At 64.4% G+C, this 445,581-nt stretch carries 435 protein-coding genes, 13 pseudogenes and 1 riboswitch (1 of these 449 only partly in view); of the genes and pseudogenes, 193 read left to right on the top strand and 255 right to left on the bottom strand.

Going from position 1 to position 445,581, the window contains the following annotated elements:
- The 3 genes from XH87_RS23175 to XH87_RS23165 all read right to left on the bottom strand — a co-directional run.
- On the bottom strand, nt 1–85 hold the 5' end (the start) of the coding sequence (locus XH87_RS23175; RefSeq protein ID WP_271589023.1) for an ABC transporter ATP-binding protein. 1,715 nt of this gene lie to the left of the window's left edge; only the first 85 of its 1,800 coding nucleotides appear in the window; its start codon is at nt 83–85; its stop codon lies beyond the left edge, outside the window.
- Between the two features lie 391 nt (nt 86–476).
- Nucleotides 477–2,063, bottom strand: coding sequence for a DHA2 family efflux MFS transporter permease subunit (locus XH87_RS23170; RefSeq protein ID WP_158671989.1), 1,587 nt, complete (start codon nt 2,061–2,063; stop codon nt 477–479).
- Between the two features lie 106 nt (nt 2,064–2,169).
- Nucleotides 2,170–3,480 carry an HlyD family secretion protein gene (locus tag XH87_RS23165; protein ID WP_035712420.1) on the bottom strand — a complete coding sequence of 437 codons (1,311 nt, stop codon included), beginning with the start codon at nt 3,478–3,480 and terminating at the stop codon, nt 2,170–2,172.
- A 195-nt stretch (nt 3,481–3,675) separates the two neighbouring features.
- Between XH87_RS23165 and XH87_RS23160 the strand changes: the two genes are divergently transcribed.
- Together XH87_RS23160 and XH87_RS23155 are read left to right on the top strand one after the other, a co-directional pair.
- Nucleotides 3,676–4,311, top strand: coding sequence for a TetR/AcrR family transcriptional regulator (locus XH87_RS23160; RefSeq protein WP_271589022.1), 636 nt, complete (start codon nt 3,676–3,678; stop codon nt 4,309–4,311).
- 43 nt (nt 4,312–4,354) lie between these two features.
- Nucleotides 4,355–4,693: a DUF6665 family protein gene (locus tag XH87_RS23155; RefSeq protein WP_035712426.1), complete on the top strand. Its 339-nt coding sequence runs from the start codon at nt 4,355–4,357 to the stop codon at nt 4,691–4,693.
- Between the two features lie 74 nt (nt 4,694–4,767).
- Here XH87_RS23155 and XH87_RS23150 read toward each other — a convergent pair whose 3' ends face one another.
- Complete coding sequence (locus tag XH87_RS23150; protein ID WP_271589021.1) at nt 4,768–5,973, bottom strand: extensin family protein; 1,206 nt, start codon at nt 5,971–5,973, stop codon at nt 4,768–4,770.
- Nucleotides 5,974–6,589: 616 nt separating this feature from the next.
- Between XH87_RS23150 and XH87_RS23145 the strand changes: the two genes are divergently transcribed.
- The gene (locus XH87_RS23145; protein ID WP_271589020.1) at nt 6,590–7,357 is read left to right on the top strand and encodes a DUF2147 domain-containing protein; all 768 of its coding nucleotides are present in this window, start codon (nt 6,590–6,592) and stop codon (nt 7,355–7,357) included.
- Nucleotides 7,358–7,639: 282 nt separating this feature from the next.
- On the top strand, nt 7,640–9,004 hold the full coding sequence (locus tag XH87_RS23140) for a FecR family protein (protein WP_271589162.1): 1,365 nt from the start codon (nt 7,640–7,642) through the stop codon (nt 9,002–9,004).
- Between the two features lie 80 nt (nt 9,005–9,084).
- Here XH87_RS23140 and XH87_RS23135 read toward each other — a convergent pair whose 3' ends face one another.
- Nucleotides 9,085–9,672, bottom strand: a complete 588-nt coding sequence (locus XH87_RS23135; RefSeq protein ID WP_271589019.1) for an NUDIX hydrolase — start codon at nt 9,670–9,672, stop codon at nt 9,085–9,087.
- A gap of 63 nt (nt 9,673–9,735) precedes the next feature.
- Entirely contained in the window at nt 9,736–10,599 is an 864-nt protein-coding gene (gene asd / locus XH87_RS23130) for an archaetidylserine decarboxylase (protein WP_271589018.1), read from the bottom strand.
- Between the two features lie 35 nt (nt 10,600–10,634).
- On the opposite strand from asd, the gene XH87_RS23125 reads away from it, so the two are divergent.
- Nucleotides 10,635–12,299: an aminotransferase class III-fold pyridoxal phosphate-dependent enzyme gene (locus XH87_RS23125; RefSeq protein WP_271589017.1), complete on the top strand. Its 1,665-nt coding sequence runs from the start codon at nt 10,635–10,637 to the stop codon at nt 12,297–12,299.
- 221 nt (nt 12,300–12,520) lie between these two features.
- On the opposite strand, the gene XH87_RS23120 is transcribed toward XH87_RS23125, so the two are convergent.
- The 3 genes from XH87_RS23120 to XH87_RS23110 all read right to left on the bottom strand — a co-directional run bounded on the left by XH87_RS23120 (nt 12,521) and on the right by XH87_RS23110 (nt 15,082).
- Nucleotides 12,521–13,180, bottom strand: coding sequence for a hypothetical protein (locus tag XH87_RS23120; RefSeq protein ID WP_158669478.1), 660 nt, complete (start codon nt 13,178–13,180; stop codon nt 12,521–12,523).
- 126 nt (nt 13,181–13,306) lie between these two features.
- On the bottom strand, nt 13,307–13,996 hold the full coding sequence (locus XH87_RS23115) for a class I SAM-dependent methyltransferase (RefSeq protein WP_271589016.1): 690 nt from the start codon (nt 13,994–13,996) through the stop codon (nt 13,307–13,309).
- Nucleotides 13,997–14,029: 33 nt separating this feature from the next.
- Nucleotides 14,030–15,082, bottom strand: coding sequence for a glycosyltransferase family 4 protein (locus XH87_RS23110; protein WP_271589015.1), 1,053 nt, complete (start codon nt 15,080–15,082; stop codon nt 14,030–14,032).
- Nucleotides 15,083–15,355: 273 nt separating this feature from the next.
- Here XH87_RS23110 and XH87_RS23105 point away from each other — a divergent pair, with 273 nt between their 5' ends.
- A complete protein-coding gene (locus XH87_RS23105) occupies nt 15,356–16,072 on the top strand; it encodes a L,D-transpeptidase (protein ID WP_271589014.1) in 717 nt (238 codons plus the stop codon).
- A gap of 112 nt (nt 16,073–16,184) precedes the next feature.
- Nucleotides 16,185–16,607 carry a c-type cytochrome gene (locus tag XH87_RS23100; RefSeq protein ID WP_271589013.1) on the top strand — a complete coding sequence of 141 codons (423 nt, stop codon included), beginning with the start codon at nt 16,185–16,187 and terminating at the stop codon, nt 16,605–16,607.
- A gap of 212 nt (nt 16,608–16,819) precedes the next feature.
- Here the strand turns inward: XH87_RS23100 and XH87_RS23095 are convergent, their stop codons facing one another.
- Together XH87_RS23095 and XH87_RS23090 are read right to left on the bottom strand one after the other, a co-directional pair.
- Nucleotides 16,820–17,089 (bottom strand): hypothetical protein, encoded by a 270-nt coding sequence (locus XH87_RS23095; RefSeq protein WP_271589012.1) that lies wholly within the window; start codon nt 17,087–17,089, stop codon nt 16,820–16,822.
- The gene (locus tag XH87_RS23090; RefSeq protein WP_442868294.1) at nt 17,082–17,873 is read right to left on the bottom strand and encodes a DUF899 domain-containing protein; all 792 of its coding nucleotides are present in this window, start codon (nt 17,871–17,873) and stop codon (nt 17,082–17,084) included. The genes XH87_RS23095 and XH87_RS23090 overlap by 8 nt, the downstream gene beginning before the upstream one ends.
- Before the next feature lie 153 nt (nt 17,874–18,026).
- Here XH87_RS23090 and XH87_RS23085 point away from each other — a divergent pair, with 153 nt between their 5' ends.
- The 4 genes and pseudogenes from XH87_RS23085 to XH87_RS23070 form a co-directional block, all read left to right on the top strand.
- Nucleotides 18,027–19,247 carry a helix-turn-helix domain-containing protein gene (locus XH87_RS23085; RefSeq protein ID WP_271589010.1) on the top strand — a complete coding sequence of 407 codons (1,221 nt, stop codon included), beginning with the start codon at nt 18,027–18,029 and terminating at the stop codon, nt 19,245–19,247.
- 84 nt (nt 19,248–19,331) lie between these two features.
- Nucleotides 19,332–19,970 (top strand): Vgb family protein, encoded by a 639-nt coding sequence (locus XH87_RS23080; RefSeq protein ID WP_271589009.1) that lies wholly within the window; start codon nt 19,332–19,334, stop codon nt 19,968–19,970.
- A gap of 140 nt (nt 19,971–20,110) precedes the next feature.
- Nucleotides 20,111–21,679 carry a DUF4403 family protein gene (locus XH87_RS23075; RefSeq protein ID WP_271589008.1) on the top strand — a complete coding sequence of 523 codons (1,569 nt, stop codon included), beginning with the start codon at nt 20,111–20,113 and terminating at the stop codon, nt 21,677–21,679.
- A 78-nt stretch (nt 21,680–21,757) separates the two neighbouring features.
- A pseudogene (locus tag XH87_RS23070) lies at nt 21,758–21,943 on the top strand (ABC transporter permease); the annotation flags it as partial.
- Nucleotides 21,944–22,009: 66 nt separating this feature from the next.
- Here the strand turns inward: XH87_RS23070 and XH87_RS23065 are convergent.
- Nucleotides 22,010–22,534: a PRC-barrel domain-containing protein gene (locus XH87_RS23065; protein ID WP_035712553.1), complete on the bottom strand. Its 525-nt coding sequence runs from the start codon at nt 22,532–22,534 to the stop codon at nt 22,010–22,012.
- Nucleotides 22,535–22,903: 369 nt separating this feature from the next.
- Between XH87_RS23065 and XH87_RS23060 the strand changes: the two are divergent.
- Nucleotides 22,904–23,143: pseudogene (locus XH87_RS23060) on the top strand (ATP-binding protein); the annotation flags it as partial.
- A gap of 59 nt (nt 23,144–23,202) precedes the next feature.
- On the opposite strand, the gene XH87_RS23055 reads toward XH87_RS23060, so the two are convergent.
- Entirely contained in the window at nt 23,203–23,418 is a 216-nt protein-coding gene (locus XH87_RS23055) for a hypothetical protein (RefSeq protein WP_158668115.1), read from the bottom strand.
- A 229-nt stretch (nt 23,419–23,647) separates the two neighbouring features.
- Between XH87_RS23055 and XH87_RS23050 the strand changes: the two genes are divergently transcribed.
- The 6 genes from XH87_RS23050 to thiC all read left to right on the top strand — a co-directional run bounded on the left by XH87_RS23050 (nt 23,648) and on the right by thiC (nt 29,404).
- Nucleotides 23,648–24,190, top strand: a complete 543-nt coding sequence (locus XH87_RS23050) for a lytic transglycosylase domain-containing protein (protein WP_158668114.1) — start codon at nt 23,648–23,650, stop codon at nt 24,188–24,190.
- 192 nt (nt 24,191–24,382) lie between these two features.
- Nucleotides 24,383–24,511: riboswitch (TPP riboswitch) on the top strand.
- Nucleotides 24,499–25,524, top strand: coding sequence for an FAD-dependent oxidoreductase (locus tag XH87_RS23045; RefSeq protein ID WP_271589007.1), 1,026 nt, complete (start codon nt 24,499–24,501; stop codon nt 25,522–25,524). Its footprint overlaps the riboswitch before it by 13 nt.
- Complete coding sequence (gene thiS / locus XH87_RS23040; protein ID WP_271589006.1) at nt 25,515–25,712, top strand: sulfur carrier protein ThiS; 198 nt, start codon at nt 25,515–25,517, stop codon at nt 25,710–25,712. The genes XH87_RS23045 and thiS overlap by 10 nt, the downstream gene beginning before the upstream one ends.
- 153 nt (nt 25,713–25,865) lie before the next feature.
- Complete coding sequence (locus XH87_RS23035; RefSeq protein ID WP_271589005.1) at nt 25,866–26,648, top strand: thiazole synthase; 783 nt, start codon at nt 25,866–25,868, stop codon at nt 26,646–26,648.
- Nucleotides 26,635–27,243 carry a thiamine phosphate synthase gene (locus tag XH87_RS23030; RefSeq protein ID WP_271589004.1) on the top strand — a complete coding sequence of 203 codons (609 nt, stop codon included), beginning with the start codon at nt 26,635–26,637 and terminating at the stop codon, nt 27,241–27,243. Before XH87_RS23035 ends, XH87_RS23030 begins: the two co-directional genes overlap by 14 nt.
- 262 nt (nt 27,244–27,505) lie before the next feature.
- Nucleotides 27,506–29,404, top strand: a complete 1,899-nt coding sequence (gene thiC, locus XH87_RS23025) for a phosphomethylpyrimidine synthase ThiC (RefSeq protein WP_271589003.1) — start codon at nt 27,506–27,508, stop codon at nt 29,402–29,404.
- A 90-nt stretch (nt 29,405–29,494) separates the two neighbouring features.
- Here thiC and XH87_RS23020 read toward each other — a convergent pair whose 3' ends face one another.
- Nucleotides 29,495–29,980: a DUF4262 domain-containing protein gene (locus XH87_RS23020; RefSeq protein ID WP_271589002.1), complete on the bottom strand. Its 486-nt coding sequence runs from the start codon at nt 29,978–29,980 to the stop codon at nt 29,495–29,497.
- Nucleotides 29,981–30,333: 353 nt separating this feature from the next.
- On the opposite strand from XH87_RS23020, the gene XH87_RS23015 reads away from it, so the two are divergent.
- From XH87_RS23015 to XH87_RS23000, 4 genes are all read left to right on the top strand, one after another.
- A complete protein-coding gene (locus XH87_RS23015) occupies nt 30,334–30,615 on the top strand; it encodes a hypothetical protein (RefSeq protein WP_271589001.1) in 282 nt (93 codons plus the stop codon).
- 145 nt (nt 30,616–30,760) lie between these two features.
- On the top strand, nt 30,761–31,270 hold the full coding sequence (locus tag XH87_RS23010; protein ID WP_442868293.1) for a mismatch-specific DNA-glycosylase: 510 nt from the start codon (nt 30,761–30,763) through the stop codon (nt 31,268–31,270).
- Between the two features lie 236 nt (nt 31,271–31,506).
- Nucleotides 31,507–32,163, top strand: a complete 657-nt coding sequence (locus tag XH87_RS23005) for a glutathione S-transferase family protein (RefSeq protein WP_271588999.1) — start codon at nt 31,507–31,509, stop codon at nt 32,161–32,163.
- Nucleotides 32,164–32,291: 128 nt separating this feature from the next.
- On the top strand, nt 32,292–32,987 hold the full coding sequence (locus XH87_RS23000; protein WP_271588998.1) for a glutathione S-transferase family protein: 696 nt from the start codon (nt 32,292–32,294) through the stop codon (nt 32,985–32,987).
- Between the two features lie 153 nt (nt 32,988–33,140).
- Here the strand turns inward: XH87_RS23000 and XH87_RS22995 are convergent, their stop codons facing one another.
- Nucleotides 33,141–33,575, bottom strand: coding sequence for a hypothetical protein (locus XH87_RS22995; protein ID WP_271588997.1), 435 nt, complete (start codon nt 33,573–33,575; stop codon nt 33,141–33,143).
- 504 nt (nt 33,576–34,079) lie between these two features.
- Between XH87_RS22995 and XH87_RS22990 the strand changes: the two genes are divergently transcribed.
- The 3 genes from XH87_RS22990 (at nt 34,080) to XH87_RS22980 (ending at nt 35,337) form a co-directional block, all read left to right on the top strand.
- Entirely contained in the window at nt 34,080–34,463 is a 384-nt protein-coding gene (locus tag XH87_RS22990) for a RidA family protein (RefSeq protein ID WP_271588996.1), read from the top strand.
- Between the two features lie 162 nt (nt 34,464–34,625).
- On the top strand, nt 34,626–34,886 hold the full coding sequence (locus XH87_RS22985; RefSeq protein WP_035712518.1) for a hypothetical protein: 261 nt from the start codon (nt 34,626–34,628) through the stop codon (nt 34,884–34,886).
- A gap of 199 nt (nt 34,887–35,085) precedes the next feature.
- Nucleotides 35,086–35,337, top strand: a complete 252-nt coding sequence (locus XH87_RS22980; protein WP_271588995.1) for a hypothetical protein — start codon at nt 35,086–35,088, stop codon at nt 35,335–35,337.
- A gap of 95 nt (nt 35,338–35,432) precedes the next feature.
- Here XH87_RS22980 and XH87_RS22975 read toward each other — a convergent pair whose 3' ends face one another.
- Together XH87_RS22975 and XH87_RS22970 are read right to left on the bottom strand one after the other, a co-directional pair.
- Nucleotides 35,433–35,987, bottom strand: a complete 555-nt coding sequence (locus XH87_RS22975) for an REP-associated tyrosine transposase (protein WP_271589161.1) — start codon at nt 35,985–35,987, stop codon at nt 35,433–35,435.
- Between the two features lie 60 nt (nt 35,988–36,047).
- Nucleotides 36,048–36,533, bottom strand: a complete 486-nt coding sequence (locus XH87_RS22970) for a J domain-containing protein (protein WP_271588994.1) — start codon at nt 36,531–36,533, stop codon at nt 36,048–36,050.
- Nucleotides 36,534–36,644: 111 nt separating this feature from the next.
- Between XH87_RS22970 and XH87_RS22965 the strand changes: the two genes are divergently transcribed.
- Together XH87_RS22965 and XH87_RS22960 are read left to right on the top strand one after the other, a co-directional pair.
- Nucleotides 36,645–37,412 carry an SDR family NAD(P)-dependent oxidoreductase gene (locus tag XH87_RS22965; RefSeq protein WP_035712525.1) on the top strand — a complete coding sequence of 256 codons (768 nt, stop codon included), beginning with the start codon at nt 36,645–36,647 and terminating at the stop codon, nt 37,410–37,412.
- 353 nt (nt 37,413–37,765) lie between these two features.
- Complete coding sequence (locus tag XH87_RS22960; RefSeq protein ID WP_035712527.1) at nt 37,766–38,014, top strand: helix-turn-helix domain-containing protein; 249 nt, start codon at nt 37,766–37,768, stop codon at nt 38,012–38,014.
- On the opposite strand, the gene XH87_RS22955 is transcribed toward XH87_RS22960, so the two are convergent.
- Entirely contained in the window at nt 38,011–38,292 is a 282-nt protein-coding gene (locus XH87_RS22955) for a hypothetical protein (protein WP_035712529.1), read from the bottom strand. The genes XH87_RS22960 and XH87_RS22955 overlap by 4 nt on opposite strands.
- A 158-nt stretch (nt 38,293–38,450) precedes the next feature.
- On the opposite strand from XH87_RS22955, the gene XH87_RS22950 reads away from it, so the two are divergent.
- Nucleotides 38,451–38,966, top strand: coding sequence for a collagen-like protein (locus XH87_RS22950; RefSeq protein WP_271588993.1), 516 nt, complete (start codon nt 38,451–38,453; stop codon nt 38,964–38,966).
- A 52-nt stretch (nt 38,967–39,018) separates the two neighbouring features.
- Here the strand turns inward: XH87_RS22950 and XH87_RS22945 are convergent, their stop codons facing one another.
- Nucleotides 39,019–39,234, bottom strand: coding sequence for a hypothetical protein (locus XH87_RS22945; RefSeq protein ID WP_271588992.1), 216 nt, complete (start codon nt 39,232–39,234; stop codon nt 39,019–39,021).
- 94 nt (nt 39,235–39,328) lie between these two features.
- The gene (locus XH87_RS22940) at nt 39,329–39,598 is read right to left on the bottom strand and encodes a DUF2277 domain-containing protein (RefSeq protein WP_158672026.1); all 270 of its coding nucleotides are present in this window, start codon (nt 39,596–39,598) and stop codon (nt 39,329–39,331) included.
- Nucleotides 39,599–39,727: 129 nt separating this feature from the next.
- Between XH87_RS22940 and XH87_RS22935 the strand changes: the two genes are divergently transcribed.
- From XH87_RS22935 to XH87_RS22925, 3 genes are all read left to right on the top strand, one after another.
- Complete coding sequence (locus tag XH87_RS22935; RefSeq protein ID WP_271588991.1) at nt 39,728–40,804, top strand: alpha/beta fold hydrolase; 1,077 nt, start codon at nt 39,728–39,730, stop codon at nt 40,802–40,804.
- 133 nt (nt 40,805–40,937) lie between these two features.
- Nucleotides 40,938–41,279 carry a hypothetical protein gene (locus XH87_RS22930; protein ID WP_035712560.1) on the top strand — a complete coding sequence of 114 codons (342 nt, stop codon included), beginning with the start codon at nt 40,938–40,940 and terminating at the stop codon, nt 41,277–41,279.
- 171 nt (nt 41,280–41,450) lie between these two features.
- Nucleotides 41,451–42,053 carry an MSMEG_1061 family FMN-dependent PPOX-type flavoprotein gene (locus tag XH87_RS22925; RefSeq protein ID WP_035712535.1) on the top strand — a complete coding sequence of 201 codons (603 nt, stop codon included), beginning with the start codon at nt 41,451–41,453 and terminating at the stop codon, nt 42,051–42,053.
- A 196-nt stretch (nt 42,054–42,249) separates the two neighbouring features.
- Here XH87_RS22925 and bfr read toward each other — a convergent pair whose 3' ends face one another.
- The 3 genes from bfr to XH87_RS22910 all read right to left on the bottom strand — a co-directional run bounded on the left by bfr (nt 42,250) and on the right by XH87_RS22910 (nt 43,619).
- Nucleotides 42,250–42,738 carry a bacterioferritin gene (gene bfr / locus XH87_RS22920; protein ID WP_024339472.1) on the bottom strand — a complete coding sequence of 163 codons (489 nt, stop codon included), beginning with the start codon at nt 42,736–42,738 and terminating at the stop codon, nt 42,250–42,252.
- A gap of 141 nt (nt 42,739–42,879) precedes the next feature.
- Nucleotides 42,880–43,152: a (2Fe-2S)-binding protein gene (locus XH87_RS22915; protein WP_035712538.1), complete on the bottom strand. Its 273-nt coding sequence runs from the start codon at nt 43,150–43,152 to the stop codon at nt 42,880–42,882.
- Nucleotides 43,153–43,313: 161 nt separating this feature from the next.
- Nucleotides 43,314–43,619 (bottom strand): hypothetical protein, encoded by a 306-nt coding sequence (locus tag XH87_RS22910; protein ID WP_271588990.1) that lies wholly within the window; start codon nt 43,617–43,619, stop codon nt 43,314–43,316.
- A gap of 135 nt (nt 43,620–43,754) precedes the next feature.
- On the opposite strand from XH87_RS22910, the gene XH87_RS22905 reads away from it, so the two are divergent.
- Together XH87_RS22905 and XH87_RS22900 are read left to right on the top strand one after the other, a co-directional pair.
- Nucleotides 43,755–44,081, top strand: coding sequence for a hypothetical protein (locus tag XH87_RS22905; protein WP_035712564.1), 327 nt, complete (start codon nt 43,755–43,757; stop codon nt 44,079–44,081).
- 210 nt (nt 44,082–44,291) lie between these two features.
- Entirely contained in the window at nt 44,292–44,576 is a 285-nt protein-coding gene (locus tag XH87_RS22900; RefSeq protein WP_035712542.1) for a hypothetical protein, read from the top strand.
- An 80-nt stretch (nt 44,577–44,656) separates the two neighbouring features.
- Here XH87_RS22900 and XH87_RS22895 read toward each other — a convergent pair whose 3' ends face one another.
- Both XH87_RS22895 and ettA read right to left on the bottom strand, forming a co-directional pair.
- Nucleotides 44,657–45,883 (bottom strand): lytic murein transglycosylase, encoded by a 1,227-nt coding sequence (locus XH87_RS22895; RefSeq protein ID WP_271588989.1) that lies wholly within the window; start codon nt 45,881–45,883, stop codon nt 44,657–44,659.
- Between the two features lie 7 nt (nt 45,884–45,890).
- Nucleotides 45,891–47,540 (bottom strand): energy-dependent translational throttle protein EttA, encoded by a 1,650-nt coding sequence (ettA, locus tag XH87_RS22890; RefSeq protein ID WP_271588988.1) that lies wholly within the window; start codon nt 47,538–47,540, stop codon nt 45,891–45,893.
- Nucleotides 47,541–47,771: 231 nt separating this feature from the next.
- On the opposite strand from ettA, the gene XH87_RS22885 reads away from it, so the two are divergent.
- Together XH87_RS22885 and XH87_RS22880 are read left to right on the top strand one after the other, a co-directional pair.
- On the top strand, nt 47,772–47,987 hold the full coding sequence (locus XH87_RS22885) for a hypothetical protein (protein ID WP_271588987.1): 216 nt from the start codon (nt 47,772–47,774) through the stop codon (nt 47,985–47,987).
- A 142-nt stretch (nt 47,988–48,129) separates the two neighbouring features.
- Nucleotides 48,130–49,092 carry a D-2-hydroxyacid dehydrogenase family protein gene (locus XH87_RS22880; protein WP_271588986.1) on the top strand — a complete coding sequence of 321 codons (963 nt, stop codon included), beginning with the start codon at nt 48,130–48,132 and terminating at the stop codon, nt 49,090–49,092.
- 73 nt (nt 49,093–49,165) lie between these two features.
- On the opposite strand, the gene XH87_RS22875 is transcribed toward XH87_RS22880, so the two are convergent.
- Complete coding sequence (locus XH87_RS22875) at nt 49,166–50,362, bottom strand: L,D-transpeptidase (protein ID WP_271588985.1); 1,197 nt, start codon at nt 50,360–50,362, stop codon at nt 49,166–49,168.
- A gap of 367 nt (nt 50,363–50,729) precedes the next feature.
- Here XH87_RS22875 and XH87_RS22870 point away from each other — a divergent pair, with 367 nt between their 5' ends.
- Nucleotides 50,730–51,515 carry a hypothetical protein gene (locus XH87_RS22870; protein WP_271589160.1) on the top strand — a complete coding sequence of 262 codons (786 nt, stop codon included), beginning with the start codon at nt 50,730–50,732 and terminating at the stop codon, nt 51,513–51,515.
- Between the two features lie 156 nt (nt 51,516–51,671).
- Here XH87_RS22870 and sseA read toward each other — a convergent pair whose 3' ends face one another.
- From sseA to XH87_RS22855, 3 genes are all read right to left on the bottom strand, one after another.
- A complete protein-coding gene (gene sseA, locus XH87_RS22865) occupies nt 51,672–52,529 on the bottom strand; it encodes a 3-mercaptopyruvate sulfurtransferase (protein ID WP_271588984.1) in 858 nt (285 codons plus the stop codon).
- Nucleotides 52,530–52,626: 97 nt separating this feature from the next.
- Nucleotides 52,627–53,040: a rhodanese-like domain-containing protein gene (locus XH87_RS22860; protein ID WP_035712595.1), complete on the bottom strand. Its 414-nt coding sequence runs from the start codon at nt 53,038–53,040 to the stop codon at nt 52,627–52,629.
- Nucleotides 53,041–53,170: 130 nt separating this feature from the next.
- Entirely contained in the window at nt 53,171–54,346 is a 1,176-nt protein-coding gene (locus tag XH87_RS22855) for a vWA domain-containing protein (protein WP_271588983.1), read from the bottom strand.
- Between the two features lie 123 nt (nt 54,347–54,469).
- Here XH87_RS22855 and XH87_RS22850 point away from each other — a divergent pair, with 123 nt between their 5' ends.
- Together XH87_RS22850 and XH87_RS22845 are read left to right on the top strand one after the other, a co-directional pair.
- Entirely contained in the window at nt 54,470–54,715 is a 246-nt protein-coding gene (locus XH87_RS22850; RefSeq protein ID WP_271588982.1) for a GlsB/YeaQ/YmgE family stress response membrane protein, read from the top strand.
- Nucleotides 54,716–54,810: 95 nt separating this feature from the next.
- Entirely contained in the window at nt 54,811–55,653 is an 843-nt protein-coding gene (locus XH87_RS22845; protein WP_018641030.1) for an AAA family ATPase, read from the top strand.
- A 996-nt stretch (nt 55,654–56,649) separates the two neighbouring features.
- Here XH87_RS22845 and XH87_RS22840 read toward each other — a convergent pair.
- The 5 genes from XH87_RS22840 to XH87_RS22820 all read right to left on the bottom strand — a co-directional run bounded on the left by XH87_RS22840 (nt 56,650) and on the right by XH87_RS22820 (nt 61,533).
- Nucleotides 56,650–57,192, bottom strand: a complete 543-nt coding sequence (locus XH87_RS22840) for an REP-associated tyrosine transposase (protein WP_271588981.1) — start codon at nt 57,190–57,192, stop codon at nt 56,650–56,652.
- 68 nt (nt 57,193–57,260) lie between these two features.
- Nucleotides 57,261–58,907 carry a GMC family oxidoreductase gene (locus XH87_RS22835; RefSeq protein WP_271588980.1) on the bottom strand — a complete coding sequence of 549 codons (1,647 nt, stop codon included), beginning with the start codon at nt 58,905–58,907 and terminating at the stop codon, nt 57,261–57,263.
- A gap of 16 nt (nt 58,908–58,923) precedes the next feature.
- Nucleotides 58,924–59,517 carry a GNAT family N-acetyltransferase gene (locus XH87_RS22830; protein WP_271588979.1) on the bottom strand — a complete coding sequence of 198 codons (594 nt, stop codon included), beginning with the start codon at nt 59,515–59,517 and terminating at the stop codon, nt 58,924–58,926.
- A gap of 117 nt (nt 59,518–59,634) precedes the next feature.
- Nucleotides 59,635–60,561, bottom strand: a complete 927-nt coding sequence (locus XH87_RS22825; RefSeq protein ID WP_271588978.1) for an SMP-30/gluconolactonase/LRE family protein — start codon at nt 60,559–60,561, stop codon at nt 59,635–59,637.
- Between the two features lie 138 nt (nt 60,562–60,699).
- Nucleotides 60,700–61,533, bottom strand: a complete 834-nt coding sequence (locus XH87_RS22820; RefSeq protein ID WP_271588977.1) for an AraC family transcriptional regulator — start codon at nt 61,531–61,533, stop codon at nt 60,700–60,702.
- 172 nt (nt 61,534–61,705) lie between these two features.
- Here XH87_RS22820 and XH87_RS22815 point away from each other — a divergent pair, with 172 nt between their 5' ends.
- Complete coding sequence (locus XH87_RS22815; protein WP_271588976.1) at nt 61,706–62,809, top strand: mandelate racemase/muconate lactonizing enzyme family protein; 1,104 nt, start codon at nt 61,706–61,708, stop codon at nt 62,807–62,809.
- A gap of 9 nt (nt 62,810–62,818) precedes the next feature.
- On the opposite strand, the gene XH87_RS22810 is transcribed toward XH87_RS22815, so the two are convergent.
- Complete coding sequence (locus tag XH87_RS22810; RefSeq protein ID WP_035716585.1) at nt 62,819–63,175, bottom strand: hypothetical protein; 357 nt, start codon at nt 63,173–63,175, stop codon at nt 62,819–62,821.
- Nucleotides 63,176–63,359: 184 nt separating this feature from the next.
- Between XH87_RS22810 and XH87_RS22805 the strand changes: the two genes are divergently transcribed.
- Nucleotides 63,360–63,584 carry a hypothetical protein gene (locus XH87_RS22805; RefSeq protein ID WP_271588975.1) on the top strand — a complete coding sequence of 75 codons (225 nt, stop codon included), beginning with the start codon at nt 63,360–63,362 and terminating at the stop codon, nt 63,582–63,584.
- 269 nt (nt 63,585–63,853) lie between these two features.
- Here XH87_RS22805 and XH87_RS22800 read toward each other — a convergent pair whose 3' ends face one another.
- The gene (locus XH87_RS22800) at nt 63,854–64,510 is read right to left on the bottom strand and encodes a glutathione S-transferase family protein (protein WP_035716581.1); all 657 of its coding nucleotides are present in this window, start codon (nt 64,508–64,510) and stop codon (nt 63,854–63,856) included.
- 151 nt (nt 64,511–64,661) lie between these two features.
- On the opposite strand from XH87_RS22800, the gene XH87_RS22795 reads away from it, so the two are divergent.
- Complete coding sequence (locus XH87_RS22795) at nt 64,662–65,885, top strand: polyhydroxyalkanoate depolymerase (RefSeq protein ID WP_271588974.1); 1,224 nt, start codon at nt 64,662–64,664, stop codon at nt 65,883–65,885.
- Nucleotides 65,886–65,928: 43 nt separating this feature from the next.
- Here XH87_RS22795 and XH87_RS22790 read toward each other — a convergent pair whose 3' ends face one another.
- The 4 genes from XH87_RS22790 to XH87_RS22775 form a co-directional block, all read right to left on the bottom strand.
- Complete coding sequence (locus XH87_RS22790; RefSeq protein ID WP_271588973.1) at nt 65,929–68,331, bottom strand: CHAT domain-containing protein; 2,403 nt, start codon at nt 68,329–68,331, stop codon at nt 65,929–65,931.
- 10 nt (nt 68,332–68,341) lie between these two features.
- The gene (locus XH87_RS22785) at nt 68,342–68,686 is read right to left on the bottom strand and encodes a tetratricopeptide repeat protein (protein WP_271588972.1); all 345 of its coding nucleotides are present in this window, start codon (nt 68,684–68,686) and stop codon (nt 68,342–68,344) included.
- A 128-nt stretch (nt 68,687–68,814) separates the two neighbouring features.
- The gene (locus XH87_RS22780) at nt 68,815–69,132 is read right to left on the bottom strand and encodes a hypothetical protein (RefSeq protein ID WP_157461200.1); all 318 of its coding nucleotides are present in this window, start codon (nt 69,130–69,132) and stop codon (nt 68,815–68,817) included.
- A complete protein-coding gene (locus tag XH87_RS22775) occupies nt 69,129–70,397 on the bottom strand; it encodes a CHASE2 domain-containing protein (RefSeq protein ID WP_271588971.1) in 1,269 nt (422 codons plus the stop codon). The genes XH87_RS22780 and XH87_RS22775 overlap by 4 nt, the downstream gene beginning before the upstream one ends.
- 93 nt (nt 70,398–70,490) lie before the next feature.
- On the opposite strand from XH87_RS22775, the pseudogene XH87_RS22770 reads away from it, so the two are divergent.
- Nucleotides 70,491–70,676: pseudogene (locus tag XH87_RS22770) on the top strand (polyhydroxyalkanoate depolymerase); the annotation flags it as partial.
- Nucleotides 70,677–70,827: 151 nt separating this feature from the next.
- On the opposite strand, the gene XH87_RS22765 reads toward XH87_RS22770, so the two are convergent.
- Together XH87_RS22765 and XH87_RS22760 are read right to left on the bottom strand one after the other, a co-directional pair.
- Nucleotides 70,828–74,157: an adenylate/guanylate cyclase domain-containing protein gene (locus XH87_RS22765; RefSeq protein ID WP_271588970.1), complete on the bottom strand. Its 3,330-nt coding sequence runs from the start codon at nt 74,155–74,157 to the stop codon at nt 70,828–70,830.
- Nucleotides 74,158–74,464: 307 nt separating this feature from the next.
- Nucleotides 74,465–74,980 carry a hypothetical protein gene (locus tag XH87_RS22760; protein WP_271588969.1) on the bottom strand — a complete coding sequence of 172 codons (516 nt, stop codon included), beginning with the start codon at nt 74,978–74,980 and terminating at the stop codon, nt 74,465–74,467.
- 347 nt (nt 74,981–75,327) lie between these two features.
- On the opposite strand from XH87_RS22760, the gene XH87_RS22755 reads away from it, so the two are divergent.
- Nucleotides 75,328–75,465 carry a hypothetical protein gene (locus tag XH87_RS22755; protein ID WP_271589168.1) on the top strand — a complete coding sequence of 46 codons (138 nt, stop codon included), beginning with the start codon at nt 75,328–75,330 and terminating at the stop codon, nt 75,463–75,465.
- 118 nt (nt 75,466–75,583) lie between these two features.
- Here XH87_RS22755 and XH87_RS22750 read toward each other — a convergent pair whose 3' ends face one another.
- The gene (locus XH87_RS22750) at nt 75,584–76,609 is read right to left on the bottom strand and encodes an AraC family transcriptional regulator (protein ID WP_271589159.1); all 1,026 of its coding nucleotides are present in this window, start codon (nt 76,607–76,609) and stop codon (nt 75,584–75,586) included.
- Nucleotides 76,610–76,797: 188 nt separating this feature from the next.
- Here XH87_RS22750 and XH87_RS22745 point away from each other — a divergent pair, with 188 nt between their 5' ends.
- The 4 genes from XH87_RS22745 (at nt 76,798) to XH87_RS22730 (ending at nt 81,067) form a co-directional block, all read left to right on the top strand.
- On the top strand, nt 76,798–77,247 hold the full coding sequence (locus XH87_RS22745) for a cupin domain-containing protein (RefSeq protein WP_035716309.1): 450 nt from the start codon (nt 76,798–76,800) through the stop codon (nt 77,245–77,247).
- A 104-nt stretch (nt 77,248–77,351) separates the two neighbouring features.
- Nucleotides 77,352–78,842, top strand: a complete 1,491-nt coding sequence (locus tag XH87_RS22740; protein ID WP_271588968.1) for a flavin-containing monooxygenase — start codon at nt 77,352–77,354, stop codon at nt 78,840–78,842.
- Nucleotides 78,843–78,937: 95 nt separating this feature from the next.
- Entirely contained in the window at nt 78,938–80,005 is a 1,068-nt protein-coding gene (locus tag XH87_RS22735) for a hypothetical protein (RefSeq protein ID WP_271588967.1), read from the top strand.
- A gap of 66 nt (nt 80,006–80,071) precedes the next feature.
- Nucleotides 80,072–81,067, top strand: coding sequence for an NAD-dependent epimerase/dehydratase family protein (locus tag XH87_RS22730; protein ID WP_271588966.1), 996 nt, complete (start codon nt 80,072–80,074; stop codon nt 81,065–81,067).
- A 21-nt stretch (nt 81,068–81,088) separates the two neighbouring features.
- On the opposite strand, the pseudogene XH87_RS36640 reads toward XH87_RS22730, so the two are convergent.
- A pseudogene (locus XH87_RS36640) lies at nt 81,089–81,169 on the bottom strand (amino acid ABC transporter substrate-binding protein); the annotation flags it as partial.
- Nucleotides 81,170–81,281: 112 nt separating this feature from the next.
- Here XH87_RS36640 and XH87_RS22725 point away from each other — a divergent pair.
- Nucleotides 81,282–82,475 (top strand): efflux RND transporter periplasmic adaptor subunit, encoded by a 1,194-nt coding sequence (locus tag XH87_RS22725; protein ID WP_271588965.1) that lies wholly within the window; start codon nt 81,282–81,284, stop codon nt 82,473–82,475.
- Between the two features lie 26 nt (nt 82,476–82,501).
- Nucleotides 82,502–85,660: an efflux RND transporter permease subunit gene (locus XH87_RS22720; RefSeq protein ID WP_271588964.1), complete on the top strand. Its 3,159-nt coding sequence runs from the start codon at nt 82,502–82,504 to the stop codon at nt 85,658–85,660.
- A 105-nt stretch (nt 85,661–85,765) separates the two neighbouring features.
- Here XH87_RS22720 and XH87_RS22715 read toward each other — a convergent pair whose 3' ends face one another.
- Both XH87_RS22715 and XH87_RS22710 read right to left on the bottom strand, forming a co-directional pair.
- Nucleotides 85,766–88,033: a cation:proton antiporter domain-containing protein gene (locus tag XH87_RS22715; protein WP_271588963.1), complete on the bottom strand. Its 2,268-nt coding sequence runs from the start codon at nt 88,031–88,033 to the stop codon at nt 85,766–85,768.
- A gap of 525 nt (nt 88,034–88,558) precedes the next feature.
- Entirely contained in the window at nt 88,559–89,731 is a 1,173-nt protein-coding gene (locus tag XH87_RS22710; RefSeq protein ID WP_035716283.1) for an MFS transporter, read from the bottom strand.
- A gap of 50 nt (nt 89,732–89,781) precedes the next feature.
- Between XH87_RS22710 and XH87_RS22705 the strand changes: the two genes are divergently transcribed.
- Together XH87_RS22705 and XH87_RS22700 are read left to right on the top strand one after the other, a co-directional pair.
- On the top strand, nt 89,782–90,603 hold the full coding sequence (locus tag XH87_RS22705) for an AraC family transcriptional regulator (RefSeq protein ID WP_271588962.1): 822 nt from the start codon (nt 89,782–89,784) through the stop codon (nt 90,601–90,603).
- 161 nt (nt 90,604–90,764) lie between these two features.
- A complete protein-coding gene (locus XH87_RS22700; RefSeq protein ID WP_271588961.1) occupies nt 90,765–92,117 on the top strand; it encodes a malonyl-CoA decarboxylase in 1,353 nt (450 codons plus the stop codon).
- A 172-nt stretch (nt 92,118–92,289) separates the two neighbouring features.
- Here the strand turns inward: XH87_RS22700 and tarD are convergent, their stop codons facing one another.
- From tarD to XH87_RS22675, 5 genes are all read right to left on the bottom strand, one after another.
- Entirely contained in the window at nt 92,290–93,459 is a 1,170-nt protein-coding gene (gene tarD / locus XH87_RS22695) for a D(-)-tartrate dehydratase (RefSeq protein WP_271588960.1), read from the bottom strand.
- A 155-nt stretch (nt 93,460–93,614) separates the two neighbouring features.
- Nucleotides 93,615–93,857 (bottom strand): DUF3297 family protein, encoded by a 243-nt coding sequence (locus tag XH87_RS22690; RefSeq protein ID WP_271588959.1) that lies wholly within the window; start codon nt 93,855–93,857, stop codon nt 93,615–93,617.
- An 11-nt stretch (nt 93,858–93,868) separates the two neighbouring features.
- Nucleotides 93,869–94,345, bottom strand: coding sequence for a glutathione peroxidase (locus XH87_RS22685; RefSeq protein WP_271588958.1), 477 nt, complete (start codon nt 94,343–94,345; stop codon nt 93,869–93,871).
- The gene (locus XH87_RS22680; RefSeq protein WP_271588957.1) at nt 94,342–95,748 is read right to left on the bottom strand and encodes an amidase family protein; all 1,407 of its coding nucleotides are present in this window, start codon (nt 95,746–95,748) and stop codon (nt 94,342–94,344) included. The genes XH87_RS22685 and XH87_RS22680 overlap by 4 nt, the downstream gene beginning before the upstream one ends.
- A 179-nt stretch (nt 95,749–95,927) precedes the next feature.
- Nucleotides 95,928–96,185, bottom strand: coding sequence for a DUF6894 family protein (locus XH87_RS22675; protein ID WP_035714263.1), 258 nt, complete (start codon nt 96,183–96,185; stop codon nt 95,928–95,930).
- Between the two features lie 262 nt (nt 96,186–96,447).
- Between XH87_RS22675 and pqqA the strand changes: the two genes are divergently transcribed.
- From pqqA to XH87_RS22625, 10 genes are all read left to right on the top strand, one after another.
- Complete coding sequence (gene pqqA / locus XH87_RS22670; protein ID WP_007595659.1) at nt 96,448–96,528, top strand: pyrroloquinoline quinone precursor peptide PqqA; 81 nt, start codon at nt 96,448–96,450, stop codon at nt 96,526–96,528.
- Between the two features lie 133 nt (nt 96,529–96,661).
- Complete coding sequence (gene pqqB / locus XH87_RS22665) at nt 96,662–97,591, top strand: pyrroloquinoline quinone biosynthesis protein PqqB (RefSeq protein ID WP_271588956.1); 930 nt, start codon at nt 96,662–96,664, stop codon at nt 97,589–97,591.
- A gap of 20 nt (nt 97,592–97,611) precedes the next feature.
- Nucleotides 97,612–98,367 (top strand): pyrroloquinoline-quinone synthase PqqC, encoded by a 756-nt coding sequence (gene pqqC, locus XH87_RS22660; protein ID WP_442868299.1) that lies wholly within the window; start codon nt 97,612–97,614, stop codon nt 98,365–98,367.
- Nucleotides 98,368–98,379: 12 nt separating this feature from the next.
- A complete protein-coding gene (gene pqqD, locus XH87_RS22655) occupies nt 98,380–98,691 on the top strand; it encodes a pyrroloquinoline quinone biosynthesis peptide chaperone PqqD (protein WP_135162725.1) in 312 nt (103 codons plus the stop codon).
- On the top strand, nt 98,688–99,869 hold the full coding sequence (gene pqqE / locus XH87_RS22650; protein WP_271588954.1) for a pyrroloquinoline quinone biosynthesis protein PqqE: 1,182 nt from the start codon (nt 98,688–98,690) through the stop codon (nt 99,867–99,869). Before pqqD ends, pqqE begins: the two co-directional genes overlap by 4 nt.
- Nucleotides 99,859–100,845 carry a prolyl aminopeptidase gene (gene pip, locus XH87_RS22645; RefSeq protein ID WP_271588953.1) on the top strand — a complete coding sequence of 329 codons (987 nt, stop codon included), beginning with the start codon at nt 99,859–99,861 and terminating at the stop codon, nt 100,843–100,845. Before pqqE ends, pip begins: the two co-directional genes overlap by 11 nt.
- A gap of 25 nt (nt 100,846–100,870) precedes the next feature.
- Nucleotides 100,871–101,548 (top strand): DUF4286 family protein, encoded by a 678-nt coding sequence (locus XH87_RS22640; RefSeq protein WP_271588952.1) that lies wholly within the window; start codon nt 100,871–100,873, stop codon nt 101,546–101,548.
- Nucleotides 101,549–101,785: 237 nt separating this feature from the next.
- Nucleotides 101,786–103,585, top strand: a complete 1,800-nt coding sequence (locus tag XH87_RS22635) for an FAD-dependent oxidoreductase (protein WP_271588951.1) — start codon at nt 101,786–101,788, stop codon at nt 103,583–103,585.
- The gene (locus XH87_RS22630; RefSeq protein WP_271588950.1) at nt 103,555–105,402 is read left to right on the top strand and encodes a 2-oxoacid:acceptor oxidoreductase subunit alpha; all 1,848 of its coding nucleotides are present in this window, start codon (nt 103,555–103,557) and stop codon (nt 105,400–105,402) included. The genes XH87_RS22635 and XH87_RS22630 overlap by 31 nt, the downstream gene beginning before the upstream one ends.
- A gap of 166 nt (nt 105,403–105,568) precedes the next feature.
- Nucleotides 105,569–106,624 (top strand): 2-oxoacid:ferredoxin oxidoreductase subunit beta, encoded by a 1,056-nt coding sequence (locus XH87_RS22625; RefSeq protein ID WP_271588949.1) that lies wholly within the window; start codon nt 105,569–105,571, stop codon nt 106,622–106,624.
- On the opposite strand, the gene XH87_RS22620 is transcribed toward XH87_RS22625, so the two are convergent.
- Both XH87_RS22620 and XH87_RS22615 read right to left on the bottom strand, forming a co-directional pair.
- Entirely contained in the window at nt 106,625–107,074 is a 450-nt protein-coding gene (locus tag XH87_RS22620; RefSeq protein ID WP_271588948.1) for a DUF4399 domain-containing protein, read from the bottom strand. It abuts the gene before it with no gap.
- Between the two features lie 116 nt (nt 107,075–107,190).
- On the bottom strand, nt 107,191–108,720 hold the full coding sequence (locus tag XH87_RS22615) for an SUMF1/EgtB/PvdO family nonheme iron enzyme (protein ID WP_271588947.1): 1,530 nt from the start codon (nt 108,718–108,720) through the stop codon (nt 107,191–107,193).
- A gap of 314 nt (nt 108,721–109,034) precedes the next feature.
- On the opposite strand from XH87_RS22615, the gene XH87_RS22610 reads away from it, so the two are divergent.
- From XH87_RS22610 to XH87_RS22585, 6 genes are all read left to right on the top strand, one after another.
- On the top strand, nt 109,035–109,658 hold the full coding sequence (locus XH87_RS22610) for a hypothetical protein (RefSeq protein ID WP_271588946.1): 624 nt from the start codon (nt 109,035–109,037) through the stop codon (nt 109,656–109,658).
- A gap of 39 nt (nt 109,659–109,697) precedes the next feature.
- A complete protein-coding gene (locus tag XH87_RS22605; RefSeq protein ID WP_271588945.1) occupies nt 109,698–110,147 on the top strand; it encodes a DsrE family protein in 450 nt (149 codons plus the stop codon).
- 291 nt (nt 110,148–110,438) lie between these two features.
- Nucleotides 110,439–110,762, top strand: a complete 324-nt coding sequence (locus XH87_RS22600) for an ArsR/SmtB family transcription factor (RefSeq protein ID WP_271588944.1) — start codon at nt 110,439–110,441, stop codon at nt 110,760–110,762.
- Nucleotides 110,759–111,190 carry an SRPBCC family protein gene (locus tag XH87_RS22595; protein ID WP_158672060.1) on the top strand — a complete coding sequence of 144 codons (432 nt, stop codon included), beginning with the start codon at nt 110,759–110,761 and terminating at the stop codon, nt 111,188–111,190. The genes XH87_RS22600 and XH87_RS22595 overlap by 4 nt, the downstream gene beginning before the upstream one ends.
- Nucleotides 111,191–111,231: 41 nt before the next feature.
- On the top strand, nt 111,232–111,444 hold the full coding sequence (locus XH87_RS22590; RefSeq protein WP_158672061.1) for a hypothetical protein: 213 nt from the start codon (nt 111,232–111,234) through the stop codon (nt 111,442–111,444).
- Entirely contained in the window at nt 111,441–111,881 is a 441-nt protein-coding gene (locus XH87_RS22585) for a DUF1801 domain-containing protein (protein WP_035714211.1), read from the top strand. The genes XH87_RS22590 and XH87_RS22585 overlap by 4 nt, the downstream gene beginning before the upstream one ends.
- Nucleotides 111,882–112,073: 192 nt before the next feature.
- Here the strand turns inward: XH87_RS22585 and XH87_RS22580 are convergent, their stop codons facing one another.
- The 4 genes from XH87_RS22580 to XH87_RS22565 form a co-directional block, all read right to left on the bottom strand.
- Nucleotides 112,074–113,612 (bottom strand): SpoVR family protein, encoded by a 1,539-nt coding sequence (locus tag XH87_RS22580; RefSeq protein ID WP_271588943.1) that lies wholly within the window; start codon nt 113,610–113,612, stop codon nt 112,074–112,076.
- Complete coding sequence (locus tag XH87_RS22575) at nt 113,609–114,886, bottom strand: YeaH/YhbH family protein (RefSeq protein WP_193374175.1); 1,278 nt, start codon at nt 114,884–114,886, stop codon at nt 113,609–113,611. The genes XH87_RS22580 and XH87_RS22575 overlap by 4 nt, the downstream gene beginning before the upstream one ends.
- A gap of 30 nt (nt 114,887–114,916) precedes the next feature.
- A complete protein-coding gene (locus tag XH87_RS22570; protein ID WP_271588942.1) occupies nt 114,917–116,860 on the bottom strand; it encodes a PrkA family serine protein kinase in 1,944 nt (647 codons plus the stop codon).
- Between the two features lie 257 nt (nt 116,861–117,117).
- Nucleotides 117,118–117,474 carry a hypothetical protein gene (locus XH87_RS22565; RefSeq protein WP_333909190.1) on the bottom strand — a complete coding sequence of 119 codons (357 nt, stop codon included), beginning with the start codon at nt 117,472–117,474 and terminating at the stop codon, nt 117,118–117,120.
- 340 nt (nt 117,475–117,814) lie between these two features.
- Between XH87_RS22565 and XH87_RS22560 the strand changes: the two genes are divergently transcribed.
- The 6 genes from XH87_RS22560 to XH87_RS22535 are packed head-to-tail and all read left to right on the top strand — an operon-like array spanning nt 117,815 to nt 125,301.
- Entirely contained in the window at nt 117,815–120,664 is a 2,850-nt protein-coding gene (locus XH87_RS22560; RefSeq protein WP_271588941.1) for a bifunctional transaldolase/phosoglucose isomerase, read from the top strand.
- Between the two features lie 11 nt (nt 120,665–120,675).
- Nucleotides 120,676–121,674, top strand: a complete 999-nt coding sequence (gene gnd / locus XH87_RS22555; RefSeq protein ID WP_271588940.1) for a phosphogluconate dehydrogenase (NAD(+)-dependent, decarboxylating) — start codon at nt 120,676–120,678, stop codon at nt 121,672–121,674.
- A gap of 37 nt (nt 121,675–121,711) precedes the next feature.
- Complete coding sequence (zwf, locus tag XH87_RS22550) at nt 121,712–123,223, top strand: glucose-6-phosphate dehydrogenase (RefSeq protein ID WP_271588939.1); 1,512 nt, start codon at nt 121,712–121,714, stop codon at nt 123,221–123,223.
- A complete protein-coding gene (gene pgl / locus XH87_RS22545) occupies nt 123,220–123,969 on the top strand; it encodes a 6-phosphogluconolactonase (protein WP_271588938.1) in 750 nt (249 codons plus the stop codon). The genes zwf and pgl overlap by 4 nt, the downstream gene beginning before the upstream one ends.
- Before the next feature lie 22 nt (nt 123,970–123,991).
- Entirely contained in the window at nt 123,992–124,492 is a 501-nt protein-coding gene (locus tag XH87_RS22540) for a gluconokinase (protein WP_442868298.1), read from the top strand.
- The gene (locus XH87_RS22535) at nt 124,489–125,301 is read left to right on the top strand and encodes an HAD family hydrolase (RefSeq protein ID WP_158672070.1); all 813 of its coding nucleotides are present in this window, start codon (nt 124,489–124,491) and stop codon (nt 125,299–125,301) included. The genes XH87_RS22540 and XH87_RS22535 overlap by 4 nt, the downstream gene beginning before the upstream one ends.
- A gap of 147 nt (nt 125,302–125,448) precedes the next feature.
- Here the strand turns inward: XH87_RS22535 and XH87_RS22530 are convergent, their stop codons facing one another.
- Both XH87_RS22530 and malQ read right to left on the bottom strand, forming a co-directional pair.
- A complete protein-coding gene (locus XH87_RS22530; RefSeq protein WP_271588936.1) occupies nt 125,449–127,248 on the bottom strand; it encodes a glycoside hydrolase family 15 protein in 1,800 nt (599 codons plus the stop codon).
- Between the two features lie 31 nt (nt 127,249–127,279).
- Nucleotides 127,280–129,241 (bottom strand): 4-alpha-glucanotransferase, encoded by a 1,962-nt coding sequence (malQ, locus tag XH87_RS22525; RefSeq protein WP_271588935.1) that lies wholly within the window; start codon nt 129,239–129,241, stop codon nt 127,280–127,282.
- 204 nt (nt 129,242–129,445) lie between these two features.
- Here malQ and XH87_RS22520 point away from each other — a divergent pair, with 204 nt between their 5' ends.
- From XH87_RS22520 to treY, 6 genes are read left to right on the top strand one after another with little or no spacing between them, the layout of a single operon-like run.
- On the top strand, nt 129,446–131,392 hold the full coding sequence (locus tag XH87_RS22520; protein WP_271588934.1) for a maltotransferase domain-containing protein: 1,947 nt from the start codon (nt 129,446–129,448) through the stop codon (nt 131,390–131,392).
- Nucleotides 131,393–131,403: 11 nt separating this feature from the next.
- Nucleotides 131,404–134,697, top strand: a complete 3,294-nt coding sequence (treS, locus tag XH87_RS22515) for a maltose alpha-D-glucosyltransferase (protein WP_271588933.1) — start codon at nt 131,404–131,406, stop codon at nt 134,695–134,697.
- Complete coding sequence (gene glgB, locus XH87_RS22510; RefSeq protein ID WP_271588932.1) at nt 134,690–136,837, top strand: 1,4-alpha-glucan branching protein GlgB; 2,148 nt, start codon at nt 134,690–134,692, stop codon at nt 136,835–136,837. The genes treS and glgB overlap by 8 nt, the downstream gene beginning before the upstream one ends.
- 3 nt (nt 136,838–136,840) lie before the next feature.
- Nucleotides 136,841–138,919, top strand: coding sequence for a glycogen debranching protein GlgX (glgX, locus tag XH87_RS22505; RefSeq protein ID WP_271588931.1), 2,079 nt, complete (start codon nt 136,841–136,843; stop codon nt 138,917–138,919).
- On the top strand, nt 138,916–140,664 hold the full coding sequence (gene treZ / locus XH87_RS22500; protein ID WP_271588930.1) for a malto-oligosyltrehalose trehalohydrolase: 1,749 nt from the start codon (nt 138,916–138,918) through the stop codon (nt 140,662–140,664). The genes glgX and treZ overlap by 4 nt, the downstream gene beginning before the upstream one ends.
- A 1-nt stretch (nt 140,665) precedes the next feature.
- Nucleotides 140,666–143,452: a malto-oligosyltrehalose synthase gene (gene treY, locus XH87_RS22495; RefSeq protein WP_271588929.1), complete on the top strand. Its 2,787-nt coding sequence runs from the start codon at nt 140,666–140,668 to the stop codon at nt 143,450–143,452.
- A 2-nt stretch (nt 143,453–143,454) separates the two neighbouring features.
- On the opposite strand, the gene XH87_RS22490 is transcribed toward treY, so the two are convergent.
- Nucleotides 143,455–143,772, bottom strand: coding sequence for a polyhydroxyalkanoic acid system family protein (locus tag XH87_RS22490; protein ID WP_035714157.1), 318 nt, complete (start codon nt 143,770–143,772; stop codon nt 143,455–143,457).
- Nucleotides 143,773–143,952: 180 nt separating this feature from the next.
- Here XH87_RS22490 and XH87_RS22485 point away from each other — a divergent pair, with 180 nt between their 5' ends.
- The gene (locus tag XH87_RS22485) at nt 143,953–144,117 is read left to right on the top strand and encodes a DUF3309 family protein (RefSeq protein WP_008560028.1); all 165 of its coding nucleotides are present in this window, start codon (nt 143,953–143,955) and stop codon (nt 144,115–144,117) included.
- A 66-nt stretch (nt 144,118–144,183) separates the two neighbouring features.
- On the opposite strand, the gene ligD (XH87_RS22480) is transcribed toward XH87_RS22485, so the two are convergent.
- Nucleotides 144,184–146,859 carry a DNA ligase D gene (gene ligD, locus XH87_RS22480; protein WP_271589158.1) on the bottom strand — a complete coding sequence of 892 codons (2,676 nt, stop codon included), beginning with the start codon at nt 146,857–146,859 and terminating at the stop codon, nt 144,184–144,186.
- 117 nt (nt 146,860–146,976) lie between these two features.
- Here ligD (XH87_RS22480) and ku point away from each other — a divergent pair, with 117 nt between their 5' ends.
- Complete coding sequence (gene ku / locus XH87_RS22475; RefSeq protein WP_271588928.1) at nt 146,977–147,861, top strand: non-homologous end joining protein Ku; 885 nt, start codon at nt 146,977–146,979, stop codon at nt 147,859–147,861.
- A 171-nt stretch (nt 147,862–148,032) separates the two neighbouring features.
- Here ku and XH87_RS22470 read toward each other — a convergent pair whose 3' ends face one another.
- From XH87_RS22470 to XH87_RS22445, 6 genes are all read right to left on the bottom strand, one after another.
- Nucleotides 148,033–148,722, bottom strand: a complete 690-nt coding sequence (locus XH87_RS22470) for a response regulator (RefSeq protein WP_158671491.1) — start codon at nt 148,720–148,722, stop codon at nt 148,033–148,035.
- Entirely contained in the window at nt 148,719–151,442 is a 2,724-nt protein-coding gene (locus XH87_RS22465; RefSeq protein ID WP_271588927.1) for a sensor histidine kinase, read from the bottom strand. Before XH87_RS22465 ends, XH87_RS22470 begins: the two co-directional genes overlap by 4 nt.
- A gap of 152 nt (nt 151,443–151,594) precedes the next feature.
- On the bottom strand, nt 151,595–152,200 hold the full coding sequence (locus XH87_RS22460) for a K(+)-transporting ATPase subunit C (protein WP_271588926.1): 606 nt from the start codon (nt 152,198–152,200) through the stop codon (nt 151,595–151,597).
- Nucleotides 152,201–152,307: 107 nt separating this feature from the next.
- On the bottom strand, nt 152,308–154,425 hold the full coding sequence (gene kdpB, locus XH87_RS22455) for a potassium-transporting ATPase subunit KdpB (protein ID WP_271588925.1): 2,118 nt from the start codon (nt 154,423–154,425) through the stop codon (nt 152,308–152,310).
- A 24-nt stretch (nt 154,426–154,449) separates the two neighbouring features.
- On the bottom strand, nt 154,450–156,153 hold the full coding sequence (gene kdpA, locus XH87_RS22450; protein WP_158669191.1) for a potassium-transporting ATPase subunit KdpA: 1,704 nt from the start codon (nt 156,151–156,153) through the stop codon (nt 154,450–154,452).
- 113 nt (nt 156,154–156,266) lie between these two features.
- On the bottom strand, nt 156,267–156,356 hold the full coding sequence (locus tag XH87_RS22445; RefSeq protein WP_035698142.1) for a K(+)-transporting ATPase subunit F: 90 nt from the start codon (nt 156,354–156,356) through the stop codon (nt 156,267–156,269).
- 607 nt (nt 156,357–156,963) lie between these two features.
- Between XH87_RS22445 and XH87_RS22440 the strand changes: the two genes are divergently transcribed.
- The 8 genes and pseudogenes from XH87_RS22440 to XH87_RS22405 all read left to right on the top strand — a co-directional run bounded on the left by XH87_RS22440 (nt 156,964) and on the right by XH87_RS22405 (nt 160,427).
- Nucleotides 156,964–157,431, top strand: coding sequence for a hypothetical protein (locus XH87_RS22440; protein ID WP_271588924.1), 468 nt, complete (start codon nt 156,964–156,966; stop codon nt 157,429–157,431).
- 42 nt (nt 157,432–157,473) lie between these two features.
- The gene (locus XH87_RS22435; RefSeq protein ID WP_442868292.1) at nt 157,474–157,722 is read left to right on the top strand and encodes a hypothetical protein; all 249 of its coding nucleotides are present in this window, start codon (nt 157,474–157,476) and stop codon (nt 157,720–157,722) included.
- A gap of 133 nt (nt 157,723–157,855) precedes the next feature.
- Nucleotides 157,856–158,110, top strand: coding sequence for a hypothetical protein (locus tag XH87_RS22430; RefSeq protein ID WP_199763009.1), 255 nt, complete (start codon nt 157,856–157,858; stop codon nt 158,108–158,110).
- A gap of 23 nt (nt 158,111–158,133) precedes the next feature.
- A pseudogene (gene dapA / locus XH87_RS22425) lies at nt 158,134–159,051 on the top strand (4-hydroxy-tetrahydrodipicolinate synthase).
- Between the two features lie 25 nt (nt 159,052–159,076).
- Nucleotides 159,077–159,475: a hypothetical protein gene (locus XH87_RS22420; RefSeq protein WP_271588922.1), complete on the top strand. Its 399-nt coding sequence runs from the start codon at nt 159,077–159,079 to the stop codon at nt 159,473–159,475.
- A gap of 112 nt (nt 159,476–159,587) precedes the next feature.
- Entirely contained in the window at nt 159,588–159,776 is a 189-nt protein-coding gene (locus XH87_RS22415) for a hypothetical protein (RefSeq protein ID WP_271588921.1), read from the top strand.
- A 205-nt stretch (nt 159,777–159,981) separates the two neighbouring features.
- Nucleotides 159,982–160,200, top strand: a complete 219-nt coding sequence (locus XH87_RS22410; RefSeq protein WP_271588920.1) for a hypothetical protein — start codon at nt 159,982–159,984, stop codon at nt 160,198–160,200.
- Between the two features lie 98 nt (nt 160,201–160,298).
- Entirely contained in the window at nt 160,299–160,427 is a 129-nt protein-coding gene (locus tag XH87_RS22405; protein WP_271588919.1) for a hypothetical protein, read from the top strand.
- On the opposite strand, the gene XH87_RS22400 is transcribed toward XH87_RS22405, so the two are convergent.
- Nucleotides 160,424–161,005 (bottom strand): TetR/AcrR family transcriptional regulator, encoded by a 582-nt coding sequence (locus XH87_RS22400; protein WP_271588918.1) that lies wholly within the window; start codon nt 161,003–161,005, stop codon nt 160,424–160,426. The two genes, XH87_RS22405 and XH87_RS22400, sit on opposite strands and share 4 nt — an antisense overlap.
- An 85-nt stretch (nt 161,006–161,090) precedes the next feature.
- Here XH87_RS22400 and XH87_RS22395 point away from each other — a divergent pair, with 85 nt between their 5' ends.
- The 3 genes from XH87_RS22395 to XH87_RS22385 are packed head-to-tail and all read left to right on the top strand — an operon-like array spanning nt 161,091 to nt 164,142.
- Nucleotides 161,091–162,044, top strand: coding sequence for a crotonase/enoyl-CoA hydratase family protein (locus XH87_RS22395; RefSeq protein ID WP_271588917.1), 954 nt, complete (start codon nt 161,091–161,093; stop codon nt 162,042–162,044).
- Entirely contained in the window at nt 161,959–162,534 is a 576-nt protein-coding gene (gene upp, locus XH87_RS22390) for a uracil phosphoribosyltransferase (RefSeq protein WP_271588916.1), read from the top strand. Before XH87_RS22395 ends, upp begins: the two co-directional genes overlap by 86 nt.
- Nucleotides 162,535–162,567: 33 nt before the next feature.
- On the top strand, nt 162,568–164,142 hold the full coding sequence (locus XH87_RS22385; RefSeq protein ID WP_271588915.1) for an AMP-binding protein: 1,575 nt from the start codon (nt 162,568–162,570) through the stop codon (nt 164,140–164,142).
- A 33-nt stretch (nt 164,143–164,175) separates the two neighbouring features.
- Here the strand turns inward: XH87_RS22385 and XH87_RS22380 are convergent, their stop codons facing one another.
- Complete coding sequence (locus XH87_RS22380) at nt 164,176–165,342, bottom strand: acyl-CoA dehydrogenase family protein (RefSeq protein WP_271588914.1); 1,167 nt, start codon at nt 165,340–165,342, stop codon at nt 164,176–164,178.
- Nucleotides 165,343–165,521: 179 nt separating this feature from the next.
- On the opposite strand from XH87_RS22380, the gene XH87_RS22375 reads away from it, so the two are divergent.
- Both XH87_RS22375 and XH87_RS22370 read left to right on the top strand, forming a co-directional pair.
- Entirely contained in the window at nt 165,522–166,025 is a 504-nt protein-coding gene (locus XH87_RS22375) for a MaoC family dehydratase (RefSeq protein ID WP_333909189.1), read from the top strand.
- Nucleotides 166,025–166,876, top strand: a complete 852-nt coding sequence (locus XH87_RS22370) for an HpcH/HpaI aldolase/citrate lyase family protein (protein ID WP_271588912.1) — start codon at nt 166,025–166,027, stop codon at nt 166,874–166,876. Before XH87_RS22375 ends, XH87_RS22370 begins: the two co-directional genes overlap by 1 nt.
- Nucleotides 166,877–166,940: 64 nt before the next feature.
- Here the strand turns inward: XH87_RS22370 and XH87_RS22365 are convergent, their stop codons facing one another.
- A complete protein-coding gene (locus XH87_RS22365; RefSeq protein WP_271588911.1) occupies nt 166,941–167,324 on the bottom strand; it encodes a hypothetical protein in 384 nt (127 codons plus the stop codon).
- A 506-nt stretch (nt 167,325–167,830) separates the two neighbouring features.
- On the opposite strand from XH87_RS22365, the gene XH87_RS22360 reads away from it, so the two are divergent.
- Nucleotides 167,831–168,052 (top strand): hypothetical protein, encoded by a 222-nt coding sequence (locus XH87_RS22360; RefSeq protein ID WP_440588156.1) that lies wholly within the window; start codon nt 167,831–167,833, stop codon nt 168,050–168,052.
- A complete protein-coding gene (locus XH87_RS22355) occupies nt 168,049–168,225 on the top strand; it encodes a hypothetical protein (RefSeq protein ID WP_193374174.1) in 177 nt (58 codons plus the stop codon). Before XH87_RS22360 ends, XH87_RS22355 begins: the two co-directional genes overlap by 4 nt.
- Before the next feature lie 62 nt (nt 168,226–168,287).
- Here XH87_RS22355 and XH87_RS22350 read toward each other — a convergent pair whose 3' ends face one another.
- The 4 genes from XH87_RS22350 to XH87_RS22335 form a co-directional block, all read right to left on the bottom strand.
- Nucleotides 168,288–169,394, bottom strand: a complete 1,107-nt coding sequence (locus tag XH87_RS22350; protein WP_271588910.1) for a trypsin-like peptidase domain-containing protein — start codon at nt 169,392–169,394, stop codon at nt 168,288–168,290.
- A 163-nt stretch (nt 169,395–169,557) separates the two neighbouring features.
- Entirely contained in the window at nt 169,558–169,893 is a 336-nt protein-coding gene (locus XH87_RS22345) for a hypothetical protein (protein WP_271525133.1), read from the bottom strand.
- A gap of 86 nt (nt 169,894–169,979) precedes the next feature.
- Nucleotides 169,980–170,471, bottom strand: coding sequence for an Hsp20/alpha crystallin family protein (locus XH87_RS22340; protein WP_271588909.1), 492 nt, complete (start codon nt 170,469–170,471; stop codon nt 169,980–169,982).
- Nucleotides 170,472–170,547: 76 nt separating this feature from the next.
- Entirely contained in the window at nt 170,548–171,009 is a 462-nt protein-coding gene (locus XH87_RS22335; RefSeq protein WP_035714041.1) for an Hsp20 family protein, read from the bottom strand.
- A gap of 361 nt (nt 171,010–171,370) precedes the next feature.
- Here XH87_RS22335 and XH87_RS22330 point away from each other — a divergent pair, with 361 nt between their 5' ends.
- The 4 genes from XH87_RS22330 (at nt 171,371) to XH87_RS22315 (ending at nt 176,840) form a co-directional block, all read left to right on the top strand.
- Nucleotides 171,371–172,951: a hypothetical protein gene (locus tag XH87_RS22330; RefSeq protein ID WP_271588908.1), complete on the top strand. Its 1,581-nt coding sequence runs from the start codon at nt 171,371–171,373 to the stop codon at nt 172,949–172,951.
- Nucleotides 172,952–173,084: 133 nt separating this feature from the next.
- Complete coding sequence (locus XH87_RS22325; RefSeq protein ID WP_271588907.1) at nt 173,085–174,284, top strand: ABC transporter substrate-binding protein; 1,200 nt, start codon at nt 173,085–173,087, stop codon at nt 174,282–174,284.
- Nucleotides 174,285–174,292: 8 nt separating this feature from the next.
- On the top strand, nt 174,293–176,026 hold the full coding sequence (locus XH87_RS22320; RefSeq protein ID WP_271588906.1) for an FAD-dependent oxidoreductase: 1,734 nt from the start codon (nt 174,293–174,295) through the stop codon (nt 176,024–176,026).
- A gap of 19 nt (nt 176,027–176,045) precedes the next feature.
- Nucleotides 176,046–176,840 carry an IclR family transcriptional regulator gene (locus XH87_RS22315; protein WP_271588905.1) on the top strand — a complete coding sequence of 265 codons (795 nt, stop codon included), beginning with the start codon at nt 176,046–176,048 and terminating at the stop codon, nt 176,838–176,840.
- 152 nt (nt 176,841–176,992) lie between these two features.
- On the opposite strand, the gene XH87_RS22310 is transcribed toward XH87_RS22315, so the two are convergent.
- From XH87_RS22310 to XH87_RS22260, 11 genes are all read right to left on the bottom strand, one after another.
- Nucleotides 176,993–177,772 (bottom strand): SDR family NAD(P)-dependent oxidoreductase, encoded by a 780-nt coding sequence (locus tag XH87_RS22310; protein ID WP_271588904.1) that lies wholly within the window; start codon nt 177,770–177,772, stop codon nt 176,993–176,995.
- Between the two features lie 39 nt (nt 177,773–177,811).
- Complete coding sequence (locus XH87_RS22305) at nt 177,812–178,555, bottom strand: aspartate/glutamate racemase family protein (protein WP_271588903.1); 744 nt, start codon at nt 178,553–178,555, stop codon at nt 177,812–177,814.
- A 9-nt stretch (nt 178,556–178,564) separates the two neighbouring features.
- Nucleotides 178,565–179,830: an NAD(P)/FAD-dependent oxidoreductase gene (locus tag XH87_RS22300; RefSeq protein WP_271588902.1), complete on the bottom strand. Its 1,266-nt coding sequence runs from the start codon at nt 179,828–179,830 to the stop codon at nt 178,565–178,567.
- A 3-nt stretch (nt 179,831–179,833) separates the two neighbouring features.
- Nucleotides 179,834–181,495 carry a thiamine pyrophosphate-binding protein gene (locus XH87_RS22295; RefSeq protein ID WP_271588901.1) on the bottom strand — a complete coding sequence of 554 codons (1,662 nt, stop codon included), beginning with the start codon at nt 181,493–181,495 and terminating at the stop codon, nt 179,834–179,836.
- A gap of 259 nt (nt 181,496–181,754) precedes the next feature.
- Nucleotides 181,755–182,501: a metallophosphoesterase family protein gene (locus XH87_RS22290; RefSeq protein ID WP_271588900.1), complete on the bottom strand. Its 747-nt coding sequence runs from the start codon at nt 182,499–182,501 to the stop codon at nt 181,755–181,757.
- Between the two features lie 233 nt (nt 182,502–182,734).
- Complete coding sequence (locus XH87_RS22285) at nt 182,735–183,520, bottom strand: ABC transporter permease (RefSeq protein WP_271588899.1); 786 nt, start codon at nt 183,518–183,520, stop codon at nt 182,735–182,737.
- Nucleotides 183,517–184,329, bottom strand: coding sequence for an ABC transporter permease (locus XH87_RS22280; protein ID WP_271589157.1), 813 nt, complete (start codon nt 184,327–184,329; stop codon nt 183,517–183,519). The genes XH87_RS22285 and XH87_RS22280 overlap by 4 nt, the downstream gene beginning before the upstream one ends.
- 72 nt (nt 184,330–184,401) lie before the next feature.
- Complete coding sequence (locus XH87_RS22275) at nt 184,402–185,460, bottom strand: ABC transporter substrate-binding protein (RefSeq protein WP_271588898.1); 1,059 nt, start codon at nt 185,458–185,460, stop codon at nt 184,402–184,404.
- 28 nt (nt 185,461–185,488) lie between these two features.
- Entirely contained in the window at nt 185,489–186,796 is a 1,308-nt protein-coding gene (locus XH87_RS22270) for an NAD(P)/FAD-dependent oxidoreductase (protein WP_271588897.1), read from the bottom strand.
- 16 nt (nt 186,797–186,812) lie between these two features.
- Nucleotides 186,813–187,529 carry an HAD family hydrolase gene (locus tag XH87_RS22265; RefSeq protein WP_271588896.1) on the bottom strand — a complete coding sequence of 239 codons (717 nt, stop codon included), beginning with the start codon at nt 187,527–187,529 and terminating at the stop codon, nt 186,813–186,815.
- 34 nt (nt 187,530–187,563) lie between these two features.
- Nucleotides 187,564–188,643: an ABC transporter ATP-binding protein gene (locus tag XH87_RS22260; protein WP_271588895.1), complete on the bottom strand. Its 1,080-nt coding sequence runs from the start codon at nt 188,641–188,643 to the stop codon at nt 187,564–187,566.
- 210 nt (nt 188,644–188,853) lie between these two features.
- Here XH87_RS22260 and XH87_RS22255 point away from each other — a divergent pair, with 210 nt between their 5' ends.
- A complete protein-coding gene (locus XH87_RS22255) occupies nt 188,854–189,792 on the top strand; it encodes a LysR family transcriptional regulator (protein ID WP_271588894.1) in 939 nt (312 codons plus the stop codon).
- Between the two features lie 337 nt (nt 189,793–190,129).
- A complete protein-coding gene (locus XH87_RS22250; RefSeq protein WP_239626775.1) occupies nt 190,130–190,537 on the top strand; it encodes a nuclear transport factor 2 family protein in 408 nt (135 codons plus the stop codon).
- A 24-nt stretch (nt 190,538–190,561) separates the two neighbouring features.
- On the opposite strand, the gene XH87_RS22245 is transcribed toward XH87_RS22250, so the two are convergent.
- On the bottom strand, nt 190,562–191,317 hold the full coding sequence (locus XH87_RS22245; RefSeq protein ID WP_271589156.1) for an HAD family hydrolase: 756 nt from the start codon (nt 191,315–191,317) through the stop codon (nt 190,562–190,564).
- 170 nt (nt 191,318–191,487) lie between these two features.
- Here XH87_RS22245 and XH87_RS22240 point away from each other — a divergent pair, with 170 nt between their 5' ends.
- Nucleotides 191,488–192,336, top strand: a complete 849-nt coding sequence (locus XH87_RS22240) for an SDR family oxidoreductase (protein ID WP_271588893.1) — start codon at nt 191,488–191,490, stop codon at nt 192,334–192,336.
- Between the two features lie 172 nt (nt 192,337–192,508).
- Here XH87_RS22240 and XH87_RS22235 read toward each other — a convergent pair whose 3' ends face one another.
- A complete protein-coding gene (locus tag XH87_RS22235; RefSeq protein WP_271588892.1) occupies nt 192,509–193,396 on the bottom strand; it encodes a dienelactone hydrolase family protein in 888 nt (295 codons plus the stop codon).
- 751 nt (nt 193,397–194,147) lie between these two features.
- Between XH87_RS22235 and XH87_RS22230 the strand changes: the two genes are divergently transcribed.
- Nucleotides 194,148–194,726 (top strand): MarR family winged helix-turn-helix transcriptional regulator, encoded by a 579-nt coding sequence (locus XH87_RS22230; protein WP_158671154.1) that lies wholly within the window; start codon nt 194,148–194,150, stop codon nt 194,724–194,726.
- 12 nt (nt 194,727–194,738) lie between these two features.
- Here XH87_RS22230 and XH87_RS22225 read toward each other — a convergent pair whose 3' ends face one another.
- Nucleotides 194,739–195,710, bottom strand: coding sequence for a hypothetical protein (locus tag XH87_RS22225; RefSeq protein WP_271588891.1), 972 nt, complete (start codon nt 195,708–195,710; stop codon nt 194,739–194,741).
- A gap of 819 nt (nt 195,711–196,529) precedes the next feature.
- Here XH87_RS22225 and XH87_RS22220 point away from each other — a divergent pair.
- On the top strand, nt 196,530–197,300 hold the full coding sequence (locus XH87_RS22220) for a response regulator transcription factor (protein WP_271588890.1): 771 nt from the start codon (nt 196,530–196,532) through the stop codon (nt 197,298–197,300).
- Nucleotides 197,301–197,484: 184 nt separating this feature from the next.
- On the opposite strand, the gene XH87_RS22215 is transcribed toward XH87_RS22220, so the two are convergent.
- The 37 genes from XH87_RS22215 to motA all read right to left on the bottom strand — a co-directional run bounded on the left by XH87_RS22215 (nt 197,485) and on the right by motA (nt 228,195).
- The gene (locus XH87_RS22215; RefSeq protein WP_035713960.1) at nt 197,485–197,943 is read right to left on the bottom strand and encodes a hypothetical protein; all 459 of its coding nucleotides are present in this window, start codon (nt 197,941–197,943) and stop codon (nt 197,485–197,487) included.
- Nucleotides 197,940–198,452 carry a flagellar biosynthesis protein FlgN gene (locus tag XH87_RS22210; protein WP_271588889.1) on the bottom strand — a complete coding sequence of 171 codons (513 nt, stop codon included), beginning with the start codon at nt 198,450–198,452 and terminating at the stop codon, nt 197,940–197,942. The genes XH87_RS22215 and XH87_RS22210 overlap by 4 nt, the downstream gene beginning before the upstream one ends.
- A gap of 42 nt (nt 198,453–198,494) precedes the next feature.
- On the bottom strand, nt 198,495–198,971 hold the full coding sequence (locus XH87_RS22205; protein ID WP_271588888.1) for a rod-binding protein: 477 nt from the start codon (nt 198,969–198,971) through the stop codon (nt 198,495–198,497).
- Complete coding sequence (locus XH87_RS22200; protein WP_271588887.1) at nt 198,968–199,387, bottom strand: hypothetical protein; 420 nt, start codon at nt 199,385–199,387, stop codon at nt 198,968–198,970. The genes XH87_RS22205 and XH87_RS22200 overlap by 4 nt, the downstream gene beginning before the upstream one ends.
- Before the next feature lie 6 nt (nt 199,388–199,393).
- Nucleotides 199,394–200,146, bottom strand: a complete 753-nt coding sequence (gene fliR, locus XH87_RS22195) for a flagellar biosynthesis protein FliR (protein WP_158671147.1) — start codon at nt 200,144–200,146, stop codon at nt 199,394–199,396.
- Nucleotides 200,143–202,224, bottom strand: coding sequence for a flagellar biosynthesis protein FlhA (gene flhA / locus XH87_RS22190; protein WP_271588886.1), 2,082 nt, complete (start codon nt 202,222–202,224; stop codon nt 200,143–200,145). The genes fliR and flhA (XH87_RS22190) overlap by 4 nt, the downstream gene beginning before the upstream one ends.
- 77 nt (nt 202,225–202,301) lie before the next feature.
- Nucleotides 202,302–202,568, bottom strand: coding sequence for a flagellar biosynthesis protein FliQ (fliQ, locus tag XH87_RS22185; RefSeq protein ID WP_027572776.1), 267 nt, complete (start codon nt 202,566–202,568; stop codon nt 202,302–202,304).
- Complete coding sequence (gene flgD, locus XH87_RS22180) at nt 202,565–202,984, bottom strand: flagellar hook assembly protein FlgD (RefSeq protein WP_035713945.1); 420 nt, start codon at nt 202,982–202,984, stop codon at nt 202,565–202,567. The genes fliQ and flgD overlap by 4 nt, the downstream gene beginning before the upstream one ends.
- Nucleotides 202,985–202,999: 15 nt before the next feature.
- A complete protein-coding gene (gene flbT / locus XH87_RS22175; protein WP_035713942.1) occupies nt 203,000–203,410 on the bottom strand; it encodes a flagellar biosynthesis repressor FlbT in 411 nt (136 codons plus the stop codon).
- A complete protein-coding gene (flaF, locus tag XH87_RS22170; RefSeq protein WP_035714020.1) occupies nt 203,410–203,754 on the bottom strand; it encodes a flagellar biosynthesis regulator FlaF in 345 nt (114 codons plus the stop codon). Before flaF ends, flbT begins: the two co-directional genes overlap by 1 nt.
- A gap of 69 nt (nt 203,755–203,823) precedes the next feature.
- On the bottom strand, nt 203,824–204,870 hold the full coding sequence (locus tag XH87_RS22165) for a flagellar hook-associated family protein (protein ID WP_271588885.1): 1,047 nt from the start codon (nt 204,868–204,870) through the stop codon (nt 203,824–203,826).
- A 3-nt stretch (nt 204,871–204,873) separates the two neighbouring features.
- The gene (gene flgK / locus XH87_RS22160; protein WP_271588884.1) at nt 204,874–206,349 is read right to left on the bottom strand and encodes a flagellar hook-associated protein FlgK; all 1,476 of its coding nucleotides are present in this window, start codon (nt 206,347–206,349) and stop codon (nt 204,874–204,876) included.
- 34 nt (nt 206,350–206,383) lie between these two features.
- On the bottom strand, nt 206,384–207,616 hold the full coding sequence (locus XH87_RS22155; RefSeq protein WP_035713932.1) for a flagellar hook protein FlgE: 1,233 nt from the start codon (nt 207,614–207,616) through the stop codon (nt 206,384–206,386).
- 90 nt (nt 207,617–207,706) lie between these two features.
- Complete coding sequence (locus XH87_RS22150) at nt 207,707–208,288, bottom strand: transglycosylase SLT domain-containing protein (protein ID WP_271588883.1); 582 nt, start codon at nt 208,286–208,288, stop codon at nt 207,707–207,709.
- Nucleotides 208,239–209,576 carry a flagellar hook-length control protein FliK gene (gene fliK / locus XH87_RS22145; RefSeq protein ID WP_271588882.1) on the bottom strand — a complete coding sequence of 446 codons (1,338 nt, stop codon included), beginning with the start codon at nt 209,574–209,576 and terminating at the stop codon, nt 208,239–208,241. Before fliK ends, XH87_RS22150 begins: the two co-directional genes overlap by 50 nt.
- A complete protein-coding gene (locus XH87_RS22140; RefSeq protein WP_271588881.1) occupies nt 209,573–210,751 on the bottom strand; it encodes a chemotaxis protein in 1,179 nt (392 codons plus the stop codon). The genes fliK and XH87_RS22140 overlap by 4 nt, the downstream gene beginning before the upstream one ends.
- Entirely contained in the window at nt 210,748–212,064 is a 1,317-nt protein-coding gene (locus XH87_RS22135; protein ID WP_271588880.1) for a MotB family protein, read from the bottom strand. The genes XH87_RS22140 and XH87_RS22135 overlap by 4 nt, the downstream gene beginning before the upstream one ends.
- A 5-nt stretch (nt 212,065–212,069) precedes the next feature.
- A complete protein-coding gene (locus XH87_RS22130) occupies nt 212,070–212,768 on the bottom strand; it encodes a hypothetical protein (RefSeq protein ID WP_158670890.1) in 699 nt (232 codons plus the stop codon).
- Nucleotides 212,765–214,390 carry a flagellar basal-body MS-ring/collar protein FliF gene (gene fliF / locus XH87_RS22125; RefSeq protein WP_271588879.1) on the bottom strand — a complete coding sequence of 542 codons (1,626 nt, stop codon included), beginning with the start codon at nt 214,388–214,390 and terminating at the stop codon, nt 212,765–212,767. The genes XH87_RS22130 and fliF overlap by 4 nt, the downstream gene beginning before the upstream one ends.
- A gap of 304 nt (nt 214,391–214,694) precedes the next feature.
- Complete coding sequence (locus XH87_RS22120; protein ID WP_158670888.1) at nt 214,695–215,609, bottom strand: flagellin N-terminal helical domain-containing protein; 915 nt, start codon at nt 215,607–215,609, stop codon at nt 214,695–214,697.
- Between the two features lie 270 nt (nt 215,610–215,879).
- The gene (locus XH87_RS22115; protein ID WP_271525138.1) at nt 215,880–216,788 is read right to left on the bottom strand and encodes a flagellin N-terminal helical domain-containing protein; all 909 of its coding nucleotides are present in this window, start codon (nt 216,786–216,788) and stop codon (nt 215,880–215,882) included.
- Nucleotides 216,789–217,052: 264 nt separating this feature from the next.
- On the bottom strand, nt 217,053–217,793 hold the full coding sequence (fliP, locus tag XH87_RS22110) for a flagellar type III secretion system pore protein FliP (RefSeq protein ID WP_035715624.1): 741 nt from the start codon (nt 217,791–217,793) through the stop codon (nt 217,053–217,055).
- Nucleotides 217,790–218,233, bottom strand: coding sequence for a flagellar basal body-associated FliL family protein (locus XH87_RS22105; protein WP_271588878.1), 444 nt, complete (start codon nt 218,231–218,233; stop codon nt 217,790–217,792). Before XH87_RS22105 ends, fliP begins: the two co-directional genes overlap by 4 nt.
- 42 nt (nt 218,234–218,275) lie before the next feature.
- The gene (gene flgH / locus XH87_RS22100) at nt 218,276–218,983 is read right to left on the bottom strand and encodes a flagellar basal body L-ring protein FlgH (RefSeq protein WP_035715626.1); all 708 of its coding nucleotides are present in this window, start codon (nt 218,981–218,983) and stop codon (nt 218,276–218,278) included.
- Nucleotides 218,984–219,754 (bottom strand): MotE family protein, encoded by a 771-nt coding sequence (locus tag XH87_RS22095; RefSeq protein ID WP_271588877.1) that lies wholly within the window; start codon nt 219,752–219,754, stop codon nt 218,984–218,986. It lies immediately after the preceding gene.
- Between the two features lie 67 nt (nt 219,755–219,821).
- Entirely contained in the window at nt 219,822–220,952 is a 1,131-nt protein-coding gene (flgI, locus tag XH87_RS22090; RefSeq protein WP_035715632.1) for a flagellar basal body P-ring protein FlgI, read from the bottom strand.
- Entirely contained in the window at nt 220,949–221,425 is a 477-nt protein-coding gene (gene flgA / locus XH87_RS22085) for a flagellar basal body P-ring formation chaperone FlgA (protein ID WP_271588876.1), read from the bottom strand. The genes flgI and flgA overlap by 4 nt, the downstream gene beginning before the upstream one ends.
- A gap of 13 nt (nt 221,426–221,438) precedes the next feature.
- Nucleotides 221,439–222,227, bottom strand: coding sequence for a flagellar basal-body rod protein FlgG (gene flgG, locus XH87_RS22080; protein ID WP_271588875.1), 789 nt, complete (start codon nt 222,225–222,227; stop codon nt 221,439–221,441).
- 18 nt (nt 222,228–222,245) lie between these two features.
- Nucleotides 222,246–222,575 carry a flagellar hook-basal body complex protein FliE gene (locus XH87_RS22075; RefSeq protein ID WP_035715635.1) on the bottom strand — a complete coding sequence of 110 codons (330 nt, stop codon included), beginning with the start codon at nt 222,573–222,575 and terminating at the stop codon, nt 222,246–222,248.
- Nucleotides 222,576–222,577: 2 nt separating this feature from the next.
- Nucleotides 222,578–222,994 carry a flagellar basal body rod protein FlgC gene (gene flgC / locus XH87_RS22070; RefSeq protein WP_158671298.1) on the bottom strand — a complete coding sequence of 139 codons (417 nt, stop codon included), beginning with the start codon at nt 222,992–222,994 and terminating at the stop codon, nt 222,578–222,580.
- A gap of 12 nt (nt 222,995–223,006) precedes the next feature.
- Entirely contained in the window at nt 223,007–223,408 is a 402-nt protein-coding gene (gene flgB, locus XH87_RS22065) for a flagellar basal body rod protein FlgB (RefSeq protein WP_035715639.1), read from the bottom strand.
- A 64-nt stretch (nt 223,409–223,472) separates the two neighbouring features.
- On the bottom strand, nt 223,473–224,558 hold the full coding sequence (gene flhB, locus XH87_RS22060; RefSeq protein WP_271588874.1) for a flagellar biosynthesis protein FlhB: 1,086 nt from the start codon (nt 224,556–224,558) through the stop codon (nt 223,473–223,475).
- A gap of 13 nt (nt 224,559–224,571) precedes the next feature.
- A complete protein-coding gene (locus XH87_RS22055; RefSeq protein WP_035715644.1) occupies nt 224,572–225,612 on the bottom strand; it encodes a flagellar motor switch protein FliG in 1,041 nt (346 codons plus the stop codon).
- A 2-nt stretch (nt 225,613–225,614) separates the two neighbouring features.
- The gene (gene fliN, locus XH87_RS22050; protein WP_027572802.1) at nt 225,615–225,989 is read right to left on the bottom strand and encodes a flagellar motor switch protein FliN; all 375 of its coding nucleotides are present in this window, start codon (nt 225,987–225,989) and stop codon (nt 225,615–225,617) included.
- Between the two features lie 76 nt (nt 225,990–226,065).
- On the bottom strand, nt 226,066–226,380 hold the full coding sequence (locus XH87_RS22045; RefSeq protein WP_271588873.1) for a hypothetical protein: 315 nt from the start codon (nt 226,378–226,380) through the stop codon (nt 226,066–226,068).
- Entirely contained in the window at nt 226,361–227,302 is a 942-nt protein-coding gene (locus XH87_RS22040) for a flagellar motor switch protein FliM (protein ID WP_158671295.1), read from the bottom strand. The genes XH87_RS22045 and XH87_RS22040 overlap by 20 nt, the downstream gene beginning before the upstream one ends.
- Nucleotides 227,299–228,195 carry a flagellar motor stator protein MotA gene (motA, locus tag XH87_RS22035; protein WP_035715652.1) on the bottom strand — a complete coding sequence of 299 codons (897 nt, stop codon included), beginning with the start codon at nt 228,193–228,195 and terminating at the stop codon, nt 227,299–227,301. Before motA ends, XH87_RS22040 begins: the two co-directional genes overlap by 4 nt.
- 142 nt (nt 228,196–228,337) lie before the next feature.
- Here motA and XH87_RS22030 point away from each other — a divergent pair, with 142 nt between their 5' ends.
- The 5 genes from XH87_RS22030 to XH87_RS22010 all read left to right on the top strand — a co-directional run bounded on the left by XH87_RS22030 (nt 228,338) and on the right by XH87_RS22010 (nt 234,264).
- The gene (locus tag XH87_RS22030; RefSeq protein ID WP_271588872.1) at nt 228,338–229,126 is read left to right on the top strand and encodes a DUF1217 domain-containing protein; all 789 of its coding nucleotides are present in this window, start codon (nt 228,338–228,340) and stop codon (nt 229,124–229,126) included.
- 3 nt (nt 229,127–229,129) lie between these two features.
- Nucleotides 229,130–229,858, top strand: coding sequence for a flagellar basal-body rod protein FlgF (gene flgF, locus XH87_RS22025; RefSeq protein WP_035715658.1), 729 nt, complete (start codon nt 229,130–229,132; stop codon nt 229,856–229,858).
- A gap of 42 nt (nt 229,859–229,900) precedes the next feature.
- Nucleotides 229,901–231,226: a flagellar protein export ATPase FliI gene (fliI, locus tag XH87_RS22020; protein ID WP_271588871.1), complete on the top strand. Its 1,326-nt coding sequence runs from the start codon at nt 229,901–229,903 to the stop codon at nt 231,224–231,226.
- Nucleotides 231,227–232,050: 824 nt separating this feature from the next.
- Nucleotides 232,051–232,686: a MarR family winged helix-turn-helix transcriptional regulator gene (locus tag XH87_RS22015; RefSeq protein ID WP_158671292.1), complete on the top strand. Its 636-nt coding sequence runs from the start codon at nt 232,051–232,053 to the stop codon at nt 232,684–232,686.
- Nucleotides 232,687–233,199: 513 nt separating this feature from the next.
- Nucleotides 233,200–234,264, top strand: coding sequence for a ketopantoate reductase family protein (locus XH87_RS22010; protein ID WP_271588870.1), 1,065 nt, complete (start codon nt 233,200–233,202; stop codon nt 234,262–234,264).
- 26 nt (nt 234,265–234,290) lie between these two features.
- On the opposite strand, the gene XH87_RS22005 is transcribed toward XH87_RS22010, so the two are convergent.
- Nucleotides 234,291–234,500 (bottom strand): hypothetical protein, encoded by a 210-nt coding sequence (locus tag XH87_RS22005; RefSeq protein WP_271588869.1) that lies wholly within the window; start codon nt 234,498–234,500, stop codon nt 234,291–234,293.
- A gap of 427 nt (nt 234,501–234,927) precedes the next feature.
- On the opposite strand from XH87_RS22005, the gene XH87_RS22000 reads away from it, so the two are divergent.
- Together XH87_RS22000 and XH87_RS21995 are read left to right on the top strand one after the other, a co-directional pair.
- Nucleotides 234,928–235,746: a YkgJ family cysteine cluster protein gene (locus XH87_RS22000; protein WP_271588868.1), complete on the top strand. Its 819-nt coding sequence runs from the start codon at nt 234,928–234,930 to the stop codon at nt 235,744–235,746.
- 104 nt (nt 235,747–235,850) lie between these two features.
- Nucleotides 235,851–237,365, top strand: coding sequence for an ATP-binding protein (locus XH87_RS21995; RefSeq protein WP_271588867.1), 1,515 nt, complete (start codon nt 235,851–235,853; stop codon nt 237,363–237,365).
- 4 nt (nt 237,366–237,369) lie between these two features.
- Here the strand turns inward: XH87_RS21995 and XH87_RS21990 are convergent, their stop codons facing one another.
- The 7 genes from XH87_RS21990 to XH87_RS21960 form a co-directional block, all read right to left on the bottom strand.
- Nucleotides 237,370–238,110 carry an ABC transporter ATP-binding protein gene (locus tag XH87_RS21990; RefSeq protein ID WP_271588866.1) on the bottom strand — a complete coding sequence of 247 codons (741 nt, stop codon included), beginning with the start codon at nt 238,108–238,110 and terminating at the stop codon, nt 237,370–237,372.
- Nucleotides 238,107–238,955: an ABC transporter ATP-binding protein gene (locus tag XH87_RS21985; RefSeq protein WP_271588865.1), complete on the bottom strand. Its 849-nt coding sequence runs from the start codon at nt 238,953–238,955 to the stop codon at nt 238,107–238,109. Before XH87_RS21985 ends, XH87_RS21990 begins: the two co-directional genes overlap by 4 nt.
- Nucleotides 238,955–240,778 carry an ABC transporter permease gene (locus XH87_RS21980; RefSeq protein ID WP_271588864.1) on the bottom strand — a complete coding sequence of 608 codons (1,824 nt, stop codon included), beginning with the start codon at nt 240,776–240,778 and terminating at the stop codon, nt 238,955–238,957. The genes XH87_RS21985 and XH87_RS21980 overlap by 1 nt, the downstream gene beginning before the upstream one ends.
- 56 nt (nt 240,779–240,834) lie before the next feature.
- Entirely contained in the window at nt 240,835–241,992 is a 1,158-nt protein-coding gene (locus tag XH87_RS21975; protein ID WP_271588863.1) for an ABC transporter substrate-binding protein, read from the bottom strand.
- A 59-nt stretch (nt 241,993–242,051) separates the two neighbouring features.
- Entirely contained in the window at nt 242,052–242,627 is a 576-nt protein-coding gene (locus XH87_RS21970; RefSeq protein ID WP_271588862.1) for an alkylhydroperoxidase domain protein, read from the bottom strand.
- Nucleotides 242,624–243,238, bottom strand: coding sequence for a CMD domain protein (locus XH87_RS21965; protein WP_271588861.1), 615 nt, complete (start codon nt 243,236–243,238; stop codon nt 242,624–242,626). The genes XH87_RS21970 and XH87_RS21965 overlap by 4 nt, the downstream gene beginning before the upstream one ends.
- A 138-nt stretch (nt 243,239–243,376) precedes the next feature.
- Entirely contained in the window at nt 243,377–244,411 is a 1,035-nt protein-coding gene (locus XH87_RS21960; protein WP_271588860.1) for a putative FMN-dependent luciferase-like monooxygenase, read from the bottom strand.
- A gap of 535 nt (nt 244,412–244,946) precedes the next feature.
- Between XH87_RS21960 and XH87_RS21955 the strand changes: the two genes are divergently transcribed.
- The 3 genes and pseudogenes from XH87_RS21955 to XH87_RS21945 all read left to right on the top strand — a co-directional run.
- The gene (locus tag XH87_RS21955; protein WP_271588859.1) at nt 244,947–246,734 is read left to right on the top strand and encodes a peptide ABC transporter substrate-binding protein; all 1,788 of its coding nucleotides are present in this window, start codon (nt 244,947–244,949) and stop codon (nt 246,732–246,734) included.
- A 1,030-nt stretch (nt 246,735–247,764) separates the two neighbouring features.
- A pseudogene (locus tag XH87_RS21950) lies at nt 247,765–248,490 on the top strand (IS5 family transposase); the annotation flags it as partial.
- Between the two features lie 53 nt (nt 248,491–248,543).
- Nucleotides 248,544–249,027, top strand: a pseudogene (locus XH87_RS21945) (integrase core domain-containing protein); the annotation flags it as partial.
- A gap of 703 nt (nt 249,028–249,730) precedes the next feature.
- Here XH87_RS21945 and XH87_RS21940 read toward each other — a convergent pair.
- From XH87_RS21940 to XH87_RS21915, 6 genes are read right to left on the bottom strand one after another with little or no spacing between them, the layout of a single operon-like run.
- Complete coding sequence (locus tag XH87_RS21940; protein WP_271588858.1) at nt 249,731–251,230, bottom strand: CoA-acylating methylmalonate-semialdehyde dehydrogenase; 1,500 nt, start codon at nt 251,228–251,230, stop codon at nt 249,731–249,733.
- A 42-nt stretch (nt 251,231–251,272) separates the two neighbouring features.
- Nucleotides 251,273–252,787: an ABC transporter ATP-binding protein gene (locus XH87_RS21935; RefSeq protein WP_271588857.1), complete on the bottom strand. Its 1,515-nt coding sequence runs from the start codon at nt 252,785–252,787 to the stop codon at nt 251,273–251,275.
- A gap of 40 nt (nt 252,788–252,827) precedes the next feature.
- Entirely contained in the window at nt 252,828–253,754 is a 927-nt protein-coding gene (locus tag XH87_RS21930) for an ABC transporter permease (protein ID WP_271588856.1), read from the bottom strand.
- Nucleotides 253,755–253,758: 4 nt separating this feature from the next.
- Nucleotides 253,759–254,835, bottom strand: a complete 1,077-nt coding sequence (locus XH87_RS21925) for an ABC transporter permease (RefSeq protein ID WP_271588855.1) — start codon at nt 254,833–254,835, stop codon at nt 253,759–253,761.
- 9 nt (nt 254,836–254,844) lie between these two features.
- Nucleotides 254,845–255,957: a BMP family ABC transporter substrate-binding protein gene (locus tag XH87_RS21920; RefSeq protein WP_271588854.1), complete on the bottom strand. Its 1,113-nt coding sequence runs from the start codon at nt 255,955–255,957 to the stop codon at nt 254,845–254,847.
- 32 nt (nt 255,958–255,989) lie between these two features.
- Nucleotides 255,990–256,955, bottom strand: coding sequence for a dihydrodipicolinate synthase family protein (locus XH87_RS21915; protein WP_271588853.1), 966 nt, complete (start codon nt 256,953–256,955; stop codon nt 255,990–255,992).
- A 174-nt stretch (nt 256,956–257,129) separates the two neighbouring features.
- On the opposite strand from XH87_RS21915, the gene XH87_RS21910 reads away from it, so the two are divergent.
- The 6 genes from XH87_RS21910 to XH87_RS21885 all read left to right on the top strand — a co-directional run bounded on the left by XH87_RS21910 (nt 257,130) and on the right by XH87_RS21885 (nt 263,698).
- Complete coding sequence (locus tag XH87_RS21910) at nt 257,130–257,942, top strand: FadR/GntR family transcriptional regulator (protein ID WP_271588852.1); 813 nt, start codon at nt 257,130–257,132, stop codon at nt 257,940–257,942.
- Between the two features lie 466 nt (nt 257,943–258,408).
- Nucleotides 258,409–259,845 carry an ABC transporter substrate-binding protein gene (locus tag XH87_RS21905; RefSeq protein ID WP_271588851.1) on the top strand — a complete coding sequence of 479 codons (1,437 nt, stop codon included), beginning with the start codon at nt 258,409–258,411 and terminating at the stop codon, nt 259,843–259,845.
- Between the two features lie 60 nt (nt 259,846–259,905).
- Nucleotides 259,906–260,829 carry a carbohydrate ABC transporter permease gene (locus tag XH87_RS21900; protein ID WP_271588850.1) on the top strand — a complete coding sequence of 308 codons (924 nt, stop codon included), beginning with the start codon at nt 259,906–259,908 and terminating at the stop codon, nt 260,827–260,829.
- Nucleotides 260,826–261,665: a carbohydrate ABC transporter permease gene (locus tag XH87_RS21895; protein ID WP_271588849.1), complete on the top strand. Its 840-nt coding sequence runs from the start codon at nt 260,826–260,828 to the stop codon at nt 261,663–261,665. The genes XH87_RS21900 and XH87_RS21895 overlap by 4 nt, the downstream gene beginning before the upstream one ends.
- 10 nt (nt 261,666–261,675) lie before the next feature.
- Nucleotides 261,676–262,776, top strand: coding sequence for an ABC transporter ATP-binding protein (locus XH87_RS21890; protein WP_271588848.1), 1,101 nt, complete (start codon nt 261,676–261,678; stop codon nt 262,774–262,776).
- 31 nt (nt 262,777–262,807) lie between these two features.
- Nucleotides 262,808–263,698: an SMP-30/gluconolactonase/LRE family protein gene (locus tag XH87_RS21885; protein WP_271588847.1), complete on the top strand. Its 891-nt coding sequence runs from the start codon at nt 262,808–262,810 to the stop codon at nt 263,696–263,698.
- A gap of 44 nt (nt 263,699–263,742) precedes the next feature.
- On the opposite strand, the gene XH87_RS21880 is transcribed toward XH87_RS21885, so the two are convergent.
- The 5 genes from XH87_RS21880 to XH87_RS21860 all read right to left on the bottom strand — a co-directional run bounded on the left by XH87_RS21880 (nt 263,743) and on the right by XH87_RS21860 (nt 269,457).
- Entirely contained in the window at nt 263,743–265,635 is a 1,893-nt protein-coding gene (locus tag XH87_RS21880; RefSeq protein ID WP_271588846.1) for a TRAP transporter large permease, read from the bottom strand.
- Nucleotides 265,632–266,657, bottom strand: a complete 1,026-nt coding sequence (locus XH87_RS21875) for a TRAP transporter substrate-binding protein (RefSeq protein WP_271588845.1) — start codon at nt 266,655–266,657, stop codon at nt 265,632–265,634. Before XH87_RS21875 ends, XH87_RS21880 begins: the two co-directional genes overlap by 4 nt.
- Before the next feature lie 179 nt (nt 266,658–266,836).
- A complete protein-coding gene (locus tag XH87_RS21870) occupies nt 266,837–267,847 on the bottom strand; it encodes a transketolase family protein (RefSeq protein ID WP_271588844.1) in 1,011 nt (336 codons plus the stop codon).
- On the bottom strand, nt 267,844–268,683 hold the full coding sequence (locus XH87_RS21865) for a transketolase (RefSeq protein WP_271588843.1): 840 nt from the start codon (nt 268,681–268,683) through the stop codon (nt 267,844–267,846). Before XH87_RS21865 ends, XH87_RS21870 begins: the two co-directional genes overlap by 4 nt.
- Before the next feature lie 24 nt (nt 268,684–268,707).
- Entirely contained in the window at nt 268,708–269,457 is a 750-nt protein-coding gene (locus XH87_RS21860; protein ID WP_271588842.1) for an SDR family NAD(P)-dependent oxidoreductase, read from the bottom strand.
- 110 nt (nt 269,458–269,567) lie between these two features.
- Here XH87_RS21860 and XH87_RS21855 point away from each other — a divergent pair, with 110 nt between their 5' ends.
- Nucleotides 269,568–270,464, top strand: coding sequence for a LysR substrate-binding domain-containing protein (locus XH87_RS21855; RefSeq protein WP_271588841.1), 897 nt, complete (start codon nt 269,568–269,570; stop codon nt 270,462–270,464).
- A 1,227-nt stretch (nt 270,465–271,691) separates the two neighbouring features.
- Here XH87_RS21855 and XH87_RS21850 read toward each other — a convergent pair.
- Nucleotides 271,692–272,906 (bottom strand): MFS transporter, encoded by a 1,215-nt coding sequence (locus XH87_RS21850; RefSeq protein ID WP_271588840.1) that lies wholly within the window; start codon nt 272,904–272,906, stop codon nt 271,692–271,694.
- Nucleotides 272,907–273,100: 194 nt separating this feature from the next.
- Between XH87_RS21850 and XH87_RS21845 the strand changes: the two genes are divergently transcribed.
- The 4 genes from XH87_RS21845 to XH87_RS36840 all read left to right on the top strand — a co-directional run bounded on the left by XH87_RS21845 (nt 273,101) and on the right by XH87_RS36840 (nt 275,069).
- Entirely contained in the window at nt 273,101–273,343 is a 243-nt protein-coding gene (locus XH87_RS21845) for a hypothetical protein (RefSeq protein WP_271588839.1), read from the top strand.
- 97 nt (nt 273,344–273,440) lie between these two features.
- A complete protein-coding gene (locus XH87_RS21840; protein ID WP_271588838.1) occupies nt 273,441–273,764 on the top strand; it encodes a hypothetical protein in 324 nt (107 codons plus the stop codon).
- A gap of 205 nt (nt 273,765–273,969) precedes the next feature.
- Complete coding sequence (locus tag XH87_RS21835; protein WP_271588837.1) at nt 273,970–274,371, top strand: hypothetical protein; 402 nt, start codon at nt 273,970–273,972, stop codon at nt 274,369–274,371.
- A 440-nt stretch (nt 274,372–274,811) separates the two neighbouring features.
- A complete protein-coding gene (locus XH87_RS36840) occupies nt 274,812–275,069 on the top strand; it encodes a protein kinase domain-containing protein (RefSeq protein WP_442868297.1) in 258 nt (85 codons plus the stop codon).
- 278 nt (nt 275,070–275,347) lie between these two features.
- Here XH87_RS36840 and XH87_RS21830 read toward each other — a convergent pair.
- From XH87_RS21830 to XH87_RS21795, 9 genes and pseudogenes are all read right to left on the bottom strand, one after another.
- Nucleotides 275,348–275,809 (bottom strand): annotated as a pseudogene (locus XH87_RS21830) (type 2 isopentenyl-diphosphate Delta-isomerase); the annotation flags it as partial.
- 81 nt (nt 275,810–275,890) lie between these two features.
- Nucleotides 275,891–276,793 carry a terpene synthase family protein gene (locus XH87_RS21825; protein WP_271588836.1) on the bottom strand — a complete coding sequence of 301 codons (903 nt, stop codon included), beginning with the start codon at nt 276,791–276,793 and terminating at the stop codon, nt 275,891–275,893.
- Nucleotides 276,790–278,340, bottom strand: a complete 1,551-nt coding sequence (locus tag XH87_RS21820) for a hypothetical protein (protein ID WP_271588835.1) — start codon at nt 278,338–278,340, stop codon at nt 276,790–276,792. Before XH87_RS21820 ends, XH87_RS21825 begins: the two co-directional genes overlap by 4 nt.
- A 288-nt stretch (nt 278,341–278,628) precedes the next feature.
- Entirely contained in the window at nt 278,629–279,627 is a 999-nt protein-coding gene (locus tag XH87_RS21815) for a polyprenyl synthetase family protein (RefSeq protein WP_271589155.1), read from the bottom strand.
- Nucleotides 279,628–279,762: 135 nt separating this feature from the next.
- Nucleotides 279,763–281,106 carry a cytochrome P450 gene (locus XH87_RS21810; RefSeq protein ID WP_271588834.1) on the bottom strand — a complete coding sequence of 448 codons (1,344 nt, stop codon included), beginning with the start codon at nt 281,104–281,106 and terminating at the stop codon, nt 279,763–279,765.
- Nucleotides 281,106–281,951 carry an SDR family oxidoreductase gene (locus XH87_RS21805; protein ID WP_333909192.1) on the bottom strand — a complete coding sequence of 282 codons (846 nt, stop codon included), beginning with the start codon at nt 281,949–281,951 and terminating at the stop codon, nt 281,106–281,108. The genes XH87_RS21810 and XH87_RS21805 overlap by 1 nt, the downstream gene beginning before the upstream one ends.
- 6 nt (nt 281,952–281,957) lie before the next feature.
- Nucleotides 281,958–282,245 (bottom strand): annotated as a pseudogene (locus XH87_RS36635) (ferredoxin); the annotation flags it as partial.
- Nucleotide 282,246: 1 nt separating this feature from the next.
- Nucleotides 282,247–283,536: a cytochrome P450 gene (locus tag XH87_RS21800; protein ID WP_271588832.1), complete on the bottom strand. Its 1,290-nt coding sequence runs from the start codon at nt 283,534–283,536 to the stop codon at nt 282,247–282,249.
- 89 nt (nt 283,537–283,625) lie between these two features.
- On the bottom strand, nt 283,626–284,828 hold the full coding sequence (locus tag XH87_RS21795; RefSeq protein ID WP_271588831.1) for a cytochrome P450: 1,203 nt from the start codon (nt 284,826–284,828) through the stop codon (nt 283,626–283,628).
- A gap of 278 nt (nt 284,829–285,106) precedes the next feature.
- Here XH87_RS21795 and XH87_RS21790 point away from each other — a divergent pair, with 278 nt between their 5' ends.
- Nucleotides 285,107–285,433 carry a recombinase family protein gene (locus tag XH87_RS21790; RefSeq protein WP_271588830.1) on the top strand — a complete coding sequence of 109 codons (327 nt, stop codon included), beginning with the start codon at nt 285,107–285,109 and terminating at the stop codon, nt 285,431–285,433.
- A 125-nt stretch (nt 285,434–285,558) separates the two neighbouring features.
- Here XH87_RS21790 and XH87_RS21785 read toward each other — a convergent pair whose 3' ends face one another.
- Nucleotides 285,559–285,735 carry a DUF433 domain-containing protein gene (locus tag XH87_RS21785; protein WP_271588829.1) on the bottom strand — a complete coding sequence of 59 codons (177 nt, stop codon included), beginning with the start codon at nt 285,733–285,735 and terminating at the stop codon, nt 285,559–285,561.
- Between the two features lie 441 nt (nt 285,736–286,176).
- Between XH87_RS21785 and XH87_RS21780 the strand changes: the two are divergent.
- Nucleotides 286,177–286,799: pseudogene (locus tag XH87_RS21780) on the top strand (FMN-binding negative transcriptional regulator); the annotation flags it as partial.
- Nucleotides 286,800–287,400: 601 nt separating this feature from the next.
- The gene (locus XH87_RS21775) at nt 287,401–288,309 is read left to right on the top strand and encodes a TauD/TfdA dioxygenase family protein (RefSeq protein ID WP_271588828.1); all 909 of its coding nucleotides are present in this window, start codon (nt 287,401–287,403) and stop codon (nt 288,307–288,309) included.
- Between the two features lie 184 nt (nt 288,310–288,493).
- On the opposite strand, the gene XH87_RS21770 is transcribed toward XH87_RS21775, so the two are convergent.
- From XH87_RS21770 to XH87_RS21685, 18 genes are all read right to left on the bottom strand, one after another.
- On the bottom strand, nt 288,494–288,736 hold the full coding sequence (locus XH87_RS21770; protein ID WP_128931751.1) for a DUF2274 domain-containing protein: 243 nt from the start codon (nt 288,734–288,736) through the stop codon (nt 288,494–288,496).
- Between the two features lie 4 nt (nt 288,737–288,740).
- Nucleotides 288,741–289,952 carry a TrbI/VirB10 family protein gene (locus XH87_RS21765; protein WP_271588827.1) on the bottom strand — a complete coding sequence of 404 codons (1,212 nt, stop codon included), beginning with the start codon at nt 289,950–289,952 and terminating at the stop codon, nt 288,741–288,743.
- Nucleotides 289,949–290,983 (bottom strand): P-type conjugative transfer protein TrbG, encoded by a 1,035-nt coding sequence (gene trbG / locus XH87_RS21760; RefSeq protein ID WP_271588826.1) that lies wholly within the window; start codon nt 290,981–290,983, stop codon nt 289,949–289,951. The genes XH87_RS21765 and trbG overlap by 4 nt, the downstream gene beginning before the upstream one ends.
- Nucleotides 290,980–291,663, bottom strand: a complete 684-nt coding sequence (gene trbF / locus XH87_RS21755) for a conjugal transfer protein TrbF (RefSeq protein WP_271588825.1) — start codon at nt 291,661–291,663, stop codon at nt 290,980–290,982. Before trbF ends, trbG begins: the two co-directional genes overlap by 4 nt.
- Before the next feature lie 100 nt (nt 291,664–291,763).
- Nucleotides 291,764–292,993 carry a P-type conjugative transfer protein TrbL gene (trbL, locus tag XH87_RS21750; RefSeq protein WP_271588824.1) on the bottom strand — a complete coding sequence of 410 codons (1,230 nt, stop codon included), beginning with the start codon at nt 292,991–292,993 and terminating at the stop codon, nt 291,764–291,766.
- Entirely contained in the window at nt 292,990–293,358 is a 369-nt protein-coding gene (gene trbK-alt, locus XH87_RS21745; RefSeq protein ID WP_271588823.1) for a putative entry exclusion protein TrbK-alt, read from the bottom strand. The genes trbL and trbK-alt overlap by 4 nt, the downstream gene beginning before the upstream one ends.
- Nucleotides 293,358–294,089 (bottom strand): P-type conjugative transfer protein TrbJ, encoded by a 732-nt coding sequence (gene trbJ, locus XH87_RS21740; RefSeq protein WP_271588822.1) that lies wholly within the window; start codon nt 294,087–294,089, stop codon nt 293,358–293,360. Before trbJ ends, trbK-alt begins: the two co-directional genes overlap by 1 nt.
- Nucleotides 294,086–296,527, bottom strand: coding sequence for a conjugal transfer protein TrbE (trbE, locus tag XH87_RS21735; protein WP_271588821.1), 2,442 nt, complete (start codon nt 296,525–296,527; stop codon nt 294,086–294,088). Before trbE ends, trbJ begins: the two co-directional genes overlap by 4 nt.
- 10 nt (nt 296,528–296,537) lie before the next feature.
- Complete coding sequence (locus XH87_RS21730; RefSeq protein ID WP_271588820.1) at nt 296,538–296,801, bottom strand: VirB3 family type IV secretion system protein; 264 nt, start codon at nt 296,799–296,801, stop codon at nt 296,538–296,540.
- A complete protein-coding gene (locus tag XH87_RS21725) occupies nt 296,801–297,127 on the bottom strand; it encodes a TrbC/VirB2 family protein (RefSeq protein ID WP_271588819.1) in 327 nt (108 codons plus the stop codon). The genes XH87_RS21730 and XH87_RS21725 overlap by 1 nt, the downstream gene beginning before the upstream one ends.
- A gap of 1 nt (nt 297,128) precedes the next feature.
- Nucleotides 297,129–298,043, bottom strand: a complete 915-nt coding sequence (trbB, locus tag XH87_RS21720; RefSeq protein WP_271588818.1) for a P-type conjugative transfer ATPase TrbB — start codon at nt 298,041–298,043, stop codon at nt 297,129–297,131.
- A 226-nt stretch (nt 298,044–298,269) separates the two neighbouring features.
- Complete coding sequence (locus XH87_RS21715) at nt 298,270–299,604, bottom strand: MFS transporter (RefSeq protein WP_271588817.1); 1,335 nt, start codon at nt 299,602–299,604, stop codon at nt 298,270–298,272.
- Between the two features lie 135 nt (nt 299,605–299,739).
- Nucleotides 299,740–300,165 (bottom strand): CopG family transcriptional regulator, encoded by a 426-nt coding sequence (locus tag XH87_RS21710; protein ID WP_271588816.1) that lies wholly within the window; start codon nt 300,163–300,165, stop codon nt 299,740–299,742.
- Between the two features lie 6 nt (nt 300,166–300,171).
- A complete protein-coding gene (locus tag XH87_RS21705; protein WP_271588815.1) occupies nt 300,172–302,157 on the bottom strand; it encodes a conjugal transfer protein TraG in 1,986 nt (661 codons plus the stop codon).
- A gap of 36 nt (nt 302,158–302,193) precedes the next feature.
- On the bottom strand, nt 302,194–303,957 hold the full coding sequence (locus XH87_RS21700; RefSeq protein ID WP_271588814.1) for a relaxase/mobilization nuclease domain-containing protein: 1,764 nt from the start codon (nt 303,955–303,957) through the stop codon (nt 302,194–302,196).
- A gap of 250 nt (nt 303,958–304,207) precedes the next feature.
- Nucleotides 304,208–305,101 (bottom strand): lytic transglycosylase domain-containing protein, encoded by an 894-nt coding sequence (locus tag XH87_RS21695; protein WP_271588813.1) that lies wholly within the window; start codon nt 305,099–305,101, stop codon nt 304,208–304,210.
- 2 nt (nt 305,102–305,103) lie between these two features.
- Nucleotides 305,104–305,616 (bottom strand): S26 family signal peptidase, encoded by a 513-nt coding sequence (locus tag XH87_RS21690; RefSeq protein WP_271588812.1) that lies wholly within the window; start codon nt 305,614–305,616, stop codon nt 305,104–305,106.
- The gene (locus tag XH87_RS21685; RefSeq protein WP_271588811.1) at nt 305,613–306,077 is read right to left on the bottom strand and encodes a DUF2840 domain-containing protein; all 465 of its coding nucleotides are present in this window, start codon (nt 306,075–306,077) and stop codon (nt 305,613–305,615) included. Before XH87_RS21685 ends, XH87_RS21690 begins: the two co-directional genes overlap by 4 nt.
- Nucleotides 306,078–306,355: 278 nt before the next feature.
- Here XH87_RS21685 and XH87_RS21680 point away from each other — a divergent pair, with 278 nt between their 5' ends.
- A complete protein-coding gene (locus XH87_RS21680) occupies nt 306,356–307,405 on the top strand; it encodes an IS110 family transposase (protein WP_271588810.1) in 1,050 nt (349 codons plus the stop codon).
- A gap of 569 nt (nt 307,406–307,974) precedes the next feature.
- On the opposite strand, the gene XH87_RS21675 is transcribed toward XH87_RS21680, so the two are convergent.
- The 5 genes from XH87_RS21675 to XH87_RS21655 all read right to left on the bottom strand — a co-directional run bounded on the left by XH87_RS21675 (nt 307,975) and on the right by XH87_RS21655 (nt 310,449).
- Nucleotides 307,975–308,856 carry a replication initiator protein A gene (locus tag XH87_RS21675; protein ID WP_271588809.1) on the bottom strand — a complete coding sequence of 294 codons (882 nt, stop codon included), beginning with the start codon at nt 308,854–308,856 and terminating at the stop codon, nt 307,975–307,977.
- Between the two features lie 22 nt (nt 308,857–308,878).
- Nucleotides 308,879–309,160: a helix-turn-helix transcriptional regulator gene (locus XH87_RS21670; RefSeq protein WP_036006809.1), complete on the bottom strand. Its 282-nt coding sequence runs from the start codon at nt 309,158–309,160 to the stop codon at nt 308,879–308,881.
- Between the two features lie 133 nt (nt 309,161–309,293).
- The gene (locus XH87_RS21665; protein ID WP_271588808.1) at nt 309,294–309,566 is read right to left on the bottom strand and encodes a DUF2285 domain-containing protein; all 273 of its coding nucleotides are present in this window, start codon (nt 309,564–309,566) and stop codon (nt 309,294–309,296) included.
- A gap of 232 nt (nt 309,567–309,798) precedes the next feature.
- Nucleotides 309,799–310,029 carry a transcriptional regulator domain-containing protein gene (locus XH87_RS21660; RefSeq protein WP_271588807.1) on the bottom strand — a complete coding sequence of 77 codons (231 nt, stop codon included), beginning with the start codon at nt 310,027–310,029 and terminating at the stop codon, nt 309,799–309,801.
- Nucleotides 310,030–310,185: 156 nt separating this feature from the next.
- Nucleotides 310,186–310,449, bottom strand: a complete 264-nt coding sequence (locus tag XH87_RS21655; RefSeq protein ID WP_271588806.1) for a DUF2285 domain-containing protein — start codon at nt 310,447–310,449, stop codon at nt 310,186–310,188.
- On the opposite strand from XH87_RS21655, the gene XH87_RS21650 reads away from it, so the two are divergent.
- Nucleotides 310,444–310,578 (top strand): helix-turn-helix domain-containing protein, encoded by a 135-nt coding sequence (locus XH87_RS21650; protein ID WP_442868296.1) that lies wholly within the window; start codon nt 310,444–310,446, stop codon nt 310,576–310,578. The two genes, XH87_RS21655 and XH87_RS21650, sit on opposite strands and share 6 nt — an antisense overlap.
- 66 nt (nt 310,579–310,644) lie before the next feature.
- Here the strand turns inward: XH87_RS21650 and XH87_RS21645 are convergent, their stop codons facing one another.
- The 6 genes from XH87_RS21645 to XH87_RS21620 form a co-directional block, all read right to left on the bottom strand.
- Nucleotides 310,645–310,965: a DUF736 domain-containing protein gene (locus XH87_RS21645; protein ID WP_018454792.1), complete on the bottom strand. Its 321-nt coding sequence runs from the start codon at nt 310,963–310,965 to the stop codon at nt 310,645–310,647.
- Between the two features lie 582 nt (nt 310,966–311,547).
- Complete coding sequence (locus XH87_RS21640) at nt 311,548–311,997, bottom strand: hypothetical protein (protein WP_271588805.1); 450 nt, start codon at nt 311,995–311,997, stop codon at nt 311,548–311,550.
- Nucleotides 311,998–312,136: 139 nt separating this feature from the next.
- Nucleotides 312,137–313,060: a DUF2493 domain-containing protein gene (locus tag XH87_RS21635; RefSeq protein ID WP_271588804.1), complete on the bottom strand. Its 924-nt coding sequence runs from the start codon at nt 313,058–313,060 to the stop codon at nt 312,137–312,139.
- A gap of 328 nt (nt 313,061–313,388) precedes the next feature.
- Nucleotides 313,389–314,450, bottom strand: a complete 1,062-nt coding sequence (locus XH87_RS21630) for a DUF7146 domain-containing protein (protein WP_271588803.1) — start codon at nt 314,448–314,450, stop codon at nt 313,389–313,391.
- Nucleotides 314,450–318,766 carry a strawberry notch-like NTP hydrolase domain-containing protein gene (locus XH87_RS21625; RefSeq protein WP_271589154.1) on the bottom strand — a complete coding sequence of 1,439 codons (4,317 nt, stop codon included), beginning with the start codon at nt 318,764–318,766 and terminating at the stop codon, nt 314,450–314,452. Before XH87_RS21625 ends, XH87_RS21630 begins: the two co-directional genes overlap by 1 nt.
- Nucleotides 318,767–318,960: 194 nt before the next feature.
- Nucleotides 318,961–319,908 carry an ArdC family protein gene (locus XH87_RS21620; protein ID WP_271588802.1) on the bottom strand — a complete coding sequence of 316 codons (948 nt, stop codon included), beginning with the start codon at nt 319,906–319,908 and terminating at the stop codon, nt 318,961–318,963.
- A gap of 1,231 nt (nt 319,909–321,139) precedes the next feature.
- Here XH87_RS21620 and XH87_RS21615 point away from each other — a divergent pair.
- Nucleotides 321,140–321,418, top strand: coding sequence for a hypothetical protein (locus XH87_RS21615; protein ID WP_271588801.1), 279 nt, complete (start codon nt 321,140–321,142; stop codon nt 321,416–321,418).
- A gap of 25 nt (nt 321,419–321,443) precedes the next feature.
- On the opposite strand, the gene XH87_RS21610 is transcribed toward XH87_RS21615, so the two are convergent.
- Nucleotides 321,444–321,632, bottom strand: a complete 189-nt coding sequence (locus XH87_RS21610; RefSeq protein WP_271588800.1) for a DUF3606 domain-containing protein — start codon at nt 321,630–321,632, stop codon at nt 321,444–321,446.
- Between the two features lie 105 nt (nt 321,633–321,737).
- Between XH87_RS21610 and ligD (XH87_RS21605) the strand changes: the two genes are divergently transcribed.
- Both ligD (XH87_RS21605) and XH87_RS21600 read left to right on the top strand, forming a co-directional pair.
- Nucleotides 321,738–322,658, top strand: a complete 921-nt coding sequence (gene ligD / locus XH87_RS21605; protein WP_271589153.1) for a non-homologous end-joining DNA ligase — start codon at nt 321,738–321,740, stop codon at nt 322,656–322,658.
- On the top strand, nt 322,658–322,825 hold the full coding sequence (locus XH87_RS21600) for a hypothetical protein (protein ID WP_271588799.1): 168 nt from the start codon (nt 322,658–322,660) through the stop codon (nt 322,823–322,825). Before ligD (XH87_RS21605) ends, XH87_RS21600 begins: the two co-directional genes overlap by 1 nt.
- A gap of 58 nt (nt 322,826–322,883) precedes the next feature.
- Here the strand turns inward: XH87_RS21600 and XH87_RS21595 are convergent.
- Nucleotides 322,884–323,500: pseudogene (locus tag XH87_RS21595) on the bottom strand (cell envelope biogenesis protein TolA).
- A 149-nt stretch (nt 323,501–323,649) separates the two neighbouring features.
- Nucleotides 323,650–323,892, bottom strand: a pseudogene (locus XH87_RS21590) (Ku protein); the annotation flags it as partial.
- 649 nt (nt 323,893–324,541) lie between these two features.
- On the opposite strand from XH87_RS21590, the gene XH87_RS21585 reads away from it, so the two are divergent.
- Together XH87_RS21585 and XH87_RS21580 are read left to right on the top strand one after the other, a co-directional pair.
- The gene (locus XH87_RS21585) at nt 324,542–325,000 is read left to right on the top strand and encodes an SMEK domain-containing protein (protein ID WP_271588798.1); all 459 of its coding nucleotides are present in this window, start codon (nt 324,542–324,544) and stop codon (nt 324,998–325,000) included.
- Between the two features lie 45 nt (nt 325,001–325,045).
- Nucleotides 325,046–325,450, top strand: coding sequence for a hypothetical protein (locus XH87_RS21580; protein ID WP_271588797.1), 405 nt, complete (start codon nt 325,046–325,048; stop codon nt 325,448–325,450).
- A 444-nt stretch (nt 325,451–325,894) separates the two neighbouring features.
- Here XH87_RS21580 and XH87_RS21575 read toward each other — a convergent pair whose 3' ends face one another.
- Complete coding sequence (locus XH87_RS21575) at nt 325,895–326,578, bottom strand: hypothetical protein (RefSeq protein ID WP_271588796.1); 684 nt, start codon at nt 326,576–326,578, stop codon at nt 325,895–325,897.
- A gap of 509 nt (nt 326,579–327,087) precedes the next feature.
- Between XH87_RS21575 and XH87_RS21570 the strand changes: the two genes are divergently transcribed.
- A complete protein-coding gene (locus XH87_RS21570) occupies nt 327,088–327,372 on the top strand; it encodes a LapA family protein (protein ID WP_271588795.1) in 285 nt (94 codons plus the stop codon).
- Between the two features lie 262 nt (nt 327,373–327,634).
- Here the strand turns inward: XH87_RS21570 and XH87_RS21565 are convergent, their stop codons facing one another.
- The 3 genes from XH87_RS21565 to XH87_RS21555 are packed head-to-tail and all read right to left on the bottom strand — an operon-like array spanning nt 327,635 to nt 329,027.
- Nucleotides 327,635–328,351 carry a hypothetical protein gene (locus tag XH87_RS21565; protein ID WP_271588794.1) on the bottom strand — a complete coding sequence of 239 codons (717 nt, stop codon included), beginning with the start codon at nt 328,349–328,351 and terminating at the stop codon, nt 327,635–327,637.
- Between the two features lie 14 nt (nt 328,352–328,365).
- Entirely contained in the window at nt 328,366–328,671 is a 306-nt protein-coding gene (locus XH87_RS21560; RefSeq protein ID WP_271588793.1) for a hypothetical protein, read from the bottom strand.
- The gene (locus XH87_RS21555) at nt 328,671–329,027 is read right to left on the bottom strand and encodes a hypothetical protein (protein WP_271588792.1); all 357 of its coding nucleotides are present in this window, start codon (nt 329,025–329,027) and stop codon (nt 328,671–328,673) included. The genes XH87_RS21560 and XH87_RS21555 overlap by 1 nt, the downstream gene beginning before the upstream one ends.
- A 374-nt stretch (nt 329,028–329,401) precedes the next feature.
- Here XH87_RS21555 and dctP point away from each other — a divergent pair, with 374 nt between their 5' ends.
- The 7 genes from dctP to XH87_RS21520 all read left to right on the top strand — a co-directional run bounded on the left by dctP (nt 329,402) and on the right by XH87_RS21520 (nt 338,445).
- A complete protein-coding gene (gene dctP, locus XH87_RS21550; RefSeq protein WP_158669873.1) occupies nt 329,402–330,397 on the top strand; it encodes a TRAP transporter substrate-binding protein DctP in 996 nt (331 codons plus the stop codon).
- An 83-nt stretch (nt 330,398–330,480) separates the two neighbouring features.
- On the top strand, nt 330,481–331,047 hold the full coding sequence (locus XH87_RS21545; RefSeq protein WP_035705691.1) for a TRAP transporter small permease subunit: 567 nt from the start codon (nt 330,481–330,483) through the stop codon (nt 331,045–331,047).
- Nucleotides 331,044–332,369 (top strand): TRAP transporter large permease, encoded by a 1,326-nt coding sequence (locus XH87_RS21540; protein WP_158669875.1) that lies wholly within the window; start codon nt 331,044–331,046, stop codon nt 332,367–332,369. Before XH87_RS21545 ends, XH87_RS21540 begins: the two co-directional genes overlap by 4 nt.
- A 609-nt stretch (nt 332,370–332,978) precedes the next feature.
- Nucleotides 332,979–334,388: a hypothetical protein gene (locus XH87_RS21535; protein ID WP_271588791.1), complete on the top strand. Its 1,410-nt coding sequence runs from the start codon at nt 332,979–332,981 to the stop codon at nt 334,386–334,388.
- A 20-nt stretch (nt 334,389–334,408) separates the two neighbouring features.
- A complete protein-coding gene (locus tag XH87_RS21530; protein ID WP_271588790.1) occupies nt 334,409–335,098 on the top strand; it encodes a hypothetical protein in 690 nt (229 codons plus the stop codon).
- Between the two features lie 141 nt (nt 335,099–335,239).
- A complete protein-coding gene (locus XH87_RS21525; protein ID WP_271589152.1) occupies nt 335,240–336,976 on the top strand; it encodes a type I secretion system permease/ATPase in 1,737 nt (578 codons plus the stop codon).
- Nucleotides 336,977–337,026: 50 nt separating this feature from the next.
- Nucleotides 337,027–338,445, top strand: a complete 1,419-nt coding sequence (locus tag XH87_RS21520; protein WP_271588789.1) for an HlyD family type I secretion periplasmic adaptor subunit — start codon at nt 337,027–337,029, stop codon at nt 338,443–338,445.
- Here the strand turns inward: XH87_RS21520 and XH87_RS21515 are convergent.
- From XH87_RS21515 to XH87_RS21490, 6 genes are all read right to left on the bottom strand, one after another.
- On the bottom strand, nt 338,442–339,269 hold the full coding sequence (locus tag XH87_RS21515) for a response regulator transcription factor (RefSeq protein WP_271588788.1): 828 nt from the start codon (nt 339,267–339,269) through the stop codon (nt 338,442–338,444). The two genes, XH87_RS21520 and XH87_RS21515, sit on opposite strands and share 4 nt — an antisense overlap.
- Before the next feature lie 167 nt (nt 339,270–339,436).
- The gene (locus XH87_RS21510) at nt 339,437–340,021 is read right to left on the bottom strand and encodes a hypothetical protein (protein ID WP_271588787.1); all 585 of its coding nucleotides are present in this window, start codon (nt 340,019–340,021) and stop codon (nt 339,437–339,439) included.
- Between the two features lie 318 nt (nt 340,022–340,339).
- Nucleotides 340,340–341,692, bottom strand: a complete 1,353-nt coding sequence (locus XH87_RS21505; protein WP_271588786.1) for a ferredoxin reductase family protein — start codon at nt 341,690–341,692, stop codon at nt 340,340–340,342.
- 458 nt (nt 341,693–342,150) lie between these two features.
- Nucleotides 342,151–342,309: a hypothetical protein gene (locus tag XH87_RS36835; protein WP_442868291.1), complete on the bottom strand. Its 159-nt coding sequence runs from the start codon at nt 342,307–342,309 to the stop codon at nt 342,151–342,153.
- Nucleotides 342,310–342,842: 533 nt separating this feature from the next.
- Nucleotides 342,843–345,140 carry a heavy metal translocating P-type ATPase gene (locus XH87_RS21495; RefSeq protein WP_271588785.1) on the bottom strand — a complete coding sequence of 766 codons (2,298 nt, stop codon included), beginning with the start codon at nt 345,138–345,140 and terminating at the stop codon, nt 342,843–342,845.
- Nucleotides 345,141–345,305: 165 nt separating this feature from the next.
- Nucleotides 345,306–346,142: a universal stress protein gene (locus XH87_RS21490; protein WP_271588784.1), complete on the bottom strand. Its 837-nt coding sequence runs from the start codon at nt 346,140–346,142 to the stop codon at nt 345,306–345,308.
- Nucleotides 346,143–346,654: 512 nt separating this feature from the next.
- Between XH87_RS21490 and XH87_RS21485 the strand changes: the two genes are divergently transcribed.
- Together XH87_RS21485 and XH87_RS21480 are read left to right on the top strand one after the other, a co-directional pair.
- Complete coding sequence (locus tag XH87_RS21485) at nt 346,655–349,309, top strand: cation-translocating P-type ATPase (protein ID WP_271588783.1); 2,655 nt, start codon at nt 346,655–346,657, stop codon at nt 349,307–349,309.
- Nucleotides 349,310–350,317, top strand: coding sequence for a sodium:calcium antiporter (locus tag XH87_RS21480; RefSeq protein ID WP_271588782.1), 1,008 nt, complete (start codon nt 349,310–349,312; stop codon nt 350,315–350,317).
- Between the two features lie 8 nt (nt 350,318–350,325).
- On the opposite strand, the gene XH87_RS21475 is transcribed toward XH87_RS21480, so the two are convergent.
- Entirely contained in the window at nt 350,326–351,153 is an 828-nt protein-coding gene (locus XH87_RS21475; RefSeq protein WP_035705578.1) for a universal stress protein, read from the bottom strand.
- A gap of 218 nt (nt 351,154–351,371) precedes the next feature.
- On the opposite strand from XH87_RS21475, the gene XH87_RS21470 reads away from it, so the two are divergent.
- Entirely contained in the window at nt 351,372–352,388 is a 1,017-nt protein-coding gene (locus XH87_RS21470) for a metallophosphoesterase (RefSeq protein ID WP_271588781.1), read from the top strand.
- On the opposite strand, the gene XH87_RS21465 is transcribed toward XH87_RS21470, so the two are convergent.
- Nucleotides 352,353–352,841, bottom strand: coding sequence for a CDP-archaeol synthase (locus XH87_RS21465; protein ID WP_271588780.1), 489 nt, complete (start codon nt 352,839–352,841; stop codon nt 352,353–352,355). The two genes, XH87_RS21470 and XH87_RS21465, sit on opposite strands and share 36 nt — an antisense overlap.
- A gap of 221 nt (nt 352,842–353,062) precedes the next feature.
- Nucleotides 353,063–353,947 carry an MBL fold metallo-hydrolase gene (locus XH87_RS21460; protein WP_271588779.1) on the bottom strand — a complete coding sequence of 295 codons (885 nt, stop codon included), beginning with the start codon at nt 353,945–353,947 and terminating at the stop codon, nt 353,063–353,065.
- A gap of 92 nt (nt 353,948–354,039) precedes the next feature.
- Here XH87_RS21460 and XH87_RS21455 point away from each other — a divergent pair, with 92 nt between their 5' ends.
- The 4 genes from XH87_RS21455 to XH87_RS21440 all read left to right on the top strand — a co-directional run bounded on the left by XH87_RS21455 (nt 354,040) and on the right by XH87_RS21440 (nt 356,014).
- Nucleotides 354,040–354,363, top strand: coding sequence for an ArsR/SmtB family transcription factor (locus tag XH87_RS21455; protein ID WP_158668890.1), 324 nt, complete (start codon nt 354,040–354,042; stop codon nt 354,361–354,363).
- A 13-nt stretch (nt 354,364–354,376) separates the two neighbouring features.
- Entirely contained in the window at nt 354,377–354,688 is a 312-nt protein-coding gene (locus XH87_RS21450; RefSeq protein WP_271588778.1) for a rhodanese-like domain-containing protein, read from the top strand.
- 103 nt (nt 354,689–354,791) lie between these two features.
- On the top strand, nt 354,792–355,574 hold the full coding sequence (locus tag XH87_RS21445) for a sulfite exporter TauE/SafE family protein (RefSeq protein WP_271588777.1): 783 nt from the start codon (nt 354,792–354,794) through the stop codon (nt 355,572–355,574).
- 122 nt (nt 355,575–355,696) lie between these two features.
- A complete protein-coding gene (locus XH87_RS21440) occupies nt 355,697–356,014 on the top strand; it encodes an ArsR/SmtB family transcription factor (protein WP_035705566.1) in 318 nt (105 codons plus the stop codon).
- A 149-nt stretch (nt 356,015–356,163) separates the two neighbouring features.
- On the opposite strand, the gene XH87_RS21435 is transcribed toward XH87_RS21440, so the two are convergent.
- The 14 genes from XH87_RS21435 to XH87_RS21370 form a co-directional block, all read right to left on the bottom strand.
- Nucleotides 356,164–356,715, bottom strand: coding sequence for a YeeE/YedE thiosulfate transporter family protein (locus XH87_RS21435; protein ID WP_271588776.1), 552 nt, complete (start codon nt 356,713–356,715; stop codon nt 356,164–356,166).
- 11 nt (nt 356,716–356,726) lie between these two features.
- A complete protein-coding gene (locus tag XH87_RS21430; RefSeq protein WP_442868290.1) occupies nt 356,727–357,278 on the bottom strand; it encodes a YeeE/YedE thiosulfate transporter family protein in 552 nt (183 codons plus the stop codon).
- Between the two features lie 111 nt (nt 357,279–357,389).
- The gene (locus XH87_RS21425; RefSeq protein WP_271588775.1) at nt 357,390–358,481 is read right to left on the bottom strand and encodes a YeeE/YedE family protein; all 1,092 of its coding nucleotides are present in this window, start codon (nt 358,479–358,481) and stop codon (nt 357,390–357,392) included.
- A gap of 107 nt (nt 358,482–358,588) precedes the next feature.
- On the bottom strand, nt 358,589–359,032 hold the full coding sequence (locus XH87_RS21420; protein WP_035705557.1) for a DsrE family protein: 444 nt from the start codon (nt 359,030–359,032) through the stop codon (nt 358,589–358,591).
- Between the two features lie 8 nt (nt 359,033–359,040).
- Nucleotides 359,041–359,946, bottom strand: a complete 906-nt coding sequence (locus tag XH87_RS21415) for an alpha/beta hydrolase (protein ID WP_271588774.1) — start codon at nt 359,944–359,946, stop codon at nt 359,041–359,043.
- Between the two features lie 13 nt (nt 359,947–359,959).
- Nucleotides 359,960–360,364 carry a DsrE family protein gene (locus XH87_RS21410; protein ID WP_271589150.1) on the bottom strand — a complete coding sequence of 135 codons (405 nt, stop codon included), beginning with the start codon at nt 360,362–360,364 and terminating at the stop codon, nt 359,960–359,962.
- Nucleotides 360,365–360,420: 56 nt separating this feature from the next.
- Nucleotides 360,421–361,113 carry a c-type cytochrome gene (locus XH87_RS21405; RefSeq protein WP_271588773.1) on the bottom strand — a complete coding sequence of 231 codons (693 nt, stop codon included), beginning with the start codon at nt 361,111–361,113 and terminating at the stop codon, nt 360,421–360,423.
- Nucleotides 361,097–362,368 carry a sulfite dehydrogenase gene (soxC, locus tag XH87_RS21400; RefSeq protein ID WP_271588772.1) on the bottom strand — a complete coding sequence of 424 codons (1,272 nt, stop codon included), beginning with the start codon at nt 362,366–362,368 and terminating at the stop codon, nt 361,097–361,099. Before soxC ends, XH87_RS21405 begins: the two co-directional genes overlap by 17 nt.
- A 6-nt stretch (nt 362,369–362,374) precedes the next feature.
- Nucleotides 362,375–364,066: a thiosulfohydrolase SoxB gene (soxB, locus tag XH87_RS21395; protein WP_271588771.1), complete on the bottom strand. Its 1,692-nt coding sequence runs from the start codon at nt 364,064–364,066 to the stop codon at nt 362,375–362,377.
- A gap of 27 nt (nt 364,067–364,093) precedes the next feature.
- Nucleotides 364,094–364,894: a sulfur oxidation c-type cytochrome SoxA gene (soxA, locus tag XH87_RS21390; RefSeq protein WP_442868289.1), complete on the bottom strand. Its 801-nt coding sequence runs from the start codon at nt 364,892–364,894 to the stop codon at nt 364,094–364,096.
- 49 nt (nt 364,895–364,943) lie between these two features.
- Nucleotides 364,944–365,270, bottom strand: a complete 327-nt coding sequence (soxZ, locus tag XH87_RS21385) for a thiosulfate oxidation carrier complex protein SoxZ (RefSeq protein WP_035705542.1) — start codon at nt 365,268–365,270, stop codon at nt 364,944–364,946.
- Between the two features lie 19 nt (nt 365,271–365,289).
- Entirely contained in the window at nt 365,290–365,742 is a 453-nt protein-coding gene (soxY, locus tag XH87_RS21380; protein ID WP_158670205.1) for a thiosulfate oxidation carrier protein SoxY, read from the bottom strand.
- Nucleotides 365,743–365,760: 18 nt separating this feature from the next.
- Complete coding sequence (soxX, locus tag XH87_RS21375; RefSeq protein WP_271588769.1) at nt 365,761–366,228, bottom strand: sulfur oxidation c-type cytochrome SoxX; 468 nt, start codon at nt 366,226–366,228, stop codon at nt 365,761–365,763.
- 130 nt (nt 366,229–366,358) lie between these two features.
- A complete protein-coding gene (locus XH87_RS21370) occupies nt 366,359–366,925 on the bottom strand; it encodes a SoxW family protein (RefSeq protein ID WP_271588768.1) in 567 nt (188 codons plus the stop codon).
- A gap of 191 nt (nt 366,926–367,116) precedes the next feature.
- Here XH87_RS21370 and XH87_RS21365 point away from each other — a divergent pair, with 191 nt between their 5' ends.
- The gene (locus XH87_RS21365; protein WP_271588767.1) at nt 367,117–367,743 is read left to right on the top strand and encodes a hypothetical protein; all 627 of its coding nucleotides are present in this window, start codon (nt 367,117–367,119) and stop codon (nt 367,741–367,743) included.
- Between the two features lie 2 nt (nt 367,744–367,745).
- Here XH87_RS21365 and XH87_RS21360 read toward each other — a convergent pair whose 3' ends face one another.
- Nucleotides 367,746–368,477 carry a cytochrome c biogenesis CcdA family protein gene (locus XH87_RS21360; RefSeq protein WP_271588766.1) on the bottom strand — a complete coding sequence of 244 codons (732 nt, stop codon included), beginning with the start codon at nt 368,475–368,477 and terminating at the stop codon, nt 367,746–367,748.
- Between the two features lie 84 nt (nt 368,478–368,561).
- On the opposite strand from XH87_RS21360, the gene XH87_RS21355 reads away from it, so the two are divergent.
- The 3 genes from XH87_RS21355 to XH87_RS21345 all read left to right on the top strand — a co-directional run bounded on the left by XH87_RS21355 (nt 368,562) and on the right by XH87_RS21345 (nt 370,476).
- Nucleotides 368,562–368,933 carry a thioredoxin gene (locus XH87_RS21355; RefSeq protein ID WP_158670209.1) on the top strand — a complete coding sequence of 124 codons (372 nt, stop codon included), beginning with the start codon at nt 368,562–368,564 and terminating at the stop codon, nt 368,931–368,933.
- A 37-nt stretch (nt 368,934–368,970) separates the two neighbouring features.
- On the top strand, nt 368,971–369,321 hold the full coding sequence (locus tag XH87_RS21350; protein ID WP_028137430.1) for an ArsR/SmtB family transcription factor: 351 nt from the start codon (nt 368,971–368,973) through the stop codon (nt 369,319–369,321).
- Between the two features lie 75 nt (nt 369,322–369,396).
- The gene (locus tag XH87_RS21345; protein ID WP_271588765.1) at nt 369,397–370,476 is read left to right on the top strand and encodes a YeeE/YedE family protein; all 1,080 of its coding nucleotides are present in this window, start codon (nt 369,397–369,399) and stop codon (nt 370,474–370,476) included.
- Between the two features lie 173 nt (nt 370,477–370,649).
- Here XH87_RS21345 and XH87_RS21340 read toward each other — a convergent pair whose 3' ends face one another.
- From XH87_RS21340 to XH87_RS21330, 3 genes are all read right to left on the bottom strand, one after another.
- Nucleotides 370,650–371,444: an adenylate/guanylate cyclase domain-containing protein gene (locus XH87_RS21340; protein WP_271588764.1), complete on the bottom strand. Its 795-nt coding sequence runs from the start codon at nt 371,442–371,444 to the stop codon at nt 370,650–370,652.
- Between the two features lie 116 nt (nt 371,445–371,560).
- Complete coding sequence (locus XH87_RS21335) at nt 371,561–371,773, bottom strand: hypothetical protein (RefSeq protein WP_158670212.1); 213 nt, start codon at nt 371,771–371,773, stop codon at nt 371,561–371,563.
- Between the two features lies 1 nt (nt 371,774).
- Entirely contained in the window at nt 371,775–371,999 is a 225-nt protein-coding gene (locus XH87_RS21330) for a hypothetical protein (RefSeq protein WP_050990995.1), read from the bottom strand.
- 521 nt (nt 372,000–372,520) lie between these two features.
- Between XH87_RS21330 and XH87_RS21325 the strand changes: the two genes are divergently transcribed.
- Entirely contained in the window at nt 372,521–372,889 is a 369-nt protein-coding gene (locus XH87_RS21325) for a rhodanese-like domain-containing protein (protein WP_158670213.1), read from the top strand.
- A gap of 153 nt (nt 372,890–373,042) precedes the next feature.
- Here the strand turns inward: XH87_RS21325 and XH87_RS21320 are convergent, their stop codons facing one another.
- The 3 genes from XH87_RS21320 to XH87_RS21310 all read right to left on the bottom strand — a co-directional run bounded on the left by XH87_RS21320 (nt 373,043) and on the right by XH87_RS21310 (nt 377,105).
- Complete coding sequence (locus XH87_RS21320; RefSeq protein ID WP_271588763.1) at nt 373,043–374,236, bottom strand: adenylate/guanylate cyclase domain-containing protein; 1,194 nt, start codon at nt 374,234–374,236, stop codon at nt 373,043–373,045.
- Between the two features lie 103 nt (nt 374,237–374,339).
- Nucleotides 374,340–374,924 carry a HutD/Ves family protein gene (locus XH87_RS21315; protein ID WP_271588762.1) on the bottom strand — a complete coding sequence of 195 codons (585 nt, stop codon included), beginning with the start codon at nt 374,922–374,924 and terminating at the stop codon, nt 374,340–374,342.
- An 84-nt stretch (nt 374,925–375,008) separates the two neighbouring features.
- The gene (locus XH87_RS21310; RefSeq protein ID WP_271589149.1) at nt 375,009–377,105 is read right to left on the bottom strand and encodes an adenylate/guanylate cyclase domain-containing protein; all 2,097 of its coding nucleotides are present in this window, start codon (nt 377,103–377,105) and stop codon (nt 375,009–375,011) included.
- 310 nt (nt 377,106–377,415) lie between these two features.
- Here XH87_RS21310 and XH87_RS21305 point away from each other — a divergent pair, with 310 nt between their 5' ends.
- The 4 genes from XH87_RS21305 to XH87_RS21290 are packed head-to-tail and all read left to right on the top strand — an operon-like array spanning nt 377,416 to nt 379,960.
- Nucleotides 377,416–377,721 carry a BufA1 family periplasmic bufferin-type metallophore gene (locus XH87_RS21305; protein WP_271588761.1) on the top strand — a complete coding sequence of 102 codons (306 nt, stop codon included), beginning with the start codon at nt 377,416–377,418 and terminating at the stop codon, nt 377,719–377,721.
- A 43-nt stretch (nt 377,722–377,764) separates the two neighbouring features.
- Nucleotides 377,765–378,682 (top strand): MNIO family bufferin maturase, encoded by a 918-nt coding sequence (gene bufB / locus XH87_RS21300; RefSeq protein ID WP_271588760.1) that lies wholly within the window; start codon nt 377,765–377,767, stop codon nt 378,680–378,682.
- A complete protein-coding gene (locus XH87_RS21295) occupies nt 378,672–379,454 on the top strand; it encodes an HvfC/BufC N-terminal domain-containing protein (protein ID WP_271588759.1) in 783 nt (260 codons plus the stop codon). The genes bufB and XH87_RS21295 overlap by 11 nt, the downstream gene beginning before the upstream one ends.
- Entirely contained in the window at nt 379,451–379,960 is a 510-nt protein-coding gene (locus XH87_RS21290) for a DoxX family protein (RefSeq protein WP_271588758.1), read from the top strand. The genes XH87_RS21295 and XH87_RS21290 overlap by 4 nt, the downstream gene beginning before the upstream one ends.
- A 10-nt stretch (nt 379,961–379,970) precedes the next feature.
- Here the strand turns inward: XH87_RS21290 and XH87_RS21285 are convergent, their stop codons facing one another.
- Genes XH87_RS21285 through XH87_RS21275 form a run of 3 tightly spaced genes read right to left on the bottom strand, consistent with a single transcriptional unit; the run spans nt 379,971 to nt 382,054 of the window.
- On the bottom strand, nt 379,971–380,816 hold the full coding sequence (locus tag XH87_RS21285) for an SDR family NAD(P)-dependent oxidoreductase (protein WP_271588757.1): 846 nt from the start codon (nt 380,814–380,816) through the stop codon (nt 379,971–379,973).
- Nucleotide 380,817: 1 nt separating this feature from the next.
- Entirely contained in the window at nt 380,818–381,378 is a 561-nt protein-coding gene (locus XH87_RS21280; RefSeq protein WP_271588756.1) for a carboxymuconolactone decarboxylase family protein, read from the bottom strand.
- A complete protein-coding gene (locus XH87_RS21275; RefSeq protein ID WP_271588755.1) occupies nt 381,356–382,054 on the bottom strand; it encodes a TetR/AcrR family transcriptional regulator in 699 nt (232 codons plus the stop codon). The genes XH87_RS21280 and XH87_RS21275 overlap by 23 nt, the downstream gene beginning before the upstream one ends.
- 169 nt (nt 382,055–382,223) lie before the next feature.
- On the opposite strand from XH87_RS21275, the gene XH87_RS21270 reads away from it, so the two are divergent.
- The 5 genes from XH87_RS21270 to XH87_RS21250 all read left to right on the top strand — a co-directional run bounded on the left by XH87_RS21270 (nt 382,224) and on the right by XH87_RS21250 (nt 386,786).
- On the top strand, nt 382,224–383,435 hold the full coding sequence (locus tag XH87_RS21270) for an ABC transporter substrate-binding protein (RefSeq protein ID WP_271588754.1): 1,212 nt from the start codon (nt 382,224–382,226) through the stop codon (nt 383,433–383,435).
- 3 nt (nt 383,436–383,438) lie between these two features.
- On the top strand, nt 383,439–384,347 hold the full coding sequence (locus XH87_RS21265) for an MBL fold metallo-hydrolase (RefSeq protein ID WP_271588753.1): 909 nt from the start codon (nt 383,439–383,441) through the stop codon (nt 384,345–384,347).
- Nucleotides 384,344–385,312, top strand: coding sequence for a Bug family tripartite tricarboxylate transporter substrate binding protein (locus XH87_RS21260; protein ID WP_271588752.1), 969 nt, complete (start codon nt 384,344–384,346; stop codon nt 385,310–385,312). Before XH87_RS21265 ends, XH87_RS21260 begins: the two co-directional genes overlap by 4 nt.
- 25 nt (nt 385,313–385,337) lie before the next feature.
- A complete protein-coding gene (locus XH87_RS21255; RefSeq protein ID WP_271588751.1) occupies nt 385,338–385,877 on the top strand; it encodes a VOC family protein in 540 nt (179 codons plus the stop codon).
- Nucleotides 385,878–385,973: 96 nt separating this feature from the next.
- Nucleotides 385,974–386,786, top strand: a complete 813-nt coding sequence (locus XH87_RS21250; protein ID WP_271588750.1) for a class I SAM-dependent methyltransferase — start codon at nt 385,974–385,976, stop codon at nt 386,784–386,786.
- A 34-nt stretch (nt 386,787–386,820) separates the two neighbouring features.
- Here XH87_RS21250 and XH87_RS21245 read toward each other — a convergent pair whose 3' ends face one another.
- Both XH87_RS21245 and XH87_RS21240 read right to left on the bottom strand, forming a co-directional pair.
- On the bottom strand, nt 386,821–388,377 hold the full coding sequence (locus XH87_RS21245) for a L,D-transpeptidase (protein WP_271588749.1): 1,557 nt from the start codon (nt 388,375–388,377) through the stop codon (nt 386,821–386,823).
- A 268-nt stretch (nt 388,378–388,645) separates the two neighbouring features.
- Nucleotides 388,646–390,082 carry a lipopolysaccharide biosynthesis protein gene (locus tag XH87_RS21240; RefSeq protein WP_271588748.1) on the bottom strand — a complete coding sequence of 479 codons (1,437 nt, stop codon included), beginning with the start codon at nt 390,080–390,082 and terminating at the stop codon, nt 388,646–388,648.
- A 365-nt stretch (nt 390,083–390,447) separates the two neighbouring features.
- Here XH87_RS21240 and XH87_RS21235 point away from each other — a divergent pair, with 365 nt between their 5' ends.
- Entirely contained in the window at nt 390,448–391,515 is a 1,068-nt protein-coding gene (locus XH87_RS21235) for an endo-1,4-beta-xylanase (protein WP_271588747.1), read from the top strand.
- A 7-nt stretch (nt 391,516–391,522) separates the two neighbouring features.
- Here XH87_RS21235 and XH87_RS21230 read toward each other — a convergent pair whose 3' ends face one another.
- Nucleotides 391,523–392,473 carry a DUF6492 family protein gene (locus XH87_RS21230; protein ID WP_158668979.1) on the bottom strand — a complete coding sequence of 317 codons (951 nt, stop codon included), beginning with the start codon at nt 392,471–392,473 and terminating at the stop codon, nt 391,523–391,525.
- A gap of 808 nt (nt 392,474–393,281) precedes the next feature.
- Between XH87_RS21230 and XH87_RS21225 the strand changes: the two genes are divergently transcribed.
- Nucleotides 393,282–394,013, top strand: coding sequence for a 4'-phosphopantetheinyl transferase family protein (locus tag XH87_RS21225; RefSeq protein WP_035705465.1), 732 nt, complete (start codon nt 393,282–393,284; stop codon nt 394,011–394,013).
- 108 nt (nt 394,014–394,121) lie between these two features.
- Here XH87_RS21225 and XH87_RS21220 read toward each other — a convergent pair whose 3' ends face one another.
- The 3 genes from XH87_RS21220 to XH87_RS21210 all read right to left on the bottom strand — a co-directional run bounded on the left by XH87_RS21220 (nt 394,122) and on the right by XH87_RS21210 (nt 398,244).
- Nucleotides 394,122–395,147 (bottom strand): histone deacetylase family protein, encoded by a 1,026-nt coding sequence (locus XH87_RS21220; protein ID WP_271588746.1) that lies wholly within the window; start codon nt 395,145–395,147, stop codon nt 394,122–394,124.
- A 126-nt stretch (nt 395,148–395,273) separates the two neighbouring features.
- Nucleotides 395,274–396,215, bottom strand: a complete 942-nt coding sequence (locus XH87_RS21215) for an SMP-30/gluconolactonase/LRE family protein (protein ID WP_271588745.1) — start codon at nt 396,213–396,215, stop codon at nt 395,274–395,276.
- Nucleotides 396,172–398,244 carry a PQQ-dependent sugar dehydrogenase gene (locus tag XH87_RS21210; protein ID WP_271588744.1) on the bottom strand — a complete coding sequence of 691 codons (2,073 nt, stop codon included), beginning with the start codon at nt 398,242–398,244 and terminating at the stop codon, nt 396,172–396,174. The genes XH87_RS21215 and XH87_RS21210 overlap by 44 nt, the downstream gene beginning before the upstream one ends.
- A gap of 204 nt (nt 398,245–398,448) precedes the next feature.
- Between XH87_RS21210 and XH87_RS21205 the strand changes: the two genes are divergently transcribed.
- On the top strand, nt 398,449–398,682 hold the full coding sequence (locus XH87_RS21205) for a DUF6894 family protein (protein ID WP_035705455.1): 234 nt from the start codon (nt 398,449–398,451) through the stop codon (nt 398,680–398,682).
- A 9-nt stretch (nt 398,683–398,691) separates the two neighbouring features.
- Nucleotides 398,692–398,868 carry a hypothetical protein gene (locus tag XH87_RS21200; RefSeq protein ID WP_193374123.1) on the top strand — a complete coding sequence of 59 codons (177 nt, stop codon included), beginning with the start codon at nt 398,692–398,694 and terminating at the stop codon, nt 398,866–398,868.
- 144 nt (nt 398,869–399,012) lie between these two features.
- On the opposite strand, the gene XH87_RS21195 is transcribed toward XH87_RS21200, so the two are convergent.
- Complete coding sequence (locus XH87_RS21195; RefSeq protein WP_271588743.1) at nt 399,013–399,786, bottom strand: enoyl-CoA hydratase-related protein; 774 nt, start codon at nt 399,784–399,786, stop codon at nt 399,013–399,015.
- 104 nt (nt 399,787–399,890) lie between these two features.
- Between XH87_RS21195 and XH87_RS21190 the strand changes: the two genes are divergently transcribed.
- Nucleotides 399,891–401,480, top strand: a complete 1,590-nt coding sequence (locus tag XH87_RS21190) for a gamma-glutamyltransferase (protein ID WP_271588742.1) — start codon at nt 399,891–399,893, stop codon at nt 401,478–401,480.
- Between the two features lie 182 nt (nt 401,481–401,662).
- Nucleotides 401,663–401,881, top strand: coding sequence for a hypothetical protein (locus XH87_RS21185; RefSeq protein WP_271588741.1), 219 nt, complete (start codon nt 401,663–401,665; stop codon nt 401,879–401,881).
- Between the two features lie 55 nt (nt 401,882–401,936).
- Here the strand turns inward: XH87_RS21185 and XH87_RS21180 are convergent, their stop codons facing one another.
- From XH87_RS21180 to XH87_RS21165, 4 genes are read right to left on the bottom strand one after another with little or no spacing between them, the layout of a single operon-like run.
- A complete protein-coding gene (locus tag XH87_RS21180) occupies nt 401,937–403,220 on the bottom strand; it encodes an NAD(P)/FAD-dependent oxidoreductase (protein WP_271588740.1) in 1,284 nt (427 codons plus the stop codon).
- 12 nt (nt 403,221–403,232) lie between these two features.
- Nucleotides 403,233–403,964 carry an amino acid ABC transporter ATP-binding protein gene (locus tag XH87_RS21175; RefSeq protein ID WP_035705425.1) on the bottom strand — a complete coding sequence of 244 codons (732 nt, stop codon included), beginning with the start codon at nt 403,962–403,964 and terminating at the stop codon, nt 403,233–403,235.
- Nucleotides 403,961–404,614, bottom strand: a complete 654-nt coding sequence (locus XH87_RS21170; RefSeq protein WP_271588739.1) for an amino acid ABC transporter permease — start codon at nt 404,612–404,614, stop codon at nt 403,961–403,963. Before XH87_RS21170 ends, XH87_RS21175 begins: the two co-directional genes overlap by 4 nt.
- Before the next feature lie 24 nt (nt 404,615–404,638).
- Nucleotides 404,639–405,397, bottom strand: a complete 759-nt coding sequence (locus XH87_RS21165; RefSeq protein ID WP_271588738.1) for an ABC transporter substrate-binding protein — start codon at nt 405,395–405,397, stop codon at nt 404,639–404,641.
- Between the two features lie 160 nt (nt 405,398–405,557).
- Here XH87_RS21165 and XH87_RS21160 point away from each other — a divergent pair, with 160 nt between their 5' ends.
- Nucleotides 405,558–406,220 carry a helix-turn-helix domain-containing protein gene (locus XH87_RS21160; protein WP_271588737.1) on the top strand — a complete coding sequence of 221 codons (663 nt, stop codon included), beginning with the start codon at nt 405,558–405,560 and terminating at the stop codon, nt 406,218–406,220.
- A 94-nt stretch (nt 406,221–406,314) separates the two neighbouring features.
- Here XH87_RS21160 and XH87_RS21155 read toward each other — a convergent pair whose 3' ends face one another.
- Complete coding sequence (locus XH87_RS21155) at nt 406,315–407,580, bottom strand: D-amino acid dehydrogenase (protein ID WP_271588736.1); 1,266 nt, start codon at nt 407,578–407,580, stop codon at nt 406,315–406,317.
- 70 nt (nt 407,581–407,650) lie between these two features.
- Nucleotides 407,651–408,979, bottom strand: a complete 1,329-nt coding sequence (locus XH87_RS21150) for an aspartate aminotransferase family protein (RefSeq protein WP_035705411.1) — start codon at nt 408,977–408,979, stop codon at nt 407,651–407,653.
- 149 nt (nt 408,980–409,128) lie between these two features.
- Here XH87_RS21150 and XH87_RS21145 point away from each other — a divergent pair, with 149 nt between their 5' ends.
- On the top strand, nt 409,129–409,677 hold the full coding sequence (locus tag XH87_RS21145; RefSeq protein WP_008561958.1) for a cupin domain-containing protein: 549 nt from the start codon (nt 409,129–409,131) through the stop codon (nt 409,675–409,677).
- A gap of 190 nt (nt 409,678–409,867) precedes the next feature.
- Nucleotides 409,868–410,020 carry a hypothetical protein gene (locus tag XH87_RS21140; RefSeq protein WP_193374122.1) on the top strand — a complete coding sequence of 51 codons (153 nt, stop codon included), beginning with the start codon at nt 409,868–409,870 and terminating at the stop codon, nt 410,018–410,020.
- A gap of 39 nt (nt 410,021–410,059) precedes the next feature.
- Here XH87_RS21140 and XH87_RS21135 read toward each other — a convergent pair whose 3' ends face one another.
- From XH87_RS21135 to XH87_RS21125, 3 genes are read right to left on the bottom strand one after another with little or no spacing between them, the layout of a single operon-like run.
- The gene (locus XH87_RS21135) at nt 410,060–412,321 is read right to left on the bottom strand and encodes a xanthine dehydrogenase family protein molybdopterin-binding subunit (RefSeq protein ID WP_271588735.1); all 2,262 of its coding nucleotides are present in this window, start codon (nt 412,319–412,321) and stop codon (nt 410,060–410,062) included.
- Entirely contained in the window at nt 412,314–413,369 is a 1,056-nt protein-coding gene (locus tag XH87_RS21130) for an FAD binding domain-containing protein (RefSeq protein WP_271588734.1), read from the bottom strand. Before XH87_RS21130 ends, XH87_RS21135 begins: the two co-directional genes overlap by 8 nt.
- Entirely contained in the window at nt 413,366–413,863 is a 498-nt protein-coding gene (locus XH87_RS21125; protein ID WP_271588733.1) for a (2Fe-2S)-binding protein, read from the bottom strand. The genes XH87_RS21130 and XH87_RS21125 overlap by 4 nt, the downstream gene beginning before the upstream one ends.
- 251 nt (nt 413,864–414,114) lie before the next feature.
- On the opposite strand from XH87_RS21125, the gene XH87_RS21120 reads away from it, so the two are divergent.
- The 5 genes from XH87_RS21120 to cydX all read left to right on the top strand — a co-directional run bounded on the left by XH87_RS21120 (nt 414,115) and on the right by cydX (nt 418,002).
- On the top strand, nt 414,115–414,774 hold the full coding sequence (locus XH87_RS21120; RefSeq protein WP_271589148.1) for a TetR/AcrR family transcriptional regulator: 660 nt from the start codon (nt 414,115–414,117) through the stop codon (nt 414,772–414,774).
- A gap of 236 nt (nt 414,775–415,010) precedes the next feature.
- Nucleotides 415,011–415,154, top strand: coding sequence for a hypothetical protein (locus XH87_RS21115; RefSeq protein WP_271588732.1), 144 nt, complete (start codon nt 415,011–415,013; stop codon nt 415,152–415,154).
- Nucleotides 415,151–416,707 (top strand): cytochrome ubiquinol oxidase subunit I, encoded by a 1,557-nt coding sequence (locus XH87_RS21110; protein WP_271588731.1) that lies wholly within the window; start codon nt 415,151–415,153, stop codon nt 416,705–416,707. Before XH87_RS21115 ends, XH87_RS21110 begins: the two co-directional genes overlap by 4 nt.
- A 13-nt stretch (nt 416,708–416,720) precedes the next feature.
- Nucleotides 416,721–417,863 carry a cytochrome d ubiquinol oxidase subunit II gene (gene cydB / locus XH87_RS21105; protein WP_271588730.1) on the top strand — a complete coding sequence of 381 codons (1,143 nt, stop codon included), beginning with the start codon at nt 416,721–416,723 and terminating at the stop codon, nt 417,861–417,863.
- A gap of 13 nt (nt 417,864–417,876) precedes the next feature.
- The gene (gene cydX / locus XH87_RS21100; protein ID WP_158671780.1) at nt 417,877–418,002 is read left to right on the top strand and encodes a cytochrome bd-I oxidase subunit CydX; all 126 of its coding nucleotides are present in this window, start codon (nt 417,877–417,879) and stop codon (nt 418,000–418,002) included.
- A gap of 45 nt (nt 418,003–418,047) precedes the next feature.
- Here the strand turns inward: cydX and XH87_RS21095 are convergent, their stop codons facing one another.
- Complete coding sequence (locus tag XH87_RS21095; RefSeq protein WP_271588729.1) at nt 418,048–419,313, bottom strand: MFS transporter; 1,266 nt, start codon at nt 419,311–419,313, stop codon at nt 418,048–418,050.
- 151 nt (nt 419,314–419,464) lie between these two features.
- On the opposite strand from XH87_RS21095, the gene XH87_RS21090 reads away from it, so the two are divergent.
- The 9 genes from XH87_RS21090 (at nt 419,465) to XH87_RS21050 (ending at nt 428,251) form a co-directional block, all read left to right on the top strand.
- Entirely contained in the window at nt 419,465–419,920 is a 456-nt protein-coding gene (locus XH87_RS21090; RefSeq protein ID WP_271588728.1) for a hypothetical protein, read from the top strand.
- 73 nt (nt 419,921–419,993) lie between these two features.
- A complete protein-coding gene (locus tag XH87_RS21085) occupies nt 419,994–420,278 on the top strand; it encodes a hypothetical protein (RefSeq protein ID WP_271588727.1) in 285 nt (94 codons plus the stop codon).
- Between the two features lie 9 nt (nt 420,279–420,287).
- Nucleotides 420,288–421,715 carry a TolC family protein gene (locus XH87_RS21080; RefSeq protein WP_271588726.1) on the top strand — a complete coding sequence of 476 codons (1,428 nt, stop codon included), beginning with the start codon at nt 420,288–420,290 and terminating at the stop codon, nt 421,713–421,715.
- A 13-nt stretch (nt 421,716–421,728) separates the two neighbouring features.
- The gene (locus tag XH87_RS21075) at nt 421,729–423,066 is read left to right on the top strand and encodes a copper oxidase (protein ID WP_271588725.1); all 1,338 of its coding nucleotides are present in this window, start codon (nt 421,729–421,731) and stop codon (nt 423,064–423,066) included.
- 32 nt (nt 423,067–423,098) lie between these two features.
- Nucleotides 423,099–423,572 carry a cupredoxin domain-containing protein gene (locus XH87_RS21070; RefSeq protein WP_271589147.1) on the top strand — a complete coding sequence of 158 codons (474 nt, stop codon included), beginning with the start codon at nt 423,099–423,101 and terminating at the stop codon, nt 423,570–423,572.
- Nucleotides 423,569–423,886: a copper-binding protein gene (locus XH87_RS21065; RefSeq protein WP_158668158.1), complete on the top strand. Its 318-nt coding sequence runs from the start codon at nt 423,569–423,571 to the stop codon at nt 423,884–423,886. Before XH87_RS21070 ends, XH87_RS21065 begins: the two co-directional genes overlap by 4 nt.
- Nucleotides 423,887–424,216: 330 nt before the next feature.
- On the top strand, nt 424,217–426,358 hold the full coding sequence (gene flhA / locus XH87_RS21060; RefSeq protein ID WP_035705368.1) for a flagellar biosynthesis protein FlhA: 2,142 nt from the start codon (nt 424,217–424,219) through the stop codon (nt 426,356–426,358).
- 295 nt (nt 426,359–426,653) lie between these two features.
- On the top strand, nt 426,654–426,854 hold the full coding sequence (locus XH87_RS21055; protein WP_035705366.1) for a hypothetical protein: 201 nt from the start codon (nt 426,654–426,656) through the stop codon (nt 426,852–426,854).
- Between the two features lie 1,265 nt (nt 426,855–428,119).
- Nucleotides 428,120–428,251 carry a hypothetical protein gene (locus XH87_RS21050; protein WP_271588724.1) on the top strand — a complete coding sequence of 44 codons (132 nt, stop codon included), beginning with the start codon at nt 428,120–428,122 and terminating at the stop codon, nt 428,249–428,251.
- Nucleotides 428,252–428,579: 328 nt separating this feature from the next.
- On the opposite strand, the gene XH87_RS21045 is transcribed toward XH87_RS21050, so the two are convergent.
- The 3 genes from XH87_RS21045 to XH87_RS21035 all read right to left on the bottom strand — a co-directional run bounded on the left by XH87_RS21045 (nt 428,580) and on the right by XH87_RS21035 (nt 430,939).
- Nucleotides 428,580–429,110 carry a VOC family protein gene (locus tag XH87_RS21045; protein ID WP_271588723.1) on the bottom strand — a complete coding sequence of 177 codons (531 nt, stop codon included), beginning with the start codon at nt 429,108–429,110 and terminating at the stop codon, nt 428,580–428,582.
- A 105-nt stretch (nt 429,111–429,215) separates the two neighbouring features.
- Nucleotides 429,216–430,064 carry an alpha/beta fold hydrolase gene (locus tag XH87_RS21040; RefSeq protein WP_271588722.1) on the bottom strand — a complete coding sequence of 283 codons (849 nt, stop codon included), beginning with the start codon at nt 430,062–430,064 and terminating at the stop codon, nt 429,216–429,218.
- A 41-nt stretch (nt 430,065–430,105) separates the two neighbouring features.
- Nucleotides 430,106–430,939 carry an oxidoreductase gene (locus XH87_RS21035; protein WP_333909191.1) on the bottom strand — a complete coding sequence of 278 codons (834 nt, stop codon included), beginning with the start codon at nt 430,937–430,939 and terminating at the stop codon, nt 430,106–430,108.
- Between the two features lie 165 nt (nt 430,940–431,104).
- On the opposite strand from XH87_RS21035, the gene XH87_RS21030 reads away from it, so the two are divergent.
- On the top strand, nt 431,105–431,959 hold the full coding sequence (locus XH87_RS21030; protein ID WP_271588720.1) for a LysR family transcriptional regulator: 855 nt from the start codon (nt 431,105–431,107) through the stop codon (nt 431,957–431,959).
- A gap of 548 nt (nt 431,960–432,507) precedes the next feature.
- Here XH87_RS21030 and XH87_RS21025 read toward each other — a convergent pair.
- From XH87_RS21025 to fliI (XH87_RS21000), 6 genes are all read right to left on the bottom strand, one after another.
- The gene (locus XH87_RS21025) at nt 432,508–433,731 is read right to left on the bottom strand and encodes an NAD(P)/FAD-dependent oxidoreductase (protein ID WP_271589146.1); all 1,224 of its coding nucleotides are present in this window, start codon (nt 433,729–433,731) and stop codon (nt 432,508–432,510) included.
- A 130-nt stretch (nt 433,732–433,861) separates the two neighbouring features.
- Nucleotides 433,862–434,821: a helix-turn-helix transcriptional regulator gene (locus XH87_RS21020; protein WP_271588719.1), complete on the bottom strand. Its 960-nt coding sequence runs from the start codon at nt 434,819–434,821 to the stop codon at nt 433,862–433,864.
- 228 nt (nt 434,822–435,049) lie between these two features.
- Nucleotides 435,050–436,093: an anti-sigma factor domain-containing protein gene (locus XH87_RS21015; RefSeq protein WP_271588718.1), complete on the bottom strand. Its 1,044-nt coding sequence runs from the start codon at nt 436,091–436,093 to the stop codon at nt 435,050–435,052.
- Between the two features lie 77 nt (nt 436,094–436,170).
- Nucleotides 436,171–436,716 carry a sigma-70 family RNA polymerase sigma factor gene (locus XH87_RS21010; RefSeq protein ID WP_271588717.1) on the bottom strand — a complete coding sequence of 182 codons (546 nt, stop codon included), beginning with the start codon at nt 436,714–436,716 and terminating at the stop codon, nt 436,171–436,173.
- Between the two features lie 269 nt (nt 436,717–436,985).
- Nucleotides 436,986–437,405, bottom strand: coding sequence for a flagellar export protein FliJ (gene fliJ / locus XH87_RS21005; RefSeq protein WP_011084990.1), 420 nt, complete (start codon nt 437,403–437,405; stop codon nt 436,986–436,988).
- 121 nt (nt 437,406–437,526) lie between these two features.
- Nucleotides 437,527–438,852 carry a flagellar protein export ATPase FliI gene (fliI, locus tag XH87_RS21000; RefSeq protein WP_271588716.1) on the bottom strand — a complete coding sequence of 442 codons (1,326 nt, stop codon included), beginning with the start codon at nt 438,850–438,852 and terminating at the stop codon, nt 437,527–437,529.
- 432 nt (nt 438,853–439,284) lie between these two features.
- Between fliI (XH87_RS21000) and ctrA the strand changes: the two genes are divergently transcribed.
- From ctrA to XH87_RS20980, 4 genes are all read left to right on the top strand, one after another.
- Entirely contained in the window at nt 439,285–439,986 is a 702-nt protein-coding gene (ctrA, locus tag XH87_RS20995) for a response regulator transcription factor CtrA (RefSeq protein ID WP_016848562.1), read from the top strand.
- 163 nt (nt 439,987–440,149) lie between these two features.
- Entirely contained in the window at nt 440,150–440,554 is a 405-nt protein-coding gene (locus XH87_RS20990; protein ID WP_271588715.1) for a DUF350 domain-containing protein, read from the top strand.
- A 1-nt stretch (nt 440,555) separates the two neighbouring features.
- Complete coding sequence (locus XH87_RS20985; protein WP_271588714.1) at nt 440,556–440,942, top strand: hypothetical protein; 387 nt, start codon at nt 440,556–440,558, stop codon at nt 440,940–440,942.
- 3 nt (nt 440,943–440,945) lie between these two features.
- Nucleotides 440,946–442,106 carry a glutathionylspermidine synthase family protein gene (locus XH87_RS20980; RefSeq protein WP_271588713.1) on the top strand — a complete coding sequence of 387 codons (1,161 nt, stop codon included), beginning with the start codon at nt 440,946–440,948 and terminating at the stop codon, nt 442,104–442,106.
- Between the two features lie 57 nt (nt 442,107–442,163).
- On the opposite strand, the gene XH87_RS20975 is transcribed toward XH87_RS20980, so the two are convergent.
- From XH87_RS20975 to XH87_RS20955, 5 genes and pseudogenes are all read right to left on the bottom strand, one after another.
- Nucleotides 442,164–442,634, bottom strand: a complete 471-nt coding sequence (locus tag XH87_RS20975; RefSeq protein WP_035705345.1) for a hypothetical protein — start codon at nt 442,632–442,634, stop codon at nt 442,164–442,166.
- A gap of 266 nt (nt 442,635–442,900) precedes the next feature.
- Entirely contained in the window at nt 442,901–443,773 is an 873-nt protein-coding gene (locus tag XH87_RS20970; RefSeq protein ID WP_271588712.1) for a CheR family methyltransferase, read from the bottom strand.
- Nucleotides 443,770–444,966 carry a protein-glutamate methylesterase/protein-glutamine glutaminase gene (locus XH87_RS20965; RefSeq protein WP_035705341.1) on the bottom strand — a complete coding sequence of 399 codons (1,197 nt, stop codon included), beginning with the start codon at nt 444,964–444,966 and terminating at the stop codon, nt 443,770–443,772. Before XH87_RS20965 ends, XH87_RS20970 begins: the two co-directional genes overlap by 4 nt.
- A 74-nt stretch (nt 444,967–445,040) precedes the next feature.
- Complete coding sequence (locus XH87_RS20960; RefSeq protein ID WP_007600538.1) at nt 445,041–445,406, bottom strand: response regulator; 366 nt, start codon at nt 445,404–445,406, stop codon at nt 445,041–445,043.
- 71 nt (nt 445,407–445,477) lie between these two features.
- A pseudogene (locus tag XH87_RS20955) lies at nt 445,478–445,581 on the bottom strand (chemotaxis protein CheW); the annotation flags it as partial.

Below are 445,581 nucleotides of genomic sequence, written 5' to 3'. Positions count from 1 at the left end.
CGCGCCCCGGCTGCTTCAGCCAGTGCTTGAACACGAAGGGCAACACCACGCGGATCGCGGCGGGCTTCTTTGACAGAGCGGTCATGGCATCCTCCGGCCGCTCGCGCAGGCCGGCTCCATTGATGGACGCAAGTCGGCCGGAGGCGGCAACGGCGTCACGCAAGACTGATTTTGACTTGGGAAGTGAGGCGATCGGGACGCTCGGTCGAAACCTTGGCCCAATCGAAGCTGGCGGAGGAGGCCTCTAACAGGCCGCGTACATACCGAGCCGGGACATCATCGAGCGCGGGCGTACGATCTGCGAATGCGACGAAATCATGCAAATCCCTCCCGGTTCGATTGAATGAGGTGCGCTTTATAGATGTGCCGCCGGCGATTTGCAACGGGGCTCGCGCGAGATCACGCACGAGTGTTGCAAATTGGTGCGCGACGTCTTGGTGCGCGTCGCCGCCGCTCCACTCTTCGCTGTCATGCCCTCAATGCGCGTCGCCGGCAGCGCCGAACGGCGAGGCCGGCTTGTTCAGCAGCGCGACCAGCAGACTGAGGCCGAGATAGAACAGCGTCAGCATCAGGAAAGCGTCGCCGAAACTCATCACCACGGCCTGCCGGTGCACGATCTGGCTGAGCTGCTTCATCGCCATCAGCGTGGAATCGCCGAGCCCCTGGAACTTCTGCACGAGCATGTTGAGGGTTTCGGTCGCGGTCGCGTTGCCCCAGGTCACGCGTTCCTGGAGGCGGGTGATGTGCAGGTCGGTGCGGTCGTTGAGCACGGTGTTGATGACGGCAAGGCCCACCGCGCCGCCGAGATTGCGCATCAGGTTGAACAGGCCGCTCGCGTTCTTCACCAGGTCAGGCGCCAGCGTGCCGAGTGCGACGTTGTTGGTCGGCACCATCGCGAACATCATGCCGATGCCGCGCAGGATCTGCGGCACCAGCAGCTCGTAGAAATCGTAATCGCGGGTGATCCAGGTCATCTGGTAGGAGCCGATCGCGAACACGATGAGGCCGAACGCGATCATGTAGCGCATGTCGAGCTTGGCCATGAGCCGGCCGACCAGCGGGGCGACCAGGAACATGGTGATGCCGGAGACGAACATGGTCTCACCGATCATCAGCGCGCTGTAGCCCCGCACCTCGGCGAGATAGCGCGGATAGATGTAGGTCAGGCCATAGAGGCCGATGCCGATGCAGAATTGCAGCGTGCATCCGACGGCGAAGTTGCGATCGGAGAAGGTGCGCAGATTGACGATCGGCTCGGCCGCCGTGAACACGCGCCAGAAGAACGCGATCGCCGAGATCGCGCAGATCCCGGCGCAGATCGCGACCGAGGTATCCTGCATCCATTCATATTGCGGGCCTTCCTCCAGCACATATTCCAGCGTGCCGAGGAAGCCGGCCATGAACAAGAGGCCCCACCAGTCGAAGCGGTCGAGCAATTCGAAATGCGGCTCGTCGAAATCGACCAGCGCCAGCACGCCCAGGGTGATGCCGATGCCGGGCACGACGTTGATGAAGAACAGCCAGTTCCACGACATCAGGTCAGTGATGTAGCCCCCGACCGTCGGCCCGATGGTCGGGGCCAGCGTCGCGACGAGACCGATGATCGGACCGACGATGTGGAATTTCGTCCGCGGAAAGACGGTGTAGGCCGAGGCAAACACCGTCGGAATCATGCCGGCGCCGAGAAAGCCCTGAAGCGCGCGCCACAGGATCATCTCCTCGATCGTCGTGGCGAAGCCGCAGAGCAGGCTCGAGGCGGTGAAGCCGGCCGCCGAGATCGCGAACAGCAGCCGCGTGCCGAAGGCGCGCGACAGGAAGCCCGACAGCGGGATCGCGATCACCTCGGCGATCAGATAGGCGGTCTGGACCCAGGAGACTTCGCTGGAGCTCGCCGACAGCCCGGCCTGGATTTCGCTCAAGGAGGCCGAGACGATCTGGATGTCCAGGATCGACATGAACATCCCGAACACCATGATGATGAACGCGAACAGCCGCTTCGGCGCGATGCGCTCCTCAGCGGCGGCCGCCATCATGTCAGGTGAAGCGGTGGTGGCGTTGGCCATGGTGTCAGCTCGGGCTGGAGCGGCGGGCTCTTACCTCTCCCGCGAGCGGGAGAGGGAGCGCAGCTGCAGTCGGAACTGGGGTGTCGCGACTCATGAGCGATCGATCCTACTGCGGATGCACCGTGGGATCGTCGAGATCGACCTCGCTGTCGGCGTCGGCGGCGCCCTTGTTGGTGTCGACGGTCGCATAGACCGACATGCCGGCGCGTAGCAGGTTCTGCTTCGCCACCGACTTCGGCACGCGGATGCGGACCGGCACGCGCTGCACGATCTTGGTGAAATTGCCGGTCGCGTTGTCCGGCGGCAGCAGCGTGAACACCGAGCCCGCGCCCGCCGCGATGCTGTCGACGAGGCCGGAGAACTTGCGCATGCCGTAGGCGTCGACCTTGATCGTCACCGGCTGGCCGGGACGGATGCGCTTGAGCTGCGTTTCCTTGAAATTCGCGTCGATATAGACGTCGTCGAGCGGCACGATGTTGCCGAGGCGCTGGCCGACCGCGACGAAATCGCCGGCATTGACCAGGCGGTTGGAGAACATGCCGTTGACCGGCGCGCGCACCGCGGTGAAGCCGAGGTCGCGCTCGGCCTTGGCGAGCGAGGTCTTGAGCTCGGCGAGCTGGGCCTGTGCTTCGGCCTGCTGCGCTTTGGCGACATCGACATTGCTGACGGCGACGTCGTAGGCGGCCTGCGCGCCCTTGACCGCGGCGGCGCCCTGGTCGCGTCCGGCTTCCGAGCTCTCGAAGGTGGCGCGCGAGGCGAAGCCCTTGCTGCTCAGCGCCTGCTGGCGCTCGTAGTCCAGATCGGCGCGCTTGAGGCCTGCCTCGGCGGAGACGAGTTGCGCCTTGGCCTGCGCGACCTGGCTGTCGAGCGCGGCGACCTGGCGGCCGATGCGATCGATGGTGGCCTGCTGGGTCGCGATCCTGGTCGCAGCAGCTTCGACCGCGATCTTGTAGTCGCCGTCGTCGATGCGGAAAACGATGTCGCCGGCACGGACCGGCGTGTTGTCGCCGACGAGAATCGAGGAGATGTGGCCGGCAACGCGCGCGCCGAGCATGGTGTTGTTGGCACGGACATAGGCATCGTCCGTGGAAATGTAGAAGCGGCCGACCAGCGTGTAATAGCCGGCATAGCCCGCAACAGCGAGCGCGAGGAGGACGCCGACGCCCATCAGGACGAATTTGCGCTTGCCGGATTTGGGCGCACCGGCGGCGGGCGCGCCTGGCGCGGGTGCGGTGGGCCTGTCGGTCACGGGCTTCTCTGGCGCCTCCGGCGTCGGACGCTTGGTTTCCTCGGCCACATGAGCGCGCAACTGCTCGGCATGGGGTAGGGATGTCTCGGACGCAGCATCGACGCCCGACTGCTCCTCCACCGCTTCGTGGCGAAGGACGCGAGCTGTCTGGTCTCTCGATATGGCCATAAAGGCCTCCCCAAAATAAAGTGCGACCAACGGCGGCCGCTGCGCAGCCGGTTCCTCTCGCTGATCCCAAATATCATTGACCGAACGGTTCGGTCAATATAAACGATCTTCCCGGCAGAACCCTACAGTCTCGAATCCTTCATTCGGTTTGCATGGCCCTGATCGGATCCAAAAACCTTCCGAGACCCTAAACCAATGGTTGTAGTTGCCAACGAACATCCGCAGGTCGTCCGGGAGGAGGACAGCTCCAAGCGCCGCCAGATCCTGGACGGTGCCCGAAAGGTGTTCATGGACCTCGGTTTCGACGGCGCCAGCATGGGCGAGATCGCGCGCGCCGCCCAGGTGTCCAAGGGCACGCTCTACGTCTACTTCGCCGACAAATGCGCGCTGTTCGAAGCCATCCTCGAACAGGAGGCGCTCCAGTACGGTCAGGTCGTGTTCAATTTCGATCCTGCGCGGGATGCCGAAACCACGCTGAAGGAGTTCGGCCGGGCCTACATCCAACTGCTCTGCCGGCCCGGCGGCGGATCGGCGATCCGCACCGTGATGGCGATCGCCGAGCGCATGCCCGATGTCGGTCGCCGCTATTATGCGCGCGTGCTGGACAAGAGCATCAACCGTCTCTCCGACTATCTCAAAGCCCACGTCGCCTCCGGCGATCTGGATATCGACGATTGCGCCCTTGCCGCATCCCAGTTCATGGAGCTGTGCAAAGCCTCGCTGTTCCTGCCCTTCGTGTTCCAGGCCGCGCCTGCGCCGTCGGAACAGCGCATGACCAAGGTGGTCGACAGCGCAACGCGGATGTTCCTCGCAGCCTACAAGACGAAGTAGCAGCGCGTTGCGCATAGGGGACGGGCGGCCCTATATTGCGGCCATGCCTCGTGATCTTCGCCCGCCGGTCGATATCCTCCACTACGAGATCGTCCAGGAACAGGCCTCGGCGCTTGGACGGATGGGCCGCGCACTCGAACAGAGCCTCACGCGGTTGCGCGAATTCGACGCCGCCCACGCTCCCTCGGACGTGCCGAGCTCGATGCGACCGGCCAGGCGCAAGCTGGTGATGGAAGCCGGCCACGCGCTCTGGATGTTCGTGGTCCAGCGTGAGGCGTCCGGCTTGCGCGACAGCCGCCACATCATGCGCACCTACAACGTCCCCGGCGAGGTGCAGCAATGCATGGGGCTGGCCCCTGCGCCGTCGAAGCCGGCCTCGTAGATCGTAGCCCGCATGAGCGCAGCGACATGCGGGAAGACTGCCGCGGCTGCGATCATCCGAGCTACAAAGGAAGGCTACTCGTCGGCGTACTCGTCTTCTTCGTGCTTGCGCGCCATGCTCCTGCGCGCGCCCAGCGAGCCGGTGACGGAGGGATCGCGCGCACTCGCATAAGGGCCGCGCGACTGCGCGCGCGCGGCGACCTCCTCGCCGGAGACGGCGGCCGGCTGGCAGATCAGTCGGCGGCTGGCGCGCCGCATCAGGTCGACGTGAATGTGATCGTAGTGAAAGACATTCGAGCCCGGCGCGAGCACGGTGGTGAAATGCGCGCACGCTCCCGATTGCACGTCGCGAAGAAATCCCTGCTCCTCGGGCATGCCGCGCCAGCCGCCCTTCACGGTGACGCGGCGGCCGTCGGCCAGCACGAAGGCGGAGATGTCGAGCGCGTTGCCGAAGGCGTGCTCGGAGATGTGAGCGCGCGAGTTGCCATTCATGCCGCGGCAGGAATAGGCGGAGATCTGCCTGATCTCGGCGACGCGGACGCCGAACCAGCGCATCGCCGAAGGCTGCACGGTGTCGGCGAGCCAGCGGTCGAGCTCGGACACGATTGGGCAGGCGAGAGTTGCCGTCGGCTTGATCGCGACGGGACCGACGGTCGTGACGGGATTGCCCTGCGCAGGGCCAAGACGCGGCAGCGCCTGCTGCGCGGGCGCCTGCGAGTAAGGCGCTGGCCGTGCCGGATAGCTCGGTGCATTCATGTAGCGCGCCGCACCCGCGGCATCGGTGCCGTCGGGCGGCAGGTCGATCTCGTCCTCCTGCGCCGCCACGCCGGGCGCGTTCAGCGATATCGGTCCGGTCGAGGGGCCATAGCCGCCGGGCTGGCGCACCGCGCTCTGGGGATAGTTCGAGCCTTGCGGATAAGTCGTTGCCGGATCATTCTGGCTCTGCGGATAATTCGATCGCGGGTGCGTCACCGGCCAACGCGGCTGGCCGCCGATGCTGGCCGGCGGGCGCAGCGCCTCGTCGGCAAAGCCATAGCTGCTCGAGGGTTCTCCGATGGCGGCGACCTTGAGCGGAAATTCGGCACCGCACATGCCCGGCCCGGAGATCGGATCGATGCGGACGAGATCCGGCCCCTCCTTCACCGCGCCCGATTTCAGGCATGCGGCTTCCGCCTCGGCCCGCCACGGTTCGCGTTCGGCCTGGAAGAAGCCGCGACCGCAACCCGCTAGCGAAACAAGGACGATGGAGCCGACGAGATACAAACGAACTCCGCGCGTCATGCACGCACGTTCGGTGAATTTACTTAAAGACTCTTCAACACGTTGATTTCAGCCTTCTTTAACCATGCCAGCCGGCGCACGCCCGGATGCACGGAGCCCGATCGACAGCAAGCCTGACTTTTTCGGAAGCAGACTCTCTGTTAACCATGATGCTCGCGCGCAAAGCGGCGCGCCTGGAGAGAGCGACCTCATGACGTTCGCCGGCAGATTGAGCGTTGTCGCCGCCTACCTCGCCATGGCCTTCGTCGGCGCCATCGTGCTCGGCGTGATCTAGAGGCCTCGGTCCACCACATCGAACGCTGCCACGCTGCCGTTCCCCCTTCTCGCCCCGAGGGGAAGGTGGCACAGGCGGGCTTTGGCCGCCGTTCCTGGGAACGCCGACTGCCAGCGTGCGATCAATATGCGAAGGAGCAAGCCGCGGCATCGGCGTCCGGCCCAGTGTCGCGACGACCTCATGCAGAAGAACGGGACCTGAATGTGCGCTGCCTCACCCGGACTGGCTCGCCCGTCGTGATGCTCATCACAGAACGCCTGCCCACGCCGGCGTAGGGTCGAACCACGTTTCATTGATCAGCGACATCAATCCAAACGGGACCACGCAACTTCGGAGGTTGTCATGAGCAAGCTCTCCATCGCCGCCACCGCGCTCTTCCTCGCTTCGACTGCCGCCGCACATGCCGGCAATTCGATCTCGTTCCAGATCGAGGGTCAGCACATCCGCATCGAGACGCCGCGCAACTGCGCCTCGCTCAATTGCGTGACCATCGTCGCGCCGGGCCTGTCGGACAAGCCGATCAAGCTGAACGACATCAACCTCAAGGGCCTTGGTGGTTCCAAGGACGATGACGCCGACACCACGCCGGCTCCCGCGACCACGACGGCGCAGCCGGCTCCGGTGCAGCAGCAGCCCGTGCCGCAGGCGCCGGTGCAGGCGGCAGCGCCCGCCGCCCCGGCCGCGACTGTTGCCGCCGCTCCGTCCGTCGGCGTCGACAGTACGCAGCCTGCTCCCGCCGCTGCTGCTCCCGTTGCCGCGCCTGCTCCCGTCGTTGCCACTCCCGCGCCGGCCCCGGCTCCTGTTGCCGCCGCGCCCGTGGCGGCGCCGAACTCGCCGATCGGCCTGTGGGCGACCGAAGGCAACAAGGGCAATGTCCGCGTCGAGCAGTGCGGCGCCAATCTCTGCGGTTACGCCGAGAAGACCAATGCGCGCATTCTGATCAACATGAGGCCCGACGGCTCGAAGTGGAGCGGCCGCATCCACGATCCCGACTCCGGCCGCAACTACGACTCGACCATCGCGATGAAGGGTCCGAATGCGATGCGCGTGCAGGGCTGCGCCTTCGGCGGCATGTTCTGCGGCGGCCAGACCTGGAAGCGCGTGAGCTGATATTACCGCCGTCATCCCGGGGCGATGCGAAGCATCGAACTATGGTGCGCAATTGCGCACCTGAGGATCTCGCACCGCAGACACCCACTCCAATTTCGAGATTCCGGGTTCGCGACTTCGTCGCGCCCCGAAATGACGAGCAAGGAGACGCCACATTCTGGGCGAACGTGCCTTTCAAGCGCCCTTTCCCCTGCGAAACATGTTCATCCGCCATTCAGCCAAACCCGGCTGATATCGGCCGATCTCGCCTCGCGTTCTCACCGGAACTTCCCCGTGACTTCATTGGTGGCTTGGCGCCGCTTCGCGTTCGCGCTTGCCCTGCTGGCCTTGCCGCTGGCAGGCAGCAGCGTGGCGCGTGCGTCCGATACCGTGGAGCTTGCACAGGCACAGCCGATACCCGCCCCGTCCCCGACGCCGGCGGCCTCACCGACACCGTCCGCAGACGCACAGCCCGCCGCCGTCGAGCCGATCGGCAACGTCGCGACGGTGACGGGGATCGCGACCGTGATCCGCGACAGGAATTCCTATCCGCTGCGCGTGCGCGACGACATCTATCTCAACGACATCGTGCAGACCTCGTCGAACTCCTCGCTCGGCATCACCTTCAACGATGCGTCCACGTTCAATCTCTCGGCCAGCGCCAGGATCACCATCGACAATTACGTCTACGAGGACGGCGGCAGGCAGAACGCCGCGATCTTCGACGTCGGCAAAGGCACGGTTGCCTTCGTGGCGGCAGCGGTGGCGAAGACCGGCGACATGAAGATCACGACGCCGACCGCGACGCTCGGCATCCGCGGCACCACCGGGGTGGTCGAGGTGCCCGAAGGCGCGGCTGCGAACAGGGCGAGCAACGTCAACATCAAGCTTTACCCCGACGCCGATGGCCGGGTCGGCCATATCGACGTCGACGACCGCAGCAGCGGCGCGCGGCTCGGCGCGCTGACGCAGGCTTCGAGCGGCTTTGCCATCCGGCCTGACGCAAGCGGCGCCGGCGGCGTCATGCGCTTTGCCGCGGTACCGATCGCCATTCCGGCGCAGCAGATCGCGCGCGACCGCGGCTTCGTCAGCCAGGTGCATCTGGCGCAAGCCACGGGCCGGCGGATCGTCACCGAGCAGCGCGACTTCCGTCGCGCCAACCCGACCGCGAACCCACGCATTCCTCGGCCGGCCCAGCAGCCGCAATTGCGGCCGGCCGCGCCGGGTCAGCAACCGCAGCGACCGAACGGTCAACCCGGTCAGAACGACCGTCCGGGTCAGCAGCAGCCGGGCACGCCGGGCCGGCAAGGCGCGCAGCAGCCGCCGCAGCGGCAGGGACAAGGTCAGCAAGGCGGCGCGGTGCAGCCGGGCACACCGCGTGCGGGCCAAGGACTGCAACAAGGGCGACAGCGAGGCCGGCAACAGGATCAGCCGCAGCGCGGTGGGCAGCTTCACCCCGGAGGAATCGTGCCGCCGCAACCGGGCGGAACGCAGCAAGCGGGCCCGCAGCCGCAACTGCCGCGCGCCGGCATGCAGCCGGGCCAGCCGCCCGCGGTTCAACCGCTCGGCATGCAGCGCCCCGGCGGATTCCAGCAGCGCCTCCCCGCCGCACAACGCCCTGCAGCGCCGCGCAAACCGCCGCCCGCTCCGAAGAAGGAGCGCCGGTGACGCCTTGGTGGGAGCGAGACCCGCCCAACCGCATGAACTCGCGGATGTATCCTCGAGTACAGGCGGGATGCGACCAGACCTCACGCCTCGCCGCGCAACCAGGCCTTCACTTTCTGCAACAGGCCGTGCCGCAGCTCGTCGACGGAAGCTGCTTCCGCGGGTGTCAGCGTCCGCAACGCTGCATCGATATCATCGTTCGCTAATGCCGACGCCCGCTCGGGAATGTGCGTCGGCGACGGCACGGATGCAGCCGCCAGCCCCGCCGCCGCAAGCGCGATCGGGCCAACCTGGTTGAGGAACGCGCGCTCGTATTCACGCGACAGCCGCCCGATCGCATCGTCCAGCGTCAGCCAGTCGACCGCCTTGATGTCGTTCATCAGTTTGCGGACCGGCCCGCCGTCGGCCTCCATCCGCCAGAAATGCACGACCTTGGAGCGTCCGCCGGACTGATAAACGAGCGTGCCCAGAAATTCGTGCACGGCAACGTCGTGGCCGGTCTCCTCCAGCACCTCGCGGTGCGCGGCTTCCTTCGGCGTCTCGCCGTCGTCGAGCTTGCCCTTGGGCAGAACCCATTCGTTGCGCTTGCGCTGGCGCACGACCGCAATCAGCGGCGCAGAGCCACGCCGCAGCACAATACCACCCGCCGCCATCACCGGCGCCCGCGCCATTATTCACATCCAGATCGTTATCCCCGGAAGACGATATAGGCAGCGGGCACGGCGGATTGAAGGCTAGTTTTTCCTGAGCAGCGCCTGGCCTGCGCGAACGCGCGTGCGCTCGGCGATGCCATCGCAGAAGGTGAAATCGCCGGGCGCGAGGATGATGATGGTCGAGCCGTGCTCGAACCAGCCGAGTTCCTCACCCTTGGCCACGCTGACGTCGCAGGGGAAATTGACCGGGCCGCGTGTCTGCGCGTTCAGCACCATGTCGAGAAAGTGCAGGCGGATGCTCGCGACCAGGATGGCCGCCACCGGCACCAGCGTCACGGCCTCGCCGGTCGACAGGTGCGTGCGGATCACCGCGCGCTCGTTCTTGCAGAACAGCCGTTCGACGCGCTTGAGCGCAATCGGGTTGACGTTCCAGACATCGCCGTGGATCAGCGTGACGCGTTCGATATGGGCATCATAGGGCGCGTGGAAGCGATGATACATGCTCGAGGTCAGCCGCAGCGTGACGAAGGAGCCGTTGCGGTGCTGTTCGACCAGCGCGGAGTCGCCGACGAGATCGAGCAGCGAATAGGGCGCGCCCTTCACCTGGAACAACTCGGTGTCGGCGATCTTCCCGTGGGCGCCGACGATGCCGTCCGACGGGCTGGCGACGACAGCCGGGTCCGGATCGAACGGCCGCAGGCCCGGCTTCAGCTCCCGGGTGAAGCAGTCGTGCAGGCTCTTGAATTGGGTCTTCCGCGCCTCCGACAGGTCGAGGTCGGAGAACAGCTTCCACAGCGCGATCGAGAAGTCCCGCACGAGCGGATTCTCGATCTTGGAGAACCAGCCCATGAAGCGGGTCAGGGCGGCGCGGGGGATGCGGTTGGTCAACAGGAAGTTGAGGTCTTCCTGCTGGGTGAAAGAAGCGATGAGGGCTTTGACTGTCATGAATCTGTCAGCTCGCAGGGTTAGCGCTTGTTGTCATGGAAACGACACTCCCGATTCTCTCGATGTCCGTGGCCGCCGCAGCGTCCGCTGCCGCCGTCCTTCCGAAGCTCAAGGCGCGGATCGAACTCTCCCGCGCCAAGCACCGCTCGCTCGCCGGGCACTCCAAGATGTCGCGCCGGGTGGCAAAGCTGCTCCCGTTCTACGAGTTCGGAGAGAACGACTACTTCGCCTGCGACGGCGCGCCCGCGAACATCGCCGCGCGACGCAAGGACGGCTTCTTCCGCCTCGCCCGCCTCTACGCCGAGCGCTACCCCAGGGGACGCGCGATGACCAAGGAGGCGGCGGAGAAGATCTCCGACCTGAACTTCACCGAGAGCTATCGCGTGCCGTTCCAGTTCTCGCGGCTCGTCCGCGAGCATCTGGGCACCTCGACCTTCATGGAATCGTCGAGCGGCGTCACCGTCACCGATGTCGACGGCAACAGCTTCTACGATCTCACCGGCTCCTACGGCGTCAACATCTTCGGCAACGACTTCTACAAGGAGTGCATCGAGGGCGCCGAGAAGCGGGCGCATGCGCTCGGACCGGTGCTCGGCCCCTACCACCCCGTCATCCTCGATAACGTGACGCGGCTCTGCCGGATCTCGGGCCTCGACGAGGTCTCCTTCCACATGTCCGGCACCGAGGCCGTGATGCAGGCGGTGCGGCTGGCGCGCTACCACACCGGGCGTACGCATCTCGTTCGTTTCGCCGGCGCCTATCACGGCTGGTGGGGCGACGTGCAGCCCGGCGTCGGCAACCCGCTTCCCGCGCACGAGACCTACACCCTCGCCGAGATCTCGGAGAAGACGCTGCACGTGCTGAAGACGCGCAAGGACATCGCCTGCGTGCTGGTCAATCCGCTCCAGGGCCTGCATCCCAACGCCAACGCGCCCGGCGATTCCTCGCTCGTCGATTCGTCCCGCGGCGGCAATTTTGACCGCGCGACGTATACGGAGTGGCTGAAGAAGCTGCGCGAGGTCTGCACCGAACGCGGCATCGTCCTGATCTTCGACGAGGTCTTCGTCGGTTTCCGCCTCGCCGCCGGCGGTGCCCAGGAATATTTCGGCGTGCGCGCCGACATGGTGACCTATGGCAAGAGCCTCGCCGGCGGCCTGCCGGTGGGCGTGGTCTGCGGCAAGCACGAATTGATGCGCCGCTTCCGCGACGATCGCCCCGCCGACATCTGCTTCGCCCGCGGCACCTTCAACTCGCATCCCTACGTCGTGACGGCGATGGACGAGTTCTTGAGCCGGCTCGCCAGCCCCAACTTCCACGCAATCTATGACGGGCTGGAGGCGACCTGGAACGGCCGCGTTCAAAGGCTCAACCAGATGATGGAGGGCGCCGACCTGCCGGTGCGGTTCGCCAACTTCTCGTCGATCTGGACGGTGAAATACACCACACCGTCCCGCTACAACTGGATGCTGCAATATTACCTGCGCGCCGAGGGCCTGGCACTGAGCTGGGTCGGCACCGGCCGGCTGATCTTCAGCCTCAATTACACCGATGCCGATTTCACCGAAGTCGCCGAACGCTTCGTCCGCGCGGCCGAGAAGATGAAGGCCGACGGCTTCTGGTGGCACGACGGCGTGCTCACCAACAAGCAGATTAAGCGGCAGATCCTGAAGGAGATGCTGGCCAAGCGTCTCGGGCGCTGAGGCCGGTTCTCTCCACATAACCACTGTCATTCCGGGGCGGCTCGAAGAGCCGAACCCCGGTGCGCAATTGCGCACCTGAGAATCTCGAGATTCCGGGTTCGATGCTTCGCATCGCCCCGGAATGACGGCGCATATCAAAGCCCCCAACACGTGGATGCCCGGCGCGAAGCCGGGCATGACGTAACCATCAGACATCGGAGTGTGGTGTCTACGCAGCGTGCTCAGGCGTGCTGCTCTTCGAGCGTGGGCTCGCCGATCAGGCCCAGCGTGTGCTCGGGGTTGAGGTGCAGGCCGGGGTCCATCAACTCGCCGCGCATGAGGGCGAGCGGAGCGCTGCGATAGAGCATCAAATCGTGGAACGGATCGGTCAGGATCTTGGTCATCCAGACGAGGCCGGTCTCGACGTCGCGGATGAAGAACAGGTGCACGGTGCGGAACAGCAGTCCGCCGCCGCCGACCACGAGCCATATCTTGGCGACCTGGCGCATGAAATCGGCCGCGCTCGCCCAGGGCGTGAACAGGCCGAACAGCGTGGGATCGGCGACCAGCACCAGCGGCGAGAGCGCCCAGATCGCCATCAGCACCACCTTGCGCTGCAGGTTGTAGCCGACCTTGATCTCTTCCTTGTGCTCGTGGGTCGCCTGGTTGATGTGGTCGTAAGTGTGCGGCTCGAAGAAGAAGTGGCCGGCCTGTCGCGAGGTCATCGAGACCAGCCAGCCGACCAGCGCGGAGATCACGGGATCGATGAACAGCCAGACATAGGCGAAGAGGAAGCTCAACGCGCTGACGAAGTGCAGGCTCTGATTGATGCGGCTGTGGTGATAGTAGCGATGGTCGTCCCAGCGCTGGATCCGCAGCTGCTCGAGGTAGTTCTTGATCATGCTCTCCCCCAGAATGCTTTCGGGTTCAGGATTTACAGGGATTCGATGTAGTCCGTGTGACATCATCATTTTGTCATGTGACGATGTGCAGAGGCGCGATGACGCCCGCGAATGCGCTAGCAGCCCTTAAGCCGCCTTGGCGACGTCGACCTTGCGGAAGCGCACCAGCGAGAAGTGTCCCAGCGGCGGAATCAGGCGGCGCTCGGCGAGCTCGATGCCGTTGGCGCCGGCGAGCCACCTGGCGTAACGCGACCAGGCGAACTCGGCGGTGCGGAAGCCGAGCGGACGCACCACCGGCTGCAGCTTCCGCTCGATGAAGCGACGCATGCCGGTGTCGGCGCTGACGCGGGTGAGGATGATCAGCTCGCCGCCCGGACGCAGCACGCGGGCGAATTCGTCGAGCGCCTTCTCCGGGTTCGGCACGGCGGTGACGACATATTGCGCCATCACGACGTCGAAGGAATTGTCGGGGAATTCGAGCTTCTCGGCGTCCATCACCGCGAGGCCCTCGACGTTCTTCAGCTTCTGCTCCTTCACCCGGCGGCGCGCCTTGTCCAGCATCGCTTCCGAGATGTCGGTGCCGAAGATGCGCAGGTTCGGCGCATAGAGCGGCAGCGAGATGCCGGTGCCGACGCCGACCTCGAGCACACGGCCGCCGATCTTGTTGGTGGCCGCGATCGCGGCCTGCCGCCCCTTGGCGAACACGCCGCCGAACACGAGGTCGTAGACGGGCGCCCAGCGGTCATAGGCCTGCTCGACCGTGCCACGGGTGAGGTCGAGCTGCTGGGTGCCGTCAAGGTTCATGATCTTAGCCATCGATGTGGTTCTCGCTGTGGTTCGAATTGACGATCAGCTGCGCACCGGCCGCCGCGCCATGCGAGGCGAGGCGCGCAAGGCGCGGCTGGGCTGAAGTGAGGTGAGATTGCCGACGAACTGGCGCGCGCTGTTCTCCCAGGAGCGCTGCAGCGCGAAATTGCGGCAGGTCTCGCGCGACATCGTGAGCGCGCGCAGGCACGCGGTGCGCAGATCGTGGTCGATCGCGCCGATCGGGTGATCGGCAATGACGTCCTTCGGTCCCGTCACCGGAAACGCCGCAACCGGCGTGCCGCAGGCGAGCGCCTCGAGCTGCACCACGCCAAAGGTATCGGTCAGGCTCGGAAACACGAAGACGTCGGCAGCGGCGAGATGCGCGGTGAGATCCGCGCCCTTCTTCTCGCCGAGGAAGACCGCGTCCGGATATTTCTTTTCGAGCGCCGCCTTCTGCGGCCCGTCGCCGACGACGACCTTGGTGCCGGGCAGATCGAGCGAGAGGAATGCTTCGAGATTCTTCTCCACCGCCACGCGGCCCATGGTCATGAAGATCGGCCGCGGCAGGTCGAGCCTGGCCGGAGAATCGGGATGGAACAGCTCGGTGTCGACGCCGCGGGTCCAGAAGCCGAGCCGCTTGAAGCCGCGCTCGGACAGCTCCTGCCGCAGCGACGGCGTCGCCACCATCGTCATGGCGGCGGCATCGTGGAAGTGGCGCAGCACCGCATAGCCGACGGCGGCCGGGATGCCGGTCCGCACCGCGACATATTCCGGAAAGCGCGTCGTGTAGGAGGTGGTGAAGGCGAGCTCGTTGCGGCGGCAATAGGCCCGCGCCGCCCAGCCGATCGGGCCCTCGGTCGCGATGTGCAGCGCGTCCGGCGCCGCCCTCTCGATCCGCCGCGCGATCTCCTTGGCGCTCGGCAACGCAATGCGCAAGCCCGGATAGGTCGGCAGCGGCCAGGACGGAAAGCCGTCCGGCGTGAGGAACTCGATCTCGACGTCGAGGGCCTTGGCCGCGTTCGCCAGCGAGGTCAGCGTCCGCACCACGCCGTTGACCTGCGGATGCCAGGCGTCAGTCGCGATTAATACCCGCATGGGGAAATTCCGAGAGTTTGATGATTCTCAGGCAACGACCATCAACGAAGGATATTTCAGGCGTGTGACGTCACAGAAGTGTCGGCGTGCTGTTTTGTTCGTTAACGGGCTCGCGGAGCCACGAAACTGTCATGAAACAATCCTTGCCGCGACGAAGCCGTTTCCGGTTTTCCGCGCAAATGTCCCGAAACGTTTTGCCGTTAAGACTTTGGGCAACGGAGCACCGAAACGGTGCCGCGGTGAACCAAAACACCGAGCAAACAGGGGCGACCAATGTTCAATCTGGACACGTTCAAGACGTTTTCGCGCGCCGTTGTGCTCAGCGCAGCCGCGATCTCCGCAATCGCATTCACAGGCGCAGCCAACGCCGCGCCCGTGCAGCTTTTCCCTCTCTTCCAGCCGCTGCCGCCAATGGCCGCGCCGCAGCCGATCCAGCCCTATCAGCCTTATCAGGCAACGCCTTACCAGGCCGCGCCGTCGGAAGATCAGGATGCGGTCGAGATGCCGGCCCGCTTCCGCCGCCAGACCGTTTCCTATGCAACGCGCGAGGCGCCGGGCACGATCATCATCGATACGCCCAACACCTATCTCTATTACGTGCTCGGTAACGGCCAGGCGCTGCGCTACGGCATTGGCGTCGGCCGCGACGGCTTCACCTGGTCCGGCATTCAGTCGGTAAGCCGGAAGGCCGAATGGCCGGACTGGACCCCGCCGCCCGAGATGATCGCCCGCCAGCCCTATCTGCCGCGCCACATGGCCGGCGGCCCCGGCAACCCGCTCGGCGCCCGCGCCATGTATCTCGGCGGCACCATCTACCGCATCCACGGCACAAACGCCCCCGAGACCATCGGCAAGCGCGTCTCGTCCGGCTGCATCCGCATGACAAACGACGACGTCACCGACCTCTATTCGCGTGTCAACGTCGGCACCAAGGTGGTCGTGCTGCCGATGACCGAGCGCAGGGCCCAGCTCGGCGCTGCGACGCGCTGAAGCGACAGGACATCGTGACGCAAACGGCCCCGGAACCCACCGGGGCTGTTTTCGTTTGCCCTCGACATCCCGACCCGCGCTCGCTGCGGTGCGGGCACGGACGGAGGCGCCGATGCAATCACGCCTGCAACTATCGTCGGGCACACGGCTGCGCGTGATCGCCGCCGCCGGAGCGTTGACACTGCTCCTCGCCGCGCCCTCCTCGCTGGCGCAGCAGCCGGCGAGCGACGACACCGACCAGCAGTCCTTCAACAATTCCTGCCGCACCTGCCACTCGGTGAAGGAAGGCGACAACCGCCTCGGTCCCAACCTCAACAAGATCGTCGGCCGCAAGGCCGGCGCACTGCCGGACTACAACTACTCGCCGTCGATGAAGGACGCCGGCTTCGTCTGGGACCAGGACAAGCTCACCCGCTTCATGGTCAAGCCGGACGAGGTGGTGTCAGGCAACAAGATGCAGCCCTATGGCGGCGTCTCCGCGGAGGAAGCGGGCAAGGTGTTTGCGTATCTGCTGGCGGCATCAAGCTCGCCATAACGGCGCTGGCGCCGTGTGTTCTGGCTGCGTTGGAAATCGCGGCCCATCCTTCGAGACGCCCGCTTCGCGGGCTCCTCAGGATGAGGGCAGAGTCCGCGGCTAGTCAGTCCGAAGCGCTTGCACCAAGCCGCCGATGCCAGTTAGCCTCATCCTGAGGAGCGCGCCCTTGCGCGCGTCTCGAAGGACGAGGCGGGCGCGACGGCGGAAGCCGCTCAGCCGCCCCGCTGCTCCGCGATCAGCTTCAGCCACGCCGCCGAGTGAAACGCGCTCATCAGGAGATACATCGGCACCATTCCGCCGAGCAGAGAGCCGTTCCCGGCGGCGCACAGCATGTCCGCCGGGCCGCCGCCGATCATGGCCGTCAGCACGGCCATGATCGCGAAGGTGGGCGTGGCCGCCAAAGCCAGCCATCGGGCGAGACGGCGCGCCGCCGTCGCGCTATCGCGGCCAGCAGCAGCGGTCGCGCTGAGGGGGCTAGTCACGTCCTTCCGCGGCCTCCTCGCGAAAGGCCTTCTCGCCGGCGTCCGAGATCTCGACCCATTTCTTCTCGGGTGCCGCGCCTTCCGTGTAGCTGTCGTGCCAGTTCCACCATTTGTAGGTCGGCGTCTGCGGATAGCCCTTCGGCGAATCCTCCCACACCTCCTGACGGCCGAGCGGCGTGATGTCGAGATAGTTCCAGGTGCCGCCCATCTGCTCGTCGCCCCGGCTCTTGACGAAATAGGTGCGGAAGATGCGCGCCTCGTCGCGGTAGAACACGTTCGTTCCGTGCCATTCGCCGACGCCGAAATCGGCATCGAAGCTGTCGGTGATGGTGACCCACGGCATGGTCCAGCCCATCCGCTGCTTCAGCCGCGCGATATCCGCCTGCGGCGCGCGCGAGGCGAACACGAGCGTGGTGTCGCGGGCGTTCAGATGCGCGACATGGGCGACCTGATCGGCCACCATGGAGCAGCCGCGGCAGGCGTGATCGGGCCAGCCGAACACGCCGGGCTCGAAGAAGGCGCGGTAGACGATCAGTTGCCGCCGACCCTGGAACAGGTCGAGGAGACTGAGCTTGCCGCCGGGCCCCTCGAACGCATAGGTATTGGTCACTTCCATCCACGGCATGCGCCGGCGCTCGGCGGCCAGGACGTCGCGGGCACGGGTATGCGCCTTTTCCTTCACGAGCAGTTGCTGGCGGGCTGCCTCCCAGTCCTGCGGCGACACCACCGGCGGTGTTTGCATGACAGCCTGTCCGCTATTCCGTTCGTTTTGGGCCAATGTCATCATGACTCTCCAGATCTCTCGCTTGGGCCGCCATTTCGCGTCTCGCTGTGCTCGATGCGGAGCCGCTCGCCCCTCACCGCACATTGTCGGCCGTCAACGATTTCTGGCACCTCGCGGTTGCGCGGTGGGAGTAACAAGTGTGGCGGGATTTGAATGGAGTCGCTGATCACGGCCGCCGCACGTGCGCTCGAGGCCGGCGATCCGCTCGGCGCCTTGAATCGCGTCGCGTTGCGCAACGATGCGCCGTCGCTGGCGCTGCGCGGCATCGCGATGGCGCAGCTCGGCGATCTCGCCAAGGCCAAGACGCTGCTGCGAAGCGCCGCGCGCGCCTTCGGTCCGAGAGAGGCGGTGGCGCGCGCAAGGTGCCTGGTGGCCGAAGCCGAGATCGCGCTGGTCTCGCGCGATTTGAACTGGCCGGAGAGGACGCTCGCGGCGGCACGCGCGACGCTCGAAAGCCACGGCGATCTCGCCAATGCCGCCCATGCAGGCCATATCGAGGCGCGCCGTTTCCTTCTGGTCGGGCGCCTTGATGAGGCCGAGCGCACGCTCGCCGAGGTCCGTCCCACGCCGATCCCGCCGGCATCCCAGGTCGTCCGCGAGCTCGTGGTCGCAGGCATCGCCGTCAGGCGGCTCAGAACGAAAGAGGCGCGCACCGCACTCAGCCGCGCGGCTCACGCAGCGCGGCTGGCGAAAATCCCCGCGCTCATGGCGGAGGTCGACAGCGCGAACCTCGTACTCGACACGCCGGCAGCGCGCCTGATCGCGCGCGGCAGCGAACACCCGTTGTTGCTCGGCGAGGTCGAAAGACTGGCGACCTCGACGGCGCTCGTCGTGGACACTTTCCACCATGTCCTGCGCAGGCAGGGCGTCGTCGTGCCGCTGGGAACGCGCCCCGTGCTGTTCGCACTCGCTCGTCTGCTGGCGCAGGCATGGCCCGCGGACGTCTTGCGAGAGACGTTGATATCAGGCGCGTTTCGAGCAAAGCACGCCGACGAGTCGCACCGTGCGCGATTGCGCGTCGAGATCGGACGGCTCCGCACCAAGCTCAAGCCTCTGGCCGAAATCAGCGCGACGAAGCAGGGCTTTGTGCTGGCGCCGCGGAAGACACGCGACGTCCTCGTGCTGGCGCGGCCCAACGAGGAGAAGCACGCCGCCGTCCTGGCCCTTCTCGCCGACGGCGAGCCGTGGTCGAGCTCGGCGCTCGCACTTGCGCTTGGGATCAGTCCGCGCACCGTGCAACGAGCCCTCGAGGAGCTGGCGCGGTCGCATAAGGTGCAGTCATTCGGACACGGGCGGGCACGCCGCTGGATGACGCCACCTGTTCCGGGTTTCCCGACAGGCTTGTTACTCCCCACGCAGCTCCTGAGGACCTAAAGCATGATCCGGAAAAGTGCGCAGCGGTTTTCCGAAAAGATCATGCTTAAACAACAACCTAAAGCGCAGCACAGGATCGAGCACATGAAACGTTCAGCCGCCGAGATCGTCACGGAGTATGGGCCCTTTCCAGGCGTCGAGGCCGTGCACGGCGTCACCTATGACGGCAAGCATGTCTGGTTCGCATCCGGCGACAAGTTGAACGCGGTCGATCCGGCCAGCGGAAAGATCGCACGCTCCATCGACGTCGCCGCGCATGCGGGAACGGCGTTCGACGGTCGGCACCTGTTCCAGATCGCCGAGGATCGCATCCAGAAGATCGATGCGGCCTCGGGCAAGGTGCTCAGCACCATTCCGGCGCCCGGCGGCGGCGGCGATTCCGGCCTTGCCTGGGCCGAAGGGTCGCTCTGGGTCGGACAATATCGCGAGCGCAAGATCCATCAGGTCGATCCCGAAACGGGAAAGATCCTCCGCACCATCGAGAGCAAGCGCTTCGTGACCGGAGTGACCTGGGTCGACGGCGAGCTCTGGCACGGCACCTGGGAAGGCGAGGAGAGCGACGTGCGACGAATCGACCCCGATACGGGCAAGGTGATCGAGCAACTCGACCTGCCCGCCGGGACGATCGTGTCAGGGTTGGAGTCCGACGGCGGCGACCGCTTCTTCTGCGGCGGCGGCGGTAGCGGCAATGTGAGGGCGGTCCGCCGTCCTCGGCGCAGCTAGCCCCGTCGTGTTGGCCGAATGCGCGGCAACGACGCGTTAGCAGCCGTTAACCTGTTCGCCGCAATTCCACCCCACCGGTGCGCTCTAGCGGCCTGCTCGCCCGCCTTGTAGAATCCCGATGGGGCGACCCTGGGGGATTGATGCGACCGACATTGAATCTGAAGGCTATCCTGATCGGCGCGGCGGTGCTCGCGGGGTCGTTCTTCATCAGCCTGAAGGCGATGGACTTCCTGTCGCCGCGCGCAACGAATTCGGCGCCGCCGGTCGCGCAGCTGCCGCCGCTGCCGCCCGTCTCGAAGAGCTCGATCGTGGTCGCGCCGGTGGCCATCGCGATTTCCGCGATCCGCGAGCAGGCCGAGAAGGCCGCGCCGCGCAATTTCGCCGGGAAGGCCGACAACCCGATCTCGCAGATCCTGGAGAACGCCGATATCGGCTGGTCCGCCGTGCGCGGGCCGATGGCAGCTGCCGGCGACAAGGACGTGCTGACGATCTCGACGCCGCTCAGCGGCAAGCTGAACGTGACCGGCTCGCTGTCGTCGAAAGCCACAGGCGCACTCGGTGACGCGCTCGGCAGCGTGCTCGGCGGCGACGCGGCAAAACGGATCGGCGCGGTCAACATCAAGAACCTGAACGCCAGCGCCGAGATCAAGGGCAACGTGGTCGTCACCTCGCGCCCGAAGCTCGCAGCCGCCTGGCATCTGGAGCCCAATCTCGGCGCCCAGGTCAATCTCGGCGACACCAATCTCTCGGTCGCCGGCGCCAAGGTCAACGTGCCGGCGCAGGTGAAGCCGCTGATCGACAAGACTGTCGGCGAGCAGATCAACGCCGTCTCCGAGCGGATCCGCAACGATCCTTCGCTGCGGGAGAACGCCAGGGCGCAATGGACCAAGGCGTGCCGCTCGATTCCGCTGCAGGGCTCGGGCGCCTCGGCCGCCCTGCCGCCGCTCTGGCTCGAGATGAAGCCGGTGCGCGCGATCGCGGCGCAGCCGCGTGTCGACGCGCAGGCCGTGACGCTGCTGCTCGGCCTCGAAGCCGAGACACGCGTCACCTCGGCGCCGACCAAGCCGGACTGTCCGTTCCCCGACAGGATCTCGATCGTGCCGCCGACCGGCACCGGCGTGAATATCGGCGTGCCGATCGACGTGCCCTTCACCGAGATCAACAAGCTGATCGCGGCGCAGATGGTCGGCCGCACCTATCCCGAAGACGGCTCCGGACCGGTCGACGTCACGGTCAAGAGCGCCAACGTCATCCCGTCGGGCGACCGGTTGCTGATCTCGCTGCTGGTGCGCGCCAAGGAGAAGAAGAGCTGGTTCGGCCTCGGCGCCGAGGCGACCGTGCACATCTGGGGACGGCCGGTGCTCGATCAGGCGCAACAGACGCTGCGGCTCACCGACATCCAGCTCGCGGTGGAATCCGAGGCGGCGTTCGGCCTGCTGGGCGCCGCCGCGCGCGCCGTCGTGCCGCAGATGCAGCAGGCGCTGCTGCAGAGGGCGACGCTCGATCTGAAGCCGATCGCGGCCAACGCCCGTGAGAAGATCGCGGCCGCGATCGCCGACTACCAGAAGAGCGAGGACGGCCTCAAGGTCGAGGCCAAGATCGACAGTCTGACCCTCGCCGACATCGCCTTCGATTCCAAGACGCTGCGCGTGGTCGCGGAAGCCGGCGGCTCGCTGAATGTGTTCGTGACGAAGCTGTCGGGAATGTAGCGCCCCTACATACCGCAGGCTATCGCATTTGAGAGCTTTTCCCTGCGGCCATCCTTCGAGGCGCCCGCTTCAGGCGGGCTCGTGCTGTTCATGGCAGGCCCCGAGCAGCGCACCCTGCCGCGCGAGATGTTCAGCGGCATCCGCGAGAACATCAGCCCGCCCATCACGGCCGCGGCGGTGATCCTGACGACGGTGTCGGTCATCCTTCTGGCCACCATGGAAGCCCTGCGCCGGCGCAACGAACGGCTCAAGGGCGGTGCATAGAGACGACGCGACAACGCGCCCGGTGAAAACCGGGCGCGCCTCGTTTAGGTGGTCACGCGAGCGGCATTACTCCGAGTACTTGAACTCCGGCATGTTCTTCAGCTCGTCCTTGGTCGCGTTGAACACGGCGTGGTCCGGGTACCATTTCGACGCCTTGGAAGACGTGGTCGTGGTCGTGCTGGTCGTGGCAGCGCCCGTCGTCGTGCTGGTCGATGCCGGCCGGTTCGCCGTATTGGCCGCGGTGTTGGTCGACGCCACGGGCTCGTTGACGAACTTCAGCTTCTCGAATGGGATGGCCACCATGTGCTCGCCCATGCCGAGGAAGCCGCCCACGCCGATCACGGCGAGCTTGACGGTTCCGCTCTTGTCCATCAGCAGATCGCTGATCGCGCCGATCTTCTCGTTGGCATTGTTATAGACATTCACGCCGTCCATTTTCGACGTGCGCCACTCGCCTGTGGCCGATGTCGCGACCGTCGGACTGGTCGCGGCGGTCGAGGCCTTGTCGGTGGTCGCAGGCGATTGCGCGAACGCAACGGTTGCGAGCAGTGCAGTGCCGGCAAGGCCGGCGGCGATCGATTTCATCAGCATGTTGTCCTCTCCTTCACGAAAAACTCGTGCAGAGAAAACGGCGCTGATCACATGCAGTTCCTGGCGCGCCGCAATTTCGTCGCGCGATGCGCGCGTGCGAGAACTTCGCAAGGACTGTTCCTGCGTCACTCCGGAACATTTTGCGACGCACGGTTCCCCGCCGACGATCATGCGCCCTGGGTGAAGCACGATCGCGGCGAAGACCGCGCCGACCCGCATCGCGTTGGGTCAGCTCTTGTAGTCGATCAGAAGCGCGGAAAAATCGGAGCTGCCGGATGAGCTGCCGCTCGCGCGGTAGGACGGCGCCGACGATTGCGATTGCTGCAGCGCCTGGAGGAACTGCTGGAGGATCTCGGCGATGGTCTGGTCGTCGAGGATGACGGCCCCGGCATTTCGGATGCGCGCAAGCAGGAGATGCTGGAGCCGTTCGTGCGCGGCGACGACGCGCGCACCATGGACGAATCCACCGGCTTCGGGCTTGGTCTCTCGATCGCACGCGCGATCGCACTCGCCCATGGCGGCGAGCTGTCGCTGCACGACCGCGAGCCGCATGGCTTGATCGTGCGGATGCAGTTGCCGATCGGCCAGGCGCCGCGGCTCGCGGCTTAGGGCACTTGCTTCATCTCTCCCTATGGGGGAGGTGAAGAGATCGCGATCATCTCGAAGCCTCAGGCCGCGAGCGGCGGGTGCTCGATGGCCTCATGCGGGAAGATCGCCACCGCCTCGAAGCGATAATTGCAGGCGTGGCAGGTCCAGAGGTAGGAGACGCGTCCCTCGCCCGGCTCGATCCAATCGGGCTGCGCGATCGGCGTGCCGCACTGGGCGCAAGGGTTATGTCTCGGGATGTCGCCGGTGTGTGCAGTGACCAGGTTGGCTTTTGTCATGGCACCTCTCCCGATTTGCAGCGCTTGCGCACTCGCTTTCGCGGCTCCGCACGAATAGACAGGCGTGCTGTCGCGAGCGGGGGTCGTCCGCCCCGAAAGTTCGATTACGCCAGCTTTGAGTCGTAATGGCGGCACTGCGCCGCAAAAACGTCAGCGGCGTCGTTTGGTCACATCATCGCCGCGTTCACGTTGCCTAACAGCCGGGCGCAGGCCACTTAAGGGATATCTGATGAAAATTTTACGCGTTGTCGCGCTGCTCGCGGCCGGATTGACCTTGCCGCAGGCCGCATTCGCCGGCGAAGCCGAATACGCCGAGATGGTCGCAGCCCATGCCCGCGCCAACGGCGTGCCGGAGGCGCTGGTACATCGCGTCATCATGCGCGAAAGCCGCTATCAGCCACACCTCGTCGGCCGCGGCGGCACCATCGGGCTGATGCAGATCAAGCTCGCGACCGCCCGCGGGGTCGGCTACACCGGCGATGCCGCCGGCCTGCGCGATCCCAACACCAACCTTACTTATGCGGTCAAATACCTCGCCGGCGCCTATCGCGCCGCCAATGGCGATCATGCCCGAGCTGTGCGTTATTTCGCAGGCGGCTATTACTACGCTGCAAAGCGGCAGCGTCAGGAGCAGCAGCTGGGGATGGTGCAGCAGGCCGGCAACGAGACGTGGCTGGAGCCGAACGGCAATCCGCAGCCGATGTTCGGCGCGACGCCGCACAGGAAGCTGGCCCAGCGCGTCCGCAATGCGCGGGCGCAGGCGCTGAAGTAGTTTTCGTGTCCCGGGCAAGCTGCGGCGCAAAAGCGCCGTGGCGCTGAACCGGGACCCAGCGCTCCACGTGAAATGGGCCCCGGCTCTGCGACGCATCACGCCGCCAAGAGGCAGCGCGCTGCATCGCGTCCGGGGCACGGTCGGGTTCCCGGCAACACGCGTTGACCACCCCGCCCCGCTGGCATACATTAGACCCGTTCCGAGGGGTGCTCCGAGGAGGAGCTGAGATACCGCTAAATGGGCAATGACGCCCAGGACCGCGGTGACCCTTTGAACCTGATCCGGGTCATGCCGGCGAAGGGACAGGGATGTTGCAAACCACCAAGCGGCCGGATTCCCCGGTATCCATCATCGGCGCAGGCATTGCGGGAGCCTGGCAGGCCTTGCTGTTCGCGCAGGCCGGTCACGCCGTCACCTTGCACGAGCGCGGTGACGAGGCGATGACGGATGCCACCAGCCATTGGGCCGGCGGCATGCTCGCGCCCTATTGCGAGGCTGAGGTCGCAGAACCCATCATCAGCCGCCTGGGGCTGCGCTCGCTCGACATCTGGCGGCGCGAGCTGCCCGATACGCCCTTCAATGGCTCGCTCGTCGTCGCCCATCCGCGCGAGCGCAACGATTTCGAGCGCTTCGCGCGCATGACCGAAGATCACCGCCGGCTCGATGCCTCAGGCCTCGCCGAGCTCGAGCCGTCGCTCGAGGGCCGCTTCCGCGACGCGCTGTTCTTCCCGGCCGAGGGCCATGTCGAGCCGCGCCGCGTGCTGCCGAAGCTGCACGAGCGCATCCGTGCCGCCGGCGGCACCATCAAGTTTTGCAGCGACGTCACCGCTGGGGACCTCGCAAACCTCGATCCCAAAGGCATCGTGATCGACTGCCGCGGGCTTGGCGCCCGCGACGAGCAGGGCGAGCTTCGCGGCGTCAAGGGCGAGATGATCCTGATCGAGAGCCACGAGGTGCAGCTTGCGCGCCCGGTGCGGCTGATCCATCCGCGCTGGCCGCTCTATGTGATCCCGCGCGAGGCGGGCCTGTTCATGCTGGGCGCGACCTCGATCGAGGCGGAAGACACCGGCGTCAGCGTGCGCTCGGCGCTGGAGCTGCTGGGCGCGGCCTATACGGTGCATCCGGCGTTCGGCGAGGCGCGCATCGTCGAATTCGGCTCGGGCTTGCGGCCCGCCTATCCCGACAATCTGCCGCGCATCGGCATTCGCGATGGCAAGATCAGCGTCAACGGGCTCTATCGCCATGGCTTCCTGATCGCACCGGCGCTCGCCGAGCTGACGCTGGCCTATGTCCAGCGCGGCCAGATCGACAACGAGGTGATGCAATGCGCGTGATCGTCAACGGCGAGCAGCGCGAGGTGAATTCGGCCAGCGTTGGCGCGCTGCTCTCGGAGCTCGACTACGAGGGCACCCATTTCGCCATCGCGCTGAACTACGACGTCGTGCCGAAGAGCCGCTGGGCCGAGACCACGCTGAAGGCCGGCGACGAGATCGAGATCATCACGCCGCGGCAGGGAGGGTGATGGGGATGAAGGCATGCTCTCTGCACGCCGGCGACTGCATTGGCCCGTCATTCCGGGGCACGCGAAGCGTGAACCCGGAATCTCGCGCCACAACTTCGAGATTCCGGATCGGTCCGCGTTTCGCGGCCCGTCCGGAATGACGGGGAATTCAACATGGTGACCTTCTACGGCAAGACCTTCGCCTCCCGCCTGCTGATCGGCAGCGCGCTCTATCCCTCGCCCGCGATCATGCAGGCGGCGATCCGCGCCTCCGGCGCGAGCATCGTCACGGTGTCGCTGCGGCGCGAATCCGCGGGCGGCAAGACCGGCGACGCGTTCTGGAAGCTGATCCGCGAGCTCGACGTCGCCGTGCTGCCGAACACCGCCGGCTGCCGCAGCGTGCGCGAGGCGGTCACCACCGCCAAGCTCGCGCGCGAGCTGTTCGGCACCAGCTGGATCAAGCTCGAAGTCATAGCCGACAACGACACGCTGCAGCCCGACGTCGTCGGCCTCGTCGAAGCAGCAAGCATCCTGATCAAGGACGGATTTGAAGTGTTCCCCTATTGCACCGAGGATCTCTCGGTTGCGAACCGTCTCGTCGATACCGGCTGCAAGGTGGTGATGCCGTGGGCCGCCCCCATCGGCAGCGCGAAGGGCATCACCAACCGCGACGCCTTGAGGCTGCTGCGCGAGCGGCTGCCCGACATCACGCTGGTGGTCGATGCCGGCCTGGGGGCGCCCAGCCATGCGGCGCAGGCGCTGGAGCTCGGCTATGACGCCGTGCTGCTCAACACCGCGATCGCCAAGGCCGCCGATCCCGTCGCGATGGCCAACGCCTTCCGCCTCGGCTGTGATGCCGGCCGCACCGCTTACGAGGCCGGGCTGATGAACGCCCGCGACTTCGCCTCCCCCTCCACCCCTGTCGTTGGGACCCCGTTCTGGCATGCCGTATCCTGATCGATTTTATCCCGTCGTCGACAGCCTGGCCTGGGTCGAGCGCCTGACAAAGCTCGGCGTCGGCACCATCCAGCTGCGTACGAAGGAGCTCGACGACTCGCAGGCGCTGCAGATCGTCAGCGATGCGCTGGCGATCACCAAGGACACGCAGGCCAAGCTGGTCGTGAACGACTATTGGCGCGCGGCGATCGTGGCCGGCGCAGAATATCTGCATCTCGGCCAGGAGGATCTGGCCGAGGCCGACCTCAAGGCGATCCGCGAGGCCGGCCTCAAGCTCGGCATCTCAACCCATGACGATTCCGAGCTTGCCACCGCGCTGGCAGCCGAGCCCGACTACGTCGCGCTCGGCCCGATCTTCTTCACCACGCTGAAGTCGATGCGCTTCGAGCCGCAGGGCATTCCAAAAATCACGGAATGGAAGAAGCGCATCGGCACCATCCCGCTGGTCGCCATCGGCGGCATCAAGTTCGAGCACGCCGCGGAGATCTTTGCCGCCGGCGCCGATTCGATCGCGGTGGTCAGTGACGTCACCCAGAACGCCGATCCCGACGCGCGGGTGCGGCAATGGCTCGGCCTGTCCGCGGAGGCTGCGTGATGCACTCGGCGCTCTCACCCCACACTCGACTGTCATCGCCCGGCTTGACCGGGCGATCCAGTACGCCGCGGCCTATCCGCGTCTCACCACCGCCTCTGGAATACTGGATCCCCGCTTTCGCGGGGATGACGAGCACATTTCCACCAGCGTCATTCCGGGGCGCGCGCAAGCGCGAACCCGGAATCTCGCTCAATAACCTCGAGGTTCCGGATCGGACCACAATGCGGTCCGTCCGGAACGACGCCCCATAAAGGAGGATCCCATGAACATCCGCTCCAACCCGCAACAGACCGTTCCCGCCGTCACCACCGGCCCCCTTCCCTCCTCGCGCAAGATCTTCGCCTCGCCCGACGCCGCGCCCGACCTGCGCGTGCCCCTGCGCGAGATCATCCTGTCCGAAGGCGCCGGCGAGCCCAACCTGCCGGTCTACGACACCTCGGGCCCCTATACCGATCCAAGCGTCACCATCGACGTCAACGCCGGCCTCCCCCGCAACCGCAAGCAATGGGTGCTGGAGCGCGGCGGCGTCGAGGAATATGAGGGCCGGCAGATCAAGCCGGAGGACAACGGCAGCGTCTCCACCGACAAGGCCGCGCGCGCCTTCTCGGCCTATCACAAGCCTTTGCGCGGCCTCGACGGCCACAAGATCACGCAGCTCGAATTCGCCCGCGCCGGCATCGTCACCAAGGAGATGATCTATGTCGCCGCGCGCGAGAATCTTGGCCGGAAGGCACAGCTCGAGCGCGCCGAAGCCGCCCTTGCCGACGGCGAGAGCTTCGGCGCCTCCGTGCCCGCCTTCATCACGCCGGAGTTCGTGCGCGACGAGATCGCCCGCGGCCGAGCCATCATCCCCTCCAACATCAACCACAGCGAGCTCGAGCCGATGATCATCGGCCGCAACTTCCTGACCAAGATCAACGCCAATATCGGCAACTCCGCGGTGACCTCGTCGGTCGAGGAGGAGGTCGAGAAGATGGTGTGGGCGATCCGCTGGGGCGCCGACACCGTGATGGACCTCTCGACGGGCCGCAACATCCACACCACGCGCGAATGGATCTTGCGCAATTCGCCGGTGCCGATCGGCACCGTTCCGATTTATCAGGCGCTGGAGAAGTGCAACGGCGATCCGGTGCAGCTGACCTGGGAGCTCTACAAGGACACCTTGATCGAGCAGTGCGAGCAGGGCGTCGACTATTTCACCATCCACGCCGGCGTGCGCCTGCAATACATCCACCTCACCGCCAACCGCGTCACCGGCATCGTCTCCAGAGGCGGCTCGATCATGGCGAAGTGGTGCCTGGCGCATCACAAGGAGAGCTTCCTCTATACGCATTTCGACGAGATCTGCGACCTCATGCGCAAATATGACGTCTCGTTCTCGCTCGGCGACGGCCTGCGCCCCGGCTCGATCGCCGACGCCAACGACCGCGCCCAGTTCGCCGAACTCGAAACGCTCGGCGAGCTGACCAAGATCGCGTGGGACAAGGGCTGCCAGGTCATGATCGAAGGCCCCGGCCACGTGCCGATGCACAAGATCAAGATCAACATGGACAAGCAGCTCAAGGAGTGCGGCGAGGCGCCGTTCTACACGCTCGGGCCGCTGACCACCGACATCGCGCCGGGCTACGACCACATCACCTCGGGCATCGGCGCGGCCATGATCGGCTGGTTCGGCTGCGCCATGCTCTGCTACGTCACGCCGAAGGAGCATCTCGGCCTGCCCGACCGCAACGACGTCAAGACCGGCGTCATCACCTACAAGATCGCCGCCCACGCCGCCGACCTCGCCAAGGGCCACCCCGCCGCGCAACTGCGGGACGACGCCCTCTCCCGCGCGCGGTTCGACTTCCGCTGGACCGACCAGTTCAACCTCGGCCTCGATCCGGAGACCGCGAAGAACTTCCACGACGAGACCCTGCCGAAGGAAGCCCACAAGGTCGCGCACTTCTGCTCGATGTGCGGCCCGAAATTCTGCTCGATGAAGATCACGCAGGACGTGCGGGATTACGCGGCGACGCTGAACGATCCGAACAGCGTGGGGATGTCGATGAGCGGCACGGCCGAGGACGGCATGGCCAAGATGAGCGCGAAGTTCAAGGAGATGGGCTCAAGCGTCTATCTGGATGCGGAGAAGGTGAAGGAGAGTAATCGGGTGCTGTGAGCGCCCTTCGGGTTGCCAAGCTGACCCGAGCAACTATCCAGGAATGAAAGCCGGGCAACTTGCCCGGCTTTTTTTTGCAAGAGCGTCGCTTCAAGAAATCGCTTCCTTCAACAACGGCTGATCCTCTTTGACGGCGAGCGAGCATTCCGCTTCCCAAGGGAAGCGCCGATTGACGTCCTGCCAGATGACCTGCAGGCAAGGGAACGCAAGCCGCGATCTCCAGTAGAACCAGATCGCCGTGCCGAGATACTCGGGGTAGGCCCCGAACGGCACCTGCCAGAAGCCGAGCTTGTAGCCGTTCTCCAACAAATCATCGGAGATATCACCATCGACGAATTTTTGACCGGATGCCACGCGGTCGCGGATAAGGTTGATGACGGCTTGCGCGTTTTCGGAGTTCTGGCCGAAGATGACGAGTTCGGGGTGGCCATAGTTCAGAAACAGGCCGATTGAAAATGCAAACGTCGGATTGGCGCCGGGGATGCCGACGATATGGCAACCGTGGTCCCGGACATTACGCAAAATGAGCTTGTCGGCTTCGTGCTTGGGCTCGGGCCACTCGAACTGATCTTGCATTTTCACCCCAGATGAAACAAGCGTAGCCCGGATGAGCGTAGCGACATCCGGGGTCTTTGTCGCCCCGCATTCGCGATCCATGAGGCTGGGATCACGCGCGGCGCTGTCAGTTCGTAGGGTGGGTTAGCCTTGCGGCTGCGCGAAGCGCAGTCCGCGGGGCGTAACCCACCGCTTCTGTCGCCGCGAATGCTGAAGAGGTGGGCTACGCCTTGCGTCATCGATTGTCGAACGAGTGAGTTCTTGAGCGGCTAACCCACCCTACGAGACCTCCTGCTCTCGCTCGACATCGGCTTCACCGATCTCTCCAAGACGGGCGCCTCGACAAAAGCCTCCTCCGCACCTATCCTGATGGCATGAATATCATTCGTCGCACGCTGGATATCGACACCGACGCGCGATTGCGCGAGATGGCCGACGAGCGCGGGCAGGATGTCGCCGCCGTGCCCGCGGAGGCCGTGGCACTGCTCGATTCCGTGGTCGATATCGCAGGCCCCGACATTGCCGAGGATCGCCGGCGGCTGGATGATTTTCGAAGGAGCGACGCCGCCGTGCCGCTCAATGAGGCAAAGGACTGGGCCGCGAGCTGGGGGTCGGCGCAGGAGCTGCCGCGGCCGGTGGCGCGCAGGATCGGATGATGCCGGTTTCGTCCGACGCCGTCGAGGACGTCGAGCGATTGCGCCTTTTCCTCGATCAATCTAGGCAACGTAGCCCGGATGAGCGCAGCGACATCCGAGACCTTTGTCGCTTCGCTCATGCGGGCTACGGCTGCGAGTGACTAACGTGCAGCCCCACCGCCTCCCCGACCAGCTCCGTCCCAATCTCCGCCTCGTCTTCGTCGGCACCGCCGCCTCGACGCGCTCGGCGGAGCTTGGGCACTACTACGCCCATCCCGGCAACCGCTTCTGGCGCGCGATCCATGAGGCCGGGATCACGCCGCGGCGGTATCAGCCGGGCGAGTTCGCGGCGCTGATCGACCTCGGGATCGGCTTCACCGATCTCTCCAAGACGGGCGCCGGGATGGATCACCAGATCGCGGCGGAGACGATCGATGTGCCGGGGTTCAGGGCGAAGATCGAAAAGTACCGGCCGCGGACGATTGCGTTCACGAGCAAGAAAGCGGCGAGCCTGTTTTGCGGCAGGCCGTCAGCTGCGATTGCGCTCGGGCGGCAGCTGCGCGATGCAAGCTGGCCGGAGACGTTCGTACTGCCCTCGCCCTCGGGTGCTGCATCGGGGCATTGGACGATCGAGCCGTGGCGCGAGCTGGCGGCGTGGATTGGTCGCGCCCGCTGAACGGCTGCTGCCGGATTGCATCTGCTCTCGTGTCCCGGGCAAGCGTAGCGCAGACCCGGGACCCAGAAGCTCCGGCACGCGTTCGTCATGGGCCCCGGCTCTGCAGCGCATCACGCCGCAAGTGGCGGCGCGCTGCACTGCGTCCGGGGCACGCCATCACCGATATTTCGCACACAGCCTGTCGGAAAACCGCATCCGTCGTTCGTCCTCTGCAAACGATCACCCCGGAGCCCCCCATGCCCACCATCACCGCCTTCGAAAACTCGCCCGACCGCGGCAAGGGCCACGCGCGCGACATGCGGGTGCGCTGGGCGCTGGAGGAGGTCGGCCAGCCTTACGACGTTCGCCTCGTCTCGTTCGCCGTAATGAAAGAGCCCGCGCATAGTGCGCTGCATCCGTTCGGGCAGATTCCGACCTACGAGGATGGCGACCTCGCCCTGTTCGAATCCGGCGCGATCGTGCTCCACATCGCCGAGCGCCATGATGGCTTGCTGCCGAAGGACACCAACGCGCGCGCCCGCGCGATCGCATGGATGTTCGCCGCGCTCAGCACGGTGGAGCCGCCGATCGTCGAGCTCACCATGTCGATGCTGTTCGAGCGCGACAGGAGCTGGTACGCCGAGCGCCTGCCCAGCTTGCAGGAGCGCGTCCGCATCAGGCTCGGCGAATTGTCCCGCCGCCTCGGCAAAGCCGACTGGCTCGACGGCGCCTTCAGCGCCGGCGATCTCATGATGGTGACGGTGCTGCGGCGGCTGAACACGTCAGGCCTGCTCGACGAATACCCTGACATCGCCACCTATGTCGCCCGCGGCGAAGCGCGGCCGGCGTTCGGGCGCGCGTTCGCGGCACAATTGGCGGTGTTCACCGCTGCGTCGCGTTCGCAGCCCGGATGAGCGCAAGCGATATCCGGGGCTAGCAGCCGACCCGCATCTCGCTTCCGCTCATGCGGCCACGGGGCCGCCATTGCTTCCACCGGCGCACCCCTGCATGCTGTCCCCGCCACACAGAGGAGCCGCCGCCGATGCTGACCCTCTATTCCTACCCGGAACTGTTCGGCGTCGCCGACAACAACGGCTACGGCCTCAAGGTCTACGCCTTCTTCAAGCTCGCCGGCGTGCCGTTCGTGCATGAGCACGTCTTCGACGCTTCCGCCGCGCCGCGCGGGCAGCTGCCTTACGTCGTCGACGACGGCGAGACCATCGGCGACAGCGAGACCATCATCGCGCATGCGATCGCGAAATATGGACTCACCATCGATGCCTCGCTCTCACCGGAACAGCGGCGCACCAATCATCTCGTCACGCGCATGCTCGATGATCTCTACTGGGTGATGTCCTATTCGCGCTGGAAGGACGAGCGCTATTATCCGGCGTTCCGCGACGGCTTCATCGCGCAGCATCCGCAGATCGATGCGGAAGGGTTCGAGAAGGCGAAGGCGTTCAACGCGCAGCGCTATCATTACCAGGGCATCGGCCGCTACACGCCCGAGCAGGCCTACGCGCGGGGGCTTGCCGATCTGGAGGTGCTGGCCGGGATCGTGCCGGCTGCCGGCTACGTGCATGGCGCGGCGCCGACCAGCATCGATGCCGGCATCTACGGCTTCGTCGCCAACATCCACTACTTTCCGATCCCGACGCCGCTGAAGGCCTTCGTCGACGCGCACGCGAATCTCGTCGCGCATTCCGTGCGGATGCATGCGATGGTGACGGAGACGTAGTCGTAGGGTGGGTTCGCGCAGCGGCGGCGCGAAGCGCAGTCCGCTGCGCGTAACCCACCACTTCTGTCACCGCGGAAATCAAGGAGGTGGGTTACGCCCCGCAGATGCGCTGCGCACATCCGCGAGGCTAACGCACCCTATGGCACCGTGCCCCTATCGCATCGTGATCGCGAGACCGCTGAGATCCGCGTTCGCCATCAAGCCGACCTGGTGTCCGGTCAGCTCCAGCACCGCGCCCTTCTGGTTGGTCAGCACGATGGCGCGGGCGCCGCGGCCGACCGCAAGGCCGGCACCGGCGGCGCCGTAGACGCCGGCAACGTCCGAGGGGCGGTTGATGTTGGAGACGCGGCCGCGCAGCACGGTCTTCGAGCCGCCGAACACGAGGCCGTAGTCGAGCCCGCCGGTCGAGAGCGCATAGGAGCGGCCGCGGAAGTTGAGCACGCCGCTCCCGCCCGAGCCGCCGATGATCCAGCCCGCCTTGTAGATCGTCAGCGTCACGAAGCCGCTGTCGGCCCGCGCCGCGGTCGAGAGGCCGGCCAAGGCGGCGATGGCGATCAGCGCGGCGCGGAAGGTGGATGCGAGCTTCATGGTTGTCTCCGGGGGCTATTTTTCTGGTGGGATCGAATCAGACGAAGCGAATCTACCCGATGGATCGGGGCCGCAACATGATGAGGCAGGCTGCGCACTCGGAAAGCCCTCATTCCGGCGTCATTGCGAGCCACCGGGTCCGCGCGAAGCGCGGCCCGATGACAGGCTCCGCGAAGCAATCCAGAATCTCTCCGCGGAGCCAGCCTGGATTGCTTCGTCGCAAGAGCTCCTCGCAATGACGGGCAGATGGCCCGTTCTCTCACAGCGTTCGGGCTGCGCGTGGCGAGAGGCGAAGCACTGCGCACTGACTGTGGCCATCATGCCATTCTGCCCCTGTTTTGCCCGACGGAGTAAGTGGATATTTCGTCTTTCCAGAATTCTGAAAAGCCCAACGATTTCCGCCTCATGCCTACTGTGCATGGGGTTGTTTTCGCATTTTTTGGTTTGATTGCCCCTCGCCTGCCGCTACGCTTCTGGCGTCAACGACCGTCCCGAGGTGATCCCATGCCGATCCAGCATTTCGCGCCACCGCCGCACGTCAAGGCGCCGCCGCTGTCGTTTGCCACCCGCGTTGGCGATCTCCTGTTTGTCTCCGGCATTCCCGGCTTCGATGCCAATGGTGCGCTGCCCGACGGGTTCGAGGCCCAGTTCGCCAATGTCGTCGTCAACATCAGGCGCGTGCTGGGCGAGGCCGGCGCCGGCATGCGCGACCTCGTCAAGGTCAACGTGCTCCTGACCCGCGCCTCGGACGTTGCCGCCATGAACGCGCTCTATGCCGGCGCCTTCGGCCCGCCGCCCTATCCTGCGCGCACGACTTGCGTGGTGCATGCGCTGCCCGATCCGAAGATGCTGATCGAGATCGAGGCGGTGGCGTCGCTGGCGAGGTGAGCGGCTCCGCGTGTGGCTCGTCGGGCACGCGGCCGAACCAAATGCTCAGGGAACAGCTGACATGTCCGTGAATGGCCGCTCCCCGGCTTGCAAAGGACCTGCTTTTACCGCACGAATTTTCGGATCCTGCTTCCCCCAACATCCCCCACAAGGAGATATTTTATGCGTCGCGTTCTCGCGCTCTGTGCCGTTGCCGGCATCGCTTCGTCCGTGTTCGCCGTGCCGGCCTCGGCGGCGGTCGGCTATTACGTGATCCGCTGGGACAACACCGGCATCTGCCAGGTCTGGAACGAGGACCTCAAGTACAAGCCGTTCCAAATCGGCGCGTCGACCTACAAGGTCGTCAGCAAGCCGCTCCCGACCTTCCAGGAGGCGTCCGACCTCCAGATCAAGATGCGCGCCGAGCGCCGCTGCACACTCTGAACTCGACGCGACGGATCGCGTTCGAAGGGCGGGTCGCGCGAGCGATCCGCCTTTTCCATTTCCCGCGCGCCCGCTTTGAACCTGACCGGCCGGCGGAACTACTCACATCTTGTCCGGGGCGCCGCCCACGAGCGTCCCGCACCACCCCTCCCCGCATTGTCGGGAGGCGCATCCCATCTTTCATTTTGAGGAACTGATCATGCGTCGTATTTCCATGCTCTGCGCTGCCGCGAGCCTTGCCGTCACCGCGTTCGTCGCAGCCAACCCTGCCGAGGCCAGCTATCACCTGATCCGCTGGCAGGACACCGGCTTCTGCCAGATCTGGGACGAGAGCATCCCGACCACGCCGTGGCCCTCCGACTATGCCCGCGTCAGCGCGACCGTGCCGACCTTCGTCGACGCCCTCGTGCTGAAGGACGCCGCGCTGAAGAACGGTCATTGCACCTGGTAAGATTTCGGTCGGCGGACGAAGAGCCGGGCAAGGCCGCCAGAGTCCTTGCCCGGCTCCCGTAGCCCGGATGAGCGAAGCGATATCCGGGAGCCGGCCTATCCTCGCAGTCGGCCCTCCTCAGCACGCTCACCGAATGCATCCCCGCTTCCTCCGACCTCACCGGCCCAATCCTCCGGCAGCAATCCCGCCCGCACGTAGCGGTGGAAGGACGAATGCGGCCAATCACCAACACGGCGAACGTAACCGTGCTTGACAGGGTTGAAGTGAACGTAGTCGACATGACGTGCGAAGTCGTCTTCGTCGCGGATCGTGTGCTCCCAGTATCGCCGCTGCCATAGCGCCAATTCTCCGTTGGAGTGGCGGGCTATGTCGACACCTGCATGAAGCAGAGCAGTGCTGAAGTGCCCCTTGATCCGGCGCCAGCGTCCTGCAAAGTCAGCGTCGTCCGGCGGAAGTTTCATGACCGCATGCAGATGATCCGGAAGGATCACGATAGTGTCGATCTCGAACGGACGCTCCTTGCGAGCAGTTCGGAAGGCGCTGCGCAGAGAGCCGATGTTGTCAGTGAGGACGCTTGACCGACGGTCGAAAAGCGTCACCGTAAAGAAATAAGTGCCGCCGGAAAGAAAATTTCTGCGGTACAGAACCATGGCGAGACCTGACCCGGATATCGCTTCGCTCATCCAGGCTACAGTCTAGCACACTGATGCTCACGCGTCCTTGTGGGCGCCGGGATGGATCAGCAGATCGCGCGCGGCGGCGAGGTCGATGAAGCCTTGCGCGCTGCCGCCTCGGTCGGGATGCATGCCCTTGGCGGCGCGGCGATAGGCCTGGTTGATGTCCTCGCAGGTGAGTTGCACCGCGAGCGGCAGGCCGAGCACCTTGCGGGCGCGCTCCTCGCTCGACAGCTGTTTCGGCATGGCGTTGCGGCGGCCGAAGCGCGGCGCGGACAGATCGTGGACGACCTCGAGCACCACACCGAGACGACGCTGGGCCGCCAGCGCCACGCCGTGATCGTCATTGTCCGCGGCCTGGCGCAGCACCGGAAGCGCCTGCTCGGCGGCCTGGCGCAGCGTGACGTCGCTGCTCATCCGCACGATCTCGGCCACGAGGCGGCCCGCCTCGGCCCAATCGGGCGCGTGCGCCGACCGCAGGCGTTCGAGAGCGAGTTTCCAGGAGTCGAGCCGTTCCATCATGCGCGCAACGTTTAGCAATCAAGATCAGTATGCCAAGGCCGCCGTTTCCGGCCCCTTAATTTCGAGTTAGCTTTTCGTGAAACTTCGAAAGGAAATCGGGAGGAATATGTCATGGCATTGCTCGCAAACCACATCGCCGTCGTCACGGGTGCCGGCTCCGGCATCGGCCGGGCGATCGCCGCCGGCTATGCGCGGGAGGGCGCGCGGGTCGTGCTGCTCGACGTCAATGCCGAGACGGTGGCGGAGGCGGCGCAGGAGATCCGGCAGGCGGGCGGCAAGGCCGAGAGCTTTCCGCTCGACGTTGTCAGGCGCGAGGACTGCTTTGCCCTGGCGAAGCAGGTTGCGGACAGGGTCGGGCAGGTCTCGATCCTCGTCAACAATGCCGGCATCACCCGCCGCAACGCCTTCACCGCCGAGACCGAGACGGTGGCGAAGGACTGGAACGACATCATCTCGCTCAACCTCAACGGCGTCTTCAACGTGACGCAGGCGTTCCTCGCGCCCTTGCGCGCGAGCAAGGGCCGCATCGTCAATATCGGCTCGATCCAGTCCTTCGTGCATCTGCGCACGCCGAGCTCGGCGGCCTACACCACCTCGAAACACGGCGTGCTCGGCTTCACCAAGGCGCTCGCGGTCGAGCTCGGCAAGGAAGGCGTGCGCGTCAACGCGATCGGGCCGGGCTTCATCGAGACCAACATCAACGCCAATGTGCGCGCGACCAATCCGGCGCTGGTGCAGGCCTTCGTCGATCACACCCCGCTGGCGCGCACCGGCAAGCCCGAGGACATCGTAGGCCCCGCGGTCTTCCTGGCATCGGACCTGTCGGCCTATGTCACCGGAACCATCGTGATGGTGGACGGCGGGTACCGGACGGTGTGAGGGAGAACGCTTTCACCACATGCACGGTGTCATCACCCGCCTTGTGCGCAATTGCGCACTGGAGCGGGTGATCCCGTATTCCAGAGACGCCAAACATCCCACGAGGGGCCGCGGCGTACTTCGTCCGCTTCCGCGGACGATGACACCGTACTTGCCGCGCGAGATAGGCCCGCATCACGATGCATCCTGCGCCAATCGCGGCGGGTTCGCGGCATTCCTGGGGTCAATTGGTGCGTTCGCTCCCGATTAACCCTTCGTTAACCAAACAGGACCACCGTGGAATTACGGCTTGGGGTTGTTGGTTCTCGATCGCTTCCATTGACGGAAGCGGGCGTTGATCGGGAGGTGTGTTGATGACCACAGTTCATGTCGCTGCGTCCGGGCCGGGCGCGCAATTCCTTGCTCCCAACCAGATCGTTCCGCTTCTGATCGGCGCCACGGTCGACGAGGTCGAGCGTGAGCTCGTGCTCCAGACGCTCGCACGCTGCGACGGCAATCGCACGCGCGCAGCGCGCGTGCTCGGCCTGTCGGTGCGCACGCTGCGCAACAAGATCAGGCTTTATGCCGCCTCCGGCATCGACGTGCCTGCCTATCAGGACTAGCGGGGACATCGGTCCGCCCGCGACGACGCGTTGCGCGACAGGCGGCGCAGCTCGTGCCGCAGATACGCGCCGGCGATGACCGCAAACGCGATCGTCGCGACCGAGGCGGCGATCAGTTCGATCGCGCGGAGGAAGAAGGCGGTCATGACGGCCCATAACGGTTGCGGCTCTTCGGCGAATGCGACCGGCGCGATGTCCGGCACCAGCAGGTGAGCGAGGCCGAGCGAGGCCACGAGAATGGCAGCGAACAGGCAAAAGACTTTCCACGCTGCGCGCATCGGTCGCTCCTCGCAAGCGGTGTGGCCGTGCGCGATCGATGACACGGCGGTTCGTGCAGCCGATTGATGTTGATCAAGCCCGGCGCAATGCGCGGGCAGAATTGCTGCTGTCGTCAAACGACGCTAAGTAGCTTGCTTCCGGTCAAGGGAGCAGTGGCGTGGCAGACGATCAGGGACGGCGGCAGGGACCTCAAGGTCCGCGCGGGCGGCAAGGCGAGCCGGGACGGCCGGGGCCGCAGGGTCATCCGGGCCGGCGCGGCCCCGACGGGGCGCGCGGCAAGCCGGGGCCGCAGGGCAAGCCGGGGCCGATCGGAAAGGCAGGCCTGCCTGGCAAGCAGGGTGCGCAAGGCAAGCAGGGCGAAGCCGGCCCACGCGGCGCAACCGGCGCCCCGGGAGCTGTTGGACCGCAAGGCCCGGCGGGACCACAAGGCCCGCGGGGCGAGCCGGGCCCAGCCGGCCAATTGCCGTCGATCGAGCAGGTGCTGCCGTGGCTCGACCAGCTCTTCGACGCCTGGGACGAACGCCGCCGCCAGCGCGAGCGCGAGGCCGCCGAGCGCGAGGCGCTCGAGGCCGCCGTCCAGGAGCCGGACGAGCCAATCGTCGATGACGAGAGCGATGGCGACGACGACCACAAGAAGAAAAAGAAAAAGAAGAAGCACGGCGACAAGGCCTAACTGGAGCGCGATGACGATTGCTCCTCATCGCATCGCGCTTTGGCAGACGAGTCTATTTCGGCAGATCCTCGCGTCGCGGCAACATGCCCATGCGCTCGAACTGCCAGCGCATGGCGCGATACCAGAGATAGCCGACCGCCGCGCCGCACAGGGCGAGGATGACCATGTTCGCGTGCGAGAACGAGCCGCTCCACCACATCATCCACGCCGTCCATAACAGCGTGAAGATGATGGCACCTGCTTTCAGAGGAAGAAGGGGGCGGCTCATGGTCGTGCTCCGGGCGATCAAAACCCCGGCCGACACCATCGCAAGCTGAGGCAGCAGATACCGTGAGCCAGATCACGGAGCGCGTTGTCCGAGCTCACGAACCGAAGCGCAGCCGCGAGCGCTCTTTCGCCTTTTCCGCCTCGACCTCACGGTCGCGCGCCGGCGCATGGGTATGCAGTGACGTCAGGAGTTTTCGTGCGGCCTCCGCGACCTCGGCCACCGCGCGCTCGAACGCCGCCTCGTTGGCCTGCGACGGCTTGTTGAAACCGGACAGTTTTCGCACGAACTGCAGCGCGCTGGCGTGGATCTCGTCCTCCGTCGCCGGCGGCTCGAAGTTGAACAGCGTCTTGATGTTGCGGCACATGCAAGGGGTCTCCGGGTGTTTTCCTCGAGGACGATCGGCGGCGACGAAATCCTACATCCTGCCCCGCACTTCTGTTAAGTTCTGCCGCAACGCGGCCGCCGACCATGAGCCGCAACGGGGGAAATGACCATGAGAGCTTCTTGCGCGGCGCTGTCGGCCATCCTGCTGTCCCTGTCGACGCTGGCCATCTCCACGCCGGTATTGTCCGCCGATTACCCGGCCCCGAAACAGGGCGACTGGATCGCCAGGGATTTCAAGTTCCACACCGGAGAGACCATGCCGGAGCTGAAGCTGCACTACACCACCGTTGGCGAGCCGACCGGCCAACCGGTGCTGGTGCTGCACGGCACCGGCGGCTCGGGCGCAAGCATGCTGTCGCCGGCCTTCGCGGGCGAACTGTTCGGCGCGGGCCAGCCGCTCGACGCGTCCAAGTATTACATCATCATCCCCGATGCGATCGGCCACGGCAAATCCTCCAAACCGTCCGACGGCATGAAGACCAGCTTCCCGAAATACAACTACGACGACATGGTCGAGGCGCAGCATCGCCTCGTGAAGGAAGGCCTCGGCGTCAAGCATCTGCGGCTCGTGATCGGCAATTCGATGGGCGGCATGCAAACCTGGCTGTGGGGCGAGAAATATCCGAACGAGATGGACGCGCTGGTGCCGATGGCCTCGCAGCCGACCGAGATGGCCTCGCGCAACTGGATGATGCGGCGCATCATGCTCGACACCATCCGCAGCGATCCCGACTATCATGGCGGCAACTACACCAGCCAGCCGCGCATGATGAAATACGCCATCACCGCCTATGGTATCGCCAGCATCGGCGGCACGCTCGCCTATCAGCAGCAGGCGCCGACGGCGGCCAAGGCCGACAAGGTCGTCGACGAGCGGCTGGCGACGCCGATCACCGCCGATGCCAACGACTTCGTCTATCAGTGGGAGTCCTCGCACGACTACAATGCCGGCGAAAAGCTGGAGCAGATCGAGGCATCGCTGCTGTTGATCAATTCCGCCGACGACGAGCGCAATCCGCCCGAGACCGGCATCACGGACGCGGCGATGAAGCGGGTCAGGAACGGCAAGCTGTATCTCATCCCGGCGAGCACCGAGACCCGCGGCCACGGCACCACCAGCAATGCAAGGTTCTACAGCGAGCAGGTCAGGCAGTTGCTGCAGACCGCGCCTCAGCGGTCGATGTAAGCGCACGACCACTCATATCGCAACGCATCATATGCGGCGCCGTCCGGGCCGCATATTATTTGAGCATGCAATGCGCTGACGGCTCGGGCTTAATCGGGTCAACGATACGAATCGAAACGCGATGGAGGATCGCATGCACAGGCTCGCACTGTGCGTTTGGCTGGCGCTGACGAGTACCGCATTCGCATTCGACAACGGGCAATATGATCACGTCCCGCCCGACATCCGCGCCTGGTTCAAGAGCGTGATCGCGCCGAACGGCGTGCCCTGCTGCGACATCTCCGACGGCCATCGCACCGACTACGACGTGCGCCGCGGCGCCTATTGGGTGCCGATCGAGGGACAATGGATGGAGGTGCCCGAACGCGCGATCATCCGCGACCGCGGCAATCCGGTCGGGCAGGCCGTGGTGTGGTACGTCCACCACCGCGGCGCCATCATCATCAGCTGCTTCGTGCCGGCGGATGCGGTCTAAAGCGCGATGCGATTAGGATGAATCGTCATCGCGCTTTAGGTTGTTGTTGAGCATGATCTTTTCGGAAAACCGCTACGCACTTTTCCGGATCATGCTTCAGCATCATGGATTTCGTTGGCGGGCACGGCCTGATCGGGTAATTTGGCGCCGAGCTGATGCGGAGGCACGCCGTTGACCGATCTTTGCGCCGAAGACCTCGCCACCATTTATGCCAAGCCGAGCCCGCGCGTGATCGCGAAGGCCCGGCCCGCGATCGATGCGCATGCGAAGAAATTCATCGAGATGTCGCCATTCTGCGTGCTTGCGACGTCGGGCGCGGACGGCAGCGTCGATGCTTCGCCGCGTGGCGGCGGCATCGGCTTCGTCCACGTCGCCGGTCCCAACCAGCTATTGATGCCTGACCGCTCCGGCAACAACCGGATCGACAGTTTTCGTAACGTCGTCGAAGGCTCGGGCTTCGTGCACCTGTTGTTCTTCGTCCCCGGCATCGACGAGACGCTACGCGTCGGCGGCCGCGGCACGCTGTCGGCCGATCCGGATCTGCTCGCCGCGATGGTGGAATTCGGCAAACCGCCGCGCGCGGTGCTGAACGTCGCCGTCAGCGAGGTCTATTTCCATTGCGGCAAGGCCCTGATGCGCTCGAAGCTCTGGTCGTCGGAAAAGGTGCAGCGCTCGGTGATGCCAAGCATCGTCACGGTCATTCACGACCAGACCGGCCTCGGCGAACCGGCGAGCCAGGAGACCGTGGAAGAGCTCTACAAGACGCAGTTGTAGCTGTGGCTGCGGCAGTTGCTGGCGCGGCAATCACGCTGTCGTCCCGGACAAGCGAAGCGCAGATCCGGGACCCATCCCCACAGAATCGAGTTTGACGAAGACTCGGAGTTGGCAGGCCCGCGCCACACTCCTCCCTGGGGTTATGGGTCCCTGCGTTCGCAGGGACGACATGGGAGCATGCGGCGAAAGCCGAAGCTCAATGCCCTTCGCCCTCGAGCCCGCCGACGTGCTTCTGGGTGTAGAGTTCGAGGCCGATGCGGCCGATCAGGTCGAGCTGGGTTTCGAGGAAGTCGATGTGGTGCTCCTCGTCGCTCATCAGCTTCTCGAACAGGTCACGCGTGACGTAGTCCTTGGCGCCGTGGCAGTAGGTCGCTGCTTCCTGATAGAGCGCCCGCGCGCTCATCTCGGCGGCGAGATCGCATTCGATGATCTCCTTGACGTTCTGGCCGATGCGCAGGGGATCGAGCACCTGCATGTTCGGGAAGCCGTCGAGGAACAGGATGCGCGCGGTGAGCTTGTCAGCATGCTCCATCTCCTCGATCGACTCCTTGCGCCAGACCTTGGCCATGTCCAGCAGGCCCCAATTGTCGAGGAAACGGTAGTGCAGCCAATACTGATTGATCGCAGTCAGTTCGTGACGCAGCGCCTTGTTGAGATAGTCGATGACTTTTGCGTCGCCCTGCATGGTTCACTCCAGCTCTTGCAGTCCAAATCGGCCCTAAACCCAATTTAGAACGCTTCTAAATGAGTTTACGCACGGGAGCAACCGGCTACGGGGACGCAGCCCGGGAAAAGCGAAGCCGACAGTGCAACAGTGCAGAAGTCTTCAGCAGGCAGCGAGGGCAAACTGGACGGGTTCGGCCATCTCGTCATTGGCGGCGACGGCGTGGCCATGGGGACAGCCGGCGCAGCAGGACTGGGCGCAGGGGCCAAGCGCTTCGTCGATGATGGTCTTGATCGTCCGGGCACAGCGGCCGCATTCGGCACTACAGCCGAGACATCCATAGACCTGCTTGGCATGGCGCACGGCATCGTCGGACTCGGCGACGGCGGCGCGGATGTCGTCATCGCTCAGCACGTTACAGGAACAAACGATCATGGAAGCGGCAGGCCCTTCGGTGATGCGCCATCATCGATATTTAACGAGCCGGCCGGATGCAAAGGGAAAAACCGGTATTTGAAGCTATTCCAAACTGGCCCGGGAGACAGGCTAGAACGGCTCTAAAACGACGCGTTGCGCTGGATCAAGATTGCGGGGCTCTAGTCGCCACCACCGCCTCCACCACCATCGCCGCCACCTCCGCAATCGCCACCGCCGCTTCCGCAATCGCTGCTGGAACAGCTGCCGCCGTCAGTCGAGTTCCCCGAACTGCCACTGGAAAACCAGCTTCCCAGCAAGAAGCCGTCGCTCGTCCCGGAATAGCTTTCGCCGCCGCTGCTCCCTCCGTCGTTGCCGGCCACTGCGCGGGAGCACCGTCCGCGATTCCGGAGGTGTGTGATCCAGCCGTAGCCGATCGCGAAGATGATCCCGGCGCCAATCAATGCATTGACCATCGCGTTGCCCATCGTCGCCTCCTGGCGGAGCTGCGGCCCATATCGATTGGTCATCCCGGGCGAAGGTGCCGTTCATTGATCATTCAAGCGAAGTATGGAACTCTCCCGCCAAACAATTCCCGCGTGATTGTGCGAAAGGTCAAGCCGATGAAGAAGTCGCTCCTGGCGGTTGCTGCCGTCGCCACCCTGGCTCTGACGGCCGGAACACCCGCCCATGCCCAGCGCGGCGTCGCCGCTGGCGTGGCCGCCGGGATCATCGGCGGCGCGATTGTCGGTGGCGCGCTCGCTTCTCCGTATTACTACGGACCTGGACCTGGCTATGGCTACTATGAGCCCGGCTACTACCCGCCGCGCTACTACGCACCGGGCCCCGGCTATGTTGCCGACGACTATTACGGCGGCTGCGTCTGGCAGAAGCAGCGCTTCTGGGACGGCTATGCCTGGCGCGTCCGCCGCGTTCGAGTCTGTGGCTGAGGCGCTCGAAGCCGGTTCAACACGATGGGCCGTTCATATCGAAGCCTGAAAAAGACCGCTTTTTCTCGTCACAGCTCCGTGTGCGTTTACCGTGGATTGACCAATTGCGCGCTTCCTAGCTGCACGGCCAATTCCAGCAGAGTGTGCGTGAACCTTTGAAACCTGGGCACCTCTAACAAGGGGAGCCCATCTCCCAGGAGAGCCCTGAGCATGAAGAAGACTTTAGTTGCCGCCCTTACGGTTGCGACGGTCGCCGGTTCGCTGATGACCGCGACTCCGTCCGCGAAGGCGCATGACGGCATCGGCGCCGGCATCGCGGCCGGCCTGATCGGCGGCGCGATCGTCGGCGGCGCGATCGCCTCGAGCCGCCCGGCCTATGGCGGCCCCGTCTACGTGGCCGAGCCCGGCCCGCCGCCCCCGCCCTGCTACTGGCAGCGCCAGCGTTATTGGGACGGCTATGGCTGGGTCGTTCGCCCGGTTCGCGTCTGCTACTGATCTGATCGCACGGCGCTCGCAAGCGCCGCGATCGAAGCCCGGCCGAGACCATCGGCCGGGCTTTTTCTTTTGGTCCTGCGCTATCGCCCCGCCTGGATCGAGCGCAGCACCTCTTCGCTCGGCCAGCAATCGACCTTGAGGCCCGCCGACTTCTGATAGGCGCCGAGCGCGGCACGGGTCTGCATGCCGGCCTTGCCGTCGATCTTGTCCTTGTAGAGCCCGGCGCGCGTGAGCCCGCGCTGCATCGTCTCGACATCCTGGGTGCGCAATTGCTTGGAGGCCGACCAGGGCGTTGCGAACGGCAGCGGGTTCGTCATGCGGTCGCTGAGATGGCCGACGAACAGCACGTAGAGGTCGGAGAAATTGTATTCCTTGATGACGAAGTAATTCTTCGTGGTCAGGAACGACGGGCCGTAGATGCCCTCCGGCTGGAGCAGCGAGGCCGGCTGCGCCTGCTCGGCCGCGCTGAGTTTCTGGCCACGCACCGGCACAAAGCCTTCGCGCAGCCATTGACCGATCGGCTTCGTCACCTCCGGTATGCCCGTGGTGCAATCGACCTTCGCCGGCGCCTGCACCTCATAGGCCCAGCGCACGCCGCTCTGCCAGCCCTTGTTGACGAGCTGCTGCGCGGCCGAGGCCAGCGCATCCGGCACGGAGTGCCAGATATCGATGCGGCCATCGCCGTCGAAGTCGACGCCATGCTTGTAATATTCCGACGGCAGGAACTGCGTCAGCCCGGTGGCGCCGGCCCAGGACGAGCGCATGTCCTTCCGCGTCACCGCGCCTTCGCCGAGAATCCTGAGCGAGAGAATGAACTCGTTGCGATACTGGTCCTTGCGGCGTCCCACATAGGCCTGTGTCGCCAGCACGCGGACGAGATCGTAGGGCAGCGTGTAGCGGCCGTAATCGGTCTCGCGGCCCCAGATCGCGAGCATCACGGTCGCAGGCACGCCGGATCTCCTTTCGATCTCGCTCAGCGCCGGACGATATTTTTGCAGCAGCCGCTGCCCCTCGCCGGCAAGCCGCGCGATCGAAGCTTCCTTGACGTAGTCAGCCGGCACCTGCACGAACTCGGCCTGCGACGGCGCGCCGGTCGCCGGCCGTCCCGGCAGGATCAGGTCGGGCAGCTTGTATTCAGGCTGGAGCCCGCGCGTCTCTCGCTCGAAAGTCGCGCGCGACACGCCTGCGGCCTGCGCCTCCGGCCAGAGCGAGGCGATGAACTGCGTGAAAGCGGCGTCCGCGGCGCGGGCGGGCGCCCAGCCGCAGGTGACCACGACCAGCGCAGCGATGAGCGCCCGCCGTATCATGCCGCCGTCACCGCGTCAGCTTCTTGTACTTCACCCGGTGCGGAATGATGCTGTCCTGGCCGAGGCGGCGCATCTTGTCCTTCTCGTAGTCCTGGAAGTTGCCCTCGAACCATTCGACGTGGCTGTCGCCTTCGAAGGCGAGGATGTGGGTCGCGATGCGGTCGAGGAACCAGCGATCGTGGCTGATGATGACGGCGCAGCCGGCGAAGTCCTCCAGCGCCTCTTCGAGCGCGCGCAGCGTATCGACGTCGAGATCGTTGGTCGGTTCGTCGAGCAGCAGCACGTTGGCGCCGGACTTCAGCATCTTGGCGAGATGAACGCGGTTGCGCTCACCGCCGGAAAGCGCGCCGACCTTCTTCTGCTGATCCGCGCCCTTGAAGTTGAACGCCGAGCAATAGCCGCGCGAGTTCACTTCCTTCTTGCCGAGCAGGATCAGCTCGTTGCCGCCGGAGATTTCCTCCCACACGGTCTTCTTGCCGTCGAGCGCATCGCGCGACTGGTCGACATAGCCGAGATGCACGGTCTCGCCGACCGTGATCGTGCCCGCGTCCGGCTTCTCCTGGCCGGTGATCATCCTGAACAGCGTGGTCTTGCCGGCGCCGTTGGGACCGATCACGCCGACGATGCCGCCGGGCGGCAGCTTGAAGGTGAGGTTGTCGATCAGGAGACGGTCGCCGAAGCCTTTGCTGAGACCGTCGAAATCCACGACGTTGGCGCCAAGGCGCTCCGCGACCGGAATGATGATCTGCGCGGTCTGGGTCTGCTTCTCGCTCGCCTTCTTGAGCAGTTCCTCATAGCGCTGGTAGCGCGCCTTGGACTTGGCCTGGCGTGCCTTGGGCGAGGACGCGACCCATTCCTGCTCGCGCGCCAGCGTCTTCTGGTGCGCGGCGTCCTCGCGTCCTTCCTGCTCCAGGCGCTTCTGCTTCTGCACCAGCCAGGACGAATAATTGCCCTCGTAGGGGATGCCGCGGCCGCGATCGAGCTCGAGAATCCAGCCGGTGACGTTGTCGAGGAAGTAGCGGTCGTGGGTGACGATCAGGATCGCGCCGGGATAGTTGCGCAGGTGCCCTTCCAGCCACGACACGGATTCGGCGTCGAGATGGTTGGTCGGCTCGTCCAGCAGCAGGAGTTCGGGCTGGTCGAGCAGCAGCTTGCATAGCGCGACGCGGCGGCGCTCGCCGCCAGAGAGCTTAGTGACATCGGCATCGTCGGGCGGGCAGCGCAAGGCGTCCATGGCCTGGTCGACCTTGCTGTCGAGATCCCACAAGCCCTGGGCCTCGATCTCGTCCTGCAGCTTGGTCATTTCGTCGGCGGTCTCGTCCGAATAGTTGACCGCGAGTTCGTTGTAGCGGTCGAGGATCGCCTTCTGCTTGGCGACGCCCTGCATGACGTTCTCGCGCACCGAGAGCGCAGGATCGAGCTGCGGCTCCTGCTCGAGATAGCCGACACGGGCACCCTCGGCGACCCAGGCCTCGCCGGTGTATTCCTTGTCCAGGCCGGCCATGATCTTGAGCAGCGTCGACTTGCCCGAGCCGTTGACGCCGAGCACGCCGATCTTGGCGTCGGGATAGAAGCTCAAGTGGATGTTATCGAGCACCTTCCGGGTCGGGTAGCTCTTGGTCAGGCCCTGCATGAAATAGATGAACTGGCGCGCCATCGGTCCCGTGACACCTTCGATTTGAGGAAATTTGCTTGCCGCCGATGTAACGACCCCCTCCCAAAAGGGCAATGTTTTCCGTCCGTTCACCACGAATGAATACGGGATGGACACCATCCGGGCGCCAATCCGGACAATTGAAACCATCTTTTAATAAATCAGGCCAAAGCTCGGTTTCGCGCGGAAACAGCGCCACCCGCCAGAATGAACGGGAGCACAGCGAGGCCGACCATGGCTCTGATCGAGACCAACACTCTTCCTGTTCCGGCAGAAGCCGGCCGCGTCTCCGGGGTCGTCTCGGAGGTCAAGGGGGTCTGGAAGCGCTTCTTCGCCACCGTCTTCAATCCCTACCGGCCCGAACTGCACTACATGCGCGGCCCCGGCCCGGCCTGGCGCGCCAAGCATGGCATGGATGCGCCGTTCCGCCTGAAGCCCCGCGATCTCTGAGCGCCTCCGCTCTATCGGACTTTTGAAGACGCCAGCTGCTTGCGCGCAGGCGTGATTGCGCGCAACCATGGCCAGGCTTCGACGATGGCGCACGCTTGCGCCGTCACCTCTCGCCATCAACTCTGGCCCTGGATGAACGCTGATGAGCCGGCTGCGCTGTGCAATTCTCGACGACTATTTCAACCTCGCGCTCGAAATCGCCGACTGGCAGAAACTGTCCGACCGGGTCGACGTCACCGTGTTCAGCCATCCCTTCGCCTCGGAGCAGGCCGCGGCGAGCGCACTGGCGGACTTCGACATCGTCTGCGCGATGCGCGAGCGCACCGCTTTCCCCAGGAGCCTGTTCGAAAAGCTGCCGAAGCTGAAGCTGCTTTTGACGTCGGGCATGCGCAATGCGGCGATCGACATGGAGGCCGCCAAGGCGCGCGGCGTCGCCATCGGCGGGACGCAATATTCCCGCGATCCCACCGCGCCGCTGACCATGGGCCTGATCCTTGAACTGACCCGCGGCATCGGCCGCGAGAATGCGCGCATGCATGCGGGCGAGCCCTGGCAGACCTTTGCCGGCGTCGAGATCGAAGGCATGACGCTCGGCATCGTCGGGCTCGGCAAGCTCGGCAGCAAGATGGCGGGCATTGCGAAGGCGTTCGGCATGAACGTGATCGCCTGGAGCCCGAACCTCACGCCGGAGAAGTGCAAGGAGGCCGGCGCCAGCTACGCCACCAAGGAGGAGCTGTTCGCCAAGGCCGATATCGTCACCATCCACGTGGTGCTGAGCGATCGCTCGCGCGGACTGGTTGGCCGCGCCGATCTCGCGCGGATGAAGCCGACCGCCTTTCTCGTCAACACCGCGCGCGGGCCGATCGTGGACGAGCAGGCGCTGCTCGAGGCGTTGCAGCAGCGGAAGATCGCGGGGGCCGGGCTTGACGTGTTCTCGGTCGAGCCGCTGCCGGTCGACCACCCCTTCCGCAAGCTCGACAACCTCGTGCTGACGCCACATCTCGGCTACGCCACCACGGACGGATTGCGCATCCACTACGGCCAGATGGTCGAGGCGATCGACGCCTTCACCAGGGACGGCGAGTTGCCGCGGAAGCTGGCCTGAAACGACACTGGCTTGAAACGACAATGGGCGTGCCAAAGCACGCCCATTGCAATTCACACTCTTCTCGCAGCGCCTAGCGCACGGTCACCGGCGCGGGCAGCGGCGGCACGACCGTCGGCTGCGTGCCGGGAACGGGGCCAGCCTGAGCGGAGATCGGGGCCGGCCCCGCCGCGCTCTGCGCCGGAGCCGCAGAGGCCGTCGCCGTTCCCGGCGGCGGGCCGCCGGGCAGCACCACCACGCGGGTCCCCACCTTGACGCGATCGAACAGGTCGGAGACGTCCTCGTTCAGCATGCCGATGCAACCGGAGGAGACGAACTTGCCGATCGTCGAGGGCTGGTTGGTGCCGTGGATGCGGTAGACGGTCGAGCCGAGATACATCGCGCGGGCGCCGAGCGGATTGCCGGGGCCGCCGGCCATGAAGCGCGGCAGATAGGGCTGACGCTCGATCATCTCGGTCGGCGGATGCCAATCCGGCCACTCGGCCTTGCGGGTGATCTTCTGCACGCCGGTCCAGGTGAAGCCATCGCGGCCGACGCGGACGCCGTAGCGGATCGCGCGGCCATTGCCGAGCACGTAATAGAGGTAGGTGTTGGGCGTATCGACCACGAGGGTGCCGGGCGGCTCCTTGGTCTGGAACGCGACTTCCTGGCGGCGCAGGTTCGGCGGCAGCTGCGCCGGCGCAGCGTCGGGCTGCTCCTCGGGCGGCAGCGAGGCGATCGTCATCGGCCGACCATCGGCGCCGACGGGCGGCTGGGCCGCCTCGACCGTCCCGGTCGCGGCGGGACCACCGACGGCCTCGGGCGGACGCAGGCCGTCATTGGCGGGAGTCTGCTGCCCCGGACGATTGGCATAGATCACCGGCGGCGGCCCGGCGGGTCGGCCGTAGCGGGGATCGTCGGGCGACATCACGGGACCTTGCGGCGCAGCGGCCGAATAGGCCGGAGCGCCAGCCGGACGGCCATAACGCGGATCATCCGGGGACATCACCGGCCCCTGCAGCGGAGCTGCCGAATAGACCGGAGGCGCGCCGGCCGGGCGGCCATAGCGCGGATCGTCGGCCGGGCCGGGCGGCGGCAGCGAAGCCTGCGGCATCGCGTCGTCGTCGTCGTCCACCGCGTCGAAATTCGGCGTGCGGTCACCGGGCCGATATTCGGCCGGGGCGCCATAGCCCGGCGCCTGCTGAACCGGATAGCTCTGAGCCTGAGCGAGCGAGGTTCCCGCCGCAGCGACTGTTGCGGCAGCGCATATCGTCAGAAAATGTTTGATCATCATCGCTCTTGTATAGTCCCCAAGCCCGATCGGACCGTTAACGGCCAGATGACCGAAGATAGCGGCACATTCAAGACATATCAGGCTTATTTGCGCCGGACTTGCCGATTTGTGATCCGCAAGACGACCGTTGCCCCGCTGCATCAGGGGGCTGAAATCGTATTGCACCATCAATCGCCGCAGTATCCGGCGGCGATTTTAACGGAACGATGCGGGAGCGTTGCGATATGGTCGAATCAGCCTGATTCGCCGCCATTTTGAGCTCCGGTCCCGCGTGGCGAATGCGGCAAGCAGTACCGTCACCGCGTTCAGATGGCTCTTGGGCCCCGGCCACCTCGCCGCCGGGGCGGAAATTCGCAATCGCTCGATGCTTCCCGGCTTTCGCTTCCTGCTTGCCGCGATCTTGCTGTCAACCTCCATCCTGGTGTTCGGGCTAGGCGCCGCCGCGCTGCTGCGGGCGACGCACCAGCAATATGTCAGCAACCCCGCCTGGCGGAACGGCCCGCAGGAACAGGTGTTTGCGCAGGCTCCCGAGCCGGCCCAGCCGGTGCTCGCGGTGTTGCACACCGAGCCGGAGGTAACCATCGAGCCGGAGCCGTCGCTGCGCGACCAGGTGCCGACCATCGGGCTGCCCATGAGCGAGCCCGAACAGATCGCCGCGCTGACGATCGAGGCCGACGCGCAGCCTCTGATCGCAGAGCCGCCGGCTGACGTCTCGGCCGTCGAATCAGCCAAGCCCGAAGCCACCGTGGAGGAGGCCGCAGCGCCAGCTCCCACCGACACGCTCACCCCGGCCGACACCACGGCCGCGATCCCCGAGGCCAAGCCTGCTACGGCCGCCAGCGAGCCGGCGCCTGTCGATCCCAGTGCCGCCCTCGCCTCCTCGGCACTTGATGTCGCCTCCGCGAAGCTGGCCACGCTGAACGAGCCGGCGACGACCGCCGTGACGAGTGCGCCGCCGAAGGCCACGGCCGAGAATAACAAGACGGCCAGCAGCGCATCGGACAACAAGGCGACGAAGCGCAAGGCAAAGGCGAAGAAGCGGCCCCGCGTGGTGCGGCGGCCGCCGCCTCAGCAGTTGCGGCAACAGCTGGATCCGTTTGGACAGCCGCAGCCGGCTTTCGCGACAACGACGACGGCGCGCACGCGCTGACGCGCCCTCCTTCAACCAAGCGATCAATTCGTAGAGATCGTCATGCCCGGGCTTGTCCCGGGCATCCGCGTTCTTTGCGCAGCGTCTCAAGACGTGGATGGCCGGGTCAAGCCCGGCCATGACGCTGTGGAAGCGGCAACCCCACTAACGTTTACCTTACGCCGGCCCGGTCGCGATCGCCGGGCCGCTCTCCTGGCCCCATTCCGACCACGAGCCGTCATAGAGCGCGGTGTCGGTGATCCCGAGCCGATAGAGCGCGAGCGTCAGCACGCCGGCCGATACGCCCGAGCCGCAGCTCGTCACGATCGGTGCGTCGAGCTTGACGCCGGCGCCCGTGAAGGCGGCGCGCAGCTCCTCGAGCGGCTTCATGGTGCCGGTCGCGGCGTCGAACAGCAGATTGTAGGGCACGTTGCGGGCGCCGGGGATGTGGCCGGAGCGGATGCCCGGCCGCGGCTCCGGCGCGCGGCCCTCGAAACGGTCGGCGGCGCGCGCGTCGATCACCTGCTCCTTGCGGCTTTCGACATTGGCGATCAGCTGCTGCATGCTGCGCACGCGCTTGGCGTCATAGCTGGCCTTGAATGTCGCTGGCTTCGGCTTGACCTCGCCGCTCTCGATGGGGCGCCCCTCGGCACGCCACTTCTTCAGGCCGCCATTGAGGATGCGCACATTGGCGTGGCCGTAGGACAGGAACATCCACCACGCGCGGGGCGCAGCGACCCAGCCGCCGGCATCATAAATGACGACCGTGTCGGCATTGGAGATGCCGAGATTGCCGACGTCGCGGCCGAACTGCTCGGCGCTCGGAAACATGTGCGGCAGCGGATTGGAATGATCCGACACCACATCGACGTCGAAGAACACCGCGCCCGGCAGATGCGCGGCGAGATAGTCGTCCTTCGGCAGCGGCAGCACGCCCGGCAACTTAAAGCTGGCGTCGAGGATCTTGACGTTGGCGTCGCCCATGTGGGCGGCGAGCCATTCGGTGGAGACGAGGGGGTCGGTGGCGGTGGACATGTTTTCTGTACTCTCCGATCGTCATGGCCGGGCTTGACCCGGCCATCCATCCTTCTTGAAATGATGGACACGCGGGTCAAGCCCGCGTGTGACAAGTTTAGCCCTTCTTCTTCGGCTCCCATTTCTCCGTCGGGCCGCCGGCGTCGCGCCAGGCGGCGTAGCCGCCGGCGATGTGGGCGACAGGCTTCAGGCCCATGTCCTGCGCGGTCTTGGCGGCGAGCGCGGAGCGCAGGCCGCCGGCGCAGTGGAAGACGAACTTCTTGTCCTCCTGGAAGATCGGTTTTGCGTACGGGCTCTGCGGATCGATCCAGAATTCCAGCATGCCGCGGGTGCAGGCGAAGGCGCCGGGAATGCGGCCGTCGCGCTCGATCTCGCGGGGGTCGCGGATGTCGACGATGACGACATCGCCGTTCTTGGAGATCTCGATGGCCTCCTTGGCGGAGAGCGTCTCGATTTCGGCATTGGCCTCGTCGATCAGCGCCTTGATGCCGCGGGTGATGGTCTGGGGCATGGGTCTTCCCTTCTCTTTCGTCATTCCGGGGCGATGCGCAGCATCGAGCCCGGAATCCATTCATCTACACGTACTGCGGCCCGATGGATTCCGGGCTCGCGCTGCGCGCGCCCCGGAATGACGACGGGAGCTAGTGCGTCAATTCCTTCATCGCGCCTTCCAGGCCCTCGATCGTGATCGGGTACATGCGGCCCGCAAAGATGCGTTTGATGATGGTGGTCGATTCCGAATAGTCCCAGTGCTTCTGCTGCACCGGATTCAGCCATACCGTGTGCGGATAGGTCTGGATGATGCGGTCGAGCCAGACCGAGCCGGGCTCCTCGTTGACATGCTCGACCGAGCCGCCGGGCACCATGATCTCGTAAGGCGACATCGAGGCGTCGCCGACGAACACGACCTTGTAGTCGTGCGGATATTTGTGCAGCACGTCCCGGGTCGGCGTGCGGTCGGTGAAGCGGCGCTTGTTCTGCTTCCAAACGCCCTCATAGAGGCAGTTGTGGAAGTAGAAATACTCCATGTGCTTGAACTCGCTCTTCGCCGCCGAGAACAGCTCCTCGACCTGCTCGATATGCGCGTCCATCGAGCCGCCGATGTCGAAGAACACCAAAAGCTTCACCGCGTTGCGCCGCTCCGGGCGCATGTGGACGTCGAGATAGCCGTGATTGGCGGTCTCGCGGATGGTGGTGTCGAGATCGAGCTCGTCCGGCGCGCCGGTGCGCGCGAATTTGCGCAGGCGACGCAACGCCACCTTGATGTTGCGGATGCCGAGCTCGACATTGCCGTCGAGATCCTTGAACTCGCGCTTGTCCCACACCTTCACGGCGCGGTTGTTGCGGTTCTTCTCCTGGCCGATGCGGACGCCCTCGGGATTGTAGCCGTAGGCGCCGAACGGCGAGGTGCCGGCGGTGCCGATCCATTTCGAGCCGCCCTGGTGCCGGCCCTTCTGCTCCTCGAGGCGCTTCTTCAGGGTCTCCATGAGCTTGTCCCAGCCCATGGCCTCGATCTGCTTTTTTTCTTCTTCGGTGAGGTACTTCTCGGCGAGCTTCTTCAGCCACTCCTCGGGGATCTCCGCCTTCTCCATGGCGTCGAGCAGGCTCTCCAGCCCCTTGAACACCGTGCCGAAGACCCGGTCGAACTTGTCGAGGTTGCGCTCGTCCTTCACCAGCGAGGCGCGCGACAGATAGTAGAAATTCTCGACCGTGTAGTCCGCGAGGTCGGCGTCGAGCGCCTCCATCAGCGTGAGGTATTCGCGCAGCGTCACGGGGACCTGCGCGTCGCGCAGAGAGGTGAAGAATTGCAGGAACATGGGTGACAGATTGCCCGTCGGGTGGCCGGCGTCAAGGGGCGGCGGCGCCTGCTCTTCTCTGGACCGGCAGGCATTTTGCTTTAGAATTGGCGGCCTCACGGGGTTGGCTTGGGGACGTTTGCAATGGGAATTCTCGCAGCGCTCATCATCGGCGCGATCGCAGGCTGGCTCGCGGGCAAGATTGTCCACGGGGCGGGATTTGGGCTGGTCGGCAACATCGTCGTCGGCATCATCGGCGCACTGGTTGCGAGCTGGATCCTGCCCCAGCTGCACATCGGGCTCGCCACCGGCACGTTGGGTGCCATCGTGGACGCCACCATCGGCGCGGTGATTGTGCTGGTCATCCTTTCGCTGATAAAACGGGTCTGAAAGCCTGACCGAACCAGGAACGGCCGCCGCGAGCGGCCGTTCGCTTGTCGTGACCAAGGCAACAGCCTCGCGACGACGACCAACAAGGACGTGCGATGAAGTTTACCGGCACCAAGGACTATGTTGCGACCGACGATCTCAAGGTCGCCGTCAATGCCTCGATCGTGCTGGAGCGCCCGCTCCTGGTGAAGGGCGAGCCGGGCACCGGCAAGACGGTGCTGGCGGAGGAAGTGGCGAAGGCGCTGAACGCGCCGCTGCTGACCTGGCACATCAAGTCCACCACCAAGGCGCAGCAGGGCCTCTACGAATACGACGCGGTGTCGCGCCTGCGCGACAGCCAGCTCGGCGATGCCCGCGTGTCCGACATCAAGAACTACATCAAGCGCGGCAAGCTGTGGGAAGCCTTCACCGCCGAGCAGCGCCCGGTGCTCCTGATCGACGAGATCGACAAGGCCGACATCGAATTCCCGAACGACCTCCTGCTCGAGCTCGACCGCATGGAATTCCATGTCTACGAGACCGGCGAGACGATCAAGGCCAAGCAGCGGCCAATCATGATGATCACCTCCAACAACGAGAAGGAGCTCCCGGACGCTTTTCTCCGTCGCTGCTTCTTCCACTACATCAAGTTCCCCGACGCCGACACGATGGGCCGCATCGTCGACGTCCACTTCCCCGGCATCAAGAAGCGCCTGGTGGAAGAGGCGCTGCGCATCTTCTTCGAGGTGCGCGAGGTGCCCGGCCTGAAGAAGAAGCCCTCCACCTCGGAGCTTCTGGACTGGCTCAAGCTGCTGCTCAACGAGGACATGAGCGTCGAGCAGTTGCGCGAACGCGACCCGCGCAAGCTGATCCCGCCGCTGCACGGCGCGCTGCTCAAGAACGAGCAGGACGTGCATTTGTTCGAGCGGCTGGCGTTCCTGAGCCGAAGGGAAGTGTAGGCCTCTCGTGTCCCGGACGCGCTGCAGCGTGCAACGCTGCTGCGCAGAGCCAGGACTCAGAACGCCGCACGGATTGCTGTGAGACATGGGCCCCGGCTCTGCAGCGCACCGCAAGGGCGCTGCGCTGCGTCCGGGGTACGAGCGCGCGCTCTCTGCTCCACGTCATTGCGAGGAGCGTAGCGACGAAGCAATCCAGAATCCCTCCGCGGACAGACTCTGGATTGCTTCGCTGCGCTCGCAATGACGGAGTATGAGGCATCTTCCGCGCCCTTTCCATTCGGTCTTTGAATCGCAGACACACCTTCGCAGCCTCGCGGCGCATTTCGCCCGAGCTTTGCTCCATCGCTCATTCCCTCTCCAATCAGAGGGCGCAGGGAAGGCCGGGCGCCGACCGGCACCCGCGGTCTGCCGCGCGAATGCACACGCGAAAAAGACCGCACAGCAGCATACAGGTGTGGCCGAACGCTCGGCCTTCCCTGCGCGATGGTCGGACGGCTTATGCCGTGCTCTCCCGGGAGCCGAACTTTCCCTCTGGCCTCCCTCACCGTTCGAATTGACGATGCCGTCCGCCCGGTTGGGCTCGCGCGCATCTTCGAACGGCTTGACCGTAGCAACGACGGCCAGGACCACACGGTTTTGCCGTACGCACTCAGCGCCGTCCGTCTGCACGCGGCCGCGGACTCACAGGGACTACCCGCCCTGCCCGCACCTTTCGCACACGACACTGCCGCGTCCACCGCAACCCGGCCCGCGTTTCGAACGACTCGCGAACCGCCCCTCTTCGTCGGGCCGGGCTGTGTCGATGTATGCCGCAATTCCGAATTTCGGTAAAGTGGAATATTTTTGCGCGGAGGGGTTGACGGGGTTCGGGGTGTTTTGCCCGACGGGCATTCCGGTGGTCTCGTAGGATGGGTAGAGCGCAGCGAAACCCATCACCGTGCAGCACTCGCCGAAGCACGATGGGTTTCGCTGCGCTCTACCCACACTACGGCGCCTTCAACTGCGCTCTCCGAACTTTGCACCGTCGCCGCATTGCGACAGATCGCCAGCCCAATCGGGCGGGTAGATGCGGAGCGCCACGTGGCGATGGAACGACGATGGTGCCCAATCGCAGACTCGATCGACCAGTCCGTGCTTGACGGGATTGATGTGCACGTAATCGATATGCCGCGCGTAATCTTCCTCGTCACGAATGGTGTGCTCCCAGTAACGACGCTGCCAGATGCCGCGCTCTGCTCTTTCGGCTCGGCTGGCTGAGACTGGTTCGTCAGGCGCTAGGTTGCGGGAGAAGGCTGACTTGATCTGCCGCCAGCGCATTGCAAAATCGGCATCTCCATCCGGCATCGTCCAGACAGTGTGAAGGTGCTCAGGCAACACCACGATCGCATCGACCATGAAGGGGTGACGCTGGCGGATTTCGCGAAAGGCCGCACGCAACAGATCGATGTTCGCCGTCAAGAGCGATTGTCGGCGGTCTGCGAGATTGACCGTGAAAAAGAAGCTTCCGCCGCGGACGAAGTTGCGCCGATAGGAGGTCATGCCTCATTGTAGCACAACTTAGTCGCGCGATGATGGGTTTCGCTCCGCTCTACCCATCCTACGAAAAATCACGCCACCGCCGCATCCGGAATGCGCGCGGCTTCCATCGGCTGCTTGCCGCGGATCAAATCCGAGGCGCGGTCGGCGATCATCATGGTGGACGCGTTGAGGTTCGCCGAGATCATGCGCGGCATCACGGAAGCGTCGATGACGCGGAGGCCTTCGAGGCCGTGGACGCGGAGCTGGTCGTCGACGACGGCCCAATTCGAATCCGCCGGGCCCATGCGGCAGGTGCAGCCCGGGTGGAAGGTGGTGGTGCCGCGCTCGGTGGCCGCGTGCAAAAATTCGTCGTCGGTGTTGACGTTGGGGCCGGGGAAATCCTCGTACGCGTAGTAGGGCGACAGCGGCGCGGACTTCAAAAGGCGCCGCGCGAGCTTCATGCCGCCGACGATGACGCGGCGGTCGAGCTCGGCGTCGAGATAATTGGTCTGGATGATCGGCGGCGCGAACGGATCGCTGGAGCGGATGCGGACATGGCCGCGGCTCTCGGGACGCTGCTGCCAGGAGGCCACGGTCATGCCGGGCTCGTCCTCGAGCTGGCCCTGCACGCCTTCCTTGTAGGACGCCGGCGTGAAGGTGAGCTGGAGATCGGAGGAGTCGGCGCTCTCGCCGGAATGCCAGAAGCAATAGACCATGGTCGGCGACAGCGAGAGCAGACCCTTGCGCTGGGTCGCCCATTTCAGCGCCTCGATCCACAGCGAGAAACCGCGGCGGAGCTCGTTGATGGTCTTGATGTCTTTTACGCGCGCCACCGTGCGTGGGGCGTAATGGTCCTGCAGGCCTTCGCCGACCGGGAGCGCATGGCGCACGGCGATGCCGTGCTGCTGCAACAGCTCGGGCGAGCCGATGCCGGAGAGCTGCAGGAGCTGCGGCGAATTATAGGTGCCGCCGGACAGGATCACTTCCTTGTTGGCGCGCACCTCGACCGGCGTGCCGCCACGGCCGCCTTTGGTGTAGCGCACGCCGACGGCGCGCTTGCCCTCGAAGATGATTTCGGTCGCGTGCGCATGCGTATGCACATGCACGTTCGGCCGCTTCATCGCGGGCTTGAGGAACGCGGTCGCGCCGGAGACGCGCAGGCCGTTGTTGATGGTGCGCTGGCAGTAGGAGACGCCTTCCTGCTTGGCACCGTTGTAATCGGGGTTGCGTGGAATGCCGAGCGAGACCGCGCCTTCCATGAAGGCTTCGCAGAGCGGATCGCGCCAGTCCATGGTGGTGACGGTGAGATTGCCGTCGCGGCCGCGAAACGTGTTGTCGCCCTCGCCGACCCGCTTCTCCAGCCGCTTGAAATAGGGCAGCACGTCGGCATAGCCCCAGCCGCGATTGCCCATCTGCGACCAGGTGTCGAAATCCATGCGCTGGCCGCGATTGTAGATGTGGCCGTTGATCGAGGACGAGCCGCCGAGCGTCTTGCCGCGCGGCGCGTAGATGCTGCGCCCGCCGGTCCACGGCCCGGGCTCCTGTTGGTAGGCCCAGTTGATGCTCTTCATGTGGAAGGTCTTGATGAAGCCCGCCGGCAGATGGATGTAGGGATGCCAGTCGGACGGGCCGGCCTCGAGCACGCAGACGCTGGTGTTCGGATCTTCGCTGAGCCTGGAGGTGAGGATGCAACCGGCAGAGCCCGCGCCGATGATCACGTAGTCAAATCTGTCCATGGTACCTCGGCCGCCCCTAGCGCGGCTTGTCGTTGAGTTGAAATTCCAGATGCGCCTGCACCGTCGGCCATTCGGCGGCGGTGATGCTGTAAACAACCGTGTCGCGTAGCGTGCCGTTCGGCGCGATCTGGTGGCTGCGCAGGATGCCGTCCTGCTTGGCGCCGAGGCGCTCGATGGCGCGGCGGCTCTGATGATTGAAGAAATGCGTGCGGAACTCGACCGCGATGCAGTTCAGCGTCTCGAAGGCATGGCGCAGCAGCAACAGCTTGCACTGCGTGTTGAGCGGCCCGCGCTGCGCGCTCTTGCCGTACCAGGTCGAGCCGATCTCGACGCGGCGGTTGGCGGCGTCGATGTTCATGTAGGTGGTCATGCCGACGATCCTGCCGGCGGCATCGAACACGGTGAACGGCAGCATCGAGCCCGCGGCCTGAAGGCCGAGGCGGCGGTCGATCTCCCGGCCCATGTTCTCCGGCAGCGGGATCGCGGTGTACCAGAGCTTCGACAGCTCGCCGTCCTTGACGGCCTCGACCAGCCCCTCGCGATGCTGATGCGACAGCGGCTCCAGACGGGCGTGCTGTCCGCGCAGGGTGACGGGATCGGGCCAGGGCATTTGAGATACTCTCCGTTGTCATTGCGGGGAGCGAAGCGACGAAGCAATCCAGACTGTCACCGCGGACGCATTCCTGGATTGCTTCGCTTCGCTCGCAATGACGGTAACTAGCACCGTTTATTTGTTTAGGAAATTGAGCGGCAAACCGCCGCGCGGCCAGTCCATGGCGATCAGCTCGCCCTTGCCCGACAGCGTGATATAGGCAGTCTTCAGCTCGGGGCCGCCGAAGGCGATGTTGGTGGTGACGCGGTCGCCGGTCGGGACCTGCTCGACCAGGGTCCCGTCGGGCGCGATCACCGAGATGCAGCCGGAGACGAGGGTGGCGACGCAGACGTTGCCGCCAGCTTCCACCGCGAGCGAATCGAACATCTGGTAGCCGCCGAGGCCGCAGATCGGCTTGCCCCGCTCGCCGCGATAGATCACGTCGCGCGGCTTGAGCGTGCCGGGCGCCGAGAGCTCGTAGGCCCAGAGCCGGCCGGTCGGCGTCTCCGCGATGTAGACGGTATTCTCATCCGGCGACAGGCCGATGCCGTTCGCCGGCAGGATACCGTGCACGATCTCGACGAGCTCTGTCATGCCGGGCTTGAGATAATACATGCCGCCGACGTCCATCTCGCGGGCGCGGCGCTTGCCGAGGTCGGAGAACCACAGGCCGCCCTGCTTGTCGAACACGAGGTCGTTCGGCCCGCGCAGATCGTGCGCGCCGCATTTGGTGACGACGGTCTCGACCTTGCCCGTTTGCAGATCGACGCGCTGGATCGAGCCGCCGAGATAATCGTCCGGCTGCGGGCCGGGCATGATCATGTTGCGGGTCGGGATCCAGGAGAAGCCGCCATTGTTGCAGATGTACATCTTGCCGTCGGGGCCGAGCGCCGCGCCGTTCGGGCCGCCCGGCACCTTGGCGACGATCTCCTTGCGGCCGTCAGGGTAGACGCGGGTCAGGCGCTGGCCGCGGATCTCCACCAGCACCACCGAGCCGTCCGGCATCACGACCGGCCCTTCGGGAAATTCGAGGTCGGTGGCGAGAACGCGGATGTTGGACATGTGGGACCCTCCCGGCTGCTTGTTATGACTTGCACGGGATGTCCGGCACGGGCCCCGCTCGCAAGATTTGCCAGCGGTTATGACAAAGTCACCAAGGCTTGCCAAGCAAGCGAGCGGGTATGCCAGCCTTGCGCGGTCCTACTCCTTCACCGGCAGCCAGATCTCGAAACCGCCATTGCCGGTTGCAGGATCGAAACTCTCATCGTAGCGCTCGAAGTTCGGCGCGTCCGCGGCCTTGAGGCCTGAGGCCGGCAGCCATTGATTCCAGATCGTGTTGACGGTGCGTCGGATCGAGGCGACGTGCTCGGTATGCGTGAACACCGCATAGCGCTGCTCGGAAATGCGGATACGAGCGAAGCGGCGCGGCAGGTCGGAGAAATCTGCGACCTCGACGCCGGCGATGTAATCGAAATTGCCGGCATCATCGCCGTTGCAGCAGACGCCGTAGGCGACGTTCCCGACGCGCGCGGGGATGTCGGCGACCTCCTGATGGAAGCGTTGCCAAAGACCGGGGATCATGGCGCCATTGTCACAGGAGACGCGCTCGGCGGGACCGGCGACGAGCAAGGCCTTGGCGGTCTCGAAACGCGGCGGGGCGAGTGTATCGAGCATGGTCGAATCCATGAGGATCGGCTCCTGTAGCCTGAGCTGGTTGACGCACGTTGCCGCCCTCACCGCTTCGGGCGTGGTGCCGAAATGGTCGCGGAACGCGCGGGTGAAAGCCTCGTGCGAGCCGTAATCCGCCTCCAGCGCCAGCGACAGGATGTCGGGTGCGCCCTTTGCCAGACTGCGCGCCGCCTCCGTCAGCCGCCGCGCGCGCACGTAGCGCATCACCGGAAGACCGACTGCTGCGGCAAACGCACGCACAATGTGGAACCGCGACACGCCCGAGATCGCCGCTATCTCTTCGAGCGTGATCGGCTCGGCCAGATGGCTCTCGATATACCAGAGCGCGCGCTGGGCTGGATTCATGGCGGTTCAGGCCCTCGTTCGAAGCGCGGCGATGATGCGCCGGTCTTTGCTGCTCTGCTTGATCGGCATTGCTGTCCTTCGCATGAGGATAGTCCGGCAATGGCCACTGGCAACGCCCTCGTGTTCACGGCTACACTTGTTGAAACCGCTCACGAGAAAGAGGAACCGGGTCATGGAAATCACCGATGTGTGGGCGCACCATATCCGCATCCCCTATGACGCCGGTGTCGCAAGCTTCCGCCAGGGTGCTTCCGCGATTTCCGCGCTCGACATGGTCCTCGTCGAGGTCACGACCGATGCCGGGCTGACCGGCTGGGGCGATGCCTTCGCCTATGTCTGTCCGCGCACCACGCGCAGCGCCGTCGAGGAGATGATCGCGCCGCAGGCCCGCGGGCTGAAGGTGCCCGATGCCGCCGGCATTCCCGCGGTGATGGAGCAGATCCAGCGCAATCTGCATCTGTTCGGCCGCTACGGCATCACGATGTTCGCCATCTCCGGGCTCGACATCGCATTGTGGGACCTGGCTGCGAAGGTCGAGGGCGTGCCGGTGCATCGCCTGCTGGGCGAGATCAGGCGCACGGCCATCCCAGCCTACGCGAGCCTGTTGCGGATCGGCTCGCCCGACGACATCGCCGCCGAATGCAGGAAGGCGCTCGCGCTCGGCTATGGCGCGATCAAGCTGCACGAGACCACGGCCCCGGCGGTGTTCGCCGCGCGCGAGGCGATCGGGCCAACCATTCCGCTGATGGTCGACATGAACTGCCCGCTGACCGGCGCACAGGCGATCGCGTTCGCGAAGGCCTGCGCCGACGCGCAGCCGATGTTTCTGGAGGAGCCGGTCTGGCCACCGGAAGACTTCGCCACGCTTGCCGAGGTGCGCCGCAAAGGCGGGCTCGGCGTTGCCGCCGGCGAGAATGCCTGCACCGAATATCAATTCCGCCAGATGATGGAGGCGGGCGCGGTCAGCCACGCCCAGCCCTCGGTCATCAAGGTCGGCGGCATCACCGAGTTCCTGAAGGTCGCGGGCCTGGCCGATCGCCTCGGCGTCAAGATCGTCCCGCATTCCCCCTATTTCGGTCCCGGCCTGCTCGCGACGCTGCATTTGCTCGCGACGCGCGACGACGGTCTGGTCGAGATGTTCTATCTCAAGCGCGAAGCGTGCCTCTGGGGCGGCCGAGCGGACAGCGATGCGACCGGCCATGTCGCGGTGCCCTCGGGCCCCGGGCTCGGCCATGAGCCCGATCGTGCCGTGATGGAGCGCTATCGCGTCGCGTGATCGGCGCGCTTATTTCGCGGCGTCCTTCGGCGGCGGCGCGTCCTGCTTCTTCTTCAGATCCTCGGCCGTCTTCACCTGCGCGGCCTGAAGATCGCCGAGCGTCTTCTGCAAGCCGGCGATGCTCGTCTTCAGCGCATCGATCTGGCGATTGGCGGCATCCAGCTTCTGCTGATGATCGAGGGTGAGCCTGGTGATCGTCTTCTGGAGGAAATCGACATTGCTCTGGAGGCAGGAGGTACGCCGCTCCATGGTCTTCTCGACGGTGCAGATCTCGATGCCGGGCACGTCCTGCGCGCGGAGCGGCAGCGGCGCCAGCGCTGCGAGCAGCAACATCGCGAAACAAATGCCGGCGTTTCGAAGCAGCATGCAGGTTCCTCGTCCAATCGATCACGGCAATGTGCGCTGTTTGCGCGCCGCACCGTAACGCTACCACACTGGCACCGCATTCTCGCGTTGAGCTTGCTTCCGTTCCCATGGACGGGGAGCAATGAACCGCACGCGGCAGAAGTGGGCACTCTGTCCGCGGCTTTGTTTAGGGGAGATTTCTGGAATGGCAACGCGCGATAGACGTTTGGCGGAATTCGATGGCGCCGGAGAACCACCGCCGGGCCTGCCACTCGAAGTGCTATGCGAGGATCACAGCGGAACATATCAGCTGCCGTTCGCCTGCCGCTATGTCGAGGGACGCTGGCAGAACCATGAGGCCGGCATTGCCGTCGAAGCAACCGTCATCGGCTGGCGCCTGCCGCGAGTGAAGCAGCACGGCGCCGCCTGAAGGGGTCTCTGTTTCAAAATGCGACGGGGCCGCGCTCCGCTTTAACCTTCGGAACGCGGCCTGAACGAATCACGTCCGAATCAGCCGAAAGACCATGTACGCACCTGTTCACGGCTAGATGTCGGTGCGGCTCCATAGGCGCGCACAACATCTGTGCAGCGCGCCGGATGGTCCGGGCCTGTCACCGGCGCCAAAGGTTAATGCCGGCAAAGGCATGGCCGTGCGGCGGGGCCCCGCCGCCCAAACAGGCAGGGCAGCGCAACAGCTGCCTAATATTCGACCTCGAGCTCCTCGATCTCGGCCGGCTCCTCCCTCGCCGCCGCGATCCATTCCTGCATCTCCGGCATGGCCATGATGGTATCGGCATAGGCCTTCAGGCGCGGCTCGAGCTTGACGTCGTAGGTCACGAACCGCGTCACCACCGGGGCGTACATCGCATCCGCCATGGTGCGCCGCGCGCCGAACAGGAAGGGGCCACCTGATTTCTCGAGGCAATCGCGCCAGATGAACCAGACGCGGTCGATGTCGGCCTGCGCCCGCGACCAGATCTTGAAGCCGGGAAAGTGTCCCTTCAGGTTGACCGGCAGCGAGGCGCGCAGCGTGGTGAAGCCGGAATGGATCTCGCCTGAGATCGAGCGGCAATGGGCGCGCTGGACGCGGTCGGCCGGCAACAGGCCGGCGTCCGGCATCACCTCGTTGAGATATTCGGCAATCGCCAGCGTATCCCAGACCACGGCGCCCTCGTGCCGCAGGCACGGCACCAGGATCGACGACGACAGCAGCAGGATTTCGGCGCGTGCCGACGGATCGTCCGGCGCGGTGACGATCTCCTCGAAATCGAGCCCCGAGAACTTCGTCAGCAGCCAGCCACGCAGCGACCAGGACGAGTAGTTCTTGCTGCTGATCGTCAGTGTCGCCTTCGCCATATGGCCCGTTCCCTGGTCCGACATCAGCCCGGCCTGCCCGTGGCCCGTTCACGGCATGAGCAGCAGCAAACGACGTGCCAATTTTGCGGCGGCCCGACTGCCGTCTGGCGTCCTTATTGCATAGCAACACCGGACGGATGGGCATTTCAGTATGATGTCGATGTATTATCAGGCCTTTCAAAACCACATGGACCTGACGGCGCCATGGCGCGCGGGGGCTTCGTCCGCGCTCAAATTCCTCCACCTGGTACCTCAGGGCACGTCCGATCAGGTCGTGGGCCGGCTGTCGGCCGCGCTGGAGCTGATCTCGCGCTCGACCCTCACCTATGACCGGCCGGCCTACGGCATCGACAGCGTGACGGTGGGCAACCGCGAAATCGGCGTCACCGAGGAGATCGCCTACGCGACGCCGTTCGGCTCGCTGCTGCATTTCAAGAAAGAGGGCGTGGGCGAGCAGCCGCGCATGCTGCTGGTGGCGCCGATGTCCGGGCATTTCGCAACGCTGCTGCGCGGCACCGTGAAGACGCTGCTGCAGGACCACGACGTCTACATCACCGACTGGCACAATCCGCGCGACATTCCGCGCAGCGAGGGTCGCTTCGGGCTCGACGACTACACCGAGCACCTCATCGACTTCCTCGGACAATTGGGTCCACGCCCGCACATGGTGGCGATCTGTCAGCCGTCCGTCTCCGCGCTCGCGGCCGCCGCGATCATGTGCGAGGACAACCACCCCTCGCGGCCGGCGACGCTGACGCTGATGGCCGGGCCGATCGACACGCGGATCCAGCCGACCAGGGTCAACGACTTCGCCAAGAGCAGGCCGATCGAGTGGTTCGAGCGCAACCTGATCAACTACGTGCCGGTGCAATGCCGCGGAGCGCTCCGCAAGGTCTATCCCGGCTTCGTGCAGCTCACGGCCTTCGTCTCGATGAATCTGGAGCGCCACATCAAGCAGCATCTCGACCTCGCCAACCACATCGCCAAGGGCGAGAAGGAGAAGGCCGCGACGATCAAGACGTTCTACGACGAATATTTCGCCGTGATGGATCTTCCTGCGGAATTCTACATCGAGACCGTGCGCGACGTGTTCCAGGAGCACCTCCTGCCGCAGGGCAGGCTGATGCATCGCGGCCGCCCGGTGAACACCAAGGCCGTCGGCCGCATGGGCCTGATGACGGTCGAGGGCGAGAAGGACGACATCTGCTCGATCGGCCAGACCCTCGCCGCCCAGGACCTCTGCACCGGCGTGCGCGCCTATCGGCGCGTCCACCACATGCAGGCCGGCGTCGGCCATTACGGCGTGTTCTCGGGCAAGCGCTGGAACAACGAGATCTATCCGCTGCTGCGCGATTTCGTGCACGTGAATTCGTGAGGCGCGCGGCTCAATCCGGGCAACGAGACGGTCATCAAACCGATCATCCGGCAGGATCACCGGCAAAGACGAATGGACTCCACATCTGAGGGTGGACGAACCTCGCATCGTCTCCCCTGATCATGTCCTCCATCGCGCTCCGGAGCGCTTCAGCCCGCGAACCAATATTGCCGTCCGCAAGCTTCCTGAACGTTGCAGTCGTCAGCGCCACGGCAGCTTCCGAATCGACAGCCCAGTGGGAGATCAGAAGCGCCCTCGACTGCGCGTAGAAAAACGCCTGGGCTATGCCCGATAACGGCTCATCGGCTTCCGCGGCTCCCGCCGCAGTGTTGCAGGCGGATAGGACGACCCAATCCGCGTCAATCCTCAAGGCCGCGATCTCCGATGAGGAGAGAAACCCGTCGTCTTCCGCCGAAGCGACATCCGGCGGCGTAAGCACCAATCCCGGCTCTGACACCCCCCGCAACCGGGACGCCGTTACGCCGTGGGTCGCGAAGTACAATATGCGATACTTCGCCAACTCACCGGACTGGCTAAGGTTCTTGATCCTCGTCTCGGTTGCGCTTCCGGCCAGAAACATATCGATCCGCGCCTCGTCTCCGTTCCTCCGCGAGGCACGCACGGAGTTCGCAACCGCGCAAAGCTCGTCCACGGTCTCCGGCAGCGGCTGATATCTTCGGATCTGCGCAAGGTCAGCCAATCCGTCTCTATTTCTGCTCAGTTCTGCCAGGTCGCGCGCGCCTGTCGGCGCTCCGCCTCCGATTGCCGCGCATGACGTCCTGCGCCTGGCAAGGTCCGCCGCGGCATCGACATCAGCGGCGGAAGCAGTGGCCGTCGGGTGTCCCGCCAGCACGGGATTGCCGAAGCCGATCATTGCTTGCGATGCGCGCGATTTCAATGCGTTGGAACGCAACGCGAGGAGAGACGATACCGTCGGCAGCACCGAGATCGCCTTCGTCAGCACAAGCCAATCCAGCTTTCGAAGATCCGCCCGCTTTGCTGGTTCGCGGGTGACGAGAAGATGCAGCGGCAGCCTGGTCAGCGCCCCGCTGGTGACGACCAGCAAATTCCTGCTGCCGTCCACCAATTTGCTTCCCGAGAAGAGGCGCCTGTACAGATCGTACGCACGCCCCGCATCGAACGGGAGAGGAGATCCTGCGACCGCTGTCGCTCCGAGCACGTGCTCGCATCGGGACCGAACGGCATCCGCCCAGCTCGCCCGATCGACCCCACATCGCAGGGCCGTAACGAACCCGTCGATTGCCTCACCATCCAGGTCAATCCTTCTCCATTCGACATTGTCCGGACTGACGGCCCACAGGAACGTTTCTCCGGGCAATTTGCCAAACGCCGGGACCGTAACGATCAGAACGAGCACCTCGCCGCGCCGCAAGCTCGCACTGACTTCGTTGAGGCTCTTGGCTCCCGGCATTGCCGCGCTCACATACGAAGGCAAGTTGTCGCCCAACTCGGAATCAATGGAAGCCAATTTGGCGTCGACGTTTCGCATCTCCGCAACGATCTGCGCATATTCGCTGCTAGCCCGCCGACCTGCGTCCCTGAGCTGCGCTCTCTTCTCACTCAACGAGCGCCACAGACTCGCGAGATCCTGCCGCTCTCGAATCTTGCTCGAGTTCGCGGACACCGGAGATCCGTATCGCGCGGCCATTTGACTGACCGCCTCCCCCGCACGCGACATCGTCACCCACTGTCCAAGCTCGAAGGCGCGGGAACTCATCTCCTCGCGTAAGGACGGGTCCTGCTGGGCGGCACGGTAGGCGGCCCTCAGGAAACCGTAGAACGCCGCTTCGTTGACAACGGTCGATCTCGACTCGGCGGCACCGAGAGCCTGCATCGAGAGCAAAGTCGAACCTCGGACCGCGGATACGATCTCAGCGGTCTCCTGCGACCAGTATTCCGCGGAAGCTTTCCAAAGCTGGCGATGAAACGCAACGGCGGCGAGGCCGCCATAGGCCCGCTGTCGATAGCTTGAATCTGATGTCTGCAAGCTCATTGCATCGGCGAAAGCTTTCTCGGACTCATCGAGATGCCCGGCCTGAAGTGCGATGTCGCCGAGCTCGAGAAGTGCAGGCAGGCGCCCCTGCGGACTCAGGCGAATAGAAGCAGCGTACTGTGCCTCAGCTTCGGGGAACCGACCTTGCCGTCTATAGACCCGCCCCAAAGCCTCACGAAAAAATGCCATCTCGGGGTGATTGGGTCCGAGTCCTTTCGCTACGGCATCGACTGCCCGCAGCATGAGTTGCTCGGCCTCAGTCAGGCGGCCGGCCAAGAGTGCAAACTCCGCTTGGCTGCGCAGCGAGTTCGCTTCGCTGACGATCGACTGGCGCTTCTGCCAGTCCTCCTGCGCCACTCCGCCATTCGTTACGATGGCGAGCAGGACAGCGAGGACGATCGTCTTCAGGTAAGCAGGCAGACGACGATACATGGACGCTATCCTAGCGAGGCGGGTTTGCGCGTTTCATCATTTCATTGGCTTCAGCCCACCGCTCGTCCATCGCGTAGAGCGCAACCAGATCGTTTGCCGCGTCGATGGTATGCTGATCGGTCCGTCCGAATGATCGCTCGGCGATATCGAGAGCGCGCTTGAGCACGGGCTCCGCATCGTCGAATGCCTTCCGCAACATGTAAGCCGTCCCCAATGTGTGCAAGTGCGGAAGGAGATCCGGATGACTTGGTCCAACGGCGGCTTCAGCCTGGGCCAATTGCGCTTTCGCGACCGGGATCGCATCGGCAGTACGGCCGGATAGCATCAGTTCGGTCGCCTTATCGGCCTTCCCCATTTGCGTCCATTCCGGCGCCGTTTGAGCCCACCCCGGGGAGAGGTTCAAGGCAAGCGAAGGAAACACGGCAAGACAACATGACCTCGGCGAAATTCTCATCTCAAACACCCGCTTCCGATATTGAAAATTCAGTCATCCGAATCCCGCGTACCGCCGGGGATACCCGGCCGCGGTGAAGAAGAATTGTTGGTGCATTGGCGAATTACGCCGCTGTAAGCACCAGAACAACGTCGCTGGACTGCATTGCCGCCGTTGGGGACAACGAAGCTGATTGTCTCTCCTGCACCCAGGCTGATCGCATGCCCCTCCTCGATCTGCTGACCTGGCGTGAGCGAAGCCGCGCTCGAGGTCAGGATCGTGTACGTTTCCGCGGCAGCATTGCTCATCATGGCAAGGAGCCAGCCGAAGGCCGCGGCCGCCAATCTCGAAAGGGCCAATCGTCTCATCTGCCCACCACTCCCCACCGTCGAACCCGCGCCGCGGCTTCCGTATATTTCCCCACCAGGAACTCAAGAAAAGGCACGACGAAAATTCCGACCAGGCCAACGAACACCAGCGGGCCGACGGGAATGTCGAGGCGAAACAGCAAGAGAAGGACGAACCCCAGCAGCGCTACTCCATATACGCCCCATTCCTTGTGCGTGTGAACGTGATGCGACGAAGAGGCGAACAGGCAGATCAACCCCATGGCAAAAAGCAAGAGCAGCCTCGCCCACGCCGGCATCTCCCTGATGTCTCTATCGCCGTCGATGATTTGCGCAATCGACTGCGCATGGATCATGACGCCAGGGGATAACCGGCCGTCGCGCACGAACAGCGGTGTCTTGTGTTGGTCCCGGTCGACCATGTCGGCGCCGACCAGGACGATACGTCCCTTCAAGAGATCGAGCTCAGCGGGGGAAAGAAGCTTGCCGCCGCTGTCGAGCTCCTCGGACTTGTGCCGACGAACGCTGATCTGGGCGAAGAGCGGCGTCGTTTGATCCTTCGGAGGGAGTAACCATGCGATAACCCCGCTGGCCGGCTGGTGGGTATATCCAGCCGATTTCGCAAGCACTTGCGAAAAGCTTTCGCGCTGGGGGCGCCCCTTGTTGGAGGCGCCAACATAGCGCACCGTCGCGTCGTCCTTGTTGAAGGCACCAGTCTTATGTTCGAGCCACAGGTGCCCGACCGGTACGCCCGAAGCCCGAACAAACTCCTCTTGAGCGTCCAACTGCTCGCGAAAGAGCGAAACGTCACTCGACGCAGCGCTTGCATACCTGTCATCCAATCCGCCGAGCACAACCGGGTGCCGGGCACTGGAGATCGCGCCAATGAGATCCCGATCACCATCGGATCGGCGCTCAATGATGATGTCGAGCCCGATCGCTCTTGGTGCCGCGGAGTCTATCTCATTGACCAGCGCAGCTAGGATTTTTCGAGGAATGGGAGAGACATACGGATAGTCCCGCAGCGCGTCCTCTCCAATTGTCACAATCGCGATATCGGAACGCTGGTCCGGCGCCTGCGTCGCCAGCCAAATCGTTCGCCGGTCCATGCCAATGAGGTCTTCAAGCCGGTCGAGCTCAAGCACCCCCACATTGCCGAGATACTCCCCAACGACTGCAAGACAGGCACAGAATATGACAGCGGCAAGCACTCGAACAGGCTTGCCGTAAACCCATTTCGACAAAGTACAGCCCCCGCTGTAGATCTCCCCGGCTATCTGGGCCAAGATCGAACCAGTTTTCAAGGCTGGATTGGCGCGACAATTGAGATTTCTTCAATTGACAACCTGAGGAAGTCGCGCACCCGGTCGAGAGCAATCGAGAAGGACGACATCTGCTCGATCGGCCAGACCCTCGCCGCCCAGGACCTCTGCACCGGCGTGCGCGCCTGTCGGCGCGTCCACCACATGCAGGCCGGCGTCGGCCATTACGGCGTGTTCTCGGGCAAGCGCTGGAACAACGAGATCTATCCGCTGCTGCGCGATTTCGTGCACGTGAATTCGTGAGTACGCGGCCCCTGGACCGCAGACGGGCAGCGCAGGAAAACGGCACGCCGCTAAAGCGGGATGCGATTAGGATGAATCGTCATCGCGCTTTAGGTTGTCGTTTGAGCATGATCCTTTCGGAAAACCGCAGCGCACTTTTCCGGATCATGATCTAACGCTCTTGCCTGAGCAGCTGCTTCGCGTCCTCGACTTCCGAAAGATTTCGCTCCGCATCGAATTCAACGAGGACGGGAGCGAGCAGCTCGGATGCCGTGCCCGCTCGGCCAGCCGTCCTGTACAGGCGCGCAAGTGCAAGGGCACTGCGCAGCTCGAAAGTCCTCGTCCGTTGGCGTCGGGCGATTTCCAACGCTCGCCTGAGGGCGTCTTCGACACTGGATTCGTTCGAAGGATCATGGCGCGACAGGAGCTCGCCCCGGACGCGGTGCAGCTCGGCATCGAGCCAATGCTGGCCGGATTGCCCCGTCGAGGCGATCAATTCGCTCAAGATTTCCAACCCGGTTTCGACCTGGCCCACCTCTGCATTCGCCACGGCGACATGCATTCCCCAAAACGGTTCGCAGAGGCAGCAATCGTTCTCGTGCAGCAAGGCCCAGCCGTGACGCATGTCCGCCAGTCCGGCCGTTCGGTCTCCGGCACGCCACTTGGCGAGGCCATTCAGGTAGGTGCCGGCGGCGACGTACAGCGGCATCGTATGATCGCGCGCGAGACCGAGCGCCAGGATCGTCTCCGTCTGCTGCAACATGCCTCCGCATAGTCCGTCGAACACGGCGCGATGAACGAGCGCGTTGGCCTGGGAAAGGGCCCGTTTTTCTCCTGGAGCGCTTACCGCTTCGGCGGCGAGCCTGCGCGCACGAGCGACCGCGCCAAGTGGCCAGAGCACCAGGGCAAGAAATCTCATGATCACGAACGGAAGATCCAGCGCCGAAGCCCTGAACATCGCGGGATCCGGTTCGGCATCATAGACCGCCAGCGCCCGCTCGAGATGGGTTCTCGCGTTCGAGTAGTCGCCACCGAACCAGCAGGTGACGCCGCCCGTCCAATGGGCGACGACAGCGGCCACCGGCGAGTCCGGCCGGCGGTCAGCGGCGCTCCTGATGGCATCCGCAAGCTCCCGCATCGGAGCGAACTCGCCGTGGGTCAGGCAGGCATTGAAGAGTCCCGAGTGGACCGGCGCAAGTTCGACGGGATCATCGATATCGGCCGCGAACTGCCGGGCGCGCGTCCAAGCGGCTACGGTCTCGGGAGCACTGTGTCCGAGACTGCCTCGCAAGGCACGACCATAAGCGATTTGGAGATGCAGCCTGCTCATCCTACGGTGAGGCTCATCAGACAGCTCATCGGCGGCGGCAATCGCGTTGCCGAGATGTGCGATCGCCTCGGAATAGGCCGAGCGCTTCAGCGCCTGCTGGCCCGCCTTGCGCCACCATTCGAGGGCGATCTCGTTCAGTCCCGCCTCGGTGAAGTGGTGCGCCAGAACTTCCGGCTCGGTCTCGGCGACGAACGCAAACTTCTCGCGCAGGACATCGCCGATGCGCTTGTGGAGCAGCTGCCGTTTGCTCCTGAGCAGGCCCTCGTAGGCCGCTTCCTGAACGAGAGCGTGCCTGAAGCTGTAATTTGCTTCGGGCGGAGTTCCGCGACGCACCAGCAGCTCGGCCCCTTCGAGCTGTCCCAGCGCGGTGCTCAGCGTCGCATCATCGCGTCCCGCCACATATCTCAGCAGCGCGTATGAAAATTCGCGGCCGATGGCGGCGCCTATTTGCGCCACCTCCTTGACCGGAGCCAGCCGGTCGAGCCGCGCCATCAGCGAATCCTGCAGCGTCGCGGGAATGGCGAGCGGCGGGAACGGACTATCGAGGCGATAGCGTCCGGATTCCTCCACGAGCATTCCGGACTCCAGCACCATCTTGGTCAGTTCCTCGACGAATAGCGGGACACCATCCGTCCTGTCGATGATCTGCTTCATCATCTCGCATGGGAGCTGGCGACCAACCGCCACCTGCTCCACCAGCGCGCGCGTATCCTGCCGGTCCAGTCGGTCGAGCCGCAACAGACTGACGTTGGCAAGGCCCGACCAGGAAGGCTCGAACTCTGGCCGGGACGTCATGAGCACGAGTATCGGCAATCCCCTGATCCGGTCGACCCCGAGATCGAACAGCTCAAGTGTGGTGGCATCGGCCCAATGCATGTCCTCGCAGATGATCAGCAGGGGCTGCTCCCGCGCCAACCCCTCGAGCTGATCGAGAAGCGCAGTAAATGTCTGTCGCCGTTGCTGCGCCGGGCTCAAACCGAGCGGCGGATAGCGGTCGCCGGTTGGAATGGAAAGGAGAGCCGCAATGAGCGGCGTCACCCGGGCGACCTGCTGTGTTCCAAGCGCCAGCATTGCCTCGAGCTTTTCGAGCTTCTGCTCCGACGTGTCGTGGGAACGGATGCCGGCGGCGCGCTCGAGCTGCGCAACAAAGGGATGGAGCGCACTGTTGGTGTGGTAGGGCGAACATTGATATCGCACCCGCCGGTGCGCCTCCAACGCGGGGCTTTCGGACAGCGTTGCGACCATGCGCGACTTGCCGATGCCCGCTTCGCCAGCAATCAACACCATCTGGCCATGCCCCTGCCATGCCAGCCGCTGGCGCGAGAGCACGAACCCGATCTCTTCCTTACGACCGACAAAACCGATCGAGCGCGCCGCGTGGACCGCTTCGAAGCGGCTCTCTGATGCGGTCGCCCCCTCGACGGCCCAGACCGCGATGGATTCGGCTATTCCCTTGACGTCGCGGCGGCCGAGATTGCGAAAAGTGAAGAGATCTCCCAACAGCCGGCGCGTGGACGAAGCAACGACGACCGCCCCCGGCTCCGCCAGGCTCTGGAGCCGGGCAGCGAGATTCGGTGTGTCGCCGATCGTTGCGTGCTCCTCTGACGCATCTCCGCTGACGAGGTCGCCGACCACCACAAGCCCGGTTGCGATTGCGATCCGCAGCTCAACCCGCTCGTCAGCGCCTGTCTTGAGTTGCCCGACCGCAGAGATGATGTCGAGGCCCGCTCGCACTGCCCGCTCTGCATCATCCTCGTGGGCGCGAGGATAACCGAAATAGACGAGTATTCCGTCACCGACGAACCTGGCTATCCTGCCATCATAAGCCGCGATGACGCTCGCGCAGGCGGTGCGATAGGCGCGGATCACTTCCCACATATCTTCGGGATCGAGCCGCGCCGAGAGCGCAGTCGAGCCGACCAGATCGCAGAACATCACGGTGAGGTGTCGCCGCTCGGCGTCCTGAGGAGGAACGGGCGATGCGATCAACGCGGCTGGATCGAGATCCGCAATCGCACGCAGCATCTTGCGGCGATGGCCGAGCAGGACTCCGAGCTTGTCGAAGTCCTCGTCCATCAGTTCGGGAAGGACCCCCATGTCGATCCCATTTTGGGCAAAACGCTCCGCGTATTGCCCAAGCCCCAGCTTCTCGAGCCACTCCGAAATCTGCATGGCTCCCACCGATCGTGAGGTTGGCGGTTAGCAGAATTTTGGACCACGGCGTGCGGGGACAGTATCCCAACGCCATCATGATGGCACGTCTTGTTTGTTGCGCGACAAATTAGGTTGCTCGGTACCGGCACGCGTCCAAGCAGAAACGTCGATGCGAACGCTACCAAAAATCGTCCGCACGCAGCATTGAAGGATGGAGGTTGCCACGCATTGCCGACTACTCGTTCAGAGCTGCAGCCGACCCGGCACCAGGCTTGTGCCCACGGCGCGACGCCGGGCAGGCGTTCTTCCGTGAGCACAGTCGTCTTCACTTCTCGTCCATCGGCACTTCGTAGCTGCGCGCTATCGTTCCCGCCGCAACTTGAAGCGAAGATCCAACCATCCAACAGCCGGCAACAAAGACTAGCAGGCCATTGGGAAGGCTTTGATCAAGGACAAGGATGCTGACGGACAGCGCTGCTGCAATCGCCGCGGTGAATGTTCCGGCCGCACTCATGACCTCAACCGCCTCGGATCCATCGTATTCCTCCGAGATGCTCGAAATCGACGTCCGAGCGAACGTACGCGACAAATCAATTCCAACATAGAAGCTAACTGCTCCGTAGAGCATCGTTAGCAGCACGATCCAGCCGCCGCCGAAAAATTCGCCCTTCTGACGCAGGAGGGTCGCACCCACATAGAGACCGCAAGTGGCCCCAACGGCTGCGAGGCCAATTCTCTCGAGAAGATGGACCGACTTGATCAGACTCGAACGAGCAATCCGAAAACTGCCGGCGTATCTTGTCAGGGACAATGCACTGTAAACTTCATTGCTTAGCTTCATGGGGGCTCCTTGGTAAGTAGCAGCCTACCGGCCGACCCCGAATAGGAGCTGCGTCAACCCGTTTCGCGATGCTCTTGATTCCAATTTCTGAAAGATCTGTGCTGAGTGATGGGACTGGCGTCCTCGTGAGCAGGACCAGAACCAATCCAAAGCTGCGAGCACGCGGCGTCGCAGGCACTGCATCTCACCCGTGTCTGTCAGTTAGCTCCGGGTGCGGCAATTTCTTGCTGGAGTCATAGCTCGAAAAGAAAGTGGTGGAATATGAGACGGTTCACATGCCGCAGTTCCCCGTCGCTCGATCCGGTCACGATTTCAGGAGGACAGCCTGCAGCCGGCCGAGCTCGCGCATGCTGCGCCGCTGCCTCGACACCCCAGTGGATTCCGCCGGCGATGCGATCCCGACGCCCTACTCGGTGCAGGCCGACGTCGAGGGATTCCTGCGCAGGCATGCGGCGGAAGACAATACGACGCGGTCGCGGAAGTAGATCCGGCCGGCCGAGTGCGGAATGCGTGTTGGTTGGATCGGCGCGAGCCGAACACTTACCTCTCCCCATCGGGGAGAGGTAAACCGCGGACAGCTGCCCGAGTTCACTTCACCACTCGCTAGCTCATCCTTCGCCGCAGCGTGGCCGAAGGCGTCTCACCGAATTTCTCGCGGTAAGCGCCGGCCATGCGGCCGAGATGGGTGAAGCCGAGATCGAAGGCGAGGTCGGTGATGGAGACACCGGCGGAAGCCTGTGCGAGGCGGGCGTGGAGGCCAGCGAGCCGCATGTCGAGCAGCATCTGGGAAATGGACACGCCGAAGTGACGGCGGAAGCCCAGCTGGAGCGCGCGGATGCCGATGCCTGAGACACAGGCGAGTTGCGCAAGATCGAGCGGCTCGCCGGCATTGTCCGCCAGATGGTCGCGCGCGGCGCGGAGGGCACGCGGCAGGCGCTCGGCCTGCCCCGAGAACGTCCTGATCGCATCCGACAGGCCGTGCCGCTGCCCGTTGAGGAGATGATCGAGCAGCAGTTCGCGCCAATCGGCCATCGCCACCGGCGAAAGCCTGCCTGATGGCCCGAGACGTTCGGCAAGCGTCATCAGCCCGGCTAGGCTGGTCTGCAAGGCCCGCCCGGACGGCGCGTCCAGCTCGATCGCGGGATCGAACTCGACCACCCCGGTCGCCCTGCCCGACAACGCCGCAGCGCGCTGCTCGACCATGCGGCGGTCGAGCAGCAGGATCGCCTGCGCGCAGCCAGCCCAGATCATCCGGGTGGGGATGGTCGGCGACAGCAGCGACGCCGTCCGGTCCGGCGCGACATCGAGCTCGCTGACGCCGGCGCGAATGCGGGCGGTGCCCGCGAGCGGGACCTGCACCAGGAAGAAGCGCTCGAGGCAGCCGGGATCGATACTGACCGATCCGCCATAGGCCACGTAATTGATGGAGAAGCCGTCGAAATCAGCGCAATTGTGCCGGGCGGAGAACCCGTCCGCCCGTGCCTGCGTCGGCCTCAGATCGTGCGGACAGAAGATGCGCCCGATCTGCTCGGCGGCTTCGTCGACATCATCCGTGGTGACGCGGGCGAAGGCCGCGAGCCGCTCGGCTGCGGGCGCCCTTGCGCTCATTTCCAGCACGGCTGCGGACATCATCGACCACGCTTCGCGTCACGGAATTGCTTTAAGCCTATAATAGTTTCCGCGAGGCGAAAAGGGCCGCCCCCGTGAAATCACCGCGCTGCATGGCAACAGCCGTATTCGGATTCGTTTAGCGGATAGACAGACGGCCCCTGGCTGGTCGAAGCTCCGTACCCGCCGGTATCCATGAGGAGGTGAGCATGACCGCACTCGAAAAGGGCATTACCGCGAACGGCACAGGCTACGGCGGCAAGAGCTGGAACATCCTCGGCCAAGTCTATTTCCCGAAGGCCGTCACCGACTCCACCTTCGCCTTCGAGACCAACAGCGATCCCGGCCAGTTCGTGCCGGTGCACATCCATCCGACCCAGGACGAGTTCATCCTGGTGCAGGAAGGCACGCTCGACCTCAAGCTCGACGGTCAGTGGGTCAGGGCTCATGCCGGCGATCTCGTCCGCATGCCCCGCGGCATCCCGCACGGCTATTTCAACAAGTCCGACAAGCCGTGCCGCGCGCTGTTCTGGGTCTCGCCGATGCAGAAGCTGGAGGCGCTGTTCAACCAGCTCCACAACCTGACCGACCCTGCCGAGGTCGTCCGCATCTCCGCGCTGCACGAGGTCGACTTCCTGCCGCCCGAAGCCAACGACTAGGCAGCCGGCTTCCCGGCCACGTTCATCTGCTTGCAGCCCGGCCGGCCGCGCCTCGCGGCCGAACGTGGCCGCTTGCGCAAAACACACTGATTGCGAGCAATCCCATGGTCAGCCCCAAGCATGTCTGCGTGATCGGCGCCGGCGTCTCCGGCCTTGCCGCCGCAAAGGCGTTCTCCACCCGCGGCCACCGCGTCACCATCGTCGAGCGCAGCGCCGATCTCGGCGGCGTCTGGGAGCCGGCGCGCTCCTATCCCGAGGTGCAGACCCAGAGCCCGAAGGAGCTCTACCGCTACACCGATCGCGCCATGCCGGACGCCTATCCGGAATGGCCGACCGGACCGCAGGTCCATGCCTATCTCGCCGACTACGCCGGGAGTTTTGGCCTCGACCGCATGCTGCGCCTGAACACGGAGGTCGCGGGCATGGCGCGCCGCGCCGACGGCAAGCCGGGCTGGACACTCGCGCTGAAGGACAGGGACGGCAGGAGCACGAGCGAGAGTTTCGATTTCGTCGCCGTCTGCACCGGACAGTTCAACGAGCCGCGAGAGCTGCATTGCCTCGGCGAGGACGCATTCCTGGCACAGGGCGGCCAGATCCTGCATTCGTCGAAATACGGCGATCCGACGCTGGCGAAGGGACGCCGCATCGTCGTGCTCGGCGGTTCGAAGTCGGCGACCGACATCGCGGTCAACGCGGTGAAATCGGGCGCCCGCGAGGTCACCATCGTGATGCGCGAGCCGGTCTGGCGCATTCCCTATTTCATCGGCGGCCTCGTGAACTTCAAGCGCATCCTCTACATCCGCGCGCAGGAGGAGATGTTTCCGGGCTGGGGCATCAGCGCGATGGGACGGCTCGCGCATCGCATCGCCGCGCCGCTGGTGTGGGCGAACTGGCGCGGGCTGGAGAGCCTGCTGAAGGCGCAGCTCAAGCTCGGCCGCTGCAACATGGTGCCGAAGGAGCGGATCGAGGACGGCGTCAACTGCTCGGTACCGATCGCAACGCCGGACTTCTATCCGATGGTCGCCGACGGCCGCATCAAGGCGGTGTTCGGCACGTTCGACCACTATGAAGGCGACAGCATCGTGATGAGCGGCGGCGAGCGCGTCAGTGCCGATGTCGCGGTGCTCGCGATCGGCTACAAGCTCGGCGTGCCCTTCCTGCCCGAAGCCTATCGGCAGAAGCTGGTCGATGCCGACGGGCAGTACCGGCTCTATCGCCTGATCGCCAATCCCGATCTGCCCGAGCTCGGCTTCGTCGGCTTCAACTCGTCGTTCTGCACCGTGCTCTGCGCCGACCTCGCCGCCAACTGGCTGGTGCGCTATGCCGACGGTCAGCTCACCAACCAGCCGACGGCGCAGGCGATGCGCGACAACATCGAGATGATGCTGCACTTCAAGCGGGTCGAGCGGCCCGCTGCGGGCGTCTATGGCGGCCTGTGCGTCGCGCCCTATCATTACCGCCATTTCGACGAGCTGATGGCCGACATCGGCGCGAAGCAGCAGAAACGCGGCGGGCTCGCAGGGCGCTTCCAGCCGCCGGATGCGGATGACTATGCGAAGTTCCTGGCGACGGCGCCGGACTACCAGGCGGCATAAGGACAAGAATTGCGGCTGAGCGGGATTTGCATCTCGCCAGCCCTCGCCTCCGACGCTTACGATCTCCCTGGCCACCGAATCGATGGGAAACGGCCATGGGACCCAGACGTCTTGCCATCTTTGCGGCTGTTGCCTTCTTCGTCGCAGCGTCCGCCGCCGGCCAACAGCGCGCGCTCACGCCCCGGCAGTCGGAGGCGGTCGCCGCCTATGACAAGGCCCTTGGCGAGTTCAAGTCAATCCTGGCCGAACGGCGACGCCAGATCGACGCCAAGGAGCCGCTGCCGAATCTGCCGGGGCAGGCGCTCTATCTCGCGCGCGTCGCCGTGATCAGTGCTTACAAGGATCTCACCGACGCCATGCCGTCGCGAATCGGCCGGCCCAACAAGTTCGAGATTCCGCCGGCCTATTTCGATGCCGACATCGAACCTCTGATCGACGAATATTCAAAGCTGTTCGACGTCATGGAGGCGCCGCCGGCGACTGCGCAGAACTCGGCAACGCCGTTCAAGGACGTCGTGGATCTCGCTACGGTGATCGCGCGCGCCAAGGGACTTGCACCTCACCACGCGGACGCTGCGGGGCGCATCAGCCTCGGGCTGTTCTTTGCCGAGACCAACGGCAAGCAGAACGTCCGCAACGGACGCTCGAACACCTACATGGGCAGCTTCCAGACCGGCCCCTCCGAGGACCGCAACGGCCACAGGAAGTGGCAGGCCATCAAGGACGAGATCGCGGCGATCGATCCGCACCTGAGCGCGCGCGACGACAAGGAGGAGGCGCGGGCCCGTGGCACCGACTACCGCTTCAACCACTGGACCAACGTGCGCGACGGCCTGATGAACGCGCACGCCGACCTGTTCCGTGAGATCCCTGGAATCGTGAAGACGCTGCCCGACCCGATCGACCAGATGAAGCTGTTCGAGCTGATCCAGATCGTGCCGACCCCGACGCGGTCCGCGCTCAAGTCGGGCGACCTCCTGAACTACAGGGTGTCCAGCCCCACGATCATGAAGCACCTGCGCAACAACAGCATTTTTGCATTCGGCCGGGCCGACCGGGCGCGCAGCTCGGCAAGCTATCGCGAGATCCTCGCTGCGATGTGGCTGTTCAACCGGAAGTTCGAGAAGGCGATGACGAAATACGCGGAGATCAAGGCGCGCTGATGGATCGGTTGCAACCGCTACCGGACGTTGTAGTCTCGCGATCTCATCGGCGAAACGGATCACCTCATGCGCATCCTCATTCTCGGCGGGACCCAGTTTCTCGGCCGGGCGATTGCAAGCCACGCCTGTGCCGCCGGCCACGAGGTGACCTGCGCGGCCCGCGGCCTTGCGGGGCCGATTGCGGCGGGCGCCCGCTTCGTGCGGATCGACCGCGACATGGCCGCCGGTCTTGCGCCGCTTGCGAGCGAGACATTCGACGCCGTGGTCGATGTCGCGCGTCATCCCGGCCAGGTTCGGCGCGCGGTCGCCGCGCTGAAGCGGCCGGGGGTGCATTGGACCTTCGTGTCGACGATCAGTGTGTATGCGGACAACCGCATCCCGGGGCAACGCGCCGACACCGCGTCGCTGCGCGAGCCTGTTGACGCGGAGATCGAGCAAAGCACCGATGCCATCTACGGCGCCGCCAAGGTCGCCTGCGAGCAAACGGTCGGCAACGACGCCTTCATCTGCCGCGCCGGCCTGATCGCCGGGCCGGAGGACCCGACCGGACGGTTCGCCTACTGGCCGGCGCGGCTGGCGCGCGGCGGCGAGGTGCTGGCGCCGGGATCGCCGGAGGATCCCGTCCAGTTCATCGACGTGCGCGACCTCGCGCAATGGATCGTGCATGCGGCGGAGATTCGCCTCACAGGCATCTATGACGGGATCGGGCCAATTCGCACGCGCGGCGAATTCCTGGCCGAGTGCGCAGCCGCGCTCAATGCGTCCTGCACCTTCACCTGGGTCGATCACGTCTTTCTCGAGGCGCACGACGTGCGGCGCTGGGCGGGTCCGCGGTCGCTGCCGATGTGGCTGCCATTGCCCGACTTCGCCGGCTTCCTGACACGCGACACCTCGCCGGCGCGCGGGGCCGGACTGACCTCGCGACCGGTCGCGGTCACCGCACGCGACACGCTTCATTGGCTCGACGCCAGCAACGGCCCGGTCATCGGGCTGACCGCCGATGAAGAGCGGGACGTGCTTGCGGCCTGGCATGCGCGAGGGACAGCTGCGACCGGAGTCTGACCCGATCGTGCTGACGGACCATTCCGTCCGGATCGGTGCGTCCTTCAGGCCATTGTTGTCGTCGGCCTTGCGCAACGTGCCGTTGGTCGTGGCCTCGTTCAAGGCCACATGGCCGATTACAGCGCAAGCCCGGTGACTGCCATGGCTATGGTGTTCCACGGCCAGTCATTTGTTGCTAGCCTGCCACCGACAGACACTCATCGGGGACCACCGAATGACCTCAGCGAATCCCGCATCTCCCGCACGGCGCAATGGAGCGTGGAGACATATCGGGCGGGGACTGGCCGCAGCAGTGGCCGTGGCCGTGCTCGCCGGCTGCGAGGACAAGAACACGTTCGTGGCGCCGCCGCCGCCCAAGGTGGACGTCGCGACGCCGGTGCAGCGTCCGGTGACGCGCTACATCGAGGCCACCGGCAACACCGCGCCGATCAAGAGCGTCGATCTCGTCGCGCGCGTGCAGGGCTTTCTGCAGACGATCGACTATCAGGACGGCGCCTTCGTCAAGCAGGGCACCCAGCTGTTCACGATCGAGCCGGAGACCTACAAGCTCAAGCTCGAGCAGGCGCAGGCAGCCGAGGCCGGCGCGCAGGCCTCGCTCCGGCAGGCGGAGACCGACTACAAGCGGCAGGCCGAGCTGGTGCAGCGCCAGGCCGTCTCGCAGGCCACGCTCGACACCTCGACCTCGAACCGCGACAACGCGCAGGCCAACCTCCAGCAGGCCCAGGCCAACACCAGGCTCGCCGAGGTCAATTACGGCTACACCAAGGTCACGGCGCCGTTCGACGGCATCGTCAGCGCGCATCTGGTCTCGATCGGCGAGCTCGTCGGCGTCTCCTCGCCGACCCAGCTCGCCACCATCGTCGCGATGGACCCGATCTACGTGAACTTCACCGTCAACGAGCAGGACGTGCTGCGTATCCGCGCAGAGGCGGTGCGCCGCGGACTGACGCCCGCCGACCTCAAGCAATTCCCGATCGAGATCGGGCTCCAGACCGAGACCGGCTATCCGCATGAAGGCAAGCTCGACTACGTCTCGCCGACCCTCAACCAGTCGACGGGCACGCTGGCGGTCCGCGGCCTCGTTCCCAACGACAAACGGGTGCTGCTGCCCGGCTATTTCGTCCGCGTCCGCGTGCCTTTCGACCAGGAGAAGAACGCCCTGCTCGTTCCCGACACTGCGCTCGGCAGCGACCAGGGCGGCCGCTATCTGCTGGTGGTCAACGGCGACAACGTGGTCGAGCAGCGCAAGGTGCAGATCGGCCCCGTCGACAACGGCCTGCGCGTGATCGAGAGCGGCTTGAAGCCGGACGACAGAGTCGTGACCGCAGGGCTGCTGCGGGTGATTCCCGGCCAGAAGATCGACCCGCAGGTGACGAAGATCGACCAGTCCCAGGCGTCTGCCAAGTAATACCTGCCGAGTAGGAGCCGCCGGCCATGATCTCAAAATTCTTCATCGAGCGGCCGGTCCTCTCGAACGTCATCGCGCTGCTGATGATCCTGATCGGCGGCGTCGCGCTGTTCAACCTCGCGATCGCGCAATACCCCGACGTGGTGCCGCCGACGGTGCAGGTCACCACGCGCTATCCCGGCGCCAGCGCCAAGACCGTGATCGACACGGTCGCCTTGCCGATAGAACAACAAGTCAACGGCGTCGAGGACATGCTCTACATGCAGTCCTACAGCGGCTCCGACGGCACCTACACGCTGACCGTGACCTTCAAGATCGGCACCGATCTCAACTTCGCGCAGGTGCTGGTGCAGAACCGCGTCTCCAGCGCGCTGTCGCAATTGCCGCAGGCGGTGCAGAACCAGGGTGTCACCGTGCAGAAGCGCTCGACCTCGATCCTGCTGTTCGTGACGCTGACCTCGCCGGACGCAAAGTACGACAGCCTGTATCTGAGCAACTACGCCACCATCAACATTCGCGACGAGCTCTCGCGCCTGCCCGGCGTCGGCAACGTCACGGTGTTCGGCGCCGGCCAGTATTCGATGCGAATCTGGCTCGATCCCAACAAGCTGCAAGCCCGTGGCCTGGTGCCGCAGGACGTGATCCAGGCGATCCAGCAGCAGAGCCAGCAGGTCTCGGCCGGCCAGGTCGGCGCGCCGCCGACGCCGCCGGGACAGGCTTTCCAGTACACGCTCAACGTCAACGGACGGCTCGACGACGCCGGCCAGTTCGAGAACATCATCGTCAAGTCGGGCAGCAACGGCGACGTCACGCGGGTGCGCGACGTCGGCTGGGTCGAGCTCGGCGCGCAGACCTACAGCCAGATCTTCTCGCTCAACAAGCAGCCGGCCGTCGGCATCGGCGTCTTCCAGTCGCCCGGCGCCAACGCGCTCGAGGTCGAGCGGGCCGTCGAGAAGAAGATGGCCGAGCTCGCCAAGCGGTTTCCGGAAGGCATCAAGTACGACACGCCGTTCGACACCACCAAGTTCGTCGAGGCCTCCGTGCACGAGGTCTACATGACGCTGATCGAGGCCGGCCTGCTGGTGCTGGTCGTGATCCTCGTGTTCCTGCAGGACTGGCGCGCGATGCTGGTGCCGGCGACGACGGTGCCGGTGACCATCATCGGCGCCTTCGCCGCCATGGCCGCGCTCGGCTTCACCATCAACATGTCGACGCTGTTCGCGATCGTGCTCGCGATCGGCATCGTCGTCGACGACGCCATCGTCGTGGTCGAAGGCGCCGCCCACAACATCGAGCAGGGCATGAACGGCCACGACGCTGCGATCAAGGCGATGGACCAGCTGTTCGCACCGATCGTCGGCATCACGCTGGTGCTGATCTCGGTGTTCCTGCCGGCCTCGTTCCTCGCAGGACTCACCGGACGAATCTATTCGCAATTCGCGCTGGTGATCGCCGCGACCGCGCTGCTGTCCGCCATCAACGCCGCGACCTTGAAGCCGACGCAATGCGCGCTCTGGCTGCGGCCGACGGTGCCGCCGGAGCAGCGCAATTTCTTCTATCGAGGTTTCAATGCGGTCTACAATCGCGTCGAGCGCGGCTACACGAGGCTGATCACGTTCCTCGTGAAGCACGCCACCATCTCGGTCGCGTTCGCGCTGCTGGTCATCGGAGCCAGCGGCTACGGTCTGTCGCGGGTGCCGACCGGCTTCCTGCCGATCGAGGACCAGGGCTATCTGATCGCCGCCGTGCAGCTGCCCGACGGCGCCGCACTGGAGCGGACGCAAGCCGTGCTCGACAGGGCGAGCGAGCTGATCAAGGACACCCCGGGCGTCCAGCAGGTCATCACCATCGCCGGCATCTCCGCACTCGACAACAGCGCCAGCCTTGCCAATGCCGGCGTCGCCTACATCATCCTGAAGGATTGGGAGGCCCGCAAGGGGCCCGGCGAGGATCTGCGCTCGCTGGTCTACGGACTGAACGACAAGCTCGCGACCATCATGGAGGCGCGCACCATCGTGCTGCCGCCGCCGCCGATCCAGGGTATCGGCAACGCGGCCGGCTTCTCGATGCAGGTCGAGCTGCGCGACGGCAACAGCGATTTCGCCAAGCTGCAAGCCATCACCGGCGCGATGGTCTCCAACGGCCAGAGCCAGAGCGCGCTGCAGCGCGTGCAGTCCTCGTTCCGCTCCTCGGTGCCGCAGTTCAACGTCGAGATCGACCGCGTCAAGACCCAGACCCTGCACGTCACCACCGACCAGGTGTTCTCGGCGCTGTCGACCTATCTCGGCTCGTCCTTCGTCAACCAGTTCAACAAGTTCGGCCGCGTGTTCCAGGTCTACACCCAGGCCGATGCGGCATTCCGCGTCACCGAGCGCGACATCGCCAACATGCAGGTGCGCAACTCGAACGGCGACATGATCCCGATCGGCACCGTCGCCAAGATCACGCCGGCCACCGGCCCGTCGCTGATCAGCCTCTACAACCTCTATCCGTCCTCGACCGTGATCGGCCTGCCGGCCCAGGGCTACTCCTCCGGCCAATCCCTGAAGCTGATGGAGGAGATCGCGGACAAGACGCTGCCGCCCGGCACCGGTTATGAATGGACTGCGATGTCGTATCAGGAGAAGGCGGTCTCGAACCAGATCTACTGGGTGTTCGGCCTCGCCATGCTGCTGGTCTATCTCGTGCTCGCCGGACAGTATGAGAGCTGGTACGCGCCGATCTCGGTGATCCTCGCGGTGCCGCTGTCGCTGCTCGGGCCGATGCTGATCCTCTCCGGGCTCAAGATCGACAACAACCTCTATTGCCAGATCGGCCTGATCCTGCTGATTGCACTCTCGGCCAAGAACGCCATCCTGATCGTCGAGGTCGGGCTCGAGCTGCACGGCCGCGACGGCAAGCCGATCCTGGAGTCCGCCATCGAAGCCGCGCGCGCCCGCTTCCGCCCGATCCTGATGACCTCGTTCGCCTTCATCCTCGGCGTGGTGCCCCTGGTGCTCGCCACCGGCGCCGGCGCCAGCGCCCGCAAGTCGATCGGCATCACCGTGTTCTCGGGCATGCTGGCCTCGACCTGTCTCGCGGTGCTGTTCGTGCCCGCCTTCTTCGTGGTGGTGCAGCGCTTCGAGAACTGGCGCGCGTCGAAGAAGGCGCCGAAGGTGGAGAAGGTGGCGGAGGTGAAGACCTAGGCGCCGAACATCCACATCGTCATTGCGAGCGCAGCGAAGCAATCCAGAATCTTTCCGCAGTGAGAGTCTGGATTGCTTCGTTACGCTCGCAATGACGGCGAGGGCTCAAGCCTTCTCCGCCGGAGCCTGCCGCACCTCGCCGCTCGACACCAGGAGCACCGAGACCTTCGACTGCCTGAGCACAGCGTCGGCGACGCCGCCGAAGGAGAGATGATCGGCCTGGATGCGGTCGACCCCCATCACGACGAGATCGACGTCGGTGGTGTCGATCTCGCGCAGGATCGCCGCGTCCGGCGCCCGGTTCACCCGCAGCGTGGTGGTGATGTCGACGTCGTAGCGGGCGGCGAGATCGCTGGCGTCCTTGAGGATGGCCGTCTCCTGGCTCAGTCCGCGGGAGGCGCCGCGCTGTGCCCCCTTGTCGCGCGTCGTCGCGACATAGATCACCCGGAGCGAGCCCGATCCCGCCTGCGCCAACGCGACCGCAATCTCGGCGCCGCGCTTGGAGACGCCGCTGCCCGAAACCGGAACGAGGATGTTGAGGGTGTCGGGCATCGGCTGCTTCAGATGCCTGCCCTTGGCCGCGACGATCGCGAGCGGTCCTTCGAACTGCGCGGCGATGTCGTCGATCCTCCGGTCGAAGCGGTCCTTGGTCGCGGTCACCCTGTCGATGCCGACGACCAGGAGGTCGAATCCCTTGCGCGCTTCGTCAGCGATCGTCGCGCCGAGCTCCGTCTGCCTCGTACGGGTGACGACATCGAATTTGCCGGTGTCTCCAGCGCTGTTGATCGACACCGTCTCGGCGGCCTTCTTCACCACGGCTTCGTGGCTATCTTTCTCGTCGCGCCCTTTCTCCTGCTCCTTGGTGCGCTGGCCGATATGCAGCACTGTGATCGGCAGGCCGCGCATGCCGGCGATCAGGCCCGCGATGCGGGCGGCGAAGGTGGCGTTGACGCTCTCGTCCACGGCGAGCAGAGGGCGCTCGAGATTGGCAACGAAGCCGCGTTTCTCGAATTCCTCCCGCTCCAGGCGTTCCTTCTCCTCCTTGTTCATCGGCAACCGGGCCAGCGCCGCACGCAGCATCGGCGGCATCGCCATCGTGGTCACGATCGCCATGGTCACGATCATCGTGAACAGGTTCTGGCTGAGCACGCCGATGGAGAGGCCGATGGTCGCGATGATCACCTCGGTCGAGCCACGGGCATTCATCCCGCTCGCGAGCGCCAGCGACTCCCGGGTGCTGAGGCCGCCAACGGTGCCACCGACGAAGGCTCCGCCGAACTTGCCGACGCTGGCGATCACGACCAGGAGGCCTGTGAGCATCAGCAGATCGGGATCACGCAGCACCGAGAGATCGGCGCTGAGGCCGGCGAGGCCGAAGAACACCGGCATGAAGAAGCTCGAGATCAGTCCGCGCAGGCGCTCGTCGATCTGCCGCGTCAGGATCGGAGACTCGCCGACCAGGACGCCGGCGACGAAGGCGCCCAGCACGGTGTGGACGCCGACCAGATGCGTGATCATCGCCATGACGCTCATCAACAGCAGGATAACCGTGATGACAGCCGCCGCACTGACGAGATTGTCGTTGGCCCAGCGGATCAGCTGAAACACGAGGCGGCGCCCGATGGTGAAGCTGACGGCGAGGAAGGCGAGCGTTCCCAGCACGGCTTGCGCCACCGAGGCAATATCGAGCGTGCCGTGCGAGGCCAGGCTGAAGATGACGGCGATGATGATCCAGCCGATGGTGTCGTCGATGACGGCGGTCGCGACGATGACCTGCCCGACGTTGCGGCGCATGAAGTTCATCTCGCGCACCACCACGGCGACGATCTTCACCGAGGAGATCGACAGCGCCGTGCCCATGAACAGCGAGGCCACGAGGCGCTGTTGCGGATTAGGGAGCAGCGCGTCGGGCAGGAACTCACCCAGCGCAAAGCCGCAGGCGAAGGGCACGACGATGCCGGCGATCGAGATCGCGATCGCGGCCTTGCCGACCTTCCGAACCAGCTTGAGGTCGGTTTCCATGCCGGTGAGCAACAGCAGCAGCAGGATGCCGACTTGCGCGATGCCGTCGATCATCGCCCTCTGCTCGGGCGCGTTCGGGAAGATCGCGTGCTGCGCCTCGGGCCAGATCCAGCCGAACAGCGACGGCCCCAGGATGATGCCGGCGAGCAGTTCGCCGATCACCGAGGGCTGGCCGATCCGCTGCATGATCTCGCCGAGCCCGCGGCCGACCGCGATCAGCAAGGCGATCTGTACGATCAGGAGGAATTCCGACGGTCCGGCCGATTTGCCGGCTTCGGCACCGGCCGCAAGGGTGGTGAGGACAAGCGCCGCGGAAACGAGGACGACCGGTCGGAGCAGGCGCCATGGCATGCAGGTGTCTTTCCCCCTTCATCTGCGCCGGTGTCGGGGCGCCACAGGGACAGAACCCGCGGAAGGCGGCTCGGGTTCCGCCGTGCGCGGCGCGGTCAAAAACGAAAAATGCGAAAACAACCCCATGCACAGTAGGGATGAGGTTGAAAAACCTTGCTAAAATTTCGGCCCTCCCGAAGCGACTTGCGCCGTCGGGCAAAACACTGGCAGAATGGCATGACGGGTGGCATGCGTGACCTGGCGACGTTCACCGTCATTGCTGCGAGCAAGCCAGAGCCCCTTCCCGGCTGCTTCATCGCAACGCCTCGTCGCAAATAGCGAGTGGAAAGAATCCCGGCCTCAAGCCACGCTCGTGCCCCGGGCGCAGCGCAGCGCCATCCCGGCGATGCGAAGCATCGTCCGGTTGGCGGTGCGCTGCAGAGCCGGGGCCCATGCAACATGGGAAATTCGCGGCCTCTGGGTTCCGGCTCTGCGCAGCAACGCTCACGCGTTGCAGCTTGTCCGGGACACGAGAGCAGTGCTCCCTCACGCCGCCACGGGCGTCCGGATCTCGCGCGGCAGGATCAGCGCGGCCGCGATCGCGAGCAGGCAGAGCGCGGCGAAGGCGTGCAGCATGGTGACGAAGCCGCCCTGCTCGTAGAGCCAGGCGACCAGGCCGACGGACGCGCCCGCCGCGGTGAAGCCGACGAAATAGCGCACGGCATAGGCGCGCGAGCGCCACTCCTCGGTGGTGTACTTGCCGACCATGGCGTCGTTCACCGTGACCTGCCCGAATGCGCCCATGACGATGCCGATCGAGACCACGATCAGCGGCAAATTGGACAGGCTCGCGGCCAGATACAGGAACGGCGCCAGCATGAAGGACAGCGGCAGAGCCACCGTCTTCAGCGAGTAACGGTCGAGCAGCCGGCCGATCGTGTACTGGGTCATCGCGCCGAACACGTAGACACAGGCGGCGATGACCCCGAGCAACGCCGGGCTCCTGGTGAGATCGGCCAGCCGCTCCGCAAACAGCTTCGGCAGCGCCACGGTGACGGCGTTGAAGGTCGTCGAGATCGCGATCACCACGATCAGCAGCGCCAGGATCACGCGCCACATGTCCTGCCTTGCCACCCGCGCCTGCGCCGCGGCCTGCTTCGAGCCCTTGCGGTCCTCGTGCACGACGCTCATCGCAAAGCCGATACCGATCAGGACCGTGACCACGCCGGGAACGATGAATGCAAAGCGCCAGCCGAGATACTGGCCGATCACGCCGGTGACCAGCGCGGAGGAGGCAACGCCGAGATTGCCCCAGACGCCGTTGATGCCCATCTCGCGGCCGAGCCTGTCGGCATAGGACACGATCATGGCGGTGCCGACGGGGTGATAGATCGAGGCGAAGATGCCGATCGCGAGCAGCGCCGCGCCGAGCTCGACCTGTGTCTGCACGAAGCCGACCGCGATCATCGAGGCGCCGATGCCGACGAAGAAGATCAGCATCATATGGCGGCGGCTCCAGCGGTCCCCGAGCCAGCCGGTGAGCAGCGAGCCGGCGCCGAAGGCGACGAAGCCCGGCGTCGCGTAAGGCAGGAGTTCCGAATAGGCCATGCCGAGCGCCGGGCCCATGATGATCACGGCGGCGGCGAAGATCAGCATCGAATAGTGGTCGATGAAATGGCCCGCGTTGACGAAACTGATGACCCGACCGGGGCTGTTCATACGAATCCTCTCCTGCTCCGAAATGAGTTATATGTCGTGCCCATGACGGGATGCCGCCAATGACTGTCTTGGAAACGCCAATCTTGGAAACGCCAATCCTGCGGGAGGTCCGGAGCAATCACCGCTCGCCCGCGGGCGTGCACCTGGTCGCCCGCGATTATCCGAAGGGGATGCGGATCGAGCCGCACCTGCACCGCGAGGCGCAGCTGATCTATGCCGCGAAGGGCACGATGCAGGTGACGACGCCCGGGGGACGCTGGCTGGTGCCGCCGGACCGTGCGGTCTGGGTGCCGGCCCGGCTCGAGCATGCCATCGACCTGCTCGCCGACATCGAGATGCGCACGCTGTATTTCGAGCTGCCCTGGCTCAAGCGCGAGCGGCGTTACAGCGGTCTGACCAGCGAGTTCGTGGTGCGGGTCTCGCCGCTGCTGCACCAGGCGATCCTGGCGCTGTTCGACACTGGCAATACCGAGGAACGTACCGCGCTCCTGGTACGCCTCGTGATGCTGGAATTGCACCAGGCCGAGGATTCCGCGACCTTCGTGCCATTGCCGCGCGAGCCGCGCTGCCGCCGCGCCGCCATGATCGTGCTCGACGATCCCACCGGCCTGCACGAGATCGAGGCGCTGGCGCGCGAGGTCGGAACTTCCGCGCGCACGCTGTCGCGGTTGTTCTCGAGCGAGACGCAGCTGAGCTTCAAGAGCTGGTGCCAGCGTGCCCGCATCGCCTCCGCGATCCAGCGCCTGTCGACGGATGCGAGCGTGTCGGTGAAGCAGCTCGCCACCCAGCTCGGCTACGCCAGCGTGCCGGCATTCTCGGCCGCGTTCCGCCAGGTGACGGGACGGACGCCGACGGAGTTTGCGGGGAAGTAGGCTGCCGGCATTGACAAGAGGTCGTCATGCCCGGGCATGACGGCATTCTCCAAACGCACGGCCCAACTAAAGATGCCATATCCCCCTGCTTGATTGTGATCGGCTTCCACCCAAATCCCGTGTAAGCTCCCGCTTCGCACAAACCTGACACGAAAGCCCAGATGGCCAACGCCTTCTTCTCCGACCTGCTCGCCACCATCTCCGAGCGCGGCCGCACGCTGCTTCGCCGTGGAGACTCCGCCGACACCAGGCGGGGTGCCGATGGGCTGATCGAGCTCTGCGATGCGCTGCTGTCGGGCCGGGGCGAAGCCTCCGGCACGGCGATGGCGCGTGAGGTGCTCGACATCTACCGGGGGCTGGATGCGGCAGGACGCCGCGCCTTCTTCGAGGGACTGGTGCGCGATTTCGGCCCCGATCGGGAGCGCCTGTCCAGGGCGATCGAGGAATGGCGCGCCCAGCCGAGCGACGAGGACGCGAGCTCCCTGCACTTCGCCTCCGAGCCGCGGCGGCAGGAGCTGATCCGCCGCCTCAACCGTGCGCCGGGCGGCACCGGCGATCTCGTCAGCATGCGCGCGGACTTGCTCGGCATGATGAACGGGCACACCGATCTCGCCGCGCTCGACCGCGACGTCTCGCACCTTCTCTCTTCGTGGTTCAACAGGGGGTTTCTCGTGCTGCGCAGGATCGACTGGTCGACCCCGGCCAACATCCTCGAAAAGATCATCCGTTACGAAGCCGTGCATGAGATCAGCGACTGGGACGATCTGCGCCGCCGCATCGATCCGGTCGACCGCCGCTGCTACGCCTTCTTCCATCCCGCCATGGTCGACGAGCCGCTGATCTTCGTCGAGGTGGCGCTGACCGAAACCATCCCCGGCGCGATTGCGCCGCTTCTCGCGGTCGACCGCCGGCACCTTCCCATCGAGAAGGCGCGTACCGCCGTGTTCTATTCGATCTCCAATACCCAGCGCGGCCTGGGCGGCATCTCCTTCGGCAGCTTCCTGATCAAGCAGGTGGTGGAAGAGCTGCGCCGCGAGTTGCCGAAGCTCGACACCTTCGTGACGCTGTCGCCGGTGCCGGGCTTCATGCCATGGGTGAAGCAGGACAAGGATTTGCCGCTGTCGGACGAGGACCGGGAGGTGCTGAAGCGCCTCGACGATCCCAAATGGTTCGAGAGCCCCGAGACGGCCGCGCTGCTGCGCGGTGTGCTGGAGCCGCTCGCAGCGCATTACTTCCTCAAGGCACGCACGCCGAAGGGCCGGCTGATCGATTCCGTCGCCCGCTTCCATCTCGGCAACGGCGCAAGGCTCGAGCGCATCAACTGGCTCGGAGACCTCTCGCCGAAAGGCATGCGCGAGTCGTCGGGCATCATGGTCAACTACCTCTACCGCCTCGATGACATCGAGAAGAACCACGAGGTCTACGCCAATGACGGCGAGGTGGTGGCGTCGAGCGCGGTGAAGAAACTGCTGAAGAGCGAAGGACGGCGGCTGCTGGATATGCGGTTGTCGTAGGGGGGCAAGATTTGGCTCCAAAGACGGTGTCATCGCCCGACTTGATCGGGCGATCCAGTATTCCAGAGGCTGGCGTTGAAGAGCTCGCTCTCGCTACATCGGCCGCGGCGTACTGGATGCCCCGGTCAAGCCGGGGCATGACAGCGGAGTGTGTGGCGTACCCTTCGCGCCCCTACTCCGCCAGCGCCTTCATCTCCTTGTAGAGATCCGACTTGCCTTCGAAGCCGATGCCTGGCAGCTCCGGCATGGTGATGTGGCCGTTCTCGACGCTGATACCGTCTGGGAAGCCACCATAGGGCTGGAACAGGTCGGGGTAGCTCTCGTTGCCGCCGAGACCGAGACCGGCCGCGATGTTGAGCGACATCTGGTGGCCGCCATGGGGGATGCAGCGGCTCGGCGACCAGCCGTGGGTCTTCAGCACCTCCAGCGTGCGCTGGTACTCGCACAGGCCGTAGGACAGTGCGCAGTCGAATTGCAGCCAGTCGCGGTCGGGGCGCATGCCGCCGTAGCGGATCAAATTGCGGGCGTCCTGATGGCTGAAGAGGTTCTCGCCTGTCGCCATGGGACCGGGATAGAATTCGGCGAGCGCGGCCTGCAGCGCGTAGTCGAGGGGATCGCCGGCCTCCTCGTACCAGAACAAGGGATAGTCGCGCAGCATCTTTGCGTAGGCGATGCCGGTTTCCAGGTTGAAGCGGCCGTTGGCATCGACCGCGAGCTGCGCGTCCTTGCCGATCTCCTTCAGCACAGCCTCGATACGTTTACGATCCTCCTCGATTCCCGCGCCGCCGATCTTCATCTTCACGACGTTGTAGCCGCGGTCGAGATAGCCGCGCATCTCGCCACGCAGCATCGAGAGGTCCTTGCCGGGATGGTAGTAGCCGCCGGCGGCGTAGACGAAGACGCGCGGATTGGCGGTCACGCCGTGACGTTCGGCGAGCAGGCGAAACAGCGGCTTGCCCGCGATCTTCGCCATCGCATCCCACACCGCCATGTCGATGGTGCCGACCGCGACCGAGCGCTCGCCATGGCCGCCCGGCTTCTCGTTGGTCATCATCGCCCCCCAGACCTTGTCGGGGTCGAGATTGTCGCCGGGGCTATCCAGCAGCGACTTCGGATCGGCTTCGAGGATGCGCGCGGCGAACCGCTCGCGGATCAGGCCGCCCTGCCCGTAGCGACCGTTCGAGTTGAAACCGTAACCGACGACGCGTTTTCCCTCGCGCACCACATCGGTGACGACGGCGACCAGGCTCGTCGTCATCCTGGTGAAGTCGATATAGGCGTTGCGGATCGGCGATGAGATCGGCTTTGTGACCTCGCGGACGTCGACGATGCGGACGGACATTTGTTCTCTCTTCCTGGCTAGCTCGCTCCACTCGTCATGGCCGGGCTTTGACCCGGCCATCCACGTCTTTGCCACGGAGCAAGCTCGAAGACGTGGATGCCCGGGTCAAGCCCGGGCATGACGACGGAGGGTGTGGTACGTCCGACGCGCGATAGCTACCTCTTGTCCCTGAAGTACGGCTCCACCGGCCCGTGCACCTTGATGGTCAGCGGATTGCCGTGGCGGTCCTTAGCGTTGCCGGCGGTGACGCGGACCCAGCCTTCGCTGATGCAGTACTCCTCGACATTGGTCTTCTCGATGCCCTTGAAGCGGATGCCGACGTCGCGCGCCAGGATGTCCGCGTTGTAGTAGGGGCTGTTCGGATCGACCGACAGGCGGTCCGGAAATTCTTCGCTCATGATCGTCTCGCTCACAACAGGGTCTCGATTTGCTGCCGCAATCCTTCGGGCCGCGCGGTCGGCGCGTAGCGCGCGACCACCTTGCCGGCACGGTCCACCAGGAATTTGGTGAAATTCCATTTGATGGAGGCGCCCAAGAGGCCGGATTGCTGACGTTTCAGGTACTCGTACAGAGGATGCGCGTTGGCGCCGTTGACGTCGATCTTCTCGAACAGCGGAAAGGTGACGTCGTAGTTGGTGGAGCAGAACGCCTGGATCTCGCTCGCCTGCCCCGGCTCCTGCGCGCCGAACTGGTTGCAGGGAAAGCCGAGCACCGAGAAGCCGCGCGGCGAGAGATCGCGGTAGAGATCCTCGAGGCCGCGATATTGCGGCGTGAAGCCGCACTTGCTCGCGGTGTTGACGATCAGGAGCACCTGTCCCTCGAAACGCCGCATCGGCACCTCCTCGCCGGCAAGCGAGTTGGCCTTGAAGTCGTAGATGACGGTCATCGCTCGCTCACGGGGTCGATCGGCGACGGCGGCACGCCGCCCGCCTCGATCGCCTCGCCTGCGAGCAGGCACAGATCCTCGCGATAGCGGCCCGAGACGATGTGCACGCCGACCGGTGCCTTGCCGACGAGGCCGGTGGAGACCACGAGGCCCGGCAAGCCCATGAAGGGAATGGCGATCTGCGGCAGCTGCGCTTCCCAGACGCGCTTGAAGGATTCGTCGTCCTTGCGGTCGAGATGATCCGGGAACGGCAGCTCGCCGGAGACCGGCGTCAGCAGCACCGCATATTTTTCGAAGAACAGCATCCAATCGCGGGTCAGCGTGGCTCTTCGGGTCAGCGCCTTCGCATAATTCGCCTGGTCCATCGGCGTGACCCTGGCGCGGTTGCCGCGCAGGCACGCCAGCGCGCCGGGGTCGCCCTCGCGTTCGGCCATCTCGAGCTGCGCCTCATAGCCGTCGCCGAGCCAGAGCTTGATCTGCCACTCCACCGCCTCGCGCATCGGCGGCGTGTCCTCGATGATGTCGACGGTCCAGCCGGCGCGCTCCAGCCGCTTGCCGGCATCGCTCACCGCCGCCTTCACCTCCGGCGTGGTGGCAAGGCCGCCCGGATTGAGGCAGAGCGCGGCGCGCTTGTCCCGCGCGGGGCCTTCGAGCGGCACCGGCACGAACCAGGGATCGCGGATGTCGCGGGCCGACATCGCTTCGAGCGAGATCCTGATGTCGTTGACGGTGCGCGCCAGCGGGCCGGAGACCGCCATGATCTGCGGCCCGATCGGGCGCTCCGGCAGCGCCGGGTTGAAGGCGGGGATACGGCCGAGCGTCGGGCGCAAGCCGTGCACGCCGCAGGCATAGGCGGGATAGCGGATCGAGCCGGCGATGTCGGTGCCATGGGCGATATGGCCGATGCCGGCGGCGACCGCCGAGCCGGCGCCGCCGGACGAGCCGCCCGGCGTCAGCGTGGCATCACGCGGGTTCTTGGTGTCGCCATGAACGAGATTGGTGGTGAACCAGCGGTAGGAGAAGGCCGGGCAGTTGGTGCGGCCGAGCAGGACGGCGCCGGCTTTGCGGAAATTGGCGACCACCGGATTGTCCTCGCGCGCGATCAGGTCGCGCTGGAGTTTCAGGCCGTTGGTGGTGGCAAAGCCTTCCTGGTCGACATTGGCCTTGATGGTGACCGGCACGCCGGCGAGCACACCGGGGTCCTCTCCCCGCGCGATCGCGGCATCGACGGCATCAGCCTGCTTGAGCACGTCCTCGGGCCGATGGTCGATCACCGCGTTGAGCGCGGGATTGACGGCGTCCAGGCGGGCGAGGCCGGCCTGCGCGGCTTCCCTGGCGGACACCTTTTTGGATTTGACGAGGGTGGCGAGGTCGGCAGCCGACAGGCGCCAGAGATCTTGCATGGCTTGCTCCGTGTGACCGGCGTCTTTTAGCGCCGGGAACGCGGCAAGGCCATGCGGATTTCGCGGGGGTGGAGGACCGTACGTCAACACTGCGCAGGTCTCTCCGCGCGCACGCTGCAACCTCCCCCGCTTGCAGGGAGGGAGCGCACCGCCGCCGCGGTTGCGTTTCAGCTCGACAACTAATGCCGCGTCGCGGACGGGTCCGGCAGGTCCAGCAGGGCCTCGGTGAAGGGAAACTCCAGCACGATCTCACCATCGGCGTCGGTCACCTCGATGACTGCCTCCAGCAGGGCCCGCTGGGTGCCTTCCGACTTCACGACTTCAAGAATCATCTGGCGCGCGACCTCCCAGGCGCGATCGGGGTTGCGCAGGTCCTCGCCGTCAGGATCCACGATCAATTCGTCGCCGATGCGGGTGTTGAAGAAATATCTGGGCATGCTTGATCCAATGGGGTCGCCTGTAGCCGAATAGAAGCCATTCCATACTCACAACTCGTTTATCCCGACAGGAATCACGACCTATTGGCTATTTTGCGTATGGCTTCGCTCATCTTTACGGCCGCAATGCGCTCTCTTTGCAATGCAGCAATTCTGCCGGTCTACTACCTAGGTCGGGAAAATTTCACTGGCGAACTTCTCCGCCAGCATTAGTCTATTGGGCGGGCGGATACGTCCCGATTTCGCAAAATGGAGAGCCGAAATGGCCTGGAAAGCCCCGAAGATCGTCGAAGTGCCCTGCGGCATGGAAATCAACATGTATGTGAGCGCCACCCGCAAGTAAGCGGCTGGCGAGATCGCGTTCTGCGCAGGTGGATCTTTCGGCCCGCCGTCGTTCGGTCACGATGCGTTTCCGGAAGACAGGATTTGTGTCGGCCTGAGATCCACCTCGCGAATTTGCCTCCAGGAGACGGATCATGCTTCGCGTCGTCGTCCTGGGCGCCGGGGCCGGCGGCGGAGTTCCACAGTGGAATTGCGGCTGCGAGGGCTGCCGGGCGGCTCGTCACGGCGGCCGTGAGCTTCAGCGGACCCAAGCCTCGGTCGCCTTCAGCGGCGACGGCGAGCACTGGTTCCTGATCAATGCCTCCCCGGACCTGCGCCAGCAATTGAATGCCACGCCACTGCTGCACCCCAAGGCGGGCGCGCTGCGTCACACGCCGATTGCGGGCGTGATCTTGACCAACAGCGAAGTCGATGCGGTGGCGGGCCTGCTGTCGATGCGCGAGGGCTCGCCCTTTACGGTGTATGCGCACGAGAAGGTGCTGGCGATCCTCGGCGCCAACAGCATCTTCAACGTGCTGAACGAGAAGAACGTGCGGCGCCAGCCGATCGCTCTCCGCGAGCCGTTCGAGCCCCGGCTGCCGGATGGTGCGCGCTCCGGCCTGGAGGTGCTGCCCTTCGCGGTGCCGGGCAAATCGGCATGGTATCTGGAAGGCAAGGTGCATCCGGGCGGTGAGAGCGGCGACGGCGACACGCTGGGCCTGAAGATCACCGACAAGGCCACGGGCAAGTTCTTCTACTTCATCGCGGCCTGCGCCGAGGTGACCGACGCGCTCAAGGTCGAGATCGACGGCGCCGCGCTGGTGTTCTTCGACGGCACCGTCTGGCGCGACGACGAGATGATCAAAGCCGGCCTCGGCCACAAGACCGGCAAGAGCATGGGACATGTCGCCATGTCCGGCGACGACGGCGCCATCGCGCGGCTGGCCGACCTCAATATCGACAGGAAGCTGTTTCTGCATATCAATAACTCGAATCCGGTGCTGCTGCCCGGCTCGCCCGAGCGCAAAGCCGCGGAGCAGGCGGGCTGGCAGATACCCGCGGATGGAACGGAGATCGTGCTGTGAATGCCGCATCACTGACTGGAATGACCGCGCTCTCGATCGGCAGGGATATCAGGCTCAACTCCGCCGAGGAGCTGGAGGCAACGCTGCGCCATATCGGGGCGACGCGCTATCACAGCCTGCATCCGTTCCATAAGCTGCTGCACGGCGGCAAGCTGAACAAGGGCCAGGTGCAGGCCTGGGCGCTCAACCGCTACTATTACCAGAGCACGATCCCGATCAAGGACGCGGTGGTGATCTCGCGCTTCCGCGACCGCGCCACCCGCCTGGAATGGCGCCATCGTATCGAGGACCATGACGGCGATGTCGGCAGCGAAGGCGGCATCGAACGCTGGCTGAAGCTGACCGAAGGCCTCGGGCTCGACACCGCTTACGTGGAATCCACCGAAGGCATCCTGCCCGCGACGCGCTTCGCGGTGGAAGCCTATGTGCATTATTGCCGCGAGAAGAGCCCGCTGGAGGCGATCGCCTCCTCGCTCACCGAGCTGTTCGCGCCAAGCATCCACGAAGAGCGCATCGCCGGCATGCTGCAGCATTACGATTTCGTCAATCCGGACATCATGAGCTACTTCAAGCGGCGCCTGACCCAGGCGCCGCGCGATGCCAATTTCGCGCTCGACTATGTCAAGATGCATGCGAGGACTCCGGAGGAGCGCGCCTCCGTCTGCAACGCGCTGATCTTCAAGACCAACGTGCTGTGGGTGCAGCTGGACGCGCTCCAGCACGCCTATGTCGATGGCCACATTCCGCCGGGCGCGTTCGTGCCCAAAGCGGGTTGAAGAGGAACAGCAATGGCCGGGCCGCGTCATATCAGCGTCAGCGAGGCAAGCCGCCCCGTGCTGCCGCGGCATGCCAAGCTGAAATACGACGAGACGCGAAAAGTCTGGGTGATCCTGGCGCCGGAGCGCGTGCTGGCCCCGGACGAGATCGCGGTCGAGGTCTTGCAGCTCTGCGATGGCAAGCGCAGCGTCGGCGACGTCTCCGATCAGCTGGCTGCGAAATACGCAGCTCCCCGCGAGGCGATCCTGGCCGACGTCATCGTGATGCTGCAGGATCTCGCCGACAAGGGCTTCCTCACCGAGATCAGGGAGAAGACGTCATGAGCGACGTGACCATCCCACCCAGCGACAGCCTTGCGGTGCTGGAGAAGCAGCGCTCGACGGCGGAGACCTTCGGCATTCCGCTCGCCGTGCTGCTCGAGATCACCCATCGCTGCCCGCTGCAATGCCCCTATTGCTCCAACCCGGTCGAGCTCGACCGCTCGGGCAAGGAGCTGACCACCGACGAATGGAAGAAGGTCCTGAGCGAGCTCGCCGAGATCGGCGTCCTCCAGGTGCATTTCTCCGGCGGCGAGCCGACGGCGCGCAAGGACCTCGTCGAGCTGGTCAAGCACGCGAGCGATGCCGGCCTCTATACCAATCTGATCACCTCGGCGGTGCTGCTGACGCGCGAGAAGCTCAGCGATCTCGCCGATGCCGGGCTCTGCCACGTGCAGATCAGCTTCCAGGGCATCGAGGAAGGCCCCGCCGATCGCGTCGCCGGCTACAGAGGCGGCCACCGCAAGAAGCTCGAAGTCGCGAAATGGACGCGCGAGATCGACCTGCCGCTCACCGTGAACGCGGTGATGCACCGGCAGAACCTGCACCAGCTCCCTGATATCATCCAGATGGCGCTCGACCTCGACGCCGACCGGCTGGAGGTCGCCAATGTGCAATATTACGGCTGGGCGCTGAAGAACCGCGCCGCGCTGATGCCGACCGTGGCGCAGCTGGACGAGTGCACCCGCCTCGTCGAGGAGGCGCGCGAGCGGCTGAAGGGCCGGCTGACGATCGACTATGTCGTGCCGGATTACTACGCACTGCGGCCGAAGAAGTGCATGGGCGGCTGGGGCCGGCAGTTCTTCAACATCTCGCCCGCCGGCAAGGTGCTGCCCTGCCACGCCGCCGAGAGCATCACCGGGCTCGACTTCGAATCCGTGCGCTCCAACCATTCGATCGCCTGGATCTGGCAGAACTCCGAGGCCTTCAACCGCTATCGCGGCACCGGCTGGATGAAGGAGCCGTGCAAGAGTTGCGAATTCCGCGAGATCGATTTCGGCGGCTGCCGCTGCCAGGCGTTCGCGCTGACGGGCGACGCCGCCAATACCGATCCGGCCTGCGCGCTGTCGCCGCTGCACGAGACCATCTTCAAGCAGGCGGAAGCCGAGGCCGAGGGCGAGACCAACCGCTTCCTCTATCGCAACTTCGCCGGCGGCACTCTGGAATCCGGGAATGACGCCTGACGCCGACGCGGCCAGCGCGGTCAAACGCGCCGACCCCTTTGCGCCGCTGACCTCCGAGATGCTCGATGTCGGCGACGGCCACGAGCTCCATGTCGAGAGCGTCGGCCGCGCGGATGGAATCCCTGCGGTCTATCTGCATGGCGGGCCCGGCAGCGGCTGCCAGCCTGATCATCGGCGCCTGTTCGACCCTGATCGCTTCTGCGCCATATTGTTCGACCAGCGCGGCTGCGGCCGCAGCAGGCCGAAGGGATCGCGCGAGCACAACACCACGGCGCATCTGATCGCGGACATGGAGAAGATCCGCGAAAAATTCGGCTTCGACCGCTGGATGGTGGTCGGCGGGTCCTGGGGCGCGACGCTGGCGCTGGCGTATGCGCAGGCGCATCCCGATCGCGTCTCGGGCATTGCGTTGCGCGCGACGTTTCTCGGCACGCGGGCCGAGGTCGAGACGGCCTTCACCTCGCGCCTGTCGCAATTCTATCCCGCGCTCTACGAAGACTTTCTGAGCGTGCTGACGCCCGAGGAGCGTGCGCAGCCGGTGGACGCGTATTGGCGCCGCATCCTCGGCGCCGATCCGGCGGTACACGGTCCGGCGGCGCGCGCGTGGCACGACACGGAGCGCATCCTGTCGGAGCACAAACCGGCGCGGACGCGGCTGGATCTGGCATCGCTGAACGTGTGGCGCACGCTACCGGCGACGCCGTTCATGGAGGCGCATTATTTCGTCAACGACAGCTTCATGAGCGAAGATCAGCTGTTGCGAAACGCCGGCCGGCTCAGAGGCATTCCCGGCATCATCGTGCAGGGCCGCTATGACCTGTTATGTCCGCCCGGAACTTCCCAGGCGCTCGCGAATGTCTGGCCGGGTTCCGAGCTTCGCGTCGTGGAAGAAGCCGGACATTCGCTCTATGATGGCGGTGTGAGGGACGCCGTCATGAAGTCGATTGCGGACCTCGGGTCGAAGGCCGCGCGCTAATGCGCGAGAGAAGGACAACAAGAAAATGCCGCTCGCCGGGAAAGGCATGCTGCTGACGTCGATGAACATCGACGCGGCCGATGAGGCTGATTTCAACCGCTGGTACGATCGCGAGCATCTGGAAGAACGCGTCGCGATCGACGGTTTCCTCGAAGCGCGGCGCTATGTCGCGCATGCCGCCAATCCCAGATATCTTAGCCTGTATTCGACCGCGACGCTCGACGTGCTCGATAGCCCCGCCTACAAGACGCGGCTCGCGAGCCCGACCGATTGGTCGCGGCAGACCATGGCACGCTTCAAGGACATGCTGCGCGTCGTCGCGCGCATCACCATCAGCAAGGGCACCGGGCGCGGGGCTGCGCTCGGCCTGGTGCGGCTGCGGCCGGCACCCGAAACCGCCGGAGCGTGGCGTGATGCACTGCAAGACAGGCTGACGCCGGACAAGCGTGACGGTATCATCGCGATGCATCTGCTCGAAAGCGAGCCCGAATTGTCGGGCCCAACGGCGGAAATACCGGCGGCGCGCAACGAGGGCGCGCGCGACTGGTTCGTGCTGATCGACGGCACGCATGTCGGCGCGGTCTCCGCCGTCATCGCAGAGCGCTTCACCGGCCCTGCCGCAATGCCCCTGCCGCTTCCCGTCTCCGTCGGCACCTACTGCCTGATGTGGGACCTCGCGAAGAGCGATATCGCGCGCGGCTAACGTTCATGCGCATCGCAGCATATTGCACCGCACGCACATTGCGCCGGGCCGTCAATGCTGTGCGCGCTTGGCTCCCATGAAAGCCGTGCCGCGCGCAAATTTGCCGTTGTACTTCGGAACGGTTCTAATAAGCTAACCCAATGACGTCATTCAGAAACCGGATCGAGACGCATTAAGCGTCCGCCAAGCTCGAGAAAAAGGCCGCGGGGTCTTTGAGCCTGCGCGGACAGGGTAGGAATGAAACCGACCGATATCGCGGCCCCCGACTACTTTCACAAAGTGGTCGATTGCCAGTGGGCCTGTCCTGCGCACACACCGGTTCCCGAATACATCCGATTGATTGCCCAAGGCCGCTACAGCGACGCCTACATGATCAATTGGAAATCGAACGTGTTTCCCGGAATCCTGGGACGCACCTGCGACCGTCCCTGCGAGCCCGCGTGCCGCCGCGGACGCGTCGAGGAAAATCCGGTGGCGATCTGCCGCCTCAAGCGCGTCGCCGCGGACTTCAAGGACGACATCAGGCAGCGCCTGCCACGGCCCGCGCCGAAGAACGGCAAGCGTGTCGCGCTGGTCGGCGGCGGTCCCGCCTCGCTGACGGTGGCGCGCGATCTCGCGCCGCTCGGCTATCACTGCACCGTGTTCGATGCCGATCCGGAAGCCGGGGGCATGATGCGCACGCAGATCCCGAAATTCCGCCTGCCCAATTCCGTGATCGACGAGGAGACCGGCTACATCCTGGGCCTCGGCGTCGACTTCAAGGGCGGGCAGCGCATCGACAGCATGAAGGCGCTGCTGGCGGAGAAATATGATGCGATCTTCGTCGGCTCCGGCGCGCCGCGCGGCCGCGAACTCGACATTCCCGGCCGGAAGGAAGCGGCGGCCAATATCCATATCGGCATCGAGTGGCTGGCCAACGTGTCGTTCGGCCACACCGACAGAATAGGCAAGCGCGTGATCGTGCTCGGCGGCGGCAACACCGCGATGGATTGCTGCCGAACCGCGCGCCGCCTCGGCGGCGAGAAAGTCACGGTGATCGTGCGCTCCGGCTTCGAGGAGATGAAAGCCTCGCCCTGGGAGAAGGAGGACGCGATCCACGAGGATATTCCGATCCTCAACTACATGGTCCCGGTGGCATTCAAGCATGTTGCCGGCAAGCTCATCGGCGTCACCTTCCAGCACGTCAAGGCCGAATACGACGCCAGAGGGCGCCGCAACCTCGTGCCCTCGGGCGACCCCGATCAGACCATTCCCTGCGACGACGTGCTAGTCGCGGTCGGCCAGGAGAACGCCTTCCCCTGGATCGAGCAGGATTGCGGCATCGAGTTCGACAAATGGCACATGCCGAAGGTCGATCCCGAGACATTTGCCTCGACCAATCCGAAGGTCTTCTTCGGCGGCGACGCCGCGTTCGGCCCGAAGAACATCATCTGGGCGGTCGCGCACGGCCACGACGCCGCGCTGTCGATCCACAAGATGCTCTCGGGCGAGGCAATCGACGAACGACCGCTGCCGGACGTGCAGGTCTCATCGCAGAAGATGGGCATCCACGAATGGAGCTATGACAACGACATTTCCAACGACAAGCGCTTCAAGGTGCCGCATCGCGACAAGGTGATCGCGCTGAAGGACATCCGCGCCGAGGTCGAACTGGGCTACGACGTCAAGCTCGCGCTGGGCGAAGCAGAGCGCTGCCTGAACTGCGACGTCCAGACGGTGTTCTCGACCTCGCTGTGCATCGAGTGCGATGCCTGCGCCGACATCTGCCCGATGGACTGCATCACCTTCACCAACAATGGTGAGGAAGACGATCTGCGCCATCGCCTGAAGGCGCCCTCACCGCATCCGGACCAGGATCTCTACGTCTCCAGCGAGCTCAAGACCGGGCGCGTCATGGTCAAGGACGAGGACGTCTGCCTGCATTGCGGGCTGTGCGCCGAGCGCTGTCCCACCGGCGCCTGGGACATGCAGAAATATTTCATCGAGATGACCTACGCAGGTTCGACATGTCCGACAAAAAGCCGATCAGCAGCGTAAACGACTTCGTCGTCCGCTTCGCCAACGTCAACGGCTCGGGCTCGGCCAGCGCCAACGAGATGTTCGCCCGCGCGATCCTGCGCCACGGCGTTCCGGTCTCTCCACGCAACATCTTCCCCTCCAACATCCAGGGCCTGCCGACCTGGTACGAGGTGCGGGTGACGGAGGCCGGCCATCTCGGCGCCCGCGGCGGCGTCGACATGATGGTGGCGATGAACCCGCAGACCTGGGACAAGGACGTCGCCGGCATCGAGCCGGGCGGCTATCTGTTCTACGATTCCACCAAGCCGATGCCGTCGACCAAATTCCGCGACGACATCACCGTGATCGGCGTACCGCTCACCGCCATCACCAACTCGACCTATACCGATCCGCGCCAGCGCCAGCTGTTCAAGAACATCATCTACCTGGGCAGCCTCAGTGCGCTGCTCGACATGGACCCGAAGCTGATCGAGCAGCTGATCGGCGAGCAGTACAAGGGCAAGGAGAAGCTGCTCTCCTCCAACGTCCACGCGCTGCATCTCGGCCGCGACTGGGCGCTGCAGAATTTGAAATGCCCGATCGGGCTCAGGGTAAAGAAGTCCGACAAGGTCGGCGACCGTATCTTCATCGAAGGCAACAGCGCCGCCGCGCTCGGCGCGGTCTATGGCGGCGCCACCGTGTGCGCCTGGTATCCGATCACGCCGTCCTCGTCGGTGGCCGAGGCTTTCACCGCCCATTGCAAGAAGTACCGGCACGATCCGGAGACCGGCAAGGCGAAATACGCCATCGTGCAGGGCGAGGACGAGCTCGCCTCGATCGGTATCGTGATCGGTGCGTCCTGGAACGGCGCCCGCGCCTTCACCGCCACCTCGGGCCCCGGCATCTCCCTGATGACCGAATTCATCGGCCTCTCCTACTTCGCCGAGATTCCGGCGGTGATCATGAACATCCAGCGCGCCGGCCCCTCCACGGGCATGCCGACCCGCACCCAGCAATGCGACATCATCGCCTGCGCCTATGCCTCGCACGGCGACACCAAGCATGTGCTGCTGTTCCCGGAAGATCCGGCCGAAGCGTTCGAGTTCGCGGCTGCCGCGTTCGATCTCGCCGAGCGGCTCCAGACCACGATCTTCCTGATGCTCGACCTCGACATCGGCATGAACCACCGGCTCTGCCGTCCGCTGAAGTGGGATGACGCCCGACAGTACGACCGCGGCAAGGTGATGACCGCGGAGATGCTGGAAGAGGGCCGCGACTTCGGCCGCTATCTCGACGTCGACGGCGACGGCATTCCCTACCGCACCTATCCCGGCACGCATCCGACCAGGGGCTCCTATTTCACCCGCGGCACATCGCGCGACCGCTATGCGCGCTACTCCGAGGAAGGCTCGGTCTATGCCGACAACATGCAGCGCCTGGTGCGCAAGTTCGAGACGGCGCAGGATCTGGTGCCGCGGCCGCTGCAGGCCAACGCGGAACGGCCGACCAAATATGGCGTGATCTATTTCGGCTCGACCTCGCCGGCGATGGACGAGGCCATTGGGCTCTTGGAGGCGCGCGGGCATCAGCTCGACCGCCTGCGCATCCGCGCCTTCCCGTTCCATTCGAGCGTGGCGAGCTTCCTCGCCGAGCACGATTTCGTCTACGTGGTCGAGCAGAACCGCGACAGCCAGCTCCGTCAGCTCATCGTCAACGAGAACGGCATCGATCCCGTCCGCCTCGTGCCGATCGTGCATTACGACGGCACGCCGATCACCGCCCGTTTCATCGCCAAAGCCATTGGCGACCACCAGGACCACCTCAAGGTGACCCCGCTCCGCAAGGCCGTGTCATGATTTGCGCCTCACTCTCTCCGTCGTCATGCCCGGGCAAAGCCGTCCGAAGGACGGCGTCGCTTCCGCTCGCCTATGCGCGGGCATCCACGCCTTTCTTCTTCCTGGCCAAGACGTGGATGGCCGGGTCAAGCCCGGCCATGACGGGCTTGGGATCGCGGGTGATCTGATGACCTACATCGCAAAGCCGAAATTCCATCATCCGGGCCTGAAGAAGAACGAGCTCGGCTACACGCATCGCGACTACGAGGGCAAGATCTCGACGCTGTGCGCCGGCTGCGGCCACGACTCGATCACGGCCTCGATCATCGAGGCCTGCTACGAGCTCTCGATCGAGCCGCATCGGGTGGCAAAGATCTCCGGCATCGGCTGCTCGTCGAAGACGCCGGACTATTTCCTCGGCAATTCGCACGGTTTCAACTCGGTGCACGGCCGCATGCCGAGCGTGCTGACCGGCGCCAACCTCGCCAACCGCGATTTGATCTATCTCGGCGTCTCCGGCGACGGCGATTCAGCCTCGATCGGCTTCGGCCAGTTCGCGCATTCGATCCGGCGCGGCGTCAACATGACCTATATCGTCGAGAACAACGGCGTCTACGGCCTGACCAAGGGCCAGTTCTCGGCGACCGCCGACCGCGGCTCGAAGAGCAAGAAGGGCGTCACCAACACCGACAACGCCATCGACCTCGTCGCGATCGCGCTGCAACTCGGCGCCACCTTCGTCGCGCGCTCGTTCTCCGGCGACAAGAGCCAGCTGGTGCCGCTGATCGCGGCCGCGATCGGCCACAAGGGCGCGTCCTTCATCGACGTCATCAGCCCCTGCATCGCCTTCAACAACCACGCCGGCTCGACCAAGAGCTTCGATTATGTCCGCGAGCACAACGACGCCGTGAACCGGCTCGACGTGCTGGTCGGACGCGATCCGATCGCGGTCGATTACGCACCGGGCACGGTGCAGCTGGTCGAGCAGCACGACGGCAGCAAGATCGCGCTGCGCAAGATCGACGCTGATTACGACCCGCATGACCGGTTAGGGGCCCAGACCTTCCTCGCGAAGCACGCCGCCAAGGGCCAGATCGTCACCGGCCTGCTCTATGTCGACCCCGACGCCGAAGACCTGCACGCGCATCTCGACACGGTCGAGACCCCGCTCAACACGCTGGAGGCGGACACGCTGTGCCCGGGCTCGGCGGTGCTGGACAGGATCAACGCCAGCCTGCGGTGATCATCTGTGCCGTACTGAACCGGGCTGCCTGACTCGTATGGTGATCTTCTCGGACACGACGGGTGGATCGAACGGATAGTGCTTCGCATCGCCCAGCACCAATTGCAGCGTGTGCCTGCCGGGCGGAAGCTCGAGAAATGTTTCGGTTTGTCCTGCTCCGAAATGCAGATGCGACTTGTCCTGCGGGATCGGTTCCTTGGCATCGATGGGGTCGTTTACGTCGACCAGCAAGTGATGATGACCGGCGTTCTGGTAGTCGTCGCCGGCATGCGTCACGCCCATGTTGCGCAGACCGAACCGGACCCAGAACCCGCCTCGGACCTTCTGCCCCTCTTGCGGAGTGATGAAGTACAGCTTTGCGTCTTTGGGGGCGGTCTTGCCCTGAGAGTAAGCAGCGGCCGGCAGCAATACGAGCGCCGCCGCCAGCGCGACGCAGCCAATGATCTTCATCAGACCTACTCCAGCTCGAGAGCATGATCCGGAAAAGTGTGAAGCCGTTTCCGAAAAGATCAAGCTCAAACAAAGACCTAAAGCGCGCCGACGATTCACCCAGATATCATCGCGCTTCAAGGACTGAGCGCGACCCGGAATCCATGCGTCGGGTAGCGGACATTGGTATCATAGCCGTCGCGGTTGGACGGCCGCACGTATCTCGAATCGTTCTTCCATGAGCCCGAGCGCAGGACGTGCGACGAGCAGTCGACGCCGGTCCATGCCGAACCGTCGAGCGGCGCCCCCTGATAGTTCTTGTGCCAGCAGTCCTCGACCCACTGGTCGACGCCGCCGCCCATATCGTGGAGTCCGAATGGATTGGGCTTGAAGCTGCCGACCTTCGCCGGCTGCTCGGCCGCGAGGTCGCCGCAATCCTTGCATCCGGCCATGCCCGGCTGGAGCTTGTCGCCCCACCAATACTTGGTTTGCGTTCCGCCGCGGGCCGCGTATTCCCATTCGGCCTCGCTCGGGAGCCGGTACTGCTTTTTCGTCGCCTGCGACAGGAAGGCGGCATATTGCTGCGCGTCAGTCCAGCTCACGTTGCTGACCGGCGCATCGTCCCTGCCGGTCGCAGTGAAACCACACGCGTTCGCAGCCGCGCATTCGTTCCACTCCCGCACCGTCACCGGATATTTTCCGATCGAGAACGGCTTGATCGTGACCTGGTGGACGGGACGCTCGGTCGGATCATCATTGCTTCCCATCGCGAAACTGCCGCCGCGAATCGCGATCATTTCGGGCTCGCTCACCGGCGTCGCGGACGGGCTCGGCGCCGGTGCGGGCGACGAAGGCGCCGAAGCGATCGAGGGAGATGGTTGCGGCGCCTGCGTCACCACCTCGCGCGGCGGGGCTTGCGGGACCGGGGATGGGGCCGGAGAAGCGGCGGGCGTTGCGACCTGCTCGCCCACCCTGCTCTGAGGCTGTGCCAGCAGATACCAGAGCGCGCCGGCGGCAATGACGAGCAGCGTGATGGCCAGGAGAAAGATCAGCGCGTTCTCGCGCCGGCTTCTCGTCTTGCCGACGGAATCCGCATCCGGCAGCACGCGATAGACACGCACGGGATCGGTGATGTTCTTGACCTTGCGATCGCCGAGCGACTCGTAACCGCACACGATCTTGTGCTTGATCTGTTCGTAGATCGCGCCGGAGATGTAGACCTGCCCCGGTTCCGCGATGCCCTCGATACGCGTGGCGATGTTGACGCCGTCACCATAGATGTCGTCCGGCTCCACGATGACGTCACCGAGATTGACGCCAATCCGATATTCGAGCCGGGAATGCCTCGGGACCGAGGCGTTGCGTCCGACCAGATTTTGCTGGATGACGATGCTGCATCGAACGGCCTCCACGGGACTGTCGAAGATGGCGATGAAGCCGTCGCCCGTCGTCTTCACCAGGCTTCCATGGTGTTCGATGATGCTGGGCTGGATGAGGTCTCGCTCGATCCGCTTGACGCGAACATGCGTGCCTTCCTCGTCGGCCTGCATCAACCGACTGTAGGAGGCGATGTCACCGACGATGATCGCGGCGAGACGGCGGGGCATCCCGCCGTGCGGCGGCGGCTCATCCTGATTTCCGGATCTGAAGTTGCGAATTTCGCCCATGCGGGGGGACTCCACGAACCTACGAGGCAATCCCAGCTTACGACTGCAAAAGGCGGTCGTCTGTGAAGGCTACCACATTGACGAACCCAGACAATGTCGCAGCGATCGCCGGCGTCGGGTTCCGAAGCATCAAGGCGCCACACCCATTGAACCTTCCTGGTGGCGGCAGTGACTAAGGCCCCGGCGAGGCGCCGCTGGCCGTGTCCCCTGCAAGGGCGTCACACGGCAACGTTGAACGCGGTGCACCTCGCCCGCGTCTAACGGACAGCAGTTCTGTTGTGCTGCGGCAAAGTCGTCACGCACCCGAGGCCGTCATGAAGCTCTCCGTCATTGCTGCCCTCACTTTCGCCGCGCTGACCGGCCTCGCCCATGCCGACGAGGCCGACAAGGTGCGGGAGACCACAAAGGCCGAAGCCGACGCCTTCAATGCGCGGCTCTATGCGGGGATGCCGGGCGACAAATCCTATGCCTGCTTCGTCCGTCGCTACGATGCCGGGCATCTGGCACGGCATCCCAAGCAGAAGGTGGCTTCCATGAAGCTCCTGGTCTCGGCGGAGACCGACAGGGAGGACAAGCAGCTCCACAACTCCTTCCGGCTCGGCTTCCGGTATCGCCACCGCCACGGCGATTTCGACACCAGCGGCTCGTGCGGGAGCCACGCGGTGCTTCTCAGTCAGGGGGACGAGGTCCGCATGGGCTGCGGCGTCGACTGCGAGGGTGGCGGCATCGAGGTCGGGCTGTCCAGGGACAACAAGTCGGCCATCATCCGGCTCGAGCAGGTCAGGGTCTGGCAGAACAACAAGCCGGACGACGAGGCCGAGCAATCGCTGGTCGCCGGCGCCGACGACAGGATTTTCCGCCTCGACCGCGCCGACAACAGCGAGTGCGCCTCGCTCGTGACCGACCGCAGGGAACTCGCCGCACTGCGCCACAAGTGATATCTGTCGCGCGAGCTCAGTCAGTCGAAGGAGATCGCCATGAATCGCCGAAACATCTTGTGGAGCGCCGCGTCGGCCCTGGGCGCGGCGCTCGGCGCGTCCGGCGCGAAAGCTGCGACCGAAGCCGGCGCGGGCCACAAGCTCAAGGTCGTCTATCACCTCAGCGATGCCGAGAAGGTCAGTTTCGTGCTCGGCAACATCCAGAACCACATCGACGGCGTCGGCGGCCCCGAGCACGTGACCATCGCGCTGGTGATCCACGGGCCGGCACTGAAGGCGTTTCACGCGGCGCACGCCAACCCCGACATCAGCAAGCGCGTCAGCGATTTCTCCAAGGACGGCGTCGAGCTCGCCGCCTGCGGCAACACGATGAAAGCGCAGAACGTGACGCTGAGGGAGCTGCTGCCGGGCTTCGTCAGCGCGGAAAAGGGCGGCGTGGTGCGGCTGGCCGAGCTGCAGTCGCAGGGCTATCTGTATTTGCGGCCGTAAGGCACTGCACTTGCCACGAGAGAGATGCGCTCCCTCCGCCGCCTGCGGGGAAGGTTGGGGAGAGGGTGTCTCGGCAATGGGACAGTCCCCTGGAGGAAAGAGCCCTCACCCGGCGCACGGGACGATGCTTCGCATCGCCCCGGGCGCGCCGACCTCTTCCGCAAGCCGGAGAGGCAAGAGGAGCCCGCGGATGCCTTTCGCTTCAAAGCTACCAGCGCCGCCAATCTCACTTGACTTACCCATAACTCCACGGTTATGAATCAACTTATAACCTCCGAGTTATGATTGCGTATGTCTGCCGCTCACGATCTCCTGTTCAGGACCCTCGCCGATCCGACCCGGCGGGCGATCTTCGAGCGGCTGTGCCGCGAGGGCGAGCAGACGGTCGGGGCACTGACGGCCCGATCGGGCGTTTCCCAGCCGGCGGTGTCGAAACATCTCGGCGCACTGAGGCAGGCCGGCCTCGTGCGCGACCGGCACGAGGGACGCCAGACCCACTACAGCGCGCGGCCCGATGCGCTCAATCCGCTGATCGACTGGACCAGCCAGATGACCACCTTCTGGCAGAGGCGGCTCGACGCGCTCGACGATCTCCTGAAGAGGATGGACCAATGACCGAAACCGCGACCGAGAAGCGTTCCGTCGTCATCGAGCGCGAATTTGCCTTTCCGCCGGAGCGGATCTGGCGCGCGCTGACGCAGCCGCATCTGATCGAGGAATGGCTGATGAAGAACGACTTCAAGCCCGTGGTCGGTCATCGCTTCAACCTGCGCGGCGAATGGGGCGGCGTGCTGGATTGCGAGGTGCTCACCATCGAGCCGCAGAAGGCGCTCGCCTACACCTGGAATTTCTCGCATGAGGACGCCGCGTTCGATCTGAAAAGCGTCGTGACGTTCACGCTGACGCCGACGAACGCGGGCACGCATCTGCGCGTCGAGCAGGCTGGCTTCAGCCCGACGCAGAAGCAGGCCTATGGCGGCGCACATGCCGGCTGGAAGCAGTTCCTGGCCAAGCTGGACGAGCTGCTGGCGCGAGCCGCATGAGCACGTCCGTTTCGATCATTGCAGAGGAGGTCCCGTTGAAGATGCGGATTCGACAAATCCATCGTTGGCTGTCCATCGCCTTCACCTTCGCGGTCATCGCGAACATCGTCGCCATGACGATGCAGCTCGATGCCGCCTGGATCGGCTTCCTGGCGCTCGTCCCGCTGATCCCGCTGCTTGCGACCGGGCTCTACCTGTTCGCGCTGCCCTATCTCGGCCGGCATAGCGGCGCTCACAGCGAGGCCAGGTCGTGAAGAAAGCGGTGGCGGCGAAGAAAAATGGCGCGAGGGAGGCGGATGGCGCTTCGCCCTCCGAGCTGATCGACGGCCGGATCAAGGAGCTCGGCGACTGGCGCGGCCAGATGCTGAGCCGGATCCGTGGCCTGATTGGGGAAGCCGATCCCGATGTCGTCGAGGAATGGAAATGGCGAGGCGTTCCCGTGTGGGAGCACGACGGCATCATCTGCACCGGCGAGACCTACAAGGAGGTGGTGAAGCTGACCTTCGCCAGGGGCGCCGCACTGGACGACCCCGCGGGCCTGTTCAATTCCAGTCTCGACGGCAACGTGCGCCGCGCGATCGATATTCGCGAGGGCGAAAAGATCAACGAAAAGGCGTTGAAGGCGCTGATCCGCGCGGCGGTGGGGCTGAATGCGGCCAAGAAGAAGCCGGCGAAGAAGCGGCCGGCGTAGAGCGCCTCACGTCGGGGTATATTCCTGGGGGCCGGAGCAAGCGCCTCGTCCTTCGAGACGACCGCTTCGAGCGGTCTCCTCAGGATGAGGCTAAGCAGCATCTCCGACCGTCGAAATTGCCGCCGTACACTCCGTCCTGATCCTGAGGGCGCGAGCTACCCGCCACGCCAATGCAAGACCTGCCGACCGCCTTCACGCCACCGCGGCCGGGATCGGGCGCGGGCTCACGACATATTCGCGCAGGACCTTGTCGTTGCCATCGACCTCGATCAGCGCGACGTCGTAGGTCCAGAGATCGGCGAGATGCTGCAGCACGCGCTTGGCATCGGTCTCGTTGAGCTGCGAGCCCTTGATGACGTGGTGATGCAGGATCAGCCGGCGGTCGCCGGCGAGATCAACGTCGACCACCTCGATGTTGGCGTCGATGAAGCCGACGTCGTGCTGCCGCGCCAGCTCGCGGCGGACGCGGCGAAAGCCGCGTTCGTCGTGGATGGCATCGACGCGGATGCCGGCGCGCTCCTCGGGATCGTCGTGCAGGTGGAACATGCGGAAGTGCCGCATCAATTTGGGGCTGAGGAACTGGCCGATGAAGCTCTCGTCGCGGTAATTGGCCCAGACGTCGCGCAGCACGCCCATGACGTCGCCCTTGCCGGCGATGTCGGGGAACCATTCGCGGTCCTCGTCCTCCGGCCTGATGACGATGCGCTCGATGTCCTGCATCACGGCGAAACCGAGCGCGTAAGGATTGAATCCGGAGAAGCGCGGGTCGTCGAATTCGGGCTGGAACACCACATTGGTGTGCGATCCCAGGAATTCGAGGAAGTTGCCGTCGGTGATGCGACCCTGCTGATGCAGCCGGGTCATGATGCGGTAGTGAACGTAGGTCGCCGTCCCCTCGTTCATCACCTTGGTCTGGCTCTGCGGATAGAAATATTGCGCGATGTGGCGGACGATGCGGAGCAACTCGCGCTGCCAGGGCGCCAGCCGCGGCGCGCTCTTCTCCAGGAAATAGAGCAAATTCTCCTGCGGCAGGCCGAGCAGCTTGCGGCGGCGCTCGAGGCTGAGCGCGGACCGGCTCTTGGCGACGCCCTTGGGCACGGTGCGCCAGAGATCGTTGAAGACCTCCTCCTCGTGCTGGCGGCGGCGCCCTGCCCGCTTCTCCTCGGCGCGCAGATCGAGCTTCTTCTTGCCGGGATAGCGGTCGATGCCGTGCGACATCAGCGCGTGCGCGGCATCGAGCGTGCGCTCGACCTCGATGCGGCCGTAGCGATCCTCGCATTGCATGACGTAGTTCTTGGCGAAGTCGAGATAATCCAGGATGCCGTCGGCATCGGTCCACTGCTTGAACAGATAATTGTTCTTGAAGAAATGGTTGTGGCCGAAGGCGGCGTGCGCGATCACCAGCGTCTGCATCGTCGCCGTGTTCTCCTCCATCAGATAGGAGATGCAGGGCGATGAGTTGATCACGATCTCGTAGGCGAGCCCCATCAGGCCCTTGCGATAGGACGCTTCATGGAACGCAAAGTGCTTGCCGAACGACCAGTGCTTGTAGAACAAGGGCATGCCCACCGACGAATAGGCGTCCAGCATCTGCTCGGCAGTGATGACCTCGATCTGGTTGGGATAGACGTCGAGCCCGAGATCCTTCAGCGCCACCTCCTCGCAGGCATCGGTGATGCGCTGCAAGGTCTGGAAATCCCAATCGGCGCCTTCGAACAATCGTTCCGTCATGGAGCGGCCTTCTCCTGGGCAGTTTCGCGGCGCTGGAACAAGTCGTGGAACACCGGAAAGATCTCGCTCCGCTCCGAGACCTTGCGCATCGAGAGCGGCGCGCCGCTGTTGCGCAGACGCTCGTAGAGGGTCCAGAGCGAGGAGTCGGAGAGATCGAACGCGCTGCCGCCGGACTCGCCGACCTCGAGATAGGCAAAGAACTGGCAGACCGGCAGGATCTTGTCGGTCAGCAGCATGCCGGTGAGCTCGCCGTCGGAATAGGAATTGTCGCCGTCGGAGGCTTGCGCAGCGTAGATGTTCCAGTCCGACGGATTGAAGCGCTCGCGCACGATCTCGTGCATCGCCTGGAGCGCGCTGGAAACCAGCGTGCCACCCGAGGCCGGACCGTAGAAGAAGGTCTGCTCGTCCACCTCCTCGGCGCGGTCGGTGTGGCGGATGAAGACGATCTCGACATGCTTGTAGCGGCGCTTCAGGAACACGTAGAGCAGCATGTAGAAGCGCTTGGCCAGATCTTTCATATGTTCGGACATCGAGCCGGAGACGTCCATCAGGCAGAACATCACGGCCTGCGCGACAGGCTTCGGCACCGTCTCGAAACGACGATAGCGGATGTCGAGCGGATCGATGAAGGGAATGCGCTTGGACTTCGCCTTCAGCTTTTCGAGCTTGGCGACCAGCTCGGTGCGTTCGTCCTCGTCCGTGCATGCGGCGATCGCCGCTTCCAGCTCTTCGATCTCGTCCTTGCGCGGACGCTTGAGCGCGATGCGGCGCGCGAGCGCGAGCTTCACCGTCCGGCTCACCGAGATATTGGCGGGCGAACCCGATGTGGTGTAGCCGGCGCGCTGGATGCCCTCGCTCTCGGTCTGCGCGATCTTGCGCTTGGCGAGATCCGGAAGCTCGAGGTCGTCGAGGAAGAGATCGACGAACTCGTCACGGCTGAGCACGAAGCGGAAGGCGTCCTCGCTGTCGCCTTCGCCGGGACCGGAATTCTTGGCGCTGCCCTGGCCGGAGCGCTGGAGATAGTCGCCTTCGACGAACTTCTTGTTGCCGGGCAGGACCATGTCCCGCGTTCCGCCCTCACGGCGGAAGCGCGGCTCGTGCATGCCGTCGAGCGGGATCGTGACCTCACCACCCTCCAGGACGTCCTTGATGTCGCGTTCCTGCGAGGTCTTCTTGACGGCGCCCTGCACCAGGGACTTGGCCCGACGCAAGAACCGCTGGCGGTTCTCAAGACTCTTGCCGCCTGGATTCAGGCGCCTGTCAATAATGTGAATGGGCACTTGTCAGTTTGCCTCCCATGCACCTCAACCGGCCTGCTTCACGCGCATGTACCATTCGACCAGCCGGCGAACCTGACGCTCGGTGTAGCCGCGCTCCACCATGCGTGCGACGAACTCGCCGTGCTTCTTCTCCGTCTCGCCGTCCTTCTTCGACCCGAAGGAGATGACCGGAAGCAGGTCCTCGACTTGCGAGAATATCCTCTTTTCGATCACGTCGCGAATCTTCTCGTAGGAGGTCCAGGTCGGATTTTTGCCGCCGTTCTGGGCCCGCGACCGTAACGAGAATTTGACGACCTCGTTGCGGAAGTCCTTGGGGTTGGCGATGCCAGCCGGCTTCTCGATTTTCGTCAGTTCCTGGTTCAAAAGCTCGCGATCGAGCAGCTGGCCGGTGTCGGGATCCTTGAAGTCCTGGTCCTCGATCCAGGCGTCGGCGTAGTCGACGTAGCGGTCGAACAGGTTCTGGCCATAATCCGAGTAGGATTCGAGATAGGCCTTCTGGATCTCGTTGCCGATGAACTCGGCGTAGCGCGGCGCCAGCTCCGCCTTGATGAATTCGAGATAGCGTTTCTCGGTCTCCTCCGGCAGCTGCTCGCGGCGGATCGCCTGCTCCAGCGCGTACATCAGGTGCACGGCGTCGGCGGCGACCTCCTGCGGGTCGTGGTTGAAGGTCGCAGCCAGAACCTTGAAGGCGAAGCGGGTGGAGGCACCGTCCATGCCCTCGTCGACGCCAGCGGCATCGCGATATTCCTGCACGCTGCGCGCCTTCGGATCGGACTCTTTCAGGCTCTCGCCGTCATAGACCCGCATCTTGGCGAACAGGGTGGAGTTCTCGTGCTTGCGCAGGCGCGACATCACCGAGAACCGCGCCAGCGTCTCCAGCGTCGAAGGCGCACAAGGCGCCGACGCGAGCTCGGAGCCCTGGATCAGCTTCTCGTAGATCTTCTGCTCTTCGGTGACCCTGAGGCAGTACGGCACCTTGATGACGCAGATGCGGTCGATGAACGCCTCGTTGTTCTTGTTGGCCTTGAAGCTCGCCCACTCGGCTTCGTTGGAGTGCGCGAGGATGATGCCGGTGAACGGGATCGCTCCGATGTTCTCGGTGCCGATGTAGTTGCCTTCCTGCGTCGCGGTCAGCAGCGGATGCAGCATCTTGATCGGCGCCTTGAACATCTCGACGAACTCGAGCACGCCCTGGTTGGCGCGATTGAGGCCGCCGGAATAGCTGTAGGCGTCGGGATCGTTCTGCGCGTAGGTCTCGAGCTTGCGGATGTCGACCTTGCCGACCAGCGAGGAGATGTCCTGGTTGTTCTCGTCACCGGGCTCGGTCTTGGCGATCGCGATCTGGCGCAGCCGCGACGGCTGGATTTTTGCGACTCGGAACTGGGAAATGTCGCCTCCGAAGGCCTCGAGCCGCTTGTAGCACCACGGGCTCATCAGGCCGGTGAGACGACGGCGCGGAATGCCGTACTTCTCCTCCAGCATCGGGCCGAGCTGATCGGGATCGAACAGGCTGAGCGGGCTTTCGAACACGGGCGAGAGTTCGTCGCCGGCCTTCAGCACGTAGATCGGATGCACTTCCATCAGCGACTTCAGCCGCTCGGCGAGCGAGGATTTGCCGCCGCCGACCGGGCCGAGCAGATAGAGGATCTGCTTGCGCTCCTCCAGGCCCTGCGCTGCGTGGCGGAAGAAACCAACGATGCGCTCGATGGTTTCTTCCATGCCGTAGAAGCCGGCGAAAGCCGGATAAGTGCGAATCGTGCGGTTCAAAAAAATACGGCCAAGGCGTGGGTCCTTGGCCGTGTCAATCGTCTGGGGCTCGCCGATCGCCGCTAGCAGTCGTTCGGCCGCGTTCGCGTATTTCATGGGATCGCTTCGACACGATTCCAGATATTCCGCCATCGACATGTCGTGCTGACTTCTCGCCTCGAACGACCGAGCGAAAGCGTTGAACAGAGAATCGTTGTACATGATCCCTCTCCGCGTGAGTTCCGCTACAAGCTGAAACGAAAGCAGTTACCGGACCGTTCCTCAGGCCGTTTCGAATCAGCGTGAGCACATGACGATCATTGGACACCCTGGTGCCAACTCGACGCAACGCACAACGTAGGCACTCGTTGAGTTACGAACAGGCACATGCCTGTAATTTGTGCGAATCTTTGTCTATATTGGCTCATTTCCAGAAAATGTCACTTGGTCGCAACATCCGGGCATTCCCGGGGATGCGTTCATCCGGCAATGCAGCATAGCGATCCGGGAGCGGCGATCTTATGACACTTGCACGGCGAAGCCTTGGGGTGCACGGCGAAAGCCTTGAGGGTGTACGGCGAAAGCCTTGGGGGGCCGCGTTCATCTTCCTGCTGCAATGCAGTGCGCGGGCCGCTGGCGGCGGGACAGTCGCGGCCAGCGAGTAGCAATGTATCAAAATCGGTCGCCAAGCCCTCCAACCGGATGACGATGCGATCATTCTGCGCGCAACCGGCCAGGGCACGGATGGCGTACGGCTGCCGCCGCAACGCCGGTGTCGGCGTCAGCACGATCGCGACGTTCTCGTCGTCGCCACCAGCGGCGGTTGCGGCGCGCATCGACTGATTTCGAGATCGCCCGTTGCGTCGACGCTTAGCGCAGACGCAACCGATTGCAGGCTGTCGGCGACGACCAGCGCCAATCGTCACAACGGGCGTGGATCATAGCGGGCGTGGATCACAGCGGGCGTGGATGTGTTTCCCCCGGCATCGCCGCTCGCGGCCATACAACATAACAACCGGCCGCCTGGATCGCCATGATCGCGACGGAGTTACACTGGAAGGTGTGACGCCTGTACCCTTGGATTGGTTCCCTCCCGGGAGCATGTAAGCTAGAGGATAGCGCGTCAGGACCGGCGCGGAAACCCCTCGTCCGCAGGCTTGGAGATAAATAGGCATCATGAATCCCGTCAAAGAACTGGAAAAGCACGGACAAGCCGTCTGGCTGGACTTCCTGGCCCGTGGCTTCATCGCCAATGGCGACCTGAAGCGGCTGATCGACACCGACGGCGTCAAGGGCGTCACCTCCAATCCCTCGATCTTCGAGAAGGCGATCGGCAGCTCCGACGAATACGATGCTCCGATCGGCAAGGCGCTGAAACGCGGGGACCGGACCGTGGCCGACCTGTTCGAGGCGGTCGCAGTCGAGGACATCCAGAACGCCGCCGACGTGCTGCGCCCGGTCTATGACCGCCTCAACGGCGGCGACGGCTATGTCAGTCTGGAGGTCTCGCCTTACCTCGCGATGGACACCGTCGGCACGGTCGCTGAAGCACGGCGGCTCTGGAAGGACGTTGGCCGCAAGAACCTGATGGTGAAGGTGCCGGCAACGCCGGAAGGCCTGCCGGCGATCGAGCAGCTGATCGGCGAAGGCATCAGCATCAACATCACGCTGCTGTTCTCCAAGGCGGTCTACCTCGATGTGGCCGAAGCCTACATCGCCGGTCTCGAAAAATACGTCGCGGGCGGCGGTGACCCCTCGCATGTCGCAAGCGTGGCGAGCTTCTTCGTCAGCCGTATCGACTCGGTCGTCGACAAGCAGCTCGACGAGAAGATCGCGCGCGCCAACGATCCATCCGAGAAGGAGCGGCTTGCCGCGCTGAAGGGCAAGGTCGCGATCGCCAACGCCAAGCTCGCCTATCAGGACTACAAGCGCCTGTTCTCGGGTCCCCGTTGGGACAAGCTCGCCGCCAAGGGCGCCAAGCCGCAGCGCATGCTGTGGGCGTCCACCGGCACCAAGAACAAGGACTACAGCGACGTCCTCTATGTCGAGGAGCTGATCGGCCCCGACACCGTCAACACGGTGCCGCCGGCGACGCTGGATGCGTTCCGCGACCACGGCAAGCCGCGCGACAGCCTGGAAGAGAATGTCGACGATGCTCGCCGCGTGCTGGAAGAGCTGGAGCGCTCGGGCATCTCGCTCGAGGCGATCACCGAGGAGTTGGTCAGGGACGGCGTCAGGCTGTTCGCCGACGCTGCCGACAAGCTCTACGGCGCCGTCGCCCACAAGCGCGCGGTCGTGCTCGGGCCCGCACTCGACCGCCAGCTTCTCTCGCTCGGCGACGGGCTCGGCAAGGCCGTGGCTGAGAGCACCGAGCAATGGCGCGCGTCGGCCAAGATCCGCAGGCTCTGGCAGCGTGACAAGTCGGTCTGGACCGGTGCGGACGAGGACAAATGGCTCGGCTGGCTCGACAGCGCGGCCAAGGCCGACATTGCCGATTACGAGGACTATGCGGGCCGCGTGAAAGGTCAGAAGTTCTCCGATGCCGTCGTCCTCGGCATGGGCGGATCGAGCCTCGGGCCCGAGGTGCTGGCCGAAACCTTTGGCAAGAAGCCCGGCTTCCCGAAGCTGCATGTGCTGGATTCCACCGATCCGGCGCAGGTGCGGGCGATGGAGGCGAAGATCGACATCGCCAACACCGTATTCATCGTCTCCAGCAAATCCGGCGGCACCACCGAGCCGAACGCGATGAAGGACTATTTTCATGAGCGGGTTGCCAAGGCGGTCGGGACGAAGGTGAAGACCGGCCACCGCTTCATCGCGGTGACCGATCCCGGCTCCTCGCTGGAGAAGGCGGCGAAGAAGCTGGACTATGCCCGCATCTTCCACGGCGAACCCTCGATCGGCGGGCGCTATTCGGTGCTGTCGCCCTTCGGCCTGGTGCCGGCGGCAACCGCGGGCATCGACGTCAAGACCTTCATCAAGCATGCGCTTGCGATGGCCCGCTCGTGCGGGCCGGACGTGCCGCCAGCTCAGAACCCGGGCGTGCAGCTCGGCCTCGCCATGGGATTGGCCGCGCTCGAAGGCCGCGACAAGGTGACGATCCTGTCGTCGAAGAAGATCGCCGATTTCGGCGCCTGGGCTGAGCAGCTCATCGCGGAATCGACCGGCAAGGAGGGCAAAGGCCTGGTCCCGATCGAGAGCGAGCCGCTGGGCGACCCCAGCGTCTATGGCAACGACCGGTTCTTCATCGACATCCGCGTCGAAGGCGAAGCGGATGCCGCCCATGACTCCAAGCTCGCCGCGATCGAAGCGGCCGGCCATCCCGTGGCGCGCATCGTCATGAAGTCGATCGACCATCTCGGCCAGGAGTTTTTCCGCTTCGAGATGGCAACCGCCGTGGCGGGCGCGATCCTCGGCATCAACCCGTTCGACCAGCCGGACGTGGAAGCGGCCAAGATCAAGACCCGCGAGCTCACCGCCTCGTTCGAGAAGACCGGCGCGTTGCCGGAAGAGCAGCCGGTGGTCAGCACCGACGAGGCAGACCTCTACACCGACGAGGCCAACGCCACCGCGCTGCGCGCGGCCGGCGCCAACGGCGATCTCACTTCCTGGCTGAAGGCGCATCTCTCCCGCTCGAACCATGGCGACTATGTCGCCCTGCTCGGCTACATCGCGCGCGACAGGGCGACGATCGACGCGCTCCAGGCCATGCGGCTCGAAGTCCGCGAGAAGCGACATGTTGCGACCTGTGCCGAGTTCGGACCGCGCTTCCTGCACTCCACCGGGCAAGCCTACAAGGGCGGCCCCGACAGCGGCGTGTTCCTCCAGATCACGGCGGACGATGCCAAGGATCTGCCTGTGCCGGGCCAGAAAGCCAGCTTTGGCGTGATCAAGGCGGCACAGGCGCGCGGCGATTTCGACGTGCTCACCGAGCGGGGCCGGCGTGCGCTGCGCGTGCACTTGAAGGGCGGGCTCAAGAAAGGTCTCGCCGCGCTCAACGCGGCGCTCAACGACGCACTGAACTAGGGATCTCTCACATGCAACTCGGCATGATCGGCCTCGGCCGGATGGGCGGTAACATCGTTCGCCGCCTGATGCGACATGGACATTCGACCGTGGTCTACGACAAGGACGCCAAGGCCGTCGCCGGCCTCGCCGCCGACGGCGCAGCGGGCTCGTCGACGCTGGAAGAGTTCGTCGCGAAACTGGAGCGGCCGCGCGCGGCCTGGGTGATGCTGCCGGCGGGGCGCATCACCGAGACCACGATCGACACGATCGCTGGCGTCATGCAGGAAGGCGACGTCATCATCGACGGCGGCAACACCTTCTGGCAGGACGACGTCCGCCGCGGCAAGGCGCTGAAGGAGCGCGGCATCCACTACGTCGACGTCGGCACCTCCGGCGGCGTCTGGGGCCTCGACCGCGGCTATTGCATGATGATCGGCGGCGAGAAGCAGGTGGTCGACCGGCTCGATCCGATCTTCGCCGCGCTCGCGCCCGGGGCCGGCGACATCCCGCGCACGGAGGGACGCGAGGGCCGCGACCCCCGCATCGAGCAGGGCTACATCCATGCCGGCCCCGTGGGCGCCGGTCACTTCGTCAAGATGATCCACAACGGCATCGAATACGGCCTGATGCAGGCCTATGCCGAAGGTTTCGACATTCTCAAGAACGCCAACATCGAGGCGCTGCCGGCAGATCACCGCTACGATTTCGATCTCGCCGACATCGCCGAAGTGTGGCGGCGCGGCAGCGTGATTCCGTCCTGGCTGCTCGACCTCACCTCGACAGCGCTCGCCGACAGCCCGCTTCTGTCAGAATATTCCGGCTTCGTCGAGGATTCCGGCGAAGGCCGCTGGACCGTGAATGCCGCGATCGACGAGGCGGTGCCGGCCGAAGTCCTGACCGCGGCGCTCTACACACGTTTCCGTTCCCGCAAGGAACACACCTTCGCCGAAAAAATACTCTCTGCGATGCGTGCAGGATTCGGCGGCCACAGGGAGCCGAAGCGGCCGGGCGCGGCGAAGCCCAAATGAGATCAAGCAGGACGTAACCAGCGAAGGTCGACAATTCGTGACAAAAGATCCGCAGCCAAAGCGCAAGCCGGAAAATTGCGCCTTCGTCATCTTTGGCGTGACTGGCGACCTCACCCATCGGCTGGTGATGCCCTCGCTGTACAATCTGGCTGCCGAGCATCTGTTGCCGGAAAAATTCTGCGTCGTCGGCGTCGCCCGCAGGGGCCAATCGGATGACGAGCTGCGCGACAGCCTGCTGAAGGGGCTGCGTCAGTTCGCGACGCGGCCCGTGGACGACGACGTCGCCACGAAGCTGCTGGAATGCGTGACCTTCGTCGAGGCCGACGCAAAGGATCCGCCCTCCTTCGACCGCCTGCGCGCGCATCTGGATTCGCTGGAATGCGCGCAGGAGACCGGCGGCAACCGGCTGTTCTATCTCGCGACCCCGCCCGCCGCCTTCGCGCCGACCGCACGCGAGCTCGGCCGCACCGGGTTGATGAAGGAGAACGGCGCCTGGCGGCGGCTGGTGATCGAAAAGCCGTTCGGCACGGATCTCGCCTCGGCCCGCGCGCTCAACGCCGAGCTCCTGAAGATCATGGAGGAGCACCAGATCTACCGGATCGATCACTATCTCGGCAAGGAAACGGTGCAGAACATCCTGGTGCTGCGCTTTGCCAACGGCATGTTCGAGCCGATCTGGAATCGCAACCACATCGATCACATCCAGATCACGGTCGAGGAGAAGCTCGGCGTCGGCCATCGCGGCGGCTTCTATGACGCAACCGGCGCATTGCGCGACATGGTGCCGAACCATCTGTTCCAGCTGATGTCGCTGGTGGCGATGGAGCCGCCGACCCGTTTCGACGCCCATTCGGTCCGTTCCGAGAAGGCCGAAGTGCTCACCGCGATCCAGCGGCCGAGCCGGGAAGAAGCGCTGAAGAGCTCGGTGCGCGCGCAATATCTCGCAGGACGCATCGGCGACGAGGAGATCCCGGACTATCGCAAGATTGCGGACGTCAAGCCCGGCAGCACCACCGAGACCTATGTCGCGCTCAAGCTGATGATCGACAATTGGCGCTGGGCCGGAGTGCCGTTCTATCTGCGCACCGGCAAGGCACTGGCGCACAAGCGCACGGAAGTGGCGATCAAGTTCAAGCAGGCGCCGCTGTCGATGTTCTCAGGCACGGCGATCGACCGACTCTCGCAGAACTTTCTGACCATCGGGATTGCGCCGACCGAGACCATCGAGCTTCAGTTCAACGCCAAGATCCCGGGCCCGAGCGTCACCATCGACGGCGTCGAGATGAAGTTCCGCTACGGCGACTATTTCCGCGCCGATCCGTCGACCGGCTATGAGACGCTGATTTACGACTGCATGATCGGCGACAATATCCTGTTCCAGCGGGCCGACGGCGTCGAGGCCGGATGGCAGGCGGTGCAACCGTTCCTCGACGCCTGGAAGAGCGCGGGCACCAACGGCATCGAAACCTATGAAGCCGGAAGCGACGGCCCCAACTGCGCCGACGAGCTGCTGCGGCGCGACGGGCGAAGCTGGCGGAAATACTCGTGATTGCGGCCGGCCAGCCGAAGCTGATCGTCGAAGCCGACTCCGAAGCTCTTGCCCGTGCCGCGGCCGAACGGCTGATGGCGCGGATCGCGGCCAATCCCGGACGAATCGCGCTCTGCCTCACCGGCGGCTCGAGCCCGAAGAAGCTCTACCAATTGCTCGGCAGCGAGGTCTGGCGCGGCAGGATTCCGTGGGACCGCGTGCACTGGTTTATCGGCGACGAGCGCTTCGTGCCCGAGAGCGATCCCCTCAACAACATGGCCGTCGCACGCGCGATCTTTCTCGATCGCAATGCGCCCGCCGGCCATATCCACCCGATTCCGACCACGGCCGAGAATCCCGATGCCGGCGCTGACGCCTATGCGCGCGAGTTGCAGGCCTTCTATGGCGCAGACCAGCTCGATCCGGAACGCCCGCTGTTCGATCTCGTCCTGATGGGCGCCGGACCGGACGGCCACACCGCCTCGCTGTTTCCCGGTTATCCCGAGATCGAGGAGACCCGACGCTGGGTCGTCGGGGTCGCCAAAGCCAATGTCGCGCCGTTCGTGCCGCGGGTCTCGCTCACCCTTCCCGTTCTGGCGTCTTGCCGCGAGATGCTGTTCGAGATTGCCGGGCACGACAAGCAAGCGATCTTGACGCGCCTGCTCAATGGCGAGAATCTGCCGGCCTTACGCGCGCGCTCGAGTGGTGAGACCGTCTGGCTGGTCGACCAGGCCGCGCTTCCGGAGGAAATTCGTGGGCCGCGCTGAAGCACCTTGTGCATTGATCGTGATGGGCGTGTCGGGTTCGGGCAAGAGCACGGTTGCGAAGGCACTCGGCGAGCGGCTCGGCTGGCGTTTCGAGGACGGCGACAGCTTTCATCCCGCCAGCAATGTCGAGAAGATGCGGGCCGGCCATCCGCTCACCGACGAAGACCGCTGGCCCTGGCTCAATGCCATTGCCGACGAGATTGCGCTTGTATGCGGACGCGGCGAGCACGTCATCATCGCCTGCTCGGCGCTGAAGCACGCCTATCGCGACGTGCTGCTGCGTGGCCGCGACGACGTCCGCTTCGTCTTCCTGAAGGGCACGAAAGAGCTGATCGCCGAGCGACTGGCGCATCGCAAGGGACATTTCATGCCGCCCGAGCTGTTGACGAGCCAGTTCAACACGCTGGAACCGCCGGAGGCGGGCGAGCACGTCGTCACCGTCTCCATCGACGAATCCGTCGAAGCGATCGTGGACGGCGTGGTGCGGCAACTGAAACTGGGCGCGGTAAAGGTCCTGCCATGACGCAAATCTCACTCGTGGTCTCCGACGTCGACGGCACGCTGCTGACCAGGGACAAGACGCTGACCGAACGCGCGAGAGGTGCGGTGCTGCGGCTGCATCGCGCCGGCATCGGCTTCACCATCACCTCCAGCCGCCCCGCGATCGGGATGCGGTTCCTGATCGAGCCATTGGCGCTGTGGCTGCCGGTCGGCCCCTTCAACGGCTCCTCGATCGTCGATCCCGAGATGAGGCCGGTCGAGCAGCACCTGATTCCGGCGACCGCGGTCGCGCGGTCCCTGCAGATCCTTCGTGAGTTCGGGGCCGACATCTGGCTGTTCACCACCGACAAATGGCTGATCGACAATCCCGGCGGCAGCTACGTCGCCCACGAGCAGCACACGATCCGCGCCGACCCCACCATCGTGTCCGATTTCTCGCCTTATCTTGCCAGCGCCTGCAAGATCGTCGGCGCCAGCGCCGATGCCGCGGGGCTCGCGGCTTGCGAGAAAGCGATGCAGGAAGCGCTCGGCAGCGAAGCCACAGCGGTCCGCTCGCAGACCTACTATCTCGACATCACCCCGCCCGGCTTCGACAAGGGCACCTTCGTCGAGGCCATGGCCAAGCGCCTCGGCATTGCGACCGGCGCGGTCGCCACCATCGGCGACATGCAGAACGACCTCGCGATGTTCCGCGTCAGCGGCACCTCGATCGCCATGGGCAACGCCGCCGACAACGTCAAGGACCAGGCCACCCACGTCACCGCGAGCAACGAGCAGGACGGTTTTGCGGAGGCGATGGAGATGATCCTGAAGTGGAATGGAGTGGGCTGAGCGACGCAGCTAGCTCTCTTCACCTCTACCGCTTGCGAGAGAGGTCGGCGCGAAGCGCCGGGTGGACGCTTTCTCCTGGGGCGCACCTCCGCCGTTGCGACGATCAAGCGGTCGTTTCATCGCACTTTGCACTGTTACGCGCTCGCCTCACTTCGACCGCTGCACCGCCGCCTTCTCGCTCTCCTGCCTTGCCGCCGACAGATTTTGCGCCGTGTTGATCAGCGCGATGTGGGTCAGCGCCTGCGGGAAATTGCCGGTCTGGCGCCGTGCGACTGAATCATATTCCTCGGCCAGCAGGCCGACGTCGTTGGCAATCCCGGCCACGCGATCGAGCAAGGCTTGCGCCTTGTCCAGAGCGCCTGACAGCACATAGGCATCGGCCAGCCACAGGCTGCAGGCCAGGAACGCGCCTTCGAGCGGCGGCTGGTCAGGGGGCAGTTCGCGCGGGTCGTGCCGCAGCACGAAGCCGTCACGCATCAGGCGTTTTTCGACGGCGGCGATGGTGCCGCGGATGCGCGGATCGTCCGCCGGCAGGAAGCCGACGGCCGGCAGCAGCAGTACGGATGCATCGAGCAGTTTCGAGCCGTAGGACTCGACGAAGGCGCCTTCCTCCGCGTCCAAGCCCTTGTTGCAGACGTCGCGATGAATGGCCTCGCGCAGGGTGCGCCAGTGCAGCAGCGGCGCCTTGAAGCCAAACGTCTCGGCGCTCTTGATGCCGCGGTCGAAGGCGACCCAGGTCATCACCTTGGAGAAGACGTAATGCTTCGGCTGTCCGCGCCGCTCCCAGATGCCGTGATCGGGCCGGTCCCAGACTTCAGCCAGATGACTGAGCACGGCGCATTCCAGCGCCCAGGTCTCCTCGTCGAGCTGGAGCTTGGCCATGCGCGACTGGTGGAAGGCATCGATCAACTCGCCATAGACATCGAGCTGGAGCTGCGCATGCGCCGCGTTGCCGACGCGCACGGGCTGCGCGCCCTCATAGCCGGCGAGCCAGCCCGCCTCCCATTCCAAGAGCCGCCGCTGGCCCCAGATGCCGTACATGATCTGCATGTTCGCGGGCGCCCCCGCCGCCGCACGCAACAGCCAATTGTGCCAGGCCAGCGCTTCCTCGGTGTAGCCCGAGTTCATCAGCGCCAGCAGCGTGAAGGTGGCATCGCGCAACCAGCAGAAGCGGTAGTCCCAATTCCTGCTGCCGCCGAGCTTCTCCGGCAAGGAGGTGGTGGGTGCCGCAACGATGCCGCCGGTCGGTGCAAAGGTCAGCGCCTTCAGCGTGATCAGCGAGCGCATGACGAGATCTTGATAGTCACCGTCGCGGGACCAATGGGTGCACCAATCCTGCCAGAACTTTTCGGTCTCCTGAAGCGCGATGTCGGGATCGATCGGCGCGGGCGGGTCGAGATGCGACGGACTGTAAGTCAGCACGAACGGCACGGTTTCGCCGGCCTTCACCTCGAAATCGGACAGCGTGGTCAAATCCTCGCCGCGGGTCTCGACCGGGCTGCGCAGCACGGTCATGTCCTGGCCGGCGACTGCCATCAGGGAATGATCAATCCGCCGCACCCAGGGAATGTTGGCGCCGAAGCCGAAGCGGATGATGAGTTCCATCCGCATCTTCACCGCGCCGCGGATGCCGCGGACCAGCCGCACGATGTCCGATTCCTTGCCGCGCGGCGGCATGAAATCGATCAGCGCAATGGTGCCGCTTTCGGTCTCGAAGCGCGTCTCGAGGATCAGGGTTTCGCCGAGATAGCGGCGCGAGGTGCGGATCACGTCTTCGGCCGGCGCGATCAGCCAGCGGCCGTTCTTGCGGTTGCCAAGGATCGCAGCAAAACAGGCATCCGAGTCGAAGGCCGGCCAGCACAGCCAGTCGATCGAGCCGTTGCGCCCGACCAGCGCTGCGGTCTCACAGTCACCGATCAGCGCATAATCTTCGATCTTCTGTGACAATACGGTGCGAGCCTTATGAAATCCCGGCCGATTAACTCCCGCCGATCAACGAACGTTCCCGCGTCGCCGCTCGCAGCGCCGTGAGGTCGACCTTGGACGCGATCTGGTCGAGTGCGACAGGAAGGCGCTGGCGCCAGTTCGGATGTTCGTCGATCGTGCCGGGAATGTTGGGCTGGTCGATCACACCCAGCAGATCTTCCAGCGAGACCGCGAGCAGCCGGGAGGGCGTACGCGACAGGAAGGTGAGCACCGAATAGAGGTCGTTCGCCCGAATGCCGTTCTGGCGCAGGATCTCGTCCAGCCGGCCGAGCGCATCCCAGCGCGCCTGGTCGTTCTCGCCGGGATCGAGCCCGAGCGAGCGCTTCATCTTGAGGTCGCTGAAGGAGCGCCAGCCGGCATAGGTCGACAGATCGTGGGTGTTCAGCGTGACCAGCGCGTTGGGCCGGTAGTGGTCGACATTGCGGAAATGGCCGGCATCGTCGCGCTCGAACATCATGACGAGATAGGACCAGATGCCGAAATCCTGCATCATCTCGCGAAAACCTTCAGGCACGGTACCGAGGTCCTCGCCGATCACGATGCATTGATGGGCCGCGCTCTCGCGCGCCACGGCCGCCAGCAGTGCCTCGAACGGCATCTGGACGTAGGCGCCGTTGTCCGGCTTGAAGCCGCGCGGCACCAGATAGAGCCGCTTCAGCCCGAGCACGTGATCGAGCCTGATGGCGCCGGCATGACGCATCGACGCAGCGAGCATGTCGGCGAACGGCACGAACGACTGCGCTTCGAGGCCACCGGCGTTGAAGCCGGCGAGACCCCAGTCCTGGCCGATGGTGTTGAGCACGTCGGGGGGCGCGCCGACGGCGAGATGGCGGGAAATCGCCGTCTGCTCGTTCCAGGCATCGAAGCCGTTGGACTGCACGCCGACGGCGACATCGAGATAAAGTCCGACCCGCATGCCGAGCCGGCTGGCGAGCTCCCTGGCGGCATGCAGCTGGCTGTCGGCGGTCCATTGCACGAATTCGACGAACTCGACCTCGCGCCTGTCCGGCCCATTGCGCAGCTCGGCGCATTTCGCCTCGTCCGGCTGCTGCCATTTCGACGGCCATTCCCACCAGGGTGCGGTGAAGCGATGGCGCAGCACCTCGAAGCAGGCAAAGCGCGACAGCAACGGCGCGCGGGCGGCACGGAAGGCGTCAAACTCCTTGCGGCGCGCCTCGCTCGCGCTCGTCACGAAGCTGCCAAAGGCGGCGCGAAGACCCAGCCATTTCAACGCGGCCATGTCGGCATAAGGGACGCGATCACCTTCGCGCAGACGGGCGGCCGTCGCGGCCGCGTCGGGCACGAGGTCCGCCGAGAATTCGGGAATCGCCTCGACGTCGATATAGAGCGGGTTGAGGAAGAGCCGGCTGTTCGGCGAATAGGGGCTGCAATCGGCCGGGTGGTCGTCGAACAGGACATGCAGCGGGTTGAGCCCGACGCCGTCGGCCCCGAGCTGCTTGGCAAGCCTGACCAGACCGGCGAGGTCGGTGAAGTCGCCGATGCCCCAATTGCGGTCCGAACGGACACTGTAGAGCTGGACGGCAAGCAGCCAGCCGCGGTCGAAATCGCCGCCGAAGGCGCGTTCGGGCGCTACGATCATCGGCACCTCTTCCGTCACGCCTTCGGCGTCGGTCAGCGTCAGGCGGTGATACCCGAGCGCCAGGCCGGCGGGCCAGGCGATCACGGGCTCGCGCGTCTCGCCTTGGGCGATCACATTGCCGTTGCCGAGGATTTTCCACTGCAATGGGGGCGTGCCGATAGCCGCCAATTCCGTGCGCGGATGTCCCAGCGCACGCACCACGACCGGTCCGCTGACGAAACGGTAGACCCGCAGCTGCGGCAGGGCGTCGAGGATGGATTTGAGCGCCTCCGGCGCGGTGACCCGCAGCTTGCCGAGGGCATCAACGAATTCGGACTGAACGCCCTTGATCCGGGCTTGAGCTAAAAGATCCATTCGGCACGCAGCTTGCAGGCCATCGTTTGGCCAAGGGCATCGATTTTAACGAGGTCGCGGAAGAGGTTAGTCAGGGGTAACTCGCAAACTGCGCTTGCCGTTCCCCGGGGAACCAATGACACACAAGCGGCTTTCTATAATGGTATCAAGTGTAGGTTCCCGACAAGGGAAACGGGCCCCTGCTTTCTTGTCAATGGCATCACCGTGAACAAGACAATTCAAACTGTCGAGAGCGCCGCAGCCGGCAGCGCTTTCCTCATCGAAGACGTCTATCCCTTGATCGACGGCGGCCGCTTCCCCGTGAAACGGATCGCGGGCGAACCGGTCGAGGTCTGGGCCGACATCTATCGCGACGGCGACGCCGTGATCGCCGCGGCCCTGATCTGGCGCCGCGAGCAGGACCGCGAATGGCGGAGCGAGGCGATGACCCATCACGGCAATGACCGCTGGTCCGGCGCGTTCACGCCCGTCGAGCCCGGCCAATATGTCTATGCGATCGAAGCCTGGACCGACGAATTCGCCACCTGGTCTCGCGCGGTCGCGCGCAAGCGGCGCAGCGGTGCCGATGTCAGCCTCGATGCGATCGAGGGCGCCGGACTCCTGACCAAGGCGCATGGCGCGCGGCAGGACGCAGCGGCGGTCATCATCAGGCAGTGCGAGGACTATCTGAGGAACGGCGACGTCACTTCGCTGCTTGCAACCGAGCTCGGCAAAGCCATGGCCGAGAGCCAGTCGCGGCCCGACCTGACCCGCTCGGCACCCTTCCCGCTGACCGCAGACCGCGACAAGGCGCGTTTCGGCGCCTGGTATCAGACGATGCCGCGCAGCCAGAGCGCATTGCCGGGCCGGCATGGCACGCTGCGCGACTGCATCGCGCGCGTGTCTGACATCGCCGCCATGGGCTTCGACGTGCTCTACCTCACGCCGATCCACCCGATCGGCCATACCCGTCGCAAGGGCCGCAACAACGCGCCGGTGGCGAGTGAAGGCGATCCCGGCTCGCCCTATGCGATCGGCTCGGCCGAGGGCGGCCACGATGCGCTGCATCCCGAGCTCGGCACGATCGAGGATTTCCGCGCGCTGGTCGCGACCTGCCTGGAATACGGTCTCGAGCTCGCGCTCGACTTCGCCGTGCAGTGCTCGCCGGACCATCCCTGGCTGACGCAGCATCCGGAATGGTTCAAATGGCGGCCGGACCGCTCGGTACGAACGCCGGACGGCCCCTATTCCGACATCGTCATTCCCGATTTCGCCTCCGTCGACAGGGTCGGCCTGTGGAACGCCTTTCGCGATGCCATGCTGTTCTGGATCGACCATGGCGTCACCATCTTCGCCATCGACAATCACGACACCGCGCCGCTCGCGTTCTGGGAGTGGCTGATCCGCGACATCCGCCACCGTCACCCCGAGGTGATCCTGTTCTCCAAGACCTATACACGGCCAAAGCTGATGAAGGGTCTCGCCAAGCTCGGCTTTGCGCAGTCCTTTACCTATTTCCCCTGGCGCACCTCGCGGTGGGAGCTGGAGCAATATCTCTGCGAGCTGACGCGCTATCCCGAGCGCGATTTCTATCGTCCGCACATGTTCGTCAACACGCCCGATCTGTTGCCCTATCACCTCCAGAGTGGAGAAGCCTGGGCATTCAAGTCGCGCATCGCTCTGGCGGCCACGCTCTCGGGCAATTACGGCATCCATGGCGGCTTCGAGCTGCTGGAGCATGAAGCGATTCCCGGCCGCGAGGAATATCTCGACTCCGAGAAGTACCGGATCAGACAGAGCGACTGGGACAAGCCCGACAACATCAAGCCCTACATCGCCGCGCTCAATCGCGTCCGCAACGGAAATGCGGCGCTCCAGCAGACGGCGAATTTGCGCTTCCTCGGCATCGAGGACGGCGAGACGATTGCCTTCGCGAAGCAGGCGGCCGATCCGGCCAACACTGTCGTCATCGTGATCGCGCTGTCGCGCCATGTGCGCGAATGCTGGCTGCCGCTCGGCGACGTCACCATTGACGCCGGCGGACAGCGACACCATGTGACGGCACTCGAAAACCTTCTCACCGGCGAACAGTCCCGCATCGAATGGGGCGGGATCAGGTTGCGTATCGATCCCGACCGCGATCCGGCACTTCTGTTCCGCTGCCTGGCGTAAGGGTTCACGCCATGAATGTTCTGTCTTCCGTCGACACCAAGAAGGTTGAGGCCGCCGAGATCGTGGATGAGCTCTGGTACAAGGACGCCATCGTCTACCAGCTCCACGTCAAGGCCTTCGCCGACAGCAACAATGACGGAATCGGCGACTTCGCCGGGCTGACCGAGAAGCTGCCCTATCTCCAGGAGCTCGGTGTCACCGCGCTGTGGCTGCTGCCGTTCTACCCCTCGCCCGGCCGCGACGACGGCTACGACATCGCCGACTACGGCTCGGTCAATCCCGATTTCGGGACGATGAAGGATTTCAAGCGCTTCATCCAGGAGGCGCAGAAGCGGGGCTTGCGCGTCATCACCGAGCTCGTCGTCAACCACACCTCGGACCAGCACAAATGGTTCAAGCGCGCGCGCCGCAGCCATCCGGGCTCCAGCGCCCGCAACTGGTATGTCTGGAGCGACACCGACCAGAAGTACCAGGGCACGCGCATCATCTTCACCGACACGGAGAAATCGAACTGGACCTGGGATCCCGAGGCCGGCGCGTTCTACTGGCATCGCTTCTTCTCGCACCAGCCGGATCTCAATTTCGACAATCCGCGCGTGGTGAGCGCACTCATCCAGGTGATGAAGCGCTGGCTCGATGCCGGCGTCGACGGCTTCCGGCTCGATGCCATTCCCTATCTCTGCGAGCGCGAGGGCACGTCGAACGAGAACCTGCCCGAGACGCATGCGGTCATCAAGCGGCTGCGCCAGGAGCTCGACGCCTACGCCAAGGGCAAGCTGCTGCTGGCCGAGGCCAATCAATGGCCGGAAGACGTGCAGGAATATTTCGGCCGCGGCGACGAGTGCCACATGGCCTACCACTTCCCGCTGATGCCGCGCATCTACATGGCGATCGCGCAGGAGGACCGTTTCCCGATCACCGACATCCTGCGACAGACGCCGGATATTCCGGCAAGCTGCCAATGGGCTCTGTTTCTGCGCAACCATGACGAGCTGACGCTGGAGATGGTCACCGACGTCGAGCGCGACTATCTCTGGACCACCTACGCCAACGATCCCCGCGCGCGCATCAATGTCGGCATCCGCCGGCGCCTTGCGCCGCTGATGGACAACGACCGCCGCAAGATCGAGCTGATGAACTCGCTGCTGCTGTCGTTCCCCGGCACGCCGATCATCTATTACGGCGACGAGATCGGGATGGGCGACAACATCTATCTCGGCGACCGCAACGGCGTGCGCACGCCGATGCAGTGGAGCCCGGACCGCAACGGCGGCTTCTCACGCTGCGACCCGGCCCGCCTCTACGCACCGCTGATCATGGACCCGGTCTACGGCTATGAATCCGTGAACGTCGAGGCGCAGTCGCGCAGCCTGTCCTCGCTGCTCAGCGCCACCAAGCGGCTGATCTCGGTACGCAAATCGACGCTCGCCTTCGGCCGCGGCACCATGACCTTCATCCGCCCCGCCAACCGCGCCGTGCTGGCCTATGTCCGGCAATACCGCGACGAGGTGATCCTCTGCGTCGCCAATCTCTCGCGCGCCGCGCAGGCGACCGAGCTCGACCTGTCGCCTTGGAAGGATCGCATCCCGCAGGAGATGCTCGGCCGCACGCGCTTCCCCGCGATCGGCGAACTGCCCTACATGATCACGCTGGGACCCTACGGCTTCTACTGGTTCCAGCTGCTGGAACGCGACAAGTCCGAGCCGGTGACGCCGCGCGCGGTGCCGGAGTTCGAGACGCTGGTCGTGCCGGTGAATTCGAACTGGGTCTCTCTCGCTCGCGAGCGCGGCATATTCGAGCGCGACGTGTTGCCGGGCTTCTTGTCGCGGACGCGGTGGTATCCCGAGCACAATCCCAAGCAGATCAGGACCGCGCTGACCTCGGCAGTGCCGTTCTGCGACATCGGCGACAACAGGCCCTGGATCGCGTTCTTCGAAACCAGGCAGGGGGACGCGACCGCGCGCTACGTGCTGCCGCTACAGATCGAGTGGGTGCGCTTCGACCGCGAGCGCTTCAACCCCAAGGCGCTGGCCGCCGTGCGCCAGGGCGCGCGCGAGGGAACGCTGCTCGACGTCGCGACCGACCAGATCTTCATCGGCCTGTTCCTGCGCAATCTGTCGCATCATCTCGTCGTGGAAGAGAACAATCTGCGACTGGAGTTCAAGCCCACCAGCCGCTTTGCCGATTGCGCCATCAAGGAGCCCGAACGCATCCGCGCGATCGAGCAGTCGAACAGCACCGCGCTGGTCGACAACCAGTACGTCGCCAAGATCTATCGCCAGCTCGAGAGCGGCATCAGCCCCGAGATAGAGATCGGCCACTATCTCACCGAAGTGGCGCGCTTCGCCAATACGCCCGCGCTGCTTGGCAGCGTCGAGCTGGTCGAGGGTGACCAGCGCAGCGCCCTCGGCGTCCTGCATGCCTATGTCGAGAACCAGGGCGACGGCTGGACCGTGACCACAGGGTATCTCGATCGCTATATCGACGAGCAGCGCGTGTTGCCGGCCGGCGAAACACTCCGCGAGACCCAGGTGCAGGCGCCCTATCTGCACTTCATCGCGCAGATCGGCCGGAGGCTCGCCGAGCTGCACGTCGCTCTCGCCGCGGCAACGCCCGACGATCTCGCCCCGGTGCCGATCGATTCCACCCAGATCAAGGCCTGGATCTCCGACCTCGATGCTCGTGCCGAGCGGGTTCTCGAGCGGCTCGCCGACAGCCGCGATGGGCTGCGGGAGGCGGACCGGCCCATGATCGACCGGCTCACGGCGGTGCGCGCGAGCCTGTCCGACGGCCTGAATGCGCTCTTGCCATCCGACATCGGCGGGTTGAACATCCGTCATCACGGCGACTTCCGGCTCGGGCAAACTCTGATCGTGAAGGACGATATCTTCATCATCGACTTCGATGGCGATCCACGCCGGCCGCTGGCCAACAAGCGGCGCAAGGCGCCGGCTGCCCGCGACGTCGCCGGCCTGATCCACTCGATTCATCTTTCGGTCAACGCGGCGCTTGACCGGGCGCTCTCGGGGGGGACCGACGAGCAAGGCCGGTTCACCGCCGCACTCGACGACTGGCGCGAGCGCGCCGCCGCGACCTTCCTGTCCGCCTACCGCGAAGCCATGACCGATCGGAGGCTGTGGCCGGAAGATCGGCAATCCGCGCAGGGCCTGTTAAGATTTTTCCTGCTTGATCAAGCGTTCGACGAAATAGAGTACGAGCTGTCCCACCGGCCTGAGGGGCTCCATGCGCCGCTGACCGGACTGCTTCGCATTCTGTCCAGTGCCGAGAGCGAAGCCCATGCCTAAACTGCCTGCCGAGGCCTATGCGATCATCGAGGGCCGCCACTCCGATCCCTTCCACTATCTCGGGCTGCATCCCGAGGGCGGCAGAAGCGTGGTGCGCGCGTTTCTCCCGGAAGCCGTCAAGGTCGAGGCGATCGGCGAACATGGCGAGGTCGCCCCGCTCGACCGCGTCCACGATTCCGGCCTGTTCATCGGCGCCCTGCCCAACGGCTCGAAGCACTACCAGCTGCGCGCGAAATTCGGCGGCAACGTCGTCGAGTTCGAGGACGCCTACCGCTTTCCACCGATCCTGACCGATTTCGACCTTTACCTGCTCGGCGAAGGCACCCATCAGCGCCTCTACGACAGGCTCGGCGCGCATCCGATGCGGCTCGAGGACGTCGACGGCATCGGCTTCGTGGTGCTGGCGCCCAATGCGCGGCGCGTGTCCGTGGTCGGCGACTTCAACTTCTGGGACGGGCGGCGCCATCCGATGCGGGTGCGCGGCAGCGGCTATTGGGAATTGTTCATCCCGCATGCGAAGACCGGCGATCACTACAAGTTCGAGATCATAGGCCCGCATGGCCATTTGCTGCCGCTGAAATCCGATCCGCTGGCCTTTGCGAGCGAGGTGCGGCCGAAGACGGCGTCCATCGTGTTCGACGAAGCGCATCTGCCGCGGCCGCATCCGGCGCCCGACGGCATCAATTCGCTGTCGGCGCCGATCTCGATCTACGAGGTCCATCTCGGCTCGTGGCGGCGCAAGAACGGCAATGAATGGTTGACCTATCGCGAGCTGGCCGAGCAGCTGCCGGCCTACGCCCGCGACATGGGCTTCACCCATCTCGAATTCCTCCCCGTGAGCGAGCATCCCTTCGACGGCTCGTGGGGCTATCAGCCGACCGGTCTCTATGCGCCAACCAGCCGCTTCGGCACGCCCGACGACTTTGCGACACTGGTCGATGCCTGCCATCGCGAAGGCATCGGCGTGCTGCTCGACTGGGTGCCCGGTCATTTCCCGGACGATCCGCACGGGCTCGGCCATTTCGACGGCACCTCGCTCTACGAGCACGCCAACCCGCTGCAGGGGCGCCATCTCGACTGGGGCACGCTGATCTACAATTACGGCCGCACCGAAGTGACGAACTTCCTGGTGTCGAACGCGCTGTTCTGGCTGGAGCGTTATGCGATCGACGGCCTGCGCGTCGATGCGGTCGCGTCCATGCTCTATCTCGACTACAGCCGGCCGCCCGGAGCGTGGATTCCGAACCAGTATGGCGGCCGGGAGAACATCGAGGCGATCGACTTCCTGCGCCGCTTCAACACGGAAGTGTTCGCCCGCTTTCCGCAGGCGACCACGGCCGCCGAGGAGTCCACCGCTTGGCCGCAGGTCTCGCGCCCGGTCGAATTCGGCGGGCTCGGCTTCGGCTACAAGTGGAACATGGGCTGGATGCACGACACGCTGAACTACATCAGCAAGGATCCGGTCCACCGCAAGCACCATCACGGCGAGATCCTGTTCGGCCTGCACTACGCGTTCTCGGAAAACTTCATCCTGCCGCTGTCGCATGACGAGGTCGTGCACGGCAAGCGCTCCATCCTCGGCCGCATGCCCGGCGACGAATGGCAGCGCTTCGCCAATTTGCGCGCCTATTACAGCTTCATGTTCGGCCATCCCGGCAAGAAGCTGCTGTTCATGGGCGCGGAGATCGCGCAGAGCCGGGAATGGAATCACGACCAGTCGCTCGACTGGCATCTGCTCGAATACAAGTACCATGCCGGCATCCAGGCGCTGATCCGTGACCTCAACCGGCTCTATCGCGCGGTGCCGGCGCTGCACCAGATGGATTGCGACCAGGCCGGCTTCGAATGGCTGATCACGGATGATGCCAACCGCAACGTGTTCGCCTGGCTTCGAAAGGGATTTGACGAGCAAGCGCGGTGCCTTGTCATCATCAACTTCTCGCCCAACGTCTATCGCAACTATCGCGTTCGCGTGCCCTTTGCCGGCAAGTGGAAGGAAGTGTTCAATTCGGACTCCGCCCATTACGGCGGCAGCAATGTCGGGAACATCGGCGAAGTTCATGCCGTTGAAGGCAAGGCCCCCGAGCTGCGCCTCACCATTCCGCCGCTCGCCGCGATCTTCCTCGTTCCGGAAAGCTGACTGATGCGCCTGACTGCCGGATCGCCCACACGCCTCGGCGCAAGCTGGGACGGACGCGGCACCAATTTCGCGCTGTTCTCCGCCAACGCGCAGAAGGTCGAGCTCTGCCTGTTCGACGCGCAGGGCCGCCGCGAGCTCGAGCGCATCGAATTGCCCGAGCGGACCGAGGACGTCTGGCACGTCTATCTCAACGACGTCTCGCCCGGCCAGCTCTATGGCTACCGCGTGCACGGCCCCTACGAGCCCGAGCACGGTCACCGCTTCAACGCCAACAAGCTGCTGCTCGACCCCTATGCCAAGCGGCTTGCCGGACGATTGGTCTGGAGCGATGCGCATTTTGCCTATCGCACCGGAAGCCCGCGCGAGGACCTGTCCTTCGACCGGCGCGACAATGCGCGCGGCATGCCGAAGGCCGTCGTGGTCGACGAGACCTTCAACTGGGGACGCCGCGAGATCCGTCCCAACATCCCCTGGGAAGACACCATCATCTACGAGGCTCACGTCAGGGGCCTGACCCAGAAGCGCGACGACGTGCCGCCGAATTTGCGCGGGACCTATGGCGGCCTGTCCTCGCCGGCGATGATCGAACACCTCAAGAAGCTCGGCGTCACGACGATCGAGCTGTTGCCGGTGCACAGCTTCGTCGACGACCGCATTCTCGTGGAAAAGAAGCTCGCCAATTACTGGGGCTACAACACGCTGTCCTTCTTCGCGCCCGAGCCGCGCTACGCCCAGGACAACGCGCTCGACTCCTTCCGCACCACGGTGGCGCGGCTGCACGATGCCGGCATCGAGGTGATGCTGGATGTCGTCTACAATCACACCGCCGAGGGCAACCATCTCGGCCCGACGCTGTGCTATCGCGGCATCGACAACGCCTCCTATTACTGGCTGAATCGCGAGAACCCGCGCTATTACGACGACTTCACCGGCTGCGGCTCGTCGGTCAACCTCACCCATCCGCGCGTCCTGCAGATGGTGATGGATAGCTTGCGCTACTGGGTCGAGGTCTGCCATGTCGACGGCTTCCGCTTCGACCTCGCCACCACGCTGGCGCGCGGCCCGAACGGCTTCGATCGCGGCAGCTCGTTCCTGACCGCGATCCGGCAGGACCCGGTGCTGGCGACCGTCAAGCTCGTCGCCGAACCGTGGGACCTCGGGCTCGGCGGCTACCAGGTCGGCGCTTTCCCCTCGCAATGGTCGGAATGGAACGACCGCTATCGCAGTGCGATGCGCCGCTACTGGAGCGGCGAAGGCAGCCTGATCGGAGACATCTCCAGCCGCATGACCGCCTCCTCCGACCTCTTCAACCACGACGGACGGCGGCCGCGCGCCAGCATCAACCACATCACCGTCCACGACGGCTTCACGCTCGCGGACCTCTTCAGCTACAACGAGAAGCACAACGAGGCCAACGGCGAGGACAATCGCGACGGCTCCAACGACAACCACAGCAACAATTGCGGTGTCGAAGGTCCGACCGACGATCCCCAGATCCTCGCCCTGCGCCGCCAGCTGCGCAAGAACGTGCTGGCCTGCCTGATGCTGGCGCAGGGCGTTCCGCTGATCCTCGCCGGCGACGAGGTCGGCAACTCGCAGTCCGGCAACAACAATGCCTATTGCCAGGACAACGAGGTCGGCTGGGTCGGCTGGGACAATCTCGGCAAGGAGGGCGACGACATGGTCGATTTCGTCACCCATCTCGCCGACATCCGCCGCCGGTTCTCGCAGCTCCGCAGCCATCGCTGGCTTGACGGCCGGCCCAAGGACGGCAACGCCTACGGCGCGTTGTGGCTGACGCCTGAAGGCGACGAGATGACGGAGAGCGACTGGAAATTCCCGGAAGGCAGGTTCCTCTCCTATGTGATGGGACCGACGGAACCGCGTGGGGCCGCGATCTTTATCGTACTGAACGCCGCTCCCGAAGAGATCGCATTCAAATTGCCCCAAATGACCGAATACAAGAGCTGGCAGCAGATCCTGAACACGACCGATGCCAAGCTGAATACGATCGACTTCCCGCCCGGGAGCGACAGCAAGGCGCCGCCGCGCTCCGTGCTCGCCTTCGCGGGGACACCATGAGGCCATCCTTCGGGGCGAAGCCGACGAAGGACGGCGTGTCGTTCCGACTATGGGCGCCCGCCGCTCGCCGCGTCGACCTCCTGCTCGACCGCAGGCACGCGATGCAGCGCCGGCAGGATGGCTGGTTCGTCGCCGAGATTGCCGGCCTCACCGCCGGCAGTCCCTACAAGTTCAGGATCGACGACGAGATCGATGTGCCGGATCCTGCCTCGGCCTTCCAGCCCGAGGACGTATCCGGCCCGAGCGAGGTGATCGATCACGACGCCTTCCGATGGCGCGCGCGCGAATGGCGCGGCCGTCCCTGGGAGGAGACGGTGCTGATCGAGACCCATGTCGGCACCTTCACGCCGGAGGGCACCTACCGCGCCATGATCGACAAGCTCGATCATCTCGCAGCGACCGGCATCACGGCGCTGGAATTGATGCCGCTCGCCGATTTCGCAGGACGCCGCGGCTGGGGCTATGACGGCGTGCTGTGGTATGCGCCCGACAGCGCCTATGGCCGCCCCGAAGACCTGAAGACGCTGATCGACGAGGCGCATCTGCGCGGGCTGATGGTGTTTCTCGACGTGGTCTACAATCATTTCGGCCCGGAAGGAAACTACCTCGGCCGCTATGCGCCGACCTTCTTCACCGATGCGCACACGCCGTGGGGCAGCGCGATCGATTATCGCGTGCCGCAGGCACGAGCCTTTGCCGTCGAGAACGCGTTGTCCTGGCTCGGCGACTATCGCTTCGACGGCCTGAGGCTGGATGCCGCCAACCACATCATGGCGATCCCGGGCGAGCAGTCGATGCTGCAGGACCTCAGCGTCGCCGCCGGCGAGCTCGCCAAGGCCACGGGCCGCCACATCCATCTCGTGCTGGAGAATGGCGACAATCGCGCCAGCCTGCTCGACGCTGCGCAAGAGCCGCCGAACGGCAAATATCGCGGACAGTGGAACGATGATTATCATCACGTCTGGCATGTGATGCTGACCGGCGAGCTGGCCGGCTATTACGCCGACTACCAGACGCCGCGCATCGACCTCGCTCGCGCGCTCGCCTCCGGCTTCGTCTACCAGGGCGAGATCTCGGAATTCTGGGGCAAGAAGCCGCGCGGCGAGCCGAGCGGCAAGCTGCCGCCGGCGACGTTCGTCAACTTCCTGCAGAACCACGACCAGATCGGCAACCGTCCCCTCGGCGAGCGGCTGGAGAGCCTGGCATCGCCGGAACAGATCGAGGCTGCCCTCGCAGTGACCCTGCTCGCGCCGATGGTGCCGATGCTGTTTCAGGGCGAGGAATGGGGCTCGACGGTCCCCTTTCCGTTCTTCTGCGATTTCCAGGGCGAACTCGCCGACGCCGTGCGCAAGGGCCGCAAGCAGGAATATGCCTGGGCTTACGAAAAGTACGGTGACGAGGTGCCCGACCCGCTCGATCCGGCAACGCTGGAAGCAGCCGTGCTCGACTGGACCGGCCGCACGCCGCAACAGGACGCGCGGCTTGCGCTGGTGAAAAGCCTGCTCGCGGTCCGTCGCAAGGAGATCATGCCGAGGCTGAAGGGCGCGAGCTTCGGCGATGCCGAGGCAGCCGACAACGGCCTGCTCACCGCGCATTGGCAGATGGGCGACGGCACGGTTCTGCGCTTGACCGCAAATCTCTCGGACCGCGAGATCATGTCCGATGTCGGCGCGGGCACGCCGATCTGGGGCGGCGCCGACGAGCGGCTTCTTCCCTGGTCGGTGGTCTGGCGTCTCGGAGGTTGACATGCCTCCCGCCATTCCGCTCGCGACCTACCGGCTTCAGCTCACTGCGGATTTCGACTTCGACAAGGCCGCCGCGGTCGTGCCTTATCTCAAGGCATTGGGGATCACGCATCTCTACGCCTCGCCGGTGATGAAGGCGCGCAAGGGCTCGACCCATGGCTACGACACGGTCGATCACAGCCAGTTCAATCCCGAGCTCGGTGGCGAAGCCGGCTTCGCGCGGCTGAACGAAGCGCTGACCAGGCACGATCTCGGGCTCATCATCGATTTCGTGCCCAACCATGTCGGCGTGCATTTCGCCGACAATCCCTGGTGGCTCGACGTGCTGGAATGGGGCCAGGCCTCGCCGCACGCCGCCTCCTTCGACATCGACTGGGATCAACTGGCCTACCGCGCCCGCGGCGGCGTGCTGCTGCCGATCCTCGGCACATCCTACGGCGAGGCGCTGGAGCGCGGCGAGATCGAGCTGCGCTACGATCCCGACGAGGGAAGCCTCTCCGCCTGGTATTTCGAGCATCGCCTGCCGATCGCACCGGAGCGCTATGGCGAAATTCTGCGCGTGATCGTCAAGGAGGCGGACGCGGCGGAAGCCGGGCCCGGCGAGCGCCTGCTCGCGCTTGCCGCGCGCTACGCGGGGCTGCGCCGTCCCAATCGCAAGGAAGCTCCCGGCTTCAAGTCCGAGCTCAAGGAGATCGCGGGCGCCGCCGACATCATCGATCGCGGTCTCGCCGCCTATCGTGCCGGCAGGGACCGCCCGGCGCAGACGCTGACGCTGCACCATCTCCTGGAACGCCAGCACTACAAGCTCGGGCACTGGCGGCTTGCCTCCAGCGACATCAACTATCGCCGCTTCTTCGACGTCAACGGGCTCGCGGGGCTGCGCGTCGAGGACGCGAGCACATTTGCCGCCACCCACCGGCTGGTGAAGCAACTCATCGCCGACGGCAAGCTGCAGGGAATCCGGCTCGACCACATCGACGGCCTGCGCGACCCCGCACAATATTGCCAGCGGCTGCGCCGGCTGGTCCGCGACGCCCAAGGCAACGCAAAGCCGTTCTATACGGTGATCGAGAAGATCCTGTGCGAGCACGAGCGCCTGCCGCGTTTCGCCGGTGTTCAGGGCACCACGGGCTATGAATGGATGAACGTCATCACCCACGTGCTGGTCGATCCCAACGGCCTGCAAGCGCTGGACGAGACCTGGCGGCAGATCAGCAACCAGCCGCCGCGGCTGGCGCCTTACGTCAAGAACGCGAAGCGACGGGTGCTGGAGACCTTGCTCACCAGCGAATTCACCGTGCTGACGCGCCTGCTCGCGCGCATCGCCAACGGGCATTATTCGACGAGAGACTTCTCAGCCGACAGTTTGCGACAGGCGCTCGAGCTCTATGTGCTGCATTTCCCGGTCTATCGCACCTATCTGACGCACAGCGGCCCGACGGCGCCCGACCGCAAGCTGATCGAGGACACCATCGAGCGCGCCCGCGGGGAGTGGTTCGCCGCCGACGAAGGCATCTTCGACTTCCTGCGCGATGCTCTCACGATGGACCTGCTCAAACCCGGCCGTCCCCCGCACAGCGCCCCGCGCGTGCGCCGCTTCGCGCTGAAAGTGCAGCAATTCACCGGGCCGATGATGGCGAAGTCGCTGGAGGACACCGCGTTCTATCAATTCCACAGGTTGCTTGCGCTGAACGAGGTCGGCGGCGATCCCGCGAGCCCCGGCCTCGCCATTCCCGCCTTCCACCAGGCCATGCAGGCCCGCGCCAGGGAATGGCCGCACGGCATGACCGCAACGGCCACCCACGACACCAAGCGCGGTGAGGATGCCCGCACGCGCATCGCCGCGCTCAGCGAAATTCCCGGCGAATGGACCAGCGCGGTGGCGCGCTGGAAAGTGTTGAACGCGCCGCATCTTGCGCTTCACGGCAATCTGCGGGCGCCGTCGGCGACGTTCGAATACATGCTCTACCAAACCCTGCTCGGCGCCTGGCCGATCGAGGAGCCGGCCGATGCCGCTTTCGTCGAGCGCATCCAGGCCTATGCCCTCAAGGCCGCGCGCGAGGGCAAGGAGGAGACGAGCTGGCTCAACCCGCATGAAACCTATGAGAGCGGTATACGAGACTTCATCGAGAAGATCCTCGACCCCGCCCGGTCCGCAGAGTTCGTGGACGCATTGCAAACCCTGGCTCGCCGCGTCGCGCTGCTCGGCACGTTGAACTCGCTGAGCCAGCTCACGCTCAAGGCGACTCTGCCGGGCGTGCCGGACTTCTATCAAGGCACCGAATTCTGGGACCTGTCGCTGGTCGATCCCGACAACCGCCGCCCGGTCGACTTTGCCGCGCGCGACGCGGCGCTGACGTCATTGGAAACGCCGGACTGGAGCGGCCTGATCAAGACCTGGCCGGACGGCCGGCTCAAGCTGGCGTGGACACGGCATCTCCTCAAGCTGCGCAGCGAGCTTGCCGACATCTTCGCGCAGGGCGACTACCAGCCGCTGGAGGTACGGGGCGCACATGCCGACCACGTCATCGCCTTCGCGCGTCGCCATGGCCGCGCAGCCGCGATTGTCGTGGTCGGGCGTCAGTTCGCGCCGTTCACCCAGGCGGGCCGGGAATGGCCCGCACTGGAGGATTTTGACGCGACGATCGACATCAAGGGCTACACCGTGCCCGGCCTTGCGGGTAACCACTTGCCGCTCGCACAGGCCTTCCGCGAATTTCCCGCCTCAGCCATCGCGGTCCGAACGGCTAACGCCATCAGGTCCTCGCGGCGGCGCGTCCGCGCCTGAACTCACTTTCCGCCGTCCTTGGTCAGCAGCAACTGGCCGCGCTTCCTGATCGTCGCCTGCGCCATCTCGGCAAAGCGCTGCAACAGCCAGGGCAGCACCACCTCGACCTTCACATGGTCGTCGGCGACGTCGACCTGACCGGTCGCGACCTGGCCGAGCGCGCGGATGCGGAAATTCATGCTGTCGCCGCTCCAGCGTTCCTCCTCGACCTGCATCACGGGAATGCTGGCTGCGGCGCGGCCAAGCCCGGACTTGAGCCGGCGTACCGCCTCCTCGCGGCCGAGACGATGCGGAATTGAGACGACAAGCGGTGCCGACATGGCTCTGCCCCTTTGCAACTGACTACACATAACCATGCCGGGCCAACCGGCAAAGGTTCCATGCAAGTTGATCCGCCCGCCTTGTTTCAAAGCCGGAACTTTAAAACCTACGGCAAGTTGCCCCCGCACGACGGGACAAGTGCAAACGACCCTTTTGACAAAGGGCTGGAGGAGATTCGCATGTCAATCGGAACGATCATTCTGATCATCCTGATCATCGCCCTGCTCGGCGGCTTCAGCGGCATCGGCGGCGGTCCGTTCTATGGCACCGGCTATTATGGCGGCGGCGGCCTCGGGCTCGTCATCGTCATCCTGCTGATCCTGCTCCTGATGGGGCGGATCTAGAACGAGCTTCGTAGGGTGGGTTACGCTCGGCGACCGCGCTTCGCGCCCTCGCCGAACAAACCCACCCTACTTGGTTTTCCCCGCAAGCTTCTTCACCGCCGCCTTGATCGAAGCCGCGGCATCGTCATAACCCTCCCATGCTTTCGATCGCGGCAACAGGCCCGGCACGGAGCGCAGCGTGTAGCGCTTCGGATCGAGATCGCTCTTCACCTGCGCCCAGGTCAACGGCATCGACACGGTGGCCCCGGCGCGCGCGCGCGGCGACAATGGGGCCACCGCAGTCGACATGCGGTCGTTGCGCAAATAATCCAGGAAGATCTTTCCCTTGCGCAGCTTCTTCGACATGTTGAGCAGATAGCGCTCGGGATCGTCATCGGCCATCCATTGGCAGACGCCTTGTGCAAACGCCTTGGCCTCCTTCCAGCTCACCTTGTCGCGCGCACCGTGCAGCAGCGGCACGACCACGTGCAGGCCCTTGCCGCCTGTGGTCTTGCAAAAGCTGTCCATGCCGATGTCGGAAAGGCGCTGCCGCATCTCCTTGGCCGCCTCGACGACGTCGGCGAAGTCAACGTCGGGCGCCGGATCGAGATCGAACACCAGCCGACCCGGTGTGTCATAGGCGTAAGGCGCGCAATTCCAGGGATGCAGCTCGACGCCGCCGATCTGTGCCACCGCGGCGAGTCCCTCGATCCGATCGATCTGGAGATAGGGCTTGCGGTCGCCGGAGACCCGCGCCAGCTCCAGAAGGTTCGACGTTCCCTGCATCGCATGGCGCTGGAAGAAGCACTCGCCCTTGATGCCGTCAGGGGCGCGGATCAGCGAGCACGGCCTCCCCTTGAGGTGCACGATCATCCATTCGCCGACGGCTTCGAGGTAGCGCGCAAGGTCCAGCTTGGTGACGGGAGCGCCCGCGCCATCGTCAGGCCAGAGCGGCTTATCGGGCTTCGAGATGACGACCCCCATCACCTCGGCATTTTGCGCCGCCTTATTCGATGACCGGCCCGCCTTCGTGCGCGCCGGCTTCCTGGCTTTGGGCTCTGCCAGCCCGGTATCGACGGGCTTCTCCGCCTCGACCTCCTCGGCCGGCTTGTCCTGCCGGAATCCCTTGAACGCCGCCTGGCGGATGTTGCCGTCGGCGGTGAAGCCGGCGAATTCGATCTCCGCGACTAACTCCGGCTTCAGCCAGTGCACGTCCCGCGTCTTCCTCGGCGCATTCTTGCCGCCGAACGGGCTCTGCTTGGCCTCCATGGCCTTCAAAGAGGGCATGATGCGCTTGACCTTGTCAGCGCCAAAGCCGGTGCCGACCATGCCGACGAAGGCGAGATGATCGCCGCGCTGCACGCCGGCCATCAGCGAGCGGAATTTGCCGTTGGTGGTCTTGTAGCCGCCGATCACCACCTCGTGGCCGGCGCGGCATTTCGACTTGACCCAGCTCTCGGTGCGGCCGGACCGATACGGCGCGTTCAGCTTCTTCGACACCACGCCTTCGAGCTCGAGCTTGCAGGCCGATTGCAGCACGGCATCGCCGCCGGTCTCGAAGTGCTCGACGTAGCGGATCCGGGTCGATTTCCGCTTGCGCTTGTCCAGCAGCTTCCTGAGTTGCGCCTTGCGCTCGCCGAGCGGCAGACGGCGGTAGTCCTGATGCTCCGCGAAGAGGAGATCAAAGGCAAAGAAGATCAGCTCGTCGGTCCTGCCATCGGACAACGCAGCTTGCAACGAGGAGAAGTTCGGCGCGCCGTTGTGGTCGAGCGCGACGATCTCGCCGTCGATCATCACGTCCGGCAGCGCGGCCGCTTCCTCGGCAATGGAGCCGAACTTGCCGGTCCAGTCGAGACCCTTGCGCGTCTTCAGCGTCGCCTCGCCGTCCTCGACCCGGAGCTGCACCCGGTAGCCGTCGAACTTGATCTCGTGGCACCAGCCCTCGCCCGCCGGCGGCCGCTCGACCAGCGTACAGAGCTGCGGCGCGACGAAATCCGGCATCTCCGCGACGTTCCTGGCGTTCGTCGCAGTCGTCGCCCTCTTCCTTGCCGCTTTTCCGGATTTCAAGGCCGTTCGCGGCGCAGGCTTCACCGTCCGCCCCTTCGTCTCCTCGGCACGATTGGACTGCCAGACTGCATCGGCCTTGCCTTTGGCACCCTTCGCCAGCATGAACGGCTTCGGCGCGCGGCCCTTGCCTTCGGCGATCTGCTCCATCGCGCGGCCGGAGGCGACCGACTTGTCCTGCTCGAGAATGTCGTTGTCCTTGCCCTCGCGGACAAATTCGTCACGGTGCTTGATCAGCAGCCAGTTGGTTCGCTTTTCGCCGCCGCGGTTGCGCATGCGCACCAGGACCCAGCTTCCATGCAGCTTCTCGCCATGCAGGATGAACTTCAAATCCCCCTTCTTGAAGCCGGCTTCCGGATCATCCGACTCCCAGGTGCCGCGGTCCCACAGCATCACCGTGCCGCCGCCATATTGCCCTTCCGGAATCGTGCCTTCGAAATCGCCGTAGTCGAGCGGATGGTCTTCCACCTCGACAGCCAGCCGCTTGTCATGCGGATCGAGCGAGGGCCCTTTCGTCACCGCCCAGGACTTGAAGACGCCGTCGAATTCGAGTCGCAGATCGTAGTGCAGGCGACTGGCGTCGTGCTTCTGGATGACGAAGCGCCGCTGCTTCGACGGCGCCACGGCGCTCTTGCCCGATGGTTCGGGCGTCTTTTCGAAATCCCGCTTCTGTCGGTAAGTGGAGAGTTTTTGCAGCACGACCGGTCCCGCTTCTCTTTCGGCATTCAAGCCTATCACGGCGAAAGTCCCGCCCGGAACCAAAACCCTATGGGACGGTTGGGGTTCCAAAACGCCTTGAAAACGCTGGAGAACGGAATGGCCCCGCGCGCCTATTGGAAGGGAACGTTGAAGCTGTCGCTGGTCAGCTGCCCGGTCGTGCTTTATCCGGCGACCACTGCGGCCGAGAAGACGCGGTTTCACCTGATCAACCGTGAGACCGGGAACCGGCTCAAGCAGCAGATGATCGATGCCGAGACCGGCGATGTCGTCGAGAGCGACCAGAAGGGCCGCGGGTACGAGTTGCGCAAGGGCAAATATGTCGAGATCGAACCGGAGGAGCTCGAAGCGGTCCAGATCGAAAGCAACCACACCATCGACATCGAGAGTTTTGTGCCGCGCGATGAGATCGACCAGCGCTATCTCAACCATCCCTATTACATCGCGCCCGACGGCAAGGCCGCGGTCGACGCCTTCGCGGTGATCCGCGACGCCATGAAGGACGAGGAGCGCGTGGCACTCGCCAAGATCGTGCTGACCAACCGCGAGCACGTCATGGCGATCGAGCCGCTCGGCAAGGGCCTGCTCGGCACCACGCTGCGCTTCCCTTACGAACTGCGCGACGAGGACCAGTTCTTCGACGACATCAAGAGCCCGAAGATCACCGGGGACATGGTCGCGCTTGCCGGTCACATCCTGCAGACCAAGGCGGCGCATTTCGACCCTCGCAAATTCAAGGACGAATACGAGGACGCGCTGAAGGCGCTGGTGAAGCGCAAGGCCAGCGGCAAGACAATCGAGCTGCCGGAGCCGGAGGAGCGCCCAAGCAATGTCGTCAGCCTGATGGACGCGCTGAAGCAGAGCCTGAAGGGACGCGCCGGCAAGAAGACGGCGGCGAAGTCGCATGCGCGGCGTGCGACAGGACGGCACCGAACCGCGAAGAAGGCGCACCGGTCCACGGCGAGGCACCGGAAGGCCGGGTGATCTTGCTTGGTCATTGCGGAGGCAGGCTTGCGCCACAACCTCCGTCGTCATGCCCGGGCTTGACCCGGGCATCCACGCGCGTCCTCGCATGCCGATAGACGTGGATGGCCGGGTCAAGCCCGGCCATGACGAGTTTGCCTCAAGCCAGCACTCGATGCCGCCGAGCCAGGCCTAATCCCCCGCCTTCAGCCGGTACCCGATCCCCGTTTCCGTCAGCACATATTGCGGCCGTTCCGGATCGGCTTCGATCTTCTGCCGGAGCTGGCGGACATAGACGCGCAAGTATTGCGCATCCGTCAGTTCGTCCCAGAGCTCCCTGAGCAGGAAGCGATGGGTGAGCACCTTGCCGGCATGCTGCACCAGCACGCGCAACAGGTCATATTCCTTCGGTGAGAGCTTCACGTCACGATCCCCGACCTTGACGATGCGGCGGACGAGATCGACGGAGAGATCGCCGGTGCGGAACACGGGGCGCTCGCCCTTGACCTGAAGCTGGTGGCGCAGCGCGGCGCGCAGGCGCGCCAGGAGCTCCTCCATGCCGAACGGCTTGGTCAGATAGTCGTCGGCACCGAGATCGAGCGCCTGCACCTTGCCGGCTTCGTCGCCGCGGCTCGACAGCACCACGATCGGCACGCCTTCGTTGCGGGTGCGGATGGTGCGGAGCAGCTCATGCCCCTGAACGTCGGGCAGGCCGAGATCGAGGATGATCAGCGCCGGATCTTCGTCAAGCTTCTCCAGCGCAGTCTTGCCGTTCGACGCCTCCAGGATTTCGTAGCCCTGCGTCGTCAACCCCATCCGCAGCAATTTGCGGATCGGCGGCTCGTCGTCGATGATCAGGACCTTGATCGGGGCAGCGCTCATGCGGCGGTATCCAATGCGCGGCTCTCCGCTGGAACGGGAAGACGGATGGTGAGGACAGCGCCGCTCCGGTCGCCGCGGTTGGCGGCCGAGATCGTGCCGCGCATCGCCTCGACGAAGCCGCGCGAGATGGCGAGGCCGAGCCCGGTGCCGGGACGGACGTGATCGCCTTTCTGCACGCGATAGAATTTGTCGAACACGCTCTCGAGCTCGTCGGTCGGAATGCCGGCTCCCTCGTCCGCAATCTCGAGCACGACATGACCGCCGTCGCGCCGGCCGCGGATCGCGATCGTGGTCTCGGGTGGCGCGTATTTGGCAGCATTGTCGAGCAGGTTGAACAGCACCTGCTCGAACAGCACGGCATCGAGCTGGAGCATCGGCAGATCGGCGGCCAGCGCCAGCTCGATCTTGTGGCGGCTAAGGATCTTGCTGGCGCGCCGCAGCGCGCTGCCGACGATCTCGCCGAGATCGTGCAGCGCCGTGTTGGGCACGATGGCGCCGGATTCGAGCTTGGTCATGTCGAGCAGATTGGCAATGAAGCGGTTGAGCCGCTCGGATTCGTCGATCACGGTGGCGATGAGGTCGCGCTTCTCGGTGTCGGAGAGGGCGCCGGCGAGATCGCGCATGGTGGAGGCCGCCCCCAACACGGAGGCGAGCGGCGTCTTCAGATCATGCGAGATCGAGGTCAACAGCGCCGAACGCAGCCGCTCGGATTCGACGGTGCGCTTGACGCGGTCCATGTCCTCGACCAGCAGCACGCGCTCGATCGCGAGCGCGCCCTGGTCGACCAGCGCATCGAGCAGCCGGCGCTGGTCCGGCGTCAGCAGCGGGCCGGTGCGGTCGTTGTCGATGCCGATCACACCGATCGGTCCCCGGCCGGTGCGCATCGGCAGGAACAGCCGTCTGGCTCCCGGCAACGTGTCCGAGCCGCGGCCGGCGGGGCGATCGTTGCTCCAGGCCCAGTTGGCCGCCGCGAGGTCGGCCTGGTCGAGCTCGTCCTCCGGCGGATAACCGGACTTGACCGTGAGCAGCCCCTCCTCGGGCAGCAACAGCACGACCCGAACCTTCAGCATCAACGCGATCTGATAGGCGGTCGCCCATAGCACGTCGTCGAGCGTGGCGGTGCCGGCGAGCTTGCGGCTGAAGGCATGGAGCTGCTCGGTCATCCTGATCCGGCCGATCGCGGCATCAGCCTGCGTGCGAACACGCGCGGCGACGTTGGAGACGATCATCGCCACAGCCATGAACAGCACGAAGGCAGCCACGTTGGTCGGATCGGTGATCGTGAAGGTGTAGATCGGCGGAATGAAGAAGAAATTGTAGCAGAGCGACGCCGCGACCGTCGCCAGCAACGACGGCCACAGGCCGTAACGGACGGCGACCGCGACAACCGCCGTCAGCAATACGAGGTCGACGTTCTCGAGCCCGAAACGGGGCTGGATCAGCTCGGCGGCGCCGAGACCGATCAGCACGATGCCGAGTGCCTTCAGATAGGGCAGCGGATTGAATGGCTCCGAGCGCGCGGCAGTCTGCACCGCCGTCTTTGGCGCGGCTTCGCCGGGCAGCTCGTCACCGGCGATGACGTGGACCGTGATGTTGCCGGCACGGCGCACCAGATCATGCACGACCGAGCCGCGCGTCATCTCAAACCAGCGCGAGCGCGTCGACTTGCCGATCACGATCTGGGTGACGTTGTTGCCTTGCGCGAAATTGACGACGTCGTCGGCGATGCGGCGGCCGACGGCGGGAATGGTCAGCGCTTCGCCACCGAGCGATTCCGCAAGCCGCAGCGTGTCGGCCAGCCGATCGCGCTCCTCGTCGGACAATTGCAGGGATCGCCGCGTCTCGATCGAAAGCGCGGTGAACGGCGCATGCAGCCGGTCCGCCAGCCGCTTGGTGTAGCGCACGAGGCCAGCCGCCCGCGGATCCTCGCTGACGCAGACGAGGATGCGCTCGCCCGCGGCCCAGGGCCCGGGAATCGCATTTGCCTGCATGTGAGTGAGCAGCTGCTCGTCGACCCGCTCGGCGGTGCGCCGCAGCGCGAGTTCACGGAGCGCGGTGAGATTGCCCGGCGAGAAATAATGCTCCAGCGCCCGCTCGGCCTGCCTGGGCACATAGACCTTGCCCTCCTTCAGCCGCTGGATCAGATCGTCGGGCGTGAGGTCGATCAGCTCGATCGCGTCGGCGCGGTCGAACACCGAATCCGGCACGGTCTCGCGGACCCTGACATGGGTGATCTGGGCAACGACGTCGTTCAGGCTCTCGATGTGCTGGATGTTGACGGCGGTGTAGACGTCGATGCCGTGGGACAGCAGCTCCTCGACGTCGAGATAGCGCTTGGGATGGCGGCTGCCGACCGCATTGGTGTGGGCGAGCTCGTCGACCAGCGCAATCTGCGGCCGTCGCGCGATCACCGCATCGAGATCCATCTCCTCGACAATCTGGCCGCGGTACTCCAGCCTCTTGCGCGGGACCACTTCGAGGTCGCGCACCAGCGCCTCGGTCTCGGCGCGGCCATGGGTTTCGACGAAGCCGACCACGACGTCGATGCCGGCCTTGCGCCTGGCATGGGCGCTTTGCAGCATCTCGTAGGTCTTGCCGACGCCGGGAGCTGCGCCGACGAAGATCTTCAGCCTGCCGCCCGCGCTCTCCTCCCGGCGCGCCGCTTCCAGCAGTGCCTCCGGGGATGGACGTTGTTCGGGATCGCGGCGCTCTCGGACCATCAGGACGGCTTGTCTATGCGTTACATTCTCCGCCTGTCCTTCGCCTCTCCCCGCTTGCGGGGAGAGGCCTGATCGCATCGCAAGATGCGATCAGGGTGAGGAGGAGGCTTCACCATCGAATATAATCATCCGAGCGCCGCGAGCCTAGACTGCTACCTCGCGGCCATGCGATCGAGCGCGAGATTCAGCGCCAGAACGTTAACCCTGGGTTCGCCGAGCAGACCGAGGAGACGGCCTCGGGTGTTGGCGGCCACGAGCTGCCCGACCTGATCTTCAGGCAGATTCCGCGCCTTTGCCACGCGCGGCACCTGGAATTGCGCGGCTTCCGGCGAGATGTCCGGGTCGAGACCGCTGGCCGACGTCGTCACCAGGTCGACCGGCACGGCCGCATTCGGATTCTCGGCCCTGAGCTTGTCTACATCCTCCTTCAACCGGTCGGCCAGCGCCTTGCTGGTCGGGCCGAGGTTGGAGCCACCCGAATTGGCGGCGTTGTAGGGGACCGACACCGTCTTGGTCGAATCGTTCGGATCCGGCGCAAGCGTCGCCGAGGGACGGCCATGGAAGTATTTGTCATCCTTGAACTCCTGCCCGATCAGGGCGGAGCCGATCACCTTGCCGTCCTTTTCGATCAGGCTGCCCTGCGCCTGCACGGGAAACAACGTGCCGGCAATGGCGGTCATCGCGAGCGGATAGGCAAGGCCGGTGATGGCAGTGAGCGCCAGCAAGAGGACGATGGCGGGGCGGATTTCTCTGAGCATTTGAAGTCTCCTTTCTTTCGTCATTCCGAGCGAAGCGAAGCAATCCAGGGTCTTTCCGCGGAGGCAGTCTGGATTGCTTCGTCGCTCCGCTCCTCGCAATGACGGGGTTAGGCCAGGTGCAAGGCGGTCACCACGAGGTCGATCGCCTTGATGCCGATGAAGGGAATGACGATGCCGCCAAGGCCGTAGATCAAGAGGTTGCGCCGAAGCAGCGCGCCGGCACCGACCGCGCGATAGGCGACGCCCTTCAGCGCCAGCGGGATCAGCGCAATGATGATCAGCGCGTTGAAGATGATCGCCGACAGGATGGCGCTCTGCGGGCTCGACAGGTTCATGACGTTGAGCACGTTGAGCTGAGGGTAGAACGCCAGGAACATCGCCGGGATGATCGCAAAATACTTGGCGACGTCGTTGGCGATCGAGAACGTCGTCAGCGCACCGCGCGTCATCAGGAGCTGCTTGCCGATCTCGACCACCTCGATCAGCTTGGTCGGGTTGGAATCGAGGTCGACCATGTTGCCGGCCTCGCGCGCGGCCTGCGTGCCGGTGTTCATGGCGACACCGACGTCGGCCTGGGCGAGCGCCGGCGCATCGTTGGTGCCGTCGCCGCACATCGCCACCAGCTTGCCCTTGGCCTGCTCGTCGCGGATCAGCTTGAGCTTGTCTTCGGGCGTTGCCTGCGCCAGGAAATCGTCGACGCCGGCTTCCGCGGCGATGGCGGCAGCCGTCATCGGATTGTCGCCGGTGATCATGATGGTGCGGATGCCCATGCGGCGCAGCTCGGCGAAGCGCTCGCGGATACCGCCCTTGACGATGTCCTTGAGCTGGACGATCCCGAGCAGCTTGCCATCCTTGGCGACAGCCAGCGGCGTGCCGCCGGACTTCGACACGTCATCGGCAATGGCCTGGATCTCGCGGCCGAGCTCGGAAAGCGCGGCAGGCTGCATCGAGCGCGCCGTGTTGCCGGAAGCGACCGCGGTCGGAGCGCCGCCGCCGACATAGTTCAGCATGGCATCGACCGCACCCTTGCGCACCGACGAGCCGCCGGCATCGACGCCGCTCATGCGGGTCTGCGCCGTGAACGGGATGAAGGTGGCCCCGAGCTCCGCCATGTCGCGGCCGCGGATGCCGTATTTCTCCTTCGCCAGCACGACGATGGAGCGGCCTTCCGGGGTCTCGTCGGCGAGCGAGGCGAGTTGGGCGGCATCGGCCAGCTCCTGCTCGGTCACTCCACGGACGGGGCGGAACGCGGTCGCCTGCCGGTTGCCGAGCGTGATGGTGCCGGTCTTGTCGAGCAGCAGCGTGTCGACGTCTCCGGCGGCTTCGACCGCTCGGCCCGACATCGCCAGCACGTTGAAGCGGACCAGGCGGTCCATGCCGGCGATGCCGATCGCCGACAGCAGCGCCCCGATCGTGGTCGGGATAAGTGTCACGAACAGCGCGACCAGCACGATCACCGAGATCGAGCCGCCGGCGTAGGCGGCGTAGCTCGGGATCGTCACGGTGGCGAACACGAAGATGATGGTGAGGCCGGCGAGCAGAATGTTGAGCGCGATCTCGTTCGGCGTCTTCTGCCGCTCGGCGCCCTCGACCAGCTTGATCATGCGGTCGATGAAGGTCGAGCCCTGGGCTGCCGTAATGCGGACGCGGATCCAGTCCGACAGCACCTGCGTGCCGCCGGTCACGGCCGAACGGTCGCCGCCGGATTCGCGGATCACGGGCGCCGACTCGCCGGTGATGGCGGCCTCGTTGACGGAGGCCACCCCCTCGATCACCTCGCCGTCGGACGGAATGGTATCGCCCGCCTCCACCAGCACGAGGTCGCCGACCTTCAGGCTCGTGCCCGGCACGAGCTTGTAGTTCGGACCCGAGCCGGCCAGGAGCTTGGCCTGGCTCTCGGTGCGGGTCTTGCGCAGCGTCTCGGCCTGCGCCTTGCCTCGGCCCTCGGCAACTGCTTCAGCGAGGTTGGCGAACAGCACGGTGAACCACAGCCAGAGGATGATCTGGAACGTGAATCCGAGATTTTCCCCGCCGGTCAGGAGATCGCGCAGGAAGATCACCGTGGTGAGCGCAGCGACGATCTCGACCACGAACATGACCGGGTTCTTGATCATGGCGCGCGGATCGAGCTTGGCGAAAGCCGCGCCGATCGCCGGCACCACGATCCTGGGATCCAGCATCGCCGAGACCGGCATGCGCTTGTTGGGTTTAGAAACTGGTTCCATGGAGGTCACTCCGAAAGAGCTGGATCAGAAGACGTTGCCGGCGTTCATCGCGAGCTGCTCGACGATCGGGCCGAGGGCGAGCGCCGGGAAAAAGGTCAGGCCGCCCATGATCAGGATCACGCCGACGACCAGGCCGACGAACAGGCCGCCGGTGGTCGGGAAGGTGCCCATCGACGGAGGGATCGACTTCTTCTGCGCGAGCGACCCTGCGATCGCCATCGCCGGCACGATCATCAGGAAGCGGCCGACGAACATCGCGGACGCGCCCGTCAGGTTGTAGAACAGCGTGTTGCCGGTGAGCCCCGCGAAGGCCGAGCCGTTGTTGCCGGTCTGCGAGGAGTAGGCATAGAGCACCTCCGAGAAGCCGTGCGGGCCGGCATTGGCCATCGAGGCGACGCCCGTGGGCAGCACGACGCCGACCGCGGTCCAGCCCAGGATCATCAGCGGCAGGATCAGGATCGCGAGCATCGCCATCTTGACCTCGCGCGCCTCGATCTTCTTGCCGACATATTCCGGCGTGCGGCCGACCATCAGGCCTGCGACGAAGATCGCGAGGATCACGAACAGCAGCATGCCGTACATGCCGGCGCCGACGCCGCCGACGATGATCTCACCGAGCTGCATGTTGATCAGCGGGATCATACCGCCGAGCGCAGTGAAGCTGTCATGCATGGCGTTGACGGCACCGCAGGACGCAGCGGTGGTGATCACCGCGAACAACGAGGACGCGACGATGCCGAAGCGCACTTCCTTGCCTTCCATGTTGCCGCCGGAAAGACCGAGCGCCTGCAACGTGGCCGTGCCATGCGCTTCCGCCCAGTACGCAACCGCGACGCCGGCAACGAACAGCACGCCCATCACGGCGAGGATCGCCCAGCCCTGGCGCTGGTTGCCGACCATGCGTCCAAACACATTGGTGAGCGCGGCGCCGAGCGCGAAGATCGACAGCATCTGCACGAAATTCGACAGCGCGGTCGGGTTCTCGAAGGGATGGGAGGCATTGGCGTTGAAGAAGCCGCCGCCGTTGGTCCCTAACATCTTGATCGCGACCTGCGAGGCGACCGGGCCGACCGCGATGGTCTGCCTGGCGCCTTCGAGCGTGGTGGCCTCGACATAGGCTCCGAGCGTCTGCGGCATGCCCTGCCAGACCAGGAACAGCGCGTAGACGATGCAGATCGGCAGCAGGATATAAAGGGTGCACCGGGTCACATCGACCCAGAAATTGCCGACGGTGCGCATCGAGGCGCGGGCAAAGCCGCGGATCAAGGCCACCGCGAGCACGATGCCGGTCGCAGCCGACAGGAAATTCTGGTGCGTGAGGCCGACCATCTGGGTCAGATAGGACAGCGTGCTCTCGCCGCCGTAGTTCTGCCAGTTGGTGTTGGTGATGAAGGAGATCGCGGTGTTGAACGACAGATCTTCGGCGACGGCGGACTGCCCGGCCGGATTGAAGGGCAGCATGGCCTGGAGCCGCATCAGGCCGTAGATGATGAGGAAGCCGCCGACATGGAACAGCAGCATGGCGACGGTATAGGTCATCCAATGCTGCTCGCGCTTCTCGTCGACACCGGAGATCCAATATATGCCGGCCTCGATCGGGCGCAGGACGGGCGACAGGAACGTGCGCTCGCCATTGAACACGCGCGTCATGTACCAGCCGAGCGGCTTGGTCAGCGCGGCGACGATCAAACAATAGAGAATGATCTGGAACCAACCGATTACGGTCATGGCATCAACCCTTCAGGCTTTGCGTCCAGCGCAGCATCGGCAGGACCAGCGCAAGCAGGCCCGCGACGAGCACGGCGTCCGCCAGCAGCAATTCGACGAGCAGCAGCACGGCGTCAGAACCGCTCGGGCCGCAGCAGTGCGTAGGTGAGATAGATCAGGAGGCCGAACGAGACGGCGCCGGCGAGTGCATAATCGAAAATCATGGTCGCTCCGTCACAGCCGTTCGCAGGCGTAGGTGTAACCGATCGCGAGCGCGAAGAAGGCCGCGGCTAGCCCCAGCATCAGAATGTCCATCATGACGATACTCCTCGGTACGAGACGGTATGCGGCATGACCCGTCCCTCGATCCCGGCGGCCGGCCCGCCACGAACGAATGCAATGCGCGCCGCTTCCGACCGGGAACTTGATGGCGATCAGGTGCCACCGCGCGCATAGGTTTTCGAGGTGAAGCCTACGGCGACGTTATAGGAATCTCATAAGGGCCGGCACGTCGCGGTGGGAGGCCACGTGACAATGACGATCCATTCCGGGCGGTCATCCGAGCAGGCAGCGCAGTGGCACCGCCCACCCGCTTTCGCCGGCGATTGTTACGGCGGACCGCGGCCGCGGTCTTTCAAAAAGCCCTGCTTCCATAAGCGTCCGCCCGCGGCGAAGGCGATGGTTGAGGGGCTATCGCGCCTGGCCGGTAGGCTCCGTCCACTTACGAAATCCCTATATCTCTCGCCCGATCCCTATCTCGTTTTCAAATGCCCTCCAGGACATCTTTGTGAGGCCGGCCGACTGACCGACGCCAACCCCAGGAGGCCTGACATGATCGCCGCTCTCCGCCACTACGATCCCCCCTCACTCAGCGAGCGGCTGCGCGAGACACATGCGATGACGCGGCCGTTGATGATCGAGATCATCGAAACGGCCTGCCGGCGCGTCCCCTCGCTCGGCCAGAACGGCTGCACCGCACGCCTCTCGCGCCTGATCGACGCCGAGGCATGGGCCGACGCGGCGCTGGTGCTGATCGAGCTGGAGCTGCCAATGTGGCAGGTCCGGCGCATCGCCTATGACGAGGGCGAGTGGCACTGCGCGCTGTCACGCGCGCGCGAATTGCCGGATTGGCTCGACACCGCGGTCGAGGCTTGCCATGGCGACCTTGCGATCGCGCTGCTGTCGGCTTTCGTTGAAGTCCAGGCACTCGCCGTGGAAGCGTCGCGGCCGAGCGTTCCCTCGGTTCGTCGGAGGCGGGACCCGCTTTACGAGCCGGTCGCCTGCGACAATTTCGGTTAGGGCAGTCAAGCCTTGCCGCAATCTCAGGACATACCGCGCACGTTGAGCCCGACGCGCGTTTTGTCGCGCTTTGCCGTCCGCATCGCGCTGCTATCGGCCTTCGCCGCCTTCGGCTGCATCGGCTTCGGCCGAAGCCTCGCCGCCCTGCTCTGGATGTCGGTCATCCTGTGTGCGCTCGTCGGCCTCCTCAAGCGCGAGCCGCTGTTGGGGCCTGCGCTCAATCATTGGGACGAGGCTGTCGCCTTCGGCGCGCTGTTCGCTCTGGTCCACATCGCCAACGCCGTGGCCTGAGCGGTCGGCTTTATGACCTTCCTATGCGATCGCCGCCCACCCGCCCTCGAAATCATATTCGCGAGGCAGGATATTGAGCACGCAGGCGGGGACAATGAGTCCCAAGCCGGCGTCGTTCAGAAGGACCAAATCCGTGAAACTCGTCGAACCTCCCTCGTGCAGCTCGCCCTCGACCATCGTCTTCATCGGCCGCAACCGCCGGGGACAATGGGTCGCTCAGGAGCAGAACGGCCTCTATGGCGGCCTCTTCGTCAGCCACGCCCAGGCGATCAAATATGCGCTGTTCGAGAACGGGCAGCATCCGGAAACCATCGTCGAGCTGCCGTGCGGGATCGAGCTCGACATGGGCAAGAGCCCCAATACCACCGTCGCGCAGCGCGCCGCCTGAGCCGGCGTCAACAGGGGAAAACCATGCTCATCCCTCCCGCTGCCTCGTTCACCGGATTCATTCCGGACCTGCCGACACCGATCGACGCGGCAGATGCCATCGATCTCAAGGCATTCGCTGCACTGTGCGAGCGACAGGTTGCGGCCGGCGTTCCCGCCATCGTGGTCTGCGAGACGGCCGGCGAGGCCCCGACGCTCTCACCAGCCGAGCAGGAGCTCGTCATTCGCACCGCGGTCGACGTCGCCCGCGGCCGCGTGCGGGTCATTGCTGGTGCGGTATCCAATGCAACCAGCCACGCCATCGAGCTTGCGCGGCGCGCGTAAGCGGCCGGCGCCGATGCCGTCATGTCGGTCGTGCCCGCCTACAACAAGCCGATGCAGGAGGGCATGCTCGCGCATTTCCGTGCCATCGCCGCTGCAATCGGACTTCCCGTGATCCTGCACGACAATCCCGCCCGCACGCTGCGCCCGCTCGCCGACGAGACGCTTCTGCGTCTGGCCGAGTCCCGCCAGTTCGTCGGCCTGCGCGATGGAGGTGGCGACGTCACCCGTCCGGTGCGGCTGTCCCACAGCTTGCCGGCAAGTTTTCGCTTTCTCTCCGGCGGCGACGTCACCGCGTTCGCCTTCATCGCGGATGGCGGCGACGGCGCGATCTCGGAGGTCGCCAACATTGCCCCGGATCTCTGCCGCACGATCTTCTCGCATCTCAGGCAGGGCCGGCTGCAATCCGCCCGTTATCTGCACAAGCGCCTGATTCCGCTCATCGCCTGCCTGTCAAGGGAAGATCCGGCCGCGCTCAAATACGCACTCAACGTCCTTGGCCTGATGTCGGCCGCCACCAGGCTACCGATTGTGCCGCTGGACGCAGCCGCGCAGAGAGGCGTGGTGCGCGCATTCGCTGCGATCGCCGACGAAGAATTGATCGACGGCGTCGGAGCCTGACGCGGCGAGGCCATCCGGAATTTGCATGCTCGACCTGGTCGATGGATCTCGCAGGCTGCTCCACGCCTGGAAACTGACGCTGCTGCGCTTTGCCGTGACACGGGATGAGTCCGACAGGCTCAACGTTGCAGCACTCGCGGCGGAGCTCGATCGCCTCGGAGGACGGCGCACCGCCCACGAGGCGTTCCACTTCTTCCGGCGAACCAGTTCCCGGCTCTGCGCGGCGATCAACGGGCAGTCACAGAACGCGGCGGACACCCTGGACCGATTCTGCAAGCAGATCGAGGAACCGCGACTGCGCCTCGCCTTCGCCGCAGCGGCCGGGATCACGCATTCGGATCCCGCGCCGTCTCAGGCCCCCCGACCGAAGCGGAACCCCGATCTCTTCAGAGGGCTGCCGGCGCGAGGATCGGCGTCTCTATGACATTCCTATGCGGATGCGCCGGCGCTCATCTCGCAATCCTACGCAAGGATGGACATCATGAGCGGCAGATTGGAGCGGTCGCCTCGCTGCGCCAAGGACAAGGACTTCCACGATGTCGATCATGACACATGGTTTCGACCGGCGCTTCGGGGCCGAACGCGCGGCGCGCATCTCCGAAGCGCGCAAGGCCCAGCTCAAGCGTATGGCGCTCCAGGTGCTCGGCCTGCTCTCGATGGGCAGCGTGCTCACCGCGCTGATCGCGCTGAGAATCGCAATCCATCTCTGGCATCTCCCCGCTTGACCGGCACGGCAGACGTCATGACCTTGCAGATGTGTGAGGAGGCCGCCATGGCCGCGATCGCCCTTCAAGCCGTGCACCGCCTGCCGGAGTCGCGAACGACGGCGCCTGAAATCGGCGCGACGACGGCACTGAAGCCACTCGACCCTGATGTCGTCAGTGCCGCCATTCCCGTTTTTTCATCTGACGTAACCGGGCCGGGCTCTGGGTGGCCCGAGAGGCCAGGGGGCGCGTCGGCGGCCTCTTCCTGTTCAGGAGCTCCGCGATCGATTTCGCCAACCGGCAGAGCGCACCGGCACGATGCGCGCTGGTGTTTCCGGCCGAGACCTTCGAGCTCGACGTCGCGAACCGGGGCAATCCGCTGGGCGCGCTGGCGGCACGATGGCTGAGCGGGGTGAAGCGGCGCCTGGCGCGCCTTGCGAGGTAACGACATGGTCGAGCACAAGATCGTCATCCTGGTCGCATTGATGGGCGCATTGCTATTTGGCATGCGCGCCGCTGCGAACGCGACCTCGGACGGCTAGCATGCAGCCCTTCAGGGGAACTCTGGAGCAGGCGGTCACCGTGACCATTCTGACGATGACGCTGAGCCTGATCTGGGGCGGCATCCTGACGCTGGTGATCACGCTGGTGGCGCGCGGGCTTGGAGTCTAGCTCCTCCGCTCCGCCTCGATCAGCCGTGCCAGCTCCGCCGCGGTGACCTCGATCGGCCGGCGGCTGCGCTCGACGCGGGCCTGGATCAGCGCGCCCTGCAGCGCCGACGTGCAGAGCACGGCCAGCGCCTCCGCGCGCGGCCTGGCAAACCCGTCGGCGACCAGCTTGTCACGAAGGATCGATATCCGCGCCGCATAGGCCTTGCGACCGGCCTCCGACACCGCCCGCTCGCGTGGCGCAAGCTCGAGCAGCACGGTCGTGATCGGGCAGCCGTTGCGGAAGCCGGAGCCCTGCATCCAACCGGCCAGCAGCCTCGCGTGCGCGCGCAAGAGCTCGCCGGTCGAGCCGCACTCCGCCGCGAGCTTGGCGACCGTCGCCGCGACGCGGCGTCCCGCCTCCTCGACCGCGGCCACCGCGATCGAGGATTTTCCGTCCGGAAAGTAATGATAGAGCGAGCCCTTCGGCGCGCCGCTGACGTCGACGATGTCGTTGAGGCCGGTGCGGGCAAATCCCTGGCGGCGGAACAGGGTCACCGCAGCATTGATGATGGGCTGACGGTGCTTTGGCACGGCCGGCATGGCACTCCCCTCCGGTCAATAACTATATTGATTGGTCTACATCAGCCTCCGACAGTCAAGCCATGACGATGACAGGGAGAGGCAGATGCTAGAGAGAGTGACCTACGAATTCAGAGACGGCGTGGCGTGGATCGAGCTCGACGACGGCAAGGTCAATGCGATGTCGACCGCGATGCTGGGCGAAATCGCAGCCGCCTTCGACCGCGCCGAGACGGAGGCGGAGATCGTGGTGCTGCGCTCGGCGCGGCCGGGCGTCTTTTCGGCCGGCTTCGACCTGAAAGTGTTCGCCTCGGGCGATGCCGCCAAGAGCCTCGATATGGTCCGGGCCGGCGCGGAGCTGGCGCTGCGGCTGATGTCGTTCCCGCATCCGACCATCGGCGTGATGGAGGGCCATGCTTATCCGATGGGGACGTTCCTGCTGCTCGCCTGCGACGTGAGGCTCGGCGCACGCGGACCGCACCGCATGGGGCTGAACGAGGTCGCGATCGGCATCGCGCCACCCAGCTTTGCCATCGAGCTCGCCCGCAGCCGCCTGCATCCGGCCTGGCTCAGCCGTACCGCCACGCTGGGTGAGATGTACGGGCCGGAGGAGGCGTTGACCGCGGGCCTTCTCGATCGCGTGGTTGCGCCGGAGACGGTCGACACCACGCTCGAGGAGATCATCGCCGGCTTGCGCACCATCCACAAGCCTTCGCATGCAACTGCGAAGAAGCGCCTGCGCCAACCGGCCATAGACGCCATGCGCATGGCGATCGACCGCGAGCTGACCATAGCTGCCTATGAGGCGAGCAACCGCGCCCGCAGCGCGGTCGCGATGCCCCGTAGGCAGCGTCGCCCACGGAAAGGTCTCGACCGATCTGGCGCAGTTTCATGGAACCGTGTAGAGCGGTTTCATGAGCACCAGCAGCGTCAACGTCGTCACCCATCCTCTGGTCCAGCACAAGCTCTCCCTGATGCGGGAGAAGGACCGATCGACCAAGAGCTTTCGCGAGATCCTGAACGAGATCGGGATGCTGCTCTGCTACGAGGTGACGCGTGACCTGCCGCTGGAGCTGGTCGAGATCGAGACGCCGATCGCGCCGATGCGGGCGCCCAAGATCGCCGGCAAGAAGCTCACGCTGGCGCCGATCCTGCGCGCCGGTGTCGGCTTCCTCGACGGCATGCTCGCCTTGATGCCTTCGGCGCGCATTGCCCATATCGGGCTCTACCGCGACCCCGAAACGTTGCAGGCCGTGGAATATTACTTCAAGGCACCGCAGGACCTGTCCGACCGCACCGTGATCCTGATGGACCCGATGCTGGCAACCGGCAACTCGGCCTGTGCCGGCGCGTCCCTGCTCAAGGCGCGCGGCGCCCGCGACATCCGTTTCGTCTGCCTTCTGGCCGCGCCCGAGGGCATCGCCCAGTTCCAGAGCGAGCATCCCGACGTGCCGATCTGGACCGCCGCGATCGACGAGCGCCTCAACGACCACGGCTACATCGTGCCGGGCCTGGGCGATGCCGGCGACCGGATGTTCGGCACCAAGTAGACAGCCTGGCGCGATCGGGATACTCCGATTGCCATGAGCGCCAACGATTTTTCGCTGCAATCGCTGATCCGTATCGAGACAGCCGCCGAACCCGCCTTCGTGTTCGACGGCACGCCGGTCTCGCGCACGGGGTTCTCGGAAAGAATCGAGCAGACCGCGGCCTGGCTCGCGGCGCAAGGCATCGGCAAGGGGGACGTGGTCGCGGTCTGGCTGGTCAACCGGATCGAATGGATCGCGTTGCTGTTCGCCGCCGCCCGCCTTGGTGCGGTCGTCGCTGCCGTCAACACGCGCTACCGCAGCGCGGAAGTCGCGCACCTGCTCAAGGTGTCCGGTGCCAGGCTGATGGTGGTCGAGGCCGCATTCCGCGCGATCGATTTTGCCGCCATCCTCGCCGATGTCGCCAGCGACGAGGTGCCCACGCTGCAAAAGCTTGCCGTGGTCGGCGCGGATGCGATCCCCGCGCACTGGCCCTGTGTGCGGTTCGACGCCTTCGACCGGTCCTATCCCCCCGCCCCCGCGGTTCAGGATGATGTCGACCTGCCGGTCCTGCTCTACACGACTTCGGGCACCACCAAGGGGCCGAAGCTCGTCGCGCATTCGCAGCGGACGCTGGCGACGCACGCCGCCTCCGTCGCCCACGCGCTCCAACTCGATCACCAGCGTCATTCGCTGCTGGCCATGCTGCCGTTCTGCGGCACCTTCGGCATGACGAGCCTGCTCGGCTTCATCGCAGCCGGCGCGACCATCCATATACTCGGCGCCTTCGAAGCGGCGCCGGCCCTGAAGATCCTCGGCGAGCACGGGATCACGCATTCCTTCGGCTCGGACGAGATGTTCCGGCGCATTCTCGCCCTCACCGATGCGCCACGCCCATTCCCGCATCTCGAGGTCTGCGGCTTCGCCGCGTTTCAGCCCGGCTGGCGCGAGCTGGCCGCGGAGGCCGAGACGCGCGGCGTGAAGCTGTTCGGCCTGTACGGCTCGAGCGAGGTGCAGGCGCTGTTCTCGATCGCCCGCCGCGGCGATGCCTTCGCCGATCGCATCGAGGGCGGCGGCTGGCCGATGTCGCCGGACGCGAAACTCCGCGTCCGCGATGTCGAGACCGGCGAGCTTGCGGCCAGCGGCGTGTCCGGCGAGATCGAGATCAGCGCGCCGTCACGTTTCCTCGGCTATTTCAACAACCTCGATGCGACGCGCGAAGCGATCACCGCCGACGGATTCTTTCGCACCGGCGACATCGGCCGGCTGCGCGGCAACGGCTCCTTCGTCTACGAGACCCGCGCTGGCGATGCGATGCGGCTCGGCGGTTTCTTGGTCGCGCCGGGCGAGATCGAGGACGAGCTCAAATCGTGCACCGGCGTTGCCGACGCCCAGGTGGTTGCAGTCGACCTGAAGGGCCAGGCGCGCTGCGTCGCCTTCGTGATCCCGGCAGGGGAGCCGCCGCGGCAGGAAGCGCTCACGACGAGCCTGCGCGAGCGGCTCGCCGGCTACAAGGTGCCGGCGCGGATCTATGTCGTGGACGCCTTCCCCGTCACCGACAGCGCCAACGGCGTGAAGATCCAGCGCGCCAGGCTTCGCGCCATGGCGATGGAGCGGATCGCCGCCGAATAGGCGGCCCATCTGGTTTGCGCCACAACACCCCGTTCAGTACGACTTGGCGAGGCCGAGCACCTTTTCCGCGATGAAGCTGAGCGCGAGCTGCGGGCTGACCGGCGCGATGCGCGGAATCAGCACTTCGCGCAAGTATCGCTCGACATGGAACTCCTTGGCATAGCCGAAGCCGCCATGGGTCATCACCGCCTGCTCGCAGGCCGAGAAGCCCGCTTCGCCTGCGAGATATTTCGCGGCATTGGCCGCGGCGCCGCAGGGCATGCCCTTGTCATATTGCCACGCCGCGGACATCACCATCAGCCAGGCCGCTTCGAGCTCGACCCAGTTCACCGCGAGCGGATGCTGGATACCCTGGTTCTTGCCGATCGGGCGATTGAACACGACGCGAGTCTTGGCGTATTCGGTGGCGCGAGACAGCGCGAGCTTGCCGAGACCGACGGCTTCCGCAGCGATCAGGATACGCTCCGGATTCATCCCTTCGAGAATGTACTGGAAGCCCTTGCCTTCCTCGCCGATCCGATCCTCCATCGGAATCTCGAAATCCTCGAAGAACAGCTCGTTGGAATCGACGATCTTGCGGCCCATCTTCTCGATCTCATGGACCTTGATCCTGTTGCGGTCGAAATCGGTGTAGAACAGGCTGAGGCCGTGGGTGGGCGAGCGCACCTCTTCCAGCGGCGTGGTGCGCGCCAGCAGCAGGATCTTGTGTGCGACCTGCGCGGTCGAGATCCACACCTTCTGGCCGTTGACGATGTAGCGGTCGTTCTTGGCGACCGCACGGGTCTTGAGCTGCGTGGTGTTGAGACCGGTGTTGGGCTCGGTCACCGCAAAGCACGCCTTCTCGCGGCCCTCGACCATCGGCGGCAGCATGCGCTTGCGCTGCTCCTCGGTGCCGAACACGACGACGGGATTGAGCCCGAACACGTTGATGTGGACCGCGGAGGCGCCGGACATGCCGGCCCCCGACTCCGCGATGGTGCGCATCATGATCGCAGCCTCGGTGATGCCGAGCCCGGAGCCGCCATATTCTTCCGGCACGCAGATGCCGAGCCAGCCGGCGTCCGCCAGCGCCTTGTGGAAGTCGTGCGGGAAGCCGCCGTCGTGGTCCTTCTTCAGCCAGTAGGCATCGGGAAAGCGCTCGCAGATCTTGGCGATGGCGTCGCGAATGGCTTCCTGCTGATCGGTGAGCGCGAAATCCATGGTCTTGATCTCCTTCTTGGGAGCCGCGACCGCGCCATCTCCCTTCTTTCGCGTTCCCCACGCAAGGGCCGTGGCCGCTTGCTGCGCCCCGACATGCCTTCGCCTGCGTTCTTTAGCTCGAAAAACCGCATACAGATACGTGAATTTCGCTATCAACTGCGTCTATCATGCATAGGGTCATGCGGCGCGAAGCTATGCGCGCGCCGTTATTTCGCAGGGAGGAAACCGCGATGGCCGGACTTTACTTCGAGGACTTTTCCGTGGGCCGGGAGTTCATGCATCCTTTGACCCGGACCGTCACGGAAATGGACAACACCATGTTCAGCCTGCTGACGCTCAACCCGCAGCCGCTGCACATCGACGCGCATTTCGCCGAGAAGACCGAGTTCGGCCAGCGCATTTTCAACAGCCTTTACACCCTCGGCATCATGATCGGCATGACGGTCTATGATACGACCCTGGGGACCACCGTCGCCAATCTCGGCATGACCGACGTCACGTTTCCGAAGCCGGTCTTCCACGGCGACACCTTGCGGGCCACGACAAAGGTGCTCTCGATGCGCGAATCCAAATCGCGGCCCAGGGCCGGCATCGTCGAGTTCGAGCACCACGCGTACAACCAGAACGACGAGATCGTCGGCAAATGCCGCCGCATGGCGATGATGCACAAGAGGCCGGTCTGATGCGTTCGATGCTGTTCGTGCCGGGCGATTCCCCGCGCAAATTCGAAAAGGCGAGCGAAGGCAGGGCCGACGCGCTGATCATCGATCTCGAGGACTCCGTCGTCACCGAGAAGAAAGCGGAGGCGCGCGGGCTGACGGTTGCCATGCTGAAGGGTCGCAGCAAGCCGCATCAACTCTACGTCCGCGTCAATGCGCTCGACACCGGCATGACGCTCGCCGATCTCGCCGCAGTGATGCCGGGCAGACCTGACGGCATCGTGTTGCCGAAATCGCAGGGCGGCGACGACGTGCGGCAGGTCGCGGCCTGGCTCGAAGCCTTGGAAGCAGTAGCCGGCATCGCGATCGGCACGACTCGCATCGTCTGCGTCGCGACGGAGACCGCCGGCTCGATCTTCGGCCTCGGCAGCTACAAGGGCTGCTCCGCCCGCCTCGCCGGCCTGATGTGGGGCGCGGAGGATCTTTCGGCCTCGCTCGGCGCGACCGAGAAAGCCTCCGGCGGCGTGTTCCACAGCCCCTATCGTCTTGCGCGCGATCTCTGCCTGATGGCCGCGGCTGCGGCCGACGTCGCGCCGATCGACACGGTCTACACCGACATCGACAACCTCGCTGGCCTCGAGCAGGAGACGCGCGCGGCGCGGCGTGACGGTTTTTCGGCCAAGGCGCTGATCCATCCCAAGCACGTCGACATCGTCAACGCAACCTTCGCGCCGACGGACGCCGAGCGCACATGGGCGGAGAAGGTGATCGCGGCGTTCGCCAGCAATCCCGATTCCGGCACGCTGCGGCTCGACGGCCAGATGATCGACAAGCCGCACCTTCGCGCCGCGAGGAAGATCCTGGGCCAATCCTAGACCAGCACGCAGGCCTCGCCAGCTCGATCGGCTGCGCCCGAAGCTTCGACTTGAGGTTCCGGCCTCAGTCGAATCCCTGAACGGGCGGCGCCGAGGCTGGCGCCGGCACGGCAGGCGCGGCTTGAACCGGTGGGGTCGGATTGCCGGCAGCTCTCATCTGGCCGTTGGCTGCCATCACCTCGCGCGTGCGCGATGGGACGCTGGCCGCAGCCGAACGGCGTGGCGGCTGCCGGTGCCTGGCCGACTGCGAACCTCGCACACCCCAGGAACGGGCGATCGAAGGTCCGGCCGTGTAGCCGATCAGGGCTCCGGCGACCGCGCCGATCGGGCCCAGCACGACCGCGCCCGACACCGCGCCGAGCGCCGCATCGCCTGCGCGCTCCTGCGCAAAAGCGCTCGCCGGCACCCACGCCAGTATTGCAACAGCGGTGATCAGAGCTTTGGTCATCGGAGCGCCTCCCTCACGGGAAATCACTCCTGCTCAAATATGGCCGTACGACGTTCGCTTGCTGGCCAACAAGAGGTAATCGCTGGCGGAACCCGGCTATAGAACTCCATGTGGGCCATCCTTCGAGACACCCGCTTTAGGCGGGCCCCTCAGGATGAGGTCGAAATGCGTGGCAGCAGCTTCAACGGAGACAGTGCTGCTTAGCCTCATCCTGAGTCCCCAGCGCCGAAAGCGGACGCTGCACATGGAACCATGAACACCTGCCAGACGTCGTCTGACAGGTGGTTCATGGAGAGGAGACCGCTGGAAGCGGTCGTCTCGAAGGACGACGCGCGCGCTCAAGGTCAGCCCCAAGAGTCAGATACGATTGCTCTGCCGCGAGTGGGGAGAGGCGAATGCGGCTTCGACCATCTTGACAGCGGTCACCCGCTGAATATTTTTTCCGCCGAGAAGAGACTTTCTCACCCTCGACATCAAAGGAATTCACGCGACCGTCTGGAGAGACGATGATGCTCGATGAGAATCTGGCCCGCATTCGTGCGCACCGCAACAACATCCACCGCTACCGGCGCCTGCTGAAGACCAGGCTGTCGGAGCTGGAGCGCCATTTTGTCGAGAGGCGCCTCGCGGAAGAGCAATCGGCGCTCGATGGCCTGACCGCGGCGACCTTCCCTGTCAGCTTCCGCGCTTCCGGAGCGCCGGCCAATGCGGCGGGGATGGCGCAATGAACAGTCAGCGAGACCTGCTCATTCGAGGCAGCGAGAAGGTCATCGGCCATTACGAGCTGCTTCTTGCAAGCGCCAGGACCGAGCATGAGCGCGAGCTCTATCGCCGACGCATCGAACGCGAGCGGCGGCTGATCCGGGACCTGCAAGGCGGATGGGATCACCGCGCGGCCTGAGCTCGGAGATCGTCGCAGGGGCCGAACCGCCTTTCCTTCCGCGGATGGCACCCGCATTTGGTTCAGCGAACGAGGCGATTGGGGCCTGCGAGCGCGCTGCTGGACTCAGTCGCCGGCGCCACTCTCACCGTGGCGGTGAGCGGCGCACCCTTGCGCAGCAGAGTGAGCTTCACGTCCTCGCCGACGCGCGCAAGGCCGATCGTGTTGCGGAGCTGCGCGGCCGTGCGTATCGGGCGGTCGTCGGCTCCGGTGACGATATCACCCTTGCGCAAGCCGGCCTTCTCTGCGGGTGAATCCGCGGCGATCTCGGCGATGACGGCGCCTTGATTCAATCCCTTGTTGATTGACGGATGCAGGTCCTTCAGCGAAACGCCGATACGGCCGCGCTCGACGCGACCCTTGGCGATGATCTGCTCCATCACCTTGCGCGCCATGTTGACCGGAATGGCAAAGCCGATGCCGACATTGCCGCCCGCGGGTGAGATGATCGCCGAGTTGATGCCGACGAGTTCGCCGCGCAGGCTGACCAGCGCTCCGCCGGAATTGCCGGGATTGATCGCCGCATCGGTCTGGATGAAATCCTCATAGCCCTGCTTGCCGAGGCCGGTGCGGCCCAGCGCGCTGACGAGCCCTGATGTCACGGTCTGGCCGAGGCCGAAGGGATTGCCGATCGCAAGGACGAAGTCACCGACCTCGAGCCCGTCGCTGTCCCCGAAGGGAAGCGCTTTCAACTCGGCAGGGTTCTGGACCTGGAGCACCGCGACGTCCGTGGGCGGATCACGGCCGATGACCCTGGCGGAAAACTGCCGGCCGTCCTTGGTCGTGATCTGAACGGCGGAGGTGCCTTCGACCACGTGATTGTTGGTCAGCACATAGCCGCGCTGGGCATCGACGATGACCCCGGAGCCGGTCGCATTGACCTCCTTCTCGATCAGCCTGGGAACGTCGAAGAATTCGCGGAAGAGCGGGTCGCGATAGAGCGGATTGTCCTCGCGCACGCGGCCGTGCACGGAAATGTTGACCACGGCAGGCGTCACCTGGCGCACCAGCGGCGCCAGGGTCGGCACCGAGCCGCCGGTCTTCAGATCCGGAATCTGGCCGGCGGCAGGCTGCGACGCCGTGAGCGTCAGCACCAGCAAGGCCAGGAACAGCAGACGCACAGCATTCATCATCGTCACTTGCCGCTTGTGTTGTGTGAGTATTCGGGACTTTCGTGGCGTCAGCCTTCGTCGCGTGAGGCGACGATCCAGCCCTGCAGGGCCAGAAACGGAACAGCCCAGGCGGCCGCGGACTGGCCGAGCAGCACGAGTCCGAGAACGGCGGGCGTGACCATCATGCGGCCCGCCCTTCTGCGGCGGCCCATGGCCGCCGCAGCCGCATCGGCACGCCGCCGCCCCGCGGCGGATCGTCATTGTCGTTGTCGCCGTCTAGCTTGCGCAAGGCGGCCAGAATATCGGCGAGCCGGACCGTGTGGCTCATGCCGGGAATCTCGCGCAGGGCGGGACAGGATTCGACGGCGTACATGTCGGATGCCCAGGACGACAGGATGATGCGCTTCTCGGGCGAGGAAAGCTCCGGCGCATTCAGAACGTCGGCGGGCGAGCCGTAATGGGCCGCAGGGTGAAACAGCGGATTGAGAGTGCCGGGATTGGTATTCACGTTGGTCATCGGTTTGTCTCCCTCATGCTCCTTTCCGGGGGACGGTTTTGTTGATGATGAGACGGCGGCGCCAATCGCCGCCGGCCCGCTTGACACTAGTGCGTGTTGATCGCGATGCGCTTGACGCCTTCGCGCGCCTTCTCCGATTTCGGCAGCGACACGGTCAGGACGCCGTTCTTGAACGACGCTTCGGCCTTGTCCTCCTCGACGCCCTCCAGCGGGATCTGCCGCTCGAAGGCGCCGTAATAGCGCTCGGTGAAGTACCTGCCTTCGCCGTTGCGCTCCGCCTTCTTCTCGCCGCGGACGGTCAGGACGCCATTGGCGACCTCGACCTGCACGTCCTTCTCGGTGAGGCCGGGAAGCTCGACTGAGACCGTCAGCGTCTTGTCGGTCTCGCTGAGCTCGACCTTCGGCCAGCCGAACCGGCCTTCCATCAGCGGCGACAGGCTGGTGCCGCCGAAGCCACGGAAGACGTCGTCGAACAGACGATTCATTTCGCGGTGAAGCGTCAGGAACGGATCGAAATTGTCGCGCGCGGGCGCAAGCTCCTGGTTTCTCGACCAGGGAATGAGATCACGAAAAGCCATGGTTCTCTCCTTCATGCATCGGGAGCGCGGCCCGCGCATCCGCGCGCCGCGTTCCGCCGTTCGACCGATCGAGCGCTCAGGCTGCTTTCTTCTGCTCGATCTGTGATGTCGCAGGGGCGCCGCCCGCGATCGGAATCCGGCGCGGCTTCATCGCTTCCGGAACCTCGCGAACGAGATCGATGATCAGGAGCCCGTCCTGGAACGAGGCCTGCTTCACCTGGACGTAATCGGCGAGATTGAACACACGCCGGAACGGACGCGCGGCGATGCCCTGGTACAAATATTCGCGCGCAGCGGTCTCTGGCTTCTTGCCCTCGATGGTGAGCGCGTTTTGCTCGGCCGTCACGGTGATATCGCTGGCGCCGAAACCCGCCACCGCGAGGCTGATCCGGTAATGGTCTTCACCGGAGCGTTCGATGTTGTAGGGGGGATAATTGTCCTCGGTCGCCTGGCGCAGCGTGCTGTCGACGAGGTCGGCCAGGTGATCGAAGCCGATGGTGGAGCGCCACAGGGGCGCGAAGTCGAAACTGGTCCTCATAACCAAGTCCTCCAAAGAGCAAGATGGATACGAAGGAGCGCAAGGCGGGGATTCAGACGGGTCCGAAAAGACCCAGCCCGGCGCCCGTGCCGGACCCGGTTCTGGCATCCGGCACACCGCTCTCGCGGCAAAAAACGACTTAGAAAGCCGGAAATCGGTTTCAAGAGGGCTGCCGCGATTTTTTTGTGCCCGCCCTGCTCGATTGTCGGCTGACCGGCTCCCTCTCACCGCCGCGGAGGCCGGCTCACCGCCGCGGCGACAGGTGGTCCCAAAGCTGCTCCGGGCGTCGATTGCGAGGTAAGATAGAAGTGGATCCTGGACAAAGGCCGGGTGGCCTGTGATGCATCTGGACCGGCAGCGCATGACCGACCACCGGGCGGCACACGACAGGCTGGGACCCCAATCGCGCCGGATCGGTCAGACTGCAGGCGCGATGACGATTGCGCTGCTCACGACCTTGACGTTGAGCCCGGCGCACGCCGACGACATCGCCATCTCGCCTGCCGGATTGAAGGCGATCGGAGCGATCGATGCGCGCTTTCAGTCCTACAACATCGAGATGGTGGAGGTGACCGGCGGACGATTCTGGAAGCCTTATCCGCGAACGGCACATGCCTTCGACGAACGCGATCGTTACAGCGCGAGACCGCCGATCGATCTTGCCAATGCGCGCCTGCGCCTGCTCGCCGCGGCGTTGTCGCCGGCCTATCTGCGCGTGAGCGGCACCTGGGCCAATGCAACGTTCTTTGCCGACGCGCCGGGAAAGCCGCCGCCGGGTTTCAACTCGGTGCTCAGCCGAACGCAGTGGCGCGGTGTCGTGGAGTTCGCGCGTGCGGTCGATGCGGAGATCGTCACTTCCTTTGCGATCAGTCCCGGCAGCCGCGATGCCGATGGCGTATGGAAGCCGGATCAGGCACAGCAGCTGGTCGATACCACGCGCGCGCTGGGCGGCCGCATCGCCGCCGCCGAGTTCATGAATGAGCCGACGCTCGCAGCGACGAACGGCGCACCGGCGGGATATGATGCAATGGCCTATGGCCGCGACTTCAGGATCTTCCGCGACTGGATGCGGCGCGCCGCGCCGGAGACGCTGATCCTCGGTCCAGGCTCGGTCGGCGATTCATCATCGCCATCCGGCTCGGGCATCACCACGCGCGACCTGCTTGCCGCGTCCGGTCCCGGCGTCGATCGCTTCACCTATCACCATTACAACACGATCTCGCCGCGCTGCGGCGGGCACGACGATCCGGCACAGGCCCTCTCGGAGCAATGGCTGGCCCGCACGGATGCGACACTCGTGACCTACCAGGCCCTGCGGGACGCATTCGAGCCGGGCAAGCCGATCTGGCTGACCGAGACGGCTGATGCCGCCTGCGGCGGCGGCCGATGGGACCGGACCTTTCTCGACACGTTCCGCTATCTCGACCAACTCGGACGCCTGGCGAGAGCCGGCGTCCAGGTGGTGATGCACAACACGCTGGCCGGCAGCGACTACGGCCTGCTCGACGAAGCAACCTTTCGGCCACGGCCGAGCTACTGGGCCGCGCTGCTCTGGCGCCGGCTGATGGGAACGACCGTGCTCGACGCAGGCAAGGCTGCTCCGCGCGATCTCCATCTCTATGCGCATTGCCATCCGGCCATGGCAGGTGCGGTGTCGCTGCTCGCAATCAACACGTCGCGTCGCGCCTCCCACGCGCTGACGCTATCGGATCCCGCCGAGCGCTACACACTCGGCGCGGCGCGGTTGCAGGGCGCGATCGTGCGGTTGAACGGCAAGAGGCTGGCGCTGACCACCGAAGGCCGGCTGCCGCGACTCGAGGCACGCGCAACGCCGAGGGGAACGATTCGGCTCGCGCCGGCGACCATCGCCTTCCTGGTGTTTCCGAACGCTGCAAATCCCGCTTGCTCATCCCGACGCCCAGGATTCCAGCGCATCCCATGAGAGCGTTGGATGCAGTTGCTCGCCACATCCCGATCCACCAGGCCAATTCACCATTGACAAACTCATTTGCCATTAACTAATTAACCTCCGGAACAATCCGCCGCGCAAGCGGCCAATAAGAGAGGGAACGACGATGAGAGCGCTTCTGGCCTGCGTCATGCTCGCGGCCATGACATCCGCTGCTTTTGCACAAGTCTCCGACGACGTGGTGCGGATCGGCGTGCTGACGGATCTGTCCAGCTGGGGCCGCGACAATAGCGGGCCTGGCTCCGTGGAAGCCGCGAAGATGGCGGTGGAGGAATTCGGGCCGACCGTGCTCGGCAAGCCGATCGAGATCATCGGTGCCGACCATCAGATGAAGACCGACGTCGGCGTGCAGATCGTCCGCGGCTGGTTCGACAACGGCAAGGTCGACGCCGTCGCCGACATTCCCAATTCCGGCATCGCGATCGCCGTCCACAACATGGTGCGCGAGCGGGGCAAGATCGCGCTGCTCTCCGGTCCCGGCGCGAGCTCGCTGACCGACGAACTGTGCAGCCCGAACACCGTGCATTTTACTTATGACACCTACGCGCTGTCGAAGGTGACGGCCTCCGCCGTGGTCAAGGAAGGCGGCAAGTCCTGGTACTTCATCACGGCCGATTATGCCTTCGGCCAGCAGCTCGAGAAGGACGCCACGCGCTTCATCAACGAGATGGGCGGCAAGGTGCTCGGCGGCGTCAAGCACCCGACCAACACCGCCGACTTCTCCTCCTTCGCGCTGCAGGCGCAGAGTTCGAAATCCGACGTGGTCGCCTTCGCCAATGCCGGCCAGGACACCGACAATGCGATCAAGCAGTCCGGCGAGTTCGGTCTCGTCCAGGGCGGCCAGAAGCTGGTCGGCCTTCTGATGTTCGATACCGACGTGCACGCGATCGGGCTGAAGGCCGCGCAGGGCACCTACATGACCACGGCGTCCTACTGGAACATGGACGAGGCCACCCGCGCCTGGTCGAAGAAGTTCTACGAGCGCACCAAGGTGATGCCGACCATGATCCAGACCGGTGTCTACGGTTCGGTGCTGCACTATCTGAAGGCCATCAAGGCGGCCGGCACCGACGATTCCGCCAAGGTGATGGCCAAGATGCGCGAACTGCCGATCGAGGATATCTTCGTTCACGGCGGCAAATTGCGCGAGGACGGCCGCGTCATCCGCGACATGTATCTCGCCAAGGTGAAAACGCCCGAGCAATCGAAGGAGCCGTGGGACTATCTAGACATCGTCAAGACCGTGAAGGGCGAGGACGCCTTTCGCCCGGTCTCCGAATCCAAATGTCCGCTCCTGAAGAAGTGAGGCGAGACATGACCAGCACCGAGCATGGCGCAATTGAGACTTACGAGTGCGATGTGCTCGTGGCCGGATCGGGTTGCTCCGGCATGTCGGCCGCGATCACTGCACGCCACCGCGGCCTCGATGTGCTGATCGTCGAGAAGGAGCCGCGGTTCGGCGGCACCACCGCGCGCTCGGGCGGCTGGCTCTGGATTCCCGGTACGTCGCTGGCGAAGGCCTATGGCATCGAGGAGACGCCGGAACAGGCCCGCACATATTTGCGCCACGAGGCCGGCAACAATTACGACGCCGCGCGGGTCGATGCCTTCCTGAGCGCCGGCCCCGAGGCGATCGATTTCTTCACCACCAGGACCGCGCTCCGTTTCGACATGCCGCTGGTGTTTCCCGATTATCACGCCGAAGCCCCCGGCGGCGCCCAGGGCGGCCGCTCCATGGTGACGCGCCCGTTCGACGGGCGCGAGCTCGGCGACCTCATCAAGACCCTCGGCATGCCGCTGCCGGAGCTGACCGTGTTCGGCATGATGCTTGGCTCCGGCAAGGAGATCATCCATTTCATGCGGGTGACGAAGTCGCTGACCTCCGCGGTCTACGTCGCCAAGCGCCTGTCGCGGCATCTGATGGACGTGCTGCGCTACGGCCGCGGCATGACCTTGACCAACGGCAATGCGCTGGCGGGACGTCTGGCGAAATCCGCGCTCGATCTCAAAATTCCGATGTGGCTGTCCGCGCCGGTGCGCGAGCTGACGGTCGAGAACGGCACTGTCACCGGCGCGATCGTCTCGCGCGAGGGACGCGATGTGCGCGTCCATGCACGACAGGGCGTCGTGCTTGCCTGCGGCGGCTTCCCCCACGATGTCGAACGGCGCAAGAAGATGTTTCCGCATGCACCGACCGGCAACGAGCACTATTCGCCAGGGCCGACCGGCAATACCGGGGATGGACTACGTCTGGCGGAAGCCGCCGGCGGGCAGGTCGAGGACCGCCTCCCGAACGCGGCAGCCTGGGTGCCGGTGTCGCTGACCACGCGCAAGGACGGCTCCAGGGGCGTGATGCCGCATTTCATCGACCGCGCCAAACCCGGCGTGATCGCGGTGATGCGCGACGGCAGGCGCTTTGCCAACGAAGGCAACTCCTATCACGACTTCGTCCAGGCCATGATCAAGGCGGCCAGGCCAGGCGAGGAAATCGCAGCCTATCTCGTCTGCGACCACCAGACTCTGCGCAAATACGGCCTCGGCTGCGTGCCGCCCTTCCCGATGCCGCTAGGCCATCACCTGAATACCGGCTATCTCATGCGCGGCGATACGCTGGAAGCGCTCGCAGCGAAGGCCGGAATCGATACCAGGGCGTTCGTCGAGACCGTCAGGCAGTTCAATGCGACCGCGCCGTTGGGGCACGATGCCGCCTTCGGCAAGGGCTCGAAGGCCTATAACCGCTACCAGGGCGATGCGCTGCACGGCCCGAATCCCTGCGTCGCGCCGATCGAGCACGGCCCGTTCTATGCCATCAAGATGGTGATCGGCGATCTCGGCACCTATGCCGGCATCGTCACCGACGAGAACGCGCGGGCGCTCGACGCGGAAGGCCGCGTGATTCCCGGCCTCTATGCCGCCGGCAATGACATGGCGAGCATCATGGGCGGCAATTATCCCGGCGCCGGCATCACGCTTGGGCCGGCGCTGACCTTCGGCTACATTGCCGGCCGACATCTCGCCGACAGCGCCGCCAGGCGCAACGCGGCGTAAGCCACACGCCGGGAGGCGCATGAAGAGGGAAAGCCGCGGCATCCAGTCGATCGAGGTCGGCGGAGAATTGCTCCGTGCGCTCGCAAGATGCGGCGAGCCGATGATGCTGCGCGACCTCGCTCGCGAGGCCGGCATGACCCCGGCCAAGGCGCATCCCTACCTCGCCAGCTTCTCCCGTATCGGGCTGATCGAGCAGGACGAGACCACCGGCCGCTACGAGATCGGCGCGCTGGCCCTCGAGCTCGGCCTGATCAGCCTGCGCCGCCTCTCCGGCGTGCGCATCGCACGTCCCAAGATCGCTGGCCTCGCGGGCCAGATCGGCCATGCGGTTTCGCTCGCGGTCTGGGGCACGCATGGTCCGACCGTGGTGCAGCTCGAAGAACCGACCCAGCCGGTGCATATCGTGATGCGCGTCGGCTCCGTGATGGCGCTGCTGGAGACCGCGACGGGCCGTGCGTTTGCCGCGTTCCTGCCGGAGACGACCATCAACGCCGCGCTCGAAAGCGGCCTCGATCGTCACGGCGTCGGCTACAATCCCAAGCGCGCGGTGAAGGGCGCCAAGGTCGTCGAGATGCTCGCTGAGGTCCGCAAGCACGGCCTCGCCCGCGCGCTCGGCGATCCCCTGCCCGGCGTCAACGCGTTCTCCGCGCCGGTCTTCGATCATTCCGGCCATGTCGCGCTGGTCATCACCGCGATGGGGCCGGAAGGCACTTTCGATGCACGCTGGGACAGCCCGATCGCGCATGCCTTGCGCGACTGTGCCGGCGCCATCTCGAAGCGGCTCGGCCACGGGATAACAGTTGCGGCGGAGTGATGGGCAAACTGCCCGCCTCACGACGACTGTCATTCCCCGCGAAAGCGGGGAATCCAGTACGCCGCGGCCCATCGATTCAACCACGACCGCCTCGGAGTACTGGATCGCCCGGTCAAGCCGGGCGATGACAGCGAGTGTGGGGCGACAACGCCCTACTTCTCCTTTACAGGCACCGTGTAGTTCAGGATCAGCCGGCCGCCATCGGGATAGATGGTCTGCCCGGTGATGTAGGACGCATCGTCGCTGGCAAGGAACGCCACGACCGACGCCACCTCGCTCGGCTCGCCGCCACGGCCCGCCGGCGTGCGTGACATCACGGTCTTGCGGGCATCTTCCGAGGTGTAGATGGACGACGCCACCATGTCGGTCAGGATCGTGCCCGGCCCGACCGCGACGACGCGGATGTTGTGCGGAGCGAGCGCCACGGCCGCGACCGAGGTGAGCTGCTTCATGCCACCTTTGGAGATCGCGTAGGTCGCGAGCGTCGGAATCGCCAGCAGCGCATTCACAGAGGACATGTTGATGATGACCCCGCCGCCGCCCTGCGCGATCATCTGCCTGGCCGCCGCCTGCACGCCGAAGAACGCCCCCTTCAGGTTGATGGCGATGATGTCGTCGAAATCCTGCTCGGAGATATCGAGAATGTCCTGATTGCGGGCGACGCCGGCATTGTTGACCATGATGTCGAGCCGGCCGAACTCCTTCACGGCAGTTGCGACAAGCTGATCCACGTCCGCGCGTTTGGCGACATTGCCGACGACGGTGCGCAGGGCATCCGGCCGTCCCAGTTCGGCGGCCGTGGCCGCCAAGCCGTCGGCATCGATGTCCGAGATGACGACCTTGACGCCATCGTCCAGGAATCTCTTCGCGCAGGCCTTGCCGATGCCGCGTGCCGCGCCGGTGATGGCCACGACCTTGCCGGATAGTTTCATGGGTTCGCTCCAGGAGTTGTGACGATCTCTCGGACGCATTCACGCAAAGACGCGCGGGCGCATTCCGGCATGAAACCAGGTGATCATGGAATAGATGTCGTAGACCGGCAGCCCGACTTCGGCCTGAAGCGCTGCGGCATAAGGCGGCATGTTGGTGCATTCGAGCACGATGGCGCCAACATCCGGATTCCCGGCGACGAGCGCCTTGCCGGCCTCGACCACGTCGCGCTCGGCTTGCGCGACGTCCATGTCGTCCTTCTCGGCCTTGATCAGGACACGGAAGAATTCCTTGCCGTTCTCGGTGCCGACCAGCGGCGTGTCGAGCGGCACGCCGGCGCCTTCGAGATGGGCCGGCGTCAGCGTCGAGCCCGACACCGTGACGAGACCGACGCGCTTGCCGGGCGGCAACGTCGCCTGCACCCACGGCACCTGCATCAGCGACGAGGTCGCGACGGGAACGCCGACCGCCGCCGCGATCTCCTTCTGAAACAGCGAGAGGAAGCCGCAATTGGTGGTGATGGCCTCAGCGCCCAGCCGAACCAGATCCTTCGCGGCATCGATGAAGTCGGGCAGCAGGCCGGCCGCGCCTTTCAGCACCACCTTCTCCGGCGAGGCGCCGCTCACCACGCGATAGAGCACGGGGAACGGCCAGGTGGTGCCGTTGCCCATGTCGCCGGGAATGCGGGGGAAGCGCGCCTCCAGCATCAGGATGCCGAGCGGCGCGCCATAGATCGCCTTGCCGCCGCGGGCAATACGAGAAGGCGAATTGGCGGAAGTGGTCATGGTGAGATCTCAGAGAAAGCGAGTGGGCGCGAAGGGCGCCAGCGGAATCTCGGGCTGCTTGCCGCTTATCAGCTGAGCGACAAGACGGCCGGTGCGAGCCGATCCGACCAGGCCGACATGGCCATGGCCGAAGGCGTAGACGATATCGCGCGAGGCGCGCGCATAGCCGATGCAGGGACGTCCGTCCGGCATGCTCGGCCGATGCCCGAACCAGGTCTTGATGCGCGCGGCCGGAATGTCCTTCGGCAGTTTCGGGAACATGCCGAGAAGATGGTCGCGCAGGATTTCGGCGCGCTTCCAGTTCGGCGCGGCTTCGAGGCCCGCGATCTCGACCGTACCGGCGGCGCGCAGGCCTTTGTTGGTCCAGTTCACCACCATCTTGGCATCGGATGCCATCATCGAGTTGCGCGGGCCCGCTTCCGGATTCTCGATCATGACGTGATAGCCGCGCTCGGTCTCCAGCGGCAAGGGATCGCCGACCGACGCGGTGAGCAGCTTCGATCGCGCGCCGGCGGCGACCACAGCTGCGTCGCAGGCAATTTCGCCCGTCTCGGTGAGAACGGCCACGAGCTTGTTGCCGGACAATTTCAGACCGATCGCCCTGGCCCGCACGTGCTTCGCGCCATTGGCGATCGCATGAGCGGCGAGCGCGGCGACATAGGCGCCGGGATCACGACAACGCCCGGCCTCCTCCACCACCACGCCAAAGGTGTAGCGCGGATGCAGCTCCGGCTCACGCTGGCGCATCTCGTCGGCATTGAGCTCCAGCCATTCGACGCCGACCTTCTTGCGCAGGCGCCAGCCGAGATCGTCGTCGAAATTGCCGCGCGTCGGGAAGACATGCATCACACCGTTGCGCTCGATCAGTTCGGGCACGCCCGCTTCTTCCGCGAGCTTCCTATGCAGCAACGGCGCGTCCTTGAGGAGATCGCGCAGCGCGAACGCCGTCTTCTCGACACGAGCCTCGGTCCAGCCGGAGAGCAGATATTTGATCAACCAGGGCAGCGCCTTCGGCAAATACGACCAGCGGATCGCGAGCGGGCCGAGCGGGTCCAGCAGATAGCCCGGCACCTTTTTCCAGATGCCGGGCTCCGCCGGCGGGATCACCGAATGCGAGGAGAGCCAGCCGGCATTGCCATAGCTCGCCGCCTGCTCGCCGCCGGGCTCGCCCGGATCGATCAGGGTGACGCGATGGCCCTCGCGCAGCGCCTCGATCGCGCTGACCACGCCGATCGCGCCGGCACCGATGATGGCGACGTGGCGGCCGGTAGGCATCGCTTACGCCTTCACCGCCGGCGTAAAGTCCTTGCCGACCGAGATCGCGCGCGGATCGATGATGCAGTGGAGGATCGACGGCTTGCCCGAGGCCAGCGCACGCTCGAACGCCGGGGCGAACTCTTCGGTGCGCTCGACGCGCTCGCCATGGCCGCCGAACGCCTTCGCGTACATCGCAAAGTCAGGATTCTTGAGCTGGGTGCCGACGACGCGACCGGGATAGTCGCGCTCCTGGTGCATGCGGATGGTGCCGTACTGCGAATTGTCGACGACGATGACGACCAGCGGCGCGTCGTACTGGACGGCCGTCGCGAATTCCTGGCCGTTCATCAGGAAGCAGCCGTCACCGGCGAAGGCGACGACGATTCGATCCGGACATTGCCGCTTGGCCAGCACGCCCGCCGGCACGCCGTAACCCATCGAGCCCGAAGTCGGCGCGAGCTGCGCGGCAAAGCTGTGGAAGCGGTGATGACGATGGATCCAGCCGGCATAGTTGCCGGCGCCGTTGCAGACGATCGCGTCCTTCGGCAGGCGGTCGCGCAGCCAGGTCATCACCTGGCCGTACTGGAACGCGCCCGGCAGCTCGCGCGCCTTCTCGGTCCAGGCGAGGTAATCGGCGTGCGCCTTGGCGGCTTCGCCCTTCCAGGCCACCGCGCCTGTTGGCTTCAGCGTCTCGACGGCAGCGGCGAATGCGGCAGGCGTCGCCTGGATCGCCAGCGCCGGCTGATAGACCCGGCCGAGCTCTTCCGAGCCAGGATGCACGTGAATCAGCTTCTGCCGCGGGTTGGGGATATCGAACAGCGTATAGGACGAGGACGGCATCTCCGACATGCGGCCGCCGATGAGGAGGACGACATCGGCGCCCTCGATGCGCGCCTTCAGGCCCGGGCTCGGTCCGATGCCGAGATCGCCGGCATAGTGCGAATGATCGGCGTCGATCAGCGAGGCCCGGCGGAACGAGGTCGCAACCGGCAGGTCGAAGCGCTCGGCGAAGCGCGCGATGCTCCTGGTGGCGTCATCGGTCCAGCGCGAGCCGCCGAGAATGACGAGCGGCGCCTTGGCGCCCGCGAGCGTGGCGCCGAGCTTCTCGATATCGGCAGGCGCCGGCCAGCTCACGGCGGGCTCGATGCGCATGGCATCGGCAACGGCAGCGGTCTCGGTCAGCATGTTCTCCGGCAGCGCGATCACCACGGGACCGGGGCGGCCCTGCATGGCAACGCGGAAGGCGCGCGCCACCAGCTCCGGAATGCGGTCGGGGCGATCGATCTCGACCGCCCATTTCGCCATGGAGCCGAACACCGCCTTGTAGTCGAGCTCCTGGAACGCCTCGCGCTCGCGCATGCCGGTGTCGACCTGGCCGACGAACAGGATCATCGGCGTCGAATCCTGCATCGCGATGTGGACGCCGTGGCTGGCATTGGTGGCGCCGGGCCCGCGGGTGACGAAGCAGATTCCGGGCCGCCCGGTGAGCTTGCCATAGGCCTCCGCCATCATCGCCGCGCCGCCTTCGGCGCGGCAGATCATGACGTCGATCGGGCTGTCATGCAGCGCATCGAGCGCCGCCAGATAGCTCTCACCCGGCACGCAGGTGACGCGCTCGACACCTTGGGCGACGAGCTGATCGATCAGGATCTGGCCCCCGGTGCGGGTGTTGCGAATGGTCATGTCGGCTCCCCTCAAAACTTCGGCGATGCCCCTGACCGCCTCGCAAGAATTTCCTTCGGACGTGGCGTAGGACAGGCCGACAGGACGCGCAAGATCGAAAGGCTTTTTGCACCCTGCGCAGGCGGCATGCCCGTCCCTGCCCTTTGCACGACCGCCCGTGCCGCGGCCGTCCTGGACCAGATCCGTGAGCAGATACCGGAGGGCTTCGAGGAGCGCGGCGCCAACGCGGACCAGGGGTGCGGATCTGACGGGTGCCGGCCTAACGGCGCTCCGGCCGAACCCAACCGGTTGCAATCGCGCTTGCCCAGGAGAGCATGCCCCTGCTGCGCGCCAGCGCGGCCATGCCCGCGCTATCGTAGGGCACATGGCGGATCGTCGCGGACCAGCCCCCTCCGGCATGCTCCAATATGGCGTAGCACGCGTGGGGCGTGCCGACTTCAACCACGTAAGGCACAGGCAACTTCCCGTCGTAGCCGGGCAGCCCGACGCTGCCGGGGTTTACGACCAGTCGTCCATCCCTCAGACGAACGACCCTCGGAATATGAGTGTGCCCGCACAGGATGATCTCGGCAGTGATCCCCGCGGCTTCGGACTCGATCGCCTCGATCGGACTGGCGCGCACGCCGCCGTCGTCGGCTATATGATCGAGCCAGAAGGCGGCATCGTTCCCAGGTGACGCGTGGCACAGGAACACGCGGTCTCTGTACATAAGCGTGGGTGGCATGCTTGCCATCCAGTCGAAATGCTTGCGCGCGAGTTGCTGGAAATCGCTGCGTGCCGAAGTACCCGCCTGCCGGAGCTCCAGGAGGATTCGATCCTGGTCGCCCCGCACCGACGGAAAGCCGCGCTCGATGAGGAGGTCTGCAGTTCTTGACGCCTCGAGCGGTCCGCTGACGTGGTCTCCAAGATTTACGACGTCGTCGATACCGAGCGCGGCAATGTCCGCAAGGACGGCATCCAGCGCCGGACGATTCCCGTGCACATCCGCGATCGCAGCAAATTTCATCTGGCCCTCCCAGTCGAGATGGCCGACGATTCACGCAATGCGGGGACGATGCAGGGATGGCGGTTCTCTTTAGCTGCATTTATCGAAGCGCCCGCAAGCTGAGGATCAAATCGGCGCGGGCGGAACCATGGCACGATCAACGCGCCGCAATCAAGCGATTCGCCACCGCGCTTCGACGTCTTCGCCTGCGATCGGCCGAACCGAACGCCGGGATCCCTGGACGGGCGCCATCTTCACCCGCTCCGCGTCTGCCTCGCGCTCGCCAGCAGCACCAGCATGAAGGAGGCCGCAGTCATCAGCGTCGAGATCGCGGCAATGGTTGGGTCGATCTCGTCGCGCAGCGCGGTGAACATGCGCTTGGTCAGCGGCTGGTACTGGCCGCCGGAGATGAACAGCGCGACGATCGTCTCGTCCATCGCCGAGATGAAGGCGAAGATGGCGCCGGCGACGACACTGGACTTGATCTGCGGCAGCGTCACCGCGAAGAAGCTGCGCAGGCGGTTCATGCCGAGGCTGCGCGCCACCATCTCCTGCGCCGGATCGAAGCTCTGCAGGCCCGCGAGCACGGAGATGACAACGTAAGGCAATCCCAGCATCACATTCGCCAGCACGAGGCCGGGCAGGGTCGCGACCAGGCCGACCCGGGCATAGACGAAGAAGATGCCGACCGCGGTGATGATGATCGGCACCACCAGCGGCAGAGGCAGCGCCATGTGGATAACGCGCATGATACGCAGCTTGGATTGGCTGACGGCATAGGCGGCGGCAACGCCGCACGGCGTCGCGATCAGAACGGTCAGGAATGCGACCGTGAGCGTCACCCGCGTTGCCTGCATCCAGGCGGGATTTGAGAAATATTGCTCGTACCAGCGCAGCGAGAAGGACGGCGGCGGGAACGTCAGGAAACGCGCGCTGGAGAACGAGATCGGCACGATGATCAGCACGGGTAGGATCAGATAGACCAGCACCAGCACGCTGATCACGTACAATACAATCCGGGCGGGCGAGACGCGCATCATTTCTGCCCCAGCACGCGATCGAGCGAGATGAAGCGGCTGACCGCGAAGAAGATCACGAGCACGCCCAGGAGCAGCACCACTGCGACTGCGCTCGCGGCCCCGAACTGATTGTAGAGCTCGACATTGCGGCTCACCAGCATCGAAACCATCACGGTACGGCCGCCGCCGAGCAGCTCCGGCGTGATGTAGAAGCCGAGGCAGAGCACGAACACCATGGTGCAGCCTGCGAGCACGCCCGGCAGCGACAGCGGCAAGAACACGCGGAAGAAAGTCACCGACGGGCTCGCTCCAAGGCTGGCGCCGGCCTGCATCACATCGTTCGGGATCTTCTGCATGGCGGCATAAAGCGGCAGCACCATGAACGGCAGCAGGATGTGCACGGTGGCGACCACCGTGCCGAAGGTGTTGTGGACCAGCGGAAGCGGCTCGGAGATCACGTCGAGATAGCGCAGAAACTGGTTGATCACGCCGGTGCGCTGCAGCAGCGCCAGCCACGCGTAGGCGCGGACCAGCACGCTGGTCCAGAACGGCAGCACGACCAGGGACAGGATGAGAATGCTCCATCCTTTCGGCAACGAATTGGCGAGATAGGCCACGGGGTAGCCGAGCAGTAGCGCGATCAGTGTGACCGCGAGGCTGATCTCGAAGGTCAGCGCGAAGCTGCGCCAGTAGATGTCTTCGGTGAAGACGCGGCGATAGTTCTCCAGCGTGAAGCCATCATGATAGATCGACTGCCAGGCCAGCCAGCCAACCGGCAGTGCGATCAGAGCCAGGATTACCAGCAGCGCCGGCGACACCAATGCCAGCATCAGCCCGTGCTCACGGCGCTGGTGCTTTTGGGAGGGATCGGACACGGATGTCGTCAACGCTGCCTCGCTTGCTCACTTCTGCATGAACGACGCCCAGCGCTTCTCGGCGGCTTCGCCCGCGGGCGAGGACCACCAGGCGTAGGACATCAACGCCTGCTTGGCCGCGTTCGCCGGTTCGCTCGGCAGCTGCGCGGCGCGCTCGGGCTTGATCACGCCCGTCTCGAACGCCTTGGGATTGCCCGGGCCGTAGTCGATGTTGAGCGGCAGATTAGCCTGGTGCACGGGATCGACCGCCTCGTTGATGAACTTGACCGCCGTACCGAGATTGGGCGCGCCCTTGAGGATGCAGAGCGAGGTGCTCTGCAAGATGCCCTGGTTGTAGGTGAAGGACACCTTTGCGCCCTCCTTGGCGACGGCGCTGACGCGGCCATTCCAGGCCATCTCCATGTCGACCTCGCCGTCATTGAGCAGCTGTGCCGACTGCGCGCCCGAGGTCCACCACACCGTGATGTGCGGCTTGATCTCCTCCAGCTTCTTGAACGCGCGGTCGACGTCCAGTGGGTAGAGCTTGTCGGGTGCGACACCGTCGGCCATCAGCGCGGCTTCGAGGGTTGCGATCGGGTGATTGCGCAGCGCGCGGCGGCCGGGGAATTTCTTCACGTCCCAGAAATCGACCCAGCTGTTCGGCGCGTCCTTCGGGAACGTCTTCTGGCTGTAGGCGAGCACGCTGGAATAGAATTCGTAGGACACCGAATAAGGGCTGCGATAAGCCTCCGGCATCGCTGCGGCGTTCGGAATCTTCGAGAAGTCGAGCTTCTCGATCAGGCCCTGCTCGCCGCCGCGCAGGCAATAGCCGGTCGGGGTGTCCACGACGTCCCAGATTGGCTTGCCGCTGCCGACCTGTGTCTTGATCGCGGGCCAGGCGTCGGGGATGGAATCCTGATTGATGGTGATGCCGAGCTTCTTGGCGGAAGGATCGAGGATCGCCACCGTCTGCGCCTGCTGATAGGCGCCGCCTTGCGACACGAAGGTGATCTGCTCGGCGGCGTTGGCTGCAGTACCGAGCGCAACTGCACTGATCGAAGCGCCCAGCAAGACGTAACCAAATCCAGAATTCCGTTTCGTCGTCATCCTCGCCTCCTCCATCGCCAAAGAAATCTCACTGACCGATCGCATCGAGAAACTGGTACCAGCCGGCGACCATGCGGACCGCGGGCTCGCGCAGCGGATAGAACGGAATGGGCTTCATGCGCCGGACATCGAGCAGGCCGACCTCCGGCGTCTCGCCGCGTACGAAGGCGGCGAGATAGCGGCCCATCAGGCTCGACATCGCGACGCCGGCGCCGTTGTAGCCCATCGAGACCAGAGTGCGGTCGTCGAGCCTGCCGATATGCGGTACCGACTCCATCGTCATCGCAACGAGGCCCGACCATTTGTATTCGAGCGGGACATCGGCGAGATCGGGAAAGATGCCGACCATTGCCTTACGCAGGGCGTCGAAGGCGGCTTGCGAGTCCTGCTTGCCGAACGCGCCGCGGCCACCAAAGATCACCCGATTGTCCACCATGCGAAACCAGCGCATCATGCGCTTGGTCTCGGTATAGGTGCGCCCCGTGGGCATCAGCCGCCCGGCGAGATTACGCGGCAGCTTGTCGGTGGCGATGATGGCGCTTCGGAACGGGATCAGCGTGCGCTGCATCTGCTCGGTCGCGCCGGTCAGGTCGGAATAGCTGTTGGTGGCGATGATCGCCTGCTTGGCTCGCACTGCACCTTGAGGGGTCTCGGCGAGGATGCCGCCATCCTCGCGTCGAAGCTTTACGACCGGCGATTCCTGGAAAATCGGGACTCCGCGGCGTGCCACGCCATCGGCGAGGCCGCGCAGATAGTTCAGCGGATGGATTCCGCCCGAGCCGGGATTGAGCACCCCGCCGACAAAAATGTCGGAGCCGGTCTCGTCGCGCACACCGTTCTTGTCGAGAATGCGGACCTCGGCTGAGCCCATCTCGCGCGTCATCCAATCGGCCTCGCCGATCGCGGCCTTCAGCGTCGTCTCGTTGTGCGCAGCCTTGACCTGGCCCGTGCGGGTGAGGTTTGCGCTGGTGATGCCGAACTCGGAGACGAGCTCCTCGACCATGTCGGTCGATTCATGCGCGATCTCGTACATGCGCCGCGCCATGGCGCGGCCATGCGCGGCATCGATCTCGCGGAACGACAGGCGAAACTTTGCCGTGATAACCCCGCCATTGCGCCCGCTCGCGCCCCAGCCGGGGCGGTTGGCCTCGAGCACGACCGGCGACAGGCCGCTCCTGGCGATGTGGTGCGCCGCGGAGAGGCCGGTGTAGCCCGCACCGATGATCACCACATCTGCCTGCTGCTCGCCCGACAGGACAGGAAACGCGCCCGCCGGCTCCGCCGTGGCTTCCCACAGCGAGTTGACCGATGGCAGCGCACTCCAGTTCCGCGTCATGCCTGCACTCATCGATTTACGCCGCAGGCCCAATGGCCGCGTCGGCGAGCGCCTTCAAGGTCGGGTAATGAAAGTCCGGCTTGGTCAGCGTCTCCACCGCCGGCGTGCCGCCGAAGCCTGCAATGCCCTGGCGGCGCTCGATCCAGCACACCTGGTAGCCGAGCTTCCGCGCGATCCCGATGTCGTGATACTGGCTCTGCGCGACGTGCAAAATGTCGGACTGCTTGTAGCCGAAAGCGGACTGGCGCCCCCTGTTGTAGGCGAAGAATTCCGGATCCGGCTTGGCAACACCGGTGTCGTCGGCACACACCGTGTCATCGAAGGGATTGCCGAGCGCGTGCGCGTAACAGGAGAGCGCAACGCGGTCGGCATTGGTCATCGCTACCAGGCGGAATTTCGTGCGCAGGCGCTTGAGCGCTTCGACCGAATCCGAGAACGGCCCCCAACGCAACACCGAGAGCTGGAACACGTCGCAGGCAGCGTCATCGGCGGGCAGTCCGAGCTCAGTGGCAAGATGGCGATAGACATGGAACATCGCCTCGCTCGAGCGGCCATAGTGCTTGTCGCGGCCGCGCTTGTAGGGCTCGAAAATCTGATCGTCGCTGAGCTCGGCCGGCGTCTTGCCGGAGATCTTGCGCACCGCGGAGAGCACGCCGGCCTCGAAATCGATCAAGGTGCCGACGACGTCGAACGTGAGAACCTTGAAATTGCTGAACGCGGCTTGGGTCGACATGTGAGTTTCTTCTCTCGGTTGAACAGACTGGAGTTCAGTCCACCCTGGGCACGACGATGGTGTCCTCGGGGTGAAGGGCGACGGTGAGGCTGCCGCCGAGCGGCGGGATACGGCTGTAGGCCTGGTGATAGCTCGGCTGGCGCAGGCTGAGCGCGATGCCATCAGCGAGCGCCAGGAAGATGCGCAGGCTCTCGCCCTGGTAGACGATGTCGGTGACCGTGCCCGTCAGCCGGTTGCAGACGGCATCCTGCGCGCCGTCGTCGATCAGGAGTTTTTCACTGTGCACGGCGAGCATCAGTGCACCTCCATTCGGAATGGCGCGGGCGCTGCGCAGCAGTGCATTGCCGAGCGCGACGCTGGAGGCATCGACGCGGCGGACCGGCAGCATCGTCGCCTCGCCGATGAAGCTGGCGACGAAGGAATCGGCGGGACGATCGTGCAGCCGCTCGGGCTCGTCGATCTGGACCAGCCTGCCGTTCTTCATGACCGCGACGCGGTCGCTCATGGTCAGCGCCTCGCGCTGGTCGTGGGTGACATAGATGATGGTGGCGCCGATACGCTTGTGCAGTGCGCGCAGCTCGATCTGCATGGACTCGCGCAGCTGCTTGTCCAGTGCGGAGAGCGGCTCGTCCATCAGGATCAGGCGCGGCTCGAAGATCATGGCACGTGCCAGCGCCACGCGCTGACGCTGGCCGCCGGAGAGCTGAGCAATGCCGCGTTCCTCATAGCCGGCAAGGCCGACCATCGAAAGCGCCGCGCGCACCTTGTCGGGCCAGCTCGCCTTCGGCAGGTGGCGCGCGCGCAAGGGAAAAGCGACGTTCTCGCCGACGCTCATATGTGGAAACAGCGCATAGTTCTGGAAGACGACACCGATGCCGCGCTTGTGCGGCGGCATGTACGTGACATCACGGCCGCCGAAGAGAATTGTGCCTGACGTCGGAACGATGAAGCCGCCCAAAATGCCGAGCAACGTGGTCTTGCCGGAGCCGGAGGGACCGAGCAGAGAGACGAACTCGCCGGCGCCGACATCGAGGGAGACATCATCGAGAGCGCGAACGGCGCCATAGGCCTTGCTGGCGGACCTGATCTCGACGCTTTCCGCTCGCTTGTCCAATGATCGTCCCCGCGGTGTCCCTTTGCTGGCGTGCCTCACTGCGCGCCATAAGCTTACTTTATAGACAGGAAGTCTGAGCAACTCACGATCGAGCGTGCGTCGCACCATCGCCTCTCTCGCAAGCCCTGTCTTTTGCCGTGATGCCGATGACATCAGACTTGGCAAAACTCGGCAATTGCCAAATTCTCACCGCGCTCATAACATGACGTTATGCCCGAGCTGCGCCGGATGCTGCCCTCCAGTAACGCCCTGTTCGTCTTCGACGCAGCGGCGCGCAATGGCAGTTTCACAGCCGCTGCCGCAGAGCTGAACGTCACGCAGCCGGCAGTAAGCCGGATGCTCGGTCAGTTTGAGGAGCATCTCGGCGTTCGCCTGTTCGACCGCACAGCGGGACGCGCGGTACTGACCGAGGAAGGCGAACTGCTCTATCGCCGCGTGCTCGAAGGCTTTCGCAGCATCGAGACCGGCCTCGTCGAGATCGAGCGGCGCCGCAAGGGCACCGAGACAGTGACGCTATCGGTCTCATCAGCCTTCACCACGCATTGGCTGATGCCGCGCATCGACAAGCTGCAAAAGCGGTTTCCCGAGGTCGATCTGCGCTTCCAGCTCATCTCCGGTGCACTACGAGGACCGGTGGAGAATGTCGATCTGGGCATGCGCTTTCGCGACCGCGACGAGCCGTCCTCCGGCGGCACGCTGGTGATGAAGGAAGTCATGCTGCCGATGTGCAGCCCCGGCTATCTCGGCGAGAGCGATCCCACCGAAGGCAACACCATCATCCGCCTCGCAGAGACGCCGGGAGACTGGGCGGAAGAATACGCATCGCTCCTCACCGGACGCCGCGGGGCGGCGAAAGCGCTGAGCTTCACCGACTATGCGGTCGTGGTGCAGGCCGCGCTGCTCGGCCAGGGCATTGCGCTCGGCTGGCTGACGGTGGCATCGCATTGGCTCCTGACCGGCGCGCTGGTGCCCGCCTCCGACACGCTCACCACCACGCGCCGCATCTGCGAATTCCTGCCGCCGCGCAACCGGCCAATGCGTCCGATCGCCGCCGAGATCCGCGACTGGATCATCGCGCAGATGAAAAGCGAGATCGCCGCGATCGACCGTCTCTATCCGAAACTCGGCGCGATGGCGGCGTGTTATTGATGCTCGTCTCCCTCTTCCCGCCTGCGGGGAGGGTGAGGCTCCCGCAATTCCGCGACCGGCTGGAGACCTATCACGACATCACGCCGGCGATCCTGCGGCAGCATCATCTCGCTGAGCTTCTCGCACGTGTCGCGCAGGTCGCCGAACAGTTCGGGGGGCGCTGCCGTTCGGTGCCAAGCCGCGCCTGCGGCTCTCGGCCGGCTCTGCGCCGGCGGTGCGCGCCGGGCGGTAGAGACGACGCGCGTCTCAGCTTGATCGCATCCTGAATGCTGCACTGCGGCCGAGATCGACGGAAGTCGCGCTTGATTTTTGCCCGTCCTTGCCCCACCCGGGAGGCATGGCAAAGGACAGCAAGGTCATCGCCGCCAACGCGGCCTTCTACGCCGCCTTTTCGGCCGGCGATTTCGACGAAATGCAGCGGATGTGGGCGGACGACGACGCCATCTCCTGCATCCATCCCGGCTGGCCGGCCATCATCGGGCGCGCCACCGTGATCGGAAGCTGGCGCGACATCCTGCAAAACCCGGAGCGGCCGCAGATCGTCTGCGCCGAGCCGCAGGCGATCGTCGATGGCGACAGCGCGCGGGTGCTCTGCATCGAGATCGTCGACGGCACCGCTTTGGCCGCCGCGAACCATTTTCGCCGCGTCGGCGACGACTGGCGCCTCGTGCACCATCAGTCCAGCCCGATCGCGCAGATTGTCGAACAGGCTGAGGACGATAGAACGAGCCACCGCGTCCACTGAACGCAGTGATCACACCAGCGTAATCTACTGTGCATGGGGTTGTTCTTCAGTTTTTTGTTTGGCGGCACCGAGGTCCGACAGATCGTCCAGCACGACCCGCGCCGCGGCGAAGTCATCGTCCCCGAAGAACATGCTGCGCGTGATCAGAACCGGGATGCCGGCACGCGAGGCCGCAATCAGGCCGTTGGCGGAATCCTCGATTGCCACGCAGTCCGACGCGCGCAGCTTCAGCCGCGCCAGGATCTCGAGATAGACGTCCGGCGCAGGCTTCTTGTGCCGCACGTCATCGCCGGCGACGATCGCCTCGAAATCCGCAGCCCAGCGTTTGCCCAGCGCCTGCGAGAGCAGCGCATCGATGTTGCCGTGCGAGGTGGTGGTCGCAATTGCGAGCCGCTGGCCCCGGGCCCTCGCCGCAGCGAGGAGATCCGCCACGCCCGGCCGCAACGGGCAGCAGCCGGTCACGATCAACTCGGCATAATGCGCGGTCTTGATGCGGTGGAGCACTGCGATGTCCATGTCCGACAATGGCGGAGCGCTCCCCCGGCTGGCGTGGTAGGCCCGCATGCGCTCCTTGCCGCCCGTCACCCGCAACAGGTTCTTGTAGACGGCGCGGTCCCACCGCCAGTCGAGACCGTGACGGGCGAAGGCAAGGTTGAAAGCCTGCCGATGCAGTTCCTCGGTCTCCGCCAGGGTGCCGTCGACATCGAAGATCAGCGCAGCCGCGCGCCGGATCAGCTCGCCGGCATCGCATCGCACTGCCGCGGGCGCTTCCGCCTGCATGATGGACCCGGTCGCCAACGACGCCTCCCTCCCGACCTGGCTGTGACGTGCGAGCTTTGCCCGCAGTGGCGGGCGAGACAAATCGCAATATCTTTTGCCGGACCCAAAAATCTCTTATGAGCGAAAGGCGCCACGGCGCGAGCGGGAACTCCGACCTCCACAGGAGACGCATGCGGCTCTTCATCCTCGGCCTCGGCTACAGTGCCCGGCACTTCGTCCGTCAACACGGCGGCAACTTCTCGCATATCGCCGGCACCGTGCGCGATCCCGCACAGCGGAACGATATCTCCGGCCTCGAGGTGCATGCATTTTCCGGCAGCCGTCCGTCGCAAGGGACGGTTCAGCAGGTTCGCAACGCCGATGTCCTCCTGGTATCGATCCCGCCCGGCAGCGCCGGCGATCCCGCCGTCGCGGCGTTCGGCGACGTGCTACAGGAAGGCCGCTGCAAGGTCGTCTATCTCTCCACCATCGGCGTGTACGGCGATCACGGCGGCGCGTGGGTCGACGAGAGCACGCCGCCGCAGGCCGTCCTCGACCGCGCGCGCATGCGGGTTGCCGCGGAGCAAGCCTGGACGGACGCGGCGTGCGGCGATGCGGCGATCCTGCGGCTCGCGGGCATCTACGGTCCCGGTCGCAACGCGCTCGTGACGCTGCGCGCGGGAAAGTCGAGGCGCATCATCAAGCCGGGACAGGTCTTCAACCGCATCCACGTGGAGGACATCGCAAACGCTATCATGGCTGCCGTTCAGCACCGGGGCGGCGGCATCTGGAACGTCTGTGACGACGAGCCCGCGCCGCCGCAGGACGTGATCGCCTATGCGGCGAAGCTGATGGGCGTGGCGCCGCCGCCCGAGGAAGCGTTCGCGACCGCCGAGATGTCGGCGATGGCCCGCAGCTTCTATGCCAGCAGCGCCCGTGTCTCCAACGCGAGATTGAAGTGCGAGCTCGGCGTCACGCTGGCGTACCCCACCTATCGGCATGGCCTCGACGCGCTGCGGCGCGCAGGCGAAGGACGATAGGGTACTGCACTCCCGCGCCTCCCGGACATGCCCTGCCCGCGCTTGACTTGGCCCCAGCCCGGTCGTGACCGCGAACAGGTCCAGGACATCGTCTACGGCGCACTGACGAAGTGAGATCGGCACAATCCGGGAGAGAGGGCGGCCGCTCTGGCTGCCCTCCTGATGCCCGGCGTCAGCTCAACACACCGTATTTCCTGAACCAGGCCCGCGCCTGCTTCCAGGCGTCCTCCGCGGCGTCTTTGCGGTAGCTGCTGCGATAGTCGGCATGGAAGCCGTGCGGCGCTTCGGGATAGATCTTGAATTCCGCCGTCTTCTTACTCTGCTCGAGCGCTGCCTTCATCTGCTCGACCTGGGCTACGGGAATGCCGCTATCGGCGCCGCCGTAGAGGCCGAGCACCGGCGCCTTCATCTCGGGGGCGAGCTGCATCGGGCTCTTCGGCCACAACGGATTTGGGGGATCGACCAACGGACCATAGAAGGCAACGCCGGCCTTGAGGGCGCTGCTGTGGGCGGCGTACTCCCAGACCGTGCGGCCGCCCCGGCAGAAGCCGATGATGCCGAGCCTGGTGGCGTCACCGCCTCGCGATCCGGCCCACGCCGCCGTCGCATCGAGATCCGACATCAGCTCGGCGTCCGGCTTGGCGTTCACCACAGCCAGCAGGTCCTTGATGTCCGACACCTTGGTCAGGTCGACGCCCTTGCGGAAATAATAGTCGGGCGCGATTGCGAACGCGCCGAGCTTGGCGAGGCGCCGCGTTACGTCCTTGATGTATTCGTGCAGGCCGAAGATCTCCATCGCCACGATGATGACCGGCGCCCTGGTGTTGCCGGCCGGACGGGCGAAATAGGCGGGCATCTCCTCGGAGCCGACCTTGATCCTGGCATCGCCGGCCTCGAGACCGTTGGTATCGGTCGTGACCACCTCGGCGCGCACCGGCCCGGCCGCAAGCGTATAGCCCGCCGCCACGGCCGCGGTGGCATTCATGAATCCGCGGCGTGAGACCGGGGCGCTTTTGGTCAGCCCGACGACGTCGGCCGTCACGGTGGTTTCGAAGCTCATTGGTCCATCCCTTCGTGCTGCCTGTCCCCCGGGTGGCGACGCATTCGCCAATAGTTGCCGGCGAAACGCAAATCACCAGCCTGCGAGCACGCTCGCTTCCACGCCAAGCCCTGACGTCGTGTCCCCGGCGCGGCCTCGGACATCGGGTTCATCGCGAGCAGACCGGCGATCGCGCAGACGGGTGCTGCATGCAGTCGTCGGGTTCGGCGATGTTGCGAGGATGACTGCGACGGCGGCGCGTTTGACGTTGAGCCACGCCAGCTGTCCAACGACACTCCGACATTCCCCGGATCGCGTGTGCCGGACTTAACCGCCTGGCTGCATTGCATCGCAACATCCATTAACCGAAAAAGACGGTTCTTCCCGGGGTGGCCAAAGCGGCAGGGGGAGCAGGCAATGCTCATGTCGGCACATTCGACACGCTCAGCCGCAACAAATGGCAGCCGCAGTGGCGACAATGACGCATCATGTTGCTCGCGCATCGCACATCATCGCCAATTCGCGCCCGAACCAGCCTCATTTGACTGAAATTTTCCGAGGATCCGAGCGGTGCGATTTACTCGAACTTTCTTTGTGACGCCCTAGTTCCACGGCCGGAAGTTCCATCTCCGCGAGACGGAGAGACCTCTTCCCTCACGCGCGATCGGCCGTCCGGCAACGGGGAAGAGCGCCCGCGGGTTTCATTCTCGTCCACCCAGATTGCGCTACCCAAGGCTCAATTGAATAAACGTTTATCCGACCTGGAATTGAAATGAATTTGGCTCGTGAATCGATCGAACTGCTGGAGCAGGCTGCGCGAATCCTGTGGTTCGAAGGCACCAAGCACGGCTTGCGCGACCGCGAATGGATGGCGCTGCGTTTTCTTTCCCGGGCCAACCGGTTTTCCCGAACGCCGTCGGCGCTGGCGAGCTACGTTGGCACAACGCGCGGCACCGCCTCGTTCATCATTGGCGAGCTCGAGCGGCTCGGTTATCTCGAACGCAAGCGCTCGGCCACGGACAAGCGATCGGTGATGTTGAGCGTGACGCAGCAGGGCAAGAAGTTCCTGGTGCGCGACCCCGTCAATGTTCTCGTCGAAGCGATCGCCGTGCTCGACGACGACGTCAAGATCCGCTTCCGCGACACGTTCCGGCACGTGCTGGATCAGTCGGACGCAGCCGAGCAGCGGCATCACACCGATGTCTGCAAGCGGTGCATCTTCCTGCGGGAAGATCGCACCGCCACGGACGGCAAGATGACGGTCGAGTTCAGCTGCCGCCTGTTCCGCGCGCCAATCGCGGAGGCGGAGGTCGATCTGCTATGCAGCAGCTTCGAGCATCACCGTCAATAGAAGGCGGCTCGATCAGGGCGTCGCCCGACGTGACGAATAGATGACGCCGCCGCTGGATTCCACCACCAGGCGCCCGTTCTCGTTCCTGATCTCCTCGATGCGACCAAGGCCGGGGACCTGTTGTCCCAGCACGGCCTCGATGACGCCGTTCGGGCCTTGCAGAATCGCAATTCCCTCATAGGCTTGGCGGACCGACCAGCCCTTGATCGTCTTGCGCGGCGCCGATGCGCGCTCCGACGCAGGCACCGAGCCGGTGAATTCGGGCGCTGCGACCGAGGCCATCATCGGCCCTTGCTGTGACACCGGTTGCGATTGCACCATTGCCGGCGCCTGAGCCTGAGCCTGGGCCTGCTGCACCTGGGCCTGTCCCTGGGCGAGCTTGTCGAGCTTCGCCGTCGAGGACGTACTCACCCGCTCGATCCGGTCCAGGTTCTCGGCAAACCTGCCGAAGCGATCGTTCGTCACTTTACTCGATTGATCGACCGCCGTGCGCAGGCCGTCGAGATTTTCGGATACGCCCGATACCTGCCGGCGCAGTTGCGCGACGGTCTCGCGCAGATTTCTGATCTCCGTATTGGCCGCGACGTTGTTCTGCGCAGGCTGAGTGGTGAGGTAGGCGATCACGCCGGTGCAGGCGCAGACCACCAACATGGCGGCGACCGCCAGCGTTGCGAGCGGCGCGACCCATGTCGGACGGGGTGGCGGCGGCTTCGCCACGATCACGGCCGGCTTGATCACGGCCGGAGCAGGTTTCGGGATCGCCATCTTGTCGAGGCGCGCCTTGGCACGAATGCGCTTCAGCCCCTCGAGCGCCTCCTTCGCGAGAGCTTCGTCGCTCGCCGCGGCCGAAACGCGCTTTGCGCTCGCAGGCGGCTTGGTCGCTCGCGTCGCATTGTCGTTTGTCTCGCGCGCCTCCGGAGCCGGCTTCGCCGCCGCGGAAGCATCCGCGGTCGGATTGGGACGAGCTTGTCCATCGGACAACATGTGATGATGCTCCGTTCGATTCGATCTGTCGAACGGTGACGCTATTTGCCGAAGCTTGTCCGAAACGTGCGCATCGAACGACCATTGATCGCGCGCGATGCGACATCGCATGGATCAATCACGCCATGCACGTGGCGATAGTGCGACTCGAAAGACACACACTCGCCAAGATTTCGCCAAGCTGGAGTCGTCTTCGCGAACGTGAGTCGAATTGTCGCACGCGGAGAAGCGAGCGATCGAGTCAATCCCGGGTTGAAAACTCATCAATGTGCATGACCCGCGGCACAACTCAAAATGGCTGTGATTCTACGGGGATGCCTAACTTTACAACCGCCACGGCGCAAAACTAGTTAAGCATCCGAAACAACTGATGGGATTGGATACACCAAGAAACAACCTGAAACGAATCAACAGCATCAAGCAAACGTAGCAATCGCTTTGTTTCGCACGCTTGATCGGAAATCGGCAATTGTTACGGTCCTACTCAAGTGATTCTCGCCAGTTGGCGAGGAGATCGACACGGTTCAGCAGTGTTCGGACGCGATGAGCAACTTGGCACAACTGTTCTAGGTCGTTTCTCGATCCGCTCCGCGAGGTGATCCGCAAGGCACCCGCCGGGCCTCACCCAGTAAGCGTTCAGTATCGAGTCGAAGTAGCAGGCCTGCAGGACGCAGGCACTGAATGCGTAGGGCTGCCCGCGAATATCGAGATCAACAACGGTAGGCGGGTTGGAATGTCGTCAAACAGCATGGTCGTCGAGCCGGTGCATCACAACCAACCAGCCGGCCGCGACAAGTGCGAAACAGGGGCGAAAGACTGATGTATATTATCGTTGATGATCGCGAGAGCGTCGCGAACAGCTACGTCGCAGGGCTCGTTCGCGAAGGCATATCGTCGATCGGCTTCTCCTCGGGAGAATTCTGGGACTGGCTGCAATCCGCCAGTGAATCGGATCTGGCGGCAGTGGACGCCTTTCTCCTCGGTGATTGCGATACCCGCGGAAGCCTGCCGCGGGCGATGCGCAAGCGTTCCTCGGCGCCCGTCATCGCCATGAGCGGCCAGAAGATGCTCAAGAACACGCTGGAGCTGTTCGAATCCGGCGTCGACGACGTCGTGTACGTGCCGATCCATCTGCGCGAGATCCTCGCCCGAACGGCCGCGATCGCGCGCCGCCGGGTGGGCGAGTTGCCAAGGCCCTGCGAGAGCAGAATCCAGGTCTTCTTCAACGGCCGTGACCCCGAGATCGCGGGCCACGCCCTCACCCTGCCCCGTCGAGAACTGCGCATTCTCGAATATATGGTCGCCAACCACGGCAAGTGGATCACCAAGACGCAGATCTTCAACGCGGTCTACGGCATCTTCGAATCCACCTTCGACGAAAGCGTGATCGAGAGTCACGTCAGCAAGCTGCGCAAGAAGCTCCGCGACCGCCTCGGCTTCGACGCGATCGTGGCCCGGCGCTACGTCGGATACCGCCTCAACATCCCGGCCGGCGAGACCCTCGACGACCCGGTGCAGGAGCTCGACGAGGTCGGCATCCTCCTGAACAGGGCGCATGCCGCCTCGGCGGCGTACCCCGCCGGAAACTGACACGGCAGAAGCCTGCCACGAACAGAAGACGGCCTCCGCGCGGCAGGTTAGCGGAGGCCGTTGCACGTTTGGCGGCAGAGACGGCAGGACTTACGCCTTCATTCGCGGGCAGCCGTCGTGGGCCGGCTTCAGCCGGCCATTTGGGGCACGATCCTCCCGGAAGCGCTGTTCCGGACGGCTTGCCCTACGGCTTCTGCTGGAATTCCTCCTTGGATACGTAGTTGAAATCCTCGACCAGGACGTCCTGGACGACTTCAGCCTGCATCCGTTCGTTGACGCGCTGCTTGATGGCCGTCGTCAGGATGGAGAGGTCGTAGCGGGCGAGCTTCCTGAAGTCGAGGCGCTCGTCGGCATAGATCCTGCGGAAGGCCTCGTCGACGACAAACGGCTCCGGCGGGACGTTCAGCTGGCGCATGATCCGCGCCTCCACGGTGTAGACGAAGCGCGCAACAATGTAGCCCTGTACATTGCCGTTCTCGACCATGGGCACGCTCAGTGCCCGCGTCTTCTGATATTGCAGCCCGTCGAGATATTCGTCCTTCGCCGGCAGCAGGCTGCCGTTCTCCTTCCAATAGGCGACGGCGTAGCTCGTGCCCGCGGTGAGGATGCATACCCAGAGCCCGGCCAGCACCAGTCTGATCATTTTCCGTCCTGCGCTGCGCGACCGGTATAGGTGCCGTCCGACTCGGCATCCTTGATCGCCTTGACGATGATGCTCGCGACCTCACGCACCGCGTCATAGTGCATTTCCAGAACGGAGCGATTCCGCTCGAGCTTCTCGCGCAGCCGCTGAATCTCCTCGGTGATCTCGACTTCGCCGCCGAGATGCATCCGCACCCGCATCAGACGGACGAATTCGAGCATGCTCCGGCTCTTCCGCGCGCTGAAGTCGTCGAAATCGATCTTCTGACCCGTCGTGAGCGCGACCGTCTCCTCCTCGACGACGCTCGCGAGCCGGCGGATTGCGGCAAGCAGGCCGCGCACGTCGTCCGACTTCGCCGCATCCATGCCGCCGACCACCATCTCGCTGCCCGCGATCGGCAGCAGCACGGGCAGCAGAGCATCGCCCGCTGCCGCTTCCGTCGTCGTCACCTCGGTATCCGCGACCGCCTGGTCCATCGCCATGGCCGCCGTGCCTTCTTGTGCCTGCATAGGAAATTCACCCCTCAACTTCTGTCACCCGTTCGCGGATCGTCATCCGGCCTTCCCCGCAGCGTCCGGTCCGGCCGGATGTGCGGCGGCGAGCTGCCTGGCGATGCCAATGCCCTTGCCCTTCGCCAGCTGGTTGCCGAGCTGCTCTGCAAGCATTGACTTCCAGACGCCGCCGGCCGTGCCCTTGCCAAAGACCTCCTCCGATTCCTTCGGCAACATCGTCTCGACGAAGGTCTGGAGGACGAAGGCTTCGAATTTCCGGTAGACCTCGCCGGATGCCGGCGCCTTGATCATCTGCACCGGCGCTCCGTCCGCTGCACCTGATTGCGCTTCGACGACCTTCGCCGCCGATTGATCGGCAGCCGCCGCGGCCTTGCCGACCTCGGCGTCCATCGTGGCGGCGAAGTCGGCATCGGAGGATTTCAACGCGTCGAGCTTTGCCGTGGCCGCGCGCTGCGTCACGGGATCGGCGGCTTCGAGGACATCGAGAACGAGGTCGGGTGTTGCTGTCACGATCATGGCTTGTTCCGGTTGACTGGCCGTGGCATCCACACGCGCACGGCAGGGCTTGTTCCCGCCAGCTCCTCGAGCGAGCGCTTCTCCGCCTCACGCAGCTTGTCGGCGAGCGCCGTCTTCGCGACTTCCTCGAGCTGCTTCACGCGGCGGCTTTCCGCGCGAACCTGGTCGAGCTGCTGAGCAGCCTGCGCCCGCACCGCGCGCGCGCCGATGCTCGTCCTGCTCAAGCGCCGCGCGATCGACTCGCTCGACGATCCCGCGGGCGGCCTGTCATCGTTCAGGGCTCCGACCAGCCATTCCTGCTCGTCCCGCAGGCTGCGCTCCTGCTGCCGCAGTTGCGCGAGCTGCCATTCGGACAGCCGAAGCTGGAGCTTCACCAGCGAGACCATCCGGCCGAGCTTGTCCGCGCGCGACGCCATGACCGCTCACTCCGCCAGCCAGGATGAGACGCCGAGCATGAATTGCGTCAGCAGTTCGTCGCTGGTGAGGTAGAGCAGCAGAAAGCCGCCGAACAGCACGAAGGGCACCGAGATGAAATAGACGGGGATCGCCGGCGTCAGCTTGTTGATCAGACCGACCGCCAGGTTGACGATGACGGAATAGACGATGAACGGGCTCGCGATCCGCAACGTCAGCACGAACGCTTCCGACAGGCGGCCGACGAGCTGGTCGAGCGCCATGCCGCCGCCGAGCCTGTCGCCGGGATGCCAGACGTCGTAGGAGTTCATCAGCCCGCGCAGCACCTGCCAGTGCTGGTCGGTCATGAAGAACAACGTGGTGACGGCCGCCATGATCAGCGGCACCAGGGCCGGCGCGGGATCGGTGTCCCCGACCGGCGTCCCCGGAATGTTGCTCAGCCCGATCGCACTCGCCATCATGGTCGCCATGGTCTGGAGCGCGAGGAAGAACACCCGCCCGCCGAGCCCGATGACGCAGCCGACCACGAGCTCCGAGCAGATCAGGAGCGCCAGCGACAGCGGCGCCGCGTTGTCCGTCAGCGGTTTCAGGACCGCGATCAGGATCGGCGTCAGCGCGAATGTCGTGACCAGCGCGACGAACAGGCGCACCTGGGGCGGAACGTTGACGCTGGAATAGCCGGGCACCAGCATCAGGCAGGCGCCGATGCGGCAGAACACGATGAACGTCACCAATACGCTGTCGGCGAGGCCGCTGATCACGATACGGCTCCGAGCGCCCTGATCTCGGCGCTGCGCGCGACTTCGACATGCGACAGGATCGGCAGGGTCGGGAACACCCGCTCCAGGATCATCCGGACATAGGGACGGGCTTCGGGGGTCACCGCCAGGACCACGCTGGTGCCGTTCTCGGTGAACTTGCGGATCGCGGCGCTGGCTTCGGTCGCGAACTGCTCGATCAGGCGCGGATCGGCGTCGAACTCGACGACGTCGCCCTTGGCGTCGCGCTTCAGGCTCTGGTGGAACGCAAGGTCCCAACGGTTGCCGAGACGGACCACGTTGAGGACGCCATTGTCGGAGAGATCGCCGCAGATCTGCTGGGCGAGCCGCGTCCGCACGTGCTCGGCGACCTGCTCGGAGCGCCTCACGTGGGGCGCGATCTCGGCGATCGCCTCGAGGATCAGATGGAGGTTGCGGATCGACACGCGTTCGGCCAGCAGGATCTTCAGGATCGCCAGCAGGCCCGAATAGGAGATCTGCGAGGGACAGAGATCCTCGACCAAGCGCTTGTATTCGGGATCGAGCTGGTCGAGCAGCCCGCGCATGTCCTTGTAGGACAGGAGCTGGGCGAGGTTCGCCCTGATCACTTCGCTCAAATGGGTGAGCAACACCGACAGGTTGTCGACCGGCTTGCAGCCCTGCCGCTTGACTTCGTCGGTGAAGGCTTCCGTCACCCACAGCGCCTTCATCCCGAAGGCCGGTTCGATCACCTCGTCGCCCGGCACGTCGGGCTTGCCGTCCTTGTCGACCAGCACCAGCACCTCGCCGAGCCTGAGCTCGCCATGGGCAACGCGGGTGTCGTGGATCCGGATCTGGTAGCTCTTGGGATCGATCGACAAATTGTCGGTGAGCTTGATCTCGGGAATGACGAATCCGTACTGCTTGGCGAACTTCTTGCGGATCTTGGCGACGCGATGGCCGAGCTCGGTGCGCGAGCCCAGAAGATGGACCGAAAGATGACCGCCGAGCGCCAGCTCGATCTCGGCGGTCTTGAGCTGCTCCTTGACCGATTCCCTGGCCTCGGCCTGGGCGCGCTCGTCGGCCTTGGATGCAGCCTCCTTGCGCTCCCGCGCCGCCTGCCGCCTCGGCAGCGAATAGCCGACGAAGGCCATGACACCCCCAAGCAGCACGAACGGCGCCATCGGCAGCCCCGGCATCAGGGCGAGCACGAACATCATCAGCGCGGCAGCCGACACCGCGCGCGGATAGCCGCCGAGCTGTCGCAGCACCGCCTGCTCGGCCGAGCCTCTGGTGCCGCCCTTGGAGACCAGGAGGCCCGCGGACAGCGACACGATCAGCGCCGGCATCTGCGACACCAGACCGTCGCCGACGGAGAGCTTGGTGTAGACGTCGGCGGCGCGGGAGAGCGTCAATCCGTGATGGGTGACGCCGATGACGATGCCGCCGAAGATGTTGATCGCGGTAATGATGAGACCGGCGATGGCGTCGCCGCGGACGAACTTCGAGGCGCCGTCCATGGCGCCGAAGAACGCGCTCTCCTCTTCGAGCTCGCGCCGCCGGCGCTGGGCTTCCTTGTCGTCGATCAGGCCTGCGGACAGGTCCGCGTCGATCGCCATCTGCTTGCCGGGAATGGCGTCCAGGGTGAAACGGGCGCCGACTTCGGCGATACGCGTCGCACCCTTGGTGATCACGACGAAATTCACCGTGACCAGGATCGCGAAGATGATCAGGCCGATGACGAAGTCGCCGCCCATGACGAACTTGGAGAAGCCGGCAACGACGTGGCCTGCGGCCTGTTCGCCCTCCCCGCCCCGCGACAGGATCAGGCGCGTCGTCGCGATGTTGAGCGCGAGGCGCAGGATTGTCGCGATCAGCAGCACGGTCGGAAAGGCCGAGAAGTCGAGCGGCCGCTGAATCCACAGCGCGACCATCAGGATCAGCGCCGACAGCGCGATCGAGAACGCGAGGCCGAGATCGATCAGGATCGGAGGAATCGGCAGGAACAGGATCGTGAGCATGGTCACGATGCCACCCGCGAAGAAGGCGTCCGCTCCGAGGCGGCGCGGGCTGGGCAGGCTGGCAGCAAACGTATCGGCCATGGGTCACCGGCAGAAGGGTCCGGTTCGCAATCTGCCGCGCAAAGCTTACGCGAGGGTGGTGCCGTGGGCTGTCCGGATCAGAAGCCGTGCTCGATCCGCGAATAGACCATCTCGGTGAAGGTCGACAGATGCGCGCCGATGAAGGAGCCGGAGACGGCAACGACCAGGAGAATGACGATGATCTTCGGAACGAAGGTCAGCGTCACCTCCTGGATCTGGGTCAGGGCCTGGATCAGCGCGATGACGGTGCCGACCAGCATCGCGGCGCCGACCGCAGGCCCGGAGGCGACGATGATGGTCCAGATCGCCGCCTGAACGATATCGAGGGCGTCCCGCTCGTTCATGACTGGCTGATCGTGAGCCCGGGCCCGACGGCGACCTTCGTGCCGTCCTCGAGGGTCGCGATGGACCCGTCGCTGTTGATGGAGACCGAGACGACCTTGCCGCTGAAACTGGCGCCGGTCGAGTCGGTGAAGCTGACTGTCTTGCCGATCAGCCCGTTGGCCTGCGACAAGGACTGCGAAGACAGCAGCGCGTCCAGCTTCGAATTCGTCTGCATCGCCTGCTCGACCGTCGAGAGCTGGGCGAACTGGCTCATATATTGCGAGGTGTCCATCGGATTCGTCGGATCCTGATTCTTCATCTCGGCGACGAGAAGCTGAAGAAACGTGTTGTAGTCCACGCTGTTGCTCGAGGTCGGCGAGGTGGTGCCGTAAGAACTGGACGTGCCGGTCGTATCGGTCGCGCTGTTGACGTTCATCTGGCCTCTCCGCTGTCAGGCAGCCTCGAATGGGGAAACGGTGGCGGCGCCGGCCAGGATGGCCTGCTCTACCGGGAACAGGGCCCGAATCCGCTTGAGCGCCTCGAAGTAGCGGGTCGACCCGACCAGCTCGTCGACCGCGCCGAGTCCATCCAGCATCTCGCGGTTCTCGCACACGGCACGGAGGGCCGCATGATGCTGCGCGTAGAGCGCGGCAGCGTCGCGGACGTCGGTCGGGTTCATCAGCATGAGCTGGACGATGAAATAGAGCTGCCGCAGCGCCGTGGTGGCGTCGGACGCCTGCATGACCTGCCCCTCGAGCAGGAACATCACGTCGTTGACGAGCTCGACGGAGACCTTGCGGTCCACGCGAAGCACCGCGCCGTTGATGTAGATCCGTTCGCCCGCCCGCAAGGAGATCTTCATTAAAGCGCGTCTCGGATCAGGCGGTTGATTTCGATGAGCTGCACCACGTCGTTCGACCGCTGCTCGCGGAGACGGTCGGCTTCCTTGACGACCCACAGGCCGATCGAGATGATGTCGGCGCGCAGCTTGTCAGGGAGACCGTTTTCCGGGTGGGCGAGATCCTCGATGAAGATCGTCCACAGACGCCGCACATAGAGCAGGCTCTCGACCAGATCCTCGATGTTGAAGCGACCCTTCTGGATCCGCTCGAGCCGGTCGATGCCGAGGCTGAGCGCCTGCCGCTCGCGGCTTCGCGCCTCGGAGCCACTTTCGTCAACGACCGCTTCATAGGCTTCAAACGTCATCAGCATCACTCTGCGCAGGAGACCGAACGACTAGACAAGAGGTTACGAGCCTTACAGGGCAGCCCTGGCTCAGAGATAGTTGATGAGGCTGATCTTCTGGAGCTGCGAGGTGAGCGCCAGCGCCGTCTGGATCTGGGTCTGCAGCGTGTTGACCCGGACCGAGGCTTCGGTCGGATCCACCTTCTCCATGCCGACGATCTGATTGTTCAGAATGTCCTGCTGCGTCTTGAGCTTGGCGGTTGCGGTGGTGACCCGCTGCTGGACCGTGCCGACGCCGCCGCCGAGGGCGGCAAGGTCGTTGATGGCGTTACCGACGAGCCCGATGGCCTTGTCCACGACGACCTGGAACGTCTCCTGGCTCAGGTCTACATTCCCGAGATCCGCCATCATGGTGTAGGCCTCGGCGAGCCTGCGGAAGCCGATCTGATTGGCGCTGACCGACGTATCGGCGATCTCGGTCGTGGAGATGCGGCTTTGCATGCTCTGGTCGGTGGCCGATGACCAGTTGGTGTTCCAGGCCGGGCTCGCGAACTCGGCATCGAAGGTGGTGTCGAGGAAGGTCTGCATCTGGGCCGGCGTAATGCTGCCCACGCCGGGCGAGGATTGCGAGAAGCCGAAGCTCGCGAGAAAATCGGCATCGACCTGGTTCTTGCTGGCCGAGCCCGCGGTGTAAGCCGTGATGGGCGCGTTCTGCGTGTTGATGCCCGAGAACAGATACGAGCCGTTATAGGAGACGTTCAGCGCGCCGATCAGATCCTGGAGATTGGAGGCCGCAGGTGGCAGGATGACCCGCCCGCCGCCGTCGGTGCTGCGGGCCGCGATCAGGTCCTTGAGGAAGTCCGTTGCGGTCTTGCTGAGCTGGGTGATCCGGTTCTGCGTCACGTCCAGGCGTCCCGAGACGAGCCCGTTGGTATCGACGAGCTGATCGGCGAAGCTGAAGTCAGCCCGCAGCGTGAGGTCGCTTCCCGTCGTGGCACCAAGCTCGAGGCCGACGTCGTAGAAGCGGCCGGTGGTCGCCTCCGTCGACGCCTTGCTCAGCGCAGCCTGGTTGTTCGTGATCGAGGACCTCAACGACGAGGACAGCATCAGGGTCGAGATGTAGTTCGCGCTCATCATGGCTCAGTTCCCCACGGCAGCCAGCAGGCTCTGCAGCATTTCGTCGACGGTCGAGATGATCTTTGACGATGCCGAATAGGTGCGTTCGACCTGGAGCATCAACGCCATCTCGTCGTCCATGTTGACGCCGTTGACGTTCGACAAGGCCGTAATGCTGCGGTTGAGCAGCGTGCTCTGGTACTCGGAGTTGTCGTTGGCGGTCTTGCGCTGGTTCTCGATCCAGCTCGTCGAGGACGATGCGAAGTCGATCAAGCTGCCGTTGGGCTTGCCTTGCGTGGTTGCATCGAACGGCTGCGACGCATCCATGTCGCCGATCAGCTGCTGCAGCCGGGTCGAATAGCCGCCGTTGCCGGCGGTGTTGTACTGATAGGCGGGGTTGCCGCTGATCGCGCCGTCGCGCAGCAGATCCGGGTTGCCGCCCTGGGCCGGATCGACCGATGCGGCGACCGAGATCGTGCCGGCAAGGCCCACCGAGACGGTTGCGCTCGCCGGCATCGCCGGCGCGCCGGGATAGGTGAAGAGACCGGGGACGTCGGGCAGCGCCGCGGCCGTTTGATCGCTTTCCCTGAAGGTATTGATCAGGCCGCGTGCGATTTCGTCGAGCTGGCTCTGATAGGTGACGGTGTCCTGGTCACGCAGCTGGGCGAGGCCCGCGAGCCTGCCCGACTTCAGCGGCATGACCGAATTGGCGCCGGTCACGGGGACGCCGTCGATGTACACGGCATTGCCCGTGGTGCCGGCGGTGTAGACATTCGTCGGCGCAAAGCTCACCGTCCGCGCCGTCTTGTCGAACAGCACGACGCCACCGTCGGTGTAGAGCGCCGCGTCGCCGTTGGGGCGGATCGACATCGAGACGCCGACCTCCTGCGACAGCTTCGAGACGATGTTGTCGCGCTGGTCGAGGTAGTCGGTGATGTCGTCGCCGGAGATCGTTCCCTTCACGATGGCGGTGTTCACCGTCTCGAACTGGGAAAGCAACTGGTTGATGTTCTGAACCGACGTTTTCATGTCGGCATCGGCGCCCTCGCGGACCGATTGCACGGTCCGGGTCGCCTGGTTGAGCGCGGTGGCCATGTCCTTGGCGGACGTGACGGCCGCCTGCGCCAGCGTGGTGTTGTCCGGGGCGTTGGCATATTTCTGCAGCGCCTGCTTCAGCGCATTGAGCTGCGCCGTCGGCGACTGATCGAGCTCGGGATCGTCCACCGTCGCGGCCGCGATCTTCTGGAGGCCGTCATAGATTGCGCTCTGCTTGACGGACGCCGAGGTCGCGGTCAGGACGTTGGTGAACAGGCCGCCGCTCGCGGCGCGCTGGATCGCCGCGACATAGACACCGGCATTTGGCAGATTGTCGAGCACGGCGATCTTGCGCGAATAGCCGGCAGCGCTGGCGCCGGCGATGTTGCGCGAGATCGTCGAGGACTGAATGCCCGACGCCATGAGCGAAGCGCGAGCGGAGTCGAGAGCGGCGGTGAGGGACATGGTTTGCACTTGCCCGGAATGGGCGCTGAAGAATTCAGCGCTTCAAGTTGACGACGACGTCGAGCAGGTCGGAACCGGTCTGGAACGATTTCGAGTTGGCGGTGAAGCCGCGCTGAGCCTCGATCATTCCGGTGAGTTCGTCCGCAAGGTCGACGTTGGAGTCTTCCAGGGCGCCGGACTGGATCGTGCCGAGCCCGCCGGTGCCGGCATTTCCAGCCTGCGCATTGCCGGAATTCTGGTTGGTCGAATAGACGTTGCCCGGCTCCGGCGTCAGATTGTCGGGGCTCGCGACGTCGGCGAGCATGATCGTGTAGAGCGTCAGTTGCTGCCCGTTCTTCAGAATCGCCGTCACGTGCCCCGCATCGTCGACGTCGACCTTGTCGATGGCCGCGGGAACGCTGCCATTGACGGTGGCCTTGAAGCTGAAGTCGGTTCCGACCTGCGTCATGTTCGACAGATCCATGGTCAGCGCCGCACCGCCGGGGACGGTCACGGTGAGACCGGTCGGGCTCGCCCCGGCCAGCGCGCCTTTGCCGGCCGCCGTGGTGTCGAAGGTGAAGGTGGTGGCGGCGCCGAGCGAGGTGCCCGTCGCGGAGTCATAGACCTCGATCTGCCAGGTATCCGAGCCGGCAGCCGTCGCCGTGTGGGACATGTAGACGTCGAGCGTCACGGCCTGGCCGATATTGTTGTAGGCCACGATCGAGCTCTTCGAGGAATATGACGCCGGGCCGGGCGGACCGGCGATGACGGCCGCTGTCGGATCCAGGTTGCCGGTCGTGAGCGTTCCCGCCGTCGACGGTACGGGCACCTGCGGAACCTGGGCGATGTTGACGATCTGCATGCCGGACAGGCTGTTCTGCGAGAAGTTGGTCACCAGACCAGGCTGTCCCAGAAGATAGTAGCCGGCCGCATTGACCAGATTGCCCTGGGCGTCCGGCACGAAGGAGCCGGCGCGCGTCAGATACTGCTGCGTGTTGTTTGCGTTCGACACCACGAAGAAGCCATTGCCCTGAACGGCGAGGTCCGTGCTCGAGGTGGTGAACTGCGTATGTCCGGGATCGGTGATGGCGTAGCGGACCGTGGTCTCGACGGCGCCGGAATCGTAGTTGCCGGAGCCGCTCTTCAGGATCAGCGAGGAGAACTCCGTGGAAGCCCGCTTGTAGCCGGTCGTGTTGACGTTGGCGATGTTGTCCGAGACCGTCGACAGCTTGTTGGACTGCGCAGACATACCGGAAACACCGGTGCGCATAACACCATACAGGCTCATGAATTGGGCTCCTTTGATAGGTTGCAGCTACAATGGGGGATCTTGCTTGCGCGGGGCTGATGATTGGAGGCGATGCACAACTTCATGTTGTCAGGTCGTTTTCGGCTGACAGAACGAGCGCGCCCGGTCGGTCCACGCGCCGAAGCCGCTCGAGACGAGATGAGCGACGATGAGACAGACGTAGCGCTTCTGCGCCGGCTGGTTGTTGGGGCCTGCATTGTAGCGGGCGACTGCCATGGTCCAGCTGCCTTCGCGCTGCTTCAGCTCCTTGAGGAAGCGCGCGGCATAGTCGACGTTCCTGGCGGGATCGAACATCGCCCGCACCGAAGCGAACTTGTCGCCGTGGTAGTAGTGGTTGACCTGCATGCAACCGAGGTCGATCAACTTGATCCCCTTGCTGCGCATCGTCTCGAAGTTCGCGATTGCGTCATCCATGTTCCTGGCGAACACGGTCTGGCCGTCGGCACCGAGGGCGTAGGGATGGAGCGCGCCGCGCCGACCGGTCTCGGTGAGGCCGACCGCATAGAGAATGCCGAGCGGAATCCCGTGCTGCCGGGCCGCGCGCGCCATCTCGCGCTCGCAGGGGCGAGCGTCGTCGGTCGCCGCCGTCGCGACGCCAGCGTTACAGATAAACAGGGCCGCGGCGGTTCTGCTGGCCCACGTCCTGGTCATGACGTGTCTCCTGGTTGGACTGGCGCTCCTGCCGGGCCTGTCTGGCGCCGCCGTCTGACTGTCCCGACGAGGTGCCGGGGCCGCCGAACGCTCCTTGCGACTGCGACGAGGGCTGGCCCGGGAGCTGCGGTTGCGATTGGCCGGAGCCGCTCTGGAATCCGTCCAGCGAGCCGTGCCGGACGGGCGCGACGTCGGCGACATAGCCGGCCGACTGCACGAGATCGCGGATCTGGTCGCGCTGCTGGTCGAGCATTTGGCTCGTGTCCCTGCGCTCGGCCGCAAGCTGGACGGACACTTCGGTGCCGACGAGCCGCAGGCGCACGGTGACGTTGCCGAGCGCGGGCGGTTCGAGATTGACGGTCAGGATCTTGAGCGGCTGATCCGGCGCGTTGGTCCGGGAAGCTGCAAGATCCGGCGATGCCGACGCCGCCGGTGCCGAGGACTCCTTCAGCTCGGCGACGACCGCATTGGCGACCTGTTGCGGGGCGTTGAACTGCGCCGGCGGCAGATGGGTCTCCTGCTGGACCACGGTGACCTTGGTCGTCTCGGGCAGCGCAGCACGCGCCGAGGCCTTGGCAGCGCGCTCGACAGTGGCCGTGACCGCCTCGAAGCCCGCTGACGCGGGCATTGCACGCGAGGCCTCCCCGCCTTGCGTCGATGCCGGCTGCAGCGCCATCGCTTGCGAAGCCGCGGCCTGCGAGCGCGCGGCGTTGGGAGCAACACTGGACGGCGCGGTGTCGGCCGTCGCCGCCGTTGCCGCGCCCGTGAGGGGAGCCTCGCGCTTCGCCGTCGAGGACCGCCCGTCGCGCGCCAGCGCGTCCTTGTCGGCGGACTGCAATTGCATCTGCGTCTTCACGGCGGGCGCGGCAGCGATCTCCTGCCCGACCACCACAGCGATGCCCGATGGCCCCTGGACGTCTGACCCGGCGGCATGATCCACCGGACGTGGCGTCTCCGACGACCGGTCGGCCGTCTCGTCGGAGGACTCCTCCGTGGACTCTGGTCCCTCGGACGCCGCGATGCGTTCGCGCACCGTCGCGCCCTTTTTCTCTTCGGTCGGGTGCGCCAGACGCGTGCGCAGCGTTCCGGTCTTGGCGGTCGTATCGCTGCCATCATCGCTCAGCGCCTGCTTCGCGAGGCTCGAGACGGTGCGGAGCAGATCGTTGAACGACGAATTTGCCTGCGATTTGGTCCCGGCGCTCCTTGCGGAACGCGACGTCCCGCGCGTGTTGAGACTCTCGGCGAGACCCGAGAAGAGCTGTCCGGAAGTTCCACTGAGCTTGGTCATGGACGGCGGTCCCTGGTGAGGAGTTCGAGTTCGCCGAGCTGCTTCTGCGCGCGCGCGAGCGTCACGGCCGACGACGCCAGATCGAGTCGCGCCGGCGTTGCCGGAGGCTTGTCGGCTGCTGCGGCGGGTCCGCCCGCGAACGGCTTGCGGACGTCGAGCGCGAGCTGCACCGTGGCATTCAGGAGAGGGACGTCGCGCTCGGGCAGCTTCGACCGGTCGAGCGCCTTCAGCTCGGCGAGACCGCCGTCATATTCGTCGGTGAGCGCCCGCGAGGCGCCGCGAAAGAAATGGGCCCGCTCGCGATCCGCCGAGGCGTCGGCGCTGAGCGTCAGCGCCCGCTCGCCGGCAAGCCGGGACACGGTCAGCCGCCCGCGCACCATCGCGGCGCGCGCGATCACGAGATACAGCTTGAGGCGGCTCGCATGATCGACCTGCTCCAGCAGGGCCGTGATCCGCGCAAAGCGGCGCTCGTCGAGCGCCAGGCTCGATTGCGTCAGCCCCGCGGAGAAGCGCTGCCAGAAATCGCCGCGATAGATCGAGTTCCGGTAATGGCGGATATAGGCCAGCGTCAGAAACTCGAACTTCTCGAAATCCTCCGCCTGCCCCACCAGCAGGATCTCGCGCCGCAGCGCCGCCTCTTCGACGAGCGTGCCGGGCAACAGCAGGCGCGCGTCGTCCAGACGCTCGATCGCGAGCGATGCCTCTGCACGCGCGAACAGCGCGCCCTGGACCAGCGCGACCTGTCCGCCCAGACCCGAGGGAATAGTCCGCGGCCTGACGTCCTTGAGCAGCTCCCGCGCCTCGTCCTGACGACCCTCGACATAGGCGAGCGCACCATTGAGCAGCCGCTCGTCCACGTTCATCCTGTCGCGCGGCAGCTTGCGGACGATCTGCGGCGCACCGCCGCTGAGCAGGTAGATGACCACGGCCTGGCCGTTCTGCGGATTGCTCCACACGGCGGGATCGGCAGCGAGAAACTTCTCGCCGATCTGCCGGATCAGCGCGATGTGACTGCCATGCGCGGCGGTGTCGCCGCTGGCGATGCCGTCCTGCACCGCCTGTAGCGCACGGACGAGCTCATAGGGTTCGCCGGACCGGGGCGCAGGTTGGGCAAGCGCGTTCGCTGCCGTGAACGGCAGCAGCAGCAAGGCGGCGCGGCGCAGCAGCCTGATCAAGGGCGCTTCTCCCGGATCAGGATCTCGATCCGGCGGTTCTGTGCGGCTGCCGGATCGTTCGGAAGCTTCGGTCGCCGGTCGGCGTAGCCTTCGACATGCTCGATCCGCCGCGCATCGACGCCGGAGCGAACCAGCATGTAGTAGGCCATCTGCGCACGAGCGGTCGACAGCCGCCAGTTGTCGTAGGTGTCCGAACGATACGGCCGGTTGTCGGTATGGCCGCGGACGATGATCATGCCCTGGCGCTTGGTCAGCAGCGGTCCGATCCTGTCGATCACGCGGATCAGCTCGGGCCGCGGCTCGGCCGAGCCGACCGCGAACATGCCGAAGCTCGTATCGTCGGTCAGGCTGACCAGGAGTCCTTCCTCGACCTGACGCACCTCGGCCGCTGGCCCCGCGCCCGCTTTGATGTCCGACAGCGCGTCCGCGATCGCGGACTGAAGCTGCTTGATGGTGGGCTGCTGCGTTTGCGCCGCATCGCGCGGCTCGGACTCCTTCGCCGCGTCGTTGGGACGCGCCTGCGGGGCCGCATTGGCCTGGACGCCGGCCTGAACGGCGCTGCCGTCGCGTGAGGATTGCGTCGGCGCGGGGCCCGGCGGCAGCAGGGGCGACAGGCTTGCGGACGGGCTCTCCGCGTTCGGAGCCACGCTTCCGCCGGCCTCGTCCGTCTTGGCCCGGCGCGCCTGCGGCTCGCCCGGATATGTTCCGGCTGCGCCGTCGCGCGCGGCCGCATTCGGCTTGGGCTCGCTCTCGATGAAGCGGTCCGCGTCCTTGTCCGCCTGCGGCGCCAGCTTCCAATAACCGGGATCGAACGGATCGCGGTAGGCGTCACCACCCTTGAGGCCGTCCTCTTCGGCGGACGTCAGGGCGCCGGCACGCCGCTGGCCCGAGGACTGGTTCGCGCTGCTCGCGATCTCGGCGAGCGTCGCATAGGGATCGCGGAACAGGATCTTCTCTTCATAGGAGGCCGGCTTCTCGGCGGTTGGAGAGTCACCGCGGCGTTCTTCGTTCGGGCCAGCCGGCTGACGCTTGCCCTCCTGGCCTTCGAACGACGACGGCTCCTTCTTGGAGAGATCCTTGAGACCCTTTGGCGCAGGCGCGTTCTCCGCGAGCTTGATCGGGTTGAAATAACTCGCGACCACCTGCTTCTGATCCTGGTTGAGCGCATTGAGCAGCCACATGACCAGGAAGAACGCCATCATCGCGGTCATGAAATCCGCATAGGCGATCTTCCAGACGCCGCCGTGATGCGCCTCCTCGGCGAAGGCGCTGCGCCGGCGGACGATCACGATCTCATGCTTGACCTCTTCCATGGCGACTACCGGCGCGCTTCCTTGAGGCGTTCACTCCAGGCCGAGATCTGCGTCTCGATCACGGTCTGGTCGGCCACAACGCGGACCTCGAGGGTGTCGGCGGCCTCGTACGCGATGCCCGTTCGCCGGGACGCCTCGAGCTGCGTCTTCACGAGGTCGAGCAGCTCGCGCGGGCCGGTGACCTTGAACACCGGCACCGGCGAATTGCCGGTCAGCGCCGCAACCTGCTCGACCAGCGATCCGATCGCCTTGTCGCGCACCGCCTCAGTGAGGAACGGCAGCAATATCCGCGCAACGGAGCTCGCGATGTTGGTCTCGACCTCGCGGCAGGCCGCCTCGAAGCCGCTGACGATCGCCACCGCCTGCTGGTCGGACCACTTGGCCCGCTCCTCGCCGAGCCGGATCGCGCTGCGGACGCGCTCCTCGGCCAATTTGGCGTCGCCTTCCGCGACGCCGGCCGCATGGCCGCGCCGATAGGCATCGTCCAGGAGATTGACCGGCGGAGCTTCCGTCGCGGGCGCCGGAGGCGGCGCCTGAAGCTGCGGCTGCGCCGGGGTCTGAGGCTGCGGTTGAGGCTGCGGCTCGCGCCGGGCTTCCTTCGGCCTGGTCAGCACGTCCTGGATTTTCGGCGGTGGAGGCGGCGACGACTTGACCCGGCCATTCGCGTCGAACTGCGTCAGGAGTTTTCCGATTGCCGCGTTCATGCCGCCTCCTCGCGTCGCATCCAGTCTTTAAGGATCGCTGCCGCCTGCATCTGGTCGAGCCGTACGATCTGCTCCAGCCGCTTCTGCGGCGTTCGCTGCATCTTGCCTTCGAGGTCCTCGACCAGGTTGAGCTCGGCCTCCTCGCTATCCGGCAATGCAAGGGCCGCCGCAGCTTCGAGTTGGGCGGCCTCGGCCGCCTCGACCTCCTCCTGCTCCGCGCGATGGGTCAGGATGCCGTTGACCGCGGGCCGAAGCCCGAACCAGACCAGCATCGAAGCAACCGCCAGGATCGTCACCGCGTTGATAACGCTGCCGAGCTGCTTGTTGATCATCTCGACGAAGCTGATCGGGGGCACCGGCGCCAATTCACGCGAGCCTTCGATGAAATCGACGGCCGTCACCTGGATCTGGTCGCCGCGCGCCTTGTCCAGTCCGCCCGCCGTTGCCGCGAGCTGACTGATCTCGGCGAGCTTGCTGTCGACGATGGCCTGGTTGCTCTTGTCGCCGAGATCTGCGACCAGCCGCGTACGGTTGACCAGGACGGCGATGAAGAGCTTCTTGACCGAATAGCCGTCGCTCACCGTCGTGGTGGTCTTGGACGAGACCTCGAAATTGGTGACGTCCTCGCGGCGGCTCTTGTCCTCGCTGGAGTTCTTGCCGCCTCCGGCGTTCACCTGCTGATCGGGGAGATTCTGCTGCACCGTGGTCGGCGTCGAGCGGTCGGCATTCTGCGACGACTCCTTCTCGCGCACGTTCCGCACCGAGCGCTCGGCGCGGCTCTCGGGATCGTAGACCGTCTCGTTGATCTGCCGCTTGTCGGTGGACAGCTGCGGAGCGACGCTCACCTCGAAATTGTCGAGGCCGAGATACGGCGTCAGCGCCTTGCGGATGTTCTCCTGCACCATGCCGCTGACCGTCTTCTGCAGGCTCGCCATCTTGGTCGGCGCGGCGCTCGCCTCGTCGTCTTCGGCGAGCAGCATCGAGCCGTCGGCATCCAGAACCGTCACCTTGTCGCGGCTCATGCCGGGGATGGCGGCGGCGACGAGATGACGGATCGACTGCGCCGTGCGCGCCTCGATCGCGCCATCGGTGCGCAGCACGACCGATGCCGATGCCGGCTGCTGCGTCGCGCGGAACGAGCCGCGCACCGGCAGCACGATATGAACCCGCGCCGCCTTCACGCCCTTCATCAGCTGGACCGTGCGCGCAATCTCGCCTTCCAGTGCCCGGAGCTTGGTGACCTCCTGCATGAACGACGTCAGGCCGAGCGAGCCGATCTTGTCGAACAGCTCGTAGCCGGAGTTGGCGCTGGTGGGCAGCCCCTTCTCGGCAAGCAGCATCCGCGCCTGCATGGTCTGGCTTGGCCGCACCGAGACCGCATCGCCGGCGGAGTTGACGTCGAAGGTGATGTTCTGCTCGCGCAGCGCCGCGCCGATGCGCGTCACGTCTTCGCGGGTAAGGCCGGTATAGAGCGTTTCGAACTCGGGCCGGCTGAGATAATAGGTGCCGCCGACGACGGTGACGAGAACGGCAAAGCCGATCAGTCCCAAGGCCATCAGGCGTCGCGGCCCAAGCGCCAGCAGATTGTTGAGCAGTTGCTGTACCTGCGCACGACTGAGCATATGACCTCGTACCGATGCGGACGTAGAGGACACTCGGCTGCCAACCTTGTCTGAAGGTTACGCGCGGTCACGGATGTGTCGGTTCGCCGGCGAGGCGTTGCAATTTTACAAGAAGGCGACGACGCAATTCGCTCGGCAGCCGCAAGCGGAAAGCTCGGGCGCGTGGCCGCGCGATCGGCTGCGGCGTGTTGCATGAAGTCTGGCGTCGGGAGGCCGATTGCCGGCACGCCTGTGCCGTCGCGCCCGCCGATCTCGGCGGGGACCGTGCTCCCCGAGGGAGCACGGTCGTTTTCGAAAGGGCCGCTTAGCCGCGGAACAGCGAGAGGATGCTCTGGCTGTTCTGGTTGGCGATCGAGAGCGCCTGAACGCCGAGCTGCTGCTGGGTCTGCAGAGCCTGGAGGCGGGTCGATTCCGCGTTCATGTCGGCGTCGACGAGCTGGCCGACACCGCGGTCAACCGAGTCCATCAGGGTCTTCACGAACTCCGAGTTGGTCGAGATGCGGTTCTTGACCGCACCGAGATCGGCTGCGGCCGAGCTCACCGAGTTGATCGCGGCCGTGACCTGCGCGATGTAGCCATCGAGCGTGGTCTGGTCCGCCGCCGAGTCCGTCAGCGCGGAGATGTTGATCGTGTCGACCGACGCACTGCCGCTCACGGTGTCCAGAATGCCGGTCTGCGTGGTGGAGTACAGCGTGTAGTTGGCGGTCGTCACGGTGATGGAGCCGATGGTGGGCGTGCCGCCGACACGCGAGTACGACGAGACGAGGTTGAAGCTCGTCGGCGTGGTGCCGGTCGTCGTGCTCAGCCAGTTGATGCCGTTGAAGGTGGCCGAATTGGCCTTGAGCTTCATGTCCTGCTGGATCTGGGTGATATCCGCCTGGATCTTGGTGCGGTCGATACCCGCGGTCTTGGCTTCGACCAGCAGCGCCTGGAGCTTGGTCAGGCCCGATTCCTTGTCGCCGATCACCGAGGTCAGAGCGGTATATTCCGTGTCCACGGTGGCGGCCGACAGGCCGAGCGAGTCGGAGACGGCGGACAGCGCGGCGTTGTCGGAGCGCATCGACGTCGCGATCGACCAGTAGGCGGCGTTGTCCGAAGCGGTGGACACGCGCTGACCGGTGGAGATGCGGTTCTGCGTGGTGGCGAGTTGCGCGCTGACAGACCGCAGGGTCTGGAGCGCGGTCATGGCGGAGGAGTTGGTGAGAAGACTTGAACCCATTTTGATGTCCCTTTGGAGATTGAATTGAGCTTAGGGGACATACCGGGCTTGCACCGGTACGACAGAGCGGCGTCATGCCTTTGGGCTCCCGGAAATGCGGTCAGGCCCAATCGGTCGTAGCGGCGAGGTTAGCCAGCGAAGCTTGTGCGAGGCTTGTGGCCCTGTGTTCCGGCTGCAACAGGCAGCCAAATTGACGGCGCGCGTGGCATCACGCCAAACGAAAGGGCCGCGCTTCGCGAGAAGCGCGGCCGTCCTCCGACGATTTAAGTCTTAGCGGAACAGCGACAGGATGCTCTGGCTGCTGTTGTTGGCGATCGAAAGCGCCTGAACGCCGAGCTGCTGCTGGACCTGAAGTGCGGCCAGGCGGGTGGATTCCGCGTTCATGTCCGCGTCGACGAGCTGGCCGACACCACGGTCAACCGAGTCCATCAGCGACTTCACGAACTCCGTGTTGGTCGAGATACGGTTCTTGACGGCGCCGAGATTGGCGGCGGACGCGGCCACCGAGTTGATGGCGGTCGTGACCTGCGCGATGTAGCCATCGAGCGTGGTCTGGTCGGCCGCCGAGTCCGTCAGTGCGGAGATGTTGATCGTGTCGACCGACGCACTGCCGCTCACGGTGTCCAGAATGCCGGTCTGCGTGCTGGAGTAGAGCGTGTAGTTGGCGGTCGTCACGGTGATGGAGCCGATGGTGGGCGTGCCGCCGACGCGAGAGTACGACGACACGAGGCTAAAGCTCGTCGGTGTGGTGCCGGTCGTCGTGCTCAGCCAGTTGATGCCGTTGAAGGTCGCGGCATCGGCCGTGCTCTTCATCTGCTGCTGGATCTGCGTGACGTCAGCCTGGATCTTGGTGCGGTCGATACCGGCGGTCTTGGCCTGGACCAGCAGCGACTGGAGCTTGGTCAGACCAGAGTCCTTGTCGCCGATGACCGTGGTCAGGGCGGTGTACTCCGTGTCGACGGTCGCGGCCGACAGACCGAGCGAGTCGGAGACGGCGGAGAGCGCGGCGTTGTCGGCGCGCATCGACGTCGCAATCGACCAATAGGCGGCGTTGTCCGAAGCGGTGGCCACGCGCTGGCCGGTGGAGATCCGGTTCTGCGTGGTGGAGAGTTGCGAACTCACAGACCGCAGGGTCTGGAGTGCGGTCATGGCAGTCGAGTTCGTAAGCAGGCTTGACATTGCGAATGTCCCTTTTTGTACGCGATACATTTTCACGAGGGGACATACCGGGCTTTCACCGGTACGGAGGGACGGCATCATGCCTTTGGACTGATGTGGGTGGGGTCCAACCCGCCGTGCCGCATTGCTAGCACGCCGAATCTTGCTTCCAGATTAAGGCGCGCCCGAATTACGCTGCAAAATCATATGGTTAACATTACTCGCCGCTAACCATAAGCAGCGCGTATCGCTTAACCATATCCAGCCGGTCAGCGATCGCGGCAGTTATGAAAACGAACGCACCAGTCCGGAGGCCAGCAGGTTCCAGCCGTCGATCAGCACGAAGAACAGCATCTTGAACGGCAGCGCGAGGATCGTCGGAGGCATCATCATCATGCCCATCGACATGGTCAGCGTCGCCACGATCATGTCGATCACCAGGAACGGCAGGATGATGAGGAATCCGATCTCGAACGAGCGCCTGAGCTCGGAGATCATGAAGGCCGGGATGATGACGCGCAAATCGATGCGCTTGTCGTCGAACTTCTTGCGGAAGCTTTCCGCGGCGAGCGCTTCGAAGGTCTGCAGATCCTTGTCGCGGACATGGGCCAGCATGAACTCCCGGAACGGATCGGTGATCTTGAGATAGGCTTCCTCTTCCGAGATCTCGTTCTTCATCAGCGGCTGGACGCCGGTCTCCCACGCCCTGTCGAAGGTCGGCGCCATGACGTAGAAGGTCATGAACAACGCGAGACTGATCAGCACGAGGTTGGCAGGCGTGGTCTGGAGGCCGAGACCGGCGCGCAGGAACGACAACGCCACCGCAAATCGCGTGAAGCTCGTCACCATGATGAGCAGTCCCGGCGCCACCGACAGCACCGTGATCAGCGCCATCAGCTGGATGATCCGGCCGCTGGTCGAGCCGTTTCCCGGCGGCAACAGGGAATTCAGGTCCGGAATCTGGGCCAGCGCCGCTTCGGGCAGCACGACCAGAACCAGCGCGAGCAGCAGGACTCTCACTCTCACTGGATCACCAGCGTCTCGATGATCAATTCGCGGACCTTGCCCGACGAGCGGATGTTGGCCCGCTCGATCAGGTCGTCACGCAGATGCTGGAGCCCGCGCGATCCCTCGAACTGCGCGACCGTCGCCGACCGCAGATAGGCGACGATGTCCTCGCTGATGTGGGCGGCCAGAATGCCGGCGTCCTCGTCGCTCATGCTGTCGGTCACCATTGAGGCTTCGATGCGCGCCCAGTTGTTGGCCGGGGCGGCGAGATTGGTCACGATCGGAGACAATTTCCGGAGCCGCGCGCTGCCGGCGTAGCCCGACGCGATCGGCGGCGGCGTGGCGCTCTTCTTCGCGTCGGCAACGCGCTCGGCGGTCGCGATCAGATGCAGGCCGGCAACGGCGCCCGCGCCGATCGCGATCAGGGTCAGCACAACGATGGCGGCAATCAGGCGCATGGCGTCCCCCGCCATCGCGACGCGGCCCGACCGGCGCGAGCCTCAGAATGGTGCCACAGCGTCATAGATCCGATGTCCCCATCCAGGCTGCTGCACGTCCGACAGGTTTCCGCGCCCGCCATAGGACACGCGCGCCTCGGCGATCTTGTCGTAGGAGATCGTATTGGCCCGCGAGATATCGCGCGGACGCACGATGCCGCCGACGTTGAGCACGCGCATCTCCGTGTTGACGCGAAATTCCTGCGAGCCGCTGATCATCATATTGCCGTTCGGCAGCACGTCGGTGACGATGGCCGCGATCGACAGCTTGATGTCCTCGGTGCGATCGATCTGGCCGTTGCCCTTGATCTGGGTGTTGGTGCTGAGGTTGGCGTTGGCCGAGCCCTTGTCGTTCCACCCCGCCACGTCCATCAGCCAGTCGAGCCCGAACTTGACCTGCGAATCGCGGGAGCGGCCGGTCTTGTTGTCGAGCTTGGCCTTGTCCTGCATCGAGATGATCACCGTCACGACGTCGCCGGTGCGCCGGGCGCGGGGATCGCGGTAGAGATCGGTGCCGTCGTCCCAGGTCGAGCGATAGCTGACAGGCGTGCGCATGCGCGGTGTCACCGGAATCGGATCGGCCTGCGTCCTCAGGCCGCTGCCGACCGGCGACATTTGCGGACCGGTCAGCACTTCGGCCGGATCATGGAAGCATCCAGCCAGGAACACGGACGCCAGCAGGAGCGAGAGGATGAGGACCGGCTTGTTCATCTATTTGGTCTTTCCGTCATCCACGCGACGCATGCCGCCGAGCAGGTCGGCGAGGTGGGCCGCGCGCGCCGTATCCATTTCATTGAAGATCGCGCTCGAGTTCCTCGGGCTGAGCTTGGCGAGCACGGCGGCGGCGGTCTCGTCGGTCATGCCGGCGATCTGGGTGGCCGCAGCTTCGGGCTTCATGCGGGAATAGATCTCGACCACGCTCGCTTCGGCCTTCTTCAGGAAGTCGTCGCGCAGCGCCATCCACTTCTCGTATTCTGCGCGCTTGGCCTCGACTTCGGCGATCCGCTCGCGGAGCAGGCTCTCGGCCTTCTCCAGCTCCTTGAGCTGCCAGGCCAGCCTTGCGTCGACGGCGGGATCGGCGACGTTGCTGCAGAACAGGGCGATTTCGTTGTCCGGGGCCGGCGCAGCCTGCGACGGCGCAGGCTTCGGCGGCGCCGCAACGCTGCCGGGCTTGGCCGGACGGACCGCTGCGGGCGCTGGCGCGGGAGACGGCGTCTCCGAGGCCGGCACCGCCCCGGTGATCGCGGGCCCCGAATCTTCGGCCGCCCATGCCGTCGCCCGGCTCGAAGCATTGTCGCCTGATGTCGAGGAGGCCGGCGGCTGAGGCTTCTGCGGCCCAGGCGCGCGGGCGCGCGCGAAGGAGAGCAGGTTGAGCGGCTTCGACGGCCTGGCCTCCTCCAGCGCCAGCCCGGACGATGCGCTCGCGAGCACCGAGGCCGCGACCAGCAGGAGGAGTTTGGCTTTGTGATCCAGCTTCAGCATCGGGCCGCGTGCGATTCTCGGTCGAGACCTGAGCATTGAGCGACCAAGCTTGCACGACGCTTGTGCATCATTGCACGATGACGTCGGCCTGGAGCGCGCCCGCGGTCTTGATCGCCTGGAGGATCGCGATGATTCCCGATGGCTTCAGGCCGATCTGGTTCAACCCGCGCACCAGGCGCTGGAGATCGACCCCGCTCAGGATCGCCACCTGCGCCCCCGCCTCGTTGGCTTCGACCACGGTCTGCGGAACGACCACGGTCTGCCCTCGCGAGAACGGCGCCGGCTGTGACACCACGGGCATCTCCGTGACGCGAACCGTCAGATTGCCGTGGGTCACGGCAACGGTCGATATCCGCACGTCGCGGCCGATCACGACGGTGCCGGTGCGCTCGTTGATCACGACCCGCGCCGGCGTGTCCGGCTCGACCGTCAGTTCGCCGATCTCGGCCAGGAAGCGGACGGGGCCGATGTGGCGCGGCTTCGACAGCACGATGGTGCGGTAGTCGCGCTCGAAGGCGATCTGCGCGCGGTAGCGGCCGCCGGCATAGCGGTTGATGGCGTCGAGGATGCGCGTTGCGGTGACGAAGTCGGGGTTCTTCAGCTCCAGCACCAGGAACTCCATCTCGTGGAGACTCCCCTGCACCGCGCGTTCGACCAGCGCACCGTTCGGGATGCGCCCTGCCGTCGGCGTGCCCTGGCTGACGTTCTGCGCCTGGCCTCCAACGTTGTAACCGGCGACCGTGATCGCGCCCTGCGCCACCGCATAGACGGCGCCGTCCGCGGCGCGCAGCGACGTCATGACCAGGGTGCCGCCGAGCAGCGACGTCGCGTCGCCCAGCGACGACACGGTGACGTCCATGCGCTCGCCGGGCCCGATCGAGGGCGGCAGGTCCGCAGTCACCATCACCGCCGCGACGTTGCGCGTGCGCAGCGTCGTCGGGCGCGGTGGGGTGTTGGTGCTCGTGGTCTCGTTCCTGACGTTGATGCCCATGTTCTCGAGCATCGATTGCAGGGATTGTTCCGTGAACGGAGCGTTGCGAAGCGTATCGCCTGTGCCGTTCAGGCCGATGACGAGGCCGTAACCGACGATCTGGTTTTCGCGCAGACCCTTGATGTCCGCGATGTCCTTGATGCGGACGGCAGCCTGTGCGCCGGCGACCGACATGAGCAGGACAAGCGCAAGCAGGATTCTGGTCATGACCCGTCCATGACCTTGACGGTGCCGTCCGGCTGGACGACGCCCCTGATGATTACTCCGGTGTCCGTATTGCGCACCGGGATGAGCGCGCCGGCCGCACCGGACTGCATCGCCGAGCCGTAAGTGACGATGGACAGGCCGCTGTCTTCGACCACGACCTTGACCGTGGCGCCGCGGGCGACGGTCCAGGGGTCCTCCACCGCATTGGTTGGAATGGGCTGGCCGGGGAACAGCGCGCGCCGCGCCATACGGCCGATCAGGACCTGACGCCCCTCGATGAACATGGCGACGCCGAGCAGGCTCGGCGCGAAGGCGCGCTCGGTGATCATCCCCTCGCGGATCAGCTCGCCGGCGCGGATCGAGACGGCCGGTACGGGAAGCCGCTTCTCCTCGGCGGCAGCGACCCGCGCCGCGACGATAACCAGCAGCACGGCGGCCAACCCGCGCATGACCAGGCCCACCCTGTTCAACATCGAGACACCGGAACTAGCGCATGCCCTTCGAGACCGTCTGGGCCATTTCATCCGAGGCCTGGATGACTTTGGCATTCATTTCGTAGGCGCGCTGCGCCGAGATCAACTCGGTGATTTCCTTGACCGGGTCGACGTTCGAGGCTTCGAGCCATTTCTGGTTGATCTTGCCGTAGCCGGCATCGCCCGGCAGCCCGACGACGGGCGTGCCCGACGCCGTGGTTTCGCGGTAGAGATTGCTGCCAAGCGGTTCGAGGCCCGCTTCGTTGGCGAAATTGGCCAGGTTGAGCTGGCCGATCTGCCTTGGATTCACTTCCGTGTCGAGCTTGGCAAACACCTGGCCGGTGGCGTTGACGGTGACCTCGACCGTCCCCTGCGGGATGGTGATCGCGGGGTCCAGCAGGTAGCCGTCGATCGTGACGAGCTGGGCGTTGGCATTGACGTTGAACGAGCCCGCACGGGTGTATTGCACCTCGTTGTTGGGACCGAGCACCTGAAACCAGCCGCGGCCGTTGATCGCGAGGTCATAGGGGTTGCCGGTCTGCGTCAGCGCGCCCTGGATGTGCAGCTTGCGGATGGCAGCCGACTTGACGCCGAGGCCGAGATTGGCACCTTCCGGAATCGGCGAGGAGCCGTTGACGTTCGCGACGCCCTGCATGCGGTCCATCTGGTAGAACAGATCGGTGAACTCGGCGCGCGCCCGCTTGTACGAGGTCGAGTTGATGTTGGCGATGTTGTTCGCGATGACTTCGATATTGGTCTGCTGGGCATTCATGCCCGTGGCCGCAATGGCGAGCGATTTCACTTGACCTACTCCTTCAGATCAGATCGACATCCGAACGACTTCCTGGTAGGCCTGCACGACCTTGTCGCGAACCGCGACCGCCGTCTGCAGGGCCTGCTCGGCCGACATCAGCGCCTCGACGACGCGGCGCGTCGATTCCTTGCCCTGCATCGCCGAGATCGACGCCGCCTCGCCCGCCTTCAGCGTTCCGATCGCGTCGGTCGTCACCTGCTTCATCACCGATTCGAAGCCGACGTCGTCACTGGACTGGATCGCGGTGGTCGCCGCGGGCGAGACGGCCTGCGTCTCGGTCGCGCGGGTTGCCGCCTGGCCGGCAGATATCGCCGTGGAAGAAATTGCCTCAAGCATTGTCAGCTCCTCAAGAGGTCGATGGTCATGCCGAGCATGGACCTCACCTGCTTCACGACCTGGAGATTGGCTTCATAGGACCGGTTGACCTCCCGCATGTCGGCCATCTCGATCATCATGTTCACGTTCGGCAGCTTGACGTAGCCGGCCTTGTCGGCAGCCGGATGCCCCGGATCGTACTCCACGCGGTACGGCGTGGTGTCGACGCCGATCTCCTTGACCTTCGCGAGTTGCGCGCCCGAGGCACGGTCCATCGCGGCGTCGAAAGTGATGGTCTTGCGCTGATACGGATCGGCGCCGGTCGTGCGCCCCGTCGACGTCGCGTTCGCGAGATTTTCCGAGACGATGCGCATGCGTGTCGACTGCGCTTCGAGCCCGGAGCTCGCGACCGTCAAGGAGGCGCTCAATGAGTCCAGCATGTCAGTTCACCCTCAGGCCTTTGCACTCGACAGGACCATACGGTGGAACGACCGCACGATCGCCGAGTTCATCGAATAGTCGCGATTGACGTCGCTGCCTTTGATCATTTCCTGCTCGAGGCTGACGGAGTTGCCGGAGTGAACCACTTCCCAGCTGTCCTTCTTCGCGGTCGCTCGCGTGTCGGTCTCGGTTGCGGACAATTGCATGTGCGCCGGCGAGGTCGTGGCGAGCCTCACCGGCATGCCGTCGAGCACCTTGTTGAAGGGCTCGACGTCGCGCGCCCTGAAGCCCGGCGTGTTGGCGTTGGCGACGTTGGTGGCGATGGTCGACTGGCGGAGCTCGAGGTAGCGCGCCTGCGACGATGCGAGTTCAAAGAGATAAAGCGGTCCCACGACGGCCCCATTCCGATCCATTCGGGGAAAGAATAGGGCGTTAAGCTTTCGTCAAGCTGTTGGGCCGGACGTCATCCTCGGAATTCTACTGGACCTTCTCGGTTCGCGGCGCCTGCTTCGATTGGAGGAAGTAGATGATCTCGGCTACGGGGCGGAAGAATTCCGCCGGAATCACCTGATCGACCTGGACCGCCTCGTAGAGCGCGCGCGCCAGCGCCTTGTTCTCGATGACGGGAATTCGGTTCTGCTCGGCAACCTCGCGGATCTTCAGCGCGATCACGTCCATGCCCTTGGCGACGACAAGCGGCGCGGCGCTCTCCTCGCGCTTGTAGCGCAGCGCGATCGCGAAGTGCGTCGGGTTCGCGATCACCAGGGTCGCGCGCGAGGCCGAGGCGATCATGCGCTGGCGCGACCGGTCTCGCGCCAGCGAGCGCAGGCGCGCCTTGATCAGCGGATCGCCTTCCGACTGCTTGTGCTCGTCCTTGATCTCCTGCCGCGTCATGCGCAGCTCGCGCCGCCAGTGGAAGCGCGCCCAGGCGAGATCGATCGCCACCAGGACGATGGTCGCGATGCAGATCGCCGAGACGATTCGCATCGCGATATTGAGAATCATCTCAGGCAGCGCGACCGGATCGGTGTACATCGCCTCGAATGCCCTCGCCTCGGACGAGCGCAGCACGAAGGCGACGACGGCGGTCACCGCGGCAAGCTTGAACAGCGACTTGGCGAACTCGACGAGGCCCTGCGTTCCGAACAACCGGCTCCAGCCGCTGAGCGGAGAGATCCGCGACAGGTTCGGCTTGATGCGCTCGAGCACCAGGCGCGGCGCGTTTTGCAGCAGCGAAGCGGCGAGCCCGAACACCACCAGGACGACGACCAGCGGCACCAGGAACCGCAATGCCTGGAGGCCGACCACGGTGAGCAGGTTCTGCGCGTCCGCGCCGGTGCCGAGCGGGAAACCGTCGGGATCGTCGAGGAAGCTCTTCAGCATCGGCGTCAATTGCTGCACGCCAGGGCCGATCAGGAATGCCTGGATCACCATCAGCGCCGCCATCGAGGCGAAAATGGAGGCCTCCCGAGAGACCGGAATCTTGCCCTGCTCGAGCGCATCACGGACTTTCTTCTCGGTCGGCTCTTCTGTCTTGCTCTCCTGATCGGATGTTTCTGCCATGCCCGTTCAGCGGTCAGCGGAAGACCAGCTCATCCTCCTGCTCGGGGTTGAGCTCGATTTCGCCCTTCTCGGCCAGCTCCAGCGCAAGGTCGGTGATCACGCGTCGCGCCTCCAGCACGTCGCGCTGGTTCGACGGCTCGCCGATGGCGAGCTCGTGCTCGACGACGCGGCGGACGCGCGAGGCGACCGAGGACAGGATCAGCTCGCGGAAATGCTTGTCGGTGCCCTTCAGCGCCACGACGATGCGATCGGTCGGCACCTGGTCGAAGATCATGGTGCGCGCCTTCGGCGTCAGGTTGATCACGTCGTCGAAGGTGAACAGCAGCTCCTTCAGCACTTCGGCCGACTTCGGCCGCTTCTCGGACAGGCTCTTCAGCATGTCCTCGATGTGGCCGCGCTCCATCTTGTTGATGATGTCGGCGACGCGGGCGTAGGTGTCGGCGCCGAGGTTGCGGGCGAAGTTCAGCGTCAGGTCCTCGTGAAGCGTCTTCTCGATGATGCGCATGGCGTCGTCGACGATCGGCTTGAGGCTCAGGACGCGCCGCATCAATTCGTTGCGCAAGCTCGAGGGCAGCTGGCTCATGACCTTGGCGGCGCAGGCCGGCTTGACCTTGGACAGGATCAGAGCCGCGGTCTGCGGATGCTCCTTGGACAGGTAGCTCGCCAGCGAGTTTTCGGACACCGACGAGACGCGGTCCCACACCGATCGGCTCGAATTGCCGAGCAGATCCGACATGATCTGCGAGACCTGATCGGCCGGAAGCACGTCGCCGAGCACGGCTTCCAGGCCGCCGAGAGTGCCGAGAATGTTCGCGCCCATCGAGAACTGCTGGGCGAACTCCTCGACGATCCCCTCGAGCTCCTGCGCGGTGATCGGCCGCAGCTCCGCCGCCGCCTTGGTGACGATGCGGATCTCCTGCGGCTCGAACTGCTGCAGCACGCTCGCCGCCGCCTGCCGGCCCATCGCCAGCAGGAGCGCGGCGACCTTTTCCGTGCCGCCCAGCGTGGTAACGCCTCGCTGCTTGACGGGAGCGATGCCGACCGGTGCCGCCATGGTCAGGTATCACCCTGCCCCAGCGGCCCGACGATCTCCGTGAGCGAGACGCCGAAGCGGGAATTGTCCTCTTCGACGACAACCACCTCGCCGCGGGCGACGATGCGGCCGTTGACGACGACGTCGACGGGCTCTCCGACCCGATGATCGAGCGGAACCACCGCGCCGCGTCCGAGCTTCATGAGGTTTGCCACCGGAATGGTCGCCGAACCGAGCACCACCTGCATGGTGACGGGAATGCGCAGGATGGCGTCGACATTGGCGAACTTGCCGGTCTCCTCGGCCGTGCGCTGGGCGATTTCGGCCAGCCGCTCCAGCGGAGACGTCTCGGCCTCTGCCGATGCAGGTGCAGACTCATAGTCGAAGGATTGCGCCATCTGGTATCGCCTCTCGGTATTTCCGCTGCCGGAGCGCCGCAGCGCTCCGATCGTAATCGTCCGGCCGGCTTCGGCCTCAGTGCTGGTTCAGATCGGCGCTGCCCGCGGTCGCCGCGGGTGCGAGCCCGCTTCTGGCATCGAGCGCAGCGATCGCCTCGTGGGCCTGATCGATCTTCGTGCTCAGCACGTTGGCGATCCGTCCGAGATTTGCGGTGGAATCGTGCGCCGCGGTGATGACGGTGTCGAAGGCGCCCGCCGTCTCATGCATGATGGTCGAGAATTCGCCCTGATAGCTGCGCAGCCGCGCCAGCTCGCGGTGCATCCTGGTCACCCGCATGCTGGTGAAGGCGAGCGCAATCAGCAGCACGGCATCAACGAGATAGGATATCATCGACGAACTCCCGCTTCTGATCGACGGGATCTGCCACCTGCATGGCGTAATAGCCATCCAGCTGACCGATCTGACACCAGAACAGCACCTGATTGTTGCTTTCGAGACGGGCCAGCGTGCGCGGCGTCGCCTCGAGCTCGAGCACCTGCCCGACCTGGAACTTCACGACGTCGCCGAGCGTCACCATCTTCTCGTCGAGCACCGCGCTGAGCGTCACCTCGGTCCGGTGGACCTCGCTCTCCATCTGCTCGCGCCAGCGTGGATCGGCCGCGCGACCGTCGCTGACGACGACATGCGCGAGCTTCTGGCGGAGCGGATTGAGCGCGGAGTGCGGAATGATGAGGAACATCTGGCCGCCGCGGTAGAGCGCCTGCAGCATGATGTTCGCGCAGATCGACATGTTGCCGCTTCGCCCGATCGCCAGCGAAGCCATCGCCGTCTCGACCCGCTCCACGCGAAAGGTGACGTTCGAAGTGCCGGCGAAGGCGGATTGCAGTGCCTTGGCGAACCGTTCGAACAGCGCCTGCACCAGGCGGAGCTCGATATTCGAGAACGAGCGCTCGACGTCGAGCGGCGGCTCGGCGCCGTCGGAGCCGAACATCGCCTCGACCATCGTGAACACGAAGTCACGGTCGAGCATGATGATGATGCGGGAGTCCCATTGCTCGGCATAGAGCACTGCCGCGACCGCGTTGGCCTCGTAGTCCTTGATGATGTCGCCGACACGGTCGTTGGTGATGCCGTTGACCGAGAAATAGCAGGGCGTTCCGGCCATCGGCTGCAGGCTGTCGGTGCACGATGCCGCCATGCGATCGAAGATCACATTGAGCATCGGCATACGATCGATCGATATGCCGGCGGCGTCCAGCAGGTAGTTCGGCAGCTGCTTGCGCTGGTCGACTTCGGCGTCTTCCATCATCATGCGCGCGCCGCCTTGGGTTCGGCCTCGGCCACGACCGCCTTCGGACCCGCGATGGTCTCGTTCTCGACGACGTCGATCGACGGCCGCTCGGTGCTGGCGATCATCTTGCGGCCATGCTCGACGGCGATCTGCGGCATGGCGCCGTTCATGAACGCCAGCAGCGTCTGCTTGACGATGATGTAGGGCCGGCAGCGCTTCTCGCGCGTCATCTTGATCTTCAGCGCGAAGGGCGAAATGATGCCGTAGGACAGGAATATGCCGGCGAAGGTGCCGACGAGCGCGGCACCGATGAAGCCGCCCAGCAGCTTCGGCGACTGGTCGAGCGCCCCCATCGCCTTGATGACGCCGAGCACCGCGGCAACGATGCCGAGCGCCGGCAGCGCCTCGGACACCACCACCAGCGCATTGTAGGGCGTCAGCTTGCTCTTCACGATGGTGTGGATCTCCTCGTCCATCAGCGCTTCGATCTCGTGCGTGCGCGCATTGCCCATGATGATGAGGCGGACATAGTCGCAGATGAACTGGAGCAGCGAGGGATCGCCGAGCACGCTCGGAAACGCCTTGAAGATCTCGGAGGACGCGGGATCGTCGATATGCGCCTCGACCTCGTTGCGGCCCTTGCCCCTGAGTTCACGCATCAGGGCGTGGAGCGCGCCGAGCAGATCGAGATAATAGCGCTGGCCGGGTATCGCGCCGGTGATGGCCTGCATGCAGGCAACGCCGGTGTCCACGACCGTCTTCCAGGGATTGGCCACGATGAAGGTGCCGACGGCAGTGCCCATGATGATCACGAATTCCCACGGCTGCATGAGCACGGCCAGATGCCCGCCCATGGCGGCAAAGCCGCCGAGCAGCGCCGCTACCGTGATGAAAATCCCCACGAAACTGCCCAACGCGCCGCTCCATCGCCGATCCCACCGGGAATATCTAGTCGGCGACGCTTGCGCGAAGCTGGCTTCGCAGTCGCCAGCCCCGCACAAGCAATTGGCGGCAGCTTGAAGCGGTGTCGCAAGAGCGGCCAGAGGGGCGCGTGTCATGCTATCCACCATCGCGGACTACACCAGGCTGACCAAGGATATGGGCAAGTCGCTGACGCAGGTCGCGAAGCAGCCGGATGTCAGCCGCGAGACCGACTATTTCCTCAGCCATATCGGCAACGTGAAGTCCGTCGACGATTTCCTGAAGGACTATCGTCTCTATTCCTACGCGATGAAGGCCTATGGCCTCAGCGACATGACCTATGCCAAGGCGTTCATGCGCAAGGTGCTGACCGAGGGGGTTGCGAGCAAGGACGCCTTCGCCAACAAGCTGACCGACACCCGCTACCGGCAATTCGCAACCGCCTTCAATTTCGCCGCCCTCGGCGACAAGGCGACCCAGACCGCCGCGGCCACGACCGGCACCGCGACCCAATACGTCACGCAGACGATGGAGGAGAAGGCTGGCGATCAGAACGAAGGCCTGCGACTGGCGCTCTATTTCACCCGCAAGGCTTCCACGATCACAACCGCCTACCAGATCCTCGCGGACAAGGCGCTGACGCAGGTGGTTCAGACCGCGCTCGGCCTGCCCTCGACGATCAGCTCGGCCGACATCGACGCCCAGGCCAAGATGATCGCGAGCAAGATCGAGCTCACCGACTTCCAGGATCCGGCCAAGGTGACCAAGTTCGTGCAGCGCTTTGCGGCGATGTGGGATGCGACCCAGGCCCAGAACGACACATCGACCAACCCCGCCCTGGTCCTGATCGCCGGCGCCTCGACGTCGATCAGCATGGACACCAACATGCTCACGACACTTCAGAACATCAAGTTCAACAGGTAAGTCATGCAATCGGCTCTCTATGTGGGACTGTCGGCGCAGGTCGCGCTCGAAAAGCGCCTCCAGACGATCGCCAACAACGTCGCCAACGTCAACACGGCGGCGTTCCGCACCGACGTGGTGAAGTTCGAGACCGTGCTGTCCAAGGCGGGTCCGACGCCGGTGGCATTCTCCTCGCCCGGCGACAACATCATCTCCCGCGAGATGGGCAGCATCACCGAGAGCGGCAACCCGCTCGACGTCGCCGTGGTCGGACAGGGCTGGATCGCCTTTGCCGGGCCGAACGGCACGGTCTACACGCGCGACGGCCGCCTCCAGATCGCCGCCAACGGCGATCTTCAGACCGTGAGCGGCTTCCCCGTGGTCGATTCCGGCGGCGCGCAGATCACGCTCGACCCGAACGGCGGACCGATCTCGATCGCGCGCAGCGGCGCGATCACCCAGGACAACAACGAGATCGGCACCATCGGCCTGTTCAACATCCCCGCCGATGCCAATCTCGAACGTTACGGCAATTCCGGCGTGACGCCCGACCGGCCTGCGACCGCCATCGCCGATTTCTCCCGGGACGGCTTCAAGCAGGGCTATGTCGAGGGCTCCGGCGCCAATCCGATGCTCGAATTGACGCGGCTGATCTCGGCCTCGCGCGCCTTCGACGGCACCAATTCGATGATCGAGGGCACCGAGAGCTCGCTCCAGAACGCCATCCGGACGCTCGGCGAACCCGGCAAGTAGACTGCGCCTCGTGCGCACCAGGATTGAGGTTGGACGGTTTCCTTGAACGCTCTTCGGCAACTCGAGTGGGCGCTGCTGGAGCTTCAGCAGAGCACTCCCCTGGCAAGCGTCAGCGGCGCGATCTCGGAGATCGCGCCGACGCATTTCCGCGTCTCCGGCCTGTCGCGCTTCGTCAGGCTGGGCGAGCTCATCGGGGTCAATTCGGCCGGCAAGCGCCAGATCGGCGAAGTGGTGCGGATCGACAGCGACGGCATCGTCGCCAAGCCGTTCGACCGGCAATTTGCCGGCGGGCTCGGCTCGGTTGCCTACCGGATGCCGCCTCTGTCCTTCGCGCCCGATCCGAGCTGGAAGGGCCGCGTCATCAACGCCCTCGGCGCGCCGCTGGACGGACAAGGGCCCCTCACCCAGGGATCCCAGGCGGTCTCGGCCGAGGCGGAGGCGCCGTCGGCCATGAAGCGTGCACGCGTGCACAAGCCGCTGCGCACCGGCGTGCGCGTCATCGACCTGTTCGCGCCGATCTGTGCCGGCCAGCGCGTCGGCATCTTTGCCGGATCCGGCGTCGGCAAATCGACGCTGCTCGCGATGCTCGCCCGCAGCCAGGGTTTCGACACCGTCGTGCTGGCTCTGGTCGGCGAGCGCGGCCGCGAGGTGCGCGAGTTCATCGAGGACGTGCTGGGCGCCGACCGTCACCGTGCCGTCACCATCGTGTCGACGGGGGATGAAAGCCCGATGATGCGGCGGCTGGCGCCGAAGACGGCCATGGGGATCGCCGAATATTTCCGTGATCGGGGCGAATCCGTCCTGCTCATGGTGGATTCGATCACCCGCTTCGCCCACGCCGCCCGCGAAGTCGCGCTCGCCGCAGGCGAGCCCGCGGTCGCGCGGGGCTACGCGCCGACGGTCTTCACCGATCTGCCGCGCCTCCTCGAGCGCGCCGGCCCCGGCGAGGAGGGTTCCGGCACGATTACCGGGATCTTCTCCGTGCTGGTCGACGGCGACGATCACAACGAGCCGATCGCGGACACCATTCGCAGCACACTCGATGGGCACATCGTGCTCTCCAGGCACATCGCCGACCAGGCGCGCTATCCGGCCGTCGACGTTCTGGCCTCGGTCTCACGCCTCGCCCATAACGTCTGGGACCCCGAGGAGCGCGAACTGGTGAGCAAGCTGCGCGCCATGATCGCGAAATACGAGGACACGCGCGACCTTCGCCTGATGGGCGGATATCAGTCGGGACGTGATTCGGGTCTCGACCAGGCGGTCGAGATGGTTCCGAGAATCTACGGCGCGATGCGGCAAGGCGCTTCGGCCCCGCCGAGCGCCGATCCATTCCGCGAGCTCCGGGACATGCTCAAGGGCGATTAGCAGGTGGAGAGGGCAAGACGTCGCGAGAGGCGCCTGCCGCCCGTCCTGCTCGTGGTTTTCGACAGCAGATTGCGCATGTCGCCACGCTTCCAGCGCATGCGCGCGCACATCCGTCGCCGATCTGCGTCGTGAGCGCATCCTCCGTTCGGGTGAGCGCAACGCGCCGCCGCGGTGCAGACCATCGAGCGGACGATTTCGCGAGCGCGGCGACAACAACCGGAACGTGCAATTCCTGTGAGTTCCCCTGCCGATTCTCCGACGGAACGCAGAAGTTGTGGATGACGTGCCGGCACACATGATCGTCGTGCACAAGCATCGATCAATCTGCATCGACGACAGACAACGACGTGCCGTGCAATCGAACCTTCGTGGAGTTGAGCGCTGCTGCTCGTCGGGCCGACGTATTGCGTTCACCATCATGTGTTCCAAAGAGCGAGATTGTCTTGAACGTTATATTCGCTTGCAACGACATCCAGTCTTCGCGAGGGTCTCTACTTGATTTTGTTGAGAAGCTCATTCATCGTTTCCGCGGAATACAAGAAACGTCTGCTTGTGACTTGAACGTTGGGGGCTTCGGTTGAACTACTCCGATCCACCGTCTGCCGGTGACGGCAACCCGGGCTCCCGCGCGACGACGACGCCGTTGGCATGCCATCGGCGACGCAGCCTCTCGCTCCGGACGATGCCACGCCCATGGGCCAAGGTCCGGCGCGTTGCGGTCCGCGCCTTTGAACGAGAGTTCGACACGACATGGTGGTCGAACACTCAGGGCGCAAAGCGGCTTCGGGACGCCGCAGACGAAGTTCCGGGGACGAGGTAGATTCATGCCATTGGCGCGAGAAGCCGTCGAGCTGCTGGTTCAGGCGGCGAGGGCTTGGTATTTCGAAGGCGATCAGCATGGATTGCGCGATCGGGAGTGGATGGCGCTGCGCTTTCTCGGCCGCGCCAACAGGTTTTCGCGCACACCCTCCGCGCTGGCCGGCTTCATCGGCGCCACCCGAGCGACTGCATCGCAGATCGTGAAGACTCTGGAGAGCAAGTCCTTTCTGGTGCGGAAGCCGTCGCATGAGGACAAGCGTTCCGTCGTCCTGCACGTGACCGCCCAGGGCGAGAAATGCCTGAGCCAGCACGACCCGATCAACCACGTGGTGAATGCGGTCACCGCGCTCGGAACCGACGAGTGCATCAGGCTGCGCGACTCCCTCCGCGAGATCCTCAATCACCTCGACGCGGCCCATCAACGGCTCGATGCCAGCATCTGCCGGGACTGCATGTTTCTCGCAGAGCGCGGCCCTGGCACCGGCAAGGGACGTGGAACCGCCGAGTTCATGTGCCGGCTCTATCGTGCTCCGGTCTCGCTCGAGGAGACCGAACTGCTCTGCACCAGCTTCGAGCGCACGCGCGACCGCCCCAAGATCGAGCAGCATCCCGACCGCGCGCGCGTGGCGAGCCAGGGCTGAGGCGCAAGCGCGGTTCGCCCGTTCGCCACAAGGTCCGACGGCCTCGTGCACCTTGCCATCGGCATACTGGCGAGACGAACCTGACAGCGCCGCTGGTCCGCACACTGCTCCGGGCTCACGGAAAGCAATCCGCCCTGCCCTTCACCTCTCGTGCGCGACGCTGCCGCGTCCATCGCAAGCCCGGCTCGCGAAAATGACGACCGCATGACCACCCCTCGAGGATGAGCCGGGATGGACGACACGTACGACAAATCCGAATTTCGGCAAGGTCGAATATTTTCATGAATTGGACGGAGGGGCGCCACAGGCCGGACGTAGCACTCGATGGAGGGAGAAGCAGATCCAGTAAGGCGCCAAACGCCGGGCGAGCGGTCCCGGGGCAAAGTTCGCTCCAGTCCTTGTATGCATTATCCCAGTTGCCATCCCCACGCGGTTCGCTTTACATGCCGCCAACTCGCCCGCGGATGACGGCCGGGGCTCAAAAATCGAAATAGATTGCCAAAGGGACGGAGCATGGCGCGCAACATATTGATTCTCGGGGCTTCTTACGGCTCGCTGCTGGGCACCAAGCTGCTGATGGCGGGGCATAACGTGACCCTGGTCTGCCGCGCCAAGACGGCGGAGCTGATCAATCGCGACGGTACCGAGGTGCGCATCAAGCTGCGTGACGAGGCGGTGCACCGCGCGATCCTCTCGCGCGACCTGCCCGGCAAGCTCGATGCGGTCACGCCGGCCAACGTCGACCTCACCCGTTACGATCTGGTCGGCCTTGCGATGCAGGAGCCGCAATACACCAACCACACGGTGCGCGTTCTCATGGTCAAGATCGCCGCGGCGAAGCTGCCGTGCCTGTCGATCATGAACATGCCGCCGCTGCCCTATCTGAAGCGGATTCCGGCACTCGCAGGCATGGATCTCGAAGAGGCCTACACCAATGCGCAGGTGTGGGAGCGGTTCGAGCCGGGGCTGGTGACGCTATGCTCGCCCGACCCGCAGGCGTTCCGTCCGCCGGAAGAAGCCGCGAACGTGCTTCATGTCGGGCTACCCACCAACTTCAAGGCATCGGTCTTTGCCGAAGAGAAGCACAACAAGCTGCTGCGCGAGTTAGAGGCCGACATCGACGCGGTGACGCTCGACGGCCACGACGTGCCGGTGAAGCTGAAAGTGTTCGACTCGCTGTTCGTGCCGCTGGCGAAATGGTCGATGCTGCTCACCGGCAATTACCGCTGCATCACGCCCAATGAACCGCAGTCGATCCGCGACGCCGTGCATGGCGATCTCAAGCGCTCGCAGACGATCTACGACCATGTCGACGCGATCGCCCGGCGGCTCGGCGCCGATCCGCAGGACCAGGTGCCGTTCGCGAAATACGCCAAGGCTGCAGAGAGCCTGCTCAAACCGTCCTCGGCGGCGCGCGCGGTCGCGAGCGGTGCGCCCTTCATCGAGCGCGTCGACCTCCTGGTGAAACTGATCTCGCATCAGCTCGGCGTGCCGAACGCCGAGATCGACCGCACCGTCGACACCGTGGACCAGAAGCTGAACGAGAAGATCGTGCAGGGCGGATCGGGCGCGCAGTAGCGCGCCGTTTCCAGCGACGTCGGCGCTCAGGCCATCAGGAATGATTGAAGCCAGATCAGGCCGGTCACGACGACCGGCGTGACCGCACCGGCGCGCGTCACCAGGTCGGGACGCCCGAGGCGGCGGGCGCCGCGGCCGAGCGTTGCGCCCAAAATGATCCAAGCAGCGCCCGCAGTGAAAATCTGAAGCGCGATCAAATAGCGGGGCTCGGGCGCGCCGATCTTGATCTGCGTCATTCCGTGCCGAGCGATCGCCTTCACTGCACCGCCGCTCACGACAGGTTCGGCGGCACTGTTCCCGGTGTGGCGCAAATTCAACGATCATCGTCGCGCTTCATCGGCGACGCGATCGGCTCTCCGTCACATCGCGCCCACGCGCGAACCGCTGATATCACGACTGCGTGAGACGACCGCACGCCGCTCGTCTTGTCCCGGCGCTACACGGGCAAAGCAGGCCGATTCGACGCGAAACGAGCTCCCACACGTGCAAGGTCCTTCATTCGCGCAAACGTTGCATGCGCGCAGAACGGGTCCGGCTTCTTGCCAGCCGCAAAGAGATGAGCAACATATCTTTGTCGATCAGGTTTCTAAAACCTGTTTGCCGGTCCATTGTTCCGGCGCGATGGCAATGCACGGCTGAGAGAACCAGACAAGAACAACAGGAATGGACCAGGCGGTGCTGAGCGTCGTCCGCGCAGTGGAGGCAGGCGCGACGACGATGAAGGGCGTAATCGACGCCACCGGTCTATCCCGTCTCAAGATCGAACGCGCGTTGAACGCGCTGGAGAAACAGAAGCTGCTGGTCCGCTACGGACAGGGCTTTCGCGCGACCGGCCTGCCGAAGTCACCCCGGCCCGCCCGGCAATGCGGATCGTGCAACGCCTGCTGCGACATCCTCGAAGTCGCCGCCGTCAACAAGCCGGTGAACCAGCTCTGCAGGCATTGGCAGACGGGCACGGGATGCGCGATCTATGACCGCCGCCCGCAGATGTGCCGCTCATTCGTGTGCGCCTGGTTGCAAGGCCATCTCGATGACGACTGGTTTCCCGAGAAGGCCGGCCTCATCGTGCATTTCAGCCAGGACGCCGTCAACGTCACGGTCGACGACCATTGCCCGGATCGCTGGCGCGAGGCGCCGTATTTCGGCAAGCTCGCCGAATGGTCGTTGAACGGCATCAGGCGGATCGGAAACCGCGGCTATGCCACCCTCGTCGTCTCCGGCACCGAGCGCTTCCTGCTGCTTGGACGCACTGTCGTTCCCGATCCGACGCTATCAGGCACTGCCTTCCTGCCGCTCACGGCCGACACTTTCCGATTCTGGAAGGCGACGTCGCCCGAGCATTTGCAGCGGCTGCACGAGCGAATCGCCGAGATCGAGCGGATCAGGCAGGAATTCGGCTCCTGCGCGATCCCCGAGACCGAGGATGATGATCCGCAAGCCCCCTATCGATCCGCGCTTCTACGGTTGTCGGGGCACGCCTGAACCCCATCGTGGGCAACGCGGCGTGATTCGCCCTGGCCGCTCGACGCGCCGCGACGGGATTGATAAGCCCCTGTCCGCAGATGACGGGGACTTGAGTCGGGGATATGACGGTTGCGATCGAGATGGGGCAGACCACGGCCGGCGCCGCGGCCGCCATGGACCTCGAGGAACTGCTGGCCACCCGCCTCCTGGTGCAGGGCAATTCGGGCTCCGGCAAATCGCACCTGTTGCGGCGGCTGCTGGAGCAGAGCGCACCCTGGGTGCAGCAGGCCATCATCGACCCCGAAGGAGACTTCGTGACGCTGGCCGAGCGCTTCGGTCATCTGGTGATCGAGGCCGAGGATCACACCGAGCGCGGCCTTCAGGTCGCCGGCGAGCGCGTCCGGCTGCATCGCGTCTCGACCGTGCTGAATCTCGAGGGGCTCGACGCCGAGAACCAGATGCGACGCGCTGCGGCGTTCCTCGGCGGTCTGTTCGACGTCGACCGCGACCATTGGTACCCGATGCTGGTGGTGGTGGACGAGGCGCAGCTGTTCGCGCCGGCCGTTGCCGGCGACGTCTCGGACGAAGCGCGCAAGCTCTCGCTCGGCGCCATGACCAATCTGATGTGCCGCGGCCGCAAGCGCGGGCTCGCCGGCATCATCGCGACCCAGCGCCTGGCCAAGCTCGCCAAGAATGTCGCGGCGGAAGCCTCCAACTTCCTGATGGGCCGGACATTCCTCGACATCGACATGGCGCGCGCCGCCGATCTGCTCGGCATGGAGCGGCGGCAGGCCGAAGCCTTCCGCGACCTCGAGCGCGGACAGTTCATGGCGCTGGGACCTGCGCTGTCGCGCCGTCCGCTGCGCTTGAATATCGGCCCGACCGCTACGTCCCCGCGCAATTCGACGCCGCGGCTGATGCCGCTGCCGGAGGCGACGCTGGAAGATGTGCGCGCCGTGATCCTGGCGGCACCACCGCCCGATGCCAGCCGGCCGCAGCGCCGGCCCGCGCCCGACCTGCTGGAGCAGCTTCGCGCGGCGAAGGCGGCCGCCACGCCGGAGATCCGGCCCGAGGTGGTCGAGGTGCCGGTCGGCGCAGAGGAGCTCGCGGAGCGGCGCGAACGCGTCGACCGCACGTTGCGCGCCGTGCTGGCCGAGCCCGATGCCGGCTTCCGCGCCATCGGCGTGCTGTATCAGGAGTTCGTGGTCCGCTGCCGCATCGAGGGCCTTGGCTCTGCGGTGCCAGACCTCAACGAATTCCGCCGCATGCTCACGCATGCGCGCGCCGGGCTCGGCACCGATCTCACTGAAGACGACGCCTGGCAGGACGTCTCGCTGCGCGCCTCGATCCTGCCCGACGACATGCAGGGCGTGTTCATGATGATCGCGCGCGCGGCGAAGGAGGGCTGGCCGTGTCCCGGCGATGCTGCGATCGCCCGGGCCTACGGCTCGCACTCGCTGCGCCGCGCGCAGCGGCTGCTCGGCTATATGGAGGAGCAGGGCCTGATCGTCTGCCAGCTCGACGGCGGCGGACGCCGGATCGTGACCCTGGTGGAACTCGCCTGGGCGACGGCCCCCGGCGATCCCAATGCCGATGATTTTCCGGTGGAACAGGTCCAGAGCGCGGCTTCGGCCTGAAGCTCTACGCGGCTTCGGAGCCGCCGAGATAGGCGTCGCGCACCCGCGGATCGTCCTTCAGCGCGCGCGCCGGGCCTGACAGCACGATCCTGCCGGTCTGCAGCACATAGGCTTCATGCGCGATCTCCAGCGCGAGGCTGGCGTTCTGCTCGACCATGAAGACCGAGACGCCCTCCTGGTTGATGGTGCGGATCAGCTCCAGCACGCGATCGACATAGAGTGGCGACAGGCCCATGGTCGGCTCGTCCATCACGATCATGCGCGGCCGGCTCATCAGCGCTCGCGCCATCGCTACCATCTGCTGCTCGCCGCCGGAGAGCGAGCCGGCGCGCTGCGACAGCCGCTGGCCAAGCTTCGGGAACAGCGTCAGCATCCTGTCGAGATCCTGCGCCACCGCATCACGGTCGCTGCGCACGAAGGCGCCCATCAGGATGTTCTCGCGCACGCTCATGTCCGCGAACAGCCGCCGCGCCTCCGGCACCGAGGCGATGCCGCGGCGGACGATCTGCGGCGTGGAGAGGCCGATCAGTGAGGCGCCGTCGAACGTCACCTCGCCCGAGCGCGGTTTGACCAGACCCAGAATGATCTTCATCGTCGTCGATTTGCCGCTGGCATTGCCGCCGAGCAGACAGACGATGTGGCCGCGCGCGACCGATATCGAGAGGTCGAAATGCACCTGGGCCTGGCCGTAGAAGGTGTTGACATTAGACAGAGTCAGCAGCGGCCGGGGAGAAGCATTGGTCATGCCGCGCTCTCCTGCTCCGTCGTGCCCGACAGGCCGTGGCCGAGATAGGCCTCGATCACCTTGGGATCACCACGCACCTCTTCGCCGGGTCCTTCCGCGATCTTCTTGCCTTCATCCATGACGATGACGCGGTCGGACAGGCGCATCACCATTTCCAGCTTGTGCTCGATCAGGAGAATTGTCAGCCCTTCCGCCTTCAATTCCGCGACGAGCGCCTGCATCTCCGCGGTCTCGGTCGGGTTCATGCCGGCGGTCGGCTCGTCGAGCAGCAGGAGGCGCGGCTTCAAGGCGAGCGCCCGCGCGATCTCGACGCGGCGGCGGTTGGCATAGGAGAGACTATAGGCGGGCTGGTCGATCCGCGGCAGCAGCCGCTCGCCGAAGCGGCCGAGAATGGCCTTCACTTCGTCGCGCAACCTTTCCTCTTCGGACCGGACGCTGGCGGGTCGCAGCAGCGCAAGGCCCAATTCCAGCAGCGGGCCGATCAAAGGCACCGCCGGCTTCACGGCACGCAGTCGCGTATGCGCGCCAATCAGGACGTTGTCGATGACGCTGAGATTGCCGAAGACGCGGCCGAGCTGGAAGGTGCGCGCGATGCCTTCGGCCGCGAGCCGTTCCGGCGAGAGACCGGTGATGTCCTGGCCTTCGAAGCGGACAGAGCCTGCATCGGGCCGGTCGAGCCCGGTCACGAGATTGAACAGCGTCGTCTTGCCGGCGCCGTTCGGGCCGATGATGCTGATGAGCTCGCCCCTGGCGAGGTCGAGATCGATCGCATCGACCGCTGTGAGGCCGCCGAAGCGGCGCGTCAGGCCCCGCAGAGACAACATGGGTGCGTGCCGCTCCGCCATCAGATCGTCCCCAACAGGCCCTGCGGCCTGAACCGCACGAGCAGCAGCAGCACGATGCCGTAGATCAGGATGCGGTACTCCGCCGCGATACGGAAGAGTTCGGGCAAGCCGACCAGTGCGACCGATCCAACGATCGCGCCGACGACGTTGCCGAGGCCGCCGAGAATGACGACCGTCAGCGCCAGAATGGATTGCTGCGTGTTGAAGGTCTCGTGATTGATGTAAGAATACAGATGCGCGGCGATGCCGCCGCTGATGCCGGCGGCGAAACCGCCGAAGATGAAGGCCAGCGACTTGTAGCGGTTCAGGCTGAGGCCATAGGCACGCGCCGCGACGTCATCGTCGCGGATGGCGCGAAAGCTGCGGCCGAGATGCGAGGCGAGCAGCCGCCCCTGCAGCAGCGCCAGCACGAGCATCACCGCAAGGCTGAACCAGTAGACCGAGGACGGGCTGATCAGGTCATAGCCGAACAGCGACAGCGGCGGGATGCCGGAGATGCCGATCGGACCGCGCGTGACGCTCTCCCAATTCAGGATCACCAGCGACACGATCTCGCCAATGGCGAGCGTCGCGATCGAGACGTAGTGACCGCGCAAACGGAACGACGGCGAGATCAGCAGCGTGCCGAGCGCGGCACTCATCAGGCCGCCGCCGATGACGGCAAGGCCGACCGGGACGGCAAGCGTCAGCGACAGCAGCGTCGACGTATAGGCGCCGATCGCGAGCAGCGCGGCGTGGCCGAGCGAGACCTGGCCGATCGTGCCCGCGACCAGAGTCAGGCTGAGCGCGAGCATGCCCAGCAGCCAGGCATTGATCATGGTCTGAAGCAAGTAGAAGGAGACCGGGAAGAACGGCAGGACCGCAAAGACAGCAGCGAGTACCAACAGCACCCAGCGCGGAATGCGGACCGGACGGCTTGGCGCAATGAAGGTGCCGGTGAGCGGCTCGGGCGGGGCCTGCCGCGCGCTCGCGAACAGGCCGTTCGGGCGCAGCACGAGCACGACGACCAGCAGCAGGAACGCGAACAGATTGCGATAGCTGGTGCCGAACACGGCGACGCCGTAACTCTCGACCAGTCCGAGCAGCAGGCTGCCGATCACCGCGCCAGGCACGTTGCCGGCGCCGCCGACGACTTCGGCGACGACGCCCTTGAGCGTCGCCTGAAGGCTCATCGCGGTGTCGATCTGGTTGTAGTACATGCCGACCAGCATGCCGGAGACGCCGCCGAGCGCGGCCGCGATGCCGAACACCGCCTGATTGACGCGGTCGACGTCGACGCCCATCTGCATGGCGGCGTCGCGATCCTGCGCGGTGGCGCGCACCGCCCAGCCGAGCCTGGTGTAACGCAGGAATACGAACAGCAGCAGCGCGCTGGAGAGCCCGACGCCGGCGATCAACAGGTCGAGCGGTCCGATGGTGCCGCCACCGAGCTGGAAACGGACGTCCGGCAGCTGGCTCGGCAGCGCCCGCGGATTGGGCGAGAAGGTCAGCATCACCAGCTGGTCGAGCACGAAGCTGATGCCGATGGTCGCGAGCAGCGGCGCGATCCGCACCGAGTTCTGCAGCGGACGCAGGCCGAACCGCTCGATGATCAGCCCGACCAGTGCGGCGGCCGCTGCCACCACGATGACGGTGAGCGGCAGCGGCGTATGCAGCTGCACCACCGCAACCCAGCCGATATAGGCGCCGACCAGATAGATCGAGCCTTGCGCGAAGTTGATCAGCCGGCTGACGCCGAAGATCAGCGCAAGTCCGACCGCAACGAGGGCATAGACATTGCCGACGATCAGCCCGTTGATCGTGTAGTCGAGCCAGGAAGACAAACGTGGGTCCCCGCGTGGAAATGAAAGCGGCCGGAGCGGATGCTCCGGCCGTCAGGTCAGGTCGGCTTGCCGTCCCAGAGCGCGAACTGGCCCTTGCGCACGACGAGCTCGGCATTCATGGCGCCCTTGACCCGGCGGCTCTCGACGTCGAACGTCGCCTTGCCGAAGATGACGCTCGAGACGTCCTTCACCTTGGCGAAGGCGTCGCGGACGGCGCGGCGGTCGGTGCCGCCGATCTTCACCACGGCAGCGGCCATGTTCATCGCGTCATAGGAATAAGCGTTGAAGGCGTCGGGCTCCTGCCCGTTGTACTTGGCCTTGAAGCCGGCGATGAACTTCCTCACCTCGGGCCTGGGATCCTGGGGAAAATAGCGCGTGCCGAGATGGACGTCCTCGACCGCCTCGCCGCCCAGCTCGATGAATTTCGGCGAGTAGACCGAGCTCGCCGCGCACATGACCTGCTTCAAGCCGACCTGGCGGGCCTGGCGCGCGATCAGCGCGCCGTCGGAATAATAGGAGATCAGGATCAGCCCGTCCGGATTGGCGTCGCGCACGCGCACCAGCGTCGAGCGGAAGTCGCGCTCCTCCGCGATGTAGCCCTCCGCCACCGCGATTTCGGCGCCAAATTCCTTGGCCGCCTTGACGAAATAGTCACGGCTGGTGCGGCCCCAATCGGTGTTGAGGTGCAGCACCGCGAGCCTCTTCAGGCCGAGCCGCCTGACGGCATAGGACGCCAGCAGCGGCTGCTCGTCGGCCTGGCTGACGGAGGTGCTCCACATGAAGTCGCCGCCCTTGGTGAAGTCGGGGTGCGAATTGGTGAAGCCGAACTGCACGAGGCCACCGCGCTGATAGATTGGGGATGCCGCCATCGAGGCGGGACTCGAGAAATCGCCGAGCTCCATGACGATGCGGGGATCGGAGACGAATTTCTGGGCGATCGCCACCGACTGGCGCGGATCGCTCTGGCTGTCCTCGAACTGGTAGGCGAGCTTGCGCCCGTTGATGCCGCCGGCGGCGTGAATCTCGTCGAGGGCGAGATCAAAGCCCTGCTTCCACTGGGCGCCATATTGCGCGTTGGGCCCGGTCAGGGGACCGCTGACGCCGAGCAGGATCGGTTCGGAGGATTGCGCCAACGCGCTGCGCGAGAAGACTGCTCCCGCCATCATGGCGGCGAGAGAGCCCCTGATCAGGGTACGGCGATCGATGTTGCTCATGCACGGCTCCATCCATTCAATGTTGAAACGAGCAGCAATTCTTGTGCCGGTGAGATTGCCTATTTCGAGGGCTCGCCGAGCGACAGCATCAGCCGGTTCGCCCAGTTGAAGAACGAGGCGCCATTGATGACGTCGACGATCTCGGCATCGTCGAGGCCCGCACGGCGCAACTCCTCGACATTGTCGGGACCGAACGCGATCGGCGTCGCGGCCAGCGCCACGGACGCCTTGACCACGGCATTCCAGCGTTCGCCGAGATCTGCCTTGACGCCTTCGTCGAGCAGGCGCTGCACGTCGTCGCGGCGCCTGGAATAGGTGCTGGCAAAGCGCGCATGCACCGAGGCGCAGTAGATGCAGCCGTTGTGGCGCGAGGTTGCGGCCGCCGCGAGCTCGCGCTCGGCGCGCGGCAGGCCATCGGCCACGTTGTAGAAGATGTCCTTGTCGGTCCTGGTGCGGGCTTCCAGCACCTCGGGATCGCGCACCAGAAGGCGAAAATAGTCCGACTTGGCACGTGCGCGATCGACCAGGCCGGCGAAGTGCCGTTCGGTCAGCTCGGTCTCGGGCAGCGGATCTATCCACGAGACCCAGCCGAGTTCGTCCTGGGTGAAGACGACGGGCGGATTGACGCTGCTCATGATGCAAGCTCCTGAGCGCTTGCCGCTGCGAGCGTGCGCAAGCCGCTGACGACGCGGACCTGGAACGACAGGAACGCAACGAGCTGGGAGAACGTGACGATGCCGGTCTCCGACCAGCCGGCGGCCAGCAGCGCCTTCATGTCGGCGGACGAGGCGTCACGCGGGCGGAACACCAGGAGATGCGCATGCTCCAGCGCCGCCGCGAGCCTCGCGCCGAGGACGGGCTTGCGCTCCGCGCCGACGCGATAGATCAGCCCGGCCTTGTTCTCGATCGACAGTGGGCCGGCCGGAAAGGCGCCGTACGGCCCGGACGTCCTGCCGCGCTCGATCTCGGCTGTGATCGCTTCGAGCAAGGGCGCTCCTTCGGCATTCGCGGCAAGCTTCTCGCGATAGAAGGCGGCGACGGGTGACTCGCCATGGAGCCCGGTCACGAAGGCCGCGACCGCCGCGCGCTCGGACAGCGAGAACTCGCTCGAATCGATCGGCTCGAACAGGGAGAGATAGCTCTTCTGCGCGTTCTCGCGCGCCTGAAGACGACGCGCGCGGATGGCGTCGAGAGCCGAGCCCGGCTCGATTCCGGCGAGCGTGTCGATGATATCCTGTGTACCCATCAGTCGGCCTCGTGCAACGCGATCATGTTCATGTCGTCTAAAGCGCGATGCGATTGGGATGAATCGTCATCGCGCTGTAGGTTGTTGTTTAAGCATGATCTTTTCGGAAAACCGCTGCGCACTTTTCCGGATCATGCTCTAGCCCGCCAGCGCCACATCGGGCGCCGTCCGGGTCCAGCCCAGCGCCGGTGCGACCTTGTCGGCGACCAGCTCGATCGAGCGCAGCACATATGGATGCGGCGCATCCACCGAATGCACCTGGAAGACGAGATCGGTGACCCGCTCCAGCGTGGCATCCGTACGGAGCGAGGCGATCACCTCATCGGCGGCGCCGACATGGGTGTCGAACGCCGTGATCATCTCCTCCAGCGTCTCGCCCGGGGGAAGGTGACCGCCCTTCATGAATTGCGGCAGCGCGCGCCGCAGTCCGATGTCGGCGAGGCGCATCGCCTCACGACGGTCGTCGGCGACGAAGACGCTGCGCGAGGCCATGATGCGGGGCTCGCATCCCGGCGGTAGCGCTGCGAGATAGGCGTCGATGATCGGGTTCTGGATCTCGGCGAGCGTGGCGTTCGGCGCCTCCCTGGTGCGGGGCTGGGTGCGCGACAGCAATAGACCATCGCCGGCCTTGCCGGCCCGTGCACCGCCCGCGACCGAGAATGTCGCCTGCCAGATGCGCTTGTCCAGTTGCGGCCGCTGCGGATAGAGCGTGTCGCCGCCGTCGAGCGGCTTGCCGACCAAGGCCGTGCGGACGATTTCGAGATTGCGCGCAAAGATCTCGTTGCGCTGGGCGCTGTCGAGGCCGAAAGCGGCAAAGGCCGAGGGATTGCCGCCAGTGCCGACGCCGAGCTCGAACCGGCCGTTGCAGATGAGATCGAGCACCGCGGCGTCCTCCGCCACCCTCACCGCATTCTCCAGCGGCAGCGTGACGATGCCGGTGCCGAGGCGGATGCGCGACGTCTGGGCGGCGACGTAGCCGAGGAACGTGAAGGGCGACGGCAGGCCGCCCTCGCGCTCGTGGAAATGATGCTGCGCGATCCACGCGGAATCGAGACCCGCCTTTTCAGCGCGCACGATCTGCTCGGCCGCGAAGCGATACCGCTCGGCGGCCGGGGCCTCGTCGAGCAGCCGCGTGAAGAAGCCCAGGCGTTTCAGGTTTGCAAAGCGTTTCATACGACCCCTGTCGGGCGAGAAATGACCACGACCCGATGATGTCGGTTGCCGCGGCTCCAGACAAGCGGGCATTGCGCAAGGCTCGTACGCAAGACTCATACGCAAGGCTCATACCCAAGGCTGCCCGCCGGATTGCCCTTACATGGACTCTACGCAGGCAGATTGCCTACCAGCTCGGCAGCGCGGCGGAGAGAATCGGGGGAGGCGAAACGACATCTTGGTCTCCACGGGTCTTGCTGCAACGGAACCGTATTCCCCTTTCTGCGCTGCGAAATCAATGAAAGGGAAATCCATATTGGCCGGCCATCGCGGGCAACCCTTCTCCAATCGGCTTCAAACGGGAAACGAATGCCGAGCGGCGGCAACGTGCACCACAAGCATGATGCGGATCGCGGCAAAGCGGTGCATGCCGCGCGCAGAGGTCGCGGAGCGGCGAAGACCGACGACACCCTCTTTGACTCCACCACGCCCGACGTGCTGAGTTAGAGTGCGCGCAGCCGGTGACGACGTTTCTTCGCGAAGTGGAGCTCATCCGATGGACGAGAACGAAATCCGCGATCTGGTCGCGGAGGTGAAGCAAGGCACGCTGTCGCGACGCTCGTTCATTCGGACAATGGCCGCGGCTGGAATCGCAGCCCCGATCGCGGGCCAGGTCCTGGCGTGGCACGACGTCGCCATGGCGGACGCCACCCTTGCCTACAAGCCGACCAAGGCCGGCGGCGGCGGCGCGCTCAAGATCCTGCTCTGGCAGGCCCCTACCCTGCTCAACCCGCATTTCGCGCTCGGCACCAAGGACCAGATTGCCGCGCGCATCTTCTTCGAGCCGCTCGCCGGCTGGGACAAGGACGGCAATCTCATCCCCTGCCTTGCCGCCGAGGCTCCGACCAAGGCGAACGGCGGCCTTGCTGCGGACGGCATGAGCGTGATCTGGAAGCTCAAGCGGGGCGTCAAGTGGCATGACGGCAAGCCCTTCACCGCCGACGACGTCGTCTTCACCTGGCAGTACGCCGCCGATCTCGCGACCGCGGCCTACACCACGGGCTCCTACAAGGACATCAAGGTCGAGAAGATCGACGACCATGCCGTCAAGGTGATCTTCAAGGCCCCGACGCCGTTCTGGGCCGATCCGTTCGTCGGCTCGGTCGGGCTGATCCTGCCGAAACATCATTTCGGCGACTATGTCGGTGCGAAGTCGCGCGAAGCGCCGGGCAATCTGAAGCCGGTCGGCACCGGCCCATACAGGTTCGTCGAGTTCAAGCCGGGCGACATGATCCGCGCGGAGCGCAATCCCGACTATCACATCAAGAACCAGCCGCATTTCGACACGATCGAGGTCAAGGGCGGCGGCGATGCGGTGTCCGCCGCGCGCGCGGTGCTGCAGACCGGCGAATACGACTTTGCCTGGAACATGCAGGTGGAGGAGGAGGTCCTCAAGCGCATGGAGGCTGGCGGCAAGGGCAAGCTCGACATCACGCCTTCGGGCAATGTCGAGTTCATCATTCTCAACACGACGGACCCGTGGACCGAGGTCGACGGCGAGCGCTCCAGCGTCAAGACCAGGCATCCGACGCTGTCCGATCCCGCCGTTCGCCGCGCGATCAATCTCCTGATCGACCGCGATTCGATCCAGAAGTTCATCTACGGCCGCGGCGCCGTCGCAACCGCGAGCTTCGTCAACGCGCCCAAGCGGTTCAAGTCGCCCAAACTGAAACACACGTTCGACATCGACAAAGCCAACAAGATCCTCGACGAGGCCGGCTGGACCAGGGGCGCGGACGGCATCCGCGAGAAGGACGGCAGGAAGCTGAAATACGTGTTCCAGACCTCGACCAACGCCCCGCGGCAGAAGACACAGGCCATCATCAAGCAGGCCTGCCAGAAGGCGGGCATCGAGATCGAGATCAAGGCGGTCACCGCCTCCGTGTTCTTCTCCTCCGATGTCGGCAACCCCGACACCTACTCGAAATTCTATGCCGACATGGAGATGTACAACACGACCCAGCCGCAACCCGATCCGGAGCGCTTGCTGAACCAGTGCGTCTCCTGGGAGATCGCCACCAAGGACAACAAATGGCTGGGCCGCAACAATTCGCGCTATTCCGATCCCGAGGCCGACAAGGCCTACAAGGCCGCGCAGCACGAGCTCGATCCGGCCAAGCGCGCCGCGCTGCTGATGAAGGTCGACGAGACCTTCTGCGAGGCCAACGTGTTCCTGCCGCTGCTCTCGCGCCACATCGTCAACGCCAGCGTCAACAGCCTGATGGCCGACATCTCCGGCTGGGACACCATCACGTGGAATCTGGCGGCGTGGTATCGGAGCTGACACCCCTTCCACTGTGTGCTCCAGATCACAGCGGAATCACGCACCTTTCCTTATAAAGACCTGGCATGGCCGCAAACAAGGTAACGGCGGTACGCACGAGGCTGGGGAGACGATCAACAGCTGCGGACTTTGCGAAGCCGCCAGGGTGAAGAACCCGGCGGCTTCTCCTTCTCGCAGCGGACACGCAAGCGGGAGAGGTTCGAGCCAGCCCGCGGCAGTCGATTCAGCTCAAAGCCATCTCTTCGGGCTTGCCGGCCCGCTCCCACGAGCGATGCGCGTTCTCCGATGTCCTGCTCGGTCGGCTCGGGCCATTGCACCTTCTGCTGAAGCACGGCCCCACCCTGGGGGGCATGGGGGCTTGGAGGCGGGGCCGCGCAGGCCAGTCATCGGCGGCGACGCTGGCCCGCAGGGTCAAGTGTCGACCATGTGCAAGGGTTCCTGCGCGCCTGGCCCCGCCGGGGTGGAATCCATCCCGACCGGCGAACACGCCGTCGCGCTCTCGCGACGCAATCCGCCCGAGCTTTGCCTGGTCTCTCCACCCTCTCGATCCAAGAGGGCACAGGGAAGGCCGGGTGCTGACCTCGCACCCGCGGTCTGCTGCGCGAAAGGCACGCGCAGGAAGAACCGCACAGCAGCATACAGGTGGTGCCAATCACTCGGCCTTCCCTGCGCGATGGTCGGACGGCTTATGCCGTGATCTCCCGGGAGCCGAACTTTCCTTTGGCCTCCCTCGCCCCCGCGGAATTCACCGGCACCCGCGCCGGTTGACGCAAGAGCCGCATCCGCAAGAGCTTGACCGTAGCAACGACGGCCAGGACCACACGGTTTTGCCGTACGCACGGCCCGCCATGTCGCCGCAGTTTTCCCAGCCCTGTCGACGGAGCCAGAAACTTACAGACGAGACGAACCTGACAGCGCCGTTCGTCCGCGCGCGGCCACGGGCTCACGGAGAGCAATCCGCCCTGCCCTTGGCTGCGCGCCCGACACTGCCGCGTCCACCGCAAGCCCGGCTCGCGAAAATGACGACCTCATGATCGCCCCTCAAGATGAACCGGGATGGGCGGGATATACGATATTTCCGAATTTCGGTAAAGAGGAATATTTTTGTGGGAAAGGGTTGACGGGGTGCGAAACAGGCAGTTTGCCCGACGGATTTCAACTAGGGTCTGTTGAGATTCAGGATTCACAGATTGGCACGGGCGTGATTCAAGCTTCGAAGGAGTTTGGAATGCACCGATTCGTTCTGACGGACGCTCAATGGGTGAAGATGGAGCCGCTTTGTTTGGGTAGGGTCACGGACCCCGGCCGCACAGGTGGTGACAACCGTTTGTTTCTCGAAGCTGTGCTCTGGATCGCGCGCACAGGCAGCCCATGGCGAGATCTGCCACCGACATTCGGCACCTGGAATACGGTGTCCGCGCTATCGCGACTGGGTGAAGGCCGGCGTCTTCAAGCGGATTTTCGATGCGGTCTCGGACGATCCAGATATGGAGTTCGCCATGGTCGACGCGACAATTGTCAAAGTCCACCGCCACGCGCAGGGCGCAAAAGGGGGACCAAAAGTCAGGCCATCGGCAAGTCGAAGGGCGGCTGGACCACCAAGATCCTCGCGCTGACCGACGCGCTTGGGAATCTGGTGCGGTTCGTCCTGCTCCCCGGCCATCGCTTTGACACCGTCGGCGTCGCGCCCCTGATCAAGGACCTCGAATTCGGCGGCTTGATCGCCGACAAGGCTTTTGATTCCAACTGGATCATCGAAGAGCTGAACGCACGTAAGGCCAAGATCGTCATCTCGCAGCATCAAAGGCGCGCCCAGCCTCTGGACAGAACGGCCGGCACGAACGCATGCATCTCACCCTCAAGAAGGAGGCCACCCGGCCAGGCTTCAACAGCCTGCAGCAGCAGGAACGCTTCGATGCCTTCCTGCGCGAGTTCAATACCGAACGTCCCCACTAGGCGCTCGCCATGAAGTGCCCTGCCGAGGTCTATACGGCTTCAGCGCGCCCCTATGCCGGTCTGCCGGACCTCAGCTATCCCTTCCACGATCGCGACGTCGTCATCACATCCTGCGGCCGCCTCTGCCTGCATCGCAAGAAAATCAACATCTCCATCGTGCTGGCCGGACAGAAGCTCGGCATCAAGGAAGTCGACGACGGCATTTGGCTCGTCAGCTTCATGCACTACGACCTGGGATACTTCGACCTGGAGCAAAAGACCTTGCAACCCCTCGACAACCCGTTCGGTCCGAGGCCTGTCACCGATGTCTCCGGTACGACATCCTCTCTCTGACTGAGATCGGCACTCTTGCTCATTCTTGGCATGGCAGCCCCTTGCTTGGCCGCGCTGAGCCGTCAACCCTCGAAGCCCCGCAGGGGGCGCGCCCCTTGGCGCGCGGGGTTGACGGCGAATGTGCGTGCCGAGCAATAATGGTCCGGCGCCATGAAGGCGTGGACTGACCTGCAACCCTCGACAACCCGTTCGGCACGAGGTTGTCACCCATGTCTCAGGTACGATTTGCTACCTATGTGTCCGGGCTGGACAGTTGGATTCTGGTAGCGGGGGAGCGCTACCGCCTTTCCCCACACCAGCCAAACCTACGATATCTCATCCAGTCCTTCGCATGAGGCAGTTCTTGAGCCTGGGGGCAAGCGCAGTTCTACGCTCGTACGAAGCAATATTGAAGGAGCTCTTGGCGCCGGTAGTGTCGGAGCGACCTTTTTCGCGAAAGATCGAAGGCGCGTTATTTCGGTCTCGCTATCGCCTGCGACCGGGAAGCAGCAGCGGACACGATCACAATAGCGTGACGACGAGCGGCCTTGGCAGCGGGATCAGCTTTGCGAGTTCCCGCAGGTCTTGCGCTGTTGCGGCGAGAAGGAACTCGTCGGGAGCGCCGAAGGGTCTTCTAGCGGATCTAGTTATCTGAAAAGAATCGAGGGCCTGGGGAGGCCCCCGCAGTCAGGGAGGAAGCGATCTTCAGAGACTTGATGGCACTTCTGCTACGACATCGTCGGCATGACGAATTCGGCCCCCGCGCGTATTCCTGTTGGCCAGCGGCTGGTGACCGTCTTCATTCGCGTATTGAAGCGAATGCCTTCCGGACCGTGCATGTGGTGGTCGCCGAAAATCGAGGCCTTCCATCCACCGAACGAGTGAAAGGCCATCGGCACCGGAATTGGAACGTTGATGCCGACCATCCCCACCTTGATCTGATGGGCGAATTCGCGCGCAGCATCGCCATCACGTGTGAAGATCGAGGTGCCATTGCCGAATTCGTGTTCATTGATCAGGCGCGCCGCCGTCGCGTAGTCCGGCGCTCGTACGACTGACAGCACGGGTCCGAAGATCTCTTCCTTGTAGATCTTCATCTCCGGTTTGACATGATCGAACAGTGTTCCACCCACGAAGAAACCATTCTCATAGCCCTGCATCCTGAACTTGCGTCCGTCGACCAGCAGCTTTGCGCCCTCTGCGACACCGGCATCGATATAGCTCAGGACCTTCTCCAGGTGCTGCTTCGTGACAAGGGGGCCCATCTCCGCTTCGCGGTCGGTACCCGGCCCGACCTTCAGGCCTCGAACCTTGGGTTCGAGCGCGGAGATCAGCTTGTCCGCAGTCCCCTCGCCGACCGGCACGGCAACCGAGATCGCCATGCAGCGTTCGCCCGCGGAGCCGTAGGCGGCCCCCATCAACGCATCGACCGCCTGATCCATGTCGGCATCGGGCATCACGATCATGTGGTTCTTAGCGCCACCGAGCGCCTGGCAGCGCTTCCCGGTGTTCGCGGCCGTCGAATAAATGTACTGCGCGATCGGTGTGGAACCCACGAAGCTGATCGCCGAAATATCTGGGTGATGCAGCAGCGCATCGACAGCTTCCTTGTCGCCTTGCACCACATTGAACACACCGTCCGGCAGACCGGCTTCCTTCAGCCACTCCGCAATGATGAGCGACGCCGACGGGTCGCGCTCAGATGGCTTCAGAATGAACGCATTTCCGCAGGCGAGAGCGACCGGGAACATCCACATCGGAACCATGACCGGGAAATTGAAGGGCGTGATTCCGGCGACAACACCGAGCGGCTGGCGCGTAGAATAGCTGTCGACGCGGGTACCGACATTCTCGGTGAGCTCGCCCTTGAGGAGCTGCGGAGCGGCCGTGGCAAACTCGACCACCTCCATTCCGCGCTGAACTTCCCCGAGAGCGTCGGAGTGGACCTTGCCATGCTCGGAGACGATCACGTCGGCAAGCTGACCTGCGCGATCCTCGAGTATCCGCAGAAATCGATTAAGGACGCGTGCACGCCGTAGAGGCGTCGTGTCGGCCCACCCCTGCGCTGCCCTGCTGGCGACGGACACCGCGTCCGCCACCACGGCCCCGTTGGCGGCCACAACACGGCCCGCCTGCTCGCCCGTTGCCGGGTTGAAGACCGGCAAGCTGCGTTCGGTACCCCCCGAGACCTGCTTGCCATTGATGAAATGATTGATCTGCGTGACCACGAACGTCTCCTTCTTGTTTCTGATCAGACCCGCGCCCTCAGGTCAGGCCGCTTTCATTCCCGCCATGTATTTTCCGATCACGCGCTTGTCGGCGCCCTCGGCGGACACTTCATGGACGATGCGACCCGCACTCATGACGAGGACCCTGTCGACCAAGCCAAGCAGCTCGTCGAGATCCTCCGAGATGAGCAGCACTGCGGCTCCGCCGTTCCGGGCCTCGACGATTCGGCGGTACGTTTCTTCGCACGCAACGAAATCAAGACCGAACGTCGGATTCGAAGCGACGAGCAATCGAACGTCCTGCGTGAGCTCTCGCGCCAACACAGCGCGTTGAACATTGCCACCGGATAGCGCGCTCATACTTGCGTTCAGGCCAGGGGCCTTGACACGAAATTGTGCGACCAGCCTCTCGGCCTGCTCTGCGAGCGCGCCGTAGTTCATTGCGATACCACGGCAGAGCGGCGCCCGATCGAAATTACGCAGGGCAAGGTTCTCGGCCAGCGACATGCGATCGATGCAGGCGTTCTTCAGGGGTTCTTGCGGCAGTCCATAGACGCCGAGGCGAGCGATTTCCTGTCGCGTACCGTTGAACGATGAGCCGGACACGGTCATCGTACCGTTGCGATCCCGCTGCCCCATCAGGGCCTCGACCAACTCCAACTGTCCATTTCCGGAGACCCCGGCAATCCCGACAATCTCGCCTGCCCGCACCTCGAGCGAGAGATCTTTCACGGCGGGAAGACCATTGTCGCCGTTCACGCGGAGGTCGCTGATGGAGAGGATAATATCGGACCTCGGCGGTGATTTCAGCGCGTGCTGCACCATCTTGCTGACGGGCTCTCCGATCATAGCTTCCGCCAGGGCGTCGTCCGTCAAATTGGCAACGGCCCCCGTTCGCACCGGCGCACCTCGACGCAGCACCGTCACGTCGTCGGCGAATCGGCGCACTTCGTGAAACTTGTGGCTAATCAGGATAGCGCTGAGTTCGCCCGTCCGTGTCAGGCTGCGAACATGGCCGAGCACTTCATCGGCTTCCGCCGGCGTGAGCACCGACGTCGGTTCGTCGAGGATGAGTAGCTTGCGCCCGAGATAGAGCTGCTTGACGATCTCGGCCTTCTGCTTCTCGCCCGCAGAGAGCTGCGAGACGCGTACGTCGAGCGGCACGTGAAACGGAAGCTTCTTGGTGACTTCGCCCAGCCGCTTCAGCTCGCTTTGCCAGTTGATATAGGCCGGCAATCTCGCACCGCTGACGACCAGATTCTGCGCCACGGTCATCGACGGCACGAGAGTGAAATGCTGATACACCATGCCGATGCCGAGCGCATCGGCATCCTTCGGCGAGTTCAGCCGGTGCTCGCGCCCGTCCACCTGGATGTGACCCTCGTCCGGATGGTAAAAGCCCACCAGGCATTTGACCAACGTGCTCTTGCCAGCACCGTTCTCCCCGAGCAGTGCATGGACCGTGCCCGAGCGGATCAGCAGCGATACGTTGTTCAGAGCGAGGTTTGCCCCGAAACGCTTCGTCATGTTCCTGAGCTCGACTTGCGGAGCGGTCATCGGACTATCCTCCGAGGATGAATTCCCGTCACGGCGTTTCTCACCGGTGCAGCTTGAGCTCGCCCGGCGCATCGGCGAACGGAGCGGCGCGCGACGTCGAGGCCACCATGATCGCCAGCGTCAGGATGTAGGGGGCCGCATTGAACAGGTAGTAGTAGCCGGTCATGCCGATGCCCTGGAGCGCAGGACCAAGAGCGCCCGCCCCGCCGAACAGCAGCGATGCGCCGAGGGCGTTGATCGAACGCCAGCGCGCAAAGATGACGAGCGCGACCGCCATGATGCCTTGGCCACTCGAAAGGCCTTCGCTCCAGCTTCCCGGATACGAAAGCGACAGGAAGCTGCCGCCGATGCCCGCGAGAAAGCCGCCCGCCATGGTCGCGATGATGCGCACCCGCAGTACGGGAAAGCCAAGCGCGCGTGCGGCATCCTCGCTATCTCCCACCGTACGCAGCATCAGCCCCCAGCCGGTCCTGTTCAGGAAAACGTAGACCGCAAACGCCAACGCAATTCCGACGAAGAACAGTGCGTTGACATCCAGCGCAGCTCGCACCTGTGGAACGCTCGACCAAAATCCGAGCGCGATCGAGGGAAGCGGCGGAGCCTTGGGCTCGATCAAGGGTTTGCCCAGGAAGAACGCGAGGCCCGTACCCAGCACGATCAGGCTAATGCCGATCGCGGTGTCATTGACGCGCTTCACACTGCACAAAAGGCCATGCAGGAGGCCGAAGGTCATTCCGGCGAGTCCCGCGGAAAGTACGCCGAGCCAGGGCGAACCGGAGAGGTAGGAGATTGCGTATCCCGCCATGGCACCCAGCATCAGCGTACCTTCGAGGCCTAGATTGATACGGCCCGATTTCTCGGTGATCAGCTCACCGATGCTCACGAAAATGAAGGGTGTCGACACACGGATCGCCCCACCCAGGATCGCGAGCGGCAGCGCAAGCCAGCCGATTGATGTACCGTCCATGTCTTTACCTCCGCGTCGTTTCTCGCAGTTGTTGCGCGATTGCATCCGCGACGAGGACGCAAACGAAGATCAGACCCTGAAACACGAGCATTGTCGCATCGGGAAGTCCGAGACGTCGTTGCAACAGGCTGGCGCTTGCCTGCATGCCGCCGATCAAGAGCGCGACAGCGACAATCGCAAGCGGCTGGTGTCGCGCCAGGAACGCGACGAGGATTCCGCTATAGCCATAGCCGACGATGAGCGAGGAGTTGGCCGTCCCCTGCACGGCCGCCACCTCGATCGCGCCGGCAACTCCCGCCATGCCACCTGCCACGACCGAGGCACCGATGACCCAGCGATTGACGGCAAGACCAATCATCCTCGCCACCCGGGCACTTCCGCCGACCACCCGCAGCGCAAAGCCCCACCGCGTGTAGCGGAGCACGACATGGGCGATGACGGCTAGGGAGAAGCTGATGGCAAGCCCAGCGTGAACGCCGACACCGGACATGACCGGCAGCATGTAGGATGGATCAATGGGGTGGGTCGATGGCTTGTCGAGGCTTGCCGGGTCCCTGAGCAGACCTTCCGTCAGGTGATGAAAGATCGCGATTCCGATATAGGACAGCAGCAGACTGGAGATTGTTTCGTTGACGCCGCGGTATTGACGGAGCACACCCGCCAGACCGAACCAGAGTCCTCCGATCACGGCGCCGGCCAGCAACATGAGGAGTTGCATGGGAAGCGCGTGGGCCCCCGCGAACGGCAGCGTCACGACGGCACCTGCGAGCCCGCCGAGCACCAAGGCGCCCTCGCCGCCGATGATCACCAGCCCCGCTTGCGCGGGAATTGCGACGGCGAGCCCCACGAGGACCAAGGGAGCGGCGCGCGATAAGGTATCCTGCCAGGCAAAGCTGCTGCCGAAGCCGCCCTGGACGATCAGACCGAACACCGTCGCGGGGTTTTGTCCGCACAAGCCGACGAACGCCGCAAAGATAGCCGATGCAAGCAGGACCGCCAGGACCGGCAAGGCCGCACCGAGTTGGGCTGCGGTTCGCGGGGGATTCGAAGGCACGGGTTCGATTCCGGTGATCGAAGACAAGGGCGCCTCCTAGACCTGGCCGATGATGCCTTCGACGAGATAATTGATACCGTCGAGCACACGGTCGTTGCTGCTCTGCATGACACCGGCAGGGATGACGAGATTGCCCTTGTTGTCCTTGAGCGGGCCGCTGTAGATCGCGCGCGTGCCGCCGATGAGGTCTGCCCGCGCGGTCTCGGCCGCCGCCCGCGCCTCAGGCGTGACGAGTTTTCCAAACGGACTGTTCTTGACGAAATGATCGCCAAGGCCGGCACGGAGATAATGCTCAGGCTTCTTGCCGCTACGCACGCTGCCGGCATAGACAAGATACGGCGTGATCCAGTTCCACTCGGCCCCCGTGAGATAGCCGTTGGGAGCGACATCGGCCTGACTCGAATGGTAGCCGCATGACATGACACCGCGCTTCTCCGCCGTCTCGATCACGACCTTCGGGCTATCGACCTGGGCGGCGATGACGTCGGCCCCCTGGTCGACCAGCGTGTTCGTCGCCTCCGCCTCGCGGACTGGAAGCACCCAGTCGCCAGTGAAGATGACCTGCACCTGAATGGCCGAATCAACCGAGCGCGCACCAATCGCGAACGCGTTGATGCTGCGCAGAAGATTGGGCGTCGGCTTCGCCGCGACGAGGCCGAGCTTCTTGCTCTTCGTCATGTGGCCCGCGACGATTCCCGAAATGTACTGTGCCTCAAAAATGTAGGCGTAGAACGTGCCGATGTTCTCGGGCATGCCCGCCGTCCATACGCCGCCGGTGTGAGCGAAGGTGACGTCGGGATACTTGGCCGCCATCTCCAGAACGTGCGGCTTGAAGTAGCCAAAGGACGTCGCCAGGAGGAGTTGAGCGCCATCCTGACGGATCATGCCTTCCATGCTGCGCTGGGCCGCGATGGTTTCCGGAACGCGCTCCTCCTCGATCACCTTGATGCCGGGTAGTTTCTTCAGCGCCGCGGCGGCCTGCGCGTGGGACTGGTTGAAGCCGTAATCCTGCTTGGAGCCGGAGTAGAGAACTCCGACGGTGAGCGGCGTCTCCGCACGGGCAACGGTACTCTTGAGAACGAATGGTGCGGAGCCGGCAGCGGCCAGCATCTGGAGCACCGAGCGACGGTCGAAAGGCTTCAAAGTCATGTTCCTCTCCGTTGAAGATTGCAATCAGCACGTCACGACGAAATTCGTTCGGCAGCAGGCAGCAGGCCGGGCGCACCACATGCAATGAGATCGGCTTCCAGCTCTCGTCTTTCAGCAGCGGACAGCGGCGTGACCGGCGAGCGCACGGCGCCGCCGGCAAGGCCGATCAGATCGCACCAATGCTTGACCGCCGCGTTCGGCATGTGACCGCGCTTCAGCGGGTCCATGATCCACTTGTTGAAGATGATCCGTTGCGGCGCGAGTGAAGCACAGATGCGTGCTGCTTCTTCCGTCTGTCCGGCCACCAACAGAGCCACGTATTCCGCGATCGGGCGAAACTCGCCGCGTTGATAGAGGTAGGGCTCGGGGTCGGCATAGAGGATCGACTGACCCTCGGCCTGCATGTTGGCGAAGAAGTTCTCTTCCAGTGGGTCCGACACCCGCACGCCGTTTCGCGCAGCCTGGCGAAGCGCCGCGTTCTCGGCTGCGTTGCCTGTCGTCTTCAGGAGCTTGAGATTTGGTAGCGAGCAGAGCTGCGTGAAAACGCAGGGATCCAATGGGCTGCCCGCGGCGGTTCGCGCGTTGAAGATGACGATCGGCATCTCCAAGCGGACACAGATGTGGTGCAGATACGCGAACTGCTGCGCAGCCGATCGCGGTCCGGAGGTTGGGACCATCAGCACGGCGTGGCTGACGCCAAGCCGACGCGCGTGCTCGCCGAGATCGATGGTTTCTTCCACCGAGGGACCCGAGATCACCACGGAAATCCCAAGGCGCCCCCCCGCCTCGTCGGCGATGACCTCGATGACACGCTTTCTCTCCTGCAGCGTGAGCGACCAGACTTCGCCGATCAGCCCATTGCAGAACACGCCCGCCAATCCGGTTGCGATGTAGTGGCGGACATTCCGGCGGACCCCGGCCTCGTCGATGGCACCGGAGGCGTCGAAGGGTGTGTGAATCGCCGCCCAGATTTCCGGGATGTTCCGCCCGATCGCCATGCTCGCTCCCTTCATCCGACCGATCTATTCTATTTATCATGATAAACCGGATTTGCATGAATATGCCTATTATGGGAGAAGTGTCAATCGATGAGTCGGTTCTTTGCTTGGCCCCGCGCCAGTTCGCCCCTGGAGCTGATCCTGGAACCTATTGGGAGCTTTGGAGAATTCGGAATGGCGGTCGAACTGGAAAAATTGCCGCGACCGGGGGGCCGGCTGAAAATTCAAAAGCGGGCCGATCTCGTTACCGAAGAGATCAAGCAGCTGATCACCCAGAAGAACCTTCTTCCGGGCGACAAGCTTCCCATGGAGAAGGAGCTTCAGCGGCTGTTTTCGGTCAGCAAGAGCACGATCCGCGAGGCTCTTAAGTCCCTCGAGGTACAGGGACTGATCACCATCAGCACCGGCCCGACCGGCGGGGCGACGATCATGGAGGTCCCGCTCGAGCGCACCTTTCAGTTGTTGCAGAACTACCTGTTCTTCAAAGAGGTCAGCATGGAGGACATCTATGCGGCGCGACGCTTGCTAGAGCCGGAATTAGCTGCCGGCTCAGTGCCATTTCTGTCGGATGAGCAGCTCGACGCGCTGGAGCAGAATATTCAGACGTGCCAGCCGACCTCGCAGGAGCCGTCTCTTTTGGTTCGTCAACGCCAGGCGGATCTCGACTTTCACGACATCCTGGCTGCCGCAAACCCCAACCCCTTCCTGCGCTTCGCATGCGAGCTGATCAACGAGATGCTTCGTCGCTTGGTTGTCTTCAGCACCCAGACGCCTCCGGAAGAGCACACGCGATTCGGATGCGCCAACGTCAAGATTCACACGGAGATCGCCAAGGCCGCCCGCGCGCGCGACAGGGAGCGCGTGCGCGCGCTCATGAAAGCGCACATGGAGGAAGCTTCAGAATACGTGAAGCGGTTGGATGGCCGGCTCGATGGTCGACTTATCCTTGACTCGGAAATGGCGCCGCGCCCGCGACCACTGTCCTGAAGCGCAGCCTGTTCCGCCACGATTGCACCGGCGCGAGCATTCCGTCTGGACCGTCCTGTAAGCCTGTTCTCCTGCCCGATCTAGTAAGCGCATGATCGGCTCGCTTTGCTTCTGAGAGACCTCAGCAGATAGGTGACTGCGGTTCACCGATGCTTGCAAAGTTCTCATTTGTCGGCGAGTTCCGGCTCGACGCAGACTAGCCCCAAAGTCAACGCTCTCAAGCGTTTTGGGGAGGACGCGTGCTTCTACAACGCCAACTGGCGTCGCTTCAGGTTGCGGGCGACAAGCCAGACCAGCGATGCGCCTGCGCTGCAAATCCTCGACATAGATGAATTTGTTTCTCTCGGCCACGTCGCCGCCGACAGCGACCGTTCACGCCGGCGGCTGGCTAACCGGCCAAATCACGTGAGAAGCGCTCCGAAGCCGGCTCTCCCGGACTCCGGACGCCCAAGAGAAGGAGGAAGGGATGAAGTTCACGACGTTTCTCGGCGCGGCCGCAGTGCTAGCGCTGGCTGCAGGTTCAGCGGCGGCCGCCGACAAGGATGCCGCCGACACAGCGGTGGAAGCTGCGAAGAAGTACGCGGGTACAACGATCAGCATCGTCTGGGAGGCCGGTCTTCAGTCGCTCGACCCGCTGAACTATTCAGGCCCGCAATGGGAGAAGCTCACCGGCATCAAGGTGAAGGTGGTCGAGGTGCCGACCGACCAGATGTTCACCAAGATCATGCAGGATTTCAAATCAGGCGCCGGAGCCTATGACGCGCTGAACGTCATCCCATCCTGGATGCCTGATCTAGCACGTGCCGGCGCGCTCGAGCCCCTCGACAAATATGTCGACAAGTTCGGCTACCGCGACGAGTTGCAGGACATCGCGGCCGCCTATCGCGACAACCAGATGCAGTATGACGGGAAGATCTACGGCTTCCCGGACGACGGCGACGTGATGTTGCTCTACTACCGGAAGGACATCTTCGAGGATCCGAAGATGAAGGACGAGTTCAAGGCCAAGTTCGGCTACGAGCTGGCTCCGCCAAAGGACTGGAAACAGTTCGACGAGATCGGCCAGTTCATCACCGACAAGATGGGGCCGAAGGTCTTCGGCGCCGGATTCTTCCGCACCGCGCCCTATCCGCAATACATGTTCCAGGAACGCTTCCGCATGGAGGGCGGCAAGTTCTTCAATGCCGACACCATGAAGGCGACGGTGAATGGCGAGGTCGGTCTCAAGGTGTTCAAGCAGATGCTGGCGGAGAACAAGTTCATGCCGCCTGGCGTGGAGCAGTGGAATTTCGTCGACAATCTCGCCGCCTTCCTTCAGGGCACGACCGCAATGACGATCTCCTGGCCGCCCTACGGCCGCTGGGCCGCGGGCTACGGCTCCGGCGAGGAAGCACTGAAGTGGGTGCCGAAATCGCAGGTCGCCGGCAAGGTCGGCTACGCGCTCACGCCTCTCGGCCGTCCCGAGCTCGGCGTCGGCTTTGACTTGTCGGTGTCGGCCACTAGCAAGAACAAGGAGGCTGCGTATCTCTTCATCCAGTGGCTGAACAGCAAGAAGACCAGCCTCGAGCGCGTCCAGCTCCCCTATACGCTGCGCGATCCGTTCCGCCTCTCGCACTACGCGAGCGAGAAATACCGCGCGCTCTGGCCCGATGCTCCAGCCTATCTCGACACCATCAAGACGTCGGGCGAGAAGGGCCTCCTCGATCTGTCGCTCCTGCAACAGGACAAGTACGACGAGGCGATGACCAAGGCGATCTCGAGCCTGTGGGCCGGCGAAGATCCCAAGGCCATTCTCGATCGCATGGCGCAACAATTCGACGCGATCACCGAGAAGGTCGGCATCGAGAACCAGAAATCCGTCTACAAAGTCTGGGCCGCAAAGCCCGGCGCCTACCCGCAATAATTGGCTGGATACCGCACGGGAGGCGTGCCCTCCCGTGCGGTGCCGTTTTCCGGACTGAAGATGACCGTTTCTGTGAGCCTCAACGCTGCTGAGCAACGCCGCCCCAGCCGCTTCGGGCGCATGCTCGAGGATCGCCTCCCCTATCTCATTGTCGCGCCGGCCATTCTGATCCTCCTCCTGGTCGGTCTGTTTCCCCTGATCTACTCGCTGATCGTGAGCTTTCAGCGCATCACGATGACCGAGAACGACACCTCCTTCGTTGGCCTCTTGAACTATGCGGAGCTGTTCAGGGATACCCGCCTCTGGGCTTCGCTCGGCCACACCGCCATCATCACCGCGATCGCCCTCCCCCTGGAGCTGCTGGTCGGCTTCCTGATGGCGCAGCTCCTCATCGATCGCATGCCGGGTCGGCAGATCTTCGTCGCGCTGCTGGTGCTTCCGACGGTGATCTCGCCGATCGTCGCGGGCGCGACGTGGCGCCTCATGTTCGACGTCCGCTTCGGCCCGATTGGCCAGATTCTGAGCTTCGTCGCTGGAGAACCGGTCCGGATCCTGTGGACGGTCAATCCCGCCTACGTCTATCCGGCGATCATCATCTGCGAGGTCTGGCAGTGGTCGCCGTTCATGTTCCTGCTGCTGCTGGCCGCGCTGTCGAATGTGGACCAGTCGCAGCTCGAGGCTGCGGAGATCGATGGGGCGTCGTACCTGCGCGTGCTTCGCGCGATCGTTCTGCCGGCGATCGCGCCCGTGATCGCCGTCGCCTGCCTGATCCGCGGCCTCGATCTCGTTCGCATCTTCGACATCATCTGGGCCCTCACCGAAGGCGGGCCGGGCTCGATGACCGAGACCATCTCGCTCTACACCTATGTGCAAGGCTTCTCGCAATTCGAGACCAGCTACACAGCCGCGATTTCCTTCCTGGTGATTGCGCTGCTGACTCTGATCACGACCCTGGTCCTCAAGCGCATGGAGCTTGCGCGATGAGGATCGGCAGGCTTCCGGCCAGAAAAGCCCGCATTCTCGCCGTCCGCTATCTCGGCGCCGGCATCGTGACCCTGCTGTTCCTGTTTCCGGTCTACTGGCTGTTCATGATTTCGTTCAAGACGCCGGACGAGATCTATCACGTCCCGCCATTGTGGATTCCCGGCCAGATCCAGTTCTCGAACTATTACGTCCTGGTTAGGGATGGCGACGTCCTGGCGATCCTGAACAGCCTGATCGTCGCCGGCGTCAGCTCCGGCATCGCAATCGTTCTCGGGACGCTCTGCGCCTACAGCCTCGCCCGGTTCGGCACCGGCGGCGAGCACCTCGCGATGTGGATCATCTCCCAGCGCATGATCCCGCCGATCGCTGTCGTCTTCCCGATCTTCCTGATCTACGTGTATTTCGGCCTCGTCGACGGCTATTTCGGACTGATCCTCCTCTACACCGCATTCAATCTCCCCTATGTGATCTGGATGATGCGGGGCTACATCGTCGACGTTCCCCTGGAGCTCGAGGAAAGCGCGCTGGTCGATGGCCTCAATCGATGGGAGGTGATCTGGAAGGTCGTTTTCCCGATGGTTCGCCCCGGCCTCATGGCGACGTCGGTCTTCACCTTCGTGTTCGCCTGGAACGACTTTCTGTTCGCACTCGTGCTCACACGCACCGAGGTCATCACCTTTCCGGTGATGCTGACCCACTATTTCGGCGGCCAATCGAATTTCTGGGCAAAGATCGCGGCGATGTCAGTCCTGGGGACGTTGCCGATCTTCGTCGCGGTCTCTGTGATGCAGCGCTATCTCGTGCGCGGCATCTCGCTGGGCGCAGTCAAGGGTTAGGGAGAGCGGAGTGGCTGACGTCAAGCTGTCCGGAGTACATAAATATTACGGCAACGTGCGTGCGGTCCGGGGGGTGGATCTCACCATCGCCGATGGCGAATTCGCCGTGCTCGTGGGGCCGTCCGGCTGCGGCAAGAGCACGCTCTTGCGAACGATCGCCGGTCTCGAGGATCCGGATGGTGGAACGATCACCATCGGGGGCGCGGTGGTCAATGATCTGCGCCCGCGCGAGCGCAACATCGCGATGGTGTTTCAGAACTATGCACTCTACCCCTATCTGACCGTCAGCGAGAACATCGCCTTCGGTCTGCGCGCCCGCAAGACTCCCGAGATCGAGATCAGGAAGCGGGTCAGTGAAGCCGCCGAGATGCTCGGCATCGGCAATTTCCTGCAGCGCTATCCGCGGCAGCTCTCTGGTGGACAGCGTCAGCGCGTCGCGATCGGCCGCGCCATCGTCCGCAAGGCCGACCTGTTCCTGTTCGACGAGCCGCTCTCGAATCTCGACGCTCAGTTGCGCGACGAGATGCGTACCGAGATCAAGCGCCTGCATCACGAGATCACGACGACCATGATCTACGTTACACATGACCAGGTCGAGGCGATGACGTTGGCCGACCGCATCGTGCTGCTGCGCGAGGGAAAAATCGAGCAGCAGGGCGCTCCGCTGGAACTGTTCGAGCAGCCGCGCACGGGGTTCGTCGCCGGCTTTCTCGGCTCTCCCTCGATCAACCTCATCCCCGCGACCCTCAGGACAAACTGTCCCGACGCAGCAGTGGTGTTTCGGTCCGGCGGTGAACTGACGCTTCCGAGCGCGAAGGCGAGGCCGCTGGCCAGTATGGATGGACGAGAGATTCTCGTCGGCATTCGGCCCCAGCACTTCAGCCGGGCCGGCGGGCCGTTGCGCGAAGGCGTGGTCTCCTATTCGGCCACTGCCGATCTCATTCAGCCGACGGGAACACGCACCTTCACCACCATCAGGATCGGCGGCGTCGATGCAGTTGCCGAGTTGCAGGCCCATGACGTCAGCAGCCATGGCGAACGAATCGATCTCGCCATCGACCTCAATCGCGTGGTGCTGATCGATCCGGCCAGCGGCCTAGTCATCGCATAACCAGAGCAACATTCGAGAACGGGAGGGTTAAATGGCGTCGAGACTGTTTGCAACCGGAATTGGCGCGCCGGAGGGTCCGGTGTGCCTGCCCGACGGCTCGATGTATGTCACGGAGATGTCCGAGTCGACCCTTTGTGTCACGCGGCTCGATCCGCGCGGCAATCGCCGCGTGATCCGAACCACGGGTGGCCGTCCGAATGGACTGACGACCGATGGCCACGGCCGGATCTGGATTGCGGAAGCGGGCCTCCGGGCGCTGATCTGCATCGATGAAAGCGGAAACGAGATCCGACGCATGCAGGGCGAAGGCGCGGATCGCTTTCTGTTTCCGAACGATCTCTGCTTTGGTCCGAACGGATTGCTCTACATGACCGACTCCGGAATGGCCGCGGAGGATTTCATCAACGGCCAGGCTTTTGTGGACGGCTATATGGACCTCGACTGGGACGGCCGCGTGTATGAGATCGATCCGGCAGCCATGAAGGTGCTCCGCGTGCTCGATCGCAAAATCCGCTTCACCAACGGCATTGCCTTCGGTCCCGACAACCACCTCTACGCCAACGCATCCTTCACTGGCGAGATCTATCGATATGACGTGCTTGGCGAGGCAGCTCCCAAACGCGTCGTCTTCGGCAACGTGCTGCAGCCAGATTCCAACCCGGATTTCAAAGGGCCGGACGGGATGGCTTTCGGAACGGACGGTCGGCTCTATTGCACGGTCTACAACCAGAAGAACGTTACGGTGCTCGACCGGCGGGGTGAGGTCGCCGATCGTCTGGTCCTGGACGGACCCCAACCGACGAACTGTGCCTTTGCGCTTGAAGGCAGGAAGCTACGCGTCACTGAGGTCGGCAAGGGCCAGGTCGAGGAGATTGACATGGCTTGCGATGGCCTGCCGCTGCATCTGCCGAAATTCGCGTGACGGATGCCCGCGCGATGTTTCCCGCGAGGGCGCCTGGCCCGTTATCAAAGGAAGCCGATCGAGAGCCAGGGCACGGCGGCAACGATCAGCGTGCCGATCAGGAGCGCGATCATATAGCCCACGATCGGCTTCATGCCCTCGTCCGGATTGATGCGGCTGATGGCGCAGGCCGCGTAGTAGCCGACGCCGAACGGCGGCGCGAACAGGCCGATGCCCATGGCGAGGACGACGACCATCGCGTAGTGGACGTCGTGCACCCCGACCTGCCGCGCGATCGGGAACAGCAGAGGACCGAACAGGACGATGGCCGGGATTCCCTCCAGCACGCTGCCGAGGATGACGAAAGTCACGATCGTCACGGTCAGGAAGACGGGGACCCCGCCCGGCAGGCTGGTCATGAATTTGGCCAGAGAGGCCGAAAATCCCGATTGGGTCAGCGCCCAGGCCATGCCAGTCGCCGCGCCGATGATGAGCAGAATCGCCCCTGATAGGGAGGCCGTCTCGACCAGCATCGGATAGATGCGACGCCAGTCGAACTGGCGGTAGATGAACAGACCCGCGCAGACCGAGTACAGGATGCCGATGGTCGAGACCTCCGTTGCCGTCGCAACGCCCTCGACGACGGCGGTCCGGATCACGAACGGCAGTGCGATGGCCGGTATCGCGATGACCAAGGCGCGGCCGATCTCCCGCCCACTCGCACGTTTGACGTGAGACAGGTCCTCGCGGCGGTATCGCCACCAGACCACGGCCGCGAGCATGACCGCGAGCACCACGCCCGGGAGCAAGCCGCCAGTGAAGAGCGCCGAGATCGACACGCCGGTCACCGAGCCGATTGTGATCAGGACCAGCGAGGGCGGAATCGTTTCGGTCTGCGCGCCAGTTGCCGCCAGAAGCGCAACGAGGTCGCCCGGTTTGGCCCCGCGCTGCCGCATCTCGGGAAACAGGACCGGAGCCACCGCAGCCATGTCTGCTGCCTTGGAGCCGGAAATGCCCGAGACCAGATACATCGCTCCGACCAGCACGTAGTGCAGTCCGCCGCGCACGTGACCCAGGAGGCTCGCCAGGAAGCTGACCATGGCGCGGGCCATGCCGGTCATTTCGATCAGGAGTCCGAGAAAGACGAAGAGGGGCACGGCGAGCAGGATCAGGTGGCTCATGCCCTCGTCCATTCGTCCGATCATCACCACGTCGGGGGTGCTGGTCGTCAAGGCGAGATAGCCGACCGTCGCAAGACCAAATGCGAACGCGATCGGCACGGCCGCAAAGACCATCGCCCCGACGACGAAAACGAAGAAGATCAGGAGGTTCAAATTGCCGAGCGGCTTCAAGGCGGGGGCGAGCAGAACGAAGGTCGCAATGATGCTTCCGACGAGCGCCAAGGAAGCCAGCAAGCTGCGCGGGCTCGCGATGCGGATGAGGCGGAGGACCGCCGCGACCAGCATCAATCCAATTCCGATCGGCAACGCCGCCGCGCGCCAGCTGTTGACGATCTCGAGCGCCGGCGTCGTGACGAAGGCCTCGTCAGCCGCGAATTCGTAAGCCGGCCAGACCACGAGCACGAGGAATGCCAGAGACGCTGCGGCCGCGACGGTGTCCAGGAACGCGCGAACCTCCGCACTGAGCACACCGACGACCGCGGTCATCCGCATGTGTTCGCCGCGCTGGAATGCGATCACGGAACCGAACATGGCGAGCCAGAGGAAGAGTATGCCGGCAAGCTCGTCGGACCAGATGATCGGCGAGCGGAACACGTATCGGCCCACGATGCCGGCAGACAGCACAGCGATCTCCGCCAGCACGAGCAGTGCTGCCGGGACCGCCACAACGTGACCAAGCACCGTGTTCGTCGTTATCACCCAACTGCGCCGACCTGTCTGCGGGGCGCTGGCCGCCACACCGGCATCGGCGTGGGGCGGATGGCTCACGCTGGTCATGATAGCTGGCCCGCGGCTTTTTCGAGTTCCGACCATGCCTCCTCGCCAAACTTGGCTTTCCAGTCGGCGTAGAAGCTGGTTTTGGACAAGGCCTGGCGGAAAGCGGCGCGATCGACGTCGATGAATTTGAGACCCTTGGCCGAGAGATCGTTGCGCAGCGACTGGCTGAGCTTTGCGATGTCGGCACGCTGATCGACGGCGGAGCGATCGAGCTCGCGCGTCACGATCTCCTGCACGTCCTTCGGCAGGCGCTCGAAGGCGCGTTTGTTGCCGAGGATCCAGTAGCCATCCCAGACGTGTCCCGTCAGGCTGCACGTGCTCTGCACCTCATAGAGGCGCGCGGTCGCTATGATGGGCAGCGGATTCTCCTGGCCGTCGACGACCTTGGTCTGCAGAGCGGAATAGACCTCGTTGAAGTTGATCGGCGTCGGCCCGGCGCCGAGGGCCTTGAAAAGCGAGGTGAGCAGCGGCGCGGGCGGAACGCGGATCTGGAAATTCTTCAGATCATCCGGCGTGCGCACCTCGCGGCCGGACGAGGTCACCTGGCGGAAGCCGTTGTCCCAGGCTTTCGACACCGCCATGATCGGTGTCTTGGCGATCTGCGCCCGGATGTAGGTGCCGAGATCGCCATCCATGGCTTTCCATACGCTGTCGTAGTCGGCAAACGCGAAGCCGGTATTCACGATGCCCGCGCTAGGTACCAGGGTGGCAAGGATCGAGGACGACTGATTGAAGAACTCGACGCCACCGCTGCGAACCTGGGTCAGAAGCTCGGTGTCGGAGCCGAGCTGATTGGCCGGAAACAGCCTGATCTCCAGCCGGCCGCTGGTCGCTTCGCGGATGCGATCGATCGCCTCTTGCGCGCGGATGTTCACCGGATGGGTCGGGTCCTGTCCGGTTGCGAACTTATAGACGAACTCGGCGGCAGACGCTGGACGGGTCAGAATCCCGCAGAGAGGTACGGCGCTCGCCGCCATCAATACCGAACGGCGGCTGATGCGTCCGGGCTTCGAGACAGTCATGTTTTCCTCCTGATCCTGTATTGACGTTGTGCCGGCTGCATTAGCCGGCGCTGGTTTTCAGCTATCCGGGCTCTTCGACCGCCCGCATTCGGGCAACAGCCATCGCTCGCCCGCCGCAACATGCAGCGGGTGGAACTCTTCACTCCGATTTGGCCTGACTGGCGCTTAGTGCCGGTGCGCTAAAGCCACTGCTTGATCTGCCTTGCGACCTCGGCGGTGGAAATGCCGTAGCGGTCGTGCAGCGTCGGTAATGCGCCGGCGTCAAGAAATTCGTCCGGCAATGCGATCTGGCGGAACGGCGGATGGACACCCGAACGCATCAGGAGTGCGGCGACCGCCTCGCCGAGACCGCCAATCGTCGTGTGGTTTTCGGCGACGACGACCAGGCGGCCCGGCTTGCCGGCTTCACGCAGTATGGTCTCGGCATCGAGCGGCTTGATGGTCGGAACGTGGAGCACCGCAGCATCGACGCGGTCGTTGTTCAGAGTTTGCAAGGCCTCGAGCGCACGCATGGTCATGATGCCCGATGAGATGATCAGAACGTCCTTCCCGTCACGGATCAGCTTGGCTTTGCCGAGCTCGAACTTGTAGTCGTATTCGTCCAGCACGACCGGCACCTGGCCTCGCAGCAGGCGCATGTAGACCGGCCCCTGATGCGCCGCGATGGCGGGCACCAGCTGTTCGATTTCATGGGCGTCGCAGGGGTCGATGACCGTCATGTTCGGCATGGCGCGGAAGAACGCGAGATCCTCCGCGGCCTGATGGCTCGGGCCATAGCCCGAGGTCAGGCCGGGCAATGCGCAGACGATCTTCACGTTGCGGTCTTCTTCCGCGATGGTCTGGTGGATGAAGTCGTAAGCACGCCGCGAAGCAAACACCGCGTATGTGGTTGCGAACGGCATGAAGCCTTCGGCCGCAAGACCTGAGGCCGCGCCGAACAGAAGCTGCTCGGCCATGCCCATTTGGTAATAGCGGTCCGGAAATTCCTTCGCGAAGATGTGCAGGTCGGTGTATTTGCCGAGATCGGCCGTCATGCCGACGACATCAGGGTGTCGGCGCGCGAGCTCGACGAGCGCGTGTCCAAACGGCGCCGGCTTCGTTTTCTGTCCCTCCGCCGCGATCGAGGCGATCATGGCTGAGGTGGTCAGGCGCGGCTTGCCCGGCTGGGGTGCTGATCTGACGGTCTTCATGCCTGCCTCCCGGCTTCGAGCGCGGCCAGCGCGAGCTGCCATTCGTGCTGCTCGACGCGGATGAAATGGTTCTTCTCGCGCTGCTCCAGGAAGGGAACGCCCTTGCCCATCAGCGTGTCCGCGACGATCATCCGCGGCTTGGGCGCGGGATGAGACTTGGCGACATCGAACGCTGCAATGACCGCATCGAGATCGTTGCCGTCGATCCGCTGCACGAGCCAGCCGAAAGCTTCAAGCTTCTCGACCAGCGGCTCGAACGCCATCACCTGCGTCGAGGGACCGTCCGCCTGCTGATTATTGACGTCGACGATGCCGATCAGATTGTCCAGCTTGTAATGGCCCGCCGACTGGATGGCTTCCCAGACCGAGCCTTCATCGAGCTCGCCGTCGGAGAACAACGTGTACACCCGCGCGTCGGATTTCTTCCGCTTGAGCCCGAGGCCCATGCCGACGGCGATGCTGAGCCCAAGCCCGAGCGAACCGCCCGACATTTCCATTCCCGGCGTGTAGGAGGCCATGCCCGACATCGGCAGGCGGCTCTCGTCGCTGCCATAGGTTTCGAGCTCTTCCTCGGGGACAATCCCCGCCTCGATTAAAGCCGCATAGAGCGCGATGGCATAGTGCCCGTTCGAGAGCAGGAAACGGTCGCGGTCTTCCCAGGAGGGATCTTCCGGCCGGTAGCGCATGGCATGGAAATAGGCCACAGCGAGGACGTCCGAGATATCCAGCGCCTGTGCGATATAGCCCTGGCCTTGGACCTCGCCCATGCGCAGCGCATTGCGGCGAATGTTGTAGGCGCGGTCCGCCAGCTTGGGGGTGTTGGTGAGCGTTTCCATCGATCTGGACCTTGTCTTGCTGGCTCAGTGGATCAGCATGCCGCCGTTGACGTCGATCACGGCACCAGTCACGTAGGCGGAGAGATCCGAGGCCAGGAAGGTGTAAATGCCGGCGACGTCGTCTGCCGTGCCAAGACGATTGAGCGGAATGCCTTCCAGGATCTTCGCCGTCATCTCGTCGGTCAGCTTGCCCGCGGTGATATCGGTGCCGATCAGGCCGGGGGTTACGCAATTGACGCGGATGCCGTCCGGGCCGAACTCACGGGCCATCGCCTTGGCGAGACCGAGCACGCCAGCCTTGGCCGCCGAATAATGCGGGCCCCCAAATATTCCGCCGCCACGCTGGGCCGAGACCGACGACATGCAGGCGATCGATCCGGACTTGCGCGCGCGCATGTGCGGAATCACCGCCTGGGAAAGGAACAGAATGCCCTTGAGATTGACGTCCTGAATGCGATCCCAATCAGTCGGCGAGATATCCAGGAACTTCACCGGCTGGGTGATGCCGGCATTGTTGGTGAGAATATCGATGCTTCCGAAGGATTCGATCGCGCGAGCGACCGCCTGCTCGCAGGATGATTTGTCGGAGACGTCGCATCGCAGCCCAATGTGGGACTTGCCAAGCGATGCCGCGGCGTCCGCCGCCGCGCTCGCGTCAATGTCGAGAATGGCCACTCGAGCACCCTCGGCGGCGAACCGCCGTGCCGTGGCAAGCCCGATGCCGCGCGGCGATGCCCCGCCCGAAATGATGGCCGTCTTAGCGCTGAGCAGCATCAGTTCCTCCCGCAAATTGTTTTTCATTGGCAAGGCTAGGAATGCCCCGTGGACGCGCAACAGACAAACGCACAGTTGTCACGGATCGATGAATCTGGTTCACTTATGGAATGCTATCGAATGTCCCGATATCGGCAATTCGCGCCTTTGAAGCCGCCGCTCGCACGGGATCGTTCCGCGATGCGGCGAATGAGCTTCACCTGACGCCGAGTGCCGTCAGTCATGCCATCCGCAAGCTGGAGGACACGCTTCGCACCGTTCTGTTCGAACGCAGCGCGCGATCGGTGCGGCTCACGCCGGCCGGCGAAAATCTGATGCGACACACGGGAGCGGCATTTGATCAGCTTCGCCGTGGCCTCGAGGAAGTCGCCGCGCGAGGACCACAATTGGTGCGCGTCCATTCTGCACCCAGTTTTGCCGCGCAGTGGCTTGCACCACGGCTTGCACAGTTTTTGGCCGCCTATCCGAAGCTCGAAGTCCGCCTGGCTGCGAGCACGGACTACGCTCGCTTCAGCAACGATGATTTTGATATCGACATCGTTTACGGTCCGCCGCGCGCGGAGGGCGTGGAGGTTGTTCCCCTCCCGGAGGAGACGGTCACCCCGCTCTGCTCGCCTGCCCTCGCAAAGTCGATCAGGAAGCCTGTCGATCTCCTCGATCAGACGCTGATCCGCTCCGACGTGAAGCAGGTTCAGTGGCACCAATGGTTCACGGCGAACGGGTTGGAAGCACCTGCGCTCCACGGCATGAGGTTCGATCGCAGCTTTCTGGCAATCGCAACGGCCACCGAGGGATTGGGAGTAGCATTGGAATCGACCCTTCTGGCCGAACGTGAACTGGCGAGCGGACGATTGGTGGCTCCGTTGTCGGGACGGGCCAACGATATCCGGTACGTCGGCCATCGCCTGATCTACCCACGCGCCGGCCGACAGAGATCCGCGGTACGAGCCTTTGCAGATTGGCTCGTGGCGCAACTCGATGGCGAGACCGCAGGTTCCTCGCACTAAGATCCAAGTCTGGCCGAGCATCACTGCAACCAAGCAAGCGAGCGGCTGTTTTGGGTCTGAGCTCCGACGGTCGCGTCTTCAGCGCGCATCGAGGTCAGCGCCAAAGGCAAACAGGCCTACATTATCCTCGCGACTATCCCATTCGTGCCCAGTATCCGAGGCGCTACCATCGGAGTAAGCGATCGCAGAAGATCGTAGATTGGCGTGCAAAATCGTACGATAGGTAGCGGGGGAGCGCTGCCGCCTTTCCCCACACCAACCAGACCTGCAATATCTCATCCAATCCTACGCATAAGGCCGTTCGTCAGCCCGGGGACGAGAGTGCAGGTCTTCGCTCATACGGAGGAGTATTGAAAGACCTAGGGCTACGGGTCGGGCGAGAGCGACCTCCATCGCGAAAAATCGAAGGCAAGCGCATTTCGGTCCCGCCATCGTCCGTAGGGCGCGGCGTCTCTGGCCAGAGAATTTTCACCCCGCTCGGATTGCAGGTTCAAATCCAGCATCGACCAAAAACTGCGATGTAGTTGCCGCCTCTGATCGCCATGACGTCGAGCCATTTCCGTATCACGCTGCCTGCGCTCTTTCTCCGGGCTTGCCGCCCGCGACGATATCGACGTCTCGCGCTACGTTGCGCGAAGGGTCCATCCGCCATGCAAAATCCATCTCACCGCATTGACGGCCCATGGCGAGAGGACACGCCGGATACGACCCGATCCCGCACGGACTTGATCAGGCCGAGGACGGCGCGCGATTCGCAGTCGCCCGCAATTGCTCGAATAGGCGCCGCTGCCGATCGGACAGGCGTTGAGGGATATGGACTTGACTCACGCCGCACGCGCAGAGGCGACCGAGTTTTCCGGCGACGACCTTCGGCGGAAGGATTCCAAGTTCTTAGCCCGCGCTTTGCCCGGTATGTCAAGGCCACCAAGGTGCTTGATCGCTTCGCGCAGGAGACGTTCGGCAAGCGGGTCCATCTCGCCGTACGTTGGATCGTCGACAAGGCGCGGGCTCCGTGCTGTTGGGGCGAGTGCCGGGCCGCTCCTACGCCGCCACCTGTCCGGAGGAGCCGGCCCGACCGGCTGCCGGATTTTCTCCGATGGTATCCTGTCGATCTGCGTCAGGCGGCGGCGTCGAGCGTCCAGCCGCAGCCTGCGTCGACGCAGTTGACCTCCGACCGGCCCGCCCCAAGTCGGATCGACGACAATAGTTCAAGCTTGCGCCGTCCTTTCACATCGAGCCGACGGAGCGATCGCCCTTGTCGGAGAAGCCAGTCCAGGCGAACGGGAGTGCGATCGCGCAGAGAGCTGCCATTGGAAAGAATGCCGCTCCTGCGTACGAGGCATACAGACTGCCGGACAAGAGAGTCAGTGCCGCGGTCAGGAAGCCTGCGCCAAACGCGTAGAAGGCTTGCGCGGTTGCGGCCACACTTGTCGGGATCAATCCTCCCATGATCCGCATGCACGCGAGATGAAGCAAAGCGAAGGTCAATCCGTGTAGCGGCTGTACCAGCGAGAGCGGCAAGACAGAGCTCGTTAGACCCACAACAGACCAACGTAGGATTCCGGCCGTAGCGGCCAAAACAGCCGCGCCGCGCGCGCCAAACCGATCAAGCAATGGCGGGCCGACAAGCAAAAACACCAGGACCTCTGCGACCACGGCCTCCGACCACAGTGCGCTGATCATCGGAGTGCTGATACCAGCATCGCTCCATCGAATCACGCCAAATGCATCGTACATTGCGTGGCTGCCATAGATGAAAGCGGAAACCAAAATCACGATTCGAAACCGCGTCACCCCAAGCAGTGCGTATACCTCAAGCCGAGGGAAGGATGGCGCAGCCCGTAATGCGGTTCGACCAGCCCCACGTGGCACAAATGCCGTGGCGCCAGTGGCCGCGATCAGGAAGGCAGCGTTCATCCAGATCACCGGGGTGAGATCACTAGGCTTTATGAGCTGTCCAACCGTGAGCGTGCCCAATACGAAAGCCGCCGACGCCGAGCCGCGGATCCAGCCGTACTCAAATGCTCTTTCCCCTATGCGAGGCCTGGCGACGTTGACGGACAACCCGTCGGCGATCGAGGTCGTGGGAGCTAGAGCAGCAGCCTGCACCAACGCGACAAGGAGTAATAGCCAGAATGTATCGGCCCAGATCAATGCGAAGGCTGCTGCAGCGGCCGAGGCAGTACAGCTCGCGAGCACAAGGCGCAACGATCCGAGCCGATCGGCCAGGATTGCAACCAACGGTCCAGAGGCGAGCCGCATCAGCGTTGCACCAGACAGTATTAAGCCGATTTGCTGGGGAGCCAGTGTCCTCGTTTCGAAAAGTTTTGGCCAGAAAGGAGATGCGGCGCCGAACGCCGCGTACAAGGCGACGTAGAGGGCGATATAGGCGATTGGTCCGGGAATGCACACGTCCCGAGCCGTTGAGTTAGGTTTCGCCATTGTCGTGTGGGGCTCCGGGAAACTGGGCTGCAAGCCAGCCTGAAAAGGGCCGATTGCAAATGCGAACAGTGAAGTGCCGTGTCGGGGCCCGGTCGAACGCCCTCATCCGGCACTAATCTGTTGCGAACAGACAATTGGCACCCAAGTTATATAGACGCCAAGCCCCACCAAAGGTTTCGGGTACCAAGTCAGCCATGCCGACCGGCTCAGATGTCGATGTCCGCCGTGCCAGTGAGGAGGAACGAGCTTATCTTGAATCGTTGATTCAGGAGGATTTCGAGCGATGTCATCCCGGCGAGACGCTGGAAGACCTGAAGCGGCGGGCTTCCTTTTCCAAGGAGGACAGGGGATTGTTGCGCGATTGGATGGCGGTGGCGGCGACCCGCGCCACTCACTGGACTGTGGTCTCTCCTGGGACGGGGGACGGCCAAGAATGATCCCGGGAATTTTCGGCCTCCTGCCTGAAAGGAGTTACTCGATGCGGTCTGCGCGGAGCGCACTTCCACAATCATTCATTACGCGAGGGCCGCTCGTGTGACCGCCGGCCTTGCCCTTGAGCGCTACCATCGAGCGAACGCTATCGCAGAAAATCGCAGTTTGGCGTGCAAAAGCGTAGGATTGGTACCGGGAGAGTATTTTGGAAATTTGAGCCGCGAAGGCTTCTCAAAGAGCACGATGGCCGAGTTCCTGCTGCACAAGCCGGTCACGAACAAGTTCACGGTTGCCGCAGTCTTGCAGACCGACTTTATCCTAGAAATTCTGCGCCGCGAAATCCGCCGGATGAGCTCCGGCGTGAAGGTGGAGGCCGACTATCTAAAGTCGTTGCTGCGTGGGAGGTCATCAAACGCGACCTGGTAGATAGTGATGAAGCGAAAGCGGCCCTCCAGAATATCCGGCGCTTGCAACGGGCTGCCACGAGGAAGAAGGCTGCGACGAAACCTGCGGACGAAGCGCCGATAGTGGTCCCTGTCGAAGATGCCGCCGCGCCCCTCCCACGAGCTGTCGCCGCTCCTTGAATAAGGATGCCCAGAGTGGGGACGCGCGGCTATGGTAGAACAACTTGATGAGCTCCGATCCAGAGAGTTACAAAAGGCAGGCTGAAGCCGCTTATCAACTTGGGTTTGAATTGCTGAAAACCTCTCAGGCAACACAGATCGAGTATGGTAGGTGGCTCGTCAACACACTTTGGCTAATGCATTCGGGCGCGATTGTTGGCCTCCTCTTCAAAGCCCACGTCGCCACCACCATATGCGGGCGCGTTATTGGCATTGTTTCGGCTTTCGTAGCAGCCTTCGTCGCTTGGTGGAATTTCACCTTCCCTGCGGTGCTGTTTCAGAGTTGGGCCGACGTTCGGATGCTTTCGGACCCCAAGTATTGGCCGGCGCCAAAGAAGGTAGCGGCCATGAAGGCACCATGTGGATCGCGATTGCCGGTGGTATCGGTTCGTTGGCCTGTCTCGTTATAGGGAGTATCGCCGTTTGGCGGTCGTGGGCTTAAGGGACATCGGGAGTGACGTTCGTTGACAACGATCAGGCTGAAGAAAGATTGGATTGTTGGTGAGCGACCCGGACCCGGCGGCTTCGGCCAGGTCTTCGCTGCGAAAGTCCAGATAGGTCGAAAGCCGCGGTTAAGCTGGTACCGAAGGCGCCTGGCGCGAGCAGAGAGCTTCTGTTTGCGGAGGTGCTCGTGGAATCGTCCCAATCATAGATAGTGGCGAACAGGACGATCATTGGGTCCTTGTCATACCTCGTGCAAGCAGATCCCTGCGAGATCATTTGACGAGCACGAAATCGCCTCTCGTCACGGCAGATGCGACATCGATCCTCATCGACATCTCTTCCGCTCTCTCGGAGTTGGAAGGCAACAACGTTGTTCATAGAGAGCTAAAGCTGAAAACGTCTCTACCTGGACGGCAAGTGGTGTCTCTCGGATTTTGGCATTTCTCGATACGCCGAGGCGACAACGGCAGCGGACACGCAAAAGTATTCTCTCAGTCCGCCTTACGCGGCTCCAGAACGATGGCGAGCTGAAAGAGCGATCGCCGCTGCTGACGTCTACGCTTTGGGCGTGATGGCGTTCGAATGCTCTGCGGCCGCAAGCTTTTTCCAGGCCCCCAGCTCGAGGACTACCAAGAGCAGCACCTGCATAGAGAGCCTCCGCTAATCGATGTGGGCACGTCGGTCCTTAAAGCCTTAGTCATGGAAGCGTTCTTTAAGGCTCCGGGAGCTCGGCCGTCGGCTGCCAATTTGCTCGCTCGCCTGAAACGGTCACAACAACAACGCTCTAGCGGTCTAAGGGAGGCTTAGCGAGGCCCATCTCGGGGAGGTTGCCAAACAGAGCGAAAGTGAGCGGCAAAAGTCCGCCCGCTCTGCGACTGAACAGCGTGCCGTTCTATTCCAGAGCGCTTCCGCCTTGCTCGACCGCACCGAGCGCTAAGTAGGGACGATGAGTCCATCGGCCTCCAGCGCATCCACCGCCCGGCGCGCCGGGTCCAGGCCGTCGGCCTCGCCGCAGTTGCGCGGCGCCGATATTGGCCAGCAAGGGAATGTCTGAGGCTAGGCCGGCGCAGCGCGCGCGTCAGCCTCTGGGAGTTGCGGGCTCACGCGCTGCGAACCGACGCACATGGCGATCCCCAAAGCTTGCGCTGCCTCGCTCAGATGCCGGTTGATGGCCGCGGCGCGTGGCATGCCGCCGCTCATGGACCTGATCAGCAGCGGCGCGGGCATGGTCTTGTCCAGCAGCGAGGCGCGCAGGTTGATCTGCGTCAGGTCCTACTCGGGCGATGCGCAGTATTCGAAACGGATGTGCTCACTGCCGGCTGCGACCGTGGCCGGGGCCGCTCGCCGATCCAGCACGATGTCCAGATGATCGTCCTTGCGCCGGCTCAGGGCGGTGTCGCTCATGCTCGCTCCATCCGTCGCAGGGCGACGGCGTTGCGTCGGATCGGACCGCGGCAGCGCGCGCACGCCGCCGCCCCCGCGCGTTCAGGCCGGCGCACGCTGGCCTCCCCCCGCAGAGTCGCTGCGGTACCGGCTGGGCGAGGTCTGGTAGTACTGCGCGCGGATGGCGGCCATGGCCTCGATCAACGGTCCCCACGGCGCCGGAAAGCGTTCTTCCGCCATCACCCGGTGCAGCATGCGCGTATGGCCGGCCAGCTCGTCGTTGAGGAACTCCACCGCAGGCATAGCTGGATAGCGCTGCAGCAGCAGGATCGCCGCGTTGTCGGCCTCGCCGGCCGACCTGTCCTTGTCGAGTCCATGCAGATCGTTCTGCAGGCGCCCTATCGCGGAGATGAGCCGCAGGACCTGACGAAACACCGGACGCGCGCGCAAGGTCGCCATGTCCAGCCCCCACAGCAACGACAGGCAACAGAACACGTTCGCGTAGGCGATCGAATCGATGCCGTTGTGCAGGTACTCGGCGTAGGACCAGCGTTCCGCCCCCGCCGCCTGCGCGTGTCCGGCGCGCAGCGCCGCGCAGTAGCACCGGGTGTCGTCCAGAAGCTGAGCATAGTCGCGACTATCGTAGGCGAGCGCGGCCAGCGAAGCGCGCTGCACAGCGCAGCCCCCGAATCCGGGGAGCGCGCACGGCTCGCCCTGTCCCAGCGCCAGCTCCACCGCGGCGAGCTGCTCCGGCGCGATCAGGCCAAGGTCGTTGCAATCGTCGAGCCAGAACAGCAGCGCCAGTTCGCGATAGAACGCCATGATCAGCGTTTCGTCCTGCGGATCGCGACCGGTGCGGGCGCTGGTGCCGCACAGGCTCGGGTAGATGCGCTGCAGGATATACTGGCCGCCCCTGACCGCTTCCACGGCATGCTCGTTGGCGAACCCGGTCAGGGAACGTCCCCACTCCAGCACCTGTTGCAGCGCGCGTTCGGTCTGGATCATGGCGCCGTTCCTCCTCCCTCGGCCACGACGCGCCGCCCCCAACGAAGCGCCAGCCACAACCCGGCGAGTTCGGCCACGCGCACGACCCGAGTGGGGCAATACAGTTCCTTGCCGATCCACAGCGGCGTCTGCGGCAATGCATGCGCCGCATGTCGGGCGAGCATCCACTCCAGGGCACGCGCCACCACCTGCGCGATGCGCCGGCGCCCAGTCGCCTCTTCGCTCCCGTCCATCACGTGCAACGCGAACAGCGCATAGGCGGTTTCCTCGAACGTGGACGCGCGCCCCGCGCCCCAGCCGCCGTCGTCGCGCTGCGCCTGCAGCAGCGCTGCCAGCGCGCGCTCATCGCGCCACTGGGGCTTGCCTTGCGCCAGCGCAGCGACCGCATGCGCGGTGGGATACAGCCACGAAACGTGCCATTTTTCGTTGTCCCATAGCCCGTGCGCGTTGCGATTGGCCTCGACGTACGCGCTGGTGCCCGCGGCGGGCTTTCCCAACAGTCGCAACGCATGCAGAGCATGGATGTTGGTTGACACCGAGGCGTTGCGCTCGCCCGGGAAGGTGACGAACCGCTCGCCGATTTTGAAACGGCGCAACGCATCGACCGCCGGGTCGCGGCCTGCAAGGTGCAGGACGCATAACGCAATGGCGGTGTCGTCCGCGTCAGCCGCGAAGTGCAAGGCCGGGCCAAGACCGCGCAGGCCCAGGCGGGCGTCGAGCTGCGCGACGATCACGCGGACCGCCTCGGCGAGCGCGGGATGCGCGAACAGCCCGGCCAGATGCAGGGTGTACAGCGACCAGCATGGCTCGAACACGTTGATCGGCCAGACGTTGGGAACGACACCTTCGATGCTGCTGCGCGTCGCCCGCGATGCCATCTGCAGATACGCATCGGCGCGCCCGACCTGCGGCGTGCTCCCCCGTGTCGCGGCTTGCGCACGCCACGCGGCGGTGGCCGCCGGACTGATGCCGATGCTGCCGTCGTCATCTGGGCATGCGGTGGTCGGCGACGTCCCCCAGGCTTCCCAGGAGTGCAGCAATGGATGGCCGCTCGGCAACTTCGCCACCGCCCCCAGCTTGACCAGGCACGCTTGCCGCAATGGCAACAGCGCTGGATGGCGCGGAAACGCAACGCCACCCAGCAAGGATGCGGCCTCACCGAAAAACTGCGGCAGGATCAGCTCCGCGCCGATCGGCGAGTCTTCCGGCACCGCATGCGCGTAGGGATCGGCCTGGCGCTGGAGGAACCGCGTTGCAGCCTGGACTGCGTCGGCAGCACCGGGAAGAGGATCGGCACGCTGCAATGCCAGTACCGCTGCCCACGTGGGCGCATGGCGGAACAGCGGGAAGTCCGCGCTTCCCCATCCGCCGTCGGCCTGTTGCTGCGCGATGAGCCACGCGTATGCGTCCTGCCGACCGGTGACGTTGCCGTGGAAACGCAGCACTCGCGCCGTGTCGTAGACGGACGGACCGACGCTGCCGCCATCGCTCATTTCGCTCAGCAGGCCGCGCAATTCGGAAAGGATCTGTTCGGACAGCGCGTTCACGCGGGATGTTCCTTTTGCAGACGGTTGAAGAGAACCGGGATCGGGCAGACGCCGCATGTCGCCGCAGGCTCGTCGCATAGGCAGCGCCGGACGGCCGCCCTGCTCTGGCGCGGCGAGGCGCCCCGATGCTGGCGCCGGTCCGCCGCATAGGCTTGCGCGCAGCGCGCCGCGTGCGCCGCGGCGTGCAACCGCTGCGATCGGCGCCGCCGACCGGATACAATGCAGCATGCACCTCTGTCGCCGGCCGATCGCAGCGGCACAGGGGCGACTCCATGCGGACGGGCGCGCTCATGCGCATGGCGCGTGCTTGAACAGATACGCGTTGGTCCGCTGTAGGAGTTGCGCCAACCGTTCCGCACGCGACCCCAGCGGCGCGACGGCCTCCCCGGCATCGCGCAACAGATCTAGCGCGAACTGGCGTGCTGCCTGCAGTCCCATGATCGACGCGCAGGTCGGCTTCTGCGCCGCCGCGTCCTTGCCGGGGGTCTTGCCCAGCGTCGCGGTATCCGCTGTCACGTCGAGAATGTCGTCGATCACCTGCAACGCCAGGCCGAAACAGGCGCTGTAGTGATCGAGCGCACAGTACAGCGCAGCGTGCGCGGCATCCTCCGCGACAGCGCATAGCGCGCCCATGCGAACGGACGCGCGCACTAGCGCTCCGCTTTTCATCTGGTGCATCGCCACGATCCTGTCCAGCTCGACGTGCTTTCCAACCATCGACAGATCCATGGCCTGCCCGCCTGCGGCACCCTCGGCTGACACTGCCTGCGCCAGTTCGCGCACGAGCGCGATACGGTTGTCGCCCGGCGCATCGAGGCTCGCCAGGGTCAGGAAGGCGTGCGCCTGCAGCGCATCGCCGACCAGGATCGCAGTAGCCTCGCCGAACTTGACGTGCACGGTCGGAAGGCCGCGGCGAAGCACGTCGTCGTCCATCGCGGGCAGATCGTCGTGGACCAGGGTACAGGCGTGCATCATCTCGATGGCGGCGCCGACGTCATCGAGCATGTGCGCCGGCGTGTCGGCCAGTGCGCCGGCAGCCAGACAGAGCAAGGCGCGGGTGCGCTTCCCGCCATGCAAGGTGGCGTAGCGCATCGCCGCCATCAGCTCGGTCTCACTGTCGTGTTCGGAGCAGAGAAGACGCGCCAGCACCTGTTCGACCCGCTTTGCGCCGTCCTGCATCCAGATCTCGGGCAGCAGCCCGCCGGATGCGCCGCGCGCCTGCGCGCCCAATCCGCCGAGCGCGGAATCACTAGTTCTGTCGTCCTGTGGCGTGGAACCGGTCTGCATGTTGTTCATGTCCTTGTCCCCTGACAGGCGAGCCCCCGCGGTGTTGTCAGCGTCGCACCGTGCGCGCGCGCCGAGTGCAGCAATGCCGCGCGTCGCCGGCGCCGCCGCCTCGCCACAGGGGCATGCGATGCGAGCTCATGAGAATCCGATGCGGATAGTCATGGACGGATGTGCGGTCGGGTAATAGCGCCGGCCTTTTTCAACGCCGCTCAGCAACCGCGGCCGCACGCCGGCCTCGTGCATGGTCAGCGCCAAGGCGATACAGAACTGCACCAGTTCCAGCCATGCCAGGTGGTAGCCCATGCAGACGTGTGGGCCGGTACCGAACTGCAGCATGTCCACCGGCCGGATCGGCTCGGTGCGTTGCAGCCACCGCGCCAGCCGAAACTGATCAGGCGCCTCGTGCAGCAGCGCCGAGGTCGAGAAATGCAGCAGCGGGATGCACAGATCGGTGCCCGCGGGGATGCGCCGTTGGCCGAGTCGCAATTCACGCAGTGCGCGACGCACCAAGAGCGGCGTCGCCGGATGCACGCGCAGCGTCTCGCGGAACAGCGCCTCGGCGACCGGACACTGCGCCAGGTCCGCGTGCCGAGTTGGCACCGCGCCCACGCGTTGCGCCTCCTCGACCAGGGCGTCCCACAGCCCAGGCTGCCGCGCCAGCTCGATCACCATCCAGGCCATCGTCGAGGCGGTGGTGTCGTGACCACCAAGCAGTAGCAAGCGGATATTGGCGACCAGGACGTCGTCGGAAAGCGCATCGTCGCTGCGATCGAAGGCGCTCACCATGTCGTTGATCAACCCGGTGCGCGAGGCATGTTCGCGCGCGGCGCGGACGAACTCGCGCAACCGCGCATCGATCCAGTCGCGGGCGGCGCGGCCGCGCCGCAAGGGCAGTCCGGGCAGGTCGACCGGGGGCGCGACGATCAACTGCAGCAGTTGCCGGTACTTGCGATGCCATCCCGGCAGGTCCTGCGCCGGGATTCCCATGAGACTGAAGATGAGCTTGAGCATCAGATCGCCGGTTTCGCGCAGGATGGTTACGTCGCCGCGGTCGCGCCACCTCTGCACGCGCGCCCGGATGACGGGCGCGAACAGCTCGCCGATGCCGGCCTGGGTCAGCCCCTTGGGCAGAAGCGCCGCCTGGATCGCATCACGCGCCTGCCGGTGCGCGATGCCGTCCTGGGCGACCAACGTTCCGCCAAACAATTCGGGCGCGATGTCTTCGATCAGCGCCGAGGACACGTCCTTGTGCCGGAGCAGTGCGAGAGCATCCGGATCCAGACTGGTCATCAGGTGTCCGGCAGGGCCGAAATCCAGCCAGAAGTGGCTGCCCAGCGTCCGTTCCGCGCGCCGCAGCAGGCGGGGCAGGTCGCAGACGACGGCGGGAAGATGCCCGACCAAGGGGAAAGCGCCGGGCACGACCGGGACGTCGTGCCGCAGCCGATGCCGACGGTTCAGCGGGTTGAGCAGGATGTCCATCAGCAGCGCGGCGACGCGTCCGCTTCGGCGGTCTCGCCGGAAGGCCGCGCGGCGCGGCTGTTGCCACCGTCGGCGTACGTCGGCACATGCGCCAGCATGCCGCCGTCGATGCACACGACCTGACCGGTGATGAACGCAGCATCGTCGGAGAGCAGGAACGCCACCAGCGCGGCCACGTCGTCGGGGCGGCCGACGCGCGGCAGGAGCTGGTGCCGGCGCAGATGCCGTTGCGTGCACTCGTCCAGCTTGGCGAGGAGACGATCGGTCATGATGAGACCCGGCGCAACCGCGTTGCAGCGGATCTGCGCATGACCGTACTGGGTGGCGAGCGAGGCGGACAGCATGTTCATCGCCGCCTTCGACGCGGCGTAGGATGTCAGCGCGGTGTCACCGCTGAGCCCCTGGCACGACGACATGTTGACGATCGCGCCACCACCACGGGCGATCATCCGTGGGATGGCCTGCCGGCAGCAGAGCAACGTACCGCGCAGATTGGTCGCCATGGTCTGATCCCAGACCGCCAGGTCCAGATCGAGGATCGCGAGGTCGCGCGGAGTCAGATGCATGGCGCTCGCGTTGTTCACCAGCAGGTCGACCCCACTGAAGTGCCGCTCCGCCGTCTCGAACAGCGCTGCCACCGCCTGCGCATCGGCGATGTCGATGGCCAGAGCCAGCGCGTGGCCCGCCTCGGCCGCGATTTGCGCGGTGCAGGCGATGGCCGCCGAGCCATCAATGTCGGCGACCACCACTCTGCCGCCCTCGCGCGCAATGGCGAGGGCGCATGCCTTGCCGATACCGGCGCCGGCACCGGTCACCACGGCCACCTTGTCTTCAAACCGTCCCATCGGTCCTCCTGGATGGCATTGGTCTCTCGCGGCATGCCGCTCGGCCTCCGCCGGAGAAGGCGCACTCTCGGCGCTGGCGCGCGCGTCATCGCCAGCGTCGCTTTCGATGACCCGAATGGCGGCGACCGGGCACTGGCTCGCCGCGAGCCGCACGGCGGCGTGCAGCGCCGGCGGGACCGTCGCCACGCACACTTCGGCCACGCCGTCCGGTTCGCGCTGGCGAAAGGTGCCCGGCAGCGTCAGCACGCACTGCCCGCTGGTTCCGCACAGATGCTGGTCGACCTCGACGCGCATCTCAGCTCCCCTGCGCATGCAGCCGCACCGGCAGCGCGCGGAATGTCCTAAGGAACGCGGAGGGCTCCCGGGTCGGCTGCTCGGCCAATGCCAGCGTGGGGAAGCGGGCCTGGATCCGCGGCAGGCTCTCGGCCAACTGCACCCGGGCCAGTTGCGCACCGAGGCAGAAGTGGATGCCGTGGCCGAAGCTCAGCATGATCCTCCCGTCGGTCGACATGCCAGGACTGGTGCCGTAGAACCGCGCGGGATCGAAGCGGTCGGGATCGGCGAAGGCGTCGGGGTCGCGATTGCCGGCCGCGATCAGCACGCGCACGTCCGCGTTCTTCGGGATCACCACGCCGCCCAGTTCGATGTCGCGCTGGGCGATACGCGGAATGGAGCTGAACATCGCGGGCGCGTCGCAGCGCAGGACTTCTTCGACGAATGCCTTCACCCCCACGGCGTTTCCCTGCAGCCACTGCCGCTGTTGGGGATACGCCAGCATCGCCAGGACCGCATGGTCGATGGTCGCAGCAGTGGTGGCGAAGCCACCCAGCAGCATGCCCCACAACATGCTGATCAACTCGGCATCCGACAGCGTGTCGGCATCATCGTCGTGTGTGCCGACCAACATCGACACGATGTCGTGGCGGGGATCGGTGCGCTTGCGCTGTATGAGGCCGCCGAAGTAGGCCTTCACTCTGGCACTGGCCGCGTCCGCCGCGGCGAGCTGGGGATCGCTCGCGTGCGGGCTCAGGCCTTCCAGAATGGCGCCGATGCCGGTGGCGAGCCTGAACATGTCATCCTGGGGCATGCCAAACAGTTCGGCGAAGACCAGCATGGGCAAGGCCAGCGCGAATTCCCGATGCAGGTCCACGGCCTCCCCGCGCTCCAGCGCCGGCGCCATGCCGTCCAGGCGCGCGGCGACGATGCGCGCGATGCCCGGCCGCAGGTCGTCGATCTGGCGCATGGTGAAATCGCGCGAGATCAGCCGGCGCAGACGCGTATGCGTCGGTGGGTCCTTCATCGCTAGCGTGGAGGCCAGCAGATTGTGCGACAGGCTGGTCGCCGCATGCGGAAAATAGCGCGCCAGTTCGCCCGGCGCCGGTCCCAGAAAGGCATCGCCGGTGGCCTTGAGCGCCCAGTAAATGTCGGCGTGGCGGCTCAACAGAAAGAGGCCCGACGCCGCGCGATGCACCGGATCGTGCTCGCGCAACCACCTCATGAACGGATACGGGTCGTGAATCCACGCCGGCGACGCCAGTTCGGCGAAGGCGTCCCGGCATGCTGGCGTGGTTTCTTGCACGTCCATCTTCGTTACCTGTCGGCTGATCTGACCGGTGCGCGGCAGGCACGCCGGCAAATCGCGGAGACGATAGCTATCGCAGCGGCGTCCGCACATCACCAGAGCACCGGGAACTCCTCGAACCCGCCAGTGATGATCTCCTTGCGCAACTTCAGTTCTTCGGGCGCCACGGCCAGGCGCAGCGCGGGAAAGCGCTGGAAGATCGAACCGAACACCGCCTTGAGTTCCAGCCGGGCCAGCGCCCCGCCGATGCAGGAGTGCGGCCCGTGGGAGAACGCCAGGTGCGGCTTTTCCCGGCGTCCGATGTCGAAGATTTCCGGGTCGTCGAAATGGCGCGGATCGAACGAGGTTGCCGGCAGGCCGACGAGCACCTTGCTCTCCGCGGGAATATGCACGCCCGCGATGGTCACGTCGGTCCTCGGATAGCGCATGATGCCGTCCCAGCCCGCGCCCGGCGGGTACATGCGCAGGATTTCCTCGACCGCCTTGTCCACGAGGGATGGATCGCCGACCAGGCGTTCGCGCTGTTGCGGATGGCGGAACAGGGCCAGCAGGCCGTATTCGATCTGCGCGACGGTGCTCTCGTGCCCCGCCACCAGCATGCCCGCCGCCAGGCCGATCGCTTCTTCCTCGGTCGCCTTGCCCTGGTCGACCGCCGCGAGCAGATCCGTCAGCAGGTTGTCGCCCGGATCCTGGCGCTTGTCCCACATCTTGCCGCGAATGTAGGCGCGCAGTTCTTCCCAGGCCAGGCGCGACGCGCTGCGCGGGCCGCTTTCATGTTGGTGCGTCATCACCTCGTCGGACAGCCGGGCGAAAAAGGCGTGATCCTCGTAGAGCACACCCATGAGCGCGCTGATGACCATGGCCGGAAGCGGAAAGGAGAGGTGGCGCCGCAAGTCGGCGGGCTGGCGCTGGGCCGCCAGGTTCTCGAACAACTGCGCAGCGATCGCCTCGACACGCGGCGCCAGCAGCTTCACCCTGCGGTTGCTGAAGGCCGGCGCCACGAGCGTGCGTAACCGGACATGCTCGCGCCCCTCGTGCGAGACTAGCCACCCCGGCGAACCGAGAATCACCGAATCCGGGGTGAACGCCGTCGGCGGCATTCCCGCCGGCCGGAATGCCGCCTCGGACAGCGCCTCCTTGGCCTCGTCGTAGCCTGTCACCCACCAGCCTTCCTGCCCGGACGGGAAACGCACGCGGTGGATGGGACCGTTGGCGCGTAGCGCCAACATCTCGGGCGAGGGCTCAATGTGATTGACGCGCCACATCGGCAGCGTCGGCAGGGGTTGTTCGGACACGATGGCACTTCACTCTCTAAGCGATGGAAGGGCGGAAGGTGCCCGCAGTCGCTGCGGGCAGCGCCTTCACGTGCGCTTGCGTTCACTTCTGTTCGTCGATGATGATCGACGGGGAAGGCGGCCGAATCCTAGGGCCTCAAGTTGGCTTTAGCCAATCTACCGAATCTGGTAGTAGCCCCCTAAGCTAAGCGCCTGGTGGCGCAAAAAATGTGCGGAAACTCTGTCGCCATGCGCTACCATACGGAAACCTATTTCCGATGGGTATCCGCCTATGTTGCTTGGCTAAATGCGCGTGTCAGAACACGGACTTTCAGCGCGATGCGCTGCTCGCCGCCGGCGTTGATCCGCGTCAACTGTTCGAGGATCACGCCTCGGGCGCGAAGGATGACCGCACTGGCTTGGCGCGGACGCTCGAATTCGTCCGGCCCGGCGACATGCTGATCGTGTGGAAACTCGACCGGCTCGACCGCTCGCTGTCGCACCTGCTCGCCATCGTGATCTCGCTCAAGGACAATCGGGTGGCGTTCCGCTCGCTGACCGAGAACCTGGACACCACGACGCCCTCGGGCGAATTCCTGCGCTCGCGCAGTATGAGCGCGCTTTGATCCAGGAGCGTGTTGCAAGCCACTTGCGCACGTTGGAGTCGGCACGCGCGCCAAACTCGCGTTCTCGTCGATCAAATACGCGGTCACGGAATCCGGCGCGACGCAATCTCCCCGCCTCGGCTTCGTCATCGAAGGTCGCTAGCTCTGCCAGCGCCCGCTTCAGACTCCGCGGGACATAGGGCACCTCGCTTGGGATGCGCCTGGGCGTATTCGATGACGGCCTCAACCTGATCGCGCGTCAGCGATAGAAAATCGTCGACAATCTCCTCGGCCGATTGCCCACGGGCGAGGGCGGCCACCATGTAGACGGGACTCTTCGTATTTTAATGATGGGTTCGTTGCGATGACCTCCGACTTGTACCCATCGGCGCAGTTCATCGAGACGATAAGACGGCTTTTGAGGTCGGCGTCGACCTTGCCGAGATCAAGAACTAGTTCGCCAAACGCGACTCGGTGCGCGTCGAAGGAGAGCTGCCGGATCGCTTCATACAGGCGACGCGGGGGTGAGATCTAAAGGTCCATGAATGCCTGGCTCAGCCCGCAGGAGAATAGCTACGGAAACACCAACCCAACAGCAGCTCGACGGATTGAAGCGGCTGAGTGAAATCGCCCGCGTCCCAGAAAATCCGAAATCGTCACGTCAAAAGAGGCAAGCGGAGAACCTCTACGGGAGCGACTGAAACTGGCAGTTTTCTAGCATATTGACTTGGGTTTATCTCGACGACCTGCAGCGGAGACCCTTCATGTACATACCATCCCACTTTCGAGATGACGACATCGAAAACATTCGAGCCACAATCCGCTGCCCCGATTGGCCAACCTGATCACAGCGACGTCAGATGGGCCACTTGCGACGCCTCTTCCGCTCTTCCTCGATGAGAGCGAAGGCGAACACGGCACGTTGTACGGGCACCTGGCGAAGGGCAATCCGCAATGGCGCACGGCCCCGATCGGAGAAGCTCTGGCGATCTTTACTGGCGCGGAGGCTTATGTGACGCCATCCTGGTATCCTAGCAAGCGACACGCTGAACATGTGGTGCCGACATGGAACTACATCGCGGTCCACGCCCATGGGTCGATTGAGTTCTTCGAGGATCCCAATCGCCTGCTTGAGATCGTGACGCATCTGACGAATATCCATGAGACGTCACGTGCGACGCCCTGGGCCGTCACCGATGCTCCCGCGGATTTCATCGCCGCCCAGTTGCGCGAAATCGTCGGCGTGCGTATCCCTATCACCATGGTCGAAGGCAAGCGCAAGATGAGCCAAAACCGCCCCGCGCCTGATCGCATTGGTGTCGCCACCGGCCTAGCGGCGAGCAAACTGGCACGGGACCAAGAAGTTGCAGCTCTTATCCTGGTTCAGGACCGAGGCGATAATGTGCATGACTGCCGCCAACAGCGCCGCTCGACAGAGAGCGATCTTACATCTGCAGCTCTCACAGGCTCCAGCGGCATTGGGAGAGATTAACTCGGGTCATCAATTACCTCGCGAAATGACTAACGGAATAGTCAGCTCGGGCTTACTACACTGTGTAGACACTTGTCCGTATTCTGACAGAGGCACGAATCTCGTGCCAGGTCCAGTACACCGCGCATAGTAAGCGGACTTGAAAGCCCATTCGGCGCTGTGGCTTGCCCAGCGCCGCCGGGCATGGCCATCGCTTAAAACAAATCGATCCAGAATTGCTTTTTTTCAAGCAGTTGAGTGATTACAAAAAGAAAAACTGAAGATCTGCCGTTGGCGCGCTCCACGATTCGACATTCGGAGGGTGAGCTCGGCGATCGAGTTCTTTCGTCACTCGGCCCAACCATCGGCTCAGTTCGATGACTCGCGCCAAATAGCACGATTCGTTCGTTCAGTGCCCATTGTCGGACACATGTTCGTCTTTCGCTTGGCACGATGCTTGCTGAAGGTCATTCGCTCCAAGGGGCGAGGAAGAACTGCAAGAGCTTGGAAAAGCAACATGAGCACAATGGCTTTGATCGGTGGCGTCATTCCGAGCACCGATGTTGTGAAACGTGCAGCGCGCATCGGTGCCGAGGTCAAAAATATCAAGCTATCAGGAGATCTACCGGACCACGCGATCGCTGCGATCAACAGCTTATTGCTCGAGCACAAGGTAATCTTCTTCCGCAATCAAGGACATCTCAATGACGCCGAGCAGGAGCGCTTTGCCGCTCGTCTCGGAACGCTAGTGCCACATCCGATGCTCGGTGCTACCAAGGGGATGGCGTCGCTCCTCGAACTGGACTCCACTCGCGGCGGCGGTCGCGCCGACGTTTGGCATGCGGACGGGACCTTCGCCGACGCCTATCCGAAGATTTTGGTCCTGCGGGCCGTTGTAATGCCAACTTTCGGAGGCGACACCGTGTGGTCGAACACAGCTGCCGCTTATCTTGATTTGCCGCCGCCGCTACAACGGCTTGCCGAGGGCCTATGGGCCGTCCACAGCAACGTTTTTGATTACGCCGGGATCGCGCGTGTCCGCGAGGTCGACAAGAAACACTTTGACGAGGTGTTCACCAGAATGGTTTTTGAGACCGAGCATCCCGTCGTACGCGTCCACCCCGAAACAGGCGAGCGGACGCTAGTGCTCGGCGCCTTGGTGAAGCACTTCGTTGGGGTCCCCAAATACGACGGACAAAAGCTGTTCGATCTGCTCCAGTCTCACATCACCGCGCCCGAAAACACTGTGCGCTGGAACTGGTTAGAAGGCGATATTGCGATATGGGATAACCGCGCAACGCAGCATTACGCGGTCAATGATTACGGGGACCAGCATCGCGTCGTACGTCGGGCCACGATCGAGGGTGACGTGCCTGTCAGCGTCGATGGCCGGAGCAGTGTAACGCGCCTGAAGGTGACCGAATAACTGCACGTCGACGCCCAACGCTCTCGCGTCTGAAAGCCGATAAAACCGGTAATCGGAGTTGTTTCGGGCAGACGCGGGAACACGCTTTCCGACACGATATCTCAGCTCCTGCGCCAACTCGGCAGCGCTTAGATTGATGCACGCTATTTAGCGTCGACCAACAGCTTCGAGGAAGCCTTGAGCATCACTGTCCTTCGCCAGCGGCCGGTACGTGGCCTTCACGTTTCAGTTTAGAAAAACCTCGATCCGTGGCCATAAAGCGCGCCAACATGGGGGCGATGAGTTTAGTCGGATCGACCACTTGACCACCCTGACGCGTAAGCGCTTCTGCATATGCAATGAGATCACGATGCACGGCCGCAGGCAGCTCCGTACTCACTTTGACGGGCTTGTCGTCTGGAAGCTCGCCTATTTTGAGTTTTGGCATGTTGTCACCCTCTATACGGCGTAAGTATGAGGTCATGATTGACAAGAACACGAACCGGGAAGCCAGGTCGCACGGTCAGAGTAGGCTGGATGCTGAGACTGCGGCGAACGACCTGCTGCCCGGTCTGATTTAGTGAGTCCGAGGCGCCGTGTCGCATTGCCTGGATGATTGCACTGTCGTTGCTGTTGGTGTCCGAGCCGGCCCCCAGTTCGGTCCCGATCGCCAGAAACGTCGATAGTGCCGCGGCCTTGAGCAACTCGCCCCAGTGATTGTCGACCTGATCTTCGAGACCTGCATACCCGGCAGCGTCAGCGCCAGGCTGCCGCTCGAGAACGATAGAACGTCCATTCGGCATGATCAGCCGTGTCCAGACGAGCAGGACGCGAGACTGGCCGAAAGTGACCTGGCTATCGTAGATGCCGATCAGACGCGCCCCCTGAGGGACAAGCAGAAAGCGGCCGGTCGGGGTGTCATATACGCTCTCGGTCACTTGGGCCGTAATTTGGCCTGGCAGGTCCGACCTGATGCCCGTGATCAAGGCTCCCGGAATGATCGTCCCAGCCTGCACAATATATGGTGAAGCCGGCCTGGTGACACGGTCAGGGCTGACCGTGCGACGGTCTACCGAGGCGCTCACGAAAGCAAGCTTTCGGTCCTGAGCGTTCCGCGCAGATCCGTCTTCGCCAGTGCTCGTTGCGTTCGGTGGCACGACGCGGTCGCTCCCAGCAGCCGCAGCGTCGGCCGGTCGCACTTCTCGCCCATTGGTCGCAGCGAACAAACGGCTGATGCGAGCGGCCTCGGTCTCTTGATCCTGGCGCTGCTGTTCCAAATTACCGCCGATGGTCGGCGACTGTCCTTGGGCAGCAAGGATTGGTCGGCCAAGGTCACCAGGGAGCTGCGGGCCAAGCTGCGGGGTTGGTTGGTGCGGAAAGCCAGCGTAGTCCTTTGGCAGAGCCGTAATGCCATCGGCGACATTGCGATGGTCAGTACTGTAGAGCTCATCGGCCGGCTGGCTTCGGGGACGATTGTTCTGCAGCGACCACAGGACCGCTCCACCGACCACAAGCAAGGCAGCCGCGCTCCCTGCCGCCAGGACTTTTCGGGACAACCGTGTCACGCGCGGATGCTCTGCTCTCAGGCGGAAGCTTTTGGACTGTTCCTCTTGTGTCTCCGGCGGAGCCGGTAGCTCCTGATCGTTTCCATTCTGAGTGTTCATGACGACGGCCTCCCGTCAGTCCTGACAATCCTGACCTTCTGCTGGTGCTCACCACCGAGCCGCAGTTCGGCGGCTGCGAACAGCCGATCAACAATCAACACGTTACCGTAGGCACGATAGTTGACGAGTTCGGTCTTGCCGTCGGGGCTGATGACAAAGAGCGGTGGCATCTCACCTTGCACGATGCCTTGCGGGAATTCGACATAGACCTTGCGGCCATCGTCATATACGGCGAGCGGCCGCCAGGGAGGAATGTCCCCTTCGATGGCATAGCGAGAGATACGCTGCGCGGGATCCGGAAGAACGGGTTTCAGAGCGAGGGAGCGCGACCGCTCGCGGACTGTTTCCGGATAGTACCAGGCAACTGATGGCATGTATGGTCGCTCGCGGGAGCGGAGCTCAATCAGGTAGGTGCGCCGATCGGTATTGACGACCAGATTGGTCTCGATCGATGCGCGGGTCGGCTTGACCAGGATATGGACGCGTCGCGTGTCGCCGCTCCCGCTCTCGGTATCCCCAACGACCCAGCGTACGGTGTCTCCGGCCGCGATGGGCCCTGATCCCGTCAACTGCTCTCCCTCCTCGAGCGCGATATCCGTGATCTGCCCCGGTGCGGCGTAAATCTGATAGAGCGCTCCGGGACTGTAGGCGTAGATTTGGGCTGCATTGAAATATCCCCGCTTGCGCGGCTCGACACGGGCGGCGCTGTTGGCGGTCTCAACCCGGTTCACGGGCTCGGGCTCTTCCTTCCCGGCCGACTTGCCGCCGAGAGCGGGCTTCCAGAGTGGCGGAACGTGAAGCGGCCGAGACCTGTCCTCCAGAGGCGATGGAGGCGCCGGAAGTGGCGGAACTTCCGCGTCATAGCTGATCTCCGGCGGTATGTAGGTCGCGCACCCACCGAGCGCCGACAAGCCAAGTAATAGCGCGGACAGAAATGTTCGCTTCCCGGCCAGGATCTCGAACAAAGTCGAACTGAACCTGCTGAGCGAGATGGAACGCTTCGAATGAACGTCAGACGGCGTCTTGGTCACTGACTCAACTCCTTCGACCAGTTGATGGCGTGGACGTAGACGCCAAGGGGATTCTTGCGCAGGCGCACAGCGTCGCGCGGGGTCTCGATTACGATGGTGAGAATCGCGGTCCAGCGCTCGGTCGAGCTCAATGAGCCGTTATCGTAATTGCGTTCGGTCCATGCGACCCGAAAGCTCTCTGAAGACGCGCGAATGACGCTCGATACCTCGACGGAGATTTGCGCCTTACCCAGCTTGGCAAAGGGGTCATTGTTGCGCGCATGATCGTTGAGCGCCGCCGCGCCGCGATCGGTCGTAAAATCGTAGGCGCGGAGCCAATTCTGGCGCAGGACGATGCCGTCCGCGGGTAGGCTTCTGACATCCTCAATGAAGCGCGCCAGATGGTAGGCGATCTGGGCATCAGTGGGTTGATAGTCGATGTTGGCTGGCGCGATCCTTTGGGCCTGGCCAAGATGGTCGACCTCGACCACCCAGGGTGTCACCGAGCCCTGGCTCGATTGCCAGACAAGGCCGCCTGCGAGACCGGCTGACAGCATCAGGCAGCCAAAGGCCATCAGTCGCCAGTTTTTGGCTTGCACGCGAGCTGATCCAATGCGTTCGTCCCAAACCTGCGCTGCTTTCTGATACGGCGTAACCGGCTCGGGCATGCGCCCGTAGTGTACGGAAGGTCGTTTGAACATTCGATAGTTGCCCCTGAGATTAAGTGATCGGCTTCGAGTCGTGCTGTCTACGAGTTTGAGGCGCTGCTGCCTTGCCGTGGCGCAAGTGCAGTGGTGCGCGTCAGCGCCCTCCTTCGGACAAATCGACGGAGGAGCCGCTGCCACCGTGATCGCCTGAGCGAACCGCTTGGCCGGCTACTGAAGCACCATGCCGAATGGTCTGGGCGCGCTTCATGCGGCGCGCCCAATCGGGCTGCCCTTGGGTCCGGGTGCTCGCGCTCTGCGCGCTGGCTTCCCCACCTCCGCCGAGGGCAGCCGCTGCGCGACGTAACGGGCTCATGGCAGCCGAGCTGCCCGCCTGCGCAACGCCAGCAAGGCCACCACTCCGATAAGCGGCCGCCGCTCCGCTCATGAGAGCGCCGCCACCGCGCGCGGCACTTGCAATCGCACCACCAGCGAGACCGGCACCGCCAGCGGCAAGGCCCGCGCCCGCCGCAACAATGCCGCCGCCAGCAAGACCTGCCCCGATCGCGGCACCGGCGCCGAGCTGGGGTCCGCCGGAGACAAGCCCGTTTGCGATTCCGGGACCAAAGATACCGAGGCCCAGCAGGGAGAGCGCAGCAAGGACCAGCGTCATCGCGTCTTCGATGGTCGGCTGAGCGCCGCCGAAGCCGGCGGTGAACTGCGAGAACAAGGTCGATCCAATGCCAATGATAACGGCCAAGACCAGAACCTTGATCCCTGAAGATATGACGTTGCCCAAGACCCTCTCTGCCGCGAATGCGGTCTTGCCGAACAGGCCAAACGGAATGAGCACGAAGCCGGCCAGCGTCGTAAGCTTGAACTCAATCAGGGTGACGAAGAGCTGTATCGCCAGAATGAAAAAGGCAAGCAGCACCACGAGCCATGCGAACAAGAGAACGACGATCTGGACGAAATTCTCGAAGAAACTGATGTAGCCCATCAGGTTGGAGATCGAATCGAGCAGCGGCCGGCCGGCGTCGAGTCCGACTTGGGCGATCTTTCCCGGTCGCAGGAAATCCGACGCAGATAGGCTTGCGCCGGATGCCTTCAGCCCAAGGCCGGCCAAGCTCTCGAAGACGATGCGCGCCAGGCTGTTCCAGTTCCCGATGAGGTAGGCAAAGACGCCGACGAAGAGCGTTTTCTTGACGAGGCGCGCGATGATGTCCTCGTCCGTTCCCCAACTCCAGAACAGCGCGGCGAGCGTAATGTCGATCGCGGCAAGGGTCGTTGCGAGATATCCGACATCGCTGCCCAGCAGCCCGAAGCCGTTGTCGATATAACGCGTGAACGTTTCCAGGAACTGGTCAATGATCCCCGTACCAGTCATGGCTTGCTCGCCTCAGGTGTCACCAGGTTCGGATATCCCTGCGGGATCCGGCTTTGATCCTTGGGGGCAGGTATCGAACTGGCGGAGTCAGCATGGCCGGGAGCTACTTCGCCATCTTTCTTGCCAAAGAAGTGACGCCGGTTTTCAGCCCAAACTTGCTTGCAATGCTGATAACCCGCTGCTTCCTCCGCAGTGGCGCTGCGGCAGCGCACGAGGTCAGAACTGATTGCATCGGTCCTCTGCTCGGCCTTCAGGGCCGACCGAGACTCGAAGCGGCCACGCAGCTGAATCGTGCAGGCAGCGACGGCCACTAGGCCGATTGTCGTGAGCAGCGACAGCGCCTTGAATGCCTTTACGTCGGTCATCAGTGGAACATCTGCACATTGGAGGATTGATAGCCCTGCCCTGGTGTCAGGAAGCGCCGAAGCTGTTCTCGCCCCTGATCCTGAGCTGAGGCGCGCTGAGCCGCTTCGAGGCTCTGCGCCCTGCCCTGCGCCGCCGCGACCGCCGTGAGATCTGCAAGTTGTTGCGCTTGAAGCGCCAGGATCTGGTTGCCGGCCTGAGTTGCTTGCAGAGCGCCGCTTGCGCCTTGGCTAGACGTTACGAGCGCGGACGTCTGGACGCGATTGGTGTCGAGGTTGCCAACGATGCCGGCCTGGACGCGAAGAGCGTCTTGCGTTGCGGCATAGGAATTCTGCCAACGCGACTGAGCGTTGGAGATCAGTAACTGGTTCGATTGGCTGCTGGTCGCTGGCGCGTAGCTGGTCGAGAAGGCGCCGTCGATCTGCTGCACGTCGTAGGCGATGCGCTGGGCCTGGGCCAGCAATTGCTGGGTCCGCTGGATCGAGGATTGCAGTTGCTGCAGCGACGAATACGGCAGGTTTGCCAGGTTCTTTGCCTGATTGATCAGCATCTGCGCCTCGTTTTGCAGCGAGGTGATCTGATTGTTGATCTGCTGAAGCTCCCGTGCAGCCGTCAGGACGTTCTGAACGTAGTTGTTGGGATCAAAGACGATCCACTGCGCTCGCGCGGGCGCCGTGGCGCCAAGCGTGAGGGCGATGGTGCTAGCAGCCATCGATAGGCCAAGACGCCTCATTGCGACTTCTCCAAATTGACGAGATGGGGGATCAGATCCGTCGCCCATGCGACGCCACGGTGCTCGAGCCAGGACGGCACGAAGCCGTCAGGTCCATGCTCGGCCAGGAGCTGCGTGATGGTCGCTTGGTCTTTCTTTGAAGAGGCGGCGGTGAAGGCGAGTGCCACCTCGCCAAGTCCAAGCTCGAACATCCGGTTGCCGCGACGGGACTGGCAGTAGTAGTCGCGCTTCGGCGTTGCCCGGCTCAGAAGCTCGATCTGGCGGTCATTGAGGCCGAAGCGGCGATAGATCGCTGTGATTTGCGGCTCGATCGCCCGCTCGTTCGGCAGCAATAGCCGCGTTGGGCAGCTTTCGATGATCGCCGGCGCGATCGCGGAGCCATCAATGTCCGAAAGTGATTGGGTGGCAAATATGACGGACGCGTTCTTCTTCCGAAGTGTCTTCAGCCATTCGCGGAGTTGACCTGCGAAATGCTCGTCATCGAGGGCAAGCCACCCTTCATCGACAATAAGCAGAGTCGGCCGACCGTCGAGGCGGTCCCCGATTCGATGAAACAGGTACGCCAGCACTGCTGGGGCAGCGCTCGTTCCGATCAGACCTTCGGTCTCAAACGCCTGGACCGAGGCTTCGCCGAGGCGCTCGAATTCGGCATCGAGCAGGCGGCCGGAGGGGCCGCCGAGGCAATAGGGCTGCAGGGCCCTTTTCAGAGAATTGGATTGCAGCAAGACCGAGAGGCCCGTGAGGGTGCGTTCCCCCCTCGGGGCCGAGGCGAGAGACGTCAGCGCTGACCACAAATGATCCTTGACCTCCGGGGTGATCTCGACCTTTTCCCGTGCCAGGATCGCGCAGATCCATTCCGTGGCCCATCCGCGCTCGGAAGCATCATCGATCCAGGCCAGCGGCTGCAGCGCAACGGAGTTTTCGCTTCCGTCGGACAGAGCGCCGCCGAGATCATGCCAGTCGCCGCCCATAGCGAGCGCGGCCGCCCGGATTGAACCACCGAAATCGAACGCAAAGGCCTGAGAGTTCGGGTAACGGCGGAATTGCAGTGCCATCAGAGAGAGCAGTACCGACTTGCCGGCACCTGTCGGCCCTACCACGAGCGTGTGGCCGACGTCGCCGACGTGGAGGGAGAACCGGAATGGGGTCGATCCCTCGGTCTTCCCAAACAGGAGTGGCGGACCCTTGAAGTGCAAATCCCTCACCTCGCCGGCCCACACAGCCGACATCGGAATCATATGGGCGAGGTTGAGTGTCGATACGGGTGGCTGCCGCACATTCGCATAGACATGTCCCGGCAGACTGCCGAGCCAGGCTTCGACGGCGTTCACCGTCTCGACCATGCAGGTGAAATCGCGACCCTGAATGACCTTCTCGACCAACCGCAGCTTTTCGTCGGCCGCATTGGGATCGCGATCCCAGACGGTAATGGTTGCCGTGACAAAGGCTTGTCCGATCTGATCCGACCCCAGTTCCTGCAACGCCGCGTCGGCATCAAGCGCCTTGTTGAGAGCGTCGGTATCGAGCAGCGTCGAGGCCTCGTTTGTCATGACCTCCTTGAGGATGGCGCCGATAGACTTTCGCTTGGCGAACCACTGGCGGCGGATCTTGGTCAACAGCTTGGTCGCGTCGGTCTTGTCGAGCATGATCGCCCGGGTTGACCAGCGATACGAAAACGGCAGGCGATTCAGGTCATCCAGAATTCCCGGGGTCGTCGCCCCAGGAAAGCCCACGATCGTCAGCACCCGCACATTGGCCGAACCCAGCATCGGTTCGAGCCCGCCGGTCAGCGGCTGGTCGGCCAACAGCGCGTCGATGTACATCGGAATTTCTGGCACCCGAACGCGATGACGCTTGGTTGAGATCGTCGAGTGCAGGTAGGTCAGCGTGTCCTGATCATTGAGCCAGATGCATTCCGGCATGAACTCGTCGACGAGTTGAAGCACGCGGTTTGTTTGGTCGATAAACCCCCGGAGGATCTCGCGCGCGTCGGCTCCGACGGTGCGGTCGCGCCCCTCGTAAAGCAGTTGCTCTGCCCTGGCAGCCCCTTCCTCTGGAGGCAGATAGAGGAAGGTCAGGAAGTAGCTGGACTCATAGTGGGCACCAGCCTCTTCGAACTGAGCCCTGCGTTCCGCGTCAACCAGCGCAGACGCGACATCCGGAAAGGAGTTAAACGGGTAGGTCCCCGCAAAATGACGCTGCGCCTCGACGAATACGGCCCAGCCTGATCCCAGGCGACGCAAGGCGTTATTCAGGCGACCGGCGACGCCGACAAGTTCGGCCGGTACTGCACTGTCGAGGTCGGGTCCGCGGAACTTTGCTGTCCGCTGGAACGAGCCGTCCTTATTGAGGATGATTCCCTCGTCGACGAGGGCTGCCCAAGGCAGAAAGTCGGCAAGACGGGCGTCGAAATGGCGATATTCGGCAAGGTTCATCATGACCGAAACCTCAGACGTTGAGATGGCTGGGAATGCGCAAATGTCGGCGCACGACATCGACAAAGGCAGGATCGCGCTTGGCGGCCCAGACGGCGGCCATGTGGCCGATGAACCAGAGGACAAGACCTGCGATCCAGAGCCGAAGTCCGAGCCCCAGGGCTGCCGCCAACGTGCCGTTGACGATCGCGACCGACCGCGGCGCGCCTCCCATCAGGATCGGCTCGGTGAGCGCGCGGTGAACGGGCACGACAAAGCCTGTGACCCGTTCATCCATTAGATCACCACGCCGCCGCCGAAGGAGAAGAACGACAGGAAGAAACTCGAGGCGGCAAACGCGATCGACAAACCGAACACGATCTGAATCAGCCTGCGGAAGCCGCCTGACGAATCCCCGAACGCGAGCGTGAGCCCGGTCACCACGATGATGATGACGGCGATGATCTTGGCAACCGGTCCTTCGACCGACTGCAGGATCTGGTTGAGTGGTTGCTCCCACGGCATATTCGAGCCAGCAGCCCATCCTGGCGCTGACGCCAAAAGAACCGTGCCGGACGCGGCCAGCGATGTGGCTTGCCGAGGGAAGCGAAATTGCGGGCGCATGTCAGTCTCCTGCTGATGAAAAACTGTAGTCGCCGGCGGCCCCAAGCCCCGTGACGAGGGCGAGCTCAGCGATGCGACGGTCAGCGCCGCGGCCCGCAAGCACAGCAACGAGGTTGATGGTCTCGGCGATCAGGGCACGCGGAACCGTGATGACGGCTTCCTGGATGAGTTGCTCGAGCCGCCGCAGCGCGCCGAGCGCGGTGCCCGCATGGATGGTCCCGATGCCGCCGGGGTGACCGGTGCCCCAGGCCTTAAGCAAATCGAGTGCTTCCGCACCGCGGACCTCGCCGATCGGGATACGATCAGGACGCAATCGCAGCGAAGACCGAACGAGGTCAGATAGTGTGGCTACGCCATCCTTGGTCCGCAAAGCCACGAGGTTGGGCGCTTTGCACTGGAGTTCGCGCGTGTCTTCGATCAGCACGACCCGATCGGAGGTCTTTGCGACCTCGGCCAGGAGCGCGTTCGTCAAGGTTGTCTTGCCGGTCGATGTGCCACCGGCGACGAGGATGTTCTTACGAGCAGCGACCGCGCCCTTCAGGATCCTGGCCTGTTCCGATGTCATGATGCCCCTAGCGACGTACTCGTCGAGCGTAAACACGGCGACCGCAGGTTTGCGGATAGCGAACGCAGGAGCAGCAACGACTGGAGGCAACAGACCTTCGAAGCGCTCGCCAGTCCCGGGCAGTTCGGCCGAAACCCGTGGCGCACCGGCATGGACCTCGGCACCGACGTGATGCGCGACAAGGCGAACAATGCGCTCGCCATCCGCTGCGGACAGAGTTTCGCCTGTGTCGATCAGGCCATTCGACAACCGGTCGATCCACAGCCGCCCATCTGGGTTGAGCATCACCTCGATGATCGCTTCATCTTCGAGGTAGCCGGCAATCGCCGAGCCAAGCGCGCTGCGCAGCATTCGCGCACCGCGCGAACTCGCTTCCGATTGAATAGATTGGATTGCCACCGTTCGCCCCCACGATTGAGGACGAAGGAGCGCCCTCAGATGGGGACAATTAGAAAAGCCACCAATGGATTTGGCGCAACAAGCGCTTTCGGTGATCGTAGGCTGGCGTAGAAAAAGAAAGACTGAGAACCGATATTTGACGGCTACTTAATCGTATCCGTTCGCCGCGAGTTGCTGCTCACCACTCCGCATCGTCATCCGTGGGCAGGAGGATGACCGAATCCTCATACAACCCAACTGACTCGACAACGTAGGAAACATCAGTCTGCTTGAAGAAGAGGATTGAACTCATCCACGAAGCAATGGATCGGCGCCAGGGCATAGCGAACCAGCCTAACGCCGCGATCTGCAGCGCTACGTTGAGACCGAACGCAACTTGATAGGCTTGGACGGGCCTATGGCCATCATTCGCAGACCATTGCTCCAGGATAAGACCTGTCGCGTATTGTGCCAGAAACGCCAAACCAAAGTGCAAAACGTTCAAGGCGCCATTGGCACGACCGGCAAGCTCCGGCGGAAAGTAATCCGCTATCACCGCGAAGCTGACCACGGTTGCCGTTCCGACAATTGCGACAACAGACCAGGGCAAGATGGATGGCAGAGGCGCTCGCAGGATCAAGGCAAACTCAGCTGCGATAAACAGTACTGCAACCAGCGCCAATATTGTCTCCGCCCCGATTCCCCTTCGTTTGATGCAATGGACCGTCATACCGAACAACCAGGCACCACCGCTAAGTACGATCGACATCATAAAAAGCTGTGTGACGAGACTTGCGCGATCAAGCCTCTCCACGTCCGCCAGCCATGGCGATGCCCACAATCCCTGCAGGGACCAGGCCGATCCAATGCAAGTCGCCGACAACGGGGCGATTCGCCAAAAGCGCCGATCGCCGAAAACGGAGCTAAGGGTCGCGGGGGTTGACGCCAGCGATGAGACAATGCCTCGTTCGGGCACCACGACGTAGATGAGAGCGGCCGTCGCACAGGTAGCCGCCGCCAGGATCCCAAAGAGCTGCCGCCAGCCCATCCAGGCGAGCAGGTGTTCGACGGGAGCCGTAGCGGTCACCGCTCCTAGCGACCCCAGCATGATCATGTAGCCGTTAACCAAGGCAACTCGTTCCCTGGGGAACCAAAGGATGATGGACTTCAGTCCTGCCGTCAGCGCCGCCGCCACGCCAAGCCCGATCATTGCACGCGCGATCAAAAGGGACAGGAAGCCAGTCGATACTGCGAACACTCCGGCGCCCACTGCTGCGAGCAAGAGCAAAACACTCTGGACGCGACGCGGACCAAAGCGGTCCAACAATATGCCGACGGGGATCTGAGCCGCCGCGAAAACAAGGAAATAGACTGACGTAAGCAACCCGAGATTGGCAGACCCAAGCCCGGTATCCGAGCTGAGATGACTGGCGATCAAAGCGTTGATCGTTCGAAACAGATACGAAAGATAGTAAGCAGCGGCAAACGGGAGAAATACGCGCGCGGTGAGACGCCATGCCCCTGAAACTTGCATGCTGGCCCTTCTTGCTCCTCAACTCATTGGAGCCGATAGCGCGTCCAGCTTTTTGTGGGCTTGGCCAAATTGCTGCGATCGTAGGCTGGCGTAGAAAAAGAAGGACGGGCGAAATGGTCTGCCTACATGGTTCAATCAGGTTTCTTCGGCCGGTTCCGGACGGCGGATCTCCTCGGGAATCTCGCGCAGAAAGCTTTGCCCCTTTTGCAAGCGGCGCCCGAGCGCCTCGACAAATCCTTCGAAGCGCTCCCTACCCTTTATTTGCGCGGCCGCCTGCGCCTCGTTGGGCAACGGTGGGGTGATCGTCAGCCAGAATCGGATAAAGAGGGCCAAGGTCTCGGCCGTCAAACCAACGTCACGCTCCAGCCTCTGCATCTGACGAGATAGCCGATCCAGGCGACGGGTAAACGCTGCCTCCCGCCTGTCTGCTCCATCGGGTGACAGAAACGAAGCGACGGCCGCTTCCACGATTGCAGACCGGGAAAGCTTCTTGCGATCAGCGAGATCGGAGATCTGTTTCAGAAGCTCTGGCGGGAAGTAGACGTTCATCCGGTCGCGCATATTGCCTCAGAGCTCCATGCCGTCATTCGGGTCCAGAGCGACTTGATGGGTGACACCGCGCATCTGTTGGCGTATGAGCCGGGATTGACGGACCGCATCCTCGTCGTCATCAAGCACGACGGCAAATTCCTCTGCCGGTCTCGGCTCGCTTGTTTCTTTGACGATCGCCACGTGATCAGGGAGTTCGGGCTCTCGGCGCAAGCCGCTGTTTGCCGTGTCTTCCTCTCTCTGCCCCCTCCCGATTGATGCCGGCGCCGGTCTTAGCGTTCCAAGTGTTGACCATCCGTCCGTTCGCGGTGACCGACTGGATGCCGCCGGATCGGGCGGCGGCAAGACGCGTTCGGTAAACCGCCGATCCTCGTAGTAGCGGACCTTCCTCGCTCGGATCGGCGGCGTGCCTGCCACCATGACGATCTCGTCCATCGGCGGAAGCTGCATGACTTCGCCCGGGGTCAGCAGCGGCCTTGCCGTCTCCTGGCGCGAGACCATTAGGTGCCCCAGCCACGGGTTCAACCTGTGACCGGCATAGTTCTTCATGGCCCTCATCTCGGTCGCCGTGCCCAAGGCGTCGGACACCCGTTTGGCGGTCCGCTCGTCATTGGTGGCGAAGCTGACGCGGACGTGACAATTGTCGAGGATAGCGTTGTTGGGCCCGTAGGCCTTCTCGATCTGATTGAGCGACTGCGCGATCAAGAAACTCTTGATGCCGTACCCCGCCATGAAGGCGAGCGCGGACTCGAAAAAATCAAGCCGCCCGAGCGCTGGGAATTCGTCGAGCATCATCAGGACACGATGCCGACGGTCGCGGACGTGCAAGTCCTCGGTCAGGCGCCGGCCGATCTGGTTCAGCACCAGACGGATTAGGGGCTTGGTACGCGAGATGTCGGAAGGAGGTACCACGAGGTAAAGCGTCGTCGGCCGAAGATCTGCGATTAAGTCGGCGATCCGCCAGTCGCAGCGGCGGGTCACCCGGGCCACCACGGGATCGCGGTACAGCCCGAGGAACGACATCGCAGTGGAGAGGACGCCGGACCGTTCATTCTCCGACTTGTTGAGGAGTTCGCGCGCGGTCGAGGCAACCACGGGATGCGCACCCTGCTCACCGAGATGCGGCGTGGTCATCATCGCCTTCAACGTCGCCTCGATTGGCCGCTTCGGGTCGGACAGGAAGGCGGCCACGCCAGCCAAAGTCTTGTCCGACTCGGCATAGAGGACGTGGAGAATGGCGCCGACCAGGAGCGAATGGCTGGTCTTCTCCCAATGGTTCCGCTTGTCGAGGGAGCCTTCGGGGTCGACCAGGACGTCGGCCACGTTCTGGACGTCGCGAACCTCCCATTCCCCGCGCCGGACTTCGAGCAGCGGATTATAAGCTGAGGACTTTGGATTGGTGGGGTCGAACAGTAGGACGCGACCATGTCGCGACCGAAAGCCGGCCGTCAGTTGCCAGTTCTCACCTTTGATGTCGTGCACGATGGCCGAGCCCGGCCAGGCAAGCAACGAAGGAACGACCAGGCCAACACCCTTACCGGACCGAGTGGGCGCAAAGCACAAGACGTGCTCCGGCCCATCATGGCGCAGGTAGTCGCGGTCGAGCTTGCCCAGCACCACGCCATCCGGACCGAGAAGACCGGCCGCTTGAACCTCTTTCCCATCAGCCCAGCGCGCCGAACCATAGGTCTCGACATTCTTGGCTTCACGCGCCCGCCAGACCGACATGCCGATCGCCGCCGCGATCGAAACGACGGTCCCCGACGTCGCGATGAAGGCTCCCTCCACAAAGACCTGTGGCGCATAGGCGTCGTAGACGAACCACCACCAGAAGAAGACTGGTGGGTAATAGACCTTCCAGCCCGACAGCTCGAACCAGGGTCGTCCAAGCTCGGGCTGGTAGGCCAGGCGCCAAGCTGTCCACTCAGTTGCTCCCCAGATGGCGAGCAAAACGATCAGGCCGACAACTATCACCTGTCCCCAGAGAATTTTGGTTCCGGACATCCCGAACGCCCTTCCGCAACTGAATTGGAGAGATTGCTAGAGGCCGAGGTCGCGCTTGCGACCAAAACCCCATTCGATGCCGCCGCCGTCCTTCACAACGCCGGTTACGTGTTGGCCGAGCCTCTTCTCGAGTTCGCGCGACCAGGGCACGAGCTGGAAGCCAAGACCGCTGTCGATCATCGCAAAACGCCCGGAGGTGAGTGTCAGCCGCTGGCGATACGTTCCCGCCACGTGCTCCCCGGACGCGGCGTTCACATGAGGCAGGCGGGTGTCGGCCGAGACCTTTGCGGCCACCTCGTCCAGTTCACGTCGGCGCAACGTGTCCAGGAGGTCGCGCTGCAGGATGATGCGTCGGCCCTGCCGCCGCGCCAGACCCTCCTGGATCAGATGCTCGGTACGGGCTTCCATGGCGTCGCGGGTCTCGCGGCCGAACCCGCCCATGGCGAGCGGCATGGGATCACGTTCGACCAGCCGATGGTCGAGCCAGGTTGCTCCTCTCGCAGTGATCTGCTCACGGAGATCGAGATCGGAACGGGTTGCGAGCACCACGGTCGGCCGCGGATCGCCGGTTTGACCGAAGCGTCGGACTTCGACGATTCCGCCGATTGGCGGAGCGTGTTCGAAAGCCTCTACTCCTCGAAAGCGCACGTGGTACGCCCGTCCGTCTGTTCCGTCGATCAGGGCATAAGCTTCGCCGGTCAGTTCGTCATGAAGTCCACGGTCGACCAGTCGTCCGATAATCGGAGATGTCGGCTGTCCGCCCTCGATGACGAAATCGGCAACGCCGCGGGCTCCTCCACGCTCGGTAAAGGCCCGGTGCATTGTTTTGATGATGTCGCCGCGCATACCGAGGTCGCGCAAGCTGCGCTCGGCCTCGAGCCCGACCATCCATTCCCCTGGCGCGGCAGGTGCGGCAAGGCCCATCTTCTCCAGGTGTTGAAGGCGACCGACCATCAGGCGCAGGATCTCGGAATCGGAGCTGCCGAGATTCTCTGGGCGAAGATCGATAGTGCCGGTCTCATCTGCCGCCAGCCGGATCTCCCGATCGAGCCGCGTCCATCGTTCCGCCGTGACTTCCCTCTCCAGCGAATTGCGGATTTCGTGCTCGGGTTTTGGACCCAGTTCGATGGCGACCAGTTCCTCGGCTCGTGAGCGCAGCCCCTGGCTGATGTAGTCGCGGGCGATGACGAGATCTTTCCCTTCCTCATCTACTCCCCGAACGAGAAAATGGACGTGAGGGTTGTCGGTATTCCAATGATCGACAGCCACCCAATCGAGCCGCGTGCCGAGATCGGTCTCAATCTGCTTGGCGAGATCGCGGGTGAAGGCCCTAAGGTCGGTCATGTCGCCGGCATCCTCTGGTGAGACGATGAACCTGAAATGATGCCGGTCGTCCTTGCACCGTTCTGCGAAAGCAGCGCTATCGGCACGGTCGCCGCCGGCATCGAACATCTCGGCCCGCTTGCCACTCCGGGCCACGCCGTCGCGCTTCAGATATGAGAGGTGGGCGGTCAGTGGTGCCGAACGGAAGGCTCGCCCCTTGTGACGAACCACGCGCGCCTTCACCACGACGCGCCGCGTCGGGCTGAACAATCTGGCGCGGCTAAACGACAGCCGGCCGCGGCCAAACGTCGAGCGCCCATGAGCCGCCGAACGCCTGCTCACCACGGTCTGCCCCGAGGTGTGCCCAGCCTTCTTCGCCGCCCGCAGCACCTGGTTGATGAAGCTCTTAGGCTTTGGCGCGCGGGTGCTGCGGATGCGCCCAGGCCGAATACGCAGGTCGCTGTCGCCCACGCTCACGGCGGGGCCTCCCAACTATCAAAAACGCACACGGTGCCGAAAACGCCTTTGATTGCATTCGCCGAAATGAAAGGCGCGGCACGCGCCCCGACCGACCGGCACGCCAGAACCCAAGCCATGCCAATGGCTTGCGGTTCGACCGGCGAGCCCCTTTTATCTCGCCGTCCTGCTGTCGTGCCTCCCCACTGCGCTCGCCTTTCTGCCCATTCTTCTCCAGGCCGCGCTAATGCATGCGAACTCGCGAATTCGCTCATCGTGAGCCTCCCGCACCAGATCTCAGGACGAACAACCCTGTTGCCTGTGGCGCAACGGCTGAAATGTCGTGGATGGTGACGGCCGTTGAAGCTCGGTTCGTTGGGCGCCCAGGCTGCAGCCGGACCGCGGTCGTTGAACTTTCGGACCGCACAACGAAGAGCGCTCCTCCCGATGGCCGCAGACTCGCGACCGCACAGGAACCTGCAAAGTCGCCACCCATGATCGGCACAAGCTTCTGGAGATAGATCTGGGTTTCAGCGGGCAATGGACGGCCGGCGAGATGCTCTTCGTAGCGAGTAGGTCCTGCATTGTAGGCCGCTAGGAAACCCGGTGAACCATACCGGTCGTGCAGTTCGCGAAGGTACGCTGTCCCCACAAGAATGTTGTCATGGGGATCGTAGGCATCGTCGCCGAGGTTGTACCGCAGACGTAGCTCTGACCACGTCTCTGGCATTATCTGCATCAGCCCCATGGCACCTTTCGGTGACCTGGCAAACACGTCTTGTGCGCTTTCGACGTCCAGGACTGCGCGTATCCAGCGCACCGGCACGCCGAAGCGGCGCGAGGCCTGCTCGACAAACTCCGCAAACGGATCGCCAGCTCGATGACTCGCTGAAGGCTCCGCGGTTCGCGTCTCGGCGACAGCAGCGGCGTTACTCACGGTCAGCGCAATGAACAACGGTATGACAGCGCGCAGGCTCGCCTCGAACAAACGCAAGCGTGCCGCCGTGCTCGCTCCCGTCCAGGGTAAAGCGGCTTCGCGCCGGCCATTCGGCCGCCCTGGACCGCCGCTGCGCGCGGCGGCTTCGCAATTGACGGCCGGGATGGAGGAATGGTGCAGCACTTGGCCGAACAGAGGAATAGCTGATCGGAAACTCGATACACGCATGGTCAATCCTCCCAAGTCCACACCGGAAGCGCACGCCCAAGAACGGCCGATGCCGGCAAAAACCGGAAATAGCGGCCATCCAGCGAGTTGGTGGACTGCCAGTTCATGACAAAGAGTTCGCCGTCACCAACGACTCGGCAGCCCTGCCATTTCGGAAGCGGTCGACCGCGTCCATCGCGATCTCGGGCTTGGCCCACTTCGATGGCGTCAACCGAAATGGTGAGCCCGCTTCGGCAAACGGTCTGCCCGGGAAGCGCCAGGACGCGTTTGAGCATCGGCAATCCGGCTGGCAGATAGCCATTCAGGTCGAGGAAAGTCGCGAGCGGCTCCGGTGGCTGTACGGCGAGGAGTTCCGTAACGAATAATTTGTCAGCCGGCTGCACACGGTAGAGCCCGATCGGTACGCTCTCGGATGCATTCCAGATGTAGGCCGGCGTAGTCTCCAGAACGATTGGCGCGATAAGTGCGACAGCACCGCCGAGCATCGTGGTCAACGTCTTGAGCCTTGGTGTCATCGCATGACCCTCTGCCGGTGAAGCCATGCCTGGTGACGAGCTTTTGTATAGGGGCGCGGGTTTTCGTTGACGAACAGACGGTTGTGAACGTGATGCCAATGATCGGGAGCGACGTCGGCAGGATCGACGCCAAGCGCTTCGACGGCGTCGACCATCTGCAGCACCCGTTCGACCTTCGGCCAACCGGAGAGCCGCAGTAAAATCTCCCCGCCCGGCTTCACATACGGCACGGTCGAGCAGCGCTGTCCCGGCGCGACGGCGCGCAAGATGTCAATCCGCGAGATGATCGTGCCAAAGTCGTTGGAGGTCCAACGGACGAAAGCAAAGATGCTACCCGGTGCAAATGACAGGACACGCCTGTGACGATCAAGCTTGCGTTCGTTGACGATACGACCGAACCGAATGCGGTTCTCGATGCGCTTCTCAAGCCAAAGCACTTCAACTTCGGTGAGATCGCTCATGCCGCCGCTCCCAGAAGCTTGAACCTGGAGCCGTGAGCTTTGGGATCGTTGAGGGGCGTGTGCGGCTCTTGAAGGCAAGTAGGATTGACGGCCCGCCGTTGCCGGTTGCCTCCAAGGCATCTTTCGGCATGGTCCGTTAGAAGAAATCCGAAGGATTTCTGGTTAGCGGGGGTACTGACTTGTGCCCCCTGGCCGGCCGCGTTGCGGCGATGATGCCTCATAACGATTCGCGAACGGGACGCGCGGTGCGTTTCGGCGATCTGCGGTGGAGGCGAACGATGGACTTCTATGCAGGGCTCGACGTGTCGGTGGAGGCGACGAACGTTTGCGTGGTGGAGGGTGATGGCAAGGTCGTCCGGGAGGTCAAGCTCGAGACGGATCCGGACGCGATCGAGCTGTTTCTGGCAGAATGGGGCAACCACCTCAAGCGTGTCGGGCTGGAAGCCTTCTCGTACAGCGCCTGGCTGTTCACGGTGCTCAGTGAAAAGGGCCTTCCCGTGACCTGTATCGAGACCCGGCATGCCAAGGCGGCGCTGAATGTGATGCTGAACAAGACCGATCGCAACGACGCCAAGGGCATCGCGCAGATGATGCGAACCGGCTGGTTCCGGGCGGTCCATGTCAAGTCGGAAGGCGCGCAGACGCTGCGGGCGCTGCTCGTCGGGCGCAAGGCGATGCTCAGCAAGGTCCTCGACATGGAGAACATGATCCTCGGCCTGTTGCGCCCGTTTGGGCTGAAGATCGGCGGGATGTCGGTCGGCCGCTTTGAAGCGCGGGTGCGCGAGATCATGGCCGGGAAGAAGGATTTGGAGGCCATCGTCACGCCGTTGCCGGACGCCCGCAGCGCCATGCGGCTGCAGCTGGCAAAGCTGCATCGGCTGGCGCTGGCGGCGGCGCGCAGCGACACTGCTGTGCGGCGGATGATGACCGTGCCCGGTGTCGGCGCGCTCGTGGCGCTGACCTTCCGCGCCACCGTCGACGACCCGGCGCGATTCAAGAGGTCGACCAATGTCGGCGCGCATTTCGGCTTGACGCCGCGGCGATACCAATCCGGGCAGACCGACCGCATCGGCGGCATCTCCAAATGCGGCGACGAGCTGACGCGGGCGATGCTGTACGAGGCAGCGATTGCGATCCTGACGCGCATTCCGAAGAACTTTAAGCGGCGGCTGTGGGGCCTGCGGCTCGCCAGGAAGAAGGGTCTCAAGCGCGCGGCGACGGCCGTTGCGCGCGCGCTCGCCGTGGTGTTGCACAAGATCTGGACCAGTGGCACGACGTTCCGGCTTGGCGCCGGCGGCAAGCGCGGCCGGGTCGCTGCGGCGGTTTGAGGGCCTCCGCGACCCGGCCGCTTCCACGCGTGCCTTTTCCTTCCGCCACGGCGGAGCGGCGTCTCCCAAGGGGACGGGGATTCGGGTGAGATAGCAACTTTTCTTGCCGGCGGCTTCGTGCACATCTTTGAAGCCATCAAGCACGCCGCTGGTTAGCCTGACCGCCCATTCTGCAGATTCCGGCATGTGGTGGCCGTTGTGCCAACCACGGATGTTAGCAAATTCTCCTCGACGAGCGAGCTGCCGCAAGGGAAAGCAACGGGTGTGATGCGGTGACGACGATGCTGGTGATCGCGTGGCGTTGCGCGCGATAGCGCTCGCACACGTGCGTTCGAAAAAAGAAACGCGAGCTCTGCGCGTGAGAGAGTCAGCGCATGAGGCATCCTCGCTGGATGCACGACCGACTTGTTCACAACGCACTGATTCACACCAAGAAGTTAGTGTCAGTACGTTAGAGCGGCTGGAAAGGGCGAAGAAACAAGCTCTTAAGCTCGGCTCCGGTCCCCGATAGCACGAGGATCGGGTTCCCGATAGCACGAGGGTTGCAGTCCCCGATAGCACCAGCTGATTCACAAATTGTCCTCCGAATTTGAAATGAGACCGCGCCGGCGCAGGCGTGCCGTTAAGGGATCAACAGGCGTAGGTGCGAAGTTCAGTCGCTCCGTGCCGTTCGGATCGCGCGTGAGCACGAGCTGATAGCTGGGCAACGTCTGACGTTGAACGATCTGGCGCACGTCGTAAGCGAAGTGCTTGAGCGGTGAGAGGATGCCGGACATGGCATGGAGGTGCACAAGATCAAAACTCCAGCCGCCGTCCTGGCGCCCACCGTGCTTGCGCACGAGCCGGTAGAGCCAGCGCTCAAGTCCATCCGTCAGGTCGAAATAGGCGCGGTCGATGGTCAGCACGAGTGCATCATCGATGACGCCGGCATAGAACCAATCAGGCAGGATCAATTCGATACCGAATAGGCGACCATTTGCATCGGCCGTGTCCTTCCACTCGTTGATCCAGGGGAAGCGATGCCGTCGCCGTTCTGCCGGCTGGCGGATCGATGTCAGCACGGTCGTTGACTGCATTCTGTCGAGGCCGGCCTTAAGCCGGTCATAGTCGCGTGCGCTGGTGCCGCGGCCGACAAACGTCAGAATCTCGTAAGGCGTCGCAGCCATCAGGCGCGACGTCTTCAAGCCGGCCTCACGGGCTTGGACGATCTGAGAAGCGGCCCAAATCAGAACGTCTGCATCCCAGATGGTAGCCACGTCGTGTTTTGGCACCGGTTCGACACGAATTGCGATCGCACCCGCACGGAAATCGATCGGCATGATCCGCTTTGTCTTTGCGAACGAAAAGAACGGATAGGCCATCAGATCCTGCGCGTCGCGCGGCGCGAGATCGCCGGGCAGCGCCCGAAAGAGTTCGAGTTGGTCGCGCTCGGAATGGTGCTTGCGCCGCATGGTCAATACTCTCACGCGGCAATCAGCGACGTTCTTGGCCTGCATACGGCCGCAGCGCCGGGTGCTTCTTGGCCGGCAGCACGGTCCCCTTTCCGGGGTCGGACGTCGACGTCTTGGCGCCGAGGTCGGCCCACGCTTTCAGGTCATCGACTGCGTAAACGACACGCCCGCCAATTTTCCGATACGTTGGTCCAGTACCGTACGTGCGGTGCTTCTCCAGCGTGCGACCGGACAGGCCAAGATAACGCGCGGCCTCAGGTGTACGCAGGAAGCGCGGGGGTAGACCGGCCATCGGATCGGGCATTTGAGAACTCCAAGAGGACAGCGCACCAGGCAGAGCGGTGGCGGCGCGCGTGCGGTCATCATGGAGAAGCGCGATATCGGAGGGGGATGCCGAATTTTGAGGAGTCGATTTTCGATACCCCCTAAGCAGAGGGCTATTCGTCCCAGCGCCCAGGCCGCAGTAGTTTGCGGTAACCACCGCGCATCAACGCGAGGCGGCCTTGCACCAGGCGGACCGTTCGATTGCGCAGATCATGCGTCTTCCAGGCACGGTCGGGGATTCGCTCTTTGCCGAAGAGCGCTTCGGCGATAACGCGATAACTTCCGCCGGCGCTATGTGCGTCGAGTGCGCGGATCGCGGCGCTCAGCCGTTCGCGCCGCTGTTTAGATAAGTGATGAAATGCAGGACCTGGCGCGCGTCCATTCATCGCACGCCACAGCCTGCGGCCGCATACACACGCGCGTCGAAATCGCCATCAAACGGCAATTCGGCCGTGTATGACCCGGCTGGCACCGGCGGCTCTTTGGACCAGATACTGTGATCTACCGCACCGATGCGCAGCACGGCATGTCAGCCGTCGACGGCGCGGCGCACCTGGCCAGCTGTAAGGTCAAGCAGTGGCTGAGACGCCGACCCGAGATCGGCCGTCAAGGCAACCGTCACCGGAACGACCGCCGAACCTCGGGCGCCCAAAAGATCGTGCGAAAGCAGATGCCCCACCGCCTCCTGAACTCCTCCGTCACTTCGCCGTTCGGACTCTTGGCAATCATCACCTCGTACTCGCGCCGATAGTCCGCGTTGCGGCGAAGACATTCCCAGACGATGCCGGTGATTTCAGCGTCTTGTAGGCTTTTGTAGGATTCCGGCGACCGCCAGTCGAATTCAGGCATTGCTTTCGCCCTATTGCACACGGGATTGCGGCACAATAGGTATGAACGAGGCGGTTATAGGAAGCCCTAGTTTGGCACCACGTGGTGCGTCGGAATGACCACCGGTCAGCAAAAGAAAACAGTTCTGCCCGCTGGTCGCCAGCCGGCGATTTTCTTCTATTTCGAGCCGGTGCCGCGTAAGAGGCGCCCTTGCTCGGTCACCCATTTGGCGCGTGCAAGATGACTCTGATATGCGCTCCGGGCGTGGTCCGGTTCTCGCTCGGGGTCCCTATGTAAGACCATTCGCGCCAGTCCGCCCCCCTCACCTTCGGCCTCCAGAAGGCGAACGTACGTGACAACATGCTGTTCGTCATAGGCCGTCAACGTCGGCTCGTTCGGCGCACTGACCGCTACGTCTGGATCTAGGGCTAGCTTCTGCATCGTTATGTTGGCGCCATCGAGCGTGGCGACGTATCAGCAAGCGTCACTATGCTCGGGCAAATTGCTGAAGCATTAGGGGTCGAACCCGGAGACCTGCTCAAAAGGGTTGCGCGGCTTAGCAAATCGTAATCCGCACCTCAGGCCAGCCGCGAAGAGCCCCGCCCGGCGAACCGGACAGGGCTTGATTGAGCGAGCTTACTCGCCGTTCTTGCGCGGCCGCGACCAGAGGAGCGTGTAGCCTTCGCCGCCTTCGTCGTCGAAAAGGTTCGCGTAGATCGGAGCGTTGAAGGAAGGGTCGTCGAGCTTGAGCGAGAGGTAGTCGCGGCCCTCTTCGGAGCGCTTCGACCAGGCGGCCCCGATCTCGGCCCGGCCCACGTAGATGCGGTGGCTGGGGGCGTTGTCGTTGGACCGGTTCGTCTCGGCGACGATGCGGACGCCCTTGGCTTGTAGGCTCAGGGTGACGATCTCGCCCTGGAAATCGTTGCCGACCTTCTTGAAAGAACCGATGTTAGCCATATCACTTCTCCTGTTGTGTTTCGAGCCCGCGACCACCGCGGCCTCGATGGCGATCTGCAGGCCGAAGACGATCGACGACGCACCCGCTCGCGGGCCGGAGCGCAGCGGAGGACACCGTTGTTGCGACTTTCTTGCCTCGCGAGGAATGGGCGAAGCCCAGGGGAAGAAAGTCGCAACAACGGTGTTGCGGCTCAGGCGATCGAGGCGAAGCCGGTCTTCGGCCAGATCAAGCCATCAACGAGGCCACGTGCGTCCGCGTGCTGAACCGCAATCTCAGGAGAAGACATGGCTTACCTCGGTTTTGCTGAACAAGAGGTCGGAACGATTCAGCGCGGAAAGAGAAACAATCTGCTGCAAAGGGCGGTATCGTCTCGCAAGAACGGATCGAGGCAACGCCGCTCCGCCGCGGCTGCGTGGGCTAGACCGAAATGCCGGCGGCTTGATCGAGGAGCTCCGAGGAGGACTGCCTCTCCCGCGCTCAGGTCTCGATCATCCCCGTTCAGCGCGCCGATCTACGCGAACCTGTTCGACGATGACAGCGGTAAACGGACATCCCTCGGGCCTTCCGGCCGTAAGAACTGGTTAGGACGGATTCTCCACCACCCCACCCGGCTCGAACGGGCGGGTCTCCGCCAGAACGATCAAGCGCGTCCATGACGTGACGCCGATGCAAACCGCGCCCCCGCAAGCGAAGACCTCGCGCCAAGCCAACGAAGGCACCGCGAACTGGGACACGGCGAACATCACATGATAGCCGGCAACGGCGGCGGGAATAGCAAATGCTGTGGCGATCGCGATGCGCAAAGCCAAGGACCGGGTAATTGCGACAGCGACTTGGCCGAGGACGAGCGTCAGCGCACCGCCGGCCGTCGCGATAAGCAGCGCACCAATGAGGCCGGCGCCGCTCTGAAACGCCGTCATCCCGATACTCAGTGCGACAAAAAACGGCAAGGCATACACAGCGAGCGCAAAGATCGCCCAGCAGAACAAGCCAATGCCAAGTGTGTTGAGAACAAGCCCAATGGCGAGCATGGTGGTGGCTCCGTGTGCATAAATCTACAGTCGCGCCTTCCACCACCACCACGGCGCAAGTTCAGACCTAAAATCGAAACGAGGCGGAGTTGCGGCGCATGCAACTCCGCTTTAGCGTCTGGAGGCGAGAAGACGGCGCTCACGCGCCGCCGAACCTCCAGACGGGAATGCCGAGGCGCTTCGCTTTGTCCGCCAGGTTGTCCTGGATTCCCGTGCCCGGGAAGTGCATGACGCCGATCGGCAGGAGTTCGAGCATGGCGTCGTTGCGCTTGAACGGTGCTGCCTTGGCGTGCTTTGTCCAGTCAGGCTTGAAGGCGATCTGAGGTACCTTGCGATTGGTCGCCCATTTCGAGGCGATAAGCTCCGCACCTTTGGGCGAGCCGCCGTGGAGCAGGACCATGTCGGGATGCTTGGCGTAGACCTTGTCGAGGCGGTCCCAGATGAGATGGTGATCGTTGAAATCGAGCCCGCCGGTAAGTGCGATCTTCGGTCCTGGCGGCAACAAGACCTCGGTTTCAGCGCGACGCTTGGCAGCGATGAAGTCGCGAGAGTCGATCATTGCTGCGGTCAGCCTGCGGTGGTTCACCAGCGATCCCGATCGGGGGCGCCAGGACCATCCGGTGTGAGTCTCGAAGCGCTCTGTGGCCTGATCGCGGAAGAGTTCGAGGCAGTTGCGACGCTCGATCAACGAAATGCCTTCCGCCGTGAGGCGCTCGAGTTCGACTGATCGTACTTCCGAGCCGTTCTGCTCGCGCTGGCTCTTCTGTTGCGCCTGTTCGTTATCGTCAAGTTGGCGTCCGATGCGGTCGACGGCACGATGGAACAGGTTGACGGTCGACCAGAGCAGATCGGCAAGGTCCGGCTCGAGCCGTGTGTCGCTGAATGTTGCGACCAGGGCATCAAAGATGTCGGCAACGGCCCCGGCGACGATCTTGCCCTCGGGAAGTGGCCGTGGATCGGGTTGGTCGTCGAATGGACGGTAGCCGAAGAGCTGCAATTCAGTGAGAACGTGATCGGTCGGAGATACGCCGTGCGGCGGTTCGATATCGTCGTGGTCAGTCATGGAAGAGGTCCTTTGCCGGATCGGCCGCGCCCATCGCGGCCTTCGTGGCGATCACTCAGACGGCGGGCGGAACGGGCCAGAACCCGAAGGGCCGAAGCGGCAGCGGAGGATGGCGGAGGCCGGCTATTTTGCTTCGCGATGCAAAGCGCGCGGCTCAGATGGCTAATGTGTCTTCTCATCGCCGGCGCGCGGCGGAAAATAGCCGGGCGTAGCCATTGCCGGCCCGGTCCGCTTGCCGTCCGATCGCCCTCTAGAAGGCCGAGGTCGCGTCCTCTTCCGGCAATGGTCTCGTTATGAGCGACCCATCAACGTCGATCGAAGCACCGGCCTATTCTGCGGCTACCGTCGACGAATGCAGGAAGCGGACGACGTCCTCTGGTACGAGTTGAAGCCGCATCTCTGCTCTGAGTGTCGCGAGACCGAAGATGTGGAGGTCTTCGTTGAAATCGCCCAGCCGGGGCGACAATGTGATCGCTTCAACGCCGGCTTCTTGCGCGCGCTTGGTGAGGATAGCCTGTACGGCATCTCCGGCTGCATCGTCGTCCCGGGCGATATAGAGACGACGCAGGCTAGACGGCAGCAACATGGCTGAGAGGTGATTGGCTGAGAGCGCCGCGGCCATAGGCAGAGTCGGCAGCACACAGCGCAATGACAGCATGGTCTCAATCCCCTCGCCCGCGGCGAGCACGTCGTCCACCACACCGAAGCGGACGGCGTTGCCGAGCAGGTCGCCCATGGCCCGTCGTGGCGTGTCGATCGGAGCCTTGCCGAGCCGCACGCGATCAAAGCCGTCTGGATCGAGCCAGGTTCGGTGCGCTCCGGTGATCCGCCCCTCAAGGTCCGTGACGCGGGCAATCATCGCCGGCCAGGTTTCGGGCGGCGAATCTTCATCCGGTCGATAGTAGCAACGAGGGTGGAAGCGCAGGCTGCCATCATGGTGGGCAAGGGCTATTCCGCGGCGCTGCAAATACGTCTCGACCACCGTCCCCTCGATCGGGCTGGATATCGCAAGGAGCCGACGAGCGGCTTCCTGCGATCCAGCAAGCGCCACCGAACGAACGGGCTTCGAGGCGAGCTGCGGCTCAGGACGAGGCAGCTTCAGAAACCGCCTCGCTTCCTCGGCGGCCTCGCTGAAGTCGCGCAAACCCCGGCATTCGCGGATGATGTCGAGGAGGTCTCCATGCGCGCCGGTCGCAGCGTCAGTCCACTTGCCGGCGGGGCCCTTTGGCGATTCTTGGAGCCGCACGAACATCGAGCGGCCCGGCGTGTTGCGGGCGTCGCCGACCACCCAGTACCGCCCCGCCCGCTTGCCATTGGACAGATAGTAGCGGCACACTGCCTCGGCCTCGCGCGCGAGGCGGCGTGCCAGTTCGCAAGGCCCGGGGGACATCACGCGGCCTCCCGCTCACTGATGCGCGCAACTGGATAGGTGTCGAGCACCTTTGCCATGATCGCGACGCCGTTCGCGTCCGTGGGTACCAACATCCGCAGCTTCCAGGAGATGATCTCACCAAAGAGGCCATAAGCGCGGAGGCGATCACGCATCGTGTCGTTGAATCCCGACAGCTCGATGCGCCACGCGCCCATCACCCGGACGCGGCGAAGCTGGAGCCCCTCCGCGAGGTCGAGGACGGTACGTCCCTCCATCACCGCGGCAAAAGCAGCATCCAGCGACAGCGTAGGCGCGTCCGCCGAGACGGCGTTTGCGACCCACGCGGCAGAAACCTTGCGGCCGATGATGCGTTCGCCCGCATCGGTCTGGAGACGATAGACGCGGGTCGATTCGTTCGGCAATCGCTTCCAGATGGGTAACAGCAAGCCGACCACGACGTGGATCGTGCTTTCCGTGAACTCAGGCACGTCGGCAAGCTCCGCCAGCCAGGCCGCGGCAAAACGTTCGCGATCCGCTTCAACCCAATGGCTCTCCGCCATCATTTTCAAGGGGACTTGGTGCTTTTCCATAGGCCGGATCAGGCGGACGCGGCGCTCGATCTCGCCGTCGTCGAGCATGATGCTCGGGGCCGGAACCTGCACGGCGGCCCGTCCCGAACGCTCGTTGATCAGCAGGAGAGAATGATTGGAAAGACGAGCAAGGGCATCATCCAAGCCAACAGGATGGTTACGCTGGCGCTGGACGATGCTGAGCAGCCGTGTCTCGGCGCCTGTGCGCGGATGGACATAGATCGTCCGCCGGTCGGTGACGACAAAGCTTTCGGCGCGAAGCGTTTCCAGCCCGACGTCGTAGGTACCCGACGCGACCGCGCCGTCGATACGAGCGGTCAACAGCTGCTCGAAGGCGGTGAAGAGGATATTCTGTAGGTCGATGGCGAGCGCGAGCAACCTGTTGAGGAAGGTCGTAATCGGCGGCAGGTCATCCCTGAGCCCATTGGCGTCAGTCAGCTTCAGGCCGGTCGCATCCTCGAACTTCTCGAGCGAGCAGCCATCGACCTTGCCTCGGACGAGCAACGTGTAGAGTTGGCGCAAAGCGTCGCGCCCGTACTGGCTTTCGAGATTGTCCTCAGGCCGGAACAGGCCGTGACCTCCGGTCTGGCGCTGGCCGCGCGTAATGGCGCCCAGAGTGTCGAGCCGGCGCGCGATGGTGCTGAGGAAGCGCTTTTCGGCCTTCACGTCGGTTGCGATGGGCCGGAACAGCGGCGGCTGCGCCTGATTGGTCCGGTTCGTGCGGCCGAGTCCCTGGATCGCGGCATCCGCCTTCCATCCGGGCTCGAGCAAGTAATGGACCCGCAAGCGGCGATTCCGGGCCGACAGTTCGGCATGGTAGCTCCTTCCCGTGCCGCCCGCGTCGGAGAACACGAGGATGCGCTTGACGTCGTCCATGAAGGCCGAGGTCTCAGCGAGATTGGCCGAACCGGCTCGGTTTTCGGCCACCAACCGGTCACCCTTGCGGATGATGCGTCGCGAGCGGCCGGTCACTTCGGCGACCATGTCGGTGCCGAAGCGCTGCACGATTTGATCCAGCGCACCCGGTACCGGAGGCAGCGAGGCGAGTTTCTCGATGAGGCGGCTGCGTCGTGCGACGGCTTCCCGGCTCTCAACCGGCTGGCCATCGCGATAGACAGGCCGAGAGCAGAGATTGCCCTCCGAGTCGGTAAAGGGCTCGTAGAGCTGGACTGGGAAGGAATGGGCGAGATAGTCGAGCACATACTCGCGCGGAGTAATGTCGACCTGGACGTCGCCCCAGTCTTCGGTCGGGATCTCGGCGAGCCGGCGCTCCATCAACGCTTCGCCCGTTGAGACAATCTGGATGACGGCGGCATGGCCGGCGTCGAGATCGCGGTCGATCGATCGGATGAGCGACGGCCTCTTCATCGAGGTCAAAAGATGGCCGAAGAAGCGCTGTTTGGCGCTCTCGAAGACAGATCGGGCCGCGGATTTTGCCTGCCCGTTCAGCGTTCCAGTTTCGCCGGTGATGTTGGCGGCCCGCATCGCCGCGTCGAGGTTGTTATGGATGATGCTGAACGCATCTGCATAGGCGTCGTAGATGCGAACCTGCTCCGGCGTAAGCTGGTGCTCAACGAGTTCGTACTCGACGCCCTCATAGGACAATGAGCGGGCAGCGTAGAGACCGAGCGCCTTGAGGTCGCGCGCCAGCATCTCCATCGCCGCAACACCCCCCTCCTCGATTGCCTCGACGAACTCGGCACGCGTGGCGAATGGGAAATCGGCCCCGCCCCAAAGGCCGAGGCGTTGGGCATAAGCGAGGTTGTGGACCGTGGTGGCGCCCGTCGCTGGCACGTAAACCACGCGAGCATTGGGCAAGGCGTGCTGGAGCCTCAGGCCTGCGCGCCCCTGCTGAGAGGCCGCCTGGTCGCCGCGCTCGCCCTTGCCCCCGACCGCATTCTGCATGGCATGGCTCTCGTCGAAGACGATCACTCCGTCGAAGTCGGAGCCCAACCATTCGACGATCTGCCGTACACGCGAAAGCTTCTCGCCATGCTCGTCGGTGCGTAGCGTGGCGTAGGTGGCAAAAAGGATGCCTTCCGAAAGGCGGATTGGGGTGCCCTGGCGAAACCGGGACAGAGGTGTAACGAGCAGTCGCTCCATGCCGAGCGCGGACCAGTCGCGCTGGGCATCTTCGATCAGCTTGTCGGATTTGCTGATCCAGACCGCACGGCGGAGGCCCTTGAGCCAATTGTCGAGCAGGATTCCGGCGACCTGCCGTCCCTTGCCAGCGCCAGTGCCATCGCCCAAGAACCAGCCGCGACGAAAGCGGACGGCATTCTCGGCGTCGTCACGTGCGGCGGCCACAACGTCAAAGGTCGCATCGACGGTCCAAGAGCCCGCCAGAAACTCGGAATGCGCCTCGCCAGCATAGATGATACTCTCGAGCTGGGCATCCGACAGAACTCCGTCTGCCGTGACATTGGCCGGCAGGTGCGGACGATAGGATGGTTTCGGTGGCGCAACCGAGGCCATCGCCGCGGACTGCACGAGCTTGGTCGGATGTGCGCACGAGCCGGGAATACGGATCGACTGCAATCCGTACTCCTCATAGAGCGCATCGGTGAGGCGGGCGCCTTCTGGCGGCGACCATTCGACGATCTCGTACGCAAGTTCCACACTGTCCGGCGCGCTCCCCGAAGTGAACGAGGGGCTTGGTGCAATGGCGCCGGCCGATCGGGGCATTGCAGGGCGCCTAACGATGTCGGCCACGACCGGAACGGTGACTGGTAGCCTCGGAGGCACGTGCTGGATCACCCAATTGAGCAAGGTGGCGACATCGCCGGCCATGCTCTGCGAGACGGGAAAAACCTTCGGATCGGCAGCGGGCGACTTGTCGATTACGAGCAATCTCGTGTCCGTCTGAGTGCCGTGCTTGGCGTAGACGGCGCCGCCGATCGCGGCAGAGAACACGACCCGTCCGCGCTCCTGGAGGTGAACAAAGGCCTCTAGCCAAGCCGGGTTATCCGGCGTAAGGCCCGCGCCAACGATGGCGACGAGGCGCCCACCATCGCCAAGACGGGCGAGCGCCGAAGCGATGTGCCGGAAAGCGGCGTCCGCCATTCGTCGATTGACATTCGCCACCGCTGAGAACGGCGGGTTCATCAGAACTACGCTCGGTACGGCCCTCGCATCGAGGTGATCATCGATCTGCGCGGCGTCGAACCGCGTGACCTCAACGTTGGCAAACAAATCATCTAGCAGCGCCGCGCGGCCTTCAGCCAACTCGTTCAACATCAGAGAGCCGCCGGCGAGCTCGGCCAGGATGGCGAGCAAGCCGGTCCCCGCGGATGGCTCCAGAACGCGGTCGGCAGGCGTAATGCCGGCCGCGGAGCATGCGGCCAGCCCAAGCGGCATCGGCGTTGAAAATTGCTGAAACGCCTGACTATCTTCGGAACGTCGCGTGTGAGTCGGCAGACAGCTCGCGTTTCTCGCGAGCATTGGCAGCATCGCGGCGGTCGAGCCAGCCCTGGCGCGCATGGCCGGACCGAACTTGCGCAGGAAGAGAACGGTTGCCGCCTCGCAGACGTCATAGGCGGTCTTCCAGTTCCAGGCGCCGGCCGCGTCCGAGGCGCCGAAGGCCGCCTCCATGGCGCTACGCAGGACGGCTGCATCGATGCGACGGCCGCGTTCGAGATCGGTCAAGAGCTGTCGGGCGGCCCTGACGGCGGCTGAGGTGAGACTTGCAGCGGCACGCATTGAGAGCGGCGCGGCGGCGGCGCCGCCGGCGAGAGATTCGGTCATGGCAGGACTTCTCGGGAGAGCAGGAACGGGTCGAACCATCAGGCGCTCTCCTTTGACCCAACGGCTCAAACCCTTCCCGGCCCAGCTCTCCCTCTCAGCGCTCGCGACCTCCAACCCATCACGAACTGCACCGCCCGTCCTCTCGCTCTCTGAGGCCCCGCCCCGAAGGCAAGCCGAAACGGCCGGCGGACGCATTACGCGGCCTCCTCGTCCCCCTCATCGACAGAGGCGATCGGCCGTTGCTGAAAGCCGAGCAGGAAATCGGCGGCCTTCGACGCCGCGCTCGCCGCCCGTACAACGGCGCGGTTGTCCTCACGCAGCACCTCAAGCCAGGAGCCGATATAGTCGGCGTGGCGCACGGTCGGCACGATGCCAAGTGAAGCGCAGACGAACGCACCCGCCATCTCCGCGACCAGTTCCTCGCGCGCGTAAGATTTGGAGCCGAACGACCCCGAAAGATCACGAGCAAGCCGGGAAACAGCTCCACTCCAATGTGACAGTTCGTGGAACGCGGTCCGATGCCAGTTGATCGGCTCGAAATACGCCGCCGGCGGCGGGACCTGCACAAAATCGCCGGTCGTATTGTAGTAAGCGCGCCCCCCGCCAATCCGGAAGTCAGCGCCGGTTGCGGCGATCAGCGATTCCGCTTGCGGTTCGATCTGATCCGGTGGCGGCGGGACGAACGAGCCAACGACGTCCTCGGGCAAGCCGTCACACTGCTCTATGTTGAAAACGGTAAAGCGCTTGAGAAACGGGATCGTGCCCGGCTCCTCCCCGGTCTCTGCGGTACGTCGACGCTCGTCTTCGGGAATGAAGCGATCCGCGTAGACAACGGTCGTACCTCGCGCTCCCTTCCTGACATGGCCGCCGAGCCCGAGCGCCTGACGAAAGGTCAGCCAGCTCTGGCTGGAGAAGCCGCACTCAATAACGGCACCCCACAAAATCAGCACGTTAATTCCGGAATAACCGCGCAGCGTCGAAGCATTGCGCGGCATGGCGAGCGGCGCCTTGATCGCCGCCGTTCCCCAAGGCTGCACCCAAGGGATACGGCCGGCCTCTAGTTCTGCGATGATCTTGTCGGTGATTTCAGTGTAAAGGCTCGCCCGGTCATCGCCAACGCGAGCTCGTGTGTGTCTGGACATCGCGGTTCTCCGCGACAGGCGCCGGAAGCCTCTCTCCCGACCTTCGACCCGTCACGACGAACCCGGTCCGTACTCTCACTCTCAATCTCGATGACGGCGCACGGCCGGAAGAGAGTTGCACGCGCGGTAGACCTCGAACCGAATGGGCCACGTGTCCGGCCCGTCTGGACAACCTGCAGCTCGATGCCGAAGATTATGAATCACGTCCCCTGCCCGTCTGAGGGCACGGCGTCTGAGCGGCGAGGTGGTGGCGGGTCGGACAGGAAGCTTTGTGTGCGAGGTGCACGGCTCCCGTCATTAATATAGAAGAGAATCGTATGGGGGGAGCGAAGCGGAGACCACTAAGGGTCGCGAGACCCGGCTAAGAGGCACCCGCAGGAGGGGCAGCATAGCGCCGACGCGTAGCGGCGGGACCCGGGACCGAGTGCAGTCGCGAGACCGGTTAAAAATGTCCCCGGGCTCGGGGCAGTGATAGCGACGCCGGAATGCAATGACGGCGGGACCCGAGAGCGAGTGCCTCCGGCGAGCGACTCAATGCGGATTTACGTCTTCTTGGTATCAATTTTGCTTTTGTGATATCGTCTCACTCGTGCGCATGTCTATGCACGGCGTGGGCATGTTCACTGAGAGCCAATTCTTACAGAGGACGACATGGCCAAGAAAGCGAAGAAGGCAAAGAAGACCGCGAAGGCAGCTACCAAGAAGGTGGCAAAGAAGACTTCAAAGAAAAAGAAGTAGTCGTATCGGCTGCTGATATATTGCCGCCTCCGGGTCGAAACCCGGATGAAGAGCGAGACCTCCCAAAGGATATGAAGCGTCCTTTGCAGCCGTTTGGTATCGCGGCACGCTAAGATAAGGCCGGACCTTTGTGCAGGTGGCTGCTGCATAAAGGTCTGGTTTTTTGTTTCTGCCCCGCGGGGGGTGATTTGCTCGTGCGCGAGGGATCGAAGCCGCAAGGCCGAGACGCTGCGCGGCTCGGTTCACGAGAGCCCGGTGCGGCGACAGCCGCACGCGCAAAACGGACAAGGAGCAACCACCTCAGCTCGGACGTCTGAAGTATTGGAAAAATGGTTTCTTCAGTACGTTCTTGCCCACCCAGGCACCTGGCCGGGCGGATAATTCGGCCTTCGAAAAACCACGAGATCCCACGATCCCGAATCCCAGTCGTGTGTTAGCGATGGGGAACGTCTGCGGGACTAAACGATTCGTCTCAGCGTGGGAGAACCTTTCAATGCTGATGACCAAGCAGAGACGGCCGGCGATCCGCACCCTGCGCGGTTGGGCGATCAACGTGCTGAACGAAGCGGGCGCCATCCGCGAGTGCGAGGAGCACGGTTGGATACAGGACCGGGCCGATCCGCATGCACGAGAGCGCGCCTTCGATATCGCCGGTCAGGACCCGCCAGCAGACGTCTCCCCGCACGCAGCGGTGGCCGCGGTTCGCGACGTGCTGGACTCGATTGGTGATACCTGCCCAGAATGCGCCCCTGACGAGAAGGACCGACGCTAAACATCGACGCCAGCCCGTCTCCGAGTCAGCGGCCTAGCCGTTTCTCTACACGCTTGCGCGCGTTGCCGACTTTTTTGACAGCTTTTTTCACCGCCGGTGCCGACTTTCCGGTCTTCTTCGCCTCGTACTGCACTTCGTAGTCCTGCCCGCCGGCCACCCGTGCCCGGTCCTGCTTGCGTCCGCGGGACGTCTTCGACTTCTTCGCTGCCGCCATAGATACCTCCTGTTCGTGGCGTCGAGGCAACGCAACAAGGATTCGGCGGTTCCGGAACGATTCGAACTGTGCCAATTTGAATCGGCTGTGGCGTGGAGTTCTTCAGTGGCGTTTCAGCGTAAAAGGCCGGCGGCTATCGGCGTCAAGGCGCCCTTCCCCGGCTTCATCGAACCGGCCCTGGCCACCTCGATCGAGAAGGTGCCATCCGGAGAGCGCTGGATTCACGAAATCAAATTCGACGGCTACCGTGTTCAGGTCCATCTGGCCAACGAGACGGCGAAGATCTTCACCCGGCGCGGCCACGATTGGACGCATCGCTTCAAGAAGGTCGCTCATGACGCCTGGCGGATCAAGGCGAACTCGGCGGTGGTGGACGGCGAGATCGTGGTACCTGCCGCCGACGGCACGACCGACTTCTCGGTTCTGCAGAACGAGCTCAAGGGCAAGTCGAAGAGGATCGTGCTCGTCGCGTTCGATCTGCTCTATCTGAACGGCCGAGATATCCGGAAGCTACCGCTCCTTCAGCGCAAAGCCGAACTCAAGAAGATTCTAAGCGGCACCGACATCCAGTTCAGCGAAAGCTTCGAGATAGACGGCCGCGAGATGTTCGCGCACGCCTGCAAGCTCGGCCTCGAAGGCGTCGTCTCGAAGGTCCGGGGCAGCGCCTATCCAACGGGACGCACGAATGATTGGGTCAAAAAGGCCTGCGTACAGCGTGAGACGCTGACCATTGCCGGCTTCGCACTCGATGGGACGAAGTGGGACGGCATCTACGTCGGCCGGCGCAAGGGTGATGATCTGGTCTACGCTGGCAAGGTCGACCACGGCTTCGACAAGGTCTCGGCCGCCGATCTGCAGAGACGGCTTAGACCCCTCATCCGAAAGACCCAGCCTTACACCAAGCGCATCGGTCACAAGGGCATCTGGGTCGAACCCAAGCTTCTGGCCGAGATCGAGTATCGCGCGAAGTCGGCCGAGGGAAAGATTCGCCACCCTTTCTTCCGGGGCTTGCGGGAGGACCTGTGATGGATGCGTTCGACCGCTTCTGGCAGTGGGCGAACAAGCCCCCGGAAAGTCCGCTGACGATTCCGGCCGAGCTGCATCGAGCGGTCATGGAGCTCGCTCCTGAGGACAGACGGGACCGCACCGCGGTGAACCGAGCCGCAGCGCGCGTACCAGATCCCGAACGATGAACGCTTGACGGTGACCTCTGGCCTTCACTCGGTGCCGCGGATCAAGAGCCCGTCGCGACTAACTCCGCGCGCGCCGCAGCGCGGCTTCCAATCGCTCCTTCTCCTTGTCCCAGCGGGCTTCTTCGGCTTGAGATCTCTTTGCGAGGGCCTCAACCTCGGCCTGGATGGCCGCGGCCCGCTTCAGGTGCTCCTGCTCCGCCTTGGCCAACGCAGCTTGCGCCTTGTCGACCGCCTGCTGACGGCGCTCACGTTCTCTCTGCCTGGCGGCCTCCTCCCTCGCCCGTTCAGCTTCCCGGCGCCTCTCCTCCCGTTGGTAGGCAAGTGCGGCCTTCCGCTCCGCCGCCTTGTCGACAGGACGCGAGGAAGGCTTCTTCGCCATAGTGCTCTTCGATTTGCGCGGAGCGTTCGTCAATCTCTGTCCCCGCCGAGATCGGAGGGCAGTTCGGCTTGCTCGCTGAAGGATCCGTCGGATCCGACCGGGCGCCTGAGAACGACGCCAGGCTTCTTCATGGCCGCAGCGATGACGTCCGGATCGTCGCTTTCCTTCGCCGCGCCCTGGTGGAAGAGATTGCTGTTGGCGCCCCAGGCTTCGAGGGCCGCTTTCATGGAAGGAGCGGCGATCGCCAGATCGAAGAAGCCCAGCGAAGTCTGGTAGGTCTTGAGTTTTCTCGCCATGACATGCTTCCCGCCGACCGACGCGATCGTTTGATCCCTCGTTCAGCCTACCTCGCGAGCAGGGGTTCTTCGAAACGAACACACGGCGCCGCCGGTGCGGGATATAAGTAGCGCCCGCCCTCCGACGTCGCCGGATGCTTCACGGTAGGCTAGGCCGACTTTCGCTGCGGCTTTGCGGCGGGCTTTTTTGCCGCGCTCTCCTTGGCCGTTTTTTTGCCAGTGATCGGCATCAGCATTTCCTTCTGCCCAGCGGCCGCTTTGCGCGGCTTCTCGGCTGGCTTCTTCGGCGCCTCTGTCGGGCCCGTCGCGTCTCGTCCGATGCTCTTGCGCAGCGCGTCCATCAGATCGACGACATTCTCGCCCCGAGGACGCTCTTTCGCTCTGATCGGCTTGTAGCCCTTGACGATGTCCTCGTTGTCGACCTCCTCGCCGGTGTCGGCGTCGACCTTGGCGTACTTGATCCGATGGCCCCGAAGCAGATGGAAAAGCTGGCTGCGTCGACGTTCTCTTCGAGCTTCTGCGCGAGGCCGGCCTAGATACTCCGGACGGCGTCAGCTGCTACATCCCGGTTCTCGATCCGGACACCGAAGCTCGGCCATTGGCCGACCAGATCGCCGATGCTATCCTGTCGGAGAGGCCCGAACTATACGAGACGTTTCTGGCCTTGAAGGCGAAGGCGAGTTCCCGCGATCCGTATTCCCAGGCCGTTTCCGGCGAACACGGTCCGACCCTGCTCGGCGAATTCCTCACGAGATGGGTACGTATTCGAAAGATTCGCCCGGCGCTTGGCCAGAAGTCAGGGCATTCCGACGCACCCGATCCCGTCGAACAAAGCCATCCCGTCCCTTCTCGGCGACCACCGCATACCGGTAAGAATAATCGACCATCTGCGCAATGTCAGGAACAGTCTGGTGCACGGACATAGACCGTCGTCGCCCGATATCCTGAGGTCCTCGATCGGAGAATTCGACACCATCTTCGAGGCCCTTCAGCAAAGTGGCGATGCCAACATCATCGGCGCGCTGAATTGGGCGCAATCTGATGCGGAGAATCTCCCGGGTTCCGGACTGTCACTGCGGAGAGTCAGCTCTTGAGCTCCCGCGGCGTCCGGACGTCTCGATAGCGGTTCTCCCCCTCCTGAAGTCGGTCTACAACCTTCCCCGCCTCGTCAACCTGAACCGGAAGCAGAATTTTCCCGGTATCGATATCGGCGACGATCACGACCGTGTGTCGTTCCAGATAACATCGACGACGACGCTCGAGAAAGTGAAGTCGACCGTCCAGCAGTTCATGGATCGCGCCTACCACAACACGTTCGACGAGCTCTATGTCCTCATGCTCGCGCGGAAGCAGTCTTCTTACAGCCAAACGTCGGTGAACGAGCTGCTGACTAATCAATTCGCCTTCAACTGCAAGAAGCACATCATCGACCTCGGTGACCTTCTCTGTCAGGTGGCTGGTCTCCGCCTCGCTGCGCAGGAGTGGATGCTCTCGAGCTGAAGGTGATGTACGCGTCGACCTCGCCGAGGATGCGCTTGAACGCCGGTGTCGATCGACAAGAAAGATGGTCGCCCCTACCTCAGTGAGGATCAGGCCTACGAGTTGCTGCGCGACGCGCTGGACGAGTACGGTCGAGCGCTTGAGCACATGCCGGCTCTGTGGGACGATGTGAAGCGGAAGTTCGCCGATGAAACGTCGGCGCAGCGTCTCGCCCATCACGAAATCGCCTGCCGCTATGCCGACGACGACCGGTTCACTTGGGATGATCGACAAGAGGGCAAGCGCCGGCGCAGGGCGCCGGCGAAAGCCAAGGTACGTTTGCGCGAGTTAGAACGGTTCTTCCGGCATCGGTACGGCGTCCCCTGCCCGACGACGACGGCGGCCGCGACGACCTGCTGGTCGCCGCGCATCACATCGCCACGACTTACCGGGCGCCTGACCGGCACATAGCTGCTTGGGCAAATCTCTGGGCGCCGTGGCTGTCTGAGGCCGAATGCGCAGACCTAGCCGCGCGGATCATCAGGAAGCCGCTCAGTTGGATGGCGGACACGCTTGCTTGGCGGATCGGGCTGACTGATGCGTTGCGGACCGCGCTCGGGATCACGACGATCGGCGCCATCGACTGCAATAAGGATCGCCGTGCCGTATGTATTGGTGCTTTCCGGCGAAACGAACCGCAACTAAGACGGAAAACGGCACGCTTTCTATGCGATCCTTCACCCCGATCCCCTCCGGGATCGGCGGCTGCGAGGTCCGGTTGGGTTCGCCTCCATTGCCGGGCCTCGCTTCCGACTCCTATGCGGTAGCGGAAGCGCTAGATCGTGCATCCAGTCTTTCCTGGCTGGCCAGCCGCCGGCGCCATTCGACCGTCTCGAATACATCGCCTCCGCCACTTCAGTTGGCGGCCTCTTTCGCCTGAGATGGCACCACAAGCCAGTAGTATCGGTGGTTCGAGCGCGGGTCGGAATTGTCGCTGCTTGAGAAGAAGACATGACCATGCTGTAGCGAGTAACGCCCCATACCTTGCTGGGCGACCAAATAGCCGAGGCTATGCGGCCATGCGAGCGGCTTGTCGTCCTCATACAGCACCACCGGCGATGACTGCGTGTCATTGTCCTCGTCGGCATAGGCCTCGAATTGCTTGGGGATGGGCGCCGAATAGACAAAGCCATCCGGATAGATCTGGTGCGGCCTCGGAAGGAGGTAGGCGTTTGGAGCAGGCGGCGGCTTGGGCGATCCATAGTCGCGCTCGCTCCATGTGACCAGCAGGATGTTGACCAGTGTAACGCACAATGCAAGCCCGATGGGCCAGTAAGGCACTTTGGTCTGCACGGCGGCTTGGGTGGCCGCTTCTTCGTCAAATCTGTTCGCTAGCGTCAATAGAAACTCTCTTGCGCCTGGGGCGCAGCCGGTCGCCATCTCGCGAGCTTGCGCTGCTAGCTTGGCAAAATCGTACGCAAACCGATGCTGACGACGACATCGAGGACTCACGACGCCAGGAGCTGAGCCCATGACGGGTTCACTGCCTGCCAGCAGCGGGTGAATTTTGGCGTTCGTCCATGCGGTGAAATTCCGCATTAGAACGGCAACTTCCAAACGGAGTAGAGAAGCCACCCCATAGCGCCCCAAAAGAGCATCGAGGTGACGACTAAATATGATGATCTAACCAATGCCCGGCCTTCCTCAGAAACATTGGACGATATAGCATTGCAACCAGGGCGATCAGCGGCGCTTTGCGGTGGTGATCCGCAGAATTTCTGCGCGGACAAGTGATGCATCGAGAGAGACCTTGACGGTCTCTCCCCAGTTCAAAATGGATAAAAACCGGGCGGCACCCTGTCGCAACCGCTACGGCTTTTCGGTCGAAGGACCGATGGAGGATGACACCCGCGATGCGGTCGTCGCCGCCCAAAAGGCTGGGCGCCAAGTCAATCGCCATTCGACCTTGCCGCACTACACGGACTGCGGTCGTATGGTCTGGACCTTGACCGCGAAGCCGAACGGCAAACCGTCATTGCAGAAGCAATACCGGCGCCGACCGCGCCTCGGGTCATCAGATCGAAGTGGATGCAGGGCGAGAGTAGGTCATGGAAAACTTCGGGTACTTCTTCCTCGGCGCGCTAATCACAACTCTGGTATCAATCTTCTTCTACTTTCGGGCGGGAGAAGAGTTGCGACGAGAGACAAAGAAGCTTCGTGAATTACACGAATTAACGCTCTTCGCGCTCCTAAATCGGCAGGCGGACCTAAAGCCAAGATATGACAGCGCCGGGCACATCGTTGGAATTATCGTGGAATTGACCGCTCGCTCGACGGCCATGTCGTCCGAGCGCGCTACAGCTACCATTTCAGAGCCGCCGCCGTCCTCATGACTTCATCCCGCGCGCATCCAGTTTGGCGCCTTCGTCCAGCGACGTCCCGACGACGCGGTTTAGATCGGGGCCCAACGCCTTAGCGCGGGTCGCGTCGCGAGCGATTGAAGCACAATGCTTTCCGGTCTTGCCGGCCGTATCGTCAGCAAAAGATCGCAAGTTGCGATCCTTTTTCACGCCTCGCCCGGCCGCTTCGTCTCCGGATGCACGGCCTCATAAGCCGCCTTCCGCTTGGCGATCAGCTTCGCGCGCTGCGCCAGCGTCAGGCCTCGCCCTTTGCAGTCCCGAACGCCTTCGCAATAAGGTTGCCTAACAATCGGCGAGCGTCCGCCAGCGAAATCGGATCCAATGGCGGCGTATGTTTCCCACCTTGTCGATGTCTGTAGGAATTTGCTGTTCGCTTCACCCGCTTGATATCTGAGGCTGCGACCCAGCCCTTTGCGCGCAACGCATCTTCGCCACCGACCCAGTCCTCAAGACATTCGATCGCCTTGTAGACATCGAACCATTCGGCCCGGTTGAAGTAGATCAAAGCATCCGCCAACAGATCGTGATCTTCACTGATCGCCACCCACTGCTGAACGTGACTTTCCTTCGGAAGCGGTGCTGAACCTTCTTGCTCCGCTATCGCAATCCCGATAGCGCCCGCTCGCCTGCGCGCTTCTACCGAGCCTACGGCAACCGACATATGGATGCCTCGCGTACCGTCGGCACGATATTCGACTACGCCTTCAAAACGGACAGGTCGGCTACCAAATTTGATTTCCATCGCCGCGTTAAGTTGCTCGACGATTGCAACGGCGCGCCCGCGCACCTCATCCGCATTCGCCAGCGCGTCGAATTGCCCGGTCCGCAGAAAATACTCGTCGTCCTTCTGGTCGACCCACGGGTCAAATGGCACCTGCAAGGCGTCGGCCCAGTCCGCGAGGTCGAATGAGTGTCCGATCAAATGAACACCCCAGCCCACTTTGTGCGCCACTAACATGCTCCGTTCTAATGGATCGGGGGTTTATCGATTAGGTGCATTCCGATCGCCAACTCGACGCGCTGCCACGCTTTCAAAAAATCCAGATAGATGTCTGCTAACCGCACTTTGCGTTTTGGACTTTTAAACGCCAACGCATGCCTGCGCGCGGTCCTGGCGTTGCTGGTCACGTTGGTATCGGGACAGTCGCGTTCGATCTGTAGCATCAGTGACGAAACAGCCCCGACCCAGTCGTCGTTCTTGTCAGTAACGATGGAATAGATGTCGGAACACTGCTGTCGCCAAGCTTCGTATTGTGCGCGGTCGATTTTCATTAGGGCACCTTAGTTCGAAAGAAGGCGAGCGCCTCTCGACAGAGATGAAGCACATCAATTAGTTCACCTCTGAACTGAACGCGAACCACGTCAGGAATATCCGAGAAGCTTGTGCCATCACAGAAATAGCTTCCATCACTAAAGGCCGCCCCTTTCCCTATTTCAAAGTGATCCGCCGACAAACCGGTACGGCGCCCGCGATCCAACACGAAGTGTTTGCTCGCATTCGCTATGTCTGCGAGGGCGGTTAAGCAGGCGTCACCGCACCAGTTTCGCACCAGAAACGACCTGATCGAAACGCAACGAACGCGGACGAAATCAAACGAAAACGCAACAAAATCAGCAAAGCTGATCAATATTCTCCCGCTCATAACGGTCTGGTTGCAGGTTCGAGTCCTGCCGGGCCCACCACGCTTCGAACAGCTCAGTCGGTGTTGCTGCATTGCGCTCCTGATTCGAACGGCCCACCAACGGTCGTCCATGTTTCGCGAGAGTGTACTCTGCGGGAACGGCAGTCTGTCGCACCGCTCGTCCCGAGCCTGCCCGGCCTGAACCGGACATCGCGACGTTCAACGCACGGGCGAGCCCGGCGCAGGCCAATGATCTCGCGCCTCATTGTCACACTCTACTAAAGTCATATGCGACCGGAATGGCGGTGCGCCTCGTCGTAGGATTTGATTGCAAGCCTGAGCGGTCTCAAGGTCAACGATAAGGAATCTGGGAGGAGCACATGAGACGAATTCCTGCAATCTTAGCTGGTGCGGTCGCCGCTATTGCGATCTCAGGCGCAGCACAGGCGCAGATTACCATGAAGGCATCGCATCAGTTTCCCGGCGGCAAAGGCGACGTGCGCGACGACATGGTGCAGATGATCGCCAAGGAAATGAAGGCCTCCGATGTCGGGGTCGACGTTCAGGTCTATCCAGGGGCTTCGCTGTTCAAGCCCAACGACCAGTGGAATGCCATGGTCAACGGGCAACTCGACATCTCGCTACTCCCGCTCGACTATGCCAGCGGCAAGGTGCGTGCCTTCAGTGCGACCCTGATGCCCGGTCTGATCCGCAACCAGGAGCGCGCAAAACGCGTCAACAACTCGCCGTTCATGAAGGACATCCGCGCAGAAATCGAAAAGCATGGCGTCATCGTGCTGTCTGACGCCTGGTTTGCCGGCGGCATGGCTTCGAAGAACGGGTGTATCGTCAAGCCCGACGACATGAAGGGCCGTAAATTCCGGGCTGCCGGCCCGACCTTCGCCGGCATGTGGGAAGCGGCCGGCGCCAGCATCGTGAGCCCACCATCGAACGAAATCTACAATGCGTTCCAGACCGGCGTGGTGAATGGCACCGACACCAGCCTTGGCACCTTCCAGTCGATGCGTCTCTATGAAGTGACGGACTGCCTGACCGCGCCCGGCGACAACGCGCTGTGGTTCATGTACGAGCCGGTGCTAATGTCGAAGAAGAGTTTCAACAGGCTCAACAAGAGGCAGCAGGACGCCGTTCTGGCAGCTGGCAAGAAGGCCCAGACATATTATGAGGGCAAGGCAGACGAGGTGAACAAGGAGGCCATCAAGGCATTCGAGGACCACAAGGTGAAGGTCGTGACGCTGAGCGACGCCGATTATCAGGCATGGCTGGAAGTGGCGAAGAAGAGTTCCTATGTCGAGTTCGCCAAGAACGTGCCGAACGGGCAGAAGCTGATCGACGAAGCACTCGCCGTAAAATAGCGGCAGGGGCCGAGCTCCCGGCGAAGCGATCCGCCGGGAGTCGGCCACGCCGGAACAGGCCTCTCAGCAAATCGGACAATTTGATGAATGGTTTCGTACGGGTCGTCACCTTCCTGTCGCGGGTGGCCGGCGTGACCGGCGCGGTGCTGATCGGCCTCGCCGTTCTCGTGATCTGCGACATGGTGATCGAGCGCTATGTGTTCAATCTCACTACGATCTGGCAGATCGACGTAGTGACTTATTGCATCGTCGGCGCGACTTTCATCGGCAGCTCCTATGTCCTGATGACGCGCGGGCACGTCAATGTCGACATTCTGCCGCTGCACGTTCGCCCCCGGATGCGCTTCTGGCTTGCGCTGGTGACGAGCCTGATTGCGTTCGCCTTTTGCATGGCGATCTTCGTGCTTTGCACGATTTACTGGTACCAGGCTCTCACGGAAAACTGGCTGTCCAACACCGTCTGGCGCGCTCGGCTGTGGATTCCCTATCTCTCCATGCCGATCGGGCTCGGCCTTCTGGTCCTGCAATACGTGGTCGAGTTGCTTTGCCTGGTGACGGGGCGTTCTCCACCGTTCGGAATCCCGGAAGATCATGCTGTGGAAGACGTCGTGCGTGCCCACGCGCATGAAGTGGTTGGAGATGCGCGGTGAGCCCGGGCATCCAAGGCCTGATCGTTCTTATCGTCACCCTGCTGATGCTGGTGTCGGGCATCCCGGTTGCCTTCGGCCTCGGCGCCATCGCGTTGGCCTTCCTTGTCGTCTTCCAGGGCTTCGATAGCCTTAGCGTCGTCGCCGAGACCTATTGGTCGGGGCTCGACGAGTTCACCCTGGTGGCTATTCCGATGTTCGTCATGATGGGCGCGGCGATCGGGTCCTCGCCCGCCGGCAAGGACCTGTACGAAGCGCTCGATCGCTGGCTCTACCGTCTTCCCGGCGGACTCGCGATTTCCAATATCGGTGCCTGCGCTATCTTTGCGGCGCTCACCGGGTCGTCGCCCGCCTGCTGCGCCGCTATCGGCAAGATGGGCATTCCGGAGATGCGCCGGCGCGGCTATCCCGACGAGGTTGCGACCGGGTCGATCTGCGCCGGAGGAACGCTCGGCATACTGATTCCGCCCTCAGTTACCTTCATCCTCTACGGCATTGCCACCGAGACCTCGATCGGCCGGCTGTTTATCGCCGGCGTTATGCCGGGCCTGATGCTGACAGCGATGTTCATGTTGTGGACGCTGTACAAGATCTGGCGCAGCGGCTTTCGCTCGCATGCTCCCGGCTTTCGCTACAGCTGGAGCGAGAAGCTCACGTCAGTCCCGAAAGTCGCCCCGTTTCTGATCGTCGTGATCGGCGTCATGTACGCGCTCTATGGCGGCATTGCCACGCCGTCGGAGGCGGCCGGCGTCGGCGCCGCACTCTGCCTGATCCTGGCGATTGTGATCTACCGGCTTTGGCGGCCGCACCAGATCTGGCACATCCTGCGCGACACCATGCGCGAGTCGGTGATGATCCTGACCATCATCGCGGCCGCGGTGCTGTTTGGCTACATGCTTACCTCCCTCTATCTTACGCAGACGCTGGCGCAGGCAATCGCCGAACTGCACGCCAATAAATGGGTGTTGATGTTCCTGATCAACATCTTCCTGCTGGTCTGTGGCTTCTTCATTCCGCCCGCGGCCATAATTTTGATGACAAGCCCGATCCTGTTGCCGATCATCACCTCGGCGGGCTTCGACCCGGTCTGGTTCGGTGTAATCCTGACCATCAACATGGAGATCGGTCTGATCCATCCGCCGGTCGGCCTCAATATCTACATCGTCAACGCCATCGCCCCGGACGTGCCGCTGGCGAAAGTGATGTGGGGCACGCTGCCCTATGTGGTCTGCATGATGCTGGCGATCGCGATCCTCTGCATTTTTCCGGAGATCGCGACCTGGCTGCCGGACAGGCTGATGGGGCCCGGAAGCGGAAGTCACTAAGCAGCTCTTGCCGGCTCATTCACGAAGTCCACATGCACCGCACCAGTTTCGTACCAGAAACGATCGCATCAGAACGCAACGAACGCGATCGAACTCAAACGAAGATGCAGAAAAATCAACGAAGCCGGTGGTTTTTCCGCCGCTCATAACGGTCTGGTTGCAGGTTCGAGTCCTGCCGGGCCCACCAATAAATCGATCACTTTGCCGGGCCGCGACAAGCACTTCACTTCCGCTGAAGCACGCGCAGGGGTTGTCGCGGGTTCGGGCTTGAAGAATGCGGAAAGTGGGTTCGCAGACGTGGACGACGTCGAGAGGCCTGCAGGAAGTAGAGAAGCGACGAGACAAAATCGCGAATAACCGGACATGACCACCCCGGTGTTGCGCCTGCCCGGACACAAGCTTTGGCCGCGACCAAGGGCGCAGTACGGACCGGGGGAATTGATGCAAAGGCCGTAACCACACCCGAACGGATGTAGCCGATGTTACGGCTGCCGGACGAGCGCTATATCCGAACTGACGGCTGGGCATTCGACCTTCCCGGGACGACATTCTGTCCGGAGTGCAGAACCCGTCCGATCGCGCGGAGCGATTGCGATGAGGGAGGCCACGATGGATTTTACGCGGATGTCGGATGCAATCCGGCTGCATCACGCCTCTCATCACCACGATGGGTACGATGGCGCGGGCGAATTGGGCCCTGCGGCGAGCGCTCCGTTCGTGGCTCACCCGGTCGGCGGTGGCACCCTCGCCCATCGTCCCGGCCCGTTTGCTGATCCTGGAGCATACGCCGCGAGCGCGAATACCCATCATAAAGACTCCGACCCGGTTCAATCCAAACATCCCCCATCGGGGGGCGAGATGGACGGCCACGCCGGCAACCACGCAGGGGGCCTGGATGTTTCGTCCACGAAGCCTGCTGCCGGCGCATCCTTTCCCGAGAAGGGCATTGCTTCGGTCGAGACCGGGGCGAACACGGCAGGGAGCGGCGGGGATGGCCATTTTTACGGAGGTATCATTCACGCGTCCCTGTTGGTCTACGAACCGATCAACATTTCGATCAGCGTGGGATACGGCTCGGTCGCCCTGGCCAACCAGTTCAACAATTTGAATGTCGATCAATCCGCTTTTCAAATGGCCGGCGTCGGCGGCCATGGCGGCAATAACGACATTGCGGCGGGTGGGAGCATCAGTACGTTTTCAGGCTCCGGCGTGATCACGAGCGGCGACAACAGCGCCGGAAATGGTGGCGGCGGCTATTTCTCGGGTGCGATCGTGGACGCTCCCGTGGTGATCTATCATCCGATCAATATTGCGTTGGCGAGCTCGGGCGGCACTGCACATGCAAGTCAGTCGAACACGGTCGATGTCGACCAATCGGCCACGCAGATCGCGGGCGTCGGCGGAAGTGGCGGACATGGCAATGTGGCCGCCGGCGGCAGCGTCATCACGCTCGACCCCAGTTGGGGATCGAGCGTCTTTGACGTTCAAACGGGCGGAAGCCAGGCCGGCAATGGCGGTGACGGCATGTTCCACGGAGAACTCGTCCATACCTCGTTTGTAGTGTACAACCCGATCAACGTCGCAATCGCGGGCTATGGCTCCAGCGCTTATGCGGTCCAGATCAATGATGTCTCCGTGGATCAATCCGCGGTTCAGATCGCTGGCATTGGCGGGCACGGCGGCAACGACAACGCCGCAGCGGGCGGCCATGCAAACCTTCTCTCCCATAGTCTGTGGGGCGGGTCCGATACGATCGCGACCGGTTCGAACAGCGCAGGCAATGGCGGCAACGGCTATTTTGCGGGCAGTCTGATCGACGTCAGCTTCGCGATCTATGCACCCATCAACATAGCAATCGCAGGTCCACATTCGACGGCCGTGGCCGATCAGGTCAACAACGTGCACATCGACCAGAGTGCGACCCAGATCGCCGGCGTTGGCGGGGACGGCGGCTACGGCAACCTCGCGCTGGGTGGCGACGCCGCGCATCTCTTGTCGGATCTTCACCTGGTGGCATAGCGAAACGTCGCATCGCTCGCATGGCCGATCGCATCGCGGCACGCGCCGTCGCCGCTCTTCGCATGCAAAGCCCGCGCAGAGGCGCCCTCCCCCGACGAAATGTCGTACTTTCGTATGTAGGCCCACCAGACCGGATGGTGTTCGATTTGACATCTATCGCTCTCGCGCACGGGCGGATCAGACTTGCCGTGCGCGTCCGCCTGATCGGGATGGATGTTGCACGACAGCCAACAAAACGACGGAGGCCTCAAATGATGCCAAAGGCAATCAACATCTCGGATACGATCAAAGTCAAATCGATCGACACCGGTGGTCAAAGTGCCGGAAATGGCGGCGACGGTACTTTCAAGGGAGCGATCATCAGCAAGCCGACTGTCAACTACGATCCGACCAACAAGGCGGAAGGCGCCGACGTGCACGTGAACACCGGCGATCACGTCACTCAGAAGGCAGACTGGGACGCCGGCGGTGCAAACGCGACGGCCTCGTGGTTTTCGAAGGCTCATGGCGGAGACGCCGAGTCGAACGGCAGCCAGAAGTCCTACAGCGGCTACGATACCTCCAAGGTCTACGCCAATACGGATGCCACCCAGATCAACAAGCTCGCGGTGGACCAGCACCAGGAAGTTGTCGCCGGCATCGGCGGCGATGGCGGAGACGGCAACTTCGCATGGGGCGGCGGAGTGACCTTCCATCTCGACACGCTCTGACGAGCCGCTCGTCCGACCGGCGGGACCGGCTACCGCGGCCGCCGGTCCCGGATTTCATGCCAAAGATCCACCGATGCCGTTGCCGGATTGCGTTGACCATCAGTCAAGTGCGCCGGACCTCGATTTCAGGCGGTGACGATCATGCTGATGCCGCCCATTCGGTTGCCCATCCTGCCGCAGATCCGGACGCCACTGCACACAGCCCTCCGGTCCTGCGTGGGACCGCTAGGTCTCGTATTCGCATACAGCTGCAGTTACAACCTGCTACTGTTTGCGCCCTCCATCTATCTTCTTCAGATCTACGACCGGGTGTTGTCGAGCCGGAGCGGCGACACGCTGCTCCTGCTCACGCTCATAGTCGCGATCACAGTCGTCGTCGGCGGCGTGTTCGATGCCTTGCGGCGCGCCGTCCTTGGACGCCTCGGCGCCTGGCTCGACGATCGCCTTCGTCCCTACGTGCTTTCGGCCGGCCTCGAATCGGCGTTTCGCGGCGATTGGACGCAGGCGTCGGGCGCATATCGGGATCTCACCGTGCTGCGCCAGTTCGTCGAGTCCGGCTCATGTACGATGCTGTTCGACGCGCTCTGGGCGCCCTTGTTCCTCCTTGTCCTCGTTCTGATCCATCCCCTGCTTGGCGTGGTGGGCGCCTGCTGCGTCGCCTTCCTGTTCGCGCTCACGGTCGCCGGAGAGCTGGTCACGGAAGACGCCTTGCTCAGGTCCGGCGCCGCGCTCTCCAGAAGCTACGGTCGCCTTCAGACTGCCGCGGGCAACATCCACATGATCCGCGCCATGGGAATGTTCGATAGCGCCGCGCGCATGATCCACCGCGACGCGCAGCACGCGCGCAGAGAGCACGATGTGGCACTCCGGCGAAGCGAGATCGTCTCACTGGCCGCCAAGCCGGTTCGCGCGCTGTCGCAGGTCCTGATCATGGCGGCTGCCGCGTGGCTCGTCCTCGATCACGGGAAAAGTCCGGCAATCATCTTTGCTTCCACGCTGATGTTCAGCCGGGCGCTCGCGCCGGTCGAAAGTGCGGTCGCAGGCTGGAAATCACTCGTGACGGCCGTGAGCGCCTGTCAGCGGCTCGGCGCACTTCTCGCCGCATTCCCCGTCGCCCGGCAGGAGAGCGCGGGGGTTTTCCCGCCGCAGGCGCGAAGCGGCCTCGTCGTCGACAATGTGGGCGTCTGGCTCGCGGGGACCGACCATCTTCTGCTGAACGGCGTCTCCTTCAGCCTCATGCCCGGAGAATGCCTTGGCATTATCGGTCCGTCCGGGTCCGGCAAGTCCTTGCTCGGCCAGGTGATCGCCGGGCTGTCGATGCCGACGCATGGCCGCGTCCTCCTCGACAATACCGACGTCTCGCTGCTTCGCGAGGGCCGAAACGGCGACGGCCTCGGATATCTCCCCCAGGACATCAATCTGATCGGCGACACCATCAACGACATCATCGCACGTCTTGAAGATGCCGACCGGCGGAAGGTCGTCGAAGCGGCCAAGCTCGCCGGAATCCATGGGGCGATCATGCGTCTGCCGCAGGGTTACGACACGGTGGTTCACAGTGAAACAATCTTCTCACGCGGGTATCGGCAGCGCCTCGGTCTTGCCCGGGCCTTTTTCGGCAGTCCACGCCTCATCGTTCTCGACGAACCCAACGCCAGCCTCGACTACGGGGGCGAGCGAATGCTCCTGGATGCCATCGAGCGCATGAAGCTCGCAGGCGTCATCCTTGTCGTCGTCACTCACAGGATGGGTCTCCTCGCCGCCACGGACAAGATTGCCATCATGGAAGACGGCGCGGTCGCCGCGTTCGGCGACAGCGAGGACATCTTTGAACGGCACCTGAGCCGACCCCAGGTTACCTCGCAGGCTGCGCCATGATCTGGAATTCTCTCATCATCTGGAAGCATCCTGCCGTATCGAGACTTCCCATGATCTGGGACCGGCTCGTGCGAGCGCCGGCGCGCCCCCCGCCCGCCCGACGACCCGGCGTCTTGGTAACCGCAATCGACGATTTCGAGCCTCTGGAATTTCCATGGTGCTCGACGCCTACGCCGACCTCGCCACGCGGAAGGATTCGCGCTCTCACCGTCGCGGGCAATCTGCTGGTGCTCTGCTTCATGCTGGGGCTTGGTACATGGGCGAGCCTCGCGCCTCTCGAGAGCGCCGCGATCGCATCCGGCGTCGTGGAATCGGAATCGAGCCGAAAGACGATTCAGCATCTGGAAGGCGGTATCGTCAAAAGGATCCTGGTTTCGGAAGGCGATATCGTACGAAGCGGCCAAACGCTGATCGCGCTGGACGACACCCGGGCCGGCTCGGAGATGCAAAGCCTTCAAGGCCAATTGTGGGATGCAGTTGCTCGTGCCGCACGGCTTCAAGCCGAGCAGCAGCGACTCGAGAGGATCGCGTTTCCGGACACGCTGGAACAGGACAGCAAGCAGAACGGAGTGGCAGCCGCTGCGATGTCGGCGCAGCAGTTCATTTTTCAGGCACGCCTGCAGGTTCACGAGTCGCAGCTTGCGGTCATTCGCGAACGAAGGCGTCAAGTCGAAAAGGAGATCGAAGGTCTCACGGCGCAGGAGAGCGCCACCGAGCAGCGGGTCGGCATCGTCCGGGAGGAACTGGATATGGTCACGACCCTCGTCAACAAGGGGCTCGAACGGCGGCCGCGACTTCTGAACCTGCAGCGGGAGCTGGCCGACGTCGAGGGCCGCCGCGGCGAGATCGCCGCGCAGATTTCCCGCGCCGCGCAAGTCATCAGCGAACAGCAGGCCACATTGTTCAAGCTCGAGAGCGAGAGGCAGAACGAGATCGCACAATCGCTTCGTGAAGCACAGAACCAGATATTCCAGCTCCGCGAGCGGTTGCTTGCTGCCAGGGATCAGCTATCGCGAACAGAGGTCAAGGCGCCAGAGGACGGCGTGATAACCGATTTGCGAATTCATACAGCCGGTGGCGTCATCGGAGCGGGCGCTCCGCTCATGGACCTGGTGCCCCGGCAAGACCGTCTCATCGTGACCGCGCGCCTGAGGCCCGAGGATATCGATGTGGTTCATCCCGGCCTCGATGCCGAAGTTCACCTCGTGCCGTACAATCAGCGTCGCGTGCCTCGCCTGAAGGGGACTGTCGTGCACGTGTCCGCAGACCGGCTCCTCGACAAGCGTACCGACCAGCCATACTACGCGACCAAAATCCGGATCGACGACGCGCAGATCGTCGCAAACGACATCCAGATCGTCCCCGGCATGCCGGTTCAAGTGTTCATCACGACAGGGCGCGGTACGGTGGCTCTCTACGCACTCCGGCCTTTGCTCGACAGCTTCCGTGGTGCATTCAGAGAGGACTAAGTCTCCTGCATCAGACCTGCGCCGGGTTCGTGATCGCGACCCTGCGCCGGCAGCCGGCCGCGCCAGCGGAGCACGGCTTCCGTCCGATTGTGCGCGGCACATTTCCGCATGATATGCTGGATGTGCATTTTCACCGTGCTTTCCGAAAGGTTCAATTTGGCGGCGATAAGCTTGTTGGGCAGGCCGAGCTCCAATTCTGCCAGAACCTGTTGCTCACGAGGCGTGAGATCGGCCACCCTCCTTTCGATGGTCATTCCGGCTCCCTCGTTCACAAGATATGCGCGCGCAAGCCCGCGTGCATCTGGCGCCCCGAAATCCGGTATCCTGTTCATCCCGGCGACGGGCAACGGCCTGTAGACGCCGCCGACAAGGACAAGGCGCAGGCCAGCTATGGCGATCTCGATCGGCAGCGAGGTGGAAAGAAAGCCGCGTACGCCCCGCTGCATCGCGGCCTGCACGGTCGGCTCGTCGTCATGGTTCGACAGGATTGCAACGGCGGCGTTGGGACAACACTCCGCGACGAAGGCGAGACTGCACTCAACCGAGGGATCGTCGACGGGCTTGTCTGCGATGCTCAGCACCACCAGACGAACATCGCGGGTTGACGTGCAGTCCAGGCTTTCGACCGTTGCCATGTCGAGGATCTCGAATTCCGCCAATTCCCGCCTGAGGACGCTCAGAATACATGTGCGAGGCAACAGGAGCGGTTCGACGATTACCAGAACCGGAAAGTGAAGTGATCCATCGAGCCGCTTTGAGGAGTTGGTTATGTCGTCCATGATTTCCTCGAGATGAAAAGAGCTTCCGCGAAATTCCCATTCCATATTGCTTCTCCCCTGCTGCTGCATTCATCCTGAATGATCATCACGAGAGCGCGCTGTGCCGCCGCCAGTGCCCTATCCACTGCGGATCTACCTGGCGCCTGGGTGGAAATTCTTTCCGCTCAAATCATTTGGGCGCGTACCGCGCGGTGACGCAGTCGACGCATTCCCTAATGGCAGATATTTCGATACGCCGTTGACGCCTCCGACCCCGACTTGCCGTCGACGACATATGCTTCATCCTCCTTCACGAGATAAAGAAACGGTCTCTCTGCGGTCTCGCCGCCTGATGCGCTTCTTCCTTTCACACGCCCGCAAATCGTATCCACGGGGCGTCCAAGGGTGTTCTTTCGCATCGTGCGCTTCATTTCGGTGAATTCGGTCGATCTGGGATCCTCCATCTTCGTCGTGATGGTGACCTTCGCCTTTTCTAGGACAGGATCCGATACTTCCGCGGGCCGTTCGGATGCCGGGACGCTGATCCTCGTCCGCGGTGACGCCGCTTTGGCGAGGTCGACCGATCCGCTCTTCTTCGGAGGTGATTCTTTGCCGGACCTTCCCGGGGTTGCAGAATTCGATTTGACGATCGCGGGATCCGGCGCCAACGCCGTCGGCGTTGGCTGCGCGGGTCGGGCGACCGCAACCCGGTCGAAACAGGGTCGTGACGCACACCCAAGGAAATACCCTCGGGAAGGCGCGAACCAGCCAAAGCCGATCAGGACTCCTGCCAGCACTCCAACAAAAAGCAGTCCCATGCGATTTCCCTCCCCGGGATCTCGGCTCGCACTTGCAACTAGGACTAATTCCGCGCTGGTGATCCATCTGTTGCGCAAAAGCGTTAAACGCCCATTAAGCGCGCAGTCGTCTGGCCCATGCCTGGGCCCGTGCCGGGATTGCCGCATAAGGCCAATCGTGAAAGCAAGCATGGCCGATTTGGTCCGCTCCAGGCCCCCTCTGCAACTCGTGCGTTCGAAGGCCCGCTCTGCACCACCAAAAGGTACCGATCACCGGCTTATGGCCCTTGGGCCAATTCCCGAGCACCGCACCAGTTTCGCGCCAGAAACGGCGTGGGGTTACCGCATCGCGAAGAGCTCCTGATGGAACCTCTCTTTGACAGGGAAGCCGTGCGCGCTGAAGTCTCGCCTGAGCGCTTCCCCGAAGGCGGTCGGGCCGCAGAACCAGATGCTCGCCTTGCGCCACTCCGGTACGGCTTTGCGAATACGTTCGCCGGTCAGCCGTCCATCGCGTGCATCGACAAGAATGTGCAGGCTGACATCGGCTGACCGCGCATCTGCCGCAAGCTTGCCAAGCGCCTCCTCGTCGACATCAGCCGTCGTGTGGAAGAGGTCGACCGCCTGCGCGGCAGAGCAATTCGGAACATCCTTCTGCATGGCCATCTGTTTCATGCGGGCAACGAAAGGCGTGATGCCGATACCGCCGCCGATCCAGATCTGGTGCGAGCAGTCATCATCGAAAGTGAAGCAGCCATAGGGCCCTTCCACCTTCACCTCCTGGCCGACACGGAGCTTCTCCCGCAGCCGGCTGGTGTGGTCTCCAAGTTCCTTGGTGATGAAGGTGATCCTGGGCTCTGCAGCGTTCCAGCAGGAGGCGATCGTGTAGGGATGCGCGCCCTCGGAGACATCCGACGTGGCGAATGCGAACTGGCCCGGTCCGTGCCCCGGCCAGCCATGGGGCACCTCGATTTCGGCTTCGATTGCTCTGACGCCGGGATAATATTTGAGCGAGGTGATCCTGCCCTGGACCTGCCGCCGGGCCCCGATGCGCCGCAGGAGCGCAAGAGCCGCCGCCCATGTACCGCAGGCAAGCAGCGCACCCGTGATCCATCCGAGCGGCGACATCCAGTAGCTGAACTTCATCAGCGCGACAGCGTGAAACACCAGGACCAGATAGGCAATAGCGAGCAGCCGATGCGTCTTGTAGAAGAGCCGATACGGGAACATCTGAACGAGCGCCAAGGCAATCAGCACGACGGCGCCGTAGAAGGCCCACTCGCCCAGCCCCTCCGCCGATCCACGCAGACTCGCAAGGAAGGCCTCGATCGGATTCTCGATCATGGGCTTGGCCCCACGCTCCGGGCGCGCCAGCAAACCCCAGCCGACTGCCCATTTCGGCCCATTGGCCCAGAGCCAATGGACAATGGCAGTCACGAGCGCTGCGATGCCGAACCATTTGTGCAGGCGGTACATCTTGTCGAGGCCGCCCAACCATGGCTCCGGCCAACGCGGTCGCAGTGCGAGGATCATCGCCATGCTCATGCAACCGATCGCCAGGACGCCGCTCAACTGCACCATCCTCTCGCGAAGCGGGAAAAAGGAGCCCGGCCCAAATGGCTGAGGCTCTGCAACCAGCCACAGCAGGACAAGAACCGCCAGACTGCCCCAGAATGCCGGCTTGAGATTCTGCATCGGGCCTCTTTCTCTCATGACGTTGCAGTGCCAGCCTGAACTGACTGAGCCGTTTTGCATTGAGCTGACTCAATCCTGCTCGTCATGAGCTGCACAGCAAACTCCTGGCTGTCGCGATCTCCCAACTGAAAGCAAAGAAACTCTTCGGAGGAGGTCCAGCGATCATCTTAACCAGGTGGCTCATACCGGCAGCCCCCGCACTCGGCTTCGTCATGGGACAGCCTGTCCTTGCTGCTGGATCGCACGCGCATGACAAACCAGCGGCGACAGTCCGGCTTCAGCCGGATCACGGCAGGAAGTGCTCGACGGATGATGTCCTGCATCGCGACATGAGCGAATCCGTCTCGCGATGATGCAATTGCTGGTACCGTTCACAACGGCGCGCTACCCCCGCGCAATATGACGCCAGCCGATCCCGGCTCTTCGCGAGCCTTCGCTGTCACGCTCAGATTCGACCGCTATTGCGGCGGAGCGGGGCTTCTTGTCCCGTGCATGAAGGCCCGCATCTCCTCCTGAGTCAGCTTGCCGTCCTTGTTGCTGTCCATTGCCTTGAAAATGCGCTCGTGCGCCACCTGAAACTCCGGCAATGAGACGGTCCCGTCGCCATCCGCGTCCATCAGGGCGAATATCATTCGGAACATGATTGGAGTTCCCATCGGGTCTCCGGAGGCGGGACCGCGGCCTTTCCCATCATGCCCCCGCTCATGCCTTGTTGCCCTTGCGATTGGCTCGACGTGGAATTTGTTGGGGCGGGCGCAGACACTTGGTCCTGCCCCGGATGGTGGGCCTCGTGATCGGCTGCCATCTGGCCAAGTGCGGGATAGCTCAAGGTGGCAAACAGCAGCGCTGCAACGATGGTTCGGCGTCGCATGAGAGTTCCTCCAGCTTGGTTTCCCATCAAAGCAAAGAACTCAACCCGCACACTGATGCAAATCAAAGGGTTACGACTGCAGCACCCGGACGGTAAATGATGCCCGCCGAAGCTTGTTCGATCCCTCACGCTGACCCATGCGGTCCTCTACGGGCTCGGCGCCACGATCGGCGCAGGAATTTAAGTTCTCGTCGCAGCGGCGGCCTCACGGAGCGGCACGCGCTCCTTCTGGGCTCCTTCGCTCTCACGGCTTGGTGAAGAAGTGCGCGGGCCGACAGGCTAAGCCGGTCCCTCGGCCGCCACGGCTTCGTAGATATCCTCCTCCTGGGCCGTGTGCATGCGCACCAACGTTTCGATGGCCTCGATGACCCGCTGAGCGTCCCGGACCAAATAGCGATCGACCTTCTCGGACGGCAGGTCCTCGGCGATCCGAGTGAGCAGCCGGGCGAGGTGCAGGATTTCCCGATGCGCGCGGCTCATGGCAGAGAGGCCGTGGCGCTCGCGCAGCACCTCCGTAAGCCTTGGATAGACGCTGTCCTCATCGTCGCGCTCGTGCATCACGACGCTGCCCTGAACCAGGCGCTGGGCTTCCTCAATGAGCGCCGCGGCGGATTCGGGCGTCACGTCGTCCAGCGCGTCGACGATCTTGCGCAAGCGGTCGAGATCCCTGAAGAGAGCCTGATGATCGTGATGCAAGCTCAAGCCTTGCTCTGTCGTGATGCGCGGGCCGCCCCTGACGAGGGCCGGAGTGAGCGCCCGCAGCGCGTTCAGAATGACCGCGACATCGATCACCTCCTGGACGATCGCCGCGGGCACGGGATCGAGCCAGCCCAGAGTGGCGGCGACCATTGCCGCCAACGACAGCCCCATGCCGACGACGATGCTTTGCAGGGCGATGCGCCGCGCCCGCTGTGCAATCATGATCGCTTCGCCAACCCGATCGAGCCGGTCTGCCAGGATCACCACATCTGCCGCCTCGGACGAGGCGCTCGCGCCGCGCGCGCCGAGCGCGACCCCGATGTCGGCCACGGCCAGCGCAGGGGCATCATTGATGCCGTCGCCGACCATGATGGTCGGATGAAGGCGCTGTTCACTGCGTACCGCCTCGACCTTGTCCGACGGAACGCGGTCGGCCAGCACGGCATCGAGGTCGAGCGCAGCACCGATGGCCTGCGCCGCTGCGGCGCGATCGCCCGTAACCATCACCATTCGCGCAATGCCGGCATCGCGCAGCAGCCGGATCGCGCGTGGCGTATCGGCCCGCAGCTCGTCGGCCAGCAGCAGCGCGCCGATTGGACGCCCATCCACGGCAATGAAAACGATCAACGCCGAACGCCACGAGGCGCGCCGGATGGCGCGCAGTTCCCATGGCGATAGCTCGGCATGCGAGAGAAGCATCTCTCGCGAGCCTGCGGTGACCTGGCGTCCATCGATCAGGCCGCTCAGGCCAGAACCCATGGTCTCCTTGACCTGTTCCGGCCGCTTCAGCTCGAGACCGCGATCGACGGCCGCAGCAACGACCGCCTTCGCGAGCACATGATGCGAGGCCTGCTCGAGCGATGCCCCAAGCGCGAGGACCTCGTCCGCGTCCTGCCCCGGCGCGACCTCGACAGAGAGCAATCGCGCCCCTCCCACCGTCAGGGTGCCGGTCTTGTCGAAGAGCACGGTATGTGCGCGGGCCAGCGCCTCCAACGCCGCACCGCCCTTGGCCAGGATGCCGCGGCGTGCCGCTTGGGCCACGCCGGCGATGAAGGCGACGGGTGCGGCCAAAATCAGGGGACAAGGCGTCGCCGCCACCAGCACGGCAAGGCTGCGGGTCAGATCGCCGGAAATCCGCCACGCCAGGAAAGCGAAGACGAGCGTAACCGGCAGAAGAACGAGTGCGAAGCGATCGGCCATTCGCACGAAGGGCGCCTTCGACGTCTGGGCCGCCGTCACCATGCGCACGATGCCGGCGTAGGTGCTCTCGCCAGCCGGTGCGGTCACGGTCAACTCGAAGGTCTCACCAGCATTCAACGAACCGGAGAGAACTGCGCTGCCGCGTGTCTTCTCGACCGGAATGGGTTCGCCTGTGACCGCGGACTCGTCGATCGTGGCCGAGACCGAGCCAACGATACCGTCGACAGGCACGATCTCGCCGGCCCTGACGAGGAGCTCGTCGCCGACCGCGACTTCCTCGATCGGAACCTCCTCGATTCTCCCGTTGCTCCTGCGATGGCCCTGCCGCGGTGCCCGATCAACCAGGGACCTCAGGTCACGCTCCGCCCTTGCGATCGCGATATCCTCCAGCACGTTGCCGCCGGAATACATGAGCGCAACCACGGCCCCGGCAAGCGGTTGTCCCAGCGCCAACGCCGCGCTCATCGACAGCAGCGCAATCGCATCCACGCCCAGACGGCCACCCAGCAAGTCCCTGGCAATCGAGACCGCCAATCCGCCGATCACGGGCGCCGTGCCGAGCGCCCATGCGACATCGGCCAGATCGGGGCGGCCGGCGGCTCGCGCAAGAATGCCCGCGGTCAATCCCGAGATTGCAATCGCAACAAGGGTCCACCGCAGGACCCGATCAAACGACATGGTATGGTTCCACAGCTACCGGAACGTCACTCTCTCCCGAAACCGGCATCATCGCTTGAGTAGGATCAACCGCAGGAATCAAGAACGCCAAGCCGCAAGCGTCGTTCACAGCCATGACCTGGATCAAAATCGTCCGAGCGTTGGATCGTGACTTTCGCCTCCTGATCAGTGGGACAACAGCACTGGAATCGGCGGCTTCGTCAGGATACTCCGGGTCGCGCCTCCCAATACGAACTCCCGGAAACGGGAATGACCGTACGCCCCCATGACGAGGAGATCCGCCCTGCGGGAGGCAACCTGCTTGGTGAGAACCTTGCCGATGGCCCATCCAGCGGCATCGACCTCCTCAACGACCACATCGATGCCATGCCTCGACAGGTTCCTGGCGAGCTCGGACGACGAGCGTCGGCTCGAGATCGTCTTCTCATTGGTTACCGTGAGGATGCAGACCTCGCGCGCCTTCTCCAGGATCGGGATGGCGTCGGATACCGCACGCGCGGCCGTGCGGCTGAAATCCCACGCAATGAGGACCCTGTTCAGTTCGAACTCCCTGGAGGCCGAGGCTTCCGGAAGCACCAGGGTCGGTCGCCCCGACCCGAAGATGATCGCTTCGGCATGCCATTGATCGTAGGATTCCGGCACCGGCACGATGGCGAGATCGCGTAGCCGCGCATACTCCACCAAAATGCCCGGCACCTCGGACGACAAGCAACGATCGAGAACGATCTCGTGCACGACACCGGATTTCTCTGCGGTCGATTCAAAGGTCGCCAGCAGATCCTGTGCATTCTTTCTGCTCTTGTGGGCCTCATTGGCCACTATCGCCCCGAGATTGCCGGGGCCGGACAGGAAGCTGCCGGGAACTTGCACATGGACTTCACAGGAGATCGCCGCGATGTGGGCGCCGAGGAGAGAAGCCAGCGATACGGCGCGGTCGATCACCGCGACCGGGGTCGGGTCGGGATAGCTGGTCAGGGTGAGCAGGATGTCCTTGACGGCCATTGGGACTCTCCGAACGGAAGCTGCCAGAGCATATCCATGCAGGTTCCTGACGGCTTGATCTAGCTCAGAGTACCGACGGCATGCCCTGTGCAGGCTGCGACGTCTGGCGACCTCCTGCTGCGACATCATCACGCAGATCGGCGCTTCGTTCAGCCGACCGCGGATCATGCCCCCGAGCACTCACCTGCCCAGCCGGCTGTGCCGTAGCGCGGGCCTTGATCAGATCAGCGGCAGCATTCTCGGCCAATTGAACAAGCTCGTGGACTTGCGACAGCTCTTGCGGCCGTCAGATTGACCGAAATCAAAAGGCCTCGCGGCGGCCTCGTCGATATAGGTACAGTCGCAAGCCCTTGCATGGAACGACTCAAAGCGGATACCGTGCCCGGACCTCCAATCACACCTCCGGCACGCTCGCGACGGATGCATCCGATGCTGTCGTTCATTGCTGTCGTCGGCGGCCTGGTCTTTCTCGGTGCGCCCGGGGGGAGGCAGCCGAGAAGGGCGTTGGGCTGATGTCGAGACGCGATCTGATGCATGACGTTGGACTGAGGACAGCGACTGCGCATTCGTTGCCGGCAAGCGAGGTCCTTCGCGCGCTTCAAGTCGATCCGGAGCAGGGCCTCGCGGAGGCTGAGGCGACGGAGCGCCGTATCCGCTTCGGCTCAAACGCGATCGCTGCAAGGAAGCCGATCGGCGCCCTGACCATACTTCTTCACCAGCTGCGGGGCCCGGTGGTGTACCTGCTCGCGGCAGCCGCCGCGCTCGCTTTCTGGTTCGGCGAGTTCGAGGAAGGCGTCGCGATCGTCACGGTTCTCGCGCTCAACACGCTCATTGGTTTCGTCACCGAAATCAGGGCAGCACGATCGATCGAGGCACTGCGTGCGCTCGGTCGGACATCGGCGCGCGTGCGGCGCGACGGTCACACGCGCGTACTCCCGGCGGAGGACCTCGTGCCGGGCGACATGCTCCTCGTCGAAGCCGGCGACGCGATCTCCGCCGACTTGCGCATCGTGGAGGCCTCGCGTCTCGCGGCCGACGAGTCGACGCTGACGGGCGAGTCGATGCCGGTCGACAAGGCGCCCAGGCCGGCCGCCGAAGATGCGCGGATCGCCGAGCGCACATCGATGCTGTTCAAGGGCACGGCCGTGACGCGCGGCAGCGGCCTTGGCGTGGTCGTCGCGACGGGCTCCCAGACCGAACTCGGCCGCATTTCTCATCTCGTCGAAGAAGCGGAGCCCGAAAGCTCGCCGGTTGAACGCAGGCTCGCACGGTTGTCCGGGCAGCTCGTTTGGGCCGTCGGGCTTCTGACCGTTGTGATCGCGGCGGTTGGAATGGCGAAGGGCAAAGATGCGTTCCTGGTCGTGGAATCGTCGATCGCGCTCGCGGTGGCCGCCATTCCCGAGGGCCTGCCGATCGTGGCCACGCTCGCCCTTGCCCGCGGGATGTGGCGCATGGCCCGCCAGAATGCACTTCTGGAGCGGCTCTCCGCGGTCGAGACATTGGGCGCGACCACAGTGATCCTGACCGACAAGACCGGCACGCTCACCGAGAACCGGATGGCCGTGCGGCGGTTGTGGGTCGAGTCCGGCGAAGTCGAGAAGGCCGGCGTGGAGCAGCTTGCCGGCGATGCGCTGCTCCGGCGGCTGCTGCATACAATAGTGCTTTGCAACGAGGCCTCGCTTGGCCATGGGGGAGTAGCGCATAGCGGCGATCCCATGGAAGTGGCGCTGCTGGAGGCTGGCCGGGCGGCAGGCTTGAATCGCCGCGAGCTGCTGCACGACTTTCCGATCGCTGCCAAGCACGCCTTCGACAACGAGAGCAAGATGATGGCGACCGCGCACCGGCACGACGGCGCGTATTTCTATGCCGTGAAGGGTGCACCGGAGCGTGTGCTCGCGGCGTGCACCCGCATACTCACCGAGAGCGGCGAGACCGTGCTGGACGAAGCCGCGCGCCGTCTATGGGGCGGGCGGATTGCCGAGCTCGGACAGCACGGCCTGCGCGTGCTCGCCTGTGCGACCAAACTGGAGACATCGGCAGATGTCCAGCCCTATCGCGAGCTGATATTCGTGGGCCTCGTTGGCCTGGAAGACCCAGCGCGTGCCGACGTTCCGCACGCGATCCGCGATTGCCGTCATGCCGGCATCCGCGTCGTCATGGTGACCGGCGATCACGCCGTCACGGCCCGCAGCATAGGCCGTGCGATCGGGCTCGAAGCCGACAACGTGGCAGATGGCCGCCATATAGAGCGTCTCATCAGAAAGCATCCGCAGGAACTGAAGCGCGTCGGCATCTTCGCCCGCGTGAGTCCGGCGGAGAAGCTTGCGATCGTACGCGCGTATCAGGCGTCCGGTGAGATCGTCGCGATGACCGGAGATGGAGTGAACGATGCACCGGCGTTGAAGCAGGCCGACATCGGCGTCGCCATGGGCCTGCGCGGAACCGACGTCGCGCGCCAGGCGGCGGCGATGATCCTGCTCGACGACGCTTTTCCGACGATCGTCAAGGCGGTTCGGGAAGGTCGAACCATTTTCGGCAATATCCGCCGGGTCGCCGCTTACCTTCTGTCCTGCAATCTCAGCGAGGTCCTGGTCGTTGGGATCGCGATTGCGGCGGCACTGCCCCTGCCGATCCTGCCGCTGCAGATCCTGTACTTGAATCTCGTGACCGACGTATTCCCCGCTTTCGCACTGGCAATGGGCGAGGGAGAACGCGATATTCTCACGCGGCCGCCGCGCGATCCGAAGGAGCCGATCCTCGGTCGTCGGCAATGGACAGCGATCGTGCTGCAGAGCATTGCGCTGGCGGGCGGAGCTTTCGCGGCGCTTGGGCTGGCGCTTTCGGCCGGCTGGAGCGGCGAAGCAGTGGTCACCACCACCTTCCTGACGATCGCATTCGCCCAACTCTGGCACGTTTTCGACATGCGCAGCAGCCGCTCCGGTGTCGTGACCAACGAGGTCACGCGCAATCCATGGATCTGGGCTGCGGTCGGCCTCTGCAGCGCTCTGCTGGCGGTCCCTCCCTATTGGCGCCTGACGGCGGAGGTCTTGCACGTCACCCCTCCGACCGTGGCGATGTGGACCATCGTCGCCGGCTGCAGCCTGGCGCCAATGCTGCTCATTCAGGTCGGCCGCGCAATCGTCGCGCTTGCCGACCGAGGCCGCTAGATGACCGCCGCATTGCCCTGGCTCGAATTTGCTCTTTGTGCCATCGCCATCGGTCTTGCCGGCCCTGTGCTGACGCAGTACGGCGATGTCATCGCGCGCTTGACGGGATTGAGCCGATCCTGGATCGGCCTCGTCCTGCTCGCCACGGCCACTTCATTGCCGGAGTTGTTCACCGGCATCAGTTCGGTTGCCATTGCAAACGTGCCGGACATTGCCGTCGGAGACGCTCTGGGCAGTTGTGTCTTCAACCTCGTGATGCTGGTCCTGCTCGACGAGTTGAGCCGCGACGAGCCCTTGTACCGGCGAGTCGACCAGGGGCATGTGCTAACCGCAGGTTTTGGAATCGTTCTGATCGGAACGGTTGGCGCTATCATCCTGATTGGTCGCGGACCCCTGAGCGTCCAGTTTTTCCACGTCAGCATCTACACGCCGCTTCTCGCCCTGCTCTACCTCGTCGCAATGCGCGCGGCCTTCCAATACGAGCGTCGTACGCCCCAGCCCCCACAGATACTCCGGACCGGCTCCGACCTCAGCCTGTCCGACGCGCTGCTGCGCTATGCCGCTGCCGCCGCCGTTATCGTCGCCGCCGGAACCTGGTTGCCGTTCGTCGGAGCGCAAATCGCCGATACGATGGGCTGGCAAACGAGCTTCGTCGGCACTCTGCTGATCGCCGGGGCGACGTCGGTCCCTGAACTGGTCGTGAGCATCAGTGCGCTGCGGCTCAAGGCCGTCGACATGGCAATTGGCAATCTGCTCGGCAGCAATCTGTTCGACGTGCTTGTGTTGGCGATCGACGATCTCGCCTATCGCGACGGACCCCTGCTGTCGTCGGTGTCGCCGGTGCACGCGATCTCGGCCTTCGCGGCCGTCGTGATGTCGGGACTCTTCATTGTCGCGATGCTCTACAAGCCGGAAACACGCATCCGCGGCACGGTCGGTTGGGTCAGCATCGCGCTACTGGCCGTCTATCTATTCAGCGCGTATGCCGCGTACCTGCATGGGCACTGACGCCGCTTCTAGTGGAAGAGAAACAGCGGACAAGGCGGGCGCTCGGCCAATCGTCGCGTCGTCGAGCCGAACAGGGCATTGCTCCAGCCGCGATGACCGAACGCGCCCATCACCAGCAGACCGATGTTTCGGTCAATGACCTCAATTCGGATCGCCTCGGACGGATCCACCGTCGCTTCGATGGGAACGATCGTGCAGTCTACGTCATGGCCACGCAAGAACTCAGCCGCCGCATGAGCGCGTCGCGTCGCAAGCTCCGACTCCGTCGCGATAGACGTCACGTGCACGCGAGCCTCGCGCCACAATCCCAGAAGCACGTACATTTGCAGGGCGCGCATGGCGGGCAGGCTCCCATCATATGCGACCAACACATCGCTCGGACGGCGATACTCGGCGCCGCAGACGACAATCGGCCGCGGCGACAGCAAGAGAAGATTCGACAGCAATTCCGGTAACGATGCGGGTCGATCGACGGAAAAGGTCGTATCGTGGCCGGTGACGATGAGATCACGCGTCTCGCAGGCAGCGCGGAAGACTTCAGGCGCATCACCCTCGAAAGAGAGCCAGGAGAATTCGAGACCTCTCGCATCACATGCTTCGCCATATGACGCATGTATCCGGGCGTCATTCTCGCGCGCCTGCCGCCCCCGGATCTCTTCCAGCTTGACCTGATACGCCGAGGCGCCGATGCCGCCAATCATCGGAACCGTGAGGGAAGACAGATCGATTCCAGAGAGGCCGGTCACGAGCGCTCCGCCAGAACGGGCGAGATCGAAGGCAATCTCCCGGGCGCAAAGCGAGGATTCGGTCTCGCCGAGCAGAAGTAGAACGCGCATTGGTCAGCCTCCGATGCTGTTGGGCCGCGAGCTCTGTTGGCCAGACCTCATTTTACATGTAAGCTTATAAAGATGTTGGCGCGACTGCCATGACGCAGGTCAACGCGCCGCCCAATAGCAGCGATTGGCGCGGATAAGCGGCCCTGCGCCAAGGCGCGGCTCTGTCATATCTTGAAGAAGATCGACTAATGTCCACTGGATGACGGGCGAGCGCGCAGATGCAGTTGATGACCGCGAATCCCGGGGCAAGCCAGGTGGAAGACGAACTGCTTTCGAGATTGGAGCAGCGCCTCGGGCGGATACACGCACGGCAGCGCCTCGGGATCGAAACTGATCATGAGTCTCAGATATTTGGCCAGGGTCTCAATTTCTTTCATATCGAAAACTGGTACTCCTTTCATTCGCTCATTCGAAACCTCCTGAAGCTGTCCGGCCTCTACGGGCGTGGACGTCGCAATGCCGAAGACATCGTCGTCAAGCACAACGACTTCGATTGCGCCAATTTACCGCCACTGTTTGACGGATTCTCGATCCTCCATATCAGCGACACTCATGTCGACATGAGCGAGCCCGCCATGGGGCGGCTCATCAAGCTGCTTCCCGATCTGACCTACGACCTGTGCGTTCTCACCGGCGACTACCGCGGCAAGACCTTCGGGCCATTCCAGGCAGCGCTTGAAGGCATGAACCGGTTAACGGCTTACCTGAAACCCCCTATTCTCGGCGTGCTTGGCAATCACGACACCATCAGGATGCTGCCCGGCCTCGAGGCGATGGGCATACGCATGCTTCAGAATGAGTGCGCGACAATCAGGCGCGGGGATCAGGAGATCTACGTCGCAGGCATCGACGATGCGCATTACTTCAGAGTGGATAACATCGAGAAGGTCGGGTCGGATGTCCCGGACGGTGCATTCTCGATTCTGCTGTCGCATACCCCGGAAGTCTACCGACAGGCGGCGCATGCCGGCTTCGACGTGCTGCTGAGCGGGCATACGCATGGAGGTCAGATCTGTCTTCCGGGATCGATCCCCATCACGCTGGACTCGGTCCTGCCGCGCAGGATGGGGGCCGTCGCGTGGCGCTATCATGACATGCTCGGCTATACGTCCGTGGGCGCAGGATCGAGCGTCGTGGCCGTGCGCTTCAATTGCCCGCCGGAGATCACGCTGCACCGATTGCGCCGGCGCGCCGATGGTTCAATACGGCTGATCTCGAACGCGCAACGTGTATAGTAGGCGGGAGATCGCGAGCTCGCCGACGAAAAATATCCAGACGGTCAGGAAGACATCGGCGTAGTTCAGCCCGAGCATATCCCGGCAGGCCAAGAGCGGAAACAGCGATTCCGGAACCTGATCCAATCCGAGGGACTGGCTGCTTGGAGGCAGGTTCATGCGCCGTTTCAGGAAGCTGGGGAACAAGTCTCCAGCCATCGCGGCGATCGCCACCAGGGCACCCAATTGGAAGCTCAGACCGAAAACGGTCGCACCGATTGCAGTCACGACGGTCGATGCGACCAGACCGCGAACGGTCTTGGAAGCTCCGAATACCGGTCGGCCGTCGAAGAACGAGACGCCCCCATCCTGTGCCAGCGCGAAGCGGGAGCCAAAGAGCTTCTTGGCAACGACCGGGGACCCGTTTGCGAGCGTCAAAAGCAAGAGCGAATGGAGAATAGGCACGACAGACATCACGCGGCTCGCCGACCTCGTTGTCAGGATTGTCCTGAATACGGCTCCAGTCCTTGACGTGGATCAAGCTGATCGATCGCGCGATCGCAGCCGAAGGGATTTGATACTCTGGCGTGGCAGATGGGACCGCTTTGTCGATGCGAGATCCATTTCGAACTCACGCCACATCTTCCGAAATGCCGAGCGAGAACGAGTTAGTGATCCGAGCGATGCTCGGACCGTCACAGGCCGAGCTCGGCATCGTCTTTCATCTTCACCGGAATCTGCAAGTAGCGCACGCCATTGGACTGCTTGGGAGGAAACTTGCCCGCCCGGATGTTGACCTGGATCGAGGGCAGAAGAAGGCGCGGCGCGGCAAGCGTGGCGTCGCGCTTGGCGCGCATGCGCACGAAGTCCCCCTCGGCCACGCCTTCCTTCACGTGAACGTTCTTGCTCTTCTGCTCCGCGACCGTCGTTTCCCAGGCGTATTCGTCGCGACCCGGAGCTTTGTAATCGTGGCACATGAACAGCCGGGTCTCCGGAGCCAGCGCGAGCAGCCGCCTGATCGAGCGATACAATCGCTGCGCGTCGCCGCCCGGGAAGTCGGCGCGGGCCGTGCCGTAGTCTGGCATGAAGATCGTGTCGCCGACGAACACCGCGTCCGCAATCTTGTAGGACACATCCGCCGGAGTGTGGCCCGGCGTGTGCAGAACCTCGACATCGAGATCGCCCAGCTGGAAATGCTCGCCGTCCTTGAACAGGTGGTCGAAGTCGCTGCCGTCCGTCGCCAGGTCGATGGCGTTGAAGACCGGCCGGAAGATGCGCTGGACGTCCTTGATATGCTCGCCGATGCCGATCCGGGCGCCGGTCTTGGCCTTGATGTAGGGGGCGCCGGAGAGATGATCGGCATGAGCATGCGTCTCCAGCACCCACAGGATGCGAAAGCCTTCCGCTTCGGCCTCTCGAAGGATCGCCTTGACGGAACGTGTATCGACCGCGCCCGCGTTGTGATCGTAGTCGAGCACGGGATCGATGACGGCGGCTTCCTTGGTGGCAGGATCGGCCACCAGATAGCTGATCGTATTCGTCGGCTCGTCGAAAAAGGCTTTGATGATCGGCTTCGCCATCAGCTCATCTCCCAATGGTTTCGATGCCTCGCGTCTTGACATATGTATTAGCTATTACTAATTTAGCAATACCTAAATAATAAGAGGCGGATGTGACGGTCGTGTTCAATTCGCAAGGCATCGAAAACGCTGCCCGCGATATCGCGAACCTGCTGCGAACGGTGGCCAACGAGCGGCGGCTGCTGATCCTTTGCAGGCTCGTGGAACTGGGAGAGGCCACCGTCAATTCCCTTGCCGATTCCGTCGGCCTGTCCCAATCGGCCCTGTCGCAGCATCTGGCAAAGATGCGCGATGAGGGCCTGGTGACCTACCGGCGCGAAAGCCAGACGTCCTGGTACCGGATCGCCGATCCACGCATCGAAAAGCTGTTGGCGACCTTACACGAACTGTATTGCAAGCCAATCAAACCACGTTGAACAGGAGCATGTGATGTCACTTCCGAAAATCGATCCCGCGGCCGCGCGCCGTCTCGTCGACCAGGGCGCTATCCTCGTCGACATCCGCGAAGCCGACGAATTCGCCCGCGAGAATATCACGGGCGCTCATCATCTTCCGCTGTCACGACTGCACGAGACGGAACTGACCGTGAAAGCTGGGGCAGCCGTAATCTTCCACTGCAAGAGCGGCGCCCGAACTTCGATGAACGCCTCCCGCCTCGCAGCAAAACTGAACGGCGCGTGCGAAGCCTACATCCTCGACGGCGGCCTCGACGCCTGGAAGCGATCCGGACTACCCGTGTAACGATCCGACAACCCGGCCGAAGCCGGCACGCGGCCCCTCGGGTTCGCGTGCACGGTCGCAGCCGAGCCGCCGACCTGGAAGGACCGGCCCTTGGAGTTCCGCAATGCATTCGCTCCTGACGGAAGCGGCTCTCTCCACGGCCTCCGGCGTCCTCGTGGGATTCTCGCTTGGCCTTGTCGGCGGAGGCGGCTCGATCCTCGCCGTTCCGCTCCTGGTCTATGTGGTCGGCCTGAATGATCCGCACGTGGCCATCGGCACGAGCGCGATCGCCGTGGCCGTCAATGCGGCCGCCAATCTTGCGACGCATGCCCGCAGCGGACATGTGAAATGGCGCTGCGCCACGATCTTCGCGAGCGCCGGTGTGGTCGGCGCCTATCTTGGCTCGACCCTCGGCAAGATCGTGGACGGGCAGCGACTGCTCGCCCTGTTCGCCGTGTTGATGATGGTCGTGGGCGGCCTGATGCTGCGCAATCGCGCCTATCTCGGTGATCCCGGCGTCAGATTGTCCAGGGAAAACCTGCCGAAGCTGATCGTGTCAGGTCTCGGAGTCGGGGTGTTGTCCGGCTTCTTCGGGATCGGCGGCGGCTTCCTGATCGTCCCTGCGCTGGTGCTGGCGACCGGCATGCCGATGCTGAATGCCATCGGCTCGTCGCTGGTTGCAGTCACGGCGTTCGGGCTGACCACGGCGGCGAACTACGCCGTCTCCGGACTGATCGACTGGCGGATCGCCTTCCTCTTCGTCGCGGGAGGAACTCTCGGCGGCCTGATCGGTGCGCGGTTGGCGAAGTCGCTCGGCGCCCGCCGGGGCCTTCTGACCTCGGTCTTTTCCGGACTGATCTTCGCGGTCGCGATCTACGTCCTATTCCGGTACCTGTCGGCAGGCTGAGGCCAACGCCGCCGCCGATCATATTCAGACCATTGTCTCGGTACTTTCGTTGATCGTCCACGGGAAATGGACCTCGCGAGCGTGTTTGACTGCGGCGACACAGATGCTATTGAAACGCTGTCATGCGCCAACTGAACACGACCGAGCTGGAGCGACAGGCCAAAGAGGTGGCTGCGCTCATGCGCATGTTCGCCAATGAGCACCGCCTGCTCATCCTTTGCAGGCTGGTGGAATATGGCGAGGTTGCCGCGAGTGCTCTTGCCGAAGACGTCGGTCTTTCCGCCTCGGCACTGTCCCAACACCTCGCCAAGCTGAAGGCAGAGGGCGTCGTCGCTGCCCGACGCGACGGGCAAACGATGTGGTATCGCATCGCGGACAGGCGGGTCGAAGAGCTGTTTTCAAACTTGCACCGGCTCTTCTGCCGACCCCGCAAGCGATGAGCTTGCCCACGCTCACCTCGACGCAGGAAGCGGGACTCGCCTAAAGCGCGTCATCGCGCTTTAGGTTGTTGTTTAAGCATGATCTCCGCGCAAACGCGTTCCGCGTTTGTCGCGAGGGAAAACCGCTGCGCACTTTTCCGGATCATGCTTTAACCCCTCTTTTGCCTGGCTTCAGTGGATTCGACCCACCAGAAGAACAGTCCGGCACCGACTGCCAGTGCGGCGAACCAGACGATATCGGGGATGTTCGTCACGTCCGGAAGGCGAACCTTGCCCAGCGCCCCGACGTTGAGCACGTGGGCTTTCAGCCAGTCGAAGCTCAGCGCGTAGAGGATGGCCCCGGCGATCATACCGAGCGCGCCGACCAGAGCATGAACACTTCCGGCTGCAATGGCGCCGAGCGCCGTTCCAGGACAGTAGCCGTAGACCACCATGCCGACGCCGAACAGTGCGGCGCCGAGCGCCACCGCCAGCATGTTGGCATCCTTCACGTAGTATTTCGTATTGCCGGTGTCGACGAGCAGCAGCACGCCGATGCCGCCGACCACGATCGCCGTGCCCATCACCTTCAGCACGGTGAAGTCGCGCAACCGAAATTGATTCTCGATCACGTTGCAGCTCGTCACCTTGCCTCGCTGCAGGAGGAAGCCGAAAGCTGCACCCATCAGTACCGGCCCCAGGATTGTCATCATTGATGTCATCTCAATTCTCCTTACCGTGTCCGGAACATGAGGGCGGAGACAGCAAGTCCCGTGGCGAACATGACCGCCAGGAACAGCCAGCTCGAGACCGCAAGCTGCAAACCGCCGGAGATGCCGTGCCCGCTGGTGCATCCGCCGGCAAGCCGGGCGCCGTACATGATCACGACGCCACCGAGGAACGCGGCCACGAAACGTTTCGCAACTGACGGGCCGAACCGCTCCTTCCAGACATCAGGCACGAGCTCGAGGCGCCACGTGCCCGACATCACCGCCGAGAGGAACGCGCCGAGCGGTATGCCGACGAGGAACCAGACGCCGTAGTCCCACTTCAGCGGCATGCTCTTCCAGTAGGAATTCTGCGCCACGGCCTCCGGCCCGACCACCGGGACGGCGAACAGCGAGGCGATGCGCGAATAGGCGGTGGTGACGCCAAGCGGATCGCCGAATACTGCAAAGGCGATCCAGCTCAACAGCCCGATTCCGGCGCCGACGAGATAGGGCGACCAGTCGATCCGCGCGGCGCGAGGCGCCTCGCGAACGTAGCTTTCCGTGATGGTGGTCATGTGCGTTTCCCCGGGGCAGCGGCGCGTTACCGCGTTCCTGCGGCTCGATCGGCCCGCATCGGCGAAAATCATATTCAAGAAGTAAACTTTAGCAATCTCTAAAATATGGGATCAGGCGCCCGACGCCGGCGAGTTTGCCGCCTGGTGCGGTCGCGGCATGCCGGCACGGTCGACGAGAAGGTCGGTCAGCCCCGCGCCGAGCCACATGCCAGCAAGCACGAGCCAAGCCGTGAGCGCAAATACCGAGGCACCGGTCACCCCGGCGCCGACCGCGCAGCCGCCCGCCAGCATCGCGCCGAACCCCATCAGCACCGCGCCGACTAGATAGCGTCTCATGCCGAGCCCGTCCGAAAATCCTTCCAGCTTCAGCTCGCCCGCGCGCGCCGCTGCGGCGAATGAGCCGAGGAATACGCCGGGAATGATGCCGAGGTCGAAGCCGAGCCGGAGCTGCGAACTGTTCAGCACCAACATCAGCAACTCGGCCGAAGGGCCGCTGAAGGTGAGACTCTTGAGCGTCACGGGCACGAATGAGGCCTGCGAGAGCTGGTAGGTGAAGAGCCAGCCGGTGACGACGGCTGCCCCGGTTGCGAGCGCGGCAAGGATCAGCCGGCGCGGCAACCGGCTGCGAAAGGCGAAGGACAACCCCGCAATCAACCACACGCTTCCGAATGCCAGCTTCTCGGGCGTACCGGCGCCGAACATCGCCATAATGTCGCGCGAGGGGCCACCGTCGACCAGCCACAGATTGGTCACCCATTCGCGTGCGGGCGACAACAGACCGCGATAAGCGGCCTGAGCGGTCACTGCAAACACCAGCCCCGAAAGCAGGGCTCTGAGATTGCCATTGGCCGAGAGCACGAGCAGCCGGCTGGCGCAGCCGCGCGCGAGGATCATCCCGCAGCCGAACATCACCCCGCCCGCGAGAGCGCCGGAGATGCTGCCCTGCTGCGCGAGCTGACGCGCCTCGGAAACGTCGAGCCAGCCGAGCGCGACCAGCGCCTGCGTGCCGACCAGCGCCGCGGCAAAGGTCAGGAGCCAGACCGCAAGGCGCGGTCCGCCCTCGCCACGGGAGAACTCGACCGCCGCAGCGCGCAGGCAGAAGCGGCTACGCTGGGCGAAGAACCCGAACAGACCTCCGACCAGGAGCCCGCCGAGCCATGACAGCCGGTCTTCACCCAAGAGATCGATGATCGGCGTCGGCACGTCCGCCTCGGCTGTTCCTGCGAGCCTGCAATTCTAGCGATCTCGTCGTCGCGTCCCATGAGCCAGATCAAAGCTCCGACGCCGCGGGATGCCGGGTCGGAGCGGCCTCAGGGACGCAGATAGGCATATCCCTGTTGTTGCAGCTCGGCGAGCCGCACCACGCCGCCCTTCTCGGCCACCGCGAAGCCGGGCGTGAGGTCGTCCAGCTTGACGCCTTGCGCCTTCATCGTGTTGGCGCAAGCGTCAAAGCCGACGCCGGCAGCAACGAGCTTCGACATCATCGCAACGGTGTGGTCCTGGGCCGCGAGCGCATGAAAGGCACGCAGCGCCGGCCCATGCACGACCAGCCTGATGTCGGCCTTGCCGGGTCCACCGACGCCGTCGACGTGGTTCTGCAGATTGCCCAGAACGAAGACGACGCGATCGGCATCGGCGAGATGATAGACGACGCGCTGTCGCGCGGGCGTTTCCGTCGCCGCGGACGCCTGGCGCACCGCGAAAATACCAAATAGTCCGGCAAGGCTCGCGCGAAGCATGGATCGGCGCTGCATGGTTCCCCCTAGCGTGTCTGCTTGATGAACTCGGCGATGCGGTCGGCGACGTCATCCGCGAACAGGTCGCGGAAGAAATGATCGGCATCCTCGATCCTGTCGAGCTGGACTCTGCCGCCGCTCGAACCGGCAAGTGGAGCGAAGGAGGCTGCCACGTCGGGCACGACCGCATCCTTGGTCGCGGCGAGTACCAGCACCGGCGGCCTCGCGCGCGCCACGAGCGCGGCCGTGTCCTGGCCGGCATCGGCGGCATAGAAGGACGCGAAGGCGCGTGCGGTGACCACGGCATTGCGGCAATAGATGAAGCCCGGCACATCCATCCACTCTTCGCCGCGGCCCGCAGCGATCGCCTTCGTCGCCAGCTCCAGAAACGGCTCGAGCGGCTTGCCATAGGCCTGCGCGTAGGAGCCGCGCAGATCGGCCTCGGCCTTTGCGGTCACCGGCGCCAGCAGCACCGCACCCGCCACCGGAGTGGTATCGCTCGCAGCGAGATACCGCGCGACCTGGTTGCCGCCGCGCGAATGGCCGAACGCGACGACGAGCCGGGACATGCCCCTCGCCCGCGCGACCCAGGCGCCGATCTCCGCAACTGCATCCTCGACGACATAATCGTGCCGCGCGGCGCAGTCATACATGCCCTTGCGGCGGTCAAGCCCCAGCGACAGCGTATGGGCGAGCGAAGCGATGCCGCGCTGCTCCAACGCCTCGGCAACGCCCTGGATGACCTCCATGTCCTTGTGCGCGAGCGTGCCGTGGGTCATCACGACGAGTGGCGTGTCCGGTGTCATCACCGCGGGTGTGCGCAAAGTCGCGAGCGTCGTGCGGCCGTCGACCGACAGTTCGAGCTCCTGCTTGGCCGCACCCGCAGGCACGGCGAGCGCGAGCAAGACTGTCAGTCCCATCAACCATCGCATGGGCGGCTTCTCCTCACGGCCGGACAATCGTCCAGTTCTTCTCCGCCAGTTCCATCAGCTCGGCAACCCCGACCTGTGTGACGCTGACGCCCCCGATCAGCGGTGGCCGCCTGCCCTCCTTCACCGCCAGCGTCTCCAGCGTGTTGCCGCAGGCGGTGAAGCTCACATTGGGCATCGATTTCAGGAAATTCACCAAGCGCTCCCTCACCGGCGAGCGGTCCTCGAGCAGCATGTCTAGGCCGCCGTCGAAGGCGACCACTACGATCTCGACCTCCTCGCCCAGCCCGGAATAATGCCGCGAGACGTTGGCCGCAACATCGAGGACGGCGCGCATCTTGAGCGGGTCGTCGTCGCTGATCTGCAGCGCGAGCCTGTGCGGTTCGGCCGCCCGCAACGAGGCGGCGGGACTTGTCACGATGAAGGCGGCAGCGATCAGACCGCGAAAGAATCCGCGGCGGCTCGCCCGGCCGCATCTCACTCCACGCCCCGTGACTTCCCGTCCTTGCTGTCCTCGGGCGTCACGTCGATGGCGGCAGCGCGCCCGGTGATCTTCACCGGCGCGATGCAATTCTTCATGCAGGGATCCTTCTGCCAGAACGATTTCTCGCTCGTGGCGCGATCGTCCATCACGAAGCCCTGCTCGTTCGGCATCCTGATCGTGGCGAGATTCCTGTAGGTCAGCTCGAAATTCTGGTCGGTGACGATGTCGTTCAGGTAGAGGACATAGGCGACCAGCGCATAGTATTCGTCGACCGACAGCGACTCGGCATTGCCATAGGGCATGGCGTGGCGGACGTAGTCGAACACGGTGGACGCGTAGGGCCAGTACGAGCCCACCGTCTTGACCGGATTGTCCGACGTCAGCGAGCTCTTGCCGCCGGCGAGCACCGGCCAGCGGCCGCTGCCCTCGCCGAACTCGCCGTGGCAACTCGCGCAATTGTCCATGAACAGCTTTTCACCCTGGGCGACCGTGCCCTTGCCTTCCGGCAGGCCCTGGCCGTCGGGCCGCACATCGATATCCCAGCCGCGGATCTCGTCCGCGGTTGGTGCGCGGCCGATGTGATAGCGGGGAGCGCTCCTGGCGTCCCGCTTCTGCTCCGCAAGCACCTGAGCGCTCAGCGCGCAAGCCATCAGCGCGGCTGCAATGAACTTAGGCGACTTCGACATTCTCGACCTCACCGTTGGCCTGCACATGCCAGGTCTGGATGCCATTGTTGTGATAGATGGAGTTGACGCCGCGAATCCTGCGCAGCTCGGCCTTGCTCGGCTGCACGTATCCGGTCTCGTCCTGCACCCGCGATTGCAGCAGCAGCGGCTCACCGTTCCAGTCGAACTCGTAGTAGAAGCGCGTCAGCGCCTTGTCGAGAACGGGCCCGTCGAGCCGCGCCGGCCACCAGTTGCGGCCGCCGTCGAGCGAGACGTCCACGCGCTTGACCTTGCCGTTGCCGCTCCAGGCAAGCCCCGAGACGATAGTGAATCCCTTGCCGTGCCTGATCGGTGCCTGCGGGCTCGGGCTCGTGATCACGGACTTGGCGTCCATCGACCAGGTGAAGCGGCGCGCCTTGCCGCTCGGCAGGAGGTCGGTGTATTTCGACGTCTCCTCGCGGGTGTGCCAGGGCTGGTCACCGACCTTGATGCGGCGCAGCCACTTGACCCAGAGATTGCCCTGCCAGCCCGGCACCACGAGCCGCATCGGATAGCCCTGCTCGGGATAGAGCGCCTCGCCGTTCATCTTGTAGGCGATGATGCAGTCGTCGAGCGCCTTCTCGATCGGCAGGCTGCGATCCATCGCGGCCGCGTCGGCCCCTTCGACCAGCAGCCACTTGCCGTTGGTCTTGACGCCGGCTTCCTCCAGCAGGGTGCGCAGCGACACGCCGGTATACTGCACGCAGTGGATCATGCCGTGGGTGAACTGGCAGCCATTGAGCTGGGCGCCGCGCCATTCCATGCCCGAATTCGCTGCGCATTCCATGAAGTGGATGCGGTTGACGCGCGGATAGCGCTTCAGCTCCTCCAGCGTGAGAATGAGCGGACGCTCGACCAGCCCATGGATCATCAGGCGATGATCGGCCGGATCGACCTCGGCGATGCCGCCATGATGCCGCTCGAAACAGAGGCCGTTCGGGGTGATGATGCCTTCGAGCTCGTGCAACGGCGTGAAGCTCACCGAGGACTCGCGCGAGGCGGTCAGCCATTCGACGTCGCGCCGGACCACGTCCTTCTCGAACTTCGACGGCTTGCCGTACGGACGCACGGCGACACCTTCGCCGAGGGACTTGGTCCATTCCGGCACGTTTGGAGGCTGGTTCGCCGGATTGCCGCCTCCGGCCAAGGCGGGCCTTGCGAGCACCGAAGCCGCAACACCGGCGCCAGCGGCCAGGAAACTGCGTCGGGATTGCCGGGAATGATCCGTCTTCGACATCGCTTCTTACGCTCCGGTGACTTTGACGGCTCTGTTGGGTTCGAGACGAACCGTCTTCTGTCGGGTCAGGTAGTTGGCCACGACCTCCCAGATCGGCGGCCCTTCGGTTCCTTCATTGACGCTGGCCCAGCCGGCGACCTGGTACTCCCTGGCGGGATCGATCGGCGCGCCGGTCTTGGCCAGTTGCATGTCCGAGATGCGGCTGCCTTGCGGCTTGGTGACGTCGATCGCGTAGGACAGTCCGCCGATCCGCACCATGTCGCCGCCCTGCTGGTAATAGGGATCGACGTTGAAGAGATTGTCGGCGACGTCCTCGATGATCTCCTTCAGCCGCGCGCCCGTCATGCCCATGCGATAGACCGCCGGATAGGTGATCGCGGTCGCGTTGGTGACGTCCTCGAAGGTGACGTCCTGCCCGGGCAGCACGCTGGTGCCCCAGCGAAAGCCGGGCGACAGCGCGATCTCGGCGTCGCGCTCCTGCAACAGCGCCTGGCAGATCAAATCGTCGAACGTGCCGTTGAAATTGCCGCGCCGGTAAAGCAGCGAATCCGTCTTGCCGAGCACCTTCGACAGCTCGGACTCGAAGGGCTTTCGTACTTCGGCGATCTTGGCCGCCATCTCGGCGTCCGCCGTGATCACATCGGAGAACAGCGGAATCAGCTTGTAGCGGAACGCCTTGACCTCACCGTCGCGGACATCGAGGTCGAGCCGCGAGACGAACTTGCCGGACGAGCCCGACGCGATCAGCAAGGTCTTGCCGACCTTGACGGCTTCGGGCAGCGCGTCGTGGGTATGTCCGGTCAGGATGACGTCGATGCCCTTGACGCGGCCGGCGAGCTTGCGATCGACGTCGAAGCCGTTGTGCGAGAGCAGCACGACGAGTTGCGCGCCGTCCTTGCGCGCCTTGTCGACCTGCGCCTGGACGTCCTCCTCGTGCACGCCGAAGGACCAGTTCGGGATCATCCAGCGCGGATTGGCGACCGGCGTATAGGGGAAAGCCTGGCCGAGCACCGCGATCTTGACGCCGCTACGCTCGATCATGGTCGAGGCCTCGAACGCCGCCTCGTTCCATTCGGTATCGCGGATGTTGAGGCCGAGGAAGGGGAAGTCGAGGCCTTCGATCGCCTGCTTGACGCGCTCGGTGCCGTAGGTGAACTCCCAATGCCCGGTCATGGCGTCGGGCTTGAGCAGCGCCATGCAGTCGATCATGTCCTGGCCGCGCGTCTTCAGCGACGACCACGATCCCTGCCAGGTGTCGCCGCCGTCGAGCAGCGCGACCTTGTCGCCGCGCTCGGCGCGGATCGCCTTGATCACGGTCGCGGCGCGATCGAGGCCGCCGATCCGGCCATAGCTCTTGGCCAGCGCCTCGAAATCCTCCGAGGTCAGTGCATAGGCCGCCGACGAGCCGGGCGCGATGCCGAAGCGGGCGAGGAACTCCTTGCCGGTGACGTGCGGCGGCAGGCCCTTCGCCTCGCCGACGCCGAGATTGGTCGAGGGCTCGCGGAAATAGAGCGGCATCAGCTGACCGTGGATATCGGTCACGTGAACCAGCGTGACGTTGCCGAGCGGCTCGAAGACCAGCAACTCCTTCTCGGTCAGGCGCTGCTGGGCGACCGCGCGGGTCAGGCCGGAGCCAACACCGGTCGAAAGAGCCGCCGTTGCCGCGGCAACCTGAATGAACTCGCGGCGAGAGATCATGCGCAATACTCCTGCAAACTCATCGTGTCAGTTGCGCACCGACGGCGTCTCGACCGGCAAACCGATGCCGCGCCAGGCCACATAGAGCTCGAGCGCGAGGAATTCGTCCGAGAGCGGCTTGAACGGCTCGGCGCGCACGTCGAACATGCAGCCTTGGAAACGCTCGTGCAGCGGCACCAGGCGCTGGTCGCGCAGCCGATAGGTCGGAAAGCCGTTGGTCTGGCCCTGGCTCAGGAAATCGGCGCGCATGAACTTGCCGTTGTTGCGCTCGTGGCAGGATTCGCAGGCGAGATCGAGCTGGCCATAGCGCGTGTAATAGATCTGCTTGCCGCGCTCGAACCAGGGCGACATCGGCCCGTCGGTCTTCACCGCCACGGGCATGCCGTGCGACTGATAGCGCACGAACGCGGTCATATCGGTCAACTCCCGGGACTTGAATTTCCAGGGCTCCGCCTTCATGTGCTCGGTGCGGCAGATGTTGATGCGCTGCTCGAGATTGACCGGCTTCTTCAGCTTGTCGTCCCATTTCGGCATGGCGGCGCCGACGCCCTTCATGCTGGTCTCGGCCTCGCCGTGGCAGCTCATGCAGGACTTGCCTTCGCTGCCCTCCACCTTCTTCCAGACATCCGCCGCACGCTCCACGGCGAGGAAGCCCGGGTTTTCGAGATCGTCGTCCTGCAACGCACGGGTCTCCTTGCTGCGAAATTCGTAGCCGGAGATGATGGTCTTGAAGACGTGGCCGGGCGGCGCCGCGATGCCCTTGCGCTCGGCGTCGTCTGCGACCGCAAGCGTCGCAACCGACGCAACGGCTGCGACCAGGGCGGCCATCCCAACATATCGTCGCGCCATCCGAGCCTCCCTCAATGCGTGATACGCATCATGCCTTGAGCGCAATCTTCTCTTCGGCCGTGATCACCGTGCCGTCGTCGTCCGTCCAGGAGAACTTGAACGTTCCGGCTTCGTCGATCCTGGCGTCGAACTGGATGTAGGGATTGGCCGAGATCGCCGGTTCGAGCGCGCAGGAGAACACCGGCTTGCCGTTGAACTCGCAGGCGAACTTGTTGATGATCTTGCGCGGAATGGCCTTGCCCTGCGCGTCCTTGCGCTGGCCCGATTCCATGACATGCGAGACCAGGGTCTTGATCTGGATCACTTCGCCCTTGGCCGCTTCCTTGGGAAGCTTGATGCGCGGTTTGTCTGCCATTGTTCCTCTCCTGACGCCCCTAGCCGCCGCAGCCGCCAATCGTGACCTTGACGGTCTTCTGCTCCGTGAACAGCGAACCGTCACTCATCTTCGCGATCGCAACCACGTTCTGCGTGGTTGCGAGCCGGATCCGGATCGATGCTTCCGCCTTGCCCGATAGCGGCGTGAACGACAGCGTCGCGACACCCGCATTCGGGTTGCCGTCAGCGAGGATCATGACGTCCTTGACATAGGAATCCGCGGTCATCGGACTCTCGATGTTGATCGAGAGCGGCACGGTGTTGCCGTTCTCCGCGATCTCCGGCAGGTCGAGCGAAATCTTGCCCTTGGCAGCTTGCTTGCCGCCGGTGAACTTCTCGATCCACTTCGCCGCATCGCCCGTGACTTCGGCATCGGCCGCCATGGGCATCAGGGTCAGCATGACGAAGCCGCCCCCAAGCGCAAATGCCTGCCGTCGATTGATGGCTTTCATTCCAGATCCTCCTCGCCGTCAGTTCAGCGTCTTGAGAAAAGCGATGACGTCCTCGACCTGCACGGCCGTCAAAATGGACTTGCCGACGAATTCCGGGCGCACCCGGCTCAAGCCGTCGTTCTTGAAGAACGCAGGCATGACGGTGTTGGTGAAGACGCGCTTGGGGTCGGCGACGATGAGGCGCAATTGCGCCTCGGTGTAGCGGCCGGCCACACCGTCGAGAGATGGACCGAACTCACCGTGGAAATCCTCGGACTTCAGGCTCGTGACCTGATGGCAGGCCAGGCAGTTGCCGAGCGTGCGCGTCAGAAACACCTTCTTGCCGGCGGCGGCATTGCCGGGCGCACCGGTCAGGGATTTCGGCAAGGAATCGTTGACGACGTCGAGCCTGATGGGCTCCTTGGTCGGCTCTCTGGCAGTCTCTTGGGCAAGAGCGCCTCCGGCCGACAGACAAAGTGCAAACGCAGCCGCAAGCGAGCGCCGCATGTTTCCTACCCTCGGATCGCGGGGTGACGCCCGCTCTTGATTACGACGGACTCACGGTCCATCACATTCAGTTATTATGATATGTTCATGTGACCGGCGGCGTCAAGCGAAATTCGAAGGACGCTCTCGGTCAGCCATTCGCGGCCAGGAAATCCCGGAACGAGCCGCGCTCATAGGCGCGCTCCCGCACGAAGCGAAACATCGCCAGGAAGTGCGCCGGCTTGAGATAACCGGGCGCCCGCGCCACTTCGCGCGCCATCGCCTCCTTCGCTTCGATGCCATCGGCGGTTGGCGGAAAGAACTGAAAGGTCGGGGTGAACCTGATCCCGTATTTTCGAGCGAGGTCCTTCTCGGGCAACTCCTGGCGGTCGAAGTCGGTAACCTTGCGCGAGCCGATCAGATTGAGCTGCAACACCTCGAAATTGTCGCGGATATAGGTCGCGATGCCGGCATCGGCGAAGTTCACCAGATGCGTCTCGCGGCAATAGGGACAGCCGCGCAGCTCCCACATGATGGCGAGGCGCTTGCCGCCAGCGGTGGCGCTCTCCAGGTCCTCGCGCAGATCGAGGAACCTCTGCAGAAACCAGGGCTCGTGATAGAGCCCATCTTCGCCAACCGCGGGCTCGGCCGCAGCCGCGCCGGGACCGGCCCACGCCGCGCCAAACGCGAATGCGAGAAGGCCGCGTCGCGTCGGCATGCGAAGCGACGTCGGGGTCTTGTGCGTTGGGAGATCTTGCGCGCTGGTCATTTCTATTATGATATTCGAATGCACGAATGTGACAAGGAGTTCCGATCTTGCGCTGCACCATCGTGCTGCTGGCATGGCTGGCTTCGAATGCGCTCGCGCTTGGCGCAGATGTCGACAAAGCTTCGGATTTCGGATCGGCGATGGCGCCGATCATGGCCAACCTGCGCACCGCCGCGAGCTATGCGCGCACCGGCAACGTCGCGCTGGCCCAGATCGAGACCGACGAAGCGGCCGCCCGGTGGAAACGACTCGAGCCGAACGCCTCCAGTCCCCCGGCCGCTTACGCGCCGGCCGAATTGTCGGGATTTCTCGACGGGGGTCGCGACCGGCTCACGACGATCACGGGCGCGCTGGAGCGCGGAGACAATGTCGCCGCCGGCCGCGAGCTGCTCGCGATTCGGCAGGCTTTTCACGCGCTCAGGCGTCATGCGGGCCTGTACGATCTTGGCGATTGCATCTTCGAGATCGCGCCCGCCATGGAAACGTTGCGTGTCGCAGCCATCAGGTACTCCGAGCAGCCGGCGCCAGCGAACGCCGAGGAGACCGTCGCCGCCGCAAGCGCATTCCGCGATCGGCTTCGGCGCTGTAACGAATGGGCAGATGGCGAGATCGTTGCCCAAGGCGAATTCCGCCGCCTGATCGATGGCGCGATCGCCAGCAGCGGCGAGATCGCCCATGCCGCGATGGCGGGCGACGGCTCCCTCGTGCATCGTTACCTCATCGAACTGCAGTCCTTTGCCCAGCTGCTCGACTTCCGTTACGGCTAGCCTCAGCCGATGCTGGTCAGTCCAGGAAAATGCTCAAGCAGCCATTCCGAGACCGCGGGCATCAAGCCGGTCAGGAACATCAGGCCGGTCACGACCAGGAAGAGGCCCATCGTCTTCTCGATCAGACCGAGATGCCGGCGCACACGGCCCAGCGCGGCAATGAAACGACCGGTGAACGCAGCCGCAACCAGGAAGGGAATGCCGGTCCCGACCGAATAGGCTGTCAGCAGCAGCGCGCCCCGTCCGGTCGTGTCCTCCGAGCCTGCCATCAGCAGGACGGCGGCAAGGATGGGGCCAGCACAGGGCGTCCAGCCAAACGCGAATGCCAGGCCCATGACGAAGGCTCCCGCAAGGCCGGCCGGACGGTTGTCGGCCTGCATGGTCGCACTGCGATAGAGCAGCGGAATCCTGAATACGCCGAGAAAATGCAGGCCCATGACGATAATCAGTCCGCCCGCGACGATGCCGAGCGTCGACAGATGCGCGGAGACGAAGCGGCCCGCGATCGAGGCAGTCGAGCCGAGCGCGATGAAGACCAGCGAAAAGCCCGCCACGAAGGCCAGCGCGGAGACCAGGATGCGCGGCCGCAGATCCGGCCGGTCGCCGGACAGATCCGTGACCGAGACGCCGGCCATGTAGCACAGGAAAGGCGGGACCAGGGGGAGGATGCAGGGCGACAGAAACGACAAGAGGCCCGCGACGAAGGCCGCACCAAGCGTGACGTCCAAGGTCATTCCGCCCCATCCCTATCACATATACGAATTTAATGATATAAAGCGCCAGGAACGTCGACAGGCAAGTCCGGAGTTCGGTCACGCATGAACAGAATCGTCATTTTGGTCGCCGTCGCCGTCGGGCTCGCGCTGCCCGCGACGGCGTCGCGCGCCGTCGAGCTCGTCATGTTCGAGCGGGCCGGTTGCGCCTGGTGCGCGCGCTTCGACGCCGAGATCGCGCCGATCTACGGCAAGACCGACGAAAGCCGGGCCGCACCGCTGCGCCGGGTCGACCTGAACAGCCCCGTTCCCGCCGATCTCGCCGGAATCGATCCGGGTCCCTTCACGCCGACCTTCGTCGTGGTACAAGAGGGCCGTGAGATCGGGCGCATTCGCGGCTATCCGGGGGATGCCTTCTTCTTTGGCCTCTTGGACCGAATCCTGTCAAAGGCGGGATCGGAACCCGAGAAGTCGTGACTGGTCTTGCGGATTTTGCTGAGAGGAACTTGACGCGATGCCATTGCCGAAGCTGAAGGAGATCGAAGGCTCCGCCGAACTCGAGCAGATGATCGAGAAGGCGCGCGAGGCGAGCGACATGCTCAAGGCGCTGTCCCACGAGTCCCGACTGTTGCTGCTCTGCATCCTCGCCGAGGGCGAGAAATCCGTAACCGAGCTCGAGCAATTCCTGGGCGAGCGGCAATCGACCGTCTCGCAACAGCTCGCGCGGCTGAGGCTGGATCGGCTGGTAACGACCCGGCGCGACGGCAAGACGATCTACTACAGTCTCGCCAGCGAGGACGTCCGCAAGATTCTCACCGCCGTTTACGACGTGTTCTGCGAGCCGGTACGCCGGCGCCGCCGGTAATTTCGTCCGCGCTGGCTTTTCGCGCCCTGACGGCGCAGATTACCCGCAAGGCCAAACCAAGAAGAAGCGGGAGGAATGCTGAGCCCTTCGACCATAGCGTTTGCATGTGGGCTTGCCGCCGGTGCCGTGCTCGGCGTTGCCGGCCGCGCGGGACGGTTTTGCACCTTGGCGATGCTCGAGGATGCGTTCTTCGGGTCGGATTTGCGTCGGCTGAAATCCTTTGCGCTGGCTGCGGCCGTGGCCCTACTGGCCACCCAGATGCTCGCCGAGTTCGGCATCGTCGACCTGTCGCGGTCGATCTACCTGACGTCGTCGATCGGGCTTGGCGGCGCGATTCTGGGCGGGCTGACGTTCGGCATCGGCATGGCGCTGGTCGGCACCTGCGGCTTCGGCACGTTGGTCCGTATCGGCGGCGGGGATCTGCGGGCCATCGTGGTCTTTCTTGTGCTCGGCCTCTCGGCGCTCGCGACCATGCGCGGGATCACGGGGATGCTGCGCCTGATGCTGATCGAGCCGTTGTCGCTGCGGCTCTCCGAAGGCTATGACCAGACGCTGACCTCGCTTCTGGGCGCGGGGAGCGCGGTGCGCGCACTCCTCGTCCTGTCGATCGCCACGGCGCTTGCCGTCTGGGCCCTCGCCGACGGCAGGCTGATGCGATCGCCCCGACTGCTGGCCTCCGGCCTTGCCGTTGGCGGCGCGATCGCATTCGGCTGGTTCGCGACCGGATGGCTCGCCGATGACGAATTCGATCCCGCCCGCGTCTCATCGCTCAGTTTCGTCGCACCACTCGGCGACACCATCCTCTACATCGCCACTTTCTCGGGTGCGCGGCTGAATTTCGGTATCGGCTCCGTCGCCGGCGTCGTGGCAGGCTCCCTTGCCGCGGCAATGCTCGCACGCGGCTTCCGCTGGGAGGCCTGCGACGACGCGCGCGAATTGAAGCGTCACATGACCGGCGCGCTCCTGATGGGTATCGGAGGGGTCATGTCGATGGGATGCACGATCGGACAGGGATTGACCGCGTTCTCGACGCTCGCCATCTCGGCGCCGATCACCATGCTGGCGATTGCCTGCGGAGCTCGACTCGGGCTCGAGTTCACGATGACCGGCGAGTGGTTGCCGGCAGTGCGCAAGCTATTCGGCGCTTCAACGTAACCTGAGCAGAGTTTCGGGCTTTCGTAGTCGGCTCACAGATTCGAAAGCGTTCCATGGCGAAGACCGTCGCGGCTGCGGCCGCGAGACGTCGTCGGATTCACTTGAGCCGCAACGCAAGTTGCGGCCCGCGTCCTGCTGGTCCGCATCGCCTTCGCACCGGGCGCGGCGCCGCTTCACGCCTCCACCCGCCACAACCTCCACCGCTCCGGCACGCCCTTGAGCTGATGCACACCATGATCCCTGAACCTGATCTCGGGCTGCGAAACCAGCTCCTTCACCGCGCTCGACACCAGCACCTCTCCCGCGCGCGCCTTCGCGGCGACGCGGGTGCCTATGTGGAAGGCGAGGCCGACCATTTCGCCGCCGCTGATCGTGTACTCGCCGGCGTGCAAGCCCACCCTGATCTCGAGGCCCAGCGTGCGAACCGCCTTCTGGATCGCGGCCGCGCAAGTGATGCCGGCGGCGGGCTTCCTGAACGTTGCCAGCACGCCGTCTCCTGTGGTCACGACTTCCTTGCCGCGCGCGCTCTTCAGCTCCTTGCGGACCGCGGCGTAGTAATGGCCCATCACCTTGGTCCAGCGCGCATCGCCGAGCTTCGCGGCCTTCGCGGTGGAGCCGACGATATCGACGATCAGGATGGTGGCGAGCGCCTGCTTGGGTTCAGTGCCGCGATCGAAGGACCTGCGCCGGAGCGCAATCGGTCCCGTCAGCGGCTCGTAGCGATGGTTGCGTCGCCGCGCGATGGCGGCCTTCGTGTAGTCCTGCGCGCGCTGCGCCGTGCCGCAACGAACCGTCTTCTCCTGCGGCGATCGCGACCAGTAGACCTTGCGCCCATCGCCGGCCCCATGCACCTCCACGGCACCCCATTTCAGGAACACCGCCGAGCCGACACGCCTGACGCACCACGCCTTCGACGTGTATCCGGACACGTTGGACTGATGGACTCCGATGCGAAGGAATTTCGGCATGAACGTGCGGCCAAAGACCGTTTGGACGTAGCTTGTCGCAAAGCGTAGTCGCACAATCCGGCGTTGGCAACCGGACCCCGACCCGCCCTCCGCCCTGCCTATTCCAGGCCCGCATCCTAAGCTGCTCTGCCGCCGCCCTGCTTGCCGATCGTGCAACGCCATGCGGCCAGACGTTCGGCCGGATGCTGCGCCATCCACTCGGCGAGTTGCGGTGCGCCCATCAGGCAGGACTGCATCGTCACGTCCGCGAAGTCCGAGGTCGTGACGATCTGTTCATGACAGTCCGCCGGAGACGAGAGACTGCAGAGCACGGCAATGATCCTGATCATCTCACGCGGGCTCCTGCGACCAATCGTACTCGGCCCTGGCAGCCGAGCGCGTCACCGATTTGGCGGCATCGACGCTCGAGGCCTCTTCGGCGCGCCGTTGATAGTCATCGGCCAGCATCTTCAACCGCGCTGCCACCGCATCGTCGGTCATGCTCCGGGCCACGCGCAGCAGGCTCTGCGCCGTTTCCATATATTCCTTGCCTCGTCGTGACATCTGCAGCGTCATGGGATCCTCGCGCGGTTCTCTGGGGGCAGGTCGAAGGCGACCGGGAAATGGCCGACCCAGTCGCGGTCGTCCTGGCGGCGCGTCGCGAAACGTTCGACGCACTTTCTCGAGCAAAGAGGGTTGCGCCAGGCGTAATACCTGACGAGACCGAACTGGCCGTCGCAGACGGCACAGCGCCCGGCTCGACCGTGAAGATTTCCGGAGCAAATTGGCATTGACGTCTCCTCTTGCTGTCGCGCCTGATGTCGCCGATCACCTCTTCTGTTGCACCGGGCTCGCCTCCCTCCCGATGAAGCGGGCGGCACTCTTCGTCCGAGCCGCCAACGAAGCCAGCTTACGAGTCCTGCGGGGCAATCTCTTTCAACAAGGCGCCCTCATTTGCCCATCCGCACGACGCCCGGCCCGGTCCATGAAAGGGGCCGGCGAACGCCCGTTTGCGCGGCGCGGCATCCGTCGACCGGAGGGGGCGCAGCCCGGATCGATGTGCTATCCTCCCGCGGGGGCGGCAGGAGAGAGAACCGATGGCAACGAGTGTGAAGCAAATGCTGGAAGCTGCGAACGCGGCAGTCCCGAAGATCACGTCGGAGCAGGCGGCCGAGATGATCGGAAGCGGCAACACGCTGGTCGTAGACGTTCGCGATGCGCCGGAAGTCGCCGCCAGCGGCAAGATCGCCGGCGCCGTGCATGTCTCGCGCGGGATGCTGGAGTTTCGCGCCGATCCGGAGTCACCCTATCACGACAAGGCATTCGACAAGACCAAGACCGTGATCCTCTACTGCGCGTCCGGCGGCAGATCGGCGCTGGCCGGGAAGGTGCTGAAGGACATGGGCTACGAGAAGGTCTACAATGTCGGCGGCTTCAAGGATTGGTCGGGGCCGGTCGAGAAATAGCAGGAACAGGCAGCGCGGTTCCGTTGACGTATGCGGCAGCAGCTTCAGCGGGCCCCATTGGCGTCATCCTGCGGAGACCGCTGGAAGCGGTCGTCTCGAAGGACGAGGCGTTGGCCCGGATCGTCCAGCACGTCATATGCGCTGGCCCTGCCCTCAGCCCGGATACGCAAACAGCTCGATCGGATCGCTGAAGCCGCGCACCTCGTGCCTGCCTACGTGCTCCAGCTGGAACTGCTTCTCCACCAGCTCGGCGAAGGCGCGTGACAGCAGCACCTTTCGTCCCAACTGCTTGGTGAGGGCTTCGAGGCGGGAGGCCATGTTGACGGCCGGGCCGATCACGGTGAAGTCGAGCCGGCTGGTCGATCCGATATTGCCGTACATGACGTCGCCGACATGGACGCCGATGCCGTAATTCAGCGGAGCGCGGCCGGTCGCGCCGTTCCGTTCGTTCAGCGCGGCCATGGCCTTGCGGGCCTCGGCCACGGCATGCAGCAGATTCGCGCAGGCGTTGGGCTCATGAAGCGGGAAGATGGCGAGCAGACCGTCGCCGATGAATTTCAGGATCTCGCCGCCGTGCCGCGCGATCGGCTCCGACATCGCGTCGAAATAATCGTTGAGGAGATCGATGACGTCGTCGCGCGGCCAATTGTCGGAAATCTTGGTGAAGTCCCGGAGGTCGCAGATCATGATCGCGGCGCGCACCGTCGTGCCGCTGCCGCGCCGGGTCGCGCCGGCCAGGATGAGCTCGCCGGCATGGGAGCCGACATAGGTCTCCAGCAGCGTCCGTGCCAGGCGGTTCTTGATGCGAATTTCGCTGACCAGCGCCAGCACCGGCAGCAGCTTCTTCAGGCCGGCGACATGCGCATCGTCGAAACCGCCGGGCCGATCGGTCGCGAAGGTGACGAGATGGCGCTTGCCGAGCGTGTGGTAGAGCGGCCAGGCGACATAGTCGGTGAGGCCCTTGGCCCGCATTTCGTCATAGAGGGCGTGCTTGCGGCTGAGCGTGGAATCCTGCTCGAGCCGCTCGCGCACCTCGGCGGCGCCGTCATGGATCTCGCTGGCGGCGCTGCCGATATATTCGGACCGCTCGCGAACGTCATAATCGACCAGCGCAATCTCCGCCTCGCGCATCCCATCGGACCACATCATCCGTGCCCCGAGCCACTGCGGGTGATTGATCAGCACGTGGAGCGTCGCGCGCCTGACCGGTATGCCCGCCTGCTGGAGGCGGATGCACATCTGCGCGAAGATGTTGTCGATGAAGCGCTCGTCGCGCGTGCCGTTGGTCAGCCAGTCGACGACGCCGTCGGCCTGCGTGGGGGCATTGTTGGTCGGCGGCGTTGTCATCGTCTGCCCTTCAGCGGCGGTGTGCATCGCAACACATATCGTGCGCTGGCCGCGCGCCGTCAACCTGGCCAGCTGCCCGGATTGTGCGCACGGAGTGACGACGCTAGCCGACCAGCCAGATCGAGCCCAGCACCGCCAGCCCCGACACCAGCACGAGCTGCGAGGCCGCGGCAAGTTCCACCCGCAGCGTGTTTTCGTGCGAAAGTGAAAACTCCTCGCCATCGAGGCGGACGCGGCAATCGCCGCGCGCGGCGTAGACCAGATGAGTGCCGGCATTGAGCTGCCGCGCGCCGGGCTCGCGCAACGCCACGAGATCGATCTCCGCCGCGTCGCGCCTGGCCATCAGGTTCACGACCTCGACCGGGCCTTGTTCGAGCGCCGTCACGATTTCCATCTCGCCGGTGAAGCGCACCGTCGTAAAAGGTTCACGTTCGTCGAACTCCTGCGTCGGCGACTTCAGCACCAGCCCGCCCCCGCCGACGACCATCTGCAAGCGGTCGATACCGGGCATGTGGGAGAAGGGACCGGGCGCCACGATCGGCGTGCTGGCAAAGCGCCAGAGCAGACTGGTCCAATCCCTCGTCGCCGCCTCGGCGCGCCAGGCGCCTGCAATGTCGGTGAAGATGCCGCCGCCGTTCTTCCAGGGCGAGCGGGTGTAGCGTTCGGGTGTGAGCAATGTGGTTTTCATGTCCACATCATGAGCGGAATCAGCAGACTTTGCCAACCGGTTTCCACTGCAACGGCCGGAGGCCGCGACCTGGGGTCCATCTCGCTATTTCGACGCCAACGCCGCCACGGGCCGCCACGTCGCATCGGGCGCGGCTGCGGCGAGCTGCTGGCAGCGGTCGCGCATCAGCGCGGCGGGACGATCATGACCGCGCTGCTTCAACACAGCTTCGAAATCGGCCAGCGCATCGGCGAACCGCTGTGCGCGATAGGCGGCGAGGCCGCGCTCGTAATCCGCGATCCAGCCGGTGGTCTCGCCATCGACGGCATCTGCGTTCACCATCCCGATCAATTCGTGGACGGACAGCCCCTCCTCCCGTCCGTACACCGCGATGCTGTCGATCTCGCGCGTGATGACGGCGCCGCGCGCCAGACGCTCGGTCGTCTCGCCGATCAGAATCTGCGTGCCGTAGGATTTGTTGGCGCCTTCGAGCCGGCTGGCGACGTTCACGGCATCGCCGATCACGGTGTAGTTCAGCCGCAGCTCCGAGCCGATATTGCCGACCAGCATGCGGCCGGAATTGATGCCGATCCGGATCTGGAGCGGCTGGCCGAGATCATCCACCAGGCCCAACTCTTCGACCGCCTTGCGGCAGGCGAGCGCTGCGCGGCAGCATCGCACCGCGTGATCGCCCTGCGGCTGCGGCGCCCCCCAGAACGCCATCACGGCGTCGCCGATGAACTTGTCGATGGTGCCGCCATTGGCGACGATGATCTCCGAGGTGACGTCGAGATAGCGCGACAGCAGCGGCACCACGCGATCGCCGAGCCGCTCGGACAGGCCGGTGAAACCGGCAATGTCGATGAACATCACGCTGAGCTCCTGGATGCTGCCGCCGGGCCTCGCCTCGACGCCCTGGCGCAACAGGCCGCGGACGAGATCGGCCGGGATGAACTTGCGGAACGCGGAGAGGCCGGACGCCATCTCGGCGATCGCGCCGGACAGGCTGGCGATCTCCTTGAGCCGCGAAGGGTGGCGGCGCACCTGCTCCAGCGCGAAGGCCTCGACATGGCGAAGCTCGCCGACGACGCGCGACAGCGGCGCGGCGATGACGGAACGCGCCAGCATCGCCGAGGCCAGCGCCGCGAGCACGGCACCGATGGCAAGGCCGAGGATCAGGCGCCGCAGCGTCGTCTCGACCGGCCCGAGAAATTCGGCCTCGGGGATCACGGTCGCGAGCGACCAGCCGGGAAACGGCAGCGGCGTCAGCGCAACCTCGTAGGCCGCGCCGCCGGAGGTGAGCCGGCTTCGCCAGGCCTCCTTGCGGCCGGCCTCGCCTGCCTTGTCGAGCGCTGCGCGCGCCAGCGGCAGCAACGTCGTGTCGCCCCGCGCCGGATGGAGCTCGTCGGCCGCCTTGTCCGGCGCCGCGACGAGTCCTCCGCCATCATCGACGATGAACGCAGTCCCCGTGCGCCCGACCTCGAGCTGCGACAGGAAGCGCGCGAGCCTCGTATACTCGATGATGACGGCCAGAACGCCTTGCCGCTCCTGGTAGACGTCGATCGGCCCCGCGAACGCGATCGACGGCCGCTCGCCGGTCGCATGGTCCATCACCCTGAACCATTGCGGATCATCGGCCGTGAGCCCGGCCTTGAACCAGGCCTGATCGGCGACGCGGAATGAGGTCGGCTCGAAGCGGCGATTGGCAAACTCGATGTCGCCGGGCACCACGTCATATTCATCGACGCGGCGCTGGCCTGGATGATCCGTCAGCGAGATCTCCATCATCTCGAGGCGGCGATCGCCGAGCTTGTGCGCGGCGAAGAAGGAGCCGTCGGGCCAGCCGAAGGCGACCCACGAGATCGTCGCCTGCGACTGCAATTGCGACAGAAATACGAACTCGCGCTTGTCGGCCTCGCGGGTGTCGAGCACGTTCTGCAGGAACAGCGTGCGGATCGCGGTGTGCGCGGCGCGCGCCTCGTCGACGATGGCCGAGACCTCCTTGCGCACCGCCGCCACGATCTGATCGTTGATGGTCGAGGCGAGCTGCCGGCTGGTCGCCTCCGCCGTGCGCCACCAGAGCAGGCTGGAGAGCGCGGCCGTCAGCAGGATCGCCGCCAGGACCAGCGCGGACACCGCAAGGCGGATGCTGACCGTCAGCCTTGCGATCGCACGAAGCCGTCGTTCGGGATCGACCTTCATCGCTGCCTTCGCCTGCCGGTCCACCTGAGCCACTGACATTGCTCTACGCCGCCGGCGCCCGCCCGTTACGTCTGGCAGGAAACGAAGGCGGGCCGCCAATGCCGGGTGGCTACCGTCTCGATAGACCCAAGGCATTGGCCTCGAGCGGACGCCTGCCTGCAAATACCGCCCAAGCGCACCGGCGGTGCGCCCGATCCCACCGGTCTCACGGGTTCGTGAGCAGCCCGCTGTAACGCGGGCTGTGCGCGCAGCGAAAGGGACCTTGCGGGCATCGCCTGCCAGGCGATGCCATCTCGAACAGGAGAATTCGATGTCTGCCAAACGTGCCGTCACCTCGCTCGTGCTCGCCGGCGCCGTATCGACCGCGCTCGCGACCCTCGCCGCCGCCGGCCCGCTGACCAAGGCCGAAGCCGACGCGGCCGTCGCCGCCAAGAAGGAGAAGTGCTTCGGCGTCGCGCTGAAAGGCCAGAACGATTGCGCGGCGGGTCCGGGCACGACCTGCCAGGGCACCTCGACCGTCGACTTCCAGGGCAACGCCTGGAAATTCGTGCAGGGCGGCACCTGCACCAGCATCCAGCTGCCGGGCGGCAAGAAGGGTTCGCTCAAGCCGGTCTGACGGCCGGCGCGACGTCGCCAGCAATCGCGAACGGAGCAGCACGATGAGCACGGTGATCCAGCCGACCCGACCAGCAGCCATGCCGCTTCGCTTCTCGCCCCCCGTCGGCGGCGTCGCCGGGACGAGCTTCAAGCCCGCGCATCTCCCTGATATCCTCGAGGCCGGACCTCGGCGTGGCTTCTTCGAGGTCCACGCCGAGAACTACATGGGAGATGGCGGTCCGCCTCATCGGGCGCTGGAGGCGATCCGCCGCGACCATCCCCTGTCGCTGCATGGCGTCTGCATGTCGATCGGCGGACCCCGAGCGCTCGACAAGGCGCATCTGGCGCGCTTCCGCGGCCTGGTTGCGCGCTATCAGCCGGCGCTGGTCTCCGAACATCTCGCTTGGTCGACGCATGAGACCAGCTTCTTCAACGATCTGTTGCCGCTGCCCTTTACCGAGGCCACGCTGGCTTGTGTGTGCGACCACATCGACCAGGTGCAGGAGGCGATTCGCCGCCCGCTGCTCCTTGAAAACCCCTCGACCTATGTCGCCTTCCGCGAATCCGCGATGCGCGAGACGGATTTCATCCGCGCCGTTGCCGAACGCACCGGCTGCGGCCTGCTGCTCGACGTCAACAACGTGTTCGTCTCCGCAACCAATCAGGGATTCTCGGCGCTCGAGTATCTTGCGGAGTTTCCGCTGTCGCGCGTCGAGGAAATCCATCTCGCGGGCCATGCCGAGCAGGCCGACGACGAAGGCGATCTGCTGCTGATCGACAGCCACGACGGCCCGGTCGCGGACGCCGTGTGGAAGCTCTATGAGATCGTGATCCAACGCCGCGGCGCGGTGCCGACGCTGATCGAATGGGACAGCAACATTCCGGACTGGCCGGTGCTGCAAGCGGAGGCCGCAGCCGCACAGGCGATCCTCGACCGTCAGCAGTCAGCCGTGCCGGCGGGAGACCGTCATGCCGCCTGAAGCAGACTTGTCCTTCGCCGCTTCGTTCGCGCCGGCACTGCTGGATCCGGCGCGCAGCACGCCCGAGGTCGTGACCGGTCCGAACGGCAAGGCCGCCGGCCGACGCTATGACGTCTACCGCAACAACGTCACCGTCAGCCTGATCGACGCACTCGCCGCGATCTATCCGGCGGTGCAGCGCATCACCGGCACCGACTTCTTCCGCGCCATGGCACGCTTTCACGTGCGCAGCAATCCGCCGACCTCGCCGCTGCTGTTCGAGTACGGCCGCGATTTCCCCGAGTTCATCGCGCGGTATGAGCATGCGCAGGCCATGCCCTGGCTTTCCGACGTCGCCCGCATCGAACGCGCCTGGCTCGATGCCTATCACGCCGCCGACGCGTCCCCGCTGTCGCCGGCCCGGCTGTCGGCGGTGACGCCCGATCGTTTGGCCGATCTGGTGTTCACTCCGCACCCGGCCGCGTATTGCTTGCGTTCGGACTACGCCGCAGTGACGATCTTTGCCGCCAACCGCGACGATGCACCGGTCATGCGGATCGATGCCTCCACGCCGGAACATGCCCTGATCACGCGGCCGGAGTTCGAGGTCACCGTGCGCCGCCTTCCGCCCGGCGGAGCGGTGTTCGCGAGCAGCCTGATCTCGGGACGGCCACTCGGCGAGGCCGCGGCGTCGGCCCTGGACGCTTCAAGCCAATTCGACATCGCCGCGAACATCGCCGGGCTGATCGAAGCCGGCGCCTTCACCTCGTTCGCCTCTGGAGACCCAACATGATCACGGACCAGCACATGGCCACCGAGAGCGGCCTGCCGTCGCCCGGAGCGCTCATCGACAGAGCCAATCATCTGGTGCAGACGCTCGCGACGCCATCGCTCGTCCAACTCGTGCTGCGCCTCGCGCTCGCCGTACCGTTCTGGCGCTCGGGCATGCTCAAATGGGGCGGCTTCCTGAGGCTGAACGACACGGCCGTGACGCTGTTCAGCGACGAATTCATGCTGCATCTGCCGGGCGGGCCCTATCACTTTCCGGCGCCGGCGGTGATGGCCTTCCTGTCGGGCTCGGGCGAGATCATGTTCCCGGTCCTGCTGGTGCTGGGACTAGGCACGCGATTCGCGGCGCTCGGGCTGCTGTTCATGACGCTGATCGTCGAACTCACGGTGCCCGATGGCTGGCCGATCCACCTCACCTGGGCCGCGATGGCGCTTGCCCTCATGGCTCACGGACCCGGGCGCATCTCGCTCGACCATCTTGTCTGTCGCGCGCGATCGCACGCGCGATAGGAAGCTGCGCCTACATTCCGCTCAAGCCACTATCGACCGCGAGGGTCTGCGCGGTGATATAGACGCTTTCGTCCGAGAGGAAGAACAGCACGGCGTAGGCGATTTCCCAGGCGGTTGCCTGGCGGCCAAAGGGAACATGGCCCTTGCCGCGGTTGGGGCGGCCCGCGCCGGCTTCGCGGCCGTTCGGAGTGTCGACGAGGCCGGGATAGACGAGATTGGCGCGGATGCCGCGGCGCGATCCGAGATGTGCGATGTTGCGCATCAGGCCGCCGAGCGCGGCCTTGGAGGAATCGTACACCGCCATCTGCGAACCGGCCTTCAGCGCGGCGATCGAGGAGATGAAGACGATGGCGCTGCCATCTTCGAATTTCGGCAACGCGGCGCGGCAGCACAGCATCGGCCCGCGGACGTTGACGTCGTAGATCTTGTTCCACTCCTCGGGGCTGATCGCGTCGAGCCCGACCCTGCCGAAGGTGCCGATGTTCAGCACCATGCCGTCGAGCCCGCCCATGGCACCGTGGGCTTCTTCGATCATGCGCAGAACGTCGGCTTCCGACGTGACGTCCGCCGCGATCGCAAAGGCTTCACCGCCTTGATCGGTGATGCGTTTCACCGTCTGTTCGGCGGAGGCGCGATTGAGATCGGCCACCGCGACCTTCGCACCCTCTCGTGCGCAAAGAACGCTCATGGCGCGGCCGTTGCCGATCGGGTCGGTGGCGGCGTCGAAGACGCGCTGGCCGCCGCCGACGACCAGGATGCGGCGCCCTTTCAGGCGGCCCCTGCCCGGCGCTTCGCCCAGCGACTCCACGCTCGGCGGGCGGACGTAGCGATCCGGCCTGCTCTCGGTCTCCGCCATCTCAGCCGCCCTGTTTCTTGCCGCCGTCATAGACCTTCATGCCGGCGGCGGGATCGAGATCGGTTTCGGTTGCTTCGGTCAGGCGCGCCATCATCATGTAGAAGCCGAGCGCAACGATGGATTCGACGATCTCCTGGTCGCTGAAGTGCTTTCGCACGCCGGCGAAGGTCGCCTCGGGAACGCGGACGTTCTCGACGACCTCGCGGCCGAACTTGAGCAGCTCGCGCTCGGCTTCGCTCAGCGCGGCGGCGTCGTAATCTGCGCACGCGACGGCATCGACCTGGGCCTGCGTGCAGCCGACGCCGAGCGCGATCGGCACATGCTGGCGCCATTCGTAGGCGCCGCCTTCGAGCTGAGCGGCCTGGAGGATCAGCAGCTCGCGATTGACCGCGCTGAGCTTCTGCTTGTGCAGGATCGAATTGCCGAGCCGCATCGCCGGGATCATGTTGGCCTCGGCGTGGGCCATCATGCGGAAGATGTTGAGCTTGACCGGCATGCGGTCGAACGAGGCGCGGATGTCGCCGCTCGTCGTCTCCGGATCAATCAGAGGCAGCCTTGCCACGCGTTTCTCCGTTGGGCTTTCGTTTCTTGTTGTCGTCGTCATTGCCTGCCGCGATCAGCGACAGGAAGAATGCGAGATAGCGGTCGATCGCCTCGATCACCTTCGGCCGCGGCGAGGACGCCGCGCCCATGACGTAATGTTCGAGACGGATGTAGATCAGCCCGGCGGCGAACAGCCGCGCGGTCTCGCGTGGATCGGGCGTCGAGATCAGGCCGGCGAGCGCGAAGCCGCGGAAATAATCCGTCATCATGCTCTGCTCGCGCGCGTAGAAATGGTCGGCGAACTTGGCGCGGATACCGGGAACGCGGTTGCGCTCGGCGGTGATCACCTTCTGGAACTGGTGCTCGCGCGGGTCGGACCATTGCTCGACGAGGTCGAGCGCGAACTGCCGGCAGAACGCGGCCGGCTGGCGCGCGAGCTGCCTGTAGCGCGGCTCTTCGAGCCGGCTCGCCGAGCTTGCCGGCCCGTGCTCGGCAACGATCGCCTCCAGGATCGCGGCCTTGCCGGGGAAATGATTGTAGAGGCTGCTCTCGCGGATGCCGACGCGCCGCGCGAGCTCGCGCATCGAGGCACCGCCATAGCCGCTCTGCGCGAACAGGTTGAGCGCCTCGGAAAGGATGCGCTCGCGGGTGGTGGGCGCGGCCGCTTCCGCCGCGCTGGAGGTGTGGACAGCCATGACGGCTTGACTAACGAACGATCGTTCGCTAGTCAACCGTACGAACGATCGTTCGTTTCGCCAGTCTGGGCGGCAACGGTCGCGGCCCGCGAGTTCGCTTTCGGGCGCGGTTCTCGCGTTTCAACTCCGCTCCATCGAGAAGCGGAGAGCAATTTTGGGGAGACTTTTCATGGCGCGCCTTGCCCGCCTTCGCCTGGCCTCGGCCTGCATTCTTCTGCCGCTGCTTGCAGCAAGCACCGCCCAGGCCCAAAGCGCGAAATACGATCCCGGCGCCGATGACAAGACCATCAAGATCGGCACCACCGCGCCGCTGAGCGGCCCGGTGTCGGCGTTCGCGCAGATCGCGAAATCGGCGGAGGCCTATTTCCGGAAGGTGAACGACGAGGGCGGCGTCAACGGACGGCGCATCCAGATGATCATTGCCGACGATGCCTACAGCCCGCCCAAGACGGTGGAGCAGACCCGGCGGCTGGTCGAGAGCGAGGAAGTGCTCTTGATCTTCGGCGGCGTCGGCACGCCGACCAACAGCGCCGTGCACAAATATCTCAACGACCGCAAGGTGCCGCAGCTGTTCCTCGGCTCCGGCGCCGCCAAGTGGGACGATCCGAAGAATTTTCCGTGGACCGTCGGCTGGCAGCCGACCTATCGCGACGAGGCGATCGCCTACGCCAGATACATCAAGGCGAGCCACGTCAATGCCAAGGTCGGCGTGCTCTACCAGAACGACGATCTCGGCAAGGACTATCTGAAGGCGCTGGAGGAAGGCCTCGGCAGCGGCGAGGCGATCGTCGCGCGGGCAGCCTACGAGACCTCGGCGCCGACCGTGGACACCCAGATCCTGCAACTGAAGACCGCGGGCGCGGATGTCGTGCTCGTCGCGGCGACGCCGAAATTCGCGGCGCAGGCGATCCGCAAGATCGGAGAGATCGGCTGGAAGCCGGTCACCATCATCTCGAACGTCTCCGCCTCGATCAGCGGCGTGCTGGAGCCGGCGGGCAAGGACAATTCCACCGGCGTCATCTCCAGCCAGTACCTGAAGGACGCGACCGATCCCGCGCTGAAGGACGATGCCGGCTACAAGGAATGGCTGGCGTTCATGGACAAGTACCTGCCGGACGCCAACAGGAACGACTGGCTCAACGTCTACGGCTACACGATCGCGCAGACGCTGGTGACGGTGCTGAAAGCATCAGGCAACGACCTCACCCGCGCCAACGTGATGAAGCAGGCGACGACGCTCAAGGACGTGCGCCTGCCGATGCTGATCAACGGCACCGCGGTGAACAATTCGCCTGAGCGTCATACGCCGATGACGAGCCTTCAGCTGATCCGCTTCGACGGCACGCGCTGGGTGCCGTTCGGCGATCTCCTGAAGAACTAAAGCATGCGGCAGGTCAGAATCGGCAGCATGCGGATCGACCTCGTCAGCGAGATCCCTTCGCTTGCCTTCGACAAGACCTGGCTGTTCGCCAATGTCACCGACGAGGTGATCGCGGAGAACCGCAACTGGCTCGATCACCGCTATATCGAGCCGGAGACCGGCCGCTTCATTCTCAGCCACCACTCCTATCTCGTGCGTACGCCGCGCTGGACCGCGATCGTCGATACCTGCTGTGGCAATCACAAGAACCGGCCGCGCGTCCCGGCGTGGAACGATCTCAACCAGCCGTACCTCGAAAACATGCGGGCGTTCGGCGTTGCGCCCGAAGACGTCGACTTCGTGATGTGCACGCACCTGCATGTCGATCATGTCGGCTGGAACACGCGGCTTCTCGACGGCCGCTGGGTGCCGACGTTCCCCAATGCGCGCTATCTGATGGGGCGCGACGAGTACCGCCATTTCGAGGCCGCGCACAATGCCGCGCCGAACAACCCGGTGAACCACGGCTCGTTCCAGGATTCCGTGCTGCCGGTGGTCGCGGCCGGGCTCGCCGAACTCGTCGAGACCGATCATCGCCTGTTCGACGATCGCGACGCCGCGTTGCGCTTTGCGCCGGCTCCGGGGCACACGGCCGGCAACATGCAGATCCACCTCAACGGCGGCCACGATCACGCGGTGATGTCCGGCGACGTCATCCATCATCCGATCCAGTGCGCCGCGCCGTGGCTCTCGAATGCCGCCGACGTCGATCCGGCCGCGGCGCTCGCGACGCGAATGGCGTTGCTGGAGGAGCTTGCGGACACGCCGAGCTACCTGCTCACCGGCCATTTCCCCGCACCGACCGCGGGACGCGTGATCCGGCACGGCGATGCCTATCGATTTTGCTTCGAGGATTTGGGGAAAACACCATGAAGTTCAGGACCGTCACGCTCTCATTGCTCGCATTGCTGTCGGCAGCATTGCCGGCCCGCGCCGAGGATCCTGGCGCCTACCCCACCCGCAAGATCAAGATGCTGCTGCCCTATGCGGCCGGCGGCGGCGGCGACGTGGTCGGCCGGCTGCTTGCGGACAGGATGGGCAAGACGCTCGGACAGAGCATCTATATCGAGAACCACACCGGCGCTGCCGGAACGCTCGGCACGCAGATGGTCGCAACATCTCCAAATGACGGCTACACCATCACGGTGGGCGGCATGACCACGCATGTGCTGGCGCCCGCGATCTATCCAAAACTGCCCTACGATCCGATCAAGGACTTCACGACCATCGGCCGCGTCGGCACATCCTCGATCATGCTGGTCGCGACCAAGAATTTTGCCGCCGATGACATCAAGGGCCTGGTCGCGCTGGCCAGGAAGGGAGAGCCGATCCAGTACGGCAGCTGGGGCGTCGGCTCGACCGGGCAATTCTGTGCGGAGATCCTGATGCAGCAGACCGGCATCAAGATGGACCACGTGCCGTTCAACGGCATCGCGAAACTCGCCGGCGATCTGCTCGGCGGCCACATCGCCCTTGCGACGCTAGACATGGCAACCGCGACGCCGCTGGTGAAGGACGGCTCGATCAAGGCGCTGGCCGCCTGCGGCGAACGTTCGCCGAGCCTGCCGGATGTCGCCAGCTACAAGGAACAGGGCGTGCCGTTCGACCGCAGCCTGTCCTGGGCGATGTATGCTCCGGCGGGCCTCGCTCCGCCGATCGCGGAGAAATTATCGGCGGCGCTCAAGGAAGCGCTCGGCGACACTGTCGTGAAGGACAAGCTGCTCGGGCTCGGCATCACGCCGCAATTCGTCGCCGGCGAGGAACAGCGCGACATCAATGCCCGCGACATCGCGGCATGGAAGCTGGTTGCCCGGGACGCCGGGATCGAGGTCAAGTGAGCAAGCCGACAACGGGAGCGCGGGCATGAGCCGCATCTTCGGCGCGGTGCGCCAGAACGGATATGTGGTGCGGGACATCCACGCCGCGATGAAGCACTGGATCGAGGTGATGGGGGTCGGCCCCTGGTACTACATGGACCGGGTCGAGACCGATTGGTTCCGCCACCGCGGCCGGGATTCTGCCGTCGAGATGAGCATTGCCCTCGCCAATTCCGGCGATCTCCAGATCGAGCTGATCCAGCAGCGCAACGACGCGCCTTCGCTCTACAAGGAGTTTCTCGACGCCGGGCATGAAGGCCTCCAGCACATGTCGTACTGGAGCAGCGACTACCAGGCGCTCTATGACAAGGCGATCGGGCTCGGTTACGAGGTCGGCCATGAGGGTCAGATCGGCGGCGACAGGGGGCGCTTTGCCTATTTCGACACACAGGCCCATCCGGGCACGGTGATCGAGATCTCCGACATCAGCGGCACCAAGGGTCCCTTTTTCGAGCGCGTCCGGCAGGCCGCGACGAACTGGGACGGCACGCGGCCGATCCGCGAGGTCGGCGGCGGAAGATCGTAGGGCTCGATCACCGGCGGGATTTGCGTCGTTGCCGGCGCAACAGAGGGAAAACCATGCTAACGTGAGGCCGCGTCCGAACCTTCAGCGAGGCTGGGCATGTCCGACACTGACAAGGTTTTCGCCGGCTCGATCCCGAAACTCTACGATGAATATCTCGTGCCGATGATCTTTGCCGTCTACGCCGACGACATCGCAAGACGCGTCGCTGCGCTCTCGCCCTCCGTGCTGCTGGAGATCGCCGCAGGCACCGGCGCGGTGACGCGCGCCGTCGCGGCGGCGCTGCCGCGCGGCATCCGCTACGTTGCGACGGATCTGAACGAACCGATGCTCGCGGTTGCCGCGCAGCGCCAGGCGGGTGATGATCGCATCGCTTGGCGCCAGGCTGACGGAATGGCCCTGCCCTTCGGCGAAGCCGAGTTCGACGTGGTCTGCTGCCAGTTCGGCGCGATGTTCTTTCCGGACCGCGTCAGGGCATACGGAGAGGTGAAGCGAGTCCTGAAGCCGGATGGCACGTTCGTCTTCAACGTCTGGGATCGCATCGAGGACAACGTCCTCACGCAGGAAGCCACGGTCGCGCTCGAAAAGCTGTTTCCCGACGATCCGCCGCGTTTCATGATCCGGACGCCGCACGGCTATTACGACAAGGCCGTCATCAGAAGCGACCTCGAACAAGCGGGCTTCCGTGACATATCGATCGAAACTCGACCTGAAATCAGCCGCGCGCCGTCGGCCGAATATGCCGCCACCGCACTCTGCCAGGGCACGCCGCTGCGCAGCGAGATCGAGGCAAGGGATGCCGGCAAGCTTCAGGCTGCAACCGATATCGTTGCCGAGGCGATCCGGACGCGTCATGGGTCCGGCCCGGTCGAGGGCAAGATCCAGGCACTTGTGGTCACAGCGCGGCCGTAGTTTACCTCGCAAGCGACTTCAGCGCCGTGCACCCTTACCAAAAGCCACGCTGCATCGGCTGCGCCGGCTGATAGTACTGATACTGGCTGCGCCGGCGCGGATTGACCGGCTGGACGTAGGGATCACGCTGCTGGAAGAAGAAGCCGAAGCCGTTGCCGCCGTTGTCCCAGCCATCATCGCTCGCGATCATGGCCGGCGCGGTCGGCTTGCGGGTGATGAAACCGCCTTGCGGCTGATCGCTCAGCACCGCCACGAACTCGGTCCGGTAGTTGGTTTCGCTGCTCAGCGGCTCATCCGAGATGATGATCGAGGAGCGCGGCAACGCCGTCGGGCCGATGCGATCCCACACGTCCTGCGGGATGGTGATGCGGTCGAGCGCGTTCCGGGCCTCGTCGCCGTTTTCGATCGTGACCACACTCCAGCGCAGACCCGTATCGGTCTTCGCCATCGCGGTGAAGATATGCGTGCCGAGCGGCTGGTCGGGATTACGGATGGTGACGGGGACCTCGATGCTCGTGTCGAACACCTCGCCGCCGCCGTCGGGCGCCGGCTTGTGCGTGTTCCGCCGCACGTAGAGCTTCTGCGTCGCGCGGCTGATGTAGACTGAGACCGGCTCGCCCGCGAGCTTCGCGTCGGTCGCGGCCTTGACGGCTTCAGCTTTTCGGGTCGCTGCTGCCTTCGCGGCGTCCTTGGTCGCGGCCACGGCATCGCGCTTCGGCTGCGCTGCCGCCTTTGCGGCGTCGAGCTGCGTCGCTGCGTCGGCAGCCCTGGCCGCCGCCTTCTGCTGCAACTCCTCGGCCCTGGCGCGGGCCTGATCGTTTTTGGCGTTCGTGAGCGTCTTGTCGGCGAAGGCGAGCTCGGCATCTGCGCGGACCTTCTGCCGCTCCAGCTTGCGCAGCGCGGCGGGGAGTGAGGCTGCTTCTTTCGCGGCAGCGGAGGCAGCCTTCTTGGCCTCGTCGGCCGCCCTTGTGGCCTCCTCGGCCTCGGCAGAGAGCTTGTCGGCGCGGCCCGGCGCGGCCGCAATGGCCTCCGGCTTCGGCACGAACAGCGAGGGATGAGAGATATCGGTCGGGACCGCATCGTGCGGCGAGATGATCACCCGCATCCCGATATACGTCTTGTCGAACAGGTTCTCGGCGAAGCCGAAGGGCATGCGCACGCAGCCGTGCGAGGCGGCATAGCCGGGCAGCGGTCCGCCATGCAGCGCGATGCCGTTCCAGGTGATGCGCTGCATGTTCGGCATCCAGGCATCGTCGTACATGGTCGAGCGGTGGTCCTTGTCCTTCTCGATGATCGCGAAGACGCCGGCCGGCGTCTCGCGTCCCGTGGTGCCGGTCGACACCGGTGCGCGCAGGATCCAGCCGTCGGCATCATAGAAAGTGACCTGCTGGCTCTTGATCGACACGATCGCCATGATCGGCTCGCCGGCCTGGCGCGGCGCCACCGCCTCGGCCGCCTGGCGCGCCTGCTTGGCCGCCCCGGCCGGGGTCAGGGCGGCAAACGCGACCATCGCCGTCAACGTCACAAGTCCGGGAAGGCCCCAACGCCGCATCGCTACGGTGGATTGCGCCGTCGTCAGTCGATTTTTCATGCCATCCTCGGTCGAAATGCCAGTCCGCCCGTGTCGATCACGCGTCAGATTGGAATCATTGCATTAAGAAATCGCAGCCGCCTTACGTTCCGTCTGTGGCGAGATTCGGCACGTTCCGGCGACAAATCTCTCATATACGACGGTTCGCGCAGGCGGAAGGCGGGCTCCGGCCGAGGCTGGCCCGAAGCTGGCGTCGATCGCTGCGGCAGAATGTCCGGGTTAGCCGCCAGGCCAGCGTCTGCCGACGGCCACGCCCGACGACGCGCAACTAGACACCAAGCGCCTTCCGGTTGAACGTTCGCAGGACGCGCAGTGACAACGTTCGCACATTCGCAACGTTCATCAGCCACGCCGCCGTGGCGTAAGCGAGGCCACCGGCAAGGCTCACGATGATCAGCGACACGAGGCCGGTGCCGCCCGCTTGCGATCGCGCAACCAGGATCGCGGCCGCCATCGCGGCTGCCGAGACGGCAACGCCGGCGAGGCGATTGATCTCGAACGGAACCGGGTGGGCCCGATGCATCAGCACGACGGCAACGAGGAAGCCGATCGCCTCGGTCGCCAGCGTCGCCAGCGCCGCGCCGTGAAGGCCGTAAGGGGCGATCAGCGCGAACATCAGGATCACGCTGATCACCAGCGTGAGAAAGGATTGCGTCGCCAGCATGAAGGGCCGCTCGGCGAGCTGGAAGCTGATCTGCACGTAGAACTGATTGGCGATACCGAAGAAGCGGGCGAGCACCAGCGTCGGCAGCAGCGCCGAGACGCCGGCGCGGAAGTCGATGCCGACGAGCGTGCCGGCGACCTGGTCCGCCGCAAGCGCAAGCCAGACCGCAACGGGCGCCACGACGACGAGCAGGAGCTCGAGGCTCTCGGTCAGCCGCTCCCGCGTCGTCTCGTTGTTGTTCTCGGACAACGACCGGAACACCAGCGGCACGGTCGCTGCGGCAACGCTGGATGCGATCATGACCATGAACTGGCGCGGCAGATCGGCGGCAACGCCGAAGATGCCGGCAGCATCCTTGCCGAGCAGATAGGCGACAATGAGCCGGTCGCACGCCGAATAGACGGCGACGGACAATCCCGCCAGCGTCAGCGGCAGACCGTAGCGCGCCAGCTGCATGAACTGGCTGCGCTGAAACGGCGCGATCCTGCTGCGGTCGCCGACGAGGTTCAGGATGATGCCGGCGAGCGACCCCAGACCAAACGCGGCAAGCAGCCCCAATCCGCCCCAGCCGAGCCAGATGCCGAGCAGGCCGAAGCCGACGCTGGAGACGCTGCGCACGATCGAGATCGCAGCGAACCGGTAGGGGCGCAATTTGGCGCGCTCGAACTCCTGGCCGACATCGACCGCGTTGGCCATGATCGCGACGAACATGCTGGCGAGCAGCAGCTCGACGCTGACGTCGCTGCGGAACAGGACGACCAGCGGAGTGGTGGCGCAGAGCACCGCGACCGTGAGGGCGAAGGCGACCATCGCCGTGCCGCGAAAATCGACCTCCGCCGACATCGCCTGATAGCGGGACACCGAGAGCTTGATCCAGGCGAAGAAGATCGCGCCCAGAATGCCCGCAAGGCTGATGCCGACGATATAGACGCCGTACTCCGCCGGGCTCAGGAGCCGCGTATAGGCCGTGACAGCGAAGAAGCCCACCGCCGCGGGCAGGATGTAGGCGACCAGATAGATCGAGAAATGGCGGTTCAGCATGCGAGCACGGGACCGGCAGCGGTCTTGCGAGTGTGGCGACGTTTGATCCGACCGGATCCTGGCGGGCGAACGAATTGCGCCGCAGCATCTCTCAAGAGTGTCACATAAGTCTGCCGATCGGGCGGCGAATGAGCCCTTGAAGCCGCTTTCGCGCAATAGCGTTAAATTTGCCCTGTGCCGAACGGGAGGACCGATCACCCAAAAGAAACCATGTTTCCGCACGTTCTCCGCGTTTTCCGCGACCCGGACGCCGCACCCGCTGACGCGGCCCCTCCGGCACGAGTTAACCCAACGACATGAAACCCGGGCAGTGCAAGGCGCCGCTTGGTACGAAGGCGCATTGGTTGCAGAAGGAACCTCCCAACGTGACCGGGCTCGACAGACGCGAATTTCTCCTCGGCAGCGCCGCAGCCCTCGCGGCGGGCGCATCTGCGTCCGCAGTGCCGGCGTCGAAACGCGCCCAGCGCCGTCCCGGCTTTGGCGCTGCGGCCACGCTCTGGGACCTGCAAGCCGATCCACGGCTCGGCGAGGCCATCAGCACCTATTGCACCCAGGTGGTGCCGGTGCTCGAGCTGAAATGGCCGATGCTGCGGCCGGACGCGCATACGTTTGCCTTCGAACGCGCCGACGCGATCCTCGACTTCGCGCGAGACAACGATCTGACCATGCGTGGCCACGCGCTCGCCTGGTATCACGACATTCCGGACTGGACCAAGCAGATCAAGGACACCAAGGGCGTCGAGCGCGCGTATCTCGACCACATCGGCACCGTCGTGTCCTACTACAAGGACAAGCTCACGTCGTGGGATGTCGTCAACGAGCCGATCCCGGACAATCCCCGCAGTCCGAAGGACCGGCGCGACACGTTCTGGACGCAGCATCTCGGCGAGCGTTGGATTCCGCTGGCGTTCCGCACGGCGGCTGCGGCCGATCCCTTCGTCAAGCTCGCGATCAACGAATATGACATCGAATCCGCCAAGGACTCGTTCATTGCCAAGCGTGCGGCCTATCGCAGCCTCATCATGGACCTGCTCGACCAGGGCGTTCCGCTGCACGCCGTCGGACTGCAATCGCATCTGCATGCCGAGCTCGAGATCGACACGCACGGCCTCGCCGAATTCGTGACCGAGCTGCGCTCCTGGGGACTTGAGGTGCTCGTCACCGAGCTCGACGTCGACGACCAGAAGCTGACGGGCAATCCGGCGGAGCGCGACGCCATCGTCGCCAAACGCGTCGACGATCTTCTCACCGCGATCTCGACCAGCGGCCCGGTGCGCTCGATCCTGACCTGGGGCATCTCGGACCGTTACAGCTGGATCAACGGCACCTTCGCCCGCAAGGACAAGCAGCCGAACCGTCCCCTGCCGCTCGACGGCGACTTCAAGCCGAAGCCGTTCATGGACGTCATCGGCAAATTCACGAAGGACGCTTGAGCGCAACTCAGCCGCGCGTTGGCACCTCGAGCCCGGCCGCCTCGCCGATATGGTCGGGAGCCAGGCTCGGACTGCGACGGTCGCGCGAAGAGAGGCGGAACACGTCGCGGATGTCGTCGATCGAGGTCGACGAATAGGACTGGATGCAGAGCGCGACCTGCTCGGGCGAAGCCGCGCGCATCATCGCCTCGATGGCCGGGCGGTCGAGGGGCGTGTCGTCCCAGTGCGCGACCGCGATGCTGTCTTCAGTGATCCGATGTCTCGCCAGATGTTCCGGCGCGTTCGCGACGAAGTTCCCGTAAAGCAGATACTCGGAGAACTTCTTCTTCCGGCACAGCGCCAGGGCCCAGCTCAAGCCCGTCGCCGACTTGATGGCGTCGGTCATCGCACGCGTCGTAGCCTTGTCCCAGACCAGCGCGTTGCCGACATAGTCGTCTGCCGGGAACGAGCGCTCCCCGATACCCAGAAGCTGATCGACGGTGCGGAGCCACAGGCCATGCAACGGGTGATCGGCGCCGATCGCCTTGCGCGTGACGAAGAGCGGCGTCTTCTCGCCGCCGGCATATTGGCCGACGTCGAATTCGCGGAAAAACAAATTGTCCGAATCAAGGATGCAAACGCGCTGCTCGGGCGCGTTGAGGACACCGGCGATCTTGAGGATCTGCTGGATGTGCCAGCCATGCACCGGCGACGACAGCAGCGACAGCCAGACGCGCCGCTTGCTGATGAACTGGAGCGCCGGCGGCAGTGCGAACAGCCATTTCGGCAAATAGCGCGAGGCCGGAACGATGACCCGCCTGTCGGAGGCGAAACGCTCGAACAGCGGCACGTCCTCATCGTTAACGAGAACATAATGCCGCGTGTATCCCGTCAGCCAGGTGTCGATGCTCTCGCTGAGCAGCGAAAAGCGTTCGATATCCTTGGCGTAGCTGGCAGACAGGAGTGCAACGGAATGCATGGAGCGCGCTCAAATGGCCATCACGTCGCACTCATAACGGCAATAGGAGGCGATGGAAACTTGCATTCGCAATCAAGGTAAAATGAAACGAAGTATTAGCCATCCGCCGGCAGCCCCTGCGCGAGGCCGCGAAAGCGCAGCGCTACCAGGGCTGATGCGCGCCGCCACCAGTCGGCGACGCGGTCGTCGGGGGCGGTCGCGCCACGGCGGCCACGCGGACGGAGCGACTGGGGCCTGAGCGGGTTACATTGCGGACGAGTGCGAATTCACGCGCGCCAAAGCTGTGAATGACCAAGATGCGTCTTGATTATTTGGCGTCGCCGCGCAAGATTATTCCCGCGTTTTGATTTGGACATTATTTTCGACCGGGGGAGTGTTGTGGGTTTCATCAAATTTACCAAGGGCACCTCGTTGAGCGACAAGGACCGCAAGGCCCTCCGGAGGCTGCTGACCGACGAGAAAAGAAGCTTCAGTCCGCACTGAAGGACGTCGATGCCAGCCTCTCGATGCTGGGTGGGTCGAAGAACGCCAAGAAAAAGAAGAAGTAAAATTCGCCGACCGGGACGCCGCGCGAATCTCCAGACTTCAACTTTCGAGCTTCAGTTTTCGAACTTTGTTTTTCGGTCTTGAGCCTCTCGGCTGGTCGAGTTGGTGTCTCGCACAAGCTTGCGCCTGTAAACCGGCCTGCAAATCGACAAGAATTCGCCTGAGTGGACCGTTAGGGATGATCCTCTTGGTGAGTCTTGCGCAGTAGAATCTTCCGTCGGGACCGGGGATTTGGCCTCGCCTGACGCCATGGGCCCAATTGATGGCGGACGACAGAATCGAACTCTTTGTCGGGCTGATCGAGACCATTGACGCACCGGGCGCGGTCGCGGCGTGCCGGGGCCTGCTCTCGGTCGACGAACGGAGCCGGGCCGATCGCTTCATGTTCGAGCGGCATCGACGGCAATACATCTTCGCGCACGCCATGTTGCGCCTCGCGCTGTCGCGGGTCGCCTCCAACGTCGCGCCCTCCGACTGGTCGTTTGGCGCGGGCCGCTATGGGAGACCGTTCGTCGCAGCGCCCAAGACATCGAGCGCGCTGCATTTCAGCCTGTCACATGCCGACGGCTGCGTTGCCTGCGTGGTGTCGCGGCATGAGGCCGTCGGCGTCGACGTCGAAGCCGTGTCGCGGCGCGGCGCGCCGCTGTCCACCGCACTTCGCTTCTTTGCGCCGGAGGAGGTCGAGACGCTCCGCGGGCTGCCGGAGCCCGCGGCCATCGAGCGCTTCTTCGACTATTGGACGCTCAAGGAGGCCTACCTGAAAGCCAGGGGCTTTGGGCTCAATCTGCCGCTCGACGCCTTCGCGATGCGCGTGTCAGGCGAGGCCATCGAGATCAGCTTCAAGCCCGACATCGCCGACGATCCGGACGGCTGGCGCTTCTCGCTGTGCTCGCCATCGCCCTCGCATCGCCTCGCGATCGCCGATGGCTCCCGCGCGGACGGCGGCCTTCCCATCAGCCGCCATGCCTGGCCGCTTCAGGAAGCGGCTGAATGACGCCGCCGCGGCTGCGCGTCTTTCCGCGATTTCACGCAACCGCGATCGCAGGACACATGTCGGACCACCCAATCATCCACGCCGTCATTGCGAGCCATTTGGCGAGAATCAGCGCGCCTCTTCGAACCCCGCCAGCACCGAAGTCAAATTCGCGCCGAGAATATCCGAGAGATAACCGCCCTCCTGCACGAACACGGTCGGCAGCCCCATCTTCGCGATGGCCTGGCCGATGCGGCGGAAGCCGGGCGTGGTGACGGCCAATCCCTTCAGCGGATCGTGCTCGGAGGCATCGAGACCGAGCGCGATGACGAGGGCGCCCGGCGCAAACGACTTGATCGCCTTGCGCGCGAGGTCCAGCGCCTGGATGTAGCCGTCATCGCCGGTCCCGATGGCCAGGGGAATGTTGAGATTGGTGCCGAGGCCGGGTCCTTCGCCGCGCTCATGCGCGTAGCCCCACACGTAGGGATAGTACGCGACGGGGTCGGCGTGGATCGAGATCGTGTAGACGTCGGGCCGGGCATAAAAGATGCCTTGCGTGCCGTTGCCGTGATGGACGTCGACGTCGAGGATCACCACGCGCTCGTGCTTCTGCCGCAGATGCGCCGCGGCGATCGCGCTGTTGTTGAGGAAGCAGAAACCGCCGGCCATATCGCGATAGGCGTGATGGCCGGGCGGACGGCAGAGCGCGTAGGTCGCATCCTCGCCGTCCATCACCATCTGCGCGGCGGTGACCGCAACGTCGGTTGCGGCGCAGGCCGCCGCCCAGGTGCCCGGACCGATTGGTGCTGCGGTGTCAGCAGTGTGCCAGCCGAGCTTGCCGACGATGTGGGTCGGATAGGTCGCGGCATGGCGCACGGGATGGATGTTGCCGATCATCTCCGGACCGGAATCGCCGAGCGCGGTCCAGGCGTCCCAGGCTTCGCTCAGGAACGACAGGTATTCCGGACTGTGAATGCGCGCGCGAGGCCCCTGCCCAAACCTGGTCGGCTCGACCAGTTGGTGCTTGCCGTCCTTCAACCCCTTGAGCAGGCGGTCGGCGCGCTCCGGCTGCTCGGTGGTGCGCTTGACCACACCGCGAACCAGGAAGAATTGCGGATCGTGGCTGCGGTGCAGCTCGGTATGAACGGCTTTCACTCAATACTCCGTGGTCGCAGATTCCTTTGACGTGCCACGAAAGTCTTGATCTCCGCGGCGGCGAGATGCAAGCAAGAAGAATGCCGCACCTGCGCGCGCGGGTCTGCGCCGGAAGCAGATCATGCTCTAGCAGCGCCCGCGCTGGAGACAGTGCTCCCGCCCCTGCTGGTCGGTGCGGAAGGACTCGATGAAGCCACCCTGGCGCTGGGTGACGAAGACGGTCTTGCCGTCGCTGCCGCCGAAGGCGAGGTTGGTCGGCTCCTTGCCCTTCAGCGCGATCTCCCGCTCGACGGCGCCACTTGGCTTCATCAGCGCGATCGTGCCTTTGAGAATGCGCGCGACATAGAGACGACCGGCAACGTCGGTGCGCAGACCGTCGACGGTGTCGGGCTGAAACGACTTGACGAGTCTTGCGCCGGTGAGCTCGTTGCCGCTGATCGCATAGGACCAGATCTGGCCGCTGCTGGATTCGCCAACATATAGCGTCTTGCCGTCCGGGCTGAGGTCGATGCCGTTGGTGGTGCCCATCGCCCGCGGCGCGGCCATGACCTGACCCTGCACCGTACCGTCGGCTCTCTTCGCGATGCGCCAGATGTGTCCTTCGCGGCCCTTCCAGTTCGGATCGCTCGCATAGATCGTGCCGTCGCGCGCGATCGTGATGTCGTTTGGCTGGTTCATCTCCTCGGAGTGAAACCAGAGGGACGGCTCGGTCGCGCCCTTCGGGATCGCGAAGATGTTGTGCTTCCTGTAGTCGGCAATGAACATGGTGCCGTTCCGATCGAAACGGATGGCGTTGCCGACGCTGCCTGCGGGAAGCACGGTGAACGGCTCCGATGCCGCGCCGCCGGCCGGGAGCCTGCCGATGGTGCCGGGCTTGCCGAGATTGACCACGAAGAGGTTGCCGTCGAGGTCGGCGGCAGGCCCTTCGATGCCATGGGTGTATTCGCCCGCAGGGGTCGCCTGTGCGCTTTCGAACAGCTTGATCTCGGCGCGGGCGGGCGCGGTCGCGACGCAGAAAAGGATGCTACTGCACAGGCACCAGAAATTCCTGCCGGATGTAATAGCCATCGAGGTCGGTGCACTCGCCATTCAGATAGGGATCGGCCGGTCGGAAGAATCGGCTGAAGCCGGGTTTGTCTACAGCGCTCCTTTGTGTCACGACAACGACCTTGGCGGCCGGTATTTCGCCGCATTCCTTGTTCGTCCTGCCATAGAACTTGCGCTGTGGCGGACCGGACTTGATCCGCATGCGCGTGCCCGGAACCATTTTCGCGACGAGCAGATCCACCGTATCCAGCAGACGTTTGTAGCCGGGCTCGGTCTTCGGCAGGCTCTCGCCGCCCGGCGGCATCAGCTTCTCCGCGCCCAGCCCGCGCAGCCGCGTGCGCAGCTTGCCGGCGTCGGGATCACCCGGATAGATCCAGCCGTCTTGCGACAGCATGAAGCGGAGCGCGGCGTCGTCCTTCTCCATCTCCGATTGACCCGGCGTCAGGCCGAAATCCGCGTGGCAGCCGACGCAATGCTTCTCGACGAGGCCCTTGCGCAGCATGGTGAGCCGGGCGCTGTTCTGCGCGTCCCTGGCGACGAAGGCCGCGAGCTGGTCGATCATGGCCTGGCTGCGCATGTCGCAGGGGAGCGGCTGAGGCGCATCGCCCGTTGCGCGGTCGATGCGGATCACGGTCCTGTTCTTGTCCTCGACCAGCCAGATCGCGCCGTCCTCGGCAACCGTCATGCCGACCGGGGCGCCTTGTGGCCGCGCGCCATTGACGCGGTGCCAGCCTGCAATCAGCTCCTCGAACGGCGCCGCAGCGACCTCGCCGGCATCGGTCTGGAAGCTGCGGGTCGGGTCGGCGGCGCAACTGACGTGATAGCGCACCGGCGCCGGGGCAGGTTTGGGGAAGCCGCGATCGTCGACGTCATAGACGAGCAGGCGGCTGCCGGTCGGCCGATAGCCGTGCAGGCCGACCAGCAGCTTGCCTTCGAGCTCCGGGAATCTGCCGCCGTGATAATACAGCATCGCGAGCGGCGCGCCGTGCGGCGGCAGCAGCGAGAACGGGGCCTTGTAGAGCGCGTTGGCCGTGCAGAGCGACTTGTAGATCCCTGATTGCAGCACGAGCTTGAATTCGGGGTTCGGCGTCGACAGGTCGTGGCAATAGGGCCAGCCATAGTGCCGGCCCTGCTCGATCGCGTTGATCTCCTCGTTTGGCTTGAAGATGTCGGGCAGGTCGCGGCCGTTCTCGCCCTGCAGGAAGGCGTAGCCAGCATCCGGAAACATCGGGTGCAGCGCCAGCGCCATCGAATTGCGCAAGCCACGCGCATAGACGGTGTGCGGCGGATCGGGATCGCCAGCCGGCAAGGCCGGGAAGACGCCGCCAGCCGGTGGCGTGAACAACCAGATCGCGGCCATGGCGGAGGCGCCTTCGGCAGCCGCACAGGGCTTTGTGATCGGCGATGGCGTGATGCAATCGTCGCTGTGCGAGCCGACATTGACGAACAGCCGGCCGTTCCTGTCGAACACGAACTGCTTCAGCGGGTGCGCGCTCTCGTCGAGCCTGGTGCCATCCGGCAGCGTGATTCGGCGGCCGGGCATGTGGCGGATGATGGTCTCGACCGTGCTCTGTGGATTGTCCGCAAGTGGATCGAACCGGAAGATCGCCTCCGCGGTCGAGGCGTAGAGCTTCCTGTCGGGACCGATTGCGAGGCCGAACGGATATTCGACTCCGGTCAGCACTTCCTTGAAACGCCGGCCTTGGGGCGCGCGCGGATCAAGCAGCAGCAGCCGTCCGTCGGTGTGACCCCAACCGCCCATGTCGGCCACCACGAACAGGTCGCGGCCGGGCACCTGGATGATCGAGCGCGGAAATTTCAGGCGATCCTCTTCGCTGGCAACCAGGCCGGCGCAAAATCCCGCCTTCATGTCGATCGGGATCCTGGGAAAAGCGAGATCGCCGCTGCCGCAAGTGTCAGTGCCGATCGCATAGCCGCTCTTTCTGATCGGCTCCGACGAAGCGGGGGCGAAGCCAAGCAGCGCTCCGACGACAGCCGCCGCAAACACGCGCAGGCTTCGGCGCTCGCTCCCGAATGTGAACTGGTTCACGGTGCCCCCCGACTTTCCGGCGAACTTGTTCCATGCCGCCCCGGCGCCGTCCAGCTGGTCATCACCCGCCTGTGATCAAACCTGTCACGACCTTCGTGCCGACCAACCTCCGTAAATTCCCTTACCGGGTTCAACCCGAATGTTTCGCGAATGCCTGGGGTGGTATCGATTTGCCGTCCCGATCGCTTTCTACAGGAGGCGCTTATGGTCCAGGTCTACTTTCACTGCTCCAACACCGAGGGCACGCTGATCGACCGCTATGGCGCCGCAGTCGCCAATCTGACCGAGGCACGCGACCGCGCCGCCCAGATCATGAACTCGATGATCCAGACGCCCGGTGCCGAAGACTGGCGCAACTGGGTCATCCATGTCAGCGACGATGACGGCGAGGAGATTTTCGATCTCCCGTTCACCGCCATTCTCGGCAAGCCGCATTGAGGTGATGTCATGTTGCTCCCTTCACTGAGCCTGCTCCGCCAGCCCCTGACTTTCGTCGCCACCAAATGGCAAACGCTGATCCGCGTGGCGGGCAACCCCTACCGCCCCGAGTTGCACTACATGCGCGGGCCTGGCCCGAAATGGCGCGCCAAGCATCAGGCCAGCCGACTGGACCGCTCGCTCTGAGCGATTAGGCTTCTAGAATTCCTGCTTATCTTCGTCGTCATGGCCGGGCCTGTCCCGGCCATCCACGTTTTTGTGGCGCGGATGCAAAGACGTGGATGCCCGGGGTCAAGCCCGGGCATGACGAGTGTGGTGCGTAGTCCAAGCTCACCGCCCCGTAAACCTCGCCTTGCGCTTCTCGACGAAGGCATTGCGGCCTTCAATGGCATCCGCGCTCTTGCGGATCACCGCCTGAAGCTCGATCTCGCGGCGGAACTGCGCCTCGTAGGTCGCATGTTCGCTCTCCTCGACCAGCGCGCGCGTTGCCACCAGGGCGCGCGTCGGTCCATCGGCGAGGCGGCGGGCCAGACCTAGCGCCTCGTCCATCAGCTTGGCATCGTCGACGACCTGCCGCACCAGGCCGATCTCCTGGGCGCGTTCCGCCGTCAGCGGCTCGTTCAGCAGCATCAGCTCGAGCGCGCGCTGCCGGCCGATCAGCCGCGGCAATAGCCAGGTCGAGCCGAGATCGGGCACCAGCGCGATGCGGCTGAACACCTGGATGAAGCTCGCCGACCGCGCCGCGACGATGATGTCGCCGGCCATCGCCAGACTAAAGCCGCCGCCGGCCGCGACGCCATTGACGGCGACCACAACGGGTACGCGGCACTCGCGCAACGCCCTGAAGGCCGGCCAGTAGAAGCGCATCACGCCGGCGGCAATATCCTCGCCCAGCGCCTCAGACGCCTTCAAATTCTGCCCTGAGCAAAAACCGCGCCCCGCGCCCGTAAGGATCAGTGCGCGGACGCCCTCATCCCCAGCCATCTCGACAACGGCTCCGGCGAGCGCGCCGAGCAGGTCCGGCGTCATCGCGTTCAGGCTCGCCGGCTCGTCGAGCGTCAGGATCCCGACCGCGCCATCCCGCACCTGTTTCACACCTGCCATGTCGCGCCTCCCTTTGGATGTTCTCGTTGGCCGCAATGTGCCATTGTCCGCGCGCTCCGCCAATCGCGGAGCCTCGATATCAACGCAGCACACAAGACGACATCATGCCTCACCAGTTCAGCCGCACCCAAGCCATCCGTAAACCTGCCGTCAAATCCAGGGGCGGCATCGTCGCCGCGCAATCGCGGCGGGCGGCCGAGGTCGGCGCCGAGGTGCTGGCGGCGGGCGGCGACTGCGTGGATGCGATCGTTGCGACCACCTTCGCGCTGAACGTGCTGGAGCCCTGGATGAGCGGCATGGGCGGCGGCGGTGCGATGGTGCTCTACCGCGCCAGGGAAAACCGCTACGAGGTCATCGACTACGGCATGTGCGCGCCGCAGAGCCTGCGCGTTGCCGACTATCCGATCACGGGACAAGGCGCGGCTTCCGACCTATTCCCCTGGCCGCGGGTGAAGGACGACCGCAACATTCATGGGCCCGGTTCGATCGCGGTGCCCGGCGTCGTGGCCGGCATGGAGGAGGCGCATCGCCGCCACGCCAGGATGAAGTGGCAGGACCTGGTAGATCCCGCCGCGACGATCGCCGGCGAGGGCCTGCTGGTCGACTGGTGGACGACGCTGATGATCGCGAGCACGGCCGCCGATTTGCGCCGGTATCCCGCCAGCGCCGAAACCTTCCTCAGGGACGGCCTGCCGCCGAATGCGCCTTGGGGTATCAAGGCCGAGACGCGGCTGCCGCAGGACAAGCTGAAGGCGACGCTGGCTCACCTTGCCGCGGCCGGCGCGCGTGATTTCTACCAAGGCGATCTCGCCAGGAGCATCGCCTCCGATATCAAGGCCGACGGCGGTTCGCTCTCGGTCGAGGATCTCGCCGCCTTCCGCGCGCATCTGCGCGAGCCGCTCGCGATCCCCTATCGCGGAGGCAAGGTGTTTGCGACGCCGGAGCTCACCGCCGGACCGACCATGGCGCATGCGCTGCGCCTGCTGCAGCAGAATTTGCAGCCGGCAGGCACACCGGATGCGGCCGCCTATGTTGAATATGCGCTCGCCCTGCAATCGGCCTATCGCCAGCGGCTCGACGATATGGGCGATGCCGACGGCAAGCGTTCGCTCGGCGCGGAATATCTCGCGCCGGCCTGCACCACGCATTTCTCGGTGGTCGACCGTCACGGCAACATGGCCGCCGTGACGCAGACCCTTCTCTCCACCTTCGGCTCGAAATACGTGACACCGCACACCGGCATTCCCATGAACAACGGCATCATGTGGTTCGATCCGACGCCGGGCACCACCAACTCGCTCGCCCCCGGCAAGCGCTGCCTGACCAACTACACGCCTGTCATCGCCGAGACCGGGGACGGCAAGCGTCTCGCGGTCGGCGCCTCCGGCGGCCGCCGTATCCTTCCGGCGGTGACGCAGCTCGTATCCTTTGCGATGGATTTCGGCATGGACCTGGAAGGCGCCATCCACCAGCCGCGCATCGACGCCAGCGAAGGCGCGGTCGTGATCGGCGATGCGCGTCTGCCGGCGGACGCGCGCAAAGCCCTCGCCGCGCGCTTCGACTATGAAGAGGCGCTGGTGCAGTCGCTGCCGATGAAGTTCGCCTGCCCGAGCGTGGTGATGCGCGAGGGCGACACGAATTTTGGCGCGGTCGAGATCTTCCAGCCGTGGGCCGAAGCGGTGGTGGAAAGCTGAGCGTCCGCCAGGCAAGCGACAACGACGCACGGATCGATGCGCGACGGCGCCAGCGTGCGTTGAGCCGATGCGTGATTGCGCATCTCCGCGAGCGTCACGACTCCTCCACATTTGCAGGGAATTTGACTGCGCGCAGCTCGTTCGCTGAACGGACAAGTGCGCTCGCCCCACTGGAGGACACGATGAAGAAACTTGCGCTCGCCGCGTCGCTGATCATCGCGGCCGGCTTTACGTTTGCCGGCCCCGCGGCTGCAAAGGGTGGACATGGTCATGGTCGCGGCCATGGTCACGCGATGGGCCATCATTATCATGGCACGCCGCCGGGATGGCACCATGGGCGCATGGTTGGCTGGCGCGGCATGGGATGCCCGCCCGGCCTGTGGAAACAGGGCCGCTGCTGACGCCCACTCTCCAACTCCTTGCAAGGCGTCGCCCGAAACCAGGCGGCGCCTTTCTTTAAATGCCGAGCCGGTCGCGCACGCGGCCCGCAATCACTGCGGTCGTCACGCCGACCGGCCAGAACGCGTGCAGCGGGATCGGCTTGATGCCCGTGATCGGCATGTCGATTTCCACCTTCGGCCCGCCGATCAGGCGGCGGGCGAGCTGCGCTCCCATCGCGGTCGAGAGCGCGACGCCTCGTCCATTGCAGCCGAGCGAGATCAGGATGTTCTCCACGGGCTCATGCACGTGCGGATAATGATCCCCGGTGATGGCGAGACGGCTGTTCCAGCCATGGGTCCAGGCCACGCCCTTGAGCTGCGGCCATAGCCGCTCGGCATAGCGGATGAGATAGGCGACGTCGTTGGGTGATTTGATCCAGTGCATCGGGCCGCGGCCGCCCATCAAGAGACGGTTCTGCTGATCGATCCGGTAATAGACGGTGATGTGGCCGCTCTCGTAGAGCACCGGCCGCGTCGGCATGATCGAACGGGCGACCGCGTCGGAGAGCGGCGCGGTCGCGGCGATCGAGGAGAACACCGGCACGATGGTGCGGCGGAGCGCCGGCCAGAGATCATCGGTGAAGCCGTTGGTGGCGAGCAATACCTTGTCGGCATGCACGACCGCGCGCGGCGTCTCGATGCGCCAGCGCGTGCCGTCGCGGCGCAGCGACAATGCCGGTGTCTCGCCAAAGACCTTCGCGCCGGCCGAGATCGCGGCGCGCGCGAGGCCGCGGGCGTAGCTGAGGGGATGCAGATCGCCGCCGCGCGTGTCCAGCATGGCACCGATGTAGCGATCGGTGCCGGTCATCTCGCGGAGCTGCTCGCGGTTCAGATATGTCACCGGCATGCCGCGGCGGATGCATTGCTGCGCGGTCCTCTCGATTGCCGCAGCGCTCGCCTCGTGATAGGCCGCGCGCAGCGTACCGTTCTGCCGCGCCTCGCACGGGATCTGGTAGCGGCGGATCAGGTCGTGGGTGAAATTCGTGGTGCCGTAGGCGAACTCGATCACGCGGCGGCCGAGCTCGGCGCCGAAATCCGCTTCGATCTGATCGGGGTCGTGCTTCAAGCCGGGATTGGTGTGGCCGCCATTGTTGCCGGACGCGCCCCAGCCCGGCTCCTGCGCCTCCAGCACCAGCGCCTCGACGCCCTGCTCGGCGAGATGCAACGCGGTGGACAGGCCGGTGTAGCCGCCGCCGACGATTGCGACCGAGACGGTCTTGTCGGCGTCGAGCGGCGGCGTGGCCGCGGGCGCGACGGCGGTGTCGGCGTAGAGCGAGGGCGGCAGAGGCAGGCGCGTCATGGCGAAGACCGTTCAGAGCGGATGCAGCACGCGACGCAGGAAATCCTGCGTGCGCGGATGCTGAGGTTGGTTGAGCAGCGCCTTGGCCGGCCCCTGCTCGACGATGACGCCGCCGTCGATGAACAGCACGCGGTCGGCGACGTCGCGGGCAAAGCCCATCTCGTGGGTGACGACGACCATGGTCATGCCGTCATCGGCGAGCTTGCGCATGACGCCGAGAACGTCGCCGACGAGCTCGGGATCGAGCGCCGAGGTCGGCTCGTCGAACAGGATTGCCTTGGGCTGCATCGCAAGTGCGCGCGCGATCGCGACGCGCTGCTGCTGGCCGCCGGAGAGCTGCGGCGGATGTGCATCAGCCTTTTCCGCGAGCCCGACCTGGGCTAGCAGCGCGCGGCCGCGCTCGAGCGCATGCGCGCGCGACTCTCTCTTCACGTAGAGCGGTCCCTCGACCACGTTCTCCAGCGCCGTGCGGTGCGGGAACAGATTGAAGCGCTGGAACACCATCGAGACCTGGGTGCGAATGTCCACGATCGACGGCGCGTCGCGGTCGACCTTCAGCCCTTCGACGCTGATCTCGCCGCGGTCGTAGCTCTCCAGCCCGTTGATGCAGCGCAGGATGGTCGATTTGCCGGAACCCGAGGGGCCGATAATGCAGACCACCTCGCCCTTCTGGACGGAGGCCGTGATGCCCTTGAGCACCTCGACCTTGCCGAAGCTCTTGTGGACGTCGCTCAGCTCGATCATCGCTTGCCGGCCCGCTTCTCGAAGTGACGGACCAGCAGGATCAGCGGGATGCTCATGGTGAGATACATCAGCGCCACCAGCGTGAACACGCTGGTGTTCTTGAAGGTTGACGAGGCGATCAGCTTGCCTTGCAGCGCGAGCTCGGCGACCGTGATGGTCGAGGCTTGCGACGAGTCCTTCAGCATCATGATCATGACGTTGCCGTAGGGCGGCAGCACGATGCGCACGGCCTGCGGCAGCACCACGCGGCGCATGGTCAGCCACCAGCCCATGCCGATCGATTGCGCCGCCTCGATCTGGCCCTTGTCGATGGCCTCGATGCCGGCGCGGAAATTCTCGGCCTGGTAGGCCGAATAGGCGATACCGAGCCCGAGGATCGCCGCCTGCAGGGCCGACAGCGTGACGCCGAGATCTGGCATCACGAAGTAGAGGTAGAACAACAGCACGATGATCGGGATGCCGCGGATCACGTTGATCAGGCTGGCGCTGAGCATCGACAGCGCCTTGATGCCGGAGACCCGCATCATCGCCCAGAAGAGGCCCAGCACCGTCGAGAGCAGCAGCGAGCCGATGGTGACGACGATCGTCAACGCGACGCCGTTCATCAGGATCGGGAAGAACTCGACGGCGTCGCGCCAGAAACCTTTCATCGGGCAGCCTTCGGTGAGCCGTTATCAGCCCTGGGCCTTCAGGCCCCATTTATCGAGGATCTTGTCGATGGTGCCGTTGGCTTTCAGCTTCGCGAGCGAGGCGTTGATCTTGCCGAGCAGCGCGGTCTCGCCCTTGCGCACGCCGATGCCGACCGAGCCGACGGTGACCGGCTTGTAGCCGTCGACGAGGCGCACCTCGGGGAAGCCGCCCTGCTTCAGATTGTAGGCGAGGATCGGATAGTCGGCGTAGCCGGCCTTGAGGCGCCCGGTGTTCACGTCGCGCAGGATGTCGGGAATGGTGTCGTAGGCCTTCACCTCGGCGAACAGGCCGGACTTCTTCAGCGCGTCGACGAAGGCGGTGCCGACCTGGGCGCCGACCGTCGCGCCTTTCAGATCGTCCTGCGTGGCATAGCCCTTGGTGTCGGACTTCGGCACAACCAGGCCCTCGCCGTAGCTGTAGATCGGGTCGGAGAAGTCGACGACCTCCTTGCGCGGCGGCGTGATGAACATCGCAGCGGCAATGATGTCGATCTTGCTCGAGGTCAGCGACGGAATCAGGGCCGAGAACTGCATCGGCTCGATCTGCACGCTGAAGCCGGCATCCTTGCCGACCTCGGTGATGAGATCGACCATGATGCCCTGGATGGTGTTGGTCTTGGTATCGAGGAAGGTGAAGGGAATGCCCGTCGGCGTCGAGCCGACCTTCAGCACCTGTTGCGCCGAGGCCGGCACGACGGTTGCAATTGCGAGTGCCGCGATCGCGGCCAGACCAAAACGCTTCATCGCATCCCCCTTTGGGTCCGGCCGGTGGCAGCGCTCGCGCATGTCGTGATCGGAGTTGCGAGCCAAGCCGTTTCGGCCTATTTTCACCAATATGAAAATTTGGTCACACTTTCGCCGACGATGCAAGCGGTTTTCATGCACATGAAGGAAGCGGTCTGACGTGAGCGGTGGCAAAAGAATACGCAAACCGGCCGCCGCAAAGCCGGCCAGGACGGTGAAAGCCAAGGCCATTGCCAAGCCGGCCGAGCCGGCGATGGACGTCGCGGTCGGCCGCCGCATCAGGGATCTCAGGCGTATCAGGCGGTTCTCGCTGGAGATGGTCGCCGCACGCACCGACCTCTCGATCGGTTTTCTCAGCCAGATCGAGCGCGGGCTGTCGTCACCCTCGCTGCGCGTGCTGGCGACGCTCGCCGACGTGCTCGGCGTCGGCATCGCCGCGCTGTTCGGTGCGAGCCCGAGTTCCGACGGCGCATCCGATCAGGTGGTGACGCGCGGCTTGCAACGGCCGGAGCTGAAGCTCTGGCGCACCGGCGTATCAAAACAGCTGCTGAGCCCGGCCAGCGCCGACAACAAGCTCAACCTGTTCCTGGTACATCTGGAGCCCGGCGGCTCCACCGGCGACGAGCTCTACACCCATGATGGCGAAGAGGCCGGACTCGTGCTCGAAGGCGAGATGATGCTGACGGTGGACAGCGAGACGTGGTCGCTGAAGCAAGGCGACAGTTTTCGCTTTGCGAGCCGAAGGCCGCACCGGTTTTCGAATCCGGCGCAGGATGCGAAGGCCGTGGTGCTGTGGGTGAATTGCGTGACGGGGGCGGGGTAAGTTACTGTCATTCCGGGGCGATGCGAAGCATCGAACCCGGAAGTTCGAGATTCCGGGTTCGCCTCTTCGAGGCGCCCCGGAATGACAGCGTCAATCACCCGAACCTGTGCGCGTACCGATCCACCGTCAGGGCGCTGACGTCGATGTCCGGCTTCCTGCCCGACAGCATGTCGGCGAGCACGCGTCCCGAGCCGCAGGACATGGTCCAGCCGAGCGTGCCGTGGCCGGTGTTGAGGTGGAGGTTGGCGTATTGGGTCGGGCCGATCACGGGCGGGCCGTCGGGCGTCATCGGACGCAGTCCGCTCCAGAACGTCGCCTTGGCGAGATCGCCGCCGCGCGGGAACAGGTCGGTCAGCGAATGGTCGAGCGTGGCGCGGCGCGCGTCATAGAGCCTGGTCGAGAAGCCCGAGATTTCGGCGGTGCCGCCGACGCGGATGCGATCGCCGAGGCGGGTGATCGCGACCTTGTAGCTCTCGTCCATCACGGTGGATTCCGGCGCGCCGGAGGCGTCCTTGATCGGCACCGTGATCGAATAGCCCTTCACCGGATAGACCGGCAGCGAGATGCCGAGCGGCGCGGCCATGCGAGACGAATAGCTTCCGAGCGCGAGCACGTAAGCGTCCGCCTGCAACAGGCCGGCGCTGGTCGCGACACCGCTGACGCGCGCGCCGTCGGTCACGATGCGATCGATGCCGGTGTTGAACAGGAAACCCACGCCGAGCGCCTGGGCATGCTTCGCAAGCGCCTGCGTGAACATGTGGCAGTCGCCGGTCTCGTCCTGCGGCAGACGAAGCCCGCCGACGAATTTCTCCTTCACGCCTGATAGCGCCGGCTCGACCGCGATGCAGCCCTCGCGGCTCAGCACCTCGAAGGGCACGCCATACTGCTTGAGCACGGCGATGTCGTCGCCGGTGCCGTCGAGCTGGGCCTGGTGCCGAAAGAGCTGCAGCGTGCCTTGCGACCGCTCGTCGTACTGGATGCCGATGTCGCGACGCAGATCGCGCAGACAGTCGCGGCTGTATTCCGCGATCGGGATCATACGGCTCTTGTTGACCGCGTAGCGCGCGCTGGTGCAGTTGCGCAGCATCTTGAGCAGCCAGACCCACATGACAGGATCGAGCTTCGGCCGGATCACCAGCGGGCCGTGCTTCATCAACAGCCACTTGACCGCCTTCACCGGCACGCCGGGGCCGGCCCAGGGCGAGGAATAGCCGGGCGACACCTCGCCGGCATTGGCGAAAGAGGTCTCCAGTGCCGGCTCCGGCTGACGATCGACGACCGTCACGTCGTGGCCGGCACGTGCGAGGTAGTAGGCAGAGGTGACACCGATGACACCGCTGCCGAGGATCAGAACTTTCACGCTTCGTCAAACTCCCGCGGCATCACGCTCGCCGCTGCAAGGATACAACTCGCAACGGCGAGAGCAATTATCAGGCCACCTTCTTGATGGCATCGCCGAGGATCGAAACCATCTGATCGATGTGGCTCTTCTCGACGATGAGCGGAGGCGACATCGCGAAGCTGTCGCCGCTCATGCGCAAGTAGAGGCCGGTGTTGAAGCAGTCGACCATCACGTCATAGCCCCGCGCGCCGGCGACACCGTCACGCGGCGCCAGCTCGACCGCACCCATCAGGCCGCAATTGCGGATGTCGACCACGTTCGGCAGGCCCTTCAGCGAATGCAGGGCATCGCGCCAATATTCGGCGATCGACGCACCCCGCGTGAGCAGGCCCTCGTCCTTGTAGATGTCGAGCGTCGCGATGCCGGCGGCGCAGGCGGTCGGATGCGCAGAGTAGGTGTAGCCGTGGAACAGCTCCATCTGGCTCTCCGGACCGACCATCAGGCCGTCGTGCACCTTCCTGCTCGCGAACACCGCGCCGCAGGGAATGGTGCCGTTGGTGATGCCCTTGGCCGTCGTCATCAGGTCCGGCGTGACGCCGAAGAAGTTGGCGGCGAACGGCGTGCCGAGGCGGCCAAAGCCGGTGATAACCTCGTCGAAGATCAGGAGGATGCCGTGCTTGTCGCAGATCTCGCGCAGGCGCTGCAGATAGCCCTTCGGCGGCGGCAGCACCGCCGTCGAGCCGGGCACCGGCTCGACGATGACGGCGGCGATCGTGTCGGCGCCGTGCAGGCCGACGAGACGCTCGAGATCGTCGGCAAGCTCGGCGCCATGCTCGGGCTGGTCCTTGGCGAAGGCATTGCGGGTGAGGTCGTGGGTGTGGCGGATGTGATCGACGCCCGGCAGCAGGGTGGTGAAGGCGCGTCGGTTGGCCACCATGCCGCCGACCGAGGTGCCGCCGAAGCCGACGCCATGATAGCCGCGCTCACGGCCGATCAGGCGGGTGCGGCTCGCCTGGCCGGTCGCACGGTGATAGGCGAGCGCGATCTTCAGCGCAGTGTCGACCGACTCGGAGCCGGAGTTGGTGAAGAAGACGCGGTCGAGGCCCTTCGGCGCGATTTCGGCAAGCCGCTCGGCGAAATCGAACGCCAGCGGATGCCCCATCTGGAACGACGGCGCGAAATCCAGCGTCATGAGCTGGCGCTCGACCGCGGCGGCGATCTGCTTGCGGCCGTGGCCGGCATTAACGCACCACAGGCCGGCGGAGCCGTCGATCACCTTGCGGCCGTCGACCGTGGTGTAGTGCATGCCCTCAGCCGAGGAGAACAGGCGGGGCGCCTTCTTGAACTGCCGGTTGGCCGTGAACGGCATCCAGAACGAGTCGGTCTTGATAGTGTTCGGAATCTGATGAAGGGTCACGGCCGCGCTCCTTTGCTGACATCCTAGCAGAGCCACGGCTTGGAAAGCGCAACAAGTCCTTTTCTGCTCTGCCGCAACCCATTGATTTGGCTGGGGCGGCCGGTCCATATTTGCGCGATCCGCAACACCTGCAACACGGGATCTGGGCCATGAGCGTCGACATCGGTGGACGGCTGCGATTCATCCGGGCGCGCCACAAGCTGTCGCAGCGCGAGCTCGCCAAACGTGCCGGCGTCACCAATTCGACGATCTCGCTGATCGAATCCAACCAGATGAACCCGTCGGTCGGCGCGCTCAAGCGCATCCTCGACGGCATCCCGATGGGGCTCGCCGAGTTCTTCGCGCTGGAGCCGGAGTCCAGGCGCAAGATCTTCTATCGCGCCGAGGAGCTGACCGAGGTCGGCAAGAAGCCGATCTCTTACCGCCAGATCGGCGATAATCTGTTCGGCCGCAGCCTGCAGATCCTGAAGGAGCGTTACGAGCCCGGCAGCGACACCGGCCGCGTGCACCTCGTGCATGACGGCGAGGAAGGCGGCATCGTGATCTCGGGCAAGCTCGAAGTCACCGTCGAGGACGAGCGCCGCATCCTCAATCCCGGCGATGCCTATTATTTCGAGAGCCGCCGCCCGCATCGCTTCCGCTGCGTCGGCGGCAAGCCTTGCGAAGTGATCTCGGCCTGCACGCCGCCGACGTTCTGACGCGCATCCGGGATCTTACGGGGCCACCGGTTTCTTACGGAGCTTGAGCCATCTCAATTTGTGCGAGCCAAAGCTCTATACGTTGGGAGCCGTAGCCGAGCAGCCTCGCGCAAAAGGTGCTGAGGTTATGGCCCCGCACACTTGAGAATTCCTTGGGCACTCCGGGGCCGCTTCGTAACAGGGCTCGCAGATGAAGACCGCTCTCGCCTATGCAGAAGCCGCGCTCGAGGAAGTCCAGCGCGACACCGACAAGCTCCAATCGCAAGAGCTGCGCGCCGCCATCAGAAAATACATCGACGCGCAGAGAGAGCAGATCAAAGCTCTCCGCAGGATGATAAACTGATAGGCCAAGGCGGAGCGAAGTCTCGCCCCGCCCACGGCTTCAACGCTGCGCCAGCAACTCCTCGATCCGGATCGGAAAGCGGCGGACGCGCACGCCCGTCGCATGCCATACGGCGTTCGCGACCGCGCCGGCGCTGCCGGTGATGCCGATCTCGCCGACGCCCTTGATGCCGAGCGCATTGACGTGCGGGTCGTGCTCCTCGACCGTGATCACGTCGAGCGGCGGCACGTCGGCATTCACCGGGATATGGTACTCGCCGAGATTGGCGTTCATGATCCGTCCGCTGCGCCGGTCGGTGACGGCCTCCTCGTGCAGCGCGAACGACATGCCCCAGATCATGCCTCCGAACAGCTGGCTCTGCACCATGCGCGGATTGACGATCCGCCCGGCCGCGAAGGCGCCGACCATGCGGGTGACGCGGACCTGGCCGAGATCGGGATCGACCTTCACTTCCGCGAACACCGCGCCGTGGGCGTGCATGGCATATTCCTCCATCGCAGCAGGGTTCGCCGCACCGGTGCCGCGGGCCTCGACCTCGGCAAGGCCTGCGCGCGCAAGGATCTCCGCGTAGCTCTCGCCGCGGCTCTCGTCGTCGCGCCGGATCAATCTGCCATCGCGCGCGATCACCCCGGCGTTGCCAGCACCAAACAGCGGCGAGCGCTCGTCGCGGGTGGCGAGATCGGCGAGTTTCGCAATCACGGCCGCGCCGGCGTTGTGGATCGCTGCACCCGCGGTCGCCGTGTGCGCCGAGCCACCGGCAATGCCGGCATCCGGCAGGTCCGACGTCCCCGCCTTGAATTCGACGCGCTCGACATCGAGGCCGAGACCGTCGGCAGCGATCTGGGCGAGCGCCGTCCAGGCGCCCTGCCCCATGTCGTGCGCACCGATCTCCATCACGCCGGAGCCTTCGCGGCGGATCGCCGCCCGGGCTTCCGCCTGGAACATCAGCGCAGGGAAAGTCGCCGTGCCCATGCCCCAGCCGACCAGAAGGCCGGCATCATCGCGCATCTGTCGCGGCCGGAGCGAACGCTTCGCCCAGCCGAACCGCGTCGCGCCCTGCTCGTAGCAGGCACGCAGCGCCTTGGAGGAGAACGGTCTGCCCGTCATCGGCTCGACCTCGGCGTAGTTCTTGAGGCGGAAGGCGAGCGGATCCATGCCGCAAGCCCAGGCCATCTCGTCGATCGCACTCTCGAGCGCGATCGAGCCCGTCGCCTCGCCGGGCGCGCGCATGAACAGCGGCGTGCCGGTATTGACCCGCACGGCATCGTGCGAGGTGCGGATCGCGGGCGCGGCATAGAGCGTGTGCGAGGCGTCGGCGGCGGGCTCGTAAAAGTCGTCGAACGTGCTCGACACGGTCCTTGCATGGTGATCGAGCGCAGTCAGACGCCCCTCGCCGTCGGTTCCGATGCGCAACCGCTGCCGCGTCGGCGCGCGATGGCCGACCGGGCCGTACATCTGCTCGCGGCGCAGCACCAGCTTGACTGGCCTGCCGACCAGCTTGGCCGCCATGATGCCGAGGACCGGCGGACCGCCCATCAGCCCCTTGGAGCCGAAGCCGCCGCCGAGGAAGGGACTGCGAATGTGGATCTTGTCGTGCGCGATGCCGAACAGTTCGGCGATGCGCGCGAGCGACAGCTTCAGGCCCTGGGTCGGCATGTCCACGGACAGCGTGTCGCCATCCCACTGGGCCACGACGCCGTGCGGCTCCATCGCGTTGTGATATTGCGGCGGCGTCTCGTAAGTCGCCTCGATCCGCTTCTCGGCCGCGGCAAGGCCGGCCTCGACATCGCCGCGGTGATTTTCGGTGGGATTGCCGACCCCGACAACGGGCGGCACGAAACTCTCGCCGGCGTCGAGCCCGACCAGCGGAGGCAGCGTCTCGTAGCGCGGCGCCAGCAGCACCGCGCCTTCCGTCGCGGCCTCCAGCGTTTCCGCGATCACGACCGCGATGGGCTGGTTGGCGTAGCGGACCTCGTTGCTCTGCAACGCTTCCATCCGGAACACGAACGGATTGGTCTTGATCTCCGGATCGATCGCGAGCTGCGGCTTGTGGTCCGGCGTCATGACGTCGACGACGCCGGGATGTCGCTTGGCCGCGGCGACGTCGAGCGAGGTCACACGGCCGCGCGCGATGCTGGAAACGGCGATCACCGCGAACAGCATGCCGGGCGGGTGATTGTCGGCGGCATAAATCGCCCGCCCCGTGACCTTGAGGATGCCGTCACGGCGAGTCAGCGGCTGGCCGATGTTCGAGCCGTGCCTGAGATGGGCGGGCGCGCTGGTCAGATTGAGCTCAGGCATGAATGGCTCCGGAGGTCGAGGCGAAGGGAGAGGCCGGCAGCGCGGAGATGCGCGCGGGCGTGCCGGCGGCGGCGAGTAGCAGCGCGCGCACGACGATGCGGCGTGCGAGCTCGATCTTGAAGGCGTTGTCGCCGGACGGTTTTGCGTCGGCGAGCGCACGCCAGGCGGCCTCCTGGAAGACGTCTGCGGCTGGCGCGACGTTGCCGAGCACGTCTTCCGCGGCGCGGGCCCGCCAGGGCTTCGCGGCGACGCCACCGAGCGCGAGCCGGGCTTCCGCGATCTTGCCGTTCTCGATCCGCAGTGCGGCCGCCGCCGAGACCACGGCGAAGGCGTAGGAGGTGCGTTCGCGGACCTTGAGATAGCGGGCATGCGCGGTAAAGCCGCGCGCGGCGGGCGGCAGGCGAACTGCGACGACGAGATCACCGGGCTCGAGCGCGGACTCGCGCTCGGGCGCATCGCCCGGCAGGCGATGCAGTTCGTCGAGCGCGATCACGCGCCGCCCGTTCCTGCCCTCGATCTCGACCACGGCGTCGAGTGCGGCCAGCGGCACGCAGAAGTCGGAAGGATGCGTGGCGATGCAGCTCTCGCTCCAGCCGAGCACGGCATGGCTGCGGTTCTCGCCGTCGCGGGCGTCGCAGCCGCTGCCGGCCTCGCGCTTGTTGCAGCGGCTGGCGGTGTCGTAGAAATACGCGCAGCGCGTCCGTTGCAAGAGATTGCCGCCGACGGTCGCGGCGTTGCGCAACTGCGCGGACGCGCCGGAGAGCAGCGCTTCGGCGACGGCGGGATACGCTCCGGCGAATTCGGCATCGTGCGCGAGATCGGCATTGCTGACGAGCGCGCCGATACGCAATGATCCGTCGGCGAGGCGCTCGATCTGATCGAGCCCATCGAGATGGGTGACGTCGACCAGGCGATCCGGACGGCTGACGCCGCCCTTCATCAGGTCGAGCAGATTGGTGCCGGCGGCGAGATAGACGGCGCCCGGCCGGGCGGCGGCGGCAACGGCCTCAGCGACCGTGGCGGGTCTGACGTAGTCAAATTGCTTCATGCGGAGCGCCTCTGATTGGTTTCGTCGGCGCGTCCCTGCGCGTCGAGCACCGCATCGACGATGCCCGCATAGGCGCCACAGCGGCACAAATTGCCGCTCATGCATTCGCGGATGCGTTCGGGATCATTGCCGGCCTGCGCCTCCTGCATCAGGCCGATCGCGCTCATGATCTGGCCGGGCGTGCAGAAGCCGCACTGGAATCCGTCATGGGCGATGAAGGCGGCCTGCACGGGATGAAGCTGATCTCCGCGTGCAACGCCTTCGATGGTGAGGATGTCGGCGCCGTCATGGCTGACGGCGAGCGCGAGGCAGGAGTTGATGCGCTTGCCGTCGACCAGAATGGTGCAGGCGCCGCACTGGCCGCGGTCGCATCCCTTCTTGGTTCCGGTCAGATGGAGGCGCTCACGCAAGAGATCGAGCAGCGTGACGCGCGGATCGTCGAGGACGAAGTCGCGTCGCGCACCGTTCACGGTGAGGCTGATGGAGTGGTTCATACAAGGCTCCGATCAGATTTGGACATGTCTCATCGCGCAGCGCGCCACCTCCGTGGCCGCCGTCGATGATGCGCCGCCCGAACATGATGCGGGCCAACGCTTGGATGAAGATACGGAGGCACCCTCCGCTTAGCAAGGGTCGCCGCGAAATATTTGGAATTCGTCGAAAGCCCGTGCGCATACAACGCGATGCAGCCCCGCCAGGTTCAGGAAGGGTTCAATCTAACCAATTCGTGATCTACATTGGCGGCATGGACGACCACAGCGACCAGACCCGCAAGCCCCGCGCCGACGCCGTGCGCAATCGCGAGCGCGTGCTCGAAGCGGCGAAGTCCGTGTTCAACGCGGGCGGTCCGGAGGCCAGCCTGGAGGCCGTGGCCAGACGCGCCGGCGTCGGCATCGGCACGCTTTATCGGCATTTTCCAACGCGCGAAGATCTGTTCGAGGCGGTCTACCGGCGCGAGGTCGAGCAGCTCAGCGAGCTTGCCGAGCAATTGAAGAACGCCAAGGACCCGGTCGATGCGCTCAGGCGCTGGCTGCGCTCCAACGTCGAATTCGTTGCCACCAAGAAGGGCATGTCGGCCGCGCTGGCGCTGACGTTCCAGAGCTCGTCGGAGCTCGCGGCCTTCTCGATGGACCGGCTGACCAAGGCGATCGGCTCGCTGCTCGACCGCGCGGTCGCGGCCGGCGAGATGCGTGGCGATGTCAGTCCGGAAGACCTGCTCAGGGCGCTCGTCGGCATGTGCTACATGCACGACCAGCCCGGCTGGCAGTCCTCTGTGCTGCGCATGCTCGACGTGTTCGTCGACGGACTGCGGGTGCAGCCCGGCGCCAAGACCAAGGCGCGCGCGGCCGGCTCTCGGCCTCCGAGAGCCAGGACGGCCAACCGCAAGTCGAAGCGCGAGAGCTGATTGGACAATTTGTCCTGTTGAGCGACGCATCTCCTCGCACGAGTGTCTCACACCGATGTGAGGATGCGTTTTGCGCTCGATCAAGCCGCACCCGCCTCAGGAGATCTATCGGTATCCGTGGACCGGACCCGCTCGGATCTTCCATCGTGGTCGGCTGCATGGACCGAAGCCGTGCGTGCTTCAAGCTGGACGAATGACTCATGGCCGCATCCGGTCTGAGACGTAGACTTACGATCGTGCTCGCGATCAAGATCGCAGTCATCCTTGGCGCCGCGATTTTCGTGTTCGCGCCGAGCCAGCGCCCTCGGATCGACGCCGGCGCCCTGGACCGCCAGTTTCTCGACCCCACGAACTCCGCCAATCAAGGACGCACGCAATGACATCGCTGGACGTCGTGTCGCTTTCACGGCTGCAATTCGGCCTGACCGCGCTGTATCATTTCCTTTTCGTTCCTCTGACGCTCGGACTTTCGATCCTGCTCGGAGTGATGGAGAGCGTCTACGTGATGACCGGACGCGCAATCTGGAAGGAGATGACGAAGTTCTGGGGCCTCCTGTTCGGGATCAACTTCGCGATGGGTGTTGCGACCGGCATCACCATGGAATTCCAGTTCGGCATGAACTGGGCCTATTACAGTCACTATGTCGGCGACATCTTCGGGGCCCCGCTCGCGATCGAAGGGCTGATGGCCTTCTTCCTCGAAGCCACCTTCATCGGTCTTTTCTTCTTCGGATGGGAAAAGCTGAGCGCCCTGCAGCATCTCACGGTCACCTGGCTCGTCGCGCTCGGCTCCAACATTTCGGCATTGTGGATCCTGATCGCCAACGGCTGGATGCAGTATCCGGTCGGCGCCCAGTTCAATCCGGCAACGATGCGAATGGAAGTGACGAGCTTCATGGAAGTGATGTTCAATCCGGTCGCACAGGCCAAGTTCGTTCATACTGTCAGCGCCGGCTACGTCACCGGATCGATGTTCGTGCTCTCGATTTCGGCGTACTACCTGCTCAAGGGACGACATGTCGAGTTCGCCAAGCGCTCGATGACCGTGGCGGCGAGCTTCGGCCTCGCCTCCGCCCTGTCCGTCGTCGTTCTCGGCGACGAGAGCGGATACACGGCCGGCGAAAACCAGAAGATGAAGATCGCGGCGATCGAGGCGATGTGGGAAACGGAGCCCGCGCCGGCATCCTTCACGCTGTTCGGATTCCCGAATCTCGAAAAGCACACCACCGAATATGAGGTGAAGATCCCCAGGGTGCTCGGATTGATCGCGACGCGATCCCTGGACAAGGAGGTGCCGGGCATCAAGGAGCTCGTCGCGCATGCCGAACAACGGATCAAGAACGGCCTCATCGCCTATGACGCGCTCGAGAAGCTCCGCGCCGATCCATCCAGCGCAACCGAGAAGGCCCGCCTGGATGCGACGGCGGCGGATCTCGGCCATGCCCTGTTGTTGAAGAAGATTCGTCCCGACGTCCGCAACGCAACGCCGGAGGAGATCGCGAAGGCGGCGTGGAGCACCGTGCCGGCGGTGTCTCCGCTGTTCTGGAGCTTCCGCATCATGGTCGGGCTCGGCTTCTATTTCATCGCCCTGTTCGCGGTCGCCTTCGTGCTCGCCAGCAAACGGCAGCTCGATCGATATCGCCTCTTCCTGTGGGCGGCGCTGCTCAGCCTGCCGCTACCCTGGATAGCGGCTGAGCTGGGCTGGATCGTCGCCGAAGTGGGACGGCAGCCGTGGGTCATCGAGGGCGTGCTTCCGACCTTCCTGGCGGTGTCCAGCCTTTCGGCCGCCAACGTCTGGACCACCCTGATCGGCTTCGTGGTGTTCTATTCGACCCTGGCGGTCGTCGACATCCTTCTGATGGTGAAGACGGCCAAGGCCGGGCCCGGGGCGCCCCGCACCGAGCCAACCGTTCGTCTTGCCGCCGCCGAATAGGAGAAGCACCGCCATGTTCGACTACGAGACCATGCGACTGATCTGGTGGGCACTGCTCGGCATTCTGTTGATCGGCATTGCAGTCATGGACGGTTTCGACTTCGGGGTCGCGATCCTGCTTCCCTTCGTGGCCCGGTCGGACGTCGAGCGCCGCATCGTCATCAACACGGTCGGCCCCGTCTGGGAGGGGAATCAGGTCTGGCTGATCCTCGGCGGCGGCGCCATTTTCGCGGCCTGGCCGTTGCTCTACGCCACGGCATTCTCGGGGTTCTATCTCGCGATGTTCCTGGTGCTCGCTGCGCTGATCCTGCGTCCGGTCGCGTTCAAGTTCCGCAGCAAGCTCGACGACGTGCGATGGCGCGCAACCTGGGATATCGCCTTCTTCATTGCGGGCCTGGTGCCGGCGCTCATCTTCGGCGTCGCGTTCGGCAACGTCATCGTCGGCGTTCCCTTCCGCTTCGACGACACGCTGCGAATGACCTACGAGGGCACCTTGCTCGGCCTGCTCAATCCGTTCGCGCTGGTTTGCGGGCTGGTCAGCGTCGCCATGCTGACCCTGCACGGGGCCAATTACCTCGCCCTCAAGGCCGAAGGTCCGCTGGTCGTGCGGGGCATGCGCATCGGGCGGATGGCCGCGTTGGCGGCGGTCGCGCTGTTCATCATCGCCGGCATCTGGGTGGCCTACGGCATCGAGGGCTATTCGATCGCTCAGCCCATTCCCCATGACGGCCCGTCCAACCCGTTGCTCAAGACGGTTACGAGGGAGGCCGGCGCCTGGCTCGTCAACTATCGCCTGTTCCCGTGGACGAAGGCGGCTCCGATCGTGGCCATCCTGATGCTGTCCGCTTCCGCCCTGCTGCTCGGCAAGCAGCGCGCCGGGCTCGCACTGCTGGCCAGCGGACTCGGCATCGCCGCCATCATCGCGACGGCCGGCCTTTCGCTGTTTCCGTTCATGCTGCCGTCGTCGCTCGACCCGCGCGCCAGCCTCACCGTCTGGGACACGTCGTCGAGTCTCCTGACGCTGCGAATCATGCTGGCAGCGACGGTCATCTTCCTGCCCGTGATCATGCTCTACACCGGCTGGGTCTACAGCGTGCTGCGCGGACCGATCAACGAAGCGTTCGTCAAGGACGACACGCGTTCGACGGTGTACTAGCTGGAGAACGACAATGTGGTACTTCTCGTGGATTCTGGGTGTCGCCTTCGCAGGGACCTTCGCCATCCTCAACGCGCTGTGGTTCGAGGCCAACACGCAGCGGGACCTCGGCGAGGCCGACACCGGACGCCATCACTGATCCACTTGAGAGACCAGGGGATGCCGCTGAAGCGGGGCAGAACGCCTAAGTCGCGAAACCCGGGCCGGCCTTCGTCGCGCTCATCCGCGAGCGGATGAGCAGCAATACGACGATGCTGATGTTCAGCGCATTCCACGCCACGCCATTGGCGAAGGCGGCAGCGTACGATCCGGTGGCGTCGAAGATGACGCCCGACACCCAGCCGCCGAAGGACATCCCGAACACCGAGGCGAAGATCACGATGCCGACGCGGGTTGCGGCTTCGCTCGCCGGCATCGCCTCACGCACGATGATGGCATAGCTCGGCACGATGCCGCCCTGGAACAGGCCGAACATCGCGGAGATCAGATACAGCGAGGTGAGGCTGTCGAAGAACAGATAGAACACCAGCGCAAAGCCCTGCGCCAGCGATCCGACCAGCAGCGTACGGATGCCGCCGATCTTGTCGGCGAGATAGCCGGAGCCGATCCGGCTGACGATGCCGCAGGCCATCATCAAGGACAGCATCTCGGCCCCGCGCGCCACGCCATAGCCGAGGTCGCCGCAATAGGCGACGATATGCACTTGCGGCATGGCCATCGCCACGCAGCAGGCGACGGACGCGATCGAGAGCAGCACCGTCAGCGTGTTGGTCGAGAGCTTGAGATCGACTTGCGGCGGCGGCGCATTGGCGTGATCGCGAACCTTGTCGTTGCCCATCTGTGCGCGCAGGACGAGGATCAGAAGCGCCATCGTGCTGGCGCAGACGATACCGATGCCGATATGGGTGGTGCGCCAGCCGATCTCCTGCGTACCCCAGCTCACGATCGGCGGCCACATCGTGCCCGCGACATAATTGCCGCTGGCGACGATGGTCACGGCAAGTCCGCGGTAGCGCTCGAACCAGTGCGAGGCTTCGGCCATCAGAGGCGCGAAGGTCGCGGAGGTGCCGAGGCCGATGAGGAAGTAGGCCGCAACGAACTGCCAGAGATGACCCGACAGGCCCGCGAGCACGTTGGCAACGCCGAGGAAGGCGATGCTGATCGCCATGGCCGGCACGATGCCGAACCGGTCGGTGATCTTGCCGGCGATCACGCCGCCAAGCCCGAAGCCGAACATCATGAGGGTGAAGGCCAGCGACACCGCGCCGCGCGTGGCACCGAATTCGGCCTGCACCACGGGAATCACGACCACGACCGCCCACATGCCGACGGCACCGATCGAGCCGATCACGAGCGCAATGATCAGCCGCATCCAGGCCTGACGAGAATCAGGCGTGAAGGAAGCCGGTGTCTGTCCTGGATGATTTGGCGCGTGCACGGGCCGGACCATGGCCCGCGGATCGCCAAGGGGTCAAGCATTGTGGCGCGATATTGGGCATGCGCGGTGCACTGCGGTAAGAAGGAGCTTGGCGATCGCGCGATTTGCCACTAATTTGCAATGCGCGTGTGCACCATGGCCGCGCGGAGAGCATGTCGGCGGAATGTTGCTGCGATTGACGCGATCGATGCGGATCAGGGTGGGGCGGATCATCGCCCTCGCCTATCTGTTCTGCGTGCTCTCACCGGCAGCAAGCCTCGCATGGGGCATCGGTCCTGCGCCTTGCCTTGACGACGCACTCCTCGCAGATCCCGTGCCGACACATCACCAGATGCCGAACCAGATGCCGACGAGCCATCTGCATGGCGATGTCTCGCACGAACACGCGGGAACCCACGCCCATCACCAGACTGCCGCGAAGGACGCACCCGCTCCGCATCATCATGACGGCAAGGGAACAGTGGGGCCGTGCTGTGCGATGATGTGCGTCAGCGCGCTGCCGGCCGATGTGCCTGAAGTCACCAGGCCGCTTTTGCCTGGCTCCGCCTGTGCGCCCGAGATCGCGGCCAGTCTGCACAGCTCGGCGCCGCCCCTGAACGACCGCCCCCCCATCGCCTGATCTGACACGACGATTTCGGGCCGAGCGCGCGTTTGCGCGCGCAAACCTGTGGTTTTCAGATCAGGGAAGAATTATGTTTACGCTTTCGGGGGCGAAGTCCGCTGCCGCATCTGCGGTGGGTGGACGACAGTGCCGATTCAATTGGCTGCTGCTGGCCTTTGCTGCGCTGGCGCTGTCCGGCTGCATGCCGGCAACAACGCAAGTCGCCAGCGCCGATCCCGCCGATCCGGCGGCGAAGGTGGCGCGGATCGGCTATCGCTCGACCATTGCGCCCTATACCAGCCTGCGGCCTGCGACGCCGGCGCCGTGGCGTGGCCGCAACGACGCGGTCACACCGCAGCCGAAGCAAGACCGGTAGGAGCGCGCCATGACACGCCATCTTGCGCGGGGCCTGCTCGTCCTGACCGCACTCAGCGTTTCCGGCTGCGCCGCGTTCTTGCCCGACGGCGGGATGACCGCAGTCTCGGACCTGACAAGCCAGACCATCAACAAGGACGTCGCCTTCGTGCGAACGGCGGAGGGCGCCAGCGCAGTCGACACGCGCGTTCGCCAGCTGTTGTCGCGGACGCTGAGCGCGGATGCCGCCGTGCAGATCGCGCTGCTCAACAACAAGGGACTGCAGGCCGCCTATAACGAGCTGGCGCTGGCCGAGACCGACCTCGTCGAGCAGAGCCTGCCGCCCAACCCCGTGTTCACGATCTCGCGGATCTCAGGCAATGGCGCCAGCGAGATCGAGCGCCAGGTGGTCGGCGACATCCTCGCGCTGGCCACCCTGCCGTTCCGCTCCGACATCGCCCGCGACCGCTTCCGCGGAGCGCAGCTGCGCGCTGCCCTGGCGACGTTGCGGCTCGCGGCCGACGTCCGCCGCGCCTATGTCCGCACCGTTGCCGGCAACGAGATGGTGGTGCTGCTGACCGACGCGAAGGCGACGGCGGAATCGACCGCGCAGCTGGCGGTCAAGCTCGGCGAAACCGGCTCGCTCAACAAGCTCGACCAGGCCCGCGAACAGGTGTTCTACGCCGAGACCACCGCCGACCTCGCGACTGCGCGGCAGTCGGCAACGAGCGACCGCGAAAGGCTCGCGCGCCTGATGGGGCTGTGGGATGACGGTCTCGACTTCCGTCTCCCTGATCGACTGCCGCCGCTGCCGCGTCGGCCGCAAGCATTGCCCTCGATCGAGGCCGATGCCGTGGCCCATCGCATCGACCTGCAGATCGCACGGCTGGAGCTGGCGGCGCTGGCGAAGGCCCTGAATCTCACCGAGGCGACGCGCTTCGTGACACTGCTCGATCTCGCCGGCATCTCCCGCCGCACCCAGGATCCCGAAGGGCCGCCGTTCCGCGAACGCGGCTTCGACGTGCAGTTGCAGATTCCGATCTTCGACGGCGGCGAGGTGCGCGTGCGGCAGGCCGCCGAGACCTACAACCTCGCCTTCAACCGCCTGACCGAGCGCGCCGTGAATGTTCGCTCCGAGGCGCGGGATGCTTATCGCGCCTATCGCTCCACCTACGACATCGCCGGCCATTACCAACGCGAGATCATTCCCTTGCGAAAAATCATCACCGAGGAGATGCAGCTGCGCTTCTCCAGCATGCAGGTCGACATCTTCGCGCTGCTCACCGAGGCGCGGCAGCGCCTCGCCTCGCTGCGCGGCGCGATCGACGCGCGGCAGAGGTTCTTCCTTGCCCAGGCCGATTTGCAGACCGCCGTCAATGGCGGCGGCTCGCCTGCGGCCGGGAGCGACAATCCAACCACCGTCGCCGCGGCAGCACCTGCCGATGGCGGCGGCCACTGAGATGGAGGCCGAGATGTTTTCCCGCCGAGGATTCCTGGGGACTGCCGCGCTTGCCGGCGCGTCGGCCATCAGCGGCCGGGTGCAGGCCGCTGCCATTCCGGAAGCGCCAACCATGGACAAGGTGGTGATGCAGCCGCCGCTGCATCCGATCAGCGGCCCGGACTATCGCCCCGTGGTCACGCTGAACGGCTGGTCGCTGCCGTTCCGCATGAACGGCGACTGGAAGGAATTCCATCTCGTCGCCGAGCCCGTGGTGCGCGAATTCGCCGAAGGCATGAAGGTGAATCTGTGGGGCTATAACGGGCAATCGCCGGGGCCGACCATCGAGGCCGTCGAGGGCGACAAGGTCCGCGTCTTCGTCACCAACAAACTGCCCGAATACACCACCGTGCACTGGCACGGCATGATCATCCCGAGCGGCATGGACGGCGTCGGCGGGCTGACCCAGCCGCACATCCAGCCGGGAAAGACCTTCGTCTACGAGTTCGAGATGAGGAAGAGCGGGACGTTCATGTACCACCCGCATTCCGACGAGATGGTGCAGATGGCGATGGGCATGATGGGCATGGTCGTCGTGCATCCGCGCGATCTGAGTTTCCGTCCCGTCGACCGCGACTTCGTCTTCGTGATGAGCACCTATCGCGTCGACCCAGGCACTTATCTGCCGCATGTCAACGAGATGACCGACTTCAACATGTGGACCTGGAATGCGCGGGTATTTCCCGGCATCGATCCGCTTCCGGTCAGGCTCGGCGACAGGGTGCGCGTGCGCATCGGCAATCTCAGCATGACCAATCATCCGATCCACCTGCACGGCCACAGCTTTGCGGTCACCTGCACCGACGGCGGCTGGGTCCCGGAGAGCGCGCAGATCCCCGAGACGACCACCGACGTGCCGGTCGGCGCTGTCAGGGTGTTCGACGTGCTCGCCGACAATCCCGGCGACTGGGCGTTCCACTGCCACAAGTCGCACCACACCATGAACGCGATGGGACACGACGTGCGCAACCTGATCGGCGTGTCGCGCAAGGATCTCGCCAAGGCCGTCGGCAGGCTCGCGCCTGACGGCATGGCCATGGGCTCGACCGGCATGGCGATGGGCAACATGGAGATGCCCGCGCCCGACAACACACTGCCGATGATGACCGGCAGCGGCCAGTTCGGGCCGATCGAGATGGGCGGCATGTTCACGGTGATGAAGATTCGCGAGGACCTCGCGCGCGACGACTACCGCGATCCCGGCCCGTACAAATTCCCGCAAGGCACCGTCGCCTACGAGGTGACGGCGCCGGCCGCAGAGCCAGCCCGGCAGAAATCCGGAAGCCCGCCGATGAAGAACATGAAGATGTGAGCGTTTCGATGAACCACCAACTGGAGACCACGATGAAGACCACCTTCAAGCTCGGCCTCGCGCTGGCCGCGCTTTCGATCGCACCGGCCTTTGCCCACGACAAGCACGGGCACGGGACCTTTTCGGCGGGCGAGCCCGGCGATCCCAACAAGCCCGCACGCACCATCGAGATTCTGATGAGCGAGATGGACTACACACCCGCGAGGATCGAGGTCAAACGCGGCGAGCAGGTCCGCTTCGTGCTGCGCAATGTCGGCAAGGAGGACCACGAATTCCTGCTCGCCACCACCAAGGAGAATCTCGCGCATGCGGTGGAGATGAAGAAGCATCCGCACATGGAGCACGACGATCCCAACGGCGTGCGCCTCGCCCCGAACAAGACGGCCGAGATCCTCTGGAAATTCAGCAAGGCCGGCACATTCGAATTTTCCTGCCTCATCCCCGACCACCGCGACTACGGCATGGTCGGCCACGTCACCGTGAAGCAACGAAGGAGACTGCCATGAACCGCATCATCCGTATCACTGCTGCGCTGGCGCTGACGCTCAGCGTTGCCTCCGGAGCCGTCAGCACCGCAGCCCTGGCGGCCGGGGCTGCCGCGATCAGCGGCGAGGTCAAGAAGATCGACGAGGGCGCCGGCAAGATCACGCTCAAGCATGGACCTGCGAAGAGCCTCGGCATGGAGGAGCCCATGACCATGGTCTACCGCGTCAAGGACCCCGCGATGCTCAAGCAGGTGAAGGTCGGCGACAAGGTGACCTTCGAGGCCGAGGAGGCGGCGTCGGGATACACGGTGACGAAGATGGAGAAGGCGAAGTAGGGACCTTCCTCCCCCACGGTCATTCCGGGGCGATGCGCAGCATCGAACCCGGAATCTCGAGGTCCCGGGTTCGGCTCTGCGAGCCGCCCCGGAACAACGCCTGGAAAGGCCCCGAAATACTCTCGCCCCGCCCTCTGCCCCCCCCGTTAACTCTTTGCTAACCATACACCGGGCAAAAATTGCCGGGTGAAGTCGAGTGTCGTCGGCCGCGTAGAACGGGAGAGCCCCGTGGACGCCAGTGCGGTGCCTCACTTTCGGAACGGCGGCCCATCGGCCGCCGCGCAGACGTTTGGGGCGCGCGGACGGCAGTCCCGCGGGGAGGCAGCTACCATGGTCGACGTCACCGCGGGACAGGGCGTAGGCAGCGCCAAGCCCGGCATCCCCTCCCTCAACGAGATCGTCACCATCCTCAAGCGCGGCGACATCGCGCTGGCGCTCGGCATCCTCACCATCCTGGTGGTGCTGATCCTTCCCCTGCCCGCGATCGTGCTGGACCTGTTTCTGGCGATCTCGATCACGCTGTCGATCCTGATCCTGATGACCTCGCTGTTCATCCAGGCGCCATTGGAGTTCTCGGCCTTCCCGACCATCCTCCTGATCTCGACCATGCTGCGCCTGTCGCTCAACATGGCCTCGACCCGCCTGATCCTGTCGCACGGGCACGAGGGCACCGCCGCCGCCGGTCACGTCATCGAGGCCTTCGGCAGCTTCGTGATGGGCGGCAATTTCGTCATCGGCATCATCGTCTTCGCCATCCTCATCATCGTCAACTTCGTCGTCATCACCAAGGGTTCGGGCCGTATCGCCGAAGTCGCCGCGCGCTTCCACCTCGACGCCATGCCCGGCAAGCAGATGGCGATCGACGCTGACCTCTCCGCCGGCCTGATCGACGAGAAGGTCGCCAAGGAGCGGCGCAAGGAGCTGGAGGACGAGAGCGGCTTCTTCGGCGCCATGGACGGTGCCTCCAAGTTCGTCCGGGGCGACGCCATCGCCGGCCTCCTGATCGTCTTCATCAACGTCGTCGGCGGCATGATCATCGGCGTGGCGCAGCAGGGCATGTCCTTCGCCGACGCCGGGCGCAGCTACACGCTGCTGACCGTCGGTGACGGCCTCGTCACCCAGGTGCCGGCGCTGATCGTCTCGACCGCCGCGGGCTTGCTGGTCTCCAAGGCCGGCGTGTCCGGCGCCGCCGACAAGGCGCTGATGAAGCAGTTCTCCGGCTATCCGCAGGCGCTCGCGATGTCCTCGGCGGTGATGCTGGTGCTGGCGGCGCTGCCGGGCATTCCGACCCTCCCCTTCCTGGCGCTCGGCGTCGGCGCCGGCGCGCTGGCCTGGAACGCCCGCAACCGCAAGAAGACCGCCGTCAAGGCCGCGGAAGCCGCGATGGCGGCGCCGGCCGCCGGTGCCCCGGGCGCCCCCGGCGCTGCCGCGGCGGAAGAGCCGATCTCGGCCGCGCTCAAGATCGACGATCTCAAGATCGAGCTCGGCTATGCCCTGCTGCCGCTCGTCAACGGGCCCGACGGCACCGACCGCCTCACCGAGCAGATCAAGGCGCTGCGCCGCTCGCTCGCGATCGAGATGGGTTTCGTGATGCCGGCGGTGCGCATCCTCGACAACGTCCAGCTCGAGGCCAACACCTACATCATCAAGATCAAGGAGGTCGACGCCGGCACCGGCAAGATCTGGCCGAATCAGTTCATGGTCATGGATCCCGGCGGCAGCCAGGTGCAGGTGCCCGGCATCCACACCACCGAGCCGACCTTCGGACTGCCCGCGACCTGGGTCGACGCCAGCCTCAAGGAGGAAGCCTCGCTCAAGGGCTACACCGTCGTCGACGCCGCGACCGTGCTCTCGACCCACCTCACCGAGCTGCTCAAGGCCAACATGTCGGACCTGCTGTCCTATGGCGAGGTGCAGAAGCTGCTCAAGGAACTGCCGAAGGAGCAGAGCGAGCTGGTCAAGGACATCGTGCCGGGACAGGTCACGGTGTCCGGCATCCAGCGCGTGCTGCAACTGCTGCTCGCCGAGCGCATCTCGATCCGCGACCTCTCCACCATCCTCGAAGGCATCGCCGACTCGCTCGCCTTCTCGCGCAATCCCGCGACCATGGTCGAGCATGTCCGGGCGCGCCTGGCGCGGCAGATCTGCGCGCAGAACACTTCCTACGCCGGCTATCTGCCGCTGATCGCGCTGTCGGCGCGGTGGGAGCAGGCCTTTGCCGAGTCCATCATCGGCCAGGGCGAGGAGCGCAGCCTCGCGATGCAGCCCTCGAAACTGTCGGAATTCATGACCGCCGTGCGCGAGGCCTTCGAGCGCGCCGCCCGCGAAGGCGAGGCGCCGGTGCTGGTCACCTCTGCGGCAATTCGTCCCTTCGTGCGGTCCCTGGTGGAGCGGTTCCGGGCCCAGACCACCGTGCTGTCGCAGGCTGAAATCCACCCCAGGGCGAGATTGAAAACGGTCGGAAGCGTCTGATTTGCCTTGAGAAGCCGTATGTTTTTCAGCCACAGGCAAATGGTTTTTTGAGTTCCCGGCGCCTTGTCGACCAAATGCGGGCAAGGCGATCGACCAACCAAATATCTATTTGATATTATTATATAATTTCACGAGAAACGATCGCTCTTGATCGCGATCTTTCACGTCGTGTCACGCTCTTGTGATCGCCTCTTGGGAACGAATCCCGCCAATACTAGGTTGTTGGGCACCGGAAGCATGAACCTGCCTGAACGGGCTGGCGACTACTTCGGGTAGATGGCGGCAGGAGGCTTCCATGAACCACTCGATCTACAGCGCAGATCGCTCGACCCATCTGAAAATTGTGGTCGTGGCCCTCGTTGCAGGGATCGCGGTGGCAGGCCTCGGCATCACGGCACGCACGGGTTCGGACGATGGCCTGACCCAGACCGCCCGCGTCATCAAGGCCGGCAAGCCGGTCGTTGTCACCAGTTCGAACGCATCCCTCGTTCGCTGAGGAGATCTGACGAGTTTTTTGAATTCACGCGGCCCTTTACCAGCCCCCCAAAGTCGCCACGTGGATATGTAGACGACCCCAACCCCAAGTCGACTACAGAAAGCGCCCGCCCCCCACGGGCGCTTTCTCATGTCTGGGGTCCGTCATTGCAGCTGACGGGTGCGTGGGTAGCAGCGTCGCTCCGGCAAATCGCATCTCGACGGGTAGAGCACTTGCGAAACCCATCATGTTTCCACGCAGACCAAAGCGTGATGGGTTTCGCTTCGCTCTACCCATCCTACAACCCCGCAGACACACCTTCGCCCTCTCGCGGCTGAATCTCGCCCGAGTTTTGTCTGGCCGCTTCACCCTCAATTGAAAGGGTGCAGGGAAGACCGGGAGCCGGCTGGCACCCGAGGTCCACTGTGCGAATTGCAGTGAAGAAATCTGCACAGCGGCATACAGGTGTAGCCAGGACATCCCGGCCTTCCCTGCGCAGTGGTTTGACGGCTTATGTCGTGCTCTCCCCGGGGAGCGATGCACTATTGCCCCCGTCGCCTTGCAGATGACTGATGCGCGTGCCCGGTCGGGCGACACGTTCCACCACAAGACTTGGCGCACAGACCCCGGGCGCCAGGACCACACGATTTTGCCGTACGTCGATCACACCGGTCGTATGCGCGACACTCTCGCTCACGGTTGCCCGCCCTGCGATGCCCTTCGCGCCGATGTAACCTGCGTCCACCGCAGCCCGGCCCGCGTGTCGTGACGATCGCGATACGCCCCTTCCTTGGGCCGGGTTGCCGCAACACATACGCCGTTTCCGAATTTCGGTAAAGTGGAATATTTTCGTCGCCGCGCGTTGACCCAGCGTTTGGGTGTTTTGCCCGTCGGGCGACGCAAGGTCTCGTACTCGAATGGAGCGAAGCTTGATCCCCGGGGGCTCGGGATTGTGCTGCGCTCCAGCTTGCCGACGAGCTAGGAGTGGACCCATAAAAGCTACGTCCGCCTTGCTTTTGAAAGGCGACTTAAAAGCCGATTCGCCTGCAGGTCGGCTTGGGCACATTAGTGGAAGCGCGCAGGAGCGCGGCACTATCCAGCCGACAGCGTTATACCACTCTCGGACGAGTAGGCGTGATCCTAACCTGTCGAAACTGATTGTGACCACCCATGCATTACAACGGCAAGCAATTAGAGCGGGGCGCCAATTATCCGGAAACCTTAGCGTCAGTAAACCGGGGGACGTCGTCCATAATTGCGTCTGTTTCGGCGGATGCAAGCGCAGCGTGAAGAGCAGGCTCATCGCGAAATCGATAAACTCCAACGGAAACATCTACCGCATCGGCGTCTCGCGGGAAGAAGGCGGCGGCATCTTCGAGGCCTGCTTCTGCCACCTTGCGAGCGCCGACGGCAGGTGAACATCGACATAATAGTCGCGATCGAAATACGTGCCGCCGCTGCAGGTCACTATCATCGTTGCACTTGTCATAAGCCGACCTTCTAACTTGTTAAGATTGACTATAAACTCATAGAACCCTGCGCCATCTTCAAACTTGGCGCGCGGCGCTGTTTATGATCGCGATTGTCATGTCGGTCGCTCCGCCGCTTCGCCGGCGGGCGCATATCCCGGATGAGACAGTGGCCCCGATGGACCGCTATTTCGAAAAGGTACATGGTGGCCCCCAGCGCCAAGCCGGGACATGCATCCGGCATGTCGTTGGTCAAAGCCGTAGCTGCTCGCTCCTCTCAATCCTCGTCTTGCCACCGCCGCAGGTTCGTTTGATCGTGGTAGGTCATGCGGTCAGGCGTGGTGATGAACTCAATCGTCGTGCCCCATGGCATGCGGCAATAGCAGACCCTGTTTCCGGGTCCTTTTTCGGTTGCGTAGGGAATAGCGCGGGGCGCGGTAAGGACTGTGCCACCGGCCTTCTCGAAGCGCTCAACCGAAGCGTCGATGTCGTCAGTGTAGACGCCGAAGTGCGTAATGCCGAAGTCGCTGGCTCGAACCGGCTGGGCTTGTTCGGGGCCGTGCATTTCGAAGAGCTCGATGTCCGGTCCGGTTCCGATCTTGACCATCGCCTGCGCCCGCACGATCGTTCCAGGAAAAGCACCAGTGGCCCGCTCGAATTCGGGCCCTTGTCGCGGAGGGTCCTGCGGTCCGAAGGACTGATAGATCACCTGGCCCCCGAAAGCTTCCACCAGGAACGATTTGGCTGCTTCGATGTCGGGCACCGTGACGCCGATATGATTGACGCCGCGAATGAAAGGTGCGGTCATGATAGTCTTCCTTTCTCGTTTGATTGATCGAACGCGATGGGTGCGGGCGCAACTCGCCCGCAATGTCGTGATCCGCCCGGCCCACGACGGCGCGGGCGCAGAGTTTCAATTGGCCTTGAGGAAATCGATCAGAGCGGCTGCGACTTCATTCGGCCGCTCGTCAGCGACATAGTGGCTGCACCGCGCAATCGAGCCTCCCGTCACGTTGGTGGCAAACTCCTTGAGCATCGGCACCATCTGCGCACCGAAGCGCTGGTCGCCACCCATGCCAAGCACGGGTATCGCGAGAGGTTGCTTCTTATACTCGAGCGCGGCGGCGTGGTCGGCCGCGAGGGCTCGATACCATTCCATGCCCCCGCGCGTGCGGCCAGGAAGGGTCATCGCTTTCGCGTAGATCTCGATGTCCGCGGGATTGAAGGTGCTGTGATCGTAGAACCGCTCAGCCATGAAGGTCGAAACATAGTCATATTCACGGCCATGGATCAGGCGCTCGGGTAGGTCCCGGTTCATGTGAAAACTGAAGTGCCAGATCCTTGCCGTCGTCGACTCCCATTGCGTCCAGCCAGGAAGTGGAACGTCGAGGACAGCAACATGTGTGACAGCCTCTCGATAAAGTGCCGCCTGGGGCAACGCCACCATTCCGCCGATGTCATGACCGCACACAGCATAGCGTTCATGCCCAAGGGCAAGCATCACTTCATGCGCATCGCGCGCCATCGTCGCCTTGTCATAGCCGCCCTGCGGGCAGTCGGAAAAACCCGCGCCGCGCAGATCGATAGCCACCACGCTGAAGTGCTCGGCCAGCAGCGGCATCACATGGTGCCATTCCCACCATGTTTCCGGCCAGCCGTGAAGCAGAAGGATCGGCGGGCCTGAGCCTCTCGTCACGGCGTTGATCTTGATGCCGTTCACCGGCACCAACTGCTGGGTAAACCCGTTCAATGCTGCGATCATGATCGCTTTCCAGTCAGATGGAGGTGTCAGACAGAGCGCGTCTACAGCGCCCAGGGCTGGTCGAAATCGGTGGCGATCGTGATGTCACGCCAGGCGTCGATGTCGCTGCGGAAGGCCGCTAGCTTTCTCTCGGCGATCGCGTGCGCGACCGGGCCGAGCGGCAGATGGAGCGGGGCGTCCTCGGCGTCGACCGCCTGCAGGATCACTGCGATGGCCTTGTCGGGATCGCCCGCCTGATTGCCGTTGCTGGCTTCGCGATAGTGCTTACGTGAGCTTGCGGCATATTCGGGCATCTCGTTGGCCGCCATCATGATCGATCGGCCAAGGAAATCGGTGCGAAACGGCCCGGGTTCGACGACCAGCACGCGAACTCCGAACGGCTTCAGCTCGCCGACGAGCGCTTCGGAAATTCCTTCCACAGCAAATTTGGCGGCGTGGTAATAGCCCCCGCCGCCGCGGCCCTCGATACCCGCACCGGACGACATGTTGACGATCGTTCCGCCCGAACGTCGTAGGACGGGTAGCGCGGCTCTGGTGGTTTCGATCAGACCGAAGACGTTTACATCGAACATCGGCCGATATTCTTCGGGCGTGCCTTCCTCGATCGCGCCGAATAGTGCGTAGCCGGCATTGTTCACGAGCACGTCAAACTCGCCAAATGTCTCGACCGCCTTCGCGACCGCTGCCTTGGCTGCCGCTGCATCGGTCACGTCGAGTGGCAAGGTGATCATGCGGCCGCCGAAAGGCTCAGCCATTGCCTCGATCGATCTGACATTACGGGCCGTCGCTATTACCCGATCGCCGCGCTGTGCCGAAGCGAGCGCGAGCCGCTTGCCGAAGCCGCTCGAACAGCCTGTGATAAGCCAGGTTTTCATAACTTCTTCTCCGAGTTGTTTCACCCACGCAGCCGCCCTCATGGGGTGGCAGAACCCCAGAAGGACGCGCTCCAGACGATGGCGGGAATCTAGGTGCCTAGATTTGTTCGTTAAGTGATGTAATTGTGCTCTCGGCGTTCAGTTTTGTGCGGGGGGGGGGGCGCGATGGAATGGAGTGATGTAAGGATTTTCCTCGCTGTTGTGCGATCCGGCACGCTCGGCGGTGCCGCGCGTTCGCTTCGGACAAGCCATCCGACCGTCGGCAGGCGCCTTCGCGCGCTCGAGCAGGCAATCGGTCACACGCTCTTCCAGCGCACAGCGGACGGTCTTGTTCTGACCGATGAGGGCCACGGAATCATCGCGCTGGCCGAGCAAATGGAAGAAGGCGCGCTGGCCATGGAGCGCCGGCTTGCGGGGCAGGAGCAGAATCTCAAAGGCAATCTGCGCATTTCATCAACGGACTGGTTCGGGGCCTATGTCCTGCCTCCCATCCTGGCGGATTTCTCGAACGCATACCCCAATGTCGACGTTGAAATCCTGACTGGCACGCGCCGATTCAGCCTCGCCCAGCGGGAGGCCGAAGTCGCTTTTCGTGCCGTTCCGTTCGACACTGCCGATGTCATTCAGCGGCGGCTCTTCAGGCTCGAATACGGCGTCTACATCGCGGAGGAGGCGGCTGATCCCAAATGTGGCGATGGGGCTGGTTTCCGGCTGATCACGCCATCCACGCCCCACTTCCCCGACATCGCGTGGCTCATCGAGAGTTTCCCCAACGCAAGACCGGTCCTGCGATCGAACAACCGCAACGTCCAGGGGCGTATGTGCAGGGAAGGCGTCGGCATCGCTGTCCTGCCCCGCGTGGTCGGCAATCAGATCCCTGGTATCCGTAGACTGGACCTGCCGACGCTGCCGCCAGCGCGAGACATTTGGATGGGATACCACCGAGACCTACGGCGTCTTGGGCGTCTTCGCGCGTTCATTTCGACGGTATCCGACCATCTCGTGAACGCGACCGCCTGATGTGCGGCCTGGAAATGACTCAAGGCTCCCGGAGAAAAACCAAGGTCGCTACAGTCGTCTCGGCCGGTCGCTCCTCGACCGTCCAGTGCCCAATTTGCTTGAATTTCTGAGAAACGGTGTTTGCTAATCCCGCTGAGGTTAGGTGATCCTCTGAACTTCCGCCGTGGGTCACATCCGGGCACCGCGTCCATATCCTTCCTTGGTCCGTAGCATCCCGCAAGCCGACGTCATCACGTAGAGCCTGAAAGGCAGAAACGCGCGAGAGCACAATTGCCGACCTCTCGGCAGCAAGCGGCAAAGTCGGCCAAGGGGCCTCGGAGCGGACGAAGGCTGGCAGCCGCTCCGCTGGAGCTGTTCGCCCCAAGCTCACTCTCAGGCCGCCGGCTACAAGCTCCACAGGTCTGACGATGCTCTGTTTCCGAACACTTACGCTCATCTGCGCGAGGCTGTTGCAGCGGGTTTTCTGCCGTGGTCGTGGCGATTTCGACCGCGCGAGCCCGTCGCCCAGGTTTCATCGTTTCGGTCGGCTGATGGACGCACGAGCCGGCTCAACGACGCGGCGTCCCGTAAGTCGGCGGCGGTGCCTGCACCGTCGGCGCAGCCGCCGCGAACAGTTCATCCTTGCTGCCGCCGAGCGGCGGATAGATGCGCTTGCAGTTGATGGTCTGCTTGGTCGCCTTCGCCGCCGCCCCGGTGGCGCGCACCTCGCGGTCCCAGCCTTCGGTGTAAAGCGCGCCCCAACCGCCGAGATCGAGCACGGTCACGTACCAGTCGATCCGTAGCGGCAGCATCGGCATCCCTGCGAGATCGGCCACCACGTTGTGGCCGGCGAAGCGGCCCATGGGGCGCGCGAACTGGCAGGACATCACGGTTGGATGCAGCCCATCGACCACGCTGGAGGCGATATCGCCGGCCGCGAACACGCCCGGCACATCCGCAACGCGCATGAAGGGATCGACCAGCAGCCGCCCCAGCCGATCGCGCGCGCTTGCAAAGTTCCCGGCCAGTTGGCTCGCACGCATCCCGGCGCACCAGATCACCGTTTGCGCCGGAATGAACTCACCCGAGCCCAGGTGCATGCCGGCAGCTTCCACGGAGGCGACACGCACGCCGAGACGCGTCTCGACATCGAGCGAGGCCAGCGCCGTCTCGATGACGGGACGCGCATGCGCGCCGATGGTCGCGCCGACTGCCGGATTGGGATCGACCAGGATGACGCGTCGGCTGCCGGTGATGCCGGCGCGCGTCAGCCTGTCCGGCATTTCGGCTGCGACCTCGATGCCGGTGAAGCCGGCGCCGACCACCACGACGGTCGAACGCCCCGGCGACGGCGCGCTGCGGCCGAGCGAGACGAGATGGTCCTCGAGGTGAAGCGCCGCAGCGTAGGTGTCGACGTCGAACGCGTGCCCCGCAAGGCCGGGAATGTCGGGACGCATCACCTCGCTGCCGAGCGCCAGCACCAGCCGGTCGTAGGCCAGCGTCTCCTCGCCGCCACTGGTGACCAGCGAGATCTCGCGCCTTGCCGGATCGATCGTCTCGACCTCGCCGATCCCGTGGCTCACGCCGATGGGGTCGAGCAGTTGCGGCAGCGGCAGCGCGACCTCGCTGAGATCGGCCTCGTAGTTGCGCACGCGGATGTTGTGATAGGGATTGCGGTCGATGAGGCGAATCTCGATGTCGCTGTCCGCACCGATCTCGTCACGCTTGCGCGCGGCACCGATGGCCGCCCACAGGCCCGCAAATCCGGCGCCGAGCACGACGATACGCGCCATGTCCGTGGACTGCATCTCCCAAGAAAGCGACAGGCGATCGAGCAGCCTGCCCGCATGGGACATATAGCCTATCCGGGCGGACGGACCAACCGCGACGGCAACGATGGCCGGCGGATTCGCAAAGTGCCGCTTACGCCTCGCGCAGTTCCGACGGCGTCGCGCCGAAGCGCTTGCGAAAGGCGCGATTGAAATAGGACAGATCGGAGAAGCCGGACGAATGCGCGATGTCGCTGATCTTGCGCGCCCTGGCGCGGGGATCGCCGAGCAGCTTGCGCGCATGGAGCAGACGCTGCTCCAGAACGAAGTCGGTGAACGTGGTGCCGGCCTGCTCGAACAGGCGCTGTGCCTGGCGCGGGCTCAAGCCCGAGCGCGTCGCGACTTCCGACAGGCAGAGATCGTTGCGGCCGAGCGCGGCCATCACGTCGGCGCGCATGAGATCGAGGCGGGCGGCCGCCTGCCCGCGACCGCGCGCGAGGCTTGCATGCTCCGCGCCGGTGCCGAGCAGGAGACCGACGAGATCGACCATGTGCTGTGCGGTCAGGCGCTGGCCGACGGCGTCGAGATGCGGCGCGTGATTGGCGGCGAGCGCGTGGTAGCGGAAGATGGTCTCGGCGACCGCGCCGTCCGAGAGCACCTGCGAGAGCTTCTCCTCGGCACGCGGACTGATGTCGAGCAGCGCGCGGCGCGGCATGCGAATGGTGGTGAAGCGGTCCTCGTCGGTGTGGCCGACGGTCCCGGTCACGCTCATGTCGACCAGCACCATCTGTGCGGGCGCGAGCTCGACGGTGTGGCCGTTCTGCCCGACGCGGACGAGCCCCGCATGTGCCGCGATCAGGACGAGGTCATCGCTGCCGTCGGCAAGGTGACTCTGCGTGCGGGAATATTGCGCGGAGGCGCCCTCGGGAATGGCGAGCGCGATATTGTCGACCACGCTGATCTGGAGGCGGCAATCGATGCTGTCGCCGCGGCTCGGCCCGATATCGAGGCCGCAGGGACCGAAGGCCCGTTCGCGCCAATCCTCGAACGCCGGGCCGTGCGGCAGCCCGGCATATTGGTGGAGGAAGATGCCCGGCGTTCTCGCTGCATCCATCTGATTTCTAGCCCCTCTCCGGCACCATGATCGGCGGCGCCGACTGCAAATTCCGGGGATTTGACGCCGCCAATTGCGGGGAGGTTCAAATCGGGGGCGAATTCGGGAGAACTTGTCGGGATACGACGATGGGGATGGACCCTGGCGACAATTTCGTGGCCGCATGAGCGGAGCGACATGCGGGAACATCGTCCCCGATATCGCTTACGCCCATTCGGGCCGCGGGACCTACTGCTTCGCGGGCGCCTGCGGCTGAGACGGCGGCACGGTCTCGATCAGCTTGCCGGAAAACACCGGGGCGGAGGTCGGCTGGCCATCGGGCGAGCCGCCGGCCTGCTCGACGGTGACGGCGTAGGTCGCGCCGCTCACGATGTCCGCATCGTAGCCGGCGAGCAGCGGGCGCGCGGTGAAGTCACTGCTGCCGATCACGCCGAGCGAGCGCGGGCGCGGCAGCTTGTCCGAGATCAGCCAGAGCTCGAAACTCTTGCCGGGCTCCGGCGTCGCGTCGACCTTCCGCACCGTGAAATTCCGCGTCGCGCCGTCGATGGTGAGGATGAAGGCGGGGCCGCCGCCCTGGCCCTGCAGCAGCGCGACATATTGCGCGGAGGCGGCGAGCGGCGCGGCCGGTGTCTTCACCTCGACCGTCTGGATGCGCGGCGCGGGACGCAGGCTGCCCGGCAGCGCGTCGGGCAGGAAGATCTGGAGCGACAGCGTCACGAGCAGCGCGGCCGCGAGCGCGGCGGCGGCGGATGCGATGGAGCGCCAGCGCTTCACCCGGCCCTCGAGACGAATCACATTGCCGTCGTCGACGACCGGCGCCTGCGGTGCGCGGACGACGTTGAGATCCGGAGCGTGGACCTGCGGGATGAATTGCGGCGCAATATCGGGTATGGCGTCCGGCTCGGGACGCGACGTCTCCGGTGGCCCGGCGTCGGGATGCTGCACCTCCGCCGGGTGCGAGTTTTCGGCCGAGGGCTCCACAGTCTCCGGCGAGGATACAGGCGGCGGCGAAGCCTCGGCAAGCGCAGGTGGCTCCTGCGCAAGGGCCGCGCGCGAGATCTCGGACCTGATGTTCTCCCACACGATCGGACGCGGCTCGATCGAGCCGACCATCTGGTTGAGGGCGCCGAGCCGGAAGGACCAGGCCTGCACGATTCCGGCGAACGCCTCGTCCACCGCCATCATGGCCTCGACCTGCGCGCGCTCATCGGCGTCGAGCGTACCGAGCGCGTATTCCGCGGCGAGCGCGATATGGTCCTCAGTGTAGGCCATCACATTCCTTCAACCTCTCCCCGGCGGGGAGAGGTCGACCGTCGTTGCCGCGCTGGTCGTGCCACTCTCATCATCCTCTAAAGCCCGAGGCACTCCCGGATATCCAACATGCTGCGCCGGAGCCACGTCTTCACCGTGTTGACAGGCGCTGCGAATTTCTCCGCCAATTGCTCGCGGCTCCAGCCGTTGTAGTAGGCGAGAAGCACGAGCCTCTGGCGGTCCGGTTCGAGCCGGCCGATGCATTCCAGGAGCCGCTTCAGCTCCTCGGTCATCTCGCGGCGCGCCAGCGGATCGGGACTCTCGGCCGCAACCTCCATCGCCTGAGGCTCTTCCTCGATGGAGACTTCCGACTTCTTGCGCACGATGTCGATCGCACGGTTGCGCGCGATCGAGGCCATCCACGTGATCGGCGACGACAGGGCCGGGTTGAACTGGGCGGCGCCGTTCCAGATCCTGACGTAGGTCTCCTGAATGACCTCCTCTGCGAGATCCTGTCGTCGCAAGATACGGAGCACGACGCCATAGAGTTTCGCGCGCGTGGCGGCGTAGAGGCGCTCGAACGCGGCCCGATCGCCCTTCGCCACCGCCTCAATCAACCCGACCAGCTCTGCTGGCGTCAGCATTCAGCCCCCTCATCTTCCTCCCTCTCCCCGAGGGGGAGAGGGTCGGGGTGAGGGGGAGTCTCCACAAGGGAGGTTGCAGCGGACTCGCCGAGAGTCCCCCTCACCCGGATCGCCCCGCAAGCGAGGCGAGGTGAACCACCCACCACCATAGCGCGCGGCAAAGCCGCCCACCAAGGGGCGCGGCGCCACGCTGTGGACAGCACATACGAAGACCCGGACCTTGCGGGTCCGGGTCTGGCAAATTCCAAGGTGGTCTGGCTGCTGGCGGCTCAGGCGACCGCGCCGATGCGGGCGCGCATCAGGCCGATGCTGTCGAGGTCGGCCTGCTCGCGGGCGTTTTCCTCGGCGCGTTCGCGGGCCTGGTCGCGCTCGTCGAGCAGCTCGACCTTCTTCAGTTCCTCGAAGGCCTCGGCCAGCGCGGCCTTGGCTTCGTCGAGCTGGCCCTTGAGCTCGTCGGCCGAACGGGTCAGGTTTTCGCGGCGCTGGATCGCGGCCTTGGCGTAGGTCGGATAGGCGAAGTGCGAGGGATCGTTGATCCCGGCACGCTCCTGCTCGGTCTGGATCTCGCGTTCGAGATCGACCGACATCCGCTGGAAATCGGCGATCATGGTCTCGATCTGGGTGACCCGGCGGCGCTTCTCGTCGACCTGAAACTTCTTCAGGCGAATGAGGGTATCTCGTGACTTCATCGACTCGTACTCCCCAGAAGTCCCCCCGCTGCACGTGGGACGATACCGGTCACCCCGCGGGCCCGATAAAGACCCAGACCGGCTCTGCTACTCTGTGGGGACGGATGATGACCTGACAAAGTTAGCGTTCCGTTTCCAAATTGCCCAGGATTTGCGCCAACTGGCGGTAGCCGTCCGCGAGGGATGCATTTTCGTCCTTGCGCTGGCGCAGGAAGGCCTCCAGCGGCTCGTGCAGGCGGATCGCCTCGTCGACCTCGGGGCTGGAGCCGGCCCGGTAGGCGCCGAGCCGGATCAACTCCTCCATGTCGGCATAGGTCGCCATCACCGCCCGCGCCCGCTGGATCACGGGCCAGAATTCCGGATCGGCCGATTTCGGCATGGTCCGGGATACGGATTTGAGGATGTTGATCGCGGGATAGCGGCCGCGCTCGGCGATCGAGCGCTGCATCACGATATGGCCGTCCAGAATGCCGCGGACGGCATCCGCAATCGGCTCGTTGTGATCGTCGCCGTCGACCAGCACCGTGAAGATGGCGGTGATGGCGCCCTCGCCCAGCCCCGGGCCGGCGCGCTCCAAGAGCTTCGGCAACTCGGTGAAGACGGTCGGCGTGTAACCCTTGGCGGTCGGCGGCTCGCCGGCGGACAGGCCGATCTCGCGCTGGGCCATGGCGAAACGCGTCACCGAGTCCATCAGGCACAGCACGTCCTTGTCCTCGTCGCGAAAATATTCGGCGACCGCCAGCGTCAGATACGCGGCCTGGCGGCGCATCAGCGCGGGCTCGTCGGAGGTCGCGACCACCACGACCGAACGCGCGAGGCCCTCCTCGCCGAGATCGTCCTGCAGGAATTCCTGCACCTCGCGGCCGCGTTCGCCGATCAGCCCGATGACGCTGACCGCGGCATCGACGTTGCGCGCGAGCATCGACAGCAGCACCGACTTGCCGACGCCGGAGCCCGCGAAGATGCCCATGCGCTGGCCGCGGCAGCAGGTGAGGAAGGTGTTCATCGCCCGCACGCCGAGATCGAGCGGCGCGCCGACGCGCTTGCGCGAATGCGCCGGCGGCGGCGTGTTGCGAAACGGCATCGGCGAGGACCCCTGCGGCAGCGGCCCCTTGCCGTCGATCGGCTCGCCCAGCGCGTTGACGACGCGGCCGAGCCAGGCTGCGGACGGCCGCACCTGATTGGCGGCATTGGCAATGACCGCCTTGCAGCCGCGGCGCACGCCGTCGAGGCCGGCGAACGGCATCACGACAGCATTGTTGCCGGAGAAGCCGATCACCTCGCAGGGGATGGAACGGTTGGCGCCGGTCTCGATCACGAGCCGCGCGCCGACCGACATGGCGTGAATGGGACCGGCCACCTCGACCATCAGGCCGCGCACGCCGACCACGCGGCCATAGATATTGACGCCGTCGATGTCGCCGATCTGTTCGGCAAGAGCCTTCATCAGGAGCGCGCCTTCATGTGAGGGCCTTCATGAGCCGGTCACCTTCGATCCCCGGGACTTCACGGTGAAAGCCTTAAGTTTCGCCATATTTCTGAACGGCGCTTAACTTCGTGTTTACCCGCATCATTAATCATTGCGTCACTGTCTTTGTGACTGAGCGTGACTTCCCTTCAGAAGAAGGCTGAGTCACGGGAGTCGGTTAGGCCCGTCTCTTAAAGTGGAGCTTGAACGGAACCGGGTGACGAAAGCTGCTTCGCGCGCAAGACCTTAGGGCGATTCGACAAAAATTGCACCGGGAGGACTTGCGTTCCAGAATCAGAGTTTGTTAACCATCTGTCGTCAGGATCCGAATCAGTTGTTCAAAGGCGTTTTGTTGAGTGCCGCGAATGCGGCCGACCTGACGCCCAGGAGCGGCGACTATGGGGAACTGGCATGCGCGTTTTGCTGATTGAAGATGACAGCGCCGTCGCGCAGTCGATCGAGCTGATGCTGAAGTCGGAGAGCTTCAACGTCTACACGACCGATTTGGGGGAAGAAGGCGTCGATCTCGGTAAACTATACGATTACGACATTATTCTCCTCGACCTCAACCTGCCCGACATGTCCGGCTACGACGTGCTCAAGCAGCTCCGGGTCTCCAAGATCAAGACACCGATTCTGATCCTCTCCGGCCTCGCCGGCATCGAGGACAAGGTCAAGGGTCTCGGCGTCGGCGCCGACGACTACATGACCAAGCCCTTCCACAAGGACGAGCTGGTGGCCCGCATCCACGCGATCGTGCGCCGCTCCAAGGGCCATGCCCAGTCGGTCATCCAGACCGGCGACCTCGTCGTCAACCTCGACACCAAGACGGTGGAAGTCGGCGGCCAGCGCGTGCATCTGACCGGCAAGGAATATCAGATGCTGGAGCTGCTCTCGCTCCGCAAGGGCACGACCCTCACCAAGGAAATGTTCCTCAACCACCTCTATGGCGGCATGGACGAGCCGGAGCTGAAGATCATCGACGTCTTCATCTGCAAGCTCCGCAAGAAGCTGGCCAACGCCTCCGAGGGGCGCAACTTCATCGAGACCGTGTGGGGCCGCGGCTACGTGCTGCGCGAGCCGCACGAGGCCGACGAGCGCATCCCCGCCTGATCCCTGGGTTTCGTCGCGAGCCCGACAGGGCTCGTTCCTCCCAGCCTGGACCCCGCCGCAAATGGCGGGGTTTTGTTTTTGGGGCATCGCTTCATCCCTGGCTTAACGTTTGAACCGCTATCCTTTCCCCGCCGACGAATGGTCGCCGAACTCTGGGGGAACGATGATCCTGCAATCACTCGCCGGCCTGCCCGCCTTCCTGGTCTATTTCTGCACCGGTTTGATCGCGATCGTGGCCTATCTGCTCGTCTACACCCGCATCACGGCGCATAACGAATTCCAGCTCATCCGCGACAACGAGCCGGCCGCGGCGATCGCGCTCGGGCTCAGCCTGCTCGGCTTCGTCGCGCCGCTGGTCAGCGCGATCGCGCATTCGGCCAATGTGGTGGACTGCCTGATCTGGGCGACGATCGCACTGGTCGTGCAGATCATCGTGTTCTATCTGGTCAGGGTGCCGGTACCCAACCTGTCGGCGCGAATCGATTCCGGCGAGCTTGCACCCGCGATCTGGCTCGGACTGTCCTCGTTCGCTGCCGGGCTGCTCAACGCCGCCAGCATGATCTACTGACATGGCCGGCAAGCCCTCCAGGAAGGAGTTCGGCAAGCGCCAGCCGGCGGCCGAGCCGCCGTCTCCGCGGCCGCCGGTGAAGCGCTCCGGCCATGTCGCGCTGCTGGTGATGGGCACGCTCGCGGTCGGCACCACCGCCTACACGCTGATGCCGCGGCAGAATTGCGAGCCGCCTCCTCCTGGAACGGAAGCCGCGGCGCAGGCGAGCACGGCGTGCAGCAGCAGAAGCGGTTCCTCGAGCGGCGGCAGCAGCTCGCGCTGGTCGTCGCGATCGAGCTTCTTCAGCGGCGATTCCTCGAGCCATTCCGCGCCGTCTGTCTCGGGCTCCCATGGCGTGAGCCGCGGCGGCTTCGGCTCGTTCGGCCACGGCTTCTCGGGCGGCGGCTGATCCATGCAGCGCATCACCTGTCTGGAGCGCGACGACTGGCGAGAGACCGCAGCGCAATGCGGCTTTTGCTTCCACACCATCGACGGCGAACGCTACTGGGACGAGCGCGCCTATTACGGCTTCACGCTCAACGAGATCGAGCACGACATCGAGATGCCGACCGGCGAGATCGAGGCGATGTGCCTGGAGCTTGCCGCCCGGGTCATCGGCGACGAGCGCCACTTGCGGCGCTTGCAGATTCCCGAAGCGTTCTGGAGCCTGATCGCCGAGAGCTGGGAGCGCGACGACCGCAGCCTCTATGGCCGGCTCGATCTGAAGTTCGACGGCAGGTCGCCGGCAAAGCTGCTCGAATACAACGCGGATACGCCGACCTCGATCTTCGAGGCCGCGGTGTTTCAATGGAGCTGGCTCGAACAGGCCATCGAGCGGCGCATCATCCCTGCTCGCGCCGATCAGTTCAACTCCATCCACGAAAAGCTGGTCGCGGCGTGGAAGGACGTTGCGGCCAGCCGTCATGTTCATCTCGCCGGCACCACCGGCAATGAGGAAGACGCCGGCACGCTGGCCTATCTCGAAGACACCGCGCGCCAGGCCGGGCTGTCGACCACGCTGCTCGACATCGAGGCGATTGGCTGGCGCGACCAGGCCGGCGGCTTCGTCGATCTCGACGACCGCGACATCGCGCTCGCCTTCAAGCTCTACCCGTGGGAATGGATGTTCCACGACGCGTTCGGCGCAAAGCTGAAGGATGCGCCGACGCGCTGGATCGAGCCGCCGTGGAAGGCGGTGCTCTCCAACAAGGGCATCCTGCCGCTGCTCTGGGAGATGTCTCCGAGCCATCCCAATCTGCTGCCCGCCTTCTTCGAGGACGATCCGCGCGCCGCCGAGCTCGGCACGTCCTATGTCCGCAAGCCGCTGCTGTCGCGCGAAGGCGCCAATGTCACGATCGTATCGGGTGGCATGCCGCTCGACGAGCAGACGGGCCCGTACGGCGCCGAAGGTTTCGTGCGGCAGGCGCTGTCACCGCTGCCGAACTTCTCGGGCTTCTATCCGGTCGTGGGAAGCTGGCTGGTGAATCACGAGCCGTGCGGCCTCTCGATCCGCGAGGACGAGAGCCCGATCACGGGCAACCACTCGCGCTTCCTGCCGCATGCGATCTTGTAAGATGCGCTCGCGAGTCCGTCGGTGAGGGCACGCGAGCGCGAAGGTTCTCATGTCCGATCAGGGTGTCTTGACGATGAACCGTCCATCGTACAGGAAGGCGCCCTTGAACCCACTTTTCACACTTTCGAAGCCGCCAGTGCCCGTCGCGTTTGCATACGTTCCGGTGCCCGACAGAATCGTATATTCACCCTTTGCCTTGCCGTCCTTGACCGCACCGGTGTAGCGCGCGGTGATCGAGGAGCCATCATCGAAGGTGTAGGTGCTGTAGCCGAATATGGGCCCCGAGCCCTTGAGCAAATCACTTGAGTTGACGAAATCCTTCACGGCAATGCGGCCATCCTTGAAAAGGGCGACGCCAAACATTTTGCCGGACATGACCGTCTGACCTTCGACGTTCGCAACCTCGGTGACCTTAACGTCCACCGGCTTGGTGACGAGCTTGAATTCGAGCACTTGCTCGCCGGCGCGAGCCGTCGCCGGCAACGAGAGCGCAACCAACAAGAAGTACGAGGCACAAGACATTCGCATGGTATGTCCTCCTCAAATTCGTTCATGATGGAATGGAATCCCGCCTCGGTTCGGCGGGATCGTCGATACCATAGCACAACCTTCAGCTGTTGATCAGGGCCACGGGCACGCTGCATCGCGGCCCAAGCACGATTGTGCGGTAGCGGAGTAATTCCCAGCGTTCAAATGCTCGTGCAGCGTCGCGCACAATGACGGGAAACATCTCGTCGGATGTCGCCGATCGCTCGCAGCGACGGCGCTCTCTCAGATTGCCCGCCGTTCGACACTTACCTTGCCGCGGCAACCTTCAGCGGCTGCGGCATCAATCCGCCCATCGGGCGGCCGGAGCGAGCGGGATTGAGCTGATAGAGACCACGGCGCTCGGTGATGGGGCGGAATACATCGGTGATGCCGACGACGGATTCGGCGGCACCCAGCAGCAGCGTGCCGTCCGCCTCCATCGCCTTCGCCATCCGCTCGAAGATCACCGCCTTGGTGTCCTGATCGAAATAGATCAGCACGTTGCGGCAGAAGATGACGTCGAACGTGCCGAGATGGGAGAAGTCCTGCAACAGATTGAGCTGGCGGAACTGCACCATGGCGCGAATGTCGGCATTGAGCTGCCAGAGCTCGCCGACCTGCGAGAAGTACTTCATCAGGTGCTGGATCGGCAGGCCGCGCTGCACCTCGAACTGGCTGTAGATGCCGGCCTTCGACTTTTCCAGCACCTCCTGCGACAGGTCGGTGGCGACGATCTCGATGCGCCAGCCGGCCAGCGCCGCCCCCATCTCCTTCACGCACATCGCGATCGAATAGGGCTCCTGCCCCGTCGAGGACGCCGCCGACCAGATGCGAAGCGACTTGCGCGCCGCGCGTGCCCGGATCAAGCCCGGCAGGATGGTGTCGCGCAGATGATCGAACGGGATCTTGTCGCGGTAGAAGAAGGTCTCGTTGGTGGTCATTGCCTCGACCACGTCGGTCGCGAGCCGGCCGTCGCCGTTCCTGATCTTCAGCACGAGATCGGGGATGCCTGGAAGGCTTGCCTTGCGCGCGAGCGGCAGCAGCCGGCTCTCGACCAGATATTGCTTGTCGGCGGAGAGATCGAGGCCGGAGCGCTCTTTCAGGAACTTGCGCAGATAGTCGTAGTCAACAGGCGTCACGAGCGGTCTCCCGCGAACAGGCGATTGACCTTGGCGCCGATCTGGTTGAGCGGCAGGATCGCCGCGCAGATGCCGGCATTGGCCGCCGCCCCCGGCATGCCCCAGACCACGCTGGAGGCTTCGTCCTGCGCGATGACGCTGCCGCCGGCAGCAACGATGTCCTTGCCGCCGCGCATGCCGTCCGAGCCCATGCCCGTCAGGATCACGGAGAGGATGGCGCCATGCCAGACGTCGATGGCCGAGGTGAAGAGCGGATCGACCGCGGGCTTGCAGAAATTGACGGCCGGCCCGTCATCGAGCGCGATCGCGACGTCCGCGCCGCTGCGCACGACGCGCATATGCTTGCCGCCGGGCGCGAGGTAGATCCGGCCCGGCTTCACCGGCTCGCCGTCGACCGCCTCGCGCGCCGGCCGGCGGCTCGAACGCGCCAGATGCTCGGCAAGGATGGTGGTGAAGGTCGGCGGCATGTGCTGGGTGATCAGCACCGGGAAGCGGTCGATGACCGGGCCGAGTTCGGTGACGAGCGACATCAGCGCCTGAGGGCCGCCGGTCGAGGAGCCGATCAGCAGCACCTTCGGTGCCTGGGTCGAGAACGGTCGCGTCGACGGCGATCCCGGCGACGGGGCATGCATGGCCGGAGCGGGCGCGGGCGCGGCAGGCCGCGCGACGGGACCGCGCGCGGCCGGAGCCGGGCTCGCGGGCGCCAGCGGCGGGCTCAGAACCGCGGACTTGCGACGCAGCCGCGCGCCGAGATGGCGGATCTTCTGGATCAGGTCGTGATGAAAAATGTCCGCGGCCGACGCCTCGCGCGTCGATTCCGGCTTGGGAATGTAATCGGCCGCGCCGAGCGACAGCGCCTTGAAGCTGATCTCCGCGTTGCGGCGGGTCAGCGTCGAAGCCATGATGATGACGAGATCACGCTTCTTCGCCAGCAGCTGCGGCAGCGCCGAAAGGCCGTCGAGCTCGGGCATTTCGATGTCGAGGACGGCGACGTCAGGGTTGATGCGCCCGAGCTGGTTGACCGCCTCGAGCCCGGTGCGCAGCGAGGCTGCGACCTCCATGTCGTGCTCGGCGCCGATCCAGCGCGAGATCAGACCGCGGATGACGACGGAGTCGTCGACGATCATCACCCGCAGCGGCCCCGCTTCGCGCGACGGCGTCGTGGTCGAATTCCCTGCGAACGCAACACTCATTACTCACCAACTCAGACTGAAACGGTACAGTTGAAAACAGATGCCGAAGGATCGTTCAGCCTCCGAGCGATCGCTCAGATAAGGCCGACTTCCTGGAATTTCGCGGTCACGATGTCCTTGTCGAAGGGCTTCATGATGTACTCGTTGGCGCCGGCATGCAGCGCGCGCGCAATATGCGCAACGTCGTTCTCGGTGGTGCAGAACACCACCTTGGGCTGGTCGCCGCCGGGCATGCGCCTGAGATGGCCGAGGAACTCGTAGCCGTCCATGACGGGCATGTTCCAGTCGAGCAGCACCGCATCGGGCAGGCCGCGCTTGCAGGCTTCCAGCGCCTTCTCACCGTCCTCGGCTTCGAGGATCTGGAAGTCGAGACCTTCCAGGATCCGGCGCGCAACCTTGCGGATGACGCTGGAATCGTCGACGACGAGACAAGTGCGCATGTGAACCTCTGCTTCCTCCCCTTTGCGGGGGCACTTCCAATTGCTGGCACGTCGGCGGCAATGCCGCTGTATCAGGCCGCCATCATCTCGGGCGCGAGCTCGAGGACGCGATCGACGTCGAGGACGACCATGAGCTGTCCGTCGAGGCGGTGGACGCCGCCGGCGAGCTTGGCCA

Source organism: Bradyrhizobium sp. CCBAU 53415 (assembly GCF_028128735.1).
GTDB lineage: Bacteria > Pseudomonadota > Alphaproteobacteria > Rhizobiales > Xanthobacteraceae > Bradyrhizobium.
This window is presented reverse-complemented; position numbering and strand designations above follow the sequence as displayed.

What these genes read in the sequence shown, in the direction of transcription:
- flhA (WP_271588886.1), bottom strand. Translation starts at nt 202,224, where the DNA reads ATGGCCGATACGTTTGCTGCCAGCCTGCCCAGCCCGCGCCGCCTCGGA.
- XH87_RS23030 (WP_271589004.1), top strand. Translation starts at nt 26,635, where the DNA reads ATGCCGTATCCTGATCGATTTTATCCCGTCGTCGACAGCCTGGCCTGG.
- XH87_RS21815 (WP_271589155.1), bottom strand. Translation starts at nt 279,627, where the DNA reads ATGCAGACCGGTTCCACGCCACAGGACGACAGAACTAGTGATTCCGCG.
- XH87_RS22305 (WP_271588903.1), bottom strand. Translation starts at nt 178,555, where the DNA reads ATGACCACTTCCGCCAATTCGCCTTCTCGTATTGCCCGCGGCGGCAAG.
- XH87_RS21585 (WP_271588798.1), top strand. Translation starts at nt 324,542, where the DNA reads ATGCGGAGAATCTCCCGGGTTCCGGACTGTCACTGCGGAGAGTCAGCT.
- XH87_RS21250 (WP_271588750.1), top strand. Translation starts at nt 385,974, where the DNA reads ATGTCCGACACTGACAAGGTTTTCGCCGGCTCGATCCCGAAACTCTAC.
- XH87_RS21260 (WP_271588752.1), top strand. Translation starts at nt 384,344, where the DNA reads ATGAAGTTCAGGACCGTCACGCTCTCATTGCTCGCATTGCTGTCGGCA.
- XH87_RS22135 (WP_271588880.1), bottom strand. Translation starts at nt 212,064, where the DNA reads ATGGAAGAGGTCAAGCATGAGATCGTGATCGTCCGCCGGCGCAGCGCC.
- XH87_RS22815 (WP_271588976.1), top strand. Translation starts at nt 61,706, where the DNA reads ATGGAAATCACCGATGTGTGGGCGCACCATATCCGCATCCCCTATGAC.
- thiS (WP_271589006.1), top strand. Translation starts at nt 25,515, where the DNA reads ATGCGCGTGATCGTCAACGGCGAGCAGCGCGAGGTGAATTCGGCCAGC.
- XH87_RS22315 (WP_271588905.1), top strand. Translation starts at nt 176,046, where the DNA reads ATGAAGAGGGAAAGCCGCGGCATCCAGTCGATCGAGGTCGGCGGAGAA.
- XH87_RS21055 (WP_035705366.1), top strand. Translation starts at nt 426,654, where the DNA reads ATGAACCACTCGATCTACAGCGCAGATCGCTCGACCCATCTGAAAATT.
- upp (WP_271588916.1), top strand. Translation starts at nt 161,959, where the DNA reads ATGCGGGAGAAGGACCGATCGACCAAGAGCTTTCGCGAGATCCTGAAC.
- XH87_RS21895 (WP_271588849.1), top strand. Translation starts at nt 260,826, where the DNA reads ATGAGGATCGGCAGGCTTCCGGCCAGAAAAGCCCGCATTCTCGCCGTC.
- XH87_RS21845 (WP_271588839.1), top strand. Translation starts at nt 273,101, where the DNA reads ATGCCGACCGGCTCAGATGTCGATGTCCGCCGTGCCAGTGAGGAGGAA.
- XH87_RS21405 (WP_271588773.1), bottom strand. Translation starts at nt 361,113, where the DNA reads ATGTCGAAGTCGCCTAAGTTCATTGCAGCCGCGCTGATGGCTTGCGCG.
- XH87_RS22130 (WP_158670890.1), bottom strand. Translation starts at nt 212,768, where the DNA reads ATGAACGCGGCAATCGGAAAACTCCTGACGCAGTTCGACGCGAATGGC.
- XH87_RS21470 (WP_271588781.1), top strand. Translation starts at nt 351,372, where the DNA reads ATGCAGTTGATGACCGCGAATCCCGGGGCAAGCCAGGTGGAAGACGAA.
- XH87_RS22540 (WP_442868298.1), top strand. Translation starts at nt 123,992, where the DNA reads ATGGGCGTGTCGGGTTCGGGCAAGAGCACGGTTGCGAAGGCACTCGGC.
- XH87_RS21030 (WP_271588720.1), top strand. Translation starts at nt 431,105, where the DNA reads ATGGAATGGAGTGATGTAAGGATTTTCCTCGCTGTTGTGCGATCCGGC.
- XH87_RS21125 (WP_271588733.1), bottom strand. Translation starts at nt 413,863, where the DNA reads ATGAACCACTCCATCAGCCTCACCGTGAACGGTGCGCGACGCGACTTC.
- XH87_RS21545 (WP_035705691.1), top strand. Translation starts at nt 330,481, where the DNA reads ATGAATGGTTTCGTACGGGTCGTCACCTTCCTGTCGCGGGTGGCCGGC.
- XH87_RS23035 (WP_271589005.1), top strand. Translation starts at nt 25,866, where the DNA reads ATGGTGACCTTCTACGGCAAGACCTTCGCCTCCCGCCTGCTGATCGGC.
- XH87_RS22860 (WP_035712595.1), bottom strand. Translation starts at nt 53,040, where the DNA reads ATGCCCCAGACCATCACCCGCGGCATCAAGGCGCTGATCGACGAGGCC.
- XH87_RS21165 (WP_271588738.1), bottom strand. Translation starts at nt 405,397, where the DNA reads ATGAAGCGTTTTGGTCTGGCCGCGATCGCGGCACTCGCAATTGCAACC.
- XH87_RS21835 (WP_271588837.1), top strand. Translation starts at nt 273,970, where the DNA reads ATGAGCTCCGATCCAGAGAGTTACAAAAGGCAGGCTGAAGCCGCTTAT.
- XH87_RS23155 (WP_035712426.1), top strand. Translation starts at nt 4,355, where the DNA reads ATGCCTCGTGATCTTCGCCCGCCGGTCGATATCCTCCACTACGAGATC.
- flbT (WP_035713942.1), bottom strand. Translation starts at nt 203,410, where the DNA reads ATGAAGATCTCCTTGCGGGCGGGCGAACGGATCTACATCAACGGCGCG.
- XH87_RS21245 (WP_271588749.1), bottom strand. Translation starts at nt 388,377, where the DNA reads ATGAAAAATCGACTGACGACGGCGCAATCCACCGTAGCGATGCGGCGT.
- fliI (WP_271588716.1), bottom strand. Translation starts at nt 438,852, where the DNA reads ATGAAGGCTCTTGCCGAACAGATCGGCGACATCGACGGCGTCAATATC.
- XH87_RS22615 (WP_271588947.1), bottom strand. Translation starts at nt 108,720, where the DNA reads ATGGGCGAAATTCGCAACTTCAGATCCGGAAATCAGGATGAGCCGCCG.
- XH87_RS21365 (WP_271588767.1), top strand. Translation starts at nt 367,117, where the DNA reads ATGGCGCCGATCATGGCCAACCTGCGCACCGCCGCGAGCTATGCGCGC.
- XH87_RS21460 (WP_271588779.1), bottom strand. Translation starts at nt 353,947, where the DNA reads ATGGCGAAGCCGATCATCAAAGCCTTTTTCGACGAGCCGACGAATACG.
- XH87_RS22870 (WP_271589160.1), top strand. Translation starts at nt 50,730, where the DNA reads ATGCTTCCCGGCTTTCGCTTCCTGCTTGCCGCGATCTTGCTGTCAACC.
- XH87_RS21285 (WP_271588757.1), bottom strand. Translation starts at nt 380,816, where the DNA reads ATGGCGGAGACCGAGAGCAGGCCGGATCGCTACGTCCGCCCGCCGAGC.
- XH87_RS22205 (WP_271588888.1), bottom strand. Translation starts at nt 198,971, where the DNA reads ATGATCGTGACAGCAACACCCGACCTCGTTCTCGATGTCCTCGAAGCC.
- XH87_RS22010 (WP_271588870.1), top strand. Translation starts at nt 233,200, where the DNA reads ATGGCGCGCAACATATTGATTCTCGGGGCTTCTTACGGCTCGCTGCTG.
- XH87_RS22915 (WP_035712538.1), bottom strand. Translation starts at nt 43,152, where the DNA reads ATGATCGTTTGTTCCTGTAACGTGCTGAGCGATGACGACATCCGCGCC.
- XH87_RS22850 (WP_271588982.1), top strand. Translation starts at nt 54,470, where the DNA reads ATGGGAATTCTCGCAGCGCTCATCATCGGCGCGATCGCAGGCTGGCTC.
- XH87_RS22380 (WP_271588914.1), bottom strand. Translation starts at nt 165,342, where the DNA reads ATGGATTTCGCGCTCACCGATCAGCAGGAAGCCATTCGCGACGCCATC.
- trbL (WP_271588824.1), bottom strand. Translation starts at nt 292,993, where the DNA reads ATGACTGGTACGGGGATCATTGACCAGTTCCTGGAAACGTTCACGCGT.
- ctrA (WP_016848562.1), top strand. Translation starts at nt 439,285, where the DNA reads ATGCGCGTTTTGCTGATTGAAGATGACAGCGCCGTCGCGCAGTCGATC.
- XH87_RS22805 (WP_271588975.1), top strand. Translation starts at nt 63,360, where the DNA reads ATGGCAACGCGCGATAGACGTTTGGCGGAATTCGATGGCGCCGGAGAA.
- XH87_RS21990 (WP_271588866.1), bottom strand. Translation starts at nt 238,110, where the DNA reads ATGACCAATGCTTCTCCCCGGCCGCTGCTGACTCTGTCTAATGTCAAC.
- XH87_RS22490 (WP_035714157.1), bottom strand. Translation starts at nt 143,772, where the DNA reads ATGTCGGCACCGCTTGTCGTCTCAATTCCGCATCGTCTCGGCCGCGAG.
- XH87_RS23085 (WP_271589010.1), top strand. Translation starts at nt 18,027, where the DNA reads ATGGAGTCGCTGATCACGGCCGCCGCACGTGCGCTCGAGGCCGGCGAT.
- XH87_RS21255 (WP_271588751.1), top strand. Translation starts at nt 385,338, where the DNA reads ATGAGCCGCATCTTCGGCGCGGTGCGCCAGAACGGATATGTGGTGCGG.
- XH87_RS23045 (WP_271589007.1), top strand. Translation starts at nt 24,499, where the DNA reads ATGTTGCAAACCACCAAGCGGCCGGATTCCCCGGTATCCATCATCGGC.
- XH87_RS21920 (WP_271588854.1), bottom strand. Translation starts at nt 255,957, where the DNA reads ATGACTTTGAAGCCTTTCGACCGTCGCTCGGTGCTCCAGATGCTGGCC.
- treZ (WP_271588930.1), top strand. Translation starts at nt 138,916, where the DNA reads ATGAGGCCATCCTTCGGGGCGAAGCCGACGAAGGACGGCGTGTCGTTC.
- XH87_RS22930 (WP_035712560.1), top strand. Translation starts at nt 40,938, where the DNA reads ATGCACAGGCTCGCACTGTGCGTTTGGCTGGCGCTGACGAGTACCGCA.
- XH87_RS21090 (WP_271588728.1), top strand. Translation starts at nt 419,465, where the DNA reads ATGTTGCTGCGATTGACGCGATCGATGCGGATCAGGGTGGGGCGGATC.
- XH87_RS21240 (WP_271588748.1), bottom strand. Translation starts at nt 390,082, where the DNA reads ATGCTGAACCGCCATTTCTCGATCTATCTGGTCGCCTACATCCTGCCC.
- XH87_RS22040 (WP_158671295.1), bottom strand. Translation starts at nt 227,302, where the DNA reads ATGATGATGGAAGACGCCGAAGTCGACCAGCGCAAGCAGCTGCCGAAC.
- XH87_RS22120 (WP_158670888.1), bottom strand. Translation starts at nt 215,609, where the DNA reads ATGGGTTCAAGTCTTCTCACCAACTCCTCCGCCATGACCGCGCTCCAG.
- XH87_RS21185 (WP_271588741.1), top strand. Translation starts at nt 401,663, where the DNA reads ATGAAGAAACTTGCGCTCGCCGCGTCGCTGATCATCGCGGCCGGCTTT.
- XH87_RS21970 (WP_271588862.1), bottom strand. Translation starts at nt 242,627, where the DNA reads ATGAGCAGCGTCAATCCGCCCGTCGTCTTCACCCAGGACGAACTCGGC.
- XH87_RS21510 (WP_271588787.1), bottom strand. Translation starts at nt 340,021, where the DNA reads ATGGGACTGCTTTTTGTTGGAGTGCTGGCAGGAGTCCTGATCGGCTTT.
- XH87_RS23050 (WP_158668114.1), top strand. Translation starts at nt 23,648, where the DNA reads ATGAAAATTTTACGCGTTGTCGCGCTGCTCGCGGCCGGATTGACCTTG.
- XH87_RS22270 (WP_271588897.1), bottom strand. Translation starts at nt 186,796, where the DNA reads ATGACGCGGAACTGGAGTGCGCTGCCATCGGTCAACTCGCTGTGGGAA.
- XH87_RS22240 (WP_271588893.1), top strand. Translation starts at nt 191,488, where the DNA reads ATGCGGCTCTTCATCCTCGGCCTCGGCTACAGTGCCCGGCACTTCGTC.
- XH87_RS21450 (WP_271588778.1), top strand. Translation starts at nt 354,377, where the DNA reads ATGTCACTTCCGAAAATCGATCCCGCGGCCGCGCGCCGTCTCGTCGAC.
- XH87_RS21860 (WP_271588842.1), bottom strand. Translation starts at nt 269,457, where the DNA reads ATGCTGCTCAGCGCTAAGACGGCCATCATTTCGGGCGGGGCATCGCCG.
- XH87_RS21530 (WP_271588790.1), top strand. Translation starts at nt 334,409, where the DNA reads ATGGCCGATCGCATCGCGGCACGCGCCGTCGCCGCTCTTCGCATGCAA.
- XH87_RS21910 (WP_271588852.1), top strand. Translation starts at nt 257,130, where the DNA reads ATGGCGGTCGAACTGGAAAAATTGCCGCGACCGGGGGGCCGGCTGAAA.
- XH87_RS21875 (WP_271588845.1), bottom strand. Translation starts at nt 266,657, where the DNA reads ATGACTGTCTCGAAGCCCGGACGCATCAGCCGCCGTTCGGTATTGATG.
- XH87_RS21195 (WP_271588743.1), bottom strand. Translation starts at nt 399,786, where the DNA reads ATGGCAGGTGTGAAACAGGTGCGGGATGGCGCGGTCGGGATCCTGACG.
- XH87_RS22990 (WP_271588996.1), top strand. Translation starts at nt 34,080, where the DNA reads ATGCCGATCCAGCATTTCGCGCCACCGCCGCACGTCAAGGCGCCGCCG.
- XH87_RS22330 (WP_271588908.1), top strand. Translation starts at nt 171,371, where the DNA reads ATGACCGACCACCGGGCGGCACACGACAGGCTGGGACCCCAATCGCGC.
- XH87_RS21370 (WP_271588768.1), bottom strand. Translation starts at nt 366,925, where the DNA reads ATGCCGACGCGACGCGGCCTTCTCGCATTCGCGTTTGGCGCGGCGTGG.
- XH87_RS21465 (WP_271588780.1), bottom strand. Translation starts at nt 352,841, where the DNA reads ATGTCTGTCGTGCCTATTCTCCATTCGCTCTTGCTTTTGACGCTCGCA.
- fliN (WP_027572802.1), bottom strand. Translation starts at nt 225,989, where the DNA reads ATGGCGCAATCCTTCGACTATGAGTCTGCACCTGCATCGGCAGAGGCC.
- XH87_RS22295 (WP_271588901.1), bottom strand. Translation starts at nt 181,495, where the DNA reads ATGACCATTCGCAACACCCGCACCGGGGGCCAGATCCTGATCGATCAG.
- XH87_RS22470 (WP_158671491.1), bottom strand. Translation starts at nt 148,722, where the DNA reads ATGAGCGCTGCCCCGATCAAGGTCCTGATCATCGACGACGAGCCGCCG.
- XH87_RS21705 (WP_271588815.1), bottom strand. Translation starts at nt 302,157, where the DNA reads ATGTCCGGAACCAAAATTCTCTGGGGACAGGTGATAGTTGTCGGCCTG.
- XH87_RS21190 (WP_271588742.1), top strand. Translation starts at nt 399,891, where the DNA reads ATGCCTCACCAGTTCAGCCGCACCCAAGCCATCCGTAAACCTGCCGTC.
- XH87_RS22300 (WP_271588902.1), bottom strand. Translation starts at nt 179,830, where the DNA reads ATGCCTACCGGCCGCCACGTCGCCATCATCGGTGCCGGCGCGATCGGC.
- XH87_RS22395 (WP_271588917.1), top strand. Translation starts at nt 161,091, where the DNA reads ATGCTAGAGAGAGTGACCTACGAATTCAGAGACGGCGTGGCGTGGATC.
- XH87_RS22445 (WP_035698142.1), bottom strand. Translation starts at nt 156,356, where the DNA reads ATGATTTTCGATTATGCACTCGCCGGCGCCGTCTCGTTCGGCCTCCTG.
- XH87_RS21495 (WP_271588785.1), bottom strand. Translation starts at nt 345,140, where the DNA reads ATGTCGTTTGATCGGGTCCTGCGGTGGACCCTTGTTGCGATTGCAATC.
- glgB (WP_271588932.1), top strand. Translation starts at nt 134,690, where the DNA reads ATGCCTAAACTGCCTGCCGAGGCCTATGCGATCATCGAGGGCCGCCAC.
- XH87_RS23160 (WP_271589022.1), top strand. Translation starts at nt 3,676, where the DNA reads ATGGTTGTAGTTGCCAACGAACATCCGCAGGTCGTCCGGGAGGAGGAC.
- dctP (WP_158669873.1), top strand. Translation starts at nt 329,402, where the DNA reads ATGAGACGAATTCCTGCAATCTTAGCTGGTGCGGTCGCCGCTATTGCG.
- XH87_RS21435 (WP_271588776.1), bottom strand. Translation starts at nt 356,715, where the DNA reads ATGACATCAATGATGACAATCCTGGGGCCGGTACTGATGGGTGCAGCT.
- XH87_RS23020 (WP_271589002.1), bottom strand. Translation starts at nt 29,980, where the DNA reads ATGCAAGATCAGTTCGAGTGGCCCGAGCCCAAGCACGAAGCCGACAAG.
- XH87_RS21685 (WP_271588811.1), bottom strand. Translation starts at nt 306,077, where the DNA reads ATGAGCGATCTCACCGAAGTTGAAGTGCTTTGGCTTGAGAAGCGCATC.
- XH87_RS21095 (WP_271588729.1), bottom strand. Translation starts at nt 419,313, where the DNA reads ATGGTCCGGCCCGTGCACGCGCCAAATCATCCAGGACAGACACCGGCT.
- XH87_RS21610 (WP_271588800.1), bottom strand. Translation starts at nt 321,632, where the DNA reads ATGGCGGCAGCGAAGAAGTCGAAGACGTCCCGCGGACGCAAGCAGGAC.
- XH87_RS21730 (WP_271588820.1), bottom strand. Translation starts at nt 296,801, where the DNA reads ATGGATGAACGGGTCACAGGCTTTGTCGTGCCCGTTCACCGCGCGCTC.
- XH87_RS21615 (WP_271588801.1), top strand. Translation starts at nt 321,140, where the DNA reads ATGCTGATGACCAAGCAGAGACGGCCGGCGATCCGCACCCTGCGCGGT.
- XH87_RS23115 (WP_271589016.1), bottom strand. Translation starts at nt 13,996, where the DNA reads ATGGCTAAGATCATGAACCTTGACGGCACCCAGCAGCTCGACCTCACC.
- XH87_RS22685 (WP_271588958.1), bottom strand. Translation starts at nt 94,345, where the DNA reads ATGACCGTCATCTACGACTTCAAGGCCAACTCGCTTGCCGGCGAGGAG.
- XH87_RS21485 (WP_271588783.1), top strand. Translation starts at nt 346,655, where the DNA reads ATGTCGAGACGCGATCTGATGCATGACGTTGGACTGAGGACAGCGACT.
- XH87_RS21965 (WP_271588861.1), bottom strand. Translation starts at nt 243,238, where the DNA reads ATGGGTACACAGGATATCATCGACACGCTCGCCGGAATCGAGCCGGGC.
- XH87_RS21130 (WP_271588734.1), bottom strand. Translation starts at nt 413,369, where the DNA reads ATGAAGCAATTTGACTACGTCAGACCCGCCACGGTCGCTGAGGCCGTT.
- XH87_RS22735 (WP_271588967.1), top strand. Translation starts at nt 78,938, where the DNA reads ATGGGACCCAGACGTCTTGCCATCTTTGCGGCTGTTGCCTTCTTCGTC.
- XH87_RS21680 (WP_271588810.1), top strand. Translation starts at nt 306,356, where the DNA reads ATGGACTTCTATGCAGGGCTCGACGTGTCGGTGGAGGCGACGAACGTT.
- XH87_RS22725 (WP_271588965.1), top strand. Translation starts at nt 81,282, where the DNA reads ATGACCTCAGCGAATCCCGCATCTCCCGCACGGCGCAATGGAGCGTGG.
- XH87_RS22985 (WP_035712518.1), top strand. Translation starts at nt 34,626, where the DNA reads ATGCGTCGCGTTCTCGCGCTCTGTGCCGTTGCCGGCATCGCTTCGTCC.
- XH87_RS22485 (WP_008560028.1), top strand. Translation starts at nt 143,953, where the DNA reads ATGTCAATCGGAACGATCATTCTGATCATCCTGATCATCGCCCTGCTC.
- XH87_RS22370 (WP_271588912.1), top strand. Translation starts at nt 166,025, where the DNA reads ATGCGTTCGATGCTGTTCGTGCCGGGCGATTCCCCGCGCAAATTCGAA.
- XH87_RS22945 (WP_271588992.1), bottom strand. Translation starts at nt 39,234, where the DNA reads ATGAGCCGCCCCCTTCTTCCTCTGAAAGCAGGTGCCATCATCTTCACG.
- XH87_RS21340 (WP_271588764.1), bottom strand. Translation starts at nt 371,444, where the DNA reads ATGCCGAAATTCCTTCGCATCGGAGTCCATCAGTCCAACGTGTCCGGA.
- XH87_RS22055 (WP_035715644.1), bottom strand. Translation starts at nt 225,612, where the DNA reads ATGGCGGCACCGGTCGGCATCGCTCCCGTCAAGCAGCGAGGCGTTACC.
- XH87_RS22030 (WP_271588872.1), top strand. Translation starts at nt 228,338, where the DNA reads ATGCTATCCACCATCGCGGACTACACCAGGCTGACCAAGGATATGGGC.
- XH87_RS21560 (WP_271588793.1), bottom strand. Translation starts at nt 328,671, where the DNA reads ATGAAAATCGACCGCGCACAATACGAAGCTTGGCGACAGCAGTGTTCC.
- flgD (WP_035713945.1), bottom strand. Translation starts at nt 202,984, where the DNA reads ATGAACGTCAACAGCGCGACCGATACGACCGGCACGTCCAGTTCTTAC.
- XH87_RS21850 (WP_271588840.1), bottom strand. Translation starts at nt 272,906, where the DNA reads ATGGCGAAACCTAACTCAACGGCTCGGGACGTGTGCATTCCCGGACCA.
- XH87_RS22000 (WP_271588868.1), top strand. Translation starts at nt 234,928, where the DNA reads ATGGACCAGGCGGTGCTGAGCGTCGTCCGCGCAGTGGAGGCAGGCGCG.
- XH87_RS21330 (WP_050990995.1), bottom strand. Translation starts at nt 371,999, where the DNA reads ATGACGCTGCAGATGTCACGACGAGGCAAGGAATATATGGAAACGGCG.
- XH87_RS22460 (WP_271588926.1), bottom strand. Translation starts at nt 152,200, where the DNA reads ATGCTCAGAGAAATCCGCCCCGCCATCGTCCTCTTGCTGGCGCTCACT.
- XH87_RS22855 (WP_271588983.1), bottom strand. Translation starts at nt 54,346, where the DNA reads ATGTTCCTGCAATTCTTCACCTCTCTGCGCGACGCGCAGGTCCCCGTG.
- trbK-alt (WP_271588823.1), bottom strand. Translation starts at nt 293,358, where the DNA reads ATGACCGACGTAAAGGCATTCAAGGCGCTGTCGCTGCTCACGACAATC.
- XH87_RS22400 (WP_271588918.1), bottom strand. Translation starts at nt 161,005, where the DNA reads ATGCCGGCCGTGCCAAAGCACCGTCAGCCCATCATCAATGCTGCGGTG.
- XH87_RS23080 (WP_271589009.1), top strand. Translation starts at nt 19,332, where the DNA reads ATGAAACGTTCAGCCGCCGAGATCGTCACGGAGTATGGGCCCTTTCCA.
- fliJ (WP_011084990.1), bottom strand. Translation starts at nt 437,405, where the DNA reads ATGAAGTCACGAGATACCCTCATTCGCCTGAAGAAGTTTCAGGTCGAC.
- XH87_RS22560 (WP_271588941.1), top strand. Translation starts at nt 117,815, where the DNA reads ATGAATCCCGTCAAAGAACTGGAAAAGCACGGACAAGCCGTCTGGCTG.
- XH87_RS21310 (WP_271589149.1), bottom strand. Translation starts at nt 377,105, where the DNA reads ATGAAGGTCGATCCCGAACGACGGCTTCGTGCGATCGCAAGGCTGACG.
- XH87_RS22235 (WP_271588892.1), bottom strand. Translation starts at nt 193,396, where the DNA reads ATGAGCTTCGAAACCACCGTGACGGCCGACGTCGTCGGGCTGACCAAA.
- XH87_RS22875 (WP_271588985.1), bottom strand. Translation starts at nt 50,362, where the DNA reads ATGATCAAACATTTTCTGACGATATGCGCTGCCGCAACAGTCGCTGCG.
- pqqD (WP_135162725.1), top strand. Translation starts at nt 98,380, where the DNA reads ATGGCCGGGCCGCGTCATATCAGCGTCAGCGAGGCAAGCCGCCCCGTG.
- XH87_RS21855 (WP_271588841.1), top strand. Translation starts at nt 269,568, where the DNA reads ATGCTATCGAATGTCCCGATATCGGCAATTCGCGCCTTTGAAGCCGCC.
- XH87_RS20975 (WP_035705345.1), bottom strand. Translation starts at nt 442,634, where the DNA reads ATGCGAATGTCTTGTGCCTCGTACTTCTTGTTGGTTGCGCTCTCGTTG.
- XH87_RS23015 (WP_271589001.1), top strand. Translation starts at nt 30,334, where the DNA reads ATGAATATCATTCGTCGCACGCTGGATATCGACACCGACGCGCGATTG.
- flgC (WP_158671298.1), bottom strand. Translation starts at nt 222,994, where the DNA reads ATGCTGGACTCATTGAGCGCCTCCTTGACGGTCGCGAGCTCCGGGCTC.
- XH87_RS21725 (WP_271588819.1), bottom strand. Translation starts at nt 297,127, where the DNA reads ATGCGCCCGCAATTTCGCTTCCCTCGGCAAGCCACATCGCTGGCCGCG.
- XH87_RS22285 (WP_271588899.1), bottom strand. Translation starts at nt 183,520, where the DNA reads ATGATGCGCGTCTCGCCCGCCCGGATTGTATTGTACGTGATCAGCGTG.
- XH87_RS22895 (WP_271588989.1), bottom strand. Translation starts at nt 45,883, where the DNA reads ATGATACGGCGGGCGCTCATCGCTGCGCTGGTCGTGGTCACCTGCGGC.
- XH87_RS22150 (WP_271588883.1), bottom strand. Translation starts at nt 208,288, where the DNA reads ATGACCAGGACGTGGGCCAGCAGAACCGCCGCGGCCCTGTTTATCTGT.
- fliF (WP_271588879.1), bottom strand. Translation starts at nt 214,390, where the DNA reads ATGCTCAGTCGTGCGCAGGTACAGCAACTGCTCAACAATCTGCTGGCG.
- XH87_RS21275 (WP_271588755.1), bottom strand. Translation starts at nt 382,054, where the DNA reads ATGGCTGTCCACACCTCCAGCGCGGCGGAAGCGGCCGCGCCCACCACC.
- XH87_RS23055 (WP_158668115.1), bottom strand. Translation starts at nt 23,418, where the DNA reads ATGACAAAAGCCAACCTGGTCACTGCACACACCGGCGACATCCCGAGA.
- sseA (WP_271588984.1), bottom strand. Translation starts at nt 52,529, where the DNA reads ATGTCCACCGCCACCGACCCCCTCGTCTCCACCGAATGGCTCGCCGCC.
- XH87_RS21665 (WP_271588808.1), bottom strand. Translation starts at nt 309,566, where the DNA reads ATGAATGGACGCGCGCCAGGTCCTGCATTTCATCACTTATCTAAACAG.
- XH87_RS22765 (WP_271588970.1), bottom strand. Translation starts at nt 74,157, where the DNA reads ATGCAGATTTCGGAGTGGCTCGAGAAGCTGGGGCTTGGGCAATACGCG.
- XH87_RS22155 (WP_035713932.1), bottom strand. Translation starts at nt 207,616, where the DNA reads ATGAGCCTGTATGGTGTTATGCGCACCGGTGTTTCCGGTATGTCTGCG.
- XH87_RS20990 (WP_271588715.1), top strand. Translation starts at nt 440,150, where the DNA reads ATGATCCTGCAATCACTCGCCGGCCTGCCCGCCTTCCTGGTCTATTTC.
- XH87_RS22595 (WP_158672060.1), top strand. Translation starts at nt 110,759, where the DNA reads ATGACCGAAACCGCGACCGAGAAGCGTTCCGTCGTCATCGAGCGCGAA.
- XH87_RS21070 (WP_271589147.1), top strand. Translation starts at nt 423,099, where the DNA reads ATGAAGACCACCTTCAAGCTCGGCCTCGCGCTGGCCGCGCTTTCGATC.
- XH87_RS21480 (WP_271588782.1), top strand. Translation starts at nt 349,310, where the DNA reads ATGACCGCCGCATTGCCCTGGCTCGAATTTGCTCTTTGTGCCATCGCC.
- XH87_RS22720 (WP_271588964.1), top strand. Translation starts at nt 82,502, where the DNA reads ATGATCTCAAAATTCTTCATCGAGCGGCCGGTCCTCTCGAACGTCATC.
- XH87_RS21865 (WP_271588843.1), bottom strand. Translation starts at nt 268,683, where the DNA reads ATGGAAACGCTCACCAACACCCCCAAGCTGGCGGACCGCGCCTACAAC.
- XH87_RS20980 (WP_271588713.1), top strand. Translation starts at nt 440,946, where the DNA reads ATGCAGCGCATCACCTGTCTGGAGCGCGACGACTGGCGAGAGACCGCA.
- XH87_RS22045 (WP_271588873.1), bottom strand. Translation starts at nt 226,380, where the DNA reads ATGATATCCTATCTCGTTGATGCCGTGCTGCTGATTGCGCTCGCCTTC.
- XH87_RS21775 (WP_271588828.1), top strand. Translation starts at nt 287,401, where the DNA reads ATGAGCACAATGGCTTTGATCGGTGGCGTCATTCCGAGCACCGATGTT.
- XH87_RS22265 (WP_271588896.1), bottom strand. Translation starts at nt 187,529, where the DNA reads ATGTCGACCCAAGCCGCGTTCAGCAATTTCAAGGTTCTCACGTTCGAC.
- XH87_RS21710 (WP_271588816.1), bottom strand. Translation starts at nt 300,165, where the DNA reads ATGCGCGACCGGATGAACGTCTACTTCCCGCCAGAGCTTCTGAAACAG.
- XH87_RS22405 (WP_271588919.1), top strand. Translation starts at nt 160,299, where the DNA reads ATGCAGCCCTTCAGGGGAACTCTGGAGCAGGCGGTCACCGTGACCATT.
- XH87_RS21800 (WP_271588832.1), bottom strand. Translation starts at nt 283,536, where the DNA reads ATGGACGTGCAAGAAACCACGCCAGCATGCCGGGACGCCTTCGCCGAA.
- XH87_RS21315 (WP_271588762.1), bottom strand. Translation starts at nt 374,924, where the DNA reads ATGAAAACCACATTGCTCACACCCGAACGCTACACCCGCTCGCCCTGG.
- kdpB (WP_271588925.1), bottom strand. Translation starts at nt 154,425, where the DNA reads ATGGAACCAGTTTCTAAACCCAACAAGCGCATGCCGGTCTCGGCGATG.
- XH87_RS21715 (WP_271588817.1), bottom strand. Translation starts at nt 299,604, where the DNA reads ATGCAAGTTTCAGGGGCATGGCGTCTCACCGCGCGCGTATTTCTCCCG.
- XH87_RS21170 (WP_271588739.1), bottom strand. Translation starts at nt 404,614, where the DNA reads ATGAAAGGTTTCTGGCGCGACGCCGTCGAGTTCTTCCCGATCCTGATG.
- XH87_RS21570 (WP_271588795.1), top strand. Translation starts at nt 327,088, where the DNA reads ATGGAAAACTTCGGGTACTTCTTCCTCGGCGCGCTAATCACAACTCTG.
- XH87_RS22840 (WP_271588981.1), bottom strand. Translation starts at nt 57,192, where the DNA reads ATGACCTCCTATCGGCGCAACTTCGTCCGCGGCGGAAGCTTCTTTTTC.
- XH87_RS23075 (WP_271589008.1), top strand. Translation starts at nt 20,111, where the DNA reads ATGCGACCGACATTGAATCTGAAGGCTATCCTGATCGGCGCGGCGGTG.
- ettA (WP_271588988.1), bottom strand. Translation starts at nt 47,540, where the DNA reads ATGGCGCGCCAGTTCATCTATTTCATGCAGGGCCTGACCAAGAGCTAC.
- XH87_RS22625 (WP_271588949.1), top strand. Translation starts at nt 105,569, where the DNA reads ATGACCTACATCGCAAAGCCGAAATTCCATCATCCGGGCCTGAAGAAG.
- flgA (WP_271588876.1), bottom strand. Translation starts at nt 221,425, where the DNA reads ATGTTGAACAGGGTGGGCCTGGTCATGCGCGGGTTGGCCGCCGTGCTG.
- XH87_RS22795 (WP_271588974.1), top strand. Translation starts at nt 64,662, where the DNA reads ATGATGTCGATGTATTATCAGGCCTTTCAAAACCACATGGACCTGACG.
- asd (WP_271589018.1), bottom strand. Translation starts at nt 10,599, where the DNA reads ATGACAGTCAAAGCCCTCATCGCTTCTTTCACCCAGCAGGAAGACCTC.
- XH87_RS21215 (WP_271588745.1), bottom strand. Translation starts at nt 396,215, where the DNA reads ATGGCTATTACATCCGGCAGGAATTTCTGGTGCCTGTGCAGTAGCATC.
- XH87_RS23005 (WP_271588999.1), top strand. Translation starts at nt 31,507, where the DNA reads ATGCCCACCATCACCGCCTTCGAAAACTCGCCCGACCGCGGCAAGGGC.
- XH87_RS23110 (WP_271589015.1), bottom strand. Translation starts at nt 15,082, where the DNA reads ATGCGGGTATTAATCGCGACTGACGCCTGGCATCCGCAGGTCAACGGC.
- XH87_RS22900 (WP_035712542.1), top strand. Translation starts at nt 44,292, where the DNA reads ATGAAGAAGACTTTAGTTGCCGCCCTTACGGTTGCGACGGTCGCCGGT.
- XH87_RS22115 (WP_271525138.1), bottom strand. Translation starts at nt 216,788, where the DNA reads ATGTCAAGCCTGCTTACGAACTCGACTGCCATGACCGCACTCCAGACC.
- XH87_RS21900 (WP_271588850.1), top strand. Translation starts at nt 259,906, where the DNA reads ATGACCGTTTCTGTGAGCCTCAACGCTGCTGAGCAACGCCGCCCCAGC.
- XH87_RS22790 (WP_271588973.1), bottom strand. Translation starts at nt 68,331, where the DNA reads ATGTATCGTCGTCTGCCTGCTTACCTGAAGACGATCGTCCTCGCTGTC.
- XH87_RS20965 (WP_035705341.1), bottom strand. Translation starts at nt 444,966, where the DNA reads ATGAGTGTTGCGTTCGCAGGGAATTCGACCACGACGCCGTCGCGCGAA.
- XH87_RS22385 (WP_271588915.1), top strand. Translation starts at nt 162,568, where the DNA reads ATGAGCGCCAACGATTTTTCGCTGCAATCGCTGATCCGTATCGAGACA.
- XH87_RS22215 (WP_035713960.1), bottom strand. Translation starts at nt 197,943, where the DNA reads ATGATCAGACTGGTGCTGGCCGGGCTCTGGGTATGCATCCTCACCGCG.
- XH87_RS22310 (WP_271588904.1), bottom strand. Translation starts at nt 177,772, where the DNA reads ATGAAACTATCCGGCAAGGTCGTGGCCATCACCGGCGCGGCACGCGGC.
- XH87_RS22820 (WP_271588977.1), bottom strand. Translation starts at nt 61,533, where the DNA reads ATGAATCCAGCCCAGCGCGCGCTCTGGTATATCGAGAGCCATCTGGCC.
- XH87_RS22355 (WP_193374174.1), top strand. Translation starts at nt 168,049, where the DNA reads ATGAACAGTCAGCGAGACCTGCTCATTCGAGGCAGCGAGAAGGTCATC.
- XH87_RS22350 (WP_271588910.1), bottom strand. Translation starts at nt 169,394, where the DNA reads ATGAATGCTGTGCGTCTGCTGTTCCTGGCCTTGCTGGTGCTGACGCTC.
- soxB (WP_271588771.1), bottom strand. Translation starts at nt 364,066, where the DNA reads ATGATCTCTCGCCGCGAGTTCATTCAGGTTGCCGCGGCAACGGCGGCT.
- treS (WP_271588933.1), top strand. Translation starts at nt 131,404, where the DNA reads ATGAATGTTCTGTCTTCCGTCGACACCAAGAAGGTTGAGGCCGCCGAG.
- XH87_RS21785 (WP_271588829.1), bottom strand. Translation starts at nt 285,735, where the DNA reads ATGGTGGCCGCCCTCGCCCGTGGGCAATCGGCCGAGGAGATTGTCGAC.
- XH87_RS21930 (WP_271588856.1), bottom strand. Translation starts at nt 253,754, where the DNA reads ATGGACGGTACATCAATCGGCTGGCTTGCGCTGCCGCTCGCGATCCTG.
- pip (WP_271588953.1), top strand. Translation starts at nt 99,859, where the DNA reads ATGACGCCTGACGCCGACGCGGCCAGCGCGGTCAAACGCGCCGACCCC.
- XH87_RS21075 (WP_271588725.1), top strand. Translation starts at nt 421,729, where the DNA reads ATGTTTTCCCGCCGAGGATTCCTGGGGACTGCCGCGCTTGCCGGCGCG.
- XH87_RS21270 (WP_271588754.1), top strand. Translation starts at nt 382,224, where the DNA reads ATGGCGCGCCTTGCCCGCCTTCGCCTGGCCTCGGCCTGCATTCTTCTG.
- XH87_RS23135 (WP_271589019.1), bottom strand. Translation starts at nt 9,672, where the DNA reads ATGGCGCGGGCGCCGGTGATGGCGGCGGGTGGTATTGTGCTGCGGCGT.
- cydB (WP_271588730.1), top strand. Translation starts at nt 416,721, where the DNA reads ATGTTCGACTACGAGACCATGCGACTGATCTGGTGGGCACTGCTCGGC.
- XH87_RS21225 (WP_035705465.1), top strand. Translation starts at nt 393,282, where the DNA reads ATGGCGGACGACAGAATCGAACTCTTTGTCGGGCTGATCGAGACCATT.
- XH87_RS22570 (WP_271588942.1), bottom strand. Translation starts at nt 116,860, where the DNA reads ATGTACAACGATTCTCTGTTCAACGCTTTCGCTCGGTCGTTCGAGGCG.
- XH87_RS21020 (WP_271588719.1), bottom strand. Translation starts at nt 434,821, where the DNA reads ATGGATGCAGCGAGAACGCCGGGCATCTTCCTCCACCAATATGCCGGG.
- XH87_RS21415 (WP_271588774.1), bottom strand. Translation starts at nt 359,946, where the DNA reads ATGCGATGGTTGATGGGACTGACAGTCTTGCTCGCGCTCGCCGTGCCT.
- XH87_RS21430 (WP_442868290.1), bottom strand. Translation starts at nt 357,278, where the DNA reads ATGACCACCATCACGGAAAGCTACGTTCGCGAGGCGCCTCGCGCCGCG.
- XH87_RS21120 (WP_271589148.1), top strand. Translation starts at nt 414,115, where the DNA reads ATGGACGACCACAGCGACCAGACCCGCAAGCCCCGCGCCGACGCCGTG.
- kdpA (WP_158669191.1), bottom strand. Translation starts at nt 156,153, where the DNA reads ATGACCGTAATCGGTTGGTTCCAGATCATTCTCTATTGTTTGATCGTC.
- XH87_RS21515 (WP_271588788.1), bottom strand. Translation starts at nt 339,269, where the DNA reads ATGGAATGGGAATTTCGCGGAAGCTCTTTTCATCTCGAGGAAATCATG.
- XH87_RS21355 (WP_158670209.1), top strand. Translation starts at nt 368,562, where the DNA reads ATGAACAGAATCGTCATTTTGGTCGCCGTCGCCGTCGGGCTCGCGCTG.
- XH87_RS22690 (WP_271588959.1), bottom strand. Translation starts at nt 93,857, where the DNA reads ATGAGCGAAGAATTTCCGGACCGCCTGTCGGTCGATCCGAACAGCCCC.
- XH87_RS22715 (WP_271588963.1), bottom strand. Translation starts at nt 88,033, where the DNA reads ATGCCATGGCGCCTGCTCCGACCGGTCGTCCTCGTTTCCGCGGCGCTT.
- XH87_RS23120 (WP_158669478.1), bottom strand. Translation starts at nt 13,180, where the DNA reads ATGATCAAGAACTACCTCGAGCAGCTGCGGATCCAGCGCTGGGACGAC.
- XH87_RS22955 (WP_035712529.1), bottom strand. Translation starts at nt 38,292, where the DNA reads ATGCGCGCAGCGTGGAAAGTCTTTTGCCTGTTCGCTGCCATTCTCGTG.
- ku (WP_271588928.1), top strand. Translation starts at nt 146,977, where the DNA reads ATGGCCCCGCGCGCCTATTGGAAGGGAACGTTGAAGCTGTCGCTGGTC.
- trbJ (WP_271588822.1), bottom strand. Translation starts at nt 294,089, where the DNA reads ATGAGGCGTCTTGGCCTATCGATGGCTGCTAGCACCATCGCCCTCACG.
- XH87_RS22095 (WP_271588877.1), bottom strand. Translation starts at nt 219,754, where the DNA reads ATGCTGAAGCTGGATCACAAAGCCAAACTCCTCCTGCTGGTCGCGGCC.
- XH87_RS22280 (WP_271589157.1), bottom strand. Translation starts at nt 184,329, where the DNA reads ATGCTGGCATTGGTGTCGCCGGCGCTGCTGGTAATCCTGGCTCTGATC.
- XH87_RS22730 (WP_271588966.1), top strand. Translation starts at nt 80,072, where the DNA reads ATGCGCATCCTCATTCTCGGCGGGACCCAGTTTCTCGGCCGGGCGATT.
- XH87_RS22935 (WP_271588991.1), top strand. Translation starts at nt 39,728, where the DNA reads ATGAGAGCTTCTTGCGCGGCGCTGTCGGCCATCCTGCTGTCCCTGTCG.
- XH87_RS21325 (WP_158670213.1), top strand. Translation starts at nt 372,521, where the DNA reads ATGGCAACGAGTGTGAAGCAAATGCTGGAAGCTGCGAACGCGGCAGTC.
- XH87_RS22745 (WP_035716309.1), top strand. Translation starts at nt 76,798, where the DNA reads ATGACCGCACTCGAAAAGGGCATTACCGCGAACGGCACAGGCTACGGC.
- XH87_RS21290 (WP_271588758.1), top strand. Translation starts at nt 379,451, where the DNA reads ATGATCACGGACCAGCACATGGCCACCGAGAGCGGCCTGCCGTCGCCC.
- XH87_RS22420 (WP_271588922.1), top strand. Translation starts at nt 159,077, where the DNA reads ATGCTCGACCTGGTCGATGGATCTCGCAGGCTGCTCCACGCCTGGAAA.
- XH87_RS21695 (WP_271588813.1), bottom strand. Translation starts at nt 305,101, where the DNA reads ATGCGTGTATCGAGTTTCCGATCAGCTATTCCTCTGTTCGGCCAAGTG.
- XH87_RS22825 (WP_271588978.1), bottom strand. Translation starts at nt 60,561, where the DNA reads ATGTCCAACATCCGCGTTCTCGCCACCGACCTCGAATTTCCCGAAGGG.
- XH87_RS22325 (WP_271588907.1), top strand. Translation starts at nt 173,085, where the DNA reads ATGAGAGCGCTTCTGGCCTGCGTCATGCTCGCGGCCATGACATCCGCT.
- XH87_RS21145 (WP_008561958.1), top strand. Translation starts at nt 409,129, where the DNA reads ATGAGCGTCGACATCGGTGGACGGCTGCGATTCATCCGGGCGCGCCAC.
- fliQ (WP_027572776.1), bottom strand. Translation starts at nt 202,568, where the DNA reads ATGAACGAGCGGGACGCCCTCGATATCGTTCAGGCGGCGATCTGGACC.
- flgH (WP_035715626.1), bottom strand. Translation starts at nt 218,983, where the DNA reads ATGAACAAGCCGGTCCTCATCCTCTCGCTCCTGCTGGCGTCCGTGTTC.
- XH87_RS22780 (WP_157461200.1), bottom strand. Translation starts at nt 69,132, where the DNA reads ATGAGACGATTGGCCCTTTCGAGATTGGCGGCCGCGGCCTTCGGCTGG.
- flhB (WP_271588874.1), bottom strand. Translation starts at nt 224,558, where the DNA reads ATGGCAGAAACATCCGATCAGGAGAGCAAGACAGAAGAGCCGACCGAG.
- XH87_RS22965 (WP_035712525.1), top strand. Translation starts at nt 36,645, where the DNA reads ATGGCATTGCTCGCAAACCACATCGCCGTCGTCACGGGTGCCGGCTCC.
- XH87_RS21135 (WP_271588735.1), bottom strand. Translation starts at nt 412,321, where the DNA reads ATGCCTGAGCTCAATCTGACCAGCGCGCCCGCCCATCTCAGGCACGGC.
- XH87_RS22250 (WP_239626775.1), top strand. Translation starts at nt 190,130, where the DNA reads ATGGCAAAGGACAGCAAGGTCATCGCCGCCAACGCGGCCTTCTACGCC.
- XH87_RS21320 (WP_271588763.1), bottom strand. Translation starts at nt 374,236, where the DNA reads ATGACAACGCCGCCGACCAACAATGCCCCCACGCAGGCCGACGGCGTC.
- XH87_RS21265 (WP_271588753.1), top strand. Translation starts at nt 383,439, where the DNA reads ATGCGGCAGGTCAGAATCGGCAGCATGCGGATCGACCTCGTCAGCGAG.
- XH87_RS21045 (WP_271588723.1), bottom strand. Translation starts at nt 429,110, where the DNA reads ATGACCGCACCTTTCATTCGCGGCGTCAATCATATCGGCGTCACGGTG.
- soxA (WP_442868289.1), bottom strand. Translation starts at nt 364,894, where the DNA reads ATGGCCGCCCTGGTCGCAGCCGTTGCGTCGGTTGCGACGCTTGCGGTC.
- XH87_RS22230 (WP_158671154.1), top strand. Translation starts at nt 194,148, where the DNA reads ATGAATTTGGCTCGTGAATCGATCGAACTGCTGGAGCAGGCTGCGCGA.
- XH87_RS20960 (WP_007600538.1), bottom strand. Translation starts at nt 445,406, where the DNA reads ATGCGCACTTGTCTCGTCGTCGACGATTCCAGCGTCATCCGCAAGGTT.
- XH87_RS22635 (WP_271588951.1), top strand. Translation starts at nt 101,786, where the DNA reads ATGAAACCGACCGATATCGCGGCCCCCGACTACTTTCACAAAGTGGTC.
- pqqC (WP_442868299.1), top strand. Translation starts at nt 97,612, where the DNA reads ATGACCGCGCTCTCGATCGGCAGGGATATCAGGCTCAACTCCGCCGAG.
- XH87_RS22995 (WP_271588997.1), bottom strand. Translation starts at nt 33,575, where the DNA reads ATGAAGCTCGCATCCACCTTCCGCGCCGCGCTGATCGCCATCGCCGCC.
- XH87_RS21230 (WP_158668979.1), bottom strand. Translation starts at nt 392,473, where the DNA reads ATGCATTCCGTTGCACTCCTGTCTGCCAGCTACGCCAAGGATATCGAA.
- trbB (WP_271588818.1), bottom strand. Translation starts at nt 298,043, where the DNA reads ATGCTGCGCAGCGCGCTTGGCTCGGCGATTGCCGGCTACCTCGAAGAT.
- XH87_RS21140 (WP_193374122.1), top strand. Translation starts at nt 409,868, where the DNA reads ATGAAGACCGCTCTCGCCTATGCAGAAGCCGCGCTCGAGGAAGTCCAG.
- XH87_RS21885 (WP_271588847.1), top strand. Translation starts at nt 262,808, where the DNA reads ATGGCGTCGAGACTGTTTGCAACCGGAATTGGCGCGCCGGAGGGTCCG.
- XH87_RS21015 (WP_271588718.1), bottom strand. Translation starts at nt 436,093, where the DNA reads ATGGCCTACACTGAGGACCATATCGCGCTCGCCGCGGAATACGCGCTC.
- XH87_RS21040 (WP_271588722.1), bottom strand. Translation starts at nt 430,064, where the DNA reads ATGATCGCAGCATTGAACGGGTTTACCCAGCAGTTGGTGCCGGTGAAC.
- XH87_RS21035 (WP_333909191.1), bottom strand. Translation starts at nt 430,939, where the DNA reads ATGAAAACCTGGCTTATCACAGGCTGTTCGAGCGGCTTCGGCAAGCGG.
- XH87_RS21805 (WP_333909192.1), bottom strand. Translation starts at nt 281,951, where the DNA reads ATGGGACGGTTTGAAGACAAGGTGGCCGTGGTGACCGGTGCCGGCGCC.
- XH87_RS21080 (WP_271588726.1), top strand. Translation starts at nt 420,288, where the DNA reads ATGACACGCCATCTTGCGCGGGGCCTGCTCGTCCTGACCGCACTCAGC.
- XH87_RS22290 (WP_271588900.1), bottom strand. Translation starts at nt 182,501, where the DNA reads ATGAAATTTGCTGCGATCGCGGATGTGCACGGGAATCGTCCGGCGCTG.
- XH87_RS22880 (WP_271588986.1), top strand. Translation starts at nt 48,130, where the DNA reads ATGAGCCGGCTGCGCTGTGCAATTCTCGACGACTATTTCAACCTCGCG.
- fliK (WP_271588882.1), bottom strand. Translation starts at nt 209,576, where the DNA reads ATGACCAAGCTCAGTGGAACTTCCGGACAGCTCTTCTCGGGTCTCGCC.
- malQ (WP_271588935.1), bottom strand. Translation starts at nt 129,241, where the DNA reads ATGGATCTTTTAGCTCAAGCCCGGATCAAGGGCGTTCAGTCCGAATTC.
- XH87_RS22975 (WP_271589161.1), bottom strand. Translation starts at nt 35,987, where the DNA reads ATGGTTCTGTACCGCAGAAATTTTCTTTCCGGCGGCACTTATTTCTTT.
- XH87_RS22375 (WP_333909189.1), top strand. Translation starts at nt 165,522, where the DNA reads ATGCGGCGCGAAGCTATGCGCGCGCCGTTATTTCGCAGGGAGGAAACC.
- soxC (WP_271588772.1), bottom strand. Translation starts at nt 362,368, where the DNA reads ATGTCGAAGACGGATCATTCCCGGCAATCCCGACGCAGTTTCCTGGCC.
- XH87_RS22075 (WP_035715635.1), bottom strand. Translation starts at nt 222,575, where the DNA reads ATGCTTGAGGCAATTTCTTCCACGGCGATATCTGCCGGCCAGGCGGCA.
- XH87_RS22980 (WP_271588995.1), top strand. Translation starts at nt 35,086, where the DNA reads ATGCGTCGTATTTCCATGCTCTGCGCTGCCGCGAGCCTTGCCGTCACC.
- pqqE (WP_271588954.1), top strand. Translation starts at nt 98,688, where the DNA reads ATGAGCGACGTGACCATCCCACCCAGCGACAGCCTTGCGGTGCTGGAG.
- XH87_RS21175 (WP_035705425.1), bottom strand. Translation starts at nt 403,964, where the DNA reads ATGATCGAGCTGAGCGACGTCCACAAGAGCTTCGGCAAGGTCGAGGTG.
- XH87_RS21960 (WP_271588860.1), bottom strand. Translation starts at nt 244,411, where the DNA reads ATGAAACGCTTTGCAAACCTGAAACGCCTGGGCTTCTTCACGCGGCTG.
- XH87_RS22640 (WP_271588952.1), top strand. Translation starts at nt 100,871, where the DNA reads ATGCCGCTCGCCGGGAAAGGCATGCTGCTGACGTCGATGAACATCGAC.
- XH87_RS21525 (WP_271589152.1), top strand. Translation starts at nt 335,240, where the DNA reads ATGCTGATGCCGCCCATTCGGTTGCCCATCCTGCCGCAGATCCGGACG.
- XH87_RS22415 (WP_271588921.1), top strand. Translation starts at nt 159,588, where the DNA reads ATGTCGATCATGACACATGGTTTCGACCGGCGCTTCGGGGCCGAACGC.
- XH87_RS23105 (WP_271589014.1), top strand. Translation starts at nt 15,356, where the DNA reads ATGTTCAATCTGGACACGTTCAAGACGTTTTCGCGCGCCGTTGTGCTC.
- XH87_RS22340 (WP_271588909.1), bottom strand. Translation starts at nt 170,471, where the DNA reads ATGGCTTTTCGTGATCTCATTCCCTGGTCGAGAAACCAGGAGCTTGCG.
- XH87_RS21975 (WP_271588863.1), bottom strand. Translation starts at nt 241,992, where the DNA reads ATGAGCAACATCGATCGCCGTACCCTGATCAGGGGCTCTCTCGCCGCC.
- XH87_RS21520 (WP_271588789.1), top strand. Translation starts at nt 337,027, where the DNA reads ATGATCTGGGACCGGCTCGTGCGAGCGCCGGCGCGCCCCCCGCCCGCC.
- XH87_RS22710 (WP_035716283.1), bottom strand. Translation starts at nt 89,731, where the DNA reads ATGAACAGCCCCGGTCGGGTCATCAGTTTCGTCAACGCGGGCCATTTC.
- XH87_RS21870 (WP_271588844.1), bottom strand. Translation starts at nt 267,847, where the DNA reads ATGAAGACCGTCAGATCAGCACCCCAGCCGGGCAAGCCGCGCCTGACC.
- XH87_RS22620 (WP_271588948.1), bottom strand. Translation starts at nt 107,074, where the DNA reads ATGAAGATCATTGGCTGCGTCGCGCTGGCGGCGGCGCTCGTATTGCTG.
- XH87_RS21905 (WP_271588851.1), top strand. Translation starts at nt 258,409, where the DNA reads ATGAAGTTCACGACGTTTCTCGGCGCGGCCGCAGTGCTAGCGCTGGCT.
- pqqB (WP_271588956.1), top strand. Translation starts at nt 96,662, where the DNA reads ATGCTTCGCGTCGTCGTCCTGGGCGCCGGGGCCGGCGGCGGAGTTCCA.
- XH87_RS22210 (WP_271588889.1), bottom strand. Translation starts at nt 198,452, where the DNA reads ATGCAGGCACAAGAAGGCACGGCGGCCATGGCGATGGACCAGGCGGTC.
- thiC (WP_271589003.1), top strand. Translation starts at nt 27,506, where the DNA reads ATGAACATCCGCTCCAACCCGCAACAGACCGTTCCCGCCGTCACCACC.
- XH87_RS22105 (WP_271588878.1), bottom strand. Translation starts at nt 218,233, where the DNA reads ATGCGCCTGATTGCCGCCATCGTTGTGCTGACCCTGATCGCGATCGGC.
- XH87_RS22220 (WP_271588890.1), top strand. Translation starts at nt 196,530, where the DNA reads ATGTATATTATCGTTGATGATCGCGAGAGCGTCGCGAACAGCTACGTC.
- XH87_RS22225 (WP_271588891.1), bottom strand. Translation starts at nt 195,710, where the DNA reads ATGTTGTCCGATGGACAAGCTCGTCCCAATCCGACCGCGGATGCTTCC.
- XH87_RS21825 (WP_271588836.1), bottom strand. Translation starts at nt 276,793, where the DNA reads ATGATCCAGACCGAACGCGCGCTGCAACAGGTGCTGGAGTGGGGACGT.
- XH87_RS22700 (WP_271588961.1), top strand. Translation starts at nt 90,765, where the DNA reads ATGGCCAACGCCTTCTTCTCCGACCTGCTCGCCACCATCTCCGAGCGC.
- XH87_RS22535 (WP_158672070.1), top strand. Translation starts at nt 124,489, where the DNA reads ATGACGCAAATCTCACTCGTGGTCTCCGACGTCGACGGCACGCTGCTG.
- soxY (WP_158670205.1), bottom strand. Translation starts at nt 365,742, where the DNA reads ATGAAAGCCATCAATCGACGGCAGGCATTTGCGCTTGGGGGCGGCTTC.
- XH87_RS21955 (WP_271588859.1), top strand. Translation starts at nt 244,947, where the DNA reads ATGGACGAGAACGAAATCCGCGATCTGGTCGCGGAGGTGAAGCAAGGC.
- XH87_RS21535 (WP_271588791.1), top strand. Translation starts at nt 332,979, where the DNA reads ATGGATTTTACGCGGATGTCGGATGCAATCCGGCTGCATCACGCCTCT.
- flgK (WP_271588884.1), bottom strand. Translation starts at nt 206,349, where the DNA reads ATGTCCCTCACCGCCGCTCTCGACTCCGCTCGCGCTTCGCTCATGGCG.
- XH87_RS21880 (WP_271588846.1), bottom strand. Translation starts at nt 265,635, where the DNA reads ATGACCAGCGTGAGCCATCCGCCCCACGCCGATGCCGGTGTGGCGGCC.
- pqqA (WP_007595659.1), top strand. Translation starts at nt 96,448, where the DNA reads ATGGCCTGGAAAGCCCCGAAGATCGTCGAAGTGCCCTGCGGCATGGAA.
- XH87_RS22810 (WP_035716585.1), bottom strand. Translation starts at nt 63,175, where the DNA reads ATGCTGCTTCGAAACGCCGGCATTTGTTTCGCGATGTTGCTGCTCGCA.
- XH87_RS21690 (WP_271588812.1), bottom strand. Translation starts at nt 305,616, where the DNA reads ATGACACCAAGGCTCAAGACGTTGACCACGATGCTCGGCGGTGCTGTC.
- XH87_RS21085 (WP_271588727.1), top strand. Translation starts at nt 419,994, where the DNA reads ATGTTTACGCTTTCGGGGGCGAAGTCCGCTGCCGCATCTGCGGTGGGT.
- flhA (WP_035705368.1), top strand. Translation starts at nt 424,217, where the DNA reads ATGGTCGACGTCACCGCGGGACAGGGCGTAGGCAGCGCCAAGCCCGGC.
- XH87_RS21600 (WP_271588799.1), top strand. Translation starts at nt 322,658, where the DNA reads ATGGATGCGTTCGACCGCTTCTGGCAGTGGGCGAACAAGCCCCCGGAA.
- trbE (WP_271588821.1), bottom strand. Translation starts at nt 296,527, where the DNA reads ATGATGAACCTTGCCGAATATCGCCATTTCGACGCCCGTCTTGCCGAC.
- XH87_RS21025 (WP_271589146.1), bottom strand. Translation starts at nt 433,731, where the DNA reads ATGGCGCGTATCGTCGTGCTCGGCGCCGGATTTGCGGGCCTGTGGGCG.
- XH87_RS22630 (WP_271588950.1), top strand. Translation starts at nt 103,555, where the DNA reads ATGTCCGACAAAAAGCCGATCAGCAGCGTAAACGACTTCGTCGTCCGC.
- XH87_RS21675 (WP_271588809.1), bottom strand. Translation starts at nt 308,856, where the DNA reads ATGCGGCGCAAGCACCATTCCGAGCGCGACCAACTCGAACTCTTTCGG.
- XH87_RS22675 (WP_035714263.1), bottom strand. Translation starts at nt 96,185, where the DNA reads ATGCCCAGATATTTCTTCAACACCCGCATCGGCGACGAATTGATCGTG.
- XH87_RS22255 (WP_271588894.1), top strand. Translation starts at nt 188,854, where the DNA reads ATGCCCGAGCTGCGCCGGATGCTGCCCTCCAGTAACGCCCTGTTCGTC.
- XH87_RS22440 (WP_271588924.1), top strand. Translation starts at nt 156,964, where the DNA reads ATGATCGCCGCTCTCCGCCACTACGATCCCCCCTCACTCAGCGAGCGG.
- XH87_RS21935 (WP_271588857.1), bottom strand. Translation starts at nt 252,787, where the DNA reads ATGACCGCTCCGCAAGTCGAGCTCAGGAACATGACGAAGCGTTTCGGG.
- XH87_RS21110 (WP_271588731.1), top strand. Translation starts at nt 415,151, where the DNA reads ATGACATCGCTGGACGTCGTGTCGCTTTCACGGCTGCAATTCGGCCTG.
- XH87_RS22335 (WP_035714041.1), bottom strand. Translation starts at nt 171,009, where the DNA reads ATGAGGACCAGTTTCGACTTCGCGCCCCTGTGGCGCTCCACCATCGGC.
- XH87_RS21440 (WP_035705566.1), top strand. Translation starts at nt 355,697, where the DNA reads ATGCGCCAACTGAACACGACCGAGCTGGAGCGACAGGCCAAAGAGGTG.
- XH87_RS22970 (WP_271588994.1), bottom strand. Translation starts at nt 36,533, where the DNA reads ATGATGGAACGGCTCGACTCCTGGAAACTCGCTCTCGAACGCCTGCGG.
- gnd (WP_271588940.1), top strand. Translation starts at nt 120,676, where the DNA reads ATGCAACTCGGCATGATCGGCCTCGGCCGGATGGGCGGTAACATCGTT.
- XH87_RS22005 (WP_271588869.1), bottom strand. Translation starts at nt 234,500, where the DNA reads ATGACGCAGATCAAGATCGGCGCGCCCGAGCCCCGCTATTTGATCGCG.
- flgI (WP_035715632.1), bottom strand. Translation starts at nt 220,952, where the DNA reads ATGACCAGAATCCTGCTTGCGCTTGTCCTGCTCATGTCGGTCGCCGGC.
- XH87_RS22610 (WP_271588946.1), top strand. Translation starts at nt 109,035, where the DNA reads ATGAAGCTCTCCGTCATTGCTGCCCTCACTTTCGCCGCGCTGACCGGC.
- XH87_RS23090 (WP_442868294.1), bottom strand. Translation starts at nt 17,873, where the DNA reads ATGACATTGGCCCAAAACGAACGGAATAGCGGACAGGCTGTCATGCAA.
- soxZ (WP_035705542.1), bottom strand. Translation starts at nt 365,270, where the DNA reads ATGGCAGACAAACCGCGCATCAAGCTTCCCAAGGAAGCGGCCAAGGGC.
- XH87_RS21490 (WP_271588784.1), bottom strand. Translation starts at nt 346,142, where the DNA reads ATGGCCGTCAAGGACATCCTGCTCACCCTGACCAGCTATCCCGACCCG.
- XH87_RS21630 (WP_271588803.1), bottom strand. Translation starts at nt 314,450, where the DNA reads ATGTCCCCCGGGCCTTGCGAACTGGCACGCCGCCTCGCGCGCGAGGCC.
- XH87_RS22845 (WP_018641030.1), top strand. Translation starts at nt 54,811, where the DNA reads ATGAAGTTTACCGGCACCAAGGACTATGTTGCGACCGACGATCTCAAG.
- XH87_RS22960 (WP_035712527.1), top strand. Translation starts at nt 37,766, where the DNA reads ATGACCACAGTTCATGTCGCTGCGTCCGGGCCGGGCGCGCAATTCCTT.
- XH87_RS22705 (WP_271588962.1), top strand. Translation starts at nt 89,782, where the DNA reads ATGCCGCCAATGACTGTCTTGGAAACGCCAATCTTGGAAACGCCAATC.
- XH87_RS21335 (WP_158670212.1), bottom strand. Translation starts at nt 371,773, where the DNA reads ATGATCAGGATCATTGCCGTGCTCTGCAGTCTCTCGTCTCCGGCGGAC.
- XH87_RS21360 (WP_271588766.1), bottom strand. Translation starts at nt 368,477, where the DNA reads ATGACCTTGGACGTCACGCTTGGTGCGGCCTTCGTCGCGGGCCTCTTG.
- XH87_RS22760 (WP_271588969.1), bottom strand. Translation starts at nt 74,980, where the DNA reads ATGAAGCTAAGCAATGAAGTTTACAGTGCATTGTCCCTGACAAGATAC.
- XH87_RS23150 (WP_271589021.1), bottom strand. Translation starts at nt 5,973, where the DNA reads ATGACGCGCGGAGTTCGTTTGTATCTCGTCGGCTCCATCGTCCTTGTT.
- XH87_RS21295 (WP_271588759.1), top strand. Translation starts at nt 378,672, where the DNA reads ATGCCGCCTGAAGCAGACTTGTCCTTCGCCGCTTCGTTCGCGCCGGCA.
- XH87_RS21345 (WP_271588765.1), top strand. Translation starts at nt 369,397, where the DNA reads ATGCTGAGCCCTTCGACCATAGCGTTTGCATGTGGGCTTGCCGCCGGT.
- XH87_RS22345 (WP_271525133.1), bottom strand. Translation starts at nt 169,893, where the DNA reads ATGACCAACGTGAATACCAATCCCGGCACTCTCAATCCGCTGTTTCAC.
- XH87_RS23165 (WP_035712420.1), bottom strand. Translation starts at nt 3,480, where the DNA reads ATGGCCATATCGAGAGACCAGACAGCTCGCGTCCTTCGCCACGAAGCG.
- XH87_RS22365 (WP_271588911.1), bottom strand. Translation starts at nt 167,324, where the DNA reads ATGACCAAAGCTCTGATCACCGCTGTTGCAATACTGGCGTGGGTGCCG.
- XH87_RS21670 (WP_036006809.1), bottom strand. Translation starts at nt 309,160, where the DNA reads ATGCCCGATCCGATGGCCGGTCTACCCCCGCGCTTCCTGCGTACACCT.
- XH87_RS23170 (WP_158671989.1), bottom strand. Translation starts at nt 2,063, where the DNA reads ATGGCCAACGCCACCACCGCTTCACCTGACATGATGGCGGCCGCCGCT.
- XH87_RS23065 (WP_035712553.1), bottom strand. Translation starts at nt 22,534, where the DNA reads ATGCTGATGAAATCGATCGCCGCCGGCCTTGCCGGCACTGCACTGCTC.
- flgB (WP_035715639.1), bottom strand. Translation starts at nt 223,408, where the DNA reads ATGGATCGGAATGGGGCCGTCGTGGGACCGCTTTATCTCTTTGAACTC.
- XH87_RS22245 (WP_271589156.1), bottom strand. Translation starts at nt 191,317, where the DNA reads ATGCAGGCGGAAGCGCCCGCGGCAGTGCGATGCGATGCCGGCGAGCTG.
- soxX (WP_271588769.1), bottom strand. Translation starts at nt 366,228, where the DNA reads ATGCGGCGCTCGCTTGCGGCTGCGTTTGCACTTTGTCTGTCGGCCGGA.
- XH87_RS21475 (WP_035705578.1), bottom strand. Translation starts at nt 351,153, where the DNA reads ATGCGCGTTCTACTTCTGCTCGGCGAGACCGAATCCTCGCTTTGCGCC.
- XH87_RS22605 (WP_271588945.1), top strand. Translation starts at nt 109,698, where the DNA reads ATGAATCGCCGAAACATCTTGTGGAGCGCCGCGTCGGCCCTGGGCGCG.
- XH87_RS22015 (WP_158671292.1), top strand. Translation starts at nt 232,051, where the DNA reads ATGCCATTGGCGCGAGAAGCCGTCGAGCTGCTGGTTCAGGCGGCGAGG.
- XH87_RS22910 (WP_271588990.1), bottom strand. Translation starts at nt 43,619, where the DNA reads ATGGGCAACGCGATGGTCAATGCATTGATTGGCGCCGGGATCATCTTC.
- XH87_RS22320 (WP_271588906.1), top strand. Translation starts at nt 174,293, where the DNA reads ATGACCAGCACCGAGCATGGCGCAATTGAGACTTACGAGTGCGATGTG.
- trbF (WP_271588825.1), bottom strand. Translation starts at nt 291,663, where the DNA reads ATGTTCAAACGACCTTCCGTACACTACGGGCGCATGCCCGAGCCGGTT.
- XH87_RS21180 (WP_271588740.1), bottom strand. Translation starts at nt 403,220, where the DNA reads ATGACGCGCCTGCCTCTGCCGCCCTCGCTCTACGCCGACACCGCCGTC.
- treY (WP_271588929.1), top strand. Translation starts at nt 140,666, where the DNA reads ATGCCTCCCGCCATTCCGCTCGCGACCTACCGGCTTCAGCTCACTGCG.
- XH87_RS22465 (WP_271588927.1), bottom strand. Translation starts at nt 151,442, where the DNA reads ATGGTCCGAGAGCGCCGCGATCCCGAACAACGTCCATCCCCGGAGGCA.
- XH87_RS21985 (WP_271588865.1), bottom strand. Translation starts at nt 238,955, where the DNA reads ATGGCGGAGCGGCACGCACCCATGTTGTCTCTGCGGGGCCTGACGCGC.
- XH87_RS21995 (WP_271588867.1), top strand. Translation starts at nt 235,851, where the DNA reads ATGACGGTTGCGATCGAGATGGGGCAGACCACGGCCGGCGCCGCGGCC.
- tarD (WP_271588960.1), bottom strand. Translation starts at nt 93,459, where the DNA reads ATGTCCGTCCGCATCGTCGACGTCCGCGAGGTCACAAAGCCGATCTCA.
- XH87_RS22800 (WP_035716581.1), bottom strand. Translation starts at nt 64,510, where the DNA reads ATGGCGAAGGCGACACTGACGATCAGCAGCAAGAACTACTCGTCCTGG.
- bufB (WP_271588760.1), top strand. Translation starts at nt 377,765, where the DNA reads ATGAGCACGGTGATCCAGCCGACCCGACCAGCAGCCATGCCGCTTCGC.
- XH87_RS22750 (WP_271589159.1), bottom strand. Translation starts at nt 76,609, where the DNA reads ATGTCCGCAGCCGTGCTGGAAATGAGCGCAAGGGCGCCCGCAGCCGAG.
- XH87_RS23100 (WP_271589013.1), top strand. Translation starts at nt 16,185, where the DNA reads ATGCAATCACGCCTGCAACTATCGTCGGGCACACGGCTGCGCGTGATC.
- XH87_RS21445 (WP_271588777.1), top strand. Translation starts at nt 354,792, where the DNA reads ATGCATTCGCTCCTGACGGAAGCGGCTCTCTCCACGGCCTCCGGCGTC.
- XH87_RS22565 (WP_333909190.1), bottom strand. Translation starts at nt 117,474, where the DNA reads ATGCGCGCCGCAACCGCCGCTGGTGGCGACGACGAGAACGTCGCGATC.
- cydX (WP_158671780.1), top strand. Translation starts at nt 417,877, where the DNA reads ATGTGGTACTTCTCGTGGATTCTGGGTGTCGCCTTCGCAGGGACCTTC.
- XH87_RS22740 (WP_271588968.1), top strand. Translation starts at nt 77,352, where the DNA reads ATGGTCAGCCCCAAGCATGTCTGCGTGATCGGCGCCGGCGTCTCCGGC.
- XH87_RS21915 (WP_271588853.1), bottom strand. Translation starts at nt 256,955, where the DNA reads ATGGCGATCGGGCGGAACATCCCGGAAATCTGGGCGGCGATTCACACA.
- XH87_RS22835 (WP_271588980.1), bottom strand. Translation starts at nt 58,907, where the DNA reads ATGGACAGATTTGACTACGTGATCATCGGCGCGGGCTCTGCCGGTTGC.
- XH87_RS21765 (WP_271588827.1), bottom strand. Translation starts at nt 289,952, where the DNA reads ATGAACACTCAGAATGGAAACGATCAGGAGCTACCGGCTCCGCCGGAG.
- flaF (WP_035714020.1), bottom strand. Translation starts at nt 203,754, where the DNA reads ATGACGTTTGAAGCCTATGAAGCGGTCGTTGACGAAAGTGGCTCCGAG.
- XH87_RS21205 (WP_035705455.1), top strand. Translation starts at nt 398,449, where the DNA reads ATGGTCCAGGTCTACTTTCACTGCTCCAACACCGAGGGCACGCTGATC.
- XH87_RS22200 (WP_271588887.1), bottom strand. Translation starts at nt 199,387, where the DNA reads ATGGCGTCGCGCGCGGACAAGCTCGGCCGGATGGTCTCGCTGGTGAAG.
- XH87_RS21505 (WP_271588786.1), bottom strand. Translation starts at nt 341,692, where the DNA reads ATGCAGAATCTCAAGCCGGCATTCTGGGGCAGTCTGGCGGTTCTTGTC.
- XH87_RS22785 (WP_271588972.1), bottom strand. Translation starts at nt 68,686, where the DNA reads ATGGGGAAGGCCGATAAGGCGACCGAACTGATGCTATCCGGCCGTACT.
- flgF (WP_035715658.1), top strand. Translation starts at nt 229,130, where the DNA reads ATGCAATCGGCTCTCTATGTGGGACTGTCGGCGCAGGTCGCGCTCGAA.
- XH87_RS23125 (WP_271589017.1), top strand. Translation starts at nt 10,635, where the DNA reads ATGGAAACGACACTCCCGATTCTCTCGATGTCCGTGGCCGCCGCAGCG.
- XH87_RS22165 (WP_271588885.1), bottom strand. Translation starts at nt 204,870, where the DNA reads ATGATGAGCGCGAACTACATCTCGACCCTGATGCTGTCCTCGTCGTTG.
- XH87_RS22590 (WP_158672061.1), top strand. Translation starts at nt 111,232, where the DNA reads ATGCGGATTCGACAAATCCATCGTTGGCTGTCCATCGCCTTCACCTTC.
- XH87_RS21625 (WP_271589154.1), bottom strand. Translation starts at nt 318,766, where the DNA reads ATGACCGAATCTCTCGCCGGCGGCGCCGCCGCCGCGCCGCTCTCAATG.
- XH87_RS21770 (WP_128931751.1), bottom strand. Translation starts at nt 288,736, where the DNA reads ATGCCAAAACTCAAAATAGGCGAGCTTCCAGACGACAAGCCCGTCAAA.
- XH87_RS21420 (WP_035705557.1), bottom strand. Translation starts at nt 359,032, where the DNA reads ATGCAGCGCCGATCCATGCTTCGCGCGAGCCTTGCCGGACTATTTGGT.
- XH87_RS21305 (WP_271588761.1), top strand. Translation starts at nt 377,416, where the DNA reads ATGTCTGCCAAACGTGCCGTCACCTCGCTCGTGCTCGCCGGCGCCGTA.
- XH87_RS20985 (WP_271588714.1), top strand. Translation starts at nt 440,556, where the DNA reads ATGGCCGGCAAGCCCTCCAGGAAGGAGTTCGGCAAGCGCCAGCCGGCG.
- XH87_RS23000 (WP_271588998.1), top strand. Translation starts at nt 32,292, where the DNA reads ATGCTGACCCTCTATTCCTACCCGGAACTGTTCGGCGTCGCCGACAAC.
- XH87_RS21200 (WP_193374123.1), top strand. Translation starts at nt 398,692, where the DNA reads ATGTTGCTCCCTTCACTGAGCCTGCTCCGCCAGCCCCTGACTTTCGTC.
- XH87_RS23145 (WP_271589020.1), top strand. Translation starts at nt 6,590, where the DNA reads ATGAGCAAGCTCTCCATCGCCGCCACCGCGCTCTTCCTCGCTTCGACT.
- XH87_RS22360 (WP_440588156.1), top strand. Translation starts at nt 167,831, where the DNA reads ATGATGCTCGATGAGAATCTGGCCCGCATTCGTGCGCACCGCAACAAC.
- XH87_RS22580 (WP_271588943.1), bottom strand. Translation starts at nt 113,612, where the DNA reads ATGACGGAACGATTGTTCGAAGGCGCCGATTGGGATTTCCAGACCTTG.
- XH87_RS21635 (WP_271588804.1), bottom strand. Translation starts at nt 313,060, where the DNA reads ATGACTGACCACGACGATATCGAACCGCCGCACGGCGTATCTCCGACC.
- XH87_RS21810 (WP_271588834.1), bottom strand. Translation starts at nt 281,106, where the DNA reads ATGGACATCCTGCTCAACCCGCTGAACCGTCGGCATCGGCTGCGGCAC.
- XH87_RS21010 (WP_271588717.1), bottom strand. Translation starts at nt 436,716, where the DNA reads ATGCTGACGCCAGCAGAGCTGGTCGGGTTGATTGAGGCGGTGGCGAAG.
- XH87_RS21640 (WP_271588805.1), bottom strand. Translation starts at nt 311,997, where the DNA reads ATGCTCGCCATTGGGCTTGTTCTCAACACACTTGGCATTGGCTTGTTC.
- XH87_RS21350 (WP_028137430.1), top strand. Translation starts at nt 368,971, where the DNA reads ATGCCATTGCCGAAGCTGAAGGAGATCGAAGGCTCCGCCGAACTCGAG.
- bfr (WP_024339472.1), bottom strand. Translation starts at nt 42,738, where the DNA reads ATGCAGGGCGACGCAAAAGTCATCGACTATCTCAACAAGGCGCTGCGT.
- XH87_RS21575 (WP_271588796.1), bottom strand. Translation starts at nt 326,578, where the DNA reads ATGCGGAATTTCACCGCATGGACGAACGCCAAAATTCACCCGCTGCTG.
- XH87_RS22755 (WP_271589168.1), top strand. Translation starts at nt 75,328, where the DNA reads ATGCTGCGCCGCTGCCTCGACACCCCAGTGGATTCCGCCGGCGATGCG.
- XH87_RS22905 (WP_035712564.1), top strand. Translation starts at nt 43,755, where the DNA reads ATGAAGAAGTCGCTCCTGGCGGTTGCTGCCGTCGCCACCCTGGCTCTG.
- glgX (WP_271588931.1), top strand. Translation starts at nt 136,841, where the DNA reads ATGCGCCTGACTGCCGGATCGCCCACACGCCTCGGCGCAAGCTGGGAC.
- XH87_RS21065 (WP_158668158.1), top strand. Translation starts at nt 423,569, where the DNA reads ATGAACCGCATCATCCGTATCACTGCTGCGCTGGCGCTGACGCTCAGC.
- XH87_RS22275 (WP_271588898.1), bottom strand. Translation starts at nt 185,460, where the DNA reads ATGACGACGAAACGGAATTCTGGATTTGGTTACGTCTTGCTGGGCGCT.
- XH87_RS36835 (WP_442868291.1), bottom strand. Translation starts at nt 342,309, where the DNA reads ATGGACGCGGATGGCGACGGGACCGTCTCATTGCCGGAGTTTCAGGTG.
- XH87_RS22680 (WP_271588957.1), bottom strand. Translation starts at nt 95,748, where the DNA reads ATGCAAGATCTCTGGCGCCTGTCGGCTGCCGACCTCGCCACCCTCGTC.
- XH87_RS21655 (WP_271588806.1), bottom strand. Translation starts at nt 310,449, where the DNA reads ATGCAGAAGCTAGCCCTAGATCCAGACGTAGCGGTCAGTGCGCCGAAC.
- XH87_RS22600 (WP_271588944.1), top strand. Translation starts at nt 110,439, where the DNA reads ATGTCTGCCGCTCACGATCTCCTGTTCAGGACCCTCGCCGATCCGACC.
- XH87_RS22885 (WP_271588987.1), top strand. Translation starts at nt 47,772, where the DNA reads ATGGCTCTGATCGAGACCAACACTCTTCCTGTTCCGGCAGAAGCCGGC.
- XH87_RS21645 (WP_018454792.1), bottom strand. Translation starts at nt 310,965, where the DNA reads ATGGCTAACATCGGTTCTTTCAAGAAGGTCGGCAACGATTTCCAGGGC.
- XH87_RS22830 (WP_271588979.1), bottom strand. Translation starts at nt 59,517, where the DNA reads ATGCCCTGGCCCGATCCCGTCACCCTGCGCGGACAGCACGCCCGTCTG.
- XH87_RS21660 (WP_271588807.1), bottom strand. Translation starts at nt 310,029, where the DNA reads ATGCCTGAATTCGACTGGCGGTCGCCGGAATCCTACAAAAGCCTACAA.
- XH87_RS22940 (WP_158672026.1), bottom strand. Translation starts at nt 39,598, where the DNA reads ATGTGCCGCAACATCAAGACGCTGTTCAACTTCGAGCCGCCGGCGACG.
- XH87_RS21620 (WP_271588802.1), bottom strand. Translation starts at nt 319,908, where the DNA reads ATGTCCAGACACACACGAGCTCGCGTTGGCGATGACCGGGCGAGCCTT.